Origin of the sequence: Bradyrhizobium sp. ERR14 (assembly GCF_014198235.1) — a bacterium.
Lineage (GTDB): Bacteria > Pseudomonadota > Alphaproteobacteria > Rhizobiales > Xanthobacteraceae > Bradyrhizobium.
On record NZ_JACIHD010000003.1, the window covers coordinates 1 to 461373 of the forward strand.

The following is a 461373-nucleotide window of genomic DNA, read 5'->3' on the forward strand; positions in this document are numbered from 1 at the left end:
GCCAGCCAACCGATCCAGCGCCGCATTGGCGCCGGCGCCCTTCGGCATCAGCGCTTCCACAAAGCTCGGCTGTCCTGTCCGCTTCACCGCCATCGTCATTCCCCCAAGGCTTTGCCCTAGGGAATCACAACTGGCGAATTACGCAACAGGCCCCCAGGGGGAGAGGGTAAAAGCTCCCCTCCGCCATCCACATCCACCCACACTTGCCGCTGGATGACAGCGCAGCTCTCGTGAGATGATTGCCGCCATGATCATCTTTCGGATGCCAAGGACATTTCACGAGCATGATGACGCTGCGCCAGGTTGAAGTGATCCGTGCCGTGATGGTGACGGGCACCATCGGCGGTGCGGCGAAGCTGCTCAACGTCTCGGCGCCCGGGATCAGCCGCCTCGTCAAATACACCGAGCGCTCGCTCGGCATCCGCTTCTTCCAGCGCCAGAACGGGCGATACTTCCCGACGCCGGAAGCCGAGAACATCTTCGAGCAGATCAACGGCGTCTACAAGAAGGTCGACGATCTCTCAGAGATCATCTCCAAGATCGGCCGTGGCGGCCTGTCGGAGCTGCGCATCGGCTCGGTGCCCAGCATCTCGCAGGTGATGGTGCCCCGCGCGATCGAGCGCGTCCGCCGCCGCTATCCCGATCTCGGCATCGACATCAACATCCTCAAGCTCGAGGAGGCCATCGACTATCTCATGCTCGGCCGCGGCGAATGCGTGGCGATGAGCTACCGGCTGGAGCATTCCGGACTCGACTTCATGCCGCTGGCCTCGGGCGAGCTGTACTGCATCGTGCCGCCGGGGCATGAGCTTGCCGGCCGCAAGCAGGTCTCGGCCGCCGAGATCACCCGCTATCCGCTGATCGGCATCGATCCCAACGATCCCTACGGGCGGATCATGGCCGAGATCTTTGCCCGCAACCGTCTCGCCTACAACATCACCATCCGCGCGCGCTTCGGCACCACGGTCTGCGCGCTGGTGAAGGCGGGCCTCGGCATCGCCATCATCGACCAGTTCACCGTGGCCCATGGCGGCTATCCCGGGATCGAGCTTCTGAAGATCACCGAGCCGACGCGGTTCGATACTTACATCGCGGTCAAGCGCGGCGCGCCGCTGTCGCTCCATGCCGAGTCTTTCATCGAGTCGCTGCGCGCGGAGATGCGGGCGGTCGAGCCGTCCCGCGGCAACGGCAAGGCCGCCGGTGCGCGCGGACGGAAGAAATAACATCATGTTAGGTTTGTCGGATAAAAGGGTAATTGTGTTAGGCGGGGGAAAGACTATCGTCGCAGCTGGAACTCCCTTGGACTTGCGGAGATTTCCCCGCTAATGGCCGGGACCGAACGGGCCCAACGAGACGATAGCGAACCATGTCCAAGCGCGGATACGCCGCCAGCAAGAAGCTCCTCACCGGCCTGATCGGCGCGCCGATCGCGCATTCCGCGTCCCCCGCCATGCATGAGCGCGCCGCCGAAGCGCTTGGCCTGCGCGGCCACTACCAGCTCATCGAGGTCGCCGGCGCCGATGCGGCCGGGCTTCGCATGATGCTCGAGGGCGTGCGGCGGCTCGGCTTTGCCGGCGTCAACGTCACCTACCCCTACAAGGAGGCCGTGGTGCCGCTGCTCGACGAGCTGGCACCGGCTGCGGCGACCATGGCGGCGGTCAACACCGTCGTCGTGAGAGACGGCCGGCTGATCGGCCACAACACCGACACGACCGGCTTTGCCCGCGCCGTCGCGCCGCTGCTGGCGTCTTCCGGAAATGCGGTGGCCGTGATCGGCACCGGCGGCGTCGGCAAGGCGATTGCCTTTGCGCTGGCGAGCCTGAAAGTGACGAACCTCCGAATCTTCGACAGCGAGCCGGCACGCGCCGAAAAACTCGCCGCGCTGCTGGCCAGGCACGGCGGCGCGCGGGTGGTTACGAGCGTGGAAGACGCGCTTCGTGGCGCAACCGGCCTCGTCAACGGCACGCCGGTCGGCATGCTGCCGAACCGGGACATCCCGGTCCCAGCCTCGCTGCTGCGCGAAAACCTGTGGGTCGCCGACGCCGTCTACTCGCCGCTGATCACGCCGCTGCTGGCCGCGGCACAAGCCAAGGGCGCGCGGATCATGACCGGGCGGGAGCTCGCGATCTATCAGGCGGCCGACGCCTTCGAACTGTTCACGGGCCTTGCCCCATCGACCGAGATCATGGGACAGGCATTCGACGAGGTGATGGCGGCACGAAGCTCGGCCTATCACGCAGCGTAACCGAAGCGGCCGACACAAGGCCGCGGACAATCTCGACGAAAAATGGGAGGAGAAGCCATGAAATCGACCCTGCTGGCAGGCGCCCTGCTTGCCTTCGCGACTGCAACCAGCGTCCACGCCCAGGCCATCAAGCTCGCCAACGTCGCCGAGCTCTCGGGCGGCGGCGCCACCGTCGGCACCAACTGGAAGAACGGCATTGATCTCGCGATCGAGGAGATCAACGCCAAGGGCGGCGTGCTCGGCCGCAAGCTGGAAGTCAGCCATGCCGACTCGCAATCCAACCCCGGCGTCGCCCGCGCCCAGGTGCAGAAGGCGCTCGACGCCGAGCCCTATGTGCTGCTCGGACCCGGCTATTCCGGCTCGGTCAAGGTCACTGCGCCGCTCGCCGCCGAAGCGGGCATCGCGCAGATCATGGGCGGCGAAGCCGCCGAGCTGACGCAGGCCGGCAACAAATTCCTGTTCCGCACCTCGTTCGGCCAGCAATCCTCGATGCCGAAGGTCGCGAAATACATCCACGACGAGATGAAGGCGAAGACGGTCGCGGTGGTCTGGGTCAACAACGACTTCGGCCGCGGCGGACGCGACGTCGTCGTCAAGGAGCTCGACCGGCTCGGCTCCAAGGTGGTCGCCGACCTCTCGACCGAAGCGGGCCAGGCCGATTTCGCCGCCGACGTCGGCAAGATCAAGGCCGCCAATCCGGATGCCGTGTTCGTCTACCTGAACGAGGAAGAGAGCGCGCGCATCCTCAAGGAGCTGAAGCGCCAGGGCGTCACCGCGCCACTGATGGGCGAGACCACGCTGATCGGCCAGAAGGTGATCGAGCTCGCCGGCGATGCGGCCAACGGCGCGCGCGGCCATGTCGGCCTCACCACCGATGCCCCGGTCGACCTGATCAAGGTATTCCGCGAGAAGTTCTCCAAGAAGTACAATTACGTGCCTGACCATAACGGCCTGAAGGGCTATCTCGCCGTCTACATGGTGAAAGCCACCACCGAGAAGATGGGCAAGGTCGACCCGAAGAAGTTTGCCGAGACGCTGCACGGCCTCACCATCAAGGCCGCGGACGAGCCGGGCATTCTGATGGACGTCACCTTCAGCGACACCGGCGACATCGATCGCCAGAGCTTCCTGGTCGAGGTGGTCGAAGGCAAGCAGGTGGTGAAGCAGGTGCTACCGAAGGTGAAGTGAGGTCTCCTTCACCTCTCCCCGCCTGCGGGGAGAGGTCGGATCGCATCAATATGCGATCCGGGTGAGGGGGAGCCTCCGCGAGTCCAACCATCAGCGACCTCGCGGAGATTCCCCCTCTCCCCGCAAGCGGGGCGAGGGAGACGGGACACGAGAGGGGAACATGTCCAACCTATTCGATCTTCTGGTCGCGGGACTGGCCACCGGCGCGATCTATGCGCTGGTCGCGGTCGGCTTCACGCTGCTGTGGCAGACTTCGCAGACCATCAATTTCGCGCAAGGCGAGTTCGTGATGCTGCCGGCGTTCCTGATGCTGGCGGCGATGCATGCCGGCGCGCCGTTCTGGCTCGCGATCATCCTCGGCATCCTGCTGTCGATGATCCTGCTCGGGCTCGCTTTCAAGATGCTGCTGGTCGATCCGATGATGCGCCATGGCGTGCTGCCGCTGGCGATCGCGACCATGGCGCTCGCGATCGGCCTCAAGGAAGCCGTCAAGCAGTTCTTCAGCGCCGAGGCCTCGCCCTTTCCCTCGATCGTGCCGACCGGTGACATCTCCATCCTCGGCCACGCGGTGTCGCTGCAAAGCATCGGCGTCCTCGCCGTCGCCATCGTTGCCGTGTTCGGCTTGACCGCCCTTCTCAACCGCACCTCGCTCGGCCACCAGATGCAGGCGGCGGCGCAGAACCCGACGGTCGCGCGCATCATCGGCGTGCCGGTCGAGCGGATGATCCTTCTGACGTTCCTGATCAACGCCTTCCTGGTCGCGCTGGCGTCGCTTTTGATCACACCGATTTACCTCGCAAAATTCTCCTCCGGCGAGGTGCTGGGACAGGCGGCTTTCATCGCGGCGATCGTCGGCGGCTTCAACCAGGTCCGCGGCGCGATCGCCGGCGGCCTTTTGATCGGCGTGCTCGACAATCTCGCGGCCGCCTATGTCTCGACGCAGTACCGCGCCGCCGTGCCGATGATCTTCCTGATCGTCGTCATCCTGTTCCGGCCGCAAGGACTGCTGGGCCGCGCAGAGGAGCGCACGGTATGAGCAGCTTTGCCAAGCCCCTGAAGATCGCGCTCGGCCTCATTGTCATCGCCGGCCTGATCATCGTTCCCATGAACTTCAACCGCTACGGCTTGTTCATCCTGAGCCAATGGGCGGTGATGACCATCGCCGCGATGGGGCTGAACCTCACGCTCGGCTATGCCGGCCAGGTCTCGCTGGCGCAGGGCGCGTTCGTCGGCATCGGCGCCTATGCGGCGGCGATCATGACCACCCATGGCTGGCCGCTGCCGGCGGCGATCCTGGTTGCGATCGTGCTCAGCTTCGCAGTCGGCTGGGTGCTCGGCTATCCCGCGCTGCGCGTGCAGCATCACTACCTCGCCTTCGTCACCCTGGCCTTCTCCACCCTCGCCTTCCTCGTGTTCCGCAACGAGAGCTGGCTCACCGGCGGCATCTACGGCATCTCCAACATCCCGCGTCCGCATATCTTCGGTTTCGCGACCAACAAGCCGCTGCCGTTCTACTATGTCTGCCTCGGCTCGCTCGCGATCGTGTCGCTGGCGGTGTGGTGGCTGATCCGCTCGCCCTGGGGCCGCGCCTTCATGGCGCTGCGCGAGAATCCGCTGCGCGCGCAATCGCTCGGCATCGACACAAGGCGCTACACGCTGATGGCGTTCGCGATCGGCTCGGCGCTCGGCGGCGTCGCCGGCGCGCTCTATGCGCCGCTGACGCAATATATCGACCCCGTGCCCTTCAACCTGTCGCTCTCGCTCGATCTCCTGATGATGGTGATCGTCGGCGGCGCTGGCTTCTATTTCGGTCCCTTCCTCGGCGCGATGATCGCGGTGCTGCTGCCGGAATGGCTGCGCTTCACCGAAGGCTATTATCTGATGCTCTACGCGGTGGCGGTGATGCTGCTGCTGATCTGGTCGCCGACCGGCATTCTGGGAATCCTCGACCGCTATCTCGCCGAACGCCGGACCAAGGCGGCCTCCGCGCTGCGCGCCGTCGCAAAATCCCGCCTGGAGACGGTGCAATGAGTGCGGTGCTCGAAGTCACCGATATCAAGAAGAACTTTGGCGGTATCAGCGCCGTCGACGGTGTCTCCTTCGACGTCCGCGAGGGCGAGATCCTCGGCCTGATCGGTCCGAACGGCTGCGGCAAGTCCACGCTGTTCAACTGCATCCTCGGTCAGCTCACGCCGTCGGGCGGTGAGGTCAGGCTCGACGGCAAGCTCGTCACGGGCCTCCGCCCGTCCGAGCTCAACAAGCTCGGCGTTAGCCGCACCTTCCAGCTGCTGCAGGTGTTTCCAAAGCTCTCGGTGCGCGAGAACCTGATCCTCGCGGGCCAGGAGCACCAGGGCAACATGGCCTCGCGCCTGGTCGGCCGCTCCGATGCCGGGTTGACCGAGACTGCCAACCAGATGATCGGCTTCTTCAAGCTCGATCATCTCGCCGACGAGCCGGCCGGCGGATTGTCCTACGGCCAGCAAAAACTGCTAGACGCCGCCATGGCCTTCATGGGCGGCCCGCGCCTGGTGCTGCTCGACGAGCCCGCCGGCGGCGTCAACCCGTCGATGCTGGCGGACCTGAAGGACCGCCTGGTCGCGATCAACCGCGAGAAGAACGCCACCTTCGTCGTGATCGAGCACAACATGGAGTTCGTGATGTCGCTGTGCTCGCGCGTGATGGTGATGGCGGAAGGCAAGGTGCTGGCGATGGGACGGCCCGACGAGGTCCGCAAGAACCCCGCCGTGATCGAAGCCTATCTCGGACATTGAGGAGCCGATCATGAGCGAGCCAATCCTCTCGGTTCACAATCTCGTCGGCGGCTACGGCAAGATGACGATCCTGAACGGCACGAATTTCGCCGTGCCGCAGGCGACCATCACCACGATCATCGGCCCGAACGGCGCCGGCAAATCCACCGTGTTCAAGGCGATCTTCGGCCTGTTGAAGCTGCGCGAGGGCAAGATCAGCTTTGCCGGCCGCGACGTCACCAATTTGAGCCAGCGCGCGCTGCTCAATGCCGGCATTTGCTACGTGCCGCAGGGCCGCAACATCTTCCCCGAGCTGTCGGTGCGCCACAATATCGAGCTCGGCGGCGTCGCCGCCGACAAAGGCCTCGACCTGCCCAGGCGGATCGAGGCGGCCCTCGATCTGTTCCCCGCCTTGCGCCGCAAATCGACGCAGCAGGCGTCCACGCTATCAGGCGGCGAGCAGAAGCAGCTCGAGATTGCCCGCTCGCTGCTGCTCGAGCCAAAACTGGTGCTGATCGACGAACCCTCGATCGGCCTGTCGCCGCTGATGGTGCAGCAGACCTTCGACATCCTCAAGAGCCTGCGCGACCGTGGTGTCACCATCCTGATGATTGAGCAGAACGCGCGCTCGGCGCTGGAGATCTCCGACATCGGCATCGTGCTCGAGCTCGGTCAGACCCGCATGGTCGACGACGCCAAGCGCATCCTGAACGATCCGCGCATCGGCCAGCTCTTCCTCGGCGGTGCCATGGAGGAGAGCGCGGCATGAGCGGGCGTATGCGCATCGCCGTCGCCGGCGCCGGCCTGATCGGCCGCCGCCACATTGAACTGATCCAGTCCTCCGGGGATTGCGTGCTGGCCGGCATTGCCGACCCCTCGCCTGCGGCCAGGGAATTCGCGCAAGCACGCAACGCGCCCTGGTACGCCGATCACCGCGCATTGCTGGAGCAGGAAAAGCCCGATGGCCTGATCATCGCCTCGCCCAACGCGCTCCATCTTCAGATGGCGCTCGACTGCGTGGAGGCGGGCGTGCCCGCGCTGATCGAGAAGCCGGTGACCGACAGCGTCGCGGCGGCACGTCGTCTCTGCGAGGCAGCCAAGCGCAGCGGCGTGCCGATGCTGGTCGGCCACCATCGCCGCCACAATCCCATCATCAAGGCCGCCCGCGAGGCCGTCGTGGCCGGCAAGCTCGGCCAGCTCACCGCCGTGGCCGGGCTGTGGCTGCTGAAGAAGCCCGACGATTACTTCGAGATCGCCTGGCGGCGCGAGCACGGCGGCGGGCCGCTGCTGATCAATCTGATTCACGACATCGACAATCTCCGCTTCATCTGCGGCGAGATCGCCGATGTGCAGGCGCTGACGTCGAACATGGTGCGCGGCTTTGCCGTCGAGGACACGGCCGCGCTGCTGCTGCGCTTCGCCAATGGCGCGCTCGGAACCATGACGGTCTCCGACGCGACGCCCGCACCGTGGAGCTGGGAGCTGACCTCGGGCGAGAACGCCGCGTATCCGAAGCAGGATCAGCCCTGCTACATCCTCGCCGGCACGGGCGGCTCGCTGTCGGTGCCGAACATGGAGCTGTGGTCCTATCCACAAAATCCCGGCTGGCACGCACTGCTGGTTCGCGAGCCCGTCGCACTCTCCGCTTACGATCCACTCGTTGAACAGCTCCGGCATTTCCTGGCGGTGATCGCAGGCCGCGAACAGCCTCTGATTCCGGTCCAGGATGCGACAGCGACACTCGCCGTCGTCGACGCCGTCAGCGAAGCGGCACGCACGGGCCAAAAAATCTCACCGGGGCGGATCATGGAGCAGGCAACATGAACAAGCGCTCGATCGCAACCGTCTCCCTCTCAGGCGCCCTCGACGAGAAGCTCCGCGCCATCGCATCCGCCGGCTTCGACGGGGTCGAGATCTTCGAGAACGATCTGCTGTCGTTCGGCGCCGGCCCGCGCGACATCGCAAAGCTCTGCCGCGATCTCAACCTGAAGATCTGCGCGTTCCAGCCGTTCCGCGATTTCGAAGGCATGCCCGAGCCGCAGCGCGCGCGCAACTTTGCCCGCGCGGAACGCAAGTTCGATCTGATGCAAGAGCTCGGCACCGATCTGCTGCTGATCTGCTCCAACGTCTCGCCCACCTCGCTCGGCGGCATCGACCGCGCCGCGGACGATTTTCGTGAGCTCGGCGAGCGCGCCACCAAGCGCGGCTTGCGCGTCGGCTACGAGGCCTTGGCCTGGGGACGCCATGTCAACGACTATCGCGACGCCTGGGAGATCGTGCGCCGCGCCGATCATCCCGCGATTGGCGTCATCCTCGACAGCTTTCATGCCCTGGCACCGGGCTTTCCGACCCGTGCGATGGCCTCGATCCCCGGCGACAAGATTTTTCTGGTCCAGCTTGCCGACGCGCCGAAGCTCGATCTCGATATCCTGTCGTGGAGCCGGCACTTCCGCTCCTTCCCCGGCCAGGGCGATCTGCCGGTCGGCGAGTTCATGGCGGCGATCGCGGCAACCGGCTATGCCGGGCCGCTGTCACTGGAGATATTCAACGACCAGTTCCGCGCCGGCTCGGCCGCGCAGACCGCGCTCGACGGCCTGCGCTCGCTGATCCTGCTGGAAGACCAGCTTGCGCCGGATTGGCCGAGATTCGCCGCCGAGCCGCTGGCGCCGAAGGCGAAGAGCCGCGGCACCGGGTTCGTCGAATTTGCTGTCAACGAGACCAAGGCGGGCGAGCTCGGCCGCCTGTTTTCGCAACTCGGCTTCCGCAAGACCGGCGCGCATCGCAGCAAGGCGGTGGAGCGCTGGTCGCAGGGCAAGGTCGAGCTCGTCATCAACAGCGAGACCGACGGGTTCGCGCATTCGCACTATGTGACGCACGGGCCCGGCGTCTGCGCGATTGCGCTCGATGTCGACAATGCCGGCCTTGCCATGCAGCGCGCCGAGATGCTGAAGGCGCGCACCTTCTACCAGCCGGTCGGACCGGGCGAACTCGAAATCCCGGCGATCCATGGCGTTGGCGGCAGCCTGCTGTATTTCCTGGACCAGGCCGGCAAGAACTGGGACACGGATTTCGAGCCTGTTGCGAGCGACGAAGGCGCGGACGCGCTGCTCGCGGTCGATCACATCGCGCAGTCGATGCCCTATGACGAGATGCTGTCCTGGCTGTTGTTCTACACCGGCATCCTCGACCTCAAGCGCCTGCCGCAGATGGAGATCGCCGATCCCCGAGGCCTCGTGCAGAGCCAGGCCATCATCAACGCCGACCAGAGCCTGTGCTTCGTGCTCAACGGCTCCTCCGCCAACCGGACGTTGCCGGCACGTTTCATCTCGGAGTTCTTCGGCTCGGGCGTGCAGCACGTCGCGTTCTCGTGCCGGGACATCTTTGCGACGGTCGCGGAGATGCGCAGGCGCGGCGCCGATTTCCTGGATATCCCCGCCAATTACTACGACGACATCGAGGCCAAATACGACCTCGCACCCGACCTGATGGCGCAGCTGCGCGCCAACCACATCCTCTACGACCGCGAGGGCGACGGCGAGTTCTTCCAGGTCTACACCCACATTTTCGACGAGCGGTTTTTCTTCGAGATCGTCGAGCGCAGGGATTATCAGGGGTTTGGCGCGGCGAATGCCGGCATCAGGCTAGCAGCCCAGGCCCGCGAAGTGCGGCCCGTCAGCATGCCAAGAGTGTAGGCACTTCTTCCCCTCTCCCCTTGTGCGAGAGGGTGGCTCGCCGCAAAGCGGCGAGACGGGTGAGGGGTCTCTATCCGTGCGATCACTCTCGCAGGGAATCTGCGGAGAGATACCCCTCATCCGGCGCTTCGCGCCACCTTCTCCCACAAGGGGAGAAGGGGCAACGTCGCGCGTGGCTAACACCTCACTTCATCTTGCACTTGTCGTGGAAACGATCCTGGTCATTCTCCACGATGGTCGCGACAGTCTTCAGCGAGAGCTGGCCTTCGGCGTCCTTCACGACGTCCTGGAGATAGAAGCTCTGCACCGGGATGTGGTTCTTGCCGTATTTGAACGCGCCGCGCAGCGACTTGAAGTTGGCCTTCTCCATCTCGGCCTTCATTGCGTCCTTTTTGCTGGTGTCGCCCTTCACCGCGACCACCGCGCTGTTGATGAGCTGGGCGGCGTCATAGGATTGCGCGCCGTAATAGGTCGGGCGCAGGCCGGGATATTTCTTGCGGTAGTCGGCGACGAAGCGCTTGTTCTGCTCGTTCGGGAGGTCGTTGACCCATTCCTGCGCGCCGGGAACGCCGAGCGCGTTCTCCTTCTGCAGCGGCAGCGAGAGCTCGTCGACGGTGAAGGCGGTGTAGAGCGGCATCGTGCTCTTCAGGCCGGCCTGCGCATATTGATTGAGGAACTGCACGCCGGCGGCGCCCGGATAGAACACGAAGATCGACTCCGCGCCCGAGGCGCGCGCCTTGGAGAGCTCGGCGGAGAAATCCAGCTGGCTCGGCCACACCGTGTATTCCTCGCCCTTGATCTCGCCCTTGAACGTGTTCTTCAGGCCCGCGAGCATGTCCTTGCCGGCCGCGTAGTTCGGCCCGATCAGGAACACGCTCTTGACGCCTTTCTGGTTCATGTAGAGGCCCATCGCCTGCGGCGTCTGGTCGTTCTGCCAGGAGGTCGAGAACACGTAAGGCGAACAGAGTTCGCCGGCGAGCTGCGACGGGCCGGCGTTGGCCGAGATCAGGAAGGTCTGCGAGTCGACCGCGGTCTTCAGCGAGGCCAAAAGCACGTTCGACCAGATGTAGCCGACGATGAAATCGACCTTGTCCGACTGCACCAGCTTCTCGGTCTTCTGCTTGCCGACATCGGGCTTCTGCCCGTCATCCTCGTAGATGACCTCGACCGGCTTGCCGTCCATCTTGCGGCCCATGTGGTCCAGCGCGAGCTCGAAGGAGTTGCGCATGTCGTTGCCGATCACGGCGGTCGGGCCGCTGAAGGTCGAAACGAAACCGATCTTGATGGTGTCACCGGCGAAAGCCGGGCTCGCCAGCACCAGCGCCGCTGCGCCCGCCAGCCAGAATGCCGTCCTCATAACCACTCCCCTCCTTATTATCGGTCCCGGAAAACGGGGTGATCGCCGCCCCGAGCCTGTCTCTATTGAACGCAAAATCTGTCGCGCCGCCAATGGCTCAGCGGCCGCTGCTGCACCATATTTCGCCCCAATCGGCGATGGCAAGAAATATAATTCTACTCACTTCGACCAACCCTGCGGCGCTTTTTCGCGCCCGATCGATACATCCGGCCTATGCGGCGATTGATGACAGCTATTGGACCGCAGTGTCCGATCCGCACTTAAATGGGAGTGTGGAGCAGCGAGATTCGAGGGCACATCATGACCACGACACCGCATCGCGTCGTCATCGTCGGCGCCGGCTTCGGCGGGCTGGAGACGACCTACCGGCTTGCGGGTGCGCCGGTCGAGATCACGCTGATCGACCGCCGCAATCATCATCTGTTCCAGCCGCTGCTGTACCAGGTCGCGACCGCCTCGCTCGCGACCAGCGAGATCGCCTGGCCGATCCGCCACCTGATGCGAGACAGGCCCGAGGTGACGACGCTGTTCGCGACGGTCAGCGGCGTCGATGCGGCAAGGCGCTGCGTGCTGATCGACGACGGCAGCGAGGTGCCTTACGACACGCTGGTGCTCGCCACCGGCGCGCGGCACGCCTATTTCGGCCACGACGAATGGGAGCAGTTCGCACCTGGCTTGAAGACGCTGGAGGACGGCACCACGCTGCGCCGCCACATCCTGGTGGCGTTCGAGCGGGCCGAGCGCGAGACCGATCCAGCCAAGCGCGCGGCGCGGCTGACCTTCGTCATCGTCGGCGCCGGCCCGACCGGCGTCGAGCTCGCCGGCACCATTGCCGAGATGGCGCGCCACACGCTGCCCGGCGATTTCCGCAACATCGACACGACCAAGGCGCGCGTGGTGCTGATCGAGGCGGGGCCGCGCGTGCTCGCAGGCTTTGCCGACGACCTCTCAGCTTACGCGCAGGCCTCGCTGGAGAAGATCGGCGTCGAGGTCGTGCTGGGGCAGGCCGTCACCGAGATCAATCGTGAGGGCGTGGTGTTCGGCGGCAAGCTGCTCGAGGCCAAGACCCGAATCTGGGCGGCCGGCGTGCGCGCCTCGCCCGCCGCAGAATGGCTGGACGCGCCGGCCGATCGCGCCGGGCGCGTACAGGTCGAAGACGACCTGACGATACCAGGCCATCCCGAGATCTTTGCGATCGGCGATACCGTCAGCATCAACGCCTGGGACGGCAAGCCGGTGCCCGGCATCGCGCCGGCGGCGAAGCAGCAGGGTCGTCACGTCGCCGAGACCATCAAGGCGCGGCTGCGAGGCGAGGCAAAGGGCGCGTTCCGCTACAAGCATGCCGGCAGCCTCGCCCAGATCGGCAAGCGCCTCGCAGTGATCGACTTCGGCCGCTTCAAGCTGCGCGGCGCGATCGCATGGTGGATCTGGGGCATCGCCCACATCTACTTCCTGATCGGCCTGCGCCACCGCCTCAGTGTTGCGCTGAGCTGGCTCTGGATCTACGCGCGGGACCAGCGCGCGGCGAGATTGATCACGCAGGGATCAAGCAAGGTGGTGTAGCCATCTTCCTTCTCCCTTTGCGGGAGAAGGTGGCGCGAAGCGCCGGATGAGGGGTATGTGTCCACTCGCACGGCCGCTCGTGAAGAGAGAGACCCCTCACCCGGCTTCGCTTTGCGAAGCCACCCTCTCCCACAAGGGGAGAGGGTGCAGCGGTGCCCTTCGCTAAATTCACTTCACCAGCTCACATCCACCCTCCGCCAGCGGCCGAAACGCCTGCTCCGCGGGAATCGTCGAGACCAGCTTGTAATAATCGTACGGGTATTTCGACTCCTCCGGCTTCTTCACCTCGAACAAGTACATCGGGTGCACGACGCGGCCGTCCTGGCGGATGGTGGTGTCGCCGAACAGTTTGTCCTTGCCCCTGAACTTCTTCATCTCGGGCACGGCGTCCTTGGCATTGTCGCTGCCGGTCGCGGCAACCGCGTTGAGATAAGCGAGCGTCGCGGCATAGACGCCGGCCTGGTTGCCGCTCGGCATCTTGCCGTTCATGCCCGGCCGCGCGGCGAAACGTTTGGCAAAGGCGCGGGTGTCATCGTTCATGTCCCAGTAGAAGGCTTCCATGAGCTGCAGGCCCTGGGCGACCTTGATGCCCATGCCGTGGACGTCGTTGATGAAGAGCAGGAAGGCGACAAGCTTCTGGCCGCTCTGCTGGATGCCGAACTCGGCGGCCTGCTTCACCGCGTTGATGGTGTCACCACCGGCATTGGCGAGGCCGATCACCTGAGCCTTCGAGCTCTGCGCCTGCAACAGGAAGGAGGCGAAGTCGGAGGTGCCGAGCGGGTGCTTGGAAGAGCCGGTCACCTTCCCGCCATGCGCCTCGATATATTTCTGCGCCTCCGCCTCGATGCCCTTGCCGAGCGCGTAGTCGACGGTCAGGAAATACCAGTCCTTGCCGCCGCGCGACATCATCGCGGCCGCCGTGGTGTTGCCGGTCGCCCAGGTGTCGTTGACCCATTGGATGGTGTTGGGCGAGCAGGCCTTGCCGGTGAGATCCGAGCTTGCGGTCGACGACGCCAGAAAGGTCATGCGGCTGTCGCGCAGCAGCGTGTTGATGGAAAGACCAACCGCCGAGTTCGGTACGTCGACGATGGCATCGACGCCCTCGACATCGAGCCATTTGCGCGCAATGGCGTTGCCGACATCGGCCTTGTTCTGGTGGTCGGCATAGACGATCTCGACCTTGATGTTCTTGCCACCGCCGTTGAAATCCTCCGCCGCCATGCGCGCGGCTTCCACCGAGCCCATGCCGTTGGTGTCCTGGAAGATGCCGGAGATGTCGTTGAGCACGCCGACGCGCACGACATTGTCCGATATCTCGGCGCTCGCCGCGCCGGTCACCAGGCTCGCGGCCAGCACAAGCGTCCATTTCAGATGTTTCATTCTTCCCTCCCCTGTTTGATGGTTTGCCGCGCCGGTCGTTGCCGGCGCGTCGAGACTCAGACCTGCCGCTCCGGCAGCTTCACCACGAGCCCGTCGAGCTCCGGCGTGATCTTGATCTGGCAGGACAGCCGGCTGTTGGGCAGCCGCTCGCTCGCTGTGCCGTCGAGCAGCGCGTCCTCGTCGTCAGCCACCGCGGGAAGCCGCACGAGCCAGCTCTCGTCGACATAGACGTGGCAGGTCGCGCACATGGCGTTGCCGCCGCACTCGGCCAGAATGCCGTCGAGACCGTGTCGGGTCGCCGCCTGCATGGCGCTCTCGCCGTCCGCGGTCTCGACGCGCTCGGACTTGCCGTCGGGATGGATGAAAGTGATGGCGGGCATCAAAGCTCCTGGTCAGGCCGGGGTGATGGTGACCGGCAGGCTGTCGAGCCCGCGCAGCGTGTTGTTGAAGCGGCGCTTCGGCTCGCCCGTGATCTCGATCTTTGCGATGCGCCGGGCCAGCGCCGTCAGCATCACCTCACCTTCGAGGCGGGCGACGAGCTGGCCGACGCACATATGGATGCCCGAGCCGAAGCCGACATGACCGGAAGTGCGGCGGGTGATGTCGTAACTATCAGGCTCGTCCCAGCGTCTGGGATCGCGATTGGCGGCGGCGAGAAACATCAGCACTTTCTCGCCCTCGCCGATCGTCGCGCCTGAGAGCTCGACCTCCCGCGTGGTGGTGCGGAAGAAGATCTGCACCGGGCTTTCGAACCGCACAGCCTCCTCGAAGGCGTTGCGCGCCAGCGTCAGATCAGCGCGCAGGCGCTGCCACTGGTCGGGGAAGCGCGCGAGGCAATAGACGGCAGCACCGATGCCGTTGACGGTGGTGTCGAGACCGGCCGACAGCAGCGAACGCACCAGCAGCGGAGCCTCGGTCGCGGTGATCTCGCCGTCGTCGACGCGGGCGTGGATACAAGCACCGAAGCCGCCGGGCGCGAGGTTGTCGCGCTGGCATTGCTCGGCGACATAGGCTTGGTGCGGCGCCGAGCGCGCGATCGCCTCCTGGCGCAACTGGTTGGGCGGGCCGAACGCGTTGAACACGACGCTCGCGTAGGGAATCAGATGCTCGCGCCCCTCCGCCTTCAGGCCTAGCGCATCCGGAAAGATCGAGAGCGGATAGGCCTCGGCAAGATCGGTGATCGCATCGAAGCTGCGCTTGTCCAGCAGTGCGTTCACGCGCTCCTCCGCCGCGGCGGCAAAGCGATCGCGCACCTGCTTCATCACGGTCGGCGACAGCACCTTCGACAGCACGGCGCGGGTGCGGGTGTGCGCAGGCGGATCGGCCTCGAGGATCAGGCTCGGCGGCCGCCACGGCGTCTCCTTCTTGAAGTCGGACAGGCCGACGCCGCGGCTGGAGCAGAAGGTCGCGGGATCGTTCAGTACGGCATGGACCTCGGCATAGCGCGCCACGCCATAGACGTTCCACTTGTCGAGATAGACCACCGGACCGGCCTCCCGCAGCCGGTGATGCGTCGGATACGGGTCGGCGAAAAAGTTCATGTCGAAGGGATCGACGTCGAGATGCGGAACGGCCGCAGAGCCTGTCGATGCAGGGCTGCCGGATGCGGTCATGGGAGACCTCTCTCATTTTGATCTTGTGAAAGCGCAGCGCATGCCTTTAGGTCGGTGGCCTCACCGCGAGACAGAACGCCGACATGCCTGCGCCTTCGACCAGACCCCGCCACAAGCCTGCGCCCGCAGAGGCCGGACCGACGCTCGATCTCGAGCGCTACGTCCCGGCCTTCGTCACCTTCATCGCCAACAAGCTCTCGAACAGCGCGACCGCATTCTATCAGCGCGAGTTCGGCGTCAACGTCACGGAATGGCGGGTCATGTCGCTGCTGGCGATCGAGCCCGGCATTCCGGCCTCGCGCATCTGTCACGTCATCGGCTTCGACAAGGGGCCCGTGAGCCGGACGCTGGCGGGCCTCGAGAAGCGCGGGCTGATCTCGATCCGCACCGACCCGAACGACGGCCGCACCCATTCGATTTCCCTGACGGCGAGGGGCCGCGCCACCCATGACAAGGTGATCGCCGCCGCGCTCGAACGCGAGCGGCGACTGTTGTCCTGCCTCAACAAGGACGAGCGCGAGGTGCTGATCGGCCTGCTCCGCCGGCTGCACGAGAATCTCGGCGCGGTCACCGGCGGCACCGAGACCTGACGGGGCGCGCTTCCGGCACCGTCCTCCGTCACGTCCAGGCATGCGCCAGCCTTTGCCGACGGCACCGTTCGGGCCGAGCATCGTTTCCTCCAGGATCAGACGCGGCAGTTTTCCCGCCGTCATCGCTCTCTGGAACGGTTCGCATAAATTAGTTGCTTAGGCAACAAAAGAATCAGCAATATATTGCGGCAGGGTCACTGGCCTATGGGTGAGAGGTCTCGCTTGCTTCCTTCTCCCCTTGCTTGTGGGAGAAGGTGGCGCGAAGCGCCGGATGAGGGGTTGTCTCCGCGACTACACGTGGCAGTGTGAGACCCGGAGAGAACCCCTCACCCGTCTCGCCGCTGCGCGGCGAGCCACCCTCTCCCACAAGGGAGAGGGAAACGCGGCCAGCTACAGCCCGATCCACTCCGCCGACGCATCATCATTCAACCGCGCCACCGCATCGGCGCGGCGCGTCAGCACGGCGCGCTGGTTGATGTAGCCCTTGTCGGTGATCTCGCCGCCATCGACCGATGGCGTCTCGGCGAGAAGCAGCGCGCGCGTGGCGTGGCCGGAGGAGTTGGGGCCCTGCTGCCTGAGTTTCGCCAGGCCGTGTGCGATCGCGCTCCTGACCTTGTCATGCGCGAGCACCTCGTGCAGATCCGCCGTCTCGCCCAAGCCGGCATGGGCACGGCAGGCCGCGATGTTCGGGAACACCAGAAAGCGCACCTCGTCGCCGCCATGACCTGCGACGACGATGTCCTGCGCCAGCGGTGCCAGCGCGGCGATGCCGGCGACACGCAGTGTGCCGACGCTGACCCAGGTGCCGGAATTGAGCTTGAAATCCTCGGCGACGCGGCCGTCGAAGAACAGGCCGCGCTCCGGCCGCGCGCTGTCGGCAAGCTTCACGGCATCGCCGATCAGATAAAAGCCCTCTTCATCAAAAGCCTGCCTGGTCAGCTCCGGCGCCTTCCAATAGCCCGGCGTGACGTTGGGACCACGCACCCGCACCTCCAGCTTGTCGCCGGAAGGGACGAGCTTCAGCTCGGTGCCGGGAATGGGGACACCGATATTGCCGGAGCGCTCCGCGAGGAAATGGCAGTCGGCCGCCAGCGGCGACGTCTCGGTCGAGCCCCAGGCCGAAACCATCGGCATCGCGCGGCCCACGGTCCTGATCGAGAGGTCTTCGAGCGCATCCCAGAGATTCTGCGGCAGTGCCGCGCCGGCATAGAAGGCGAACTTCACCTCGCTGAAGAAGCGGCGGCGCAATTCCTCGTCGCCGCGCAGTGCCGCGATCAGCATGTCGAAGCCGCGCGGCACGTTGAAATAGACCGTCGGCATCACGCTTTTCAGATTGGCGAGCGACGTCGCAAACAGCCCCGGCGCCGGCTTGCCGCCGTCGATATAGAGCGAGCCGCCATTGCGCAGCACGAGATTGAAATTGTGGTTGGCGCCGAAAGTGTGGCTCCAGGGCAGCCAGTCGAGGATGACGAGGTCGCCGCGGCTTTGTTCGAGGAAGGTCCAGGTCTGCGCCTTGGCCTGCTGGCTCGAGGTCAGCATGCGCTGGGTGTTGATGACGGCCTTGGGCGCACCTGTTGACCCCGAGGTGAACAGGAGTTTTGCGATCGTATCCGGCGTCACCGCGGCGAACGCCGTTGCGACGTCGGGCGTTTCGGGCGTCGCGGCGATGGTGTGGAACGCGAGCGCACCGACATCGTCAGCGTTCCCGCTGATGATCTGCGCCTTGTGCAGCGGCTTGATCGCCGCCAGCGCTGCCGCAAATGGTTTCGTGGCGGAGACATAGATCGCGCCCGGCTCGAGCAGCGCGATCATGCTCTTGAGCTTGTCAAAGTCTTTCGACATCAGCGAATAGGCCGGCGAGATCGCGGCCGAGGGCACGCCGGCATGCTGGGCGGCGAGCGCGAGCAGCGCGTGGTCGATGCTGTTGTCGGAGAGGATCGCGAGCGGGCGTTCGGCGCTGAGGCCCTGCGCCAGAATCCAGGACGCCGCCGCACGCACCTGGCGCAGCGCCTGCCCATAGGTGACGGTGATCCAAGGCGCATCGACGTGGCCGCGCTCGGCAAGGAAGATCGTGTCAGGCGTTTGCCGCGCCCATTGCTCCAGCCAGTCGCCGACACAGCGCGCGCCATCGCGCAACGGTTCGGGCGAGCGCAGCACGATGCTGCCGTCGGCGCGATGCTCGGCGACGGTTCTGGGTGTTGCGAACAGGCTTGCAGCGTCGCCGTGTGGCGCGACTGTCATGTGTTTCCTCCCCCGCCCAGCCCCCGGATCGGCCGCAGCCTCGTTCCGGGCTGCCTTGGCCATAATGTTGGGCATGACAATTGTTGTCGTCAACAACAATCTTTCGCCCGGGCAGCAGAGACGCTACAACAGGTGCGGCAGGAGACGCGATTTGACAGCCACCGCAGCCCAGACCTCCGCACGCAAGCGCGCCGGCAACGGCGCGGCACCGCGCGATATCGCCGACGATGTCGGCCTCGACGCGCTGGTCGGGCACGCCGGCTATGCGGTGCGGCGCTTCCAGATCTGGATCTTTCAGGACTTCATCAGGACGCTCGGCGATGTCGACATCCGGCCGACGCAATATTCGGTGCTGACGGTGATCGGCGCCAATCCGGGCCTGTCGCAGATGGCGGTGGCAAAGCGCCTCGGCATCGAGCGCGCCCGGCTGGTGCATCTGCTCGACAGCCTCGAGCAGCGCAAGCTGGTGAAGCGGGTCAAATCGAAGGCGGATCGTCGCTCCCACGCGCTGCATCTGACGACCCAGGGCGAGACGGCGCTGGCGAAATTCAAGCGGCTGGCGGCCGAGCACGAGCGGCATGTCGAAGAGAAGATCGGCAAGGAAAACCGGGCGCAGCTGCTGCGGATCCTCGCTGGCTTCACCTGATCTCGACTGCCCATGATTTGAGCAGATGCCCGTCACAGGGCGCTGACATCGCTGCCCGCCCGCCTGTCGAAATGTGCCCCAAGCCACTGATCAGACGGATAATATCCGCAGCAGCCGGCCTGCCCGGATAATGTACACAATGGCACATCGCTTGCTTCACTCCGGATGAAGCAGTTGCCGGAGTTTTTGTCGCCATGAGGGCTGAAATGGGGGCTGAGCAGCCTGAAACGATCGCCGCGATTGTGGCCGCGCATCGCGCGGGCACGCTGACGCCGGCGCAGACGATCGCGCGGACCTATCAGCGCATTCGCGACCACAATGACCCCGCCATCTTCATCAGCCTGCGCGACGAAAAGGATGCGATCGCCGAGGCCGAGAGGCTTGCTCCGAAGGACGCCGCCAACCTGCCACTCTACGGCGTGCCCGTTGCGGTGAAGGACAATATCGACGCGCTGGGCTTTCCGACCACGGCGGCCTGCCCGGCCTTCTCCACCACGCCGACGCATGACTCGACTGCGGTGGCGCGGCTGCGTGCGGCCGGCGCGATCATCATCGGCAAGACCAATCTCGACCAGTTCGCCACCGGCCTGGTCGGCGTGCGCTCGCCTTACGGCATTCCCAAAAATTCGATCCGCGACGATCTCATTCCCGGCGGATCCAGTTCGGGCTCCGCTGTGGCGGTCGGCGCGGGGCTCGTACCGCTGTCGCTGGGGACCGACACGGCCGGCTCCGGCCGCGTGCCGGCGATGCTCAACAACATCATCGGGCTGAAGCCGAGCCTCGGCATGATCTCGAACGCGGGCCTCGTGCCGGCCTGCCGCACGCTCGACTGCATCTCGGTGTTCGCCTTGACGGTGGATGATGCTGCGCTCGCGCTCTCCGTGATGGCGGGGCCGGACCCGGCCGATCCGTTCTCGCGCGATCGGCCGCTCGGTGAGCTCACGCCGTTCCCGGCAGGCTTGCGCCTCGGCGTGCCGCGCAACGGACAACTGATCTTCTTCGGCGACAAGAAGGCGGAAACCGCCTACGCCGATGCGCTGAAGCGCTGGACTGCGCTTGGAGCCAGGCTCGTCGAGTTCGATCTCGAGCCGTTCTACGAGACGGCGCGGCTGCTCTATGAGGGCCCGTGGGTCGCCGAGCGTTATATTGTGATCAAGGACCTGCTCGCGTCCGCGCCTGATACGATCCATCCGGTGACGCGCGAGATCACCGCGGCCGGCGCGCGGCTCACCGCTGCGGAGACGTTCTCGGCGCTCTATCGCTTGCAGGGCCTGCGCAAGATCGCCGAGCGCACGTTTGCCAATATCGACGCGCTGGTGCTGCCGACGGCGCCGACGGCCTATACGACCGCGCAGGTGCTGGCCAATCCGATCGAGCTCAACAGCCGGCTCGGCACTTATACCAATTTCGTCAATCTGCTCGACCTCTGCGGCCTCGCCGTGCCGGCATCGATGCGCGCTGACGGCATTCCGTTCGGCATCACGCTGCTGGCGCCCGCGGGACATGACGCGCGGCTCGCGAGCATCGGCCGCGTCTTCCATGCCGATACCAAGCTGAGCCTCGGCGCGAAGGGCGCGGCGCCAGCGCCGCTGCCGTCGCTGCCGGCAAGCAGCGGCGACGAGATCCCCATCGCCGTGGTCGGCGCACATCTATCCGGCATGGTGCTCAACGGCGAATTGAAGGCGCTGGATGCAAAGCTGATCGAGGCGACAAGAACCGCGCCCGACTACAAGCTCTACGCGCTCAAGACCACGCCGCCGAAGCCCGGCATGCTGCGCGTGGAAGCCGGCAAGGGCGCATCGATCGCGCTGGAGATCTGGTCGCTGTCGCCATCCGCCTTCGGCAAGTTCGTCAATGCGATTCCTTCGCCGATGGCGATCGGCACGGTGCGGCTGGCGGACGGGCGCAGCGTAAAAGGGTTTCTCGTCGAGCCCGAAGTGCTGGGTGACGCGCGCGACATCACCGCGTATGGGGGATGGCGCGCGTATATGAAGGAAGCTGCGACAAAGTAGGTCTCGTAGGGTGGGCAAAGCGAAGCGTGCCCACGATCCCGACCTTCCTGAAAAACCGTGGGCACGGCGCTTTGCGCCTTTGCCCACCCTACGGCACCGATCGTGCGGCGCTACACCGACACCGCGTAAATCTCGTACTCCCCGCGCACCAATTCGATATGCGCGCGCATCGCGGCGGCAGCGCCCTGCTTGTCGCCGCGCATGATGGCGACGACGACGCGGTCGTGCTCGGCTTGCGATTTGGCGAGACGGCCGAGGTTGCGGAACTGGGCGCGGCGGAACGGCTGCACCCGCACGCGCGTCGCCAGCGTGATCTCGGCGATGTAGCCGTTCTGCGATCCCGCATAGATCGCGTTGTGGAAGCGTTCGTTGACCTCGTGGAAGCGATCGGGATTGCCGGTGTAGCTCAGCACCCGCAGCTCCTCGTGGATGGCCTCCAGGCCATGGCGCTCGGCCGCGGACATGCGCTCGGCGGCGAGCCCGGCGCACAGCGCCTCGAGCTCGGCCATCGCCTCGAACATGCTCGTCAGACGCTCGATCGAGGGCTGCGCCACCACCGCGCCGCGATGGGCACGCGCTTCGACGAGGCCGCTGGCCACGAGCTGACGCAAGGCTTCGCGCACCGGCGTGCGCGAGACGCTGAAGCGGCGCGCGATGTCGGTCTCGTCCAAGGGTGCACCGGGGGCCAGGGTGCCGCGCACGATCTCGTCGGCGAGCTGCAGCCGCAACTCCTCTGCGCGCGTGACCTTCAGCACCGATGGCGAGGCGCGGTCGACGCGCGGCACCACCGGCTCGGCCGGCAGTGCTCCCTGCGGAAGATCCTCAAGCGTCATACGGTCAGGTCTCTTTCGGCTCGTCGATGATGCTGACATGGGCAGCGACGACGCGCCAGCCCTCCGGGAAGCGAATCCAGGTCTGCATCTGCCGGCCGACCTTGCCGGGCGCGGTGTCGCGATAGAACAAAGTGGAGGCCACGGCCGTGTCGCGGCCGTAGCTGGAGATGACGGTCTTTGCGGTGCGGCGGTTCAGGCCGACCGGCGAGCGGCCGGCGCGGAAACCGCTGATCGCCTCATAACCATAGAGATTCTCGCCGATGCCGTAACGCAGCGTGCGGGGATCGTTGCGGAAGAGCTCGCCGAGCACGGCGACATCGTTGCTGACGAGGGCCTGCTCATAGCGATCGAACGCGGCTTTGACTTCCGCGATCACATCGGGGAGATCGATCTCCATGTCAGAGTCCTCTCGGCGCGGGCGCTGCGGCGACGCCCATCTTTTCCAGGGCGTAGGCGACGCGGAGCGCAATGTCCTCGCGCCAGGGCGCCGCGATGATCTGCACGCCGATCGGCAGCGGCTCGAGCGGCACCGGGACGGCGACCACCGGCAGGCCGATGAAGGAGATCGGCTGGGTGTGGATGCCGATATTGGCGCGCACCGGCAGCTCGACGCCGTCTAGGTTGAAATTCACCTGGCCGAGCTTTGGCGCGGTGCAAGGCGTCGCCGGCGCGAGCAGCACGTCGACCGACTTGAAGATCTCGGCGAGCTGGGCGCGATACCAGCGGCGGAATTTTTGCGCCCGATCGACCATCGGCGCCGGCACCATCGCGCCCGCGATCAGCCGGTCGCGTACGGCCGGATCGAAATCGTCCGGCCGCTTGCGCAGGCGGTCGAGATGCAGCGAAGCGCCTTCGGTGGTGGTGATGACATAGGCTGCCGCGCGGGCGCGCGCGGCTTCCGGGATATCGATCACCTTCGTTGCGCCAAGCGCCTTGGCGACGCGGCTGACGGCCTCGACCGCTTCCGGAAACACGTTCTTCTGGAAATACCCGCCGGCGATGGCGATGCGCAGATCCGAGACCGGGTTGGCGATCAGCGGCAGCGTCGGCTCCAGACCGCGCGTCGTGCAGGCGCTGTCCTCCGCGTCCGGGCCCTGCATCGCGTCATAGGCGAGCGCGAGATCGGCGGCCGAGCGCGCGAACGGGCCGAGATGATCGAGGCTCGCGACGAACGGGAACGAGCGCGCCCGCGACAGCCGGCCATAGGTCGGCTTCAAACCAAAAATGCCGCAAAACGAGGACGGCACGCGGATCGAGCCGTTGGTGTCCGAGCCGAGCGCGATCGGCACCAGCGCGCCGCCGACGGCGCTGCCCGAGCCGCCGGAGGAGCCGCCGGTCATTCGCGTGGTGTCATGCGGATTGCGCGAGGGACCGTCATGGACGTTCTCGCCGGTGAAGTCGTAGGCGTATTCGCCCATGTTGAGCGCACCGACCAGCACGGCGCCGGCCGCTTCCATGCGCTCGATCAGCGTGGCGTCGCGTTTAGCGGGCGCGAGGTCCCGGTTGATCTTCGAGCCCGCGCGCGTCGAAAGGCCGGCGACGTCAAACAGGTTCTTCACCGCGAAGGGCACGCCGGCGAGCGGGCCGACTTCCTTGCCGGCGGCGATGTCGGCGTCGATGGCACGCGCCTTCGCACGAGCGCGATCGGCGGTGACGTCGGTGAAGGAATTGAGGATGCCGTCGTGCTGCTTGATGCGCGACAGCGCGGCTTCCGTGGCATCGAGCGCGGACATCCTGCGGCCCGCGACTGCACTCGCGATTTCGGCGGCCGTCATCTCTGGCTTGCTGGTCATGGCAGCATCACGCCGTGAAAATCGGTGCCGGCTCGGTCTCGTCCGGCAACGCGAATTCGTCGACCAGGCGGGCGAGCCGCAGCGAGACTTCGAGGTTGGCGCGCACCGCCGGCCTCCAGGCCTCCTCGACCGGCAGCGCCAGCGCTTTCGATACGGCGTCGATATAGTCGTCCAGCGGCTCGGCCATCACGCTCCCAAACTATCTCTCTAGGTTGTTATTTGAGCATGATCTTTTCGGAAAACCGCTGCGCACTTTTCCGGATCATGCTCTAGTGTACCTGCAACGGCGGATGCGGAATCGCCGTCAGCAGCTCCTTGGTGTAGTCGTCCTGCGGATCGCTGAGGACCTGCTCGGAAGAGCCCTCTTCGACGATTCGACCGGTCCGCATCACAATGACACGATCGCACAGCAAGCGCACTACGTTCAAATCATGCGAGACGAACAGATAGCTCATACCTAGCCGCGCCTTGAGATCCTGAAGCAGGTTCAGAACGACAGCCTGCACAGAGACGTCCAGCGCCGCCGTCGGCTCATCCAGGATGACCAGTTTTGGATGCAGCGCAATGGCGCGGGCGATGCCGACGCGCGCCTTCTGGCCGCCGGACAATTGATGCGGGAAGCGGTCGAGCAGGTTGTGCGGCAGGCCGACCATGGTCGCCAGCTCCTCGCAGCGGGCGCGAAGCGCATCGCGGCCCCTGATGTCGCTCAATTGCATGATCGGGTCGGCGATGGCGCGCGCTGCGGTGAAGCGCGGGTTGAGGCTGTCGGTCGGATCCTGGAACACCATCTGGATGCGGCTGCGCTGCGGCAGTCGGGCGAAGGACGCAGGCTGGATGGCGCCGATGTCCTCGCCGTCGAACTGGATCAGGCCGGAGGTCTGGTCCAGGAGCCGCATCACCATCATCGACGTGGTCGACTTGCCGCAGCCGGACTCGCCGACGAGGCCGACGCTCTCGCCATGGCCGATCGAAAAGCTGATGCCGTCGACGGCGCGGAACACGTCAGGCTCCAGCGGCGGCTTGCGGCCGAACAGCTTTCCGAGCGTCGCGGTGGCACCCTGGCCCGGGTATTCCTTGACGAGCTTTTCGACGAGGAGGAGGGGTTTGCCACTTGCGCTGGTCTGCTCCCTCTCCCCGTCCTTCACGGGGAGAGGGTTGGGGTGAGGGGCTGCTTCCGCGAGCACGGTGCTGGGAGAGTCCCCCTCACCCGCCGCGCTGTGCGCGTCGGCCTCTCCCCGCGTGCGGGGAGAGGCGAAGGAAGCGGCGTCCTCTTCAGGCAGCAGATCACGCAACGACACACCCAGCCGCGGCGTCGCGCGCATCAGCTTCTTGGTGTAGGGGTGTTGTGGGTTCGCAAAAATGTCGGCGGCCTTGGCGGTCTCGACCACGCGGCCCTTCTCCATCACCACGACGCGGTCGCAATAGGCGGCGGCGAGGCCGAGATCGTGGGTGATCAGGATGGTCGACATCGCGCGGCGCTTGGTCAGCTCCACGATCAGATCCATCACCGTCTTCTGCGTGGTCACATCAAGGCCGGTGGTCGGCTCGTCCGCGATCAGCAGCTGCGGATTGCAGGCGAGCGCGAGCGCGATGACGACGCGCTGGCACATGCCGCCCGAGAGCTCGAATGGATAGGCGTGGTAGCGCTCGCGCGGACGGGCGATCTTGACCTGCTCCAGCGCCTCGATCGCCTTCTCGCCGTGATCCTTGACCTGGGCCTGCTGCACATGAGTGCGCAGCACGTCCTCGATCTGGTCGCCGACTTTCCGGATCGGGTTCAGCGCCGCGCGTGGGTTCTGGAAGATCATCGAGACTTCGCGGCCGCGCAGGTCGCGCATCTGGTCTTCGGTCGCAGCCTTCACGTCGATGCCGGAGAACATCACCGAGCCCTCGGCGATCCGCCCCGCGCGGTCGAGGATGCGCATCACCGCATAGGACGTCACCGACTTGCCGGAGCCTGATTCACCGACGATGGCGAGCGTCTCGCCCTTGGCGACGGAAATATTGACGTGCTGTACGGCCTTGACGATGCCGCGGCGGGTGGTGAATTCGACGGTGAGGTCCTGGACATCGAGCAGCGGCTGGGCGGTCATGCGCGCCTGCCGATCAAAAAACGCGAAAACAACCCCATGCACAGTAGAAAGAGGTTGGATTCGTTGGGGAATTTTTGACGTAGATTTACGCGTGAGGCAGGCACCGGCCTCTCGCTCCCTCCCCCCTTGTGGGGGAGGGTTGGGGAGAGGGGTGGCTCCAAGCGAAGTCGGAGTTCGTGGCTACCCCCCTCCCTTCCCCTCCCCCACAAGGGGGGAGGGAATGAGAGAGCCGTGGCAACCACACTCCCAAGCGTCCCGATCTTCTCTCTGCCCCCAACCATCATCACGTCCTCCGCTGGGGGTCGACGATGTCGCGCAGGCCGTCGCCGAGGAGATTGAAGCAGAACACGGCGATCATCAGCGCGAGGCCGGGGAACAGCGCGATCCACCATTCGCCTGACACCATGAAGCCGGCGCCCTCGGCGACCATGATGCCCCATTCGGCGGTGGGCGGACGGACGCCGAGGCCGATGAAGGACAGGCCCGCGGCGTTGAGGATGGCGTAGCCCATGGTCAGCGACATTTGCACGATCATGATCGGCATGATGTTCGGCAGGATATGCACCAGGAGGATGCGTAATTCGCCGTTGCCGGAGAGGCGCGCGGCCTGCACGAAGCCGGCGTTGCGGCGGACATTGGCCTCGGCGCGCGCGACGCGGGCATAAAGCGGGAAGTTCACGATGGCGGTGGCCAGGATGATGTTCTGCACGGTGTTGCCGAGCGCCGCGACGATGCCCATCGCCAGCACGAATAGCGGGAAGGCCATGATGGTGTCGGCGATGCGGCCGACGATGCGATCGGTCCAGCCGCCGAAATAGCCGGCCGCGATACCGGCGAGCCCGCCCATCAGGAACACCAGCGCGACCGAGGCGACCGCGATGAACGTATCGAGCCGTGTCGCGACGACGACGCGGCTGAAGATGTCGCGCCCCAGCTGGTCGGTGCCGAACCAGTGCGCGGCCGACGGCGGCTTCAGCGCCGCGGCGGTGTCGGAGGCGAGCGGATCGTACGGCACGAGATAAGGGCCGACGATCGCGGCGGCGAGGATCAGGATCAGCAATGCGAAGGCAAAACCGGTGACCTTGTTTTCGCTGAGGACATAGCGGGTCTGTTCGAGCACCGCGACGAGGCCGGAGGTGCGCGCGGGACCGACGGGTTCAACAGCAGGCGCAACGGAGCTCATGGCTTTACTCCTGGAGCTTCTGAGCGTGGGGACGAACGGCCAAGCGGCGAGCGCGCTTCACCTCTCCCGCTTGCGGGAGAGGTCGCGCCAAAGGCGCGGGTGAGGGCTCTCTCCTCTTGGGGGCTCTCGCCCGCGGAGCCCCCCCTCCCCAGCCCTCCCCCGCAAGCGGGAGAGGGAGCGGACCGCTCGCGTGGCTCGTATTGGGCGAGATCATGACGGTCTACCCTTCCAACCGCACGCGCGGATCGATCACGCCGTACAAAATGTCGATCACGAGATTGAGCAGCACGTACATGACCGCCATGGTGAGCACAAAACCCTGCACCGGCGCGAAGTCCGACGAGATCAGCGCTTCCACCGCATAGGAGCCGATGCCCGGCCAGGCGAACACTTTCTCCACCAGCACGTTGGCGCCGAGCAGGAACGAGAACACCATGCTGAGCGTGGTGATCACGGGCAGCATCGCGTTCCGAAACGCGTAGGTGACGATGACGGTCGACGGCGACAGGCCACTGGCGCGCGCGGTGCGGACGAATTCGGACGCGAGCACCGCCAGCATCGAGGCGCGCGTCATGCGCGCGATCGGCGCCAGCGAGAAGATCGCCAGCGTGGTCGCCGGCAAGATGAGCTGGCTCAGCGCCGAGCGGAACGCTTCGAGATCGCGCGCGATCAGGGTGTCGATCAGATAGAAGCCGGTCACCGTCGGCGGCGCGCTGGTGAACACGTCGAGACGGCCGAGCGGCGCCGGCGACCAGCCGAGCCGGAAATAGAAGACATAGACCAGCACGAGGCCAGTGAAGAACACCGGCAGCGAGACGCCGGCTGTCGTCGTGACGCGGCATAAGTGATCGACCCATGACCCTGGCCGCGTCGCCGCGAGGACGCCGAGCGGAATGGCGATGACGACGGACACGATGAGGCCGAGCAGCGTGAGTTCAGCCGAGGCCGGCAGGCGGTTGCGGATCTCGGCCGCGACCGGCTGTCCTGTCGTCAGCGAGTTGCCGAAATCGCCGTGGGCGAGATCATTGGTGTAGCGGAAGAACTGCTCGATCAGCGGCTTGTCGAGGCCGAGCTTCTTGCGGATCTGCTCGACGGCTTCCTTGGTCGCGGCGGGCCCGGCGAAATAAGCGGCGGGATCACCGGGCAGCGCGCGTGTCAGCAGGAAGGTGACGATGACCACGCCGATCAGCGAGGGAATCGCGAACATCAGACGCTTGCCGATCATGGTCAGCATGGGCGACTTCCCGTGGAAAGAGAAGATGACGCAACGGGCACAACTGCGCCCCCTCTCCCGCTTGCGGGGGAGGGTTGGGGTGGGGGTGCTTCCGCATTGGGGTTCTCCGTGTGGACAGAGCCCCCACCCGCCGCGCTCTTCGAGCGCGTCGGCCTCCCCCGCAAGCGGGAGAGGCGAACCGAGCCAGCCGATAAGCCTCCGAACGCCATATCCGATTGCCTCGCCCTAATCGCCAATCGGCTGATCTCACCCCTTCGCCATCGCGCGATAATCGAGCCGCCGATGGAACCAGTACTGATAGCCGCTGATGTTCTTCTGCATCGCGACGTTGACGAAGGGTTGGTACAGCGGGATGCGCGGGATGTCGGTGTAGGCGAGATCGACGAAGCCCTTCACGTCCTTGTCGTAGGCCGCGGTATCGCCGGCCGCAGCGGCAGTGCGCGCGCCGTCGATCAGCTTGTCCATCTCCGCCGACTTGTAGCTCATGGTGTTGAAGACGGAATTGTTGCCGTGATAGCACCAGTAGAAGAAGTATTCGGGGTAATCGAGCCAGCCCGAGAACACGTTGGTGAAGAGCGGCATCTCCTTCTTGTTCAATTCGGTGCGCCAGTTGGCGCCGGGCACCTTGTTGATGGTGGTCTTGATGCCGATCTGCGCCAGGCTCTCCTGCACCAGCACGCAGAGCGGCTCGTTGACGCCGGCGAAGTTGAGATCGAACGAGATCGTGGTCTCGAAGCCGCCTGCGTAGCCGGCCTCGGTGAGCAGTGCCTTCGCCTTCTCCATGTCGGTGTTGTATTTATGCGGCTGCGGCCAGGCGACTTCGGTGGCCTTGTCCGCAGGTGCGCCGAACATCGGGTTGGCAAGGCCGAACATCACGGCGTCCATGATCTTCTGATAGGGCAGCGCATAGGCGACCGCCTGACGCACCTTCGGATTGTCGAAGGGCGGCTTGGTGACGTTCATGCCGATATACTGGATGCCGTTGGAGAACGGCAGCGACACCACGTTGAGCTTGCCGTTGGCCTTCATCTCCTGAAAGTCCTTGTTCGGCAGTTCGTAGGAGATGTCGGCATCGCCGCGTTCCAAGAGCGCGCGGCGGTTGCCGGCCTGCGGCACCATGCGCCAGATCACGCGCTTGATCTTCGGCAAGGGGCCGCCGACCCAATCCTCGTTGCGCTCCATGATGACTTCGGTGCCCGCGGTCCATTTCGTCACCTTGTAGGCGCCGGAGCCCGCGGTCTGCTGTTTCGTGAACTCGAGACCCCAGGGGTCCTTCTCGCTGGCATTCTTCTTCACCAGCTCGGAGTTGACGATGCAGGGCACGATCACGGCGAGGTCGGGGATCGTGAGCTTGTCCTTCTTCAGGAAGTCGACGCGCACGGTGTAGTCGTCGATCACGACGAACTGCTCCGGCTTGGTCAGCGAGCCCGCGCTCATCTGGAAGGTCGGGAAGCCGCCGACGCTGACGGCGCGGTCGAGCGACCATTTCACGTCCTTGGCGGTCACCGGCGCGCCGTCGTGGAATTTGGCGTTCTTCTTCAGCTTGAAGGTGACCGACATGTCGTCGATCCTGAACTCCTCGGCGAGCTCGCCCTTGAACTTGTCGCGGTCGTAATAGGGCACGCCGCCCGGGCCGCTCTTCATCTCGTGGCTGATCAGGCGGTCGTAGCAATTCCAGGACACCTCATAGCCGGGCACGTTGGTGCCGACGCCGTGGATATCGAGATTGTTGGGGCCGCCTTCCGAGACGATCAGCAGCGTCTCCGAACGGGCGTCGGCATAGGCTGAGGAAATCACCTGTGGCATCGCCGGAAGCGCCGCTCCGGCGGCCAATCCGGAAACGGACTTGAGGAAATCGCGGCGCTTCATGACATCGCTCCAACACAACGTTTTTGGTTGGAACCGGATTCGCAAGGTTTGTGCCAGAGCTTAACGAGCAGTTACGATCAATTTAATGAACTGATATCGCTTAGGAAATGTTTATTTTCGCGCGTCGCGGCCTTCGTCTCGATCTCCCGGAATTGCATACAAAGATACAGATTTGCCTATTTCATGAGCTTAATTTGATCTGCGCCCGCCCAATAAGCACAGCTGTCATTCCGGGGCGATGCGCAGAATCGAGCCCGGAATCCGTCGGGGCGGCAGCACGCGCAGGACCATGGATTCCGGGCTCGATGCTGCGCATCACCCCGGAATGATGGAGAGAGGTGGGGCCCGCGCTCACCCCGCCCAGATCAGCTCCTGCAGCTCGACCAGATCGTCCGCCTGCTCCTGCCAGCCCGCAATACAGATGTGGCTGTTGAGGTCGCTGGCGCGGTGCAGCAGCATCAGGGCCATCAGCCGGCGTTTGAGCGCGTAGTCGAGCTTCGCATAGCCGAAGCCTTCCAGCAGGCTCTTCACCCTCCCCGGCCGGCCCGCCGCCATGAACGCGCCGGGGCCGAGCAGGTCGTAATCGCGCCATCCCGCCAGCACGTCGCCGAAGTCGAACAGGCCGGCAAGCGACCACTGGCCGTCGTCGCAGGCGAGCAGGAAGTTCTCCGGAATGTATTCGCCGACCAGAAAGACCGGCGGCGCATCCAGCGGGATGAGCTTGTCCGCATCGCACAGGAGATCGTCGAGGCCTTTGAGGAATTTCGGCGCGAGGCCGAGACGCGTGTGCCGCGCCCTGCAGCCCCGCATCTGGGCACGCATGAAATCGTCCCAGCGCGGCTCGATCGCCGCAAGCGGCCCGAGCGGGGCGCGCTGGACGCTCGCGATGGTCTCGCCGATCTGGCGCAGCAGGCGTTCCTTCTGCGATTCCGGCAGGTGTGGCCACACCTCCGAGCCGAGCGTGCCTGATAGCCGCGTGATGACGAGATAGGGCCAGCCGTCGCGTATCCCTTCCGCGACGATCTCGGGGATCGGCAGATCGAGATGGCCTTTGAGCTGCATCAGCGAGCCGCGCTCGGAGACGAATTGTGCGTACAGCATCGGCGGGAAGATTTTGAGGATCGGCCCCTCGCCGAGGCCGACGACGAGGTTGGTGCCGGTCGCGAACACATGCGGCGCGCTGATATCGAGACCGTGGCGGCGCGCAATGTCGAGTGCGATCGGAAGCCATTGCGAGGAAGCGGAGCGAAAGGCGCGGAAGCTTTCCTCGTCGGCGAAGGCCGGCAGTGTTTGCGATGGAGCGTTAGTCATCGTCGTTACGAGCTTGATTGATTCGTCAGTGCGAGCCGAGGAGACGGTGCACCTCTCCCGCTTGCGGGGGAGGTCGGCGCGAAGCGTCGGGTGGGGGCTCTCTCCCCGCGGGGACACTCTCCGCAGACGTCAGGCCATCCCAGCGTGGAGAGAGCCCTCTCCCCAACCCTCCCCCGCGAGCGGGGGAGGGAGCGCGCCTCCCGCGCGGCCACAGCGAAGCCCAATCGCAACATGCACTACCGTTCCGGGCTTGCGCGCTCGAACTGGCGCAGCAGCTTGTTGCCGCGCTCGACGGCGGAATCCAGGGCGGATTGCGCGCTCTTCTGGCCGGAAAAGGCCTGCTCCAGCTCGTCCTCGATCGCGCCGCGGATCAGGACGAAGGAGCCGAGCCGGATGCCCTTCGAATTCTCCGTCGGCGGATTGAGCGTGATCTCCTCGAACGAGATCGACGAGCCCGGGTTGCGCTCGTAAAAGCCCTGCGCGCGCGTCAACTCGGAGGCGGCGCGGGTGATCGGCAAGTACCCCGTGTTCTGATGCCAGGCGGCCTGCACGCCGGGCTGTGACAGATAGGCGAAGAACCGCGCCACGCCCTTGTATTCCTCGCGCGGCCGGTCGCGCAGCACCCAGAGCGTGGCGCCGCCTATGATCGAGTTCTGCGGCGCGCCCTTCACGTCGGGCCAATACGGCATCATGCCGTAGCCGATCTCGAATTTCGAATTCGCCTTGATGTCGGCGCGCGTCGCCGAGGAGCCGATGAAGATGCCGCATTCGCCGCTCTGGAAGCGCGGCTCGGCCGCTTGGCCGCGGCCGCCATAGTCGAACAGTTTTGTCTTTTGCCATTCGGCGAGCTGGGCGATGTGTTTGACCACGACCGGATTGTTGATGGTCAGCTCGGCATCGAGCCCGGCAAAGCCGTTCCCGCGCGTCGCCAGCGGCAGATTGTGGAAGGCGGAAAAATTCTCGACATGGATCCAGGACGGCCATGATGTGGTGAAGCCGCAAGCAGCGCCGCGGTCGCGCAGGCGCTTTGCAGCGGCCCCCAATTCCGGCCAGGTCTTCGGCGGCGTCTCCGGATCGAGGCCCGCGTCGCGGAACATGGTCTTGTTGTAGTAGAGGATCGGCGTCGAGGAGTTGAACGGGAACGACAGCAGGTTGCCGGCCGCATCGGTGTAGTAGCCGGAGACGGCGGGCAGGTAGTCATTGAGCGAGAACGGCTCGCCCTGGTCCCGCATCAGGCTGAACACCGGATAGATCGCGCCCTTGGCCGCGGTCATGGTGGCGGTGGCGACCTCGTTGACCTGGACGATCGCGGGCTGGCTGCGCGAGCGGAAGGCGAAGATCGCCGCCGTCACCGTCTCGGTGTAGTTGCCCTTGTAAGCGGGCACGATGCGGTAATCGGACTGCGAGGCGTTGAAGTCCGAGGCGAGCTTTTCCAATTGCCGCCCAAGCTCGCCGGACATGGCGTGCCACCACGCGATGTCGGTGGCGGCGCGCACGGGCGCGGCCAATGAGAGAGCCGCCATGGCGGCGACGAGCTGCAAAAGGCGCAATGCTGAAGTCACGATGGCGCTTCCCATGCCGCGCGACAAAGGCGGCTGCCCTGCTTAAGGCGCGGCATTTGCGGTTTCAACCGGGAATGAGCGCCGGCCGCGCCGCACAATTACACGGCCGCGCCGGGCGGGATGGCCTTCCCCCGACCATCTGCTAGATTGCATTGAACCTTTTGCCCCCGCCATAGACTCCACCACTGAGGGGTTGAGTGTGCCAGTGTTGAGCCGTGCCGAACTCTCGCGGACCGGAGTGATCGTCGTCGCGCTTCTGCTTGCCGTCTGTGCGACGGGTGCCGTCGCACGCGAATTTCGCGCCGCCGATACCCAGACCGAGGATTACCCGACCGTCCAGGCGCTGCGCTACATGGGCGCGCTGATTGCCGAGCGCAGCGGCGGCCGCCACGAGATCAAGGTGTTCCATTCCCGCCAGCTCGGCGAGGAAAAGGAGACGATCGAGCAGACTCGGGCCGGCGCGATCGACCTGAACCGGACCAATGTCGCGCTGATCGGCAACTTCGTTCCGGCGATGAACGTGCTCGCCATGCCGTTCCTGTTCCGGTCCATCGAGCACATGCAGAAGGTGCTGGACGGCCCGATTGGCAGCGAGATTCTGAACAGCTTCGAGCCCTATGGCTTCGTCGGGCTCGCCTTCTACGATTCCGGGGCGCGGTCGATCTACAACGGCGCCCGCCCGGTGAAGACCATCGCGGATCTCAAGGGATTGCGGATCCGGGTGCAGCAATCGGAGTTGATGAGCCAGATGATCCGCTCGCTCGGCGCCGAGCCGGTCGAGATGCCCTATGGGCAGGTGCTCACCGGGCTCGCCAACCATCTGATCGACGGCGCCGAAAACAATTGGCCATCTTTCGTGACGACGGATCATTACACGCACGCCGGGCATTATACGCTCACCGAGCATACGATGAGCCCCGAAGTGCTGGTGATCTCGCTGAAGGCCTGGCAGAGCCTGTCGCCGGACGACCAGAAAATCTTCCGGGAGGCTGCGCAGCGCTCCAGCCGGTTCATGCGCGAGAAATGGCGCGACCTCGAGGAGCAGTCGCAGCGCAAGGCGCAGGAGGCCGGCGTCACCATCATCAAGGATATCGACCGCAAGCCGTTCGAGGACGCGATGGCCCCGATCTACGCCAAGGCCGGGCGCGATCCCGCCGCGGCCGCGCTGATCGAACGTATTCGCAAGGTGGAGTGAGCCGCGTTGGCTGCACTTGGACATACCGAGCACCCAGACCGGCCGTCCGGCCCGATCGGACGGCTGCGCGCACGCCTGGTCGGCGTGCTGCGCGCGGTGCCGATCCGCTGGCGCATCCTGTCGATCGCGGCGCTGAACTCCGCCGTGGTGGTGGTGCTGGTGGGGATGATCTGGAACGGCGCGCAGGTGCTGGGCTCGGCCTGGGGCGACGTCCGCCAGGTGCGCGAGTCCGACCGGATCCTGGCGCTGCTCGAAAGCGAGACCGGGCGCCTGCACAATCTGATCCACCGCTACATCAACCAGCCGAGCCCCGACCTGTTCGCCGAGATCCTGCTGCTGCGCGAGGCGGTGCTGGGCACGCTGACCAACCGCGCCGCCAAGGACCCGATGCTGTCGGGCTCGGTCGAGGAGCTGGAGCGCACCACCGACCGCTTCCTCAACGGTTTCGGCGAGCTGCGCAGCGTGCAGGCCACCATCGCCAAGACCTATGAGGATCAGGTGCAGGGCCCGGCCAGGGACATGGCCGGCCTCTATTCCATCATCGAAGGCGCCACCGGCCATCGCGACGCGCTGATCTGGCCCTCGCTCGGAAAATCCCGCGAGGCCTTCACCGCGATGCTGGTGGCGGCCAATTCCTATTATCTGTCGCTGTCAGCGGGCGCGGCCGACGACGCGCGCCGCAACACCGAGACGATCGAGAAGACCATCCCCGTGATGATCGATCTCGCCGACAACGATCTGCAGAAGATGGCCTTGCGGCGGCTCGGGGCCCGCACCGCCGCACTGCGCGAGGGCTTTGCAAAGCTCTCCGAGCAGCTTGCCAGCCGCACCGAGCTGCTCCGCAACAGCATCGACGCCAGCCAGGCCGAGGCGATCGGCGCCATCGACGACCTCTCGACCAAGATGCGCAAGCGCGAGCAGAAGGCGCAGGAGACATTTGACCGCACGCTGGCGGATATTTCCCGCCGCGTCCTTTCCATCGCGGTGATCTTCCTCGGCATCATCCTCACCGCCGGCGTGATGATCGCGCTGTCGATCCGGCTGCCGCTGCAGCAGATCATGGCGGCGATGCGCGCGATCACGCTCGGCGACCTCGACCGCGAGGTGCAGGGCACCAAGGCCCGCGACGAGGTCGGGGCCATGGCGCGCGCGGTGGAGGTGTTCCGCGAGAACGCGATCGCCAAGCGCGAGACCGAGGACGAGCTGCGTGCGTCGAAGGAGAAGGCCGAGAGCGCGCTGCTCGAGCTCAATACCGCGCAGCAGAATTTGATCGATGCCGAGCGGCTGGCAGCGCTCGGCGGCCTCGTCGCCGGCGTCGCGCATGAGGTCAACAACCCGATCGGCATCAGCCTCACCGTTGCCTCGAGCTTTGCCCGGCGCACCGAGATCTTCGAGGCCCAGCTCAAGGGCGACGGCGGCCTGCGCCGCTCGCAGCTGGAGGAGTTCGTGCAGTCCTCGCGCGACGCCTCGCAGCAGCTGGTCGCCAATCTGCAGCGCGCCGGCGAGCTGATCCAGTCGTTCAAGCAGGTCGCGGTCGACCGCTCCCATGCCGAGCGGCGGCAGTTCTCGCTCAGCGAGGCCACCGACCAGATCATCGCCAGCCTGCGCCCGGTGCTGAAGCGCTCGCCGATCACGCTGCAGGTCGACGTGCCGGAGGGGCTGCTGCTCGACGGCTATCCCGGCTCCTATGGCCAGATCCTGACCAACCTCTTCCTCAACGCCGCCAACCACGCCTTCGCCGACGGGCGTGCCGGCACGATCATCATCCAGGCGCGGCCGCGCGGGACCGAGGACGTCGAGCTTATCTTCACCGACGACGGGGCCGGCATGACCCCCGACGTGCAGCGCCAGGCCTTTGACCCTTTCTTTACCACCCGGCGCAATGAAGGCGGCACGGGACTCGGGCTTCATATCGTCTATAACCTCGTCACCCAGCAGCTCGGCGGGCGCATGATGCTGGAATCCAAGCTGGGACAAGGCACCACTTTTCGCATTATCATGCCCCGGGTCGCCAAGGGCGGCGCGCAAAGCACAGAAAGTGACGGGACTTCTCAATGGCCGAACAGGACGATGTCCTCCACCTGATCGACGATACCGGTACCGCGTCGGAGGATGCCAACGCCCGGAAATGGAAGATCGCCGTCATCGACGACGATCCGGCCGTGCATGACGGCACCCGTTTTGCGCTGTCCGACTACAGCCTCAACGGCCAGAGCCTGGAGATCCTGTCGGCCTATTCCGCGGCGGAAGGCCGCAAGCTGATGGCCGAGCACAGCGACATCGCCGCCGTGCTGCTCGACGTCATCATGGAGACCGACGTCGCCGGCCTCGAGCTGGTCGAGTTCATCCGCAACGAGATCCGGAACGAGACGGTGCGCATCATCCTGCGCACGGGACAGCCCGGCCAGGCGCCCGAGCGGCGCGTGATCGTGCAGTACGACATCAACGACTACAAGGCCAAGACCGAGCTCACCGCCGACAAGCTGTTCACCTCGCTGACCGCGGCGCTGCGCTCCTATCAGCAGCTCGAGCGCATGGTGCAGACAAGGCGCGGGCTCGAGATCATCATCGACGCGGCCTCGACGCTGTACGACTTCAAGTCGATGCAGCGGCTCGCCGAGGGCGTGCTGACCCAGCTCGCCTCGCTGCTCAACGTCGATTGCGCCGGTATACTGGTCTTGCGCGACAATGGCGGCATCGACCCCGAGCTCTCGGTGCTCGCCGGCAGCGGCTGCTACAGCCGCTTCATCGGCACCACGACGTCGAAGGCGCTCGACCCCGAGCTGCGCGAGATGGTGGAGGCCGCGTTCCAGCGCCGCAAGAACGAATTCGCCGACCACCGCAGCGTGATCTATTTGCGCACCGGATCCGGCCGCGAGGTGGTGGTGCTGCTGCAGGCCGAGCGCGAATTGTCCGAGACCGATCGCTCGCTGGTCGAGATCTTCTCCTCAAGGCTCTCGATCGCCTTCGACAACGTCATCCTCTACCAGCAGCTCCAGGCCGCCAACACCCAGCTGGAGGACCGCGTCGCCCAGCGCACCCGCGCGCTGATGCAGGCCAATCGCCGCCTCTCGGCGCAATGGCTGCGGCTGCAGCGCGCCAACGGCTTCAAGAACGAGATTTTGGGCACGGTCGCGCACGATCTGAAGAATCCGCTCGGCGTCATCCTCGGCCGCACCGAGATGCTGAAGGAGCTGATCTCGACCGGCGCCTCGGAAAACGGCGTGGTCGCCCAGGTCGACCACATCCGCGACGCCACCAAGCGCCTGACCACGATGGTCGACCATCTGATCTCGGATGCGATGGCTGACGCCTTCGACATCACCATCCGCCGCGAGCCGGTCGACGTCGCCGCCCTGGTCAAGGAGGTCGCCGAGGCCAACCAGCCGCTCGCCGTCAACAAGCAGCAGGCGATCAGCGTCGCCGCGCCGGCCAACATCGTCACCATGTGCGACACCGACCGCATCCGCGAAGCCATCGACAATCTCATCAGCAACGCCATCAAATACTCACCAATCGGCGGCAAGATCGACGTGGTCGTCAGCCACGAGGGCAGCGACACCGTCGTCCGCGTCAGCGACGAGGGCGCCGGCCTGTCGCCGGAAGATCTCGGCCGCCTGTTCGGCCGGTTCCAGCGGCTGTCGGCCAAGCCGACCGCAGGCGAGAGCTCGACGGGGCTTGGGCTCTCCATCGTCAAGCGTATTGTCGACATGCATGGCGGCGAGGTGACCGCCGACAGCGAAGGGCCCGGCAAAGGCTCGACCTTCACCATCACCCTCCCCGCGACCGAAATGCCGTGATCTCAAGACCATGACCCAAAGCCAGCACATCATGATCGTCGACGATGAAGCCCCGGCCCGGGAGATGGTCGGCGATTATCTCAAGATGCACGGCTTCACCGTGACGCTGTGCGACGGCGGCAAGAGTTTGCGCGCCGCGATCCAGGGCAGCATGCCTGATCTCGTCGTGCTCGACCTCAACATGCCCGAGGAAGACGGCCTCTCGATCATCCGCGATCTCAAGAGCCGCATCAACGTGCCCGTCATCATGCTGACGGCAACCGCGAGCCCGATCGACCGCGTGGTGGGGCTCGAGCTCGGCGCCGACGATTACGTAGCCAAGCCCTGCGAGCTGCGCGAGCTGATGGCGCGCATCCGCTCGGTGCTGCGGCGGAGCGGGCCGGCCAAGGCCGCCGCGCCTGATGCGGCGGCGGCGAAATCCGACAAGGAGCAGCTGGTACGGTTCGGGACAAAGTGGCTCGACCTCGAAGCCCAGGCCTTGCGCGACGACGAGGGCAACGAGCATCCGCTGACCGCCTCCGAGTTCGGATTGCTGAAAGTGTTCGCGGCCAATCCGAAGCGCGTGCTATCGCGCGAGCGCCTGCTGGAATTGGCTAACGCGCGCGACGCCGAAGCCTTCGACCGCGCCGTCGACCTGCGCATCATGCGCATCCGCCGCAAGATCGAGCCCGATCCGGCAAAACCCGCCGTGATCCGCACCATCCGCGGCGGCGGCTATCTGTTCTCGCCGGCCGGCGAGAAAGCGTAAGTCGCGCGGCACGCCAGGTGCCGTAGGGTGGGCAAAGCGAAGCGTGCCCACGCGTCTGTCGCCATATCGGAAAGATCGTGGGCACGGCGCGCAAGAGCGCGCCTTTGCCCACCCTACGAGATCACCGTCCCAGCGGTGGGCGCGACCGAACGCAAGTCACCGAGATTCGTTCCGTGGCGCCTCCGTCCGGCTCAAAACCCAACCCCGTATTTTCCGTACATTGAAATTCCACGCTTTTTCGTCCCGAATGTTTCGTCATCCCTTCTCCGACGAAACAATTTGGCGGCGCACGAAACCATTTTCCGCTTTTCGTGCAGACGTCCCGAAACGTTGGCTCATTAACACTTTGGTCCAAGGAAACGCCGCTCGGTCGCGGCGCTACGGGGAGCCAAGTCAATGCGGAACGTCATCGCCATCAACGCCCAGGCCAGCCAGAGCATCATCGCCGCTCAGGCGACTTCGGACGACATGCTTCTCGAAAGCATTGCCGACGGCAACCGGAAGTCGATGCACATCCTTTATTGCCGGCACAGCGTGCGGGTGTACCGCTTCATCCTGCGCATCGTGCGCGACGCTACCGCGGCCGAAGACCTCGTCAGCCAGGTGTTCCTGGACGTGTGGCGGACCGCCGGCCAATTCCAGGGCCGCTCGCAGGTTTCGACCTGGCTGCTCTCGATCGCCCGCTTCAAGGCGCTGACCGCGATGCGCCAGCGCCGCTTCGAGGACATCGACCAGGAGGACGTGCGCCAGATCCCCGACGATTCCGACACGCCGGAGACCTCGCTCGACCGCAGCGACACCAGCGCCATCCTGCGCGCCTGCGTGCAGAAGCTGTCGCCCGCGCATCGCGAGATCATCACCCTCGTCTACTACCACGAGAAGTCGGTGGAGGAGGTCGGGCAGATCATCGGCATCCCCCAGAGCACCGTGAAGACGCGGATGTTCTACGCCCGCAAGCAGCTGGCCGAATTGCTTAAGGGCTGCGGCGTCGAGCGCTTCGCTGCCTAAGTTAAATGAATTCAAAGGGATAGGGCCGCCGATCTGGCCCTCTCCCGGGACACGGAAGTGTTACTGCCGACGAAACAATTGAAACAAAGCACAACATCAGGCGGAAAAACTTCCCTCCTATAAAGCTCACATACGGTTTTGCTTAAACCTCCCAAGACTTCCAGCGACCCGGACGGGATGCCCCCCTCCGGGTCGTTTTGTGTTTGGGCTTGAAGTGGCAGCCGCGGGCTCCCGCCTCTCCCGCCTGCGGGAGAGGCCGACGCGCCCCGGGCGATGCGAAGCATCGTCCCGCGCGCGGCGGGTGAGGGTTCTTTCCTCTGGGGGGATGTCCCGTCGCGGAGAGACCCCCACCCCAGCCCTCCCCCGCAAGCGGGAGAGGGAGCGCACCGGCCGTGCGATTGGCAGCTCCCGTCACGAAGCCGTGACGCTCCGTAACGACCGCTCCATGCCGCCCGAACCATCCTCGTGACCTCCTTCACGAGTGCCCCATGCTCGAACTTGTCTTCGCCGTCCTTGCCGGCATCCTCACCATCGCCGCGCCCTGCACGCTGCCGATGCTGCCGATCCTGCTTGGCGCCTCGATCGGGCGCGCGGGACATCTGCGCCCTGCGATGATCGCGCTCGGCTTCGTCATCTCCTTCTCGGCGACCGCGCTGCTGCTGGGTGCGATCACCCGTCTGTTCGATTTCGATCCGAACGTGCTGCGCGAAGCCGCCGCGATCCTGCTGCTCGGCTTCGGCCTGCTGATGCTGTGGCCGGCGCCGTTCGAATGGCTGTCGAGCCGGCTCAATGGCTGGCTCGATCTCGGCAACACCGGCGCTACCCAGCGCGAGGGCGCGCTCGGCGGGCTCATCCTCGGCACCACGCTGGGCCTGGTCTGGACGCCATGCGCCGGCCCGGTGCTCGGCTCGATCCTGACGCTGGTTGCGACCTCGAAGAATCTTGCCTGGGCCGGCACACTGCTGATCGCCTATGCGATCGGCGCCGCGATCCCGATGCTTGGGATCGCCTATGGCGGGCAGGCCGCGACCACGCGGGTGCGCAGCCTGGCGCGGATCTCGCCGCGGCTGCAGCAGGGCTTTGGCATCGTCGTGATCGGCTTCGCGGTCGCCGCCTATTTCCAATACGACACGCTGATCGTGGCGTGGCTCACCGGCTTCTATCCCACCGGCCAGATCGGCCTGTGATCATTCCTCATCTTCACCGGAGGACGCTTCCATGACTTTCAAGCTGCTCGCCGTCTCGGCCGCCCTGATCGGCTTCACCGTTACCGGCGCCGTCATTCCCGGCATCTGCGAGGAGGCCGCGCGCGCCGCGCCAATCGTCACCGCCGCAGGCCAGCAGACCGCGCCCGACTTCACCGGCATCAACAATTGGTTCAACTCGAAACCACTGAGCATGGCCGAACTCCGCGGCAAGGTCGTGCTGGTCGATTTCTGGACCTATGGCTGCGTCAACTGCGTCAACACGCTGCCGCACGTCACCGAACTCTACGCCAAATACAGGGACAAGGGCCTGGTCGTGGTCGGCGTGCACACGCCGGAATTCCCGTTCGAGCGCTCGGCCTCCAACGTGCAGGCCGCGCTCAAGCGCCACGGCATCACCTATCCGGTGGCGCAGGATAACGATTCGAAGACCTGGAACGCCTACAGCAACCAGTATTGGCCGGCGCAATACATCATCGACCAGCACGGCAAGATCGTGTTCCAGCACGCCGGCGAAGGCCGCTACGACGAGATCGACCGCACCGTGGCGAAGCTGCTCAACGCCAGCAGCTGAGCACGACGGCCAATCCTGAGGTTGCGGCAGGGACCAGACACTCTTCTTGCTTGACTCCCCCGGGCCGTTCGCGGAGCTTCCGCCGCGACGGGGGAGTTTGACGCACGCAATGACCGACGTAACGACCGGAAGCGAAGTTCGTCTCCGCAAGAATACATCTTCCGAAGGTCGCCTTGTTGGGGCTGGCTTGGCGACCTTCGTATTGTTTATTTCTGTTTGCAACCTCGCGACCTGGAACGGATACGCAGAAATCGTTGCAGCGTTGGTCGGCCTGGTGATCGGCGTTGCAATGCTCTACGAAGCAACCTTCGGCGCCGATGAGCTTTGGACCATCGCCCTAGACATGATCGTCGTCGAAAAGACGCGACCATTCGGCCAGCCTAACACCCGATTCATCCGGAGAGAGGAGATATCTGGAATTCGGATCAATCGCGACAAGGCCGACCCAACGTGCTTCCGCCTCGCTTTGCAGCTGACGTCAGGTGAGCGCCTGATCTCGCCGCAGCTTCCGGAGGTCACGCACGTCCGTGAGACCACAGCGCGGATCGCCGAACAGCTAAGCTTTGTCGATATCGACCCTCCGGTGAACCCGCTTGACGCCACCAATTTGGAGATGCGGATCGGCGAACCTGTCCGAAAGGCCGCCGGCACGGAGCGGCGAATCGTCGCCCTGATCATCGCGGGCCTCTGCGCCATTCGCTATGCGTACAGATTCTGGAACGGCGCGCCTCTCACGACTGCCGAAATCATATTCGGGGTGGCCGTCGCCGTCATTACCCTCCTCTCTTTTCGATATGCGCACACGTCCGCCGGCGCATTCTGGATTGTTCACCACGGCGAACTGCGCGTCGAACGGCTGACACGTGACGGCAAGCCAATTGTTGATTCGATCACAGGCAGCGACGTTGCTACGATTGGGCTGGCGCCCGACAGCAGGGCCGAGGGGGAGCTCTACGTCGTCAGGATCGACCTTTTGAGTGGGCAGAAGTTCCTCAGCCAGAGCATCGGAACGAAGGAAGAGACGCAGGCGGTGAGCGACGAGATTGCCCGACGGCTGGGGATCGCTCCTGAAGGGGTGTGCCGCTGAGTCACATGACCGGCGCGAGTCTCGCCCTTGTTGCTTGACTCCACGGACCCGTCCGTGGAGTTTCCAACGCGACGGAATCAGCCGCCCGCGATGGACGATACAACGACCGCTCCCGACATCCGCCTTCGTGAAGGCTCCTCGATCGCGCAGCGGCTGGTGATGTCCGCTTTTGCGGCGGCCGTTGCGCTGTGCTTCACGCCCGGCCTGTTCACGCGCGACACGCTGGAGATCATCATCTCGGTGGTCGCGCTGCTGGTGGGAGCGGGATTCGTCGTCGGCATCATGATGGCGCCGGCGGTGGTGTGGATCATCACGGCGAACGAGATCCTGATCGGGCGGCAAAGTCCGTTCGGCAAGCTGCGCACGCGGATCGTCGCGAAAGACGACATCACGGCGTTGCAGGTTCCCGGCAGCAAGCGGGTGAAGGCCCGCTTTCAACTCGTCTTCACGCTGGCCTCGGGAGAGCGCCTGACGTCGCCGCCGATCTCCGACGTCACCCATGTTCGCGATACCGTGGCCCGGATCGCGACGCAGTTCGAGGTTCCCAATGTCGAGGAGCCCGTCAACCCGCTCGATGCCAGCAATCCCGAGATGCAGCTCGGCGAGCCGCTCGAGGCATTTTCCGCGCGGGACATCCGCATCGTGTCCCTGATCGCCGTCGCATTGTCCGCCCTGCCCTATGCCTACAAGCTGTGGCGCGGGTGGCCGCCCACCCATGTCGATATCCTGCTGCTTCCGCTTGGCGTGATCGCGGCGTTCGCCGTGCATCGCTATGCCAACCTCGTCACCGGCGCGTTCTGGATCATTCGCGAGCACGACATCCGCGTCGAACGCCTGTGGGGCGACGGCACGCCGCGCGCCGATCATATCGAAGGGCACGACGTGAAGACGATCACCGTCGAGCGCCGCGGCCGGTCCGAGGACGAGCACTGCATCGTCACGATCCGGTTGCACTCGGGGCGACGGTTTCGCAGCCCCCGCATCGGCTCGCGGGTAGAGGCGCGCGCGGTGGGGACGGAGATTGTAAGGCGGCTCGGGATCGCGGCGGAGAGCAACAAGATCTGACATCGATGCCTGTTGGCTCAGGTGATCTAGCTGCGGGCTCGCTGCAACCTCTCCCGCTTGCGGGGGAGGTCGGCGCGTAGCGCCGGGTGGGGGCTCTCTCCTCTGGGGAGTCTCCCTAGAGGAGACACCCTCTCCCCAACGCTCCCCCGCAAGCGGGGGAGGGAGCGCACCCCGCCCAGCCGCAACATCCTAGGCTTTTCGCGCCATCCCCTGTTTGTGGCATTGCCGGGCGGGCGTCAAAAAGCCAAAGCATTCTCGTGACATATCAGGGTGGCGCGCCATCAACTTGCCATGAACATGCCCCTCAGGTTTGATGGTTCCGAATGATTTGCGCCGTGGCAGTGGGGAGAGCTTGAAATGACGGATTTTCGTCGCCTGACCGGGATGTTCGTGGCCGCGATCGGCCTGATCCTGTCCGCACCGCAGGCCATCGCGCAGCAGCCCGACCGCGGCGACGAGCCGGGCCTGGTCGCCGACGACGGCTACCAGCTCGAGCCGGAATGGCAGAAGCAGGTCGTCTACTTCCGCACCACCGAGGCACCGGGCACCATCATCGTCTCGACCGCCGAACGGCACCTCTATCTGGTGCAGCCGGGCGGGCGTGCGATCCGCTACGGCATCGGCGTCGGCCGCGACGGCTTCCAGTGGCAAGGCCTCGTGACCATCACCAACAAGAAGGAATGGCCGGACTGGACGCCGCCGCCGGAGATGATCCAGCGCCAGCCCTATCTGCCGCGCTTCATGGCCGGCGGCCCCGGCAATCCGCTCGGGGCCCGCGCCATGTATCTCGGCACCACCGTCTACCGCATCCACGGCACCAACCGCCCCGACACGATCGGCACCAAGGTGTCCTCGGGCTGCTTCCGTCTCGTCAACAACGACGTCGCCGATCTCTATGAGCGCGTCCCCGTCGGCACCAAAGTGGTGATCCGGCAGAAGCCCGAGCTCTGAGGTTTTTGATCCGGGCATGGTCCTCCGGACCATGCTCGTCGCCTTCCCTCCTGATTCCTTTTCCCGATTTTTCGAGAGAGCAACATGATGCGCACTTTTCGAGGCGGCCTGCTGATCGGGCTCGCGGTCGCCGTGCTGGTCGCCGTTCTGGCCATCATCTATGAATTCTACGACACCCGTACGCTGAAGCGCACCGTGCGCCGCGGCGAGGTGCTGTGCGGCGTCAACAAGGGCCTGCCGGGCTTCTCGTACTCCGAGGACAACAAGAACTGGACCGGCTTCGACGTGGATTTCTGCCGCGCCGTGGCCGCGGCGATCTTCAACGACCCCGGCAAGGCGAAGTTCATCCCGCTCGATGCCGGCGAGCGCTTCAAGGAATTGCAGAGCCGGAAGGTGGACATCCTCTCGCGCAACTCGACCTGGAGCATGGCGCGCGAGCTCGACTACGACCTCTATTTCCCCGCGGTCGCCTATTACGACGGTGCGGGCTTCATGCTGCCGCGTTCGCGCAACAAGGAGACCTCGCTGGACCTGACCGGCAGCAAGGTCTGCGTCCAGGCCGGCACCACGACGGCACTCAACGTCACCGATTACTTCCGTGCCAACAACATGAAGTATGACGAGGTGAAGTTCGACAAGCTCGACGAGGTCGTGAAGGCCTACGACACCGGCAAGTGCGACACGCTCTCCGCCGACGTTTCCCAGCTTTACGCGCTGCGGATCAACCTGGCGAAGCCCGGCGACCACATGATCCTGCCGGACATGATCTCCAAGGAGCCGCTCGCCCCCGTGGTGCGCCAGCGCGACGACGACTGGATGATGATCGTGAAGTGGACGCTCTATGCGATGATCAACGCCGAAGAGCTCGGCGTCACCTCGGAGAACATCGACGAGGCCCTGAAGTCGAAGAAGCCGGAAGTGATGCGCCTCGTCGGCACCGAAGGCAATTACGGCGAGCAGCTCGGCCTCACCAAGGACTGGGCCGTCCGCATCATCCGCCACGTCGGCAATTACGGCGAGATGTACGAGCGCAACATCGGCGAGAAGTCCAAGCTGAAGATCCCGCGCGGCATGAACCAGCTGTGGAACGCGGGTGGCGTGCAGTACGCGCCGCCGATGAGGTAAGGAAGAGGCAGCTCTCTCCGCTGTCGTCCCGGCGAACGCCGGGACCCGTACCGCGCTGATCTATCGATAAGCACAGGTAACAGTACCGCGGAGAGACTCTTTAAACTCCGAGCCTTCGTCAAAGTACTTCCTGGGGTTATGGGTCCCGGCGTTCGCCGGGACGACACCGAGGGGTGAGGCGCGCGCTCGCGTCTCACGTCTATCGCCTCAATACCCCCGCGCCCGCGCCAGCTGCTCGGTGTGGTAATTGGCGTCGCCGAACAATTCCTCGCACACCCGCGCGCGCTTCATGAAGAAGCCGATGTCGAACTGGTCGGTCATGCCCATGCCGCCATGCATCTGCACGCCTTCCTGCACTGCGCGGGTGGCGGTGGTGCCGGCGCGCGCCTTTGCCACGGCGACGGCTGAGGCCGCCTTCGCGACATCGCCGTCCAGCGCCTGCAGCGCCTTCATGGTGGCGGCGCGGGTGATCTCGATGTCGACATAGAGCTCGGCGGCGCGATGCTGCAGCGCCTGGAATTCGCCGATCAGCTTGCCGAACTGCTTTCTGTTCTTGAGGTACTCGACGGTACGATTGAAGACCTCCTCGCTGAGGCCGACCATTTCGGACGCGACCGCGCCGCGGCCGATGTCGAGCACGCCCTCGAGCAGCGCAGCGCCCTGGTCGACCTCGCCGAGCACGCTGTCGGCATTGACCTCGACATTCGCGAACTCGATCCGCGCCGCATTGTGCGAATCGACCATGATGGTGCGCTCGATTGCGACGCCCTTGGCTTTGGGGTTGACTAGGAACAGCGTCAAGCCTTCGCGCTCGCCGGCGGAACCGGCAGTGCGCGCGGCCACGATGAGCAAATCAGCAACATGGCCATCGACGACCAGCGCCTTGGCGCCGGAGAGCTTGAAGCCGTTGCCGGCGCGCACGGCCTGCAGACTGGTCTGCAGCGGACGATGCTTGGGGCCTTCGTCGATCGCCAGCGTCGCGAGCAGCGAGCCGCTCGCGATCTTCGGCAGATATTCTGATTTCTGTGCAGCATTGCCGCCGCGGTTCAGCGCCGAGGCCGCGACCACGCTGGTGGCGAGAAACGGCGACGGCATCAAGGTGCGGCCGATCTCCTCCATCACGACACCGGCCTCGACATAGCCGAGCCCGCTGCCGCCGAACTCTTCCGGCACCAAAAGGCCGGCGAAGCCCATTTCGGCGAAGGAATGCCAAAACTCCTTGGAGAAGCCGGTGGGGTCTTTGCTGTCGCGCAAATGGCGCAGGTGCGACACCGGCGCCTTGTCGCTGATCAGCCCGCGCGCGCTATCGCGGAGCATTGATTGTTCTTCGGTGAGGACGAGGGCCATGGTGTTGAGTCTCTAGTGTCGCATCGAATGCATGTTTGTTGCTGTCATTCCAGGGCGATGCGAAGCATCGAACCCGGAATCTCGAGGTTCCGGGTCCGGTCCTGCGGACCGTCCCGGAACGACGGTGAAGTCAAGCCCCCGGCAAATCGAGGATGCGCTTGGCGACGATGCCGAGCATCACCTCGGTGGTGCCGCCCTCGATCGAGTTGGCCTTGGTGCGCAGCCAGGCGCGCGGGCGGGCGCCCTGCTTGGAGCGCTCGCTCTCCCATTCCAGTGCATCGACGCCGCCGGCCGACATCAGGATCTCGTAGCGGCGCTTGTTGAGCTCGGTGCCGTAATATTTCATCGCGGAGGAGAACGCCGGATGCGCCTGTCCCGCCTTGGCGAGATCGACCGCGCGCTCGGCGCAGGCCGCAAGCGCGGCTTCATCGACGTCGAAGCTGGCGATCTTGCCGCGCAGCATGGAATCATCGAGCCGCCCCTGCGCATCGGTGCCGACGGAATCGGCCGCGATCTGGCCGAGCGGACGGCCGACGCCGCGCTCGCCCATGCCGGAAATCATCGCGCGCTCGTGCTGCAGCAGATATTTCGCGACGTCCCAGCCGCGGTTGACGGTGCCGACCACATGCGATTTCGGCACGCGGACGCCGTCGAAGAAAGTCTCGCAGAACGGCGAATAGCCGGAGATCAAGAGGATCGGCTTGGTCGTCACGCCCTTCGAGGTCATGTCGAACAGGATGAAGCTGATGCCGTCATGCTTCTTGGCGGCGGGATCGGTACGCACCAGGCAGAAGATCCAGTCGGCGTAGTTGGCGTAGGAGGTCCAGATCTTCGATCCCGTGATGACGAAATCGTCGCCATCGCTTTCGGCGCGGGTCTGGAGTGAAGCAAGATCGGAGCCAGCGTTCGGCTCGGAATAACCCTGGCACCAGCGAATCTCGCCGGCGGCGATCTTGGGCAGGTGCTCCTTCTTCTGGGCCTCGTTGCCGTATTTGAGCAGCGCCGGCCCGAGCATCCAGATGCCGAAGCTCGACAGCGGCGGGCGCGCGCCGATCCGCGCCATCTCGGCGCGCAGCACCTTGTGCTCGGCAGCGCTGAGGCCACCACCGCCGTACTCCTTCGGCCAGTCCGGCACGGTCCAGCCCTTGTCGCGCATGCGCTCGAACCAGATGCGCTGCGGCTCGGACGAGAACTTTGCGTTACGTCCGCCCCAGAACACGTCGGCATCCGACGCTGCGGGCTTGCGCATCTCCGGCGGGCAATTGGCTTCCAGCCAGGCGCGCGTCTCGTTGCGGAATGATTCGAGATCGGCGGTCTCGGATTCGCTGGTTTTGGAGTCAGTCATTGGTCGTTTCCATCAATCAATCGACTTGTTGGGCGCGACTCTGGGCCAAGCTCCCGCGGAATTCAACCACTTCCGCGAGCCCGCATTCCGCTATAGTCGCGACCAAGACGGTGCTTGAAAACAAAGAGGAAACGACGATGCGCCTGAAACTTCTTTCGCCTGGCGAAATGAACGAGAGCCAGCGGCAGACCTACGACGAGTCGATTGCCGGCAAGCGCGGCAAGCCGCCGGCGCCGATGATGGCCTGGCTCAACAGCCCCGACATGGCCCGTCACGCCACGCGGCTCGGCGAGGTGCTGCGCTACGACACGATCTTCCCCGCAAAGCTCTCGGAGATCGCGATCCTGGTGACGGCGCGGCACTGGACCGCGCATTACGAATGGTACGCGCACAAGCGCCTGGCGCTTGCGGGCGGCATGAAGCCTGAGATCATCGAAGCGATCCGCGACCGCCGCACGCCCGAGTTCGACGATCCCAAGGGCAAGATGATCTACGACGTGGCGAAATCGCTGCACGAGGGCCACGGCGTCGAGAAGGGTCTGTATGATGAGGCGGTGAAGCTTCTCGGCGAACGCGGCGTGGTCGAGGTGATCGGGCTGTGCGGCTATTACACGATGGTGTCGATGACGCTGAACACGTTCGAGTTCGAGCTCCCCGAGGGTGAGGTGCCGGAACTGGCTTAGTTTCCGATCCTGATGCGCAATTGCGCATCAGGAAACGCTGGGTTTCGGGAACGGCCGTAGCACAGCCCCGGAGCCCGCCCTATGTGCATGCTTTCAACGGAGCATTCCCATGTCGCAAAGCCCAGCCGTCGCCGCCGGCACCAGGATCGGCCACGTTCACCTCAAGGTCGCCGATCTCGATCGCGCGCTCGGCTTCTATTGCGGCGTGCTCGGCTTCGAGCTGATGCAGCGGATGGGCTCGGGCGCCGCCTTCATCTCGGCCGGCGGCTATCATCACCACATCGGGCTCAACACCTGGGAAAGCAAGGGCGGCTCGCCGCCGCCGCCGGGCACGACCGGGCTCTATCACACCGCGATCCTCTATCCGACGCGCGCAGCGCTCGCTGATGCGCTGCACCGCGTGCGCTCGGCCGGCATTGCGCTGGATGGCGCCAGCGACCACGGCGTCAGCGAGGCGCTGTATCTGCGCGATCCGGACGAGAATGGCGTCGAGCTGTACTGGGACAAGCCAAGGGAGCAATGGCCGTTCGGGCCGGATGGCAAGCTCGCGATGTTTACCAAACGGCTGGATGTGGAGGGGTTGCTGAGCGATCGGCAAGGATAGTCTCGTAGGGTGGGCAAAGCGAAGCGTGCCCGCGAAACCCTGCTGACTCATCGAAAATCGTGGGCACGGCGCTTTGCGCCTTTGCCCACCCTACGCGAGCTTCGTCCGCGGCGTCCCGCGCACCATGATCAGCGCCGCGGCCGCCACCTCCAGCGCAATACACAGATAGTGCCGTAGGGTGGGCAAAGCGAAGCGTGCACACGAAACCCTGCTGACTCATCGAAGAATCGTGGGCACGGCGCTTTGCGCCTTTGCCCACCCTACGGGAGCTTCGTCCGCGGCGTCCCGCGCACCATGATCAGTGCGGCGGCCGCCACTTCCAGCGCGATGCAGAGATGGAACGGCAGCGCGTATCCGCCGGACCAATCGCGCAAGGCCCCGACGACACCGGGGCCGAAAGCATACGTCACCTGGTTGATCGCGGTGTTGAGGCTGATCAGCACGCCGAACGAGGCCGAATCGAACTCCCGCTGCACGATCAGCGACGGCAGCGTGATGAGGTTGCCGACGGAGAAGCCGAACACCGCGCAAGCCGCGATCAGCACGTAATCGTTGTGCAGGTTGATGACGACCAGAAGCGCCGCGGCCTGGCTGAGGAACGACAGCGCGGAGGCCAGCCGCTGGTTGAGACGATCGATCACCAGCGAGAACAGCACGCGGCCGACCACCGCCATCGCAGTCAGCACCGCGACGGCGACCGCCGCGCGCTCGCGGCCGATCACGGGATCGAGGAACGAAATCAGATGCACGATGAAGCCGACCTGCGCGAACAGCACCAGCGCAAACGCAATCGTCACCGTGAGGAAGCCGACGTCGCGCAGCGCCCATGCGCGAATCTGCGTCGATGATTGCGGCTTCGCCTTCGCCGCCGCGTGCCAGCCATGGTGATCGGGCGGCCGGCCGACGAGAACAAGCATCACCGGCAGCAGCAGCACCAGCATGGCGCCGGCGGCAACGTACATCGCGCTGGCGAAGCCGACATGGCCGATCAGGGTCACCAGCAGCGGCACCCCGACGATGCCGCCGAAGCTGGCACCATTGAGCGCCAAGCTGATCGCCATGCCGCGCTTGTGATCGAACCACAGGCTGATCGTGTTGGTGATCATGGCGAGACTGGTGCCGGCCCAGCCGAAGGCGAGCACGGCGTTGGCGAGATAAAGCTGCCAGGGCTCGCGCACCGCGCCAATCGCAACGCTAGCTGCCGCCATCGCCAGCGTGCCGGCGATCAGGCAGAGGCGCGGGCCGTATCTCCTCACGGCTTCGCCGACGAACACGACGAGCAGCGCGCCGAACAGATAGAAGAACGTGGTGCCCGACGAGATCAGCGTGGTCGGCCAGCCCCGCGCGCGCTGCAGCTCGGCGACATAGACGCTCTGGCCGTAGAAGCCGAGCCCCCAGCCGAAGGTCGCGAGCAGGAAGCAGACCGCGACGATGCGCCAGCCTTCGTAGCGAAGGGAGGATTCGTCGAGCGCTGGGGTCTGAGGATTGTCGAGCATCGCCGCTTACTCCGTCATGCCCGGGCATCCACGTTGTTCGATCCGAGCACCCAAGACGTGGATGGCCGGGACAAGCCCGGCCATGACGACATCTAAATGGCCCTTACCTTAAAATCACTTCGACCTGGATCGAAGTATCAAGGTTGCTGACAGCCTCCTGCCAGTCAGATCGCATCCGGGAACTCGCCCATCGCCGCCTCCAGCCGCGCCTTGCGGCGGCGGGCCCAGGAGACCAGCGAGAGCACGGCAAGGCCCAGCACCACCGGCGGGAACACCACCAGGTTCACCGCCGACCAGCCGTAACTGGCGAGCAATTGCCCGGAGGAGAACGAGCCGATCGCCATCATGCCGAACACCAGGAAATCGTTGAAGGCCTGCACCTTGTTGCGCTCCTGCGGGCGGTGCGTCTCCAGCACCAGGGCGGAGGCGCCGACGAAGGAGAAATTCCAGCCGACGCCGAGCACGATCAGCGTGGCCCAGAAATGCATCGCGGTGAGACCGGAGAGGCCGATGCCGGCAGCGCCGGCCTCCAGCAGCAGGCCGGCGGCCACGACTTTCGGTGCGCCGAAGCGGGCGATCAGCGTGCCCGTGAAGAAGCTCGGCCCGTACATCGCGACGATGTGCCATTGAATGCCGAAATTGGAATCGGAGACGGACAGGCCGCACATCTTCATGGCGAGCGGCGCCGAGGTCATGACGAGGTTCATCATGGGATAGGAGATGATGCCGCACAGCGCCGCGGCGATGAAGCGCGGCTGGCTCACGATGGCGCGCAGCGGCCGGCCACCATGCAGATCGGCCGGTGCGGGCTTGGGCATATCGACGCCGGCGACGATGCCCATCGCGATCAGCGCCACGGCGGCCTGCACCAGGAAGCTGAAGGCGAACAGATAAGGCTGCCAGACGTCCATGGTCCATTGCACGAGCTGCGGACCGAGCACACCGGCGAACACGCCGCCCGCCATCACCCAGGACACAGCTTTCGGCCGGTAGGCCGCGCTGGCGCCGTCGGCGGCCGCGAAGCGATAGGATTGCGCCACGGAGCCGTAGAGGCCGCCGAGGAAGGTCGCGATGCAGAACAGCGCGAACGAGCCGTGCAGGATCGCGAACGAGCCGAGCACGCCGGTGAGCGTGCCGAGAGCGGTGCCGATGACGAAGGCCGCGCGGCGGCCGAAGCGGTGCGAGATCGCGCCGGTCGGCAGCGTTCCGGCGGCGAGTCCGACCACATACATCGAGATCGGCACCGTCGCGAACGACATGTCGGGCGCGAGCGTGGAGCCGACGATCGCGCCGGTAGCGAAGATCACCGCCGAATTGGCACCGGTCAGCGCCTGGGCTGCAGCCAGGCGCACCACATTGGCGCGCACGCGGGCGTCGTCGGCGATTGCATGGGCAGAAGTCACGTCAAGCATCGGCTTTTTCTGCCCGAACGGGCTCAAGGGCTGGTTGATTCCCGGCACTATGGAGGGACGCGAGTGGCCGGACAACCGGCGCAAACGGGCGCTGGCCATGCCTCTGACGCAATCGGTGCGATCATAGCAGGCCGCGCACTTGACGGCTTGCGCTCGATCAAATCCTATCCGCCGCTATTTTTCGGAGTTTCGTTCATGACCGTCGACGACAGGCCCACGCTCAGCGCTCCCGACGACGATCCCTGGCTCTGGCTGGAGGAGATCGAGGGCACGCAAGCGCTCGATTTCGTCGAGCGGCAGAACCAGCTGACGCTCGCGGCGTTCGGCGGCAAAGCCTTCGGGCATGACCGCGACATCCTCGCAGCGATCTACGATCGTCCCGACAACATTCCCTATGTCAGCCGACGCGGCAGCGACCTGCACAATCTCTGGAAGGACGCTGCCAACCCGCGCGGCCTGTGGCGGCGGACCACGCTGACGGAATTTCGCAAAGCTACTCCTGCGTGGGAGACCATGCTGGATATCGACCAGCTCGCAGCGCGCGAAGGCGAGGATTGGCTGCTGAGCGGGATCGCCACGACGCCGGGAAGCTCGCGCGCCATTTTGAGCCTGTCGCGCGGTGGCAGCGACGCCGTGACCTTGCGCGAATTCGACCTCGTTGCGAAGGGCTTCGTGGCGGACGGCTTTACACTGCCGGAAGCCAAGGGCGGCGCCGACTGGCTCGATGCCGATACGCTGTTGCTGTCGAGCGCCCATGGCGAGGGTATGGTGACGGACTCCGGATACTCGCGGACAGTTCGCCTGTGGCGGCGCGGCCAGCCGGTCGATCAGGCCGAGATGATCGCCGAGACCACCGCCGATCACATGATGGTCTATGGCGGCGCCGACGACACCGGACCTGAGCCGCGGGTCTGGATCGTCGAGCAGATCGACTTCTTCAATCACGCGGTCTGGCTGCGCGATGCCGCCGGTCGCATGACCAAGCTCGATCTGCCGACCGGCATCTGGCTGCAGGCCCATGGCGACTGGTTCGCGATGAAGCTGCGCAAGGACTGGACGGCCGGCGGGCGGACCTACGCCACCGACACCGTGCTCGGCATCTCACTGTCGGCGTTCCTGAACGGCAGTCGCGATTTTGCGGTGCTGTTCGAGCCGGCGCCGCGGCGCGCGTTGCAAGGCCTGTTCTGGGCCGCGGGCAAGCTCGTGCTGTCGATCCTCGACGAGCTGCGCCCGCGCTTCGAGATCTGTGCGCCGTCCGCCGCGGGCTGGAGCCGCGAGACGCTTGCCGGCCTGCCGCAAATCGGCGTCGTCGACGTCTGGCCGCTCGATCGTCATCCCAGCGAGAGCAACGGCGATCTGCTCGCCAATGTGCAGGATCCACTCACCCCGCCGTCACTGCTGTTGATAGAGCGCGGCGTCGCCAGCCCGATCGTCCTGAAGCAGGCGCCGAAGACGTTCACCGCCGACGGGCTCGTGGTGACGCAGCACGAGGCGGTCTCTGTTGACGGCGAGCGCATTCCCTATGTCCAGACCGGGCCGGCAGGCGAGACCGGCGACACGCCGGTCTATATGAGCGCCTATGGCGGCTTCGCCCATTCGGTGAAGCCGTACTACAATTCCTCGCTCGGCAAGCTGTGGCTGGAGCGCGGCGGCACCATTGTGCAGGCGAACTTGCGCGGCGGCGGCGAGTTCGGCACGCGCTGGCACGACGCCGGCCGCCTCGCCGGCAAGAAACTCTCGCACGACGATTTCGCCGCGGTTGCGGCCGATCTCGTCCGCCGCGGCGTGACGCAGCCGAAGCGCATTGCGGCACAGGGCGGCTCGAACGGCGGCATCCTCATCACCAACATGCTGGTGCGCTACCCCGAGCACTTCGGCGCGCTGTTCTGCACCATCCCGCTGATCGACATGCGCCGCTACACGAAACTGCTCGCGGGCGCGAGCTGGATCGCGGAATACGGCGATCCCGACAAGCCCGAGGAATGGGAGTGGCTGAAAACCTACTCGGCCTACCACAACGTGAAAGCCGGCCAGACCTATCCGCCGATCCTGATCGCCACCACGCGGCGCGATGACCGCGTTCATCCCGGCCACGCCCGCAAGATGACGGCCAAGCTGCAGGCCATGGGCTATGAGGCCTGGTTCTACGAGCCGGAAGCCGGCGGCCACGGCTACGGCAAGGACAACAGGGAACGCGCCGGCTTCGAGGTGCTCGGCTTCCGGTTCTTGAAGGAGAAGATCGGGTGGAGGGATGAAGGGTGATGGGACTCGTTTGGTCGGTGCAGACCAAGGCCGGCTCTTACCTCTCCCGCTTGCGGGAGAGGTCGACGCGCTCGAAGAGCGTGGCGGGTGAGGGTTTTCTCCTCTGGGGGATGTCCCGTTGCGGAGACACCCTCTCCCCAACCCTCCCCCGCAGGCGGGGGAGGGAGCACACCTTCCGAGTCGCTTACCGCTCGAACACCAGCGTCAGATTGTTCGCGGGCATGTCGATCGTATCGACGAGGCGAAGGCCCGCGCCGCGCGCGAGGAGCTCGACATCGCTGATGTCGCGCACGCCCCATTCGGGATTGCCTTCACGCAAGGAGGTGTCGAACACCGCATTGCTGAGCGCGGTGTGCTTGCCGTCGCGCTTGAACGGGCCATAGAGGAACAGCTTGCCGTCGGGGCGTAAGTAGCGGCCGGCGCCGGCGAACAGGCCCTCGGCCACGGCCCAGGGCGCGATGTGAATGACATTGGCGCAGAACACCGCCGCAAGGCTCGTCGGCGCCTGTCCGCTTTTCATCTCCTCGCACCAGTCGGGATCGGTGAGATCGATCCGCAGGGGGCTGCGGATGTTCGCGAGGCCCGTATGGACACGCCAGGCCTCGATGCTCTTGAGGTGGCGCTGGTTGAGGTCGCTCGGCCACCAGATCAGGCCGGGCGTGTGGCGGGCGAAATAGACCACGTGCTGGCCGGTTCCGCTGCCGAGCTCGACCACGTTGCCGGTCAGCCCGGTGAGGTGCTTTTCCAGCGCCGCCCAGATCGGCACATGGTTGCGATGGAACGCCGGTGCATCGAGCCGTCCATCCGGCTCGACCCGTCCGCCATCCCTGCCAAATTCGACGACATATTCAGCCAAGTCAGTCCCCAATGAATGCGAAACAGAAAAGACGGCCCGTAAGGGCCAAACGCCCTAGAATAATTTACTAGTGCCAACCTGTTAGGATGAACAAACGATCTCATCGGTTGCAATGCGCAGGATATTAACTCCATTTTGCCGCGTGCATAGTCTTGATTGTCAGGCGATGCCCTTTGTGCTTTGGAACGCTTATATTTCCGCAAACGAGATCATCGACATAACGCCTGGGACGATGCCTTGACCGCCTTTCCTTGCAAGCTTGCCGTCCTGGTGGCGCTGGTGCTCTCCGCCGGCGCGGCTGTGGCTCCGGCGCGGGCACAATCCGCTGTCGCCGATGGCCAGAAGCTCGCCTTCGATCGCGGCAAGGGCAATTGCCTGACCTGCCACGTCATCAAAGGCGGCGACCTGCCGGGAACAATCGGGCCGGAACTGAAGGACCTCAAGGCCAAATACCCTGATCGCAACGAGCTCACCGCGATCATCTTCGACGAGACCAAGCGCAATCCGCAGACCATGATGCCGCCGTTCGGCCGGAACCGGATTTTGACCGAACAGGAGATCAGCGCGATCGTTGATTTTCTGCAGACCCTGTAACGGCAGGCTGCCCAGGAGACTTGAAATGACCACGACCACCGGCCCGCTTGCGACAAGGCGCCTGATCCTTCAGGGCGCGGCCTCTGTTGCACTGCTCGGCCTTGGCAATCTGCCGTTCGCGGCCACGCCCGCGCGCGCCGCGGCCAACGACAAATATCCGGAAGAGGCCTTCAAGCAGAAGAACGAGGCCGACGCGATCAAGGCGCTCTATGGCAAGACCGCCGAGCCCTCCGACAAGGTCAAGCTGGATGCGCCCGAGATCGCCGAGAACGGCGGCGTGGTGCCGGTCTCGGTGACGACGACGCTCGACAAAGTGACCTCGATCTCGTTCCTCGTGACCGAGAACCCGTACGCGCTCGCAGCGTCCTACAAGGTCGCCGACGGCACCATTCCGCACGTCGCCAACCGGCTGAAAATGGCCAAGACCACCAAACTGGTCGCCATCGTCGAGGCTGACGGCAAGCTCTACAGCGCGACCAAGGAAGTGAAGGTCACCGTCGGCGGCTGCGGCGGCTAGGAGGATCGGTCCGATGGCATCAAGCATTCGCGTGCGCGCAACATCCAACGGCGACGTCACCGAGGTGCAGGCGCTGATCCAGCACCCCATGGATACCGGCCTGGTCAAGGATCCCAAGGGGGAGCTGATCCCCGCGCACTACATCCAGCAGCTGAAATTCGAATGTAACGGCAAGGACGTCTTCGTCGCCGATTGGGGCACTGCGGTCTCCAAGGATCCCTATGTGAAGTTCAGCTTCAAGGGCGCCAAGAAGGGCGACGACCTCAAGATCTCCTGGACCGACAACAAGGGTGCGTCGGATACGACCACCGCGAAGATCGCGTGATGAAGACCCGGTCTGCAGGGCTGCTTGGCTCGCTCAGCGCCGCACTCGTTGCGTTCGCCCTCACCTCTCCGCGCGTCGTCGCGGCCGACAAGGTCGATCCCGTTGCCGACGCCAAGGCGTTCCAGAACTTCTTCTTCCAGAAGTTTCCCGACGTAAAGCACGAGGACTTCGTCAACGGTCCGTATTCCATGAACGCGGACATGAAGCGGCAGTGGCAGGAGAAGGAAGAATTCCCGCCTTACGAGTTCGCGCTCGACGCCGGCAAGGAGATGTTCGCCACCCCGTTCAAGAACGGCAAGACCTATGCCGATTGCTTCCCCAACGGGGGCGTCGGCATCCGCCAGAACTATCCCTACTTCGACGAGAAGGAAGGCAAGGTCGTCACGCTGGAGCTCGCGCTCAACCGCTGCCGCGAGGCCAATGGCGAGGCGCCCTACTCCTACGTCAAGGACGAGATGGCCTCGCTCACCGCCTACATGGCCTTCACCTCGCGCGGCAAGCCGATGGACATCAAGATTCCCGATGATCCCCGTGCGCTCGCGGCATTCGAGAACGGCAAGCGCTATTTCTACACGCGACGCGGCCAGATGAATTTCTCCTGCGCCAGCTGCCATGTGCAGAGCCCGGGCGAGCGCATCCGCGCCGAGGTCCTGGCGCCGGCGCTCGGCATCCTGAACGCGATGCCGATCTACCGCTCCGAATGGAGCGGCATGGGCACCACCAGCCGCCGCTTCGTCACCTGCAACAGCCAGACCCGCGCGGTTCCGCTGGAGCCGCAATCGGACGAATATCGCGACGTCGAATATTTCCTGTCCTACGTCGCCAATGGCCTGCCGATATCTGGCCCGGGAGCGCGGCCATGAAGTGGTCACTTCCCCTCGCCATGCTGCTGGCGTTCGGCCTCGCGACCGCGGCGCGCGCGGCAAATGAAGCGGATTACAAGGCGGCCTACGCCGCCGCCGAAACCGCCTCGAAGGAGGCTGCCGGCTTGCGTAACCAGTGGACCGTGACCGTCTCGACGCTGGCCGCGGCCAAGAAAGCGGCGGATGGCGGCGATTTCGACCGCGCCACCGCCGCAGCCAGGGAGGCCGAGGCGCTGGCAAAGGCGTCGATCTTCCAGGCGACGTCCGAAAAAGAAGCCTGGAAGGCGATGGAAATCCGCTAGACTGGCCTTAACTGGAACAGTCTTGCGACATTGAGGGCGCGGAGAATTTTGGTATGGCGATCCGCCGCCGCGATTTCCTGAAGAGCGCAGGCCTTGCCGCTGCATCGCTCAGTCTGCCGCGGCTTGCGCGGGGCACTGAGTCCGCGAGCATTTACGACCTCGAGCGCTTCGGCAACGCGCGCATCCTGCACATCACCGACACGCATGCGCAGCTCAACCCGGTTTATTTCCGCGAGCCCAGCATCAATATCGGCGTCGGTGAGATGGCCGGGCGGCCACCGCATCTGGTCGGCCGCGCCTTCCTCGATCGTTTCGGCATCCGTCCCGACAGCGCCGATGCCTATGCCTTCACCTGCGTCGAGTTCGAGAAGTCGGCAGGCCGCTTCGGCAAGCTCGGCGGCTTTGCCCATCTGAAGACGCTGGTCGATCGCTTGCGTGGCGATGTCGGCGAGAAGCGTTCGTTGCTGGTCGACGGCGGCGATCTCTGGCAGGGCACCGGGCTCGCCAACGTCATGCAGGGCCGCGACATGGTCGAGGTCGCCAATCTGCTCGGCATCGAAGCGATGACCGGGCACTGGGAATTCACCTATGGCGAGCAGACGCTGCGCGACAATCTCGAGCGCTTCAAGGGCGAGTTCCTGGCGCAGAACGTGTTCCTGACCGAGGAAGCCGCGTTCAACGATGCCCCCGCATTCGACAAGGCCACGGGACGCGTGTTCAAGCCGTCTATCATCAAGGAGATCGGCGGTCACCGGGTCGCGATCGTCGGCCAGGCCTTCCCTTACGTGCCGATCGCGCACCCCAAGCGGTTCACGCCGGACTGGACCTTCGGCATCCGCGAGGAGGAGTTGCAGAAGCATGTCGATGCCTTGCGCGGCACCGACAAGGTCGACGCCGTCATCCTGCTGTCGCACAACGGCATGGATGTCGACCTCAAGCTCGCAAGCCGCGTCACGGGCATCGACGTCATTCTCGGCGGCCATACCCATGACGCCGTACCGCAGCCGATCGCCGTGAAGAACGCCGGCGGCACCACGCTCGTCACCAATGCCGGCTCCAACGGAAAATTCCTCGCCGTGCTCGATCTCGCGATCGACAAGGGCAAGGTCAGCGACATTCATTATCATCTGCTGCCTGTTTATTCCGAACTGCTGAAGCCCGACCCCGGAATGGCCGAGCTGATCGGCCGGCTGCGCGCGCCGCACGTGACCGACTGGTCGGCAAAGATCGCAACGCCTGACCGCCTGCTCTATCGGCGCGGCAATTTCTCCGGGCCCGTCGACGAGCTGATCTGCACGGCGCTGCGCACGGAGCTCGATGCCGAGATCGCGCTGTCGCCGGGGTTCCGCTGGGGCGTCACCGCGCTGTCGGGCCAGGCGCTGACCATGGAGGATCTGCTCACGGAGACGGCGATCACCTATCCCGAGACCTATGTGCAGGAGATGACGGGCGCCCAGATCAAGGACGTGCTGGAAGACGTCTGCGACAATCTCTTCAACGCCGATCCCTATTATCAGCAGGGCGGCGACATGGTGCGCGCCGGCGGGCTCAGCTACACCTGCACGCCGACCGCCGCGATCGGCGGCCGCATCTCCGAATTGAAGCTCCATGGCGGCAAGGCACTCAGCGCCAGCCATCGCTACAAGGTCGCGGGCTGGGCTTCGGTCAATGGCCAGCAAGGCGCGCCGGTGTGGGACGTCGTCGGCAAATATCTGCGCTCGGGCCGGATGTTCCAGGAGCGGCTCGGCTCCGGCGTGACGCTGAAGGGCGTCGAGGACAATCCGGGCATTGCGGGACAAGGATGATGCGGGCGCAAATGTTTCGCGCGATGCTACTGACGCTGCTGGTCCAGGCCGCGATCCTGCCAGCCTTGGCGCAGCAGGTGCCGCTTCAGGACAAGCCGTTCGCAGAGCACAGGATCGTGCTGCAGCTTTCCGACGGTGATGCGAAGAAGCAGGCGCTGGTGCTCAGCGTCGCCAACAATCTTCTGAAGGCGTACGACCCCGACAAGATCGCGATCGAGGTCGTCGCGTTCGGTCCCGGCATCGATCTCCTGCTGTCCGGCAGCGAGCGCCGCAAGCAGGTCGAGAGCCTGATCGCGCAGGGCGTGCGCTTCGACATCTGTCTCAACACGGTGGATACGATCGAGCGCGAGACGGGCAAGCGGCCGGAGTTCATCCAGGCGGCGACGCCGGTGCAGGTGGGCGTGGGGCAGATCCTGTTCCTGGCGGAGAACGGGTATACGGTGGTGCGGCCGTAGGGGGCGGCGCTCCCGCCGAACACGCGTGTACCCAATCCGCCCGGCGGATGACGTCCGCATGACCATCGGAAACGGACAAAGGAGGCGCGCTTGGTCATGTCGGCCAAGGGCCAGATCCGGACTCATGCTGCGAATTTCAAGAAGGTGTGGCGGACCAGCGAGGTATCCACGCTTGCCTCACACGGCATAACGCCGGTAGAGCACGACGATTACAGCGAGTACCGTCCCGGCATAAATGATCCGCGCTGCGTGATCCAAAACAATAGCGGCGCGCTTTCGGCCGGCGTCTCGAAGTTTTTCATGTTTGTAGCCCGCCAATATCGTCATCAGGCATAGTATGAAGAAAATGTAGAACATCTCTTCGACGACCACCGTATATCCGACATCGCCGACCTGACTGGCGACCGTCACGAGCAGCACCGCGCTCGCCAGGATCGAGGTCACTGGAATCGTCACGCGTTCACGAAACATGGTTTCGGGAAAGAACAGCGTCGCGAACACGACGAGCACGAGCAGAAACAGCGGCAACAGGTTCTTCAGCATGTAGATGGCGGAGCTGCGGCGCAGCATGATGGTCGCATCGAAGCCTGCGAATTCCGTCATTGCCTCGGCACCAAACGAGGACGCCTTTCCAAGCGTCGATCCGCTGGACTGAGATTCGACGAAATAGTTCAGTCCGAGAAATCGCCAGAGCTGAAGTCCGGAATAGGCCCCATCCTCGGCCCGCGAGCTTCCGTCGCCGGCGAGGCGCAAGCCGAACCGATCGATGACATAGGTGATGAGTTCCCGCCGCTGCTCCGTGCTCTGGAAACGTAGACGCAATTCCTGCGTGTCGAACGGATAATCATGGAGATCGAAACGGGCTTTGAAATCGCCGTTGATTCGATAGAGCCGATAGCTCAGGCCGTCTTCCTGTCCAATCTGAATCGGCCGAGCCGGATCGAACGCCCCGCGATCCAGCAAGGCCGGGAATTCGACGTGCGTCTGCGCCTCATCGTCCCCGGCGAACCGCATCCAGAGATAGAAGTCGACGTTGAACGAATTTTGCTTCACGTCGACCCGGCTGACGCGAATGATGTCGATGCCGGTATAAACGACGCGCTGAATCCAGTAGTGTCGGTCGCCGAACGTGACGACATGGCCCTTCTCTCGTTCCGCGGCGAGATCGATTCCTTTGGGCTGATCGATGCGCACGAGTTGCAGCGGCGCAGTGACGAACAAACCGTAACGGAAGAAACCCAGTCGAATCGGGCGCGGAATGTCGCGGTTCGCGTTGAAATAGAGCCGCCCAGTCAGCCCGACGACCGCCGATTTCGGATCGCCGATCGCGGCGAGCGCGACGCGCACACGGTCGCGATCTGCGACCTTGCTGTCGGATCGTTTCTGAATTCCCTGCCCCATAAACCGGGGATGTACGGCAGCTCGTTTTAGCGCATCGATCATCAGGCGCGCAGCGTCATACGAGCCGCCGGCAACCCAGCTTGGCAAGGTTCCCGCTTTCGCTTTGTAGTCGGCGGCAAAGACCTGCGCTGCCACGCCGGCACTGTCGAACATCAGCGAGGAAGCAGCATACAGATTCTCGCTGAAGAAACCCGGCTGCGCTTTTTCCTCGGGCTCATTGACGAAATTCTGCAAATAGCTTTCGCGGGCCGCGGCTTGGGATGCAATGATCATTCCCTTGATGCCGCGGCGGCGGAGCGCCTTGACGATGTCTGCGCTAAAATCGGTTGCCGCGCCGACGACAATAACACCGGGCCCGGGCTCCTGCGCGGCAGCGTCCAGCGCCTCATCCGTCGATCCGATCTGACCGGCTGCGACGTCCAGTCCGAACACACGCAACTGCTCCGCCGGATAGGCCGTCGCAAATCCATGCTCAAAACTCTTGCCGTAGGAATCGCGCGTGTGAACGAGACGGACTTTTGGCTCCCTCATCACGGCGCGCAGATATTCCGCGATCGAGCGCGCCTGCACGGAGACCGGCGACAGCGCACGAAAATAATATTCACTGTTGTTTGTCAGATCGTCGGCAGCCGAGCTTCCCGTGAGTGCCGGTATCCGCGCATCCTTGTATATCGGCGCCGCCGCGAGCGACGCGGAACTAAGATAATGTCCGAGCACAGCGACGCACGGGCTGTCGGCAATCGCCTGCGCATTCGCGCGCGCCACAGCTGGATTGCTTGCGTCGTCGAACAGAACGAGCTCAATCAGCCGTCCGTTGACACCGCCCTTGGCGTTCACCTCGTCGATTGCAAGCTGCGTAGCGACCAGGCTTTCCGCCCCGATCGGGGCGGACGGGCCAGAGAGCGAATTGGCGAACGCGATGCGAATAGGCTCTGGGCGCGTCCAGAGGATGGCGGCCCAGGCGACAGCAAGCACCAGGACCACGCCCGCGACAACGGCAAGCCACACTATCGGCCGCTGCTTCATCGTCGATCCTCGCATCGATCGGCATAAGCCGAGATTCGTCAGATCGAAGCCTCAATCAGGCCGAGACTGCCGCCGCTGACAGCGTTTTTCAAGCCCGACCCATCGCCACCGGCCGTCCGCTGACGTCCGGTCCACCCTGATAAGCCGACGAGAAGCGGCTTGGCCCCGGTGTCACGCTGAAGGGCGTCGAGGACAATCCAGGCATTGGGGGACAGGGATGATTCGGGGTCCGATCTTTTGCGCGCTGATGCTGGCGCTGCTGGTCCGGGTCGCGATCCCAACGGCCTCGGCACAGCAGGTGCCGCTTCAGGACAAGCCGTTCGCCGAGCACAAGATCGTGCTGCAGCTTTCCGACGGTGATGCGAAGAAGCAGGCGCTGGTGCTCAGCGTCGCCAATAATCTCCTGAAGGCGTACGACCCCGACAAGATCGCGATCGAAGTGGTGGCGTTCGGCCCCGGCATCGATCTCCTGTTGTCCAGCAGCGAGCGTCGCAAGCAGGTCGAAAGCCTGATCGCGCAAGGCGTGCGCTTCGACATCTGCCTCAACACGGTGGATACGATCGAGCGCGAGACCGGCAAGCGGCCGGAGTTCATCCAGGCCGCGACCCCGGTGCAGGTGGGCGTCGGGCAGATCCTGTTCCTGGCGGAGAATGGATATACGGTGGTGAGGCCCCTGAGGGGGCGCTGCGCTCCCGCGTCGCACTCAGCTGTCGTCCCTGCGAACGCAGGGACCCATACCGCGTGATCTCTCGATCGCGGCGGCAGGCGCACCGAACGGCTGGTCTTCGCCAAACTCCACCCTGGGGTTATGGGTCCCTGCGTTCGCAGGGACGACACTGAACTTGTGGGACGGCCATCGCGTTCAATCGGAGATTCGATCCTGCAAAGCAAAAATCTTCCAAAACTTGCGATCCGCCCAGTGAATTACTTCTCTTTCCGGCCCGGAACGTAGTAGAATCCTCGAAACCAGTTCCACCGCCGGACTTTCCCGCCATGATCTTCCGCCAGCTCTTCGACAGCGTTTCGGGCACCTACAGTTACGTCCTCGCCAGCCGCCCCGGCGGCGAGGCGCTGATCCTCGATCCCGTGCTTGAGAAAGTCGACCGCTACTGCCAATTGCTGCGCGAGCTCGACCTCAAGCTGGTCAAGGCGGTCGACACTCATCTGCATGCCGACCACGTCACCGGCCTCGGCGAGCTGCGCGACCGCACCCATTGCATGACCGTGATGGGCGACCAGACCAAGGCCGACGTGGTGGCGATGCGGGTCGCCGACGGCGACAAGGTGACGATCGAGGGCCTGTCGCTCGACGTGATGTACACGCCCGGCCACACCGACGATTCCTATTCCTATCTGATGGGCGATCGCGTCTTCACCGGCGATACGCTGCTGATCCGCGGCACCGGCCGCACCGATTTCCAGAACGGCTCATCGCGCGCGCAATACGAATCGATCTTCAACCGCCTGCTCAAGCTGCCGGACGAGACGATGGTATTCCCGGCGCACGACTACAAGGGCGACACCGTCTCCACCATCGGCGAGGAGAAGCGCTACAACCCGCGGCTCCAGGTGCGCTCGGTCGACGAATATATCGAGCTGATGGCCAACCTGAAGCTGCCCAATCCGAAGATGATGGACGTGGCGGTGCCCGCCAACATGCATGTCGGCCTGCATCAGGAGGAGCTGGAGAAGGAAGGCCGCGCGCTCAGCGCGGTCGAGGCGATCCGCATTCTCGGCCGGCCCGACATGCTGCTGGTCGATCTGCGCGAGACCAACGAGCGGATGAAGCACGGCATGCTCGAAGGCGCGCTGCATACGCCCTATCCGTCCGTCGAGGAGAGCCTCAAGCCCGGCGGCATGTTGCGCGAGGTCGCGGCCGCCACCGGCCGCCGCATCGTGTTCTTCTGCGCCTTCGGCGAGCGCTCGGCGATGGCGGTGGCCGCCGCCAAGGCGGCCGGCCTTTCCAACACCGCCCATATCGCCGGCGGCGTGGATGCCTGGAAGAAGGCGGGCGGGCCGCTGGTGCACTGACGGCCTGCTTGCGATAGGTCAGAAACTACACATATGTTCCGTATAGGATCGGATGCAGCATCACCATCCGGGAACAGCCATGGCCAAGATCGGCAAGCCAAGCGAGCCGCCCAAAATCGCTGACAAAAAGCGGGCGGAAGACAAGGTGAAGATACCGCCGCCTCCTCTCGATGACGACGACTACGAGGACGGCGACATCGCGACGCCCAAACGCGACCGCTACGGTCCGGATGACGACCCGTTGTGAGGGCGGCCCCAAACTCCGCTGTCGTCCCTGCCTAGTGCGCAATTGCGCACGGGGCGCAGGGACCCGTAGCCACAAGGAGGAGTTTTGCGGAGATTGTCGTTCGGCACTTCAACCGATCACAATCGAGACATCACGCGGTATGGGGGTCCCTGCTTTCGCAGGGACGACGGCGTGGAGGCACCTCAACGCGCTCTTCTACCACCCGCACTACCTGCCATGCGCCTGCGTTCATGGACAAATAACCGCTCTCCCCGATAGTTTGCGCGCCTTCCAGGGAGTGAAACCGGAATTGCAATGGTCGACGTTCTCGCCGCACCGCAGCAAGGCAAGGCGGACAGCGCGCTACGCACGCTGACCGGAATCTCGATCGCGCATTGGGTCAGCCATTTCCATCTGCTGGTCCTGCCGATGCTGTTCCCTTTCCTCAAGGCGCAGCTCGGCGTCGGCTATATCGAGCTCGGCTTCGCGCTCACCGTGTTCGCGGTGGTGTCCGGACTGACGCAGGCGCCGACCGGCTATCTCGTCGACCATTTTGGCGCGCGGCGAATCCTGCTGGCCGGCCTCACGCTCGGCGGCTTCGCGCTGATCCTGCTTGGTCTGCACCTCAGCTACGCCTCGCTGATCGCCTGCGCCGTGCTGCTGGGCCTCGCCAACAGCGTCTACCACCCCGCCGACTACGCGATCCTGGCCGAGCACATGGACGAGGCACGGATGGGCCGCGCCTTCTCGATCCACACCTTTGCCGGGTTTCTCGGCGGCGCGGTGGCGCCCGCGATCGTGGCTGCACTCGTCACCCTGTCCGGCGGCGTCGGCGCGCTGATCGCCTCGGGTGCGATCGGCATTGCGGTGGCGATGCTGCTGCTCGTCATGAACATTCCCGACGCCGGCGCCAGCAAGAAGAAACCGGGCACGGAGAACGCACCGAAGCAGGCTGTCATCACGCCGGCGCTGATCGTGCTGACGGCGCTGTTCATGCTGCTCAGCCTCTCGGTCGCCGGTATCAACAATTTCGGCGTTGTCGCGCTGATGAGCGGCTATGGCACGTCCTATTCGGCCGCCAACGTCATGCTGACGGCATTCCTTGGCGCCAGCGCCGCCGGCGTGCTGGCCGGCGGTTTTCTCGCCGACCACACCGAACGCCACGGCTATGTCGCCGCGGCCTGCTTTGCCGTGAACGCGGCAATCGTGCTGCTGATCGCGCTCGTGACGCTGCCGGGTTGGGCGCTGACTGCCGCGATGACGCTCGCAGGCTTCCTCTCCGGCGTGATCGCCCCCTCGCGCGACATGCTGGTGCGCAACGCAGCACCTCCCGGCGCCGCGGGGCGCGCCTTCGGCATCGTCTCCACCGGCTTCAATCTCGGCGGCATTATCAGCCCGCTACTGTTCGGCTGGATCATGGACCAGAGCGCACCGCACTGGGTGTTCGGCGCGTCCGTGATCTTCATGGTCGCGACGGTGGCGCTGTCGCCGTTCACGGAGCGGAAGCGGGCCAAGGCAAATTGAGTCGCCGGTATCGCCACAAATTGAGCTGTCGTCCCCGCCTAGTGCGCAATTGCGCACGGGGCGCGGGGACCCATAACCACAGGGAGAAGTTGCGGCACGAGGTGGTCACTCCGAGTCGTCGCAAAACATCTCCCCGTGGTTATGGGTCCCGGGGGCGCGCTTGTCTGGGACGACGACAAGAAGCAAGAAACAAAACGGGAAGAAACACATGAGCAATCCTGATCTGGTGATCCGCGGCGGCACCGTTGCGGATGGTCGCGGCGGCGAGCTGTTCGAGGCTGATGTCGCCATCACCGGCGGGAAGGTCAGCGAGGTCGGCAAGGTCTCTGGCAAAGGTGCCGAGGAAATCGACGCACGCGGAAAACTGGTGACGCCGGGTTTCGTCGACGTGCACACCCATTACGACGGTCAGGTCACCTGGAGCCAGGACATCACGCCGTCCTCGCAGAACGGCGTCACCACCGCGATCATGGGCAATTGCGGCGTCGGCTTTGCGCCGTGCAAGCCCGCCGACCACACCCGCCTGATCCAGTTGATGGAAGGCGTCGAGGACATTCCCGAGCCTGTCCTGAGCGCCGGCATTCCGTGGGCGTGGGAGAGCTTTCCGGACTACATGAACTGGCTCTCCAAGCGCGATTTCGACATCGATGTCGGCGCGCAGCTGCCGCATGCGGCGCTGCGGGTCTATGTCATGGGCGAGCGCGGCGCGCGCCGCGATCCATCGACCGCGGAGGACAATGCCGCGATGGCGAAGCTCGCGGGCGAAGCGGTTCGCTCCGGCGCGCTCGGCTTCTCGACCTCGCGCACGCTCAACCACCGCACCTCGACCGGCGACTTCACACCGACGCTGAAGGCCGGCGAGGACGAGCTCACCGCGATCGCAGGTGCGATGCACAGCCAGGGCCGCAGCGTGCTGCAATTCGTGCTCGATCTCTCCACTATCCACGAAGATTTGCCGATGATGCTGCGGGTCGCCGACACGACGAAGTGTCCGATCTCGTTCTCGATCACACAGAACGACAGATCGCCGAACCGCTGGCGCCAGACGCTGGACGAGATCAATGCAGCGGCGAAGCGCGGCCTCTCCATCACCGCCCAGATCGCGGCGCGCCCGGTCGGCCTGCTGCTCGGGCTCGAGCTGTCGCGCAATCCGTTCCAGACCCATCCGAGCTACAGGGCGATCGCGCATCTTCCCTTGAAGGAGCGGCTGGCGCGGCTGCATCAGGGCGATGTGCGCAAGGCGATCCTGAGCGAGACGGCAACCGCCACCGACGATCCACTGTTCTTCCGGCCCAACTACGACAAGATGTTTCTGCTCGGCGATCCCCCCGATTACGAGCAGCCGCCCGAGAACGCGCTGGGGCCGCAGGCGCGCAAGCAGGGCCGTCAGCCGGAAGAGCTCGCCTATGATGCGATGCTGTCGGACGAGGGCCGCGGCATGCTCTACGTGCCGTTCCTCAACTATGCCGACGGCAATCTCGACGCGACGCGCGAGATGCTGATCGACCCGCAATCGGTGCCGGGCCTGTCCGACGGCGGCGCACATTGCGGCATCATCTGCGATGCGAGCTTCCCGACCTATCTGCTGACGCACTGGACGCGCGACCGCACGCGCGGCGAGAAGCTGTCGATCCCGTTCGTGGTCGCGGCGCAGGCGCGCAAGACCGCGCTCTCGGTCGGCCTCACCGATCGCGGCCTGATTGCGCCCGGCTACAAGGCCGACGTCAACGTGATCGACTATGACCGCCTGCATTTGCATCCGCCGAAGGTGCACTACGATCTGCCGGTGGGCGGGCGGCGGCTGTTGCAGGACGTCGACGGCTACGAGGCGACGATCGTCTCAGGCGTGGTGACGCGGCGACACGGCGAGGCCACGGGCAGGCGGCCGGGGAAGTTGATTCGTGGGGCGCAGGGGCTCGCGAGCTAGCGGCGTTGTTGCTTACCCTCCCCTGGAGGGGTCCGGGACGAGCGTAGCTCGCCCGTAGGTCGGCTCACATGGAGCGCAGCGAAATGTGAGACGGGGTGGAGTGACAGTCTCTCCCCAACCAACGGAGCCCGAGCGGAGAGATCACCCCACCCCGCTCGCGCTTCGCGCGATCGACCCTCCCCCTCCAGGGGAGGGTAAGAGAGCAGCCCCTTACGTCGGCGACACCACGCCCTTCAGCGCAGCTGGCTGCGGGGCGGCACCGCGCGTCAGCCTGGCCTTTTCCGAGTTCGGCCACAGCAGCAGCAGGCCGAGCAGGCCGGAGCCGACCATGATCACGGCGTTGATGGTGAAGCCGGCCATGTAACCATCGACCGTGCTGCCGGCACGCTGGATCATCGCCCCCATCACGGCCGGCGCGATGATGCCGGCCAGCGTGTAGAGCGCACCGTAGATCGCGAGGATCGCGCCGCGCTGCGACGTCGGCGTGAACTCGCCAAGCATCGGCGGGCAGACCACATAGATCGCCCCGCACAGGCCAGAGCCGACCACGAGCAGCGCGATCTGGAGGCCCGCGCCCTGAACGTGCGGCATCGTCGCCAGAATCAACCCGCCGATCACCAGCGGCACCGAGCCGAGCACGCCGCGCGCCACGCGGGTGTTGTAGCCGCGCGCCATCATCACCTGCGAGATCCATCCGGTGAGAATGACGATGGTGGCGCCGAACACCCAGGGCAGGATCGAGATGAAGCCGGCCTGGCTCTGCGAGAAGCCGAGCCCCTTGACGATGAACGGCGTGAACCAGGTCAGGCCGAGCGAGAGCGCCCAATAAGCACCGAAGGTCGCCGCGACACAGCCGATGAAGGTGCGAGAGGTGAGAAGCTGCAAGTAAGGGATCTTCTGCTCGGTCGCGGCCAGGACCTGCGTGTCCTCCAGCGGGCCTTCCTTGCCGAGCGCGAGCCAGGCACACACCCAGATCAGGCCGACGACGCCGAGCGCGCCGAAGGCGTAGTGCCAGGAATGGTTGACGATGATCCAGTTCAGCGCCGGCACCGCGAGGATGACGCCGAAGGCCGAGCCCTGCGACAGGATCGCGGTCGGCAGCGTGCGCTTCTCGTCGGGGAACCATTTGTAGATGGCGTGCGCGGCGACCGAGAAGGCCGGGCCTTCGCCGGCACCCAGCACGATGCGGCAAATCAGCAGCGTGGTGAAGGAGACGGTGCCAACCATCGGAAACTGCGCCAGCGCCCAGATCACTGCGAGCACGAGCAGCACCCAGCGCGTCGGCACCTTGTTGACGATGAAGCCGACCACGATGGCGGCGATCGAGAACAGGAAGAAGAACGAGGAGCCGAGCAGGCCGAACTGCTCCGGCGTGAGCTTCAGATCGGTCATGATCGGCACGCCGGCGAGACCGACGACGATCTTGTCGGCGAAGTTCACGACCATGAAGAGGAAGAGGAGAAACGTGACGGTCCAGGCACCCTTTGGCGTTCCCTTGGTCCCGATCGCCTTGCCGGCTCCCTCCGTCGTTCCCTCAACGCTCATGATTCTCCCCCGTCGATGTCTTTTGGCACTTTTTTGATTTGGCTGTCTTGGGAGCTAACAACGGCTTCGAGACCAACGCAACCCGGCATTTCCGCAGCAAGTGTGCTACGCAGCAATTCCGCTAATTCCGCCCGGCGCCATTCATCGTGTTGAGCATCAAGAATCTCTCCAAGACCTTCTCCTCGGCCGGCGAGCCGGTCCATGTGCTGCGCGGCGTCGATCTCGACCTCAGGGCCGGTGAACGCGTCGCGCTGACGGGTGAGTCCGGCAGCGGCAAGAGCACATTGTTGCACCTGATCGCGGGACTCGATGCCGCCGATGGCGGCGCGATCCGGCTAGAGGACATTGAGGTCACCGCGCTGTCCGATGCAGGGCGCGCCAGCTTGCGGCGCGACCGGATCGGTCTGGTTTTTCAGCAATTCAACCTGATCCCGAGCCTGTCGGTCGCGGACAATCTGGCCTTTCAGGCGCGGATCGCCGACCGTCACGATGCAGCCTGGACCAAGGAGCTGGTCGAACGGCTCGGGCTCGGCGCTCTCCTGAAGCGCTATCCCGAGCAATTGTCCGGCGGCCAGCAGCAACGGGTCGCGATCGGCCGGGCGCTGGCGACAAGGCCGTCGCTACTGCTGGCGGATGAGCCGACCGGCAATCTCGATGAGGCCACCGCCGAGAACGTGCTGGCGCTGACGCGCGACCTCGTCGCGCGCACCGGCTGCGGCTTCCTGATGGTGACCCATAGCCTGCATCTGGCCGGCACGCTCGACCGCCATCTCACCCTGCATGCGGGGCGGATCGCATGAGACGCGCGCTCTGGGTGCTCGCGGTGCTGCTCAGCCATTGGCGGCGTCACAAGATGCAGTTCGCGACGCTGCTGGTCGGGCTGATCGCGGCGACCGCGCTGTGGAGCGGCGTGCAGGCCATCAACCAGCAGGCCCGCAACGCCTATGACCGCGCCGCCGCGACGTTCGGCGGCGTCCGCACCGCGATGCTGGTCGCGCCTGCTAGCGCGACATTTCCCCAGGAGCTGTTCATCAAGCTCCGCCGCGCCGGCTGGCCGGTGTCGCCGGCGCTGGAGGGCCGGGTCCAGATCAACGGACGTTCGGTGCGGCTGCTCGGGATCGAGCCGGTGACGCTGCCGCTCGAAATCGGCAATGCACCGCGTCTCGGCGCTGCGGATTTGGGCAGCTTTGTTGCACCGCCGGGCCAGACATTGGTGGCGCGGGAGACGCTGAGCGACTTGCAGGAAGCGGAGGGTGCTGCGCCCCCGATCAGCAACGGCGCGAAATTGCCGCCGCTGCGCGTGCTGCCGCAGCTCGCGCCCGGCGTGCTGGTGGTCGATATCGGCGTGGCGCAGCGTCTGCTGAACAAGCCGGATCAGCTGTCGCGGCTTCTGATCGGCAAGCCCAAGAGCAAGCCTGCGCCGCTGGCAAGCGTGGTCGGCGACCGATTGCAGCTGGTCGAGCCGAACGCGGAGACCGAGCTGGAACGCCTCACCGACAGCTTTCACCTCAACCTCACGGCGTTCGGCCTGTTGTCGTTCTTCGTCGGCCTGTTCATCGTCAACTCGGCCGTCGGCCTCGCTTTCGAGCAGCGGCTGCCGATGCTGCGAACGCTGCGCGCCTGCGGCGCCTCGGCGCGGCTGGTCAACACCGTGCTGGTAATCGAGCTCGTGGCGCTGGCGCTGATCGCCGGCCTGATCGGGCTCGTCTGCGGCTATTTCATCGCGGCCGTGCTGCTGCCCGACGTCGCGGCGTCACTGCGCGGGCTCTATGGCGCTCAGATCCCGGGGCATCTGACCTTACAGCCTGAATGGTGGCTCGCCGGCATCGGCATCAGCATTGCGGGCGCGCTCGTTGCGGCGGCGACCAGCCTGATCAAGGCGATCAGGATGCCGGTGCTGGCGACCGCGCAGCCGCACGCCTGGCAGCAGAGGCAGCGCCGCTGGCTGATCCTGCAGAGCTGTGCGGCCTGCGCCGTGTTCGCGGTCGCGCTGCTGTTGCTTCAGTACGGGCAATCCCTGATCGCGGGCTTTGGCGTGCTGGCGGCGCTGATGTTCGGCGCGGCGCTGATCCTGCCGGCGCTGCTCGAGATCATCCTGCTCGCGGGTCAGCGCGCCGCGAGAAAGCCGCTTGCGCTGTGGTTCTGGGCGGACAGCCGGCAGCAGCTTTCCGGATTATCGCTCGCGCTGATGGCGCTGCTGCTCGCGCTCGCCGTCAATGTCGGGGTGTCCACCATGGTGGAAACCTTCAGCCGCACCTTCCTCGGCTGGCTGAACGGACGGCTCGCAGCCGACGTCTACATCAGCGCCTCCGACAATGCGCAAGGCGTTGCCATCCGCAACTGGCTGCGCGAGCGCAGCGACGTGCAGGCGATCCTGTCGGGCGGCCGTGCCGAGGCGCAGGTTCAGGGCCAACCGGTGGAATTGCTCGGCCTGCCCGACCACGCGCTCTATCGCGAGCGCTGGCCGCTGCTGGAAGCCGCGCCGCGCGGCTGGAGCCGGCTCGTGCCGGGCAATGCCGCCTTCATCAGCGAGCAGCTCAGCCGCCGCCTCAACGTCCGCATCGGCGACGTCGTCGAGGTGCCGGCACCTAGCGGAACATGGCAGCTCGACATCGTCGGCATCTATGCCGATTACGGCAATCCCAGAGGGCAACTCACCGTCAACGTCGCGGCGCTGATCCGGCAGTTTCCGCAGACGCCACAGACGCGGATCGGCCTGATCGTCGCGAAGGAGAACATTCCCGGCCTGATCGCGGCCTTGCAGAAGCAATTCGCACTCGACGACCGCAGTGTGGCCGACCAGGCGACGGTGAAGGCCGAATCGATCCGCATCTTCAACCGCACCTTTGCAGTGACCTCGGCGCTGAATGCGTTCACGCTCGGTGTCGCCGGGATCGCGCTGTTCACGAGCCTGCTCACGCTGGCGAACTCCCGCCTGCCGCACCTCGCGCCACTGTGGGCGATCGGCATCACCCGGCCGCGCCTGGCCGCGATCGAATTGACCAAGACGCTGTCGGTGGCGCTGTTCACGGCGCTGCTCGCCGTGCCGCTCGGCCTCCTGGTGGCGTGGTGCCTGATCGCGATCGTGAACGTGAAGGCGTTCGGCTGGCGGCTGCCTTTCCACGTATTCCCGCTGCAGCTGGTTGAGCTGGTCGCGGTCGCGCTGCTCGCGTCGCTGCTTGCGGCGCTGTTGCCGGTGGTACGGCTGGCGCGGATGCAGCCGGAAAATCTCGTCAAGGTGTTTGCCAATGAGCGCTGATCGCATGTCGCGCCGCGCCTTCGCCGGCGGCATCGCCGCGCTGGTGCTCGCACGCCGCGCCAGCGCGCAGGGCTATGCCGGGCTCGGTGAGAAAGCGGATGGCTTTGGGAAGGTGACGCCGGGAAAGCTGTTTGCTTTTCCTGGCGATCACGGGCCGCATCCGGAGTTTCGTATCGAATGGTGGTATCTGACGGCAAACCTCGTCGACGGCAGCGGCGCGGCGTGCGGCCTGCAATGGACGCTGTTCCGTCAGGCGGCGCAGCCGGGCCCGCAAGGCGAAGGCTGGGCCAATCAGCAGGTGTGGATGGCGCACGCCGCGGTGACGCGCGCCGACACCCACCGCTTCAACGAAGTCTTTTCACGCGGCGGCGTGGGGCAGGCCGGCGTCACGGCAAAGCCGTTCGATGCCTGGATCGATGATTGGGAGATGAAGGGTTTTGAGCGCACCGACGATCGCACTTTGGCGCCGCTGGCGCTGAAGGCGTCCAGCACCGATTTCAGCTACGCCCTGACGCTGGAGGCCGACCGGCCGGTTGTCCTACAAGGCGATCGCGGCTACAGCCGCAAGTCGGAGCGTGGGCAGGCGTCCTATTATTACAGCCAGCCGTTCTACCGCGCCCGCGGCACGCTCACCATCGACGACAAACCGGTGGACGTGACGGGCCAGGCCTGGATGGACCGCGAATGGAGCAGCCAGCCGCTCGACGCCGACCAGACCGGCTGGGACTGGCTGTCGCTGCATCTGTCGTCCGGCGACAAGCTGATGCTGTATCGGCTGCGACAGAAGGACGGCAAAGACTATCCGTTCGGCAACTGGATCAGCGCTGCCGGCGAAACGCAGATGATCGCGGGAGGCGACATCCAGATGATCCCGAAGGCGACGGCGGAGGTTGCGGGACGCAAGCTGCCGGTGGAGTGGCAGATCGCGATCCCGTCGCGATCGTTCTCGATCCACTGCAAGCCGCTCAATCCCAGGGCCTGGATGGGGACCGGCTTCTCCTATTGGGAGGGGCCGATCAGCTTTGCCGGGACGCATGACGGCGTTGGCTATCTCGAGCTGACCGGGTATTGAAGCGCGGTCTGTTTGAAGGAACCAGCGATGTATCATTTCACCGCCCTCGTCACGCTGCTGGCGATCGCGTTTTATTTCTTCACCGCCATCAACGTGTCGCGCTCGCGCACCAAGACCGGCGTCAAGGTGCCGGCGATGTCCGGCCATCCGGATTTCGAACGCGCCTTCCGCATCCAGATGAACACGCTGGAATGGATGCCGATTGTCCTGCCGGCGCTCTGGCTATTCGCGATCTATATCGGCGACGGCATCGCGGCAGCGATCGGCGCGGTCTGGATCATCGGCCGCGTCGTCTACTTCATCGGCTATACGAAGGCGGCAGCCAAGCGCGGCACCGGCTTTGCGATCCAGGCGCTCGCCGCCATGGCGCTGTGGGCGGGGGCGCTTGGAGCGGTGGTGTTGCGGATGGTGTGAGGGATGATCTGCGGCCCCACGTTTCGCTGTCGTCCCGGACAAGCGTAGCGAAGCGGAGCGCTGATCCGGGACCCATACTCACAGGGAGAGGTTTGGCGAAGACTCGAAGTTATCAGCCCGCGCGACAACTTCCCCCTGGGGTTATGGGTCCCCGCGTTCGCGGGGACGACAGAGAGTTTGTGGCACGAGCGTGGGTCCCGGCTCTGCGCAGCAGCGTTTTACGCTGCAGCGCGTCCGGGACACGAGAGCCGTCACTTCGTCAGCGGGCAGCCGCTTTCCTTGGCCGTGAAGAAGGCCTTGTCGCCGGGGACGGTGGCGAGCAGCTTGTAATAGTCCCAGGGCTTCTTCGATTCCGAGGGTTTCTTGACCTCGAACAGATACATGTCGTGGACCATGCGGCCGTTCTCGAGCACCTTGCCGCCCTGCGCGAAGTCATCGTTGACCGGGAGTTCCTTCAGCTTCTTGGCGACGGCTTCCGGATCCTTGGTGCCGGCGGCCTTGACCGCCTTGAGATAGCTCAGCGTCGCGGAGTAGGTGCCGGCGTGGATCATGCTCGGCATCCGGCCGGTGCGTTTGAGGAAGCGTTCGCCGAGATTGCGGGTCTTGTCATTGAGATCCCAGTAATAGCCCTCGGTCAGCACCAGGCCTTGCGCGGCCTGCAGGCCGAGGCCGTTCACTTCGGCAAGCGTCATCAGCAGGCCGGCAAGCTTCTGCCCGCTGGCGACGATGCCGAACTCGGACGCCTGCTTGATCGAGTTGGTGGTGTCGAGGCCGGCATTGGCGAGACCGACGATCTTCGCCTTCGAGCTCTGCGCCTGCAGCAGGAAGGAGGAGAAGTCCGACGAGTTGAGCGGCACGCGCACCGAGCCGACCACCTTGCCGCCATTGGCGGTGACGATCTCGCTGGTGTCCTTCTCCAGCGCGTAGCCGAAGGCGTAGTCCGCGGTGAGGAAGAACCAGGTGTCGCCGCCGGCCTTGGTCAGCGCACCACCGGTGCCGACGCCGAGCGCGCGGGTGTCGTAAGCCCAGTGGAAGCCGTAGGGCTGGCACGCATCGCCGGTGAGTCGCGAGGTCGCCGCGCCGACGACGATGTCGATCTTCTTCTTTTCCTTGGAGAGCTCGTGGATCGCGAGCGCGACCGAGGAGGTCGTCAGCTCCGTGATCATGTCGACGTTCTCGACGTCGTACCAGCGCCGCGCGATCGAGCTCGCGAGGTCAGGCTTGTTCTGGTGGTCGGCGGTGACGAGCTCGATCTTCTGGCCGAGCACCTCGCCGCCAAAATCCTCGATCGCCATCCTGGCCGCCTCGACCGACCATTTGCCGCCGTAATCGGCATAGACGCCGGATTGGTCGTTGAGGATGCCGATCTTGACGCCTTGCGCGGAGGCCGGCGCCGCCAGCACCAGAGCAGAGGTTGCGACGGCGGCCAAAAGTGCTGATTTCATCTGTTAGCTCCCAGCAGTTTTCTGTTTTGAAATCGCGCGGATACTAGTGAAGAACCCCGCGCCTGCCCATCCATTTCAAGTTGGTCGTTAGTATGGGCGTGTGCCAATTGGCATCGCGGGTGGCGCGACAAAATGAGCTGTCGTCCCGGACGAGCGAAGCGAAGATCCGGGATCCCGGCGCGAGCGCTTGCGCTCGTCGCCATAACCACAGGGAGAGGTTTGGGGCGAACCTGGTTACTCCGAGTCTTCGCCAAACTGCTCCCTGTGGCTATGGATCCCCGCTTTCGCGGGGACGACACTTGGAGTGAGGGGAAGCAAGTGGCCGCCACCGACAACTAGGGGCCTGCCACCTGCGGCTTCTTCCCCTCATTCCGCCTTTCCGCCAGGTTCCGCACCACCACGTAGAAGATCGGCGTGAACAACAGGCCGAACAGGGTGACGCCGATCATGCCGAAGAACACGGCGACGCCGACGGCCTGCCGCATTTCCGAGCCGGAGCCGCTCGATATCACCAATGGCAGCACGCCGAGGATGAAGGCGAAGGACGTCATCAGGATCGGTCGCAGGCGCAAGCGGCAGGCGTCGATCACCGCCTCCAGCCGCGGCTTGCCTTCGTTCTCGATGTCGCGCGCGAACTCGACGATCAGGATCGCGTTCTTGGCCGCCAGCCCCACCAGCACGACGAAGCCGATCTGGGTGAGGATGTTGACGTCCTGGCCCATGATGCGCACGCCGATGGTGGCAGCGAGCAGGCACATCGGCACGATCAAAATCACCGCGAACGGCAGGGTCCAGCTGCCATATTGCGCAGCGAGCACGAGGTAGACGAACAGCACGCAGATCGGAAACACGTAGAGGCCGGCATTGCCGCCGGTGATCTGCTGATAGGACAGATCGGTCCATTCGAAGGTGAAGCCGCTCGGCAAGGTGTCGTCCGCCAGCTTCTTGATGGTGTTGAGCGCCGTGGTCGAACTGGTGCCCGGTGCCGGCTCGCCCTGGAGCTCGGACGCCGCATAGAGATTGTAGCGCGCGACGCGGTCGGGACCCGAGACGTCCCTGAACTCGACCACGCTGCCGAGCATCACCATGTCGCCGGCGGCGTTGCGCGTGCGCAGGCGTGCGAGGTCGCTGGGCTCTTTCCGGAACGGGAAGTCGGCCTGCGCGGTGACGTGATAGGTGCGGCCGAACAGGTTGAAGTCGTTGACATAGGTCGATCCGAAATAGCTCTGGATCGTGTCGTTGATATTGGAGATGGGAACACCGAGCTTCTGCGCCTTGGTGCGGTCGATGTCGACGAAGAGCTGCGGCGTGTTGGCCGAGAACGGCGAGAACACCGTGGGGCCGAGCAGCGATGGCGATTTGCGCGCCGCGGCGACCAGCTCGTCGGTGGCCGCGGCGAGCAACTCAGGCCCGCGGCCCTGGCGATCCTGGATGCGGATGGTAAAGCCGCCGCCGGTGCCGATGCCAGGCACGGCCGGCGGCGGAATCACGATGATGAAGGCGCCTTGGATCGCCTGCAGCCGCTTGCGCAGCTCGCCGGTGATGGCGTTGGCCGTCAACCCTTTCTTGATCCGCGCCTCCGGTTCATCGAACACCGGGAACAGCGCCGCGGCATTACCCGCCTGCGTGCGCGTCGCGCCGGAAAAGCCGGCAAAGGCCGCGACGCGGACGATGCCAGGCGTGTCCAGCGCGATCCGCTCGATCTCGCGCACGACCTCGGTGGTGCGCGCCAGCGATGCTGCTCCGGGCAATTGCACGGAGACGATGACATAACCGCGGTCCTGCGCGGGGATGAAGCCCTGCGGGGTCGTCACGATCAGCCAGCCGGCGCTGCCGATCAGCGCGACGTAGATCAGGATCATCACCACCGCATGGCGGATGACGAAATCGGCGAGGCCGGCATAGCCGTGCGCCAGCCGGTCGAACACACGGTTGAAGACCGCGGTGAAGGCGCCCCACGCCCGCGCGACGACATTCCAGCTTGCCGGCGGCCGCTTCTCCTCGTGCGGCACCAGGATCTGCGAGGCCAGCGCCGGCGACAGTGTCAGCGAGCAGAAGCAGGAGATCGCCGTCGCGACCGCAATGGTGACGGCGAATTGCTGGAAGAACTGCCCGGAAATACCGCCCAGAAACGCGGTCGGGACGAACACCGCGCACAGCACCAGCGCGATCGAGACCAGCGCGCCGCCGACCTCCTCCATGGTCTTGAGCGCGGCGTCGCGCCGGCTCATGCCGTGCTCGAGATGGCGCTCGACGTTCTCGACCACCACGATGGCATCGTCGACCACGATGCCGACCGCGAGGACGAGACCGAACAAAGTGAGATTGTTGATTGAGAAGCCCAGCGCCGCCATCACCGCGAAAGTGCCGACCAGCGACACCGGGATCGCGATGATCGGTATGATCGCGGGCCGCCAGCCCTGCAGGAACACCAGCACGACGATGACCACGAGCAGCATCGCCTCGTAGATGGTCTTGATCAGCTCGTGGACGGACTGGGCGATGAACTCGGTCGGGTTATAGCCGATATTGTAGTCGAGACCTTTTGGGAAGCTCTCCTTCAGCCTCGTCATGGTGTCGGAGATGTTCTTTGCCGTCGCGAGCGCGTTCGATCCCGGCCGCTGCGTCACCAGCATGGCGACGGCGGATTTACGCAGCAGGAAGCTGTTGGTGCTGTAGGCGAGCGCGCCGAGCTCGATGCGGGCGACGTCGCGCAACCGCACCACGCGGCCGTCGGAGCCGGCCTTGATCAGGATGTCCTCGAACTGCTTCAGGTCCTTCAGGCGGCCGGTGAAGGTGAGGTTAGGCTGGAAGGCGCGGTCGGCAATCGGCGGCTCGGCGATCTGGCCGCCCGCAATCTGCACGTTCTGGGCGCGGATCGCGGCCAGAACCTCGGCCGAGGTCAGGCCGAGATTGGCAATTCTATCGGGGTCGAGCCACAGCCGCATCGAATAGTCGCGCGCGCCGAAGATCTGGATGTCGCCGACGCCGTCGAGACGCAGCAGCTGGTCGCGGACCTGCAGCAGCGCGTAGTTGGAGATGTAGAGCTGGTCGAAGGTGTCGTCCGGCGACAGCATGAACACGACCATCAGGATGTCGGGCGAGTTCTTGCGGGTGGTGACGCCGTTGCGCTGGACCTCCTCGGGCAAGCGCGGCTGCGCGATCGCGACGCGGTTCTGCACCAGCACCTGGGCCTTGTCGAGATCGGTGCCGAGCTTGAAGGTGACGGTGATGGTGAGCTGGCCGTTCGAGGTGGCCTGGCTGTAGAGATACAGCATGTCCTCGACGCCGTTGATCTCCTGCTCGATCGGAGCTGCGACCGTGTCGGAAACGGTCTGCGCGGAAGCGCCGGGATATTGCGTGGTGACGACGACGGTCGGCGGCACCACTTGCGGATATTCGGAGACCGGCAGCGTGGTGTAGGCGATCGCGCCGACGATCAGGAGCACGATCGACAGCACCATCGCCAGGATGGGCTGGTTGATGGAGAGACGACCGAGATTCATGACTTGCCACCGGCCGGGGCTTGCGCGGTCTGCGGGGCTACCTTGGCACCGACACGGGCACGCTGGATGCCGTTGACGATGACGCGGTCCTCGGCCTTCAATCCTTCGCGGATCACGCGCAGGCCGTCATCGAGCGGCCCGAGCACCACGGGACGCGCCTCGACGGTGTCGTCGGGTTTCACCACGAACACGATCTTGCGGGACTGGTCGGTCGCGACGGCAGCATCCGGAATAAGCAACGCCTCATAGGGCGCGCTGCCGATCAGCCTGACACGCCCGAACTGGCCCGGCAGGATCGACAGATCGGTATTCTTGACCACGGCGCGGCTGCGTAGCGTGCCGGTCGAGACGTCGAGCCGGTTGTCGAGGAAGTTGATGGTGCCTTCATGCGACGGCTTGGTTTCGCCGGCGAGCGTCACCTGCACGGGATTGGCCGTATCGCGCGAGCTCGGACGCTTACCTTCGAACCACAGCTTGCTGTATTTGATGAAGGTCGCCTCATCCATGTCGAAATAGACGTAGATCGGGTCGAGCGTGACGATCGAGGTCAGGAGGGTCGAAGAGCCATTGTCGCTGCCCTGCACGAGATTGCCGGGGCTGACGAGATGGCGGCTGACGCGGCCGGTCAACGGCGCCGCCACATGGGTGAATTCGATGTTCAATCTGGCGGCTTTCAGCGCGCCTTCAGCCTGCACCTCCGCCGCATGCGCAGCTTGCAGGGCCTGGCGGCGCTGGTCGACGACCTGCTCGGAGACGGCGCTGGTCTGCACCAGGCTGAGGCCGCGGTCGAGCTCGCGCTTGGCAAGCTCCACCTTGGCGCGGGCATCCGACAGCTGCCCTTCCGCCTGCGTGGCCACCGCCTCGAACGGACGCGGGTCGATCACGTAGAGCAGGTCGCCCTGACGCACGATGGCGCCGTCCTGGAATTCGACCGAGTTGACGAAGCCGCCGACGCGCGGGCGCACCTGCACCTCCTCCACCGCCTCAAAGCGGCCGGTGAACTCGTCCCAATCGGTAACGGTGCGCTTGACCGGCTGGGCGACCGTCACGGGCGCCGGCGGCGGGGCAGCGCCTTGCGAGGCGGGCTGCCCGCAACCGGTGAGCGCGAATGAAGCGACGAGGAGACCCGCTAGTGCGCAATGCCGCGGCTGGACGAATTCGTGCTTTTTGACAAGTCGCTCGCTTCCATCCGGTCCAGCCATCCCAGGTCCTCGCATCGTCCGCATGTCAAAAGCCGCGGAAAAAGCAGGGTAGGCATTTACCCGCGGGCGTCCCAAGATGGGTGGAGTTGATGACCACTTCAAGACCAAAGCGCGTGCAGGGCTTCCGAGCGCGCCCTGACCGGATGGCGGGTTGACAGGGGGTGAGTGGAGCTCTCTCGCGCGATACGAGACTGGTGACGAAGGCACGACGCCACCCTCCCCTGGGTAGGGCTATCGCGTATGGATTTCGTGAGGGCCGCGGGCTTGCTCCGCCTCTCCCGCTTGCGGGAGAGGCCGACGCGCTCGCAGAGCGCGGCGGGTGAGGGTTGTCACCACTCGGGGACATCGTCCGCAATTCTCAACAATCCCAATGCGGAGACAGCCCCCACCCCAGCCCTCCCCCGCAAGCGGGAGAGGGAGCCGACTGCCAATGCCGCCGCATCGTGCACACCATCTCCTGGAGGGAGGGTAAGAGAGAGAGAGCCAGCGCCTTCGCACATGACGAACGCCATCCGCTCGGCTAGATTGCCCTTACAAAAACAAGACGAATTGTCCGGGAGGACAGGCGTGCACCAGGGACGTGTCGTTTTCGGCGCGATCGAGGAGGTCGTGTTCGGCCATCCTGCAACTGAGGCCATCGTCGCGCAGATGGACCGGCTGGGAACGCGCCGCGCCTTCCTGATGGTTTCGGGCACGCTGAACCGGCAGACCGACGAAATCAGCAAGATCAAGGAAGCTCTGGGACCCCGCTGCGCCGGCCTGTTCGATGCCATGCCGGCGCACACGCCGCGCGAGGCGGTGATCGCGGCAACCAACGCGGCGCGCGAGGCCGGCGCCGATTTGATCGTCACCGTGGGCGGCGGCTCGATCACCGACGGCGCCAAGGCGGTGCAGCTTTGCCTCGCCAACGGCATCGACGATATCGACGGCATCGAGCGGATTCGCGTGCACAAGGGCGTCGCACCGGAGATGACGGCGCCGACCGTGCGCCAGGTCAGCGTGCCCACCACGATCGCCGGCGGCGAGTTCTCATCCATTGCCGGCGTGACCGACCGAGCTGCGCATGTGAAGCAGATGCTGCGGCATCCGCTCGCCGTGCCGCGCGCGACCATCCTCGATCCCGCCATCACCGTGCACACCCCGGAATGGCTGTTCCTGTCGACCGGCATCCGCGCCATCGACCATTGCGTCGAAGCGATCTGCTCGCGCGAGACACATCCCTATGCCGACGCGCAAGCGGTGAAGGGCCTCGCCATGCTCGCCGACGCGCTGCCGCGGGTAAAAGCCGACCCCGCCGATCTCGACGCGCGGATGGATGCGCAGATCGGCACCTGGCTGTCGATGGGCGCGCTCGCGGCCGGCGTTCCCATGGGCGCGAGCCACGGCATCGGCTACGTGCTGGGCGCGGCCTTCGACGTGCCGCACGGCTACACGTCCTGCATCATGCTGCCGGCGGTGATGCGCTGGAACGCGAGGGACAACGCCGAGCGCCAGATGATCGTCGCCGCTGCCATGGGCTATCCCGGCCACAACGCCGCCGACGTGCTCGATGCCTTCATCCGCTCGCTCGGCATGCCGCGCAGCCTCGCAGAGGTGCGTGTATCGCCCGAGCATTTCGAGACAATCGCCGAGCAGGCGATGCGCACCAACTGGATCCCGCGCAACCCGCGCAAGATCGAAGGCCCGGCGCAGGTGCGCGAAATCCTGCTTCTCGCCGCATAGTCCAAAGCCGGAGGATAGATGTACCCAGGTCAGCATGCCCGCCTACGCCCGCTGCAGCCCGCCTTCATCATGGCGGCCACAGGCGAGGCCGTCACCTATCGCGAGCTCGATGCGCGCAGCAATCGGCTGGCCCATCTGTTCCGCCAGCACGGCTTGAAGCGGCTCGACCATTACTCGATCTTTATGGAGAACAATTCGCGCTATCTGGAGGCCTGCGGCGCCGGCGAACGCTCCGGGCTGTACTACACCTGCATCAACTCCTTCCTGACGCCAGGCGAGCTCGCTTATCTGCTGGTCAACAGCCAGTCGAAGATCCTGATCACCTCGGTGGCGAAGCTCGACATCGCCCGCGAGGCGATCAAGGCCTGCCCCGACATCAAGCTCTGCATCGTCGCCGACGGCCCGGGCGAGAGCGAGCGCATCGTCGGTCTTGCGGACGTCACCGCCGATATGCCGGCAACGCCGATCGCCGACGAGTGGCTCGGCACCGCCATGCTCTATTCATCGGGCACGACCGGACGGCCCAAGGGCATCCTGCGGCCGCTGCCGGAGGAGCCCCCAAAGCACAATCTGCCGCTGTTCGATTTCCTGACCAGGCTCTGGCACTACCGCGAGGGCATGGTCTACCTCTCGCCGGCCCCGCTCTATCACTCGGCGCCGCAGGCGGCCGTGAACCTCACGATCCGCATGGGCGGCACCGTGATCATCATGGAGAGCTTCGATCCCGAGCGTTATCTCGAGCTGGTCGAGCGGTGGGGCATCACCCACACCCAGCTGGTGCCGACCATGTTCTCGCGCATGCTGAAGTTGCCGGAGGAGGTGCGCAAGCGCTACGACCTGTCCTCGCTGGAGATCGCGATCCACGCCGCCGCGCCCTGCCCGGCTCTGGTCAAGGACGACATCATTAAATGGTGGGGCCCGATCATCCACGAATATTACGGCGCGACGGAAGGCCTCGGCTTCACCGCCTGCAACAGCGAGGAATGGCTTAGCCATCGCGGCACCGTCGGCAAGGTGCTGCTCGGCGACCTCCACATCCTCGACGAGAACATGCGGGAATGTCCGACCGGAACCCCGGGCCAGGTCTGGTTCAAGACCGCCTCGCCATTCGAATATTTCAACGATCCGGAGAAGACCAAGGAGGCGCGCTCGGCCGACGGCAGCATGAGCACGGTCGGCGATGTCGGCTATGTCGATGCCGACCGGTTTCTCTACCTCACCGATCGTGCCACCTTCATGATCATCTCCGGTGGCGTGAACATCTACCCGCAGGAATGCGAGAATTTGCTGATCACCCATCCCAAGGTCGCCGATGCCGCGGTGTTCGGCGTGCCCAATCCCGATCTCGGCGAAGAGGTGAAGGCGGTGGTGCAGCCGATGCCTGATGTCGTGCCGGACGAGGCCCTCGCCGAAGAGCTGATCGCATTCTGCGCAAAATCGCTGTCACGGCAGAAGGTGCCGCGCTCGGTCGATTTCGAGAAGGAATTGCCGCGGCTGCCGACCGGGAAGTTGTACAAGCGGCTGCTGCGGGACCGGTATTGGGGGAACAAGGCGTCGCGGATTGTGTGAGGGCGCGGCGGCGAGCTTGTTCATACGATTGCGCGCAACACCAGCACCGGAACCATCTCTTCGCACCTGCACTCTCACATCATGAGAGTAAGACCTGCGGCCTTCGGTCATCCGAATTGTCGAGGCGGCATGCGGCCTTACCGGTTGCCTCCCTCAACTCGCGTGCTATCGTCGCGACAAACAGGCCGCAAAGGCCCAAAAGACTGACGTCCAGGGAGGATGAGCATGCGGAGCGTGTGGGCGCTCGCCGCAATGGCGGCGCTATCTGTGCTGACGGCCTCAACCACCACGCTCGCCGGCGAGCCCAAGCAGGGCGGCGTCCTGCGAATGTATCACCGCGACAGCCCGGCCAACGCATCGATCCTCGAGGGCGCGACCTATTCGGTCAACGTGCCGTTCATGGGCGTCTTCAATAACCTCGTCATTTACGACCAGCACATCGCGCAGAACAGTCCTGAGACCCTGCGGCCTGAGCTCGCCGAAAGCTGGTCCTGGAGCAGCGACAACAAGAAGCTGACGTTCAAGCTGCGCCAGGGCGTCAAATGGCACGACGGCAAGCCGTTCACATCGGCCGACGTCAAATGCAGCTTCGATCTGCTGATGGGCAAATCGCAGCAGAAGCTTCGGCAGAATCCGCGCAAGGCCTGGTACAACGAAGTCAACGAGATCACGACGAGTGGCGATTTCGAGGTCTCCTTCGACCTGAAGCGGCCACAGCCGTCACTGCTGGCGATGCTCGCGTCCGGCTATACGCCGGTCTATCCCTGTCACGTCTCGCCGGCGGACATGCGCACCCATCCGATCGGGACCGGACCGTTTAAATTCGTCGAGTTCAGGGCCAATGAATCGATCAAGCTGACGCGAAATCCGGACTATTGGAAGAAGGGCCTGCCCTATCTCGACGGCATCGAATACACGATCATCACGAACCGCTCGACCGCGATTCTCGCTTTCGTCGCCGGCAAGTTCGACATGACCTTCCCGACGCACATCACGATTCCGCTCCTGAAGGACATCAAGTCGCAGGCGCCGAACGCGACCTGCGTCGTCGAGCCGACCAACGTTTCGACCAACATCATCGTCAATTCGACGTCCGCGCCGTTCGACAACATCGATATTCGCCGGGCGGTGGCACTTGCGCTCGACCGCAAGGCCTTCGTCGACATCCTGTTCGAAGGCCAGGCCGATATCGGCGGCACCATGCTGCCACCGCCTCAGGGCATCTGGGGCATGCCCAAGGACAAGCTCGAGACCATTCCGGGCTACGGCCGGGACGTGAACGCGAATCGGGAAGAGGCAAAGAAGCTGATGCAGAAGGCGGGCTACGGTCCTGACAAGCATCTCGCGGTGAAGGTCTCGACGCGCAATCTGGCGGAATATCGCGACCCCGCCGTCATCCTGATCGACCAGCTCAAGAGCATCTATATCGATGGCGAGCTCGACGTCGTGGAAACCGCGAACTGGTTCCCGAAAGTCGCGCGCAAGGACTACATGCTGGGCCTCAATCTGACCGGCAACTCCGTCGACGACCCCGATCAGTCCTTCTACGAAAACTATTCCTGCGGGTCGGAGCGGAACTACACCAATTACTGCAACAAGGAGATCGAGAAGCTGTTCGACGTGCAATCGCAGGAGACCGACACCGCCAAGCGCAAGCCGCTGGTCTGGGACATCGACAAGAAGCTGCAGGAGGATGTCGCCCGTCCGATCATCTTCCATGCACGGGCCGGCACCTGCTGGCAGCCCTACGTCAAGGGCATCACGATCATGTCGAACAGCTCCTATAACGGCTTTCGCTACGAGGACGCGTGGCTCGACAAGTAGCGCGGCAGGCTGAAGGCTTCGGGATTTTGGTTTTGAGCATGATCTTGTCGGAAAACCGCTGCGCACCTTTCCGGATCATGCTCTAGCGGCTCGCGGAGGGCGAAGGATGTTTGCCTATCTGGTGCGACGCCTGTTCCTGATGCTCGTGACCCTGTTCGGGATCTCGGTCGTCATCTTCGTCCTGCTGCGCATCGTCCCGGGTAACATCGTCGACATCCTGTTCGCAGCCGCCGGCTATGTCGATCCCGCCGACAAGGCCAATCTGGAGAAGGAGCTCGGCATCGACCAGCCGCTGATCGTGCAATATTGGCACTGGATCAGCGGTTTTCTGCACGGCGACTTCGGCTACTCCTACGTCTCCGAAAAGCCCGCGCTGCAGGAGATATTGCCGCGGATTCCGATCACGGCAAAGCTAGCCGGCCTCGCGCTGCTATTCTCGGCCTCGATCGGTATTCCGCTCGGCGTCATCAGCGCGGTGAAGCAGGGCACACGGCTGGATTACGCATTGCGTGTCGTCAGCTTGAGCGGCTTGTCGCTGCCCTCGTTCTGGCTCGGCCTGCTCATCCTGACTGCGTCGGTGGCGATGTTCGGCCAGATGCCGATCTTCAATCCAAACCCGAAGACCTGGCTCGAGGCGTTCGCCACCTACGCCGTGCCGGCCGCCGCGGTCGGTTTCCGCAGCGCTGCGCTGACCATGCGCATCACGCGATCCTCGATGCTGGAGGTGCTGCGGCAGGACTACATCCGCACCGCGCGCGCCAAGGGCGCCTCCGATGCCGCCGTGAACTACCACCACGCGCTGAAGAACGCGATCCTTCCGGTGATCACCGTGATCGGCATCGAGGCTGCGTTCCTGATCGGCGGCCTGATCGTCACCGAGACGGTGTTCAACATCCCCGGCGTCGCCCGCTTCCTGGTCGAGGCGATCCGCTGGCGCGACTATCCGATCGTGCAGAACCTCGTGATGCTGATCGCCGTCGTGGTGGTGAGCGCGAATTTCATCGTCGACATGCTCTACGCCGTGTTCGATCCGCGCATCAGATACACGGATTAGGAGATCAATTTGGCCGCGATCGACTTCGACGTTGAACTGAGGCGGGCCGGCGCGCATGCGACCGGGGGCTGGCGCCGCGTACTGTTTTTGGCACAGCGGCATGTGCTGGGCGCCGCGGGCCTCGTCATCATGACCGTGTTCGTACTCACGGCCGTCTTCGCCGATTTCATCGCGCGCTACGATCCCCTGTCGATCGATTCGGCCCGCGCTCTGGCCCGCCCGAGCCTGGCGCACTGGATGGGAACGGACTCCTTCGGCCGCGACGTGTTCAGCCGCATCATCCACGGCGCGCGGATCTCGCTGGCGGTCGGGATCGGCTCGACCGCGCTTGGCGGCACGATCGGCGTCATCGTCGGCCTCACCTCCGGCTATCTCTCCGGCTGGGTCGATCTCGTGTTCCAGCGCGTCTCCGACGTCCTCCAGGCGCTGCCGCTGCTGGTCCTGGCGCTGGTGATGACGGCGGCACTCGGCCCATCGCTGCCGAACGTGATCATTGCGATTGCCATTCCGCTGATCCCGACGGTCGCGCGTGTCATCCGCGCCAACACGCTGGCGCTGCGCGAACTCCCCTTTATCGAAGCCGCCAAGTCGATCGGCATGAGCGAAGTGCGCATCGCGCTCCGCCACGTGCTGCCGAACACGCTGGCGCCGCTGATCGTACTCGCGACCGCCCAGCTCGGCTCGACCATCCTCACCGAGGCCTCGCTCTCCTTCCTCGGCCTCGGCATTCCCGAGCCTTATCCATCATGGGGCCGCATGCTCTCGGAGTCCGCCGCCGAATATGTCCGCACCGCGCCGTGGCTGGTGATCTTCCCGGGCATCGCGATCAGCCTCGCCGTGTTCGGCGCCAACCTGTTCGGCGACGCCTTGCGCGACATTCTTGATCCGAGGCAACGCGGCTGATGGCTGACAAACCCGACCTCGTGCTCGATGTGAAGAACCTGAAAACGGTATTCTTCACCAATTCCGGCCTGTTCAAAGCGGTCGACGACGTCTCCTTTACCGTGAAGCGCGGCGAGACGCTGGCGATCGTCGGCGAATCCGGCTGCGGCAAGAGCGTCACCGCGCTGTCGCTGATGCGGCTGGTGCCCGACCCGCCCGGCCGCATCGTCGGCGGCTCCGTCTCGCTCGAAGGCACCGATCTGCTGGCGCTGGACGAGGCGGAGATGCGTGCCATCAGGGGCAACCGCATCTCGATGATCTTCCAGGAGCCGATGACCTCGCTCAATCCGGTGATGCGGATCGGCGACCAGATCGTCGAGGCGGTGCGGCTGCACCGGAACATCCCGGCCAAAGAGGCCCAGAATATCGCCGTCGAGATGCTGCGCCTGGTCCGCATTCCCGAGCCGGCGCGACGCGCGAAGGAATATCCGCATCAACTCTCCGGCGGCATGCGCCAGCGCGCGATGATCGCGATGGCGCTGGCCTGCCGACCGGCGCTGCTGATCGCGGACGAGCCGACCACGGCGCTCGACGTCACCATCCAGGCGCAGATTCTGGCGCTGATCCTCGATCTGCAGAAGGAGCTCGGCACCGGGCTCGTGCTGATCACGCACGATCTCGGCGTGGTCGCGCAGACGGCGCAACGCGTGATCGTGATGTATGCGGGCCGCAAGGTCGAGGAAGCCAGCGTCGAAGCGCTGTTCGCCGCGCCGAAGCACCCTTATACGCGCGGGCTGATGGCCTCGATCCCGGCGGTGCCGGCATCCGGCGTCGCGGCGCCGGCACGGCTGAATGAAATTCCCGGCACCGTACCGTCGCTGGTGCGGCTACCGAAGGGATGCGCCTTCGCGCCGCGCTGCAAGCTCGCGATCAAGCGCTGCGAGGCTGAATATCCGCCGCTGGCGGATTGGGGCGGCGGACATCTTGCCGCCTGCTGGCGTGCGGAAGAAGTCGCGGAGGTGGCATGAGCAACGTTCTGCTCGAAGTCACCAACCTCAAGAAGCACTACCCGGTGCGGGCCGGCGTGCTGCGCCGGCAGGTCGGCACCGTGCACTCGGTCGACGGCGTCTCGTTCTCGCTGCATGCCGGCGAGACACTCGGGCTCGTCGGCGAGTCCGGTTGCGGCAAGTCGACGGTGGCGCGCAGCGTGTTGCGGCTGGTCGAGCCGACCTCGGGCCAGATTCACCTCGACGGCGAGGATATCACCCATCTGTCCAAGGCAGCACTGCGCCCGCACCGGCGCTCGATGCAGATCGTCTTCCAGGACCCGTTCGCCTCGCTCAATCCGCGCATGACCGCCGGCGACATCGTTGGCGAGCCGCTTGCGGTGCACGGGCTCGCCAGCGGCAAGGAACTGGAGGCGCGGGTCGCAACGCTGTTCGAGCAGGTGGGCTTGCGAGCCGACCAGATGGACAACTTCCCGCATCAATTCTCCGGCGGGCAGCGCCAGCGCATCTGCATCGCGCGCGCACTGGCGCTGGAGCCGCGCCTGATCGTCTGCGACGAGCCGGTCTCCGCGCTCGACGTCTCGATCCAGGCGCAGGTGATCAACCTGCTGATCGACCTGCAGCGCCAGCACGGCTTCTCCTATCTGTTCATCGCGCACGACCTCGCCGTGGTCGCGCACATCAGCCACCGCGTCGCCGTGATGTATCTGGGCCGCATCGTCGAGATCGCAGGCAAGGACGAGTTGTTCCGCAATCCGCGCCATCCCTACACGCAGGCCCTGCTCGCCTCAGTTCCGGTCGCCAATCCGCTCGCGAAGAAGCTCGCGCCGCTGGTCGACGGCGATGTGCCGAGCCCGGTCAATCCACCCTCAGGCTGCGCGTTTCACACCCGCTGCCGATTTGCGATGGAGCGTTGCAGGACGGAGCGGCCGGCGCTGCTGGACGCGGGCGCCGGGCATCAGGTCGCGTGTCTGCTCAATGAGGGCACGGGGCGGAGCAACACGGTTCCGTAAGGGTGGGTTAGCCTTGCGGACTGCGCGAAGCGTGGTCCGCAAGGCGTAACCCACCACTTCTGTTTCCGCGGAGATCAAAAAGGTGGATTGCGCCCGCGGACCGCGCTTGGCGCGGCCGCGGGCTAATCTAATCCACCCTACGCTCGGTACGATTGCGGAGCGTGCGGATCACCGGCCAGGCCGCCACGCTGCGGCCAGATGCTTGAGCGTGTGGCCCGAGACGAAGTGTCCTGTCGCTTCGAAAATGAGCGCGTCACCGAGTTCGAAAAGCTTCGCCAGCACATAAAAGAAGACCACGCCGCCGAGCGGCACGCCGAGCGCGCCAGGCTGCGGCCGCGCCAACGCCAGTCCCACGGCAAGTGCCATGCCGCCGAACTGCGCGACCACCCATGGCGTGAGATTGTCGCGAGCCACCCAGGCAGCCAGCAAGCCCGCAACCATCATCAGCACCAGCACCGCCTCGCCGGCGCGCACACTGACGCGCTCACTGGCCGCGATGCCCAGAAAGCCTGCGAATGCCACCGCCATGCCGAGACGATCAGCCACGAGCCGTTGCGGCATGTCGGGGTCCAGATGATAGAAGCCTGAGCCCAGGCAGGTGAGGATCAGGCCGACGAAAAACCAGCTTGCACCCACTGGCGCATCATGGCGGGCGCGCAGCCGCTCCGAGCCCCAGACGCCCATCGCGAGAAAGGCGAGATTGCTCAGCACATCGCCTGCGTTGGGCACGCCGAGCCAGGTGCGACTGTCGACGAAGTGCGGGATGTGCCAAGCGGCGGCGGGCAGCGCGGGGGCAAGGAGCGCCGACAGCGCCAGAACGCAGAGGGCTCCAATCAGGTATCCCTCGCGGAGTTGTGGGGCGACGAACGAGAAGCGGCGGGATACCGACGGGAGCATCGGATTGGTCGCTTGGGCGGGATCATTGACGCGCAACATGCCGGCTCCAAAATTGAACAGCGTTCATTATTTGTAGCTGAAAAATGAACAAGGTTCAAATTGAGTTCATACCTCGCGCCGATACGCAATTAAGCAACTGAATTAATAAGGGAATTTTTATCGCATGCGAGATGCCGTAGGGTGGGCAAAGCGGAGCGTGCCCACGACTTTTCTGCGATTAGCGCGAGATGGTGGGCACGGCGCTTTGCGCCTTTGCCCACCCTACGATTGCGGAGTTCGTGGCGCCGACTATGCCCCGATCTCCGCAACGATCCTGCCCGTCGTCACCTGCTCGCCTTCGGCGACGTCGATAGCCGCCACCACGCCGTCGACGCCGGCCTTGTGGACGTGCTCCATCTTCATCGCTTCAAGCGTCAAAACCGGTTGGCCAGCGGTGACGCGGTCACCCGGCTTGACCAGGACGGCGACGACGCGGCCGTTCATGGCGGCGCGCACCTTGCCGTCGCCGCCATTGGCAGCAGTGGCCTTCGGCGCGGCGAGCGTGAGATCGCTGACCGCGAGCGGGATGCCACGGTGCTGGAGATAGAGGCGGTCGCCGTCGCGCAGGAATTTTGCACTATCCATCAAGCCATCGTGGCGGAAGCGGACGGCGTCGGCGTCGAGTTGATCAATTTCGAATGTGTTTCGCCGGCCGTCGATGGCAACGGTGTAGCTACCATCGCGCTCGCGCGTGACTTCGAGTTCGTACGTCTGACCGGCGATCTCGATCTTCGCTGGCAGCGGAAAGGTGGCAGCGAGGCTCCGCCCGCCCTGCCATGACGGTGTGCGCGGGTTGGTGATATAGAGCAGCAGGCCCGCTAGCGCCAAGTCAAATGCCGCGTTCGCGCGCGGTGCCAGCAGCTCGTCGCGATGCGTACCGATGAAGGCCGTCGTCGCCTCGCCTGTGGCAAAGCCGGGATGACGGAGGCAGGACATCAGGAACGCCTGATTGGTCGTCACGCCAAATGCGGTGAGCTGCTCGAGGCCGACGATCAGCCGCCCCCTCGCCTCATCGCGCGTGGCGCCATGGCTGATCACCTTGGCGATCATGGAATCGTAGAACGGCGGGATCTCCGAGCCCGATCGCAGCGCGTGCTCGACGCGGATGCCGTCAGGCACCTGCCAGCGCGCCATGCGGCCCGACTGCGGCATGAAGTCATGCGCGGCATCTTCCGAGCACAACCGCACCTCGATGGCATGGTCGGAGAACTTGACGTCCTGCTGCTTCACCGGCAGCGGCTCGCCGCGCGCGACACGCAGCTGCAGCTCGACCAGATCGAGCCCGGTGATCGCCTCGGTCACGGGATGCTCGACCTGGAGACGCGTGTTCATCTCCATGAAGTAGAACGCGCCGCTCGCATCGAGCAGGAATTCCAGCGTGCCGGCGCCTTCGTAACGCAGCGCCTTCACCGCGGCGACCGCGACTTCACCCATCTTCGCGCGCAACACCGGCGTCACCGCAGGCGACGGCGCCTCCTCAATCAGCTTCTGGTGTCGCCGCTGCACCGAGCAGTCACGCTCGCCGAGATGGATGGCGTTGCCATGGCTGTCGCCGAACACCTGGATCTCGATATGGCGCGGGTTCTGAATGGCGCGTTCGAGAATGACGGTGGGGTCGCCGAACGCCGCGTTCGCCTCCGACCGCGCACTGCGCAGCGCATCCGGGAAGGACGCCGCGTCCGTCACGAGCCGCATGCCACGACCGCCGCCGCCGGCGACCGCCTTGATCATCACGGGAAAGCCGATCTTCCTGGCCTCCGCCAGCATGACTTCATCGCCTTGATCGGCACCCTGATAGCCGGGCACGCAGGGCACGCCGGCCTTCCTCATGATCTCCTTGGCGCCGGCCTTGTTGCCCATCGCCTCGATCGCCTGCGGCGACGGGCCGATGAAGACGAGGCCGGCGTCCTTGCAGGCTTGCGCAAAATCCTCGTTCTCGGCGAGGAAGCCGTAGCCGGGATGAACCGCATCTGCGCCGCTCGCTTTCGCCGCGGCGATGATCGCGGGGATGTTGAGATAGGATTGCGCCGGCAAGGCTTCGCCGATGCGCACGGCCTGATCCGCCTGCTGCACATGGATCGCATCGCGATCCGCATCCGAATAGACCGCGACGACGCCAAGGCCGAGCTGCCGGGCGCTGCGCATCACGCGCAATGCGATCTCGCCGCGATTGGCGACCAGGACCTTGAAGAACGGCCGGTGCTGCACTGATCCGTTCCTCATGGGCGGGCCACCGAGAACTGCATGCGCTGGGGATTCCGCGCGTCGCCTTCGCGGCAGATCGCGAGCACTTCGGACAGCACCGCGCGGGTGTCGCGCGGATCGATCACCCCATCGTCGAGCACGCGCGCGCTGGTCGAGAATACATCCATCTGGCCGTCGAACACGCCGATGATCTGCGCCTTCATGGCATCGAGCTTGTCCTTTTCGACCGGCTTCCCGCGCCTCGCGGCGGCCGCTTCCGTCACGATAGCCATGGTCTCGGCGGCCTGCTCGCCGCCCATCACCGCGGTCTTGGCGTTCGGCCAGGAGAAGCAGAAGCGCGGATGGAAGCCACGGCCGCACATGCCGTAATTGCCGGCGCCGAACGAGGCGCCGCAATAGATGGTGATCTGCGGCACCGTCGCCGAGGTCACCGCCTGGATCATCTTCGAGCCGTGCTTGATCATGCCAGCTTCTTCATAGGCCTTGCCGACCATGTAGCCGGTGGTGTTGTTGAGATAGAGGATCGGCGTGCCCGTCTGGCAGCACGCCTGGATGAAATGCGTTGCCTTGTTGGCGCCGGCGGGATCGAGCGGCCCGTTGTTGGTGATGATGCCGATCGCTTGTCCTTCGATGCGGGCGTGGCCGCAGACGGTGGCGGGTCCGTAGTTCGGTGCCATCTCGGTGAAATCGGAATCGTCGACGATACGTGCGATCACCTGCTTCATGTCGACGGAGCGCTTGTGGTCCATCGGCATGATGCCGAGCAGCTCGTCCTGGTCGTAGCGCGGCGGCTTGAATTCCGACGCCGTCCTGCCCGGTCGCTCCCATTGCAGCGCCGCCATGATCTCGCGCGCGATGCGCAGTGCATCGCGGTCGTCCTCGGCGAGGTAGTCGCCGAGACCGGACACTTGCGTGTGCATCTCGGCGCCACCGAGCTCTTCTTCCGTAGCGATCTCGCCGGTCGCGGCCTTCAGCAGCGGCGGCCCCGCGAGGAAGGCGCGGGTACGGCCGCGCACCATGACGATGTAGTCGGAGAGACCCGTCTGATAGGCGCCGCCGGCAGTCGAGGAGCCGTGCGTGACGGTGACGACGGGCAGGCCTGCCGCAGAGAGCCGCGCCAGATTGCGAAAAATGTTGCCACCGCGGACAAAGTCCTCGACGCGGTAGCGCAACAGGTTGGCGCCGGCGCTTTCGACCAGTTGCACGTAGGGCAGCTTGTTCTCCAGCGCGAGCTCCTGCACCCGCAACGTCTTGTCGAGACCGTAAGGCTGCAGCGCACCGGCATCGATGCCGGAATCGCTGGCGCTGACCATGCAGCGAATGCCCGAGACGAAGCCGATGCCGGCGACCACTCCGCCGCCGGGCACGCTCTTGGTCGCGTCGGGTACATCGAACATGTAGCCGGCGAGCGTCGACAGCTCGATGAAGGGCGCGCCGGGATCGAGCACCAGCGCGGCGCGCTCGCGCGGCAGCAGTTGGCCGCGCTTGTGAAAGCGATCCTTCGCCGCCGCCGACGCCGCGCGGGTGCGCTCTTCCAGCGCGCGCATGCGGTCGATGAGGCCGAGCATGCCGTCGCGGTTGGCGTGGTAGGCGGCGCCGCCGGGGGAGATGGTGTTTTCGAGAATGGACATGACTCTATCCTACCCGTCATTGCGAGGAGCGAAGCGACGAAGCAATCCAGTCTGTTTCCGCGGATGCACTCTGGATTGCTTCGCTTCGCTCGCAATGGCGGCTGGGGCTACATTCAGCGATTCGTCCCAAAGATCTTCCGCGCCTCGGCGGGGCTCGCGATCTCGCGGCCGGCACGGCGGGCGCAGGCGGCGACGGCCTCGATGAGCTGGCCGTTCGACGTCACCTTCTTGCCGTCGGCGAGATAGAAGGTGTCCTCGAGACCGGTGCGCAGGTGGCCACCGAGCTCGGCGCAGCGCTGGTGCAGCGGCCAGATCTCCTCGCGGCCGATCGCGGTGACCTGAAAATGCGCCTCGGGACGTTTCAGCTTGATCAGGATCGGCAGCAGCTCCGGATCCGAAGGCATTCCCGAAGCGACGCCCATCACAAAATTATACTCGAGCGGTCCCTTGTACATGCCGACCTGCGTGTACATGCCGACGCAGCGGACGATGCCGACGTCGAAACATTCGAACTCGGGGATGGTGCCAACCGCGTTCATGACGTCGAGATAGTCCTTCACCTTCTCGACCGCGTTGTCGAACATCATCGGTGGCCAGGCCCAGGTATTGTCGGCCTTCACCTTCAGATAATTCAGCGAGCCGGCGTTGCAGGCGGCGATCTCCGGCCTGGTCTCACGGATGCAGTCGAGCGCGCCGGAGTAGTTCGGCCCTGACACCCCCGAGGTGTGATTGATGATCACGCCGGGACAGGCTTCACGGATCGCCTGCTGGATCTCCCTGCTGACGGCGACCTCCCAGGACGGCAGATGGCCCTTGCCCGGCGCCTGCTGGCGCAGGTGGATGTGCATGACGGACGCACCGGCGTCGAACGCAGCCTTGGCCTCGCGCGCCATCTGCTCGGGCGTCACGGGCACATTGTGCTGCTTGGGGTCGGTGAGCACGCCGTTCAGCGCGCAGGTGATGACGGCCTTGTCGCTCATGCCTTGGATATCTCGCACGTTGAGAATTCAACGCTTGCGATCATGGGATGGGTGGCATGCGGCTTCTTGCGCGGAGAAGCTGGAAAACACGACGAATTCGTAGGGTGGGCAAAGCGAAGCGTGCCCACCATCTTTGCCAGTTGCCGAGAGGTGGTGGGCACGGCGCAAGAGCGCCTTTGCCCACCCTACGAGAGCGAGCCTAACTCGCCTCCGCGAGCCTCACCGTCTCGGTGCTGCGATAGATCGCAAGGTCGCGCGAGCCGACGAAGATCGCGCGCGGCTTCAATCCGTAGAAGCGGCGGATCGAATGGCTGAAATGCGTGGAGTCGGGATAGCCGATGTCCTGCGCGAGATGGGCGAGGTTGAGGTCCTGGTTGGCGAAGTGCAGCAGATGCCGTGCGCGCTTCCAGGCGCGGAAGGAGCGGAACGAGATGCCGGTCTCTTCCTTGAACAGATGCAGGAAGCGCGAGGCCGAGAGCCCTGCTTCCGCCGCACAGGTGTCGGCCGTCACCGGCTCGCCGGAGAAACGCTCGATGCGGGCGACGGCGCGGGTCACGCGCGGATCGAGCTCGCGGCGAGCAAGCGCCTCGCCAAAGCACATCTCGTCGAACTCGGCGGTGGTGATGTCGCCATAACGGCGCTGGCGCAGCAATGCGTAAGCGGCCAGGATCTTGCGGGCATAGAGAGCCTTGTCTGGCCCGCGCAGCCGCTCGGCCAAAGCCTCGATCACGCCATCCGGCATGCTTTCCGGCTCGAGGGTCACGCTGATTGCAGTGCGGTAGTCGCTGGCGATGGAATGCCGCTGGTTCGGCAGGGTCACGATCAGTTCGTCCGACGTGTGGACGTCGTCGATCGTCAGGTGCAGGCTGCCTTTCACCGCGACGTAGATATGGCAGCAGCCGGGGGTCCGCTTGCGAGGGCGCCCGAGCAGGCCGGCATAGAATACCCGCTCCGGCGTGATCAGCATCAGATGGTCGGATTCGCGACCTTTATCTTCCATTGGGGATCCTCCTCGCGCGGCTCTCTGGCCGCTGCGGACGGAGGTCACCTTAGCGGAAATTTGGGCGCTGTCACGGCGGGATAGCGCTGTCATCGAGCGCAAGGCGTTGGCATTCCAGGACAGCGATGCGCCGGTCCGGAACCATCGTGAGACTGTAGTCTCGACGCGCGGAGGTTTACGCCCTCACGCGCGGTGCAACATTCTGCTCGGCGCCAGCCTTCTGTTCCGCAGCAACCGCACGCTTGAAACCGTCGCGCTGCTGCAGGCGGGCCCAATAGGCTGCGACATTTGGCCCAAAATCCTTGGCGAGCCCGATGTTGTCGGCCAGCCGAAGCGCATAACCGATGACAATGTCAGCGGCGGTGAAGCGGCCGGCGCACAATGTTTCGGCATTGGCCGTCGCGGCCTCGACGGCACGCAACCGGCCCAGGAACCATTTTGCATAGTCGCCGGCGACCTGCGGATTGCGCCGCTCCTCCGGCTCGAGCTGGGTGTATCGGAGCACCAGCGTCTGCGGGAAGGTTAACGTGGCGTCGCTGAAATACATCCAGTTCAGGAACGCGCCATAGGCGGGATCTTCCGGCCCGACCATCAGCGGCGTCGGGCCATGCTTGATGCCGAGATAGTGGCAGATGCCGGAGGATTCGGTCATCTTCGTCTCGCCGTCGACCATGAAGGGAATCGTGCCGAGCGGATTGAGCGCGAGATATTCCTTGGCGAAGACCCGCGGCGGGAATGGCAGCATCTTCAGCTCATACGGCAGCCCCATCTCCTCCAGCATCCAGAGCGGGCGGAACGAGCGCGCGGCGTCGCAGTGATAGAGCGTGATCATCGGGCGTTTCCTTTGCTGCCGGGCAGCGTGCCCATCATCTTGCACAGGACCATCAGCATGACCTCGTCGGCACCGCCGCCGATCGAGGTCAGGCGGCTGTCGCGATAGGCGCGGCTGACCGGCGTCTCGTTGGTAAAGCCCATTCCGCCCCAATATTGCAAGCAGGCGTCGGTGAGCTCGCGGCCGAGCCGGCCGGCCTTGAGCTTGGCCATGGTGGCGAGCTTCGTCACGTCCTCGCCGGCCACCAACTGCTCGGCGGCCCGATAGATCAGCGCGCGCAGCAGCTCGACCTCGGTCTGCATCTCCGCCAGCTTGAAGTGCACCACCTGGTTGTCGAGGATCGACTTCCCGAAGGCCTTGCGGTTGCGGGTATATTCGATGGTCTGATCGATGATGTATTCATGCGCCTTCAGGCAGGCCGCCGCACCCCAGAGCCGCTCCTCCTGGAACTGGATCATCTGGTAGGTAAAGCCCTTGCCCTCCTCGCCGATCCGGTTGCGCTTGGGCACGCGGACATTGTCGAAGAAGATCTGCGCGGTGTCGGAGGAGCGCATGCCCATCTTGTCGAGCTTGCGGGCGACGGTGACGCCCTTGCTCTTCATGGGCACGCAGATCAGCGACTTGTTGCGGTGAACGGGCCCGTCGCCGGTGTTGGCGAGCAGGCAGATCCAGTCGGCCTGGGTGCCGTTGGTGATCCACATCTTGCCGCCGGTGATGACATAATCGTCGCCGTCGGAGCGCGCCTGGGTCTTGATCGAGGCCACGTCGGAGCCCGCACCGGGCTCGGAGACGCCGATGCAAGCGACGAAATCGCCCGAGATCGAGGGCGCCAGGAACTCGCGGCGCACCTCATCCGAGCCGAACCGCGCCAGCGCGGGCGTCGCCATGTCGGTCTGCACCCCGATCGCCATCGGCACGCCGCCGCAGGTGATGGCACCCAGCTCCTCCGCCATCATCAGCGCGTAGGAGTAGTCGAGGCCGGAGCCGCCGAACTCCACGGGCTTGTTCAGGCCGAGGAAGCCGAGGCTGCCCATCTTCTTGAACAGCTCGTGCGCCGGGAAGATGTCGGCCTTTTCCCATTCATCGACATGAGGATTGATCTCGTTGGCGATGAACTTTTGTAAGCTACGGCGAATGTCGTCGTGGTCGGCGGTGAATAGCATTCTTTCCCCTTTGTCATTCCGGGGCGCGCGAAGCGCGAACCCGGAAACCAGAGATCAGGTCCTACAATGTCGAGATTCTCCGATGCGCAATTGCGCATCGTAGTTCGGCGCTTGGCATCGCCCCACGGTGGTGATCACAACCCCATCTGCCGGCTGGCCAGATCCTTCATGATCTCCTCGGTGCCGCCGCCGATGGCGTTGACCTTGACCTCGCGGTAGATGCGCTCGGCCTTGATGCCGCGCATGAAGCCGGCGCCGCCGAAGATCTGTACGGCTTCCGAGGCGCAGAAGGCCATGGTCTGCGTCGCCTGGTTCTTCATCATGCAGATTTCGGCGACCGGGCTCTCGCCCTGCTCGAGCCGCCAGGCCAGCATCTCCAGCATCGCCTGTGACGCCGCCACCTTCTGTGCCATGTCGACGATCTTGTGCCTGATGACCTGGTGCTGCGCCAGCGGCTTGCCAAAAGTCTTGCGCTCCTTGGCGTAGGCGATCGCCTCGTCCAGGCAAACCCGCGCGAAGGCGGTGCAGCCGGCCGCCATGCCCATGCGCTCGCTGTTGAAATTCTGCATGATGATCTTGAAGCCCTGGCCTTCCTCGCCGATCAGGTTTTCGGCCGGCACGCGGCATTGGTCGAAATGCAGCGTCGCGGTATCGGAGGCCCACCAGCCCATCTTCTTCAGCCTGGTGCGCGACAGGCCGGGCGTATCGCCCTCGATCAGGAGCAGGCTGACGCCGCCGGCACCTTCGCCGCCCGTGCGCACAGCAACGGTCAGATAGTCGGCGCGGACGCCTGAGGTGATGAAGGTCTTCTCACCGCTCACGACGTAGTGATCGCCGTCGCGCCGCGCCCTTGTGGCGAGGTTCGCGACATCGGAGCCGCCGCCCGGCTCGGTGATCGCGAGCGCGGAGATCTTGTCGCCCGACAGCACCTGCGGCAGCACGCGTGCCTTTACCTCCGGCCGTGCCGCCCGCGCAATCGGTGGCGAGCCGATGGTGTGACTCATCAGGCTGGCGCTGACGCCGCCGGCGCCCGCGCGCGCCAGCTCCTGACTGGCCACGATCTTCATGAACTGGTCGGCGGCGATCCCACCATATTCCTCGGGGAATCCCAGCCCCAACAGGCCGATCTCGGCCGCCTTGCGATAGAGCGCGCGCGGGAATTCGCCAGCCTCGTCCCACTCATGGGCGAACGGGGAGATCTCCTTCTCGACGAAGCGGCGCATCATTTCGCGGAAGGCATCGTGCTCGGCGGTATAGAACGGGCTCTTCATCGCAGTCTCGCCTCGCGGACGGATTCGTCTCGTTCACCATGGCCGGAACATCGGCGGCTCACTTGCGCAGAGTGGCTGACCAAAGAACCACTGCGGCGCAGGCCATGGCCTAGCAACTCAACGCAAGACGATTTTGCCCCCTCGCGCGCCAACTCCAAATCAAAAAAAGACGTCGATGCACCAACTCCGGCTGGCCCCAAGGCCACGCCGGGCATGGTGCACGGCAATAGGGATGCTGGCGGCAAAGGCCGCCGAGGGAGGAATTCTTGGCCGTTCGTTACTACGACTGGATCGTTCACCATGGCCGCCGCACGCCTGACAAGGTCGCGCTGGTCGATCTTGCGAGCGAGCGCCGCTTCACCTATGCACAGCTGGACGCCCGCGTCTCGCGCCTCGCCTCATTCCTGCGCCATACGCTGAACGTCTCACGCGGCGACCGCGTCGCGGTGCTGGCCCTGAACACGACCGATACGCTGGAGGTGCAGTTCGCCTGCGGCCGCCTGGGCGCGATCTTCGTGCCGCTGAACACCCGGCTCGCCGTTCCCGAGCTTCAGTTCATCACCGGCGACTGCGCACCGAAGGTGATGATCCACGACGCCGATCTCACCGAGACCGCGCTCAGCGTCGCAAAGCTGTGCGGCATTGCGACCAGCCTGCTGCTCGGGCCCGGCGGGGCCTATGAGGCCGGCATCGCCGGCGCAAAGCCGCTCGAGGCGATCGAGCAGGTCACGCTCGATGACGTCTCGACCATCATGTACACGTCGGGCACGACGGGACATCCGAAGGGCGCGACCATCACCCATGGCATGACCTTCTGGAATTGCGTCAATCTCGGCGGCCCCGCCTGCATCGGGCCGTCCTCGGTGCTGCTCACCGTGCTGCCGCTGTTCCACACCGGCGGGCTGAATTGCTACACCAATCCGGTGCTGCATGCTGGCGGCACCGTGATGATCATGCGCGCCTTCGATCCCGGCACCGCGCTCGGCCTGATTGACGATCCCGCACAGGGCATCAACGTGTTCTTCGGCGTGCCCGCGATCTACCAGTTCATGGCGCAGCACCCCGCCTTCGCGACGACCGATCTCGGCCGGCTGATCGTCGGCGGCGTCGGCGGCGCACCGATGCCGGTGCCGCTCTTGAAAGTGTGGGAGGCGCGCGGCGTCGCGTTGCAGCAAGGCTACGGCATGACCGAGACCTCGCCGGCCGTGCTGGTGCTCGACCGCGAGGATGCCGCGCGCAAGGCCGGCTCCGCCGGCAAGCCCGTGCTGCACACCGAAGTGCGCATCGTGCGCCCTGACGGCAGCGACGCCGACGTCGGCGAGCTCGGTGAGCTCTGGGTCAAGGGGCCGAACATCACGCCGGGCTACTGGAACAGGCCGGAGGCGAACAAGACCTCCTTCACCGACGGCTGGCTGCACACCGGTGACGCGACGCGCGTCGACGAAGAGGGCTTCTATTACATCGTCGACCGCTGGAAGGACATGTACATCTCCGGCGGCGAGAACGTCTATCCGGCCGAGGTCGAGAACGTCCTGCACCAGCTCGCGGCCGTTGCCGAAGCTGCCGTGATCGGCATTTCCGATCCCCAATGGGGCGAAGTGGGCCTTGCTATCGTCGCGGTCAAGCCGGGCCAAAAGCTGACCGAGGTCGATGTCCTCGCGCATTGCGCGGCCAATCTGGCGCGCTTCAAATGTCCGCGCCAGATCCGCTTCGTCGACGCGCTGCCGCGCAACGCCACGGGCAAGATCCACAAGCCGACCTTGCGCAAGGAGTTCTCGGTGGCCTCCGAAGTCGACAAGAAAGTCGCCAACGCCTGACCCAAGCGCCCCTCGCGGGCGCTTTTTCTTTTTTGAAGTGCCTGCTCGACCCAACAAGAAACCCCAAGGAATTTCCATGAAGAACAAGAAACTCGTCCTGCTCGCCGCGGCAACTGCCCTGACGCTACTCTCCACCCAGGGCGCTTTCGCGCAGAAGAAATACGACACCGGCGCCAGCGACACCGAGATCAAGATCGGCAACGTCGAGGCCTATTCCGGTCCGGCCTCCGCCTACGGCATCATCGGCAAGACCGAGGAAGCCTATTTCAAGATGGTCAACGACCAGGGCGGCATCAACGGCCGCAAGATCAACTGGATCTCCTACGATGACGGCTATTCGCCGCCCAAGACCGTGGAGCAGGTCCGCAAGCTGATCGAGAGCGACGAAGTATTCCTGATCTTCAACGCGCTGGGCACCCCGACCCAGACCGCCGTGCAGAAATATCACAATGCCAAGAAGGTGCCGCAGCTGTTCCTCGCCACCGGCGCCAGCAAGTGGAACGACCCGAAGAATTTTCCCTGGACCATGGGCTTCCAGCCCAGCTACCGGGTCGAGGCGCGGATCTTCGCCAAATACATCCTGCAGGCCAAGCCAGATGCCAAGGTCGCGATCTTCTATGCCAATGACGATTTCGGCAAGGACTACGTCGCCGGCATCAAGGAGATCTTCGGCGACAAGGCCTCCTCGCTGGTCGTCGCGGAGGAGAGCTACGAGACCACCGAGCCGTCGATCGATTCCCACATCGTCAAGCTGAAGGGAACCGGCGCCAACGTCTTCGTCAACATCTCGACGCCGAAATTCGCGGCACAGGCGATCAAGAAGATCGCCGAGCTCGAATGGAAGCCGATGCATGTGATGACCGACGTCTCGATCTCGATCGGCGCCGTGATGAGACCCGCGGGCCTCGAGGCGTCGGAAGGCGTGCTGTCGGCGACCTATCTGAAGGACGCGTCCGATCCGCAATGGAAGGACGACGAAGGCATGAAGAAGTTTCTCGCCTTCATCGACAAATACATGCCGGGCGCCAACGTCTCCGACACCAACCTCGTCTACGGCTATGCCGCCGCGCAGACCCTGGCGCAGACGCTGAAGCAGTGCGGAGACAATCTGACGCGAGAGAACGTGATGAAGCAGGCCGCCAGCCTGAAGGACTTTACGCCCGATACGCTGATCCCCGGCATCAAGATCAACACCGGCGCCAACGATTTCGCGCCGATCGAGCAGCTCAAGATGATCCGCTTCAAGGCCGGCCAGTGGGAGCTGTTCGGCGATATCATCAGCGCCGAAACGGGCGGTTAGTTGCACATGATGGCCGTGGGCGATGGCGCGCAGCTCGCGCCTTCGCCCGCCGCCATGCGGATCTCCGCCACCGGCAAACCCAGCCGGCGATCGTCGCCGGCGGCCGCAAAGCGCGGACATGTCCATGCCAGTATCGCCGTGCCCGATGACGGCTGATCGAGTTGCAGGACGAAGGCGCCGGCGTCGATCGCGATCGCTGCATCGGCGACCCGCATGCCGTCGAGATAAAACCTTACCCCGATTCGATCCAAAGGCTCGCGTATCTCGGGCGATACGATGCGGATGATGCTGCGTCCGGGCGACACCTTGATCCGCAAGGCAGCTTCCGGCTCACTCCAGCGAAAGCTGTGGCCCTGCCAGACCTCGCACGCGTGGAAGCCGGCTTGCGCCATCACCTCATCCCCGAGACGTGACAGCTTCGTGCCAGCGGGCTCGCTGCCGCCCTGAATGCAATCGAGGCGCTGAAAGTGAATCAGTGAGGCGATATAGCGCTTCAGCCAACGCGCGATGCTGTCGGGAGAGCCGCCCATGGTGAGCATGGTCAGCACACAGCGGGCATAGACTGCGGAGAGGCGCGCTGAACTGCGCGCAGAGCGGCCGCCGACCAACGCGATCACGCCCCAGCGCCCGAGCGCCTGCACGCTTTCGCCATTCACTCGAGCGGATCGCATCCGTGCGCCGAGGGCACTCCGCGCAAGCGCGGTGTCGAAATCGTCGCGCTTGCTCCACTCGGTGGGCACTTCCAGCAACTCGCTACCGGGATCACGGTGCGCCTCGCCGAGATAGCGGATCTCGCCCCGAACGAAATCGAGCGTGAACGTCTTAAGCTCGCCGATCTTGCCTATGTAATAGTGATGGAAGCGCGCCTCTTGCAGATAACCAATGGCATGGCCTCTCGCGTGATATGCCGCAGCCAGCACCCATTCGGCGAAATGGCCGAGCTCCTCGCGCAGGCCGCCGCATTCCCAATAGACGTCGCGCCGCGTCACGAAGCACTGATCAAGCACTTTGCGCCAGGGATGCCGCTTCATGCCGAACTCGATGTCGGCCTGATACATCGCAGCCTCCGCCACGGACAATCGATTGTGGCAGATCGGAACCGAATGGCAGGAAAAGCCGGCCCACTCGGGATGAGCCTCGATGGCGCGGATGCACAGCTCGATCACATCGGGCGCGGGCCAGCAGTGCGATTCGGTGAAGAACAGATAGCTGCCGCGGGCTTTGGTTGCGCCGAATGCGCACAGCCCGATATCGTGTTCGGAATCAGTGAACTCGAGGCGAGCCTCGTCGCCGGCCAGCGCTTTCAACGCCTCGCGCGTCTTGAAATCCGGTGGCACGACCAGGATGATTTCGTAAAGCGACTTGTCCGCGGTCTGCGATGTCCAGCCGAGCCAGGACTGCTCCCATTGCCCGCGATGATATTCGAGCGGGATGATGATGGAGAACAGCGGAGATTCGCCGAGGCATGGGGCGCGCGCGTTCTGCATACCCCCTTATAGACGCAGGCAACGCCATTCCGGATTCTTTCTTGCGGACTATACCGACAGAAACAGTGCGAAGGATTCTTCCACCGTGCGGCGCAGATGCTTTCCGTACAACGCATGGTTGGCGTCGCCGGGCCCGACCCTCCCCAGCGACGGCTTCGGGACGTTCCGGAGCGGTACGTAGGCGATCGGCGCTGCGATCGGCGTGAGCTGCGAACCAGGCCCGGCGCGGAGCGTCGAGATGATGCCGTACATCTCGCCGGCGACCGTCGGCCGCGACACCGTGATCACGCGATGCTGGCCGTGCTTGATGATGACGAGGTAGATGAAGCCTGACTGATGCGGGACGGCGACCTCGCCGGTATGCTCGTAGGCGGTATCGGTGCGATCGCCCTCCCGAAAGACCAGCGAAGACACCTTCGGCTCCCAGACGATCTCGGTGCGGTACGCGAAGATCGCGTCCTTGTCGCCGAACGACGGCCGCAGCGTGATGTAGACGTCCTCGAGCCAGGTCACGGCGCGATGCGCATAGGAGCCAAGACTGTCGGGAGCGACATCGTTGGCGGCCTGAGGCGCCGCCACGACGGGACTCTTCCGCAAGGAGACGCCTAGCGCCTGCTCCAGCCGGACCGTCGTCGCCAGCGTAAACGGCCGTCGGCCGCCGAGCACCTTCTCCAGCGTCGACAGGCTGAGCTTGGCCTGCTCGGCCAGCGTCTGCCGGGAGATCCGGCGTCTGGCGAGCTCCTCGCGAATGGTCTCGGCGATCTCGCGGCTCTGCTCGTCCGAAAGCTGCTTGTCGGCGGATTTGTCCTGAATCTGCATCGCTAACCCTGCTCCAGCACGGCCATTCTAGCAGGGCGGACAAACCAGCACAAAACCGCACATGGGCGCCCCACGGCGGCCTGCCCGGGCCGGCCGCGGCGGAACATGACCGATCATTCTGCTCGCGAAATCGGCCCCTCCCAGCGAATGCTCAGAGCCAGCAAACGTCCTTTCGGGAGCAGGCCAATGGACACCTACGACACAGCCGACAACGACGAGCACCCCATGTTGAAGGGGCTGATCAAGCTCGGATTGTTTCTTCTCGCGCAGGGCATCGCGGTGATGCTGATGGCCTTCGTGGCCCTGCTCGTCAGCTTCGGGACCAGTTGGTCGGCCACGACAGAGCAGGCCAGCCTGCTCCAGCCCGGCGACGCCAAGTCCGGCTCCCTCTTCCTCAAGGAGGATGGCGCCACCACCGAAGCGATCCGCCTCGGCACCGACATCGACATCACCGTCTCGGGCCCGACGCTGCGCGCGCGCGTCACCCAAATATTCCGCAACCCGACCAAGGACTGGGTCGAAGCAACCTATGTCTATCCGCTCGCGGCCGGCGGCGCCGTCGATACGCTGAAGATGGTGGTCGGCGACCGCGTCATCGTCGGAGACATCAAGGAGCGGCAGCAGGCCCGCGTGATCTACGAGGAGGCGCGCCGCACCGGTCAGCGAGCCGCGCTCACCGAGCAGGAGCGGCCGAACATCTTCACCAATTCGGTTGCCAATATCGGCCCCGGCGAGACCGTGCTGGTGCAGATCGAATATCAGGAACCCGTGCATCAATCCGGCAACGAATATTCGATGCGCCTGCCGCTGGTGGTCGGACCGCGCTACAATCCGGCGCCGATCGTCCAGAGCGTCGACTTCCGCAAGGACGGATCGGGCTGGGGCGCGGCGACCTCGGACCCGGTCCCGGACCGTGACCGTATCTCGCCGCCTGTGCTGGATCCCGCCAGGAATGCACCGGTCAATCCGACCAGCATCACGGTGCGCCTGAAGGCCGGCTTCGCGCTCGGCGAGGTCAAGAGCCACCACCATAAGGTCAAGGTCGAAAGTCCGGACAACACGGATCGCGTCATTACGCTCGCCGACGGCGCGGTCCCCGCCGACCGCGACTTCGAGCTGACCTGGAAGCCCGCCGCCGAGAAGGCGCCGTCGGTCGGCCTGTTCCGCGAACATGTCGGCGACGCCGACTACCTGCTCGCCTTCGTCACTCCGCCCAGCGCAGAACAGACGACACAGAAGCCATTGCCGCGTGAGGTCGTGTTCGTGATCGACAATTCGGGCTCGATGGGCGGCACGTCAATCGTCCAGGCCAAGGCGAGCCTCGCCTACGCTCTGTCGCGGCTCCAGCCGACCGACCACTTCAACGTCATCCGTTTCGACGATACCATGGATGTGCTGTTTCCCGATTCCGTGCCGGCAGACGCGGCCCATGTCGGTGATGCCACCTCGTTCGTGAGCGCGTTGCAGGCGCGCGGCGGCACCGAGATGGTGCCGGCAATGCGCGCCGCGCTGGCCGACAAGCTCGGCGACACCGGCATGGTTCGCCAGGTCGTCTTCCTGACCGACGGCGCAATCGGCAACGAACAGCAATTGTTCGAAACGATCACGGCGATGCGCGGCCGCTCGCGCGTCTTCATGGTCGGCATCGGGTCGGCGCCCAACACCTATCTCATGACACGCGCCGCCGAGCTCGGCCGTGGTGCCTTCACCCATATCGGTTCCGTCGAGCAGGTGGAGGAGCGCATGCGCGGCTTGTTCGCCAAGCTGGAAAACCCGGCCGTAACCGGCCTTACCGCGAAATTCTCCGAGGCCAACGCCGACATCACCCCGGCGATCATCCCCGACGTCTATCGCGACGAGCCGCTGGTGCTGGCGGCAAAGCTCGACAAGCTCGCGGGCTCGCTCGAGATCAGGGGCCGCGTCGGCGACCGTCCATGGTCGGTAACCCTGCCGCTGCAAAATGCCGCCGAAGGCAACGGCCTGTCGAAACTCTGGGCCAGGCGCAAGATCGGTGATGCCGAAGTGGCGCGCGCCATGCGGGAGCTCGCGCCCGAGGAGGCCGACAAGGCGATCCTGGCGCTGGCGCTCGACCATCAGATCGTCACGCGCCTGACCAGCCTTGTCGCCGTCGACAAGACGCCAAGTCGGCCCGAAGGCGCGCCGCTCAAGCTCAGCGAATTGCCGATCAACCTGCCCGCCGGCTGGGAGTTCGAGAAGGTGTTCGGCGAACGGCCGCAGGTCCCGGCACACTTGCGTGAACGCCACGCCGATGCGCGCACCTCACCGGCCGCGCGGCGTCCGACACCCGCAGGGCCTGACGCGATCCGTCTGCCCAAGACAGCAACTTCAGCCGAGCTGAAGATGATCGCAGGCCTGGTCCTGATCGTGCTCGCCCTGATCCTGTTCGTGTTCAACCGGCGTCGGCTCTTGCTCACCGACGCCGCTTGAGAGAGGAGCCTCCCCGAGCTCCTCTGTTAGCGCGCGCGGCTGCCCGTCCCATACCAACGGCCGCGCGCGCCTTTTTCTCTGTCATTGTGAAGAGCGAAGTGACGAGAGTAGATGTCATGCTCCGCCTCTTATCTCCCCTGGTTCTGGCACTGATCGGACTCATCCTGTTCGGCGACGGCGCCTACATCCATGCCAAAGCGTGGCTGGCGCAGGTGCTGCTGGAGCGCGCGTTCGACAAGAGCCTTGCGACGGGCGAGGCGATCAAACCATGGGCATGGGCCGATACCTGGCCGGTCGCGCGGATCGAAGTGAAGCGGATTGGCGCCAGCGCGATCGTGCTGGAAGGTACGAGCGGCCAGGCGCTCGCCTTCGGGCCGGGCCACATCCATCAAACGGTTGATGCCGGCGAGCGGGGAGTTGCCGTATACGCCGCGCATCGTGACACACATTTCCGTTTCTTGCGAAATGTTGCCGTCGGAGACGTCATTGAGGTCACCCGCCGCGACGGCAAGCATTTTCGCTATCGGGCGGATTCTTCGGCCGTTGTCCGTTTCGACGCGTCGGGCATCGCCCCCTCGACGCAGGGCGTGGAACTCGTGCTCGCGACCTGCTGGCCGTTCGACGCCGTTACGTCCGGCCCGGAGCGCTACGTCCTGCATGCCACCTTGATCGAAACGCGTGAATAGCGGTTCGCAATCGACCCATCCGGGAACGATCGAGCCTTCTCAAAGCGCGCCGGACACGCCGGGCCATCGCGTTTGACGCGACCGTGAACTGGCGCCGTCGACCAGAGACCTGTAAGAAGATTCCATTGTTTTGGACGTTGTAATTTGCGAAAGCTCGATAGATGGACGACGAGTTCAGGCAGCGCCTCGAACAGCGATTGGAGCAGCTCGAAAATCGCGTCGCGCTGCTCGAAAGGAATCAGGATCTCATCGCCGCCGGGCAAAGACGATCCTCGCTTCGGAGCCTCTGGCGGCGTCCGCCGATGTGGACCTTCGAGCAATATCCACCGCGCCTGCTCAACCTAAGGGCTTTCCCGCCAGCACCCTCGATCCATGAGAATGCACCGCGGATCGCGATGGTCACGCCGAGCTACAACCACGCGCAATATCTCGGCGCCACGATCGACAGCATCGTGAGCCAGAACTATCCGAACCTGTATTACCACGTGCAGGACGGCGCCTCGATCGACGGCACGGCTGATCTCCTGAAGGGCCGCGGCGAGAGCATCAGCTGGAAGAGCGAACCTGACAGCGGGCAATCGAACGCCATCAATCTCGGCTTCGCCGGCGTCGACAGCGAGATCATGGCCTATCTCAACAGCGACGACATGCTGCTGCCGGGGACGCTGGCCTATGTCGCCAACTACTTCACGTCGCATCCGCATGTCGACATCGTCTATGGCCATCGCGTCTTCGTCGATCGCGAGGGACTCGAGGTGGGCCGTGCCGTGCTGCCGCCCCATGACGGGCGCGCGCTGCAATATGCCGACTATATCCCGCAGGAGACGATGTTCTGGCGCAGGCGCGTATGGGACAGGATCGGTCCGATCGACGAGAGCTTCCACTACGCGATGGATTGGGACTTCATCCTGCGGGCGCAGGCCGCGGGATTCAAATTCGTGCGCCTGCCGCGATTTCTCGCCTGCTTCCGAATCCATGATGCCCAGAAGACGGCATCGACCTACGCGATCGGCGTCCGGGAGATGGGCATACTGCGGCGCCGCGCTCTCGGCTTCGATCCGACACAGATTCAGATTCGCCGCGCCATCGCCCCCTATCTCGCGAGGCAGGTCATCTTTCATTACGCCCACAAGCTGAGCCTGCTAGGATACTGAGCGGGCGGCGATCACCCACCTCGTGCCGCATGGACATCGTGATCGAGCCAGATCCGCTCGAGCCCGATGCCGAGAGGTCGCGCGTCGGGGCTCAGTCCGAGATCCGCGGGCGAGCGTGGATCGGATAGCGACAGGCTGATGGTCAGCGTCCCGTCGGCGGCAATCGCGGCGGGATCGAGCATCAACCTGCGCAAGCCCGCGAACGCCTCTCTCGAGAATGTCAGTTGCTGCGGCGCTCCATTGCCGACGCGGCATGCCGCCTGCAATTGCGGATTCCTCTCGGAAACGAAGGCCCGGCACGTCAGCACAAGCTCAACCGGCCGTGACGGAATGGGATGGACCTCGAACCGGAGCACGCAATTCCTGGCAATGGACCAGGTGCCCCATTGCTCCGGCTCGCTCCATCCCTCGATCAACGCGGCGACGCCCGCTCCGCCATGCGCGAATTCGAGCTGCTTTGCGCCGAGGATCGGCGAGGACACGGGAGCCTTCAGAGCGGCCGGATCGAACGGCCCCTGATCCGGAACGAACTGCGCGATCACGCGCACTGCATCCGCAATCGAATTGAGCCCAAGCGCAGAACCATCCAGCTCGTAAGCCACACGGTTCGGTCCGGTCACGCTAACACCCCGGCCGGGTGGCGGCCGGTCCGCAAGGCGGGCAGGAATGATGATGTCGGCGACGTCGAACCCATGCGTGCGCGCGAGTTCGCCGATGGTCTGCACGGTCCGATCATACAGGGGCGGCCGATGGTTGATGTCGGTCGCGAGCGCCTGTGCCAGCGCCTTGAAGTCGAGCCGCACCTCGTCGTGATCCGCCAGCAGCAGACGCTTGAGGACAAGCATGTCCTTGGCGATGAAGAGCTGGAGGGCGTTGAGATCGGGAAGTTGGGGATCCTCGTCAATAGGTCCGAAATCGCGCGCCCCTCGCGGCGTCTCGAGCAGATCCGTGGTCTCGAAGAACAGCGCGTGACCGGTGCTGTGCTGCGAGAATCCGGCCATGCTCAGCGGCCGCGACAGCCGGATGAAACTGTCGGTCAGCGCAGCGTTGGCGATGCCGGACGCCACATCGGGCGATAGACCGATGAAATAGCGGCCGCCGATCGCACGCATTCGATCGATGACGCTGCGGCGGACGAACGAATTGTAGATCATCGGCAGATGCGCATAGTTCGCCTGGAAACCGAAGATGCGCCTCAGTTCGTCGCGCGACGAAACTCGCTGTGCGGACGAGGTCAGGTCGATCTCGGCGAGCAGCCGGTTGCGGAAGGCCGGATGGTAGTAGCTCGGCCAGTGATAGGTGTAGGCGCTCCAGCTCAGGAGATCGATGTTTCGGCCGGAGAGCATCTCCGATGCCGCGGCGCATGCATAGGGCATCAGCCCGTCGTCGTCGCCGATGAAGGCAACGTACTCGCCCGAGGCGTGGCCGAGCGCCGCCTCCCAATTGTCGGTCATGGTCAGAACGGTCTCGCTGGCAAAATGCCTGAAGCGATCGTCCCTGAGGTCTGCGACGATCTTCGCAATCTCGGGATTGCCGCCATTGTTCTGAACGATGAACTCGCAATCTGCATCCGCAGGCTGGCACGCCATGGTCGCGAGCGCGTGGCGAAGCGTGTCGGGACGATCGAGGGTCGGCACCACGATGGACAGCAGCGGCATGATCACCATTTGCGAGAATGAGGGTCACGGTTTCCTAGCATCTTGCCGGACCGTTCGCACTTTCGCCAAAAGTCTCGTGATGCTAGCCTTATCGTCAGATCCTGCCCATTCCGTCTCGCGGCATGGAGCGGCCAGGATCAGCCCCCGAAGCCGGCGCGCGGGCGCGCGTTGCAACAAGAACAAGAAGTGAGGGAAGCGCATGGAAGCTCAAGTGCCCGCCGCATCGGTTTCTCCGCGCCCATGGTCTCCATCGCCCGATGCCGGAGAGATCGTCAAGGGCATCCGCGCCATGCTGCACCCGCACAACATCGTGCTGGTGGGCGCGACCGACAAGCCTGGCAATTATGCCGAACGCATCTGGAATAACCTGGTCAAGTACGGTTACGAGGGCGGCCTCTATCCGGTCAACGCCAAGCGAGAAACCATCTGGGGCGTCCCCTGCTACAAGGACTTTGCGAGCCTCCCGGAAAAGCCGGATCACGTTCTGGTGCTGGTGCCGGCGCGCTTTGCCGTCCAGGTGATCCGCGATGCCGCGGCCGCCGGCGCACGGTCGGCCACCATCGTCACCTCGGGCTTCAGCGAGTTGCAGGACGAGGAAAGCCAGAAGCTCGCGGCCGAATTGCAGGCGGCGATACGCGAGACGGGACTTGCCGTCACCGGCCCGAACTGCCTCGGCAATCTGAGCGCCGGCGAGAAGCTTTTCACCAACATCGACGACCGCATCGTCACCATGGAACAGGGCGCGGTGGCGATCGCAGGACAGTCCGGCGCGATCGTCATGGCGATCCGCCAAGCGCTGGAGGATCGAGGTGTCGGCGTCGGCTACATGGTGACATCAGGCAATGAGGCCGGGCTCGAGACGCCGGACCTGATGCGCTATTTCGCCGAGGATCCGAGCATCAAGGTGATCGTCGTCTACCTCGAAGGCGTACGCAACACCAAGGCGTTCCGCGATGCCTGCAAGGCAGCGCGCGCTGCCAGCAAACCCGTGATCGCACTCAAGCTCGGTTCGTCCGAGGGTGGCCGCGCCGCGGCGATGGCACATACGGGTGCGCTTGCAGGCTCGATCGAGACGTTCGACGCCATTGCAACGCGCGAAGGCGTCATCCGCGTCGGCGGGCTCGACGAACTGATCGAGACCACCGAATGCTTCGTTCATTGCGGCGTGCCCAAAGGCGACCGGCTCGCGGCGGTCACGCTGTCCGGCGGCAAGCGCGGCATGCTGCTGGATGCCTTCTATGCCGAGGGCCTGAACTTTGCGCCGCTCAGCCCGCACGTCGGCTCCGAGCTGGCAAAGATGCTCGGCCCGGGGTCGATCGTTGGTAACCCGCTCGACGCCGGCTTTGCCGCGGTGGTCGATCCCTCCGTCTACATGAAGTCGATCAAGCTGATGATCGACGACCCCGATATCGACATTGTCATCGTCGATGCCGAGCTGCCGAAAGCCCCGCACGAGCTTCGCGAGCGCAATTTGCGTATCGTCGACGACATGGCGCGCCAGGGCGGCAAGCCTGTGATCTATATCAGCGCGATGTCGATCGGCTTCACCGAGTTCACCAAGACCTTGCGCAAATCGCTGCCGCATCTCGCGGTCATGCAGGGCATGGACCGGGCGGTGACCGCGATCAAGTCGCTGCTCGACTACGCCAGGCTGCGCAAGGAGGTGCCCGATATCGTCTCGAGCTCGAAACCTGCCGCGCGCGCCGTGCTGGAGAAGGCGCTGAAATCGGCGAGCGGCGCCGCGCTCGACGAGGTCGCCTCGAAGAAGCTCCTGAAGGCCTATGGCATTCCGATCTCGAAGGAGGCGATCGCACAGACCGCAGCCGAGGCGGTGAAGATCGCCAAGCAGATCGGCTTTCCGGTCGTGGCAAAACTCGTCAGCGCCGAGATCCTGCACAAATCCGACATCGGCGGCGTGGTGTTGAACCTCAACAGCGCGGCCGAGGTGAAGACGGCGTTCGCCGACATCACCGCACGGGTCGCGAAGCTGAAGGGCAAGCCGAAGCTGGACGGCATTTTGATCGCGCAGCAGGTCAAGGCCGAGCTCGAGCTCGTCGTCGGCGCCTCGCTCGATGCCGAGATGGGACCTGTCGTGCTGTTCGGCACCGGCGGCATCGACATCGAGCTGATGAAAGACGTCGCGCTTGCCGGCACGCCGCTGGACGAGGCCGAGGCGCGGCTCCTGATCGGCCGCACCAAGGCTGGGATCAAGCTGCGCGGCTATCGCGGCAAGCCGGCCCTGCACGAGGCCTCCGCGGTGAAGGCGCTGGTCGGCCTGTCCAATTTGATCGCGGATGCCGGCGACCGGATCGCCTCGATCGATATCAACCCGTTCCTGATCAACACCAGGACGGGCGTAGCGGTCGACGCTCTGATCGTGCTGAACAATGCTGCTGCCAGGCGAGTTGCCGGGCATTGAGGCCGTAGGGCGGATTAGCGCCAGCGTAATCCGCCAATTTACACGACTGCTGCGGCGAAAACGGCGGGTTACGCTTCGCTAACCCGCCCTACGTACCATTGGGGGCTTCTTCCAACTTCCCCGCTTTGGCCGTAGAATCGCCTGATGGCACGCGCGAGTAATCTGGTGATCGGAACGGCAACGCTGACGGTGATTGCCGTGGCGTTCGGCGGCCTGCTCGGCGTGCAGAAATGGCGCACCATCCAGAGCCGCAGCCAGTTGCGCGTTGTATTCGAAGGCGGGTCCGCCAGCGGCCTGCGCCGCGGCGGACCGGTCAATTTCGACGGCGTGCCCGCCGGCCAGATCCTGTCGATCAAGCTGGACAATCCGCGCAGGATCGTGGCGCTGGTGATGCTCGACAACACTGCGCCGATCCGCAAGGACACCGTGGCGGGCATCGAGTTCCAGGGCCTCACCGGCGTCGCCGCGATCTCGCTGATCGGGGGCGCGCCCTCCGCGCCGCCGGTGCCGCTGGACTCGGACGGCATCCCCGTGCTGACCGCCGATCTCAGCGACGCCGAGTCCATCGTCGACACCCTGCACAGTGTCGACCGCACCATCGTCAGCAACGCCCCCGCGATCAAGGAAGGCCTGCGCACGTTCGAGGACTACACCGCCGACCTCCGGAGCAAGGGTGGCGAAATCGACTCCGTCATGGCCAAGGTCGACACCGCCTTCGCGGGCTTCGACAAGGCGGTCACGAAGATCGAGGGCGTGGTGCCCGGCTTCGTCGACGGCAAGGCCGACGAGCTGTTCGAAAAGATACAGGGGCTGCACGAGCTCGCCGACATCATGAGAAAAAAATCGGCCGGCTACCTTGAGGACATCCGTCGCTCGCTGCTCGACGTCAGCGAGGCCGCCAACAAGATGAGCGGGACGCCGGCCCCCACTGCCGCCCCGCGCCCGCCGCGCAAGCCGCCGCAGAAGAAGCAGTGACGCCTCCCCTATCCTCCCTCTCAAGGGAGGCGACCATGCCTCACCACGCGTAGCGCACGACGCCCTTGCCGGCGTAGGAGCGGGTGAGGTTCGAGAACTCTCCCTCGAAGGTCGCCGACGCAGACCAGCCGTTCATCCAGTTCATCTGCGCTGATGCCGTGGTCAGAGCCGAATCGCGCGCCTGGGCGGCGCCGTTCACGACGAAAGCCGATCCCGGCAGGGTCTGGAACACCGCGCCGACGGTGCGGTCCGGATTGTAGTCATGTGCCCAGGCGAGGCGGCCGCGCAGGGTCATGAGGCCACCGGCCGCGGCAAACGATCTGTCCGCGCGCAGGCCGAGTTCGGTGCGCGTGCTGGTGACGTCCTTGGCGGCATAGTTGAGAGCGAAGACGTTGCTGCCGACCACGGCAGCCTCTGCATAGGTCGGAAGGCTGAACAAGGTGGCCTGGAGCGCGGCATAGGGCGTGAGGCCGGCCCACTGCATGGCATAGCGATAGCCGCCCTCGATGCGGCCCGAGAACGCGTTGGCGTTGAACTGCGCACGCAGCTGGTCATAACCGGCAGCCGTTACGACGCGGTTGGTCGTGACGTCCTGCCAGCCATAGGCGAGCGCCGCTGTGATGTAGGCCGGTCCGGCCGTATGACGCACGAAGGCACCGGCCTGGAACAGGTCGGAGCGACCCCAGCCGAGCCCGTTGACGTTGAAGGCGGTCCCGCCGCCTGCGAGGGCAAAGCCCGCAATCGTCGACGGCGAGAAGCGGTAATCGAGGCCCACGGCATTGCCGTAGACACTGCTGCTGGTGGTGTTCGAGCCGAGACCGGCATTGCCGTCCGTGGTCTGCGAGCCGCCATAGCCGGCCGTCCACACATCCCAGCGCTGCTCGAAGGTTGCCGCCGGTGCCTTGCGGTAAATCGAGGCGAAGGCGTCGCGCGCGCTCTTGTCGCGCGCATTTGCGTCCACGGCAAATGGCGACGCGCCAGCCGTGCCGCTGCGTCCAGAGCTGAAGACGTCGGTCAACAGGCTCATGAACAGGTTCATCGCATTGAACGTCGTCTGCTGCGATCCCGTTGCGGATTCACCCGAGGCCTGCGTCAGGCCCCCGGGACCAAGACCCGCGAGTTCGGCCTGCAGGAAGCCGTTGGTGTTGAAGAAATTCTGAAGCGTCGTGGCAACGTTCTGCTGGTTGACGTTGAGCGCGTATTTCGCGCCGTAGTTCAGCGTGAAATCGAGGAAGACCTCGTTCGATCCGACGCTCGTCGTGCCGATGAGGCCACCCGGCGCGGCAACGCCCGAAAAATTCCCGCCGGAGGTGCCGAAGAAGTTCATGATCGAATAGTGCTTCATCACCGCGGCGCCCGGATACAGCGCGACGCCGACAGTGCCGTCCAGCGCGACATTGCCGGTGACGAGCGCGTGGCTCGTGCTGGATCCGCTACCGACCTGCACCACATAGACCGAGCCGGACTGAAGCGTGAGATCGCCCTGAACCTGCATGCTCGAGCCCGGGCCGCCGTCGCCGGGCGCATAGATACCGCCGTTGGCGATGAGGGTATTGCCAACGATTCCGGCGCCGAACAACGCACCACCTGCATTCACGGTGGTCAGGCTCGACTGCGAGATGTCACCATCGACCCGCAGGATGCCGCCGTTCACCGTGGTCGTGCCGGTGTAGGTATTCGCGCCCGAGAGGATCAACGTGCCGCTGCCGACCTTTTCCAGCGAGCCGGGGCCGGCGGGACCGCAACCGCAGGTATCACCGATGACGCCGCTGACCTCGGTCGAGAGGTTGTTACCGCCGACGACGAGGGTATTGCCGCCGCCGATGTAGTAGAAGCCGCTGCCTTCGATCGATCCTGCGGTGATGCGACCATCGCCGGCCGGACCGGTGCCTCCACCGAAATCGACGACGCCGGTCCCGGTGGTGATGAAGCGTGCGTTGCCGCCGGTGGAGTTGTCGAAGAATTCGGTCCTGCCGCCGTCCTTGGTGATGATCGTGGCATTGCCGGCCGTCGTGAACGCGCCGAAATTGGTGAGACCGTCGGCTTCATTGATGATGGTTGCATTGCCGGCGGTCGCCGTGTCGGAGCCGGCGAACGTCCCGAACACGGTCCCGCCAAAATCCTTGTTCACGATCGTCGCCGAGCCCGCCGAAGATTGCTCGATGAATATCGTGCCGCCGCCATTCTGGTTGGTGATGTTGGCCGCGCCTGCATTAGTCCGTCCGAAGAAGCCGATCAGGCCGCTGTCATTGATGATGGTGGCCCGACCGGCCGTCGCGGTGTCGGCTCCACCCCCGAGCGGATCGCCGAAATACACCTGGCCGTTGTTGGTGATCACGATCGAGTTGGCGGAGCTTGCGTTGAGGAACATCGTCGTGCCGGAGAAGGCGTTCAGGATCGACGTGATTCCCGACGTGTCGGCATTGACGATGCTGAAGAGGCCCTCGTTGGTGACGGCGCCGACCATGCTCGCAGTGTGGGTCGCGTCACCGAGCTGCAGGGATCCGCAATTGCAGATGAAGGTGCCGCCGGTATAGGAGTTCGCGCCGAGCAGCGCCAGGGTACCTGGTCCTTGAACATTGATGCCGTCGCTGCCGACGATACGCGAAACGATCGCGGCCGAGGGATCGCTGGTGCCGGTCACATCGTTGGTGACGAACGTGGTGCCGCCCGCAGCCAGCCTGAGGTCGCCGCCCTGAATGGTATAGATCGAGCCGTCGGCGGTGAGGTCGAAGCCCACGAGGCTGGTGAGCTGCACGCCGCCCGGCGTAACCGTCACCGTGCCGCCCGTCGCCGGCGTCGAGGGAGCGCTGCTTCCGAACAGCGTGCCGGCTGACGCGGGATCATAGGCGGTGCTGGTCGCGCCAAAGACGTCGGTCCAGTTGGTCGTCGTGTTGTCCCAGACGCCGCCCCCGCCGTTGACGGTGCCGTTCGGCGTGGTCTGTGATCCGTTGAAAACCTGCTGGGCCCCGACCGGGCTCGCTATAGCGATCGCGGTCAAGACGAGGCCGGCCCCGAATGCCGCGCGCTTTGCCGCAGCACTCCGGCGCGGGCAACTCCCCCCGCTCGATCGCAACCAAGCCCCCACGCTCGTTCCCCACCCCGCGGCGCTCCCCAGCGGCGCCGCGGGGAACTTAGGCGAAGAGGATGGGCGGTAGAACTACGGGGCATCGAGAATCCGCCCAACTGCCCCCCAACTCGGGCAGATTCAACAGTCCATGTTGTAACCGCGCCACGGTTTTGCCGGGCGCCATTCCCATTCCGCGCACCTACGGACGCATCAGAACGTTCGCGCGCTTGTGGACGGCCGTTCACATCAAGGGGTGACCGTCCAACTCATGGTGCCGGCAAGGGCTCAGTAATTGCTCGGCGACGACCCATTCGGGATGCCGTCGATCGGACATTCGTCGGTGCCGGGGGTCGAGCGGGTCATCGCCTCGACCATGTCACGCGTGCCTTCGGGATCCTTGATCCAGTTCTTGTAGAAGTCATAGGGGCACGCCGCGACGCCGCGCGGGCTTTCGCCGGAATTGATCATGCCGGTGTAGCCGCGGTGGACCAGCTTGTAGAGATGGTTCTGTGACTGGCCGTTGCGGCGCGCATCGCGGATCAGATGTTTCGACAGCTGTGCGTACTGGATGCCGTAATCCTCCTCGCCGCATTCGCCGAGCGTGCGACCGTCGAAGCCGATGATCGCGGAGTGGCCGAAATAGGAGTAGACGCCGTCGAAGCCTGCGGCATTGGCGACAGCGACATAGACGTTGTTGGCCCACGCCATCGCCTTGGAAATAAGGACCTGCTGCTCCTTGGCCGGATACATGTAGCCCTGGCAGCGCACGATCAGCTCGGCACCCTTCATGGCGCAGTCACGCCAGATCTCCGGGAAATTGCCGTCGTCGCAGATGATCAGGCTGACCTTCATCCCCTTCGGGCCGTCGGAGACATAGGTGCAATTGCCGGGATACCAGCCCTCGATCGGCACCCAGGGCATGATCTTGCGATACTTCTGCACGATCTCGCCCTTGTCGTTCATCAGGATCAGGGTGTTGTAGGGCGCCTTGTGCGGATGCTCCTCGTGGCGTTCGCCGGTCAGCGAGAACACGCCCCACACCTTGGCCCTGCGGCAGGCCTCGGCGAAGATCGCTGTCTCTTCACCCGGCACCGCGCACGCCGTCTCGTACATCTCCTTGGAGTCGTACATGATGCCTTGCGTGGAATATTCCGGGAAGATCACGAGGTCCATGCCGGGCAGGCCAGTCTTCATGCCCACCACCATGTCGGCGATCTTGCGGGCGTTATCGAGCACCTCGGCCTTGGTGTGCAGGCGGGGCATCTTGTAGTTCACCACGGCGACGCCGACGGTATCGTTACTGCTGGAAATGTCACCGTGAAGCATGTTGGGCGCTCCTGTCGTTTATTGGTTTGAGGTGCGTTAGTGGCTGATCATCCACGGCCGCGCAGTCGGAAAGCCCTTGGCGCCGCTCTTCGTCTTGGTCACCAGCCGCGCCGGCTTCTTCTTGTCGATCGCGTTCTTGTCCTTCACGGACTTGCCCGAAAAGCAGCAGCCGCAGCCGGGACCGTGCGAGGCCTTGTATTGCGCGAGCGTCTGCGGCGCGTGCGAGCTGCGCTCGTTGACGGCATGCGCCTTGCGCTTGTCTGACGGCATGCAGAAGAAATTCGGCGCGGTCAGAATGACGCGCGGCGCAATGGTCTCGCAATGCGGGCAGCTTTGTGGATCGTCGCACTCGGCCATCGGGCGCAGGTCCTTGAACGGACCGCAATCGTCACAGAGATATTCATAGACCGGCATCGCATCATCCCTACGCTCTTGCCTGTTCAACGGAGGCTCGCTCGCACTGTTCGTGCGGAGATAACTCCTCACCCCAACCCTCTCCCCGTAAGGACGGGGAGAGGGAGCACACCGACTACTTGTCCGGCGAGATCGGCATCTGGATATCGCCGGTGATGTGCTTGATGGGACCTGCCGCCGACGGCATCACGTCGAAGTCGAAGATCTCGGTCGGCAGCCACAGCGTGGCGCAGGCGTTGGGCACGTCGACCACGCCGGAGATGTGGCCCTGACATGGCGCGGTGCCGAGGATCGAATAGGCCTGTGCGCCGGAGTAGCCGAACTTCTTCAGGTATTCGATGGCGTTGAGACAGGCCTGGCGATAGGCGATGTGAACATCGAGATAGTGCTGCTTGCCGGCTTCATCCACCGAGATGCCTTCGAAGATCAGATAATCCTTGTAGTTCGGCGTGATCGGGGACGGCTTGAAGATCGGGTTCTTGATGCCGTACTTCGACATGCCGTCCTTGATCACCTCGACCTTCAGATGCAGCCATCCCGCCATCTCGATGGCGCCGCAGAAGGTGATCTCGCCGTCGCCCTGGCTGAAGTGCAGATCGCCCATCGAAAGACCCGCGCCCGGCACATAGACCGGGAAGTAGATCTTCGAGCCGCGCGAGAGATCCTTGATGTCGCAATTGCCGCCGTGCTCGCGCGGCGGCACCGTGCGCGCGCCCTCGGCGCCGATCTTGGCTTTCACGTCGCCCTTGGCGCGGCCGCCATGGGCGGTCGCCGCGAACGGCGGATTGGCAAGGCCCGGCACGCGGGTCGGATTGGTCGAGATCAACTCGGCCTCACGCTTGTTCCAGGTCTCCAGCATCTTCGGATCGGGCAGACAGCCGATCAGGCCGGGATGGATCAGGCCGGCGAAGTTCACGCCGGGCACGTGGCGGGACGAGGTGTAGAGGCCCTTGATGTCCCAGATCGATTTCTGCGCCAGCGGGAAATGGTCGGTGAGGAAGCCGCCGCCGTTCTGCTTGGAGAAGAAGCCGTTGAAGCCCCACAGGCTCTCTTTCATCGGACCGACGTCGAGCAGGTCGACGACAAGGAGGTCCCCGGGCTCGGCGCCCTTGATGCCGATCGGGCCAGACAGGAAGTGCACGATCGACAGGTCGATGTCACGCACGTCATCGGCGGAATCGTTGTTTTTGATGAAGCCACCGGTCCAGTCATAGGTCTCGATGATGAAATCGTCGCCGGGATTGACCCAGGCCACGATCGGGATGTCGGGGTGCCAGCGGTTGTGCACCATGTCATTTTCGTAAGCCGACTTGGTCAGATCGACCTTGATCAGTGTCTCTGGCATCGAGATGCTCCCCTTTTACACGGTTGGTTAGACGGACAGATATTTCGAGACCTGCGCGGCATCGACGGCGTGGCGCGGATCGTCGCGCACGATCTCGCCGTTCTCGATCACCAGCACGCGGTCGGCGATGTCGAGCGCGAAGCTCAGGACCTGCTCGGACACGACGATCGAGAGCCCCTTCTCGTCGCGGATGCGTTTCAGGGTCCGCGCCATCTCCTTGATGATGGAAGGCTGGATGCCTTCGGTCGGCTCATCCAGCAGCAGGACTTTTGGCTTGGTTGCGAGCGCACGCGCGATCGCAAGCTGCTGCTGCTGGCCGCCGGAGAGATTGCCGCCGCGGCGGCCCTTCATCTCGAGCAGGACCGGAAACAATTCGTAGATGTCGCCGGGCACCTCGGATTCGCCCGCAACGACGAGGCCGGTCTCGATGTTCTCCTTCACCGTCATGGTGGAGAAGATCATGCGGCCCTGCGGCACATAGGCGAGGCCCTTGGCGACGCGCTCGTAGCTCTTGAGGTTGCCGAGCTCGGCGCCGTCCATGATCACCGAGCCGCTCCTGGCCGGCAGGATGCCCATCAGCGACTTCATCAGCGTGGTCTTGCCCATGCCGTTGCGGCCCATGATCGCCACGATCTCGTTGGGCGCGACCTTGACGTTGAGCCCGTGCAACACCTCGCTCTGGCCGTAGGCGACGTGGAGATCTGAAATTGCCAGCATGAAGCGCTCCTAGGCTCGGTACGTCTTCTTCCTTCTCCCCTTGTGGGAGAAGGTGGCGCGGGCGGAGCCCGCAACGGATGAGGGGTATGCATCAGCGGATCCGAGCGGCAGCTTGATCTGCGGAGAGAGACCCCTCACCCGGATCGCATCTGACGATGCGATCCGACTTCTCCCACAAGGGGAGAGGTGCACCGTCGATGCCGCGACGGACTCATTGGTTTTCGCCATCGTCAGTGCCCCAGATAGACTTCGATGACCTTGGGATCGTTCTTGACCTTCTCCATGGTCCCCTCGGAGAGGATCTGGCCCTGGTGCAGCACGGTGACCTTGTGGGCGATGTCCTCGACGAACTTCATGTCGTGCTCGATCACCAGCACCGAGCGGTTCTTGATGATGCGGTTGAGCAGCTCGGCGGTCTTGGCGCGCTCGGACACGCTCATGCCGGCGACCGGCTCGTCGAGCATCAGGAGGTCCGGGTCCTGGATCAGCAGCATGCCGATCTCGAGCCATTGCTTCTGGCCATGGCTGAGCTCGTCGGCATAAGTGTTGAGCTTGTCCTTGAGGAAGATCATCTCCGCGACCTCCTCGACCCGGTCCTTCACCAGCTGGTCGCGCTGAAAGGTCAGCGAGCCGAACACGGTGCGGCCGCGTGGAAACGAGATCTCGAGGTTCTCGAACACGGTGAGATCCTCGAACACCGACGGCGTCTGGAATTTGCGCCCGACGCCGGTCTGCACGATCTCGTTTTCTTTCATCTTCGTGAGCTCCTTGCCACGAAACTGGATCGAGCCCGAGGTCGCCTTGGTCTTGCCGCAGATCAGATCGAGCACCGTGGTCTTGCCGGCGCCGTTGGGACCGATGATGACGCGGATCTCGTTCTCCTCGACGTAAAAGGAGAGATCATTGACCGCCTTGAACCCGTCGAACGAGACGGTCAGTCCGGAGACAGCGAGCAGGAATTCCTTGGGCTGGTGTCCAACGAGCATGATGGCCTCCTCACTCTGCCGGTGCGCCGTCGGCGACCGAATTGTCGTTCCAGCCCGGCTTCCGCTTGCGCGAGGCGAACAGCCGATCAATCCTCGGCTGCACGTAATCGGCCCAGAGCCCGGACAAACCGTTCGGGAAGGCGAGCACGACGGCGATGAACAGCGCGCCGAGGCCGAACAGCCAAAGTTGCGGGAAGGATTCCGACAGGCTGGTCTTGGCGAAATTCACCAGGATGGCGCCCCAGATCGCGCCGAAGATCGACATGCGTCCGCCGACCGCGGTGTAGATCACCATCTCGATCGACGGCACGATGCCGACAAAGGACGGCGACATGAAACCGACATTGAGCGCGAACATTGCGCCACCGATCGCGGCGAAGACCGCGGCCATGCAGAAGGCGAAGATCTTGAAGTTGGCGACGCTGTAGCCGGAGAAGCGGACGCGGTCCTCCTGTTCGCGCATCGCCACCAGGATGCGGCCGAGCTTGGTCAGGCGGATGAACTGCGCGATGCCGATGCAGGCGAACAGCAGCACCACCTCGACGAAGTACAGGATGACCTTGGCGTGGTCGGGCCTGATGTCCCAGCCCTTGAGGGTGCGCAGGTCGGTCATGCCGTTGATGCCGCCGGTGTAGCCCTGCTGCCCGACGATCAGGATGGTGAGGATGGCGGCGACGGCCTGGGTGATGATCGCGAAATAGGTGCCGCCGACGCGGCGCTTGAACATCGCGGTGCCGATGATCAGGGCGAACAGGCCGGGGACCAGGATGATGGCGAGGATGGTGAAGGTGAGGCTGTGGAATGGTTGCCAGAACAACGGCAGCGACGTGATCTGATTCCAGTCCATGAAATCGGGGATGCCGGGCGTCGACTGGATCTTCGTGTTCTCGACGCTGGAAGCCTCCAGCTTGAGAAACATCGCCATGCAGTAGCCGCCGAGACCGAAGAACACGCCCTGGCCGAGGCTCAAGATGCCGCCATAGCCCCAGCACAGCACGAGGCCGAGCGCGACAAAGGCGTAGGTGAGGTATTTCGCGACCAGGTTGAGGCGGAACACATCCAGCGACAGCGGCAGGATCACGAACAGCACGGCGGCCAGAACAATGAAGCCGATGAGCTCGGAGCGATTGAAGAAGCGTGAGTTGATGATCATGACTTGCCTGCTTCTCCTTACTTGCGGACTTTGAGGGCGAAGAGACCCTGCGGCCGCAGCATCAGGATGCCGACGACAGCGAGCAGCGTCAGGACCTTGGCCATCGAGCCCGACATGAAGAATTCGAGCGTCGATTGCGTCTGCGAGATCGAGAACGCGGAGGCGATGGTGCCGAGCAGGCTGGCCGCGCCGCCGAATACGACGACGAGGAACGTGTCGACGATGTAGAGCTGTCCGGAGGTCGGCCCGGTCGAGCCGATCATGGTGAAGGCGCTTCCGGCGATTCCGGCAATGCCGCAACCAAGCCCGAAGGTGTAGCGGTCGACCTTCTCGGTATTGATGCCGACCGCGCCGGCCATGATGCGGTTCTGCACCACCGCACGGACCTGGCGGCCCCAGCGCGACATGTACATGACGTACGCGACCGAGAGAGTGATCAACACGGTGAGACACATCACGAAGACGCCGTTGATCGGCACTTCGATGCTGTCGGTGACGTGCAGCGAGCCCAGCATCCATTGCGGCAGCTCGACGCCGACCTCACGCGCGCCGAACACGGAGCGATAGGCCTGCTGCAGCATCAGGCTGAGGCCCCAGGTGGCAAGCAGCGTATCCAGCGGGCGCTTGTAGAGATGCCGTATCAGCATCCACTCCACCAGCATCCCCAATGCGCCGGACGCGACAAAGGCCAGGATCATCGCAAGGAAGAAATAGCCGCTGAACAAGCCGGGCAAATAGGACTGGAAGACATTCGAGGTCATCCAGGTGACGTAGGCGCCGAGGATCATGAACTCGCCATGGGCCATGTTGATGACGCCCATCTGGCCGAAGATGATGGCAAGCCCGAGCGCCATCAGGACGTAGACCGAGAACAGGATCAGTCCTGCAAAGCCCTGCATGACGAAGATGGAGCCAAGGTCACCAAGCGAGTAGTCGCCGAACATCGATGTCCTCCGTCGGGGATAAGGGTCCCGCGTCGCGAGCAGGTTCGCGACGCGGGGTCTTGGGCGTGGATTTGCTGTCCACGCCAGGGAGAGGCTTGGTATTTGGACGAAAACGCGACTGGGAGCGCTTCTTACTGGTAGCCCTTGGGGAACGGATCCGGCTCGACGAGATCGGCGGTCTCGTAGATCAGCTCGAACTGGCCATCGAGCTTGGCGCGCCCCACCCGGGTCTTCGACCAGAGATGATGGTTCTCGTGGATGCGCACATAGCCTTCCGGCGCGCCCTTGAACTCGACGCCGGGCGAGGCCGCCGCGATCTTGTCGACGTCGAAGGAGCCCGCCTTCTCCACCGTCAACTTCCACAGCCACGGGCCGAGATAGGCAGCCTGGGTGACGTCTCCAATCACGGTCTTCTCGCCCCACGCCTTCTTGAACGCCGGCACGAACGCCTTGTTGTTCGGATTGTCGAGCGACTGGAAGTACTTCATGCAGGCATAGGCACCCGCGATGTTCTCGCCGCCGATGCCGTCGATCTCGTCTTCGGTCACCGAGATCGTCAGCAGCGCCTGCTTGGAGAGGTCGATGCCGGCGGCCTTGAGCTGCTTGTAGAAGGCGACGTTGGAGCCGCCCACGACGTCGGTGAAGATCACGTCGGGCTTGGTCAGCTTGATCTTGTTGATGACCGAGTTGAACTGGGTGTTGCCGAGCGGATAGTACTCCTCGCCGACCACCTTGCCCTTCAGCACGTTCTCGACGTGCTTGCGCGCGATCTTGTTCGAGGTGCGCGGCCAGATGTAGTCGGAGCCGATGAAGAAGAACGACTTCGCGCCCTTTTCCTTGGCGATCCAGTTCAGGCCGGCGAGAATCTGCTGGGTCGCTTCCTGACCGGTGTAGATGACGTTCTTGGACTGCTCGAGGCCTTCGTAGAAGGTCGGGTAATAGAGCATGCCGTTATACTGCTCCATGACCGGCAGCACCGCCTTGCGCGAGGCCGAGGTCCAGCAGCCCATGATCGCCGCGACCTTGTCGTTGACCAGCAGCTTCTTGGCCTTTTCCGCGAAAGTCGGCCAGTCGCTGGCGCCGTCTTCCTGGATGAACTTGATCTTGCGGCCGAGCACGCCGCCGGCGGCATTGATCTGCTCGATGGCAAGCTTTTCGGCCTCGATCGACCCGGTCTCGGAGATGGCCATGGTGCCGGTCGCCGAGTGCAGGATGCCGACCGTGACCTCGGTATCGGTGACTGCAAGGCCGGTGGTGTTGACCGCCGAGGTCGCGGGAGCCTGCGCAAAGGACGCCCGCGGCAGCATCGTGATGGCCGGCACGGCGGCCATTCCCATCAATAGTTTGCGCCGGAGCGGCGACAAAAGGCCCTTGTTTGGTTCGTCTGACATGAGCACCCCACTTTTGTTCGAGGACACGCGATTGGTGCCGTGAGGATGGCTCGGATTGATGCAGTGCCAGCATACGCAAGATCGCGTATACTGCACCGCAAAATGCCGACGTAGGCTTTTGGTACGGAATTTGCGAGGGCTCCGGGTCCGTATCAGGAGTGGGGTAGAGCGTGGCAGGGCGGCAGCGAATAGACCGCGTCAGGCGCCAGTACAACCAATGGGTCGCCAACCAGACGCTGGAAGACTACGCGCTGCGCTTCACGGCCAAGAGCGCGCGCCGCTGGTCCGCCGCCCGGGTCGCCAACACGGCGCTGGGCGCGATCTCGTTCCTGGCGATGGAGGCGATCGGCGGCACCATCACGCTGAACTATGGCGTCACCAATGCGACCGCCGCCATCCTCGTGGTCTCCCTCATCATCTTCTGCTGTGGCGTACCGATCGCCTATTATGCCGCCAAATGCGGCATCGACATCGACCTGCTCACGCGCGGCGCCGGCTTCGGCTACATCGGCTCCACCGTCACCTCGCTGATCTACGCGTCCTTCACCTTCATCTTCTTTGCGATCGAAGCCGTGATCCTCGCGTCCGCGCTCGAGATGTGCTTCGGGATTCCGCGGCCGATCGGCTATCTCATCAGCGCCGTCGTCATCATCCCGCTGGTGGCCTACGGCATCACGCTGATCAGCCGCTTCCAATTGTGGACGCAGCCGCTGTGGATCGTGCTCCACATCATTCCGTTCGCGGCGATCGCCTGGCACAACCCGCATTCCTTCACGGAGTGGCGTAAGTTCTCGGGCGAGCACGGCGACCTCAGCGGGCATTTTGACCTGCTGCTGTTCGGAGTTGCGGCTTCCGTGGTGTTTTCGCTGGTGGCGCAGATCGGCGAGCAGGTCGACTTCCTGCGATTTTTGCCGCGCGACCGCCGCGCCTCCAGGGCGTCCTGGTGGGTGGCGCTGATGAGCGCGGGACCGGGCTGGATCGTGCTGGGCGCGCTGAAGCTCCTGGCGGGTTCGTTCCTCGCGTTCTTCGCGCTCAGCCACGGGGTGCCGCCCGAGGAGGCCGCCGAGCCCGCCCATATGTATCTCGAAGCGTTCCGCTATGTGCTGTCCCAGCCTGACCTCGCGCTGGCGTTGACCGGCACGTTCGTGATCCTGTCCCAGGTGAAGATCAACGTCACCAACGCCTATGCCGGCTCGATCGCCTGGTCGAACTTCTTCTCGCGCCTGACCCACAGCCATCCCGGCCGCGTCGTCTGGCTGGTCTTCAACGTCATCGTAGCGCTGCTGTTGATGGAGATCGGCGTCTACAAGGCGCTGGAGCAGACGCTCGCGCTCTATTCGAACGTCGCGATCGCCTGGGTCGGTGCGCTGGTCGCGGATCTCATCGTCAACAAGCCGCTTGGATTGCGGCCACAGCAGATCGAATTCAAACGCGCGCATCTCTACGACGTCAATCCGGTCGGCGTGGGTGCGATGACGATCGCGACCATTGTTTCCATCAGCGCCTTTTACGGCCTGTTCGGGCCGACCGCGAAGGCGCTGTCGGCCTTCATAGCGCTGGCGGTTGCCTTCCTCACCGCACCGTTGATTGCCTGGGCCACGGACGGCAAATACTACATCGCGCGCAAGCCGAAACGGAGCTGGCAGGACATCGAGGCGATCCAGTGCTGCATCTGCGAGCACGCGTTCGAGCCGGAGGACATGGCCTCGTGCCCCGCTTATGCCGGCCCGATCTGCTCTCTGTGCTGCTCGCTGGATGCCCGCTGCCACGATCTCTGCAAGCCGCACGCGCGGATCCAGGCGCAGGTATCCGAGACGCTGGGCAAGCTGATGCCGCAGCCGATCTACGCGCGCATCAACTCGCAACTCGGCCACTATGTCGGCGTGTTCGTGGTCTCCGCCGGCCTCGTCGCGCTGGTGCTGGGCCTGATCTATCTGCAGACCTCGGCGAGCGTGCATGGCGAGAACGCGCTCGTCTCCGACGTGCTCTGGAAGGTTTTCTTCTCGCTCAGCATCATCATCGGCGTGGTGGCGTGGCTGTTCGTCCTGGCGCAGCAGAGCCGCCGCGCGGCGGAAGCCGAGACGCGACGGCAGACCGCGCTGCTGATCCAGGAGATCGACGCGCACAAGCGCACCGACGCCGAGCTGCAGCGCGCCAAAGAAGTCGCCGAATCCGCCAACCTCGCCAAGAGCCGCTACGTGGTGGGCCTGAGCCACGAGCTGCGTTCACCGCTGAACGCGATCAGCGGCTATGCCCAGCTCCTGGAGCAGGACACGACGCTCGACACCAAGCCGCGCGACCAGGTCCGCGTCGTTCGCCGCAGTGCCGACCACCTCTCCGGCCTGATCGACGGCATTCTGGACATCTCCAAGATCGAGGCCGGACGGCTGTATCTGTCGCGCGACGAGGTGCGCTTGAGCGAATTCCTCGATCAGCTGGTCGGCATGTTCCGCCTTCAGGCCGCTGCCAAAGGCATCGATTTCGTGTTCAGGCGGCCGGCGTATTTACCGCTGGTGGTCTATGCCGACGAGAAGCGGCTGCGCCAGGTGTTGATCAATTTGCTCTCGAACGCCATCAAGTTCACCCAGACCGGCAGCGTGCAGTTTGTGGTGCACTATCGCAGCCCCGTTGCCGAGTTCGAGGTGATCGACACCGGTCCCGGCATCCAGGGCGACGATCTCGAACGCATCTTCGCGCCGTTCGAGCGCGGTGCGCTCGGCGTCTCGCAGCCGCAAACCGGCACCGGCCTCGGCCTGACCATCAGCCGTCTGCTCGCCGGTGTGATGGGCGGCGATATCAAGGTCATGAGCACGGTCGGCACCGGCTCAACGTTCAAGGTCAAGATCCTGCTCTCGGAGGTCACCAATCCGCAGCTCATCGCGCCGGTGGAGGCCCCGGTCTCCGGCTATCACGGCGCGCGCAAGACCATCCTCATCACCGACGACGACCCCGTGCATCGCGACCTCCTGCGCGAGGTGCTGACCCCGCTCGGCTTCATCCTGCTCAGCGCGCCGGATGGCCCCGGCTGCCTCGCATTGGCGCAGCATTGCCGGCCCGATCTGTTCCTGCTCGACATCTCGATGCCCGCCATGGACGGCTGGGCCGTCGCGGAGGCCTTGCGCGCGAGCGGCCATCACCAGGCTCGCATCCTGATGGTGTCGGCCAGCGCGATCGAGGCCCACGGGGCGCCGCTGGCGCAGCCCTTCCATGACGGCTATTTGATGAAGCCGATCGACATCCCGAGGCTGCTGGAGACGATACGCCAGCTCCTCAAGATCGAATGGCAATACGGCTCGGACGAGATCGCGGTGCCGTTCTGGCGCCCCGAATGCGGATCGAGGCCCCCGGCGCGGCACATCGAGGCGCTGATCGGGCTCGGCCAGATCGGCTACGTCAGGGGCATCCAATTGAAGCTGGACGAGATCGGCAGCGAGCATCCAGAGCACGCCGACTTCGTCGCGCAGATGCGGTCGCTGGTCGACCGGTTCGATCTCGAGCAGTACATGGCCACATTGAAGACGTTGCATGCGCATGAACATTGAGTCGAAAAAGCGCGACGTCGCGCTCGTTGTAGATGACTCTCCCGAGACGCTGCGGCTGCTCACCGACGCGCTCGACGGCGCCGGCATGACGGTGATGGTGGCGCTCGACGGCGCGGCCGCGATACGCATCATCGACCAGATCACGCCCGATATCGTTCTGCTCGATGCCGTGATGCCCGGCATCGACGGCTTCGAGACCTGCCGTCGGCTCAAGCGCGATGCGGGTCTTGCCAATGTCCCCGTGATCTTCATGACAGGCCTCGCCGAAACCGAGCATATCGTGCGCGGGCTCGAGGCCGGCGGCGTCGATTACGTGACAAAGCCGATCGTGATCGAGGAGATGCTGGCGCGCATCCGCGTCCATCTCGGCAATGCCCGGCTGACCCAGAGTGCGCGCGCCGCGCTCGACGTCTCCGGCCGCTTCCTGTTCGCGGTCGACCGCCATGGCAATCTGCTGTGGGCAACACCGCAGGCGCAGAAGCTGCTGTCCGATCATCACGGCGCACAGGCCGACGATTTCGTCCTGCCGCCATCGCTGCTGCTATGGCTGGAGCAGGCCAAAGCCAAGGGCAGCTCGAAATCCCAGGCGGCTTGCTTGCCCGACAATCCGCAGCTGCGGCTCTATTACATGGGCGAAACCGCGCCGAACGAATTCCTGCTACGGCTCTCCAGGGAGTCCGGCACCGCGCTGCCGCCAGAATTCACCAGCGAACTCGGCCTCACCACCCGCGAGGGCGAGGTGCTGGCCTGGCTCAGCAAGGGCAAGACCAATCGCGACATCGCGCAAATCCTGGGCCTCAGCCCGCGCACGGTCGACAAGCATCTCGAGCAGATCTACGCAAAACTCGGCGTGGAGAACCGGACCGCCGCGGCGGCGATTGCGGCGAATGCGACGCGAAGGAACTCGTGAGCGCAGTGCGGATGAGTTGGTGCGCTACTGATCCCACAACCGCTATCGTCCCGGACAAGCGAAGCGCAGATCCGGGACCCGTAGCCACAGCCGATGTTTGGCGAAGGCTCGGAGTTAGCAGCTCGCTCCATAACTACTCCCTGTGGTTATGGGTCCCCGCCTTCGCGGGGACGACAGTCGAAGATGTGGCAATCGTTACCGCCCCTTACACCCCGAGCGCCCTCACCCGTACACAAACGCCTTGTCATCCAGATCCGTCTTCGGGATCTCGTCCTTCTCCGTCCAGTAATCCTGGCTGTGCTGCCATTCCGGCTTGTCGCCGCGCTTGGGCAACAAATCCATGTTGCGCATCATATAGCCGGGGTTGAAGTTTTCCGGATCGATCCAGGGCAGGATCGGCATGTTGTGGTCTTCGGCGCGCAAGCGTACCTCGACCTTCTTCGCACCCTTGTCCTTCATGTGACCAAGCAGTCGGCAGACGAAGTCGGCGACGAGATCGACGCGCAGCGTCCAGCTGGCGCGGAAATAGCCGAACACCCAGACCATGTTCGGAACGCCCGTGAACATCATGCCGCGATAGGTGACGGTATCGCCGAAGGCGAGCGGCTTGCCGTCGATCTCGAAGGCGATGTCGCCGAGCGCGGCGAGATTGAAGCCGGTCGCGGTGACGATGACATCGGCTTCCAGCAGCTTGCCGGACTTGAGCTGAATGCCGTTCTCGACGAAGCATTCGATCTCGTCGGTCACGACGGAGGCCTTGCCGCTGGCGATGCCCTTGAACAGATCGGCATCGGGCACGAAGGCGATGCGCTGCCGCCACGGCCGGTAAGTCGGCGTGAAATGCGTCCCGACGTCGTAGTCGGGACCGAGCACCGCGCTGATCTGGCCGATCAGGTCCTTCTTGACCTGTTCTGGCTTGGACACGCAGAGTTTCGTGAAGGCATCCTGCTCGAACAGGATCTTGCGCCGAACGATCTCGTGGATCCAGGCCTCATCGACCTGAAGCCGGCGCAGCTCTTCCGCGATCTCGATGGCGTTGCGGCCGAGGCGAAAATAAGTCGGCGAACGCTGCAGCATGGTGACATGCGCACATTGGTCAGCGATGTTCGGCACCAGCGTCGCCGCTGTGGCGCCCGAGCCGATCACAACGACCTTCTTGTTCGTGAGGTCGACGTCATCGGGCCATGTCTGCGGATGGACGATGCGGCCCTTGAAGCGATCGGTGCCCTTCCATTCCGGCGTGTAGCCTTCCGAATGACGGTAATAGCCCTGGCACATCCAGAGGAAGTTCGCCGTGAACGTCCTCGGCTCGCCGGTGTCGGTCGTCACCGCCTCAATAGTCCAGAGATTCTGCTCGCTCGACCAGCTGGCGGAATTGATCTTGTGCTTGTAGCGGATGTGCTTGGCGATACCGTTGTCGTCGATCACCTCTTTCATATAGGTGAGGATTTCTTCGGCGGTCGCGATCGGCGGCCCGACCCAGGGCTTGAAGCTATAGCCGAACGTATGGAGATCACTGTCCGAGCGGATGCCGGGATAACGATGCGTGCTCCAGGTGCCGCCGAACGTCGCCTGCGTCTCCAGGATGACATAGCTCGTGCCCGGAAGCTGCTTCTCGATGTGATAGGCGCTGCCGATGCCGGAGATGCCGGCGCCGACGATCAGCACGTCGAAATGTTCAGAAGCCTGTTTGGCGGTGGCGTGACTGCGAACAGCGACATTCATTGTTGCTTCTATGCCTTGCTTGTTTTTGTGGCCGCCCTTGAAGGACGACGCGTTTCCCCCGCGGCCGGCATGATCACCCGCCGCGCTTCCGCTTCAAAATGACATAGATCGAGCCGCGGTCAAATCACAGCGCCGCACCCCAGCTCCGCGCGGTCAGCAAGATCCAGTCGCGGTAGAGCGTGAGCGGCGTGACGCCGGTCAATCCGCCACAGCCATCGCCGGCGTTCGGTCCCGTCGCCCAGCTGATGACACCGACAAGCACGGCGCCGTTCGGCTTGTCCTCGAACACAGGACCACCGGAATCGCCGGTACAAGCGCCAATTCCGTCGCGAACACCGTTGGTTACGGGATCGACCAGGCGGATCTGGAGCGTGCCGGGCTGGCCCGTGACGACAAGGCCCGCGACGCGCGTGGCCCCGCCGCTCCTGCCATCACCGCGCACGGTGACACCGGTACCGGCAATGACGAAACGGCTACCGACCTGGATCGGAATATTCGGCGCGCCGACCGGCACCGCCGATTTTCCCTTGAGTGGAATTTCCAGTTGCAGCAGCGCCACGTCTGCGCCGGCGCGATGAACCTGCGCTTTGTAGCCCGGATGGATCGCGATGGTGCGCACGTTCAGCAATTGCGGTGCGCCACCGCTGCGATCGACGATCTTGTAGTCCGCGCCCGGCGGCACGCAGTGAGCGCCGGTCAATACGATCTTCGGCGCGATCAGAGTGCCGGTGCAGGAATTGCCGCGCGAGCCGACGATGGTGACGACGGCGCGCGCCACGCCATCGGCCTGCGGCGTGCCACCGCCGACGATGGCATGGGCGGGCGTCGCGAGCAGCGCGGCTGTAATGAGAATGGCAAGCTTCTTCATGGGAACACGCTTCGGTATTGGCGGCGGCAGATTGCTTCGGACTGGTCCTTGCCGATAGCGCATGCTAGCCCTCTTGGAAAGGAATTGACGAGGGCAGGACATTGGCGATCGAGGCGGTGATCTTTGATTTTGGCGGCGTGCTGACGAGTTCGCCGTTCGAGGCATTCGCGCGGTTCGAGACCGAGCGCGGCCTGCCCGTCGACATCATCCGGCGGACCAACGCCGCCAACCACCTGGAGAACGCCTGGGCCAAGTTCGAGCGGGCCGAGGTCGATATCGACACCTTCGACGAATTGTTCGCCACGGAATCGCTCGCACTCGGCGCGGAGGTGCGCGGCCGCGACGTGCTGCCGCTGCTGCAGGGCGATCTGCGCCCCGAGATGGTCGAGGCGCTGAAGCGCATCAAGGCGCAATTCAAGACCGGCTGCATCACCAACAACCTGCCGGCCAATGCGATCGGCAGCATGACCGGGCGCTCGCTCTACATCGCTGAAGTCATGGTGCTGTTCGACCACGTGATCGAGTCCGCCAAGATCGGCCTGCGCAAGCCTGATCCGCGCATCTACCGGCTGATGGTCGAGACGCTGAAGGTCGATCCGAACAATTGCGTCTATCTCGACGATCTCGGCGTCAATCTGAAGCCCGCGCGCGAGATGGGCATGACCACGATCAAGGTGACGAGCGGCGCGCAGGCGATCGCCGAGCTTGAGAAAGCAACTGGGCTGAAGCTGACTTAATTCGCAAATGCCGTAGGGTGGGCAAAGCGGAGCGTGCCCACCACAAGCAGATGGTGGGCACGGCGCTTCCGCGCCTTTGCCCACCCTACGAGAACTCGCAATGACGACGGAGCCTACTCCGCCGCCGCGATCCGTTCCGGAAACGCTGCCGCCAGCTCGTCGCGATCCGGCTTCAGCACGCCGCGCTCGGTGATGAGGCCGGTCACGAGCCGCGCCGGCGTCACGTCGAAAGCGTAATTCGCGACCGGCGATCCCTCCGGCACGATGCGCACCGTCTCCAGCCTTCCATCGGCGGTGCGGCCGGTCATATCGGTGACCTCAGTGCCGCTGCGCTGCTCGATCGGAATGTCGCGGATGCCGTCATGGACGGCAAAATCGATCGTCGGCGACGGCAGCGCGACATAGAACGGCACGCCGTTGTCGTGGGCGGCGAGTGCCTTCAGATAGGTGCCGATCTTGTTGCAGACATCGCCATTGGCGGCGACGCGGTCGGTACCGACGATGGCGAGGTCGACCATGCCGTGCTGCATCAGGTGCCCGCCGGTATTGTCGGGGATCACCGTGTGCGGTACGCCGTGATGACCGAGCTCCCAGGCCGTGAGCGAGGCGCCCTGGTTGCGCGGACGTGTCTCGTCGACCCAGACATGGATCTTGATGCCGCGTTCATGCGCAAGATAGATCGGCGCCGTCGCCGTGCCCCAGTCGACGGTGGCGAGCCAACCGGCGTTGCAATGGGTCAACACGTTGACGGTCTCGCCCCGCTTCTTCGATGCGATTGCCTCGATCAGCTTCAAGCCGTTGCCGGCGATGCCGCGGTTGATCTCGACATCCTGCTCGACGATTTCGTCGGCGCGCGCATAGGCCGCCTCCGCCCTTTCAATCGGGTCGATCGGCGCGAGCGCCATGCGCATCTCGTCCAGCGCCCATTTCAGATTGATCGCCGTCGGCCGCGCCACCACGAGCGTGTCGTAAGCGCGCTTCAAGCCGGCGTCGGAAGCGTCCTCGCGCATGGCGAGCGCCATGCCATAGGCCGCGGTGGCGCCGATCAGCGGCGCGCCTCGCACCAGCATGTCGCGGATGGCGACGGCTGCGTCTTCGCAGGATGTGAGCTTCGCGACGACGAACTCATGCGGCAGCCGGCGCTGGTCGATCGCGCCGATTGTCCAGCCGTCATGCTCGCGCCAGATGCTGCGGAAATGCTTGCCGTCGACCTTCATGGCATTCTGCCTTTCTCATACTCGCAGGATGCGCCCGGCCACCGCATCGAGCTTCTTCAGAAGCTCGGGATCGCGCGCCTCGGGCGCCGTGATCAGCGCGGTGTCGAGCGCGCGGTCCGAACCAATCGGACACGACTCATGCTCGCGCGGAAAGTCCATTGCCAGCCGCGCCACCAGCGCCTTCGCCTTGTCGGCGTTCGAGGTCAGCACGCGGATGATGTCCTGCACGGTGACGGCATCGTGATCGGGATGCCAGCAGTCGAAATCCGTCACCATCGCCACCGTGGCGTAACAGATTTCCGCCTCACGCGCGAGCTTCGCCTCCGGCATGTTGGTCATGCCGATCACGGAATAGCCCAGCGTCTTGTAGGTCATGCTCTCCGCATAGGTGGAGAATTGCGGCCCCTCCATGCAGACGTAAGTGCCGCCACGCGCGATCGCGATGCTCTCGGCTTCAGCGGCCGCGGCAAGATGGATACGCAAACGCGGAGAGACCGGATGCGCCATCGACACATGCGCGACGCAGCCCCGGCCGAAGAACGAGCTCTCGCGTTTGTGGGTGCGGTCGACGAACTGATCGACGAGAACGAAGGTGCCCGGCGGCAGTTCCTCTTTGAAGGAACCGCAGGCCGACAGCGAGATCAGATCGGTGACGCTGGCCCGCTTCAAGACGTCGATATTGGCGCGGTAGTTGATGTCGGAGGGCGACAGGCGGTGCCCCTTGTCGTGCCGCGGCAGGAATACGATCGGCAACCCTGCGATAGTGCCGCGGCGCACGGGCGCCGACGGCTCGCCCCAGGGGCTCCTGATCACCTCTTCGCGCGCACCCTCGAGGCCCGGCAAATCATAGATGCCCGAGCCGCCGATGATGCCCAATACCGCCTGCGTCATGCCTGCTCCACCCTGTTCGCCACGTGCGACATGGTTAAGCTATGCCAGTTTTGCGGCGGTTTTGGAACGGGGTGGTGGGGCGATGTCGGTGGTGTGAGGGGCGCGGGCGCGCTCGCCTCTCACTCGAGGTCGTCCCTGCGCACGCAGGGACCCATACCGCGGATTCTTTCGAGGTGCTTGGTCGCAATCCAGAACGACCAGCCTTCGCAAAACCTCTCCCTGGGGTAATGGGTCCCTGCGTTCGCAGGGACGACCCGGAGAGAGGTCGGCGCGCGGCTTAAGCCGCGTTCGCCAGCTGAAGCTGGGTCGCCACCATCCGCTCCAGCGTCTCGACGGACTGGAAATTCTCCGGCGTGATCTCGGCTTGCGGGATGGTGAAGTCGAACTCGGCTTCGACGGCGAGCATCAGATTGACCATGTCCATCGAGGTCAGGCCGACGTCGACCAGCTTTGCAGACGACGTGACATCGGCCATGAGCGAATTCTGCTCGAGGATGCCCTTCACCAGCTTGATGATGCGATTGCGTACGTCGGTATCAAAGGATTGCATCGGCAAATTCCCGTCTGTCTGTCAAAGGTCGAACCGGCTTGCCGCTACGATGGGCACGGCCTGCCGGTCCCGCAATGGGCGACACCAATACTTCGCGTTTCTTAGTAAACGATGACTCAGATTGTCTGAAATTCAGGCTTCTTCCAGAGTCCTAACGCGATGCTGGAAAAACGGGTGATGCAAACAACCGGACCTTAACTGTTCGTTCGGAATTGGGCTTTGTTTACCCTCTATTTCATCGACGAATTTGAATTAAATCCGTAGCCTCGTCTCACAAGCAAAGATGGCCGGAGGATCGCTTACGCGCATCGCGAATGATGCCGGCGCTCTCGAACGGCAAACCGGAGGCGGACGAGTATGAACGTGCGTGAAGCAGTCCTCACTGTCGACGAAACGCAGACGGGCTTCCTCGAGGAGGGTCCCTCCCTGACCGAGCGCGCCGCCCGGACCGCCGCAGCTGCCGCGGCCGACGCCGACGGGGTCGATCGCGACGCCCGTTTCCCGCACAAGGCTTTCGAGGTCGCGCGCGAGCAGAAGCTGCTCGGCGTCATGATCCCGGTCGAGTTCGGCGGCTTCGGTGCCTCCATCTACGACGTCACCGACATCTGCTACACGCTCGGACGCGCCTGCGCCTCGACCGCGATGATCTATGCGATGCACCAGACCAAGGTCGCCTGCGTCGTCAGGCACGGCCACGGCATCCCCTGGATGGAAACCATGATGCGCCGGGTCGCCCGCGACCAGTGGCTGCTCGCCTCCTCCACCACTGAAGGCCAGAACGGTGGCAACATCCGGGCCAGCGCCGCCGCCGTCGACCACGCCGGCGACACCGTTTCGCTGGTGCGCGACGCCACCGTGATCTCCTACGGCGCGGAAGCCGACGGCCTCGTCACCATCGCCCGCCGCGCCACCGAGGCCGCCGCCTCCGACCAGGTGCTGCTGGCGCTCGCCAGGGACGATTATTCGCTGAAGCGGACGCTGGGCTGGGAAACGCTCGGCATGCGCGGCACCTGCTCGACCGGCTTCGAGCTGAAGGTCGATTGTCCCGCTGACCGCGTCTTCCCGGAATCCTATGACAAGATCCACGCCCAGACCATGACGCCGTTCGCGCATCTGTGCTGGTCGTCGGCCTGGGCCGGCATCGCCGCCGCAGCCGTGACCCGCGCGCAGGCCTTCATCCGCAAGGCGGCCCGCACCTCCGGCGGCCAGATGCCGCCGGCCGCGGCGCATTTCACCGCCGCCAAGATGTCGCTGGCGAAACTGCGCGCGCTGCTGTCGGCCAATATCGATGCCTTTGCCCGCGCCGAGCATGACGAGCGCGCCCTCGGCTCGCTCGACTTCCAGTCCTCGATCACGCTGCTGAAGGTGCAGGCTTCCGAGCTCGCGGTCGAGACCGTGATGCATGCGATGCGCACAGCCGGCCTCTCCGGCTACCGCAACGACGGCGAGTTCACTATGGGCCGGCACCTCCGCGACGTGCTGTCGTCCCCGATCATGATCAACAACGACCGTATTCTGGCCAATGCCGCGACTTCGACGCTGATGAGCGGCGTGCCGACAAGCCTTCACGACTGAATCAACAACAACAATTTTGAGATAGCAGGACATCGCGCCATGAACATTGCCATCCTCCCCGACTCGCCCGCGACCGCGCCGCAGATGATCGATCCGCTCGATCATCTCGCCGACAAGCTGTTCCACCGCATGGGCGCCGATGGCGTCTACGCCCGCACCGCGCTCTATGAAGGCGTCGTCGAGAAGCTCGCCGCGCTGATCACCAGCCATCGCGAGAGCGGCACCGAGGTGATGCGTTTCCCGCCGGTGATGAGCCGGGCCCAGCTGGAAAAATCCGGCTATCTCAAGAGCTTTCCGAACCTGCTCGGCTGCGTTTGCGGTCTGCACGGGACCGAGCGCGAGATCAACGCCGCGGTGAGCCGCTTCGATGCCGGCGGCGACTGGACCACCTCACTGTCTCCCGCCGATCTCGTGCTGTCGCCCGCCGCCTGCTATCCGGTCTATCCGATCGCGGCGAGCCGCGGCCCCTTGCCGAAGGGCGGCCTGCGCTTCGACGTTGCCGCTGATTGCTTCCGCCGCGAGCCGTCGAAGCATCTCGACCGGCTGCAGTCGTTCCGGATGCGTGAATATGTCTGCATCGGCAGCCCCGACGACGTCGCCGATTTCCGCGAGCGCTGGATGGTGCGCGCGCAGAAGATCGCGACCGACCTCGGCCTCACCTTCCGCGTCGATTATGCCAGCGATCCCTTCTTCGGTCGTGTCGGCCAGATGAAGGCGGTCAGCCAGAAGCAACAGCAGCTCAAGTTCGAGCTGCTCATTCCGCTGCGCTCGGAAGAGCAGCCGACGGCCTGCATGAGCTTCAACTATCACCGCGAGCATTTCGGCACGACCTGGGGAATTCAGGATGCCGGCGGCGAGCCAGCCCACACCGGCTGCGTCGCCTTCGGCATGGACCGGCTGGCGGTCGCCATGTTCCACACCCACGGCACGGACCTTTCCGCCTGGCCCGCCAAGGTGCGGGACGTCCTGGGCCTGCAGCCGCGGGTCACGGCCGACGCCCATGTCGAAGGCTGGCGCTAGCAGCATGATCCGGATCCGAAGGACCGCGTCTGCGAAAAGTGCAAAGCGGTCTTCCGACAAGATTATGCTGAAACAATAGACCAAACGAGGCCTGTCATTTCCACGGGTAAGACGAGCGTGATTCACACCAAGGTGCGATGCCGCGAGATCACCGAGTCCGACGCCGAAGCGGTCGCGGACCTGCTGACGCGCGGCTTCGTCGGCCGCTCGCGGAACTATTGGATCCAGGGTCTGCGCCGGCAGGCCTTCCGGTCCGTGCCGGAGGGCTATCCGCGCTTCGGCTACATGCTCGAGAGTGACGGCACGCCGGTCGGTGTGCTGCTGCTGATCTACACGGCGCGGAAGAACGGCGAAGAGACCGCCATCCAGTGCAATCTGTCGAGCTGGTATGTCGATCCGGCCTACCGCAACTATGCCCCGCTGCTGACCAAGATCGCGCAGCGGCACAAGGACGTGACCTATTTCAACATCAGCCCGGCCCCGTGGACCTGGCCGATCATCGAGACGCAGGGCTTTCGCGCCTATTGCCGCGGCATATTCTTCTCGGTTCCTGCCCTGGCGCGACCTCCGCGCTGGAGCGAGATCGAGGTCATCTCGCCTCACGCCAAAACGATCGAGGGGCTATCCGAAGCCGAAACCGAGCTCTTGACGCGGCATGCGCGCTACAATTGCCTCAGCCTCGTCTGCCGCACGCCGAAGGGAACATTCCCCTTCATCCTGCAGCCGGTGCGCATCCGCCGCGGCTTCATTGCACCTCCTGCGATGAAGCTGATCTATTGCCGCAGCGCCGCGGAATACGCCGCCTGCGCAGGCCGCATCGGCCGGCTGCTGCTTCGGCTCGGCAAGATCGCGGTGGCGATCGATTCCAATGGACCGCTTCCCGGCCTGGTCGGTATTTATACCGAGCGGCGCGGTCGCAAATACTTCAAGGGCCCGGATCGGCCGCAGCTCGGCGATCTCACCGATACGGAACTGGTGTTGTACGGGCCGTGAGGGAGGCCGTCGGACCAGACCACCGCTGTCGTCCCTGCCTAGTGCGCAATTGCGCACGGGCGCAGGGACCCATACCGCGTGATCTGTCTCTAAGCCGCAATGCTGGTACCACGGGAAGGCCCCTTCACTTCCAATCTTCGTCAAACCTTTCCCTGTGGTTATGGGTCCCTGCTTTCGCAGGGACGACACTTCATTTGACGCGCCCTCCCGCCCAACTCTCGCGCGCACCTCCGCATTTCCGACGCGCTCTCCATCGCCAGTCACCCTCCGTAAACTACTGCGCTTAAGGGAATTTTCCGGCCTCTTCGCTACCCTCGGCGGCTGAATTAGGTTGCGTTAAGTCTATTGCTCGCCGAGATCCCGCCGATCCCATGACGTCGACCCGTGACAACGAGCTTGGTGCACGCCGCGAGCAGGGCCCGGAGGCCCTGGTCGCGCTGAGCCAGCTTGCGCTCGACCACATGGAACAGGGCGTCTGCGTCTACGATGCCGACAACCGGATCGTGCTGGTCAACCAGCGTTACTTGTCGCTGTTCGACATGTCGGCCGACATCGTGCGCGTGGGCACGAGCTACCGCGAGGTACTTGCGCATAGTGCGATGCGCGGCAACTTTCCCCAGGACCAGCTCGACACGCTGTATTCGGCGCGGATCGCGCAGATCGCAGGGGGAAAGCCGTTCCGAACCGAGCAGCAGCTTGCGAGCGGCCTCGCCATGTCGCTCGAGCTCAAGCCGCTTCCCGGCGGCGGCTGGATGACGATCTGCGACGATGTCACCCGCCTCGCCCGGCTCGAGGCGGAATTGCGCGTGCAGACCGAGCGCAGCCAGCACGCGCTCGCCAACATGTCGCACGGCCTCATCATGTATGACGCCGACAGTTGCGTCGTCGTCTGCAACGAACGTTTCCTGAACCTCTACAACCTCGATCCCAGCATCGTAAGGCCGGGCGCCTCGCATCGCGAGGTGCTCGATCATTGGGTATCGCGCGGCAATTTGCCGGGCATGCCGACAGACGAATTCCATAAATCCAGGCTGGAGGACGTGCGCACCAGAAAGGCGAAGTCCCTGCTGGTGATGCGTTATGACGGACGCATGGTGCAGACGGTCTCGCGCTTCCTGCCCGACGGCGGCTGGGTGACCGTGCATGAGGACGTCACGGAGCGGCTGCAATATGAAGAGACGCTGCGGCAACAGAATTTTATTCTCGATGCCGCGATGGAGAACATGGCGCACGGGCTCGCCTTCTATGACAGCGACATGCGCCTTCGCGTCTGCAATACCACCTACCGCAAGATCTACCTGCTGTCGCCGGAGGAGACCAGGCCCGGCACGCATCTCGCCGAGCTGATCGAGCGCTCGATGGCGAACGGCGCGTTCTCGTCCGAGTACAGCCCCCGGCAGCTCTTGGAAGCCGCCAGCGCCAGGATCGCGAACCGCGATTCCTCGCCGATGCGCCGGCGCATGTCGAACGATACCGTGATCTCGGTGCGCTACTGCGCGCTGCACGAGGGCGGCTTCGTCGCCACTTACGAGGACATCACAGAACGCGAGCACGCGATCGAGGAGCTGAGCGAGCAGTATCGCCGCTTCGACGCGGCGCTGAACAACATGAGCCAGGGCCTGTGCATGCTCGACGCGAGCCTGCGCGTCATCGTGTGCAATCGCCGCTACATCGAGATGTACGGCCTGTCGCCTGACATCGTGAAGCCCGGTGTCTCGATGCGCGAAATCATGGAGCACAGCTGCGAGCTCGGCGTCCATCAGAACACCACAGCCGCGCGGCTTTATGCCGATTACGTCGAGCGGCTGCGTGAGGGCGAGCATACGCTGCATCGCCATTTGAGCGACGGCCGCATCATCAAGCTCAATCACAAGCGGATGGAGCATGGCGGCTGGGTCGTCACCTACGAGGACGTCACCGAGCGCCACAAGGCCCAGGCGCGCGTCGCGCACATGGCGCGGCACGATTCGTTGACCGACCTGCCCAACCGCACGCTGTTCCGCGAAAAGATGGGCGAGGGACTGAACCAGGTCGCGATCGCCGGCGGCGCCATGGCCGTGCTGTGCTTCGACCTCGACAATTTCAAGACCGTCAACGACCGCCTCGGCCACGCCGCCGGCGACCGGCTGCTGCGCTGGGTCGCGGCGCGGCTGAAGGAGAATGTCGGCGAGCACGATACCGTCGCGCGGCTCGGCGGCGACGAGTTCGCCGTGCTCCAGCGCGGACCGCAGCCGCAAGCGGCGGAAAAGCTGGCCCGGCGTCTGGTCGAGGTTCTCGGTCATCCGCCGCCACTGGAAAACCAGTCGATCCATGTCGGCGCCTCCGTCGGCATCGCGATCGCACCCGACCACGGGCTCGATGCCGACGAACTGATGAAATGCGCAGATCTCGCGCTGTACCAGGCCAAGGCCAAGGGGCGCGGCGCCTATCAGCTGTTCGAGCCCGAGATGGAGGAAGAGGCGCGCAGTCGGCACGCGCTGGAGCACGATCTACGCGGCGCGCTCGAGGCGCGTCAATTCCATCTGGTATTCCAGCCGCAACTGCGGCTCGATTCGACCGAGCTCACCGGGTTCGAGGCACTCCTGCGCTGGAAACATCCCTCGCGCGGCTTCGTCTCGCCGGCCGAGTTCATTCCGATCGCTGAAGAGACCGGGCTGATCGTTCCGATCGGCGAATGGGTGCTGCGCAGCGCCTGTGCGACCGCCGCGTCCTGGCCCGATGTCACCGTCGCGGTAAATCTGTCGCCGGTGCAGTTCCGTTCGCGCGGGCTGGTGGCGATGGTCACGAGCGCACTTGCCGAAGCCGGCCTGCCGCCGCAACGGCTCGAGCTCGAGGTCACCGAGACGGCGCTGCTCGACGACAGCGAGGCGACGATCGAGATCCTGCACCAGCTTCGCGCGTTAGGCGTGCGCGTCAGCCTCGACGATTTCGGCGTCGGCTATTCCTCGCTGAGCTATTTACGCAAGTTTCCGTTCGATCGCATCAAGATCGATCGTTCCTTCGTCGGCACGCTCGGCGAAAGTCCGGAGAGCGTTGCCATCGTCCGCACCATCGCAAGCCTCGGTTCCGTGCTCGGCGTCGAGACGACGGCGGAGGGTGTGGAGACCGAGGAGCAACTCGACTTCGTCCGCGAATGCGGCTGCACCGCCGTACAGGGCTATTATTTCGGCAGGCCGTGCCCCGCATCGGAGGTCGGCCGCACCATCGAGACGCTGAACACGGTCCGGCGCGTGGCGTAGCGGCTTTCTGCTCCCTCAAATTCCGTCTCTCGGCACACGACCAAACGACGAATTGTCGCATGTGCCGCCTCGACCGGGATTGCCGCATCGCCCGGCGCCCGCGGTCCGCGCAATGCGCTTTTCTTCTCCCTCGATTTCAGGAACAATCGCCGCGCAAGAACGAGAAACGGCGGCCCGCAAAGAGGCCGCCGCGAGGGGAGGAGTTTCGATGTCGCGATACGGGCTGAAGACGATCGCATTTGCCGCGATGCATGCTGTCATGGGCGCATTGCTCTCGACTGCCGCCAGCGCGCAGGACTATCCCAGCAAGCCGATCACGCTGATCGTGCCATGGCCGGCCGGCGGATCGACCGATATCTCGATGCGCGCCATCGCCGACAGCGCCTCGAAGGTGCTGGGGCAGCCGATCGTGATCGACAACAAGGCCGGCGGCGGCGGCACGGTGGGCCCCGCGACCATGGCAGCGGCCGCGAAGCCGGACGGCTACACCATCTCGCAGATTCCGATCACCGTGTTCCGCCTGCCCTTGATGCAGGAAGTGTCGTGGGATCCGGCCAAGGACTTCACCTACATCATCCATCTCACCGGCTACACCTTCGGTGTGACCACCAGCGCGGAGTCGCAGTTCAAGAGCTGGAAGGACGTCGTGGAGTTCGCCAAGGCGAATCCGGGCAAGGTGACCTATGCCACGCCGGGCGCCGGCACCTCGCTGCATATCGGCATGGAGCAGATCGCCGGAATGTCCGGTATCAAGCTGACGCAAGTTCCTTTCAAGGGCGGCGCGGAGACCAACGCCGCGGTGCTGGGGCAGCACACGATGCTTCAGGCGGACTCCACGGGATGGCGGCCGCTGGTCGACGCCGGCAAGCTGCGGCTGCTGATGGTGTGGACCGGCGCACGCTCGCCGAACTATCCCGACGCGCCGACGCTGAAGGAGCTCGGCTATCCCATGGTTTATGATTCCCCCTTCGGCATCGCCGGCCCGAAAGGCATGGATCCAAAGATCGTCGCCAAGCTGCACGATGCCTTCAAGAAGGCGGTCGAGGATCCAGCGGTGGTCGCGACGCTCGCCAAATACGACATGGTGCCGAACTACAAGAACACCGAGGACTACAAGAAGTTCGTCGTCGAGGTCACGGAGTCCGAGCGCAAGGTGATCGATACGCTCGGGCTCGCGAAGAAGTAGCTTGTCCCATCACACATGCTGACCTCATCCTGAGGTGCGAGCCGCGCTTGCGGCTCGCCTCGAAGGATGGATCGGGGCACCGTCGCCCTTCGAGGGCTACGCTGCGCTCCGCCACCTCAGGACGACGGTGATCTCAAGGCGCTTCACATGAACAACGACACCAACGTCAAACTCCGCCTCAGCAACTCCGAGCTCTGGGGCGGGCTGATCGGGCTCGCGCTGGGCGGATTCGTGATCTGGTCCGGCATGAAGCTCAAGCTCGGCACCATCAACGATCCCGGCTCCGGCTACGTGCTGTTCTACACGGGCATCCTGATGTGCGTGTTCGCAGGCGCCATCATCGTCTCGGCGGTCACCGAGGGCGCGCCGACGCTGGCCTCGCGCTGGGAGAATGTGCGCTGGAGCAAGCCGCTCCTGCTGATTGCCTGTCTCGTGGCATTCTCCATTGCGCTGGAACCACTCGGCTTCCTGCTGTCGTCGATCCCCCTGGTGCTGCTGCTGTTGCGGCTGATCGATCCCGTTCGCTGGACGCTGGCGATCCCGATCGCCGTGCTGGTGCCATCAGGCATGTGGTGGGTGCTCAAGCGGCTGCTGCTGATCCAGCTGCCCTCGGGCCTGTTCGGGATCGGCTGACCCTATGGATACGCTATTCAATGTCGCGCATGGGTTCGGCGTCGCGCTGCTGCCAGTCAACCTGCTCTACTGCTTCATCGGCGTCTTCATCGGCACGCTGGTCGGCGTGCTGCCGGGCATCGGGCCGATCTCGGCGATGTCGCTGCTTCTGCCCGTGACGCTGTCGGGCACGCCGGAATCCGGCATCATCATGATGGCCGGGATCTATTACGGCTCGATGTATGGCGGCTCGACCACCTCGATCCTGGTCAACATCCCCGGCGAGGCGGCCTCCGTCGTCACCTGCATCGACGGCCACCAGATGGCGAAGCAGGGACGCGCTGGCCCTGCACTCGGCATTTCCGCCTTCGGCTCCTTCATTGCCGGCACATTCGCGCTGATCGCCTTGATGCTGGTCGCGCCGAAGCTGGCCAGCGTCGCCATCGCGTTCGGCCCGGCCGAATATTTCAGCCTGATGGTGCTTGGCCTCGTGGTGCTCACCTTCCTGACCCAGGGCTCGATGCCGAAGGCATTGCTGATGGCGTGCATCGGCGTCGTGCTCGGACTGATCGGGCTCGACAGCATCACGGCACAACCGCGTCTGACCTTCGGCCGCATGGAGCTGATCGACGGCATCGGGCTGGTGCCCGTCGTGATGGGCCTGTTCGGCGTTGCGGAGGTGCTGCTCAACACCGAGCAGGCGATCAAGCGCGACATCATCAACACCAAGATCACCCATCTGCTGCCCACCAGGGAGGACTGGAAGGCGAGCGCAGGTCCGGTCGGCCGCGGCACCATCCTCGGCTTCTTCCTCGGCATCCTGCCGGGCGGCGGCGCGGTGGTGGCGTCCTTTGCCTCCTACGCGCTGGAGAAGCGGCTGTCGAAGACGCCGGAGCGCTTCGGCCATGGCGCGATCGAAGGCGTTGCCGGACCGGAATCGGCGAACAACGCCGCGGCGGGCGGCGCCTTCATTCCGCTGATGACGCTCGGCATTCCGCCGAACGTGGTGATGGCGCTGCTGCTCGGCGCCTTCGTTATCCACGGCCTGCAGCCGGGACCGCTGCTGATCACGCAGAACCCCGGCCTGTTCTGGGGCATCGTCGCCAGCATGTACATCGGCAACGTCATGCTGCTGATCCTGAACCTGCCGATGATCGGCATGTGGGTGCAGCTGCTCAAGCTGCCGTACAACATCCTGTTCCCCCTGATCATCCTGTTCACGATCCTGGGCGTCTACTGCTCCAGCAACAACGTGTTCGACGTCTATGTGATGATCGCGTTCGGGATCATCGGCTATTTCATGCGCAAGCTCGGCTACGAGCCAGCGCCGCTGGTGCTGGCTTTCGTGCTGGGACCGATGATGGAGAACAATCTGCGCAAGTCACTGATCCTGTCGCAGGGCGATCTCTGGACCTTCGTGCAGCGGCCGATCTCGGGGGTCTGTCTCGTGTTTGCCCTGGTGCTGCTGATCGCGCCGCTATTGCCGTCGCTGCGCAAGAAGCGCGAGCTGGTTGCGCTGGATGAGGGGGCGTGAGGAGGTCTCGTAGGGTGGGCAAAGCGACTTGTCCGCCGTAGCTTGAAGAGCGAAGGCGGAAGCGTACCCACGATCTATATCCATCACGGAGGAATGGTGGGCACGGCGCAAGTGCGCCTTTGCCCGCCCTACGAGACCTCAGCATGCAGCAGGAAGCGCACTATCCGTTGAAGTCCCCCACGGACGCTCGCCAGACGCAAGCCCGATCAGGCGGCCCTGGATGTAGTCGCAGCCCCAATCGCGCAGCATGCTTGCGGCTTCCTCGTCCTGCACCCATTCGGCGACGGTCTTGATGTCGAGGCGGCGGGCGAGATCGATCAGGGTCTGCACGAAGGCGCGGTCGTCGGCGGAATGAGTGATGTTCTGCACGAACGCGCCATCGATCTTCACGATATCCACGCCGAGCTTGCGCAAGTTTCGGAACGAGGTGTAGCCGGCGCCGAAATCGTCGATGGCGATGCGGCTGCCGAAATGCTTGAGGCGGCCAACGAAGGCGCGGACGTCATCGATGTCCTGGATCGCGACCGTCTCGGTGATCTCGACGATCAGCCGCTCGGCAACGCCGGGATGGGCCTGCATCAGCGATTCGATGCCCGCCCACCAGTCCGGATCCATGGTCGTATCCGGCGAGATGTTGAGGCTGAGGCAGATGTCGGGCGCGGCGGCGAGCTCGGCGACCACGAGCTCGAGCACGCGGTGATCGACCAGGCGGATCAGGCCGAGCCGTTCGGCGACCGGCACGATGTCGGGCGCGAGCAGCACCTGGCCGTCGCCCTGGTCCATCCGCACCAGGCATTCATGGAATGCGCGCTCGCGGGAGACGGCCGAGACCACCGGCTCATAGGCGAGCTTGATGCGGCGCTCGTTCAGCGCGGTGACTATCTCGTCGGTGACGCGGATGTTGACGCGGCGCTGCGCGTCGCGTGTGGCATCCGGACGCCATGCCGCGAACGAGCCGACGCGGCGGCGCTTGGCGGCATCCAGCGTCTCATGGGCGCGGTTGACGGCCTCGTCGGTGTTGCGGGCATAGCGCGGTACGCTGACCGCGCCGATCGAGGCGGTGACCGAGACCGGACCGGATTTGGTCGGCACCACCTCGTCGCGAATGCCGGCGAGGAAACGCTCGGCGGCGACATTCATGTCGTCGACGGTGCAGTTCTTCAGGATCAGGCCGAACTTGTTGCCGGAAAAGCGGCCGAGCACGTCGCCGCCACGCAGGCGCGAGCGGATGCGCTTGGCGATGTCGAGGAGCACGGCGTCGGCAACGTCGAAGCCGAAGGCGTCGTTGACGCGGGCAAGATGGTCGATACCGACCAGCATGAAGGCCGCGGTCGAGCGGAAGCGGGTCGTCTCCTCGATCGCCTCGGCCAGCGCGGCAATCAGATGAGAGCGGTTGAGCTCGCCGGTCAGCGGATCGAGCCGGGCCAGCTTGGTCAGCTCCTCGTCGCGGGCGTGGCGCTCATTGTTGATTCGGACCGAGCCGATCGCGCGCACCGGGCGGCCGTCGGGGCCGGCGAACCAGCGGCCGGTCTCCTCGATCCAGATCACGGGATCGGCGGCGCTCATGCGCACCCCGTACTCGACCCGGTAGGGCGTGCCGTCGGCACCATGCACGGCATAGGCTTGCGCCAGCGCGGCGCTCCGCAGCGTTGGCGAGGGCTCGATCAGCTTGGCAAATTCGGCCCCGGTCGCCAGCCGCTCGGCGGGAATGCCGGGAAAGACGCTGCCGACCTGGTCACCCCAGACGATCGCATCACTGCCAATGTCCCAGGCAAACACGGCCTGGCCGAGGGCGGCCAGGATGTCGGAGGCTTGCGGTAATGCGGGGATCAAAATCGCCTCGTTTCGGGACAGCGGTAAAGTCCTGAGCTGACACAGGATAGAGCTAGATTCGCCCCCAACCCTAGGCAAAGTTGATAAACAATTTGGAAACCACGTTTCTACAGGCCGGGGGAACCAAACCGGCCCGTCCGGCATAGGCCTTGCGAGTACTGACACGCACCCGGCACCAGCGTCCCGAAACGCGACAGGCTCTGCCGGATCAACGGTGATAGCGATGTTGAGTACCGATCGATCGGACGCGGCGGATAGCGGCACAGGCACGGCCCTGGTGCCGGTACTGCCGATTTTGCAATGGGTCCACAAGACGCCGTTGCCGCGCCCCGATCCGAGCTTCGTCGCCCAGCTGATCGCCAATGCCGAACATCTGCCCCAGGCGAGCCGGCTGCGCCGCGCCTCTTCCGAAGATGCGCAGACGGCCTATGGCGGCAAGCGCCCGCTGCAAAGCGTCAGCGCGCGCACGCGGCAGGTGGCTTGAGATCGATCAGCGCGGCGGCGCGTCGGGGGACGGAGACGTGCCGTCGCCCGGCTGCAAATGCGGCGAGGGGACTTCCGGCGAGGGCGTGCTCTGCACCGGCTTCGGTGCGGGGGGATCCATCAGCACGGATTCGGCAACCGACTGAGCCGAGGGCGCGGGCGGTGCCGCCGGTGCTGCGATCGGCGCGGACACCGGCTCGAACTTGGGCTCGGCCGCGGCATCTCCCGCCGGAGCTTCCACCTGACGCTTGGCCTTGCGTGACGCCGGCACCGTTGTCTCGGCGACATAGGTGACGCGGCGGCGCGTGCGCTGGGCAATACCGCCGAGGAAATCGGCCATCGCGAGCAGCACCAGCAGGAAATAGGTCGAGTTGCCGAATTTGGGCCACATCACGAATTCGGCAGCGGCAGCACCAAACAGGATCAGTGACAGCAGATGATCCATCAGGAATTTCGAGCCCGGCCGCGCGCCCTTCACCACTTCGAGCAGCAGCAGCACGATACCGAGCGCCAGCATCACATCGGCGAGCGTGACCGGCCAGGTCTCGCCCGACACCATCGGCACCTTGAACAGCACATCCGTGAAGGACACGGTCGGCATCAGGAAGGCGATGATGTTGTAGACCGCGAGCGGAATCAGAAGCAGCGGGAAACCGACCATCGGCGAAATGCCTTCTCGATCAAGATATCCAGACAGGACAATGCGGCGGCGAAGCATTAGCTCCGCCGCCGCCACTGTCATATCTCATGGGTTGGCCGAAATCAGGCAGGTGCAATCATCCCGCCTGGAGAAAGGTCCTTAACTCAGGACTCTTTCTTCTTCAGGACCTGACGGCCCTTGTACATGCCGGTCTTGAGGTCGAGATGGTGCGGACGACGCAGCTCGCCGGAGTCCTTGTCTTCCACATAGGTCGGCTTCTTGATGGCGTCTGCCGAGCGGCGCATGCCACGGCGCGACGGCGAGGTTTTTCTTCTCGGAACGGCCATTTCAATATCCTCTAGGGATTGGTGTTATCAGGGCATCGTCCGCGAGGGACGGCTCAGCACCCGCAATCCGAGGCGAGCTGAATGCCGATCAAGGTCGCGCTTATAGAGGAAGGCTGGCTGCAAAGCTAGGCTCTTGGGCCGGAAAATGCGCCCGAAAAGAGCCCAAAATCAGCGATTTTCCCGCCAGCAGGTCGCAAGCGAAGAGGCCTGCGCCCTTGCCACATAGGTCCCTGCCAGCCGCCGGACGCCCGGACCGGGGGTTTTGGCGCTGCGTTTGACCGGATTCGGCAGGATCGAGGCCAGAAGGGCCGCCTCACGCGGAGAGAGGGCGGCGGCCGATTTGCCGAAGGCATAGGCGCTGGCCGCCCCCACCCCGAACTGGCCCTGCGGGCCGAGCTCGGCGATGTTGAGGTAAATCTCCAGGATCCGCGGCTTGGGCAGGACGAGATCGATCCAGAGCGCCAGCGGGAATTCCAGCGCCTTGCGGACGAAATCCCGCCCCTGCCAGAGGAACAGGTTTTTTGCGACCTGCTGGGTAATGGTGGAGGCGCCCCGGAACGGCGTGCCGTCCTCCTGCGCGTCATCGATCGCCTCGCGCAGCGCCCCCCAATCGATGCCGTGATGCTTGCAGAAATGTGCGTCCTCAGCCGCCACCACCGCGCGCGGCAGATAGGGCGACATCGCCGCCAGATCGATCCATTCCCGCTGCATTGGCGCGCCGCGAAGCGAACGCCACGCCATCAGTGTCGAAACCGGATGGCCGGTTCGGTAGAACGGCGCGATCACATAGGGCGCGAGAATGACGACCGCGAGCGCTACCAGCAGGATTTTGACGATGCGCAAATCGACCTTTCCGGCATGGAACGAAACGCGGCCACGGCTCTCCCCATTAAGTCTGTGATAATTCGGGCCTTTTCCAGCACTTTTTAGGCCTTCCAAACGATTGACTGGGGCGGGCGCATAAAGGATTGTCCGCCGAATTTTAGTTCTGGAGCCCTTCTTGATGACCGGCACGTCCCCGTCCGATTTCGCCAAGCGTCTGGACAAGACCGCTGATGACACCGAGGCCCTGCTCGGGCGCCTGTTGTCGGACGACATCCTGCACGATGAGATCGCCCGGCCCAAGCGACTGATGGACGCAATGCGCTACTCGAGCCTGAACGGCGGCAAGCGTCTGCGCCCGTTCCTGGTGGTCGAGAGCGCGGCCGTGTTCGGTGTTCCCCGTGAAGCCGCGTTGCTGGTCGGCGCCGCGCTCGAATGCATCCACTGCTATTCGCTGATCCACGACGATCTGCCCGCCATGGACAATTCGGACCTGCGCCGCGGCCGCCCCACCCTGCACAAGCAGACCGATGACGCGACCGCGATCCTCGCCGGCGACGGTCTGCTGACGCTGGCCTTCGACATCGTCACCCGTGACGAAATCCATCACGACGCCAATGTGCGGCTGCTGCTGACACGCGCGCTGGCGCGCTGCGCCGGCATCGGCGGCATGGTCGGCGGCCAGATCCTCGACCTCGCCGGCGAAGGCCGCTTTGGCGGCAACGAGCCGATCGATGTCGCCCGCATTCAGCAGATGAAGACCGGCGCGCTCTTGCGTTACGGCTGCATCGCCGGCGCGATCCTCGGCCAGGCCTCGCAGAAAGAATATCAGGCACTCGACGATTACGGCCGCGCGCTCGGCGAAGCCTTCCAGATCGCCGACGATCTGCTCGATGTCGAGGGCGATGCGGCGGCCCTCGGCAAGCCGGCCGGCGCCGATGCCGCGCTCGGCAAGACCACCTTCGTCACCCAGCTCGGCATCGAAGGCGCCAAGCAGCGCGTGCGCGACCTGCTCGCCCGGGCCGACAGCGCGGTCTCGATCTTCGGTGAGCGCGCCGCCGTGCTGCAGGCCGCCGCGCGGTTTGTCGCCGAGCGGAAGAGCTGACAAGCATCGATGGCGGCCGAGGGCAAAGAAGATCCCGTCCTCGTCCGCTTCCGCCAGATGTCGCGGCCGATGCGGCTGCTTTACGCGCGGCCGCGGACCTTCATCGCGCTCGCGGCTGGCGTCCTGGTCTGTCTGCTCTTGCCGGGCTCGCACCGGCTGGTGACACGGCTCCTGTTCGGCTGGGATGCGCTGATCGCGGTCTATCTCGTGCTGGTCTACGCAATGATGCTTTGCAACGACCATCACCATATCCGGCGCGCCGCCGCGATGCAGGACGACGGCCGTTTCGTGATCCTGCTGGTGACGGCGACCGGCGCCTTCGCCGGCATCGCCGCGATCGTCTCAGAACTCGGCACACCGCATCGGGGCGTGTTGGAGCTGACCATCGCAATCAGCACCATCGCCCTGTCATGGGCCGCCGTGCACACGACCTTCGCGCTGCACTACGCGCATGATTATTATCGGAACGCCAAGCCGGGCGGCCTTCAGTTCCCGAGCGGCGACAAAGAAGACCACGCCGACTACTGGGACTTCGTCTATTTCTCGTTCGTGATCGGCATGACCGCGCAGGTCTCCGACGTCGGCATAACCGACAAGACGATCCGCCGCACGGCCACGGCGCACGGGATCGTATCGTTCATCTACAACACGGCCTTGCTGGCACTGACGGTCAACATCGCGGCGAGCGCGATTGCGACCTGACGTCGTCCCGGCCTTTCGGGACGACGATCTGGCTCATGCATGCCCTAGCGACACACCTCGGCATTGGCGTCGTTGCCGGGGCCGCCGCCGCCGCGATATTCGAGGTGGCAACCGCGGCTGACCGGGCGGCAGCCGGTGCTATTGCAGATGACTTGCCCGCCACCTGCGGCGCGACCGGCGCCGGCAGCGGCCGCAATGCCGGCCGCGGCACCATAGCCGCCCGCCGCGCCGCCGGCCTGAGGACGCTGCCGGGCGGGACGTTCGTCGCCATCATCGCGCTTCGCCGTTGCAGGCTTGGCCGGCTTGGCGGCGCGCTTCCTCTCGCACTCATTGTCGTCGTTGACCGCATAGCCCTCACGGCAGACGATCTTGGTGCACTTGTCGCCATCGGCCTTGAAGCCGTGCTCGCAGACCAGCGGGCAGACGCGTGACGGCTTGGCCTTGACCGCATCCAGCGCGTCCGTGCTCGCCACCTTCACGTCGAGCTTGGTGCCGGCATAGCGGTTGAACTGCGACAGCGAGCGCTGCGAGGATGTGCTCCAATTGCCGTCGGCAGTGCCCGAGAAGCAGCCGACGCGGCCGAGCTCGGTCTGCACCGAACGGCTGAGATCGGCCGGCGCGGTCGCCGGCGTCAGAGAGGCAACGTTGGTGCCGGCGGGGCTCGCCGTGCTGGCCGGCGCCGCGCTCGGGGCCGCAGCGGCGAGATTGACGCGCTGCTGCTCGGCGGCAGCTGCCTGCTGTTGCGCCTGCTCCTTGGCCTTCTGCGCAGCGAGCTGCGCCTGCTCGGCGGCCTTCGCATCGGCCGCGGCCTTGGCCTGCGCATCCTTCTGTGCGCCGAGGGCGGCAAGACGATCGCGTTCTGCCTCGGCCTGTTTCGCCTTCTCGGTGGCAGCCGCATGGGCCTGCTCGGCACCAATTTTCTCGACCTGAAGCTTGGCGAGGCTCGCATAGAAGCCATCGGGATGCTGGGCGAGGAAAGCGGCCCACGCCGCCTTGTTGCCGACCTGGAGCGCGAGCTCGTAATCGCGGCGGATATCGGCCTGCGGGTTCGGCGCGGGCGCAACCGTTGCTGCGGCCGTCACCTTGACCGGAACCAGCGGCACGTCCTCGCCACCGAGCGAGCCGTAAACGAACGGCTCCTGCTTGTTGCCGGTCGACTTGAGCACGTCGTCGCGCACGAAGCCGAAGGCACGGCGGACGTCGAGGCCCGGCGTCGTCAGATGCTTCGACAGCGCCACCGTAAAGGGGCTGTTGGCGCCGTCGCCGTCCTGAGCGGTGAAGCCGGCCTTCGCCGAATAGGCGATCAGCGTATTGGGGCTGGTCGGCTCGACCTGGGCGAGGCCCCGGCCGATACCGCGCGCGGCCACCGTGCGCTTCATGGTCTTGCCGAACGGATTGTCGCGGCAGGCATCCAGGATCACCAGCCGAAGCTGTTTGGCCGGTTCGACGGCGACCAGGACGCGGTCGAGCGAGAGCGCCTCGTCATAGACGTCGGTGTCGCGCTCAAGCTTGGCGTCGACCGGTATCAGATAATTCGAACCCTCGACCTCGATGCCGTGACCGGCATAGTAGACCACGGCGATGTCGGCATTGCGGGTCGCATCGGCAAAATCGCGCAGCACGCGCCGCGTATCCAGGGCCGACAGGTCGTGCCGGAAATCGACGCTGTTGAAGCCGGCCTCCTTCAGCGTCTTCGCCATCACCGCACCGTCATTGACGGGATTGGTGAGCGACGGCGCGTGCTGATAGGCCGAATTGGCGATCACCAGCGCGACGCGGTTGCCGGCAAAAGCGGGATCCGTGCCGAACAACAGCACGGCGGCGAGGAGAAGCGGGCAGAGTCTGAGCAGGTTGCGCATGACACGACTTCCGAAGTTCGGGACGTTTCGGTCCCCCTTGGGACCGCTTTAGCAGGATCCGGTGCCGGCGCTTGTGATGGAGGTCACCAAGGCCGCGCCGGCGACAGCCCGAAGGACCCCCTTTGTTTGTCGCGCCAGCGCGGTCACGGTTCGCTGCCAAACAGGCAAGCAGACCGAATTCCCCTAGGCATCGCCGATATGCCCCCGATATTGCGGCAGATTGTCCGTAATTTCGTGCCAGGGCGCCTTCGAGGCCACGAAGATGTGGGCGCTCGGCCGGATCGAGGGGGCATCAACCAGGGTTCCCATGGCGACATGGACCCATTGTCCTTCACGTACCCGGGAATAAAGCAGCGAGCCGCACCGGGAGCAATGGGCGTCATGGGTGGTGTCGTCGCCGAAAATCATCCGCTGGTCCCCTCCCCGGACAATGCGGAGCTTGTCCTGCGCGATGCCGGCGAAGGGCTTGAAGGCGGAGCCGGTGGTGCGACGGCAGTTCGAACAGTGGCAGTTCATCGCATAGGAGAACGCGTCGGCCACCTCAAACCGCACGGCGCGGCAGTAGCATTCGCCGATCAGGATACGAGCGTTCGAAGTTTCTGCTCCGGTCATTCCAGCGTCCTTGCGCGATTGGCAAGAGACACCCATAGCGCATTTCGATGTGTACGACTAAGTTCCGCCCAAGCCATCATGCAAAAGGATGACCTATGAACCAGAACCGTTCGAGTGTCGAAGCCGTCGTGCAATCCTATTTCGACGGGCTTTACGAGGGCGACGCCGAGAAGCTCGGCACCATCTTCCATCCCTCCGCTGACTTGCGCTGGGTCGAGAAGGGCGAGCTCCAGGTCCTGACCGTACCCGACTGGCTCGACCGCGTCCGCAAGCGCGCCTCCGCCAAGGCCGAAGGCAAGCCGCGCGAGGATTTCATCGTCACCATCGACCGTTCGGACGACAAGACCGCCTTCATCAAGGTCCGTTGCCAACTGCCGCCACGTTTCTTCACCGACTATTTGGTGGCGATGAAGCTCGCCGACGGCTGGCAGATCGTGTCGAAATCGTATCGGTATGACCTGAGGGAGTGAGGCTGCTCGACGTTCCGCTGCCCCATATCTGCCGCGCTCGATATCCATCCTCCGTCGTTGCAAGCGAAGCAATCGAGAGACCCTCCGCGGAGACAGACTGGGTTGCTTCGTCGCTTCGCGCCTCGCAATGACGAGGCGGATACAGCATCCGCCACATTTCTCGCCCCCACCTGTCTGAAAGCTGCCCCATGCCACTCGACCGCCGTTCCCTGCTCGCTTCGCTGTGCTGGATCGCCGCCTCTCCTGCGTTGGCCGCTGAGGCACCGCCTGAGCTCGAAACCTATGAGCGCGAGAGCGGTGGACGGATCGGGGTCTATGCAGAGAACCTTGCGACCGGCAAAAAGCTCGCTTGGCGCGCCGACGAGCGCTTCGTCATGTGCTCGACCTTCAAGGCCTCGCTTGCGGCTTGCATGCTGGCCCGGGTCGACCGCGCCGAGGACCAGCTTGCGGCCATGATCGCTTACGGCAAGGCCGACCTCTTGGACTACGCGCCGGTCGCCAAACAGAATCTTGCGGCCGGCGCGATGTCGGTCAGCGACATGTGCAAGGCGATCGTCGAGCTCAGCGACAATACCTGCGCCAATCTGCTGCTGGCGCGGATCGGCGGACCCGCCGCCCTCACCGCCTTCTGGCGATCGCTCGGCGACACCACCTCCCGGCTCGACCACAACGAGCCAGAACTCAACCGCTCGCCGCCGGGCAATCCCCACGACACCACGACGCCGTCAGCAATGGCGGGAAATCTGCAGCGCCTGGTGGTGGGCGAAGCGCTGTCGCCAGCCTCGCGGGCCCTGCTCACCGACTGGATGGTGAACTGCAAGACTGGCGCGAACCGGCTGCGCGGCGGCCTGCCCGCAAGCTGGACCATCGGCGACAAGACCGGCAACAACGGCAAGGACGCTTCGGGTGATATCGCGGTCGCCTGGCCCAAGCCCGGGACGCCGATCCTGATCTCGGTCTATACCCAGGGCGGCACGCCGAATCCGACGCAGATCGAAGCCGCCTTTGCACGCATCGGGCGGATGGTGGCCGAGCGGCTGGCGTAAGCCGCGCACATTGACGTAGCCGTCGCTTCCGGGTCAAGACAGACTATCATGGAAGCGAAGTTTCAGACCTTTCTCATCCTGCTCGCCGTGCTGGCAGGCGTGGCGCTGGCCGCACGCCGCTTCAACGTCGCCCCCGCTATCCTGCTGATGCTGGCCGGCGTCGGCCTCGCCTTCGTGCCTGGCATGCCCCCGGTGGAATTGCCTCCCGAGCTGGTGCTGCTGATGGTGCTGCCGCCGCTGATCTACTCGGCGAGCGTCGCCATGAGCTGGCGTGAGTTCAAGAACAATTTGCGCCCGATCGTGCTGCTCGCGGTTGGCGCGGTGATCTTCACCGCAGCGATGGTGGCGGCCGCCACGCACTACATGATCGGCCTGCCCTGGACCATCGGCTTCCTGCTCGGCGCCATCGTCGCGCCGCCCGACGTGGTGGCACCGCTCGCGATCGCGCGCCGGCTCAACATGCCGCGGCGGCTCCTCGTCATCCTCGAGGGTGAAGGGCTCGCCAATGATGCCACCGCGCTGATCCTCTACCGCTTCGCGCTGGCCGCCATCATGGTCGGACATTTCTCGCTGCCGCTCGCCGCCGGCGAATTCCTCCTCATTGTCGCCAGCGAGATCGCCTTCGGCATCGGCGTCGGTTGGCTCTCCCTTCGCTTCCGCAAATGGTCCGGAGATCCGCAGGTCGAGCTGACGCTGTCGCTGATCACCCCCTACGTCTCCTACTGGCTGCCCAAGCATATCGGTGGCTCCGGGGTGATCGCGACGGTGGCCTGCGGCCTCTATGTGAGCTGGAACGGCCCGCTGCTGATCTCGTCGGCAACGCGCCTGCAGGGCATCTTCTTCTGGGACCTCGTGATCTACCTGATCGAGGGCGTTCTGTTCCTGCTCACCGGATTCCAGATGCGCGCGCTCTACGAGAAATCGAAGGCGTTCCCGCTCGACGACATCCTGATCGCAACTGCCGTGGTCCTGGTGATCGTCGTGGTCGCGCGCTTCGCCTGGCTCTATCCTGCAACCTATCTGCCGCGCATGCTCAGCAAATCGCTGCGCCAGCGCGATCCGTCGCCACCCTGGCAATGGCCGTTCGTGCTCGCCTTCACCGGCGTGCGCGGCGCGGTGTCGCTGGCGGCCGCGCTGGCACTGCCGTTCACGCTGCCGGATGGCGATGCATTTCCGTATCGCGACCTGATCCTGTTCGTGGCCTTCGGCGTCATCTTCGTCACGCTGATCGGCGTCGGGCTGACGCTGCCGCCGGTGGTGAGATGGCTCGGCGTCGCCGAGGCCGGCCGTAACGAGCATGCCGCCGAGCACGAAGCCGAGATCGCCGCGCGCCGTCACGCGCTGGATGCAGCGCTGAAATCGCTCGACGCGCTGACCGAGGAGAAGGAGGTGTCCGACGAAGTGATGCGGCTCCTGCGTGCCCGCCACGACATCCGCGTCAACCAACTGCCTGATTCACTCGATCCCACCCACCACGACGTCTCCGCCGCCGGTACCGCGCTGACCCGCGACCTGATCGCCGCCGAACGCAAATTCATTCACAACCTGCTGCGCGACGGCCAGATCACCGACGAGACGCGGCGGCGAATCGAGCGCGACCTGGATCTGGAGGAAGCGAGCCTGGCGAACCGGGAGTATCGGCGGACGCCGCTGTAGCCTCCCGTCACTGCGAGGAGCCGTTGCGACGAAGCAATCCAGACCGCCTCCACGGAAAGACTCTGGATTGCTTCGCGGAGTCTGTCCTCGGGCCGCGCTAGGCGCGGACCCGTTGGCTCGCAATGACGGCGGGAGCAACTACCGCCTTGCGCAAAACTCCGCTATGGCGGACGCCACGGCCGCCGCAATCGTTTCATGCCGCTCGGGTGCGTTCATCGCCATTTCCTCGTCGCGGTTGATGATGGAGCCGGCCTCGAGCAGCACTGCGGCACTGCTGGTCCGCGACAGGACGACGAGCCCGTCATAGCGGTAGACGCCGACGTCCTTGTCGAGCAACTGGCGCCGGTAACGGCCCATCAGCGGCAAAGTGTATTGGCTGGCATAGTGCAGGCCTTGCTCCTTCAACTGCCTGCCGATCATCCGGGCCAGCATCAGGCTGCTGGCGAAGTGCGAATTCCGCTGCGACACGAACAGCGAGTGGCCCGAAAAGCGATCGCTGAAATAGCTCTTCGCACCATCGAATTCCCAGGTCTCGAGCAGCTTGTCCGGCACCGAATCATGATGGATCGACAGGAAGAGATCGGCGTGCGACCCATTGGCGCTGCCGACACGTTTAAACAGGCTGGGCCTAGCCTTGCCGTCCGTGACGAGCAGACGTGTTGCGGCAAAGCCTTCGGACTTGAGTTTCGCCGTGATGAGTCTTGCGAGACGGAAGTTGAAGCCGAACTCCGGATCGTTGCGCGCGCTCAACGCGCCGTAGGAGTCCGGCGTATGCCCGACATCCACGACGATCCGGAATTTCGGCATCTCACATTTGGCCGGCGCGGGCGAAGGCTTGAGCCTTGCCTTCGCGACCTTTCGGGCCGGGGCAGCCTGCCCCGCATCGATGGACGGAAGCAATAACGCGACCAGCGACACTAGGAGAATTGCGACGATGTCCCGCCCTGACGACAAATCCTACTCCGCTGCCGCGATGCGTGGCCGGCCGACGAAGCCCGCGACATCGCCGAATCGTTCGAGCATGACCGCGGGTAGATCCTTCGACTTGCTGGTGACGCAGGCGCCGGAGCGCACCGCATAGCGATCCTGATGCGCCGCCTGCGGGGGCGGCTCACCCTGCTGCAGCGCCCGCGCCAGATCCATCACCACTTTACGAAAATGCATGATGCCGAGATCGGTCGGCCCGAGATGCTCGCGGGTGCGGTCGGCGATCGGCCCCTGGCTGTCCTGCACGGCGGCGTCCTGCTCGGAGACACCCTTGATGCCGGTGTAGCTCCTGGTCTTCTGCAGCTTGCGATCGATCAGATAGTCGTTGCCCTTATGGCGCAGCGGCACGTAATTGTCGTCGACCTCCGCGATCACGCCGTTGCCGCGGTCGTAGGCGTCGCGCTCCGCTTGCGACAACGGCCGCTCCGGATTCCAGGCATAGGTGTAGATCCAGCAATTGGTGTCGGTCACAGGCACGAAGGTCTGGCCAAAAATGCTCTCGCCCGGCATCGCGCTCGGCGCGTAGGCGTGGAATGGCATCAGGAATTGCGCGATGCGCCAGTAGATGCTGTCGCTGCCGGTGAGCCGGCCACCGGCAATGGTCAGTCCGGCCTCGTGCGGGCTGATCTTGATCACCGGCCGCGGGTCTTCCGCGATCCAGCGCATGTGATCGCTCGACATCCGCGCGATCGGATTCACAAAGTGCTTCTTGATGTCCAGGATCTCGTTCTCCTCCTTGTCGAAGGAGAGATGGGCAAAGGTGAAATGCGCGGTGTCGATCGAGCCTTCCAGCGCCTGCACCCAGTTGCAGTCCTGCCATTTCTTGCTGACGTAGCGGTGCGAGGCCGGCAGCAGCGCCATTTCGAGATCGGGCAGCTCGGGCATGGCCTCGATCGGACCCATATAGGCCCAGATCATCTCGCCCCATTCGCGCACCGGATAGGACTTGATGCGGATCAGGTCCTTGGCGTTGAGATCGGGATAGGAGGTCGGCATGTCGACGCAGCGGCCGTCGGTGTTGAACTTCCAGCCGTGATAGACGCAGCGGATGCCGCATTCCTCGTTTCGCCCCAGCCAGAGATTGGCGCCGCGATGCGGGCAATATTGGTCGATGACGCCGACGACGCCGCGCGTGTCGCGGAAGGCAAGCAGTTCCTCGCCGAGCACGGTGATCTTCTTCGGCTCGCCGTCTGGTTCGGGGAGTTCTTCGGACAGCAGGACGGGAATCCAGAACCGGCGCAGCAATTCGCCCATGCCTGTTCCAGGGCCGGCCTCGGTCAGGAATTTGTTGTCCTCGGCGCGGAGCATGGCTGATCCTCCCGAATATTTTCGGGAAGATTGGCGCGGACGCGGGAAGACGTCAACGCAAGAACCGCTCTCGTAGGGTGGGCAAAGCGAAGCGTGCCCACGTCCTGCCTATTTGATGAGAAGACGTGGGCACGGCGCTGACGCGCCTTTGCCCACCCTACCGCACTGTCTCCTAAACCGGCCTCTCCCCCTTCACCGTCACCCGCGTGCCCGAGCGCGTGTGGGGCCAGTAGTCCCACATCGCGCGGTGCTGGGTGCAGCGGTTGTCCCAGAAGGCGATGGCGTTCTCGGTCCAGCGGAAGCGGCACTGGAACAGTGGGTTTTCGGCGTGCTGGTAGAGATAGGCGAGCATCGAATCGCTCTCGTCGCGCGGGATGCCGTTGATGTGGCGGGTGAAGCCGCGGTTGACGTAGAGCGCCTTTCTGCCGGTGACCGGATGCGTGCGCACAACGGGATGCTCGGCGCTCGGATAGGACGGACGGTCGGCAACGCCGTAGTTCGCATAGAGCCCGCGATAGATCGGCTCGCCATCATGCAGCGCGGTGAGGCCATTGAGATAGGTCTTCATGCGGTCGGACAGCGCCTCATAGGCGGCGTACATGTTGGCGAACAGCGTGTCGCCGCCGCGCGGCGGGCACTGCTTGATGTAGAGGATCGAGCCCATCGGCGGTTCGAGATCGCAGGACACGTCGGAGTGCCAGCCCTCGCCGTTGGCACGCGGCGAGTTCTTGTCGGCGTAGATCTTCATCAGCGCCGGGTCTTCGTCCTCATGCGGCGCGGCGGGATGGAAATGCAGCTCGCCGAACTTGCGGCCGAAGGCGAGCTGCTGCTGCGGCGTGATCTGCTGGTCGCGAAAGAAGATGACGAGGTTTTCGGCGAGCGCGCGGTGGATCTCGTCCATCTGCTGATTTGAACGCGCGTCGTCGGAGACGAGCCCGCCGATGTCCACGCCCGATATTTCCGCGCCGATGATGGGGGTGAGCTTTTCGACTGCGATGGTCTCGTAGGGCGCGCCGTCGTCAGCCGTGTGGCGATAGCGCGGACCCTGCTTGCCGGCGAGTGAGCTCATGGCGTGTCTCCCGATCTGTTGTTCGTTGCTTGCTATCCTAGGCCTCGGGAGCGCAGACGCAAAGATAGCAACCCGCGAATCTTGACACACTTATAAAGTTTTAATAGTGTGTAGAAGGAAAAGAGGCTTCCACGATGGGTAAATATGAGCGACTTGGCGCGTTCCTGAAGTCCCAACGGGCCAAAGAGGTCCCTATGACCTTTGCCGAAATCGAGCGAGTCATTGGAAGCAAGCTCCCTCCTAACTCTCCTCAATACCCGGCCTGGTGGAGCAATAATCCGACCAACAATGTGATGACCAAGGTCTGGCTGGCCGCCGGCTTTCGTACCGAGCAGGTCGACACGAAGGCTCGCAAGGTCGTGTTTCGCCGGGTCGAATTGAGTTCCGCAGAACCGGCGCCGTCGCGCGTCAAGAAGCTCGGCCGCCCTCCGCTGTTCGGCGCCCTCAAAGGATTGGCACACATCCCACCCGGCGTTGATTTGACACAGCCGGCCGATCCCGATTGGGGCCAAGTGTATGAGTGATCCTGCGCCTCTTTTGCTCGATACGCATGCCGCGATCTGGATTGCAGAAGACAAACCTATTGCCACCGAGGCGAGCGAGGCGATTGAAGCCGCCTATCGCGCAGGATCTGCCATCTTCGTCTCTGCAATCACCGCATGGGAAATCGGCTTGCTCGTTGCACGCAACAGGCTGGGCCTCTCCACGAGACCAGAACTCTGGTTTCAACGGCTGCTTGCCGTCGAAGGAGTGCGGCTCGCCGAACTCACGCCCAATATTTTGATCGCGTCTTCATTCTTGCCCGGCGCACCGCCGCGTGACCCTGCGGATCGAATCATCATTGCAACCGCTCGCGACCTTGGCGCGAGCGTGATTACCCGGGACGGATTGATGCTGAGATATGGCGAGACAGGCCAGGTCAGCACGATTACATGCTGACCTGAACGCCTACTCCGCCGCGGTCACCGGCACCTTGGCGCCCTGGCCGTAACGCTGCTCGATGTAGTCGATCACCAGCGCCTTGAAGTCGGCGGAGATGGTCGGGCCGCGCAGCGTGCGGAACTTCTTGCCGTCGACGAACACGGGTGCGGCCGGCGCTTCACCGGTGCCGGGCAGGGAGATGCCGATATTGGCGTGCTTGGATTCGCCGGGGCCGTTGACGATGCAGCCCATCACCGCGACGTTGAGTTCCTCGACACCAGGATATTTCGTCTTCCAGGTCGGCATCTCGTCGCGGATGAAATCCTGGATCGAGCGCGCCAGTTCCTGGAACGTGGTCGAGGTGGTGCGGCCGCAGCCGGGGCATGCAGCGACCAGCGGCACGAAGGTGCGGAAGCCCATGGTCTGCAGCAACTCCTGACCGACCTGCACCTCACGGGTGCGGTCACCGCCAGGCTCCGGCGTCAGCGAGATGCGGATGGTGTCGCCGATGCCCTGCTGCAGCAGGATGCCGAGCGCGGCGGACGACGCCACGATGCCCTTGGTGCCCATGCCGGCCTCGGTCAGGCCGAGATGGATGGCGTAGTCGGAACGAGAAGCGAGATCCTGATAGACCGCGATCAGATCCTGCACCGCCGAGACCTTTGCGGAGAGGATGATGCGGTTCTTGGGCATGCCGAGCTCTTCGGCGCGCGCGGCCGAGAGCAGCGCGGACTGCACCATGGCCTCGCGCGTCACCGCGCGCACGTCGCGCGGATTGGCGGAAGCGGCGTTCTCGTCCATCAGCTTGGTCAGCAGCTCCTGGTCGAGCGAGCCCCAATTGGCGCCGATGCGCACCGGCTTGTTGTTCTTGTTGGCGATCTCGATGATGTCGGCGAACTGGGTGTCGCGCTTGTCCTTGAAGCCAACATTGCCGGGATTGATGCGGTACTTGGCGAGCGCCTCGGCGCAGGCCGGATAGGCCGCGAGCAGCTTGTGGCCGATATAGTGGAAGTCGCCGATCAGCGGCGTGGTGATACCGCGCTTGGCGAGGCCGTCGCGAATGTGCGGCACGGCGGCCGCGGCTTCCTCCCGGTCCACAGTGATGCGGACCATTTCGGAGCCGGCGCGCGCGAGCGCTGCGACCTGGGCGATGGTACCGTCGATGTCGGCGGTATCGGTGTTGGTCATCGACTGCACGACGATCGGCGCACCGCCGCCGACGGCGACGTCGCCGACCTTGACCTGGGTGGTATGGTAACGCGGCGCTGGCCCCGCGATGTCGGAATCGATGGTGGTTTCGGGCTTGTTCATGGGGTCCAAATATCAGGTTTTGGTGACGTTCAGCAATGCATCGCGCGGCGCCGCAGCGACTTGGCTGGGACGGTTAACCAGAAAAAGCCCAGCAATTACAAGGACGGCGGCCGCCCCGAACGCCAAGCTTAGCGTGTCGTGCATGATGAAATAGCTACCGACGACGCCAAACAAAGGGGTGATGAAGGTAAAAGCCGACAATTTGCTGGCCGAATAGGCCTTCACCAGCGCGAACCAAAGCGTGAACGTGGTTCCAACTACCCAGATCGCCTGGAAGGCCATCAGGCCGAGCGACAGCGGCGCGGGGGTGTGCGTGATGGTCTCGCCGAACAGCCAGGCCGCCAGCCCCAGGATCGGGATCGAGATCGCAACCTGATAGCCCAGCGCCTTCTCCGGCGCGGCAAACCGCAGCCGCGTGCCCTTGGCAACCAGCGTGGTTGCCGCCCACAGCGCGGCGCCGCCGACGATCATGAGGTCGCCGAGCAGGACGTGCGAATCGACATTGGGCTGCGGCACGCCAATCGCTAGGGCGACGCCGGCAAAGCTGATAGCAAGACCCAGCCATTGCGAGGCGCCAAGCCGTTCGCCGAGCACCTGGTAGGAGCCGAGCGCAACGAAGAACGGCGCGGTGTAGAGGAACACCACCGCGCGCGAGGCCGACGTGAGGCGCAGCCCCTGGAAGATCAGCACGAATTCGATGCCGAACATCAGCCCGGCGATCAGGCCCGGCTTCCACGTGCCGTCATTCTCGAAGAATTTAACCCCGCGCAGCGTGCCGATGAGGAACAGCACCGGCAGCGCGCCCGCCGACCGGATCGTGGCCTGCAGCATCGGCGGAATGTCCGGCAGCACCAGCTTCACCGCGATCTGGTTGAACCCCCAAGTCAGGCACAGCATGAGCATCAGGGCGATGGCGCCGGCACTGAGGGGACGTGCGGCGGAATGTAAGGCTTGTGGTGAGGACATCTCTTCCCGATTACCGGCTTTGCGCCGTTGTTGCTCTAAGCAGCTTTCTGACAATGGGTGCAGACGCCCGTGATCTCCACCACGGACAATTTAGGCGCAAAGCCCGAGCTGCGCGCGGCGGCATTGAGGTCCCCGGCAAAGGACGCCGACGGGATCTCGCCGACCAGGCCGCAGCGCTCGCAGATCAGGAACGCCACCGCCGAGGTCGCGTCGTGGTCGTGGGCGGCACAGGCAAGGTAGGCATTGCGGCTCTCGATGCGATGCACGAGGCCGTTGGCCATCAGGAAATCAAGCGCGCGATAGACCGTGATCGGCGCCGGCCGCGACATCGATTTGGCGAGCTCGTCGATCACCTCATAGGCGCCGAGCGGGCGATGGCTGGAGAGCAGGGCCCCCAGCACCTGACGGCGTATCGGCGTGAATTTCTGTGCGCGCTGCTTGCAGACCTCCTCGGCATGCGCCAGCGCGTCCGCGGTGCAGCGGCCGTGATCGTGGTCAGGCGCGGGAAATGCCGGCTTTGCGAGGGTCATGCGGCCACGTTCTAGCATTTGAGCCCGGGAACCCAAAGCACGACCCTGCGACCGGCTGCCAGCCATGCTTCGCCCTGCGGGACAGCATCGTGATATCCGCCATGGAATAATCATAAGCTTGCTTATTATATCCCAAGCTTATTGGAGACCAAGCTTATGACCCGCGGGTCTGTCGACCAGAACTTCCTGTTCACGCTCGGTGAGCTCTACCGCCTGTTGCGCGTCTATGCCGACAAGGAGGCATCGCGGTTCGGCATCACCCGGGCGCAATGGGCGGTGCTGGCCAAGGTCGAGCGCAGCGAGGGCATGAAGCAGTCGGAACTCGCCGAACTGCTCGAGATGCAGCCGATCACGCTGACCCGCCTGATCGACAAGCTCTGCGACAATGACTGGATCGAGCGCCGCAGCGACGCTTCGGACCGCCGCGTCAAGCGCCTGTATCTGAGGAAGGCCGGCCGGCAATTGCTGGGCCGGATGAGCGGGCTGAAGTCCGAGCTCACGGCCAACGCGCTCGACGGCATCACGCCGGCGGACGCCCATCGCCTCCTGACCCAGCTCGAAACCATCAAGGAAAACGTGCGTACCGCGATCCAGACCAGCGGCGCGGAACAGGCGCGTAAGGAGCAGCGCTATGGCTGACCAAGTCCTCAAGTTCCAGCCCGAGCAGAAGACCGACAGCGGCAAGCCCACCAAGAAAGCCGGCACCGACCCGCGCCGCCGCCTGGTCGCGGGCCTGCGGCGTTACCGCCGCTTCCTGCTCCTGGTCGTGCTGCCTGTGATCGCCGCCATCGGCGGCATCACTTTCTACCTGCATGGCGGCCGCTATGTCGGCACCGACGATGCCTATGTCGGCGCGCAGAAGGTGCTGGTGACGCCCGACATCTCGGGCAAGATCCAGAAGGTCGTCGTGAAGGAAGGCCAGTCCGTCAAGCAGGGCGACGAGCTGTTCGAGATCGACCCCGCTCCGTTTCGCCACGCGGTGGTCGAAGCCAAGGCGCAGCTCGCGCAGGCCCGCACGACCTACGACAACCTCGTCGCCAACATCAAGATCTATGGCGACATGCTGGGCCTCGCCCAGCAAGGCATCGATTTGAAGCAGCGCGACGTCGAGCGCAAGCAGGCGCTGGTGAAGAACAATTACGGCTCGCAGCTCGATCTCGACAATGCCTCAAATGCGCTGGTCACCGCCGGCGCGCAGGCGCAATACATCAAGCAACAGCTGTCCAACGCCAGGACGCAGCTGCTCGGCGACCCCGAATTGCCACTGGAGCAATTCCCGCCCTACGCACAGGCGAAAGCCAAGCTGGACGATGCCCAGCGCAACCTCGATCACACCGTGCTGCGCGCGCCGATGGACGGCGTGGCGACGCAGGTCGAGCAGATCCAGCTCGGCCGCTATGTCGCCGCCGGCACGCCGGTGTTTTCCATCATCGACGTCGCCCACCCCTGGGTCGACGCCAATCCGAAGGAGAGCGACCTCACCCACGTCACCGAAGGACAGCCCGTCACGCTCGAGGTCGACGCGTTCCCGAACCACGTCTTCAAGGGCAAGATCGGCTCGCTCTCGCCCGGCACCGGTGCGCAATTCGCGATCCTGCCGCCGCAGAACGCCACCGGCAATTTCGTCAAGGTGGTGCAGCGCGTGCCGATCCGCATCTATTTCGACGAGACCGACAAATATGTCCGGAAGCTGAAGGCCGGCATGAGCGTCTACGCCACCATCGACACCGGCCATCAGCGCTCGCTCGCCGGCCTGCTCGGCCTGTCGGCGACCGCGAGCCAGGATAAAGACTGAACGCAAGGACTGATCCGATGTCTGGTCCCAATGCCAGCCTGATGGTCCCCGGCCTGCGCCGGAACATGGTGACGATCTGCGCCATGACCGCGACCATCATGCAGGCGCTGGACACCACCATCGCCAACGTCGCCCTGCCCTACATGCAGGGCACGCTGTCGGCCTCACAGGACCAGATCAACTGGGTGCTGACCTCCTACATCGTCGCCGCCGCGATCATGACGGCGCCGGTGGGCTGGATCGCCAACCGCTTCGGCCGCAAGCGCATCTTCATCATCTGCTCGGCCGGCTTCACCATGGCCTCGGTGCTGTGCGGCCTCGCCCAGGACATCAACCAGATGGTGCTGTTCCGCCTGCTGCAGGGCGTGTTCGGCGCCGCCCTGGTGCCGTTGTCGCAATCGGTGATGCTCGATTATTACACGCTTCAGGAACGTGCCAAGGCGATGTCGATCTGGGGCATGGGCGTGATGATGGGCCCGATCATGGGCCCCTCGCTGGGCGCCTGGCTGACCGAGACCTATTCCTGGCACTGGGTGTTCTTCGTCAACCTGCCATTCGGCTTCATCACCGTGCTCGGGCTGATCGTCTTCATGGACGAGACCGACAAGAATCTCAGCCTCAAATTCGACTGGTTCGGCTTCGCCGCGCTGGCGGTTGCGATCGGCTCGCTTCAGCTCGCGCTCGACCGCGGCGAGCAATTGGGCTGGCTGGAATCCAATGAGATCCTCGCGGAGTTCATCGTTTCGGCGGTCGCCTTCTACTTCTTCCTCGCGCACTCCTTCACGACCTCGACCCCGTTCATTCGGTTCGCGCTGTTTCGGGATCGCAACTTCGTTACCGGCTGCGTGTTCATGATCGTGATGGGGCTCGTGCTGTTCTCGACCATGGCGCTGGCCTCGCCCTATATGCAGAACGTGATCGGCTATCCCATCATCACCGCCGGCCTCTTGCTGGCGAGCCGCGGCTTCGGCACCTTCTTCGCGATGATGCTGGTCGGTCGCATGATGCGCTATTTCGAGGCGCGCACGCTGATCATCGCCGGCCTGACGCTGACCGCGGGCTCGCTGTTCCAGATGACCGGCTGGACCGATCTGACCCAGGTGCCGGAGATCGTCACCGTCAGCGTCATTCAAGGCTTCGGCTTCGGCCTTGTCTTCGTGCCGCTCTCGACCGTGGCCTTCCTGACACTGTCGAACGATCTCCGTACCGACGGCACCGCGATGCTGACCCTGATGCGCAACGTCGCGAGCTCGGTCGGCATTTCCGTCGTCATCGCCCAATTGACGCAGGGGACGCGGCGGACCTACGCAATCCTGTCCGAGCACATCAACCCGTTCAACCATGCACTGCAGATGCCCGACGTCAGGGGCCTGATCAACCTGTCCACCGACGCCGGCCGCGCCATGTCCGACAGGATGGTCAGCGTCCAGGCGCAGATCATCGCGTTCGCGCAAGACTACCAGATGGTGATGCTCTTCGTCCTCTGCACCATCCCGCTCGCCTTGCTGATCGGTTCGACCAAGGCCGCGCTGCGCAAGCAGACCGCGGGACCGGAGCATGCGGTGATGGAGTAACGCACGCTCGATCTCCCAATCTCCACTGTCATCCCGGACAAGCGCAGCGAAGCGGAGCGCAGATCCGGGATCTCAGCGCGAGCGCTTGCGCTCGTCGCGATAATCACAGGGAGTAGTTTGGCGAAGACTGTGAATTACCAGTCTCGCGCCAAACTACTCCCTGTGGTTATGGGTCCCTGCGTTCGCAGGGACGACACTGAATATGCGGCGCGCCCTACAACAACTCCTCGCAGCCCAAATCATCCACCGCCGCAAACACCCGCTCCAGATTATTCCACCAGATCAGCGGCGGGAGATTGACGCTCCATTGCCAGACCGGCTTGGCGATGTGCCAGAGCACCGACCGGCGATAATCCTGGTCAAGTGCGCCGCGCGTGTAGCCGCTGACGCCGTGCGAGATCAGGGTCTCATGATAGCGGTTTAGCAGCAGGCGCTCGAGCGTCTGCCGGCGCTCCGGATACCATTGTGTCGCCATCATGTAGGCGAGATCGTGGGTCGGCACGTTGATGCGCCACTGGTCGAAGTCGAAAATCCGCACGGTGTCGGCGATGTCCGCGCGCGGCAGGAGGAAATTCCAGGTATGGGCATCGCCGTGGGCAATAGAGAGATGTCGATGGGAATGATAGCGCTCAAGCAAACGATCCGACTGCTCAATGAACCGACGATAGAGGATGCGTCGTTCTTCGCTCAGACGGTCGCCCAGAAGATCGGCAAAACGATCATAGTGGCCAGCAAAGGTCTCCATCAACCTTGACGTATCATCGGCGCTCATCCAACTGCCGACGATGTCGCCGAGACTTGGGTGGTCCCACCATGCCGCGTGCCAGCCCGCGAGCGTCGTGACCATCGCCATCGCCTGTTCGCGAGACGGCGGCAAGGGCCACGGGGCCGCGACCTCATGGCTGTCGGTGAGGTCCTCAAGCAGCAGATGCCAACTGACATTTTCCTCATCGAACTGTCCGTCAAAGCAACGCGGCACCAGCCCCGGCGGCATATTCGGTGCAAGTTTCGCATAGAAGGCCACTTCGTGCCGGCCACCATGCGCAAGCGTCTTGGCAAAATCGGCATGCGGCGTCTTCAGGATCAGTGTCTGCGGCGCGCCGCAGGATTCACCGACATAGCGCAGACCGAGGCGGATGATGTGTGACACGACGGTGTCGCGCTGATGCAGCACCTTCACCTCACGGACCGCGCCGGCGTCCAGCACGCCGCCTCTGCGCAGTGCCGCCGTCAGTCGGGCGGGCTCAACGACATCAGGCAGTTGTGGAGGTGTCATGAAATTCACGATGCCCCTGTCCCGCGCCATACTGCACGATCATAGCCCCGCGCACCAGCGGCCGAACCGACGCCGCGCTCAAGCCGCCTCGGTCGAGTCGCGCACGGTCCGCACCACGACCGACCGAAGCTGTTCGAGATTGGCCGCCATGCCGGCGATCGCCTGCCTGACCTCGGCGGCGCGCTCGTTCACGGAAGCGGCGTCGCGGCTGACATTGCCGATCTTGGCCGAGACCTCCTTCGCCGCTGAGGCCGATTCGGAAATCGACCGCGTGATCTCCCGCGTCGCGGCGTCCTGCTCTTCCATCGCGGCGGCAACCGAGGTCGCCACGCCGTCGATCTCGACGATGTGCCCTCCCATCGTCTCGACGGCATCGACCGCGGCCTGGGTCGAGGCCTGAATCTCGGTGATCAGCCGCGTGATCTCCTCGGTGGATTTGGCGGTCTGGTCGGACAGGGACTTCACTTCGGCGGCGACCACGGCGAAGCCGCGGCCGGCCTCGCCGGCACGGGCGGCCTCGATCGTGGCGTTGAGCGCCAGAAGGTTGGTCTGGCCGGCGATGCCGCCGATGAGGTCGGAGACCTCGGCGATCTTCTTCACCGATCCGGCCAGTGCCTGGATGGTCGAACGCGCCTGCTCGCGGCCGGCGACCGCCGATTTTGTGACGGTGCTGGTCCGCACGACCTGGCTTGCGATCTCGCGGATCGAGGCGCTCAGCTGTTCGGCCGCGGCCGAGACGGTCTGCGAGCTGCCCAGGGCCTGGGTGGAGGCCGCCGCGACCGCTTGCGACTGTGCGGAGAGCGACCTCGCGATCTCGGACAGGCTGGACGCCGCCCGCTCGACGCCTTGCGTCGCTGCGCCGGCGGTGTCGACCGATCGGCCGGTCTCGCGCTCGACGGTCTCGGCCATCTGGTGCAGGGCGGAGCGCTTGGCGAGCGCCGCCTCCTGCTCCTGCCGCAACTGCTCCTCGCGCAGGCGGGAATTCTCGACCGCCGCCTGCTTGAACACCACAAGCGCCCCCGCCATCGAGCCGACCTCGTCCTTTCGGTCAGCGAAAGGAATGTCGGCGGCGAGATCGCCGGTCGCGAGCTTCTGCATCGTGCCCGTCATGCGAACGATCGGCCGCACCACGCCGAGTGCGACGCCGAGCAGGCCCGCAGCAACGAAAGCCAGGACAGCGGCGGAGACGCCGAGGAGGATATAAAGCATCGAGCTGTCGCGGTCCGCGGCCAGCTTTTCCATGGCTGCATTCTGCTTGTTGGCGTTCTCGACGATGCTGTCGATCACGGCGCGATGCGCGGTGTAGGCGTCCTTCACCTGCGCATAGATGCGCTCGGACGCAGCGGCGTCCTTGGCCTTGAGGGCCGGCAGGAGCTGGTCGGACGCCTTCCAGAACTTCTGCACCTCGGCGTCGGACTTGGACACCAGCGCCGTCTTCAGGTCGGCCGAGAGGCTGGAGGTGACCCAGAACGCCTTGCGCTCGTCGTAATCCTTGCGGAGCTGGACCAGGCGTTCGCCGTGGGCCGCCAGCTGGTCCGGCTCGCGCATGGCCAGCGTCGCCTCGAGATAGGCCTCGATGACATATTCCGGCGGCGGCAGAATGTCCGCGATGAGGTCGTTGCCGAGCTTGATGTCGGAGTAGAGCGGACCGCCGACCTTGAGCTCTTTCAAGGCGTACAGGCTGGTCGAAACCACGGCGGCAAAACCGATGGCGAGAACGATGCCGAACGCAATGATCGCAGATGACAACGACAGACGAAATTTCATGAAAACAATCCAGGGCGGTGTCAAAACTGCAGCCACCCTAGACGAATACGGTAAATACGGGATTGCTTCGCGCCGAAATTGTATCGCGCGAACCCCGTCTAACTACGGGAATTTGACGTCAAGCCATCGGTATTTGAGTCAGCGAGGCTGACGCACACACGTGCGGGAGAATCGTTTCGGCCGCAGGCAGCCTCGGCCTCGATGCACCAGATGAGACATGCGTGCCGAGGATCAAGCCCCCCGGCACGCGTTGCCTCACACGTCGAAGAACACCGTCTCGTTGTCGCCCTGGAGCCGCAGGTCGAGCCGGTAGGCCGGCTTGCCGGCTTCGCGCACCGCAGTCAGCGTGGCGCGGCGCTCGGTGGGCACCAGCGCCAGCACGGGGTCGGCGGCGTTGCCGGCCTCGTCGCCGAAATAGATCCGGGTGTAGAGATGCCTGAGCATGCCGCGGCCGAACACCGCAAGGAGGATGTGCGGCGCCTGCGGCTTGCCGTCGGGATCCGGCACCGTGCCCGGCTTGATGGTCTCGAACGCGTAATTGCCGTCCTTGTCGGTGCCGCAACGGGCAAAGCCGCGGAAGCTTGCATTTGGCAGCGCACGCTTGTCCTGCGGGTCGGCGAAGCGGCCTTGCGCATCCGCCTGCCAGATCTCCAGCATGCAATCCGGCACGGCAACGCCGTCACCGTCGAATACGCGACCCTCGATGCGGATGCGCTCGCCGGTGACATCTGGCGTCAGCGTCGAGTTGGTGAACGCGTCGTTCCAGGCGTACTCGCCGTTCGGCGTCAGGCCGTATTTGAAGAACGGGCCGACCGTCTGCGATGGGGTGATCCCGTCGGGCGTCACAGAATCCTGCACTTAGTGATTCTCCATGGGGGTGGCGTTCTTGCCGCGCAACACGATGTCAAAGCGGTAGCACAGCGCCCATTCGGGCTGGGTGTTCTCGAGATCGAACGAGGAGACCATCCGCGCCCGCGCCTTCTCGTCCGGCACCGAGTTGAAGATTGGATCGAACGGGAACAGCGGATCGTTCGGAAAATACATCTGCGTCACGAGGCGCGTGACGAAGGAATGGCCGAACACCGACAGATGGATGTGCGCGGGACGCCAGGCATTGTGGTGATTGCCCCAGGGATAAGCACCCGGCTTGACGGTGACGAAGCGATAATAGCCGGAGGCATCGCTTTGGGCGCGGCCGGCCCCCGTGAAATTCGGATCGAGCGGCGCCGGATGCTGGTCGCGGACATGGACGTAGCGGCCGCAGGCATTGGCCTGCCAGATCTCGACCAGCGAGTTCGGCACGCCGCGGCCGTCCTCGTCGCGCACATGGCCGTGCACGATGATGCGCTCGCCGATCGGCTCGCCCTTGTGCTGGGTGGTGAGGTCGTTGTCGCCCTCGCGCACGGTCTCGTGGCCGTAGACCGGGCCGGTGAGCTCCGACAACGTATGGCGCATCGGGATCAAGGGCTTGTTCGGCGCACGCTTGATCGAGCTCTTGTAGTCGGGCGACAGCGGCAGCGGATGCGCCTTGTTGCTGTCAGTGGGATAGATGAATGTCATGGGCGAACTCCTCCCCGGCCATTGTGGTCCGGCCGGACAACGCTTCCGCCAATCATTATAGGATATAACTAATTGGGGGAAGCGGGTTTGAGCCCTATTTGATCGGCGGACGCGGCAGTACGGCTTCCCCGACTTCGAGCCGGTAGACGTGGTCGAGCGAATACCAGGGCGTCGCAACCTCGCGTTCGGTCGGATGTGGCGCGTCATGGCGCAGGAACTTGCCGATCAGCGCCTGCGTCACGCCGAACTGCACGTCGCTGTCGATATGGGGATCGTTGGGATCGTAGACCTGCGAGATCAGGACCTTGAAGCCCGGCTTGAAGATCAGGGCATGCAGATGCGCGGGGCGGTAGGGATGGCGGCTCTGCGCCTCCAGCAGGCGGCCGACCACGCCGTCCGTCGGAATGGGATAGCCGACCATCATCACCGAACGGAAGGAGAAGCGCCCATCCTGGTCGGTCGTGAACTTGCCACGCAGGTTCATGTCGGCCTGGTCAGGATCCTGGTTCTCGTAGAGGCCGACCGGAGAGGCGTGCCAGACATCGACCTCGGCGCCGACGACCGGACGACCGTCCTTGTCCACGACGCGGCCGTTCACGAACAGCGGCGCGCCCGGGGTCTCGGAGCGGACGATCGATCCGCCATTCTCGACCCGCGGCGAGTTCAACCGCCAGAACGGCCCGAGCAGTGACTGATCGGTTTCGGTATTGCCCTGATCGCCGTTGTTGAGCAGGCAGACCAGCGGCGAGACGCCGAGCGAGCCCGCCATCAGCACCACTTCGTTGTGCGTGTCGGTGGTCAGCTTGCCGAGCTCGGCGATGACAGCGGTGGCATCGCGAAACTCCTTCTCGGTCAGGCGGACGTCGCGCACGAAGCCGTGCAAATGCTTGACCAGGGAAATCATGATCTGGCGCATCCGCGGATCGGAAGTCCGCTCCATCACCGCCAGTGCCGCGGCCGTGACGTCCTGCTCGCGCTCGATGATCATGCCCGCCTCCCGATCGCCCGTCATTCCGGGGCAGCCCGACAGGGCTGAACCCGGAACCTCGAGTTCCGCTCTAACGAGCGGCTCCGGGATGACGGTCCACTGCGTGGACCGTCAGTTCAGCTTCTCGATCGCGACCGCGACGCCCTGGCCGACGCCGACGCACATGGTGGCGAGCGCGAGCTTGCCGCCGCGCTTCTCCATGCCGTGGACGGCGGTGAGCGCGAGGCGCGCGCCGCTCATGCCGAGGGGATGGCCGAGCGCGATCGCGCCGCCATGCGGATTGACGAAATCGGCGTCGTCGGCAACGCCGAGCTGGCGCATGCAGGCGATGCCTTGCGAGGCGAAGGCCTCGTTGAGCTCGATCAGGTCGAAATCGCTGATCTTCTTGCCGAGCCGCTCCATCAGCTTGCGGGTCGCGGGCACGGGACCAATGCCCATGATGCGCGGCGGCACGCCGGCCGAGGCAAGGCCGAGGATGCGCGCGCGGGGCGTGAGACCATGCTTCTTCACCGCAGCTTCCGAGGCCAGGATCATCGCGGCCGCGCCGTCATTGACGCCGGAAGCATTGCCGGCGGTCACCGTGCCGGGATTGCGCACGATCGGCTTCAGTTTTGCGAGACCTTCGAGCGTGGTTTCGGGGCGCGGATGCTCGTCCTTGTCGACGGTGATGGGACCCGCCTTGCCGCCGGGAATGGTGATCGGGACGATTTCCTCGGCGAAATAGCCCGCCGCGATCGCCTTGCCGGCGCGCTGCTGCGAGCGGATGGCGAAGGCGTCCTGGTCGGCGCGCGAGACCTGGAATTCCTCGGCGACGTTCTCGCCGGTCTCCGGCATGGCGTCGACGCCATACTGAGCCTTGAGCAGCGGATTGATGAAACGCCAGCCGATCGTGGTATCGAAGATTTCGGCCGAACGCGAGAAGGCCTCCTGCGCCTTGCCCATCACGAAGGGCGCGCGCGTCATGGATTCGACGCCGCCGGCAATGGCGAGCTCGATCTCGCCGGAGCGGATGGCGCGGCCGGCGGCACCAACCGCATCGAGGCCCGAGGCGCAGAGCCGGTTGAGCGTCTGGCCGGGAACCGAGTCCGGCAGGCCTGCGAGCAGAAGCGCCATGCGGGCGACGTTGCGGTTGTCCTCGCCGGCCTGGTTGGCACAGCCGAAGAAGACTTCGTCCACCTGCGCCCAGTCGAGATTGGGGTGCTTGGCCATCAGTGCCTTGATCGGCGCTGCGGCGAGATCGTCGGCACGGACCTTGGCGAGCGAGCCGCCGAAGCGGCCGATCGGGGTCCGCACGGCATCGCAGATAAAGACGTCACGCATCGTTGTTCTCCCTGAATGCCGCGGTTCGGCCCAAATTCTTCAATGACGCCGGAGTTTTAGGAGGGCGCCCGCAGCAGGTCAATTGACTGATACACGCGTGTTCCGAGGGGGCCGCACGCCGGCCACGCATGCCGCAATGCGGACAACGTGGAAAACCCGCTCCTTCCGGCCAAAGCGATAGGAGCAGGGGGCGAAATTTTGTAGGTTGCGCCGCCCATGACCATGCAACAGCCGATACAAGTACCGCCCCCCGACGAAGCGCCCGCTTCGCCAACGGAAGCCGTCGCGCGCGTCACGCCGATGATGGAACAGTACCTGGAGATCAAGGCGGCGCATCAGGGCCTGCTGCTGTTCTACCGGATGGGCGATTTCTACGAATTGTTCTTCGAGGATGCCGAGATCGCCTCCAGGACGCTCGGCATCGTCTTGACCAAGCGCGGCAAGCACCAGGGCGCCGACATCCCGATGTGCGGCGTGCCGGTCGAGCGTTCCGAGGATTATCTGCATCGGCTGATCTCGGCCGGCCACCGCGTCGCGGTGTGCGAGCAGACCGAAGATCCTGCTGCCGCCAAGGCACGCGGCAACAAGAGCGTGGTCCGCCGCGGCGTGGTGCGGCTGGTGACGCCTGGCACGCTGACCGAGGACACGCTGCTCGATGCGCGCGCCAACAATTATCTGCTCGCGATCGCGCGCGCCCGCGCCTCCGGCGGCGGCGACCGCTTCGGCCTCGCCTGGATCGACATCTCGACCGCCGAGTTCACCGTGATGGAGTGCTCGGGCGGCGAGCTCGCCGCAACGCTGGCGCGCATCAACCCGAACGAGGCCATCGTCACCGACGCGCTCTATAACGACAGCGAGCTCGGACAGACCTTGCGCGAGCTGCCGGCCGTGACGCCGCTGACGCGCGACGTCTTCGACGGCGCCACCGCCGAAAAGCGCCTGTGCGACTACTTTGCCGTCGCGACCATGGACGGGCTGACGCAGCTGACGCGGCTGGAGGCCACGGCAGCAGCAGCCGCCGTCACCTATGTCGACCGCACCCAGGTCGGCAAGCATCCGCCGCTGTCGCCGCCCGCGCGCGAAGCTTCCGGCGCGACCATGGCGATCGACCCGGCGACACGCGCCAATCTCGAGCTGACCCGGACGCTCGCGGGCGAACGCCGTGGCTCGCTGCTCGATGCGATCGACTGCACGGTGACCTCGGCGGGCTCGCGCCTGCTTGCCCAACGCCTGGCCGCGCCGCTGACGGATGCGCCGGCGATCGCGCGCCGGCTCGATGCGGTGAGCGTCTTTGTCGCCGATTCTGCTGCGCGCGAAGACATCCGCAGCATCCTGCGCGGCGCGCCCGACATGTCGCGCGCGCTGGCGCGTCTGTCAGTCGGCCGCGGCGGCCCGCGCGACCTCGCAGGTCTGCGCGACGGCATCATCGCCGCCGACCAGGTGCTGGCGCGGCTTGGCGAGCTCGATCAGCCGCCGCAGGAAATCGCCGCGGTGATGGCGGCCTTGCAGCGTCCCTCGCGCGAGCTCGCGGCCGAATTCGCCAGCGCGCTCGACGAGCAGCTGCCGCTGATCAAGCGCGATGGCGGCTTCGTTCGACAGGGCTATGAGCCGGCGCTCGACGAAGCCCGAAACCTGCGCGACGCCTCGCGTCTCGTCGTCGCCTCGATGCAGGCGCGCTACGCCGACACGACATCCGTGAAAGGCCTGAAGATCCGGCACAACAACGTGCTCGGCTATTTCGTCGAGGTCACTGCGCAGCACGGCGACAAGCTGATGTCGGCGCCGCTGAACGCGACTTTCATCCATCGCCAGACGCTGGCGGGGCAGGTGCGCTTCACCACCTCCGAGTTGGGCGAGATCGAAGCCAAGATCGCCAATGCCGGCGATCGCGCGCTCGGCCTCGAGCTCGAGATTTTCGAGCGGCTGTCAGCCAAGGCCATGACCATCAGCGACGATCTGCGCGCCGCCGCGCACGCCTTCGCCTTGCTCGACGTTGCGACATCACTGGCAAAGCTCGCGGTCGACGACAATTATGTGCGGCCGGACGTGGACGATTCCCTCGGCTTTGCGATCGAGGCCGGCCGCCATCCCGTGGTGGAGCAGGCGCTGAAGCGCAATGGCGAGCCGTTCATCGCCAATGCCTGCGACCTCTCCCCAAGCCCGGCGCAAAAGTCCGGCCAGCTCTGGCTGCTCACCGGTCCCAACATGGCCGGTAAATCGACCTTCCTGCGTCAGAACGCGCTGATTGCCCTTCTTGCCCAGATCGGCAGCTTCGTGCCGGCCACGCGCGCGCGGATCGGCATCATCGACCGGCTGTTCTCGCGCGTCGGCGCCGCAGACGATCTCGCCCGCGGCCGCTCCACCTTCATGGTGGAGATGGTCGAGACCGCGGCGATCCTGAACCAGGCCGGCGAACGCTCGCTCGTGATCCTCGACGAGATCGGCCGCGGCACCGCGACCTTCGATGGTCTCTCGATTGCCTGGGCCGCGATCGAGCATCTGCACGAAAGCAATCGCTGCCGCACGCTATTCGCCACGCATTATCACGAGCTGACCGCGCTCTCCGCAAAACTGCCGCGGATGTTCAACGCCACGGTGCGGGTGAAGGAGTGGCAGGGCAACGTCGTGTTCCTGCACGAGGTGCTGCCGGGCTCGGCCGATCGTTCCTACGGCATCCAGGTGGCCAAGCTCGCCGGCCTGCCGCCGGCCGTGATCACGCGTGCAAAATCCGTGCTGTCCAAGCTGGAGGCGCAGGATCGCGGCCAGACCGCACGCGCGCTGGTGGACGATCTGCCTCTGTTCGCCGTGCCCTCACGCGCGGCGGCCGAAGCCGCGCCGCCGAGCGAGGCCGAACTGCTGATGGAGGCCGTGAAGGCGCTGCATCCGGACGAGATGTCACCACGCGAGGCGCTGGATGCGTTGTATGCGTTGAAGGCGAAGCTGCCGAAGCAGTGACAGTGCCGTAGGGTGGGCAAAGCGACTTGTCCGCCATAGCTCGAAGAGCGACGGCGGAAGCGTGCCCACCGCGTTTTGGACGAGATCGGGAAGAGATGGTGGGCACGGCGCGCGGAGCGCGCGCTCTTTGCCCACCCTACGATTCCATGCGCTGAGCGCTACGCCCGCGCCGCGATCGCAGCCGCCTCCGCAGCCGCGCGCTGCATGCTGGTCGACATCTCGTTCGTCACCGTGCTCTGCTCCTCGACGGCAGCGGCGGTCGATGTCACGTATTCGCTGACATTGTTGATCGCCTGCTTGATCGAGCCGAGCGCGCTGACGACGTCGCCGGAGATGCCGTTGAGGCTGCCGATCTCCTGGCCGATCTTGTCGGTGGCCTGCTTGGCCTGATTGGCGAGGCTCTTCACTTCGGAGGCGACCACCGCAAAGCCGCGGCCGGCTTCGCCGGCCCGTGCGGATTCGATCGTGGCGTTGAGCGCGAGCAGGTTGATCTGTCCGGTGATGCTGTTGATCATCTCGACGATCCCGCTCATCGACTGCGCCGCCTCGGTGAGGCGCTGGGCCTGAGCATCGGCGGAGGCGACCTGCTCCACCGCGCTCATCGCGGTCTCGCGGGACTTGGTCATCGCCTCGGAGATCTCCCGCACCGAAGCGTTCAGCTCTTCCGAACCGGCGGCGACCGATTCCATCATGCCGCGCACGCGCTCGTTGCCCATGCGGACCAGCACCTGACGCGTGGTGTCGGTGGCATATTTCACGACCTTGAACGGCTTGCCGTTGAGATCGAGGATCGGGTTGTAGGAGGCCTGGATGTAGACCTCCTTGCCGCCCTTGCCGATGCGCTTGTATTCGGCCGCCTGGTACTGACCGCGGTTGAGGGCGGCCCAGAACTCGCGATAGGCCGCGCCGTCGCGCTCCGTGGGCTCGACAAACATGCTGTGGTGCTTGCCCTTGATCTCGGCCAGCGAGTAGCCGAGCGCGCCGAGGAAGTTGGCGTTGGCGGCGATGATCGTGCCGTCCATGTTGAATTCGATCACGGCCTGGGCCTTGTCGATCGCCGCGATCTGGCCGGCGAGATCGGCGTTCTTCAGCTTCTCCGCGGTGACGTCCGTTGCGAATTTGACGACGCCGTAAGGTTTGCCGTTCTCGTCAAGCAGCGGGTTGTAGGAGGCGAGGATCCACACTTCCCTGCCGCCCTTGCCGATGCGCTTGAACTCGCCGGCCTGGTATTCACCGCGGTTGAGTGCAGCCCAGAACTCGCGATAGGCCGCGCCGTCGCGGTCGGCCTGCGGCATGAACAGGCTGTGATGCTTGCCCTCGATCTCGGCCAGCGAATAGCCGAGCGTCTTGCAGAAATTCTCGTTGGCGCTGACGACGGTCCCGTCGAGCTTGAATTCGATGACGGCCTGGGCACGGCTGATCGCGGCGATCTTCGATGCATCCGTCATGCTCCGGATCTTCTTCGCCGTGATGTCGGTCGCGATCTTGGCGACCATCACCGTCTTGCCGTTGCCGTCGAGCACCGGATTGTAGGATGCTTCGATCCAGACCTCGCGGCCACCCTTCGCGATCCGCTTGAACTCGCGCGCCTGATACTCGCCACGGTTCAATGCAGCCCAGAACGCCTTGTACTCGGCGGTATCGCGCTGGTCGGCCGGCACGAACATGGAGTGATGCTTGCCCTGAATCTCGTCAAGCCGATAGCCGAGGGCGTCGAGAAAATTCTGGTTGGCCGTGACGATCGAGCCATCGAGATTGAATTCGATCATGGCCTGCGAACGGCCTATGGCGTCGAGCCGCCCTTGTGCATCGCTGTGGGACTTGCGACCGAACATCAAACAATCTCCATCTCGAAATAACGTGGACAGCCCGTAAGGGAAGTGACCGCTGCGGCAGCCCAGCCGTATTCAAATCGACAATTCCCGCGAGTCCCTGCACTCGGATGCAGCTCGGACGAGTTCACGCCGACGACGGCGGAAGCGGGTACGCGAAATTATTCGTACGGGAAAAGCTCGAACAAAGTTCTAATAGAATTGTCGGAAACCAGCAGAACGGGGGAACGATCCGGCGGGCGTCGAGAGCCGCCACCCGCGCCCCCTGCGACTTGAAATGACATTTCTCATTCAATGGCTTGGGAAGATGCCGCGTTGCCCGTCGGCATGAGATGCCGTCTCCAACATGTCTTTCGCGACGCGGTGTCGCGCGTGTCCGTAGTCTCACGGTCCTTGCCGCGCCTTGTGCATCGTTCGCCGGCCGATTCCCCACAGCGTCAGATTCCAGGCGATGCAGGTGCCGAGCGCGAGACACAGACCAACGGCCGAGCCGAACGACTCCACCGCAACGTGCAAGACGGCAATCGCCGTGCCGAATCCGAGCAGGCCCCAGGCGGAGTTGGCGAGCACCGCCGCGGTCGGCGGACCGCCGATGCGCGGATGCAGGATCACCATGATGCTGGAGAACACCACGGGATACAGCGCGATAATGCCGCTGATGCGGGGTCCCACCCAGCCCGAAGTCGAGACCACGATGGCGACCAGGGTCGCGACCAGCGCAGCCCGCATCGGCACGTCGTACCAGCGACGCGTGACCAGAGGCATCTTCACATGGCGATAGCCCGCCAGGAGCGGAATGCAGATGCCGAAGGCGATCAGATTGGCGGCGAGCCCGGCGGTGAGCGACCAGTCGAACTGGCGGAAGATCGAGGCCAGCACGATCCAGACGGCAACCGCGCTTCCACAACTCACCGCAAAACTATGCCGCTGCGCCAACACGACATAAGCGAGGCACATGAAGATCGTCGCCGCATTGATCGGAAGGCTCGCCAGCGAACCCTGCGCGATGAAGGCGGCATCGTGGTCGAGCGCGAGGAAGACGTAGGAGGGACCGGCCGAGATCGGCAGGGTCGCGACCAGCGCGCCGATCACCGGCCCCGCGCGCTCCGTGATGATCGAGGCCGTCACGACGAACGCCGCCGCGATCGCCATGCGCAGGAGAAGGAAGAGGAAGAAGTGGAGATCGGGGGACATTTTTGGCTTCTTACCCTCCCCTGGAGGGGGAGGGTCGGCTCATATTGGGCGCAGCGAAATATGAGACGGGGTGGGGTGACAGTCTCTCAACGGCGATGGTGCCCGAGTGGAGAGATCACCCCACCCCGCTCGCGCTATGCGCGATCGACCCTCCCCCTCCAGGGGAGGCTAAGAGACTCACATCCGCTGCATCGACACCGACACCTTCGGGCCGTTCTTGATGGTCTGATAGACCACGCAATATCGCTCGGTCAGCTTGAGCAGGAGATCGAGCTTGTCCTGCGGCGCCGATGTATCGACCTCGAAGCGCAGACGGATCTCGGCGAAGCCGACCGGGGTCTCCTTGTCGACGCCGAGCGTGCCGCGGAAATCGAGATCGCCCTCGGCATAGACGTTGCCGGTCTTGAGCGGCACCTCGATCGCAGTCGCGACCGACTTCAACGTGACCCCGGCACAGGCGACGAGCGCCTCGAGCAACATGTCCCCGGAGCAAAGCTCGAGGCCGGAACCGCCGGTCGCCGGATGCAGGCCGGCAAGCGCGATGGCGCGGCCGGTCTCGACCTTGCAGGCGATGCCTTCGCTGTCGGTGGAGCCCTTGGCCTTCAGCGTGATCAGTGCGGTCTTGGGATCGGTCTTGTAGCGCTCCTTGATCGGAGCCTGCATCTGGCGCAGCTCTGCAGCGTCCATTTTCGTTCTCTCCCGGAAAATTGCCACTCGATGTACCGGTTCAGAGCGAAATTGTCACCACCACATGGCCTGACCGGGACCCTGGGTTGCGTCACGGTCGGGCACGTTGCGGTCGAGCGAACGGTCGAGTGACGTCAGCACACTTCGCTTGAAATTCTCGAACAGCGGCGAATTGCGGTCGCGCGGCCGGCCGAGATTGATCTCGATCTGGTCGAACAACCGGCCCGGCCGCGGCCGCATCACCAGCACGCGGTCGGCCAGCACCACGGCCTCGTCGACGTCGTGTGTGACGAGGATGAGGGTCGGCCGCGTGTCCGCCCAGAGGTCGAGCAGATGATCCTGGAGATCCCTGCGGGTGAAGGCATCGAGCGCGGAGAACGGCTCGTCGAGCAGCAGCACCTCCGGCTGCGGCACCAGCGCGCGTGCGATCGCAACCCGCTGCGCCTGTCCGCCGGAGAGCTCGCGCGGCCAGGCCTGCGCCTTTTCCGCCAGCCCGACGCGTTCGAGCGCACGGGCGACCTTGTCGCGGCGCTCGGCCGCGGGCAGATCGGCGAGTCCAAAACCGATATTGTCGGCGACGCTGAGCCAGGGCAGCAGCCGCGGCTCCTGGAAGATGATGCCGATCTTGGCATGCGGCGAGACGATCGCCTCGTTGTCGAGCGTCACCGTGCCAGCGCTGGCGCGATCGAGGCCGGCGATGGCACGCAGCAGCGTGGATTTGCCACAGCCGGAGCCGCCGATGATGGCGATGATCTCGCCCAGCCTGATTTCGGCGGAGAAGCGTGAAAGCGCCTGCACGCCGTTGGGATAGGTCTTGCTGACCCGGTCGAGCGCCAGCATTGCCTCAAGCTCCCTTCGCGCGCCCGAAGGCATCCTGCCAGCGCAGGAACGGCGCGGCCGCGACCTCGATCAACCAGTCCGTGAGCTTGCCGAGGATGGCGAAGATCACGATGGCGGCGAGGATCTGCGCGGGCTTGCCGAGCTGCTGGCCGTCGAGCAGGAGATAGCCGAGGCCTTCGGAGGCGCCGATCAGCTCGGCCGCGACCACGAACATCCAGCCGAGGCCGAGGCCGACGCGCAGGGAAACCACGTAGGCCGGCAGCACCGCCGGCAGCAGGATGCGGCGGATCATGGCGAAGCCGGAGAGGCGAAAGGTGCGGCCGACCTCGACGATCTTGCGATCCACCGAGAGGATCGCGCCCATCACGCCGAGATAGACCGGAAAGAACACGCCGACCGCGATCAGCGCGACCTTCGAGGTCTCGAAGATGCCGAGCCAGAGGATGAACAGGGGCACCCAGGCGAGCGAGGGAATCGCCCGCAGCGCCTGCACGGTCGGATCGAGCAGCCGGCGCGCCAGCGACCAGTAACCGGAGACGGCCCCCAACATCGTGCCTGCGATCACGCCGAAGGCGAAGCCGAGCCCGACGCGCCACAGCGTCGCTATGACGTGGCGGACCAGTTCGCCGGAGCGGGCAAGTTCGGCGATGGTGCCAAAGACGCGCGAAGGCGGCGGCACCAGCCGGCCGTTGGACCAGCCGAGCCACACCACGAGCTCCCAGCCAAGCGCGAGCGCGAGCGGCAGCAGCAGCCCCAGCATCGGCCGCGCATAGCGCGCCATGCGCGAGGGCGCGGCGGCGCTTTCGGCGGGTTCCGAGGATTGTTGCAAGGCTGGCGCGTCGGAGATCATGGCCATTAGCAAGCGCGTCCGGTCGGGGAATGCAAGGGTGCCTCTTACCCTCCCCTGGAGGGGGAGGGTCGTGGGCATGCAGCGAAGCGAAATGCACAGCGGGGTGGGGTGATCTCTCCTCACGGGACTGCCCGAGAGGAGAGATCATCCCGCCCCGCTCGCGCTACGCGCGATCGACCCTCCCCCTCCAGGGGAGGGTAAGAGAAGATCAATTCGTCGGCAGCGGGACCTGATCGTCGATCAACGCATCCAGCGTCGCCTTCATGTCGACCTTGGCATCGACGACACCGGCCTGCTGCAGGGCGAGGCCGGCGGCGAGGATCGACTCGCGCTGGGGCGCGCCGATGCGGCTGTGGGTGAGCTCGGTGCGCTCCTTGAGCTGCTTGTCGACGACGGCCTCGGGGAGTTTTGTGACCGCGATGAAGGTCTTCTTCAGCTCGTCGTAATTGGCCAGCGAATATTTGCGCGCCTCTTCGTACACGGCGAGGACGCGGCGGGCAGCGTCGGGATAGTCCTTCAAAAACTGCTCGCGCACATTGAGGATGCCCCAGGTGTTGGCTTCGGCCTTGCGGTAGAACAGCTTTGCGCCCTCCTCGACCTCGGCCTGCGCCATCATCGGATCGAGGCCGGCCCAAGCATCGACGTCGCCGCGGATCAGCGCGGTCTTGCCGTCGGCGTGCTGGAGCAGCACCGGGGTGATGTCCTTTTCGGTGAGGCCCGCCCCTAACAGCGCACGCACCAGGAAGATGTGCGGATCGGTGCCGCGCGTCACCGCGACGCGCTTGCCCTTGAGGTCTGCGACGCCGGCAATCTTGGAATCCTTCGATGTCACCAGCGCCGTCCACTCAGGGCGCGAATAGACATAGATCGACTTGATCGGGTTGCCGTTGATGCGGGCGACCAGCGCCGCCGAACCCGCGGTCGAGCCGAAATCGATCGAGCCGGCATTGAGGAATTCGAGCGCCTTGTTGGAGCCGGCCGACTGCACCCAGGTGACGGTGATGCCGTCCTTGGCGAACTCCTTCTCAAGGAGCCCCTTCTGCTTCAGAACCATCGACACCGGATTGTAGGTCGCCCAATCGATGCGGATTTCCTTGAGCGGATCGGCCGCCTTGGCCGCGGGGGTCACGGCGAGCGCAACCGCTCCCGCCAACAGAATGCGTCGTGTAATTCCGGTCATGCCCAGCCTCCTCCAAAACTTCATTGTTTTTCAATGAGTTATATCTAGAGGTCAACGAGAAAATCCGCCCCTCGAAAGCGCACCGGCCGAGAACAGATTTGCCCAAAGCCGCGCCTTTCCAGCATGGAACGACTATTGCCAGAGAATGGCGGGTGACAGCGCCTGTCACCTCTTATATCCGGTGGGACATGGACAGCGTCGCGACTGAGCACAAGGCCGAGGTGGACGATCGTTTCGACACTGCGCGGATCACCGCCGCGGTCGATGCGCTTGCCGAAAAGCACCAGGGACGCGAGGACGCGTTCCGCACGGCAATGGCGCAATTGCTCAAGGCCGAGCTGATCGCGGCACGTGCCGCGGCACAGGAAATCCTTCTGAAGGACCGCCACGGCCGTCGCTGCGCCGAGCGGCTCTGTCACGTGCAGGACGAGATCATCCGCATCCTGTATTCGGCGGCGACCCGCCATCTCTACCGCTCGCCGATCCCGAGCGGAGCCGAGCGCATGGCGGTGGTCGCGACCGGCGGCTACGGCCGCGGCCTGATGGCGCCCGAATCCGACATCGACCTGTTGTTCATCCTGCCCTACAAGCAGACCGCCTGGGGCGAGCAGGTCGCCGAAGCTATCCTTTATTGCCTCTGGGACATGGGGCTGAAAGTCGGCCACGCCACGCGATCGGTGGACGAGTCGATCCGGCAGGCGCGCGGCGACATGACCATCCGCACCGCGATCCTGGAGACGCGCTTCCTCACCGGCGACAAGCCGCTCTATGAGGAGCTGGTCGCGCGCTTCGACAAGGAGGTCGTGCAGGGCACCGCATCGGAATTCGTCACAGCCAAGCTCGCCGAGCGCGAAGAGCGGCACCGCCGCGGCGGCCAGTCGCGCTATCTGGTCGAGCCCAACGTCAAGGACGGCAAGGGCGCCTTGCGCGACCTGCACACGCTGTTCTGGATCGCCAAATACGTCTACCGCGTCCGCGACACCGGCGAGCTGGTCGAGCGCGGCGTGTTCGATGCGCAGGAATACCGCAGCTTCCGCCGCTGCGCCGATTTCCTCTGGTCGGTGCGCTGCAATCTGCATTTCTACTCCGGCCGCGCCGAAGAGCGTCTCTCCTTCGACCTCCAGCGCGAGATCGCGGTGCGGCTCGGCTACACCTCGCATCCCGGCATGCAGGATGTCGAGCGCTTCATGAAGCACTACTTCCTGGTCGCCAAGGAAGTCGGCAACCTCACCGCCATCCTCTGCGCCAAGCTCGAGGACCAGCAGGCCAAGCCCGCGCCGGTCCTGAGCCGGATGATGGCGCGGCTGCGGCCGACCGCCGCGAAGCGGCGCGTCCCCGACAGCGACGACTTCATCGTCGACAACAACCGCATCAACGTTGCCGCACCCGACGTGTTCAAGCACGACCCGGTCAATCTGATCCGCATCTTCCGCCTCGCGCAGAAGAACAACCTCGCCTTCCATCCGGATGCGATGCGCGACGTGACGCGATCGCTCGGCCTGATCAACGCGCAGATGCGCGAGAATCCCGAGGCCAACCGGCTGTTCATGGAGATCCTGACCTCCGACAACGCCGAGATCGTGCTGCGGCGGATGAACGAGACCGGCGTGCTGGGCCAGTTCATCCGTGCCTTCGGCAAGATCGTCTCGATGATGCAGTTCAACATGTATCATCACTACACCGTCGACGAGCACCTGATCCGCTGCATCGGCTTCCTCCAGGACATCGAGCGCGGCGGCATCGAGGAATTCGCTTTGGCCAGCGACCTGATGCGCAAGTCCCGGCCCGAGCACCGGTCGGTGATCTACATCGCAACGCTGCTGCACGACGTCGCTAAGGGCCGGCCGGAGGACCACTCGATCGCCGGCGCCAAGGTGGCGCGGCGGCTGTGCCCGCGGCTTGGGTTCAGCCCGGCCGACACCGAGCTCATCGCCTGGCTGATCGAGGAGCATCTGACGATGTCCACGGTCGCGCAGTCGCGCGACCTCTCGGATCGCAAGACCATCGAGAATTTCGCCGCCGTGGTGCAGTCGGTCGAGCAGATGAAGTTGCTGACGATCCTGACCACCGCTGACATCCGTGGTGTCGGTCCCGGGGTGTGGAACGGCTGGAAGGCGCAACTCTTGCGCTCGCTGTACTACGAGACCGAGCCGGTGCTGACCGGCGGCTTCTCGGAGGTCGACCGCGGCAAGCGCCTCACCGCCGCCTACGCTGAATTCCGAAATGCCTTCGCCGAATGGCCGGCGGAGGAGCTCGATGCCTATATCGGCCGGCACTATCCGGCCTACTGGCTCAAGGTCGAGCTGCCACGAAAAATTCGCCACGCCCGCTTCGTCCGCTCCAGCGAACAGGCCGGCCATAAGCTCGCGATCAATGTCGGCTTCGACGAGGTCCGCGGCGTCACCGAGCTGACGATCTTCGCGGCCGACCATCCGTGGCTGCTCTCGATTATCGCCGGCGCCTGCGCCTCGGCTGGCGCCAACATCGTCGATGCCCAGATCTATACCACGACCGACGGGCGCGCGCTCGACACCATCTCGATCTCGCGCGAATACGACCGCGACGAGGACGAGGGACGGCGCGCCACACGCATCGGCGAGATGATCGAGGACGTGCTGGAAGGCAAGCTGCGCCTGCCTGAAGTGGTGGCGCGGCGCACGGTGCGCAGCAAGGCACGGCCCTTCGTGATCGAGCCTGAGGTGACCATCAACAACCAATGGTCCGACCGCTACACCGTGATCGAGGTCTCCGGCCTCGACCGGCCCGGCCTGCTCTACGAGCTGACCACCGCGATCTCGAAGCTCAACCTCAACATCGCCTCGGCCCATGTCGCGACCTTCGGCGAGCGCGCCCGCGACGTGTTCTACGTCACCGACCTCCTGGGTGCGCAGATCAGCGCGCCGACCCGCCAGGCCGCGATCAAGAGCGCGCTGACCCGTGTGATGGCCGGCGACAAGGCGGTCCAGCCGGCGGCGTGACCTTCCTTCGTCACTCCGCGCTCGCGGCTAATGGGCCCTGCCCCCTGACTATCATCGCGCCGACTTTTGCTCAGAGCGTCGCAGCGCGTTCACGAGCGCAGACAGCGCGGCTGGTTGATGCTGACGACTGGGATAATACATGAAGAAGCCGGGAATTGGCGGCGTCCAATCCTCCAGCACGCGAATAAGGCGGCGCTTCGCAATATGTTCGGCGACCTGCTCTTCATAGGCGAGCCCGATACCAACTCCGGCGAGCGCCGCCTGAATCACCAGGTGAGTGTCGTCAATGATGAGCGGGCCATTCACGTTGATCGTGACCGACTTTCGTCCTTGCTCAAACTCCCACCGATATGGACCACCTGCAAGACGCAGGGTAATGCACCGATGATCGCTCAGGTCCCTCGGCTTTTCGGGGATGCGTCGTGAAGCGAAATAGCGTGGCGACCCTATGACCGCCAATCGCAGTTCGGGCGTGACACGAACCGCGATCATGTCCTTTTGAATGTACTCGCCAAGCTGAATACCGGCATCGAACTCGCCTGCAACGAGGTCCACTGGGCCAGTGACGGTGACGACGTCCAGAACGATGTCGGGGTAGGCCTCAGCGAAAGCTCTGAGCCGCGGTAACAGTACCATCACCGCAGCCGATCGCGACATCACAATTCGAAGGCGGCCTTCGGGCCGGCGCCGAATGCTTCGGGCCTTGTCGAGGGCATGACGGATTTGCTCAAGGGCCGGAGACAGATCCTCCAGGAGAGCCGCTCCCGCAGCGGTCGGTGCAACGCTCTTGGTCGTTCGAGCGAGCAGCTTCAGTTCGAGCCGTTCCTCAAGCCTCCGGATCGTATGGCTCAAGGCAGACTGAGACACGCCCAGCTTTATCGCGGCGCGTGTAAAGCTTCGTTCGCGGGCCACGATTGCAAACGCGGCGAGGTCGTTCATTTCGTCTGTCATCATCATGAATATCGCTCATGAGCCCATGCCATTCAAGACACCTAGTCTCATAAGTCACCTCGCCGTAGGTTTTGCGCGAGCACGGGAGACGAACTGCACTGCTGCGCGCGGGGCAGGTCGACGCTCGGCACATCTGGCCGGACCGCATGAATGAGTCCGGTGCAAGAGCTTTGAGGATGACAATGGATACGGACGTTCCCGCCTTGCGCTCGCTTGCGCAGACCTATTTCGACGCTGCCTATGAAATGGATGCTGAGAAGTTTGCATCCATATTTCACCCCTCGAGTTCCGTGACGAAGGTGGCCGAAGACGGCAAATTGGGCGTGACGCCGATTGCATCCTGGCTGGCAGTGGTCCGCAACACGAAAGCTCCGAAGCAACTGGGCTTCGAGCGAGAAGATCAGATTCTATCAATAGACGTTGAAAGCGAGCTCGCGCTCTTGAAAGTCAAACTGCGCATTCCGCCGCGCTCCTTCACGGACCTGTTGTCATGCTTGAAGGTGAACGGGACCTGGAAAATAGTGCAGAAAGTGATGACGTCGAAAGTCTGACGGATTCGTTACGGCAGGCAGCGTCCATGAGGCAGGTGCGGCCACAGGCGCGGTCCGCTCAATCCATTCTCAAATGGACTTTCAGACCTGCACTCCCTCATGCCGCAGCAGCCAGCGCTTGCGCTCGAGCCCGCCGCCGTATTTCACCAGCGAACCGTCGGCGCCGATCAAGCGGTGGCAGGGCAGCACCACGCTGATCGGATTGGAGCCGTTGGCATGACCGACGGCACGAATGGCTTTTGGCACATCGATCTTTGCGGCCAGCGCGCCGTAGCTCATCGTGGTGCCGGCGGGGATGTGAGCCAGCGCGTTCCAGACCTTCTGCTGAAACGGCGTGCCGGCGATACGCCATGCGATGGCCGAGAGCTGACCGAGATCGCCTTCGAAGTACCCCGATAGCGCCGTCCGTATGGACCCAGGCGCAGGCCGGTCGCTGAGATCGACCGCACCGTAGTGCAAGCGCAAGAGCTCGCGCATGCGATGCTCATAGTCTTCCCAGTCCAGTGCGCGTAGCGCACCCTCGGCATCGGTGACGAGCAGAGCAATCCCGATCGGCGTCACCAGGCGATCGAGGCCGAAGCTTGCAGACCGTTTGGTTGATCGCCCGGGCATGGTGGCACCATAGCATCGAAACATGCCGTCGCACTTGCCATGCCGGCCGTGCTATCGTCCACCCGAAAGCTGACGCTGGGGGAGCTCAACTTGATCCTGATCGCCAATATCCTGGTGGCGCTGGTCGCCGCACTGCACGTCTTTTTCCTGATCCTGGAGATGTTCCTCTGGGACAAGCCGCAGGGCCTGAAGGTGTTTCGCAACACGCCGGAGAAGGCCGAGATCACGAAGGTGCTGGCCGCCAATCAGGGCCTCTATAACGGCTTCCTCGCCGCCGGCCTGATCTGGGGTCTGGTCCACGGCAACCCGGCCTTCGCATTCCAGATCAAGGCGTTCTTCCTGCTTTGCGTGATCGTGGCCGGCGCCTATGGCGCCGCGACCGTCAGCAGCCGCATCCTGATGGTGCAGGCGCTGCCGGCGGCGGTCGCGCTGGTCGCGTTGTTCCTGGCCTGAGACGCCTGACCACGGACTCCTCGGCCTGAGACGCTACGGCGCAGCGCCGCGATCCTTGCGCGGCGACGAACCTTCCTCCACAATCTTCGGCAGCGATGGCGACCGTTGCAATCGACGGGAAAAGACCATCGGCCGAAAATTCCGTCAGGAGGAACAACCAACATGACCAATCGCAGAGCCTTCTTAGCTGCCACGACAGCGCTCGCCTTCGCGTTCTCCGCGAACCAAGCCTTCGTAAGCCAAGCCTTCGCCCAGAAGAAATACGACACCGGGGCGACCGACACCGAGATCAAGATCGGCCAGACCGTGCCGTTCTCCGGCGCCTACTCCGTCTACGCCAATATCGGCAAGACCCAGGCCGCCTACTTCAAGATGATCAACGATCAGGGCGGCATCAACGGCCGCAAGATCAATCTGATCCAGTATGATGACGCCTATTCGCCGCCGAAGACGGTGGAGCAGGTGCGCAAGCTCGTCGAGGGCGACGAGGTGCTGTTCACCTTCCAGCTGATCGGCACCGCGGCCAACGCCGCCGTGCAAAAATATCTCAACGGCAAGAAGGTGCCGCAGTTGCTGGCTTCGACCGGCGCGGCCCGCTTCAACGATCCGCAGAACTATCCCTGGACCATCGCCTACAATCCCAACTACGTGTCCGAGGGACGCATCTACGCCAAATACATTCTCAAGGAGCATCCGAACGCCAAGATCGGCGTGCTCTACCAGAACGACGACATGGGCCGCGACTATCTCGCGGGCCTCAAGAGCGGCCTCGGCGACAAAGCCGCCAGCATGATCGTCGGCGAGGTGTCCTACGAAGTCACCGACCCAACGGTCGATTCCCAGGTGGTCAAGCTGAAGTCGATGGGCGTCGACGTTTTCTTCGATGCCTCGACGCCGAAATTCGCGGCACAGGCGATCAAGAAGCTCGCCGACCTCGGCTGGACGCCGGTGCACATCCTCGACATCAATGCGAGCCCGATCTCGGCAACGCTGAAGCCGGCCGGCCTCGACATCTCCAAGGGCATCATCTCGACCCAATATGGCAAGGAGCCCAGCGATCCGCAGTGGAAGGACGATCCCGGCGTGAAGGCCTTCTTCGCTTTCATGGACAAGTATTTCCCGGAAGGCGACAAGCTCAACACCGTCAACACCTACGCCTATTCGGTGGCGGAACTGCTGGTGCAGGTCCTGAAGCAATGCGGCGACGATCTGACGCGTGAGAACATCATGAAGCAGGTCGCCAACATCAAGGACTTCACGCCGAGCTTCGCGCTGCCCGGCATCAAGATCAACACCGGGCCGAACGACTTCCGCGTCAACAAGCAGATGCAGATGATGAAGTTCAACGGCGAACGCTGGGAGCTGTTCGGACCGATCATCGAGGACACGGGACCGTCGGGCTAGTCCCGATCTCGTAGGGTGGGTTACGCCCAGCGGACTGCACTTCGCGCAGCCCGCAAGGCTAACCCACCCTACGAACGCCCACCTTGCGTCGCAACAATCGTTCCTCCACACTCGCCCTCAGCGATGGCATCGGATGCGCAAGCGCGCGCCGAGAGATCATCGGCAATAACAACTGAGGGAATTGCGAATGAGGAATGGAATGCTGCATCTGGCCGCGGCTACGGCGCTGACCCTGGCGCTGTCGATCTCTGCGGCCAATGCCCAGAAGAAATATGATCCGGGCGCCAGCGACACCGAGATCAAGGTCGGACAGACTGTGCCGTTCTCGGGGCCGGCATCGGCCTATGCCACGATCGGCAAGACGCAGGCCGCCTATTTCAAGATGATCAACGACCAGGGCGGCATCAACGGTCGCAAGATCAACCTGATCCAGTATGACGACGCCTATTCGCCGCCGAAGGCGGTGGAGCAGGTGCGCAAGCTCGTCGAGAGCGACGAGGTGCTGCTGACCTTCCAGATCGTCGGCACGCCCTCGAACGCAGCGGTGCAGAAATATCTCAACTCCAAGAAGGTGCCGCAGCTGTTCGCCGCCACCGGCGCCTCGAAGTTCACCGATCCCAAGAACTTCCCTTGGACCATGGGCTACAACCCGAACTATTTCGTCGAGGGCCGCATCTACGGCCAGTACGTCCTCAAGGAGCATCCGAACGCCAAGATCGGCGTGCTTTATCAGAACGACGATCTCGGCAAGGACTATCTGAACGGCATCAAGGCCGGCCTCGGCGACAAGGCTGGCAAGATGATCGTGACGGAAGCCTCCTACGAGGTCTCCGATCCGACCGTCGATTCGCAGATTCTCAAGATCAAGGATGCCGGCGCCGACCTGTTCTTCAGCGCGACCACGCCGAAGCAGGCCGCGCAGGCGATCAAGAAGATCGCGGAGATGGGCTGGCATCCGGTGCAGATCGTCGACATCAACGCCACCTCGGTCGGCGCGGTGATGAAGCCGGCGGGCCTGGAGGCATCCAAGGGCGTGATCAGCGTCAACTACGGCAAGGATCCGCTCGATCCGGCCTGGAAGGACGATGCCGGCATGAAGAAATATTTCGACTTCATGGCGAAGTACTATCCTGACGGCGACAAGGATTCGAGCTTCAACACCTATGGCTACGGCACCGCCCAGCTGCTGGTGCACGTGCTGAAGCAGTGCGGCGACAACCTGACGCGCGAGAATGTCATGAAGCAGGCCGCCTCGCTGAAGGACTTCATCGGCGACACCGCGCTGCCCGGCATCAAGGCCAACACCTCGGCGACCGACTACCGCGTCAACAAGCAGCTTCAGATGATGAAGTTCAACGGCGAGCGCTGGGAGCTGTTCGGCCCGATCCTGGAGGATGCGGGTCCGGCGGGTTAGCTGCACACGCAACTTCGTAGGGTGGGCAAAGGCGCGCGAGCGCCGTGCCCACCATCTCTCCACAATCGCGACGAAAGTCGTGGGTACGCCCCGGGATGCGCATTCGCGCACCCCGGGGCTTTACCCACCCTACGAGCTACTCCGGTATCTCCCCAAAATTCTTCCCGATCGGCAGCACGGCGTGCCGGATCAGCCGCGAGTCCTCCACTGCGGCCTGGCGATGCTTGACCGCCTCGCGGTAGACGGGATCGCGGATCATCTCGACGAAGGCTCCGACATCAGGATATTCGGCGATGAAGCAATGGTCCCAGCGCTCGTCCTGCGGGCCGATCAGCATCAGCTCGAATCTGCCCTGCCAGATGATGCGGCCGCCGAGGCGTTCGAACACCGGGCCGCTCTCGCGGCCATAGGCCGCGTAGGCTTCGGCGCCGCTTGCCTTGCGGCCATCCGGATAGGCCGCCTCCTTGCGCAGACGTACCAGGTTGAGCATCTGGATCGGCCCTGGACGGTCGTTCTCCCGGAATTGCGCGAAAATCTCCTTGGTCGGATCGATATGGCCCATGCGTGCTTCCTCTGCGTGTTTCCTCGTGTTTTGTGCCGGCGATCCTAGCTCCGGCACGCAACCAGCGGAACTGCGGCGAGCGAATGCCGCACCTCCTAATCACGCGTTAACGCCGGGGTAACCGGGCCTTAAACAGCGACCGCTAGCGTGCGGCGGGGCGGGCTGACCGGGCGTTTTTGCGTATGGCGTGGGGAAAGAAAAAGGGTGGGCGGAAGGAGCCGCTGTTCGGCTTGCCCGCGGCGCTCGCCGATCTGCGCCTGACCCCTGCGGACCGCATCCCCGGCGGCGACGACAAGCCGAAGAAATCAACGAAATCATCCGCCAAGCGCAAGAGCGAGGATTCCGGTGACGAGCCGCCGCGCGAACGGAAGGCGCCGGCCAGCCGCAGCGGTGCCAAGCGGCGCACCAAGTCGCGCATCGGCGCCAGCATCGGCCGCCTGGTCTATTGGGGCGCGGTGCTCGGCCTGTGGGGCGCGATCGCCGTGATCGGCGTCGTGATCTATGTCGGCGCCCATCTGCCGCCGATCCAGTCGCTGGAGATCCCCAAGCGGCCGCCGACGATCCAGATCGTCGGCATCGACGGCAGCATGCTGGCGCAACGCGGAGAGATGGCCGGCGCCAATGTCTCGCTGAAGGACCTGCCGCCGTACCTGCCCAAGGCATTCATCGCCATCGAGGACCGCCGCTTCTATTCGCATTTCGGCATCGACCCGATCGGCATCCTGCGCGCCCTCGTCACCAACGTCATGCATCGCGGCGTCTCGCAGGGCGGCTCGACGCTGACGCAGCAGCTCGCCAAGAACCTGTTCCTGACCCAGGAGCGCACCATGCAGCGCAAGCTGCAGGAGGTGGAGCTTGCGATCTGGCTCGAGCGCAAGCATTCCAAGAACGAGATCCTGGAACTCTATCTCAACCGCGTCTATTTTGGCTCCGGCGCCTATGGCGTCGAAGCCGCCGCGCAGAAATATTTCGGCAAGTCGGCGAAGAACGTCACGGTTGCCGAGGCCGCGATGCTGGCCGGTCTTGTCAAATCGCCCTCGCGCCTCGCGCCGAACCGCAACCCCGAAGGCGCCGAAGCCCGCGCGCAAATCGTGCTCGCGGCGATGGCGGATGCAAAGTTCATCACCGATGCGCAGGCGCAGGCCTCGATCGGCCATCCCTCCTACAATGTGAAACCGGTCGGCGCCGGGACGGTCAATTACGTCGCCGACTGGATCGGCGAGGTGCTGGACGATCTGGTCGGCCAGATCGACGAGAGCATCAAGGTCGAGACCACGATCGATCCGAAACTGCAGAGCGTGGCGGAAGCCGCCATCATCGACGAGCTCGCGGCCAAGAGCGTGAAGTTCAATGTCAGCCAGGGCGCGCTGGTGGCGATGACGCCGGATGGTGCGGTGCGCGCCATGGTGGGCGGGCGGAACTATTCCGAGAGCCAGTACAACCGCGCTGTGACGGCAAAGCGCCAGCCGGGCTCCTCGTTCAAGCCGTTCGTCTATCTGACCGCGCTCGAGCAGGGCCTGACGCCTGATACGATGCGCCAGGACGCGCCAATCGAGGTCAAGGGCTGGCGACCCGAGAACTACACTCATGAATATTTCGGCGCGGTGACGCTGACGCAGGCGCTGGCGATGTCCCTCAACACCGTCGCCATTCGCCTCGGCCTCGAGGTCGGACCGAAGAATGTGGTGCGCACCGCGCACCGGCTCGGAATCTCCTCCAAGCTCGAGCCGAACGCCTCGATCGCGCTCGGCACGTCGGAAGTCTCGGTGGTCGAGCTGGTCGGCGCCTATGCGCCCTTCGCCAATGGCGGTCTCGCGGTGGCACCGCACGTCGTCACGCGGATCAAGACGCTGGGCGGCAAGCTGCTCTACATGCGCCAGCCTGAGGAGCGCAATCAGGTCATCGACCCCCGCTATGTCGGCATGATGAACGCGATGATGCGCGAGACGCTGATATCAGGCACCGCCAAGAAGGCCGAGATCCCGGGCTGGCCCGCGGCCGGCAAGACCGGCACCAGCCAGGATTACCGCGACGCCTGGTTCATCGGCTACACCGCAAGCCTCGTCACCGGCGTCTGGCTCGGCAATGACGACAATTCGCCGACCAAGAAGGCGACCGGCGGCGGCCTGCCGGTGGAAGTCTGGTCGCGCTTCATGCGCGCCGCGCACGAGGGTGTGCCGGTGGCGGCATTGCCGAGCACACAAGGTGGCTGGGGCCTGTCGAACCTCGCGCAGGCGGCTTCGCAGGTGTCGCCGCCGACGTTGGCAGCGCCCGGGCCGGCACCCGCGAGCAATGGCGGCTATCGCCCACCGCCGACGCGCGCCAATGCGCGGCCGGAGGCTGCGGCAGGGCTCGATGGCTGGCTGATGGACCGGCTGTTTGGCGGAAACCGTTAGGCGCGGCCTGAGGTCCGCGTGGCCTCAAGACAAAAACTGCGAAAACAACCCCATGCACAGTAGCCCGCGCTAACGATATCAACGGCTTGCGCGGGCCGCACAGACGCCTGAACTGCGCCTCGAAGTCAGCTCCACCACTTCGACAAGTCCCGCCAATCACGGCAGGATCAACCGAGGTGAGCTACTCCCCAAAAGCAAAAACACCAGCCGCTCCACTCTCCGCTGTCATGCCCCGCGGAAGCGGGGAATCCAGTACGCCGCGGCTTCTCGATTCAATCAGTGCTGTCTCGGCCTACTGGATCGCCCGGTCAAAGCCGGGCGATGACACCTTTCAAGACGTTTGCAGCGCGTCCCTAATCCTCGACCCCATACCGGTGCAGATCATTCCCGTAGGTATCGAGCCACTTCTTGGCGCGCTCCATCGACGGGCAGACTTTTCCGCACACGCGCCAGAACCGCGCCGAGTGGTTCATCTCGACGAGATGGGCGACCTCGTGCGCGGCGAGGTAGTCGAGCACGAAGGGCGGCGCCAGGATCAGGCGCCAGGAGAACGACAGCGAGCCGGCCGAGGTGCAGGAACCCCAGCGGCTGGACTGATCGCGGATCGAGAGGCGCTTGACCCTGACGCCGAGCTCGGCGGCGTAAGCCTCCGCCGATCGCTGCAGGTCGCGGCGCGCCTCGCGCTTGAGGAAGTCACTGACGCGGCGATCGACATGCTCGAGCCCGCCGGCGACGCAGAGAATGCGCTCCCCGCTGTCGCGCATCTCGGTCCACACCGTGCCGCGCGTGCCGGCGCGATGAACGATGCGATGCGGGGTGCCACGGAGCGGTATCACCGTGCCCGGCTGGAACGGCGCAGCCTTCGGCAAGCGACCGAGGCGCGCCGCGATCCACGCACCGTGGCGCTGCGCGAAGTCTTTCGCCTCGGCCAGCGTGCCGCGCGGCGGCATGGTGAGGATGGCTTCGCGATCGCTCGGATGAATTCTGAGCGTGTAACGGCGCGCGCGGCGGTGCCGGCGCAATCGGATGGCAAAAAATTGCGATCCATGGGTGATCAGGACGGTCTTGGGTTCGTGGGGCCGCCGATAGAGGAGAGCGCGAGTGGCCATGTCTGTCAGTCCGGGGGGCAGGAGGGCGCCCGGATTCTGCCATAACCGCCGCCAGGGAAAGCGCTCGGCGCAAAAACAAATCATTTGCCCAATATACAGCGGTCTGACGTCCGGGAGACCCTACAGACTGGGGTTGGAACCGGGTTTTTTCGCCCCCGCTGGACGCATGCGGCACCCCCAAGGGGTGAGGGAAGACTCACTCCTATAAAGCTACCTAAATACCGCGAATCTGGAGAGAACCAGGCCCGGCCGGAGCCTCCGGCAGGGCCTGAATTTTCGACGGGAAAGCCGAAAACGAAGGTTATTCGGCCGCGAGAGCCTGCAATGAGCTCGGATTCGCAGCTGAGACCATGAAGTCATGGATTCGCGGAACGATTTCCGACTTGAAGCGCGAGCCGTTGAACACGCCGTAATGTCCGACGCCCTTCTGGACGTAATGGACGCGGCGATGATCGGGGATCGAGCTGCACAATGTGTGCGTCGCTTCGGTCTGACCGAGACCCGAGATGTCGTCGTTCTCGCCTTCGACCGTCATCAACGCCACGCGCGTGACCTTGGAGGGGTCGACGCGTGTTCCGCGATGCGTCATCTCGCCCTTCGGCAGCGAATGTTTCACGAAAACGGTGTCGACCGTCTGCAGGTAATACTCGGCGGAGAGGTCCATCACCGCGAGATATTCGTCATAGAACTCGCGATGCTTGTCGACGAGGTCGCCGTCGCCCTTCACCAGATGGGCAAAGAGCTGCTTGTGGGCGTCCATGTGCCGGTCGAGATTCATGCTGATGAAGCCGTTGAGCTGCAGGAATCCCGGATAGACGTCGCGCATCATGCCGGGATGCGGGAACGGCACCTTGGTGATGACGTGGTTGCGGAACCAGTCGATACCGCGCTCCTGGGCGAGATTGTTCACCGACGTCGGATTGCGACGGGTGTCGATCGGGCCGCCCATCAGCGTCATCGAGGTCGGCACGAAGGGATCGCGCCGCGCTTCCATGATCGAAACGGCGGCGACCACCGGCACGGAGGGCTGGCACACCGCCATGACGTGGGTGTTGCCGCCGAGGACGTGCAGCATCTCGATGACGTAGTCGATGTAATCGTCGAGATCGAAGCGGCCATCGCTGAGCGGCACCATGCGGGCATCGGCCCAATCGGTGATGTAGACCTCATGTGCAGGCAGGAAGGCCTCGACCGTGCCGCGCAGCAGCGTCGCATAATGCCCGGACATCGGCGCCACGATCAGCACGCGCGGCTGCGGACTGCGCAGGGGACGAGCGAACTTGCGATCGAAGTAGAGCAGCCGGCAGAACGGCTTTTCCCAGACTGAGCGGACCTCGACGGGGACGCGGATGCCGTTGACCTCGGTGTCGTCGAGGCCCCATTCCGGCTTGCCGTAGCGGCGCGTGGTGCGCTCGAACAATTCGCAGGCCGCGGCAACCGACTTGCCGACCTCGGTGCGCGCCCAGGGGTTGAGAGGATTCTGAAACAGCAGCTTGGTCGCGTCAGTGACCGCACGTGCCGGATTGAGAGAGGCGTGCGCCATCTCGTACATCCAGTACATCGGCGTCGTCAGGACCGGACTGCCTTCTGCAGCCAGGGGCGGTGCGCCGCCGAACTCACCAATAGGCATCGCTATATCCCTCTTCGCATCGCAGCATACTGCCGAATGCGCAATATTGCGTCAATGCATGGTTCCGTACATCTACGTGGCGGAGACGGGTAAATCGGCCTGAATCCACGGGAAAGTGACGTTATTCGCCGCCCGACAGCAGCGAGCCGTGCTTCTTGGCGCTGCGCAAAAGGGCAAGGAATGCCCAAAAAGATGCAACCAGGAGTACTGCGTTGATGGCCAACGCCTCCAGCATCAGATCGGTCCTAAAGGTCTGCTCGATCAGCAGCGCGCGCATCCCCTCGAAGGCATAGGTCGGCGGTAATGCCCAAGCGACGTATTGCAGCCAGACCGGCAACACGCTGACGGGATAGTAGACGCAGGCGAGCGGCAGGATCGCGAACATCAGGGTCCAGACTATGCTCTCGGCGCCGAGGCCGTTTCGCAGCACGAGACCCGACACGAAGATGCCGACCGACCAGCTCGTGAAGATCAGATTGCAGAAGAATGCGATCAGCGGCAGGCCCAGGGCATAGACATTGAAATGAAACATGAACAGCGCGAGCAAGGTCATCGGAATGATCCCGATCGCAAGCCGGATCAGGCTCATGACCATCAGCGACAGCAGAAACTCGATCGGCCTCAAGGGGCTCATCATGAGGTTGCCGATGTTGCGCGCCCACATCTCCTCCAGGAACGAGATGGAGAAGCCGAGCTGCCCGCGAAACAGGATGTCCCAGAGGATGACGGCGCCGATCAGCGTGCCGCCGGCGCGCGCGAAGAAATTGGAATTCTCGGCGATGTAATACTGGATGAAGCCCCAGGTGATGACCTGCAGCGCCGGCCAGTACAGCAATTCGAGCAGCCGCGGCCAGGACGACAGCAGGAGGTACCAGTAGCGCAGGATCATCGCGCCGATGCGATGGACGGAGATGCCGCGGTGGAGGGTGAGGCCGGTCATGGCACGCTCCCGTTGCCCGGATGGAGCGCAGCGCAATCCGGGAATCGTGCCACATGCGACAGGGGTCCCGGATTACGCTTCGCTTTATCCGGGCTACGAAGACGGCTCCCGCTCACCTTGCTGCCTCCTTCGCGCCGTTCACCCGGCCGCGCGCAACGTCCAGAAACACCTCCTCCAGCGTGGTGCGATTGTAGCGCGCCATGATCGCCTCCGGCGTGTCGTCGTCCTCGATGCGACCGCGCTTCATGATGATGACGCGATCGCACAGCCGCTCGACCTCGAGCATGTTGTGCGAGGCCAGAAGGATGGTGGCGTTGTTGTCCTTGCGATAACGCTCCAGATGCGCCCGCACCCAGTCGGCGGTATCCGGATCGAGCGAGGCGGTCGGCTCGTCCAGCAGCAGCAGCTCGGGCCGGTTGATCAGCGCCTTGGCGAGCGCGACGCGGGTCTTCTGCCCGGCGGACAGCTTGCCGTTGGCGCGGTCGATGAAATCGGTGAGATCAAGATCGTCAGCGAGCTCGGCGATGCGCTCCGACAGGTTCTTCACCGCATAGAGCTTGCCGAACACGGTGAGATTCTGCCGCACCGTGAGTCGCATCGGCATGTCGACATACGGGCTCTCGAAATTCATCCGCCCCAGCACGGCAGCGCTCTCCTCCGGCATCCGATGTCCGAGCACCTGCACGCGGCCGGAGGTCGGCAGCACCAGGCCCATGATCATCGCGATGGTCGTGGTCTTGCCGGCGCCGTTGCCGCCCAGAAGCCCGGTGATGCTGCCACGCGGCAGCGAAAAGGAGATGTCGTCGACCGCGCGGGTCTGCTTGTAGATCTTGACGAGGTGCTCGACCGCGATCGCCGCGGACGAGCTGCGCTCCGCGACAGTGGGCCGACTTGAAGCCTTGTCATTCTCGGTCATGCTGGTCGTTCTTCTGCTATTGCAGCGGATAGCGCAAGGCTTGTAAATCCGGTGGTTCCGCGAGCCCAGCGTTTGTGATCTGGAAGGCACCCCCATTGGCCGATCTGACTGAAATTGCTGCTTCCGACTTTCGCCACGCGCAGCGGCATATCCGCCTGGACACGATCCTGCGGCTGCGCTGGCTGGCGGTGCTGGGCCAGCTCGCCGCGATCTTCATCGTGGCGCAGGGGTTGGAATTCAACGTCGAGATCGTCCCCTGCGTCAGCATCATCGCCTTGTCGGCAGCACTCAATCTGGCGCTCCAGACCGCGGCCAATCCGATGCAGCGGCTGGAGCCGATGCAGGCGGCCGGACTGCTCGCGCTGAACATCGTGGAACTGGCGGGCCTGCTGTATTTCACCGGCGGACTGCAGAACCCGTTCTCGTTCCTGTTCTTGGCGCCGGTGCTGATCTCGGCCACGGCGCTGCCGGCGCGCTTCACGTTCGGCCTCGGCGTGCTCGCGGTGGCCTGCGCCTCGGTGCTGTTCTTCTTCCATTTGCCGCTGCCGTGGGATTCCGATGATCCGCTGGTGCTGCCGCCGATCTATCTCGTCGGCGTCTGGCTCTCGATCGTGCTCGCGATCGGCGTCACCAGCCTCTACTCGTTCCAGGTGACCGAGGAGGCGCGCAAGCTTGCGGACGCGCTGGCCGCGACCGAGCTGGTGCTGACGCGCGAGCAACACCTGACCCAGCTCGACGGGCTCGCAGCCGCGGCCGCGCACGAGCTCGGCACGCCGCTGGCGACGATCTTCCTGATCTCGCGCGAGCTGGAGAAGACGGTGAAGGACGCCAGCTTTGCCGCCGACCTGAAGACGTTGCGCGAGCAGACCCAGCGTTGCCGCGACATATTGAGCAAGATCACCCAGCTCTCCTCCACCGGCGCGCCGTTCGACCGCATGAAGCTGTCGGAGCTGATCGAGGAGGTGGTGGCCCCGCACCGCGATTTCGGCGTCGAGATCAAGGTGCGGATCGCGGTCGCCGCCGTGTCCGAGCCGGTCGGCTCGCGCAATCCGGCAATCCTGTACGGCGTCGGCAACATCGTCGAGAACGCGGTCGATTTCGCCCATACCACCGTCGAGGTGAACGCGTGGTGGAACAAGGACACGATCGAGCTTCTGATCTCCGACGACGGCCCCGGCATTCCGCCCGATATCCTGAACCGGATCGGCGAGCCCTATCTGTCGCGGCGGCGAACCACGGATGACGGCGGCGGTGAGCGACGCGGTCTCGGATTGGGCGTGTTCATCGCGCGCACCTTGCTGGAACGCACCGGCGCCAAGGTCTTGTTTACCAACCGGATCTTTCCGGAACACGGCGCGGTGGTGCAGCTCACTTGGCCGCGACAGCGTTTTGAGGCTATCGAGAGCCTCGAAGAAACAATAGGATAGGGCATGATCCCGGAAAAGTGTTCAGCGGTTTTCCGATAGGATCATGCGAAAACAAGAATCGCGAGCGCGATGACCTTCATCGCGCTTGTGGCCGCGACCTTGCGTCGCACAACAGGGCCGATCGACTATCGGCGGCCTTGGCACCGCTCGATTGCGAGGCCATATGTAGTCGCGTTGGAGAGAGGACAAAACCTTGAACGCCATCGCCGAACTGAACGAACAGACCGACCGCTCGCTGCTCATCGTGGAGGACGACAAGCCGTTCCTGGAGCGGTTGTCGCGCGCCATGGAAACGCGCGGCTTTGCGGTGACGTCATGCGACACCGTCTCGGATGGTCTTGCGCAGATCGGCAAGGCAGCGCCGGCATTCGCCGTAGTGGATTTGCGGCTCGGCGACGGCAACGGCCTCGACGTGGTCTCGGCGCTGAAGAAGAAGCGCCCGGATGCGCGCGCGATCGTGCTGACCGGCTACGGCAACATCGCCACCGCCGTCACCGCGGTGAAGATGGGCGCGATCGATTATCTCTCCAAGCCAGCGGATGCCGACGACGTCGTCGCGGCGCTGCTGTCGACCAGCGCGGAGAAATCCGAGCTGCCGACCAACCCGATGTCCGCCGACCGCGTGCGCTGGGAGCACATCCAGCGCATCTACGAGATGTGCAACCGCAACGTTTCGGAAACGGCGCGGCGGCTCAACATGCACCGCAGGACGTTGCAGCGCATTTTGGCCAAACGCGCGCCGCGATAATTTACGGCAATCAGCAACCTATCCCCGTCACCCTGAGGTGGCCGCTCCTTCAGCGGCCCTCGAAGGGCGACGGCCCGGCCACATCGCGGGATGACGGAACGACAGGTCTCGTAGGGTGGGCAAAGGCGCAAAGCGCCGTGCCCACGATCTGTAAGAGCTGGATAGAGACCGTGGGCACGCTTCGCTTTGCCCACCCTACGGCACCGATGTTTGCGGCGCCGCTACTCCCAAAAATCCGCATGCCCCTGCGGATCGACCAGGCGGTTGATGCGTAAGGCTGCCGCCATTCCAAACCGCACCGTCATCTGCTTCCTCGTCGCGGCAGCCAGCTTGTGCTCGGGCGCTTCGCATTGCATGTGCGCGCCATAGGCGTCGGCGATGATCAGGCCGGTGCCTTCCGGAAAGATCTCGCACGGCAGGTCCTGCGTGAAGGCGAAGAACAGCCGGTCGCAATGGGCACGGTATTCATGCCATTTCTGATCGGTGCGCAGATCCTCCACCGACGATTTGATCTCGACGATCCAGATCTCGCCACGCTCGTTCAGCGCCACCAGATCGGCGCGCCGGCCCGAGGGCAGCGGCAATTCGCTGATGCAGGTAAAGCCGAGCGAACGTAAGAGCCGCGCGGTGCCGCGCGCGACCGCGAGCGCCGTTTCCGACTGGCGGCGATCGGGTGGCGGCACCAGGGCGATGTTGCGGGCCGTGCTGTCCATGGGGGGAGAGTAGCCGATTCCGTATGGGGCGGACACCATCCAATAGAGGCGAGCTGTCACCACACACTCCATGTCGTCCCCGCGAAAGCGGGGACCCAGAACCCCAGGGAGAGGTTTGGCGAAGACTCGTCATTCGGTACTTCGACCACTGCAATCGAGAGATCCCGCGGTATGGATCCCCGCGTTCGCGGGGACGACACCGAGGATGGGACGCGGAACCTCCCCTCCCCCACGAACTTATCACGCAGCCGCCGCACCTCGGCGGAACCACCGAGGCTGCGCGGATGATCGACGATCTCTGGTACAAGAACGGGGTAATCTACTGCCTTTCCGTCGGCTCCTATATGGACGCCAACGGCGACGGCGTCGGCGACTTCAAGGGCCTGCTCCGCCGGCTCGATTATCTGCACGGCCTCGGCATCACCACGATCTGGCTGATGCCGTTCCAGACCTCGCCCGGCCGCGACGACGGCTACGACATCGCCGACTATTACAGCGTCGATGCCTGTTACGGCACGCTCGGCGATTTCGTCGAGTTCGCCCATGGCTGCAAGCAGCGCGGCATCCGCATCATCATCGATCTCGTCGTCAACCACACCTCGGACCAGCATCACTGGTTCAAGGAGGCGCGGCGCGACAAGAACTCGCCGTATCGCGACTGGTATGTGTGGGCTGACAAGAAGCCGGCCGGTGCCGACAAGGGCATGGTGTTTCCCGGCGTGCAGAAAACGACCTGGACGCGCGATAAGGAAGCGGGCGCGTATTACTTCCACCGCTTCTACGATTTCCAGCCCGACCTCAACACCTCGAACCCGCATGTGCAGGCCGAGATCCTGAAGATCATGGGGTTCTGGATCCAGCTCGGCGTCTCCGGCTTCCGCATGGACGCCGTGCCCTTCGTGATCGCGACCAAGGGCGCGAAGGTGAAGAAGCCGGTCGAGCAGTACGACATGCTGCGCGCGTTCCGCGAATTCCTGCAGTGGCGGCAGGGCGACGCCATCATCCTCGCTGAAGCCAATGTGCTGCCGAAGACGGACATGGAATATTTCGGCCGCGACGCCGACCGCATGCATATGATGTTCAACTTCCACGTCAACCAGCACCTGTTCTATGCGCTGGCCTCCGCAGATTCGCGGCCGCTGGCGAAGGCGTTGAAGGCGACCAAGCCGCGGCCGGCGACCGCGCAATGGGGCCTGTTCCTGCGCAATCACGACGAGCTCGATCTGGGACGGTTGACCAAGGCGCAGCGCGACACCGTGTTCAGGAATTTCGGTCCCGACAAGGATATGCAGCTGTACGACCGCGGCATCAGGCGGCGCCTCGCGCCGATGCTCGGCGGCGACCGCCGGCGGCTCGAGCTCGCCTACAGCCTGATGTGCACGCTGCCGGGAACGCCCGTGATCCGCTATGGCGACGAGATCGCGATGGGCGACGATCTCTCACTGCCGGAACGCAATTGCGCGCGCACCCCGATGCAATGGTCGACCGAGCCGCATGGTGGCTTCACCAAGAGCAACAAGCCGGCCTGCCCCGTGATCGACAAGGGGCCCTACGGCTACCCGCACGTCAACGTCGCCAAGCAGCGGCGCGACCCCAACTCGATGCTGAATTGGACCGAGCGCATCGTCCGCATGCGGAAAGAGGTGCCGGAGGTCGGCTGGGGCGACTTCGCCATCATTCCGGTGCGCGATCCCGCCGTGTTCATCATGCGCTACGACTGGCGCAACAATTCGGTGCTGTTCGTGCATAATCTCGACGAGAAGCCGCGCGAGATCGCGTTCTCAGCCGGGCTGCCGGATGAGGCCGGCGCGCACCTGATCAATCTGCTTGCGGAGGACCACAGCCACGCCGACAAGCGCGGCCAGCACCGAATCGTGCTGGAGCCGTATGGGTATCGCTGGTACCGCGTCGGCGGGCTGGATTATCTGTTGAAGCGGAGCGATATCGACGGGGATACGGTGCGGGGGAAGAAGCATCCGGGGTAAGAGTATCTACGCATCGCTATACTCCACCGCAGCCATACCCTCCGCTGTCGTCCCCGCGAAAGCGGGGACCCATAATCACAGGGAGAAGTGTGGGGCGCGCTGGTCACTCCGAGTCTTCGCAAAACAACTCCCTGTGGTGATGGGTCCCGGATCTGCGCTGCGCTTGTCCGGGACGACAGCTAGGGTGGGGCGACAATCACCCCCTCATTGCCACGCAGATCCAGTACACCTTCAATGCGCTCGCCGTCGCGATCCAGGAACGTTGACAGCAGTATACTGCTGCCGAAACGAATCGCACTCGTCGTCACCGCGACCGGATCGGGGCCGAGATTGAGCGCCACGATCACCGCCTGCCCCTCGGCTTCGCGGCGATAGATCAGGAGATCGCCTTGCGCCGCGATCGGATGATAATCGCCCGCGACCAGCGGCGGACTGCTCTTCCGCAGGGTGATCAGGCGCTTGTAGAGGTTGAGGATCGAGCGCGCATCGGCTTCGAGATTGACGACATTGTCGCGCACATAGTGCTCCGGCAGCGGCAGCCACGGCCGCGCCGCCGAGAAGCCGGCGAATTCGGTCGCATCCCACTGCATCGGCGTGCGGCAGCCGTCGCGGCCGACACCGATGCCGGGCACGTTCTTCTCGAAGGGGTCGCGGACATCCTCCGGCGCGATCGCCACCTGGTGCATGCCGATCTCGTCGCCGTAATAGAGCGTCGGCGTGCCGCGCAGCGTCAGCAGCAGCATGGCGGCGACGCGGGCCTGCTCGGACCCGACGCGGCTTGCGACCCGCGGGCGGTCGTGATTGCCGAGCACCCAGTTCGGCCAGGCGCCGCGCGGTAGCGCCTTCTCGTAATCCTCGATGATCGTCTCGATCGAGCGCGCGCTCCAGAAGGTCGAGAGCAGCGCGAAATTGAACGGCATCTGCGCGCCGGTGAGATCGTTGCCGTAATAGGCCATGAGACGGTGCAGCGGCAGATAGATCTCGCCGATCAGCACGCGGGCTCCGAATTCATTGGTGACACGCCGCATCTGCGAGATCACGTCATGCACCTCCGGCTGGTCGGTGGAGTATTGCGTCATGATCCTTTCATTCGGTGGCCGTCCCTCGACGTAATGCGGATTGGGCGGGTTGTCGCGGAATTCGGCATCCTTGATCAGGTGCCAGATCACGTCGACGCGAAAGCCGTCGACGCCCTTCTCAAGCCAAAACCGCATCACGTCGTAGATCGCGGCGCGGACGTCAGGATTGCGCCAGTTCAGGTCCGGCTGCTGGGCGAGGAAGGCGTGGTAATAATATTGCCCCGTGGTCTCATCGAACTGCCACGCGCTGCCACCGAACTCGGACAGCCAGTTGTTCGGCACTCCGCCGTCGGGTGCCGGATCGCGCCAGATGTACCAGTCGCGCTTGGGATTGTCGCGCGAGGCGCGGCTCTCGACGAACCAGGGATGCTGGTCCGAGGTGTGGTTCGGCACGAGGTCGAGGATCAGCTTCAGGCCGTTGTCGTGGGCGGCCGCGATCAGCGCATCGAAATCTTCCATCGTGCCGAACAGCGGCTCGATGCCGGTATAGTCGGCGATGTCATAGCCGAAATCTTCCATCGGTGAGGGGAAGATCGGTGACAGCCAGATCGCATCGACGCCGAGCGATTTGACGTAAGGCAGCCGCTGCAAAATGCCGGCTAGATCGCCGACGCCGTCACCGTTCGAGTCCTGAAACGAGCGCGGGTAGATCTGATAGAAGATGCCGTCGCGCCACCAGTTTTCGTTGCTCTGAGCCATGCGGGAAGACCACCCATAATCTGCGTCTTGCGCGGGAGAACGCGACAACACCGCCCCGGTTCAAATTGGCAGGCCAATTGGGACGGCCGTGTGACGATTGTTCCCGGGCGCGGTGACGAATCTTTTGCTTGGCGGCCTGGCAAAAATCGGCATTGTGGCGCCATGACCGAGCAAAATAACAGCCAAGACTCTTCGCAAGCCAAGGCCGGCGCGATCATCGTTCCCGTGACGCTGTTCGAGCAGAACTGCACCATCATCTGGGACGAGCCCAGCAAGAAGGCCGTGGTGATCGATCCCGGCGGGGACGTGCCGAAGATCCTGGACGCGATCAAGCAGACCGGCGTCACCGTGGAGAAGATCTGGCTGACCCACGGCCATATCGACCATGTCGGCGGCGCGGCCGATCTGCGCGATGCGCTGAAGGTGCCGATCGAGGGGCCGCATGAAGCGGACAAGTTCCTGCTCGACAATGTGGTCGAGAGCGGCGCACGCTTCGGCATGACCGGCGTGCGCAATTTCGCGCCGGACCGCTGGCTCGCCGAAGGCGACAGCGTGTCGATCGGCAGCTTGCAATTCGATATTTTCCACTGCCCCGGCCACTCGCCCGGCAGCGTGGTGTTCTTCAACAAGGAGCTGCGCTTCGCTCATGTCGGCGACGTCCTGTTCGCCGGCTCGGTCGGGCGCACCGATTTGCCCGGCGGCAGTCACGCCACGCTGATCAACTCGATTTTGACAAAACTGCTGCCGCTCGGCGACGACGTCGGCTTCATCTGCGGCCACGGCGCCGGCTCCAGCATCGGCCAGGAGCGGATGACCAATCCGTTCATCACCGGCGAGATGTGAGGTTTATTCCGCCGCGTCCACAAGCGTGGCGGTCTCACTGAGGTGACGATCGCCCCATTCGCGGATCGCCGCGACGACCGGCACGAAGCTCTTGCCCTTGCGGGTCAGGCGATACTCGACCTTCGGCGGCACCTCGCCGAAATCCTTGCGGTCGATCAGGCCGCTTTGTGTCAGGGCCTTCAATTCACGGCTGAGCACGCGCGGGGTGATCTCGGCGCTGCCTTCCGTGCCGCGCAAAAGGCCGCTGCGGATCTCGCCATAGCGGCGCGGGCCGTCCTTGAGATCCCAGACGATGCGCAGCTTGTACTTGCCGCTGATCATCTTCTGAAAGGCCGCGACCGGACAGGTGCGCGCCGGGTTCGCCTTCGCCATGTCGTCTCCTCCACGCGTTAGCCACGCCTCAGGATAGGAGCGACGTCGAAAAAGTCCATACTATCAATTTTGTCCATACTTGCAGGATCGCTTGCAAGCCGCAGATGATGGCGCACACGACGAACAGGGAGCGTCACATGAAGCACTTCATGATCAGATATGAATTCAGGAACGGTACGACGGAGGCCTGGCACCAGGAGGTCGGCCGCTTCATCAAGGCGATCGACGGCGATCCGGAGTTGACGGGCCGGATCGGCTATCGCGTCTTGAAGAACCGCGACGACGGCAGCTATTTCCATCTCGCCAGCGTCGCTGACGATGCCGCGCAAAAAGCGCTGCAATCGCGCGACTTCTTCAAAGCCTATCAGGAGATGACGCGGAAGGTCGCCGGCGGCGAGGTGACGGTGACGCCGATCGAATGGATCGGTCAGACGGCCTGAACTACTTCATCAGCCCCGCGGCGGTCAGTGCGCGCGTGATGATCTGGCCGAGATCGAAGCCGCGAGCCTCCTCGCGCGTCGGCTCGGCCGGCTGTTCGGCGACCGCGGCGCGGATCGAGCGGGCGAGATGCGGCGCGGGCGTCAAGGCCGGCTGCGCGGCAGGCTTGCTTGTAGACTTGCCGGTAGGCTTGGCCTCCGCCTTTGCAGCGTCTGCAATCCAGCCGGTGAGGCCGAAGAACTTTGCGATGTGATAGGACGAGGAAATACCGGCCTCGATCAGGAATGCGCCTTCCACGCCGTAGCGCTGGTCGTTGTCGGCAAGCCCGAGCGGCGTGCCGTGCGCCATGTCGGTGATGGCGTAGGACTCGACCAGCGTCTCGCCGTCCTTGCCCCACCACGCCTGGCGCGGATAGCCGTCGACATTGGTCTCCGCCATCGGCGCTTCCGGCAGATCATGCAGATCGAGCCACTGCTTGACGATCTCGTTGGCATTGCCGGGATTGACGGTGCGGTCGGCGCTGCCGTGCCACACCGAAACCTTCGGCCAGGGGCCGCGATAATCCGAGGCATTGCGCACGAGATCGCCGAGCTCGCGCGCGGGACGCACCGGGGAATGAAACATGCCGTCCAGCGCCTCGCGCAAATTCGAGGCGATGCCATAGGGCAGTCCGGCAATGACCGCGCCGGCCGCGAAGGCTTCCGGATAGGTCGCGAGCATCACCGACGTCATGCCGCCGCCGGCGGACAGGCCGGTGATGAAGACGCGCCTGGGATCGATGCGATGCGCCTCCGCCATATGCGCGATCATCTCGCGGATCGAATGCGCCTCGCCGCTGTCCCGCGCCGTATCTTCCGGATTGAACCAGTTGAAGCAGGTGTTGCCGTTGTTGATCCGCTGCTGCTCGGGCATCAGCAGCGCGAAGCCATAGTGCTTGGCGAGCGTCGACCAGCCCGCGCCGAGATCGTAACCGGCTGCCGTCTGCCCGCAGCCATGCAGCACGACGACCAGCGCGCGCGGCTTCTGCAACTGCGCCGGCACGAACGCGAACATGCGCAAGGCGCCCGGGTTTTCGCCAAAGCCGGTGACCTCTTCCAATGGACTGGACGCATCCGCGCTGCGGCCGAGTTCGGCAAAGCGCAGACCGTCCAGCCTCGGCAGACGTCTCAACAGATCAACATTTTTGGCTAACGACACGGCAACTTCCTGGTGGGCGACTTTCAACGTTCAGCCAAACCAGATAGTTGCTGCATTGCAAAATAAAAAGACCGTGCGCTGTCCATCCACGAAAATCACGGTAAATCCCGCCGAAATCCGCACGTATTAACCGCAATGCCTCAACTTCATGCAGATGCGCGACGCATCCACGACAGAAATGCGGCGCAGATCATGATTAATGTCACAAACAGCACAAGCGAGACCAGAAATCCTGCGCGCGCTGATTGCAAGGCATCGACGGCGAAGAATACCGCGCCGATTGCGGCCACTCCGGCCGCATTTCCGATCTGCGCAGTCGTGCCGTAGATGCCGGAGGCCGAGCCTGCGGCGACGGGCTTGACGGTCGAGAGCACCGCGCCGGAGAGCGGCGCCATCACCAGTCCCTGGCCGTAGCCGAAAATGATCATGGCGAACGCCAGCAGAAGCGGCGATGGCGCATTGATACAGGCTGCAACAAGCGCGAGCGCGGCGAGGCCTGCGATCTGCAGCGCGCAGCCTTCGATCAACACCTTGGTGCCGCGATGACGCGCCCGCGCGCCGCTGTGGCGCGAGGCCACGACGAAAGCGAGCGCGAGCGGGATGAATGCCATGCCGGCTGAGAGCGGCGGGATCTTCAGGCCGCGCTGCATGAACAGCGTCATGACGAGGTAGAAGGAGAGATTGGCAAGGAAGAAAAAGAAGGCGGCGCCAAGCCCGCGCAGGAAAGCGGCATCCGCCAGCAGCGTGAGGTCGATCAACGGCATGCCGCCGGCACGCGCGACGGCGTGCTCGAGCTTCAGGAACGCTACGAGGACGGCGCCGCCGATCGCCATCACGGCCCACAGCCAGGGAGCCCAGCCGACATCGTGACCAAACAGCAGCGGGCCGATCAGGCACAGCAGCCCCGCGAACAGGACCATGCTGCCCTGGATGTCGAGCCTCGTCCCTGATCGCCGCGGCACCGACGGCATGATGCGCCAGGCGGCAGCCACAATGACGAGGCCGCAGGGAACGTTGACGAAGAACACCGAACGCCAGCCGGTGCCGGCAAGGTCAATCGTCACCAGCAGACCGCCGAGCAGGAAGCCTGCGGCACCGGCCAGCCCCAGCACGATCCCGTAGATGGCGAAGGCGCGGCTGCGCGATTCGTCCGTGAACAGGAGATGCAGCGTCGCCAGCACCTGGGGCACCATCAGCGCCGCGGTCGCGCCCTGCGCCAGGCGGGCGATGATCAGCTCCACGCCGGACTGCGCGAGCCCGCACCACAGCGAGGTCGCCGTAAAGCCGAGCACGCCGGCCAGGAAGATAGTCTTGGTGCCGTGGACGTCGCCAAGCCGGCCCCCGGTGACGACAAGCGTGGCGTAGGCGATCAGGTAGATCGCGATCACGGATTCGATCTGCGCCGGCGTGGCCTGCAGATCGACCGCAATGGTCGGAATGGCGACGTTCACGATGAAGGCATCGACGCCGAACATGAACTGGGCGGCCACGACGATGGCCAGCACCCACCAGCGGCGGGACGAATCGATTTGTTGTGTGACGATCTGATGCATCGGCGCGTGACCCTGGATTACCGTGCCGATGATTTCAGGTCTCGCGCGGTGTCACGATTACCTCGGAGGTAGGATTCGTGTGCTTCGCCTCTACCCGCTTGCGGGGAGAGGCCGGAATTCAAACGCAGTTCGAATTCCGGGTGAGGGGGAGCTTCCGCGAGGCGCACTGCCACCGAAATTGCTGAAGGAGCCCCTCACCCCAACCCTCCCCCCGTAAGAACGGGGAGAAGGGGAAGACTCAACGCATGCATGCCTGCATTCCGCCGCGCGGGACACCGCGCGATTGCGTTCGTGCCATCAGGCACGTAGCTTCACCGCCTCAACAAACAGAAAATCAAAGCCGGAGAGAACGCCATGGCGCGCCTGAAGTTCGGAGCCTTCCTTGCCCCGCATCACCCGATCGGGGAGCATCCGATGCTCCAGTTCCGGCGCGACCTCGACCTGGTCGAGCAGCTCGATGCGCTCGGCTATGACGAGTTCTGGTGCGGCGAGCATCATTCCTCGGGGTGGGAGATGATCGCCTCGCCCGAGATGTTCCTGGCCGCGGCGGGCGAGCGCACCAAGCGGATCAAGCTCGGCACCGGCGTGGTGTCGCTGCCCTATCATCATCCCTACAATGTCGCCCAGCGCATGGTGCAGCTCGACCACATGACCGGCGGTCGCGCCATCTTCGGCTCCGGCCCCGGCGCGCTGGCCTCCGACGCACACACGCTCGGCATCGACCCGATGACACAGCGCGACCGCCAGGACGAGGCCATCGGAATCATCCGCCGCCTCTTCAACGGCGAGCGCGTCACGGCGAAGAGCGACTGGTTCACGATGAATGACGCCGCGCTGCAGATCCTGCCGTTGCAGGAGGAGATGCCGTTCGTCGTGGCCTCGCAGATCTCGCCCTCCGGCATGACGCTGGCCGGCAAATACGGCATCGGCATCATCTCGTTGGGCTCGATGACGACGCAGGGGCTGATGTCGCTGCAGCAGCAATGGCAGTTTGCGGAGGACGCCGCGAAGAAGCACGGCACCAAGGTCGACCGCGCCGACTGGCGCGTGCTGCTGACCTTCCACATCGCCGAGACCCGCGAGCAGGCGCGCAAGGAAGCCGGCGCCGGGCTGATGCGCTGGCACAACGAATATAATGTCGGTACGCTGCAGCGGCCGGGCCTCACTGCGTTCTCCTCGCCCGACGAAGCCGTGGACAAGACCGCCTTCGTCGAGGGCGCGGCCTCCACCATCGGCACGCCCGACGATCTCGTCAAAGCCATCAAGAACGTGATGCAGGTCTCCGGCGGCGTCGGCGCCATCATCGGTTTCGTGCACGACTGGGCCAATCCGGAAGCGACGCGCCGGAGCTGGGACATGGTGGCGCGCTACGTCGTGCCGGAGATCAACGGCTATATCGACGGTCTGCGCAGGTCGCAAAAATTCGTGATCGAGAACCGCGCCATTTTCGAGCGTGCGGGCCAGGCCGTGATGGCCAAGATCATGGAGAACGAGAAGGCCGCCGAGGCGCTGAAGATGACCGGCCCAGGCCGCGTCGCCATCCCCGCCGTCAATGCGCCGGATCTGCAGAAGGAAGCGGCGAAGCGGTAGGACGCACTCCACTCGTCGTCCCGGGGGGCGCGTGGCGCGAACCCGGGACGACGGCCGTGGGTGTGACGATTTTGTGCGCAAGACGACCGCAGCTCATCGCGGCCGGATCGTGCTATGTTCGCGGCGCCTGCCAACCGGAGCAATCGTCATGTCGATGCAGAATGTGGCCGCACCGGCGCCCGACTATACCGCGCCCAAGCGCAACGCCCTGACGCACATTCCCGGCGACGAGGGATGGCCGATCATCGGCAAGACCTTCCAGGTGCTGGCCGATCCCAAGGGCCACATCGAGGCGAACGGCGCCAAATACGGCCCGGTCTACCGCACCCATGTGTTCGGCGAGACCAACGTCGTGCTGCTCGGGCCCGAGGCCAACGAGCTCGTGATGTTTGACCAGCAAAAGCTGTTCTCCTCGACCCACGGCTGGAACAAGGTGCTCGGCCTGTTGTTTCCGCGCGGATTGATGCTGCTCGATTTCGACGAGCACCGGCTGCACCGCAAGGCGCTGTCGGTCGCGTTCAAGTCCGGACCGATGAAATCCTACCTGGCCGATCTCGACCGCGGCATCTCCGCGCGGGTCGCCCAGTGGAAAGCCAAGCCCGGCGAGATGCAGCTCTACCCCGCGATGAAGCAGCTCACGCTGGACCTCGCCGCAGCGTCCTTCCTCGGCGCCGATATCGGGCCGGAGGTCGACGAGATCAACCGCGCCTTCGTCGACATGGTCGCGGCTGCCGTCGCGCCGATCCGCCGTCCCCTTCCGGGCACCCAGATGGCCGCCGGCGTCAGGGGGCGCAAACGCATCGTCGCCTATTTCCGCGAGCAGATCCCGCTTCGCCGCGGCAATCACGGCGGCGATGATTTGTTCTCCCAGCTCTGCCGCGCCACCCATGAGGACGGCGCGCTGCTGTCCGAGCAGGACATCATCGACCATATGAGCTTCCTGATGATGGCGGCGCACGACACGCTGACCTCGTCGCTGACCTCCTTCATCGGCGAGCTCGCCGCCAATCCGGACTGGCAGGACAGGCTACGCGCGGAAGTTCTCGCGCTCGGGCTCGCGCCGGGCGCGCCGAGCAGCTTCGACGATCTCGAAAAGATGCCGCTGTCCGAGATGGCGTTCAAGGAGGCGCTGCGGATCAAGCCGCCGGTGCCTTCGATGCCGCGCCGCGCCATGCGCGACTTCACCTTCAAGGGCTTTACGATTCCCGCCGGCACCGCGGTCGGCGTCAATCCGCTCTATACCCATCACATGAAGGACATCTGGCCGGAGCCGGATCGCTTCGATCCCTTGCGCTTCACCGAAGAGGCGCAACGGGGTCGCCACCGCTTCGCCTGGGTCCCGTTCGGCGGCGGCGCGCATATGTGCCTCGGGCTGCACTTCGCCTACATGCAGGCAAAATGCTTCGCGCGGCACTTCTTGCAGAACATCGAGGTGTCGCTGGAGCCCGGCTACAAGCCGGACTGGCAGATGTGGCCGATCCCGAAGCCGCGCGACGGGTTGCGGGTGAGAGTGCGGGCGGTTTAGCCTCACGTGTCCCGGACGCGGCGAAGCGCGAGCCGGGACCCAGAATGCTGCGATCGAGTAGGTGGAGAGATGGGCCCCGGCTCTGCAGCGCACCGCACCGGACGATGCTTCGCATCGCCGGGGGCGCTGCGCTGCGTCCGGGGCACGAGATCTCGTAGGGTGGGCAAAGGCGCAGAGCGCCGTGCCCACGATTTGCCGCTGTGGAACGGGTTGGTGGGCACGGCGCGCGAAGAGCGCGCCTTTGCCCACCCTACGGCACCGTCTCCGTCGCTTACGCCCCCTGATCGAACGCCTTGCGCAAGGCCACATAGCCCTGCTGCTGCTGGCTCCAGTTGCGGCCGCCGGTCATGGCGCCATCCACGACGAGGTCGTGGCCGTTGATGAAGCTGGATTCGTCGCTGGCCAGGAACACCGCGGCCTGGGCGATGTCATCGGGAAGGCCCGCGCGCGGGATCGGCTGCGCGGTCTTGTAGACCTCGCGCATCACCGCCGGCGTCTTCTCCGCAGCATCGGTCGAGAGCCCGAGCGCCTTGCCGAAGATTCCGGTCGCGATCGCGCCCGGCGAGATCGCGTTGACGCGCACGTTGGACTCGCCAAGCTCCATCGCCACGCATTTGGTGAGATGGATCACCGCCGCCTTGGCCGCGCTATAGACCATCGAGGATGAGAAGCCGGCGAGGCGGCCGGCGATGCTGCCATTGTTGATGATGCTGCCTGAGCCCTGCCTCTTCATGTGGGGCGCGGCGTGCTTCATGCCGAGCATGACGCTGCGCACCAGCGTCGCCATCGCCGCATCGAAGCGCTCGACCTCGAGGCCTTCGATGCCGCCGGTCTGCGCCGGGCCGCCGGCATTGTTGAACAGGCAGTCGATCCGGCCGAACTTGTCCACGGCGAGCGCGATCAGCGCCTGCATCTGTGCTTCGACCGTCACGTCGGTCTGGCGGAAGATGCAGTTGGCGCCGAGCTGCTTGGCCAGGGCTTCGCCCTCCGGTAGACGCCGCCCCGCGATCACAATTTTGGCACCTTCGGCAACGAAGACTTCCGCAGTGCGCAATCCGATCCCGCTCGTCGCCCCCGTAATCACCGCAACCTTGCCGTCCAGCCTGCCCATGGAATGTTCCTGTTTTCGAACGATTTGATGCCAAATGGCGAACATCGGCCGCTGCCATCGCAGCGGTGGCCACTATCTCTGCCTGTCTGCGGCAAGGCAAGCTATGCTTGCGCGGACGGGATGCGTAACATCCTGATGGGCCGCTCGATTTTCGAACGCATATCGCAACTGGGCTGCGCATGGGGAAGCTGATCGAGGAATTCCGCAGGGGTTGGCAGGGTGCGGCGCCGCCATCGCTTGGTCTGAGCATTGCCTTTGCGGTGGCCTGCCTGCTGATTGCGACGCTGACGCGCTGGGCCCTCGCCCATGTGCGGCCCGACGTCTACTTCACGCCCTATTTCCCCGCCGTATTCTTCGCCGCCGCATTCGGAGGCTTCCGGATCGGAATCTTGACCGCGCTGGTCGGCGGCATGCTCGGCGTCGTCGTGAATTTCGGCGATGCCTTTGCCGATCGGGCGCGGTTTGCCCTGCTGGCACTGTATTGGGCGGTCTGCGCGCTCACCATCTGGGGCGTCGAGCACTATCGCACGATGCTCGCGGAGCAGCGCCGGATCTCCAAGCGCCTGATCGAGGAAGAAGAGTATCGCAAACTGCTGGTCGACGAGCTCCAGCACCGGCTCAAGAACAAGCTGTCGACGGTGCACGCGGTGCTGCACCAGGTGCTGCACGACCACCCGCAGGTCTGGGCCCGGGTCGATCCGCGGCTGCGCTCGCTGGCCGCGACCGACGATCTGATCTCGCGGATCGACAAGGCCGGCTGTGACATCCGCGACCTCCTGATCTCGGAGCTCGGCCCCTACGGCCATGTTCGCTTCACCCTCAATGGCGATCGACTGTTCCTGCCGCCGAAGCTCGCGGTCACCCTGTCATTGATGTTTCACGAACTCGCCACCAATGCGGGCAAGTACGGCGCATTTTCCGCGCCGCGCGGTCTACTGCAGGTGTCATGGACCGTCAGCGACGACCGCCTGATCATCACCTGGGACGAGACCGAGGGTCCGAGTGTGGATGAGGTGTCCGAGCCCGGCTTCGGCACCAAGCTGCTGAAATCGGCACTATCGTCCTTCGATGGCAGGACCGAGATCTCTTACTTGAAGACCGGGCTGCATTGCATCATGCAGTGCCGCATCCCCCGAAGCGAATAGCATCGCGCGTCAAGCGAAAGCCGGCCCGCGTGCCGCCCGCAGTTTCGCACGCGCTGTTGACCCTCTGTTAATGACGATCGTCGGCGCGCGTCGCAACGCCGCAAGTTTCCTCCAAAACACCCCCGTATTTCTCCTGACCCCTTAACCAAACTTAAGAGGGAACCGCGCAAGATCGCGCTCATTGCAAAGGCGCGCTGAAACAACAAGATTCATGACTTCTATGAACGACAACCAATATTCCGGCGCGACTGAAGCCGAGCTCGGTTTTCTCAAGGAAATCGTTAGAATGCTGCCGGCCGGTCTGACCGTGCAGGATGCGCATGGCGAGCTTCTGCTGGTTAACGATGCCGCGGCCGCGCAGCTCGGCATGGACGGCAGCCGTCCCTCACCCGACCTTGCGCCGCGCCGCGAAGCCTGCCGCCAGGCGCTGAGCGCCGGGCAGGCTGTCGTCACCGAGGAGGCGCTTCATGGCGACGGCGCGCGCCAGGTGCTGCTCACGACCCATCGTCCCGTTCGCCTCGCCGGCCGCGAGCTGCTGATCTCGGCGTCCTCCGACATCACCGAGCAGAAGAATTTCGAGGACCAGCTGTTCCGCTCGGCCTATTTCGACGAGCTGACGGGATTGCCATCGCGGCGCGTGATCGAACATCACGCCAACAATCTGCTTGCGGAGAATGGCGGCGGCGAGCGTTTCGCGCTGGCCTTCCTCGACGTCGACAATTTCAAGCACATCAACGACTATTACGGCCACGCCGTCGGCGATGCGCTGCTGGTCGAGCTGTCGAAGCGGCTCGGGCGCGACTTGCGCGATACCGACATGCTGTCGCGCATCTCCGGCGATGAATTCCTGCTGCTGCTCTCCCCGATCCAGAGCCAGGAGGAAGTCGCCGAATTCATGCAATCGACGCTCGAGCGGCTGACGGCGCCGTTCTTCATCGACCATTCGGAACTCTTTGCCTCCACCTCGGTCGGCATCAGCCTCTATCCCGATCACGGACGCAGCTTCGAGACGCTGCGCCAGAATGCCGACATCGCGATGTACCGCATCAAGAACGACGGCAAGGGATCGGCAGCCTTCTTCGATTCCAGCATGGAGCGCGAGGCGCTGGCGCGGATGAAGATCGAGCAGTCGCTGCGGCTCGCTATACTGGAAAAGCGTTTCTGCTGCGCCTTCCAGTCCAAGGTCGACATCCGCACCCAGGCGGTGAAGGGCATCGAGGCCCTGGTCCGTTTGCGCGACGACGAAGGCGTGATCCAGGCGCCGGGATCCTTCATCAATCTTGCCAGCGAGCTCGGCCTGATCGACGAATTGACCCATCTCGTGCTCGCCGAAATCGTCAAATCGATCGACCTGATCAACGAGACGTTCGGCGCGGAAGCGACCATCAGCATCAACGTCGCGGCCAAGCAGGCCGGCAACCCAGAATTCATGCGCAGCTTCGCGCGGGCGCTCGACGACACCGGCTTTCCGCAGCGCTTCATGATCGAGGTGACCGAAGACGCCTTCGTCGCCAAGAATCATTTCCAGGACGAGATCCTGCCGATGTTCCGCAAGCTCGGCGTCGGCATCTCGATCGACGATTTCGGCACCGGATATTCCTCGCTCTCGGCGCTGGCCGACATCACCGCGGACGAGATCAAGATCGACCGCTCCTTCATCACCGACATCCATAAGCGCCCGCGCAGCCAGGGCATCCTGCGCGCGATCGAATCCTTGAGCGAAGCGCTCGGCATGACCGTGATCGCCGAAGGCCTCGAATCCTACGAGGAGCTCGCCTATCTCCAGGCCGCCACCAAGATCCGCTACGCGCAGGGCTATTACTTCTCCCGGCCGATCTTTTTGGAGGAGCTGAAGCTCGCAACGCCCGCGTCCAGCGAGTCACGCGCCAGCGTCGCAAGCCGCCCGCACCAGCAGAACCGCCAGGGCTATTCGCGGGCGAGCGGGTATCGAAGGTAGGGTGCAAGCGGGACAACATTACCGCTGTCGTCCCGGGGCGCGAAGCGAACCCGGGACCCATCACCCCGAGGCGCGGTTATGGAGTAGGCTGCCGACTCCGAATGTTCGCCAAACTATGCCCTGTGGGTATGGGTCCCGGATCTACGCTCCGCTTGTCCGGGACGACGACTGAGTATGGGGCGCCTCGCGACCGACCAATTCCCCCTTTGAAATCGACGCCCTTTTGCTAATACACAGACAGACTTCCCACGGGATATGTCATGTCCGCCTCTTCCGCCTCGATCAGCGATCCCGCTTACCTTCGTGCGCGCGCGATGGAGACGCTGTTCGAGCGGCTGGAGAAGCTCTGCGAGGGCGCGATCGCGATCGACCGCGGCGGACGCGTCGTCTACGTCAATGAAAAATATCTCGCGGCGCTCGGCCTCAAGCGGACCAGTGAGGCAATCGGCCGGCCGATCGAGGAGGTCATCCCCAACAGCCTGATGCGCAAGGTGGCCGAGACCGGCGAGCCGATCCTGCTCGACATCATGGAGCTCGGCGGCGAGCAGCTCGTGGTCACGCGCATGCCGATCGAGGACGAGAACGGCACGGTGATCGGCGCGATCGGCTTCGTGCTCTATGACCACCTCGAAAGCCTCAAACCCCTGCTCGCCCGCGTCGCCCAGCTCGAGAGCGATCTGCGGCTGGCGCGGCGGCAATTGTCCAACGCCCGGGCGGCGCGCTTCACCTTCGCCGACTACGTCGGCACCACGCCTGGTATCGCGCAGGCCAAACAGCTTGCAAGCCGCGCCGCCCGGCAGAGCGTCACGGTGCTGCTCACCGGCGAAACCGGAACGGGCAAGGAGATGCTGGCGCAGGCGATTCACAATGCCTCCTCGCGTGCGGAGAAGCCGTTCGTCAGCGTCAATGTCGCCGCGATTCCCGACACGCTGATCGAATCGGAGTTCTTCGGCACCGCGCCCGGCGCCTATACCGGCGCCGACCGCAGGGGACGCGAAGGAAAATTCCGAATCGCCGACGGCGGCACGCTGTTCCTCGACGAGATCGGCGAGATGCCGCTGCAATTGCAGGCCAAGCTGCTGCGCGTGCTGCAGGAGCGCGAGATCGAGCCGCTCGGCTCGGACAAGATCTCGAAAGTCGACGTGCGCGTGGTCGCGGCGACCAATGTGGATTTGCGCAAGCGCGTCAGCGACGGCGCGTTCCGGCCCGATCTCTATTACCGGCTGAACGTGCTCTCGATCGATTTGCCGCCGCTGCGGCAGTGCCTGGATGATCTCCCCGACATCTGCGCCCGGCTGCTCGAGGACATCAGCGCCTCCGGCGATTACATCAAGGCGAAGATCACGCCGAGCGCGCTTTCCGCGCTGGCACGCTATGACTGGCCGGGCAACGTCCGCGAGCTCCGCAACATCCTGGAGCGGGCGCTGATCCTGAGCGATTCCGGCCGGCTGACCGGCGAGGATGTCGCCCGCATTCTTCCCGTCGGCTCCGACGCCAGGCCCGCAGCATCCGAGCGCCCGGCCGGACCCGTGGTGCCCTATGCCGAAGCCGAGGCGGAGTTCGAGAAGCACACGCTCGAGCAGGCGCTCGCCGCCAGCAACGGCCAGATCTCCGAGGCCGCCAGGATGCTGCGGATCTCGCGCGCGACCTTCTACAAGAAGCTCGCCAAGTTCGGCCTCGCCGCAGGGCCGGCCTCCGTCTGAGTTTCGAGACAATGGACTGTCCGGAGTCTCGGATTCCGGACAAGGCACCGAGCGGCTCTGTCCGGGCGCCAATGCGGAAATTGCCGGAATTTAAACCGGTTTGCGCGAGCCAACAGCATCTGGCGCGGACCTTGCTCTTCGCTTTGCACAATGACGCATGCTGCACATGCGCATTCGCAAATCAGGGAGGACGCAAGGATGAGTGAAGCGATCTCGGTCCATCAGCTTCAGGCGAAGCAGCCCTCGCATGTCACAGTCGCCACGGCGAGCCTGATCGGCACCGCCATCGAGTGGTACGACTTCTTCCTCTACGGCACCGCCGCGGCGCTGATCTTCAACAAGCTGTTCTTTCCGACCTTCGACCCCATGATGGGAACACTGCTGGCGTTCGCGACCTACGCGCTCGGCTTCGTCGCACGCCCGCTCGGCGGCGTCGTGTTCGGGCATTACGGCGACAAGATCGGCCGCAAGACCATGCTGTATCTGACGCTGCTGATCATGGGCGTGGCGACCGCGGCGATCGGATTCCTGCCGACCTACGAGACCGCGGGCATCTGGGCCGCGGTCCTGCTCGTCACCTGCCGCCTGATCCAGGGCTTTGGCCTTGGCGGCGAATGGGGCGGTGCGGTGCTGATGGCGGTCGAGCATGCGCCCGCGGACAAGAAGGGCTTTTACGGCAGCTGGCCGCAGCTCGGCGCACCGCTCGGCCTCGTGCTCGGCACGCTGGTCTTCTCGGTGGTATCGGCGATGCTGACCGATGCGCAGCTGCTGGCCTGGGGCTGGCGCATCCCGTTCCTGTTCTCGATCGCGCTGGTGCTGGTCGGCCTGTGGATCCGCTTCACCATCGCCGAATCCCCGGAGTTCCAGAAGGTCAAGGATACCAAGCAGGAAGTGAAGATGCCGATCCTGGAGGCGATCAGGATGTATCCCAAGAACATCCTGCTCGCGATGGGCGCGCGCTTCGCCGAAAACGGCTTCTTCTACATCTACGCGACCTTCGTGCTCGCCTATGCCACGCAATCGCTCGGCATGAACAAGCAGGACATGCTCAATGGCGTGCTGATCGGCGCGGCGATCGAGACCTTCACCATCCCGGCCTTCGGTGCGCTCTCCGACCGGCTCGGGCGGCGACCGATCTACATTTTCGGCGCGCTGTTCTCGGCGCTGATGTCGTTCCCGCTGTTCACGCTGCTGGCGACCAGGAACCCGCAATATGCCTGGATCGCGATCGTGCTCGGCCTCGCCATCGGTCATGCCGCGATGTACGGCCCGCAGGCGAGCTTCCTGTCGGAGCTGTTCGGTACCAAGGTGCGCTACAGCGGCGTCTCGCTCGGCTACAACCTCGCCTCGATCTTCGCCGGCGCGCTGTCGCCGCTGATCGCGACGGGACTGATGACGGCCTACGCGCCGGCGACCTGGCCGATCTCGCTCTACATGATCGCGCTGGCGCTGATCACCATCGTCTCGGTCTATTTCGCCACCGAAACACGCAAGGTCGCCCAGCCCTGAACGGGCTGAGTGCGGCCCCCGCGACGCCGGAGCGGCTGGTCGCCAGCCGCTCCACGCGATACGAATAGAGGCAAACGAGAAGAGCCGGCATGCGGTCCGCAACAGACATGGGAGGGAATGCCATGAGCCAGCATCCTGCCTTGCCCTATTTGCGCAATTCCGAGAAGGGCAAGGTCGTCACCGCGGCGGAAGCCGTCATGCTGATCCGTGACGGCGACACGGTCGCGACCGGCGGCTTCGTCGGCATCGGCTTTGCCGAGGAGATCGCGGTCGCGCTGGAGGAGCTCTATCTCTCCCACGAGGGCGATGCCCCCTATACGCAGGGCAAGCCGCGCAATCTGACGCTGGTCTACGCGGCGGGCCAGGGCGACGGCAAGAATCGCGGCCTCAACCATTTCGCGCATGAAGGCCTGGTCCGCCGCGTGATCGGCGGACATTGGGGCCTTGCGCCGAAATTGCAGCAGCTTGCGATCGCGAGCCAGATCGAGGCCTATAATCTGCCGCAGGGCGTGATCACGCATCTGTTTCGCGACATCGCGGCGCACCGGCCCGGCCACATCACCCGCGTCGGCATGGGCACCTTCGTCGATCCGCGGCAGGGCGGCGGCAAGCTGAATGCGCGCACCACCGAAGAGCTTGTGGAACTGATCAAGATCGGCGGCGAGGAATGCCTGCTCTACAAGACGTTCCCGATCAACGTCGGGATCATCCGCGCCACCACGGGCGATCCCGACGGCAACCTCACCATGGAGAAGGAGGCGCTGACGCTGGAAGCGCTCGCCATCGCGATGGCGGCGCATAATTCCGGCGGCATCGTCATTGCCCAGGTCGAACGCGTTGCCGAGGCCGGCAGCCTCAATCCACGCCAGGTCAAGATTCCCGGCATCCTCGTCGACTGCGTCGTGGTGGCGAGGCCCGAGAATCACTGGCAGACCTTCGGCACGCAATACAATCCGGCCTTCTCCAGCGAGATCCGCGTCCGCGCCGCCTCGCTGCCGGTGATGCCGGTCAGCGAGCGCAAGATCATCGCCCGTCGCGCCGCCCTGGAGCTGAAGGCCAACAGCGTCGTCAATCTCGGCATCGGCATGCCCGAGGGGATTGCCTCCGTCGCCAACGAGGAGCGGATCATCGACCTCATCACGCTGACGGCCGAACCGGGCGTGATCGGCGGCATCCCCGCGAGTGGTATCGATTTCGGCGCGGCGATCAACACCCAGGCGGTGATCGACCAGCCTTATCAGTTCGACTTCTACGACGGCGGCGGCTTGGACGCCGCCTTCCTCGGGCTCGCCCAGGTCGATCGCGCCGGCAACCTCAATGTCAGCAAGTTCGGGCCGAAGCTTGCGGGTGCCGGCGGCTTCATCAACATCAGCCAGAACGCCAAGGAGGTCATTTTCGTCGGCACCTTCGGCGCGGGCAAGCAGCGCATCGCGGTGAAGGACGGCAAGCTCGTCATTCTCGACGAGGCCAAGTCGCGCAAATTCGTGGAGAGCGTCGAGCACGTCACCTTCAGCGGCCCGTTCGCCGCCGCGCGCAAGCAGCGCACGCTGTATGTCACCGAGCGCTGCGTGTTCGAGCTCAGGCCCGACGGGCTCGAGCTTACCGAAGTCGCGCCCGGCATCGACATCGAGCGCGACATTCTGCGCCTGATGGACTTCAAGCCGCTGATCCCGCGCGACCCGGCGCTGATGGACGATCGCATCTTCCGCGAAGGTCTGATGGATTTGCGCGAGCGCCTGCTCACCATCCCACTCGACCAGCGCTTCACGCTGGACGAGCAGCAGAACCTGTTCTTCGTCAATCTCGAGCGCTATCCGCTACGCAGCAAGGCCGAGATCGACACCATCGCTGGTATCGTCGAAGCCAGGCTCGCTCCGCTTGGCCGCCGGGTCTACGCCATCGTCAATTATGACAATTTTTCCATCCTGCCGGAGTTGATGGACGATTATTCGGCGATGGTGCGCAGCCTCGTCGATCGCTTCTATTCCGGCGTGTCGCGCTACACCACGTCGGGCTTCCTGCGCATCAAGCTCGGCGAAGCCCTGGAGAAGCGCGGCGTCGCGCCGCACATTTTCGAAAGCGCTGATGAGGCGCAGTCGGATCGGCGTCAGGCCGAGGGAGCCGGCGATGCGCGGCCAGCCCAAAAATGATGCATGCTCGAAAGGCCGACGCGCTCGGCCGGAAGGTTCAATTGCAATGTTCGTAGTGTTATGCAAATCGCTGTTGCCGAGAAACGTTAAATCAGGAGGGACCATCGTGCGTCGATCACTCATCATAACAACAACCATTCTCGGACTCGCTGCGGGCACCTCCGTGCAGGCCGACGATCTCAAAGTCGCGCTGATCTACGGCAAGACCGGTCCGCTCGAGGCCTACGCCAAGCAGACCGAGACCGGCCTGAAGATGGGCTTCGAATACGCCACCAAGGGCACGATGACCCTCGATGGCCGCAAGATCGTCATCATCACCAAGGACGACCAGGGCAAGCCGGATCTCTCGAAGGCCGCGCTCGCCGAAGCCTATCAGGACGACAAGGCCGACATCGCGATCGGCACGACCTCGTCGGCTGCGGCGCTCGCCATTCTCCCGGTCGCCGAGGAGAACAAGAAGATCCTGATCGTCGAGCCCGCCGTCGCGGACCAGATTACCGGCGAGAAGTGGAATCGCTACATCTTCCGCACTGCGCGCAACTCCTCGCAGGACGCGATCTCCAATGCGGTCGCGATCGGCAAGCAGGGCGTCACCGTCGCAACGCTGGCGCAGGACTATGCGTTCGGCCGCGATGGCGTCGCCGCCTTCAAGGAGGCACTCGCCAAGACCGGCGCGACGCTCGCTGCCGAAGAATATGCCCCGACCTCGACCACCGACTTCACCGCGGTCGGCCAGCGCCTGTTCGACGCGCTGAAGGACAAGCCGGGCCGCAAGGTCATCTGGGTGATCTGGGCCGGCGCCGGCAATCCGCTGGCCAAGCTGCAGGACATGGACCCGAAGCGCTACGGCATCGAGCTCTCCACCGGCGGCAACATCCTCCCGGCCCTCGCCGCCTATAAGGGCCTGCCCGGCATGGAAGGCGCGACCTATTATTTCTACGAGATCCCGAAGAACCCTGTGAACGACTGGCTCGTCGCCGAGCACCAGAAGCGCTTCAACGCGCCGCCGGACTTCTTCACCGCGGGCGGCTTTGCCGCCGCGATGTCCGTCGTCGCCGCCGTCACCAAGGCGAAGTCGACTGACAGCGAGAAGCTGATCACGGCGATGGAAGGCCTGGAGTTCGACACGCCGAAGGGCAAGATGGTGTTCCGGAAGGAAGACCATCAGGCGCTGCAGAGCATGTACGCCTTCAAGGTCAAGGTCGATCCGAACGTCGCCTGGGCCGTGCTCGAGCCGGTGCGCGAGCTGAAGATCGAGGACATGGACGTTCCGGTCAAGAACAAGCGCTGACGTTTCTTACTTCACCTCCCCCGCTTGCGGGGGAGGGTTGGGGAGAGGGCTCTCTCCCCTTGGGGTTCTCGCGTGCGGAAATACCCTCTCCCCACCCCTCCCCCGCAAGCGGGGGAGGGAGCCCACTGTGATCGCGGATACTTCCTCATCTCATCATTTGCCAAACAATGACGCTCACCCTCGAAACTCGCGACCTCACCATCCGCTTCGGCGGCCATGTTGCGGTCAACAACGTGACCTGCACGTTCCGTCCGGGCGAGCTCACCGCGATCGTCGGGCCGAACGGCGCCGGCAAGACCACCTATTTCAATCTGATCTCGGGCCAGCTACGCGCCTCGAACGGCAGCATCCTGTTCGACGGCACCGACATCACCCAGCACTCCGCGCCGATGCGGACCCGCGCCGGCCTCGGGCGCGCCTTCCAGCTCACCAACCTCTTTCCAAACCTCACCGTGGAAGAGAACGTCCGCCTCGCAGTGCAGGCGGCGAACGGCACCCATTACGACATGCTGCGGCCCTGGATGGTGCGCCGCGACCTGATCGCCCGCGCCGACGCCATCCTCGACCAGGTCGCGCTCGGCAGCCGCCGCGGCGTCGCCGCGACCGCGCTGTCGCATGGCGACCAGCGCAAGCTCGAGGTCGCGCTGATGATCGCGCTGGAGCCAAAAGTCTTCATGTTCGACGAGCCGACCGCCGGCATGAGCATCGACGAGGTCCCGGTCGTCCTCAACCTGATCGCGCAGCTCAAGCAGGACAGGAGCAAGATCATCCTTCTCGTCGAGCACAAGATGGACGTGGTGCGCTCGCTCGCCGACCGCATCATCGTGCTGCATAACGGGCAACTCGTCGCCGACGGCCCGCCTGCCGAAGTGATCGCCTCGCCGATCGTGCAGGAAGCCTATCTCGGTGTCGCGCCCAAGACAGCTGCAGGGAGCGCGGCATGACCGATCTTTTAAGGCTCTCCGGCGTCCACACCCATATCGGCCGCTACCACATCCTCCAGGGCATCGACCTCGCCGTCCCGCAGGGGCAGACCACGATGCTGCTCGGCCGCAACGGCGCCGGCAAGACCACGACGCTGCGCACCATCATGGGGCTGTGGCAAGCTTCATCGGGCGAGATCAGCCTCTCCGGCGATCGTATCGAGAGCCGTGCCACGCCCGACATCGCAAGGCTCGGTGTCGGATACGTTCCGGAGAGCATGGCGGTGTTCTCCGATCTCACCGTGAAGGAAAACCTGGTGCTGGCGGCGCGCGACGGGCCGCTGGACGACAAGCAGCTCGACTGGATTTTTGGTTTCTTCCCGGCGCTGCGCCGGTTCTGGCTGTCGCGGGCGGGGAGCCTCTCGGGCGGGCAGAAACAGATGCTCTCGATCGCGCGCGCCATCATCGAGCCGCGCAAGCTCTTGCTGATCGACGAGCCGACCAAGGGGCTGGCGCCGGCGATCGTGATGGCGTTGATCGAGTGCCTGAAGGAGATCAAGCGCAAGGGCGCAACCATTCTCCTGGTCGAGCAGAATTTCTTTGCCGCCAGCGAGCTCGGCGACAACGTGCTCGTGATGGACAACGGCACCATCGTCCATCGCGGCGAGATGGCGGCGCTCGCCGCCGACGTGCCGCTGCAGGAGCGGCTGCTCGGCTTGAGCCTGGAGGCGCATCAGTGACTGACCTTGCCGCAACCGATCCGCTGCCGAAGCCGAAGCGCGACATCGCGCCGATCCTGCTGCCGGTCGCGCTCGCCCTCGTGACGATTCCCCTGATCGGCTCGCCCAGCACCTGGCTGACGCTGACCGCCGCGAGCCTTGCCATGGGCATGATGATCTTCATCATGGCCTCGGGCCTGACGCTGGTGTTCGGCCTGATGGACGTGCTCAATTTCGGCCACGGCGCCTTCATCGCCGTCGGTGCCTATGTCGCGACCCTGGTGCTGGCGCCGTTCGCAGCCTCCATTCAGGCGGATTCGCTCTGGATGAACCTCGCCGTGCTGGCGCCGGCCGCCCTGCTCTCGATGGCGGTGTCGGGCGCCCTTGGCCTCGTCGTCGAGCGCGTGCTGATCCTGCCGGTCTACGGCCAGCACCTGAAGCAGATCCTGATGACCACCGGCGGCCTGATCGTGGCCGAGCAGACGCTCTATGCGCTGTGGGGGCCGCAGATCATCCCGATGCCGCTACCGGCGTCGCTGCGCGGCTCCTTCATCCTCGGCGACGTCGCGATCGCCAAATACCGCGTGCTGGCGATGCTGATCGGCCTTGCCGTCTTCATCGCGATCCAGCTCGTGCTCAACCGCACCAAGCTCGGGCTCCTGATCCGCGCCGGCGTCGAGAACCGCGAGATGGTGGAAGCGCTCGGCTATCGCATCCGCCGGCTGTTCCTCGGCGTGTTCATGACGGGATCGGCGCTGGCCGGCCTCGGCGGCGTGATGTGGGCGCTCTATCGCGAGCAGGTCCATGCCTCCATGAGCGACGACCTCACCGTCTTGATCTTCATCGTGGTCATTATCGGCGGCCTGGGGTCGATCGGCGGCTGCTTCATCGGTGCGATCCTCGTGGCCATGGTCGCCAATTACGGCGGCTTCCTGGTGCCGAAACTCGCCCTCGTCTCCAACATCCTGCTGATGGTCGCCATTCTGATGTGGCGGCCGCGCGGCCTCTATGCGGTGACCAGCCGATGATGATCCTGTCAGGCGATCCGCCGCGTAGCCGGATCCTCACCCTCGTTCTGGTCGTCATCATCCTGGCGCTGGCGGCGACGCCGTTCCTGTTTCCGGGTGCCAAGGCATTGAACGTCGCCGCCAAGATCTGCGTCTTCGCCGCGCTGGTCGCCTCCTACGACCTCCTGCTCGGCTATACCGGCTCGGTGTCGTTCGCCCACACCATGTTCTACGGCATCGGCAGCTACGCGATCGCCATCGCGCTGTACGGGATGGGCCCGAATTGGGCGGCGGTCGCCACCGGCATCGTCGTCGGCCTACCGCTCGCGGCCCTGCTCGCGCTCGCCATAGGGCTGTTTTCGCTGCGGGTCGCCGCGATCTTCTTTGCCATGATCACGCTCGCGGTCGCCTCCGCCTTCCAGGTGCTGGCTTCGCAGCTGTCCTGGCTGACCGGCGGCGAGGACGGGCGCAGCTTCCAGCTGCCCGAGCTGCTCCGCCCCGGTACGGTGCTGATCCCAAAGAGCCTGGTCGGCTTCGAGGTCAACGGCCGGATCCTGACCTACTACCTGGTGTTCGCCATCTCGGCCCTGATGATCCTCGCACTGCTGCGCGTCGTGAACTCGCCGTTCGGGCGCGTGCTGCAGGCAATCCGCGAGAATCGCTTTCGCGCCGAGGCACTCGGCTTCCGCACGGTGTTTCACCTGACCTATGCCAACTGCATCGCCGCGCTGGTCGCCGCCAGTGCCGGCATCCTGAATGCGCTGTGGCTGCGCTATGCCGGTCCCGATACCTCGCTCAGCTTCTCGATCATGCTGGACATCCTGCTGATGGTCGTGATCGGCGGCATGGGCACGATCTACGGCGCGATCATCGGCGCCACCATCTTCATCCTCGCCCAGAACTATTTGCAGTCGCTGATGGGCGTCGCCTCCACGGCGGCGTCGGAGGCCGGCTTGCCGCTGCTGCCGGGGCTGCTGCATCCCGACCGCTGGCTGCTGTGGCTCGGCCTGCTGTTCATCGCCAGCGTCTACTTCTTCCCGACCGGCGTGGTCGGACGGCTGCGTAATCCCGCTGGCGACAAGAGCGCTGGCAGTTCGCATTAAGGCGCGATTAATGATGCAGTGCGGCGGTTGCTGTACCCGCCGCACAACCACGACGCGATTCCCGCTCTGCTGGATACGGACGCGACTGCGCAACTGGATTAATGCTTAGGTAACTGGCTTTCCTAAGGTTTAGGCCATTTGTGCGGTGTATTCGTGTTCCTCCAGGGAGGGGGAATGCGCCAGGTCTTTTCCACGGTGGCAGCCGGAATGTCTCTAGCCGCAAGGAACGGCTGGGAGGCCTTGGCGCGACGTGGTCCTGTCCTGTGGCTGACCCTGTGCGGCGTGTTGCTGGTCGCGGGCATCTTCGGTGTGACGGCCGTGGCCGTCGGTGAATTTCGCGAGCGCACCCTGGCCAACCGCGAGCGCGAGCTGGAAAACACGGTCCAGCTGATCGCCCGGCATTTTGATCAGCAATTCGAGGACTCCGACGTCGTCGCCGCCGATCTGATCGGTCAGATGAGCCTGACGGAGATCACCTCGCCGACGATGTTCCGCGAGCGCATGTCCGGAGCTGCGGCGAACCAGATGCTGCGCAGCAAGATCAGCTCCGTGTCTTACCTCGGCGATATCGCGATCTACGATGCCGACGGCGAGTTGATCAACTGGTCGCGGGCCCAGCCCCTGCCCAAGATCAACGTTTCGTCGCGGGCCTACTTTCAGACATTCAAGACCAATCCGCAGTCCGAACCGGTGCTGCTGGAATCAGTCCGCAGCTTCATCATCAACAAATGGACCACGATCGTGGCGCGCCGCTTGAACGGCGCGGACGGCACCTTCCTCGGCGCGATGGTCCGCCGGATCGATCCGGACAGCTACCAGCATTATTTCGCATCGGTCGCGCTTGCCGAGGGCACGGCCATCTCGCTGTTCGATCGCGAAGGCAAGATGCTGGCGCGTTATCCGCATCATGAGGAGCTGATCGGACGGAGCTTCAAGGATGCACCGCTGATGCGGAAGGTGCTGACCAAGGGCGGTCAGCAGACGCTCCGCGTCAAGAGCCCGCTCGACGGCGAGGAGCGGCTCGGCTCAGCGGCGTCGCTGACGCATTTTCCGCTGGTCATCGTCGCCACCAACACGACAGTCGCGGCCCTCGCGGACTGGCGGCAGCAGACCGGCTTCATGGTCACGACCGCCGCGCTTTCGGCTGCCGTGATCGCGCTGATCCTCTATCTGATCATCCGCCTGATCAACCGGCAGAACCGCGAAGCGCAGGAACGGCTGGAAGCGGAGCGGCTGCGGCTCGACACCGCCTTGAACAACATGACGCAGGGGCTGATCCTCTACGACGCGAGCGGCACCATCGTCACCTGCAACCGACGCTACGCCGACATGTTCGGCCTCTCCCACGACGTCATCAAGCCCGGCTGTCACATCCGCGAGGCGATGTATCATCGTCAGGAGCGCGGCGCGTTTGACGGCGACGTCGAGGAATTTTGCGCTGACGTCATGAGGGTCGTCGCCGAAGGCACGGTCTCCACGCGAATTCATCAACTGGCCAATGGCCGCGCCTTCCAGGTCATCAACACCCCGCTCGCCCAGGGCGGCTGGGTCGCGACGATCGAAGACATCACCGATCGCCGCCATCTGGAACAGGAGCGCGATCGCAACCACACCTTCCTGCGCGAGATCATCGACCATATTCCTTCGCGGATCACCGTGAAGGATGCCCGAACGCGGCGCTACCTCCTGGCCAACCAGGTGGCCGAGCAACAGCTCGGCGAAACGCCGGAGACGATCGTCGGCAAGAGCGCGTTCGACCTTTACCCGACGGAAGACGCCGAGATCATCACCCGGGACGACGACAAGCTGCTGCAATCGCCGAACGGCCTGTTCCTGGATGAGCACATCTGGAATACCCCGGCCACCGGCCGGCGCTATATCACCTCGACCCGGATCGGCATCCGCGACAAGTCCGGCGAGCCGCGCTACATCATCAATGTCGTCGAGGACGTCACCGAGCGGCGGCGCGCCCACGAAAAGATCGCGCATATGGCGCATTACGATGCGCTGACCGACCTGCCGAACCGCACGCTGTTCCGCGAGCAGATCGAACGCGAGCTGGCGAAGGGCGCCGATGGCGCGCAGTTCGCGCTGCTCTACATCGACGTCGACGAATTCAAGGGCATCAACGATTCGCTCGGCCACCACGTTGGCGACGAGCTGTTGAAGGCGATCGCAGGCCGCCTCCGCGGCTGCCTCAAGCAGGACGATTTGATCGCGCGGCTCGGCGGCGACGAGTTCGCCGTGATCCAGACCGGCATCCAGTCCCCTGCCGACGTGCTGGCCTTCGTGACGCGGATCTACGAGGCGATCCGACAGCCCTATCACTGCCTCGGCCATCAGCTCTCCACCGACGCGAGCATCGGAATCGCGCTGGCGCCGCAGGACGGCACCGATCTCGACCAGCTCATCAAGAACGCCGATCTCGCGATGTACGGCGCCAAGGCCGAGGGGCGCCGCACCCACCGCTTCTTCGAGCCGGAGATGGATGCCTGCGCCAAGGCGCGCCTGAGCATGGAGCAGGATCTGCGGCAGGCCCTGGTGAACGGCGGCTTCGAGATTCACTATCAGCCGCTGGTCGACCTGCGCACCAACGACGTGGCGGGCTGCGAGGCATTGCTACGCTGGCGCCATCCCGAACGCGGCATGGTCTCGCCGGCCGAATTCATTCCCGTCGCCGAGGACACCGGCCTGATCAACGAGCTCGGCGACTGGGTGCTGCGCATGGCCTGCAACGAGGCCGCGACCTGGCCGACGCATATCCGCGTCGCGGTCAACGTGTCGCCGGTGCAGCTCAAATGCGACACGCTGGCGCTGCGGATCGCGGGCGCACTCGCCGCCTCCGGGCTCGACCCGCGCCGGCTCGAGCTCGAGATCACCGAGGCCGTGCTGATCCGCGACGACGAAGCTGCGCTCTCGATCCTGCACCAGCTCCGCTCGATCGGCGTACGCATCGCGCTCGACGATTTCGGCACCGGCTACTCCTCGCTCAGCTATCTCAAGCGCTTCCCGTTCGACAAGATCAAGATCGATCGCTGCTTCGTCGCCGACATCGCGGAGACGAGCGGTGCACCCGTGATCGTGCAGGCGGTGGTGAACATCGCGGCCGCCAGCAGCATGACCACGGTCGCCGAGGGCGTCGAGACCGAGGCGCAGCGCGAGATGCTGCGCGCGCTCGGCTGCACGCAGATGCAGGGCTATCTGTTCAGCCCGCCGAAGCCGGCCAGCGAGGTGCGGAAACTGTTCGGCTCGGGCAATGGCTTGCCCGGAGCCTTGCCGGTGGCGGCGGTGGCCTGATGACGAAATCTATGAAGTCGCCGAGCAAGACGTCGGCCAAGTCTTCGCGCAAGTCTTCGCGCAAGCCTTCGGCGAAGATTTCGGCCAAGACGGTCGACGTCGCGGATTCCTATGCCGTGCGGCTGATGCAGCATCTGGTGGTGCCGACCTTCGTGATCGATCCCAAGCGCCGCGTCGTGATCTGGAACAGGGCCTGCGAGCGGTTGACCGGCCTCGCCGCATCCGAGGTGATCGGCACCAACAAGCACTGGCAGGCCTTCTACGAGACGAGACGCCCCTGCCTTGCCGATCTCGTCGCGCTCGACCGGCCCGAGCGGCTTCCGGAGTTCTATTCGGAATACGCCGCGCGCGGCCATAACGGGCTCGGCTTTTCCGCGGAAAACTGGTGCACGATGCCGAAGCTCGGCAGCCAGCTTTATCTCGCCATCGACGCCGGCCCGATCCACGACGAGGCCGGCCATCTGATCGCCGTGGTGGAGACGCTGCGCGACCTCACCGACCAGAAGCGCGCCGAGATGGCGCTGAAGGAGCTCGCCACCAAGGACGGGTTGACCGGCCTGTCGAACCGCCGCTCGTTCGACCAGATGCTGATGACCGAATGGGCCCGCGCCCAGCGCACGCAGAAGCCGCTGGCGCTGCTGTTCGTCGACGTCGATCATTTCAAGCTGTTCAACGACCACCACGGCCACCAGATCGGCGACGAATGCCTGCGCGCGGTCGCTTCGGTGGTCAGTCGGCATGCCGTGCGCCCGCTCGATCTCGCCAGCCGCTATGGCGGCGAGGAGTTCGCGCTGATCCTGCCGGACATGGATTGCGATACCGCCTGCGTCATCGCCGACGAGATCCGCTGCGCCGTCATCGCCTTGCGGATCGCCCATGGCGCCATCGGCGCCGGCGACCACGTCACCCTCAGCGTCGGGGTCGCCAGCCACATTCCCGGCGACGCCGATGGCGGGCCCGACCGGCTGCTGGGCGCGGCCGACGAGGCGCTCTATGTGGCCAAACGCCTCGGCCGCAACCGCGTCATCTGCGCCGAAAGGGTGCTCGCCGAATTCGCAAGCCTCGGCCGGGAAGCCGCAGCGGTTCCGGCCCCTTTCCGGCGCAAAACCGCTTAAAGCGTAATGTGGCGAGAACCGGTTGCCCGCCCCGCGCCAATCGGCTAAATGAGCGAGCACTGCACCCGTAGCTCAGCTGGATAGAGCGTTGCCCTCCGAAGGCAAAGGTCACACGTTCGAATCGTGTCGGGTGCGCCACGCCGGTACAAAACTGGTGATGTTAAGGACGCGCGCGGGCGTTTTCGCGAGCGCTGCGCCCTCGCCGGCGAGATGATTGGTCGTACCGTTCCCCGACGCCCCGACATTGATCGCGCCGGACTTCGCCTTTGCGAGCGCGATCAGCTCCTTCACGTCCTCGCGGCGGCCTGCGGCGACGGAATGGGCGAACCGATCGGAGAGGCAACGTCGTCCGGTACCAGTCCTGGTCCCTGGATCAGCTCGACCACAGGCGGAACGGGATGACTTTCCTTACGCCTGAGGGCGAGCAGGGCGGCGGAGACAACGTAGAGGGCGACGCCCAACGCATATGTCGAGGCGATGCCGAACAGGATGGAAAGGGTCACGCCCAGCACCGAGGCTAGCATCGAGGTAATGCCGTTGGCGCTCCAAAGGAACGGAAGTATTTCCGAGTGGCGGCGCCAGATGCTTAAGCCGAGCGGGAACATCATGCCCATGCAGAACGCCGGCGGCGCTAACAAGGAGACGGAGATCAGTATCCGGATGTCGGTCGCTTCCGACCGCGCCCAGGTGCTCACCAGCGGTGTAAGGAAGCCCGCCACGGTGAGCGTGACGAGGAGAGCAGCCACCCGGCCGAGCACTACGCCGCGATGAGGGGTTAGCGCACCAACCGTCGCACTGCCGATACCGCTGAAGATGAGAATGGTGAAGAGAACGACGCTCAATCCGTAAACGGGATGTCCGAGAAAGACCATTAACCGCTGCATCTGCGACACTTCGATCAGCATAAATCCGAGGCCGATCGCGCTGAAATAGACCACCGGCGGCGTCAGTCTCGATAGCGGCATCTGTCGTGCCAGACGCACAAACGGAACGACGATATAATATGCGCAAGCGCCGAGCGCGACACCGAGCACCAGCAAGATCATGCTGGTAGCCACATTGTTGTTCGTGACGGTGGACGACGGTTTGGTGATGAAATTCGTAAAGCGCTGCGTGAAGAAGAAGAACGGACTATCGTCGGTCGAAGCGGTGATATTCTCCGGCAATGACGCCAAGAAAGCAGGGCCTGCGTTGCCGGAGAGCAATTTAGAAGTGATGGCGTCGAAAGCGACGTCGGGTGCCAGGATAATCTTGAAGCCCTGTGCAGCAAGTCTTACCCGCGCGCTTTGCCATTCGGCGTCCGTGAAAGCGTCGGGTCGGGTGATGACGGTCACGACAGGACCAGCGTTGACGGCGATCACATGCCGCGCGAGTTCGCCCACGGGTACACCGTGCCGCTGTAGTGCGTCGGCGGCGATCGCCACAAGCCGGTAAAATTCTCCGCTATGATCCGTGGGATCGTACCAACGCGAGATCGACAGCAGCCCGCCGGGCTTCAAGGCACGGTAGAAGTCGCCCCAGGCCTCCACGGTATAGAGGCGATTTTCCGTCAGCGTCAGCCCGCCGGCGGCCGTGGCGGCCCAGGTGTCGATCAGCGAAATCTGGACGAGATCATACCGATCGGAAGAATGATTGATGTAGCTGCGTGCTTCGGCGTTCACCAGCTTCACACCCGGCTGACGATCAAGATGGCCGGAGAATTCGGCGAATTTGTCGGTCAGGACCTCGAAAATGGCGGGGTTGATCTCGATTCCGCGGATGCGCTTCGCGCCAAACAAAAGTGCAGAAAGGATGTCGCGCCCGCCGCCGACGCCGATGACAGCCACATCTGTTGGCGGCTGAACTAGGTAGGCCGCATTGATAACGTCGTCTTTCAGATAGGACAGCTTGTCGAGATCGCCGTCGTGCCGGGTGATGACGGTAGCCGCGTCGGAGTCGATATCCAGATAGTTCTGGTCGATCTTTACCTTGGGATCGCGGGCAAAGCCCCAGCCAAACGGAGCTGTCTCTCCGAGCGGCCTCACTCGTACACGGGAATATGTGTTCCAGCGCTCGAACAGTGTCCCGGTCTCCTCCCGCCCCTTGGCCCAGAACACTCCAAGGTGACTTTTGCCAGCAACATGAAGACCAGTGTGCAGGGCGGCCGTAGTCGCCAGCGTCAGCGCGACCACACCGCTCAGTCGCCGGCTGCCGACATTGCCGCCGCTGCGGACCACCATCCAGCCCGCACCTGCGGCAAAGGCACCGAGCCACAACGTGGCGCTGACGGGATCGACGACGAGCAAAGCGAAGATGATGCCGAGGCATCCGAACGCGGCCCCGGTCAGATCCGCGGCATAGAGCCAGCCACCGGCATACGGAAGACGCGTGAGCAGCAGCGTGATGCAGATGCCGCTTTCGCTGAAGGGGATCACGAATGCCAGGGCCGCAAGCGCGAGAGCGCCCTGCGCGAGGACTGCAGGAATCACGAGAGGCACGCAGAGGAAGGCGACCATCGCGCCAACACCCGAGACTGCGAACCACGAGGCGTGGCGTGCGAACTCGGGGCCCACTGCCTCGGGCCCGTAACGCTCGGCGTTGTTGTAGACCTCCATCGCGCCGCGCGTCAGTCCGAGCATCGCAAGCGAAATGGCCGCGAACGCGAAGTGGTAGTATAGCATCACGCTAAAAAAGCGCGTGATCAGGATCTGGAAAGAAAGAGTAGCGCAGGCCAAGACAAAAATTGCAAAATAGTAGCGGCCTGGAATCCTGAGACTTGCCGGCACGGCATTCACCCTTAGTGGTCATCGGCGAAAAATTAGATCCGTTCTGGCCAACACTGGACAGCGTTTCCTAACATCTGGTTGCCTGTTTGGGCGCCTTACAACTTTTAGGAGAATGTCTTCTTAACGGTCTCTAAAGGCTTGGCGAAAATCGTGCCGAGTTAACGGACTGTGCCGTGCGGCTTTTCAAACTAAGCGACCGTAACTCGGAAACAGGTCCGTGCCCTAAACATTCTTGACGAGCGGGGAAGATAGCGATGCCTCTTCTTGGCCCACCGCGCTGTTCCCGAGATTGATCGAAATGGCCGCAACCGCGAAATCGGGAGGACAACAGCCTATGAGGCGTAGCGCAAGATCGCAGTCCGTCGCTGGTTATCGGGCGTGATCGCGTCGCCGGCCGCCGCGTCATAGCGCTACGGCGAAGCAATAGTGCCCATCTTCATCGGCCGTGGCGCGCCAGTCCTACGGCCGTTTCAGGCCAACGCTCACGTCAGCATCGCGACAATCGTCTGGAGCTGGTCCGAAGCGGACGAGACCAGCCCGTCATATGACGTCTGGCCGTGTGCGGCGGCGTTCAGGATGCATTCGGCCACGGCCGCTTTCAAGCCGAACACCGATTGATGGGCCGGTACGCTCGCCATCACGGTCTCCAGCGCTTGACGCATCGTGTGAATGAGCTCGGAGCTGTATTGCATTGGCTGTCCTCCGTGCGCTCATATTAGGTCGCGTGACCATGCTTGCCACTCACAAGCCTGAGATTGTTCTTTGAACTGGTCGAGACTGAATGTCTCAATTCAAACGCCAGATGGCCGCATTGAGCACGCCGGCAAACGCGACCCAGGCTGCGTAGGGCACGAACAATGCGGCGGCCAGCCTGTCTCGTGATGCCTCGAGACCGATATAGGTCGCGATCGCGACCAACAGGCCGATGAGAATGACGAGCGCAGCGCCGATCTGGTGCATCGTGAACATCACCGGCGACCAGGCGAAGTTGAGCGCCAGTTGCGCAGCCCAGGCCATCATCGCTTTGCCCCCGGCTTCACGGCGAAAGGTCCGCCAGCCCGCGATGGCGATCATGATGTAGAGCAGGGTCCAGGCCACCGGGAACGCCCAGTTCGGTGGCACGAACGCCGGTTTGGCGAGGCCGGCATACCAGTCTCCGGGGAGATTGGTTGCGCCGATCAGCCAGCCCGTGCCGACCACGCCCACCACGAACAACAACAGCTGCAGCATCCATCACCTCGCGCATTTCATCGCGCAATTGTATCATCTGTTCATGAGCGAATCCGACACGGTGACCGGCGAAGCCTCGCCCGTCCGCAAGATCATCCATATCGACATGGATGCCTTCTATGCGTCGGTGGAGCAGCGCGACAATCCGGAGCTGCGCGGCAAGCCGGTCGCGGTCGGAGGCTCCGCGGAACGCGGCGTCGTCGCGGCCGCCAGTTATGAAGCGCGCCAGTTCGGCGTTCGCTCCGCGATGCCGTCGGTCACCGCGAAGCGGCAGTGTCCCGATCTGATCTTCGTCAGGCCGCGCTTCGAGGTCTACAAGGCGATCTCCAGGCAGATCCGCGACATCTTTGCCGAGCACACGCCCATCATCGAACCCTTGTCGCTCGACGAGGCCTATCTCGATGTGACAGAGAACCTGCAAGGAATCCCGCTGGCGCGCGACATCGCGCTGAAGATCCGCGGGAAGATCAAGGCCGAGACTGACCTCAACGCGTCGGCGGGCATCTCCTACAACAAGTTTCTGGCCAAGCTCGCCTCCGATCATCGCAAGCCCAACGGCCAGTTCGTGATCTCGCCGGAGATGGGACCGGTTTTCGTCGAGACGCTGCCGGTCGGCAGGTTCCACGGCATCGGCCCGGCGACGGCTGCGAAGATGAACGCGCTCGGCCTGTTCACCGGTCTCGACATCCGCAACCAGACGCTGGAGTTCATGAATGCGAATTTCGGCAAGTCAGGTGCGTACTATTACTGGATCTCACGCGGCGTCGACGATCGGCCGGTCCGGGCCAACCGGATCCGCAAGTCCATCGGCGCGGAGACCACGTTCTCGACCGACCTCGCCGAATATGACGCGCTGGCGGCCGAGCTCAGGCCTCTCGTCGACAAGGTCTGGCGGCACTGCGAGGCGACCGGCAATCGCGGCCGCACCGTCACGCTGAAGATCAAGTTCGCCGACTTCGAGATCATCACACGCAGCAGGTCTGTCGCAGCGGCCGTCGCGGGCGGGGACGATCTGGAGCGGCTGGCGTGCGGCCTGCTCGAAGTCGAGATGCCACTGCCCAAGCGCGTCAGGCTGCTGGGTGTCTCGCTGTCCGCGCTCCAGATCGGGGACGAGGCGGAGCCGCAGCTGACATTGGGCATTTGAACGGGGCCGGCAGGCCCTCGGCGAACGCGACATCTTTATCCGCGACGCGGCTCAAAACCTGTCGTAGAGACACCAAAACACGATTTTTCGCGATTGATGCTGGAATGCTTGCTCTATTGATACGCCTCGGTTTGCGCTTCGAAGACCGCATCGAGGAGCGCCGGTTTGTCGACCAATACGTCCGAGGCAGTCTCGGGTGGACGCAGATCGCGATGCTGCTCGGCGCCGCCACCTATGCCGGCTACACCCTCTGGGATTGGGTGCTCTATCCCGAAGTCGTTCCAACCACGCTGGCCATCCGTGGCGGCACCGCCCTGTTCGTGCTGCTCCCGCTGACCGCGTTACTGTCACGGCGCTTGATGAAGCCATGGGCGGAGACGATTTTCCTCGTCTACTGCGTCATTCCCGGCTGCATCCTGCCGAGCATCTATCTCGTCCTGCCGTCGGGCTTCACCTTTGCCGCCCCCGGCATGATGATGATCATTCTGTTCGTCTCGACCATGCTGCCATTGCGGATCGGCTCGCTGGCGATTTTCTGCCTGTTGTCGTGGCTGGCGCTGCTGGTCGCCGAGACGTTCGCACCGACGATGCCGATCGGCCTGCGCTTCATCAATCATTCCCTCGTCGGCAACGCCTACGCATTGTCGCTCTACGCCGTGGCCGCGCGCGAATACCGGGCGCGAAAGCAATTCCGAACGTCGGAGGCGCTGCAGCGGGAAAAGGAACGCTCGGAGAAATCGCTGCGCGATCTGCGCGCGACCCAGGAACATCTGGTGCAGGCAGAAAAACTCGCCTCGCTCGGTCGATTGGTGGCCGGTGTGGCGCACGAGGTCAGCACCCCGCTCGGCCTCGCCCTGACGACCTCGACCACCATGCAGACCGATCTGCAGACAATGGCCGACGCATTGGGCGGAGCGTCGGTCCGGCGATCCGATCTGACCAAGGGAATTGACAGGCTCAAGCAAGGGCTCGACCTGACCTTCGACAATCTGCATCGCGCATCCGAGATGGTGCACAGCTTCAGGCAGGTCGCAGTCCACCAGGCCGATGAAGACCGGCGCACGTTCGAGCTTAAGGATTGGCTGGCTGAGCTGATGTCCAAGCTTGGGCCGCTGCTATCGCACCATGCTCTGGCGGTCGACGTCCAATGCCCGGCGGGCATCAAGCTCAACAGCTACCCCGGAGCGCTCGCCCAGGTGATCAGCAATCTCGCCCTCAATACCGCAGGGCATGCGTACCCGGACAAAAGAGGCGGCAGATTCGCAATCACCGTCAGCCAGCCGGACGCGAAACGGGTCCGGCTGGTCTGCGCCGACGACGGAGTTGGGATACCCGAGGAATTACAGGCGCAGATCTTCGATCCGTTCGTCACGACCGGTCGTGAGAGCGGACATGCCGGCCTCGGGCTGCACATCGCATTCAATTTGGTGGCCTCGTCGCTGAACGGGCGCCTGCGACTTGAGAGCAGGGCGGGGCCAGGGACTCAGATCGCGATCGAGATTCCGATCGAAGCATGATGCTGCGGCTCCTGGAGCCGCCTCACAAGGCGGCACGCGGCCGATGGTGACGGGATTTTCAGGCCCCGTCACCGATGGAATTCGACCCGCTCGGGGCAATCAATGCCTCACGTGCTCGAACACCACGATCACGCCGGTCGGCTCGGGCTCGTGCGCCATCAGGCGCGTCAGGTCGGAATCGCCCCAATCGGCGAGGCTGACGACTTCGCCGCTCTGGCGGTCGGCACCGAGCGATGGTGTGGGCTCGAGGACCTTGAGGCCCATTTCGTCGACGAAGAAGGTATGCTCGCCGAACATGCTGTTGAGTTGCGGCATGGCCGGGTGTTCGTCGGGCAGCACCTGAGCGCCGAGTTGGTTGACGGTCTGCTTCACCTGTTCGGATGTGAGCTTCATGAGCTGCTCCGTTTCTGTGTCCGGTTTCGTTGGCCAGGGCGGGAGCACGCGTTCCCTGCGCCTTTGTCCGCCTGGCTCGACTCCGAACAGGTGCTGCGCTCAAATGTTCCCGAGAAATGTATTTCGTGATCGGGCGCTGCATCTGCCGCGCTCGCGGCACGAGATCGCCACAGGATGCACACGATTTATCGGGGGACCTGCTACGCGCTGCGGCTTTCACCGACCGAGAGCGCGCAGATGCGTGACAGATATGTGTAGGGCAGGCCGGTCTCCTCGGCCCAGGCATTGAACTGCGCCTGCACCTTGGCGAGATCCCGCTTCGACTTGACCTCTTCGGCAATGTCGAGACCGGCATCGCGCAGGCAAGCCACCACGTCTGCGGAGGTCACAAAACCGTCCCACCCGACGAAGCGCAGCAGCATCTGCCCGGTATTGCCGCCGAGCCGGCTGCCGCGCTTGGTCATGAGATCGAGCAGGCCGATCTCGTCGGACGACGGCCACTTCGCCAGAAACTTGCCGAAGCTGCCGTGCTCCTTCGCGATCTCCTGCACGAAGGCAGCGTTGTCGCGCACCGACATGATCTTGGCACCATTGCGCACGATGCGCGCATCGCGCAGCAGGCCTTCCCAATAATCCTCGGGCTGGAAGCTGAGCTTGGCCGGCTGGAAACGCAGGAAAGCGTCTTCAAATCCGTCCCATTTCGTCTCGATCACGCTCCAGGCAAAGCCGGCGCAGAACACACGCTTCGTCATCTCCGCCAGGATGCGATCGTCGCCGAGCTTCGCCAGACGCTTCAGGTCGGGCTTCGCCGGCATCAGCTTTTCCAGGGCCTTGAGTCCGCCCTTGCGTTTCTCGGCGCGGGCGCGAATGGTTTTGAAGGGGGGCATCTGACACGGGCAATTGAGGGCACGCCACGACATCAGAATTCGGCGATCCGGTCCAGCCCTGCGGCGCCGGGTCTCGGCGACGCGCCGGCCGGCGCATGCCTTCGCCTGTTGCCTGGCCGGAAGGACCGGCCGAGCTGGCCTGCTTCTTGCTTCGTGATTTTTGCAATTTCCAGACATTTCAACCTGCTCCGAACGGATTTCGATGCGCTGCCTGGTCGTCGCCGACCTGCACTATTCGCTCCCCCAGTTCGACTGGCTGGTCAGTGCGGCGCCGCAATTCGACCTCGTGATCTTCGCCGGCGATGCGCTCGACATCGGCTCAACGGTGGATTTTCGCGCGCAGATCGTGGTCGTGAAGAGGTACCTCGCGCTGCTTGCCGCGAAGACGCGCGTGATCCTCTGCTCGGGCAATCACGACCTCGACGAGCGCAGTGCAGAAGGCGAGAAGATCTCGCGCTGGATCTCGGACGTACGGGAGCTGGGCATTGCCTGTGACGGCGACAGCTTCACCATCGGCGACACGCTGTTGACGGTTTGCCCGTGGTGGGACGGACCACAAATTAAGCAGCTCATCGCCACGCAGCTCGGAGACGCTGCGGCCCTCCGGCCGCGGCGCTGGATCTGGGCACATCACGCGCCACCGGCCGATTCACCGATCAGCTGGGGCGGCAAGCGCTTCTTCGGCGATGTCGAGCTGGCGCAATGGATCACGCAGTACCAGCCTTCGATGGTGATCTCGGGTCATGTGCATCAGTCGCCTTTCATCAAGGACGGCTCGTGGTTCGACCGGCTGGGCGAGACCTGGGTGTTCAACGCCGGACTGCAGCCGGGCCGGCCACCGACATGCATCGTGCTGGACCTCGACGCAGACCAGGCGTTCTGGCTCGCGGCTGGCGAAGCCCAATGGATCGACCTCAGCGCGCCGCTGAAGCGGCCCGCTGCCCCTATCGAGGCGCCGCCCGACTGGCTCACATTCTTGGATCGGATTGCCGATCCGACCCTGGCGAGACCTCAAGCGGCGGCAAGTTGATCATGCTCTGGAGCACTTCGCCAACCATGGCCAGATGCGTGCCGTGACCGGCATATTGCCGCTTGAGATCGGCGAGATAGGTGTTGGCGACGTTGAGCCGCTGTGCCAGCATCCGCGCGATCAACAGCGCGACCCCCGGCTCCTGCCTGAGAACCGATGCTGCATCCTCGAATTCGTAGATGACCGCGTCGGTGCAGGCCCGCACCGTCGCGGTATGCGGCTGCTCGAGCAGCACGGACATTTCACCCAGCACCGCGCCTGGCTCGGCGACGGTGGCGACCACCATCTCGCCCTTAAGCACCTCGAGCCTGCCCTTCATCAGCACGTAGAGATGGCCGCTGGTGCCACCCTCCGTGACGATCAACGTGCCGGCCGCCACCTGCCGTTCCGTTCCGCCGCGGCAATAGTCCAAGACTGCGCGCATCGCTGAAAGCTCCGATCACGGGAGACAGTAGAGCACGATCGGCATCGCCTGCTTGCTCAAATTTCCGGCAAGACCCCCGCTAGCGCGACAGGCGCTTGGCGAGATGAACCGACTGCCAGTCTCCGAGCCCGGTGTCGTTGAATCCCGCTTTCCTGGCGAGGCCGCGCATCTCAGCATTCGCCCGCGCGGTCTCGGCGGCGATCATCTCATGCCCGAGATCAATCGCGCGCGTTTCCATCGCCGTCATCATCTGAAGGCCGAGCCCCATGCGCTGGAAGGCATCGGCAACCGAGATCGCAAATTCGCCGTGCCGGGCCGTCGCATCGTACGCGTATAGCGCTTCGCCGATGATCCTGCCCCGTCCCTCCTCCCTGAACTCGGCGAGCAAGGTGAAGTTGTCGAGATCGCCGCTCTTGGCGATGCATTCGGCCGCGACCACGCCGAGGTCGGAACGCGCACCACTGAAGCGCTTGTTGCGCGATGTCGTGGAAAGGCCGGTGAAATAGACCGACAGATTCTCCACGTCGGATGCGCTCGCGGTCCTGATGCAGACCATGCCGTTTGCGTCGGCCAGTTCGACCGGCTCGACGACGGCTCCCGGAAACAGCTGTGACATGCGTGATGCTTTCGGCAGGTTGCTGGGACTTGCAGACCTAGCCGAGGCCGCTCACCGTCCGCTTGGACGGAGCTGCCAATCATGCGGATGAAAACGAACAGCTCGTTTTCATGTGCCGCGCGTCACACACGGGAGAGCGAAGGCACCTCCTCGGGCACGATCGCCTGAAGGCCGCCGAAGCGGCGCTCGCGGCCGTGGAAGGAGGCCAGGGCGGCGGCGAGATCACTGGCGTCGAATTCAGGCCACATCCGCTCGGTGAAGTGCAGCTCGGCATAAGCGCCTTCCCAGAGCAGGAAGTCTGACAGTCGCTTCTCGCCCGAGGTGCGGATGATGAGATCGACGTCGCGCAGGCCGGCTTCGCCGGTGACGAGCTGCGAGAAGGCTTCGCGGGTGAGGCTCGTCAGCGCGGCCGCCTTCGCCGCAGCATTGAGGATGGCATCACGCGCGGAATAGTCGACGGCGATACGCAGGTGCAGCGTTGAGCCTTCAACTGTCGCGTCTTCGGCTCGTGTGATCGCATTGGCGATACCGTCAGGCAAGCGGTCGCGGCGGCCGATCACGGTGAGGCGCACGCCGTTCTTGACTAGGCTCTGCACCTCGTTGGCGAGATAGAAGCGCAGCAGGGTCATCAGCGCCGCGACCTCGGGCTTCGGTCTCCGCCAATTGTCGGTCGAGAAGGCGTAGAGCGTCAGCGTGCCGATGCCCTGTTTTGGCGCGGCCTCGACGATGCGGCGGATGGTTTCGACGCCGGCCTCGTGGCCGCGCACGCGCGACAGGCCCCGCCGCGTCGCCCATCGTCCGTTGCCGTCCATGATGATGCCGACATGAAGCTTTTCGTTGCGGGACGCAAGGTCACTTTGCATTGCAAAGTCTCCGGTCAAAAAGGGGGAGGATCAGGTCGAGACGATACCGAGGCGGCCGAGCGGCGGCGCCTCGCGGCCGGCGGCTTTCGCAGCGTCGCGCACCAGGCGTTCGAGCACGGCGAGATAGTCGAGGAAACGGCGGCGCCCGGCCTTGGTGAGGCGGCAGGTGGTGTGCGGGCGGTTGCCCTCGTAGCCCTTGGTCACCTCGACGAGGCCGGCCTCCTGCAGCACGCCGAGATGCCGGCTGAGATTGCCGTCGGTGAGGCCGCACAGCTGCTTGAGGTCGGCGAATGCCAACCCCTTGGGATGCGCCATCAACGAGGTCAGAAGCCCAAGCCTCGCCTTCTCGTGGATCACGCGGTCGAGCCCTTCATAGGAGAAAGGCGCGCTATCAGCCTTCAACATCATGGTCTCCAGATGCGACATAGAGAATGCCCGCCATCACCGACTGCCCGATCACGAAGGGCAGGCCCATGGTCCATGGCGACAGCGTGTGCGTCTGGCTCGCGAGCACCACCACGGCGAAGCCGGACACGAAATACCACGCGCCGGCGAGCGCGACGGTGCGCGGCAGCGAGCGAACGGAAGCGAAGATGCCGAGCGACACCAGGATCTGCCACAGGCCCGGGAGCAGCCACAGCGTCTCGCCCGCGAACTTCCACATCACCACCGCGAGCAGCACACCGGCAACGCCCGCCGGCAGAAACTGCTCGACCGCCTGGTGGATCATGGCGTCGGCCAGACCCGAATGATGGCGGCGCGAACGCGCGCGCATCTCGATCCCGATGATCAGGCCGGACAGCGCGGCGGCAACGAACCATCCGAAGAAGAAGCCGAGCGGCTCGCTGTTGGGATCGCCCAGCAGCCAGAATTGCAGGATCGCGGTGAGCAGCGCGACAGCGCCGGTCGCGGCCATCGTCGCGGGGCCATAGCCGCGGAATGCCGTGCCGGCCGCAATCTGGCTGCGGATCGCCACGATGTCGGCCAGTGCCTTGTCGAGATCGCGCAACGCCAGAACCTCGCTCCGCCCGTGTTTCCGGGATTGCTCGTCCCGTTACTTTGTAATGCAAAGTATATGGCATTGCAAAGCAAACGCAAGCCTGAAAGTCGCCGCGAGAGGATTCCGCCGGCACAGACAACTGCCGGTTGCGCACGCCCGGCTCCCGTAGATAAGATGCGGTCCAAAAGCGTCCGGGGGCTGGTATGTGGCTTAAATCATTTATTCTCGCATCTCTATTGCAAATAGGTATCGCCGGAGCCGCGAATGCGGCGGGACCGTTCGGCAGCGTCAATGTCGGCAACTGGATCGGCGGCGCCTTCAGCAACGACCAGACCGGTGCCTTCTCCCATTGCGCCGCGACGACGCCTTACCTCAACGGCGTTATCCTGGTTGTCGGCTACAACGCTGTCGGCACCTGGTCGCTGGCCTTTGCGAGCCCGAGCTACCGCTTCAAGCAAGGTGAGAACGCCGCGATCGACGTCATCTTCGACGGACAGGAGCAGGCGAGACTGTTCGCCACGGCCAATCAGCCGAACATGCTCACGGCGGTCATGCCCGCCAACGTGGTGCGTACGTTTCAGAAGGCAAGCCTGATGGTCGCAACCAGCGGCCGCACCGTGCTGAATTTCGACCTGACATCGACCGGCCCGGTGATCGCGGCATTGGCCAATTGCGTGAGCAAGGTGAAAGCCGACGGGCTCGACAAGGCCGGCGACTTCACCAAGGTTGCGGCGAAGCCCCCAGTGGCCGGCGACAAGCAAGGTGCGCCTCCCGCCAAGCCGGGACGAACCGGAACCTTCACCGGCACTGGTTTTGTAGTCAGTCCCAACGGGCATGTCGTCACCAACAGTCACGTGATCGATAGCTGCACCGGAGATATCAAGGGCAATCTCGCCGGTGAGGCCGCAATGGTTCTGCGAGTTGTCTCCAGCGACGCGACAAACGATCTCGCGCTGCTGCAGGCGCCGGCGACAGCAGTGTTCAAGGATTTTGCGAAGATCCGGGACCGCTCGATGCACTCCGGCGATTCAGTGGTGGCCATCGGCTTCCCGCTGCACGGCTATCTCTCCTCCGACCTGACCGTGACGACGGGAATCGTCAGCTCACTCAGCGGCTTCCGCAATCACACCGGACGTTTGCAGATCAGCGCGGCTGTTCAAGCGGGCAACAGTGGGGGCCCCTTGTTCGACTTGTCCGGCCAGGTCGCCGGCATCGTCGTTGCCAAGCTCAACGCGCTCAGGATGATCAAGGAGACCGGGCAACTGACGGAGAATATCAACTTTGCCATCAAGACCGGCGCGTTGCGCGACTTCCTCGACAACTCCGTGGTGCCCTACCAGACCGCAGAGCCCAAGGGCGAACTGAAGACAGCCGACATCGCCGCCAACGCCCGCGCCTACACGATGCTGATCTCGTGTACCGGCACGGAGCAGGCGGACGCGAAGCGGTAAACCGCTCCGCCTTCAGTACGGAGCGACGGGCCGCACGCGCCGCGGCGGCCGCGGTTGCGCCGGCAGCACCTGGCCGTAGGCGAAGCGCGGATTGCGATCGCAGTACAAGAGCCGGCCGGACACGCTGGCCTGGCATTGTTCGTAGGTAGCGTAGGCGCATTCGCCGGGATAATCATAGTCACCGCCCTGGGCGCACCATGGATAGTCGCGCGCAGCCGCGGGCGTGACGGTGGCGAAACCCGCGAGGACCGCCGCGCTGAACGTCAGCAGCATCAATTGCTTCTTGCGCATGATCCAACTCCTCTCTAGCTGGCCCGAGATACGGCGCCATCTATTATCAGGTTTCGCAACGCGGTTTTATTCCAGATCAACGAAACAAGGCACGCAAGAAAAAAGCCCTGCCAAACGGCAGGGCTCCTATCCTCACGATCACAAGGCCGCTACTCGACCTTCAGGCCGGCGAACTCGACGACCTTCTTCCACTTCTCGGTCTCGGCCTTGATCTCCTCGCCAAACGCCTCGGGAGTCTGCACCCGCGGCTCGCCGCCGAGCTCGACCAGACGCTTGGCCATGTCGGGCTCCTTGATCACCGCGTTGACCTCGGCGTTGAGCTTGGCGATGATCTCCTTCGGCGTGTTCTTCGGCGCGCCCATGCCGAACAGTGCGCTGGCCTCATAGCCCTTGACGGTGTCGGCGATCGGCTGCACGTCAGGCAGCTGCGCCGAGCGTTCCGTGGTGGTGACGCCGATGGCGCGAAGCGAGCCGGAGCGGATGTGCTGGATGATCGAAGGCATGTTGTCGAAGATCACCTGCACCTGGCCGGCGAGCATGTCGGTGATCGCGGGCGCGGCGCCGCGATAAGGCACGTGCTGCATCTTGCAGCCGGTCATGGCCATGAACATCTCGCCGGACAGATGCACCGAGGTGCCGTTGCCGGACGAGGCCATGTTGACCTTGCCCGGATTGGCCTTCACGTATTCGATGAACTCGGCGACGTTCTTGGCCGGCACGTCCTTGTTGACGGTCATCACGTTCGGTACGCGTTGGAACGAGGCGACCGGCGCCATGTCGCGCACGAAGTTGAACTTCAGATTGGTGTAGAGCGAGGCGTTGATGTAGTTGGCCGGATTGACCAGCTGCAGCGTGTAGCCGTCGGGCTCGGCATTGATGACCGATTCGGTGGCGATGTTGTTGCCGGCACCCGGCTTGTTCTCGATCACGAATTGCTGGCCGAGCTTTTCCGACAGGCGCTGGCCGATCAGCCGCGCCAGGATGTCGGTGGCCCCGCCCGGCGGATAGCCGACCACCCATTTCACCGGGCGGGCCGGATAATCGGCGGCAAAGGCCTTCGACAGCGGGGTGGCTGCAAGCGGACTGGCGGCGAGCAGGCCCAGCGCGGTACGGCGAGTGATCATCTCAAGGGTTCTCCCAACGTGTTGTTCTTGAAGCCAGATTGCTTGAACCCGGCGTCGGTGGGGTTGTAACAAAGCTTGCGGAGCGCGGAAAGTGCACGGGGCGCATCACGACGAAAGGATAAGACATGCCTGTTAAAGTCGAAGCCCTCGATCATCTCGTGATCAACGTCGCCGATGTCGCGGCCAGCGCGGAGTGGTACCGCAGAATTCTCGGCATGGAAGTCAAGGTGTTCGATCCCGGCGGCGGCAAAGCGCCGCGGACTTCGCTTCACTTTGGTAACCAGAAGATCAACGTCCGGCCGCGCGACGCCGACAAGGTGGAGTGGTTTACCGCCGACCAGGCGACCGCCGGCAGCGAGGACCTCTGCTTCCTCACCTCCGCCGCGCCCGACGAGGTGGTGGCGCATTTGCAGGCACACGGCATCGCGATCGAGGAAGGCCCGGTTCCCAAGCAGGGTGCGCGCGGCACGCTGCGCTCGGTCTATTGCCGGGATCCGGACGGCAGCCTGATCGAGATCTCGTCGTACGGGGATTGAGGCCGGTAGGGCCATCGCCGCCTGCCCCATCGTCATTGCGAGCGAAGCGAAGCAACCCAGACTGTCTCCGCAGACGCAGTCTGGATTGCTTCGTCGCAAGGGCTCCTCGCAATGACGAGGAGAGAGGGCAGCCTCACACGCCCCCCCGATTTGCGCCCGGCGCCGTCCGATGGCAGGAAGACGCAATCATCAGAAGACAGCCGCCATCAAGATGCAGGCTGCACGGGGAGGATCCATGCCACTTCAACAGACCGCAGCCGGGATCGTCGGCCCATTCGACGGGCTCGACGTGCCCTGGCTCTTGAGGATGCGCGCCGAGGTCCGGCGTGACCATCCGTTCCTGATCTGGGCGCCGTTCGATGCGCCGGCGCAGCGCTGGAGCTATGGCGAATTTCACGAGCGGGTCGGCGCGCTCGCGGCAGGGCTGGCACGGCGCGGCGTCAAGCCGGGCGAATATGTGCTCATTCATCTGGACAATTGCATCGAGGCGCTGGTGGCCTGGTTTGCCTGTGTCGAGTTAGGAGCCATTGCGGTCACCACCAACACCCGCTCGGCGCCGGCCGAGATCGCGTATTTTGCCGATCATTGCGGCGCGGTCGCCGCGATCACGCAGCCAGCCTATGCGGAGATCGTCGCGCAGAACTGCCGCAACATAAGCTGGATGGCGGTGACCTCGCATGATGCCGGCGCAGCGCCCGCGCACGGCGTCTCGCGCGGCGACAGTTTTGAATCCCTGTTCGCCGACAGTGCCGACCGCCCCAGGCGCGTGGCCGATCCGCTGGCGCCGTGCAGCGTGCAGTACACTTCGGGCACGACCTCGCGCCCCAAGGCCGTGCTATGGACCCATGCCAACGCACTGTGGGGCGCCAAGATCAACGCCGCGCACGAGGACCTGCACGCCAGCGACGTGCACCAGACCTATCTGCCGCTGTTTCACACCAATGCCCTCGCCTACTCCATGCTGGCGACGCTGTGGGTCGGCGCCACCTGCGTGATCCAGCCGCGCTTCTCCGCGAGCCGATTCTGGGGTGTCGCGCGCGAGCACGGCGCGACCTGGACCTCGACGATTCCGTTCTGCATGAAGGCGCTGCTCGAGCAGGAGATCCCGAGAGATCACAAATTCCGCCTGTGGGGCACCGCGATCAACGAGCCGCCGGCCTTTGCCGCCTTCGGGATCAAGATGATCGGCTGGTGGGGCATGACCGAGACCATCACCCACGGCATCGTCGGCGAGGTCGACCAGCCCAACATACCGATGTCGATCGGCCGCGCGGCGCCGGAATATGAAATCCGCATCACCGACGATGAGGGACGGCCGACCGAGGTCGGCGACACCGGCAATCTCGCGATCAAGGGCATCCCCGGCCTGTCGCTGTTCGCCGAATATCTGCACAACGAGAAAGCGACGCGCGAGAGCTTTGACGCGCACGGCTTCTTCCTCACCGGCGACCGCGTCGAGCGACTTGCGAACGGCACCATCAAGTTCGGCGACCGCGCCAAGGATATGCTGAAGGTCGGCGGCGAGAACGTCGCGGCCTCCGAGATCGAGCAGGTGATCGCGCTGGTACCGGGCGTGCGCGAGGCCGCCGTGGTGGCGAAGCCGCATCCCATGCTGGACGAGGTGCCGGTCGTCTTCATCATCCCGCAAGGCGGCGTCGCCGGTGCTGCGCCAGATCTGCACCAGCGCGTCATGGAAGCCTGCCGCAAGGGCCTTGCCGACTTCAAGGTGCCGCGCGAGATCAGGCTCGTCGACGACATGCCGCGCTCGACGCTGGAGAAGGTGGCGAAGGCGGAACTGCGGAAGATGGTGGGGTGAGATGTCGCCAAACGGCACACTGCCGTAGGGTGGGCAAAGGCGCGTCAGCGTCGTGCCCACGTTCCTAGAGTGGTGGGCACGCTTCGCTTTGCCCACCCTACGGCAGCGGAGAACGTCGCGTTAGAACGACCCCAGCGCCACAGGCCTGAACGCCTGCAGAAGCTGCTGATCGAGCTTGCCGCCCATGCCTTCCATCATCCCGAACGCACGGGAATGCGTGAAGGGCATGCGGTAAGCGCGTTTCTCGACCAGCGCGGCGTAGATGTCGACGATCGTCGTCAGACGAACGATGTCGCTGATCTGGTTCGACGAGAGGCCGTTCGGATAGCCTGAGCCGTCGAGGAATTCGTGGTGATGCAGCACGACGTCGAGCATCTCCGGCGGGAAGCCGCCTTGCGCTGCGAGCGCGTCATAGCCGCGGCGCGGATGCTGGCGGACCTCGGCCATCTCCTCGTCGGAGAGCTTGCCGGGCTTGTCGAGCAGCGTGGAGGGAACGAAGGCCTTGCCGACATCGTGCAGCAGCGCAGCGCGGGTCAGCCGGCGCTGGTCGTCCTCGCGCATACCTAGGTGCTGCGCGAAGGAGACGGCGAAGCCGGTGACGAACAGGCAGTGCCGGTAGCTGCCGACATGGTGACAGCCCACCGTGGTGAGCCATTCGCGCAGCGAGGAGTGCTTGATCGCCTTCAGGATCTTGCTCTCGGCGGCGATCACGTCGTCGAAGGTCAGGGGCACGCCGAGCGGCAGCTTCTCGAACATCTTCGCCAGCACCGCGTGCGCCGCCTCGACGCCGCGGTTGAGCGTCTTGCCGCGGTCGGTCGCGTCATAGGCGGCGGTGTCCGGGAAGGCAGCGCGGATGCGCTGAAGGATGGCGTCCGCCTGGAGCGGCCGCGAGATGGTGTCGGTGGCGCCCAGCGCCCAGGCCTGCATGGTGCCGTGATGCAGCGCATCGGCGAGCACGAACAGCCGCGGCATCGAACGATAGGCGTCGCCGCGCAGCTTGTTGCGCACCCGCTGCACGCTCTCGGGCGAGCGCAGGTTGATATCGACCACGAGGCCGGAGAGATCGCGTGAGGGCTGCTCGGGAATGCCCTGCGTCGTCACCGTCGAGACATCGCCGACCGCCTTCAGGATGCTGGCGAGCTCGGTGCTCTCGTCGCTCCGATCGGAGGCGAGCAGAAGCCGGCGTTTGGCGGCGGTTTTGGCTGAGGCGTTCATGACTTCCCCAAAGCACGGGATTGGATTTGGCGTCAGCCTAAGCCGGATCAGGTTCTCCGGCCCTTAAGAGGCGTGCTCAATGGAACCTTCTGGAATTGGGTGCAATTTTACGGATTTCCGGTTCCGGAAGGGGAACGGCAAAAATCGCGAAAACAACCCCATGCACAGTAGAAGGGGCATTGAAAGATAAGGGGAATTTTGAGTGCGCTCCCCCCCGCTGTCGTCGCCCGGCTTGCCGCCTTCGCTGAAGCTTCGGCGCGCCGAGCACTCGTGTGAGCCTCGGCGGAGCCGGGACCGGGCGACCCAGTACGCCGAGGCGGTGCGGCCGGAACCGAGAAGCCGCGACGTACGGGATGCCCCGCCTTCGCGGGCATGACATCGAGATTGGGGAGACAGCCACCAAAACAAATCCGCCGGAGGTTGCCCTCCGGCGGATCGTCTCATTCTGCAATCGCGCTCGGCTTACGCCTTCATGCTCGCCTTCACGGCCTCCGCCGTGATCGGCAGTGCCCGCACGCGGGCGCCTGAGGCGTTGAAGATGGCGTTGCCGATGGCGGGGGCGACCACGGTGACCGCGGGCTCGCCGACGCCGGTGGCCTTCTCGCCATTGGCGATCACGGTAACCGCGACCTCGGGCATCTGGCTCATGCGCAAGGGCGTGTAGCTATCGAAATTGGTCTGCTCGATGCCACCGTCCTTCAGCGTCGCCTTCTCGTACATCGCCAGCGACATGCCCCACAGCGCCGCGCCCTCGACCTGAGCGCGGATGTTGTCGGGATGCACCTGCGTGCCGACGTCGGTTGCGACCGTGAGCTTCTTCACGGTGACCGCGCCCGACGGCGCCACCGCGACATGGGCGACGCACGCCGTCCAGCTTGCGGTCGCGCGCTCCTGCGACGAGACGCAGGCAACCCCCATGCCCTCGCCTTTCGGCAATGGCCTGGTGCCGTAGCCCGACAGTCCCATCGCGGCGAGCAGTGTGTTGCGCAGCCGCTGCGCGCCGCCGTCGTTCTTGCCGGCGCCGTCGAGCAGCGAGATGCGGAACTGTGCGGGATCCTTGCCCGTGGCAGCCGCGATCTCGTCGATCATGCTTTCGACCGCCCAGAAGGTCCAGCCCGGCGCCACCGAGCGGAGCTGGCCGGACGGCGTGGCATTGTGCGCGAGCTCGTTCTTGATCGCGCGCACATAATGGTTGGGCACGGTGTAGAAGAAGTCGGCCCCGTTCACCGTGAAGCTGTCGAGCGGACCCTTCTTGTCGACCGAGGGCGTCAGGAAATCGGGGATTCCCCAGCGCGCGGTCGGCCAGGCCGAGACCACGTCGTGGCTGAGCGCGACGAGCTTGCCGTCGCCGTCCACACCGGCCTTGACCTTTTGGTAGGTGAGCGGACGCGAGAAATCCATCGTCATGTCGTTCTCGCGCGAGTAGATCACCTTGACCGGCTTGCCGACCGCCTTCGCCGCCTGCACCGCGGGAATCATCATGTCGGCATCGAGCCGGCGGCCAAAGCCGCCGCCGAGCCAATGCTGATGCATGACGACGAACTTCGGATCGATCCCGGCCGCACCCGCAGCGATCGCGCCGGAGCGCGTCGCGAACTGGTTGCCGGAATAGATGTGCAGGATGTCGCCCTTGAACTCCGCGGTGGCGTTCATCGGCTCCAGCGGCGCGTGGATGTTGATGCTGGTGGTGTACTCGGCTTCCACCACCTTGGCCGCCGAACCGAAGGCCGCGTTCGGATCGCCGTCCTTGACGAAGAACTGGCCGGAATCCTCCAGGCCCTGAAGCCGCTTGGCCTCGTCCAGCAGCGACTGGCTCGACAGTTTTGCGTTCGGACCGCCGTCATAGGCGATCTTCAGCGCATCCGCCGCCTTGCGCGCGTTGGCGTAGGTGCTGGCGACCGCGACGACCCAGCCGGAGGTGGTTCCGGTCTTGTCGTCGAGGATGACGGCCTTCATGAAGCCGGGCACCTTCTTGGCGTCGCTGTCGTCGACCGACTTCACGGTGGCGCCGAAGCGTACCGGCGGGGTCACCACCTTGCCGTAGGCCATGCCCGGCAACATCACGTCGATGCCGTACTTGGCCGTGCCGTTGGTCTTGGAGGGGATGTCGAGCTGCGGCACCGACACGCCAATCATGGTGTATTGGTCCGGCGTCTTCAGCTTGATCGCCTTCAATTCGTCCGGCGTGAAGGTTTTCGTCGCCTTGCCGCTCTTGACGATCTCGGCAAAGGTCATCTGCTTCTTCGACTTCGGATGCGAGATCACGGAGTCGCGGACCACGAGCTGGTCCTTGAAGTAGGGCGGCAGTCCCATGGCGGCGGCGGCGGCCTCCGTCAACGCGATGCGGCCGGCCGCACCCGCCCGGCTCATCGCCTCGAAGTTCATCATGGTCGACCAGCTGCCGCCGGTGATCTGCGCGCCGAGCACGGGATCGTTGAACTTCGGATCGTTGGAGGCGAGCTGCACGCGCATGTCGCTCCATTTCGCGCCCAACTCCTCGCAGACGATCTGGGCCATGGTGGAGGCGATGTGCTGGCCCATGTCGGCCTTGCCGCAGGTCACGGTGACGAGACCATCCGGCGCGATCGCGTACCAGACGCTCGGCTCGAAATTCGCGGGAGCCGCGGCCGAGGCGGAATCGATGCCGGGCACGCCGGCATAGCCGAGCACGAGGCCGCTTGCGGCGGTGCCGACGAGGAAGGAGCGGCGGCTGAGATCGGTCGTCGCGGGGGTGACGTTCTTGACGTGCCGATTCATGTGGGCCTCCGTTCGGTGGAGGTGGCGGATGCGGTGCGCATCTCGGATGCGGCGCGCATGATCGCCTTCTGGATCCGCGAATAGGTCATGCAGCGGCAGAGATTGCCGTCCATATGCGCGACGACCTCTTCCTTGGTCGGATTGGGATTCTTCGACAGCAGCGAGGCCGCCTGCATGATCTGCCCGGACTGGCAGTAGCCGCATTGCGGCACCTGCTCGGCAACCCACGCCTTCTGCAAGGGATGATCGCCCTTGGCGGAGAGGCCTTCGATGGTAGTGATCTTCTTGCCGGCGACATCACTGAGCATGGTCTGGCACGAGCGCACGGCTTCGCCGTTGACGTGCACGGTGCAGGCCCCGCACAACCCGGCACCGCAGCCGAACTTGGTGCCGGTCATCTGCAATTGCTCGCGGATTGCCCAGAGGAGCGGCGTGTCGTTCGCCGCATCCACGGACAGACTCCGCCCGTTGATGGTGAGAGTTGGCATAGGCGTCTTCCCCTGCCGGTGCATGAAGCCGCTTACGGCGGCAACTTGAATGGCGGACGCCCACCGGGCTGGCGTCAGCCTTGGCCGCGAGCATGATCGGGTTCGGGTGCCGTGGCAAATGCAATTTGGAACGAGTCGAAAAAACCGCTTCTACACTTGCTCGTTGTGCGCCGCGCCAACGACGTCGACGCAGCGACTGGACACAATAGCGCGTGCGTCAGACATGCGTGCCATCGCGTTCAGGCAGTTTCTTCCAGGTAACTTGGCGACGTAGAATGCAGCCAACCGCGAACCTTACCCTCCCCTGAAGGGGAAGGTGAACACTGAGATCGCGGCTAGAACAAAAAGAATGGGGCGGAAGCAATGCCAAAGATCAATCGGGACGGCGTCAACATCTATTACGAGGTCCACGGCAACGGTCCGCCATTGCTGCTCACCCACGGCTATTCCTCGACGTCGGCGATGTGGCATGGACAGGTCGATGCGCTCGCGAAGGATCACACGCTGATCCTGTGGGACATGCGCGGCCACGGCCAGTCCGATTATCCCGATGATCCCAACGCCTACAGCGAAACTCTGACCGTCGGCGACATGGCGGCGATCCTCGACGCGGTCGGCGCTGAGCGTGCCATCATCGGCGGCCTCTCGCTCGGCGGCTACATGTCGCTCGCGTTCTATCGCACCTTTCCGCAAGCCGCCCGTGCGCTGCTGATCATCGATACCGGGCCCGGCTTTAGGAAGGACGACGCCCGCGAGGCCTGGAATGCGCGGGCGCTTGGCACCGCCGACAAGCTCGATCGCGAAGGTCTCGACATGCTGAAGTCGGCGACGCGCGAGCGCGCCACCGCCAGCCATCGCAACGCCAGGGGGTTGGCGCTCGCCGCACGCGGCATGCTGACCCAGCGGGATGCGCGCGTGATCGAGCTGCTGCCCGACATCAAGGTGCCCTGCCTGATCGTGGTCGGCGCCGACGACACGCCGTTCCTGGCCGCGTCCGATTACATGGCCGCAAAAATCCCGGGCGCACAAAAGGTCGTGATCCCCGCAGCCGGCCACGCCGTCAACATCGATCAGCCCAAGGCTTTTGTTGACGCGGTCGTGCCTTTCCTGAAGAACTTGACGGCCTAGGCTAGGCAATGAGGACGTCGACCATGATGCGAGCGATCTTCGCGGCGGGCGCAATGGCGGCGCTGTTGTCGGCAGCGCAGGCCGAACCGTTCGGCACAGTGCCGCCGCGCCAGCCCTTCGTCACGACCTTGTCGAACAATACGCCGCTCGCCTTCGGCATGGATGCCGAGCAGACCGCGCGCGCCCTTGGGCAGCCGCTGCAATATGTGCGCGGGCGTCCCGGCAACGAGATCTATCTCGCGCTTCGCAACATCGGCGGCAGCGGCTTGATCCCCTATCGCCACCGCCTGTTCCTGCAATTCCGTCATGGACGGCTGGCAGGATGGAAGGAGGATTACGGCGAGAACTGGATGTGGGAATAGGTGCGGCCTCTCATCCTGAGGAGCTTGCGCAGCAAGCGTCTCGAAGGATGAAAAGCCCCCCGCCGCTGCATCCCGGTCTTGCATCCTTCGAGACGCGCGCGAAGAGCGCGCTCCTCAGGATGAGGGAAGAGAGTGAATTCCGTGACAACCAAGAAGGACAACCCGCGTGGGACAAGACATCAAGCTGACGGCCTCCGACAATTTCCAGTTTGGCGCCTATCGCGCCGATCCCGGTGGCACGCCGAAGGGCGCGGTGGTGGTGATCCAGGAGATCTTTGGCGTCAATCACCACATCCGCTCGGTCTGCGACCGCCTCGCCGGGGAAGGCTATGTCGCGATCGCGCCCTCGATCTTCGACCGGACCGCGCCGGGCTTCCAGTCGGGCTATTCGCCCGATGAGGTCGCCGAAGCGCGCAAGTTCGTCGCCAGCCCCGATTGGGCCGCGATGCTGCGCGACACCCAGGCCGCGATCGATGCGGTGAAGAGCGTGGGCCCGGTGGGCATCATCGGCTTTTGCTTGGGCGGCAGCATCGCCTTTGTCGCGGCGACGCGGCTGTCGGGACTGAAGGCTGCGATCGGCTATTACGGCGGCGCGGTCGTGCGCTTCGCCGACGAGACGCCGAAGGTGCCGACGCAACTGCATTTCGGCGAGAAGGATGCGGGCATCCCCTTGACCGACGTCGAGACCATCAAGTCGAAGCGGCCGGACGTGGAGGTGTTCGTCTATCCGGGCGCCCAGCACGGCTTCCATTGCGACGAGCGCGCGAGCTACGACAAGGCCAGCGCCGACATCGCCTGGCCGCGCAGCATGGACTTTTTCGCGAAGCATTTGAAATAGGGACGAACTCTCCCCACAAGGAGAGACAACCACGCGGCGTCCCCTCGCGGAAATCGGGTGGCCGCATCCTGCCGACCGGCGATAGAGCTGGCCAATCAAGCCAGCTCACGCCGGGAGATCGCCATGCAGCAAGCCATCACGCACCTCGTCATCCGCAATCCGGTCGGAACCATGGATGTCCCCTCACCCGATGATTCCGAGGTGATGGATTATGCCGCGACGGCCAGGCTGGCTGGCGACGCCGCGGACGGCAATGCGGCGGCCTGGACAGCGATCGCGGCGCCATCCGATCCGCTCGAAGGCAGCTGGGCGAGCCGTTGGAATGGCGGCGCCGATCCGACCATCGCCGGCGACACCGCGGAGAAGTGGAAACAAGGGCGCGCGGAAGTGCGCATCACGGGCAGCCGGATCTATCTGCGCTTCGACTGGGACAATGGCCGCCGGCACGGTCTGATCGAGGCCGCGCGCGAGGGCGCGGATCGGCTGGTCGGAAAATATATCAACCTGACCACGCCGGCGATCACACGGCCATGGGTCGGGCGCGTGGTCGACGCTAACAGGATCGACGGGTGCTTTCCGGAGGGGCGGCTGGATTTCAGGCGGTGAGCTAGAACCAGCGCTCGCCGACGAACACGGTGTCGCCGGGATTCAAGGGGGTGCCGAGCGGCACCACGGCGCGCATGGAGCCGCCGTTCTCGGTGTGCGTGATGGTGACCACGTCGCGTTTGGCGCGGGGCGAGAAGCCGCCGGCGATCGCGACCGCGCTCTCGACCGTCATGTTCGGCACGTACGGATATTGGCCGGGCGCGGTGACTTCGCCGAGAATGAAGAACGGGCGATAGGCCTCGATCTCGACCGCGACCGAGGGCTCGCGGATGTAACCATTGCGCAAGCGCGCGGCGATCTCGCCGGCAAGGCCCGCCGTGGTGCGGCCGCGGGCCGGCACCGCGCCGATCAGCGGCATGGTGATGGAGCCGCCCGCATCGATGGCGTAGCTGTTGGTGAGACCTTCCTGGCCGTAGACCACGACGCGGAGCTTGTCGCCGGCGTCGAGATGGTAGGAGGCGTCGTAGCGCACCGGCGCCATCGGCGCGGCGTAACCGACCGGCATGGCTGCGGGCGAAGAGGCAAAGGAATTGCGCAGCGCGCCGATGGCGCCGCCGCCGTCGGCGACGACAACCGGTTGCGGCGCATTGTAGGGCTGGCCATAGGCCATGGAATCGAGATCGGCGCGGGGCTGCATCACCGCGACGGGGCCGGCGGTCTGCATGCAGCCGCCAAGGGTCAGCGCGGCGGACGCTGCCAGGGACGCTGCCAAGATCGACCATCGAAACGCGCGTGCAACCGGCACCGGACCAATCCCTCGAAACGAGACGGCTTAAGTGATGCACCGGTTATGGTTAATAAAGCGTTGAGCGGGCGGCTGTCTCACCCTCCCCTGGAGGGGGAGGGTCGATCGCGCGCAGCGCGAGCGGGGTGGGGTGATCTCTCCACTGGCGCGCTGTTGTATGTGGAGAGACTGTCACCCCATCCCGCTACGCATTCCGCTGCGCTGCATGCGTAGCGACCCTCCCCCTCCAGGGGAGGGTAAGCAAGATACGCCGTCTCGCTTACGCGCTCACACCGACGCCGATCGGGCAGGACACGCCGGTGCCCCCTAAGCCGCAATAGCCGGCGGGATTCTTCGCCAGATATTGCTGATGATAGTCCTCGGCGAAATAGAATTCGCCTGATGGCGCGATCTCGGTGGTGATGGCACCGAGGCCCTTGGCGGCGAGCGCCTTCTGATAGAGCGCCTTCGACTCATCGGCCGCCTTCTTCTGCGCATCGGAATAGGTATAGATCGCGCTACGATATTGCGTGCCGACATCGTTGCCCTGACGCATGCCCTGCGTCGGGTTGTGGCTCTCCCAGAACGTCTTCAGCAGCGTCTCGTAAGAAATCCTGTTCGGATCGAACACGACCAGCACCACTTCGGTGTGACCGGTGCGTCCCGAGCAGGTCTCTTCATATGTCGGGTTCGGCGTGTGGCCGCCGGCATAGCCGACGGCGGTGGTGTAGATGCCATCGCCGAGCTGCCAGAACTTGCGCTCGGCGCCCCAGAAGCAGCCGAGCCCGAACACGGCCTGCTCGAGGTCGGCGGGATAAGGCGGCTTGAGCTTGCTGCCGTTGACGAAATGGAAGGTCGCGGTCGGAATGGCTTGCGCACGGCCGGGCAGCGCCTCGGCTGCGCTCGGCAACGCGGTGGTCTTGCGCATGAACAGCATGATTGGATCTCCGCAGACGAGCCGTCCGTCGCCCGAGCCAGATGTTCAGGCGGCGTGCTCGCGATCAGGTGGGAATATAGGGATCTACGCTGGCGTGGGCAGCCTTGTTACGCCGCGCGGCTGGCGAGCGCTCAATCCCGGCGGGAATTGAGGATCAATCCCGGGGGATTGAAGATCAATCCCGGGAATAACCGATCAGCGGTTTCCGCGGCCGGAACAGGATCATCAGCAGGATGCCGAGAATGCCGAGGACGGCGAACACCGGCTGATCCAGCAGCAGGCGGATCACCGAGGTCCAAAGCCAGGGCGCCTTGGCCTCGACCCAGGTGCGGAATGCCGCTTGGCTGGCCTGATTGATGTCGTTCCAGAACTGGCCGAACCGGGTGAATCTGAGGGTCTGGTCGGCCACCCAGCGGGCGCCGTCATAGACCATGAAGATGAACCCGCCAGCGAGCAGCAACAGCCCAATCAGTCGGAAAAAACCGCGGATCATGCCTCACCTTATATGGTCGTCCGATCGGAGGAGCCGACAAAACGCCGCCAGCCAATAGCCGGGAGACGGCAGAAATTCAACCTCTTCAGGGCGTTACGACGCCCCTGGACGGCCCCGGAGGCCGCTTTTCCAGCCTGGAAAGCGTTGACGGTGCCGAAGACCCTCTCTATAAGGGCGCCAACTGGCGGCGGGCGCAATCCTGCCGCCGCTGTTCTTTGAGCAGTTGCAGGCTCCTTGAGCTTAGAGCTCTTTGCGGCCTCATGTTCCGGGGACAGCCCAGCAACCGAACACCCTAAATCCGAGCGTCGATTCCGCGGTCAAGCAAGCCGGCGCTACCCGACCAAGACGCGACCGGTACCCGCAAAGGATATTGAGACCATGGCCAATACCACTTCCGCCAAGAAAGCGACGCGCAAGATCGCCCGCCGCACCGCCGTCAACAAGTCGCGCCGCACCCAGATGCGCGGTGCCGTGCGTAACGTCGAAGAAGCCATCGCGACCGGCGACCGCGCCGCTGCCGTGAAGGCGCTGGCGAATGCCGAGCCCGCCTTGATGCGCGCCGCCCAGCGCAACATCATTCACAAGAACAACGCCAGCCGCAAAGTCTCGCGCCTCACCGCGCAGATCGCCAAGCTCGCCAAGTAACGAGCCAGGTAACGGCGAACCAATCGGTCGGCCGATCCGATCGAACATCGCATGCGTCAAACAGCCCGGCATCGCGCCGGGCTTTTTTGTTGCCCGTCATATTCACGCAACCGGTCACGCTACAGTCGATCTTCGATCGGAAGGTTTGCACCGCCTGTGCTATTCTTCGTTCCGTAGTTCTACCTGCCGGTAACTTGCAACAGTGGAAACTTTCACCGCGTTGCAAAAACCCCTGTGCTGCGGGGCTAAGATGAATTCGCGCACGCAAGAAGTTCTGCACACCGTAGATTCACCGGAACGCGCACGGCTTGGAGTTACCCTGTGAAACGAGACTCAAAAAGCGATGTCTCGCTAATCACTTATCGACATAGCGACCGCAAGCATTTGGAAAATTCGCCGACACGTCCGGCGCGTGACGAATTTGTAAAAATTTTTTTAGCAGTGACGGAGAATTGTCACATGATGCCCGGCATTCTCGATTCTGTGCACGAATCCAAAAACTTGCTTCCGAGCCTGTGAACAACTCCCGCGCGGCGTTAACCGAGGTCAAGTTTTTTGACGCCTCAAGTGTGAATCAATTTCGTTGCGAGTCTTTCCGCATAGTGTATTCCTTAAGTCGTCAGCGGCGCCCACGATCTTCAGACCAGCGCGGTTTAGGAAACGGGGCGAGCGTGCAAATCGGCGGCGGTGGGCACGTAGGCGACGCTTCAAAAAGCGAATGTCGGATCAAAAACCCATAGCAATATGGGAATGGTATCTCTTTGTCTGAATGTCTCCAAGCGGGATCTTGCGTATCCCGATCTCGCGAGGCGCACGGACATCGCAAAGTTACCCCGACACGAGCGAAGGCGAAGCCGAGCGGACGAGCAGTGCAGACGGGCAGGTCATCAGCGATTTTCGTCGCGGGTGTCTTCAGAAGCAGGACCTTGTCGTGAGCGATCACGGCAGGACGGGGAGGTATCATGTCCTACGGATTCAACGCGGTATTGACTCAAGTTCCATCGTTCAACGATGCCGTCTCCGATCCGTCCTGCGTTCAGCCTCCCACATGCGAGAGCGCGTCGAGTACGCGCTGACCTCGCGAACTCTCCATCTCCGACATCGCTGATCTGACCTGCGGCGTTTGCGCCGAACGGTCGAGCTATGCCTGACGATGGACTCGCTTGAGGTCGTGCCATGACAGGAAACCCTGCTTGGCGCTCACCACGCAACCTTATCTCTCAAGAGAAGTTTTCTGACGATGACAATGGAACAGGATCGCTGGTCACGCGTGAAGGGTCGGCTGCGCTCGAGCGTTGGCGAAGACGTTTACACGAGTTGGTTTGCGCGCATGGATCTGGAAGGCGTGCAGGAGGAGAGCGTGCGGCTCTCGGTGCCGACCCGGTTCCTGAAGAGCTGGATTCAGGCTCATTATGCCGAGCGCGTGCTGTCGTGCTGGCAGGCCGAGATGCCGGAAGTGCATCGCATCGACCTCACGGTGCGTTCGGCCGTGCGCCCGGTGATACAGCCGAAGGAAGCCCCCGCCCCGGTCGAGACGCGACGCACGCCCACGCCGGAGCTGCGCTCGACCGCGACCGCGCCGGTGTCGGCCAATCATGATGCGCTCGGCGGCTCGCCGCTCGATCCGCGCCTGACCTTCGCGAGCTTCGTCGTCGGCCGCTCCAACACGCTGGCGCATGCGGCCGCGCGCCAGGTCGCCGAAGGTCGCCGCGGCGACCCCGTGATGTTCAACCCGCTCTACATCCATGCCGGCGTCGGCCTCGGCAAGACGCACCTGCTCCAGGCGGTGACCTGGGCCGGCAATTCCGGCAACGAGCGCAAGGTGCTGTATCTCACCGCAGAGAAATTCATGTACGGCTTCGTCGCCGCGTTGAAGACGCAGACGGCGCTGGCCTTCAAGGAAGCGCTGCGCGGCATCGACGTGCTGGTGATCGACGATCTGCAGTTCCTGCAGGGCAAGTCGACCCAGGCCGAGTTCTGTCACACGCTGAACGCGCTGATCGACGCCGGCCGCCAGGTCGTGATCGCGGCCGACCGGCCGCCGTCCGATCTTGAAAGCCTCGACGACCGCGTCCGCTCGCGGCTCGCCGGCGGCCTCGTGGTCGAGATGGGCTCGCTCGGCGAAGAGCTGCGCCACGGCATCCTCAAGTCGCGCGTCGCCGCGGCCCGCGCCCATCATGCGACCTTCGAGGTGCCGGAGGAGGTGCTGCATTATCTGGCGCGCACCATCACCCACAACGGCCGCGACCTCGAAGGCGCGATCAACCGCCTGCTGGCGCACTCGAAGCTCAACAACCGGCCGGTGACGCTGGAGATGGCCGAGCACGAGGTGCGCGACCTGGTCCGGCCGCAGGAGCCGAAGCGGATCAAGATCGAGGACATCCAGCGCGTGGTGGCGCGGCAGTATAATGTCAGCCGCTCCGACCTGCTCTCCTCCCGCCGCACCGCCAATGTGGTGCGCCCGCGCCAGGTGGCGATGTATCTCGCCAAGACGCTGACCCTGCGCTCGCTCCCCGAGATCGGCCGCCGCTTCGGCGGGCGCGACCACACCACGGTGCTGCACGCCGTGCGCAAGATCGAGTCCCTGGTCTCCAAGGACACAGCACTGTCAGAGGAAGTGGAGTCGCTGAAGCGCCAGCTTCAGGAATAAACGCCTAAGGCCCTCCTGCCATTCTCCCGCCGCCCCGGCCATGCCTGGGCGGCGGCTTTCGTTTGGGCGGTAAATCGTGGGAATCGTGCGGAACTGGCCCCCGATCCCTTGAATCCGGGGGCCATCCGAGCCACCTTGCGCGACCCTGGCGGCTTTGGTCATATCGGTTGGATGGCCCTGACCTGCCGGGGTCATCGGTGCCGCGGCGGGGCTTTTCGACCGCCCGGCTTCTTCATTTGGGGATCGGGCGAGTAGTGCAATGAAGGTTACGGTCGAACGCGCGCAACTCCTGAAGTCACTGGGCCACGTCCACCGCGTGGTCGAGCGCCGCAACACGATTCCGATCCTCGGCAACGTGCTGGTCCGGGCCGAGAACGCCAAATTGTCGCTGAAGGCGACCGACCTCGACCTCGAGGTGACGGAGACGCTGCCGGCGGAAACCGCGACCGCGGGCTCCACCACCGTGCCGGCGCACATGTTCTACGACATCGTGCGCAAGCTGCCGGACGGCTCGCAGATCGTGCTGGAGGCCGACGGCGACCGCGCCGTGCTGGCGATCCGCGCCGGTCGCTCGCGCTTCACGCTGCAGACCCTGCCGGAGAATGATTTCCCGGATCTGGCCGCCGGCGACATGTCGCACTCGTTCTCGCTCGCCGCCAAGGACGTCAAGCGGCTGATCGACCGCACCCAGTTCGCGATCTCCACCGAGGAGACCCGGTATTATCTCAACGGCATCTACCTGCACGCCGCCGGCACGCCCAAGGCCGCGACCTTACGCGGCGTCGCCACCGACGGTCACCGCCTCGCCCAGCTCGATTTGGTGCAGCCCAAGGGCGCCGAGGGCATGCCCGGCGTGATCGTGCCGCGCAAGACAGTCGGCGAGGTGCAGCGCCTGATCGAGGACACCGACGCCGAGATGACGATCGAGCTATCGCAGGCAAAAATCCGCTTTACGATCGGGAATGTCGTGCTGACCTCGAAACTGATCGACGGCACCTTCCCCGACTACGGCCGCGTCATCCCGCAGGGCAACGACAAGGAGCTCGTCGTCGACAAGAAGGATTTCGAGAACGCGGTTGACCGCGTCTCGACGATCTCGAGCGAGCGCGGCCGGGCGGTGAAGTTGTCGCTGTCACCGGGCAAGCTGGTGCTGTCGGTGACCAATCCGGATTCCGGCAGCGCCACCGAAGAGCTCGAAGTCGAATACGCCTCCGACGCCCTCGATATCGGCTTCAACTCGCGCTATTTGCTCGACATCGCTGCCCAGATCGAAGGCGACGTCGCAACACTCAGGCTCGCCGATCCCGGCTCCCCGACCCTGGTCCAAGACCGCGACGACAAGAGCGCGCTGTATGTGCTGATGCCGATGCGGGTGTGAGGGACGTGCTCCCCCTCTCGCGATACCTTGTACGCGGAGACAACCCCTCACCCGGCTTCGGTGCGCGAAGCCACCCTCTCCCACGAGGGAAGAGGGTGAAGCTACAGCCTATCCTGTCGCCACAAGCGCGACGCACGTTGTTGTGCCCTCTCCCCTTGTGGGAGAGGGCAGCTCCGGTGGCGGATACACACTCAGTCGGGTGAGGGGTTCGTGCCGCAGGAGCCATCCCATCGGCCAGTCGCCAAGCGTCTCCGCCAATTCGCGAAGAACATGCGGCACGAACCAACCGATGCTGAAACCGCAATGTGGCGCTTGCTGAGGGATCGTCGGGTCTCCACTTTCAAGTTTCGCCGACAGGTACCATTCAAAAACTACATTCTCGATTTTGTCTGTTTCGAAAAGCGCCTTGTGATCGAGATCGACGGTAGCCAGCACGTAGAATCACAACGTGACGCGACGCGAGAGGCGACGCTTGCTGCCGAAGGGTTTGGACATTGCGCTACTGGAACAACGACGTGCTACAGCAGCCCGCTTCTGTATTAGAGGATATCCTTGCAAAGCTTGCCGGGCGGTAAGATACCCCTCACCCGTCGCCTCACTGCGTGAGGCGCCACCCTCTCCCACAAGGGGAGAGGGGAAGAATCGCGCCAGATCGAATAACTGATGACCCCCTCCCGCATTCATCGCCTGACGCTGACGCATTTTCGCAATTATCGGGCGGCGGGGCTCGAGACGACGGCTGACATGGTGGCGCTGGTCGGGCCGAACGGGGCGGGCAAGACCAATTGCATCGAGGCGATCTCGTTTCTGTCGCCCGGACGCGGCTTGCGGCGGGCGACGCTGGAAGACGTCGCCGACAACCAGGGCGACGGGTCCTGGGCCGTCTCGGCGCAAGTCGAGGGCGCGCTGGGGCTGGCCACGCTCGGCACCGGCATCGATGCGCCGCGGCCTGACAGCGCGGTGAGCCGGCGCTGCCGCATCGACCGCGAGCCGGTGGGGTCCGCGACGGCCTTCGGCGACCATATCCGCATGGTGTGGCTGACGCCGGCGATGGACGGGCTGTTCATGGGCGCGGGCTCGGAGCGGCGGCGTTTCTTCGACCGCCTGGTGCTGGCGATCGACAATGAGCATTCGAGCCGCATCAACGCGCTGGAGCGCTCGCTGCGCTCGCGCAACCGCCTGCTCGAAACCCGCAATTACGACGACCATTGGTGCGACGCCATCGAGCGCGAGACCGCGGAGCTTGCCGTCGCGGTCGCAGCGACGCGCGGCCAGACCGCAGCAAGGCTCACCGGCATGCTCAATGCGCGCGCGCAGGCCTCCGCCTTTCCCTCGGCGCAGATCGCGCTCGACGGCTGGATGGAGAACGCGCTGCTGACTGAGACGGCGACGTCGGTCGAGGATCGCTACCGCCAGATCCTGCGCGACAACCGGCCGCGCGATGCCATCGCCGGCCGCACCACCGACGGTCCGCATCTCACCGATCTCCAGGTGATCTATGCGCCGAAGAGCATGCCCGCGCGTGATGCGTCCACAGGCGAGCAGAAGGCGCTGCTGATCGGTCTCGTGCTGGCGCATGCGAGCCTGGTCGCCGAGATGACCGGCATCGTGCCGCTGCTGCTGCTCGACGAGGTCGTCGCCCATCTCGATCCTAGCAGGCGCGCCGCGCTGTTCGACGAGCTGCGCAAGCTCGGCGCGCAAGTGTGGCTGACCGGCGCGGACCCGGCGGCCTTCACCGAGATCGGCGCTGGAGGCGAAGTCTTCGACGTCGAGAGCGGACAGGTCTCGTCTCGACGCTAGGCTTCCGGGTTGAACCCGCCCTGTTCCATCAGCGACTAGCTGTCTGAAGCGGCGCCGACGGTGTCGCCGTTGTGCAATCGCGCAGTATTTCACACACGCGCGATGCTTGGAGCATAGGCATGACGACGGTAAGGCATGGGGCGACAGCTCCAGCGCGATGGCAACTTCTTGCGTGCGGCCTCGCTCTGTTCGCGAGCTGCCTGCTCGCGGCAAGCGCCGGCGCCTGGGTATCGAATTTGTCGCCACTGTTCTCAGTGGCGCTCACGCCGGATCCCGATGCGCGGCTGCCCGCGCCGACCCGCTACCTCTATCGAGGCACCCACACCACCGTGATGCCCGGCGTCGAAGCCCCGCTCCGCACCAGGCTCGAGACCACCGTGCCCGCAGAGCTCGGCGACGTCCTCAGCTTCTATCGCACGGAGCTTGGAAAGCTTGGCTGGCAGGAACAGACCGATGGCGCGGTGATCGCAACCGATCACGCCCAGCTCGCCTTCGCCTCCCCGCTGGGGCCGGCCGCGCTGCAGCTCGCCCGTAAGGACAGCAGCACCTCGATCCATCTCGTGCAGAAGAACGCCGATGCGGCGACCCGGGCCAATATCATGCCCGAACCCGGCCAGGCGAAACTGGTGTTCAGCAACATCAGCGGGAGGGACGCGGCGCTCACGATCAACGCACGAACCGTCAAGCGCGCCGCCGGCGCCAATGCGGTATCGCTGGACCTGGCGCCCGGCAAGTATTCCTACGAGCTGAGCGGGCCGGACCATTCAGCCACCACGAACGTCCTCACCCTTGCCGCCGGCGATGCCTGGGAGCTCACGATCGGGCGCGACGGAGACGCCTGGCCGCCGCTCCAGCTGTATTGAGCCATGCCTGCCTGATCAGGCCCATGACGCCGCTCGTACGCCGTCCGTTGAACCTCTCCGGTTCCCGTCGCGACTTCTCGTCTGAGGCCGCGCGCCGAGGTGTCGCAGCCTGCCCATGCGCTGGGCGACGGCCCGCGCAACACCCAGGAGTTTGACGATGCGGATGATCCCGCTTGGGGCGCAAGTCCCGGCAAGATGGCTGCTGCTTGCCTGCGGCATTCTCGCGATGGCGAGCACGTCGTATCCCGCGGACGCGGCAGACGACAGCTTCGTCGACGTCCATACGCTGCCGCGGCTGGACGGCGCGGTGGAGGATACTTCGCGCCCCGACACCTATCGCGTCATCTACACCGTCCCGACCGCCCTTGCCGCCACGTCCGACGCCACGAAGAAGCTGCTGAGCGCCGACGGCTGGGTGCCCTATGTGTATCCGCTGGACGAGAAGAGTGCCGCGCTGACCTTCAAGAAAGGACAGCAGGGGCTGCGCGTCTCCTTCACACAGGCGCGCGGGCGCTCCGACCAATCCGCCGTGTTCTACACGCCGAACCGGATCTATGCGAACGTGCCGTTCCCGGACGGCGCAACCGATCTCGTGTTCGACGAGACCCGACCCTATCTCGGCTGCATCGCGCCCGGTGCGTTCGAGGCGACCTCCGAGTTCTTTGCCAAGGACATGGCGGCCATGGGATGGCGCAAGCTCACGCCTGAAACGTCCTCGCGCTGGCCGAACGCCGATCTTGACGGGACCGTCCCGAACGGCGTGCGCGTCTTTTACGACCACCCCGATCGCGACGCGACGCACATCTATCAGAAGCCGGTGATGCTGACCCTGACACGACGCGACGACGGCCGCACCAATGTCGACATCCGGGTGGCGCCGTTCGCGCTGCCCCAAGAGCTCGAGGCCGACGATGACATGGCGGGCTTGCCGCGGCCGAAGCCGACCAAATCGGCGAGAGGCCTCGGCGGCGCGAGCTCCAACAAGCGCGAGATCTCGGCCGCCGCGATGGCCGAGCTGCCCGCCGTGCTCGCCTTCTATCATCGCGAGCTCACCGCGCGTGGCTGGCGGGAAGATGGAAACGCGCCGCTCACGCCCGGCGACGAGATCGCGATGAGGATCTCATCGGCGGAAGAGACAGGCGTGCTGCGGCTCGGCCGCAAATATGATTTCACCATGATCAGCCTGACCGCGCAGGTGAAGGACTCCGCACTTGCGGCCCGGGCCAAGGCGAAGAAGGAGGCCGACGAGAGATTTCTCGGCGATGCCTTGGGGGCGGCTCAGCAGCTCATTGCCGCCGACGAGGCCAGGCGCAAGACACAGGCCGCCTCCCTGTCGGATGCGCCGCTCACTGCGCTCGCGGGCAGCAACACGCCGGTGCCACTGCCCGAAAACGCCGAAGGCGTGAAATTCGAGGGCGACGACGGCCATCTCGAATTCTCTTCCGCCTCGAGCGTCAAGGCGCTCACCGCGTTCTATCGCGCATCGCTCAAGCCCGCCGGCTGGAAGGAGCAGCCCTCCGTCATCAACCGGCCCAACATGGCGGTGATGGAATTCGCCAAGGGCGGCAAGTCGATCTCGATGACCGTGATGCAGATGGGCCCGAAGGTAAATGTCCGCGCCGACGGATCGGGGCTGGTGATGGCCGCCGCGAAACCGGCGGCCACCGCGGACGTGCAGGCCAAATCCTCCGAGCCGCTCAAGCCCGACCCTGAATCCCAGCTCCCCGTGCCGACACAGCGGTCCTCGACCTCGCTCGCCACCACAAAAATGCCGGGTAGCGAGATGCCGTTCCGCCGCGAGCTGGCAGCCAGCATCCCGGCCCCGCTCGGCGATGTCCTGGCCTTCTACCGGGCCGAGCTTTCCAAGCTCGGCTGGCAGGAAAAGGCCGACGGCGCCACTGTGTCCGCCGAACGCGCACAGATCGACTTCACCTCGCCGCAAGGCCCGGCCGTGCTCAAGCTCGGCCGCGCCAAGGGCGAGACCACGGTCAGCCTGGCGCAGAAGAATCCGGATGCCGCTGTGAAGGCCGACATCATGCCGAAGCCTGGCCAGGCCAGGCTAATGCTGGGCAATATCGGGGCGAAGGAAGCCTCGCTGACCATCAACAAGCAGACGGTGAAGATCGCGGCCGGCGCCGGCGGTCCGCAATCGCCGAAAGGCCCGATGCTCGACCTGCCGCCGGGCACCTACCAGTACGCCCTGCGCATGCCCGGGCGCCCGGCCCACACCGAGACCCTCACCGTCGCTGCCGGTGACGCCTGGGGCCTGCTGGTGGGGCCGAGCGGCGACGTACTGCCGTTGCAGATGTATTGACCCCGCTTGCGCCTGTAACGACCAGGTTGAACCTGTCCGGTTCGTGGGCCGACTAGTCGTCGAGAGGCGGCGGCGACGGTGTCGCAGCCGCTGTATCGCGCGAAGATCGCGGCATTCCTGGAGAGCAGGCATGACGACGGTAAGGCGCGGGACGAAGGTCCCGGCACGGTGGTGGCTATTGATGTGCGGCCTCCCTCTTCTTGCAGCTTGTTCGCAGGAGCCGCTTACCGCAGCAGCTTCCCACGCCGACATGCCCGTGCCGACGCGAGCCAGTCACGCAAGCTTCAGCACCGCGCACGCGTCCGGCATCGAAATCCCGTTCCGGCTCGAGCTCAAAGCCCATGTGCCCGCAGAACTCAGCGACGTACTGGCCTTCTATCGCGCGGAACTCGGAAAGCGCGGCTGGCAGGAGAAGCCTGATGGCGCGATGGTCGCCGCCGATCACGCGCTGCTCGTCTTCGCCTCGCCGAAAGGGCCGGGCATGCTGACGCTCGACCGCGCCAAGGGCGAGACCACGGTCGACCTCGTGCAGCGAAATACGGAGGTCGTGGCCAAGGCAAATTTCCTGCCGATAGCAGGACACGCGCGGCTGATCTTCGGCTATCTCGTACCTGACGTGGCCTCGCTCACGATCAACGACCAGACCATCGAGATCGCGGGCGGCGTCAACCATCCACAAGTGCTGGATCTGCCGCCCGGCACGTACTCCTACGCGCTACGCGTGTCGGGTCACATGGTGCACACCGACACCATCACTTTGGCCGCAGGCGAGGCTTGGTCCCTCAGGTTGAGTGACGACAGCAAGTCGGACCAGATCTACTGAACCCAGGCTTCTTCCGGAACACCACGGCGCCGCCTCGGAACAGGCCCTGCGCGCGCCCGCAAAAACCGCGCCTCAGCGGGCCCAAAAGAGGCCTCGAATTGGGCTTTTGGCCAGCCTCGGAATCGGCCTTCGAACGCCTTGAAAACCGGCCTAAAAACCCCATTTAGTCAAAGGGTTGACGGAAGATACTTTGCGCTAGGCGCAGGCCCTCTTTCGTGGCACAAATAGCTCGCAAATCAGCGCCTTTTGCGCCGCTGATTCGGGCGACATCTCGAAGGCCTCTCATGACAGAACCTGCTCGGCAGCCCGCTGCCGAAAACGAGCCCTCCACCGCGAGCGATTACGGCGCGGAATCGATCCGCGTGCTCAAGGGTCTCGATGCCGTCCGCAAGCGCCCGGGCATGTATATCGGCGACACCGACGACGGCTCGGGCCTGCACCACATGGTCTACGAAGTCGTCGACAACGCGATCGACGAGGCGCTGGCGGGCCACGCCACGCGCGTCGACGTCGTGCTCAATGCCGACAATTCCGTCACCGTGCGCGACGACGGCCGCGGCATCCCCGTCGACATCCACAAGGGCGAAGGCATCTCGGCGGCCGAGGTCATCATGACCCAGCTGCACGCCGGCGGAAAGTTCGACCAGAACTCCTACAAGGTCTCCGGCGGCCTGCACGGCGTCGGCGTCTCCGTCGTCAACGCGCTGTCGAGCAAGCTCGGCTTGCGCATCTGGCGCGACAACAAGGAGCACTACATCGAGTTCGCCCATGGCGATGCCGTCGCACCGCTGGTGGTGGTCGGCGACGCGCCGGGCAAGCGCGGCACCGAGGTGACGTTCCTCGCCTCGACCGAGACCTTCAAGAACATCGAATATGATTTCGCCACGCTCGAGCATCGGCTGCGCGAGCTCGCCTTTCTCAATTCCGGCGTCAACATCGCCCTCTCCGACATGCGTCACGCGGTCGAGAAGCGCGAGGAGATGCACTATTCCGGCGGCGTCGAGGAATTCGTCAAATATCTCGACCGCAACAAGAAGGCGATCGTGCCGGCGCCGATCATGGTGCGCGCGGAAGCCAACGGCATCGGCGTCGAGGCGGCGTTGTGGTGGAACGACAGCTACCACGAGAATGTGCTGTGCTTCACCAACAACATCCCGCAGCGCGACGGCGGCACCCATCTTGCCGGTTTCCGCGGCGCGCTGACGCGCCAGGTCAACGGCTATGCCGAGGCCAATGCGAAAAAGGAAAAGATCGCGCTGACCGGCGACGATTGCCGCGAAGGCCTGACCGCCGTGCTGTCGGTGAAGGTGCCCGATCCAAAGTTCTCGTCGCAGACCAAGGACAAGCTGGTGTCCTCGGAAGTGCGTCCCGTGGTCGAGAACGTCCTCAACGAGGCGCTCCAGGCCTGGTTCGAGGAGCACCCGAGCGAAGCCAAGATGATCGTCGGCAAGGTGATCCAGGCCGCCGCCGCGCGTGAGGCCGCGCGAAAAGCCCGCGAGCTGACGCGCAAGAGCCCGCTCTCGGTCTCCTCGCTGCCCGGCAAGCTCGCCGACTGCCAGGAGAAGGATCCGGCCAAATCCGAGCTTTTCATCGTCGAGGGTGACTCGGCAGGAGGCAGCGCCAAGCAGGGCCGCAACCGCGAATTCCAGGCGGTGCTGCCGCTGCGCGGCAAGATCCTCAACGTCGAACGCGTCCGCCCCGACAAGATGCTGTCGTCGGAGCAGATCGGCACGCTGATCACCGCGCTCGGCACCGGCATCAGCGACGAATTCTCGGTCGAGAAGCTGCGCTATCACAAGATCATCGTGATGACGGACGCCGACGTCGACGGCGCCCACATCCGCACGCTGCTGCTGACCTTCTTCTACCGGCAGATGCGCGACATCATCGACGGCGGCTATCTCTACATCGCCCAGCCGCCGCTCTATAAGGTTTCCCGCGGCAAGTCCGAGCAGTATCTGAAGGACGAGCGGGCGCTGGAAGACTATCTGATCGACGCCGGCTTGGATGACTGCGTCTACATTCCCGGTACCGGCGGCGACCGCACCGGCCGCGATTTGCGCTCGCTGGTCGAGGACGCCCGCGTGGTCCGCAGCATCCTGCGCAACCTGCACAGCCGCTATAACCGCAAGGTGATCGAGCAGGCCGCCATCACCGGCGTGCTGAACAAATCGATCTACGGCAATCCCGAGAACGCCGCGGCCGCCGCCCAATACATCGCGAGCCGGCTGGACAATCAGGCCGAAGAGGTCGAGCGCGGCTGGATCGGGCAATACGTGGAAGGCCAGGGCTTCCTGTTCGAGCGCACCGTGCGCGGCGTCAAGGAAGCCGCTGTGATCGACGATGCCTTCCTGGGCTCGGCCGAAGCCCGCAAGCTCGACGAGTACACGACGAAGCTGCAGGACGTCTACGCCCGCTCCGGCAAGCTGCGGCGCAAGGATACCGAGCACATGGTCCATGGCCCGGTCGACCTGTTCGAGGCGGTGACCGAGGCCGGCCGCAAGGGCATCTCGCTGCAGCGCTACAAAGGTCTCGGCGAGATGAACCCGGAGCAGCTCTGGGAGACGACGCTGGACACCGACGTGCGCTCGCTGCTGCAGGTGAAGGTCAAGGAGGTCGACGAGGCCGACGACATCTTCACCAAGCTGATGGGCGACGTGGTCGAACCGCGCCGCGACTTCATCCAGGAACATTCGCTCAGCGCGACGATCGATATTTGAGGTTTGCTTCGCCACTCCCGCTTGCGGGAGAGGCCGACGCGCTCGCAGAGCGCGGCGGGTGAGGGCTTTCTCCTCGCGGAGATATTCTCGGTAAATTCGACGATCCCGCTGCGGAAGCACCCCCACCCCAGCCCTCCCCCGCAAGCGGGAGAGGGAGCGCACCACCTTCACCGCAACACCACCACCTGAACCTCCCCACCTGCCATCGCGACAAAATGACGTAGCCGGCACTGGAAGAGGTCCGAACGAATGTTGTCGACTTTAGCTGGCCAGCGCCAAATGTTCGTGCAGCAGGCCTTCGAATTGGCCGAGCTCTTCGGTTTGGAAACCCGCAATAAGTACCGCATCTGCGATCAAAATGGTCGCGATCTGCTCTATGCGGCTGAACAGCAAAAGGGACTTCTCGGCTTCTTGGGGCGCCAAGTATTTGGACATTGGCGCTCTTTCGAGATCCATTTTTTCGACAACACCCGACAGACGGTCATGCGCGGGGTTCATCCCTTCCGCTGGTTCTTTCAGTGTCTGGAACTGCATTCGCGCGACGGCCGGCTCATCGGAACGATCGAGCGTCAGTTTTCGATTCTCACCAAGACATTCCATGTGATCGATGCGCAGGGGAGAGTGGTGCTCGAGGTCAGTTCGCCATTTTGGCGCGTGTGGACGTTCCCGTTCATGCGTGGAGCGAACGAGCACGCGCGCGTCGCGAAAAAATGGTCCGGCCTTGCCTCCGAACTGTTTACGGACCGCGATAGTTTTCTCGTGGAATATCTAGACCCCGGCCTGACGGAAGATGAGCGAGCGCTGGTTCTTGCCGCTGCGATCTACATCGATCTGATGTATTTCGAAGTCAAAGGCGAGGGCGGCGTCATCAACTTGTTCCGCAATTGAAGCGCGGCGGACCTCTCTCGCTTGTCCACCGCAGCTCCCTGAACCGACCCACAAGGCCAATTCCGGCCGGGAAGTGTCACGCCATGACCGCCTCTGCAACGACCAGTTCCGCCGCGCCATCCCGCCGTCTCGGCGTGATCGGTAGCATCGTCGGCGTGCTGGCGCTGATCGCGGCCGTGTTGCCGCATTGGGTCATACCTGCGATCTACCCGCCACCGCCGGCGGACAAAGTGATCGTCGACACCGGCCATCGACTGAAGGATCGCCTGATCGCACGCGTCAAGGGCGTCGAGTACCAGGCCCCGCCGCGGGAGAAGTCGACGGGGAGCCAATTGAGGGAGGCGTCCTCGATCGCTGCGATCTCGCTCGGCCTGCTTGCCATCCTGCTCTCGGTCCTCGCGCTGGTGTTTCGCGAAGAGCGGCTGCTGGCCGGCGTCGCGGCCGCGCTTGGGGCCGGCGCCATTGCCGTCGAAATCTCCTTCCTGGCCATGGGCGTGCTGATGCTGATCGTCATCCTTTATGTGGTGGCGAATGTTATCGGTCTGTTCTAAACGCGGGTCCGACGGGTTTCCTCGGCCGCCGAGTGGCCTTCCGCCGCAACAAGTGCGGAATTGCTCCCCTGCTCAATTCTTTGTAGTTTCCGCCCGAAACAGGCCCGCCCACCCAACAAGACAGCGAGAACCCCGTGGCGCCCATCCAATACATCGTCGAGGGCGGTCACCGGCTCTCGGGCTCGATCGAGCCGTCCGGCAACAAGAATTCGGCGCTGCCGATCATCGCCGCGGCGCTGCTCACCGAGCATCCGGTGACGCTGGAGAATGTGCCGCGCATCCGCGACACCGAGACGCTGGTCGAGCTGATCCGCTCGGTCGGCGCGGCGGCGGAATGGACCGGGCGCAACACGCTTCACATCCATGCCAAGAGCATCCGCGCCGCCGATCTCGACCCTGAGCTGTGCGTGCGCATCCGCGCCTCGATCCTGCTCGCGGGCCCCCTGCTGGCGCGCTGCGGCGAGGTGATGCTGCCGCCGCCCGGCGGCGACGTCATCGGCCGCCGCCGCCTGGACACCCATGTGCTGGCGCTGGAGCAGCTCGGCGCCAGGGTCACCGCGACCGACCGGCTCGAATTCCGCGCGCCCAAGCTTGCCGGCGCGGACGTGTTCCTGGACGAGCCGAGCGTCACCGCGACGGAGAACGCGCTGGTGGCGGCCGTCGCCGCCGACGGCGTCACCCATTTGCGCAACGCGGCCTCCGAGCCGCATGTGCAGGATCTCGCCAACTTCCTGGTCGCGCTCGGTGCGAAGATCGAGGGCATCGGCACCAACACCATGATCATTCATGGGCCGGCAACGCTGGGAGAAGCGACCTATCGGATCCAGCCCGACCATATCGAGGTCGGCTCGTTGATCGGGCTTGCCGCCGTGACGCGCTCGCCGCTTCGCATCACGCGCGCCGGCGTCGAGCATCTGCGCTCGATCCGCATGGGTTTCGAGCGGCTCGGCATCGTCTGCCGCGTCGAGGGCGACGATCTGATCGTGCCGGCGAACCAGACGCTGAAGATCCAGGACGATTTCGGCGGCCACGTGCCGAAGCTGGAAGACCAGCCCTGGCCGGCCTTCCCGGCCGATCTGATGTCGATCGCGATCGTCACCGCCACGCAATGCGAGGGCGTGATCCTGATGTTCGAGAAGATGTTCGAATCCAGGATGTTCTTCGTCGACAAGCTGATCGCAATGGGCGCGCGCATCGTGCTGTGCGACCCGCACCGCGCCATCATCGCAGGGCCCAGCCGCCTGCACGGCGCGACGATGACCTCGCCCGACATCCGCGCCGGCATGGCGATGCTGCTGGCCGCGGTGTGCGCCCAGGGCACCTCCACCATCAACAACGCTGACCAGATCGAGCGCGGCTATGAGCGCATCGAGGAACGGCTGAACGCGCTGGGGGCGAAGATCACGCGCGTGCCGGAGCGGAAGGGCTGAGGTTCGCCCTCATCCCAACCACAGTATCGTAGGGTGGGCAAAGCGAAGCGTGCCCACGCTTCTGTTGCAATATTGACGAGGTGGTGGGCACGACGCAAACGCGCCTTTGCCCACCCTACGAGACCGAGCTAGCGGATAGAGCACCTCACCTCTCGTTCTCACGGGCCATGTTTTCGTCGCGCGGCCGTGCTAATGAGCCGCCATGCTCGACACCGTGCAACATCGATCGCAGCCGCAAGCCGGCGTGCCGCAAAACCATCTCGCCGAAGAATTCGTCGAGACGCTGCGGCTGGCCGTGCCGATGATGCTGACGCAGCTCGGGCAGATCGCGATGATCACGACCGATCTCGCGCTGATCGGACGGCTTGGCGAGGATGCGGTGGCCGCGGCGGCGCTGGCGCACACGGTCTATTTCGTCAGCTTCACCTTCGGGCTCGGATTGATGGCTGCGGTGTCGCCGCTGGCCGCGCAGGCATTCGGCGCCGGCGATGTCAGGCTGATCCGCCGCTCCTTGCGCGTCGGCCTGTGGGTCGCGCTGCTGATCTCGCTGCCGATGATGGCCTCGCCGCTCTATGGTGAGCGGATCCTGCTCGCGCTCGGACAGGCGCCGCAATCGGCCGCGCTGGCGCAGCGCTACCTCAACGGCCTGGCCTGGGGCATCGCGCCGGCGCTCGGCTTCATCGCGCTGCGCAGCATGATGAGCGCAGTGAACCGGCCGCAGCCGCCGCTGTGGATCACGCTCGCGGCGATTCCGGTCAATGCCGCGCTGGTCTATGCCCTGATCCACGGCCTGTTCGGCCTGCCGGAGCTCGGCCTGTTCGGCGCCGGACTTGCGACCACGATCGTCAATCTCGGCACGTTCATCGCCGTGCTCGCCATCGCAGGGCTGTGCAAGCCGTTTTCGGACTACCGCCCGCTCGCCCGCCTATGGCGGATCGATTGGCCCCTGATGCGCCAGCTGATTGCGATCGGCGCGCCGATCTCGTTTTCGCTGCTGCTGGAATATGGCCTGTTCTCCTCGGCAGCACTGCTGATGGGGTTGATCTCGACCGCCGCGATTGCCGCGCATCAGATCGCGCTGCAGATCACCGCCGTGCTGTTCATGGTGCCGCTCGGCATCGGCATGGCGGCCACCGTGCGGGTCGGCCACGCCTTCGGCCGCGGCGAGCCGGCGGCGGTGAAGCGCGCCGGGCTCGTCGCCGCCGTGCTCGGCATGGCGCTCGTCTCCGCCCTGACGATCGCCATCATCCTCGGCCGCTACCAGCTGGGCCGGCTGTTCTTCGGCAGCGGCGAGGCGAGTGCGGCCACCATCGAGCTGACCGCAACGCTGCTGCTGGTCGGCGCCACCTTCTTCATCGCCGACGGCCTGCAGACCATCATGGGCGGCGCGCTGCGCGGCATCAACGATACGAGAATGACGCTGCTGTTCGCGGCAATCGGCTACTGGGGCATCGCCTTTCCCATCGCCTGGGTACTGGCCTTCAACGTCGGGCTCGGCGCGGTCGGTGTCTGGGTCGGGTTTTCGCTCGGGACGTTCGTTTATGCCGGGCTCTTGATCTTGCGCTTCCGGATGCTGACGCGCAGACTGGCGGGATGAACGGGACCGTCCGCCAAGTCACGCCCGAGGTCGATGCCATCACGCTGCTGGCAGGCGCGCAATTCGTCGACGCGTTTCGCGTCGAGATCGGCGCAGCGACGGTGAATGCCCGCGAGGCCTGCACCCGGATGGTGCTGCATGGACCGCGCTGGATCGACGTGCTGCTGCGCCTGCGCAACATTCTGGTGACGCCGTTCGGGCTGAAGACATCGGGCGAAGGCGCACCGGCTCCGCACGGATTGATCGGCCTGTTTCCGGTGGTCGACGAAACGCCCGAGCGTCTGGTCGCGGGTTTCGATGATTACCACCTCGACTTCCGCATCGTGGTCGATGTTGCAGGAGGTGCCACAAGCCGGCAGGTGACCTCGACCACGCTGGTGCGGACGCATAATCTTCTGGGCCGAACCTACCTCGCCCTCATCACACCCTTCCACAAGCTCGTCGTCCGCGCCATGATGGGGCGCATCGTGGAGCCGGCGCGATGACGCTGTCCGTCGATCTGTTCTTCTCCTTCCGCAGCCCTTTCAGCTATCTGGCGCTGCCGAAGACGCTGAAGCTCGTCGAAGACTACGATCTCGCCGTGAACCTGCGGCCGGTTTACCCGCTCGCGGTCCGCGTGCCCGGCTTCTTCAAAAATGCCAGCCCGAACTTCATTCGCTATGTGGTGCTCGACAGTACGCGCGTGGCGCAGCACGAGGGCATTCCGTTTCGCTTTCCCCGGCCCGATCCGATCGTGCAGGACAAGACGACGTTCGATGTCGCGGCCGAGCAACCCTACATCCACCGCCTGACCCGCCTCGGCGCCATGGCGCAGCTCGAGGGACGCTCGCTCGCATTCACCTCCGCGATCGCGCGCGTGCTGTGGGACGGCTCGGTGGCGGGCTGGAACGAAGGCGATCATCTCGCGCGCGCCGCCGAGAGCGCCGGCTTCGACCTCGCCGCGATGGATGAAGCGATCAGCGCCGACGCGGATCGCTACGAGCAGGTGATCGCCGGAAACGAGAAGGATCACGTCGCCTCCGGCCATTGGGGGGTGCCGACCTTCGTATTCGAGAACGAGCCGTTCTTCGGCCAGGACCGCATCGATCTGTTGCTCTGGCGCATGCAGGGCAAGGGGCTGACGAAGCGCCGGACCGACATTGACGAACACCGCCCGTGTTCAGCCCACCGGCCCCGGGGTCCAATTGTCCCCTGCAAGCGGACTCACTCTCACATCGGGAATGACCCCGAGGTCCATGCTTGGATCGAAATGGCGCATCGTCCGCTCATTGAGGTCAATGATGCGGCCAGGTCTTAGTGGCCCCACGTCATTTATCTTGACGATGACCTTCTTGCCCACGGCTTCGACGAGTGCATATTTCGGCCTCGCGCCAAATTGAACCCCACCGAATTTGCGACGCAAGCTCGTCTTGATCGCAGCCGTCCAGGCAGAGGGATCATAACGCTCGCCGGTGGCTGTCTTCGGACCGCCCTCCTCCTTGCCGGGCTTGAACGGATTGTATGTGGACGCCGCGCCAACGATCGCATCGCCGGAGGCGGCATCGACGACGTCACTTGAGTGATCCCCGCGTGTTTCACTTCGAGCAACGGCAACAGAGAAGGCGAGCGCAACCAGGGCGCCGCAAATTGCGGCGCTCGAGCGGAATAGCATCATAAGTCCTGTGATTTTTTGGATTGTCCGGTTCCAGAACCGCAAACGTGGTCAAGCGAACGCAGAAACGTTCATGAACTTGCGCCAATCGTTTTGCGGATTCGAGCCAACCCCTGGCTACGGAACCGTCGTGGGAACCGGGGTGGTTCTCACGTCGTGTTTTAGCTTCACACCGACTAAGACAGAGATTGCGTCAGCAGCATGACCCGATGGAACCCAGCGCGTGCAGCGTCTCAAGTCGCAGGCAGTCGATCAGAGCAAGCCGCACGACATGCGCATTGCTGTCGAAAGCCGACGTTTACGAGAACGCGCCGAACTCACTCCGCAACGCGCGCGGATTTGTCGGCCGAGGCCTCCGACCATTCGCCGACGACGCGATCGAGGTCGCAGAGATTCTGGTGCATCTGCTCCAGCGAGAAGCCGAGTGCGAAGAAGCGTTCGGCAGTGTCGCCGGGCTGACCGCGGATCAGGCCGTCGTGGCGGACGGCGGCGACCGCTTCGGCGTAGTGCTGAAGCGCGACATGGACGGGATGGATCGGCGGCGCGCCGGCGCCTTCGCGCAAGGCCGCCGCGGCCGACCGCAAGAAGCGTGCTATCACGGCCGAGACTTCCGTCAGCGGAGCTGCGAGCCGCATCTGCACCTCGATCGGCAACGGCACCACGGTGGCGCGGCCGATCATCACGACGTCATGGCGCAGGCGCAGGACGGTGCGCAACAGCGGCCCGGTGTCCGGACCGCTCGACAGCCGTGCGGCGCGCTCGCGCTCGGCTTCAGCGCCGATCGCAGTGAGACCAACCATCGCGATGCCGATCCCGTCCTGGATCCGGTGCAGCGCGTCGTTGTCGCGGCCGCGGGTGAGGCCCGCGAGCAGCTCGGTGAACGCGTCCGCGATCAGCTCAAGCAGGATCGCGGCGCTGGCACGGATCTGCCGCACCGCGCGCGAGGGCAGCACCAGGAACGAGACCAGCAATCCCGTAATGGCGCCGACCGCGACCTCGCTGACGCGATCGATCGCCGAGGTCATGGGATCGGAGTGATGCATGGTCGGAACCAGGAGCACGATCACGGCGGTCACGGTGGCGGCGCTGAGGCTCGGATTGATCGCGGCGATGAAGGCGAGCGGCGCGACCGAGAGCACCAGCAGGCCGAGCAGGCCTGCCTCGCTGGAATAAGGAATCAGGATCGCGATGGCGCCGCCATAGATGGCGCCGCCGATGGTGCCGAGCATGTAGTCGCGCGTCGCCTTCAACGAGCGGCCGACGCTCATCTGGGTCACGATCAGCGAGGTCAGCACCGCCCAAAGCGGCAATAGCAGATGCAGCGCGGTGGCCAGCGCATAGGCCGCGGTCGCGGCCACCGTGACCCGAATCGCCAGCCCGAGCTGCGTCCGCCGCGACCTGATCCGCTCCCACACCTGTCTTGCGAATGCCATCGTCAGACGTCCCAATCTTCTCGGGCCAAGCAAAAGCATGGCTGATGCCCGCGGCCCCAAGGCCGCTTGAAAGGCCAAATCAGCCCGCCTAACTTGCGCGCCAAAACGAGGAAACACGATGGCCCACGAAACCGCAACGCTCGCCGCCTATGTCTTCAACCTGAAATACCAGGATATTCCGGCCGAGGTGCTGGACCGCGCCAAGGTGCTGACGCTGGACTTCCTCGGCAGCGCGATCCGGGCCAGGCGCGAGGCGGAGTCGACCCCGTCGATGCTGAAAATGCTGGAGGCGCTGGCGCTCGACACCAAGGGCGAATCCACCGTGTTCGGCGACTCCAAGACCTGGACGCCCGCGGTCGCGGCACTGCTCAATGGCGCACTCGGCCATTCCCTCGACTTCGACGACACCCACGCGGATTCCTCGCTGCATCCGAGCGCGCCGGTCGTTCCGGCTGCCTTCGCCGTCGGCGAGATGGTCGGCGCATCGGGCCGCGACGTGCTGACCGCGATCGTCGCGGGCTATGAGGTCTGCTGCCGGCTCGGCAACGCACTCGACCCGACCTCGCATTATGCGCGCGGCTTCCACCCGACCGCGACCGCCGGCACCTATGGCGCGGCGGCCGCCGCTGGCAAACTGTTCGGGCTGTCCGAGCAGCAGCTCATCGCCGCCTTCGGTGTCTCCGGCAGCCAGGCCGCCGGCTCGCTGCAATTTTTGGTCAACGGCGCCTGGAACAAGCGCTACCAGGTCGGCGCCGCCGCGATGAACGGCGTGATCGCCGCGACGCTGGCGCGCAACGATTTCGTCGGCGCGACGGAATCAGTTGAGGGCAAGCACGGCCTGCTCGCCGGCTACACCGACGATGCACATCCGGACAAGGCGGTCGCCGAACTCGGCAAGACCTACGAGACCATGAAGATCGGCGTGAAGCCATATCCGAGCTGCCGCTATACCCATGCCGCGATCGATGCGCTGATCGCGATGCGTCGCGAGCACAATCTGACGCCCGACCAGGTCAAGCGCGTCGAGATCGGTTTGCATCGGAACGGCATCACCTTGACCGGCGATGCCGCCACCAAGCGTCATCCGACCTCGATCGTCGGCGGCCAGTTCTCGATGTTCTTCACCGGCGCGCTCGCGCTCGACCAGGGTTCGTTCGGCTGGGACGACTATAACCGCCTCGGCGATGCCGCCATCGACGCGCTCGCCGACAAGTTCGACGTGGTGCAGGACGACCGGCTCGAGATCGGCCGCACCCATCCGTTCGGCGCCCGCGTCAGCATCACGACGGACGATGGTGTGCATGAGCGGCTCTATGCGGACCCGTCCGGCGAGCCGAATTCGTTCCCGGACGCGCAGGCCATGCAGCAGAAATTCCTGACGCTGGCGCGCCCCGTGCTGAACGCGCGCGCGGAGAAATTCGCGGATGCGATCATGACGCTGGAGCGATTCGACCGCGTGGCCAAGGCGACGGAGCTGGGGCGGTAGAAGCGACGGCTCTTTCCTTCCCTTCTCCCCTTGTTGTGGGAGAAGGTGGCGCGAAGCGCCGGATGAGGGGTACGTCTCCGCGCAATCAACTGCATGAGAGGCGTGCGGAGAGAGACCCCTCACCCGTCTCGCCGCTACGCGGCGAGCCACCCTCTCCCACAAGGAGAGGGGGGAAGTAGCGCCAAGCTCTACTTTCAATTCACCTCCGCCAGCTTCCCCTTCTCGCGCGTCGCGGCCACCACATCCCGCACCAGATCGAACACGCCATCGGCCCCCAGCGGCCCGTTCGGTGAGCGACCGAGCCTCACGATCACCAACTTCTCCGACGGGATCATGATCGCGTACTGCCCGATCGTGCCCTTGGCGAAGAAGGCATCGCGCGGCCAGCCGTGCGCGATGCGAAACTTTGCACCAATGCTGTCGCCCTGGTTGGTCCAGAAGCCGGCGCCGATGCCGACCCAGGCATGCGGCGTGGCCGACGCGGAATAATTCACCCAGCCCTCGGGCAGGATACGCTTGCCGCCGGCTATGCCGTCGTTGAGATAGAGCTGGCCGAAGCGCGCCCAGTCACGCGCAGAGGCCAGCATTTCGCCGGAGCCCTCGATCATGCCTGAAGCGTCGAGCTGAAGCGTGACGTTGACCATGCCGAGTGGCGCGAACAATTCGCGGCGTGCGAAGCGGAGCGCATCGGCAGGCTTGCCGCCGGCGGCATCACGCAGCAGATGCGCGAGGACGAGGAAGTTGCCGTCGTGATAATTCCACGCCGTGCCCGGCGCGGTTGCAAGCGGCGCGCGTTCGGCAAAGCTGGCCATATCGTCTTCGGCGTATTTCATGGTGTTGACCGGTTCCAGCGCGGAGCCGAGCGAGGCCTCCAGCGAGCTTCCGAGCGCAATGCCTGCGGTGTGACGCAGCAATTGATCGACGGTGATGGGATGACGCGGATCATCCGGATCTTGCCAGACAGCGACGGGCGCGGGACCGTCGAGCTTCAACTTGCCCTGGCGCACCAGAATGCCTGTCAGCGCTGACATCACCGACTTCGTCATGGAGAAACCGAGCAGTTGCGTCTCCGGCCCGATGCCGTCGGCATAGCGCTCGGCAATGATGCGGCCGGCCTTCATCACGACGATCGCGCGGGTGCGACGATAGGGCGGCTGCGCGGGCTCGGCGAAGGCGCGGTCGAGCGCGGCTGCCAGGCCGTCACTCTGCGGCGGCACGACCCCCGGGCCGGCGATCTCGGGGAGCAGCGCGGGCTGCCTGTCGTCAGGCGGCAACGCGACATCGGCGATCCCCTGCCCGTGCTCGAGCGTGCAACCAAGTCCCTCGCGATAGACGGCATGGCTGCGGCCGATTCCGAACAGGGACACCGTGACATCCTTGCGCGTGCGATCGACACGAAGATCCATCGCCCAGGTGAGCAGACCCGCGCCCGGCATCGCGTCGGTGGTCTCGGCGAGGTCGCGCATGAGATCGAGGCCGGAGACGAATATCTCCGAGCAGAGCGTGTGGGCGATGAAGCCGGCCGCAACCTTCGGCGCGTCGCGGGCGCGTGCGGCGCCGAGCGCGAGGCCGGCACAGGCGATGGTGGTGGTGAGCAGAATGATCTTGCGGCGGCGGGTCACGGGCTTTCTCCGGCTTTGGGGCGAGTGCGGGAGAGCAGGCCGGAGGCGGGCGATACGCGCTCGCCGGATTTGGAAAACGACCTCGTCGAAACTGATCGAGGCTAGTCGATTTCGGAATTCTTACGTGATTTCAAAGGTCTAAAAATCTAGGCCGCATTCACCTTCAGCCGCCGATATTCCGTCGGCGTCACCCCAGTCACCGCCTTGAAAGCGCGATTGAACGGGCCGAGCGACTGGAAGCCGGCATCCATCGCGATTGTGATGACGGGGACCTCGGCCTGGGCGGGATCGGCGAGCGCCGCCTTGGCCTCCTCGATCCGGTGATTGTTCAGGAACACATTGAAGTTGCGATAACCGAGCCGCTGGTTGATCAGCCGGCGCAGCCGGTATTCCGGAATTTTCAGCCGACCCGCCAGCACGCCGATGGTGATGTTCTCCTGACGATAGATCCGCTCGTCCGCCATCAGCCGCATCAGGGCGTCGATGAGTTTTTGATCGGCGGATTCATCGGCCGCAGGCTGACTGAAAACAACCGGCGGGGCGGGCGCCACCGCGGCCGGAAACAGATCCGCTCCATCGATGCGCATCATGGCATAGACGATCGCCGCCACGGTGCAGGCGAGCACGCCGGCATTGATGGTTTCGGCGACATCGCCGACGTGGTGGCCGACGACGGCGATCTGGAGCACCGCGTTCAGCCCGCCATAGAGCGCGATTGCACAGACGACGAAGACACGAGCGCTGCGGCGGCGCTCGACCAGGTCAGCCGGCCAGGAGGCGATCATCTGCCCGACCGCAAGGGCGATGAAACCGAGCACGATCAGATTGACCACCGTCACCGAGAAGCGCACATGGCCGCTGGGTGCAATCCAGACGCAGCCCGCGAAGCTGAAGGCCGTCACCAGCGCCCAGACCCATCCGTGCCACCAGCGGAGGCGAAACTCGTCGTCGAACAGGGAGCGTGTGAACAGCCAGAACACTACGATGGTGCCAGTCGACAACGCGATCAGCGGTGCATGCCAGAGCGCGATCGGCGAGGTGACATCCACCGAATAGCTCACCGCATGCGCGGCCGAGCTGAGCGCGAAGGCGGCGCCGAGGCGGGCTGCCAGCACGTTGCGAAAGTCGTGCAACAGCGACGCCGCCAGCATCAGTAGCAGCGCAACGCTGGCAGCGCGGAAGGCGAGCTCGGTTGCGGCAAGGGTCATCGGCTGGGGCGAACGGGAGTGGTTGGAACCAGCCGAACATCGTTCGTTGGCGTTATTTTTTCAAGGACCATCCTTACTCACAACTGTCAGCGCCCGGTTTCACAGATCGTAGGGTGGGCAAAGCGAAGCGTGCCCACCGCTTCTTCTCGATCAGAGAAAGATGGTGGGCACCGGCGCTAGCGCGCCTTTGCCCACCCTACGGCTCGATGCACCGCTTTCGCGGAGCATGACAGCGGAGTATGTGGAGCGATTGCCCCCGGCGACGGCCCCCGGCCTTTGTCGCGACGGCGACGTCAAATCCTGCTACGATCGCGCTCGCTTAATACGGAAGGAATCCACCATGAGCTGGCAACCCTCGAACGATCCCGTGCTCGGCGATCCCATGTCCTGCGATGCGCTCGATCTCGTCATCGTGCCGCGCACGCGCGATCTCGGCGACGGATTCGCGGTGCGGCGTGCGCTGCCGCATGGCAAGCGGCAGATGGTCGGGCCCTTCATCTTCTTCGATCATTTCGGTCCGGTGCAGTTCGTCTCCGGCAAGGGCATGGACGTGCGGCCGCATCCGCATATCGGACTTGCCACCGTCACCTATCTGTTCGATGGCGCGATCATGCATCGCGACAGCGAGGGCAACGTCCAGGAGATCGCGCCCGGTGCGATGAACCTGATGACGGCCGGGCGCGGCATCGCGCATTCCGAGCGCACGCCCGAAGCGCAGCGCGCCTCGGGCCAGAAAATGCTGGGCCTGCAAAGCTGGATCGCGCTGCCGGCGGGATCGGAAGAGATCGCGCCGTCGTTCCAGCATTACGGCGCCGGCGATTTGCCGATGATCTCCGAGCGCGATTTCACCGCGCGGGTGATCGCAGGCACGTCGTTCGGCATCACGTCGCCTGTGGCGATGGTGTCGCCCTGGTTCTACACCGAGGTCACGGCCGCCGCCGGCGCGAGCGTGCCGCTCGATCCCGATCATGAGGAGCGCGCGATCTATATCGTCGACGGCGAGGTCGAGATCGCAAACGAGCGTTACGAGGCGCCGCGACTGCTGATCTTCCGCCCGGGCGACCGCATCACCGTGAAGGCGCTGAAAGCGACCCGGATGATGTTTCTCGGCGGCGATGCGCTGGAGGGGCCGCGCCACGTCTGGTGGAATTTCGTGTCCTCCAGCAAGGAGCGGATCGAGCAGGCCAAGCAGGACTGGAAAACCGGCCGTTTCGCGGCAGTTCCGCAGGAACATGAGTTCATTCCGCTGCCGGAATAGGCTAACCCGGTTGCCGGCCGTGCTGTCCAGTGCGGCCGGATATCCCGCCTGAAAGCCAAGTCCGCGAAAGCTTTGCCGATGACCACCATGCTCTCCAGCGACCTGCCCCTGACCAAGATCGGACGCGGCAAGGTGCGCGATATCTACGCCGTCGATGACGAGCGCCTGCTGCTCGTCACCACCGACCGCATCAGCGCCTTTGACGTGGTGATGGGCGAGACCATCCCGATGAAGGGCGCGGTGCTGACGCAGATCAGCGCGTTCTGGTTCGGCAAGCTGGAAGGCGTGGTGCCGCATCATATGATCAGCGCCGATACCGACGAGATCATCGCGGCCGTGCCGGCGCTGAAACCGCACCGCGCCGAGATCCTTGGCCGCGCCATGCTGTGCAAGCGCACCACCGTGTTCCCGATCGAGTGCGTGATCCGCGGCTATATCTCGGGCTCGGCCTGGAAGGAGTACGCCGCCAGCGGCACGCTCGCGGGCGAGAAGCTGAAGGCCGGCCTCGTCGAGAGCGAGAAGCTCGAGCCTTCGATCTTCAGCCCGGCGACCAAGGCCGAGACCGGCCATGACGAGAACATCACGATTGCGAAAATGCGCGAGGTCGTCGGCGACGAGGTCGCCTACACGCTGGAGAGCATGACCCGCGCGATCTACACGCTCGGCGAGGAGCTGGCGCGCGAGCAGGGCATCATCATCGCCGACACCAAGTTCGAATTCGGCCAGGACAAGGACGGCCGCATCATCCTGATCGACGAAGTCATGACGCCGGATTCCTCGCGCTTCTGGGCGGTCGATGCCTACAAGCCCGGCCAGCCGCAGGCGAGTTTCGACAAGCAACCCTTGCGCAACCATCTCGACGTCGAGCGCCGTGCCGGCCGCTGGAACGGCGACGCCCCGCCGCCGCCATTGCCGGCAAGCGTGGTGGACGCGACCAGCAAGCGCTATCTGGAGGCGTATCGGCGGGTGACGGGCACGGAGCTGAAGATCTAGGCGCGATACTGCCGCACGCCCCGCCTCGTACGTCGACCGTCATTCACACTTCGCTGTCGTCCCGGACAAGCGTAGCGCAGATCGGGAACCGTCCGACGAGCAGAGAATTCGGATTTAAGTGGAGCTCGTCCTTAGGGCGGCGCTTTGGCCCCATCTGGGCTGCGATCTCGACTCCATTGATCCAGATCAAACCGGGAGCCAACGATAACAGGAAGCTGATCACCTCGGCTTGATACAACAACGAGGGAGATTGCCATGAGGCTGGTCGGCATCAAGCGAACGCTACTTTTTGCAGCCTTTCTGGGCTGCGGAATTTTCGGCTTAACCGAATGGTCGAACGACGCCGGCACTGTGTTCGGCGTTTCAAGCGCCGAAGCCAGGGTCGGTCGGCCGGCAACTCCCGCGAGCGTTGCCGGCGTTGCACGCCGAACCACGCGGCGCGCGGTCGTCGGTGGCGCGGCTGTGGGTGCGGCAGCTGCCGGCGCAGCATGCGTCCGCGTCTATGTGAACGGCGCCTACGTGTGCCGCTGATGCCTTCGCGCCGGCGATTCCAATCGCCGGCGCGGGACCCTCGATTGCCGGTCAGATCCCAGCCATCATCACGTATTTGATCTCGACATATTCTTCCATGCCGTGACGTGAGCCCTCGCGCCCCAGGCCGCTTTCCTTGACGCCGCCGAAGGGCGCGACTTCCGTGGTGATCAGACCGGTGTTGACGCCGACCATGCCGCACTCCAGCGCTTCGGCGACGCGCCAGACGCGGCCGAGATCGCGGGAGTAGAAATACGAGGCCAGGCCGAACGGCGAGGCGTTGCACATCGCGACCACATCGGCTTCGTCCTTGAAGCGGATCACCGGCGCCAGCGGGCCGAAGGTTTCCTCCTGCGACACCAGCGAGTCCGACTTGACGTCGGCCAGCACGGTGGGCTCGAAGAACGAGCGGCCGAGCTCGCTGCGCTTGCCGCCGGTCACGACCTTGGCGCCGCGCTTCACCGCATCAGCAATGTGGCGCTCGACCTTGTCGACCGCCTTCATGTTGATCAGCGGGCCCTGCGTGACGCCGCTCTCGGTGCCGTCGCCGATCTTCATCGCGGCGACCTTCTTCGAGAGCTTCTGCACGAACTCGTCGTAGATCTTGTCCTGGGCGTAGAGGCGGTTGGCGCAGACGCAGGTCTGACCCATGTTGCGATATTTCGAGACGATCGCGCCTTCGACCGCAGCGTCGATATCGGCGTCGTCGAACACCACGAAGGGCGCATTGCCGCCGAGCTCGAGGCCAAGCCGCTTCACGCCGACGGAGGCCTGCTGGTAGAGGATCTTGCCGACCGCGGTCGAGCCGGTGAAGCCGACGAAGCGCACTGCCGGATGCTCGCACAGCACCTTGCCGATCGGCGGGGCGTCCCCGGTGATGATGTTGAGCACGCCCTTGGGGATTCCGGCCTTCTCGGCAAGCACGGCCAGCGCCAGCGCCGACAGCGGCGTCTCGTTGGCAGGCTTGAGCACCACGGTGCAACCGGCGGCGAGCGCCGGGGAGACCTTGCGGGTGATCATCGAGTTCGGGAAATTCCATGGCGTGATCGCGCCGCAGACGCCGATCGGCTGCTTGATCGCGAGCAGCCGCGCGTCGGGCCGCTGCGTCGGAATGGTCTCGCCGTAGACGCGCCTCGCTTCCTCGGCGAAGAACTCGATATAGGCCGCACCGATATCGACCTCGCCGAGCGCTTCCGAGAGCGGCTTGCCCTGCTCGGAGGTCAGGATCAGCGCGAGATCCTCGCGGTTGGCGATGATCAGCTCGAACCATTTGCGCAGGATGTTGGAGCGCTGCTTGGCGGTGTGCTTGGCCCAGGCCGGAAAGGCACGCTGAGCGGCCTCGACCGCCTTGGTGGTATCGTCGGCACCGAGCTGCGGCACTTTTGCAAGCTCGACGCCGGTCGCGGGATTGTTCACCGCGAAGACCGGCGTGCCGACCCAGTTGCCGTCGATGTAGCAGGCCTCCTTCAGGAGCGAGGGGTCTTTCAACCGGTCGCGCAGGGTGGCGGTGGCTTGCGTGGCGCGTGCGGCAGCGGGCGGGGTCATGGCGTTACTCCTCGAACGATCATTTCGGGGCGATCGGATCGGCCGGAATATAGGGACAAGCAGCGCGCAATGCACCGTCCCACAACGCACATCTGATGGGAGCTAAACCGGCAGCGGCCTTAGGCCGCGCCGCTCATATAGGTCTCGCGGCGACCGATCATGCGTTCGGCCGCGGCCTTGGCGTCGGCCTTCGACGAGGTTGCGCAGGTACGGTATTCGAGATCGGGAACGTCGGACGGGTTGCGGCGGCCGAACCAGTTCTTGGAGCCCACCGGCAGCAGCGCCAGCGCCTGCGCCAGATTGTCGACTGCACCGAAGGAATAGAGCGCGCCGGTCCCGGCGATCCGCACCTCGTAGATCCCTGGCGAGATCGGCGCCTCCAGGTTCTCGCCCCGTCCGGGACGGGGATAGCGCTTCCATTCGCTCCAGGTCGAAATCATCTGAGGTCCCCCCTCGCGGCCGCTCGGCGACCGCCAAATTTGCATCAAGTCTTAACGTCGGCCGTCGATTGGCCGAGTGCTGAACGCCGCAACGCACAAAATGTTTCAAGTGCTTCAAACACAGGAATCATATCGCCAGCACCCATTCACGGTCACGGCGAGATGCGGTCATCCACCGCAGATTGTGACGGAGTGTTGCCGGTCGGCCTGCTTGTCGTCCTGCGTGGGGCACGGACCGTCAAGTCACGACATCGCGACCGCCGCGGGCATCTCGACGCGCTTGCCGCGCGGAGCGTGTGGGAGGACAATCAATCACTTCCAACAATAATCAAACCGGAGGAAACGCGCATGCAAAGCAAAACCGAGATCGACGAGATTCTCCGTCAGAAGAGCGACGCCAAGGAGATCCCCGGCGTCGTCGCCATCGCCGCCAGCGGTAACGACGTGCTGTATCAGGGCGCGTTCGGCAAGCGCGACCTGTCCAAGCCGGATGCGATGACAGCGGACAGCGTGTTCTGGATCGCCTCGATGACCAAGGCGGTGACGTCGGCGGGCGCGATGCAGCTGGTCGAGCAGGGCAAGCTGTCGCTGGATGCGCCGATCGGCGAGGTGCTGCCCGATCTCGCCAATCCGCAAGTGCTCGAAGGTTTTGATGCCGAGGGCGAACCAAAACTGCGGCCGGCGAAGGGCGCAATCACGCTGCGCCATCTCATGACCCACACTGCCGGGTTTGCCTACAACGTGTGGAACGGCGATTGCGCGCAATATCTGGAGAAGACCGGAACGCCGAACATCTTCTCCTGCCAAAATGTTGCGCTGAAGACGCCGATCATGTCCGATCCCGGCACGCGCTGGGAATATGGCATCAACATCGACTTCGTCGGCAAGGCGGTGGAAGCCGTGAGCGGCAAACGTCTCGATGCTTACTTGCGCGATCACGTGTTCACACCGCTCGGCATGAACGACACCGCCTTCAAGATCACCGACGACATGCGCCAGCGCCTGGTCGCCACGCACGCACGCGGCGAGGATGGATCGCTGGCGCCGATTCCGTTCGAGATCGAACAGAATCCGGAATTCCACATGGGCGGCGGCGGCCTCTACGGCACGGCCGGCGACTACATCAAGTTCACCCAGATGATCCTCAACAAGGGCCGCGGCAACGGCAACCAGGTGCTGAAGCCCGAGACGGTCGCGCTGATGGGCCAGAACCACATCGGTGATCTCACGATTGGCAAGATGACGACAGTGGCGCCCATGTACACCAACGACGTCGATCTCTTCCCCGACATCGTGAAGAAGTGGGGGCTCTCCTTCCTGATCAACACCGCCAAGACGCCAGAAGGCCGCAGCGCCGGCAGCCTCGCCTGGGCCGGTCTTGCCAACACCTATTTCTGGATCGACCCGGCACGCGATGTTTCCGGCGTCATCCTGATGCAGGTGTTGCCGTTCGTCGACGCCAAGTGCCTGCAGGCTTTCGCGGGCTTCGAGCGTGGCATCTATGCCGGGCTCGACGCGGGCAGCGGGAAGAAGGCGGCCTAACCCCTTAGTATGAGGCGCGCAGCGTCGCGCGCCTTCGCGGCAACGGATAACCTCGTGCTCGAAAGCTCAGCTTCGGGCACGAGGCACCAGCTTTGAGGAGACGAACTTGGCGGACGATCTGGCAGATAAAGCCGACAGCTACGTTTGCGGCATCTCGGACACGCCGCTGCTCGGCGACACCATTGGCCGCAGCCTCGACCGCGCCGTGCGGCGCTGGGGCGATCGCGAGGCATTGGTCTCGCCCAGCCACGGCGTCAGATGGAACTGGCGGGAATTCGCCGAGCGGGTCGACGCGCTCGCCGCCGGCTTTCTCGCGCTCGGGCTCGAACGCGGGGAGCGGATCGGCATCTGGTCGCTGAACCGGCCGGAATGGACGCTGACCCAATTCGCCGCCGCCAAAGCTGGCCTGATCCTGGTGACGATCAATCCGGCCTACCGCCTCAGCGAGCTCGAATTCGCCCTGAAGAAGGTCGGCTGCGCTGCAATCGTCACGGCAACCGCGTTCAAGACCAGCAACTACATGGACATGCTCAACACGCTGTTGCCGGAGCTGGCGGGCGCAAAGCCCGGACAGTTGCAAGCGGCGCGACTGCCGGCCTTGCGGATGGTGATCCAGATCGGCGGCCCGGCGGCCTCAGGCACTGTCGCGTTCGAGGAGGTCGCGCGCATGGGCCGAGCGGAGCATCGCGAAAAACTTGCCGCGCTCGGTGCTGCGCTCCAGTTCGACGACCCCGTCAACATCCAGTTCACCAGCGGCACCACGGGATCGCCAAAGGGCGTCACGCTGACCCACCACAATATCCTCAACAACGGCTATTTCACGGGACGCGCGATGCGGCTGACGGAGCAGGATCGCATCTGCATTCCGGTGCCGCTCTATCATTGCTTCGGCATGGTGATGGGCAACCTTGCCTCGGTCACGCTCGGCACAACCATGGTCTACCCGGGCGAGGGCTTTGATCCGCTCGCGACGCTGCGTGCGGTCGAGCAGGAGAAATGCACCGCGCTGTATGGCGTGCCGACCATGTTCATCGCGGAGCTCGATCACCCCGAATTCAAGAATTTCAATTTGAAATCACTGCGCACCGGCATCATGGCCGGCGCGCCCTGCCCGATCGAGGTGATGAAGCGCGTCAACACCGAGATGAACATGCGCGAGGTCACCATCGCCTATGGCATGACCGAGACCAGCCCGGTGAGCTTCCAGAGCGCGACTGACGATCCGCTCGAACGGCGCGTCTCCACGGTCGGCCGCATTCACCCGCACGTCGAGGTCAAGGTCGTCGATCTCGAAGGCAGGATCGTGAAGCGGGGCGAACGCGGCGAGCTCTGCACCCGCGGCTATAGCGTCATGCTCGGCTATTGGGAGGAGAAGGAAAAAACGTCCGACGTGCTCGACGCCAATGGCTGGATGCACACCGGCGACCTCGCCACCATCGATGCCGCCGGCTATTGCAACATCGTCGGCCGCATCAAGGACATGGTGATCCGCGGTGGCGAGAACCTTTACCCGCGCGAGATCGAGGAGTTTTTATACCGTCACCCCAAGATCCAGGACGTGCAGATCTTTGGCGTCGCCGACACCCGCTACGGCGAGGAGCTCTGCGCCTGGATCCGCGTCAGGCCGGGCGAGACGCTGACGGCTGAGGAGGTCCGCGCCTTCTGCGACGGCCAGATCGCCCACAACAAGATCCCGCGCTACGTCGAGTTCGTCGATGAATTCCCGATGACGGTCACGGGCAAGATCCAGAAATTCGTGATGCGCGATGCCGTTGAGGAGCGGCTGGGACTGAAAGCGGCGAAGACAGCGTGAGGGACTGAGTACCCTTTCCGCACGACGGCTGTCATTCCCCGCGCAAGCGGGGAATCCAGTACACTGCGGCTTCTCGATTCAATCACAACCGCCTCTGGAATACTGGATCGCCCGGTCGAGCCGGGCGATGACAGCGAGGCTGGTGCGCGACTTCCCTAAACCGTCAGCCCGCGCTGCTGGGCCAGCTCCCTCAGCGACACAAGCGGACGCGCACCGATGTGCTGGATCACTTCGGCGGCCGCGAGCGCGCCGAGCTCGCCGCACTGCTTGTGCGCGAGGTTACGTGAAAGGCCGTAGAGGAAGCCCGCTGCGAAGAGATCGCCGGCGCCGGTCGTGTCCACCAGTTTCGTGACCGGCGAGGCCGGGGCTGCGACGGCGTCGGTCGGTGTCACCACGACGCAGCCCTTCTCGCTGCGGGTGACCACGCCGAGATTGACGTCGTTGCGCAGCTGCTTCAGGGCGGTGTCGAAATCCGAGGTCATGTAGAGCGAATGCAGCTCGGATTCGTTGGCAAAGACGATGTCGACGGTGCCGTTGCGCATCAGCGCGAGAAACTCGTCGCGATAGCGGTCGACGCAGAAGGAATCCGACAGCGTCAGCGCCACCTTGCGCTTGGCATCATGGGCGATCTTGGCCGCCTTGACGAAGGCGTCCTTGGCGTTCTTGGGGTCCCAGAGATAACCCTCGAGATAGACGATGCCGGCGCCGGCGATCTCGGCCGGATCGATGTCGGCGGGCGAAAGATCCTGCGCGGCGCCGAGATAGGTGTTCATGGTGCGCTCGCCGTCACCGGTGACCAGGATGTAGGAACAGCCGGTGGCGGGGCCGTCCTGCGCGGCGGGCGTGTTGAAGGCGACGCCGGCAGCGCGGATGTCATGGACATAGAGCTTGCCGATCTGGTCATCCTTGACCTTGCCGACATAGGCGGCGCGCGCCCCCAGGCTGCCGATGCCGACGATGGTGTTGGCCGCCGAGCCGCCCGAGACCTCCGTCGCCGGACCCATGTCCTTGTAAATGGCGGCGGCGCGAGCCTCGTCGATCAGGGACATGCTGCCCTTGGTCATGCCGTGCTTGGCCAAAAAGGCCTCGTCGGTCCTGACCAGCACGTCGAACAGCGCGTTGCCGATCCCGAGAACGTCATATTTCACGTCAGCCATTCACCTTGATCCTGTTTGGCGGATTGCGATCCCTGCGGAAATCCGCTTCCTGTCATCCCGAAATCTGGCTCGCGGCCTATCACGACCGGGCCTGCGCGAGCAAGCAACGGTATGATAAAGAGCCGATGATCCGCTCCTTCCTGACCGTCTCGACGGGAACACTGGCCTCGCGGCTGCTGGGCTTTGCCCGCGATTCCCTGATCGCGGCGCTGCTCGGCACCGGCGCCGTGGCGGATGCATTCCTGGCTGCCTTCCAGCTGGTCAATGTGGTGCGCCGCCTGCTCAGCGAAGGCGCGCTGAACGCGGCGTTGGTCCCGGCCTGGCTGCGCATCCGTGACCGCGACGGCCCGGCGGCTGCGGCGGCGTTCGCCGGACGCGTGCTCGGCACGGTCAGTGCGGCGCTGATTGCGATCTCGCTCGGCATTGCCGTGCTGATGCCGCTGATCATGACGGTCATCGCGCCCGGCTTTCTCGGTACCGGCACGCTCGATCTCGCGGTCCAGAACGCGCGGCTGATGCTGCCTTATCTCGCCTTCGCCGGTCCCGTCACCGTGCTGATGGGCCTGCTGAATGCGCAAGGGCGATTTGCGCTCACCGCGTTCTCGCCGCTGCTGTTCAACATCGCGCTGATCGCCGCGATCGCTTTGCTCCTGGTCTGGCACGCCGACGCCGGCTTCGCCGCGTGGCTGCTGGCGGCCACCGTTGGCATCGCCGGCTTGCTGCAACTCCTGATGCTGCTGTCGCAGCGCAGTGCGCGCCTTGCCACGCCTCTGCGCGTCAGTTTCGACAAGGAGATGCGCAGCTTCTTCGCCAAGGCGATCCCCGGCATGATCGCAAGCTCGGGACCGCAATGGCTGATGGTCGCGGGCGCGATCATCGCATCGGCGACGCCGTCCGCGGTGTCCTGGCTCTATTTCGCCAACCGCCTGATCGAGCTGCCGCTCGGCATCGTCGGCGTCGCCATGGGCACCGTGCTGGTGCCGGAGCTGACGCGCGCGGTGAGTGGCGGCGACCGTGATACGGTGGCGCATGCACAATCGCGCGCGCTGGAGCTTGCGACCGGGCTGGCACTCCCCGCCATGCTCGGCCTGATCGTGCTGGCCGAGCCGATCGTGCGGCTGTTGTTCGAGCATGGCGCTTTCGGCGCCGGGGACAGCATGGCGACCGCGCACGCGCTGATGTGGCTGGCACTGGGTCTGCCGGCCCATGTGCTGATCAAGGCGCTGTCGCCGGCCTTCTATGCCCGCAGCGACACGATGACGCCGCTCAGGGCCACCGCCATAGGCATTGCGGTCGCGGTCGTGCTTGCCGTGCTGCTCGGCCATTTCTTTGGCGCCAGCGGGATCGCGGCGAGCATCGCGGCCGGCGCCTGGAGTGGCGCGCTCTCGCTGCTTCGGAAGGGCACCAGGGAGTTCGGCTTCTCGGTCGACACTGCTGCCCGCAACCGGCTGCCGCGGATCGTGCTCGCCGCAGCCGTCATGGGCGCCCTGCTCTGGCTGACCACGGGCCTTGTGCCTTCAGACGCGCATGGCCTCGTCCGCTTCGTAGCGCTGGGCCTGCAGATCGGGGCCGGCATCGCGGTCTATGGCCTGCTGCTGCAGATCCTGGGCGCGGCCTCGTGGCGCGAGGCGGCTGCCGCCTTGAAGCGGCCCGTCTGAACGGGCTGCGCTTGCGAATTGCCCTTGACGGGGCAGCGCCGCTGTTGGAAACGACGGCCGAATACCTATGGGAAGGCTTACCATGCCATTCGTTGAACGGGTCTTTTCGGGCGTCCAGCCGACGGGCAATCTGCATCTCGGCAATTACCTCGGCGCCATCGTCAACTTCGTGAAGATGCAGGAAACCCACAACTGCATCTATTGCGTCGTCGACATGCACGCGATCACGCAAGGGGTGGACGTCTGGGGCGGGCCGGCCGAGCTCGCGCGCAACACCCGCGAGGTGACCGCAGCGTTCATCGCGAGCGGCATCGATCCCAAGAAGCACATCGTGTTCAACCAGAGCCAGGTCTCCGGCCATGCCGAGCTCGCCTGGATCTTCAACTGCGTCGCGCGCATGGGCTGGCTCGGCCGCATGACCCAGTTCAAGGAGAAGGCCGGCAAGGACCGCGAGAACGCCTCCGTCGGCCTGTTCGACTATCCCGTGCTGATGGCGGCCGACATCCTGCTCTATCGCGCCACCCATGTGCCGGTCGGCGAGGACCAGAAGCAGCATCTCGAGCTCTCGCGCGACATCGCGCAGAAGTTCAACAACGACTTTGGCGACTCGATCCGCAACCTCGGGGCCAATGACGGGCTGTTCTTCCCGCTGCCGGAGCCCCTGATCACGGGCCCCGCGACGCGGGTGATGAGCCTGCGCGACGGCACCAAGAAGATGTCGAAGTCCGATGCGTCGGACAATTCGCGCATCAATCTGACCGACGATGCCGACACCATCGCGCAGAAGATCCGCAAGGCGAAGACCGATCCGGAGCCGTTGCCGTCAGAGGAGAAGGGCCTGGAAGCCCGTCCCGAGGCCGACAACCTCGTCGGCATCTTCGCCGCGCTCTCCGGCCGCCCCAAGGCGGACGTGCTGCGCGAATTCGGCGGCGGCCAGTTCTCCAGCTTCAAGAACGCGCTGGCGGAGCTGTGCGTCACCAAGCTGGCGCCGATCGCCGGCGAGATGAAGCGCCTCGTCGCCGACCCCGGCCATATCGATTCGATCCTGAATGAAGGTTCCGACCGGGCCCGCGCCATCGCCGACGAGACGATGAAGCTCTCCAAGGACATCGTCGGCTTCATCCGCCGGCGATAGAGACGGTCGGCGCAGTGCGCCGGCCGCATCTCCTCTCCCCAACCCTGCGGGAGTGTGGCAGCATGCCGGCCGTGCACATGCCGGGAGATGCATGACCAGCAAGCGCCTTTGCTTCGAGCCGGGTCACAAGCCCAAATGCCTCGTCGTCGTCGACGACACCGCCGAATGGGATCGCGCGGTCTACTATGCCAGCCGTTGGGCGATCCGCGCCGGCGGCGGCGTAGTGATGCTGCGCATCATCGAACCCGAACAGCAGAGCCAGGAATGGCTGGGGGTCGCCGACATCATGCGCGCCGAAGCGCAGGAAGCGGCGGAGGCCGCGCTCGACCGTGCCGCCGGCCGCGCCAACGGCATCGCCGCAATCACCCCGGAGCGGGTGATCCGCGAGGGTGTGCCGATGGAGCAACTGCTGGCGGTGATCGACGAGGACCCTGATATCGCCATGCTGGTGCTCGCCGCCAATCCGGGCGCGGAAGGGCCTGGCCCCCTGGTCGCGCTGCTGGCCCACGCGGTCGGAACCTTCCCGATTCCCGTGACCATCATTTCCGGCGCGCTCAGCGACCAAAGCGTGGATTCGCTATCGTAGGCTGCTGCTCTTCTTACCATCCCCTGGAGGGGGAGGGTCGCTACGCATGCAGCGAAGCGGAATGCGTAGCGGGGTGGGGTGACGGTCTGTCCACCTCGCACACTGCCCGTGTTGAGAGATCACCCCACCCCGCTCGCGCTGCGCGCGATCGACCCTCCCCCTCCAGGGGAGGGTAAAGCGAAGCCAACCCTCTGAAATTCATAGACTAATATCTCACATCCCCTTGATCGTGCGTTCTCCGTCGCCATCTGCTAGTGGATAAAGCACGCGCCGGCCTTGAACCGGCGACGTCTGGAGAAAACCATGTTCATTCAAACCGAAGCCACCCCCAATCCCGCCACGCTGAAGTTCATTCCGGGCCGCGTCGTGGTCGACGGCAGCCCGATGGAATTTGCGAGCCGCGAAGCCGCCGCCCGCTCGCCGCTGGCCGAAAAGCTGTTCGAGGTGCCCGGCGTCACCGGCGTGTTCTACGGATCGGACTTCATCACCGTGACCAAGGCGAACGGTGAATGGCAGCAGCTCAAGCCCGCGATCCTCGGCGCCATCATGGAGCATTACATGTCCGGCGCGCCGCTGCTCGCCGGAGGCGAAGCGCACAGCGATGCCGATCTCGACGACGAGGACGAGTTCTTCGACGAGGCCGATGCCGAAACGGTCGACATGATCAAGGACCTGATCGAGACCCGCGTGCGGCCGGCGGTGGCCAATGACGGCGGCGACATCACCTTCCGCGGCTTCAAGGACGGCATCGTCTATCTTAACATGAAGGGCGCCTGCTCCGGCTGCCCGTCATCGACCGCGACCCTCCAGCACGGCATCCAGAACCTGCTGAAGCACTTCGTGCCCGACGTGGTCGAAGTCCGGCCGATGTAAGCGCGGCATCGTAGGTGCCGTAGGGTGGGCAAAGCGAAGCGTGCCCACCATTTCCGCCATAAGGTAAAGGTGGTGGGCACGGCGCAAGTGCGCCTTTGCCCACCCTACGAAGTAAGTCATATCGGAGGCCTGCAAATCGTGCGTGACGAATGGCGTATCGGCGACTGGTTCGCTAGACTGTTCGCCATTCACCACTCGCCATTCGCTTGTCCATGCTGATCCTCGCCATCGATACCGCGCTCGACGCCTGCTCCGTCGCCGTACTCGACACCGAAACGGCCGAGCTCGTTGCGCAGGAGCAGCTTCTGATGAAGCGCGGCCACGCCGAGGCGCTGATGCCGATGATTGCGCGCGTCATGCAATCGGCCAATCTCGCCTTCACCTCGCTCGACCGCATCGCGGTCACTATCGGCCCCGGAAGCTTCACCGGCCTGCGCGTCGGCATTTCGGCGGCGCGCGGCCTTGCGCTTGCGGCCGAGCGGCCGGCGATCGGCCTGACCACCTTGTCGGCCTATGCCGCCGCCATCGTCGGCCAGAGCAAATCGGCACCCGTGATCTCTGCAATCGACGCGCGGCACGACCACGTCTATTTCCAGATCGTCGCCGGCGACGGCAGCCAGCTGGTGCGGCCGAGCGTCGCTCCCATCGACGAGGCGATCGCGGCCTCGCAATTCGGCCCGCCGCATCTGGTCGGCAATGCAGCAAACATCCTCGCCGACCGCTGGCCGAAGGATGTCCCGCAGCCGGTCGCGGTCGACGCGCAGCCCGCGCCCGATATCGGCTGGGTCGCATGGCTCGGCGCTGCCGCCGATCCCACGACGAATCCGGCGCGGCCGTTCTATCTGAAGGCGCCCGATGCCAAGCCGGCGGCACAGCCGCCATTTGCAGCACAAGCCGCGACCCCATGATGAGATGGCTGTCGGAATGGTGGCGCGGCGGCACCGCCGCCGTCGAGCCCGCATCCGTGCGTGACGCCGCTCAGCTAGCGCAGCTTCATGGCGCCTCCTTCGCGCGCGGCTGGGGCGAGGGCGAATTCGAGAGCATGCTCAGTGAGCGCAACACGCTGGTGCACCGGTTGCGCCTCGGCCGCAGGACCGTCGGATTCGCGGTGTCGCGGATCGGGGCGGATGAAGCGGAAATCCTCTCGATCGCGGTGGACGAGGCCTATCGCGGCCGCGGTCTCTCCCGCACGCTGCTGATGACCCATCTCGGCCACCTCGCGGGGCGCGGCGTGCGCACAATATTTCTCGAAGTTGAGGAAAATAACCAGCCGGCGCGGCGACTCTACGAGAGGGCCGGATTCGTGGTGGTCGGGCGCCGCGAACGCTACTATAAGCAGGCGAACGGGGAACAATTGAACGCCCTTCTGATGCGACGTGACTTGTCGTAACATTGGTGGCAGAAAGCGCCCCCGCCAGGCAGACAAACTATGACCGCACTGAAACCTTCTTCCGCGTCCAAGGCGTCCGGCATCGAGGCGCGCTGTGCCGCCACCGGCATGCGCATGACCGAGCAGCGCCGTGTCATCGCCCGCGTGCTCGCGGAGGCGATCGATCATCCCGATGTCGAGGAACTGTACCGTCGCTGCGTTGCCGTCGACGACAAGATCTCGATTTCGACCGTGTATCGCACCGTCAAGCTGTTCGAGGATGCCGGCATCATCGAGCGCCATGATTTCCGCGAGGGCCGCGCGCGCTACGAGCAGATGCGCGACAGCCATCACGATCACCTCATCAATCTGCGCGACGGCAAGGTGATCGAGTTCACCTCCGAGGAGATCGAGAAGCTGCAGGCGGAAATCGCCCGCAAGCTCGGCTACCGGCTGGTCGATCACCGGCTCGAGCTCTATTGCGTCCCGCTCGACGACGACAAGCCGACGTCTTGAGTGGCATGATCTCCGCGCAAACGCGTTTCGCGTTTGTTGCGCGGGAAAACCGCTACACACTTTTCCGGATCATGCCTTAGTGCCGATAGACCTCATCATCTTCGATTGCGACGGTGTACTCGTGGACAGCGAGGTGATCTCCTGTCGCGCCCATGCCGATGTGCTGACGCGGCACGGCTATCCGATCACCTCGGAGCAGGTGTTCGAACGTTTCCTCGGCCGCTCAACGCGGCAGGCCAATCTGGAGATCGAGACCGAGCTTGGCCGCAAGCTGCCCGAGGCCTATCACGGCGATCTGCAGGACGAGCTGTTCCGCTCGTTCGAGGCCGACCTCGAGGCGATCCGCGGCATTCGCGATGTGCTTGATGTCGTCACGCAAGCCGTCTGCGTCGCCTCTAGCGGCTCGCATCAGCGCATGCGCGTGAGCCTGGGAAGCACCGGCCTCTACGAACGTCTCGCGCCAAATATCTTCTCGGCCTCGCAGGTGAGGAACGGCAAGCCGGCGCCGGACCTGTTCCTGTTCGCGGCGAACGAAATGGGCCTGCCGCCCGAGCGCTGTGTCGTGATCGAGGACAGCCTGGCCGGAATTGCCGGCGCCCGGGCCGCCGGCATGACGGTGTTCGGCTTTTACGGGGGCAGCCACTGCGGGGAGGGCCATGCCGAGACCCTGCGTCAGGCCGGCGCTGACTTGACCTTTGCCGACATGCATCAATTGCCGGAGTTGGTCCGGCGGGTCGGCGCGGATGTCCTGGCGGGCTGAGGGGCTTCTTCCCGGTCATTCCGGAGCACGCGCGGAGGCGTGAACCCGGAATCTCGCCCAAAACCTACCGGATCCCGGGTTCGCGACTGCGTCGCGCCCCGGAATAACGGCTCAAGAGGCTCCATTCGCTGGATTTTCGTCCCTCCAACCTATATTTGAAGGCCGTCCTCCACCTCCATTCCAGGTTCCATGACGCCGCCGCGCAAGCTGCACATCAAATCATATGGCTGCCAGATGAACGTCTACGATGCCCAGCGCATGGTGGACACGCTGGCTCCGGAAGGATTCGTTGAGACGGCCAGCGCTGAAGACGCCGACCTCGTCATCCTCAACACCTGCCACATCCGCGAGAAGGCGTCCGAAAAGGTCTATTCGGAGCTGGGCCGATTGCGCGTCGCCAAGGACGAGGCTGCGCGCGGCGGGCGAGCGATGCAGATCGCGGTTGCCGGCTGCGTCGCGCAGGCCGAGGGCGAGGAGATCGTGCGCCGCGCGCCTGTCGTGGATGTCGTGGTCGGACCGCAGAGCTATCATCACCTGCCGGAGCTGCTGAAGCGCGCCGGCAACGAAGGCCGCGCGATCGAGACCGAGTTTCCGGCCCAGGACAAGTTCGGCTTCCTGGCTCAACCCAAGCCCGACGCGATCCGGGCGCGCGGCATTTCCGCTTTCGTCACGGTGCAGGAAGGTTGCGACAAGTTCTGCACCTTCTGCGTCGTGCCCTACACGCGCGGCTCGGAAGTCTCGCGCCCTGTCGCCAAGATCGTCGACGATGTGAAGCGGCTCGCCGACAACGGCGTGCGCGAGCTGACGCTGATCGGGCAGAACGTCAACGCCTATCATGGCGAGGGACCAGACGGGAAAACCTGGCCGCTCGGCAGGCTGCTCGAGCATCTGGCGACAATTCCCGGCATCGCGCGGCTGCGCTATTCGACCAGCCACCCCCGCGACGTCGACGACAGCCTGATTGCCGCCCATCGCGATCTCGGTGCCCTGATGCCGTTCGTGCACCTGCCGGTGCAATCGGGTTCGGACCGCATTCTGGCGGCCATGAACCGGAAACATACCGCCGATGATTATCGGCGGGTCATCGACCGTTTCCGCGCCGCGCGGCAAGACATTGCTTTTTCATCAGATTTTATCGTGGGTTTCCCCGGCGAGGACGAGCAAGATTTTCTCGCCACCCTCGCGCTTGTCACGCAAATCGGCTACGCTGCGGCTTATTCGTTCAAATACTCCGCCCGGCCGGGAACGCCGGCCGCGGACATGCAGGAGACGGTGTCCCCCGCCGAGATGGACCAGCGATTGGAGCGGATCCAGGAACTGATCGACAGCCAGCAATCGGCCTTCAACAAGGCCGCGATTGGCTCAACGGTCGATGTGCTGTTCGAGCGTCCGGCCCGCAAGGACGGCCAGATCGTCGGCCGCACCGCATTCCTGCAGCCCGCCCATGTGATGGCCTCGCCCGACATCATCGGACACATCCTGCCTGTCAGGATCGACAGCCTCGAACGCTACAGCTTTCTCGGTGAGCTCGTGACGCCGCGTGGGGCGCACGAGCCCGCTTTATCGCCAGCCATCGGAGCCTGAACCCTTGCCAAAAAGCGCATCGGATTCGTCTTCTCTCGCTCCCAGCCGCAAATTTGACCGCGACATGCAAGTTCCGCCCGAGACCCAGGTCGTCATCGACTTCGACGACAACCGCGCCGCTTCCGCGCTGGTCGGCCCCTACGGCCAGCATCTGGCGCAGATCGAGCGGCGGCTCGGCGTCGTCGTCGATTCCAAGGGCAACCACATCACGATCGGCGGCACGCGCGACGGCTGCGACGCCGCACGCCGCGTGCTGGAGATGCTCTACGCGCAGGCCGTGAAGGGGCAGGATCTGGACCAGGGCGAGGTCGAGGGCGCGATCCGCGCGGTCATCGCGCAAGGCTCGCTGTTCGAGTTCGACGCCAAATCGGCCAAAGGGGCGACCTTCGACAGCATCAATCTGCGCAAGCGTCCGGTGCGCGCGCGCACCGCCGCCCAGGACTCCTATATCCGCGCGCTGAAGCGCCACGAGCTCGTGTTCGGCATCGGCCCGGCCGGCACCGGCAAGACCTGGCTCGCGGTCGCACATGCCGCGCAGCTGTTCGAGCGCAAGGAGGTCGACAAGATCATCCTGTCGCGGCCGGCGGTGGAAGCCGGCGAGCGGCTCGGCTTCCTGCCCGGTGATCTCCGCGAGAAGGTCGATCCTTATCTCCGCCCGATCTACGACGCGCTCTACGACCTCATGGATGCGCGCATCGTCGAGCGCGCGCTCCAGACCGGCGAGATCGAGATCGCGCCACTCGCCTTCATGCGCGGCCGCACCCTCACCAACGCCGCCATCATCCTGGACGAGGCGCAGAACACCACGTCGATGCAGATGAAGATGTTTTTGACGCGCCTCGGCGAGAACAGCCGCATGATCGTGACCGGCGATCCCTCGCAGATCGACCTGCCGAACGGCCAGACCTCGGGCCTGGCCGAGGCGACCCGCCTCCTGGGCGGCGTCGAGGGCATTGCCCAGGTTCATTTCAAAGCCGAGGACGTGATCCGCCACGAACTCGTGGCGCGAATCGTCGCCGCTTACGAAGGCTCGCCGCAGCGGCCGGCCGCCGGCAAATCCTGACGAGGCAACAGCCGGACCCAGAGGACGCGGATGAAGGCGCCTCATCGTTCCGAACAAAGACAATGTCACATCCGAACCTTCCCATGACCGAGGTCCTCGTCGTCGCCGATTGCTGGCAGCGCGAGCCCGATTCCGAAGCCGTGATCCAGCGCGCGGTTGCGGCCGCCGCCGAGAATGTCGACGAAGACGTCGCCGACGCGGAAGTGGCGGTGATGCTGACCGATGATGCCGGCATCCGCACCCTCAACAGCAACTGGCGCGGCATCGACAAGCCGACCAACGTGCTGTCGTTTCCCGCACTCCAGCCGGAGGGCGAGTGGAAGCCGGGCGATGCGCCGCGCATGCTCGGCGATATCGCGATCGCCTACGAGACCATGCGGCGCGAGGCGGACGAGGAACACAAGCCGTTCGACCACCATTTGAGCCATCTCGCCGTGCACGGCTTCCTGCACCTGATCGGCTACGATCACGAGAACGACGGCGACGCCGAGGAGATGGAAGCCCTGGAGACGCAGATCCTGGCTCACCTTGGAATTCCCGATCCCTATGCAGACCGCGCAGGGACGCACTGAGATGCCGGACTCCGACCCGATTCACGACAACCCACGCCACACGGTCAATCTGCCGGCCGTGGTGACCCAGGGCGAGGTGATGCGCCCGACCGCCGATGGCTGGCTCCTGCGCGCCATCCGCACGCTGTTCGGCTGGAAGGCGGGATCGGTGCGCGACGACCTCCAGGTCGTGCTCGATGCGACCACGCCCGACGACACCGGCTTCTCGGCGGTCGAGCGCACCATGCTGCGCAACATCCTCGGTCTGCACGAGCGCCGCATCGCCGACGTCATGGTCCATCGTGCCGACGTCGTCGCGGTGAAGCGCGACATCCCGCTCGGCGAGTTGATGGACCGCTTCGAGAGCGCCGGCCATTCGCGCCTCGTGGTCTACAACGAGACGCTCGACGATCCCGTCGGCATCGTCCACATCCGTGACTTGCTCGCCTTCATGACCGCGCGTGCGCGCGTGCCGGAAGCCACCAAGACCAAGCGCAAGAAGCCGCTGCCGGCCGGGCTCGACCTCCGCGCCGTCGATCTCGCGCTGCCGCTCGAGGAAGCGCGCATCATCCGCAAGCTGCTCTACGTGCCGCCGTCGATGCGGGCGATCGACCTGCTCGCGCAGATGCAGGCCACGCGCATTCACCTCGCGCTGGTGGTCGACGAATATGGCGGCAGCGACGGGCTGGTTTCGCTCGAGGACATCGTCGAGCAGATCGTCGGCGAGATCGACGACGAGCACGACAGCGACGAGCCGCCGTCGATCGTGCGGCTGCCCGACAATGCCTTCATCGCCGACGCCCGTGCCAGCCTCGACGACGTCCGCTCGGTGATCGGCGAGGATTTCGTCACCGGCGAGGCCGGCGAGGAAGTGGAGACGCTGGGCGGCTATCTCGTCAGCTTCGTCGGGCGCCTGCCGGTGCGCGGCGAGGTGATCTCGGGTCCCGGCAATTACGAGATCGAGGTGCTCGATGCCGATCCGCGCCGCGTCAAGCGGCTGCGCATCTCGACGCGGAAGGAGCGTCCCGCGCCGCGCACCCAGCGCGAGAGCCGGCGCCGCGAGGCTGCGCCGGACAGCGGTCCATCGCCGGCCAATGACACGCCCAGCCCGTCGCCAAGCGACGGGACCGGCCAACAGTGAGCCCGTTCCAGCGACTTCGGCAGATTGCGCTTGCCATCATCCTTGCCTGGGGATGGAAACGCGCCGTCATCGCCATGGGGTGCGGAGCGCTGTCGGTGCTGGCGCTGGCGCCGTTCAACCTCTTCCCGGTGCTGTTCATCACCTTCCCGGTGCTGGTCTGGCTGATTGACGGTGCCGGCGCCGGACGCTATCGCGGCGTCCCCGCCGCGGCGCTGACCGGCTACTGGTTCGGACTCGGCTATTTCGTCCCCGGCCTCTACTGGATCGGCTACGCCTTCTTCGTCGAGGCCGACGTGTTCGCCTGGCTGACGCCGTTCGCCGTGCTCGGCCTGCCGGCCTATCTGTCCATCTTCACGGCGATCGGTTTTGCGCTGGCGCGCCTGCTCTGGACCAAGAACGCCACGCGCGTGCTTGCACTTGCGGCAAGCCTCACAATCAGCGAATGGCTGCGCGGCCACCTGCTGACCGGCTTTCCCTGGAACGCGTTCGGCTATGCGCTGTCCGAGCCGCTGCCGCTGGCGCAGACGGCCTCGCTGGTCGGCCTGTGGGGCATGACGTTCTTGACGGTTGCGATCTTCGCGAGCCCCGCGACGCTGATCGACCGCACGCCCGATCGCCGCTTGGCGTGGCGGGCGCCGGCGGCTGCAATCGCGCTCCTGCTTGTCATGAGCATCTTCGGCGCGATCCGCCTGTCGCTGCATCCGACCACGATGGTCTCAGGCGCCAAGCTGCGCCTGATGCAGCCGAACCTGCAGCAGGACGCCAAATTCAATTACGCCGCCAAGTCGGAGGTGATGAAAAAATATTTGGCGCTGTCGGACCGCGCCTCCGGCCCGCAATCGACCGGCGTGCGCGATGCCACTATCCTGATCTGGCCGGAATCCGCATTTCCGTTCTTCCTGACCCGGGAAGCCGACGCGATGGCACAGATCGCCGATCTTCTGCCCAAGGGCACGGTGCTGATCACGGGGTCGGTCCGCGCGCCCGACCTGCCGCGCGGCACGCCGATCACGCGTGCCTATAATTCGATCTACGTCATCGATCACGACGGCAGCGTGCTCGCAGTGTACGACAAGTTGCATTTGGTGCCGTTCGGAGAATTTCTTCCCTACCAGGCACTGATGGAGAAGCTCGGTTTCGAGCAACTGACGCGGGTGCGCGGCGGCTTCATTCCCGGCACGGTGCGGCATGCGCTGCAGGTGCCCGGCGCGCCGCCCGCGCTACCGCTGATCTGTTACGAGGCAATCTTTCCCGGCGAGGTGGCTGGACGCAACGAACGTCCGGGCTGGATCGTGAACCTCACCAATGACGGTTGGTTCGGCATCTCGACCGGCCCCTATCAGCATCTGGAGCAGTCGCGCATGCGCGCGATCGAGCTGGGATTGCCGCTGGTCCGCTCTGCCAATACCGGTATCTCTGCGGTGATCGATCCAATGGGCCGCACCGTCGCCAGCCTCGGTCTCGGCATCGAAGGCATTTTGGATGCAAGCCTGCCTGCCGCGATATCACCGACCGTCTATGCGCGGGTTGGCGATGTGCCGGCCGCCATGCTCGTCGCGCTGGCCGTGATTCTGGCGGTCCGCCGACATGTCACCAAGCGGAAGGCCTGATCGCGCCGTCGCCGCGGAGGCGGCCGGAAACTTTTGACAACCGTAGTCCCACGGTTGACAGACTGCACATGGGCTCCCCATTCTGCACCGGCTGCAAAAGACAGTGGGCATTGCTAAATTTCTCCGCAATGTTTCCCAATAAGAGGGTCTGATTTGACGATGCTTGCACCTGAGGCACTCCAGTTGATTGCGCTGAAGGTGGTGTTTGGAGGGCTGAGGAAATGTCGAAAGCGCCCAACCCTGTTGACAAATATGTCGGCAGTCGCGTGCGTATGCGCCGCATCATGTTGGGCATGAGCCAGGAAAAGCTCGGTGAAGCTTTGGGCCTGACTTTCCAGCAGATCCAGAAATACGAGAAGGGCACGAACCGGGTCGGTGCGAGCCGCATCCAGCAGATCGCCGAAATTCTCCAGGTGCCGGTGTCGTTCCTGTTCGAGGGCGGCCCGAGCGGCGTGCCGGGTCCGGATGGCTTCAGCGAAGGCGCCTCGCCTTCCTATGTGTCGGACTTTCTCGCGACGTCCGAAGGACTTGCACTGACCAAGGCGTTCACGCGAATTACCGATTCGAAGATGCGCCGCTCGATCGTCGATCTCGTCGAGCAGATTGCGGCTCGCGAAGGTCCCGACAAGCGCTGATCGCCAGCTCAATGGCGATTTGAGACCGCGTCAAATCTGGCCTATGTCGTCATTTGTGGCCGCGCTTTGATGCGCGTCCGCTTCGATGATGCGATTCAAAGGCACAGATGCGTCCATGGCCAGCTCCAATTGGTTCGATTCCCAAACTATTCTCGATGGCATCCGCCGCTGGGTGGAGGTCGAGACGCCGACGGAAGCGCCCGAACAGGTCAACAGGCTGATCTCAATGGTCGCGGAGCGGTACCGCGATCTGCCTGTCACGCTCGAACGCGTCGCCGGCGTCGATGGTTGCGGCGATCATCTCATGGCGCGCTCGAATTGGGGGCAGGACCGGCCGGGCATCCTGGTGCTGAGCCACCTCGATACCGTCCATCCCATGGGATTCATCGAACGTCTGCCGTTCAAGGTCGAAGGCGACGTCGCGTACGGTCCCGGCATCTACGACATGAAGGGCGGCGCCTACATCGCCCATCACGCGTTTGCCGCGCTGTGTGCCACAGCCGATCGCTCGCCGCTCGGCATCACGCATTTGTTCACCTCCGACGAGGAGATCGGAAGTCCCACCTCGCGCGCACTCATCGAGACGGAAGGGCGCAAGGCCAAATACGTGCTGGTGACGGAGCCGGCGCGCGACGGCGGCAAGATCGTCACCGGGCGCAAGGGCGTCGGACGCTTCAAGGTGTTCATCAAGGGCGTGCCCGCGCATGCCGGCTCGCGGCCGGAAGACGGCCGCAGCGCCGTGCGCGAGCTTGGCAACGTCATCCTCGCCCTGGAAGGGATGAACGACCTGACTCGCGGCGTGAGCGTCAATGTCGGCGTGGTGCGTGGCGGCACGCGCCCCAACGTCACGCCGGAAGCGGCCTATGCCGAGGTCGATCTGCGCGTGCTGAGCCTCAAGGACGCAGAGGAGTTCGTCGGCAAGATCCTTGGGCTGACGTCGAAGACCGACGGCGTCACCGTTACCGTCACCGGCGAGCTCAACCGTCCGCCCTATGAAAAGAGCAACGCAGGCGCCTCGCTGTACGAGCACGCGAAGACACTCGCCGGCGAGATCGGCTTCGATCTGGTCGACACCCACACCGGCGGCGGCTCGGACGGCAATTTCACCGCGGCCCATACCGCAACGCTCGACGGCCTCGGCGTCGACGGCAAGGGCGCGCACACTCATTATGAGCAGCTCTATATCTCGTCGCTCGCGCCGCGCGCGCGGCTGCTCCACCGCCTGTACCAGACGCTGCGATGAGCGAGCGCAAATCAGAGCCCGGTCGCGATGACAGCGAGCGCGCGTTCTTCGGACGCCGCAAGGGGCACAAGCTCAGGCAGCATCAGGCCGAGCTGATCGGTCAACTGCTGCCGCATCTGGCGCTCGACATCGACGGCGAGGCGCCGGCGGATGCAAGCGAGATCTTCGATCCCGCCGCCGACGATGTCAGGCTCGAGATCGGCTTCGGCGGCGGCGAGCATCTCGCGGCCGAGGCCCAGAGCTTCGCCACGACAGGCTTCATCGGCTGCGAGCCCTATGTCAACGGCATGGCCAAGATCCTCGCGCAGATCGAGGCCGCCAACATCGGCAACATTCGTCTGTTTGCGGGCGATGCCGCCGAGCTGCTGGCCTGGCTGCCCAAGGCATCGCTGTCGCGGATCGACCTGATCCATCCCGATCCCTGGCCGAAGCGGCGGCACTGGAAACGGCGCTTCGTCCAGGACAGGACGATCGCCGCGATGGCGCGCGTGCTGAAGCCGAACGGCGAATTCCGCTTCGTCTGCGACATCGACGATTACTGCGCCTGGACGCTGTCGCATCTTGCGCGTTCGCAGGATTTCGTCTGGCTGGCCGAACGCGCCGACGATTTCAGGCAGCCATGGGCGGGCTACACCATGACGCGCTACGGCCGGAAGGCCGCGCGCGAAGGACGGAAGGCTGCGTATCTGCGGTTCAGACGACTCTAGATCGTCTGCCGGTTGCGCCAGAAATTGACGACGCGCTCGGCGGTCGTCGGCATCAGGCGCGTGAAGTTCACGCGCGCGGCCTCGATATCGGCATCGGCCGGCGTGCGATGCGGACCGTACCAGAGCAGGATGAGCGCGCGCACCGTGGGCCAGCCGAGATTCAGCACGCGGCCGAGAATGAGGATCGGGTCGTAGCGGTCGCCTGCGATCAGGCGGTCGAGCACAGAGAGGCGAACGCCGGACATCGCCGAAAGCGAGGCGATCGATTCCTCGTATTTGTTCGCCTTGGCGAAGCCGAGCAGCGCGCTCTCGCCGAGATGGCCCTCGCGATGCAGGGTGAGCACCGTGCGCTGGGCCGCGGAGAAATCGCGCCGTGGCCCCGGCGGCAGCGCCGCCTCCTCGATGGCCAGCATCGCGCGCTTGATCTCGACCTGGCGCGCGGGATTGACCACGCTGGAGAGCCGGCGGCGGATAACGTCGAGCGTACCGTCGAGAAGCTGTTTCAGGTTCTCGCCGGAGAGATCACCGCGCTGGCCGATCTTGAGCGTCAGCACGCCGTCCTGTGCGGCGCGCTTGATCAGCTCGGAATAGCTGCCAGGCGAGAACACCGCACCGGCATTGCCCGCGGCGCGGCGCACCACGTCGCGATCGCCGCGCTCCACCAGCACGTCGGTGATGACGGGAGACAAAGCGGGGCGCTCCGTCATCGCAAGCAAATGCCCCTGGCCCTTCAGCCGCGCGATCTCGACCAGTGCGGCGTCATCGAGCACGGGCGAGCGGCGCAGCACGGGGCCGGCCACCATGATCTCGTTCTCGCGCGCGAGTTGATTGACCAGATGCGGCGGCGCGTTGTTCAGGTGCGAGAAGCGCTCGGCGAGGTCGACGCGCGAGGCAAGCTCCGCATGCGGGACGAGATCGATCAGGAGGTTGTCGAAGAGATCGATGAGCTCGGGCCGAAGATTGGCGGAATCCTGGAAGAACAATTCGGAGATGGCCCGCGCGATTTCGCCGCGTCGCCGCGGATCGCCGCGTTTGACGATATCGTCCAGTCCGGGAATGAGCGACGTGGCAACGGTCATGAAAACGCTACTCGAACAGGGCACGCCGCGGGTGCGCCCTTGGTCCAAGCCGCCCCACAATCAGGGAATTTAGCCCCCCGAGGTGAAGGAAGCGTTAGGCCCGGAGCGCCGCGAATCGGGCGCAAAAAGCCTCGTCTGGCCCGCGATGGGCCTTGTCCGGGGGGACAGAAAGCGCTATATCAGCGCCAATTCATCTTCTCATACGATCCGCGTAGTGAGAGTGGGCCCGAAAGGACCCGCTCTTTTTTATTACCCGAACGCGGCTTGGCGGAAGATGCTGCCCGACGCGCTGTCGGGAAGTTCCGAAGCGGGCTTTGAAAATCGTAACCAAGCCTTAACCATCGAGCGCCTTGACCCCTGATATGACCGAACCGAACACTGGTTCCACGGATGCCGAGTTGCTGGCCGAGCCGAGGCTCGTGGTCGAGCCGGGCGTGGCAGCACGTGTGTCCGCGGTCGCAGCACCGGTGCTCGAGGGCATGGGCTACCGTCTGGTGCGGATCCGCATTTCCGGGGAAGCCGGCTGCACCGTGCAGATCATGGCCGAGCGGCCGGACGGCTCGATGCAGCTCGAGGATTGCGAGGCGATCTCGCGGGCGCTGTCGCCCGTGCTCGATGTTGCCGACCCCATCGATCGCGCCTACCGGCTGGAAATCTCCTCGCCGGGAATCGACCGGCCGCTGGTCCGCCGTTCCGATTTCGAGCGCTATTCCGGCCATCTGGTGAAGATCGAGATGGCGGTTGCCCATGAGGGGCGCAAGCGGTTCCGCGGCATGATCGGTCCCGTCGAAGGCGACCGCGTGCATCTGCGTCGCGACGACGTCAAGGCGGGCGATGATCCCGACGTGCTCCTGACGATGGAGGATATCGGCGAGGCCCGCTTGGTGCTGACCGACGAGCTGATCGCCGAATCGATGCGCCGCGGCAAGGCCGAGGAGCGCCAGATGCGCCGCGATCTCGGCCTGGAGCCGCCGCAGGCGCCGCACGCCAAAATCAGCGAAAAGACCACCAAGAACACCAGGCCGAAGAAGAAGCCGGCCCCGACCAATACGAAGAAGCATCGCCTGGCCGCCGAACGCGCGCGACGGGGCGAGATCGAGCCTGACGAAGGAGACTAGCCATGGCAGTCAGCGCCAATCGACTTGAGTTGCTCCAGATCGCCGATGCCGTTGCGCGCGAGAAATCGATCGACCGCGGCATCGTCATCGCGGCGATGGAGGACGCCATCGCCAAGGCGGCGCGCGCCCGTTACGGCAGCGAAACTGACGTTCACGCCGAGATCGACCCGAAGAAGGGCGAGCTGCGGCTGTCGCGCCACATGCTGGTGGTCGAGAAGGTCGAAAACCATTCCAACCAGATCTCGCTGGTGGACGCGCAACGCGCCAATCCCGGTGCCCAGGTCGGCGACACCATCGCCGACACCCTGCCGCCGCTGGAATATGGCCGCATCGCCGCGCAATCGGCCAAGCAGGTCATCGTGCAGAAGGTGCGCGAGGCCGAGCGCGACCGGCAATATCAGGAATTCAAGGATCGCATCGGCGACATCGTCAACGGCGTCGTCAAGCGCGTCGAATATGGCAGCGTGATCGTCGACCTCGGCCGCGGCGAAGCCATCATCCGCCGCGACGAGATGCTGCCGCGCGAAGTCTTCCGCAACGGCGACCGCGTCCGTGCCTACATCTTCGACGTCCGCCGCGAGACGAGAGGTCCGCAGATCTTCCTCTCCCGCACCCATCCGCAGTTCATGGCGAAGCTGTTCGCGCAGGAAGTGCCGGAAATCTATGACGGCATCGTCGAGATCAAGGCGGTTGCCCGCGATCCGGGCTCGCGCGCAAAAATCGGCGTGATTTCCCGCGATTCCTCGGTCGATCCGGTCGGCGCCTGCGTCGGCATGCGCGGCTCGCGCGTGCAGGCCGTGGTGAACGAATTGCAGGGCGAGAAGATCGACATCATTCCGTGGTCGCCCGACATCGCGACCTTCGTGGTCAACGCGCTGGCACCGGCCGAAGTCTCCAAGGTCGTGATCGACGAAGACCGCGAGCGCATCGAGGTCGTCGTGCCCGACACCAACAACCAGCTCTCGCTGGCGATCGGCCGCCGCGGCCAGAACGTGCGTCTGGCCTCGCAGCTCACCGGCTGGGACATCGACATCCTGACCGAGCAGGAGGAATCGGAGCGCCGCCAGGCCGACTTCGAGAACTCCACCCGCGTCTTCATGGAATCGCTCAACGTCGACGAAGTGGTCGGCCAGCTGCTGGCGTCCGAAGGCTTCACCTCGGTCGAAGAACTCGCCATGGTGGATCTCAAGGAACTCGCCGGCATCGAAGGTTTTGACGAGGAGACCGCGCAGGAACTGCAGAGCCGTGCCCGCGAATATCTCGAGCAGCAGGAAGCTGAGATCGAGGCCAGGCGCAAAGAGCTCGGTGTCGAGGACGCGGTCAAGGACGTGCCCGGCGTCACCTCGAAGATGCTGGTGAAGTTCGGCGAGAACGACATCAAGACGGTCGACGACCTCGCCGGCTGCGCCACCGACGATCTGGTCGGCTGGACCGAACGCAAGGAAGGCGGCGAGCAGACCAAGTTCCCCGGCGCGCTCGACGGTATCGACATCTCCCGTGACGATGCCGAGGCGATGATCATGCAGGCCCGCGTCAAGGCCGGCTGGATCACCGAGGCCGATCTGGCCAAGCCCGCCGAGGAGGCTGAAGCCACCGAAGATCAGCCGGCTTAAGGGCAAAGGAGAATGTCGCCCGGATGCTCACCGATACTGACCCCGAACTCGACCATGGCCCGCGGACCGAAAGGTCCGCGACCATGCGGATGTGCGCGGTCAGTCGGCAGGTCCGGCCGATCGACGAGCTGATCCGCTTCGTCATTTCGCCGCAAGGCGACGTAGTTCCAGATCTCAAGCGCAAGCTGCCCGGACGCGGCATGTGGCTCACCGCCTCACGCGGGGTGGTTGCGGAAGCCGTCCGGCGTCACCAATTTAGCAAGGCCTTCAAGCGCGAGCTGCGCATCCCTCAGACGCTTCCTGCCGATATCGAGGCGCTCCTGGTTCGGAGCGTGACGGAAGCCCTTGGGATCGCCGCCAAAGCGGGTCAGGTCGTGGCCGGCTTCGGCAAGGTCGAAAGCGCCCTTCGGGAAGGCACGGCCGGGGTCCTGATCCACGCCAGCGACGGGGCCGCGGACGGAATCCGCAAATTGGACATGCTGGCGCGTCAAAATGCCGGAAATCGCGGCGCCAAGCCGCAGATTCCCGTCGTCACCGCGTTGAAATCGTTAGAATTGGATTTGGCACTGACCCGGTCAAATGTGATACATGCTGCCCTGCTCGCGGGCCCGGCGAGCAAGTCATTCCTGTCACGTAGCCAGATGCTGGTCCGATACCGGATGGCGGACGCTGACAAGACTGCCGAAAAGCCCGGCCAGGATTTCTGAGAGATACGACGACCCAATAGGACGGTGCGGCAACGCACAACACTGATAAATCAGGATTAGGACTGCTGAATGGTTGATACCAAGACCCCTGACGACAAGAAGCTGAGCGTTCCGAGCAAGACGCTATCGCTCAAGCCGCGCGTCGAAACGGGCACTGTCCGCCAGAGCTTCAGCCATGGCCGCAGCAAGCAGGTCGTGGTCGAGAAGCGCGGCAAGCGCCGCATCGACGGCAGTGCCGAACCGCAGGCTCCCACGGTCGTCGCGAAGCCGGCGCCGGCCGCGCCAACTCCGACGCCCGCTCCGTCGCGCCCTGCGCCGCCGCGCAACGCCGGATCCGGCGTGGTGCTGCGCACGCTGACCGAGGACGAACGTTCCGCCCGCGCCAGCGCGCTGGCCGATGCCAAGGTGCGCGAAGTCGAAGAGCGCCGCCAGGCCGAGGAAGAGGCCCAGCGCCGCGCTGTTCGCGAAGCCGCTGAACGCGTCGAGCGCGAAGCTGCCGAATCCCGCCGCAAGGCCGAGGAAGAGCGTCACCGTCACGAGGACGAAGCCAAGCGCAAGGCAGAGACCGAGGCCAAGAAGCGTTTTGGCGAAGGCGAGCAGCCGGCATCCGCGCCGCGCCCCGCAGCCGCCGCCCCGGCCGCTCCGGCGCCGCGCCCCGGCGCCGCCGCAGCGCGCCCTGGTACCACCACGGCACGCCCGGGAACATCGACCGCGCGCCCGGGAACGACCACAGCGAGACCGGCAGGTGGCCCGTTGGGCCGCGCTCCCGCGGTTGCTGCCGGCCCGGACGAGGACGATGGTCCTCGCCAGATCCGCCGCGGTCCCGGCGGCGCCGCGCGTCCCGTGGTAGCCCCCAAGCCCACCCACAAGCCCGGCCCGCAGAAGGAGCGCGGCCGCCTGACCGTCGTCACCGCTCTCAATGCCGACGAAGTCCGCGAGCGTTCGATCGCCTCGTTCCGCCGCCGTACCCAGCGCCTGAAGGGCCACGCCTCGAACGAGCCGAAGGAAAAGCTCATCCGCGAGGTGGTCATTCCGGAAGCGATCACGATCCAGGAGCTCGCCAACCGCATGGCCGAGCGCGCGGTCGACGTGATCCGCATGCTGATGAAGCAGGGCGCGATGCACAAGATCACCGACGTGATCGACGCCGACACCGCGCAGCTCATTGCCGAAGAGCTCGGCCACACCGTCAAGCGCGTTGCTGCGTCCGACGTTGAAGAGGGTCTGTTCGACGCCACCGACGATTCGACCGATACCGAGACGCGTTCGCCCGTGGTGACCGTCATGGGTCACGTCGACCACGGCAAGACTTCGCTGCTCGACGCGCTCCGTCATGCCAACGTCGTCTCCGGCGAAGCCGGCGGCATCACCCAGCATATCGGCGCCTATCAGGTGCTGTCGCCCGAAAGCGGCAAGAAGATCACCTTCATCGACACGCCCGGCCACGCCGCGTTCACCGCGATGCGCGCCCGCGGCGCCAAGGTGACCGACATCGTCGTGCTGGTGGTTGCGGCCGATGACGGCGTCATGCCGCAGACGATCGAAGCCATCAACCACGCCAAGGCGGCGCGGGTGCCGATCATCGTTGCCATCAACAAGATCGACAAGCCCGATGCCAAGCCCGAGCGCGTGCGCACCGAGCTGCTCCAGCACGAGGTGCAGGTGGAATCCTTCGGCGGCGAAGTCGTCGACGTCGAAGTGTCCGCCAAGAACAAGACCAATCTCGACAAGCTGCTCGAGATGATCGCGCTCCAGGCCGACATCCTCGACCTCAAGACCAATTCGGAACGGCCGGCCGAGGGCACCGTGATCGAGGCCAAGCTCGATCGCGGCCGCGGTCCGGTCGCGACCGTGCTGGTCCAGCGCGGCACGCTCCGGGTCGGCGACATCATCGTCGCAGGCGCCGAGATGGGCCGCGTCCGCGCGCTGATCTCGGATCAGGGCGAGACCGTGCAGGAAGCAGGTCCCTCGGTGCCGGTCGAAGTGCTCGGCTTCAACGGTCCGCCGGAAGCCGGCGATCGTCTCGCCGTGGTCGAGAACGAAGCCCGCGCCCGCCAGGTCACCAGCTACCGTGCGCACCAGAAGCGCGAGAACGCGGCTGCCTCGATCTCCGGCATGCGCGGCTCGCTCGAGCAGATGATGTCGCAATTGAAGACCGCGGGCCGCAAGGAATTCCCGCTGATCATCAAGGCCGACGTGCAGGGCTCGCTGGAAGCGATCCTCGGCTCGCTGGAGAAGCTCGGCACCGACGAAGTCGCAGCCCGCATCCTGCATGCCGGCGTCGGCGGCATCTCGGAATCCGACGTGACGCTGGCCGAAGGCTTCAACGCCGCGATCATCGGCTTCTCGGTTCGTGCCAACAAGGAGGCCGCTGCGGCGGCCAAGCGCAACGGCATCGAGATCCGCTACTACAACATCATCTACGACCTTGTGGACGACGTGAAGAAGGCGATGAGCGGCCTGCTCGCGCCGACCTTGCGCGAAACCATGCTCGGCAATGCCTCCATCCTGGAGATCTTCAACATCTCCAAGGTCGGCAAGGTCGCCGGCTGCCGCGTCACCGACGGCACCGTGGAACGCGGCGCCAATGTGCGCCTGATCCGCGACAACGTCGTCGTGCACGAAGGCAAGCTGTCGACGCTGAAGCGCTTCAAGGACGAAGTGAAGGAAGTCCAGTCCGGTCAGGAATGCGGCATGGCCTTCGAGAACTACCACGACATGCGCGCAGGCGATGTCATCGAGTGTTATCGCGTGGAGACGATCCAGCGCTCCCTGTAAGTCCAAATCTTACCGAAGCGACTGGATCTTTTTGAGCTGAAATTGCGGGAGTGCGATGGCCGGATTTATTCCGGCCATCGCACCGCATTCGTTTCAACAGGACAAATGACAATGCTCGTGTCCCAAACGCGGGCATGACGAGGTGATTTTCGAGAATGCCACGCCATCATCAGAAAAAAAATTCCGCACCCGGCGGAGGCTCGCAACGTCAGTTGCGCGTCGGCGAGCAGGTTCGCCACGCGATGGCCGATATTCTGGCGCAAGGCAATGTGCATGATGCGGATCTCGAAGGCCACATCATCACCGTGCCGGAGGTGCGGATGTCGCCCGACCTGAAGCTCGCGACAGTCTATGTGATGCCGCTCGGTGGCCACGACACAGCGGTCGTCATTGCTGCGCTCGAACGCAACAAGAAGTTTCTGCGCGGCGAGGTCGCGCGGCGCGTTAACCTGAAATTTGCACCTGATCTTCGTTTCCGCGTCGACGAACGATTCGACGAAGCGGAACGGATCGAGAAGCTTTTGCGAACACCTGCGGTTCAGAAGGACCTCGAACAGGATTTGGAACAGGATCCGGAGACGGATCGGGAAGAAGAACGATGACCATGGACCCGGCTCACGACACGATCAGCGGCGAACAGGCCGATCAGCGCGACGTGCAGAAAAATAATTTTGCGGACGACAATTTTGCGGACCTGGGCGGCAATTCCCGGCCGCATCAGGAGCCGCGCCGCGTCAACAACGATCCGCGCGCCAATGCCAAGCAGAAGGGCAACCAGGTTCGCCGCGACCGGCGTGACGTCCATGGCTGGGTCGTGCTCGACAAGCCGATCGGCATGACCTCGACGCAGGCGGTCGCGGTGCTGAAGCGCCTGTTCAACGCCAAGCGCGCCGGACACGCCGGCACGCTCGATCCGCTCGCCTCGGGCGGGCTGCCGATTGCGCTCGGGGAAGCCACCAAGACCGTTCCCTTCGTCATGGACGGCCGCAAGCGCTACCAGTTCACGGTGTGCTGGGGCGAGGAGCGCGACACCGACGACATCGAGGGCCGGGTGACCGCGACCTCGGACCAGCGTCCGACCCGCGAGGCCATCCTGGCCCTGTTGCCCCGCTTCACCGGGGTGATCGAGCAGATCCCGCCGCGTTATTCCGCGATCAAGGTCCAGGGCGAGCGCGCCTACGACCTCGCCCGCGACGGCGAGGTCGTGGAGCTGGCCCCCCGCCCGGTCGAGATTCACCAATTAACCCTTGTGGATCAACCGGATAGAGATCGGGCCGTATTCGAGGCCGAATGCGGCAAGGGCACCTATGTCCGGGCACTGGCCCGCGATATGGGCCGGATTCTCGGCACTTTCGGCCATATCTGCGCGCTCAGGCGGACCCTGGTCGGCCCATTTGGCGAAAACGACATGATTCCGCTGGATCAGCTGGAGGCTTTGTGCGATAGAGCCGCGTCCGGCGAGGGTAGCCTCGCGGACGCGCTTATGCCCGTTGAGACCGCGCTGGACGACATCCCGGCACTGGCCGTCACTCGGGCTGATGCGGCAAGGCTCCATCGGGGCCAGGCCGTTTTGTTGCGCGGACGGGATGCGCCCACTTGTAGCGGCACAGTCTATGTCACGGTGGCAGGCCGTCTTCTCGCGCTTGCTGAAGTCGGCAATGGCGAAATCATCCCCAAGCGTGTGTTCAACCTGACCGGCCTTACTGCCAGCCCCGGTCGCAACGAGAGAAATTGACGATGTCGATTGCCGCAGAACGCAAAGCGGAAGTCATCAAGACGAATGCCAACAAGGCCGGCGACACCGGCTCGCCCGAGGTTCAGGTCGCGATCCTGTCGGAACGCATCAACAACCTCACCAACCATTTCAAGACCCACGTGAAGGACAACCATTCGCGTCGCGGCCTCTTGAAGCTGGTTTCGACCCGCCGCTCGCTGCTCGACTACCTCAAGAAGCGAGACGAGGCGCGTTACAAGGCGCTGCTCGAGAAGCACAACATTCGCCGTTAAGAGTTCTTGCGCGCGCCAACGGCGCGCGTTTTCGCACGTGGTTTCGAACGAAAGCGCTTATTTTAAGCTTTTTGATCGAGGTTGCGCGCACGTCGGAGACGGATCGTTGATGATTCGCATCCGGGGCACGATCAGCGAAGACCGCGGTTCGGTGTTCGCATTCGTGCCGACTGACAGTCCAGCAGCAATCCGGCGGCTGGGCACAACGGGCAAGGCGCCCGTATGACCCGAAAGGATGGACGCCATCCGAAATCCAAAAACCATGGCAGGATCGCAGGACGCTGATCACCCGCTTCGATCAGCGCCCCGCAATCTTGCGCATGGTTTTTGTTTTTCGAGCCGTCCTTCTTTCGAGAACCCATGAAAGAAGACATCTATGTTCAATAAGCATTCGGTCGAGATCGACTGGGGTGGACGCACTCTCAAGCTGGAAACCGGCAAGATCGCCCGTCAGGCCGACGGCGCCGTCGTCGCCACCTATGGCGAGACCGTGGTGCTCGCCACCGTCGTCGCGGCGAAGGCGCCCCGCGAAGGCGTCGACTTCCTGCCTCTGACCGTCGACTACCAGGAGAAGACCTACGCTGCGGGCCGCATTCCCGGCGGCTATTTCAAGCGCGAGGGACGTCCGACCGAGAAGGAGACGCTGGTCTCCCGCCTGATCGACCGTCCGATCCGTCCGCTGTTCGTCGACGGCTGGCGCAACGAGACCCAGGTGATCGCCACCGTGCTGTCGCACGACATGGAAAACGACCCTGACATCGTCGCGCTGGTGGCTTCGTCCGCTGCGCTGACGCTGTCCGGCGCGCCCTTCAAGGGCCCGATCGGCGCCGCCCGCGTCGGCTTCGCCAATGACGAGTTCATCCTCAACCCGACGCTCGACGAGATGGTCGACACCCAGCTCGACCTCGTCGTCGCCGGCACCGCCGACGCCGTGCTGATGGTGGAATCGGAAGCCAAGGAACTGAACGAAGACATCATGCTCGGCGCCGTGATGTTCGGTCACCGCCACTTCCAGCCGGTGATCAACGCGATCATCGAGCTCGCCGAGAAGGCGGCCAAGGAGCCGCGCGAAGTCACCGTCATCGACAATTCGGCGCTCGAGAAGGAAATGCTCGGCCTGGTCGAGCAGGAGCTGCGCGCCGCCTACGCCATTCCGGTCAAGCAGGATCGCTACGCTGCGGTCGGCAAGGTCAAGGAAAAGGTGATCGCCCACTACTTCCCGGAAGGGCAGGAGCCGAAATACGACAAGCTGCGCATCGCCGGCGTGTTCAAGGAGCTCGAAGCCAAGATCGTTCGCTGGAACATCCTCGATACCGGCAAGCGCATCGACGGTCGCGACAGCAAGACCGTGCGCAATATCGTCGCCGAAGTCGGCGTGCTGCCCCGCGCCCACGGTTCGGCGCTGTTCACCCGCGGCGAGACCCAGGCGATGGTCGTGACCACGCTCGGCACCGGCGAGGACGAGCAGTACATCGACGCGCTGTCGGGAACGTACAAAGAGACGTTCCTGCTGCACTACAACTTCCCTCCCTACTCGGTCGGTGAGACCGGTCGCCTCGGCGGCACCAAGCGTCGCGAGATCGGCCACGGCAAGCTGGCCTGGCGCGCGATCCACCCGGTGCTGCCGCCGCATCACGAATTCCCCTACACCACGCGCGTGGTGTCGGAGATCACCGAGTCGAACGGCTCGTCCTCGATGGCTTCGGTCTGCGGCGCTTCGCTCGCGCTGATGGATGCCGGCGTGCCGTTGAAGCGGCCGACCGCGGGCATCGCGATGGGCCTGATCCTCGAAGACAAGCGCTTCGCGGTTCTCTCGGACATCCTCGGTGACGAGGACCATCTCGGCGACATGGACTTCAAGGTCGCCGGTACCGAGCAAGGCATCACCTCGCTCCAGATGGACATCAAGATCGAGGGCATCACCGAAGAGATCATGAAGGTCGCGCTCGCCCAGGCCAAGGATGGACGTATCCACATCCTCGGCGAGATGGCCAAGGCGCTCACCAACGCCCGTGCCGAGCTCGGCGAATACGCGCCGCGCATCGAGACCTTCAAGATCGCCACCGACAAGATCCGCGAAGTGATCGGCACCGGCGGCAAGGTGATCCGCGAGATCGTCGAGAAGACCGGCGCCAAGGTCAACATCGAGGACGACGGCACCGTGAAGGTCGCCTCCAGCGATGGCGAGGCGATGAAGGCCGCGATCAAGTGGATCAAGTCGATCGCCTCCGATCCGGAAGTCGGCCAGATCTATGACGGCACCGTCGTCAAGGTGATGGAGTTCGGCGCTTTCGTGAACTTCTTCGGCTCCAAGGACGGTCTCGTCCACATCAGCCAGCTGGCGTCGGCGCGCGTGCAGAAGACCTCCGACGTCGTCAAGGAAGGCGACAAGGTCAAGGTCAAGCTGCTCGGCTTCGACGATCGCGGCAAGACCCGCCTGTCGATGAAGGTGGTCGATCAGACCACCGGCGAAGACCTCGAGGGCAAGGACAAGGGCGGCGAGGGCGAGAAGGCCCCGCGCGAAGCAGCCGGCGAGTAAGCCTCGCTACACTGCAGAAAACGAAAGGGCGGCCGAAAGGCCGCCCTTTTTGTTTGTGCCGCTCCGGGCGAGATGCGCCCCCTCTCCCGCTTGCGGGGGAGGGTTGGGTGGCAGTGCTTCCGCAAAGAGACTCCCAACGACGAGAGAGCCCCCACCCGCGCCTTCGGCGCGACCTCCCCCGCAAAGCGGGAGAGGTTGCACCGAGCCCGAGGTGAGATCAGTCGACCTCAGCCCGCGATGTCGTAGCGGTCGAGGTTCATCACCTTGGTCCAGGCCTTGGCGAAGTCCTTTACGAACTTCTCCTTGGAGTCCGAGGTGGCATAGACCTCGGCGAAGGCGCGGAGCTGGGAGTGCGCACCGAAGATCAGATCGACGCGCGTGCCAGTCCACTTCACCGCGTTGGTCTTGCGGTCGCGGGCCTCGTAGCTGCCGTCGGCCACCGGCGTCCACTGCGCACTCATGTCGAGCAGATTGACGAAGAAGTCGTTGCTGAGCGTGCCCACCTTCGAAGTGAGAACGCCATGCTTCGAACCGTTCGCATTGGCGCCGAGCACGCGCAGACCACCGAGCAGGACCGTCATTTCCGGACCGGTGAGCCTGAGCAGCTGGGCGCGATCGACGAGGGCTTCTTCCTGCTGCAGGAACTGATGCTTCTTGCCGACGTAGTTGCGGAAGCCATCGGCCCGCGGCTCGAGCGGCGCGAAGGACTCAGCATCGGTCTGCTCCTGCGAAGCATCCATGCGGCCCGGCGTGAAGCCGACCTTCACGTCGACGCCGGCATCCTTGGCGGCCTTCTCGACCGCGGCGGTACCGCCGAGCACGATGAGGTCCGCGAGCGAGACCTTCTTCGCGCCTGAAGACGCGTTGAAGTCCTTCTGGATCGCTTCGAGCTTGCCGAGAACCTTGGAGAGCTGAGCCGGCTGGTTCACCTCCCAATCCTTCTGCGGGGCAAGACGGATGCGTGCACCGTTGGCACCGCCGCGCTTGTCCGAGCCGCGGAACGTCGAGGCCGACGCCCAGGCGGTCGAGACCAGCTCGGAGACCGACAGACCCGACGCCAGGATCTTGGTCTTCAGCGCAGCGATGTCCTGCTCGCTGGCCAGCTCGTGATTCACGGCCGGAATCGGATCCTGCCAGATCAGCGTCTCCTTCGGCACCAGCGGGCCGAGATAGCGCTGGATCGGCCCCATGTCGCGATGGGTGAGCTTGAACCAGGCGCGGGCAAAGGCGTCCGCGAACTGATCCGGGTTCTCCAGGAAGCGACGCGAGATCTTCTCGTAGGCCGGATCGAAGCGCAGCGAGAGGTCGGTGGTCAGCATCGTCGGCCGATGCTTCTTCGACTTGTCGAAGGCGTCGGGAATGATCGCGTCGGCGCCCTTGGCCGTCCACTGGTTCGCACCGCCCGGGCTCTTCGTCAGCTCCCATTCGAAGTTGAAGAGGTTCTCGAAGAAGTTGTTGCTCCACTTGGTCGGCGTCGCCGTCCAGGTCACTTCGAGACCGCTGGTGATGGAATCACCCGCGAGGCCCGAAGCGTGCTTGCTCTTCCAGCCGAGGCCTTGATCCTCGAGCGCGCCCGCTTCCGGCTCCGGACCGACCAGCGAAGGATCGCCGGCGCCGTGTGTCTTGCCGAAGGAGTGGCCGCCGGCGATCAGCGCGACGGTCTCTTCGTCGTTCATCGCCATGCGGGCGAACGTCTCGCGGATGTCCTTGGCCGCAGCGACCGGATCCGGCTTGCCGTTCGGGCCTTCCGGATTGACGTAGATGAGGCCCATCTGCACCGCGCCGAGCGGCTCGGCGAGCTGGCGCTCGCCGCTGTAGCGCTCATCACCAAGCCACGTGCCCTCGGGACCCCAATAGAGCTCTTCCGGCTCCCAGACGTCGGCGCGGCCGCCGGCAAAGCCGAAGGTCTTGAAGCCCATCGATTCCAGCGCGACGTTGCCGGCGAGAACCATCAGGTCGGCCCAAGAGAGCTTGCGGCCGTATTTCTGCTTGATCGGCCACAGCAGCCGGCGCGCCTTGTCGAGGTTGGCGTTGTCGGGCCAGCTGTTGAGTGGCGCGAAACGCTGCTGGCCGGCACCGGCGCCGCCACGGCCGTCGGTGATGCGGTAGGTGCCCGCGCTGTGCCAAGCCATGCGGATCATGAGACCGCCATAGTGACCGAAATCGGCTGGCCACCACTCCTGCGAGTCCGTCATCAGCGCGGTCAGGTCCTTGACCACCGCCTTAAGGTCGAGCGTCTTGAATTCCTTGGCATAGTCGAATTCGTCGCCCATCGGATCGGATAGGCCGGAATTCTTGTGCAGCATCTCGATGCTGAGCTGAGTTGGCCACCAATCGCGGTTCGCTGGCACGCGTTTTCCACCCGAAAACGGGCACTTCGAAGTGTCGTCCATGAATACCTCCTCTGGTGGCGTCGAACTCGCGCCTTTGACCAGGTAGAACCACTCTAAGCGTCGCGTCCTATCAGGTAAAGTTGACTTTAATGATCGCTGCGATAGGATTTTCTGATGATAAACCTGACGCTGCGCCAGCTCCGGTATTTCGACGCCTTGGCGCGCCACGGGCATTTCGGCCGCGCGGCCGAGTCCTGCTCCATCTCGCAACCGGCCTTGTCGATGCAGATCAAGGAGTTGGAGGAGACGCTCGGCGGCCTGCTGCTGGAGCGCAGCGCCCGGCAGGTGGCGCTGACGCGGTTTGGCGAGGAGCTCGCGCAACGCGTCCGCGACATTTTGCGCTCGGTCGATGAACTCGGCGATTTCGCCCGCGCCTCGCAGGACCGCTTCGCCGGCCGCCTGCGCATCGGCATGATCCCGACGATCGCGCCCTATCTGCTGCCCACGATCACCAAGAATCTCACGCGCATGCATCCGGAGCTCGACATCCGTGTGCGCGAGACCATGACGCCGCGATTGATCCAGGAGTTGGTGGAAGGCCGGCTCGACACCGCCATCGTGGCGCTGCCGGTGTCCGAGCCTTCGCTCACCGAGGTCGCCCTGTTCGAGGAGAAATTCCTGCTGGTCCGGCCGAGCGCGGATGAAGGGACCCCGGCGCCGTCGCGCGAGATGATGCGCGAGATGCGGCTGTTGCTGCTCGAAGAGGGACACTGCTTCCGCGATCAGGCGCTGTCGTTTTGCAACATGCAGTCGGCGCCGCCGCGCGAAATGCTGGATGCCAATTCGCTGTCGACGCTGGTCCAGATGGTCAGCGCCGGCATCGGGGTCACATTGATCCCGGAGATGGCGGTGCCGGTGGAAACGCGATCGGCCTCGGTCTCGCTCGCGCGCTTCCGCGACCCGCAGCCATCGCGCACCATCGGCATGGTCTGGCGCAAGACCAGCCCGCTGGCGCGGCAGCTGCTGCAAATCTCCGAAGTGGTCTGCCTGTCGGCCGGCAAAGTGCGCGCACGCCCACCTGTACGCAACCAGCGGGCCTGAGGCTCCAATGCCGCAACCGATCATCCGCCTCGCCCGCGCCGACGAATATGACGAGGTCGGCCGCGTCTGGATGGAGAGCTGGGTCTCGACCGGGTTCGGCGAGGCCAGCGACTTTCTGCTCGCCAATCTCCGCGCCCGCATCCGACGCGAGATCGAGAACGGCTGGAGCCTGTTCGTCGCCGATGATCGCGGCACAATCGCCGCCATGCTGGCGCTGCATGTGCCAAAACTCTATCTGGATATGCTTTTCGTTGGACCCGCCTATCAGGGGCAGTCGCTCGGGCGAAAGCTGCTCGCCTTCACCCGCACGCAGATGCCGGATGAGATGTATCTGCGCTGCGTGCGCGAGAACGAAAAAGCCTGGCGCTGGTACGAGCGCGAAGGCTTTGTGTTCGAGAAAGAGGAGATCGAGCCGTCGAACGGGTTCATGATGAAATATTACCGGTGGCAGAAGACGTCATAGGTTCTGCTTGCGGAGGCGCCCCGCACGCTCTAGTTTGCGGATTACATCTCAGCAACTTCCGCTCCCGAGTGATGTTACGCAATCTCGCCGTCGCCGCCCTGTTCGCGTCGCTTTGTGCATCGACCGGATGGGCCCAGTCTCCCTCCGCTCCACCAACTGCCACACCCCCGGCAACAGCCAAGCCTGTTGCGAAAAAGGCTGCGCCGAAGGCTAAGCAGCCGGCAGCGAACAAACCGCAAGCGGTGGACGTCGGCCCCTGCAAGCTCGGCGTAATCTCCGTGATCGGGGAGCGCTACTCCGTCCAGAAGTTCGGGCTGACCATCTTCGAGAACGAGGAGGCCGAAGTTCCTATCGACTGGGGTCTCGACGATCTCGTGTTTGCGCGCGTGAAAGCGGCAACAGGCGGCGATCCCGGTGTTCGCAGGATCGCCTACCCCAAGGGTGCCTTCGAACCGTTCTATCATCCGAAATCGCGATTCATTCCCGATCCCAACGAACGCCTGCCAGCGATCGTGCGTGGCATCACGCCGAACGTGAGCTGCGATCGCTATCTGGTTGCGACGACGTACAAGGGAGAATTGCCGGGCAGCCGCATGATGTTGAACGGAATCGGCACATTCAACCAAGGGCTCGGAAATCTGATCCGGCATTCGCATTTGTTCGCGAACATCTCGATCAACCTGATCGACGGCCGGAGCTACGAGGAGATCAAGCGCCCCTTTGTAAATTTCGGCGCGAACTTCGCCGCAAGTATGCGACTGACCGAAGACCCGCTTAACAAGCTCGACAATGACCAGTTCCCCAACCCGCCCGCGACCGCTTCGAGCAGCGCGATCCTGCGCGAGAGAACGCGGGCGCTCATCACCGACAGGCTCGATCGGGGGCTTCCCGGTTATCTGAAGCAAGACTGACACGCACTCATTCGCGTCGACCAAGATGTTGACGACCGAACGCTGCATCGGACCAACCGTAGTGCGTTGCGATTTCGAAGCAGACACGCGATGAATAGCCTCGCCCGCCTCACGCCGATGGAAGGTTCCGCGCCATGATCAAGCTCTATTGGTCGCCCCGCTCGCGCTCGTTCACGACGCTCTGGCTGATGGAAGAGAGCGGCCTTGCCTATGAACGCGTGCTGACCGACATCTCGACCGGCGCGCAGAAGGCGCCGGACTATCTGAAGATCAATCCGATGGGCAAGGTGCCCGCGCTCAGCGACGGCGACGCCGCACTCGGCGAGGCCGCCGCGATCTGCGCCTACATTGCCGACCGCTATCCCGAGACCAAGCTGGCGCCTGCCGTAACCGATCCGCGCCGCGCGCGCTATCTGCAATGGCTGTTCTTCTCGCCGGGCTGCATCGAGCCCGCCATCATCCAGATCTTCACCAAGATCGAGATCCCGACCTCGACCGCAGCCTGGGGCAGCGCGACGCAGGTGTTCGACGTGCTGGAGGCTGCGCTTGCCAAGGGGCCGTGGATTCTCGGCGAGGAGTTTTCGGCCGCCGACATCACGATCGGCTCGGGCCTGAATTACGCGGTGCGCCTGTTCAAGATGGTGCCGTCGCGGCCCGCCTTCGATGCCTATATCGCGCGCTGCATGGCACGTCCCGCGTTCCAGCGCGCGGAGAAGATCGCGGCGGGTTAGCCGAACTCTCGTAGGGTGGGCAAAGCGTAGCGTGCCCACGTCTTCTATCTATGGCGACCGCTGAGAGATCGTGGGCACGTCGCTTGCGCTCCTTTGCCCACCCTACGGCAGCTTCGTCTATTCCGCCTTCAAATCGTCAGGCCGCGGCATCAGCACGATGTTGTAGCCGGAATCGACATAGTGGATCTCGCCGGTCACGCCGCCGGAGAGATCCGACAGCAGGTACAGCGCCGAGCCGCCGAGCTCGTCGAGCGTGACGCCGCGGCGGAGCGGCGAATGCTTCTGCATGAAGGCGAACATCGCGCGCGCCTCGCCGATGCCGGAGCCCGCGAGCGTGCGGATGGGGCCCGCGGAGATCGCGTTGACGCGGATGCCGCGCGGTCCGAAATCGGAGGCGAGATAGCGCACGGAGGCTTCCAACGCCGCCTTGGCCACGCCCATCACATTGTAGTTCGGCATCGCGCGCTCGGAGGCGCCGAAGGTCAGCGTGATCATGCTGCCGCCCTCGGTCATCAGCTCGGCGGCGCGCTTTGCGACCTCCGTGAACGAGAAGCAGGAGATCACCATGGTGCGTGAAAAGTTCTCGCGGCTGGTGTCGGCGTAGCGGCCCTTCAGCTCGTTCTTGTCGGCAAAGCCGATCGCGTGGATGACGAAATCGAGCTTGCCCCATTTTTCACGGAGCGCATCGAAGGTCGCATCGACGCTGGCGATGTCCTCGACGTCGCACGGCAGCACGAGGTCGACACCAAGCTGCTCCGCCAGCGGCTTGACGCGCTTGCCCAAGGCTTCGCCCTGAAAGGTGAAGGCAAGCTCGGCGCCGTGCGCGCGCAGCGTCTTCGCCATGCCCCAGGCGATCGAATGATCATTGGCGATGCCCATGATCAGACCGCGCTTGCCTTTCATCAGACCTTCCATTGTCGTTCCCATTATCCTGAGGTCATCGCCCGCCTTGTGCGCGCTGCGCACTGGGGCGGGCGATCCAGTATTCCAGTGACGGTCATGATCGATCGAGAAGCCGCGGCGTACTGGATGCCCCGCTTTCGCGGGGCATGACAGGGTCGGTGATCACACATCCAGCCGGCTGAACACCAGCGTGGCGTTGGTGCCGCCGAAGCCGAAGGAGTTCGACAGCACGGTGCCGATCTTGGCGTTGTCGATGCGCTTGCGCACGATCGGCATGTCGGCGAACACGGGATCGAGCTCCTGGATATGTGCGCTCTCGCAGATGAAGCCGTTATTCATCATCAGCAGCGAGTAGATCGCCTCCTGCACGCCGGTGGCGCCCAGCGAGTGGCCGGTCAGCGCCTTGGTCGCCGAGATCGGCGGGCACTTCTCGCCACTTCCGAACACGCGGCGGAGCGCATCGATCTCCGGCGGATCGCCGGCCGGCGTCGAGGTCGCGTGCGGGTTGATGTAGTCGACCTTGGTCTTCACCGTCGACATCGCCATGCGCATGCAGCGCTCGGCGCCTTCGCCCGAGGGCGCGACCATGTCGTAGCCGTCCGAGGTCGCGCCGTAGCCGACGATCTCGCCGTAGATGCGGGCGCCGCGCGCCTTGGCATGTTCGAGCTCTTCCAGCACCAGCACGCCGGCACCGCCGGCGATGACGAAGCCGTCGCGGTTGACGTCGTAGGGCCGCGAGGCGGTGGCGGGCGTGTCGTTGTATTTCGAGGACATCGCGCCCATGGCGTCGAACAGCACGGAGAGCGACCAGTCCAGCTCCTCGCAGCCGCCGGCGAAGATGACGTCCTGCTTGCCGATCTGGATCGTCTCATAGGCGTTGCCGACGCAATGGTTCGACGTCGCGCAGGCCGACGAGATCGAATAGTTCACGCCCTTGATCTTGAACCAGGTCGCAAGCGTCGCGGAGGCCGTGGACGACATCGCCTTCGGCACTGCGAAAGGTCCGACGCGCTTCGGTCCCTTGGTGCGGGTGATGTCGGCGGATTCGACGATGGTGCGGGCGGAGGGGCCGCCGGAGCCCATGATGATGCCGGTGCGGATGTTGGAGACTTCGTCAGGCGAAAGACCGGAGTCCTGGATCGCCTGTTCCATTGCGACGTGATTCCATGCCGCGCCCTGACCGAGGAAACGCATCGCGCGGCGGTCGACCACCGTCGCGGGATCGAGCGACGGCGCGCCCGCTACCTGCGAACGGAAGCCGAGCTCGGCATATTTCTCAGCCCGCGAAATGCCCGACTTCGCCTCGTGAAGGCTCGCAAGCACTTCCTGGGTGTTGTTTCCGATCGACGAGACGATGCCCATCCCGGTGACCACAACCCGCCTCATGACAGCCTCGCCTCAATCGTTGTTGTCTTGGTGATGCGCTCAGCCCAGGCTCGTGCCCTGCTTGAACAGGCCGACCTTCAAGTCCTTGGCGCGATAAATAATCTGGTCATCGACCGAAAGCCACCCGTCGGCGATACCGAGCACCAGCTTTGAACGCATCACGCGTTTGATATCGACGTTGTACACAACCTTGCGGGCCTCGGGCAGCACCTGGCCGCTGAACTTCAGCTCGTTCAGGCCAAGCGCGCGACCACGACCTTCGCCTCCGGTCCAGCCCAGGTAAAAGCCGACCATTTGCCAAAGCGCGTCGAGGCCTAGGCAGCCGGGCATCACCGGATCGTTCTTGAAGTGGCAGCCGAAGAACCAGAGGTCGGGCTTCACGTCGAGCTCGGCGCGCACCAGCCCCTTGCCGAACTCGCCGCCATTGTCGTTGATGTCAGTAATGCGGTCGAACATCAGCATCGGCGGCAACGGCAGCTGGGCATTGCCCGGGCCGAACATCTCGCCGCGGCCACAGGCCAGCAGATCTTCGTATTCGTAACCGTTGCGCCTGTTCAGCATGCAGAGCCTCTGTTTGAATTCCGATTGAGCGGCGCTTTTTGGCGAAAATGGGCCCCGTTTCGGTCGGAGAGCAACGCCAATTGCCACTGTCAGGCGCTGCGTCCGCATGCCCCGGATGGACTGCGGACCGGGCCTCGTGCCCGGCTGCGCCAAAATCGGCTAAGCGGAACCGCGCGCTCTCTAACACAGGCCATTTCGGGTAGCAAAGTGCATCCATGAAGGTAAAATGACGCGATACCGGGCCGGTTCCAAGCCTTATTAGAACCTCTCTAGTTGCGAGAAACTTGCATCTGCATCTTTCTGTTCTTATATTGCTGAGAGATATTGTTCACGCGTGCCCGAAATCTGGAAATGAGCGAGAATACTGCGCCCCATCACGACGACGACGTCCACTCCGCGGCCCTGCTGTCCGGCCGCCAGCCGGCTCTCACCGGCTGCCCCTGGCACGACGTCAACGAAATGCTCCAGTCCGCCGGGCTCCGTCCGACGCGTCAGCGCATGGCACTGGGCTGGCTGTTGTTCGGCAAAGGTGCTCGCCACCTCACGGCTGAAATGCTCTACGAGGAAGCCACACTGGCCAAGGTTCCGGTGTCGCTGGCGACTGTCTACAACACGCTGAACCAGCTCACCGATGCCGGCCTGCTCCGCCAGGTCAGCGTCGACGGCACCAAGACCTATTTCGACACCAACGTCACCACCCACCATCACTACTACCTCGAGAACAGCCATGAGCTGGTCGACATCGAGGATCCGCATCTGGCGCTGTCCAAGATGCCGGAAGTGCCGGAGGGTTACGAGATCGCGCGCATCGACATGGTCGTGCGCCTGCGCAAGAAGCGCTGAACCTCACAACTCTATTGTCGTCCCGGCGAACGCCGGGACCCACCGCGTGATTCCTCAATGAGGCACGCCGGTTGACGCCTCCCAAAACAATTGAACCCTGTGGTTATGTGTCCCGGCGTTCGCCGGGACGACAGCAGCGTCAGTTCACCTGCTCGTCCGAATACACGCCCCAGAGGCGCTCCTGCTGGATCCAGCCGTCAAAACCGTTGCCGGTGACGCGGCACCAGTTTGCAGCGCACTTCTTTACCTGCGTGACGACGCCGGCCTGGAGTCTTGCTGCAACCGCGCTGTCGAGATCGGCGCGATCGTAGATCGGGGCGAGGTCGTCCTTGTGCTTCATGGTGACGACCGCGGTGCGGCGGCCCGACAGCAGCGAGTGATAGACCCAGCCCTCGGCGCCTTCGGAATCGCGCACCCGGCGCCAATTCTCGAACTCGGCGGTAATTTCCACCGGCAGGCCCGAACGGGTGTAGACCCAGGCCACGTCATTGTCCTTGGTCGGGCCGGCACGGACGTTCACGTGATCCGATTTGAGGCTGACATAGCGCGGCACCGGCAGGCCGCTGGCGGTCTGGGGCGTGGTGTCCTTGGCCGAATGCGAGGGGCCGACCGAAGCGCTCAACCAGGTGCAAACGAGCGCCATTACCGAACAAAAACGCCCCAACGCCATCAACCCGTCTCCTGTCGAAGACCCGGCCCGAGCCCGGTCCTCACCCCAAATTCCAAAACCTGCCGCGCAACCCCCTGACCCGCCCCACGCGGGTGTTCCCCAAACCGGGCTCCTTGAAGCCTTGACCCGTGGTTCTTGTCTTGGCCCGGCCTTCTGCTAGAGAGGACGGGCACTTGAACAACCAGTTTGCCCCGATTTTCCGGCCGGAAATATCGGGAGAGCTTGGAAACGCCGGGGACGGACACGGCAAGGGCAGTGTCGAACAACCGGGTTAATGAGACCTCAACGACCGGCCTTTGGCGACAGAGGCGGCTTGCGACGCCTCATGAGAGCAGGACATGTCGGTGAAGAAAAAGCCCCTCGTCGTGGTGACGCGCAAGCTGCCGGATTCGATCGAGACGCGGATGCGCGAATTGTTCGACGCGCGGATCAATCTCGAGGACACGCCGATGTCCGCCGACCAGATCGCGGAAGCCGCACGCACCGCCGACGTGCTGGTTCCGACCGTCACCGACCATATCAGCGCCGACATCATCAACCAGCCCGACTGCAAGCTGCGGCTGATCGCCAATTTCGGCAACGGCGTCGATAATATCGACGTCGAGGCCGCGCATGCCCGCGGCATCACCGTCACCAACACGCCCAAGGTCCTGACCGAGGACACCGCCGACATGACCATGGCGCTGATCCTCGCCGTGCCCAGGCGGATGATCGAAGGCGCCTCGATCCTGACCGAAGGAAAACCCTGGCCGGGCTGGTCGCCGACCTGGATGCTCGGCCACCGTATCGGCGGCAAGCGGCTCGGCATCATCGGCATGGGTCGCATCGGCCAAGCGGTGGCGCGCCGCGCCCGCGCCTTCGGGCTGCAGATCCACTATCACAACCGCCGTCCCGTGGCGCCGAAGATCGCCGAAGAGCTTGGCGCGACCTATTGGGAAAGCCTCGACCAGATGCTGGCGCGGATGGACATCATCTCGGTGAACTGTCCGCACACGCCGGCGACCTATCATTTGCTCTCGGCGCGGCGGCTGAAGCTGATCCGCAAGGACGCCTATATCGTCAACACCGCGCGCGGCGAGGTGACCGACGAGGACACGCTGATCAAGCTGATCGAAGGCGGCGAGATCGGCGGCGCCGGGCTCGACGTCTACGAGCACGAGCCTGCAGTCAACCCCAAGCTGGTGCGGCTTGCCAAGGCCGGCAAGGTGACGTTGCTGCCGCATATGGGCTCGGCCACGATCGAAGGCCGCGTCGAGATGGGCGAGAAGGTGATCATCAACATCCGCACCTTCCTCGACGCCCACAAGCCGCCGGATCGCGTGCTGCCGAGCATGCTCTGAGGTTTATTTCCCGCGCGTCTCGCGCTTGCGCCAGTCGGCGACGAAATCGATGAAGGCGCGCAGCGCGGGCGGCGTCTGGCGCCGGCTCGGGTAATACAGGAACGGGCCGGGAAACGGCTCGCACCAATCTTCCATCAGGCTGACCAGCGCGCCGGACTTCACGGCATCGCCGACATAACCGTCGATCGTTGCCCAGACGCCCACACCATCGAGCGCGGCTCGCAGGGCAAGGGTCATGTTCGTGGAGATCAGCTTTGCCGGCGGATCGACCTTCACGATCTGGCCGGCCTTCTCGAACTCCCAATCGTGCATGACGCCGCTCGAATACCGGGCGCGGATGCAATCATGCTCGAGCAAATCCTTCGGATGCTTCGGCTCGCCGCGGCGCGCGACATAATCGGGCGAGGCGACGACGACATAGTGCTGCGGACCGCTCAGCGGGATCGCCACCATGTCCTGCGCGAGATGCTCACCATAACGCACGCCGGCATCGTAGCCCCCGCTCACGATATCGACGAAACCGCTTTCGGACACGACGTCGAGATCGACCTGCGGATGCGCTGCGAGGAACGGGCCGACCATCGGCGCCAGCACGAGATCGACCGCCGGGGGCGGCGCGTTGATGCGCAGGCGGCCGGAAGCCACCTCGCGCAGGCCCCGCACCTCCGCCAGGGCATCGCCGACGTCGCGTAGCGCAGGTGCCACCCGCGACAGCAGCAGCTCGCCCGCCTCGGTCAGCGCGACACTGCGGGTGGTGCGGTTCATCAGGCGGACGCCAAGGCGCTCCTCGAGGTCGCGTAGGCGCTGGCTAAGGCTCGACACCGACACGCGAATCTCGATCGCCGCCCGCCGGAAATTGCGGGTGCGGGCGACCGCCACGAAGACGTCGAGATCGCGCAGATCAGGCTCAGTCATTGTTCGTTAGAATGAACAAGCCATTCGGTATTGTCCAGCTTATCGGCGCAATGGACCAGGTGCATATCCAGCCCGTCATGCGGCGCAATCAGCCTGCCGCCTTTCGAGGAGAGCCATCATGGAACAGCACAAACTCGGTTCAACCGGCCCCCGCGTCTCTGCCCTTGGTCTCGGCTGCATGGCCATGTCGGACGCCTATGGCCCGGCCGATCGCGGCGAGAGCATCGCCACGATCCACGCGGCGCTCGACGCCGGTATCACGCTGCTCGACACCGGCGATTTCTACGCCATGGGTCACAATGAAATGCTGATCCGCGATGCGCTGAAGGAAGTGGCGCGCGACAGGGTGCAGATCAGCGTCAAGTTCGGCGCGCTACGCGGCCCTGCCGGTGAATTCACTGGCATGGATTGCCGCCCGGCCGCGATCCGGAATTTCCTCGCCTATTCGCTGCAGCGGCTCGGCACCGACTATATCGATATCCACCGCCCGGCACGGCTCGACCCCAACGTCCCCATTGAAGAGACCATCGGCGGCCTCGCCGATCTCGTGAAGGCTGGCTACATCAGGCATATCGGCCTGTCCGAGGTCGGCTCCGACACCATCCGCCGCGCGCATGCCGTGCATCCGATCGTCGATCTCCAGATCGAATATTCGCTGATCGAGCGCGGCATCGAGCGCGACATTCTCAAGACCTGCCGCGAGCTCGGCATTGGCATCACCGCCTATGGCGTCCTGGCGCGCGGCCTGATCAGCGGCCATTGGTCGAAGGATTCGGGCACGGCCGGCAAGGACTACCGGCTGATGACGCCGCGCTTCCAGGGCGCAAATCTCGACGCCAATCTCGCGCTGGTGGAGTCCCTGCGTGCCATCGCCGGCGAAATCGGCGCAACGCCGGCGCAGGTCGCAATCGCCTGGGTCGCGGCGCAGGGAAAAGAGATCGTGCCGCTGGTCGGCGCCAAGACCCGCACCCGTCTCGTCGAAGCGCTTGGCGCGACCAGGGTCACGCTGACATCGGCGCATCTTGCGGCGCTGGCCAAGGCGTTTCCGCCGGATGTCGCCTCGGGCACGCGTTACACCGCCGAGCAGATGGCCCATCTCGATAGCGAGAAGCCGGCCACGGCGTAACGCAGCCCATCACGTGCGATGGGCGCTGAGGTCGGTGATCACAGGCCCGTCGCCGTTGAGCGGATTGGCCGGATCGCGCGAATAGCGCAGCGTCTCGAAGCGCATCGCGCGCGCATCGATCATCAGGAGGCGGCCGACCAGGCCGTCGCCGAAACCGACGATCTCGCGGATCGCCTCCATCGCCATCATTGATCCCAGCACGCCCGCCAGCGCACCCATGACGCCGGCTTCCGCGCAGGCAGGAACGGTACCCGGCGGCGGCGCCTCCGGAAACAGGCAGCGATAGGTCGGATTGAATTCGCCCTGCTCGTTGGTCTCGTGCGCGCGGATGGTGGTGAGCGAGCCGTCGAAGGTGCCGAGCGCGGCCGTGATCAACGGCCGCTTCGCGAAGAAGCAGGCGTCCGAGACCAGATAGCGTGTCGAGAAATTATCGGAGCCGTCGAGCACGAGGTCGTAGTCGCCGATCAGGCTGAGCGCATTGTCCGCATTCAGCCAGGTGGCGTGGCCGACGAAGCGAACATGCGGGTTGAGCGCCGCAATCCGCTCGGCGGCGCTCTCGACCTTGTGCCGGCCGATATCGGGCGTGGTGTGGATCACCTGGCGCTGCAGATTGGACAGCGACACCACGTCGTCATCGACCACGCCGAGCGTGCCGATGCCGGCGGCGGCCAGATACATCAGCGCCGGCGCGCCGAGCCCGCCGGCGCCGATCACCAGCGCAGAGGCGCGCTTCAGCGCCGCCTGGCCCGGTCCGCCGACGTCGCGCAGCACGATATGGCGGGCATAGCGTTCCAGTTCGTCCGGGCTCAGCATCGTCGTACGCCTCTCCTACCAAGCCGTCGCTCTCACTCCTCATGGGGAGGAAGCGCAAAGCGCCGTCTCGAACCATGCAGGCCCCGATCTCGCCGCGGCTATCCTTCGAGACGCGGCCTTGAGGCCGCTCCTCAGGATGAGGACCTGTGTACGCGGCTCGACCTTAGGCCTGAACCACCCCAACATTGTTCGCGACCAACGAGATGTGCTTCAATGGCATTGCGTTCAATGGGCTGGTTGGATTTGTCATGAGATCGATGCTTGCGGCAACCTTGATGTTTGCGGCTGCCACAGGCGCGCACGCCCAGATGACGACGCCGCAGATCCCCGGTACCAAGCCGAAGCTGGTCCAGACCGTGCCGATCCGGCCTCCGGCAACGCAGACGCCATCGGCGACGGCGGATGCGATGGCGCAAGCGGAGCGGCTGTCGCTGCAATCCGACCTCGCCTGGGTCGGCCAGTACAACGGCGCCATCACCGGCGACGTCAGCGCGCGCCTGGTCAACGCCATCAAGGAATACCAGAAGGCCAAGGGCGGCAAGCCGACCGGCGTGCTCAATCCGCAGGAGCGCGCCGCGCTGGCCGAGACGGCGCGAAAGAAGCAGGACGGCGTCGGCTGGAAGATCGTGACGGAGCCGACCAGCGGCGCCCGGCTCGGCATCCCCTCGAAACTGGTGCCGCAGCAGGCGAGCGACGCCAACGGCTCGAAATGGACCTCGCCGACCGGAACCGTGCAGGTGCTGCTCAGCCGCCGCAAGGAGGCGAACCCGACCGCGGCAAAACTCGCGGAGCTGGAGAAGGAGCCGTCCGGGCGCAAGGTCGATTACACCGTGGTGAAGCCCGATTTCTTCGTGCTCTCGGGATTGCAGGGCCTGAAGAAGTTTTACGTCCGCGGCACCTTTAGAGGTGACGAGGTCCGCACCATGACGATCCTCTACGACCAGGCGACCGAGAACACGGTCGAGCCGGTCGTGATCGCGATGTCGAGCGCGTTCAACGCGTTTCCGTCCGGACCGCAAGCCGGGCCGCCGCCGCGCAAGACCGTCGAATACGGCACCGGCCTCGTCATCAGCGATGACGGCGCGATCGTCACCGACCGGCTCGTCACCGACGGCTGCCTCGCCATCACGATCGCCGGCTATGGCAGCGCCGATCGCCTCGCCGAGGACAAGGAGCGCGGTCTTGCACTCCTGCATATCTACGGCGCGCGCGGCCTGAAGCCATTCAGCCTCGCTGGCGGCGCGGCCAAGACGAACGTGGATGTCGTCGGCATCGCCGATCCGCAGAGCCAGGGCGGCGCGGCGAGTGTCTCGACCGTCAAGGGCGCACTCGCACCGGTCACGAGCAGCGAGTCCGCACTGTCGCCTCCCCCGGCGGTGGGATTTTCCGGTGGTCCGGCGATCGATGGCGACGGCAAGTTCGCCGGCATTGCGTTGTTGAAGCCGACCATGGTGGCAGGACCCGCGACATCGGTGCCGGCCTCGCAGGCCGTGATGGTGTCCGCGGACGCCGTGCGCGATTTCCTGAAGGCGAAACAGGTCACGGTGAACGGTACGTCGACGGACGCAAAGGCCGCCGTCGTGCGCGTGATCTGCGTGCGGAAGTAGGTTTAACGCCAACTCTCGTGTCCCGGACGCGGTGCGGCGCGTAGTGGACACGAGTTCAACTGAGCCGCGAGCATCATCACACGTACGACTACTGGTCCAGTAATGGTACGGATTAGCTGGCCATCCCCATTCCGCCATCATCGTTACTGTTGATTCGGACCTCCGCGATCCCCCTTTGGATCGGGCCGGCACGTCCTGAGCGAGAAGGCTCAGCATCGAGATCGATGCACGTTCGCGTGGCGTATTCCTGACCCAAGCATTCCAAAGGATTGATCTTCAAATGCACACGATCGTACTGGCCACCCAAAAGGGTGGCAGCGGCAAGAGCACGCTCGCCATCGGCCTCGCGCTCGCGGCCAAGCAGGCCGGCTTCACCGTCCGCCTGATCGAGACCGACCCGCAGGGCACTCTGTCGAACTGGCAGCGCCGCCGCACCGCCGATGATCTCGTCGTCGAGCCGATCTATCATGCCGCCGACATCGAGCCGCGCCTGAAGATGCTGGCTGACAGCGGCCTGCAGCTGGCGATCGTCGACACCGCCGCCGGCCTCAGCGCCGCGACCACCGCTGCGATCCGCCATTCCGATCTCTGCCTGATCCCGGCCCGCCCGAGCGTCGCCGACATCGAGGCGACCGTCTCGACGCTCAGCGTCGCACGCGCCTGGAAGCGGCCCTACAGCTTCGTGCTCAACCAGACGCCGATCCGCGGCCAGCGCATCGACAACGCCGCCAACACCCTCGCCGAGGAAGCCGCGCTCGATCTCACTGAAGTTCTCGCGCGCCCGCTGATCGTGATGCGCAACGATCATCAGGACTCGCTCGCGAGCGGCCTTGCCGTGAGCGAATTCGCGCCGAACGGCAAGTCGGCGGACGAGATCCGCGGCCTGTGGCGCTGGATCGAAACCCGGCTCGAGCTCAGCGCCACGACCAATGTCCTGATCGACCAGGTGATGTCGGCTACCGACGGCATGCTGCATGTCGCTGCCGATCTTTCGGCAGAGGAGACCACGACACTGGCGTCCTGAGCGGGGCAATCGCTCTGACGGCAGTCGGCCCTTCACCATCCGGCAGGGGCCCCAGCGACGAAGCGATCCGGCCACCAGCCCGGCCGGATTGCTTCGCTTCGCGGTTTTTGTAGACACTCGATTTTCGCGTCGTAGCCCGGATGGAGCGCAGCGCAAATCCGGGAAGTCTCTCCGCGGTCACGCTGGACCCGGGATTTCGCTGCGCTCCATCCGGGCTACCGGCTACGTCACTTCTGACACTTCTGACACCAGAAGGTCGAGCGTCCGTTCTGCGTGAACCGCTTGACGGTGCCACCGCAGCCCGGCGTCGTGCATTTCTCGCCTTCGCGGTCGTAGACCTTGAACGAATGCTGGAAATAGCCGAGCTCGCCCGAGGTCTGACGATGGTCGCGCAAGGACGAGCCGCCGGCCTTGATGGCGTCGTTCAGCACCGTGTGGATCGCACTTACCAATCGCTTCGCATGATCGGTCGGCTCGCCGCCGCCAACGCCCTTGCGGCCCTTGGTCGCGAGCGTCGCCGCGATCCGGCGCGGCGACAGATGCGAGCGATGCAGGGCTTCGCAGACATAGATGTTGCCGAGCCCCGCCACCACGCGCTGGTCGAGCAGTGCGGCCTTCAGGCTGGTGGTCTTGCCTTCGCAGGACCGCGCCAGCATCGCGGCGTCGAATTCGTTGCCGAGCGGCTCGGGGCCGAGGTCGCGCAGCAGCGGCTCCTCCTCGAGTGCGTTACGTGCGATCACTTTCATGTAACCGAAGCGGCGCGGGTCGTTGAAGACGATGTCGGCGCCGGAAGACATCCGAAAGAGCACGTGGTCGTGCGTGGAGTCCTTACCCCTCGGATAGTGAAACTCGCCGGGAGCTGCCTCGTTGTCCGGCTTGATGACGCGGAACGAGCCCGACATGCCCAGATGCATCAAGAGCACATCGCCGGAGGCGAGATCGGCCATGAGATATTTTGCACGCCGGCCGAGCCCCGTGACGACCTGCCCCTGGAGCCGGGCCACGAAATCCGGCTGGAACGGAAAGCGCAGGTCCGGCCGGCGGGCCTCCGCCACCAGGATTTTCGCACCCTCCATCACAGGCTGAAGGCCGCGGCGGACGGTCTCGACTTCGGGCAATTCAGGCATGGTCAGGCATTCACCTTATGAGGGCGGTGTGATAGCGCCATTGCGGCGGGCGCGCTATGGTTCGCCCAGTGGAGTAGAGTAATGGATCGGCCGGGCGAAACCACGCATTTTGGCTTCAGGGACGTCCCCCTCGGGGACAAGCAGACGCTGGTGAACGATGTGTTTCACAGCGTGGCGTCGCGCTATGATTTGATGAACGATTTGATGTCCGGTGGCCTGCACCGGGTCTGGAAGGACATCATGATCACCGCGCTCGACCCGCCGAGGAGCGACCGGCCGTTCGCGCTGCTCGACGTCGCCGGCGGCACCGGCGACATCTCGTTCCGCGCCGCCAAAGCGGCGGGCACCGGCTTCCATGCCACCGTCTGCGACATCAACACCGACATGCTGGCGGTGGGCCGCGAGCGCGCCGCGAAGCGCCATCTCGACACCCGGGTCGATTTCGTCGAAGGCAATGCCGAAGCGCTCGCCTTCGCCGACCGCAGCTTCGACGCATATACGATCGCCTTCGGTATTCGCAACGTGCCCCGGATCGATCTGGCGCTGCGCGAGGCCCATCGCGTGCTGAGGCCCGGCAGCCGCTTCCTGTGCCTGGAATTCTCCACCGTCGAGATGCCCGGGCTCGACCGGATCTACGACCTGTTCTCGTTCAAGGTGATCCCGCCGCTCGGCCGGATGATCACGGGCGACGCCGAGTCCTACCAATATCTCGTCGAGTCCATCCGCAAGTTTCCGAAACCCAACGCCTTCGCCGACATGATCCGCGACGCCGGCTTCGCCCGCGTCAGCTGGCAGACCCTGTCCGGCGGCATCGTCGCACTGCATTCGGGCTGGCGTTTGTGATCTCTGCCTTCACCCACATTGCGCGCCTGATCCGCGCCGCGTTCGTGTTTGCGCGCGAGGGCGTGTTCGGCTCGGTCGATCCGAGCCTGGTGCCGCCGCCGGGACAGCTCGCTCTGAAGCTGGCGCGCCTGGTCGAACGGCGTGGCGTCAAGCACGGCCCGCGGATATCGCGCGCGCTGACGCGGATGGGCCCCGCCTATCTCAAGCTCGGACAATTCCTGGCCACACGCCCCGACGTCGTCGGCGTCATCATGGCGCGCGACCTCGAAAGTCTCCAGGACCGCCTGCCGCCGTTTCCGCAGGACGAAGCCGAAGCCGCGATCGCGACCTCGCTGGAGCGGCCGCTGAAGGACGTGTTTGTGAGCTTCGGCCCTCCCGTGGCGGCCGCCTCGATCGCGCAGGTGCATCGCGGCGAGGTCTTGCAAGCCGGCATCCGCAAGTCGGTCGCGGTCAAGGTGCTTCGGCCCAACGTCGCTACGCGCTTCCGCCGCGACCTCTCCGATTTCTTCTTCGTCGCGCACAAGGCCGAGGCTTATTCGGCCGAAGCGCGGCGCCTGCGCCTCATCGAGGTCATCAACACCATGTCGCGCTCGGTCGCGATGGAGATGGATCTGCGGCTGGAAGCTGCGGCGCTGTCGGAGATGGCAGAGAACACGCAGGGCGATCCTGATTTCCGCGTGCCGGCCGTGGACTGGGACCGCACCACGCACAACGTGCTGACGATGGAGTGGATCGACGGCATCGCGCTGAACGATCACAAGCGTCTGGCCGAATCGCAGGTCGACCTGCCCGATCTCGGCCGCAAGGTGATCCAGAGCTTCCTGCGGCACGCGCTGCGCGACGGCTTCTTCCATGCCGATATGCATCCGGGCAATCTGTTCCTGGATGACGCGGGGCGACTCGTCGCGGTCGATTTCGGCATCATGGGCCGGCTCGGCATGAAGGAGCGGCGCTTCCTCGCGGAAATCCTGCTCGGCTTCATCACCCGCGATTATCGCCGCGTCGCCGAGGTGCATTTCGAGGCGGGCTACGTGCCCGCACATCACTCGGTCGAGAACTTCGCGCAAGCGATTCGCGCCATCGGCGAGCCGATCCACAACCGCACGGCGGAAGAGATCTCGATGGCGCGGCTCTTGACGCTGCTGCTCGAGGTCACCGGCCTGTTCGACATGACCACGCGCCCCGAGCTGATCCTGCTCCAGAAGACCATGGTCGTGGTCGAAGGCGTGGCGCGCGGCTTCGATCCCAGACTCGACATCTGGAAGGTCGCCGACCCCGTGGTACGCGAATGGATCGAGCGCAATCTCGGTCCGATCGGCCGGGTGCAAGGCGCGCTCGCCGGGACCGGAGACATCGCGCGCGTGCTGATGCGCATGCCGGAAATCGCCGAGCGGTCCGTGAAGGTGCTCGAGCAGCTCGAGACCATGACACGGGAGGGCATCAGGCTGTCGCCCGAGAGCATCGCCGCGATGGGCCGCAGCGAGGGCCGCAAGAATCGCTGGCGCACTGTCGCGCTCTGGATCATCGCCGCGACCTTCATCGGGATCCTGATCGCCGTCCGGAATCTGTGATTGCCAAAAGCCTGATTGCATTGCAATCACGCGAGTGATAGCATCGCTATCATTTCGTGCTGGAGGGGCGTCATGGCAAGCCTGACCATCCGCAAGCTCGACGACGCCGTCAAAACCTATTTGCGGCTGCGCTCGGCCAAGAACCGCAGGTCGGTCGAGGAAGAGGTCCGGGTCATCCTGCGGGAGCTGATCGAGGGCCGCGAGGAGCCGCTGACGCCGTTTGCGGTACCGCCCGCGGCATCCTCCACCCCCGCACTCCAGCGCACCGGCGCCGTCCCCGAGGCCAGCGTCACCCTGATCATCGGCGGTGGCATCGCGGCCTACAAATCGCTCGACCTGATCCGAAGGCTGAAGGAGCGCCGCGTCGAGGTCCGCTGCGTCCTGACCAAGGCGGCCCAGCAATTCGTCACGCCGCTGGCGGTCAGCGCCCTCTCCCATGAGCGCGTCTATACCGACCTGTTCGACCCGCAGAGCGAGTTCGACGCCGGCCATATCAGGCTTGCGCGCGACTGCGACCTGATCGTGGTGGCGCCGGCGACCGCCGACCTGATGGCCAAGATGGCGAACGGCCATGCCGACGATCTCGCCAGCGCCATCCTGCTCGCGACCAACCGCAAGGTGCTGCTGGCACCGGCAATGAACCCGCTGATGTGGACCAATGCGGCGACGCGCCGCAACCTCACGCAGCTGCAGCGCGACGGCGTGGTGCTGATCGGACCCAATTCCGGCGAGATGGCCGAAGCAGGCGAAGCCGGTGTCGGCCGCATGTCGGAAGCGATCGAGATCGCCGCGGCTGCCGAGCGCCTGCTGCGACCGCCGGCGCCAAAGCCACTTGCCGGCAAGCGCGTGCTGATCACCGCAGGTCCCACCCACGAGCCGATCGATCCGGTGCGCTACATCGCCAACCGCTCCTCCGGCAAGCAGGGCTTTGCCATTGCCGCGGCCGCGCAGGCCGCCGGCGCCGAGGTGATTTTGGTCAGCGGTCCGGTCGACCTCAGCGATCCCCAAGGCGTCACCGTCAAGCACGTCGAATCGGCGCGGCAGATGCTGGAACAGGTGCAGGCCTCGCTTCCCGCCGACATCGCGATCTTTGCCGCCGCGGTCGCCGACTGGCGCGTTGCCAATGAAGGCGAGCAGAAGCTGAAGAAGACATCGGCCGGCATGCCGCCGCTTCAGCTGATCGAGAACCCCGATATCCTCGCCACGATCTCGAAGCTGACCGACAAGCGCCCGCCGCTGGTGATCGGCTTTGCCGCCGAGACCGAGCACCTCATCGACAACGCCAAGTCAAAACTGGCCCGCAAGGGCTGCGACTGGATCGTCGCCAACGACGTCTCGCCCGCCACCGGCGTGATGGGCGGCGACCGCAACACCGTGCATCTGATCAGTCGCAAGAATGGTGAGAAGGACGGCGAGATTGCAGTTGATTCCTGGCCGGTGATGACCAAGGAACAGGTCGCCATCGAACTGGTCGCGCATGTCGCACGAAGCGTGACCGACAAATCCCTGGAGCCGGCATCTTGAGCACGAAGGTCACTGTCGAACTGCAACGCCTGGCCCATGCGGAAGGCCTGCCAATGCCGGCCTATCAGACTACCGAGGCTGCCGGCCTCGATCTGATGGCGGCGGTGCCGGACAGCGAGCCGATGACGCTCGCCCCCGGCCAATATGCGCTGGTGCCGACGGGCCTTGCGATCGCATTGCCGGCCGGGCACGAGGCGCAGGTGCGACCGCGCTCGGGGCTTGCCGCCAAGCACGGCGTCACCGTGCTGAACTCGCCGGGCACGATCGACGCGGACTATCGCGGCGAGATCAAGGTGATCCTGATCAATCACGGCACAGCGCCGTTCGTGATCAAGCGCGGCGAGCGCATCGCCCAGATGGTGATCGCGCCCGTGGTGCAGGCCGCGCTGGTTCCGGTGGCCACATTGTCGGCCACCGATCGCGGCGCCGGCGGCTTCGGCTCGACGGGCCGCTAGTTCTTACCTCTCCCGCTTGCGGGAGAGGTCGACGCGCAGAGCGCGGCGGGTGAGGGCTCTCTCCTCTGGGGAGCGTCCCGTTGCGGAGATACCCTCTCCCCAACCCTCCCCCGCAAGCGGGGGAGGGAGCGCACCTGCTTCGTGGAAACGGCCCCCGCATCTCATCCGCTAACGCACGGCAGTTCCAGCCGAATCATCCGAAGATTTACGTGTGTTGGAACTCTTCACCCGGCATTTTTTTGGGGCCGCCTTTGCGTTCACGATCTGGACTCTTACCGCCGGAGTCGCGGTGAGGGTATTGTCGTTTGATTCGCGCGCGACGGGGGTCGCCGCGCGCAAATCTGTGCGATCTTGGGGCAACTATGTCAGGCGTGATCGTGTCGATGCGTCGGACGCTGCTGTCGTGCACATCGCTCGTGCGCAACGGCTTGTTGGGAGGCGCTCTTGCAGCGCTGCTGCCGGCTGCGCCGGCCGAGGCGGCCGACCTCATCGACACCCTCTCCATCATGCTGGATTTCAACCGGCAGGAACTCGCGGTGCTCGCCACCGCGCTGGCCTTGCTCGGCTTCTCGGTGGTGGCTGCGATTCTCTTGATGCGCACGCGCGTGCGTACGGCGAAGAACGAGGCGCGGCTGCGTGCCCGAATCGGAGAACTCCAGCTCCAGGCCGACCGCTTCGGCGCGCTGCTGTTCGCCGAGCCGCAGATCCTGATTTCCTGGCCGGCCGGCGATAATCGCGCGCAGATCTCCGGCGACATCTCCATGGTGTTGCCGCGCGACTCCTCGCCGCAACGCGTGCTCGCCTTCGGAACCTGGCTGCCGCCGGAACCCGCGCTCCAGATGGATCATGCCGTCGATGCGCTGCGTGACCGCGGCGACGGGTTCCAGCTGACACTGACCACCGCGCATGGCCACACGCTCGAGGCCATCGGCCGCGCCATCGGCGGCCAGGCCATTGTCCGGATTCGCGAGCTCTCGGGGCTCCGCCGCGATCTGGCCGAGACCAATCTGCGCTACAACGCGCTCTCCGACGAGACCGAGATGCTGCGCGGCTTTGCCGCCAACGCCCCCTGGCCGATCTGGGCCAAGGGCGAGAACGGCGCGCTGACCTACGCCAACCCCGCCTATGTCCGCGCGACCGAGGCGAACAACGTCACCGACGCGCAGGAGCGCAAGCTCGAGCTGCTCGACAGCGCCGATCGCACCGCGATGGAACGGGGACTGAAGGACACCGCCAATTTCAACGCGCGGCTGCCGATCGTGATCAGCGGCGAGCGCCGCATCTACGACGTGCGCGCGGTCAATGTCGGCAGCGGCAGCGTCGGCGTCGCCATCGACGCCAGCGAGGCGGATGCGCTCAGCTCGGCGCTGGTGCGGATGGCGGAGGCGCATCGCCGCACGCTCGACCAGCTCTCCTCCGGCGTTGCCGTGTTCGACGGTCAGCGTCGGCTGGCCTTCTACAACGATTCCTACCGCCGGCTGTGGGACCTCGACCGCACCTTCCTCGACGCCAATCCCGATGATTCCAGCGTGCTCGACCAGCTTCGCGCCGCGCGCAAGCTGCCGGAGCAGCCGGACTTCCGTGCCTGGAAATCCAAGCTGCACGAGGCCTATCGCGCGGTCGAGACCACCAAGGACACCTGGTACCTGCCCGACGGCCGCGCGCTCTCGGTCGTGACCACGCCGAACCCGGAAGGCGGCGTCACCTATCTGTTCGACGATGTCACCGAGAGCCTCGAGCTCGCCCGCCGCTTCGACGGCATGATCCGGGTCCAGCGCGAGACGCTGGACAGCCTCGCCGAGGGCGTCGCGGTGTTCGGCAGCAACGGCAAGGCGCAACTGTTCAACCCGGCCTTCGTCCGGATGTGGAAGCTGTCGAGCGATGCCATGCGCGACGAGCCGCACATCCAGACGGTGGAAGGCTGGTGCCATCAGCTGTTCGACGACCCCACGGTCTGGCGTCAGATCCGCGAGGCCGTCACCTCGATCGAGAGCCGCGCCGACGTGCCGCTGAAGCTGGAGCGCAAGGACGGCAGCGTGCTCGACGGCATGATCCGCCCGCTGCATGACGGCGCCACCATGCTGACGTTCCAGGACATCACCGACACCGAGAACGTCGAGCGCGCACTACGCGAGCGCAACGAGGCGCTGGAGGCTGCCGACCAGATGAAGGTGGATTTCGTCCACCACGTTTCCTACGAGCTGCGCTCGCCGCTCACCACCATCATCGGCTTCGCGCATTTCCTCAGCGATCCCTCGACCGGGCCGCTGACGCCGAAACAGGCCGAATATCTCGACTACGTCACCAAATCGACCAACGCGCTGCTGGCGCTGACCAACAACATCCTCGATCTCGCCACCATCGACGCCGGCGCGATGAAGCTGGAACTCGGCCCGGTCGACGTCAGCAAGACCATCGAGCTCGCGGCCGAAGGCATCCAGGACCGGCTCGCCACCGACCGCATCCGCCTCAAGGTCGAGATCGCGCCCGATGTCGGAAGCTTCGTCGGCGACGAGAAGCGCGTGGTGCAGGTGCTCTATAACCTCCTCGCCAACGCCGTCGGGTTTTCTCCACAGGATTCCACCGTCGGCATCAGCGCGCGCCGCACCGAACGCAGCGTGGTCTTCACTGTGACAGATTCCGGGCCTGGAATACCTGCCGACATGAAGGACAAGGTGTTCAACTGGTTTGAAAGCCGCTCGCAGGGCTCGCGTCACCGCGGCGCCGGGCTCGGCCTGTCGCTGGTGCGCTCCTTCGTCGAGCTGCATGGCGGCAAGGTGCGGGTGGATTCGATCGTCGGCCGGGGCACGGTCGTGATCTGCGACTTCCCGACCGACCAGGCGGCGCATCGCGACGCCGCCGAATGACAGAACCAACCGCATTCTCCGTCGCGCTTCACAACGAGACGGCCACCGCGCAATTGATGGCCGATCTCGCGCTGCTGGTCGGCCCCGGCGATGTCATTACGCTGACCGGCGATCTCGGCGCCGGCAAGACAGCTGCCGCCCGCGCGCTGATCCGCTACCTCGCCGGCGACGAGGAGCTGGAGGTGCCGAGCCCGACCTTCACCCTGGTGCAGGGCTATGAGCTGCCGCCGTTCCCGGTGATGCACGCCGATCTCTACCGCGTCGAGGACGAGAGCGAGCTCGAGGAGATCGGGCTGTCGCCCCTGCCCGATGCCACACTCGTCCTGATCGAATGGCCGGAGCGCGCGCCGTCGGCGATGCCACAGGATCGCATCGACATCGCGCTGACGCATCGCCCCGCATTGGGCTCGAACGCGCGCGCCGCCGACATCACCGGTCACGGCAAGAGCGCGGCCACGGTCGCGCGGCTGCAGGCATTGCGTGAATTCCTGGACGCAGCGGGCTACTTGGATGCGACGCGCAAGCGCATGGCGGGCGATGCCTCGACGCGCTCCTATGCGCGGCTGCTGCGCGACGGCGAGAGCGTCATCCTCATGAACTCTCCGCAGCGGCCAGATGGCGCGGCTATGTACAACGGGAAGTCCTACAGCGCCGCGGTGCATCTTGCGGAGAACATCAGGCCTTTCGTTGCCATGGACGAAGGCTTGCGCGTAGTCGGCGTCTCGGCGCCCGCGATCCACCATTACGATCTCGACCACGGCCTCCTGATCTCCGAGGATTTCGGCAGCGAAGGCGTAATCGAGGGCGACCCGCCACGCCCGATCGCCGAACGTTACGAAGCTGCGACCGACGTGCTGGCCGTGCTGCACGGCAAGACGCTGCCGGAAACATTGCCGCTGGCGGATCAGAGCTACGCCATTCCCCTCTTCGATACCGAGGCGCTGCTGATCGAGATCGGGTTGATGCCGGAATGGTACCTGCCCGATCGCAACGCGCCGCTGAGCGAAGAGAAGCGCGCCGAATTTTTCGCGATGTGGCGAGAGCTGCTGAAGAAGCCGCTGGCCGCGCCGAAGACGTGGATCATCCGCGACTATCACTCGCCCAATCTGATCTGGCTTGGCGATCGCACCGGCATCGCGCGCGTCGGCGTGATCGATTTCCAGGACACCGTGCTCGGTCCGCAATCCTACGACGTGGTGTCGCTGCTCCAGGACGCCCGCATCGACGTGCCCGAAAGCCTCGAGCTGACGCTGCTGTCGCGCTACATCAAGGCGCGGCGCGCTGGCGATGCCGGCTTCGATCCGGCCGGTTTCGCCGAGCTCTACGCGATCATGTCGGCACAGCGAAACACGCGGCTGCTCGGCACCTTCGCCCGCCTCAACCGCCGCGATGGCAAGCCGCATTATTTGCGTCACCAGCCGCGGATCTGGACCTATCTCCAGCGCTCGCTGGCGCATCCCGCGCTGAGCTCTTTGCGCGACTGGTATCTCGCCAACGTCCCGTCGCCCCAAAGGCCGCCAAAGGCTTGATTCGGGGCCCGATTTACCAGCTGTTAGCCAAGACGCCGGTATTCTGGCGGCCAGGCAGCCGGATCATTACGGGCTGGAGCGGGCAGATGGCGGTAAAGACGGACCAGCGCGGCAACAGCCGGGTCGTTTTCGAGCGCGGGATCTCGGCCCAGATGATGGGGATCGACGGCACCTGGCGGCGCGACTGCACCATGGAGGACGTCTCCGAGACCGGCGCCAAGCTGACCATCGACGGCTCGGTCGAGGGCCTCCATCTGAAGGAGTTCTTTCTGCTGCTGTCGTCCACCGGACTTGCGTACCGGCGTTGCGAGCTGGCCTGGGTCAATGGCGACCAAATCGGGGTCAATTTCCTCAAGCTCGGCGACAAGAAGAAAAAGGCGCGTTCCACAGCCGTCGGGGCATGATGGCAACACCCGTCGTACAACCGTCACGGCGGGTGGCTAAGGCGGTTGAGATGCGGTGCGGCTGATCGAACCTCGTGTTAGGATTGCTGCGAACGCGAAAAGGTCTGAGAAAGCGAAGGATGTCCGTCAAACCGACCAAAGCCATGGTGCTCGCTGCAGGGTTTGGCCTGCGCATGCGTCCCCTGACGGACAGGATGCCGAAGCCGATGGTGCCGGTGGCCGGCCAGCCGCTGCTCGACCACGTGCTCGACAAGCTCGGCCAGGCGGGCGTGACCGAGGCCGTGGTCAACGTGCATTACCTGCCGGACCAGATCATCGATCACGTCGCATCGCGCCAGCTTCCGCGCGTGACAATTTCTGACGAGCGCGACCAGGTGCTCGGCACCGGCGGTGGCGTGGTCAAGGCGCTGCCGCTGCTCGGCGACGCGCCGTTCTTCCACGTCAATTCCGACACGCTCTGGATCGACGGCGTGCGCTCCAATTTGACGCGGCTTGCCGAAAATTTCGACCCCGCGCGCATGGACATCCTGCTGCTGATGGCGCCGACCGCAACCAGCATCGGCTACGGCGGTCGCGGCGACTACGGCATGCTGCCCGACGGCGCCCTGCGCAAGCGCAAGGAAAAGGAGGTCGTTCCGTTCGTCTATGCCGGCGCTGCGATCCTGTCGCCGTCGATCTTCGAAGGCGCGCCGCAGGGCGAGTTCTCGCTGACAAAAATGTTCGACCGCGCCAACGAGCAGGAGCGGCTGTTCGGCCTCCGCCTCGACGGCGTCTGGATGCATGTCGGCACGCCCGACGCCGTGCACGCCGCGGAAGAGGCGTTTCTGGAGAGCGTGGCGTAGGGCCGGTCCCGAACGCGGTGCCGTAGGGTGGGCAAAGCGACTTGTCCGCCGTAGCTCGAAGAGCGAAGGCGGAAGCGTGCCCACGGATTCAAGCGATGAAAGTCGGTGAGAGACGCGTGGGCACGGCGCTGTCGCGCCTTTGCCCACCCTACGGCACCTGTTCTAGTCCCGACGAACAACGGGGACGATTTCGCCCCGCCCCATGACCATTTGACCCCGCCTCCCTATATTGCCTGATCCTTCGAATCAGGCAGCTCATGCGCGTCTTCAGCGTCCCCCTCTCAGTTCCATTCCTGCGCACGATCGTCGCGAGCCTGCTCGAGGGACGACTGGTCGAGGGATTCGAGGCGCGCAAGGAACCGGCGCGTCTGGCGGATGCGACGCTATACCTCCCGACACGGCGCGCGATGCGCGTGGTGCGCGAGATCTTCCTCGACGAGATGAAGGCGGACGCCGTGGTGCTGCCGCGCATCGTCGCGCTCGGCGACATCGACGAGGATGAGCTCGCCTTCGCCGACGAGGGCGAGCAGTTCTCCGGCGCGACGCCGCTCGACATTCCGCCGCGGCTCGGCGAGCTCGAACGACGGCTGACGCTGGCGCAACTGGTCGCGGCCTGGGCCAAGGGCCCGGTGCTGTCGCCGCTGGTGGTCGGCGGGCCCGCTTCGACGCTGGCGCTCGCCGGCGACCTCGCGCGTCTGATCGACGACATGGTGACGCGCGGCGTCGACTGGAGCGCGCTCGACGGTCTCGTACCCGACAACCTCGACCGCTACTGGCAGCACTCGCTCGAATTTTTGCGGATCGCACGCATCGCCTGGCCCGGTCATCTCACCGAGATCAACCGGATTGAACCCGCAGCCCGGCGCGATCTCCTGATCGCGGCGGAAGCCAAGCGCCTGACCGCACATCCCCATGGGCCCGTGATCGCAGCGGGCTCGACCGGCTCGATGCCGGCCACCGCGAAATTCCTGCACGCAGTCGCCTCGTTGCCGCATGGCGCAGTGGTGCTGCCGGGCCTCGACACCGATCTCGACGACGACGCCTGGCGCAGCATCGGCGGCGTGCGCGACTCGCTCGGCAAGTTCGCGGAGCATCCGGCGTCGAACCATCCGCAATACGCGATGAACGCACTGCTGGATCGCTTTGGCATCAAGCGCAGCGACGTCGAGATCCTCCAGCCGCCGGCGGACGGCGGCCGCGATCTGCTCGCATCGGAATCGATGCGGCCGTCGGCCAAGACGGAAGTCTGGCACGATCGGCTGAAGCAGCCGGACGTCGCGGCGAAGATCGCCGGTGGCATGAAGAATCTCGCTGTCGTCGAAGCACCCAACCCTGAGATGGAAGCGCTCGCCATTGCCATCGCGATGCGCGAGGCGCGGCATCTCGACAAATCGGCAGCGCTGGTCACGCCGGACCGCGCGCTGGCGCGGCGGGTGATGGCCGCGCTGACCCGATGGGATCTCGCCTTCGATGATTCCGGCGGCGACGTGCTGATGGAAACGTCCGCCGGCGTCTTTGCACGTCTCACCGCGGAAGCGGCGACCAAGGGACTGGAGCCACCGACGCTGCTGGCGATGCTGAAGCATCCGCTGTGCCGGCTCGGCCGGCTGCCTGGCGCATGGAAGGCGGCGATCGAAGATCTCGAGCTTGCAGTCCTGCGCGGCACGCGCCCGCCTGCGGGCACCGGCGGCCTGCTGCGCGAATTCAACCGCTTTCGCGACGAGCTGACAAAGCTGTGGCGCAGCGAGGTCTCCGCGCTTCACAAGGCCGAGCCCCGTGCGCGTCTCAAGGCCGAAAATATCGACCGCATCCAGACGCTGATCGACACCTTGCAGAAGGCGCTGGCGCCGATCGAGAATCTGGTGTCGGCCAAGCCATATGACTTTGCCGAACTCGCGCACCGGCATCGCGAGATCATGATCGAGCTGTCGCGCGACGAGCAGGGCATCCCGCTGGCCTTCGAGGAGCGCGAAGGCCTCGCGCTCGCCGGCGCCTTCGACGATCTCCTGCGCGGCGGCACGATCAGCGGACTGATGGTGACGCTGCCTGATTATGCCGACGTCTTCCAGACCGCTTTCAGCGATCGCGCCGTGAGGCGGCGAGACAAGCCGGGCGCGCGGCTGCAGATCTACGGCCCGCTGGAATCGCGCCTGATGCAGGCTGACCGCATCATCGTCGGCGGCCTGATCGAAGGCGTCTGGCCACCGGCTCCGCGCATCGACCCCTGGCTCAGCCGGCCGATGCGGCACGAGCTCGGTCTCGATCTGCCGGAGCGCCGCATCGGCCTCTCCGCCCACGATTTTGCTCAGCTGCTCGGCGGCGACGAGGTGATCCTCACCCATTCCGCCAAGGCCGGCGGCGCACCTGCGGTGGCTTCGCGCTTCCTTCATCGGCTGGAGGCGGTTGCGGGCGATGATCATTGGAAGGCGGCCGTTCGCGCCGGCGAAAAATATGTGCAGTTCGCGGGCGCGCTGGACCAGCCGGACGAGGTCAGGCCGATCAAGCAGCCCGAGCCGCGGCCTCCGCGGGCGACGCGACCGCTCAGGATGTCGGTGACCGCGATCGAAGACTGGCTGCGCGATCCCTACACGATCTACGCAAAACACATTTTGCGGCTCGATGCGCTCGATCCCGTTGACATGCCGCTGTCGGCCGCCGACCGCGGCTCGGCGATCCACGATGCGATCGGCGAGTTCACCGAAAGCTATGCCGCGCGTCTGCCCGACGATCCCGCGCGCGTGTTGCGCACGATTGGTGAGAAATATTTCGCGCCCCTGATGGAGCGACCCGAGGCGCGGGCGCTGTGGTGGCCGCGCTTCCAGCGCATCGCCCGCTGGTTCGGCGAATGGGAGACGGCGCGGCGCGACGCGATCGAGGCCATCGTCGCGGAGACGCGCGGCGAGATCACGATCAGGCTCGACAATGAGCGCAGCTTCCGTCTCTCCGCGCGCGCCGACCGCATCGAGCGTCGCCAGGGCGGCGGATACGCCATCCTCGACTACAAGACCGGGCAGCCGCCTAGCGACAAGCAGGTGCGCTTGGGCCTGTCACCGCAGCTCACATTGGAGGCCGCGATCCTGCGCGAGGGCGGCTTTTCCGACATCGACGCGGGCGCTTCGGTGAGCCAGCTCATTTATGTCCGGCTCAGCGGCAACAATCCGGCGGGCGAGGAGCGCATCATCCAGCTCAAAGTGAACAAGAGTGACGAGCCAATCCCGCCGGACACCGCAGCCGCCGAAGCGCGGGCCAAGCTTGAAGCCCTGATCCGCGCCTTCGAGGACGAGAACCAGCCCTACACCTCGCTGAACCTGCCGATGTGGTCCAACCGCTACGGCACCTATGACGATCTCGCCCGGATCAAGGAATGGTCTGCGGCCGGCGGTTTGGGGATCGAGGAATGGTGAAGCTGCCTCGCCCCATTCCCGACGAGGTGCGCGCGCGGCAGGCACGCGCGTCCGATCCGACTGCATCGGCGTTCGTGTCGGCCAATGCCGGCTCGGGCAAGACCCATGTGCTGGTGCAGCGGGTGATCCGCCTGCTGCTGTCGGGCGTGCCCCCGGAAAAGATCCTCTGCATCACCTTTACCAAAGCCGCCGCCGCCAACATGGCCGAGCGCGTGTTCACCACGCTCGGTCACTGGGTGACGCTGGATGATACCGGGCTCGACGCAGCGATCCGCGCTGTCGGCATCCCGCATCCCAGCGCGAAAATTCGGCGCGACGCGCGAAAACTGTTCGCCTGCGCGCTGGAGACGCCGGGCGGGCTGAAGGTGCAGACCATTCACGCGCTGTGCACGCGCCTGCTCCAGCAGTTTCCGTTCGAGGCCAACGTTCCCGCGCGCTTTGCCGTTATCGACGAGCGCGACCAGACCGACATGATGGAACGCGCCAATCTCAAGGTGCTGCTGGAGGCCGCGCGCGATCCCGAGAGCGTCACCGGCCGCGCATTGCTGACCGCAATGGCCAGCGCCGCCGACGTCACCTTCAAGGAGGTCGTGCGCGAGGCGTGCCTGAGCCGCGATCACTTCATGGCCTGGACGGATGAGGCCGGCAACGCCGAAGCCGCGGCGACGCAGATGGCGTCGGCGCTGGGCGTCGATGCGAGCGACCGCATCGAGGACGCCGAGACCGAGATTCTCGATGGACCCTATCTGCCGCGATCGCGCTGGGACGACATCGCCTTTGCGCTTGATGATGGGAACAAGACCGAGAAGGATCAAGCCGATTGCTTGCGGTCAGCAAATGCGTTCTCGGGAAGCGCGCAAGTTGATGCCTATCTGGGCGTTTTCCTGACCGATGAAAAGAAGCAACCGCGCAAGACGTTGTTGACCAAGCAATTTTGCAAGGATCATCCATCTGTCGCTCATCTGTTCGATAACGAGGCGCAACGACTCGAACCGCTGATCGAGAGGCGGCGCGCAGTGACCATGCGCGACCGCACTGCGGCGCTGTTGCATATCGCAACCGCCGCGGCCGCGAACTACCGCCGCGAGAAGCAGGAGCGCGGCCTGCTCGACTACGACGATCTCATCGACAAGACGCTCGCGATGCTGGACCGCGTCTCCTCGGGCTGGGTGCACTACAAGCTCGACCGCGGCGTCGATCACGTGCTGATCGACGAAGCCCAGGACACTAGCCCGCGGCAATGGGACATCGTCGCGCACATCATCTCCGAATTCACCGCCGGCGAAGGCGCGCGCGAGGGGCTGAACCGCACGGTGTTCGCGGTCGGCGACGAGAAGCAGTCGATCTTCTCGTTCCAGGGCGCGGCCCCGCACGAATTCGATGCGCGCCGGCGAGAGCTGCACCGCAAGTTCACCGCCGCCGGGCTGAAGTTCGACCCCGTGGCCTTCACCTATTCGTTCCGCTCGGGCGCCGCGATCCTGCACTCGGTCGACCACGTCTTCCGCGAGCAGGAGATCTACAAGAGCATCCATTCGGTCGAGATCGGCCATCCCCTGCACAACGCGCTCGCCGATGCCGGTCCGAGCGTGATCGAGCTGTGGGATCTGGCTGTCGCCGACGACCGCCAGGAGATCGAAGGCTGGCGCGCGCCGTTCGACGGCGTCGCTGTCACCAGCCCAGAAGTCAAGCTGGCGCGCCGCATCCAGGCCGAGATCAAGCGGCTGGTCGAGAGTGGCACGCTGACCGGGCACGAAGGCGAGCGCCGACCGCTGCGCTATGGCGACATGCTGATCCTGGTGCGCCGCCGCGGCAATGCCTTCGATGCCGTGATCCAGGCGCTGAAGCACGCTGGCGTTCCGGTGGCCGGCGCCGACAGGCTCAAGCTGACCGAGCACATCGCGATCATCGACCTGATGAACCTCGCTGATGCCCTACTGCTGCCGCAGGACGATCTCGCGCTGGCGGTGGCGCTGAAGAGCCCGCTGTTCGGTCTCGATGACGACGATCTGTTCCAGCTTGCCCACGACCGCAAGGGATCGCTGCGCCGCGCACTCGGCGAGCATGCGAAGGGAAGCGAGAAGTTTGCGGCCGTGCTGCGGCGTCTGGAAGCCTGCGAGATTCGCGCGCGCGAGGAAACGCCGTTTGCCTTCTACGCCTGGCTGTTAGGGGGCGACGACGGACGTGCGCGCATCCTGCGCCGGCTCGGCTTTGAAGCCAACGACGCGCTCGACGAATTCCTGGAGCTGGCGCTGAGCTGTGAGCGCAAGGCGCCGGCATCGCTGCAAGGCTTCATGGCCTGGCTGCGCTCGGCCGACACCGAGGTGAAGCGCGACATGGAGATCTCGCGCGACGAGGTGCGGGTCATGACGGTGCACGGCGCCAAGGGCCTGGAGGCCTCGGTCGTGTTCATGGTCGACACCACGTCGTCGCCCGCGGATTCGCAGCGGGTCCGGCTGATCCACGTGCCGCGCGGCAATGGCGGCGAGGTCGTGGTCTGGGCCGGTCGCAAGGCCGACGACCCCAAGCCTGTCGCCGACGCGCGCAAGGCCATGCTCGAGGAAACCGAGGACGAATATCGCCGCCTGCTTTATGTCGCGATGACACGCGCGGCCGACCGGCTAATCGTCGGCGGCTGCATGCCCGGCAACATGAAGACGGTCCGCAAGCTCAGCTGGTACGACCTGGTCGAAACCGGGCTCGCCGGCTCGGGCTTGGACAAGCAGACGATCGAGACGCCGCTCGGCAAGGTGACCCGATTCGCCCGGCCGGAGGATGTCGCGGCGCTGGGTATCCCAGCGGCGGCCGTGGACCAGACGGTCGCGCTGCCCGCCTGGCTGCGAACCCCGGCGCCGCGCGAGACCGTTGACAACGATCTGGTGCGTCCGTCCGGCCAGTCAGCTGAGGAAGGCCGCAGCGTGCGGACAGGCGAATCGGTGCAATCGCGCGCGCTGGCACTGCAGCGCGGCACGCTGGTGCACCGGCTGCTGCAATCCCTACCTGACATTGCCGCGGAGCGCCGGCGCGAGGCCGCGCTCGGCTTCATGGCGCGCAATGCCTCCGACTGGACCGAGGCCGACCGCGCCGCGTTGGCCGACAAGGTGCTGGCTTTGATCACTGAACCGCGCTTTGCGCCGGTGTTTGCCGCCGGCAGCCGGGCGGAGGTCGCCATCGCCGGCCGGCTGGAGCGGCCGGGCCGTACTCCGGCATTGGTGTCGGGGCAGATCGACCGGCTGGTCGTTCGTCCGGAGGAGGTTTTGATCGTCGATTTCAAGACCAACCAGGCGGCGCCCAGGAACGCGGCCGCAGCGCCCGCCGCCTATGTCCGGCAGCTTGCGCTGTACCGGGCGGTGCTGGCACAGCTTTATCCCCAAAAGCCCATCCGCGCCGTCCTGCTCTGGACAGAGGCCCTTGAATATATGGAGATTTCAGCCCCCGCGCTGGACGCGGCGCTGGCATCCCTTCATCTCGGTGTGAGCGTCCTTGACCCGGCAAGGAGCCGTTCATAGGTTGACCCCATGATCCCGGGCGCGATTCCAGGTCGCGCCGCTTCTTTCAACGAGTGAGGTACTCCAATGGCCGTTAGCAAGGTTTCCGACGCCGATTTCGAAGCCGAAGTGCTCAAGGCGAACGGCCCCGTGGTCGTCGATTTCTGGGCCGAGTGGTGCGGCCCCTGCCGCATGATCGCGCCCGCTCTCGACGAGATCGCCGGCGCGATGGGCGACAAGGTCAAGATCGTCAAGCTGAACGTCGATGAGAGCCCGAAGACGGCGTCGAAGTACGGCGTGATGTCGATCCCGACCCTGATGATCTTCAAGGGTGGCGAGATGGCCTCCCGCCAGGTCGGCGCGGCGCCGAAGGCGAAGCTGCAGCAGTGGATCACCTCCGCGGTCTGATCCGCCTCGCACAAGTTTATTTTCGACAACGGCCGGCGAAATGCCGGCCGTTTGCGTTGACGGGACGTGTTCAGCGTATGACGAGTCCCGGCCCTTGCCTGCCCCTCCCGCAAAGCGCGCGCGAAGATCGACCTCTCTCGTTGCCATGGAGGCGCGGTCGGTCGACCAAATTCCACGCGGCGAGGAATGGCAGTACGAGCCGAAATGGGATGGCTTTCGCTGCCTGCTGTCGCGCGACGGCGGCCATGTCGATCTGCGCTCCAAATCCGGCGAGGATCTCGCCCGCTACTTCCCGGAAGTGGTCGCTGCCGCGCTGAAGCTGAAGGCCGACCGCTTCACGCTCGACGGCGAGATCGTCGTACCGCACGGCAAGAGCTTCTCATTCGACGCGCTGCTGCAACGCATTCACCCGGCTGCAAGCCGCGTGACGAAGCTCTCGCAGGAGACACCGGCGCTCTATCTCACCTTCGATCTTCTCGCGACTGCCCGGGAGAAGCAGCTTGCCAGCAAACCGCTCAGCGAACGCCGACCAGTACTGGAGGCTTTTGCGAAGGCTAATCTGAAGGGGAGCCTCTTCCGCCTGTCACCGGCGACGACGAGCTACGCCACCGCGAAAAAATGGCTGGCGCAATCCGGCGGCGGCTCGGACGGCGTCATCGCCAAGCGCGTCGACCTGCCCTATCAGGCCGGCAATCGCGACGGCATGCAGAAGATCAAGAAATTCCGCAGCGCCGATTGCGTCGTCGGCGGCTTCCGCTACGCCACCAACAAGATCGCCGGGCGAAAGGTGGTCGGCTCGCTGCTGCTCGGGCTCTACGACGATGGTGGCTTGCTGCACCATGTCGGCTTCACATCCGCGATCAAGGCAGACCAGAAGCCCGCGCTGACCGACCGGGTGGAGGCGCTGATCGCAGAGCCCGGCTTCACCGGCAACGCGCCGGGCGGGCCGAGCCGCTGGTCCACCGAGCGCTCGGCAATATGGTGTCCGCTCAAACCGAAGCTGGTGATCGAAGTCTGCTACGACCATTTCAGCGGCGAACGCTTCCGCCACGGCACCTCGATTCTGCGCTGGCGCCCCGACAAGGCACCGCGGCAATGCAGCTTCGAGCAGTTGAAGCAGAAGGCCGCGGATCCGATGAAGCTGCTGAAGTGAGCAGCCCGTGCCGTCTTAATTGATCCATCCCGTCGCCAGCGCGTTCGCCAGCTCCGGCTGGCCGTTGCGGCGCGCAAGCGCCGCCATGGCATCGTGATCATACGCGACGTGGCGGAACGTCACCTGCCAGGCACCATTAGCCAGTTCGAGAAACGCATAACGCGCATGCGGCGTGCCGGCTTCCACGACATGCGGATACGGATGCTTGTCGCGAAAGCCGGGACTGCCGACGCTGCCAGGATTGACGATCAGCCGGCCTTCGCGAAGTCGTACCGCGCGGGCGAGATGGGTGTGGGCGCAGAGGATCAGGGACTGGCTGACGCCCTGTGCGAATTGCTCGATCCGGTCGAGCGGCGACAGCGCCACCGTGCCGTCGGGATGCACGGTGTCGAGCCAATAGACTTCGTCGTTCTCGGGCGTCGCGTGGCAGAGGAACACCTGCTCGCGAAACACCCGCGTCATCGGCTGCGCGCGGAGCCAGTCCAGTTGCGCGGCGTTGAGCGCTGCGTGGGCGGGACGATCCCACGAGCCCATTTTCTCCGGCGGACGATCCAGCAGGTAGCGGTCGTGATTGCCGAGCACGTGCACGGCGTCGAGCTGCATCAGGATCTCGATGGTGCGGCGCGCATCGAGCGGCCCGCTCAGCATGTCGCCGAGATTGACGATGTCAGTGATGCCGTGGGCCCGGATGTCGGCGAGCACCGCCTCCAGCGCGAGATAGTTTCCGTGGACGTCGGCGATGGCGGCAAAGCGCATTGAAGCCTCATGCAGGAGGCGTGCCGTTGATCGCCAGCACGTGGCCGGCCAGATACAGCGAGCCTGATATCAGGATGCGCGGCGGCACCTCATAGGCGAGCTTCGACAGGCCACGCAGTGCGGCTTCGACCCCCGAGACGGTCTCGACGCGCATGCCGAGGCTGCGCGCGGCGTCGGCGAGGCGATCGACCGGCATCGCGTTCTCGGTGTCGGGGATCGGCACCGCAATGATGTGACGGGTGAGGCCGGCGAAATTGGCGAGGAAGCCCTGCGCGTCCTTGTTGGCCATCATGCCGGCGATGACGACCAGCGGTCGCGACACCCGCTCCTCGAGATCGCCGAGCGCGGCGGCCGCGACACGGCCGCCTTCGGCATTGTGCCCGCCATCGAGCCAGATCTCCGAGCCCTGCGGTCCGAGAGCGAGCAGCTCGCCGGAGGTGAGGCGCTGCATCCGCGCCGGCCATTCGGCACCGACGATGCCGGCCTCAAACGCCGCCTGATTGATCCCAAAGTTCGGAATCGCCCGCAGCGTCGCGATCGCAAGGCCGGCATTGTCGAACTGGTGGCGGCCGAACAACCGCGGCGCGGTGAGATCCATCAGGCCGCGATCGTCGGAATAGACCAGGCGGCCGTGCTCGACATTGACGTGCCAGCTCTCGTTCGCCGCAAACAGCGGCGCGCGCATGCGCCTGGCCTGCGCCTCGATCACCGCCATGGCTTCGCCCGCCTGCTCCGCGGAGATCACGGGCACGCCGCGCTTGATGATCGCTGCCTTCTCGCTGGCGATCGCTGTCAGGGTGTCCCCGAGAAAATCCATGTGGTCCATGCTGACGGGCGTGATCACGCAGGCCGCCGGCGTATCGATCACGTTGGTCGAATCGAGCCGGCCGCCGAGGCCGACTTCGAGCAGCACCAATTCGGCCGGGTTCTGTGCGAACAGATGGAAGGCAGCCGCCGTTTTCAGCTCGAACAATGTCGCGGCTTCGCCGGCATTGACGCGCTCGACCTCTTCCAGGGCCGCGCGCAACTCGTCGTCACCGACCAGCACGCCGCCGCCAACGCGGCCGAGCCGGAAGCACTCGTTGATCCTGACGAGATAGGGCGAGGTATAGGCGTGGACGCGCAAGCCCGCGGCCTCCAGCGTCGCGCGCAGGTAGGCGAGTGTCGAGCCCTTGCCGTTGGTGCCGGCGATGTGGATCACCGGCGGCAGCTTGCGTTCGGGGTGGCCGAGCCGTTCGAGCAGGCGGTGCATCCGCTCCAGCCCGAGATCGATGCGCTTCTGATGCAGGACCGACAGCCGCCCGATCAATTCACCGAGCGGCGTCTTCGCGCTGTCAGGGGACGCGTTCACGCGTGCGGCGCAGCCGGCGCCGTCTCGGCGGCCGATACGATCTGTGCCGGGCTGAGTACCGGCTGCATCGGCTTCGACGCGGTCTCCAGCGCCGGCGCCTTGGTCAGCAGGCGGCAGAGCCGCGCCAGGGTCGGACGCAGCTCGTGGCGATGCACGACCATGTCGACCATGCCGTGCTCTTTCAGATATTCGGCGCGCTGAAACCCTTCAGGCAGCTTCTCGCGGATGGTCTGCTCGATCACGCGGGCGCCGGCAAAGCCGATCAGCGCGCCGGGCTCGGCGATCTGCACGTCGCCGAGCATCGCATAGGACGCGGTGACACCGCCGGTGGTCGGGTTGGTCAGCACGACGATATAGGGCTGCTTGGCCTCGCGCAGCATCTGCACCGCGACCGTCGTGCGCGGCATCTGCATCAGCGACAAGATGCCTTCCTGCATGCGTGCGCCGCCGGATGCGGCGAACACGATGAACGGCGACTTCTTCTCGACTGCGAGCTCGAGCCCGCGGACGATGGCTTCGCCCGCGGCCATGCCGAGCGAGCCGCCCATGAAATCGAAATCCTGCACGGCGACGACGACGGCGGAGCCTTCGAGCTTGCCGTAACCGACCTTGATCGCATCATTCAGATTGGTTCGGGCGCGCGCGTCCTTGATGCGGTCGACGTATTTCTTCTCGTCGCGGAACTTGAGCGGATCGGGCGTGACGTCGGGCAGCGCGACGTCGAACCAGGTCTCGTTGTCGAAGATCGACTTCAAGCGCGCCACCGCACCCATGCGCATGTGGTAGTTCGAGCCGGGGATGACGAACTGGTTGGCCTCGACGTCCTTGTAGAACACGAGCTGCCCGGAATCCGGGCACTTGATCCACAGATTCTCCGGCGTCTCCCGCCGCAGCATGTTGCGGATCTTCGGCCGGACCACGTTGGTAAGCCAGTTCATGGTTTGCTCCGATGTGCGATGCCGCCTCGCGGATCGCCTGAAGGGATATATGGCGACCAGGCCGCTGCCCGGCAAGCCGCCGTGTCGTCCGCCTTAGAGCATGATCCGGAAAAGTGTGAAGCGGTTTTCCGACAAGATCATGCTCAAACTCAAGAGCTAAAGCGGAATTATGGCCTATTCCGCCGCCTGCTGCGCGCCCTTGACGCCCTGGGCCAGGGCGGCCGTCAGCTCGGCCACGGCGTTAACGGTTTTGCCGGTCGCCCGTCCCTCGGCGTCGAGGCTGTTCTTGAGCGCATCGACCAGCGCGGTGCCGACCACCGAACCATTGGCCTTCTCGGCAATGGCGCGCGCCGCCTCCGGCGTGCGGATGCCAAAACCAACGCATATCGGCAGCTTGGTATGCCGTTTGATGCGCGCGACGGCTTCACCGACGGCATTCGCGTCCGCCGCCGCTGCACCGGTGATGCCGGCAATCGAGACGTAATAGACAAAGCCGGATGTATTCGCGAGCACCGCCGGGAGGCGCTTGTCGTCGGTGGTCGGGGTCGCCAGGCGAATGAAGTTCAGGCCCGCCTTCAGCGCGGGAATGCAGAGCTCGTCGTCTTCCTCCGGCGGCAAATCGACGATGATGAGACCGTCGACACCGGCCGTCTTGGCGTCAGCCAAAAACTTGTCGACGCCGTAAATGTAGATCGGATTGTAATAGCCCATCAGCACCAGCGGCGTGATGTTGTCGTCCTTGCGGAAGTCGCGCACGAGGTCGAGCGTCTTCTTCAAGGTCATGCCGGCCTTGAGCGCACGCAGACCTGCAGCCTGAATCGACGGGCCATCCGCCATCGGATCGGTGAAGGGAATGCCGAGCTCGATAACGTCGGCGCCTGCCTTGGGCAGCGCCTTGACGATATTGAGTGACGTCGTGAGATCGGGATCGCCGGCCATCACATAGGTGACGAAGGCCGCGCGGCCCTCTTTCTTCAATGCGGCAAAACGGGTGTCGATACGCGTGGTCACTTCTTGCCCCTCAGGATGTCGCCGACCTGCGGGACGTCCTTGTCGCCGCGGCCGGAGAGGTTGACGACCATCAGGTGATCTCTCGGCCGCTTCGGCGCGAGCTCCATCACCTTGGCGATGGCGTGCGCGGGCTCGAGCGCGGGGATGATGCCTTCGAGGCGCGACAGCAGCTGGAACGCGGCGAGCGCCTCGTCATCGGTCGCGGAGAGATAGTTCACACGGCCGATCTCGTGCAGCCAGGAATGCTCGGGGCCGATGCCGGGATAGTCGAGGCCCGCCGAGATCGAATGCGCGTCCTGGATCTGGCCGTCGGCATCCATCAAGAGATAAGTGCGGTTGCCGTGCAGCACGCCGGGACGGCCGCCCGCGATCGACGCCGCATGCAATTGCGTCAGGCCATGGCCCGCGGCTTCGACGCCGAAGATCTCGACGGAGGGATCATCGAGGAACGGGTGAAACAGGCCCATCGCGTTGGAGCCGCCGCCGATGCAGGCGACGAGCGAGTCCGGCAGGCGACCCTCGATCTCCTGCATCTGCGCCTTGGTCTCGTTGCCGATGATCGACTGGAAGTCGCGCACCAGCGTCGGATAGGGATGCGGACCCGCGACCGTGCCGATGCAGTAGAAGGTGTTGTGCACGTTGGTGACCCAGTCGCGCAGCGCCTCGTTCATGGCGTCCTTCAGCGTGCGCGTGCCCGACTGCACCGGGACCACCGTCGCGCCCAGCATCTCCATGCGGATCACGTTGGGCTGCTGCCGCTCGACGTCCACGGCGCCCATATAGACCACGCATTCGAGCCCGAAGCGCGCGCACAGCGTCGCGGTGGCGACACCGTGCTGGCCGGCACCGGTCTCGGCGATGATGCGCTTCTTGCCCATGCGCCGCGCCAGCATGATCTGGCCGAGCACGTTGTTCACCTTGTGCGAGCCGGTGTGGTTGAGCTCTTCGCGCTTCAGGTAAATCTTGGCGCCGCCGAGATGCTCGGTCAGGCGCTCGGCGAAATAGAGCGGCGAGGGCCGGCCGACATAATGCGTGAGGTAGCCGTTCATCTCGGCCTGGAAGGCCGGATCGGCCTTGGCCTCGGTGTAGGCCTTCTCCAGATCGAGGATCAGCGGCATCAGGGTTTCGGCGACGAAGCGGCCGCCGAAGATGCCGAAATGGCCGCGATCGTCAGGACCGCTGCGATAGGAATTGGGTTTGGCGACGTTCATCGAACACTCAACTCTTGGCTGGACTCTTGACGGGGCTCTTGGCTGGCGCGCGCGGCGCGAATGAAGGCCTTGATCATCTCGGGATCCTTGACCCCAGGGGCGCTCTCGACGCCGGAGGAGACGTCGACGCCGCCGGCGCGGGTGACGCGGAGAGCTTCCGCGAGGTTATCGGCATGAAGCCCGCCCGAGACCATGTAGGGCAGCTTCAGGTCGAGGTTTTCGAGCAGGTGCCAGTCGAAGGGCTCCCCGAGGCCGCCGGGCCGGGTCGCATCCTTCGGCGCGCGGGCATCGAACAGGATGCGGTCGGCGATCGCGGCATAGCCGGGCAACACGGCGAGATCCGCCGCGGTTGCGACCGGGACCGCCTTCATCACCGGGCGGCCGAACCGCTGCTTGATGTCGCGCAGCCGCGCCACGCTCTCCTTGCCGTGCAGCTGGAAAAGGTCCGGCGACAGCGCGTCCATGATGTTGTCGAGCGTCGCATCGTCGGCATCGACGGTGAGGGCGACCTTGAGCGCGCGCCCCCTCACCTGGCGGCCGAGGTCGCGGCCGAGCTCCAGGGACAGGTGCCGCGGCGAAGGCGGGAAGAACACGAACCCCACCATATCCGCACCCGCCTCGAGCGCCGTTTGAAGCGTCTCGCGCGTGGACAGGCCGCAGATCTTGACGAGCAGGGACATGGTCTCAAAGCAAATGGAGGCCGCAAGGTGCGGCCGGAAAACAGGGTTTTCGGTCGGGGCCGCTTCTACAACGTCGCGCGCTGCTTGTCTCGCCCGATGGGCCCGTAAAGCCCGACCCCGGAGGGAACGGGCAGGCGCTGCGAGCCGGGCCTTGCCGCGGCCGCCTGGGCCCGCAAATCGGCCAGTTCGGCCTTGGCCGCCCGCGAATCCCCCTCGTGCCGGCGCGCCGCGCGGCGCCAGTGCCGCTGGCCGAGCCAGACGGCGGAGCCGCCGGCGAAGACGCCGAGGGCGGCGACCAGGATCAGGAGCAGGAACAGCGGCAGCGTGACCGACAATGACGGGTCGTTCGCAATGAACGGATCGAACGAGACCGTGACGAAGTGCCGGTTGGCAACGGCGAAGGCCACCAGGATCAGGCCCAGCGGGATCACGATCAGCGCGGTCAGGAACTTTCGCATCGCGATCGCTCGTCTTGAATCAAGCTTGCGGCCGCATCATGCGGCTATCAGGTTAAACCCCGACGACGACAGCCTTAGTCGGGCGCGCCGGGATCCGGATGGTCGCGGTTCAGCCGTTCGCGCATTTCCTTGCCGGTCTTGAAGAACGGAACGCTCTTCTGATCGACGGGCACATGCGCGCCGGTGCGTGGATTGCGCCCGGCGCGTGCGGGGCGGTGCTTGACCGAGAAGGCACCGAAGCCGCGCAACTCGACGCGGTCACCGCGCGCGAGGGCCGCTACGATCTCTTCGAGAATCGCATTCACAATGTTCTCGACATCCCGCTGGTACAGATGCGGGTTGTGCTCGGCGATACGCTGAACAAGTTCGGATTTGATCATCGAGAGATAGGACCCGGAAGCGTGCGGATGACCATTTCCGTGAAAATACCTTGATCTGTCAAGACGCTAAATCAAGGTTGAGCGTCGTGAAAATGCGTGACAAATGCCGAAAAAGCGGGCTGGCCCGACGCCCGTCAGACGGGAAAACCCTCAGGCGCTCGCCCGACCCCCTCAATTTGAGGCGGCCGGTTGCCACAGGGCCAGCATTCCATCCATTCCGAACCGATCGACCGCCTGCGCGACGCCGGTTTGCCCGATTTGATGCGCAATCGAGCCCAAACCGAGCGCTTCCAGCGTAACGGCGGCCGCCGTCTTGAGGAATGGCAGATCGCCGAAGCGCGGCTGGAGCTTGTAGTCGCGCACGGAGAGCCCCTTCTTGACGCCCTTCTGCTCGACCAGCCAGGTCACCGCCGTCTTCTCGTCGCCGATCTGATCGATCAGCTTGAGGTCGATCGCCTGGCGTCCGGTGAAGACGCGGCCGTCGGCCACTTTCTCGAGCTGCGTGTCATCCATGCCACGCCGTTCCTTCACCAATCCCCTGAACCAGGCATAGGAATCCCTCACCAGCGCATCGAGCGCGGCCCGTGCTTCGGGGCTGGTCGGCTCAAAACCGTTGGGCGCGGCCTTCAGCGGCGACGACTTCACCTCCTCGACCTTGACGCCGATGGTCTTCAGCAGTTCGCTGACGTTGGGATATTGGAACAGCACACCGATCGACCCGACCAGCGAGCTCTGCTGCGCGATGATGTGGTCGCTCGCAATCGCCGTGATGTAGCCCCCGGAGGCAGCCAGGCCCTCAACCACCACGACGAGCGGCTTTTTCGCCTTCAGCCGGACAAGCGAATCGTAAAGCTGCTCGGACCCGGCCGTGGTGCCACCCGGCGAGTTGATGTGAATGATGACGGCGGCGGCCTGCGAATTCTCCAGCCGCTCCAGCGCCTGCGTACGATCGGAATCGCTACGGATCAGGCCCTCGATCTGGACCCGCGCGATCGAGCCGGCGGATGCGAACGTGCCCCGCGTACCCGGTGTCACGACCAGCGCAAAGCCCGCAATCGCCGCAATCGCGATCAGCGCAGCCACCACGCGCCAGAACGTTAGCTTGCGGCGGATCCTGCGGCGATCGACGATGATGTCCGAATCGAGCGACATCTAGATATCTCCAAATGAAAGGCCGAACGCGTTGTGCCCTCACAGCGTGACCAACGCCCTATCTGGATACATCAATTGCGGCGCAATTTGAAGAAAACAAGGCTGTGAGCGCGGTGGGGCCCGGTACCCCGCCACACCCTCGCTGTCGTCCCTGCGAATGCAGGGACCCATAACCACAGGGAGAAGTTGTCGTGCAAAGCTCGCACTCCGGGTCTTCGCCAAACTCCGGTGGTCTGCGCTGAGACTTGTCCGGGACGACAGCGGAGCTTGTGGAGACAGCAAACAAAAAAGCCCCGGCTCACGCCGGGGCTTTGATACAGCGAAACGAACGTCTCGCTTACTTGCTGTCGCGGTTCTTGAGCGCGGTGCCGAGGATGTCGCCGAGCGTTGCTCCCGAATCGGAGGAGCCGTACTGCGCGATGGCTTCCTTTTCTTCGGCGACCTCGAGCGCCTTGATCGACACCTGGACCTTGCGGGCCTTCTTGTCGAACTGGATCACGCGGGCATCGACCTTCTCACCGACGGCAAAGCGTTCGGCGCGCTGGTCGTTGCGGTCACGGGCGAGCTCGGAGCGCTTGATGAAGGTCGAGAAGTCGGTACCGGTGATCTTCACCTCGATGCCGCTTTCCTTCACTTCGAGCACTTCGCAGGTCACGACCGCGCCCTTCTTGACATCACCCGGCTCGGCGAAGGGGTCGCCTTCGAGCTGCTTGATGCCGAGCGAGATGCGCTCCTTCTCGACGTCCACATCGAGCACCACGGCCTTCACCATGTCGCCCTTCTTGTAGTTGTCGATCACCTGCTCGCCCGGAAGCTTCCAGTCGAGGTCGGAGAGATGGACCATGCCGTCGACGTCGCCCTCGAGACCCAGGAACAGACCGAACTCGGTCTTGTTCTTGACCTCGCCCTCGACGGTCGAACCGGTCGGGTGACCTTCGACGAAGACCTCCCAGGGGTTGCGCATGGTCTGCTTGAGGCCGAGCGAGATGCGGCGCTTGACGGAATCGACTTCCAGCACCTGCACTTCGACTTCCTGCGAGGTCGAAACGATCTTGCCGGGGTGCATGTTCTTCTTGGTCCACGACATCTCCGAGACGTGGATCAGGCCTTCGATGCCCGGCTCGAGCTCGACGAACGCACCGTAGTCGGTGATGTTGGTGACGCGGCCGGTGAAGCGGGCACCCAGCGGGTACTTGGCTTCGATGCCCTGCCACGGATCGTCCAGCAGCTGCTTCATGCCCAGCGAGATGCGGTGCGTCTCGTGGTTGATCTTGATGATCTTGACCTTCACGGTCTGGCCGATCGAGAGCACCTCGGTCGGGTGGTTGACGCGGCGCCACGCGATGTCGGTGACGTGCAGCAGGCCGTCGATGCCGCCGAGATCAACGAACGCACCGTAATCGGTGATGTTCTTGACCACGCCGTCGATGACCTGACCCTCTTCGAGGTTCTGCACCAGCTCCTGACGCTGCTCGGCGCGGGTCTCTTCGAGAACCGTGCGGCGAGACACGACGATGTTGCCGCGGCGGCGATCCATCTTGAGGATCTGGAACGGCTGCGAGTTGTTCATCAGCGGCGCAACGTCGCGGATCGGACGGATGTCGACCTGCGAGCGCGGCAGGAAGGCCACGGCACCGTCGAGATCGACGGTGAAGCCACCCTTGACCTGGTTGAAGATGACGCCGTTGACCTTCTCGTTGTTCTGGAACGCCTTCTCGAGCTTGCCCCAGCTCTCTTCGCGGCGGGCCTTGTCGCGCGACAGCACGGCTTCGCCGAGCGCGTTCTCGATGCGATCGAGGAACACTTCAACCTCGTCGCCGACCTTCAGTTCGCTGTCACGGCCGGGGCCGGAAAATTCGCGCAGGGCGACGCGGCCCTCGGTCTTCAGGCCGACGTCGATGACGGCCATGTCCTTTTCAATTGCAACAACCTTGCCCTTGACGACGGAGCTCTCCTGCAGGTTGCCACCTGCGAAGGACTCGTCGAGCATCGCGGCGAAATCGTCGCGCGACGGGCTATAGGTATCAGCAGAAGTCGAAGCCATTTGTTCTCCAGTTGCGGATGTCGTGCCGGCCGTTGGGTTCATGGGCGCATCGCACGCGCAGTGTCGGAAGGTCCGCAAGACCTTCGAGCGACCGCTCGCTGCTCCGGCCTGAGAGGCGGAACAGCGGAAGCGGGCCGGCTGAGGCCCGCGCGTTCGATACGTGGAAATCTTGTGTCCGGAGCCTGGATCGCGTCGGCCCCAAACAGGGGACCGAGGTATCGACCTCAAAGAGCGGGAGCGGGCACTTCCTCCAATGACGGCGGCGGCTTAACCCCGCGACCGGCCCGCTCGGACGGCCTCGATAATGTCGATGGCGGCCCGGACGCCGCCTTCTATATCCAGTTGGGAGTTATCTAGCAAGTAAGCATCCGCGGCCGGTTTCAGGGGGGCAATCGGCCGGTTCTTGTCGCGTTCGTCGCGCTGGATGATGTCGGCCAGCACGGCGGCCTCGTCGGCCTCCTCGCCCCTCGCCTTGGCCTCCATGGTCCGCCGGCGCGCGCGGACTTTTGGGTCGGCGACGACGAAAATCTTCACGTCGGCATGCGGGCAGATCACGGTTCCAATGTCCCGGCCGTCCAGCACCGCTCCAGGTGGATCGGCGGCGAATTGCCGCTGAAAATTGACCAGGACCTCGCGAACCCTGGGGATCGCCGAGACGATGGAGGCGCCCTCTCCGGCCTTCTGGGTCTTCAGGGCCGGATTGCCGAACTTCTCGGGATCGAGTTCCAGCGCCGCGGCGACCGCAGCCGCCTCGTCCCGGAGATCGTGACCGGACTGCATCAGGGCATAGGCCACCGCGCGATAGATCACGCCGGTATCGAGATGACGGTAGCCGTAATGGTGGGCGAGACGCTTGCCGAGCGTCCCCTTGCCCGAGGCCGCGGGTCCGTCGATGGCGATGATCATGAAAACTCGGCCCCTAGCGAACGCATCATCGGAATGAAGTCCGGGAAACTGGTGGCGATGAAGGCGGTGTCGTCCACGGTCACCGGCTGATCGGAGGCGCAGCCCATCACCAGGGCGGACATCGCGATGCGATGGTCCATGTGGGTCGCGACAGTGCCGCCACCGGGGACGTGACCGCGGCCTTCGACGATCAGATCATCGCCGGAGACCTCGACCTTCACGCCATTGACGCGGAGCATGGCAGCCGTGGCCTCAAGGCGATCCGATTCCTTGACGCGCAGCTCCTGCAGGCCGCGCATGATCGTCGTGCCCTCGGCGAAGGCGGCTGCCACCGCCAGCACGAGATATTCATCGATCATCGAGGGCGCGCGCTCCGGCGGCACCACGACGCCGCGCAGCTTCGAGGCGCGCACGCGCAGCTTCGCCATCGGCTCGCCGGCGTCCCCGCGAACTTCGCTCTCCTCGATCGAGGCGCCCATTTCGCGCAGTGTGGTGAACAGGCCGGTGCGCAGCGGATTGGTCATGACATCCGACAGGACGACGTCGGAGCCCTCGACGATCAGCGCTGCGACCACCGGGAAGGCCGCCGAGGAGGGATCGGCCGGCACCACCACATTGGCGCCGTGCAGCTCGGGCTGGCCTTTGAGCGTGATATGGCGGCCGTGCACGCCCTCCCGTGCCGAGGCGATGTCGGCACCAAAATGCTTCAGCATCAATTCGGTGTGGTCGCGGCTGGCCTCGGTCTCGATAACCGTCGTGATGCCAGGGGCGGCGAGGCCCGCCAGCAGCACCGCCGATTTGATCTGGGCCGAGGCGACGGGGGTCTTGTAGGTGATCGGCAGTGGATCGCGCGCGCCCTGGAGGGTCAGGGGCAGACGGCCGCCTTCACCGCCGGAGATGACCTTGGCGCCCATCTTTTCCAGGGGATCGAGGATCCGGCGCATCGGGCGGCTGCGCAGCGAGGCGTCACCGTCGAAAACCGCCGAGATCGGGCAGCCGGCGACGGCGCCCATCACCAGCCGGCAGCCGGTGCCGGAGTTCCCGAAATCCAGCGCTTCCTTGGGCTGGGCGAAGCCCGCGACGCCCACGCCCTGCACTTTCCAGGCAAAATCGCCGGTCCGCTCCACGGTGGCGCCCAGCGCCTGCATCGATTTGGCGGTGTTGAGGACGTCCTCGCCCTCCAGCAGGCCCGAAATCCTGGTCTCGCCGACCGCGAGCGCGCCGAGGATGAGGGCACGGTGGGAGATCGATTTGTCCCCGGGCACCCGTACTTTCCCGGTCAGGGGCCCACTGGCGCGAGCCTGGAGCGGCCTCGTTTGGTCGGAATGGGTCACGATTGTGTCCTTGGATGCGCCCTCGAGGGGCTGGGCGCAGGTACCACATGGTCAGCGCCCCGTCACGGGCATGTCGTTCTCCCGTAATGCGCTATTGACAGCGGGCCGCCAACTAGCCAAGTGAAACACCGCTTTTCAGACATTCCCAGGATTCCTGCCGTGGCCAAGTCCGAACTCGGAACCAAACGTATTTGCCCAACCACGGGCAAGAAGTTCTATGACCTCAACAAGAATCCGGTGATCTCGCCCTATACCGGCGAAGTCGTGCCGATCGCCCCGGTCGCGCCCGCGCGCATGCCCCGCGGCGCCGAAGCCCGGCACGCAGCGACGGCGGACGCCACGCCAGAGCCGGCAGAAGTCGAGGAGGTCTCGCTCGAGGAGGCCGACGCCGAGGAGAACACCGGCAAGGTCAAGGCCGCCGTGCCCGAATCCGAGGACGATATCGAGGTCGATGAGACCCTCGATGACGACGATGACGATGATTCGACCTTCATTGCCGACGAAGAAGAGGGCGATGAGGACGTGACCGACATCATTGGTGATGTCGGAGGTGATGAAGAGACTTGAGATCAGCCCTGATCTGTGAAAAAGGGTGCACCGCGCGAGTCACCAGGGCTCGCCGGTGCGGGTGATCCACCAGGATCCCCGCAAGGACTAAGGGGCCATAGCTCAGCTGGGAGAGCGCTTGCATGGCATGCAAGAGGTCGGCGGTTCGATCCCGCCTGGCTCCACCAGCCTTCGCTCGCTTCGCGAGCTTCGGCTAGGCAAGCCTGGGGAAGTCTCTCGTAGCGAAGTGAGCGAAGGCTGCCCCGCCATAGCCCGAAGGGCGTCGGCGGGCTCAAGCTGATATCCACGCTGCATCGAAGCAACACGCTAAACGTGCCTTGAAGCTGCTATCCTACCCTCCGGGGAGGAAGCAGAATGAAATACGTCTATATCCTCGAAACTCTCGATTCCGAGCACTTCTATGTCGGCATCACGGATGATTTGCGGGCACGCTTGGCGAAGCACAACGCAGGCGAAGTACCGCACACCTCCAAATTTGGGCCTTGGCGAATTAGGACCTATTTCGCCTTCGACGACGCTGCACGCGCTGTTGCGTTCGAGCGATATCTGAAATCTGGCTCAGGACGCGCTTTCGCAAAGAAGCATTTCTGATCGCCGAACCCCCTACTCCCCGATCACCGCATTCAGCCGGTCCCGTAGCGCGACGATCTCGTCCTTCATCGTGACCAGTTCCGACACCGAGCAGTCCGACGCCGCCAGGATCGACTGCGGCACGCTGCGGGCTTTTTCCTTCAGCGCATGGCCCTGCGCCGTCAGCGCGATCAGGACCTGACGCTCGTCTTCGCTCGAGCGGGTGCGCTTGACGAGATGGGCGGCCTCGAGCCGCTTGAGCAGCGGCGTCAGCGTCCCCGAATCCAGGAACAGCCGCTCGCCGATGTCCTTGACCGGCACGTCGTCGCGCTCCCACAGCACCAGCATCACCAGATATTGCGGATAGGTCAGGCCGAGCCGATCCAGCAGCGGCTTGTAGACGCGGTTGAAGGCGTGCGCGGCCGAATAGACCGCGAAGCAGATCTGGTTGTCGAGGCGTTGCGGATCGAGGGTCGATAGCTTCCGGGGCATGGAGAATCTCACGGGATTTTCTCTCATTCTGGGGCCGGCGGGCGGCACATTCAATTGCGAACAATTAAATGTGAGCCATGCTAATTTAGATTGTGCACAATCAAATTGTTTGCGATACAGAGCGCACCCCAACCGGAAGACCCGAGGAGACGACAATGTCCGTGAACGTCCTTTACAAGACCAGCGCCAAGGCCACCGGCGGTCGTGATGGCCATGCTGCTACCCTCGACGGCGCGCTCGACGTCAAGCTCACCACGCCGAAGGAGCTCGGCGGCGGCGGCGGCGCCGGCAACAATCCCGAGCAGCTGTTCGCGGCCGGCTATGCCGCCTGCTTCATCGGCGCGATGAAGTTCGTGTCGTCGCAGGGCGGGCCGAAGGTTCCGGCCGATGCCTCCGTCACCTCGACCGTCGGCATCGGCCCGCGCTCCGAGGGCGGCTTCGGTCTCGACATCGATCTCGCCGTCTCGCTGCCGGGCCTCGCCCGCGCGGAAGCCGAGGCGCTGGTCGAGAAGGCGCACCAGGTGTGCCCGTATTCCAATGCCACGCGCGGCAATGTCGACGTTCGCCTGACGGTCGTCTGATCGCGACGGCGGATTGGCTGGCCCGGGATCCCCCTCGGGCCGGCCGCTTCCGTTGATTTCCCACACCGCGGGATTGCGCAGCGACGGCGCATGCGGCCCTACGCGGCAGACCATTGCTGGCCCAAAAAAACCTCGCTAGGCCTGTGACCAAATATCGACACAGGGGAAGCGAAGGCATGAGTTCTGAAGCCGCCAGTTCTGAAGCCGCATTGGGCGCAATGAGCGGATTGCGCGTCATCGATCTCACGCGCGTGCTCGGCGGTCCCTACTGCACCCAGATCCTCGCCGATCACGGCGCCGACGTGATCAAGGTCGAGCCGCCCGCGGGCGACGAGGTGCGTGAATGGGGCCCTCCCTTCCACGAGGAGGACGCGGCCTATTTCGTCGGCATCAACCGCAACAAGCGCTCGATCGGCCTCGACCTCGCCTCCGAGGGCGGCCGTGCCGTGCTGCTCAAGATGCTGGAGACGGCCGACGTCCTGATCGAGAATTTCAAGCCGGGCACCCTGGAGAAATGGGGCATCGGCAACGACGTGCTCAGCAAGAAATTTCCGCGCCTCGTGCATTGCCGGATCTGCGGCTTCGGCGCCGACGGCCCGCGCGGCGGCAATCCCGGCTATGACGCCATCATCCAGGCCATGACCGGCATGATCGCCGCGACCGGCTCGCCCGAGAGCGGACCGATGCGGATCGGCGTGCCCTTGGTCGACATCACCACCGGACTTTATGCCGCGATCGGCATCCTGATGGCACTGTCGGAGCGGCAGCGCTCGGGCAAGGGGCAGTTCCTGGAGACGACGCTGTACGAGACCGGCCTTGCCATCATGCATCCGCACACCGCGAATTATTTCATGCATGGAAAGCCGCCGTCGCTCACCGGCAACGAGCATCCGAACCTCGTGCCTTACGCGATCTTCCCGACCAAGACCGACAACATCTTCATCGGCGTCGGCAATGACGGCACCTTCCGCAAGCTCGCCAAGGAGATCGGCAAGCCCGAGCTCGGCACCGATTCGCGCTTTGCCCGCAACAAGGACCGCATCGCCAACCGCGAGGCGCTGCGCGCAGAGCTTGCCGCCGTGTTCAGCCAGCACGAGGCCGAGCCGCTGTGCAATCGCCTGCTCGCCGCGGGCCTGCCCGCAGGGCCCGTGCAGAAGATCGACCAGGCGCTGACGAATGCGCACACGATCGCGCGCGGCGATATTATCGAGAAGGACTGGTACAAGGGCGTGGCCTCGCCGATCCGGCTCGACCGCAGCAAGCCGAGCCTGCGCCGGCTGCCGCCGAAATTCAGCCAGCACTCCCAGGAGGTGCTGGGCGAGTTCGGCTACTCCAAGCCCGAGATCGACGCGATGGTCGAGAAGGGCACCGTCTGCGGTCCCGAGCGCAAGCGCTAGGTGGCTCTCCCGCTTGCGGTGGGTGCCTCCGCAACGGGACAATCCCCTAGAGGATAGAACCCTCACCCGCGCCTTCGGCGCGACCTCTCCCGCAAGCGGGAGAGGTTTGCCCGCAGCCTGATCGCCTGCCTCACATCAATGCCGCACTGCGGCGCGACCCGCGCAGGTGCACCGCGAACCAATGCGGCCGCCCATGCCGTCTTCGCCTATTTGCCGGCTTCCCTTTTCCAGCGCTTGCCGCTTTCGTTTCGGCCGCTTACACAGTCATGTGAACGTCATATGGCGCTGCTAGCGCAAGCGCTTCTTTTGACGGCCAAGGGAGGTTTACTTGATGGCTCTTCGACACTTTGGGGCGGCTGCCGCATTTGCACTCACGGTTGGCATGACGGCCTCGCCGGCGCTGGCCGTGACGGAAATCCAGTGGTGGCACGCGATGACCGGCGCCAACAACGACGTCATCGTCAAGCTCGCCAACGACTTCAACGCGTCGCAGAGCGACTTCAAGGTCGTTCCGACCTACAAGGGCAATTACGCCGACACCATGAACGCGGGCATCGCGGCGTTCCGTGCCGGCAACGCGCCGCACATCATGCAGGTGTTCGAGGTCGGCACCGCCACCATGATGGCTGCGACCGGCGCGGTGAAGCCCGTCTACAAGCTGATGGCCGAGGCCGGCGAGAAGTTCGATCCCAAGATCTACCTGCCCGCCATCACCGGCTACTACTCGACCTCGAAGGGCGAGATGCTGTCGTTCCCCTTCAACTCGTCGTCGACCGTGATGTGGGTCAATCTCGACGAGCTGAAGAAGGCCAATGTCGCGATCCCGAAGACCTGGCCCGAAACGTTCGAGGCCGCCAAGAAGCTGAAGGCTGCCGGTCATGACACCTGCGGCTTCTCCGGCTCCTGGGTCACCTGGGTCAATCTCGAGCAACTCTCCGCCTGGCACAACGTGCCGCTCGCCAGCAAGGCCAACGGCCTCGACGGCTTCGACACCAAGCTCGAGTTCAACGGGCCGCTCCAGGTCAAGCATCTCGAAAACCTCGTCGAGCTCCAGAAGACCAAGGTCTACGACTATGCCGGCCGCACCAACACCGGCGAAGGCCGCTTCACCTCGGGCGAATGCCCGATCTACCTGACCTCGTCGGCCTTCTTCGGCAACGTCAAGGCCCAGGCCAAGTTCAACTTCACCGCTGTGCCGATGCCGTATTATCCGGAGGCAAAGGGCGCGCCGCAGAACTCGATCATCGGCGGCGCTTCGCTCTGGGTCATGGGCGGCAAGCCGGCCGATGAATACAAGGGCGTCGCAAAATTCCTGACCTTCCTCTCGGACACCGATCGTCAGGTCTACATCCACAAGGCCTCGGGCTATCTGCCGATCACCAAGGCGGCCTATGAGAAGGCCAAGGCCGAGGGCTTCTACAAGGACCAGCCCTATCTCGAGACCCCGCTGCTCGAGCTGACCAACAAGGAGCCGACCGAGAACTCGCGCGGTCTGCGCCTCGGCAACATGGTCCAGCTGCGTGACGTCTGGTCGGAAGAGATCGAGCAGGCGCTGGCCGGCAAGAAGACAGCCAAGCAGGCGCTGGATGCCGCCGTCGAGCGCGGCAACACGATGCTGCGGCAGTTCGAAAAGACCGCCGTCAAGTGAGGCGATGAGCGGCAGGCCGGTCCCCCGGCCTGCCGCTTTCGGCGGACACCATGCAAAAGCAAGCCATTTTCCAATCCAAGCTATTGCCTTACGTGCTGGTTGCGCCGCAGCTCGCGATCGTCCTGCTATTCTTCTACTGGCCGGCCCTGCAGGCGGTGATCCAGTCCTTCCTGCTCCAGGACGCCTTCGGCCTGTCGACGAGCTTCGTCTGGTTCGAGAACTATCTCGATCTGTTCAGGGAGCCCGCCTATTTCGAGGCGATCCTCCGCACCTTCTTCTTCTCGTTCGCCATCGCGGTCTCGTCGTTGTCCTTTGCGCTGCTGCTCGCCGTCATGGCGGACAAGCCCCTGCGCGGCTCGATGCTCTATCGCACCCTCTTGATCTGGCCCTATGCGGTGGCGCCGCCGGTCGTCGGCGTGCTCTGGATCTTCATGCTGCATCCCTCGCTGGGCGTTATCGCGCGCTACCTGCGCGCGCTCGGGATCGACTGGAATCCGCTGCTCGACGGTGACCAGGCGGCAACGCTGATCATCCTCGCCGCCGCCTGGAAGCAGATCTCCTACAATTTCCTGTTCTTCCTCGCCGGCCTGCAGAGCATCCCAAGAAGCGTGCTCGAAGCCGCTGCGATCGACGGTGCGCGCCCAATGCGCCGGTTCTGGACCGTGACCTTCCCGCTGCTGTCGCCGACCATCTTCTTCCTGCTGGTCGTCAACATCGTCTACGCCTTCTTCGACACGTTCGGCATCATCGACACCATGACCCGCGGCGGTCCCGGCAAGTCGACCGAGACGCTGGTCTACAAGGTCTATTCCGACGGCCTGCTCGGCGGCAATCTCGGCAGCTCCGCGGCGCAATCGGTGATCCTGATGGTCATGGTCATCGTGCTGACGGGCATCCAGTTCCGCTTCGTCGAACGCAAGGTGACCTACTGATGGTCGAGGAAGAGGGCTTTCGGCGCTACGTCGCGCACATCATTCTCTGGATCGGGATCGCGGTCGTCGCCTTCCCGGTCTACATCGCGTTCGTCGCCTCGACCCAGGACAACGCGCTGATCGCGAACGGGCAGATGTCGCTGCTGCCGGGCGGTCATTTCTTCGAGACCTATTATCAAACCATCTTCGTCGGCACGAGCGGCTCGACCCGCGAGCCTGTCGGCAACATGATGCTGAACTCGCTGGTGATGGCGCTGCTGATCGCGGTCGGCAAGATCGCGATCTCGATCATCTCGGCCTATGCGATCGTGTATTTCCGCTTTCCGTTCCGGATGCCGATCTTCTGGATCATCTTCATCACCCTGATGCTGCCGGTCGAGGTCCGCATCTATCCGACCTACAAGATCGTCGCCGATCTGCACATGCTCGACAGCTATGCGGGCCTCGCGCTGCCGCTGATCGCCTCGGCCACCGCGACGCTGCTGTTCCGCCAGTTCTTCATGACGGTGCCGGACGAATTGCTCGAGGCCTCGCGCATCGACGGCGCGGGTCCCCTGCGCTTCTTCTGGGATACGCTGCTGCCGCTGTCGCGCACCAACATGGCGGCGCTGTTCGTGATCCTGTTCATCCTCGGCTGGAATCAATATCTCTGGCCGCTGCTCATCACCACCCGCGACGACATGCAGACCATCCAGGTCGGCATCCGCAAGATGATCACCACCACCGACGCGCTGACCGAATGGCCGATCGTGATGGCGACCGCCATGCTGGCCATGCTGCCGCCGGTGTTCGTCGTCGTCGCCATGCAGAAATTGTTCGTGCGCGGCCTGGTCGAGACGGAAAAGTGAAGATGGCGAATGGTGAATGGCGAGTAGCGAATGGGGTCGCTGCGTCAGCCTTGCGTGTCAACCAATCCCCATTCGCCATTCCCTACTCGCTACTCGCCGGTGCAATCCATGGCTAACGTCACCCTGCGCAACGTCCGCAAGACCTATCTCGGCGGCTTCGAGGCCATCAAGGGCGTCAACGTCGATGTCGGCGACGGACAGTTCTGCGTGCTGGTCGGCCCCTCCGGCTGCGGCAAGTCAACCTTGCTGCGCATGGTCGCGGGCCTCGAGACCGTCACCGGCGGCGAGATCGACATCGGCGGCCGCGTGGTCAACCAGGTCGAGCCCGCCGATCGCGACATCGCGATGGTGTTCCAGAACTACGCGCTCTATCCGCATATGAGCGTCTTCAACAACATGGCCTACGGCCTGCGCAACCGCGGCATGGCGGAGGCCGAGATCAAGTCCCGCGTCGAGGAAGCCGCGCGCGTGCTCGAGCTGTCACCGATGCTGGAACGCAAGCCGCGCCAGCTCTCCGGCGGCCAGCGCCAGCGCGTCGCCATGGGCCGCGCCATCGTGCGCCAGCCGAAGGTGTTTTTGTTCGACGAGCCGCTGTCGAATCTCGATGCGAAACTGCGCATCGCGATGCGGGTCGAAATCCGCAAATTGCAGCGCCGGCTCAACACCACGTCGATCTACGTCACCCACGACCAGCTCGAAGCCATGACGCTCGCCGACGTTCTCGTCGTGATGAATGGCGGCCAGGTCGAGCAGGTCGGCAATCCCCTCGCGATCTACGAGAAGCCGGCGACCACCTTCGTCGCCTCCTTCATCGGGGCGCCGCCGATGAATTTGATGTCGACGCGCCCCGAGGAGATCAGATCACAGCTCGGCGGCAGCGCCTCTGACGCCGGCATTCTCGGCATCCGCCCGGAAGATTTCGTCATCACCGACCAGACACCGGCTGGCGGCGTCGCTTTGCCGCTGACCGTGGAAGCGATCGAGCGCGTCGGCGCCGAAACCTTCGTCTACGGCTCGCGCGAGCAGGAAGAGCAGCGCGTCGCCGCCACGCCGGGCGAGCTGCCGCCCGGCGAGATCATCGTCCGCATTCCCGGAACCGAGGCCCCCGCGATCGGCGCGAAAATCCGGGTGGCGGCGGTGCGGACGAAGCTGCATTTGTTCAGCGGCGACGGGCGGACGCGGCTGGAGGCCTGATCCGTTCCGAGGGGCCGGAAACCACAAAACGCAAAAACAACCCCATGCACAGTAGAAGGGGGTCTGTTTTTGTTGAGATAAATCGCCAGCTGAATTCGTCATGCCCGGGCTCGTCCCAGTCATGACGGCTGGAGATGGCCAATCCACAGCACCCCGGCTACCTGCTTGAACCAGCACGGGAACATGCCCATATTGCTGATCAAGGGGCGCCTCTACGGGCCCTGATGCACCAAAGTCGCTTCTGCGAGGACTTTGTAAACTATGTCTCGTGTTCCCACGTTATCCAGTCCGTTCCTTCTGGGCTTCGACGAGATTGAGCGCGTGCTCGATCGCGTCGTCAAAGGCGCCGACGGCTACCCTCCCTACAATATCGAGAGGTGTGGCGGCGCGGACGGCCAGCCCGAGCGGTTGCGTATCACGCTGGCGGTCGCCGGATTTACGCGCGACCAACTCGATGTAACCATTGAGGAAAACCAGCTCGTGATCCGCGGGCGGCAGCAGGACGACAAGTCCCGGCAATACATCCATCGCGGCATCGCCGCGCGCCACTTCCAGCGCACCTTCGTGCTGGCGGAGGGGATGCTGGTGCTGGGTGCGGATCTGAAAAACGGGTTGTTGTCGATCGATCTGGCCCGGCCTGAACCGGAGAGGATCGTTAAGACAATCGCTATCAATGAGCACGAATAATGGAACGAGTAGCGGACTCGACCGCTTAGTGTTCCAGAGGAGTCGAGACCATGAGTGAAGGTCACGTTGCGTTCGAATATGAAGCCAAGAACGTCTCACCCGAGACCCTGGCAACCCTTGGCGAAGGCCATATCGCCTATGTGAAGCAGATCCGCTCCGAGGACGTGCCGGGCCTGTTTCCCGAAGCGCCGAAAATCGCGCCGGGCTTAAAACTCTTCGCGCTCCACGCTGCCGACGGCACGCCGATCATGCTGACCGACAGCCGCGAAGCCGCGATCGCGAACGCCTGGAGCAACGAGCTGCAAGCCGTCAGCGTGCACTGAGCGCACGTCGCACGAACAGAGTTTCCAGCGGGCATGCCTTCTTGCGAAGGCGTGCCCGTTTTCATTTTGACGCGATGACGCTCCTCGCAATGACGGTGCGTGAGGCCGCAGTAGGCTCAACGCTCGAATCCCGAACGCGCGCTTCAACGCACCGCCGGGATCAGCGCCCGCAGGATGTCCGGCTTCCAGGTTTGACGCGCGCTGTCGAAGGCCGCGAAATCATGGTCGAACTGCCAATAGGCCCATGCCCAGCCAAGCCGATCCGCAGTTCGCGCCACGAACGACAGATATCGCGTCCGAGCGTCCGTCGGAGCGCGCTCGTACACGCCGAACTCGCCGAGATAGATCGGGCGCTTTTCCTTTTCGGACCAGATACGAATCTTTTCGAAGTCGGCGAGAGCCTTCCGTTCGTCCTCCGGACTGCCCCAATCGAGTGGCCCGAGCCGCGAGAACGTTGGGGACCACGGCGCACCCTGATGCGTGAAACGTATCGGCGCGTAATAGTGAAACGTCACGATGAGATTTCTGTCACCTGATGGCAGGGCCAGTTCCTCGACCGGCGTGTCATCGACGTTGAGAACGGCAGCAATGACCGTCCGTCCGGGGTTGCTGGTGCGGATGATGCCGAGACACTCGTTCAGAAGGGCGTTCCAGCTGGTCGACGTCATCTGCCCGCCGGGCTCATTGAGGACCTCGAAGACAAGCTTCGGATATCTTCCGGCATAGCGCCCGGCGATTTGCGTCCAGAATGCCTTCAGCTTCTCGGCGCATCCGGACACGTCGCGCTGGCAAGTATCCGTATCGTGCTCGTCCAGAATGGGGATGAGCTTCCGGGCGAGCACGTCTTCGATCACCGCATCAAGCCGTCTCAAGACGATTTCATCCAGCAGATTCCCTTCGCCCATGAACTTGAAGCCGAAGAAATTGATCCGAACGTGCGAGAACCCGGCGTTTCTGATCGCCGTGAGGTTGTCCAGACGAAATGGCGCGTTCCGGCCTCCCTCCCAGATGCCGTCGTAGCCGAGGATGTTGATGCCGCGCCCCAATTCTCCGGGGGTGCGCGCGGTGCCCTGCTTGGCTGCGTCGGCCTGAGAGCAGATCGCGAGCATGGCGATCGCCAAGGTGAGACGGAAGGTCACCAACCGGCGGGCGCAGATGGCATTCATGCTGCTTTCTCCATCATGGCCGCAGGGATTGCTGCGGCACCGGCCTGCACACCGCGAAGAAGAACGCGACGAGAAGCACCGACGTGAACATCGTCGAGCGGAGGAACATCGTCTCCGTGAAATTCGATTGAAAGCTCAGGACGACAAATCCGATGATGAGAGCGCAATGGGAACGATCGATCGACCGGGTGGCGATCAAATACAGGACCTTTTCCGAAAACAGATAGACGCTCGCGACAAACAGCAAATATCCCAGAAATCCCGTTTCAATCGCCACCGCGATGTAACCGCTATGATAATTGTCGAGCACCCAGCCATGGTTCTGGTTGAAGTAGTCGTAAATCGCGGGGCGCGTCCAGAATCCGTTGATGCCAAAGCCCAGCAGGGGCGCGTCGTTGAAATGGCTGATGGCGTACTGCCAAATGAAAGTCCGCTCGGTCAAGTCGATGGTCGATTCGCCGCCGAGATGAAAGGAATCGTACCCCGTCAGATAGAAATACAGAAACAGCAGGGCGGCCAGAATGCACATGATGAATGGCAGCACCGCATAGACTCTCATGCAGCGGATCGACCACATCGAGGTGACGAGCAGCCCACACGCGGCAACGGCAACGGCGCCGGCACCACGGGATTCCGAGGCAATGACGCACGTCGACGCCAGGAGAAACGTCGCGAGAAAAGCGATCCATCCCTGCCCGGTCATCTTCTGATAGCAGGCAAAGAACATCAGATATGCGCTGATGAAGCCGAGCGTCTGCTTCGATTCGTAGATTCCCTGCCACTGGCCATTGTGCATCCAGCTCTGGTCGACGCCGATCTCGGGCACGAAGACGGCACACAAGGCCGAGGCGGCGACCAGAATGAAGAACCCGAGTGCCGTCGATCCGACGATCTCGTCGATGTCGATTCGCGTGATGAGGCAGTACGCACCGAAGGTCGTCACCACAAGTGCCGCGCTCTTCATGATCGCCGCAACGGCGAGACTGGTCCAGAGAACGGAAATGGCAGCGAGGGAATAGAATGCCACCAGCGCGATGAGATCGGGATTCGGCTGCACGCGTACGCGTGGACGCACGAAGACACTGGCGTAGATCAGGATGATCCACATCACGAGCGCAACGGCCTGTTGCAGATTGCTCCACTCTGCGGGAAGCAGCGCGGGTTGGAAGACCCCCATCGACGCGACCACGTTGACGGTGATCGAACCGCGGATCACGTTTCTGGCAAGCTTCTCCACACCGACGCTGCGCGCTTTCCAGATCGCGCTTTCGTATGCCTCGGAATCCGAACCGATTCGTGGGCTGGCCCTGAGCTGACCTTCCTGAAGCACGGCCGATGTCCCCTACCGCGCGTCGCGACCGCCTTCGCGCGGTCGACATTCCCGGGACTTGCGCCGCGAGCGGGCCTCGATTGGCCCGGACATCAGTTCGAGCAAAAGCGCAGCCTGAACCCAACGATATCGATGATTGGCGGTTTGTCGCCGGCTCCAACGCCGGCACCGAGGGGATCGCCTGGGCGTCTTGCCAGGCGGGTAGCTTCTGGACGATACGCCGGGCATCCGCCGGCCGAGGCCCGGTTCCCCGCGCCGTTCTCCCCCCGCCGCGCCAATGCGCAACGACGCATTTCCATTCCAAATCACGTCCGCTCAGTCCACAGCTTCGAACGACTGTTAGCGGATTTTGGCGCCGCCCAATATGCCGTGCGTCTCAAGCGGGAAAATTTTCGGAGCGTCTACCTGCAGATCCCCTTGGTCAGGGCGCGACGCCGGCAATGCCGGGCGATCCAGGAGGCCAGAGTAGATCCGGCCTTTGACGGCGAAGTTACGCCGCGGTGGCCGGCGGCAGTGCCAGCACAGAGTAAATCGCCTGGGCATCGCGCGAAGCGCGCAGCTTCTTGGCGATGTCCTGGTCGCGCAACAGGCGGGCGATGCGGGCGAGGGCCTTGAGGTGATCGGCGCCGGCGCCTTCGGGGGCGAGCAGCAGGAAGACGAGATCGACCGGCTGGCCGTCCATCGCCTCGAAATCGATCGGGCGGTCGAGGCGTGCGAACAGGCCAAAAATCTTTTCGAGCTTGGGCAGCTTGCCGTGCGGAATGGCGACGCCATAGCCGACCGCGGTGGTGCCGAGCTTCTCCCGCTGCAGCAGCACCTCGAACACCGAACGCTCGTTCTGCCCGGTCAGCTCGGCGGCCTTGGCCGCGAGCTCCTGCAGGGCCTGCTTCTTGCTGTTGACCTTCAATGCCGGGAGAATCGCCTCGGGTGCGACCAGATCGGTAATCGGCATGGAGGGTTTCCGAGGTGAATTAAACCGTCAGGTTCCGAATTGGCCGGCTTGGAGAGAAACCACGCCGGGCCGGCGTCAAGAAGGTCAAGCAGGAGGAGGACTTAGCCCAAATCCCGTTAAGTCCTGATGTGGGGCGCTTCTACTCCAACGCAATCCCGGTGCCAACTCCCGCGTGCGGCTTTGCCCCGGTCATTGTTAAGGCCTGCGGATGGTACGGGGCCGGGCTTTTGCCTATCCCCCGGCCGCGCTGTTCCCCTTGCCATCCGCGCCGGCATCCGTTTTGGCTCCGGGCGGGTCGATCCAGCCCACATTGCCGTCGGCCCGGCGGTAAATGATGTTCACCCGGCCGCTGGAGCCATGCTGGAAGACCAGGCAGGGAGCCCCGCTCAGGTCGAGTTCCATGACGGCCTCGCTGACCGACAACGGCTTCAGCGAAGTGGTGGCCTCGGCGATGATGACGGGGCTGTAGCCGGTGACCTCGTCCTCGCCCTCCGGCGCCTCGAGCACGTAGCTGGTGGCATCGAGCGCAGCCATTGCTTCGGAGGCGACATGGGCCTTGCGGGCGGAGCGGTCCTTGAGCCGGTTCTTGTAGCGACGCAGCCGCTTCTCGATCATCAGCAGCGCCTGGTCGGCGCTGGCATAGGCATCCGGCGCGTTCGAATCGGCCTCCAGCGTGATTCCGGAATCGAGATGCAGGGCGCAATCGGTGCGGAAGCCGAAGCCGTCCTTGCTGAGCGTAATGTGGCCGGAATAATTGCCGTCGAAATATTTGCGCAGCACCTCGTCGGTGCGGTCGGAAACGCGGCCACGCAGGGCCTCGCCGACGCTGATGCTCTTTCCCGAGATTCTGAGAGTCATGTGATGCCTCGCTTGGTTCACGTGCTCGCGGTGCGATGCCACGTCATCGCACCTCTGGAAGATTTCCTGCGCATGCTCTCCCCGCAAACGCCTTCGGCGTTTGTCGGGAAGGAAAACCGCTGGACACTTTTCCGGATCATGCGTGTGCTTGGATCCGTCTCGACGGGGGGTCGAGAGTAGCGCGATTTCGCGCCAGCGCAATCAGGCCGGTTCGGTGTTGCGGGAGCGATCGGACAAGGCGGTGGTGAGGACGTTACCAAGAGCGCTCTGCTTGTCGCGGCGACGTTGCACCGAGGAAGGAATGCGCATGGCTTCGCGGTACTTCGCGACCGTGCGGCGGGCAATATCAATGCCCGAGGCGCGCAAGCGTTCCACGATGGTGTCGTCCGACAGGATCGCCGCGGGCTCCTCCGAATCGATCAGCTGCTTGATATGGTGGCGGACGGCTTCGGCGGAATGCGCCTCGCCGCCGTCGGCCGAGGCGATCGAGGCCGTGAAGAAATATTTCAGCTCGAACGTGCCGCGATTGGTCGCCATGTACTTGTTGGCGGTGACACGCGACACCGTGGATTCATGCATCTGGATGGCATCGGCCACGGCCTTCAGATTGAGCGGCCGCAAATGCGCCACGCCATGGGTGAAGAAGCCGTCCTGCTGGCGCACGATCTCGGTTGCAACTTTCAGGATGGTACGGGCGCGCTGGTCGAGCGCGCGCACCAGCCAGGTCGCGTTCTGCAGCGCGTCGGTGAAATAGGACTTGTCGCCGTCCTTGCCGATCTTCTTCGACAGCTCGGAATAGTAGGTCTGGTTGACCAGCACGCGCGGCAAGGTGTCGCTGTTGAGCTCGACATGCCAGCCGCCGTCGGGACCCGGGCGGACATAGACGTCGGGCACCATGGTCTGCAGACGCGCCGAGCCGAACTTCATGCCGGGCTTGGGATTGAGACGGCGGATCTCGCCGATCATGTCGGCGATGTCCTCGTCATCGACGCCGCAGATCTTGCGCAGGGCCACGATGTCGCGCTTGGCCAGGAGATCGAGATGCTCGACCAGGGCCTGCATCGCGGGGTCGTAGCGGTCGAGCTCGCGGAGCTGGATCGCCAGGCATTCGCTCAAATTGCGCGCACAGACCCCGGGCGGATCGAATTTTTGCAGCACGGCAAGGACGCCCTCGACGTCGGCTTGCGTCGCGCCAAGGCGCTCGGCGGCCTGGCCGAGATCGCCCGGCAGATAGCCGGCTTCGTCGACGAGGTCGATCAAATACTGGCCGATCATGCGCTGGGCAGGTGCGGTGAAGGCCACCGAGAGCTGCTCGGCGAGATGGTCCGAGAGCGTCAACTCGGCCGCGACAAAGGCCTCGAGATTGTAGTCCTCGTCGCCGGAAGCGCCGCCGCCCCATTCCGTATAGGTCGTCGGCGCGGCGTCCTGGGCGTTGCGCGCCGCGGCCTCGGCGGGTTCCTCGGAGAAGACGTTGTCGAGGCCCGTATCCAGGGTCTGCTCGATCTCGGCGCGGGTGCCGAGATCCTTGCTCATCCATTCTTCCTGGCCCGGCTCGAAGGCGTCGCCGCCGCCAAAGCCGTCATCGCCCTGGCCATCGCCTTGGCCGCCGGACTCCTCGCCATCGCTATACTGGCCGGCCTCGGCCGGGCCCTCGCCCGCGGGAGCCTCGTCATTGGCCCGTTCCAGCAGGGGGTTACGCTCGAGCTCCTCTTCCACGAAGGTCGTGAGATCGAGATTGGACAATTGCAGCAGCTTGATCGCCTGCATCAACTGCGGCGTCATGACCAGCGACTGCGATTGCCGGAACTCTAATCTCTGCGTGAGCGCCATGAAGCAAGAACCGTTCCCAAAAATTGGTCCGATTTTTGCTTATCCTAGTCCAGGCCCGATGTACACGTCTTGACGAACGCAAAAACGGGCTAGAGGCGGAATTCCTCGCCAAGGTAAAGGCGGCGCACGTCCGGATCGGCGACGATCTCATCCGGGCTCCCCTCGGTCAAGATTTCGCCGGCATAGACGATGTAGGCGCGGTCGGTGAGGCCGAGCGTCTCGCGGACATTGTGGTCGGTGATGAGGACGCCGATGCCGCGATTGGTGAGATGGCGGACGAGGTCCTGGATGTCGCCGACCGCGATCGGGTCGATGCCGGCGAAGGGCTCGTCGAGCAGCATGTAATTCGGCCGCGTCGCCAGCGCGCGCGCGATCTCGACGCGGCGGCGCTCGCCGCCCGACAGAGCGATTGACGGCGATTTCCTGAGCCGCGTGATGTTGAACTCGTCGAGGAGCGAATCGAGCTGCTGCTCGCGCTTCTTGCGCGAGGGCTCCACCACTTCGAGCACGGCGCGGATGTTCTGCTCGACGGTGAGGCCGCGGAAGATCGAGGCTTCCTGCGGCAAATAGCCGATGCCGAGCCGCGCGCGCTGATACATCGGGAGCTTGGTGACGTCGTGGCCGTCGAGCTCGATGGCGCCGCGGTCGGCCTTGATCAGGCCGGTGATCATGTAGAACACGGTGGTCTTGCCGGCGCCGTTCGGACCGAGCAGGCCGACCGCTTCGCCGCGGCGCACATAGATGCTGACGCCGCGCACCACCTGGCGGCTGCCGAACGCCTTTTCCACGCTATGCACAGCCAAGAAGCCCGGCCGCTTCAGGAGCTGGGGCCCGCCGCCGCCATTCGGCTTGGCGGCGGCCCTGACGGGGTGAACTGCCGGCTGACGCGGTGCCTCGGCTTGATAGTCGCCTTGATAGTCACCCTGGAACTGATCGGGCGCATGGATCGCCTGGTCGCGGGCCATCGGCGCGTCCCGGATCGGGCTCGTCACGAGCCCGCCGACGCCGTCACCAAGCGCGGTGATGTCCTGACGCGCAAATCCTGGCCGGCCGCGCTTGGCGGGGCGCCGACGGAACATGCTGAAGAGATCGACCATCCCCGCCTTCTAAGCCTTTCGCGACGATCCTGCGCGAATTCGCGCGATCTGCCGCACCGGCCGTTCGACTGGCCGATGCAGCATGAGTGAAGGGATGTCTCATGCCCAGTGAAACACGCCCGAAAAGCGGCGGACCCCGCTTCGAAAGCCCTGCGCGCTAGATACAGTCTCACCGGCCAAGCTTCAACCTCGGATCGGGAGCAACCGATCCAAGTCGTTGAATTCATTTCGATTTAGTTCCGCCGGGCAATTGCAAAGGCGGCGCCCCGCCGGGCTTACCCGAACCGCAATCATTGCCGCCGCCCTGCGGCAGCAGGGCCTGAACCCGGCCGTTGTCGGATTCCACCCGCGACACGCCCGTCGTCATGTCGACCATCAAACGGTCGCCGCGCAGCACGTTCTTGCACTGCGTCAGGACGACCTGGCCGCCACCGCCCAGCATGGTGATGAGATTGGTCCTGGTGTCGAACACGGCGGTCTCGCCGGTCACCACCTGGTCCTTCTGGGTGACCACGACATTGCCGCGCGCCTCCAGCCGTTTGATCGAGGAACTGCCGCCGGGGCCCGGCTGCGCCGACTGCATCGGCGCGCCCTTGGTCGCCTTGGCCGCAGGCTGGGGCGTGGCGGGCTTGTCGCCGCCCGACTCGTAGAACACCACCAGCGTCTTCGAGGTCATGGTGGTGTCGCCCTGGATGACCTTCACATTGCCGGCGAAGGTCGCCTCCTTCTTCTTGTCGCGCATCTCGAGCGAGGCCGCCTCGATCTGGATCGGCTGATCGCGGTTCTGCGAGAAGCCCTGCATCGCGTTCGGCACGCCTTGCATCGTGCTCTGCGCAAAAGCGGCGCCGGTTGCAGCAAGCACGACAGTGGCGGCGAGCGCAGCTGCACTGACGATGGCATTGCGCGTGTGGTTGCGCGAAAAAGACCTGATCATGAAATCACTTTGAATTGGCAGACTTGTTCTTTGACTTGGCCGGCGGCGCCGCCGGCGCCGGCTCGGCTGGCGCAGGCTGAGCGGCGGCGGGGTCATCCAGCTTGTCCAGATGCATCACCACATTGCCCTCGAAACGGATGACGTCGCCGCCTTCCGTAATGCGCAGCTTGTCCGCGGACAGCGTGCCGTTGGTCAGCTTGACGTCGACACGCTCGTCCGAGGAGACCGTGCCCTTCCCCATGTCGACAAAGGCCGAGTTCAGTCGCGCCTCGTAGCCGGTCGAGGTGCGCAGGAAGATATCCTTGTGCAGATCGAGCTGCTGCTGCTTGTTGTCGAAGCGGCCGGTGCGGGCATCGAGGAACAGGGTCGATTGATCCTCCATCAGCACTTTCGCGCGCAGGTCGGAGAGATCGACATGATCGGGATCGGTGATGTCCTGCGTCGCGGTCTTGGCCCAGAGCTCGTAGGGCCGCTGGTCCGGCGTGTAGCCCGCCAGATGCGGCGATTCCATCGTGATCTTGGTGCCCGACACCACCAGGTTTCCGGAATCGAGCGGCAGCTTCGGCATCAGCATGCGGAACGGATTGAAGACCGAGACGCCGACGATGGCGGCCATCGACAACAGCACAGCAGCCGGCACCGCGAGGCGCAGAATCCGCACCAGACGGCTGTGGCGCGCCGCGCTGGCAAACTTCGCCGCAAGCGCAGCGTCGTAGGTGGGATTGTGGGCCGAATTCACCTGAGCTCCTGAGGTGCCGCTCGCCAGGCCGGGTTGAAGGGCGCCCCATTGTACCCGTCAGCGCCGCAATATGCAGCCTTGTACATATCAGCCTTGGATATATCAGGCTCGGACAGGCCGCACGAAAGTGTCCGAAACGGGGCGCAGCCCGAAGTCTAACCGGCGGTGGAGGACTCAGGAATGCGCGAAAATGTCCTCCTCCGCCCAGCCCTGGAGGTCGAGCAGGGCGCGGGTCGGCAGGAAGTCGAAACAGGCTTTGGCCAGCGCGGTGCGGCCCTCCCGCACCAGCATGGCATCTAACCGTTCGCGCAAGGCATGCAGGTGCAGCACGTCCGAGGCGGCATAGGCGAGCTGCGGCTCGGTCAGGCTGTCGGAACCCCAATCGCTGGATTGCTGCTGCTTGGAGAGATCGACATTGAGCACCTCGCGCACGAGGTCTTTCAAGCCGTGGCGATCGGTGTAGGTGCGGGTCAGGCGCGAGGCAATCTTGGTGCAATAAATCGGGCCGGTCATGACGCCGAAGGTCTGGTACAGCACCGCGACGTCGAACCGCGCGAAGTGGAAGATCTTGGTGATGGCGGGATTGGCCAGCAGCGCCTTCAGGTTCGGCGCGTCGGTGTGGCCCTTGGGTATCTGGACCACGTCGGCGCTGCCGTCGCCGGGCGAGAGCTGCACCACGCAGAGCCGGTCGCGGTGCGGATTCAGCCCCATGGTCTCGGTGTCGATCGCAACCGCTCCGGTGTAGCGGGACAGGTCGGGCAGGTCGCCGCGATGCAGGCGTACGGTCATGGCGTTCAAAACCTCGGGTCTAATCGGTGCGTCGGCACAATAGCTAATTCGGATTGCCCGCGATGTAGCCATTGCCGGCGGGCCGCGCAAGCACGGGCTTCGCTCAGATCGCCGCCAGCATGATGCAGATCATCGCAGCAACCGCAATGCGGCTGGGGCCGTCGCGGAAAGCGTACAGAATCGGGTCATCGGGCATCTCGCGGCGGTGCGCCATCATCAGGGCGCGGCCGAACCAGTAGAGCAGCAGCGGATTGAGCAGCCACAGCATCCAGGGACGGCTGTACAGCGGCGTCACCGCGGTCGAGGAGACGTAGAGCGAGAACACGGTCACCGCGTTCATCGCGCTCGCCGCCGCCATCGCGGCGATGATTTGCAGGTCGGTGACGCGATAGTCGCGGTTGGAGGGATCGGCAAGGCCGGCGCTCTCGCGCATGCTGAGCTCGCTGAAGCGCTTGATCAGCGCCAGCGAGGTGAACACGAACAGCGAGAAGATCAGCAGCCATTCCGACAGCACCACGCCGACGCCGACCGCGCCGGCGACGATGCGAAGCGTGTAGAGACCGGCGAGCGTGACGATGTCGACCAGCATCTTGCGCTTGAGCGCGAGCGAATAGGCAATCGTGGTGACGAGATAGGCGCCGAGCACGCCGAGAAACAGCGGCGAAATGCAGAGACCGGCCACGACCGCGAACAGCCACAACGCAGGAATCGCTGATAGCGCGGACGAGATCGGCAGATCTCCGGCCGCCAGCGCGCGATGGCGCTTGGTCGGATGCTGCCGGTCCGCGGCGAGATCGAGCAGATCGTTCATCAGATAGGCGCCGGACGCGCAGGCCGAGAACGCCAGGAACGCCAGCATCGCGGAGCCGAGCGTTGCGAAATTCATCTGGTGCGCGGTCAGCGCCGGCACGAACACCAGCGTGTTCTTGGCGTATTGATAGACGCGCAGCGCCTTGACCCAGATCTTCAGCCCGGGATTGCGACCGCCGCGGTTTTCGATGCGATCGATCGTGCCGCGATCGAAGGGAAGCTCGCCCGCAGCGTGATCGGCCGGCGTCACGACGCCATCGAAACCGAGATGCGCGGCGATGCCGGCCGCATGGCCGGGAAGCCGGCTAGCGAGCAGGTAGACCTTCGCACCGCGCGCCCGCGCCGCCAGCGCCTGGTTCAGCACATCGGGATCATAGGGCAGATGGGCGTAGTCGATCTCGGCCTGCGCCAGGACATCCGTCAGCGCCGCCATGCCGGGCCGTCCGCCCGCGCCGAAGCGGGCCAGCAGGCGAGCGGGGCTGGAGAACAGCGCTTCCATCAAGAGCTCGGAACGGAGCAGGGCGCCTTCGAGATCGATGACGAGCGTCCGCGCCGCCGCCGGCACTGCCGACGGCCCCGGCGCGCTGGAAACGTACTGCCAGGCAGGCTGCTCCATTCGAAAACGCTCTTGTTTGCCGCAAAATGACCGGCTCCAGGAAAGCGGATGGCCAGGGAGCAGGGAAATGGACGGCAGCGAGCCTAGGAGGCATTCGCTAAGGCTGGCTTAATCCGAGATTGGCGGCAATCTGGCGAGGCCTGGTGGTCTCTCAATCGCTCCAGCTGCGGAACTGCAGTCCGAGCAGGTCGTAACGGACCCGAAGATAGCCGTCGGGACCGTGCACCACGGCACCGGGCACGATCCGCTCGACCTCCTGGGCCATCACACCGACATAAAACGTGTCGTCCCAGAGATAGCGAAACCGGTAGAGGCAGATGCCGCTGTCGAGGCATCCGAGCCGCGAGATATCGCGCTTGAGCCGCCTGTCGGACGTGACAGGCGGTGGAGGCGTTGGCGGCAGGGTCGGAACCACCGCCGGCACGGGCTGCGGCGGAGGCGGTCCGTATTTGTCGTAGGACCGCTCGATCGACCTAGGGGTGTTCGTGTCCTGGCTGTCGCCGCGGCTCTGCGAGACCGGCGCGCCGGTATAGGACAGTTTGGGCTGCGAGAAGATGATGGCTCGCTGGCGCATCGACCTGGCGAGGCCGCCGTTGACGCATCCACCACCTGAAGTCCTACCCTCCGGGCATCTTGCTTGCGCCTGCGCCTGATCGAAAATCGACAAGCCGGCGACGAATGCCGTGACAAGAGCAAAGCCGCTCAAACCAGTGATGATGCGCGTCAAAATTTCATGCTCCCGCCAAGCATCGCGATCCAGCCGCGAACGCGAAGGGTCGGCGTCAGTTCGGTCAGGTTTTCATTGATCCAGAAGTGCTCGGCACTCGCTTTCAAGGACAAGCCTTCGCGTGGCGAATACTGCGCAGAACCTCCCGCTCCGATGCGGGTCTTTGCCGGAATGAATTGCTGCGTGACCGGATTGTAGGAGTTTTGATCGCGCCGCATGTAGTTCAGCATCGGCGCGACGGTCCAGTTGCCGCTCACGACGGATTGCTCGAGGCGATACCGATACACGGCGCTGTTGGACCGAAACGACTCGGGAATGATCTTCAACAGCTCCGGATCCAAAAGCCTGTTTTTCTCGGCGTTGGTCCACGACGCCGTGAATGTCGTGCTCGACGATGTCGTCCATGCATATCCGACCGTACCTGACAGTGTGTAGCGGTCGCCAAGCGCATAAGATGAGATATGATCCAGACGGGTTGCAGTTTCGTGGGCGTAGGACGCTGAAGCCAGCAGCGTCAGGCTCGCCAGCTGGTAGCCGAGCGACGCCGTCTGCGTCGCGACCCATCCCGGCCCCACCAATGTGGTTGCCTGCGGCTCCGTGCTTGCGGGATCGAGCAGCGCTTCCATGCGATATGCGCCGCGCCAGGTATAGCCGGAACTGAACGTCAGGATGAGCTGTTCGCCGATGGGCAGGTTGACGCCGACCGTCGGCCCTATGTTCAGCCCTTCCCCGAATGTTGCGAGGTCGACGATGTCCTGATCCATCCGCGCATTCGCCGCGCTGCCATAGAGAGCCGTCGTCCCCGTTGGAAGATTGACGTTCATGGAGACGAACGGCTGGATTCCGGGAATGCCGAGATAGGTTGCTGTCCCCGAGACGACCGTATCGGTCGTGGTCGTGACGCTGCCGGTCAACCCGGGCGTGGATTGCCGTGACCAGACATAGCCGCCCCTGCCGAGCAGATCGACTTTGACGTTTTCGAGCGGCTGCCCGCTCGCCTGGATCGTCAGGGGTGCATAGACCTGCGTCCCGGCGCCGGCCGCCACCGAGCCGCTGGCAGGGAAACCCCGCGTGCCGCTCCAGGTGGCATATCGCAATTCCTGATCGGCGCTCAGCGACCAGTTCGGCTCGGCGGCATTCGCGAGCGAGGAGACCGTACAGCAGGCCATGACCACACACGCGCGCTTCCATCCGTCTCGAACCGAATCGTAGAGGCGCGCGCGCATGATGGGCTGAGAGGACATGCAGTTGGAGAAGCCTGACGGCAACGAGATCGCCGGATGCACGGCGACCTCGCGCTCGGACCCGCGATCAAGCCGCGGCTACGGCTGCTTCTTCCCGGACGTGGGGGCTGGCGGCTTGGGGGGCGCCGGAGTGGGCTTCGGCGGCGGCGGGATATTCTTCCGTACGGCCGCGTCGGCCAGCGACGGAGATCTCGTGTAAGCCATGACCGGGGCGGCACTGACCGCTGCGAACAACGCCGCGGCGATCATCATTCGATACATCATGAACTTGTTCCTCTTCATAGTCCGTCCGGGAGCAGTGAAAAATTCCAGCCGATGACGGTCGCGGCTGAGAATTTGTCGGCAGACGTCGGGGAGCGCCGCGGGGATTTTTAGGCCGACCGCCGTCAATGCCGGCGTCAGTCCGGCGTGACATCAGCGTGACTCTTGCTTTGCGCGGCCTTCAAAGTGCGTCAAAGCGTGTTAGGTGTGTTTCCGAGGCCACGATCGCCGTGCCCGATTTGCCATGGGAATGAGAGACTGCGTGCCGCTTCCGAGATTTGGTCTTTCGCTGTTCGGACGTTTTGAACTGACGACAAGTGACGGCGTGGTTTCGTTGCCGGGCCGGAAACTTGCTGGATTGCTCGCCTATCTGGCTTGCGCTGCGCCGCGCCGCCAACCGCGCGAAAAGCTCGCGAACCTGCTGTGGGGCTCGCATTTCGAGATCCAGGCGCGGCAGAATCTGCGCCAGAGCCTGGTGCGGTTACGGCGGATTCTCGGGCAGGACTCCATTTGCAGCGACGACAATGACGTCTGGCTCGCGCCCGGGGTGATCGATTGCGATGCGGTCCGCTTCGAGACCCTGATCGTCGAGGGCAGCCGCGCGTCGCTGGCCGCGGCCGCCGATCTCTACCGCAATCCGCTGCTGACGGATCTGAATATAGAAGAAGACGCATGGTCGGAATGGCGCGACCGGGAACGGGAGCGGCTGGACGGCCTGGCCGTCGATTCCATGGTCCGGCACGGCCAGCACGCGCTGCAGTCCGGACATGCGGAATCCGCGCTCAGGACGGCCAACCGGGCCATTGCCGTGAATGCCTTGCGCGAGGATGCGCATCGGCTGGTCATCCAGGCGCTCACCGCCAATGGACGCAAGGCCGAGGCGCTCAAGCGCTATCAGGATCTCGTCGCGCTGCTCAAGCGCGAGCTGAACACGGAGCCCGATGCGGTCACCCAGTCGCTCGTCGCGGACCTCCGCAACGCCAGACCGTCCGGTGCGTCGCGTACGAACGAGCCCCTGGATGGCGTTCGGGTGCGGGAGACCGAAGCCGCAGCCGTCGCGGAACGCGATGACGATGCTCCGCCCTCGGAATCGCTTCGCCCGGGCGGCCGCCAGCAGCGCCAGTTGACGATCATGGCCTGTCAACTGATCGGCGCGATGCCTCTGTCCGCGGAGCGCGACCCGGAGGATGTCCACGACCAGATCGTCGCCTTTCATCAGGTCGCGGCTCGGATCGCAGCGCAATTCCATGGCTTCGTCGCCCAGCACCAGGGCAACGGTGTCCTGATCTATTTCGGTTATCCCATGGCGCGCGAGCACGATGCTGAACATGCCGTACGCGCCGGCCTCGCAATCGTCGACGCGGTTCGCATTATGGACGCACCAGCCGGCGCGGCACCGCGGGCGAGCGTCGGGATCGCAACCGGCCTCGTCGTGATCGGCGAGAAGCCCGGGCCCGGCGATCTCAGGCAGCACGTTGCGATCGGCGAGACGCCGAACCTGGCAACACGGTTGCAGGGCGTTGCCGGACCGGGCGAGGTCGCGATCGCAGCCCGCACGCGGCGGCTGCTTGGGCAATTGTTCGACACGCGCGCGCTTCCGGATATCGAGGTCAAGGGACTGCGAGAGCCGGTGCCCGCGTGGCAGGTGCTCGGCGAGGCTGTTGGCGTCAGCCGTTTCGATGCGCGGCGCGCCGATTCACTGTCCGCGCTCGTCGGTCGCCAGGAAGAGATCGATCTGCTGCTGCGCCGCTGGAATCAGGCGAAGTCCGGTGCGGGCCGCGTGGTGCTGATCTCGGGCGAGCCCGGCATCGGCAAGTCGCGCATCGTCGAGAGCGTGTTGACGAGGCTCGAGGACGAGCAACACAGCCGCTTGCGCTATTATTGCTCTCCGCATCATGCGCACAGCGCGCTCTACCCGCTCATCGTTCAGCTTGAACGGGCTGCCGATTTCGAACCCGGCAGCAGCGCCGGCGCACGGATAGACAGGCTGGAAGCCCTGCTCGCACCCGCAACGAAAAATCTGACCCGCGATGTCGCGCTGATCGCCGAACTTCTCGGCGTGCCCTCGGACGGACGCTATCCGGCCCTCGCGATCTCCCCGCAGGAGAAGCGGGAGATGACCCTCAATGCGCTGCTCAACCAGCTTTCAGCCGGAACGGTGCAGACACCGGGGCTGATCGTGGTCGAGGACGCGCACTGGATCGACCCGACATCGCTCGACCTGCTCGACGCGATCGCGGCTCGCGCCGCAAATCTGCCGCTGCTGTTGCTTGTCACCATCAGGCCGGAATTCCAGCCTTCCTGGATCGGCCAGCCACATGTGACGCTGCTGCCGCTCGGCCGTCTTGGCCGCACCGACAGCGCCGGCATCATTGATGACGTCGCGGGAGGCAAGCTTCTCCCCGAGCCCGTCGTCGAGCAGATACTGTCGCGCGCCGACGGCATCCCGCTGTTCGTCGAGGAGTTGACCCGCATGCTGATCGAGCAGGAGCTGTTGCGCGAGGCATCCGACAGCGAAGGGTTGGAGGGGTCGCGGCGGTCGCTCGCCATTCCGGCGACGTTGCAGGCCTCGCTGGCCGCTCGCCTCGACCTGCTCGGCGCGGTGAAGGACGTGGCTTCGATCGGCGCTTCGATCGGGCGGGAATTCTCCTACCAGCTGATCGCTGCAATATCCGCGCTGCCCCCTGTCGATCTGGACGCCGCGCTTGAACGGCTGACGGCCTCCGGCCTCGTCAGTCGTCGCGGCTCGCCGCCGCAGGCGAGCTACACGTTCAAGCACGCGCTGGTCCAGGATGCCGCCTATGTCGCGATGCTGAGGAGCCGCAGGCAGCAATTGCATGCGGATATCGCGAACACGCTCATCGAAAGCTTCCCGGCGCTGGCCGAAACCCAACCCGAGATCGTTGCCCTTCATTTCGACGAGGCCGGGCGGGCCCGCGAGGCGACCGACCACTGGATCAAGGCGGGGCGGCTCGCACATGCGCGATGGGCCAACCGCGAAGCGGCCAATTTCTTCGAACGGGGGCTGCGCTGCCTCGCGACGCTGCCGCAGACCCGGGACACAATGGAGCAGGCGATCGATCTCAGGTTCGACCTGAAGACCTCGCTGTTTCCACTTGGCCAGTTCGCGCGCATCGTCGGCTATCTTCGCGAGGCCGAAGCGCTGGCCAGAGATCTCGACGATCCCGGACGGCTTTGCCTCGCGTCCGTTCACATGTGCCAGACCCTCAGCCTGAGCGGCCATCCACAGGACGCCGTCAAGTTCGGGCGGGATGCCCATCGTCTCGCAGAGCAGCTCGGCGAGCTTTCGCACCGCATCTCGGCATCGCTGTTTCTCGGGCTCGCCTGCTTCTCGACGCTGCACTACGGCGAGTCGGAATCTCATTATCTCAACGTGCTGGAACTGCTCGACGGCGACGCACGCCTCCGGCAATTTTCCCTCGCCGGATTTCCGGCCGTGACCGCCCACGGTTTTCTCGCTCGCATCTATGCCGACCAGGGCAAGTTCGCGCGCGGGATCGCTCACGGCGAGGAAGGCATACGCCTCGCCGAGGCGGTCGATCACCCCTATAGCCTCGGCATCGTCAGCTGGTGCTTTGCCGATCTGCTGGCGTCCCGGGGAGAGCTGAACCGCGCAGTCGTGGTGCTGGAGCGCGGACTGGCGGTGGCGCGCGAGTGGAACCTGCCGTTTCTCGTCGCAGGCAATTCCGGCAGCCTTGGCCACGCTTATGCCCTGCTGGGGCGAACGGCCGAAGGCCTGCCGCTGATGGAGCAGGCGCTGAGGGTCTTCGAGAAGATGGGGCATCGATTTGCCCAGGCGCTGTTCCTGTCGCCTTTGGGCGAAGCATACCTGTTGGCTGGCCGGCAGGCGGATGCTCTCAGGGCTGCCGGACAGGCGCTGACGCTGGCCCGTGAAAATGGCCAGCGGAGCGGCGAGGCGGCCGCCCTGCGCCTTCTGGGCGAGGCTTCCAGCGGCGGCAGCTCCCCGGACCAGGCCGAAGGTCACTTCAGAGCCGCGCTCGCGCTCGCCGATGAACTCGACCTCCGCCCGCTCGCTGCGCGCTGCCGTCACGGCCTCGGAAAATTCTATTTGAAGGCGGGATGCCCGGACCAGGCTCGCGACGAGCTTGTCGCCGCGGCGACGATGTACCGCGAGATGGAGATGCGGTTCTGGCTGGTGCAGGCCGAAGCGGAATTGAGCGGATTGCCGGACTCCCTGTTGCATGGATCCCACAACCCGGTGTGAGCTTCATGTTCCCCAGGGAACGAGCGGCCGGCGGCCGATGAAATTCGCCCCGGCTCACCCCATCTGCCAGTCTCTTCCTCCACTCGCCGTGAATCGAGCCCCATGACCGACCAGACGCTCGCCGCGCCTATCGACGATCAATCGGACCGTCCGCGCGGCTTTTCGCGCTACCAGTCCCTGCTCATCGCGCTGCTCACGTTCACGCAGTTCACGATCATCCTCGACTTCATCATCATGTCGCCGCTCGGCGCCATCCTGATGCCCGCGCTCGACATCACGGCCGGCCAATTCGGCGTCGCGGTGTCGGCCTACGCGTTCAGCGCGGGCATTTCGGGGGTGCTGGCCGCCGGCTTTGCCGATCGCTTCGATCGCAAACGCCTGCTGCTGTTCTTCTATGTCGGCTTCACGCTCGGGACCCTGCTCTGCGCGATCGCGCCGAATTATCGTGTGCTGCTGCTTGGCCGGATCGTGACCGGATTGTTCGGCGGCGTGATCGGCTCGGTGGTGCTCGCCATCGTCACCGATTTGTTCGCGCTGCATCTGCGCGGCCGCGTGATGGGCTTCATCCAGACCGCATTTGCAGCAAGCCAGGTGCTCGGCATTCCCGCCGGCCTGTTTCTCGCCAATCACTGGAGCTGGCACGTCTGCTTCATTGCGATCGTCGTGGTGTCGATCGCGGCGATCGCCATCATCGCCTTCGCGATGGAGCCGGTCGACGCGCATCTGAAGCGGAAGCAGGACAAGAACCCGTTCCACCATCTGATCTCGACCGTCGGGCAGCCGCGCTACACGCTGGCCTTCTTCGTCACGACGCTGCTGGCGACCGGCGGCTACATGCTGATGCCGTTCTCCAGCGCCTTCACCGTGCACAATCTCGGCATCGACATCACGCATCTGCCGACGATCTATCTCGTCTCAGGCCTGTTCAGCATCGTCACGGGGCCGCTGGTCGGAAGGGCAAGCGATGCGTTCGGCAAATACCCGACCTTCGTGTTCGGCAGCGTGGTGTCCGTCATCATGGTGCTGATCTACACCCATCTCGGCCACGTCACGCTGGTGACCGCGATCCTCGTCAACGTGCTGATGTTCGTCGGCATCTTCTCGCGCATGATCCCGTCGCAGGCCCTGATGTCCGCAATCCCGGATCCCGACCAGCGCGGCTCGTTCAGCGCGGTCAGCGCCTCGCTGCAACAGCTCTCCGGCGGCCTCGGCTCGGTGCTCGCGGGCGCGATCATCACGGAAGGGGCGGATGGCTCGCTGATCCATTTCGACCGGATCGGCTACGTCGTCGTAGCATCGGCGATCGTCTCGCTGGTAGCTATGTATTTTGTGCAGAGGGCGGTGGCGGAGCGGACGGGGAAAAGGGTGGTGTAAGGGGGCCTATTCATTCGCTGATCGGGAAATCGCCGCCCAGCTGGTGCGCAAGGCTCGAAGCAACTTCGGCCACGACGTGGCTACGAACGGCGTTGCCAAACCATGGGATCGCGGCTCGTGTGAAAGACCGCAACGACGTAGACCACATCGTTCAGTTCTCGAAATACGACAATGTAAGGGAACCGACGTAGCAGAGCGCGACGTGTGTCTTGTAGGCCGGCGGAAATTGCTTGGGATGTTCCGCAATCCGGATCAGCGCGGAGCGCAAAGCGTCGCGAAATTGCGGCACAACATGCGGAGCGTGACTGTCGTACCAGCTGACAGCACCGACGAGGTCGGCGCGGGCCGCCTGGGTAAAAAGAAGTCGAGCCACTTATCGCGACCGACGATCGAGCTCAGCGTCAATATCCTCCCAAGGGACTGCGTCGCGGAGGTCCACGTCGAAACTCGCAAGCCGCCGTTCGAGTTCGGCCTCGTGCGCCGGAGTCAAGGGCACGTCAGCAGGGGAGAGGCTGTCCCAAAGCTCACCGATGAGGTCGAGCCGCTCTCTGGGCGTCAAACGGCTGATGTCGAGCGTTGCCATGATCCGAACCCTTGGCCCTTTTGCCAACGAAATCACAACCTTCGCAGTCTCGTCGAGGAAAATATCGTGATTACGACGCCCCGCGGAAAGGGGCAGGATCCCACGATCCCGGAGTAATTTCCCAACATTGGACCGGATCGGATTACCCGCCGTCCCCCGCCTTGAGTTTCGAAGGGAATCCGGACGGGATAAATGGTGCCCAGGAAAGGACTCGAACCTTCACGGCCGTTAAGCCACTGGCACCTGAAGCCAGCGCGTCTACCAATTCCACCACCTGGGCATGCCGTTTGGGGCACGGAGGCGGTTACTACGGTTCGGTGACGCCGTTGTCAATTCATGCGTGACCCGGGTTTGGGGATGCCGATTGCGCATCGCAAACCGGCCCGATACAAGCCTGACAAGACGCACTCTTTTCCGCAGGAACGGCTCCCATGGCATCGAATCTGGACACGCTCGTCACGGTTTTCGGCGGATCGGGGTTTTTGGGCCGGAATGTCGTCCGCGCGCTGTGCAAGCGGGATTACCGGGTCCGGGTCGCGGTGCGGCGGCCGGAACTCGCCGGATACCTCCAGCCCTCCGGCAAGGTCGGGCAGGTCCATACCGTGCAGGCGAATTTACGCTATCCGGCCTCGGTCGAGGCGGCGCTGCGTGATTCGCACGTCGTCATCAACCTCGTAGGCGTCCTGACCGAGAGCGGCGCGCAGACCTTTGACGCGGTCCAGGCCAAGGGCGCCGAAACCGTCGCCAAGGCGGCGGCTGCGGCCGGCGCCAGCCTGGTGCATGTCTCGGCGATCGGGGCCGATGCCGAATCGCCCTCGCGATATGCCAAGGCCAAGGCGGCCGGCGAAGCCGCGGTGAGGGCAGCGGTGCCGTCGGCGACGATCTTCCGCCCCTCCCTGATGTTCGGCCCCGAGGACCAGTTCACCAACCGTTTTGCCGCGCTGGCCCGGATGTCGCCGGTGCTGCCGCTGATCGGCGGCGAGACCAGGATGCAGCCGGTCTATGTTGGCGACGTCGCCACCGCGATCGCGGACGCCGTCGACGGCAAGGCCAAGGCGGGCGCGACCTACGAGCTTGGCGGGCCGGAAGTGCTGACCATGCGCGAGATCATCGAGGCCATCCTCGAGATCACCGCGCGCAAGCCGGCGCTGATCCCGCTGCCGTTCGGCCTCGCCCGCTTCCAGGCGAACTTCCTGCAATTCGCGCCGGGCGCCTTCAAGCTGACGCCGGACCAGGTCACGATGCTTGAGCGCGACAATGTGGTGTCGGATGCAGCGAAGGCGGCCGGGCTCACATTGGAAGGGCTCGGCATCACCGCCGATTCGCTGGAAGCGATCGCCCCGCAATATCTCTGGCGCTTCCGCGCCGCCGGTCAGTTCCAGCGTATGAGCGTGTGAGGGTGGTTCACCTCTCCCGCTTGCGGGAGAGGTCGGATTGCGAAGCAATCCGGGTGAGGGCCTTCTCCTCTTGGGGGTTCTCGCCCGCGGAGCTACCCCCTCCCCAGCCCCGCAAGCGGGAGAGGGAGTGCACCACCGGCGCGGCCGGCGACTTAGAACTTCAGCTTCTTGAATACCGCTTCCGGCAGCGTCTTGATGATCAGCATCACGAGGCGCCATTTGCCGCTGACATAGACGACGTCGGTCTTGTTCTCGACGGCGCTGAGGATCGCATCGCCGACCACCGGCGCTTCGACGGTGAGCGGGCCGATCAGCTTCATGCCATCAGTCATCTTGGTGCGGACGAAGCCGGGCTTGACGGTGACGACATGCACGCCGCCACGACTGGCGCGGGCGCGCAAGCCCGACAGGAAGGCGGAGAAGCCGGCCTTGGCCGAGCCATAGACATAGTTCGAGGCCCGGCCGCGATCGCCGGCCACGGACGACACGCCGACAAGCGTGCCGGTGCCGCGGCCCAAGAATTTTTCGGCGAACAGGCCGAGGATCAGCGCGGGCCCTTCGTAGTTCGAGCGCATGATCGCGGTGGCGTGGGCAAGGTCGCTCTCGGCATTCTCCTGCACGCCGAGGAGGCCGATGATCGAGATGACGACATCGGGCAATGCCGGCAGGCCGCTCACAAAGCCCTCGAATGCGGCGGTGTCGAGCACATCGAATTTGTAGAGACCGACGTCTACATTGTAACGCGCGCGCAGATCGGCGGCGTCAGGCTCCAGCGCGGTGACGTCGCGGCCTGCGAGGCCGACATCGTAGCCGGCTTTGGCAAAGGCGCGCGCGGCGGCGCGACCCATGTCGGAGGAACCGCCGAGCACCAAGACAGATTTGCGTGACGTCACGGCCTAGACCTCATCAAACAGACGCTGTGAAAGTTTCGAGCGGATGTTGCCGGCGGGATCGAGCGATTTGCGGATTGCGTTGAAACGCTGCAAGGCAGGATAACCCGCCGCGAAGGTCGCGCGCGATTGGCGTGCGTCTTTCGCCAGATACAGCCGGCCGCCGGCGGCGACGACCAGGCGATCAATCTCGTCGAGGAAATTCAGGATGCCGCCCTTCACCGGGAAATCCAGCGCGAGCGTGTAGCCGGGCAGCGGGAACGACAGGATGCCGTCGCCCTGCCCGAGCTTCTTGAGCACGGCGAGGAAGGAGGCATCGCCGCGCCGTGCGACGCGATCGAGGATATCGCCGAGCACGGCGCGCGCGCCGGCTTGCGGGATCACGCATTGATGCTGCAGGAAGCCGCGCTTGCCATAGATGCGATTCCACGCACCGACGCTGTCGAGCGGAAAGAAATACGGATAGAGCGAGACCACATGGCTGCCGCCGGCGCGCCGCGCGCCCATGCGATAGTAAAGCTCGTTGAAGGCGCGGACGCTGGTGCGGTTCAGTGCCATCGACGGCAGGTCGACCGGCACACTGAGGCGAGACTCCTTGCCGACCGGAAATGCATCGATGCCTTCCGCCAGTTCGCCCCTGCCCGCGTGCTCGCCGAGATAGATCAGCGAACGGCCGAGATCGCGCCCGCGTGCCGCGCAATCGATCCAGGCCACCGAATAGGTCGCGGCATCGCCCGCCTCGAGCGCGCGCATCGCGGCATCGAGATCGGACGCGGAGATCACCCGCTCGCGGATCCATCCGGTCTCGGCTCGGCGCAGCCGCATCGTCGCTTCGAGGATGATGCCGGTCAGGCCCATGCCGCCGACGCTCGCGAAGAAGGCGTCGGAGTTCTGCTCGCGCGAGGCCTCGATGACTTCGCCCTGCCCGGTGCGCAGCAGGAGGCTGTCGACGTAGCGGCCGAAGCCGCCTTCGCAATGATGGTTCTTGCCGTGGACGTCGGCCGCAATGGCGCCGCCGACCGAGACGAAGCGGGTGCCGGGCACGACGAAGGGCAGGAAGCCGCGCGGGCCAAAGGTGTCGATCAGGTCCGACAGGAGAACCCCGGCTTCCAGGCGGATGCGCCCGGTTGCCGGATCGAACGACCTGACCCGGTCGAAGCCGGTCATCGTGACGGTCCTGACGGCGCCGATCGCGGCATCGCCATAGGCGCGGCCATTGCCGCGCGCGACGGTGCCGGCGGAGACAGCCTCGCCGACCGCCGCGAACGAGCGCGGGCGCAGCACATCGCTATCGACGACCGGGAAGCGCCCCCAGCCGCTGACAAGGGTCATGGCTCAGCTCCTGTGCCGGGCGCGCGCCGCCCGGCGTTGGAACTGACTACCGATCAAAAGCTTATTTTGCGTTGAAGGCCTGGTGGAGTCGTAGCCCGGATGGAGCGCAGCGCAATCCGGGGATCCTGCCACAAGGAACGCTGGCCCCGGATTACGCTGCGCTTCATCCGGGCTACAGGCCTACACCTAACGCCCCAGCGCCAGCGCGATCAGGCCGAGCGTGCCGACGATGACGCGCCACCAGGCGAACACCACGAAGCCGTGGCGCGTGACATATTCCAGGAACGTCTTGACCACGATGATCGCGGTGATGAACGACACCACGAAGCCGATCGCGACGATGCCCATATGGTCCATCGTCATCTCGGAGCGGCTCTTGTAGAAGTCGTAGGCGAACGCACCGATCATGGTGGGGATGGCGAGGAAGAACGAGAACTCCGCCGCTGCGCGCTTGTCGGCGCCGAGGAACATCGCGGCTACGATGCTGGCGCCGGAACGCGACACGCCCGGGATCATCGCCACGCACTGCGCGATGCCGATATAGAGATACATCAGCAGCGGAAACCTCGTAGCGTCATGCTCGCGCGGCTTGAGATCGAGCTTGTCGACCCAGAGCAGGATGGCGCCGCCGACGATCAGCGTGAAGCACACGACCCAGGGATTGAACAGCACGCTCTTGATGTATTTGCCGGCGACGAGGCCGACGATCACAGCGGGCAGGAACGCGACCAGCACGCCGAGCACGAAGCGGCGCGAATAGGTGTCGCCCGTGAAGAAGCCGATCACGACATCCCAGAGCTTCTTGAAGTACAGCCCGACGATCGCGAGGATCGCACCCAGCTGGATCAAAACCGTAAACGAATCCCAGAAGGCGCCTTCGCCGAGATGGAAGAAGCGTTCCGCGAGCAGCAAATGGCCGGTCGAGGATACGGGAAGGAACTCGGTCACACCCTCGATGATGCCGAGGATCACTGCCCGTATTGCGTCTGACATATTTACGGTCCATTTCGGCTGGAAAAGCGGGGCCCTTCTCGCCTATTCGTCCCCATGCCGCAATCGCAAAATGCGAAATCACGCCCTTGCCTCGCGGTTTTGAAGGACTAGTGTGGCGCCGCACAAACATTGATGGAATCTTAAGCACCATCAAATAGTCAAAGGCTTCATGTTTACGCTGTTTCATCATCCGTTCTGTCCGCATTCGCGTTTCATCCGCCTGATCGCGGGCGAATACGGGCTCGACCTCAAGCTGGTCGAGGAGCGCAGCTGGGAGCGGCGCGAGGCGTTTCTGTTGCTCAATGCGGCAGGCACGACGCCTGTGATGGTGGACGACGAGCAGCCGCCGATCCCGGGCGCTGCGATCATCGCCGAATATGTCGACGAGGCCTATGGCGCCGAGATGGGACCCAAGCGCCTGATGCCGGAATCCATCGGCGAGCGCGTCGAGGTTCGCCGGCTGATGGCCTGGTTCAACGAAAAATTTTTCGAGGAGGTCTCGCATCCTCTCGTCACCGAGCGCATCTACAAGCGCTTCATGAGCGAGGAGAACGGCGGCGGGCCGCCTTCGGCCGACGTAATGCGCGCCGCCAAGGCCAATGTGCGCTATCATCTGGCCTATATCGGCTGGCTGGCGCAGACCCGTAATTTCCTCGCCGGCGACCGGCTCACTTACGCGGATCTCGCCGCCGCGGCGCATCTCTCGGCGATCGACTATCTGGGCGACGTGCCATGGAGCGAGGACGACGCAGCAAAGGCGTGGTACGCGCGGGTGAAGTCCCGCCCGTCGTTCCGTCCGCTGCTGAGCGAATGGCTGGCCGGCGTGCCGGCATCGCGGACCTACGTGGACCTGGATTTCTGAACTCCGATCCGACTGAACTGAAGGCGGCGCTCACGCGCGAGGCGCGCGCGCTCGGCTTCGACTGCATCGGCATCACGATGCCAGGCACGATCGAGACCGCCGGCAAATACTTTCTGGAATTCATTGCCTCCGGCGGTCATGGCGACATGGACTGGCTCGCCGCGCAGCCGGAGCGTCGTGTCGATCCGCGCGGGCTGTGGGCTGACGTGCGCTCGGTGATCATGCTCGGGGTCAATTACGGCCCGGACCAGGATCCGCTCGCGATTCTCGAGCAGCGCGCGCGCGCGGCGATCTCGGTTTATGCGCAGGGCGACGACTATCACGATCTCATCAAAAAGCGGCTGAAGGCGCTGGCGCGCTGGCTGGTCGCGACCGCGCCGTCGGACGTGAAGGTGTTCGTCGACACCGCCGCGGTGATGGAGAAGCCGTTGGCGCAGACCGCGGGTCTCGGCTGGCAGGGCAAGCACACCAACCTCGTCTCGCGCGAGTTCGGTTCGTGGCTGTTCCTCGGCGCGATCTACACCACGTTGGAACTGCCGCGCGACGCTGCCGAGATCGATCATTGCGGCTCGTGCCGGGCCTGTCTCGACATCTGCCCGACGGCGGCGTTTCCCGCGCCCTACAAGCTCGATGCGAGGCGCTGCATTTCCTATCTCACCATCGAGAACAAGGGACCGATCCCGCACGAGTTTCGCAAAGCCATCGGCAACCGCATCTATGGCTGCGACGATTGCCTCGCGGCGTGTCCCTGGAACAAGTTCGCGCAGGAGGGGCGCGAGGCCAAGCTCGCCGCGCGCAGCGAATTGCGCGCGCCGGGGCTTGCCGAACTCGCACGCCTCGACGACGCTGCGTTCCGCGCGCTGTTCACGAAGTCGCCGGTGAAGCGGATTGGTCGCGATCGGTTCTTGCGGAATGTGCTGATTGCGATTGGTAACTCGGGCGAGGCGGCGCTGGCCGAGGAAGCGCGACGGTTGCTGGACGATGCGAGCCCGCTGGTGCGTGGCGCTGCGGTGTGGGCGCTGGGGCAGTTGCTGGGACGGGAAGAGTTTGAGGCGATGAAGGGCGCTGCATTAGATCACGAACGCGACGACAGCGTGCGTGAGGAGTGGCAGACCGTCGCCTGACCCTCGGTGTCATTCCCCGCGAAGGCGGGGAATCCAGTACGCCGCGGCTTCTCGACTCAATCACCGCCGTCTCGGAGTACTGGATCGCCCGCCTTCGCGGGCGAAGACACCTGTTGTTGTGGCGATAGCTTGCGCGGCCTGACTCTCACGACGGCACCACCACCCTTGATTTCCCCGCGCGTTTCTTCAATCTCGCGCGCATGACAAACCTGCCTTTCTTCACCCGCAACAGCGATACATTCCATCCGACGGAAGCCGCCAACGGTCCGTGGGATCCGAAATCGCTGCACGGGCGCGTCGTCGTCGGGCTGCTCGGCTTCGCCATCGAGGAGCGCCATTCGGGTCCCGAATTGGTGCCGGCGCGGCTCACCGTCGACATGTTTCGGCTGCCGACCATCGATAAGCCGATCGAGGTGACGACGCGCCTCGTGCGTGACGGCCTGCGCATCCGCGTGGTCGAAGCGGAATTCGTCTCCGGCGGCGTTAGCATGGCGCGGGCCTCGTGCCAGCTGCTGCGCAAGACGCAAAATCCTGATGGCAATGTCTGGTCGCCGCCGAACTGGGACGTGCCGAAGCCGGCCGACATTCCAAAACCCACCGATCCCAGGCTCGGCATGAACGGCAAATGGACGACGCGCCCCATTGTCGGTCATATGGGCTCGCTCGGTCCGCGAAAACTCTGGATGAGCGAGGTGCGCGAGCTCGTCGCGGGCGTGCCGATGACGCCGTTCGTCCACGTTGCCACCGGCGCGGATTTCGCCAGCCCCTTTGCCAACGCCGGCGACAACGGGCTCGGCTACATCAACAGCGACGTGACGATCTATCTGCATCGCCTGCCGGTGACGAACTGGATCGGCTTCGAGGTGGTGAACCATCACGCCACCGACGGCGTCGCGATCGGCGAATGCTGGCTTTATGACGAACAGGGTCCGATCGGCACCGCGACGGTGGCCGCGCTGGCGCAGCGCAAGCCGATGGCCAATCCTTCGAAGCGATAGGAGCTTGCCGTCATTCCGGGGCAGCCCGCAGGGCTGAACCCGGAATCTCGCGCAGCAAGCTCGAGATTCCGGGTTCGCGCTCCGCGCGCCCCGGAATGACGACTAGGCGAGATGCCGCTGCATCTCCGGCCGCGCCTTCAGCGCCGCGCCCTGCTTGGCGACGATCTTGGCAATGCGTTCCGGTGCAAACTTCAGGTCGATGAATGCCGGCGCGGTATTGGCGACCTCGTGATAGCTCACGATCTTGCCGCCGTTCAGCGTCATGATCGCGACACCCTCGAACATCGCCCGCGCACCGCCAGCTTCCGGCAAGATCGAGCGATAGCTGAAGGTGTAGCGCGCATAGAGCGTGGTGCCGTCGGTGACAGGATCGTGCATGTCCCAGCGGAAATCGGTCGCGGCGCGATAGAACCAGTCGTCGATCATCGCGGCGATCTTCTCACGGCCGGCGAAAGCGCCGTAGAACACGTCGTGATAGACGCCGTCCTCGGTGAACAGCTCGGCGAACGCTTTGCCGTTGCGCTGCTCGACAGCATCGCAGAAGGCGCGCAGCATGGCGGTGGTGGTCATTGGATTGCCTCTTGAAGGAAGAAGGCACTTCACCCGATCTCAGCCACCGCGGCAAGAATGCGCGCGATGTCTTGCGGGCGCGAGAGGCGGTGATCGCCGTCCTGGATCATGGTCAGCACGACGTCGTCGGCCGGCAGGCGATGCGTCAGCGCAAAAGCGTGCTGCCAGGGGACATCAGGATCCTTCGCACCTTGCAGGATGCGGACCGGGCAGCCGAGATCGATGGCGCTGCCGAGCACGAGATGATTGCGGCCTTCCTCGATCAGGTTCCGCGTGATCGGATAGGGCGAGCCGTCGCCATATTCGGATGGCCGCAGCCAGAGACCCTTGGTCTCGATCTCCTGCTTCACCGCTGGTGAAAAATTCTTCCACATCAGCTCCTCGGTGAAGTCCGGCGCCGGCGCGATCAGCACCAAGCCCGCGAGCGAGGCCGCGCCGGATCGCTTCCTGATCTCGCGCGCGAGCAGCAGGGCCATCCAGCCGCCCATGGAGGAGCCGATCAGGACCTGCGGGCCATCGCAGAACCGTTCGAACACCGCCACGCACTCCTCCAGCCAGCGTCCGATGGTTCCATCGGCGAAATCGCCGCCGGATTCGCCGTGACCGGAATAGTCGAACCGGACCATGGCGCGGCCGTGGTCTCGGGCCCAGGCGTCCAGTGCCAGGGCCTTGCTGCCCTGCATGTCCGATTTGAATCCGCCGAGCCAGACCAGCCCGGGCCCCTGCCCGCGCCGGCTGCGCACCGCGATCCTGCGTGCTGACGGGCCCTCACCCACGTCGATGGCATCGAGTACGGCATCGGGAATTGCATGGCTCATGGAACGTTTAACCTGGCTGCGCGGTTTGAGCTGTCGGGTCGTCTTCCGCAGCGCCGGAGACCGGCATTGTCCCTTTGGGACGCTTGCGGAACGGAAGCAAGGTGTCTATGTCGGTCAGCGTGCCCAGGCGTGGCCGAAATACCTCGCATTTGAGGGTTTTTCGTTTCGCGCAGGAGCGAATTGCTTGCCGGCAAACGCATCTTCCTGCAAAATAGCAGCCTCTTTCACAACTTTGGAGAACCACCCATTCGCCGTCCCAATAAAGCCCCGCCCGTCGCCAGCAAAGATGGGCCGCGCATCAATGATGATATTCGCAATGCGCAGATCCAGCTGATCGATCAGGCCGGTGACAACAAAGGCACGGTCGAGACCGTCATGGCCATCCGGATGGCCCAGGAAGCCGGCATGGATCTGGTCGAGATCTCGCCGAACGTCAGCCCTCCCGTCTGCAAGATCATGGACTACGGGAAGTATAAGTATTCGGCCCAGAAAAAAGCCGCTGAAGCCCGCAAGCGGCAGAAGATCGTCGAGATCAAGGAGATCAAGCTCCGCCCGATGATCGACGACCACGATTACGACGTGAAGATGCGCGCGATGCAGCGGTTCTTCGAAGAGGGCGACAAGGTCAAGATCACGCTGCGCTATCGCGGCCGCGAAATGGCGCATCAGGAGATCGGCACCAAGTTGCTCGACAAGATCAAGACCGACGTCGCCGAGCTCGCCAAGGTCGAGCAGGACGCCAGGTTCGAGGGACGCCAGGTCGTCATGGTTCTGGCGCCGCGCTGACGCCGGTTGTTTGGAACTCAAGAGTTCAACGGCCCGTCCGGATCTCCGGCGGGCCGTTTTGTTTTCACCTCCCTGCAGGCAGGGAGGTGCGCAGCAGCTTTCCCGGCGACAGCTACGTCCGTGTCGCCTGCCAGGTGCCGCTGCACTGGTCACCGGAAATGACACCTCTCCACGAGCCGGCTCCGTTCACGCCGGCTAGCCGGCCGCCGCCGCTGGCATGGGACGCGCCGACCGAGACCTGGACCGCAACGGCACCGCCGCGATTGACCTTGCCGGAGACCCGGCCGCCGCCGGCGGATGACACCCGGCTGCCGGTCACCGTGAAGGGGACGCTGTAGCCGGAGCTGCAATTGCCCCGCGTGGTGGCGAAGGTGACATTCCAGACGCCGTCATAGCCGCCGACGCGGGCATCGGCCGTCGACGGCAGCGCGGTCGTGGCGAGCACGGCCAGAAGCGCCAGATGGCGCGGACGGGCGAAAGCAGTCAAAGAGGGAAGCGATCGGGAAAAATGGGCCATTTTGGTCCTGCTCCAGGCGACAGGCTTAGACATGAGGGTCGCAATTCCGAATAGTCGCCGGGCTGGTTCTGCCGGTTCATCGTTGCCAATCGGCCTGTCCTCTGTCATAAGCCCAGCCTTCATCGCCCGGCTGATTAAGGGCTGCCGTGGCGGTGTTTCGTGCGGGTTTCGCGCTTGTTCGTAAAACCTGAGCACAATCAACGCTCTAACGAGCATTTTGACGGCCAGCCGCCTTCGCGGGCGGAACTCTGTGGCCATTAGGAGAGCCAAATGCCCAAGCTGAAGACCAAATCGGGCGCTAAAAAGCGCTTCAAGGTGACTGCCACCGGCAAAGTGATGTTCGCCCATCGCGGCAAGCGTCACGGCATGATCAAGCGGACGAAGAAGCAGATCCGTCAGCTGCGCGGCACCGCGGTGCTGTTCAAGACCGACGGCGACAACGTCAAGAAGTACTTCTTGCCGAACGCCTGATCGCGTCCACGATCATTGCCAACCGTGCCGCGTCTTGCGCGGCAATCCGATAACCAAAGTCATCTCTGAAGGATTTTGTCATGTCTCGCGTCAAACGCGGTGTGACCGCCCACGCCAAGCACAAGAAAGTCTACAAGGCCGCCAAGGGTTTCTACGGCCGCCGCAAGAACACCATCCGCGCCGCCAAGCCGGCCGTGGAAAAGGCCCAGCAGTACGCGTTCCGTGATCGCAAGCGCAAGAAGCGGACCTTCCGCGCGCTCTGGATCCAGCGCATCAACGCTGCCGTCCGTCCGTTCGGCCTGACCTACAGCCGATTTATCGACGGCATGGCCAAGTCCGGGATCACCGTGGACCGCAAGGTGCTGTCGGATCTCGCGATCAGCGAGCCCGCGGCGTTCCAGGCGATCGCCGAGAAGGCCAAGGCTGCGCTCGCCGCCTGAGCCCTGCGGCGCTAGCGGCCGGCTTTGCCGGCCTTCAGCGCACGTTGCGAGTAGCGCTGGGCGACCTCCGCCCGGCAGAAGGCCGTGGCCGAGATATACATGGTGCCGGACTTGCTCCGGTACTTCTGGTCGCAGACCCGCAACTCGCGTTGGTAGCTGAGCTTCTGTGGCGGCTGCAGCTGGCCGATGAAATCGGCCTCGCACTTCTTCTCGACCACCTCACCGAACTGTACGTCGCCGCTGGCGCCGTATGCGCAGGCTTCGAACTGCTTCATGGCACGCTCGCAGCCCGGCGCCGCGTTCAGGGCCACGATGATGTCATCCATCGACGTGGATTTGGCCTGGCATTCTTCGGCGGCGAGAGCTGCGCCTCCCAGAAAGCCTTGCAAGAGAACCAGGGCCAGGCCGGCCACGCAGGATCGCAAACGCATCGTCCCCTCCTTCGCGTTCAGGTTGGTGCCAGCCATGCCTTTACGGTTCAAATGCCCCGCGTTTACGACGTCCATTCGGCTTGACGTTCCGCCCCGGCTGCGGCCACAACCCGGCAGCCTTTTGCAAGTTTGAGGGATCCGACCGTGTCCGACCTCGCCAGTCTCGTTCAATCCATCCTCGCGCAGATCAGTGCTGCCGGCGACGAAACGGCCCTCGAAGCCGTCCGCGTTGCCTCGCTCGGCAAGAAGGGCTCGATCTCAGCCTTGCTGGCAACGCTCGGCAAGATGTCGCCGGACGAGCGCAAGACGCAAGGCCCTGCGATCAACCAGGCCAAGGACGAGGTCACCCAGGCGCTCGCCGCCCGGCGCGACGTGCTGAAATCGGCCGCGCTCGATGCGCGGCTCGCGTCCGAGACCGTCGATGTCACGCTGCCGCTGCGCGATGCGCCGACGGAAGCCGGCCGCATTCATCCGCTGAGCCAGGTCTGGGACGAGCTGACCACCATCTTCGCCGACATGGGATTCTCGGTCGCCGAAGGCCCCGACATCGAGACCGACGATTACAACTTCACCAAGCTGAATTTTCCGGAAGGCCATCCGGCGCGCGAGATGCACGACACCTTCTTCTTCCATCCGAAGGAGGATGGCTCGCGCATGCTGCTGCGAACCCACACCTCGCCGGTGCAGGTGCGCACGATGCTGAGCCAGAAGCCGCCGATCCGCGTGATCTGCCCGGGCCGCACCTACCGCATCGATTCGGACGCGACCCACACGCCGCAATTCCACCAGGTCGAGGGCCTCGTCATCGACAAGCACTCGCATCTCGGCCACCTCAAATGGATCCTGCACGAGTTCTGCAAGGCGTTCTTCGAGGTCGACCACATTAACATGCGCTTCCGACCGTCGTTCTTCCCGTTCACCGAGCCGTCGCTGGAAGTCGACATCCAGTGCCGCCGCGACAAGGGCGAGATCCGCTTCGGCGAGGGCGAGGACTGGCTCGAGATTCTCGGCTGCGGCATGGTGCATCCGAACGTGCTGCGCGCCTGCGGCATCGACCCCGACGAGTACCAGGGCTTCGCCTGGGGCATGGGCATCGACCGCATCGCCATGCTGAAATACGGCATCGCCGACCTCCGTCAGCTGTTCGACAGCGACGTCCGCTGGCTGAGCCACTACGGCTTCAAGCCGCTGGAGGTGCCGACGCTGGCTGGGGGGCTGAGCTCGTGATGCTCGCCCTCGCGCCAGAGCTTGCGAAGACTCTCTCCGTTCCCTCTGCGGAGACAGCCCTCTCCCTGCCCCTCCCCCGCAAGCGGGGGAGGGAATGGATAGAGCGCGTGTGTGGCGTTCGTCGTATGGGTACGTATTCTCCTGCCGCTCGACAGGTCGAGCTCCCTCCCCCGCTTGCGGGGGAGGGTTGGGGAGAGGGTTTCTCCGCAATGGGGCTGCCGATGGTTGATCCCAAGCATCCGGACTGGAAGGTATCGGCCAAGCTGCGAGCCGATGCTCGTGCGCTCAGGCGCGACTCAACAGATGCAGAGCGAATCCTCTGGTCGGAGCTACGTGGCAACCGGCTGAATGGCGTGAGCTTCCGCCGCCAAGTGCCGATCGAGAATTACATCGCCGATTTCATCTGCCACGCAGCCAAGCTCGTCATCGAGCTCGATGGCGGCCAACACTTCTCGAATGATGGCGAGCGCGCCGACGCGCGTCGCTCTAGCGCAATCGAAGCGATGGGCTTCAAGGTGCTCCGCTTCAGCAACCTCGATGTCATGACCAATCGTGGCGGCGTTCTTGAAATAATCGCGACCACCGTCGCGGAGAGAGCCCCCACCCCAACCCTCCCCCGCAAGCGGGAGAGGGAGCAGACCGTCTCCGTGGAGAAGAAACAGCCATGAAATTCACCCTCTCCTGGCTGAAGGATCATCTCGAGACCGACGAGCCCTTGGACAAGCTCGCCGAGAAGCTCACCATGATCGGGCTCGAGGTCGAGAACATCGAGGACAAGGCGAAGGCGCTGAAGCCTTTCACGATTGCGAAGGTGATCTCGGCCGAGCAGCATCCGAATGCGGATCGCCTGCGCGTCTGCATGGTCGATACCGGTGACGGCGGCGCGCCGGTGCAGGTCGTCTGCGGCGCGCCGAATGCGCGTGCGGGTCTCGTCAGCGTGTTCTCGCCGCCCGGCACCTACATTCCCGGCAAGGACATCACGCTGGGCGTCGGCACCATCCGCGGCGTCGAGAGCCGCGGCATGCTGTGCTCGGCGGCCGAGCTGCAGATCTCCAACGACCATGACGGCATCATGGAATTGCCGGCGGATGCGCCTGTTGGCGCCGGCTATACCGAATGGGCCGCGCTCGGCGATCCCGTGGTCGAGATCAACCTGACGCCGAACCGGCAGGACTGCACCGGCGTGCACGGCATCGCGCGCGACCTTGCCGCCGCCGACATGGGCAAGTTCAGGGATCCCGCGATCAAGCCGATCAAGGGCGAATTCGCGTGCCCTGTGAAGGTCACGGTCGAGGATTCCACGCTGTGTCCGGGCTTCGCGCTCCGCCTCGTGCGTGGCGTCAAGAACGGTCCGTCGCCGGAATGGCTGCAGAAGCGGCTGACCGCGATCGGGCTGCGCCCGATCAACGCGCTGGTCGACATCACCAACTTCATGACCTACGACCGCGCGCGGCCGCTGCACGTGTTCGACGCCAGGAAGGTGAAGGGCAATCTGGTCGTGCGCCGCGCGCGTGACGGCGAGACGCTGCTGGCGCTCGACGGCCGCACCTACAATCTCGATCCCGCCATTTGCGTGATCGCGGACGAGCACGGCGTCGAATCGCTCGCCGGCATCATGGGCGGCGAAGCCTCCGGCTGCGACGATGATACCACCGACGTGCTGATCGAATCGGCGCTGTGGAACGAGATCAACATCGCCCAGACCGGCCGCAAGCTCGGCATCAATTCAGACGCGCGCTACCGCTTCGAGCGTGGCGTCGATCCGGCCTTCATGGTGCCGGGTCTGGAGCTGGCGACCAAGCTGGTGATGGAGATGTGCGGCGGCACGCCGTCCGAGACCGTCGTGGTCGGCAAATCCTTCGGCGACGACCGCGTGATCGACTTCCCCGTCACCGAGGTCAAGCGTCTCTCCGGCATCGAGGTGCCGCAGGTCGAGATGAAGCGCATCCTGACCCATCTCGGCTTCATGATGGCGGGCCCCGGCCCGGTGGTGAAGGTCGCGGTGCCCTCGTGGCGCACGGATGTGCACGGCAAGGCCGACATCGTCGAGGAGATCGTCCGCATCTTCGGCGTCGACAAGGTGCCGATGACGCCGTTCGAGCGCGGCGAGGACGCGCGCAAACCGGTGCTGACGCCACTGCAGCTGCGCACCCGCCGCGCCAGGCGCGCGCTCGCAAGCCGCGGCATCATCGAAGCGGTGACCTGGTCGTTCATCACGAAGTCCGCGGCAAAACTGTTCGGCGGCGGCCAGCGCGAGCTCGAAGTCGCCAACCCGATCGCGTCTGATCTCTCCGACATGCGCCCGACGCTGCTCGCGGGCCTGATCGCGGCCGCACAGGCGAATGCCAATCGCGGCGCCAGCGATGTCGCGCTGTTCGAGGTTGGACAAATCTTCAAGGGCGATCGCCCGCAGGATCAGTTCATCGCCGCGAGCGGCGTGCGCCGCGGCTTTGCCTCCTCGGAAGGTCTGGGACGGCACTGGTCGGGCTCGGCCCAGGCTGATGTGTTCGACGCCAAGGCGGACGCGCTGGCTGTGCTGGCAGCCGCCGGTGCGCCGATGCAGGCGCTGCAGATCGTCGCCGGCGGTCCGGCATGGCTGCATCCGGGTCGCTCCGGCACGATCCAGATCGGGCCGCAGAACGTGCTCGGCTATTTTGGCGAGGTGCACCCCAGAGCGCTCGAGGCGCTCGGCGCCGACGGCCCGTTGATGGTGTTCGAGGTGATCCTCGACCGTATTCCGGAAGCGAAGAAGAAGCCGACCCGCGCCAAGCCACTGATCGAGCTCTCGGCGTTCCAGCCGGTCTCGCGTGACTTCGCCTTCATCGTCGATCGCACCGTGAAGGCGGGCGACATCGTGCGCGCCGCGCAGGGTGTCGACAAGAAGCTGATCACCGGCGTGAACGTGTTCGACGTCTACGAGGGCAAGGGCATCGACGACGACAAGAAGTCGATCGCAATCGCGGTGACGATCCAGCCGCGCGAGAAGACGCTGACCGATCAGGAGATCGAGGCTGTCGCGGCGAAGGTCGTGGCCGAGGTCACGAAGAAGACCGGCGGCACGCTGAGAGCATGATGCCGAAAAGTGCGAAGCGGTTTTCGGACAACATCATGCTCCGGAAATAAAGCATGACCCTTGCGGACTTCCTTCCGAAGGACGTCAGCCTCACCATTGAGATGGCGCTCTGCGCCGTCGCCTTCGTTTCCGGCACTGCACGCGGCTTCTCGGGCTTCGGCTCGGCGCTGATCTTCATGCCGCTGGCGAGCAGCATTGCTGCGCCGCGGCTCGTTGCCGCGCTCCTGCTCGTCATCGACTTCGTCGCGGCGGCACCGCTGCTGCCGGACGCGTGGCGGAAGGCGGACCGCAAGGCGACCGCGGTGATCGTGCTGGGCGCGCTGGTCGGCGTGCCCGTCGGCACCTATTTCCTCAGCGTGCTCGAGCCCGTCACCACGCGCTGGATCATCTCCTGCTTCGTCGCCGCTTTGCTGCTCTTGCTGCTGTCGGGCTGGCGCTATCGTGGCAAGGACCACACCTGGCTTTCGGTCGGCATCGGCGGCCTCTCCGGCTTCTGCAGCGGTCTCGCGCAGACCGGCGGCCCGCCGATCGTCGGCTACTGGCTCGGCCGCCCGATTGCGCCGATCGTCGCGCGCGCCAACATCGTGCTGTTCTTCGGCGCGTCTGACTTCTTCTCGATGATCAGCTACGCGGCCACGGGGCTGATCAGCCGCGAATCGCTCGCGCTCTCGCTGATCGTCGGCCCGGTCTATGCGATCGGCGTCGCATTCGGCGCCTCGCTGTTCGGCCGCGCCAGCGAGCGGGTGTTTCGCGCGATTTGCTATGGTCTGATCGCGATGGCGGTAATTGCCGGGCTGCCGGTGCTGGACCGGGTGTTGCGCTGATTATCTCCGCTGTCGTCCCTGCGAACGCAGGGACCCATACCGCGTGATCTATCGATAAGACACAAGTGACAGTCCCGACGACGATCTCTCAACTGCGAGGCATCGTCAAACGTCTCCCTGTGGTTATGGGTCCCTGCGTTCGCAGGGACGACGGCGGAGTGTTTGGCGGCTTGACTGGCTTACTGCCGCGGCACGCGGCGCTTCTTCGTCGACTGCGTCGGCACATCCGCCGAATCGTCCTTGAGCGCACCGATCTTGCGCAAGGCTGCGTCCGCGGCGCGTTCGCCGCTTTCCCAGGCGCCGTCGACGGTGCCCCACAGCGTCTCGTGCGTAGCTTCGCCGGCGAGGAACACATTGCCAATCGGCTCGCTCAGGGTTTTGCGCGACAGCTGACCGCCGGGGGAAGCCGCCGACATCGCACCCAGAACGTAGGGCGAGGCGTTCCAGCGCGTGGCGCTGGTCTTCCCGACGGTAGCCGCAGCTTCGCTACCGAACAATTTCGTGATCCATTCCCTGGCAAAGGCGACCATTGCCTTCTCACCCTGCTCGGAGAGATCGCGGCCGAATGCGCCGCCGACGTCGATCGAGCACAGCGAGGAGCCGCCGATGTTGGCGAACATCAACGCCGTGCGTGTCGAATTGCTTTGCTCGATGAGGATATCGTCGCGCGACAGGCCGAGCGGATTGCCGGGCAATTGCAGCACGATGCGATCGTAGCTGCCGAGGCCGAGCTTCGACGCCGCGTCCAGCGTGCGTTTGGGAATGTCGGGCGTGAACTTGATCGTGCCCGATGTCAGCACGTTGGTCGAGACCGTGACGATGGCGGCGCGTGCGGCGATCTTGCCGGCTGGCGTCTCAACGCTGACGTCGCGGTTGCTCCAACTGATGCGGCTCGCCGGCGTCGACAGCGCCACCGGCGCCTGCTCCCCGAGTTTGGTGATCAGCGTGCCCAGACCCTGACGGCAGGCGATCGCCGCGTTGCGATCCTGCGCGCGTCCCTTATCGATCGCGGACAGCTCCTTCAGGTCCTTGCCGGCAAAGCCCGCGCCCAGCATGAACTCGGCCGCGCCCGCCCAGTCGCCGAGATCCTTCGGCAGCACGGAGGCGCAAGAGGTATCCAGCTTAGCCCGCGAGGCATCGTCGATGGCGCGGTTGGCGCGCACCAGCGCCGCCAGGAATTGCTCGGTCTCGCCCGCGCGCGCGTTACGGCGGCCGATGCGCATCTTCTGGCCCGATGGCGCCGGCAGCACGTCCAGCCCGACACTGCGCGCCAGCCGGATCATCGGATTGGTGTCGGGATTGTGCATCCAGCGTGCGCCGCGGTCGAACGGCACCTCGAAGGTTGTGCTGTCGGTGATACAGCGGCCGCCGACTTGCGATGCCGCTTCCATCACGAGGACCTTGCGGCCCGTCGCCATGATGCGCCGCGCCGCAGCGATTCCCGCGGCTCCCGCACCGATCACGACGATGTCGGCCTCGCGCGGCAGAGGCGCGGCGGATGCGCGCAGGACCGGCATCGCGGCAAGGCCCGCCGACGCGACAAGGAAACCGCGGCGCGTGATTGTCATGTCATGGTTTCCGAGGACTTGCGGCGAACGGGAACAGTCAGCGAACCTTGCCGCATCTGATGTTGCACGGCAACCATCATGGTGAATCAATCGTGCTTGATGTCACGGAGTGATGAACCGAATTGCAACACGTTTCGACCATGATAGAGAAGGGAAAAAGACGGCCGCAAAAGGCCGTGGGGGGAGTTGGAAATGGGGACGGTCCTAGATTCAGTCGGCAAGCTGATTGCCGCGTACCTCTCCAAGGAGGTGCCGGGCTACGAGCCGTTCACGCCGAGTGACCCGGAGCACCTGCGCGGCGTGATCGAACCCGGCGACGTGCTGCTGGTCGAGGGCAACAACCGCATCTCCGGCATCATCAAATATCTGACGCAGTCGACCTGGTCGCATGCCGCGCTCTATGTCGGCCCGGTCGAGGGCGCCACGGAGCCCGACGGCGAACCGCATGTGCTGATCGAGGCCAATATCGGCGAAGGCGTCACCTCTGCGCCGCTGTCGAAATATTTCCCCTATCACACCCGCCTCTGCCGCCCGGTCGGGCTGTCCTACGAGGACCGCACCACCGTCTGCCGCTATGCGATCAACCGCATCGGCTTCGGCTACGACACCAAGAACATCGTCGACCTCATGCGCTTTCTGTTCCCGTTGCCGGTGCCGCAGCGCTGGCGGCGACGCATGATCGCGATCGGCTCGGGCGATCCCACCAAGATCATCTGCTCGGCGCTGATCGCACAGGCGTTCGACGCGGTGCGCTATCCGATCCTGCCGAAGATCACCAAGGCCGGCAGCCGCGCGGCCCGCCGCGAGATCCTGCACATCCGCGATTCCTCGCTCTACATGCCCCGCGACTTCGACATCTCGCCCTATTTCGAAGTCGTCAAACCCACCATCGTGCACGGGTTCGACTACACCGCCCTGCACTGGGCCGACAAGCAGAAGCCGCTCGAGGAGGTAGCGGGCACATTCAGTGTGTTTCCAGAAACGATCAGTGCGCCGCCGCTCGTTCCTGAGGCGGTTGACCAAGAAGCGCCGGCTGAAATTCCGGCTGCGCAAATGAGTGAGTGCCTTGCGGGGACGTCTGAACGCGTTCCCGGGCATGTCCCGCTGCTGAAGAAGCTGGCGATGTACCGCCCGAGGCGCCGTGGCCGGGTGCGCGAGAGGGCGGCGTAACGGCTGTCGTCTCTGCGAAAGCAGGGACCTATACCGCGTGATCTATCGGCTGCGCACGGTAGAAATCCGGAACTCCCACTCTTCGTCAAACCCTTCCCTGGGGTTATGGGTCGTTGCGTTCGCGGGGACGACGCCTGTGAGTGTGGCGCGAGCACCTCAGCAACCGTCATTGCGAGGAGCTCTTGCGACGAAGCAATCCAGACTACTTCCTCGGGGACAGTCTGGATTGCTTCGCTCGCAATGACGGGAGTAAAGACCTACCGCTCCGCCCGCCCGATCACCGCCATCAGCTCTGCGATCTTCTCGCGTTGGTCGGCCTTGTCGCCGCTCGCGATCGCGTGCTCGACGCAATGGGCGACGTGGTCCTTCAGGACCTCCTCCTCGACCCGGCGCAGTGCGGCTCGCACCGCCGAGATCTGCGTCACGATGTCGATGCAGTAGCGGTCCTCCTCTACCATTTTCGAGAGGCCGCGAACCTGGCCCTCGATCCGGCCGAGGCGTTTTCCGACAGATGCCTTGATGTCCTTGCGCATGGGGTCTATATACCCCTACCGGGTATGGGTTGCAAGACCCTGGATAGAAGGCCGGAGCAAGGCAATGAACGAACACAGGCATCATCAGGGCGCGGACGGACATTCCGGATGCGGTTGTTCCGGCAAGACGGAAGCGGCCAAGACGGAAGCGACCAAGCCGGCGGCCTCCTGCTGCGGCGGGCACGGCGATCGTGCCGGCCACGACCATCATCACGCGCATGACCATGGCGATGCGGTCAGCAAGGTGCACGATCCCGTCTGCGGCATGATTGTCGATCCCACGACCTCGAAGCACCGCTTCGACCATCACGGCGAGACCTTCCATTTCTGCTCGGCCGGCTGCCGCACCAAGTTCGCCGCCGATCCCGCAAAATATCTCGCCAAGGACAAGGCGCCCGAGCCGGAGATGCCCGCGGGCACGATCTACACCTGCCCGATGCATCCGGAGATCCGCCAGGTCGGACCTGGCAGCTGCCCGATCTGCGGCATGGCGCTGGAGCCGGAAGTGGCAAGCCTGGAGACCGGCCCCAACCCCGAGCTTGCCGACATGACGCGGCGGTTCTGGATCGGCGCCGCGCTGGCGCTGCCGGCCGTGGTGCTGGAGATGGGCGGCCATCTCGCGGGCCCGCACAGCTGGATCGATCAGACGCTGTCGAACTGGATCCAGCTCGCCTTCGCCACCCCCGTGGTGCTGTGGGCCGGCTGGCCGTTCTTCGTTCGCGGCTGGCAGTCGCTGCTGACGCGCAACCTCAACATGTTTACGCTGATCGCGATGGGCACGGGCGTTGCCTATGTCTACAGCATCATCGGCACCGTCGTGCCGCAGATCTTCCCCGCAACGTTCCGCGGCCATGAGGGTGCGGTCGCCGTCTATTTCGAGGCGGCTGCCGTCATCACCGTGCTGGTGCTGCTCGGCCAGGTGCTGGAGCTGCGCGCCCGTGACGCAACCTCCGGCGCGATCAAGGCGCTGCTTCAGCTTGCGCCGAAGACCGCGCGCCGCGTCGATGACAACGGCAGCGAGCACGAGGTCGAAATCGATGCGCTCCATGCCGGCGAACGTCTGCGCGTCCGCCCCGGCGAAAAGGTGCCGGTTGACGGCGTGATCCTCGAGGGCCGCTCCTCGCTCGACGAATCGCTGGTCACCGGCGAGTCCATGCCAGTCACCAAGGAGGCCGGCGCGAAGGTGATCGCCGGCACGCTGAACCAGTCGGGCAGCTTCATCATGCGCGCCGACAAGGTCGGACGCGAGACGCTGCTGTCGCAGATCGTGCAGATGGTCGCGGACGCGCAGCGCTCGCGCGCGCCGATCCAGCGGCTGGCCGATCAGGTCGCGGGCTGGTTCGTGCCGATGGTGATCGTCGTCGCCCTCGCGGCCTTCGGCGCCTGGGCCTGGTTCGGTCCGGAACCGCGGCTGGCCTTCGGTCTCGTCGCCGCCGTCAGCGTGCTGATCATCGCCTGCCCCTGCGCACTGGGCCTCGCAACCCCGATGTCGATCATGGTCGGCGTCGGCCGCGGGGCGCAAGGCGGCGTGCTGATCAAGAACGCCGAGGCGCTGGAGCGGATGGAGAAGATCGACACGCTGGTGGTCGACAAGACGGGCACCCTGACCGAGGGCAAGCCCAAGGTGGTCGCGATCGTGCCGGCGTCAGGCTTTGCGGAGGATGACATCCTCAAGCTTGCCGCCAGCGTCGAGCGCGCCAGCGAACATCCTTTGGCCGACGCGATCGTGCGCGCGGCCAAGGAGAAGCAACTGGCCCTCGGCCAGGTCGAGCACTTCGACTCGCCGACCGGCAAGGGCGCCACCGGCAAGGTCGACGGCAAGACCATCGTGCTCGGCAATGCCAGGTATCTGACGTCGATCGGGATCGACACCAAGACGCTCGACGCCGAGGCTGAGCGGCTGCGCGGCGACGGCGCCACGGTGATCAACATGGCCGTCGACGGAAGGCTCGCCGGCCTGTTCGCGATCGCCGATCCGGTCAAGGCCTCGACCCCGGAGGCACTGAAGGCGTTAGCTGCCGAAGGCATCAAGGTCATCATGCTGACGGGCGACAACCGCACCACGGCGGAAGCGGTGGCGCGCCGGCTCGGCATCGCCGAGGTCGAGGCCGAGGTGCTGCCGGATCAGAAGAGCGCGGTGGTGACGAAGCTGCAAAAGGCCGGCCGCAGCGTCGCGATGGCCGGTGACGGCGTCAACGACGCGCCGGCGCTGGCCGCCGCGGAAGTCGGCATCGCCATGGGCACCGGCACGGATGTGGCGATGGAGAGCGCCGGCGTGACCCTGCTCAAGGGCGACCTCGTCGGCATCGTCCGGGCGCGAAAGCTGTCGCAGGCGACGATGAGCAACATCCGGCAAAACCTGTTCTTCGCCTTCATCTACAACGCCGCCGGCATTCCGATCGCGGCCGGCATCCTCTATCCCGCCTTCGGCGTGCTGCTCTCGCCGATCATCGCCGCGGCGGCGATGGCGCTGTCCTCGGTGAGCGTGGTCGGAAATGCGCTGCGGCTGCGGGCGACGCGGCTGTGAGGACACTGCGTAGCCCGGATGGAGCGCAAGCGAAATCCGGGGGTCTTGCCCGCAAATTGGTACCGTCCCGGATTGCGCTTCGCTCCATCCGGGCTACGGTTCACGGAACACAGGCGAGGCACGCGGGGAATATCTGATGCAGCGAATTACCATCACGATCGAGGACGATCTGTTGGCGGAGATCGACGCGGCGGCGGAAGCGCGCGGCTACCAGAACCGCTCCGAGATCATCCGCGACCTCGCCCGCGCCGGCCTGCAGCAGAGCACCGAGGACACCGCGCAGACCGGCCAATGCGTGGCCGGTCTCGTCTATGTCTACGACCACGCCGCCCGCGATCTGTCAAAACGCTTGGTGCAGGAATTCCACGGCCATCACGACCTCGCGCTGGCAACGCTGCACGTCCATCTCGACGACAACAATTGCATGGAGATGACGGCGCTGCGGGGGTCGGCGGATGAGGTCAAGCATTTCGCCGACCATATCATCGCCGAACGCGGCGTCCGCTACGGCCGCGTGGTGATGATCCCGACCGGCGAAGGCAAGGCGGTGAAGGCGCGAAAGCATGGGCACCGGCACGAGTAGGCTATTCTAGGAGAGCGTAGCGGCTCTTACCCTCCCCTGGAGGGGGAGGGTCGATCGCGCGCCGCGCGAGCGGGGTGGGGTGACGGTCTCTCCGCGTCGAACAGTGCCCGTGGGGAGGGATCACCCCACCCCGTCTTACATTTCGCTGCGCTCAATGTGAGCCGACCCTCCCCCTCCAGGGGAGGGTAAGCAAGGGCTCGCGCCGCGTTTGCGGCCGTCAGCAGCGCGGCAAGCCCTCCCTTGCCGAAGCCGCATTGGGTGTCTACCTCTCGCGCAGTGTTTACCTCAGAGGGCCCCTCCGATGCTGGATGCCGCCGTAAAGGCGCTGTCGCAAATGATCTCGCCGCCGATGCGCTCGATCCTGTGGCGGTCGATCGGGCTTGCGCTCGTGCTGATCACCGCGCTGGCGATCGGCTTGCAGCGGCTGCTCAGCTGGTTTGCGACCCATGGCGAGGTCTGGTTGGAAGGCCTGCTCGGGCCGGGCTGGCACACCTCTCTCGAGGTCTTGTCCTGGATCGTCTCGATCGCGGCGGGCCTCGGCGTCGTGTTCGGCGGCGTGTTCCTGATGCCCGCGATCACCTCGCTGGTGGCGAGCCTGTTCGTCGACGACGTCGCCGACATCGTCGAGCGCGAGCATTATCCCGCCGAGCAGCCGGGGCTCGCGCTGCCGTTCAGCCAGGCCATCTTCGAGGGCATCAAGACCGCGCTCCTGACCATCCTGGTCTATCTGATCGCGTTGCCGTTGGTGCTTTTCGCCGGCGCAGGCTTCCTGATCTTCTTCATCGCCGCCGCCTGGCTGCTCGGCCGCGAATATTTCGAGCTCGCCGCGATGCGCTTCCGCTCGCCGGAAGAGGCCAAGGCGATGCGGCGCGACAATGCCGCCACTATCTTCACCGCCGGCCTCTTCATCGCCGCCTTCGTCTCGATCCCGATCGTGAATCTGGCGACGCCGATCTTCGGCATGGCCTTCATGGTCCACATGCACAAGCGGCTGTCGGGCCCGAGGCCCGAGCTGATCGAGCCGGCGCGGCAGATGCGGTAACGCGCTCTACGTCACCTGCACGCCGCACTTCCGCAGCACCGTCTTGGCGAAGCCGAACGGCGCTGGCGTGAACGGGCCGGGCGGGGCGCGGGTGATGAGTGCGACAACGCCGAGCGCGGCTATCGCGAGCCAGAAGCACAGCCAGAAGCCGTCGATATAGGCGAGCACATTGGCCTCGCGCTGCACGATGCCCGCCAGCGTGCCGAGCGCGCGCGGCTGCGCCAGCCCGGCACCGTGGGCAGCGAAGTGATCGGCAAGCTGCTTCAGGACGCGGACCACATCGACTTCGCCGACGCCGAGGTTCTGGCCGAGATAGAAGGAATGGACCTGCTCGCGCACGCGCAGCCATGTCCCCATCAGCGCCACACCGATCTCGGCGCCGCCGAGCCGCATGATCTGGATATAGGCGGCAAAGGAAGTGGCGCGGCTCGGATCGGAGTTCGACAGCAGCGTGATGATCAGCGGCAACAAGGTCAGCGACTGCCCGATCGCCTGGAGCAGCACGATGCCGACAAAATCCTCGCGCGCCCAGTCATGGGTGAGCTGCGTGCCCCAGAGATTGGCGGCGGCGAAGCAGGCGAAACCCATGACAATCACGGTGCGCGTATCGAAATGCCGCAGCAGCCAGATCGAGAGCGGCACCAGCACGAGCATCGGCAGCGCGCCATAGGTGAGCAGCAGCATGCCGCTCTGCTCGGGCCTGAGCAGGGCGATGGCGGCGAGGAAGTTCGGCACCAGCGAGGCGTTGGACAGGCTCGTCAGTGTGTAAAGCAGGATCAGCACCAGCCCCAGTCCGATATTGCGCGAGAACAAGACGTTCACATGCGCCCAGGGCTGCCGCACCAGCGACTCGTTGAGGAGGAAGCCTGCGAACAGCACCGCGCCACTGGCGAGCAGCGCCATCACCGTCCCCGAGCCGAGCCAGTCCAATCGATTGCCCTGATCAAGCCCGGCATAAATCATCGAAACGGATGCGCCGAGCAGCAGCATGCCGCCCCAATCGGCCTCGCGCAGCAGCGCGCGATTCACGGGCTCGTTCGGCGTGCCGAGATAGACCATCAGGCCCATCAGCGGCGCGATCACGACGCTCTGCCAGTACAGCCATTGCCAGCCGAGATGGTCGACATAGAAGCCGACCAGCGAGGTCGAGGTATCCAATGCGAAGCCGACGCGGATCGAATAGATCGAGATCGCCGGCAGCCACCAGCGGATCGGCAGATTGCGGAACACGATCATCAGCGTCGCCGGCACGAAGGTGCCGAGCAGCAGGCCATGCACGACGCTGAGCGCGAGCAGCGTTGGATAATCGTGCACGAAGGGAAGGATCAGCGAGACGACGGCATAGATCAGGCTCGGAATGCCAAGCACGCGGCGCAGCCCGAACACGGTCGCGAGCCATGCCACTGCGGGCGCGATGAAGATCTGCGAGCCGATGCCGGCGGTGGAGAGCCAGGCGCCCTCGTCGAAGCTGAGCGAGAACGCGCCACGCAAATCGGGCAGGCCGACGGTGGTCAGCCGGCTGTCGAAATTGGCGAGGAAGGAGCCGAGCAGGACCGCCGCCACGGCGAACAGCGGCTGCGGCGCGACGCCGCCGCGCGAGAGCGGTCCGCGGTCTGTGTCGTCATTTTCCGCCATTGCCGGCCTTGGTGTCGATGCGGGTGACGACCGACATGCCCGGCACCAGCCGCGCCAGCAGCGGCTGGTTATCATCGAGCTGGATGCGGACGGGAATACGCTGCACCACCTTGGTGAAATTGCCGGTGGCGTTATCAGGCGGCAGCAGCGCCACTTGCGCGCCCGTCGCCGGCGCGATGCGCTCGACCTTGCCGCGCAGCGTCTCGCGCGGAAAGCTGTCGACGGTGATCTCGACCGGCTGGCCCGGCTGCACATGAGTGAGCTGGGTCTCCTTGTAATTCGCGATCACATAGACCTGCGGCAGCGGCACCACGTTGATGAGGTTGGTGCCTATATTGACGTAGTCGCCAGGTTGCACCTGGCGCTCGCCGACGACGCCGTCGAACGGCGCCGATATTCTGGTGTAGCCGAGCTTGAGCTTCGCACCCGCCAGCGTTGCCTTGGCCGCTGCGACATCGGCGGCGCGCTGCTTCCGGGTGCCTTGCAGGACTTCGAGCTGGTGCTGCTGGGCGGCGATCACGGCGCGGCTCGCACGCACATCGGCCTGCGCCTTGGCGTAAGCAGCCACCGCCTGCTCGAGCCGCTGCCGCGTGCCGGATTCGGTCTGCGACAGCGATTGCTGACGCTCCTGCTCCTGCCGTGCCTCGACTTCCATGGCTTCCGCGGAAAGCCGCGCCGCCTGCGCCTGCGCGATCGTCGCATATTGCAGCTCGACCTGGTTGGCCAGATTGTCGAGCGCGGCCTGAGCGGCGGCGACCGAAGCTTCGGACTGCGCGACCTGGGCCTCGTAATCGGCGGGATCGATCTGGATCAGGAGATCACCGGCCTTGACCCGCTGGAAGTCGGTGACGGCGACGGTCAGCACTTCACCCGAGACGCGGCTCGAAAGCCGTGTCAACTCGGCGCGCACATAGGCATCATTCGTGGTCTGGATCACGGCATTGCCGACCCATTCGTCGAAGCGCAGCGTCGCCAGCGCGACGAAGCCGAGCGCGACGATCACAGCGAATAGCGGGATCGCGAACCGGCTCCACAGTGAAGTGGCTGGCCGCTGCGTCGGCTTCGGTGGTGGGGCAGGCGTTGCGGCGGCAGCCGGGGGCGGGACTTGTTCCTGTTGACTCACGATTTTACCCAAAGACGCTCTGCTCTCACCGCCATCACACCGTCTTCTCCGGCCACCGGCACAGATCGTTGATCAGACAGACCTCGCAGCGCGGCTTGCGTGCGAGGCAAGTATAGCGGCCATGCAGGATCAGCCAATGATGGGCATGCAGCATGAACTCGGCCGGGATCACCTTTTCGAGACCAAGCTCGACTTCGAGCGGCGTCTTGCCGGGCGCAAGTCCCGTGCGATTGCCGACGCGGAAGACATGCGTGTCGACCGCCATGGTGTGCACGCCGAAGGCCATGTTGAGCACGACGTTGGCGGTCTTGCGTCCCGCACCGGGCAACGACTCGATCTCGGCGCGCGTGCGCGGCACCTCGCCGCCAAACTCGCTGAGCACCTTGGCCGACAGCGCGATCACGTTCCTGGCCTTGGTGCGGTAGAGGCCGATCGTCTTGATGTACTCGCGTAAAGACTCCTCGCCGAGATCGAGCATCTTCTGCGGAGTGTCGGCGACCTCGAACAAGGCGCGCGTCGCCTTGTTGACGCCGGCGTCGGTTGCCTGGGCCGACAGCACCACGGCGACCAGCAGCGTGAACGGATTGACGTGCTCGAGCTCGCCCTTCGGCTCCGGATTGGCCTTGCGGAAACGGCTGAAGACCTCATGGACCTCGGCGGGCGTCCAGCGCTTGATCGCCTTGAGCGTCTTTTTGGCGGGCGCGTTCGGCTTTGCGACGACCGCCTTTGCCTTCTTCTTCGGCACGGACGCTTTGCGCGGAGCCGGCTTGCGGGTGATTTTCGCCATGATCGGGATATACTGAGGGACGATGAGCACAGGCAACGAAATTGACGGCAGCGGTCCTGATCCGCGCGACGCGCAGATCTTCTCCGCGCGGCTGACGCCGCACCGCTCGCTGAACCGCACCGGCTTCCTCGCCGTGATGCTGTTCCTGAGCGTGGTCAGCTTCGTCACGGGCCTCGCCTTCCTGATGATGGGTGCCTGGCCGGTGTTCGGTTTCTTCGGCCTCGACGTTCTCGTGATCTGGTGGGCCTTCAAGGCCAATTTCCGCGCGGCGCGGGCCAGCGAGGAGATCGTGGTCACGCCGTCGGAGCTGCGCGTGCGCCGCGTCAGCCATCGCGGCCAGGTCTCGGAATGGACATTCAATCCGCTCTGGGTCCGGATCGACCAGGAGGTCGACGAGGAATACGGCATCGAGCACCTCTATCTGATCTCGCGCGGCCGCCGGATTCTCATTGCCGGCTTTCTCGGGCCAGAGGAAAAAGCGAGTTTTTACAATGCCTTGGTCGGCGCCCTGAATGCCGCCCGGCGCGGCCCGACCTACAATCCGGTGACCTGAGCGCAGTCAGAAATCGGGTGGTTTCCCACCCGTCCCTCTCCTACATTTCCAGTCATGATGACACTCGCCATACATGACCAGCGCCTGGCCAGGCCGGGCACCCAGAACGCCGCGCTGCGCGACTATGATTCGGTACGCCGGGCGATCGCCTTCATCTCGGAGAACTGGCGCGCGCAGCCGACCATCGAGGCGATGGCGGATGCGGCCGGGGTCACGCCGGATGAGCTGCACCATCTGTTCCGCCGCTGGGCCTCGATCACGCCGAAGGCTTTCATGCAAGCGCTGACGCTCGATCACGCCAAAGGCCTCTTGCGCGATTCCGCGAGCATTCTCGACGCCGCGCTCGACTCCGGGCTGTCAGGCCCGGGACGGCTGCACGATCTCTTCGTGACCCACGAAGCCATGTCGCCGGGCGAATGGAAGAACGGCGGCGCCGGCCTGACCCTGCGTTACGGCTTTCACCCCTCGCCGTTCGGCACCGCGATCGTGATCGCGACCGACCGCGGCCTGTCGGGGCTTGCCTTCGCCGATCACGGCGAGGAGAAGGTTGCGCTCGCTGACATGACCCGGCGCTGGCCGAACGCCACCTATGTCGAGGATCACGAAGGCACCGCGCCGCTGGCTGCGCGCATCTTCGATACGAAGCTGTGGCGGCCGGACCAGCCGCTGCGCGTGGTGATGATCGGCACCGATTTCGAGGTGCGGGTATGGGAGACGCTCTTGAAGATCCCGATGGGACGCGCAGTGTCCTATTCCGACATCGCCTGCAACATCAACAGCCCGAAGGCCTCGCGTGCCGTCGGCGCGGCGGTTGGCAAGAACCCGGTCTCGTTCGTCGTGCCCTGCCACCGCGCGCTCGGCAAGAGCGGCACGCTCACCGGCTATCACTGGGGCATCACCCGCAAACAGGCGATGCTGGGCTGGGAGGCCGGACAGCTGGGGATGCAGTAGGCACCGCAAGCACACTGCCGTAGGGTGGGCAAAGCGAAGCGTGCCCACCTTACGTCAGCTATCATGGAAAGATCGTGGGCACGGCGCTGTGCGCCTTTGCCCACCCTACCGGACCGTCCTTAACCCGCCAGATCGAGCTTCGAGGCCACGGTCGAATCCGCGTTGAGGCGGTAGATGATCGGCACACCCGTCGCCAACTCGCGCTTCAAGATGCCTTCGGGCGAGAGCTTTTCCAGCACCATGATCAGCGCGCGCAGCGAATTGCCGTGGGCGGCGACGAGGGTACGCTTGCCGTTGAGCACGCCGGGCAGGATCTCCTGCACGTAATACGGCAGCGCGCGCGCGAGGGTGTCCTTCAGGCTTTCGCCGCCGGGCGGCGGCACGTCGTAGGAGCGGCGCCAGATCAGCACCTGGTCCTCACCCCATTTCTTGCGAGCGTCGTCCTTGTTGAGGCCGGAGAGATCGCCGTAGTCGCGCTCGTTCAACGCGAGGTTCTTGGCCGTCGGCAGGCCCTCCTGGCCGAGCTCGCCGAGAATGAGATCGAGCGTGTGCTGCGCGCGCGTGAGCACCGAAGTGTAGGCGACGTCGAACACGAGGCCCTGCGCCTTCAGCTTGCGGCCGGCTTCCGTGGCTTCCTTGACGCCGAGCTCGGTGAGGTCAGGGTCCTTCCAACCCGTGAACAGGTTCTTCAGATTCCATTCGCTCTGGCCGTGGCGCACGAGCACGAGAAGACGTTCGCTCATTGACTGCTTTCCGTTAGGTTCGATTAGATGTCGGACAGGCCGAGCACGTCGGCCATGGAGTAGTGCCCGGGCTTCTTGCCGTGTGCCCAGAGCGCCGCCTTCAGCGCGCCATGGGCGAACAGCATGCGGTCCTCGGCCTGATGCGACAACGTCAGGCGCTCGAACGGGCCGAGGAAGGTGACGCTGTGATCGCCGGCGACGGTGCCGCCGCGCAACGAGGCGAAGCCGATATTGCCCGGCCTGCGCGCGCCGGTGATGCCGTCACGGCCGCGCTCCGAATGGTCATCGAGGGTGACACCGCGGCCGCTGGCTGCGGCCTGCCCCAGCATCAGCGCGGTGCCGGACGGCGCATCGACCTTCATCCGGTGATGAGTCTCGACGATCTCGATATCAAAACTCTGGTCGAGCGCCTTGGCGACGCGCTTGACCACGGCGGCCAGTAGATTGACGCCGAGGCTCATATTGCCTGATTGCACCACGACGGCACGGTTGGTGACGCTCTTGATCACGGCGTTGTCGGAGCCGGACAATCCGGTCGTACCGACGACATGCACGATCCCGCGCTGTGCCGCGATCGCGACATTTGCAATGGTCGCCGCCGGAACGGTGAAGTCGAGGATGCCGTCGGCCTCCTTCGACATCGCCCAGAGGTCAGCGGAGAGCTTGATGTCGTTGGCCGGCAGCCCTGCGAGCACACCCGCATCCTTGCCGAGCAGCTCCGAGCCGGGGGCCTCGAGCGCGCCGGCCAGCACCGCGCCTTTGCTCTCGGCAATCGCCCGCACCAGCGCGCGGCCCATCCGGCCACCGGCTCCAGCAACAATCAGGCGCATGTCGGACATGGTGTGATCCTCTCACGGCCGTTGTAGCGGGGGGACGCAGTTCCGGCAACCGAGGGGGATTTACCTAGATCGCAGCGACGCGCCGCCTCTTACCCTCCCCTGGAGGGGTCCGAGACGAGCGTAGCTCGCTCGTGGGCGCTGGGCATGCAGCGAAGCGGAATGCACAGCGGGGTGGGGTGACGGTCTCCCCCCGGCGCACAGTGCCCGAGTGGAGAGATCACCCCACCCCGCTCGCGCTGCGCGCGATCGACCCTCCCCCTCCAGGGGAGGGTAAGAAGCGCCGCAGTCGAAATCTACGAGTCAGACGGCTGCGGGCCGTCATAGCCCTCGATGATGATGAGATCGGCGACCGAGTGGGGCTGGCGCACCTTGATGTTGGCCTGGTACTCCGGCGAATTGTAGCAGGCGATCGCGGTCTCGTAGTCCGGGAATTCGATCACGACGTTGCGGGTGCGGCTGGCGCCTTCGACGGTGGTGAACTTGCCGGCGCGGACAACGAAGCGGCCACCCCACTTCTTGAAGATCGGACCATTGGCGACGGCATAGGGCTTGTAGCCCTCGTCACTGCTCACATCGACGCGCCCGATCCAGTAGCCTTTTGCCATTGTTCTTCTCCCTTGTTTGTTGATTAGCCGAGCGCTTGCGCGATCTCGGCCTGGATGGCTTCCGCAATCGCCTTCGGATCGGCGGCTTCGACGACCGGGCGTCCGACGACAAGATAATCGGCGCCGGCCGCGATCGCGCGGCCCGGCGTCATGATGCGCTTCTGGTCGCCGGTCGCCGAACCGACCGGCCGGATGCCGGGGGTGACGAGATGCATCTGGTGCCCGACGATCTTGCGCAAGGCCCCAACCTCCTCGGGCGAGGACACCAGTCCGTCGATGCCAAGCACCTGGGCCTGCTGCGCGCGGGCCTCGACCAGCTCGGAGACGCCGAGCCGATAGCCGGCCGCGTGCAGATCGTCCTCGTTGTAGGAGGTCAGCACCGTGACGGCGAGGATCTTCAGGCTGGAATTGCCGCGGCCTTCGACCGCGCCCTTCATGGTCTGCGGATAGGCGTGCACGGTGAGGAATGTGGCGCCAAGCCTGGTGATGCTTTCGACGCCTTGCATCACGGTGTTGCCGATGTCGTGCAGCTTGAGATCGAGAAAGACCTTCTTGCCCTTGTCGGCGAGCCTGCCGACCAGCGGCAATCCGCCGGCATAAGCGAGTCGGTAGCCGATCTTGTAGAAGCTGACGCTGTCGCCGAGGCGGTTGATCGTCGCCTCCGCAGCATCGACGCTGGGCAGATCGAGCGCAACGATCAAGCGGTCCTTGGGGGCGATCTCGGCTGGCGTCATGTCACCTCACATCATGCGTTGGGAAATGTCGATCAATTGCGCGACCAGCTCCTTCAACGCGGCGATATCACCCTCGTTCTTGAGCCTGTCCATATCGTCATAGGCCTGGTCGGCAAAGGCGAGCGTGAGCTGGCTGGCAATCACATTGGCGTGGCAGGAGGTCAGGATCAGCCGCAACGCCTGCAGCGCGCGAGCCGCACCGAGCCGGCTCTGCGAGGCGCCGGCGAGCGCGAAGGCGCGGTTGCGAAACACATCGCCGCGCGCCTCATGCAGATCATGCACGCGGCTGACCCAGTCGATCGCGTTCTTGAGAAGCGGCGGCACCGAAGCGTTGTATTCGGGCGAGACGATCAGCACGCCATGATGCGCGCCGATCATGCGCTTGAGGTTGATCGCGTGCTTCGGCAGGCCGGACTTGGCCTGGAGATCGCCGTCATAGATCGGCAGCGGAAAATCGGCGAGCGAGATGCGGGTGACGTCCACGCCGGCCCGGGCGAATTCATAGGCTATGACGGCCGCCAGCTTCGCATTGTGCGAGCCGGTGCGCAGCGAGCCGGGAATGATCAGGATCTTGGGAGCTGACATTCAATCCAATGCGTTCGGCGAAACGAGCCCGCCGCGCAAAGAACCAAGCCGGCGGAATTAGTCCTTGCGATACACCCAGACGCGGGCCGGCGGAAGGTTCATCCAGATCCGTTCCGACGCCTCTGTGGACACGCCGGGCAGCGATTTCGGGATCGGCGGTACCACCGCATAGGTGAACTGGACGAAGGGCGCGCCCGGCGCGAGCGCCGTGAAGGCGTCGCGGATCAGCCGCAGCCGCGTCAGCATCGGTTTTGTCACGAGCGGCAGGCCGGAGACGACCGCGGAGGCCGGCGCGCTCAGGACGTTCCAGAGCGTGTCACGCAGGCGATAGGCGTCGCCCTGCACAACCTTGGCCTGCGGATAGCGGTCGCGCAGCAGCGCGCAGAAGCCGGGATTGTATTCGACGAGGACGAGACGCTTCTGGTCGACGCCGCGTTCGATCAGGGCTGAGGTGATTGCGCCGGTGCCAGGCCCGAGCTCGACCACGGGCGCGTCTGAATCGACATCGACATAATGGGCCATGGTCCGGGCCAGCAGCTTGCCCGACGGCATCACGGCGCCCATGTGCAGGGGCTTTTCGATCCATGATCTGAGGAAGCGCACCTCGTCATCAAGACGAGGCTTCTTCAACGCACGCGCGGACGATGGCAATGGCATGTCAGGACCGGACGGGACCGCGGGACCGCGTGTCAGAAAATGGTCATAAAGACGTATAGGCCGAAAGCGGTATGGTCAAGCCGGGTCAACTCGCCCGATTACCGAAGAAATCCTTGACCTTGGCGAAGAAGCCCTCGGATTCCGGTTGGGTGTTGCCGCTTGACAGCTTTTCGAACTCGGCCAGCAATTCCTGCTGCTTCTTGGTGAGGTTCTGCGGGGTCTCGACCACGACCTGAACATACATGTCGCCCATCTGGCGCGACCGCAGCACCGGCATGCCTTTTGATGCAATGCGGAACCGGCGGTTCGACTGGGTCCCGGCCGGCACCTTCACCTTGGCCTTGCTCTTCTCAATGGTCGGCACCTCGAATTCGCCGCCGAGCGCGGCCGTGACCATCGAAATCGGCACACGGCAATGCAGATCGGCGCCATCGCGCTGGAAGAACTGGTGCTGGGCCAGCGACAGGAAGATATAGAGGTCGCCGGGCGGACCACCGCGGACCCCGGCCTCGCCCTCGCCGGCGAGCCTGATCCTTGTGCCGTCCTCGACACCCGGGGGAATGTTGACCGAAAGATTCCGCTCGCGGGTAACGCGGCCCTGGCCCGAGCAGGACGGGCAGGCATCCTCGATCATCTGGCCGCGGCCCTGGCAGCCCGGACAGGTGCGCTCCAGCGTGAAGAAGCCCTGCGACTGCCGCACGCGGCCGGCGCCGCCGCAGCTCGAACAGGTCTTCGGCTTGGTTCCGGCCTTGGCGCCGATGCCCGAGCAGGCCTCGCAGGTGACCGAGACCGGAATCTCGATCTGCGCGGTCTTGCCGCCGAAGGCTTCCTCCAGCGTGATTTCCATGTTGTAGCGCAGGTCGGCGCCGCGCTCGCGGCCGCCGCGGCCGCGCTGCCCGGCCATGCCGAACAGATCTTCGAAAATGTCGGAGAAGGAAGAGGCGAAACCCGCGCCGAAGCCGGCGCCACCGCCGCCCTGCTCGAAGGCGGCATGGCCGTAGCGGTCATAGGCCGCGCGCTTGTCCTTGTCCTTCAGGACCTCGTAGGCCTCGTTGATTTCCTTGAACTTGACTTCGCTGGTGTCGTCCCCGGGATTGCGGTCCGGGTGGAACTTCATCGCCAGCTTGCGGAACGACGATTTCAAGACGGATTCGTCGGCATCGCGTTCGACTTCGAGGGTTTCGTAATAGCAGCGCTTGGTGGACGTGGACATGTGGGACTCGGTCTATCCAATCGCGATTCAAGTCGGAGCGAAACGACGTCGCCACACGACGATATAGGCAGCCTTCTGCTTGGCGGCAGAGGGCGGCGTGGCGGCGTTCAGCATAACGGCGGGGAATTGATCGATCGTAACGGGCGACCCGCCCGTCCGTCCCGACACGGCGGCCTCCCCCGCGAAGGAGGAGGCCGGTAGAGAGTGTGGGGTCCAAGCCGTCCGCATCATGACCCTCTTGGGGTTCAGGCGGACTTCTTGTTGTTCTTGTCGTCGTCGACTTCGGTGAATTCCGCGTCGACGACGTCGTCCTTGGCCGCGTCCTTCTTGGCGTCGGCCTCGGCCTGCTGCTTGTACATGGCCTCGCCGAGCTTCATCGAAGCCTGGGCCAGCGTCTGGGTCTTGGCCTTGATCGCCTCGGCATCGTCGCCCTTCAGCGCTTCCTTGAGGTCGCCGACGGCATCCTCGATGGCGCGGCGCTCGGTCTCGCCGACCTTCGAACCGTGCTCGGCCAAAGCCTTCTCGGTCGAATGCACCAGGCCATCCGCCTCGTTCTTGGCGGTGACGGCCTCGCGGCGCTTCTTGTCGGCCTCGGCATTGGCCTCGGCGTCCTTGACCATCTTCTCGATGTCGGCTTCCGACAGGCCGCCGGAGGCCTGGATGCGGATCTGCTGCTCCTTGCCGGTGGCCTTGTCCTTGGCCGAGACGTTGACGATGCCGTTGGCGTCGATGTCGAAGGTCACCTCGATCTGCGGCATGCCGCGCGGAGCCGGCGGAATGCCCATCAGGTCGAACTGGCCGAGCATCTTGTTGTCGGCCGCCATTTCACGCTCGCCCTGGAAGACGCGGATGGTGACCGCGTTCTGGTTGTCCTCGGCGGTCGAGAACACCTGGCTCTTCTTGGTCGGGATCGTGGTGTTGCGGTCGATGATGCGGGTGAACACGCCGCCCAGCGTCTCGATGCCCAGCGACAGCGGGGTGACGTCGAGCAGCAGCACGTCCTTGACGTCGCCCTGGAGCACGCCGGCCTGGATCGCAGCGCCGATCGCCACGACTTCGTCCGGATTGACGCCCTTGTGCGGCTCCTTGCCGAACAGCTGCTTCACGACTTCCTGGACCTTCGGCATGCGCGACATGCCGCCGACCAGAACCACTTCGCCGATCTCACCGGCGGTGACGCCGGCGTCCTTCAGCGCCTTGCGGCAGGGCTCGACGGTCTTCTGGACGAGGTCGTCGACCAGCGCTTCGAACTTGGCGCGGGTCAGCTTCATCGTCAGATGCTTCGGGCCGGTCTGGTCCGCGGTGATGAAGGGCAGGTTGATCTCGGTCTGCGTCGTCGAGGACAGCTCGATCTTGGCCTTTTCAGCGGCTTCCTTCAGGCGCTGCAAGGCGAGCTTGTCGTTGCGCAGGTTGATGCCCTGCTCCTTCTGGAATTCGTCGGCGAGATAGCCGACCAGGCGCATGTCGAAGTCTTCGCCGCCGAGGAAGGTGTCGCCGTTGGTCGACTTCACCTCGAACACGCCGTCGCCGATCTCGAGGATCGAAATATCGAACGTGCCGCCGCCGAGATCGTACACGGCGATCGTGCCGGTCTTGGTCTTGTCGAGGCCATAGGCGAGCGCGGCCGCGGTCGGCTCGTTGATGATGCGCAGCACTTCGAGGCCCGCGATCTTGCCGGCGTCCTTGGTCGCCTGGCGCTGGGCGTCGTTGAAGTAGGCGGGAACGGTGATGACGGCCTGATCGACTTTCTGGCCGAGATGGGCTTCCGCGGTCTCCTTCATCTTCTGCAAGATGAACGCCGAGACCTGCGAGGGCGAGTAGGTCTGGCCGTCGGCCTCGACCCAGGCGTCGCCGTTGGAAGCCTTCACGATCTTGTAGGGGACGAGCTTCTTGTCCTTCTCGACCATCGGGTCGTCGTAGCGGCGGCCGATGAGGCGCTTCACTGCGAAGAAGGTGCGCTCGGGATTGGTGACGGCCTGGCGCTTGGCCGGCTGGCCGACGAGGCGCTCACCGTCGTCCGTCACGGCGACGATCGAAGGCGTCGTGCGCATGCCTTCGGAATTCTCGATGACTTTGGCGTTCTTGCCATCCATCACGGCGACGCACGAATTCGTGGTGCCGAGGTCGATCCCAATGACCTTTCCCATGGTCCTGATATCCTTGTTTTTGCGGCAGGTTGGCTGGGCCCAGAAGGCACCCGACCGAAACCCCCTAAGATCAAACATCCGCGATATTGCGATGATTGAGGCTCATATAGGAGGGGGGGAGGGGCCCGCAAGGACCGAAGCTACGTTTCTGCCGTGAAAACATTGGGTTTTGGACGATGATATCCGGGCTCAACCGCCCTTGCGGGTGAGGAATTATTAACAGGTTCAGGCTTCAGCAAGCCCCCGCTACCGCAAGTCCGCCCGCCCTGTTGCCGCACGCCCAAACCCGGTAAAAGGCGGACCGGCCGGTCAGCCGCCACAGCTGCTTCGCGCGACAATGCGGCCCGGTGGCCGACCATCGAACGGCCTCAATGTGAACCAATCAGAGTGCCCATGAAGCTGATCCGCCCCCTCGCCGCGCTCGCCCTCCTGATCGCCTCCGCGTTTCCGGCCCTCGCCGCCGATGCCGTGTTTCCGCCCGGCTTGCGCCTCGGCATGGTGCCGCTGGTCGGTCTCAGCACGGCAAAAACCTTTCCGGGCTTCGAGAGCGAGGACGGCAGCGTCAAGGTGTTGATCACCGAGCTGCCGCCGGCGGCCTATGGCGAGGTCGTGAGCGCCTTCAATTCCAATCCGGCCGGCGCCGGCGGCGTCAAGCAGGACAAGATCGAGACGCCGGCGGGCCTCGCCTATTTCACCACCGAAAGCGGCAAGGCCGGCGATACCCCGGTAAAGCGCTATTCGATGATCGTGCCAGGCGCCGGCTTCTCCGGCTATGTCGCGGTGCAGGTCCCGGAGAATGCGACCAAGATCTACACGGATGAAGCGGTGCGGCAGATGTTCGCCAGCACCGTCACCCGCAAGCAGGTCTCGGTCGAGGAGCAGATCGCGCTGATGCCGTTCAGGATCACCGATCTCGCCGAATTCAAGGACATCCGGACCCTCGCGCCGGGCAGCAGCATCATCCTCGCCGACGGCAATGAGAGCGCAGGCTATGAGTCGAAGCCATTCATGATCCTCGGTCTGATCGGCGCCACGCCGCAGCAGGCCGACGACCGCGCCCGCTTCGCCCAGGAGGCGGCGCTGCAGATCCCCGGCGTTCGCGAATCGCGCGTCACCATGTCCGAGCCGATCCGCATCAACGGCCAGCAGGGCTTCGAGACCCGGATCGACGGCGTCAGCGGCAAGGACAAGGTCCCGGTGACCGTGGTGCAGTGGATCCGCTTCTCGAGCGGCGGCGCCTCGCTGCGCATCATCGCCAGCGCGCCGCGCGACCAGTGGTTGGCCGCCTTCACCCGCTTCCGCGCCGTGCGCGACGGGATTCAGCCGAAGGGCTAGGCTACATCTCCGAACGAAATGCGCTCCCTCCCCCGCTTGCGGGGGAGGGTTGGGGAGAGGGTGCTTCCGCATAGGGGCACTCCCGATGTGGAGAGGGCCCCCACCCGGCGCTTCGCGCCGACCTCCCCCGCAAGCGGGAGAGGTTGCACCGAGCACGCGGCAACAGCCCACCCCCTCGCCAGTACCGGCCGCATTTTCGGGCTTCTGTTCGTATACGAACGGAACTAGGCTTCCCCCCGTTGGATCATCCTGGAGGGAGGCGAACGATGCTGGATCGGCGACAAGTCTTGGCAATGCTTGGAACGACGGCGCTGGTGACTCTCGCGCCCAACGCGCTCTTTGCAGCGGCATCGATCAAGCCGGACGATGCCTCCGCGCTGCTGGTGATCGACGTGCAGAACTGCTTCCTGCCGGGCGGCAGCCTCGCCGTGAAGGAAGGCGAGCAGGTGGTGCCCGTCATCAACAAGATCTCGAAGGCGTTTGCCAACGTGGTGATGACGCAGGACTGGCACACGCCGGGCCACATCTCGTTTGCGTCGGTGCATTCCGGCAAGAAGCCGTTCGAGACCGTCGACCTTCCCTATGGCAAGCAGGTGCTGTGGCCCGACCATTGCGTGCAGGGCACCGACGGCGCTTCGCTCTCGAAGGACCTTGCAATCCCGCACGCCGAGCTGATCATCCGCAAGGGCTTTCACAAGGACGTCGACAGCTATTCGGCCTTCCTCGAAGCCGACGGCAAGACCTCGACCGGACTTGCCGGCTATCTCAAGGGGCGCAAGATCAAGCGCGTCTTCGTCGCAGGGCTCGCGACGGATTTCTGCGTTGCCTGGACCGCGCTCGACGCGCGCAAGGCTGGCTTCGAGGTCTATGTGGTGGAAGACGCCTGCCGCGGCATCGACAATCAGGGCTCGCTGGCAAAAGCCTGGGCCGATATGGCCAAGGCCGGCGTGAAGCGGATTCAGTCAGCGGATATCGCGGTGAGCGCGTAGGACTCGCGCGACACTGTCAGACCCTCATCCTGAGGAGCGCGCTTCTTCGCGCGCGTCTCGAAGGATGAAGGCCCCGCCGTTACATCTTGGCCTTCATGGTTCGAGACGCCGCGCAAACGCGCGGCTCCTCACCATGAGGGTCTGAAACTCAATTCGCCGCGCCGCTCGACTCGTTGTTGTTCGCCGCGGCCGCCGCCTTCGCGCCGCCCTTGGCGACACCGACCAGAGCCGGGCGCAGCACGCGCTCGCCGATGGTGTAGCCGGCCTGCATGATCTGCACCACGGTGCCTGACGGCACCGACGGATCAGGCACTTCGTACATCGCCTGGTGGAAGTTCGGGTCGAACTTCTGGCCCTGCGGATCGAGCTTCTTGACGCCGTGCTTTTCCAGCGCGTTGAGCAGCGAACGCTCGGTGAGCTCGACGCCCTCGATCAGCGCGATCAGGCCGGGATCGGCTGCGGCACGGGCCTCGGCCGGAACGGCATCGAGCGCGCGCTGGAGATTGTCGGCGATGTCGAGCACGTCGCGGGCAAAGCCGGTGATGCCGTAGAGCCGGGCGTCGGCGACCTCCTTGGTGGTCCGCTTGCGCAGATTCTCCATCTCGGCCAGCGTCCGCAACATGCGGTCGCGCGCCTCGGCGGCTTCCTTCTGCAACAGCTCGACCGAGCCGGGCTCGGGATCGTCGGGCATGATGTAGGGTTTTGACACCACGGGCTCGCCGGTCGCTGCAGTCGTGTCTTCGGGTTGCCGGTCTTGCTCGGTCATCGGCTCTAATCTCGAACTCGTTTCCAGGGATTGTTGGCCCGGATATCGTGCCTAAAGCGCCGAAAATCAAGCGCCCGTGATCGGCGGAAACGCCGGTCAGCCTCCCAAAAGGCGGCTGACGATGCGGGCGGCGTAGTCCACGGTCGGGATCACACGGGCATAATTCAGCCGTGTCGGCCCGATCACGCCCAGAACGCCGACGATATGGCCGGCGGCATCCCGATACGGCGAGATGATGGTGGAGGACCCCGAGAGCGAAAACAGCTTGTTCTCGCTGCCGATGAAGATGCGCACGCCCTCGGCGGTCTCGGCGCGCCCCAGCAGGTCGATCACGCCGCGCTTAGTCTCGAGATCGTCGAACAGCAGGCGCACCCGTTCCAGATCCTCCAGCGCGTGCAGGTCTTCGAGCAGATTGGCGTGGCCGCGGACGATGAGCTGGCGATCCTCGTTCTCGCCGCCGGACCAGCTGGCGATGCCGGCGGAAATCACCTTCTGTGCAAGCTGATCGAGCTCGGCGCGGGCCTGTCCAAGTGCCGTCTCGAGCTCGAGCCGCGCCTCGGCCAGAGTGCGGCCACGGATGCGCGCATTGAGGAAATTGCCGGCTTCGGTGATTGCCGAGGAGGGAACTCCGGGGGGGAGCGACAGCACGCGGTTTTCAACCTGGCCGTCCTCACCGACCAGGATCACCAGCGCCCTCTCGGGTTCCAGCCGGACGAATTCGATGTGCTTCAGCCGCGCATTGGATTTCGGCGTCAGCACCACCGCGGCGGCCCGCGTGAGGCCGGACAGCCGCGTCAGCGCCTGGTCCAGCGCTGCCTCGACCGATTGGGCCTGGCCGACGGAGGTGAGTTGGCTCTGGATCGATTGACGCTCGGCCTCGTTGAGGTCGCCGACCTGCATCAGGGCATCGACAAAGAAACGCAGCCCGAGTTCCGTCGGCAGCCGGCCGGCGGAGGTGTGCGGGGCGTAGATCAGACCGAGCTGTTCCAGATCGGCCATGACGTTGCGGACCGAGGCCGGCGATAGCGGCATGGCGATGAGGCGCGAGATATTGCGCGAGCCCACCGGCTCACCGGTCGCGAGATAACTTTCGACAATTTGACGAAAGATGTCGCGAGAACGCTCGTTGAGCTGGGCGAGGCCTGCGCGCGGCGCGATCAGATGGATCGGATCGTGATGGGCCACAGACGGTAACTCCTCTCAGATGCTCATAATTTGTCCATCCAGGAGGGTTCTGACAAGCGTCGCGTTTGCAGGGTGGAAAACCGGGGGTGAAAAAGCCTTGTCCTTTCCCCTTGCCGCATACCCTCACCCCACCTACAAGCACCGCGAACAGCCCTATACCGACGAGTTTTGGAGGATTTCCCATGCGGCCAAGCCGCCGTGCGCCCGACGAATTGCGCCCCGTGACGCTGGAGCGCGGCGTGGTCAAATATGCGGAAGGCTCCTGCCTGGTGAAGTTCGGCGACACCCATGTGCTGGTCACCGCCACGCTGGAAGATCGCCTGCCGCCGTGGCTGAAGGGCCAGGGCCGCGGCTGGGTCACCGCTGAATACGGCATGCTGCCGCGCGCGACCTCCGAGCGCACCCGCCGCGAGGCTTCCGCCGGCAAGCAGAGCGGCCGCACCGTCGAGATCCAGCGCCTGATCGGCCGCTCGCTTCGCACCATTGTCGATCTCGAAGCGCTCGGCGAGCGCCAGATCACGGTCGATTGCGACGTGCTCCAGGCCGACGGCGGCACGCGCACGGCCTCGATCACCGGTGCCTGGGTCGCGCTCGCCGATTGCATCAACTGGATGAAGGCGCGCAACATGATCAAGGCCAACGTGATGCGCGACAACGTCGCCGCGATCTCCTGCGGCATCTACAACGGCACGCCGGTGCTCGATCTCGACTATGCCGAGGATTCGGAAGCCCAGACCGACGCCAATTTCGTCATGACCGGCGATGGCCGCATCATCGAGGTGCAGGGCACCGCGGAACGCGAGCCTTTTACGCAGGACGAGTTCCTGAAGCTGATCGCCCTGGCGCAAAAAGGCATCGCGCGTCTCGTGGACTTGCAGAAACTGGCTGTGGCGTAGTCAATAGGCCCATGTACCGCCGAATCACCGGAAAGCTCGTCATCGCCACCCATAATCCCGGCAAGCTGGCCGAGATGAAGGAGCTGCTCGCGCCGTACGGCATCGAGGCGGTGTCGGCCGGTGAGCTCGGCCTCGCCGAACCGGACGAGACCGGCAACGATTTCCGCAGCAATGCCGCGATCAAGGCGATCGCGGCGGCGCAGGCGACCAGGCTTCCCGCCTTCGCCGACGATTCCGGCATCGTGGTCGACGCACTGGATGGTGCGCCCGGTATCTACAGCGCGCGCTGGGCCGGCCCAGGCAAAGACTTCAACGCGGCGATGGCACAGATCGAACGCCTGCTGCAGGAGCGTGGCGCGACGACCCCGGAGAAGCGCAAGGCGCATTTCGTCTCCGCGCTCTGCGTCGCCTGGCCCGACGATCATCTCGATGAGGTCGAGGCGCGCGTCGACGGCACGCTGGTCTGGCCGCCGCGCGGCACCGCCGGTTTTGGTTACGATCCGATGTTCCTGCCTGACGGATATGATCGCACCTTCGGCGAGATGGAGAGCATCGAGAAGCACGGCCTGCCGCCGCTTGGCCTCGGCCTGTCGCATCGCGCCCGCGCCTTCGTGAAACTGGCGGAGATCTGCCTTGAGCCGCGATAGAGCGTTTTCGAGCGAAGTGGATACCGGTTCGCGCCAGGAAAACGCGTCAAAACAAGAATCCGCAGCCTTCGGCGTCTACGTGCACTGGCCGTTCTGCCTGTCGAAATGCCCCTATTGCGACTTCAACAGCCATGTCCGTCACGCCGCGATCGACGAGGCGCGCTTCGCATCCGCCTTCGCGCGCGAGATCGCGGCCACCGCCGAGCGCTCGCCCGGCCGTGAAGTCACCTCGATCTTTCTCGGCGGCGGCACGCCCTCGCTGATGCAGCCCGCAACCGTCGGCGCGGTGCTCGACGCGATCGGCAAGCACTGGACCGTCGCCGGCGATGTCGAGGTGACGCTGGAGGCGAATCCGACCAGCGTCGAGGCCACCCGCTTTGCCGGCTATCGCACCGCCGGCGTCAACCGCGTTTCGCTCGGCGTGCAAGCGCTCGATGATGCCTCGCTGAAAGCGCTGGGCCGCCTGCACAGCGCGCGCGAGGCGCTCGATGCGGTCGCCATCGCGCGCCGCTCGTTCGATCGCTATTCGTTCGATCTGATCTACGCCCGTCCCGACCAGACGCCGGCGATGTGGGCCGATGAACTGCGTCTCGCCATCGACGAGGCGGCCGAGCATCTGTCGCTCTATCAATTGACGATCGAGGAGGGCACGCCATTCTTCGGCCTGCACCAGGCCGGCAAATTGAAGACGCCGGACGAAGCGGTCTCGCGCGCGCTCTACGACGTCACGCAGGAGACCTGCGACAAGCTCGGCCTGCCCGCCTACGAGATCTCCAATCACGCGCGGCGCGGCGCCGAGTGCCGGCACAATCTGGTCTACTGGCGCGGTGAGGAATATGCCGGCATCGGCCCCGGCGCGCATGGCCGGCTCGACATCGACGGCGTCAGGCATGCGACCGCCACCGAGAAGCGTCCCGAGGCCTGGCTGATGCGGGTCGAGACCAACGGCCATGGTGTCGTCACCGACGATCTCCTCAACAGCGAAGAGCGCGCCGACGAATTCCTGCTGATGGGATTGCGTCTCGCCGAAGGCATCGACCCCGAGCGCTACAAAGCCCTCTCCGGTCGCCCGCTCGATCCCAAGCGCATCGCGCTGCTGCGCGAGGAAGGCGCGATCACGGTGGATGCGACGGGCCGGCTGCGCGTGACCAGCAGCGGCTTTCCGGTGCTGGATGCGGTGGTCGCGGATCTCGCGGCGTAACGAGATCTCGTAGGGTGGGCAAAGGCGCACTTGCGCCGTGCCCACCATCTCTCAGCAATTCGCATGAAGTTCGCGGGCACGCTTCGCTTTGCCCACCCTACGGCACCGTCGTCCTGAGCTACGCCCCAAAACTCTTCGGGGAGCCCGCGACCGCAACGCCGCCACCGTTCGTCACTTTCATCACCGCGAGGCCACGCTCGTTGGTGCCGTCCGCACGGAAACGGAACAGGCCGTCGATGCCGGCGAAGCCGGACGGATTGGTCAGCACGTCGGGCGAGAAGCGCGTGGTGCCTTGCGTGCGCGCCAGCGCGGCGACCAGAGCGACCGCGTCATAGGCCAGCGTTGCGGTGCGAATCGGCTCCGCGCCGTATTTGGTGCGGTAGCGACCGGAGAAGGCGCGGAAGCCGGCCGGGTCGGGCGCGGCATAGAGGCCGCCTTGCAGGTTCGCATTGGCATAGACCCGCGGATTGTCCCACAGGCCGGTGCCGAGCAGCTGGATGTTGCGCAAGTTCGCGCCCGCCGCGGTCATCGCATCTGCGACCGTCACCACGGCATCGCCGTCATCGGCAATGAACAACGCATCCGCGCTGCCGAGCTGCTGCGCCACGGTGCGCGCCGGTGTGGCGCGATCGGCGCCGTATTTCTCGAAGGCGACGATGCGCCCGCCACGCCGCGGCACGGCCGCCTTCACCGCGGCCTCGACGACATTGCCATAGGCATTGTCGGGCACGAGCACGGCGACGGAGCGCTTTCCGATGCTGGCGGAATATTCGACGATGCGGTTGACGTCGGACTCCGGCAGGAAGGAGAGCAGATAGACGCCGCGGCCGGCGATGCTGGAATCGGTCGAGAACGCGATCACCGAGATGCCGCGCGTGCGCGCGACCTGCGCCACCGCCGGCACCGATTGCGCGAACAGCGGTCCCAGAATGATCTCGGCGCCTTCGTCGACGGCCTGCTGCGCGGACGCCTGCGCGCCCTGCGGGCTGCCATTGTCGTCCTTGATCAGCAGCTGGATGTTCGGGTTCTGGAACTCGGCCAGCGCCATCTCGGCGGCGTTGCGCATGGATTGTGCGGCCAAGCCGGCATTGCCGGCGGCCGAGAGCGGCAGGATCACGGCGACCTTCACGCCGCCGGTGCCGGCGGTCGTCGCCTGTTGCGGGGGACCTGCGGGCTGAGCCGGCGGCGTCGAGCTCGAGAACGGGTTGGAGAACTGGCTCAGGCTCTGCTGCACGCCGGCGCAGGCCGACAGCAGGGGCGTGCCGAGCAACAGGCCGAGCGCGCTCCGGCGGGTCGCCCCTGACATCAGGGACCCCGGAACGGGAGATTTTGGATAACGCGGGCCCACCATGCAGCTTCTCTTCTGACCCGCCGGCGCCGGCCGGTCACGACATTCCTTCCACGACACAAGTCGCGGATTCAGGCATATTGTCGGCAAATAGTTAACCGAAACAAAAGGATAATAGCCGCTTAACGCGGCCGCCTTGCTGTCCCGGCAGCTGTTTGCCCTCGCTCATTCAGCATCAAGGCGGCGTTTCGGTCGCGAATATGGCGTGAGAGCCCTCACTCCCCCTCGACGTGATCCTGGATCGATCACATTCCCGTCCGTTCCTCGCCCCTCACCTCGGCACGATCTTTTTCGGCGAGCCGGTTCCCAGCCCTGCGGATCGTGCCTAAGTTGCTTTCATTATGCGCGCAAAGCCGGCCCCGATAAATACGCCTGAAGCTCAAGACGCCGCCTCGCGCGGTTTCTCCATCGATGCCCATCGGCTTGCGGCGCCGAAGGCGGCACCGGGCCTCCATCTGGTCGCAACCCCGATCGGCAATCTCGGCGACATCACGCTGCGGGCGCTGCAGACCCTCGCCGGCGTCGACGTCATCGCCTGCGAGGACACCCGCATCACCCGGCGCCTGACCGAGCGCTACGCCATCGCCGCGCAGCTCAAGCAATATCACGAGCACAATGCGGAAGCCGCGCGCCCGAAAATCCTGGAGGCGTTGGGGCAGGGCGGCTCGATTGCACTGGTCTCCGACGCCGGCACGCCGCTGATCTCCGATCCAGGCTTCAAGCTGGTGCGCGAGGTCTGCGCAGCCGGCCATGCGGTGTATGCCCTGCCCGGCCCGTCCTCGGTGCTGGCGGCGCTGTCGGTCGCGGCACTGCCGACCGACCGCTTCTTTTTCGAGGGTTTCCTGCCGGCAAAATCCGCCGCGCGAAAGGCGCGCTTGACCGAGCTCGCGCGCATCGACGCGACGCTGGTGATGTTCGAGTCGGGCAACCGCGTGCAGGACACGCTCGCAGAGCTCGCCGAGATCATGGGGGCGCGCGAGGCCGCGATCTGCCGCGAGCTGACCAAGCTGCACGAGGAGATTTCGCGCGCCCCGTTGAGCCAGCTGGCGCGCGAGACCGATACGCTGGAGACGCGCGGCGAGTTCGTGCTGGTGATCGCTCCGCCAGCGGCCGACGCCGAAATGCTGACATCGGGTGCGCTGGACGATCTGTTGCGCGAGCAGCTTGCCGCGCACAGCGTCAAGGATGCCGTCGCGCATGCGGTCGCGCTCTCGGGCCGGCCGCGCCGCGAAGTCTATGCCCGCGCGCTCGAGCTCGCCAAAAACTCAAGGGGCGGCGATGGCGAAGACTGAGGTCCCGGTGGAACCGAAGGTCGCCTCGCCCGAGCGCGTCGCCGCGTTCCACACCGGCATCTCCGCGGAGAGCCGCGCAGCGGCCTATCTGATGGCCAAGGGCTATCGCATCCTGGCCAAGCGCTACCGCACCCCGCATGGCGAGATCGACATCGTGGCACGCCGCCGCAATCTGATCGCCTTCGTCGAGGTCAAGGCGCGCGCCACGCTGGATGACGCCGCCTTCGCCGTGACGCCGCGCCAGCAGCAGCGCATCATCGCCGCCGCGCAAGGCTGGCTCGTGGCGCATCCCGAGCATGCCGAATTCGAATTGCGATTCGACGCCATGCTGATTGCGCCGCGCTCACTTCCGCGCCATGTGTTGGCGGCATTCGACGCCTCGACCTGAAAGGCAGACCATGAAACTGAACGTCGCCGTCCAGATGGACCCCATCGCCCGCATCAACATCAAGGGCGATTCCACCTTTGCGCTGCTTCTGGAGGCGCAGAAGCGCGGCCACGGCCTGTCCTATTATACGCCCGACAAGCTCTCGATGGTCGGCGAGGAGATCGTGGCGCCGGTTCAGCTCCTGACCGTGCGCGACGAGTCCGGCGACCATTTCACGCTCGGCGAGCCCAGGCGCGAGGCGCTGAACGGCTTTGACGTGGTGCTGCTGCGCCAGGACCCGCCGTTCGACCTCGCCTACATCACCTCGACGCATCTTCTGGAGCGCATCCATCCGAAGACGCTGGTGGTCAACGATCCAGCTTCCGTGCGCAATGCGCCGGAAAAGCTGTTCGTGATGAATTTTCCGCAGCTGATGCCGCCGACCCTGATCTCGCGCGACTTAGATGAGATCAACGCGTTCCGCGACAAGCACGGCGCCGTCGTCATGAAGCCGCTGCACGGCCATGGCGGCGCGGCGGTATTCCGCGTGATGCCGCAGGACATGAATTTCGGCTCGCTGTTCGACATGTTCTCGGTGACGTTCCGGGAGCCCTGGGTGATCCAGCAATTCATCCCCGAGGTGAAGCACGGCGACAAGCGCATCATCCTGGTCAACGGCGAGTTCGCTGGCGCAGTGAACCGCGTGCCCGCCACCGACGACCTCCGTTCCAACATGGTGCGCGGCGGCGCTGCGCAGGAGACCGAGCTCACCCCGCGCGAGCGCGAGATCTGCGCCACCGTCGGCCCGGCGCTGCGTGAGCGCGGCCTGCTGTTCGTCGGCATCGACGTCATCAACGGCAACCTCACCGAGATCAACGTGACCTCGCCGACCGGCATCCGCGCCATCGCGCGCCTCGGCGGCCCCGACGTTGCGGCGAAGGTGTGGGACGTGATCGAGCAGAAGCGGGCGAAGTAGCACTCTGCAATGATGACGTTGGGGAGCGCGAACTCTCCTCAACGTCGTCCCGGCGAACGCCGGGACCCATACCGCGGAATCTATCCGGGGAGCTTGGTCGCGGTACCGGGCGCTCAATCTTCGTCAAACTGCTCCCTGGGGCTATGGGTCCCGGCGTTCGCCGGGACGACACCGATGTTGTGGAGCGCTGCTGCGATCCCATTGGCATGATCGCACCCACCCACCACTAACCACCCATTCACCATGACGCCGCGCATGTCTTTCGAACGGACGTTCCGTACTGCGTGAATCTACGGGGCCGCTGGCCGACCGGATAACGCCGCGTTCACCATCTGCCGAAAACCAGCATCGTGGCCGGCCATCGCATTCGGCCTCGCAACACCCCTTATACTTTTACTCCCTACTCATCGACGCGGGGGAACACGCCAGGTGCGGTTCGAGTGCCCCGCGTATGAGTAAAAGCGTATGAATACCGCACGCATTGTCGTTCTCGTCATCGCGCTGGGCGCCGGCGGCGTCGCGGCGTATCTGGCGAGCGGCTTCGACAACAAGCCCGCACCCGTTCTGCCCGCCGCCGAGAAGCTGCCGACCGTCGAGGTCCTCGTCGCCAAGTCCGACATCGGGCTCGGCCAGGCCGTGAAGCCCGAGGACCTGCAATGGCAGGCCTGGCCGGCAGCGACCGCGAGCAGCGCCTTCATCCGCCGCGACAGCAGGCCCGAGGCGCAGACCCAGATCGCCGGCTCGATCGCCCGCGTCCCCCTGATGCAGGGCGAGCCGATCCGCGAGCAGAAGCTGGTCAAGGCCGACGGCTCCGGCTTCATGGCCGCGATCCTGCCCGCCGGGATGCGCGCCGTTTCCACCGAGATTTCAGCCGAGACCGCCGCTGGCGGCTTCATCCTTCCAAATGACCGCGTCGACATCGTCCTGACCCGCCGCCTGAAGAACCCCGACGGCGCCAACAATAACGGTCCGACCGGCGGCAACGATCTCGTCCTGTCCGAGGTCATCCTGACGAATATCCGCGTGCTCGCGATCGACCAGGCGCCGAAGGAGAAGGACGGCCAGAACGCCGTCGTCGGCAAGACCGTCACGCTCGAGCTCCGGCCCGATCAGGTCGCAGTGCTCGCAGCCGCGCGCCAGGGCGGCACGCTCCAACTCGCGCTGCGGAGCATCGTCGATGCCAACGCAGTCGACGGCACGCCTGAGGACCAGGGGATCAAGCGCGCGGGCGGCGTGAACGTGATCCGCTACGGGGTGCAGGCACGGCAATTGACGTCACAGAAGTGATGATGGGGATAGCATGAACTACGGGGATGATCGGACGGGCGTGCGCCTTCGGGGGAAGCGCACGCGCTCGTTCTGGACGGGGACGATGCTGATGCTGGGGCTGCTCGCAGCCCCCGACCTCGTCAGCGCGATGGATGCGCCGGTCGGCGACCAGGCGCCGATGCAGGCACCGGATTTCGGCGTGTCGTCGGTCGCGACCATCGCACCGGCGAAGACGCGTTTTCTCTCTCTTGGCGTCGGCAAATCCGTCGTCATCGACCTGCCGCGCGAGGTCAAGGACGTGCTGGTGGCCGATCCCAAGATCGCCAATGCAGTGATCCGCTCGGCCCAGCGCGCCTATATCATCGGCGGTCAGGTCGGCCAGACCAACGTCGTGTTCTTCACCGCCGACGGCCAGCAGGTCGCCTCCTATGACATCGCAGTGAAGCGCGACCTCAACGGCATGCGCGCGGCCCTGCGCCAGTCGCTGCCGGGCGTCCAGATCGAAGGCGTCGGCGACAGCGTGATGCTGACCGGATCGGTGTCGAGCCCGGTCGAGGCCCAGCAGGCCGGCGAGGTCGCCGCAAAGCTGGTCGGCGGCTCGGACAAGGTCGTCAACAGCATCGTCGTGCGCGGCCGCGACCAGGTGATGCTCAAGGTCGTCGTCGGCGAAGTGCGCCGCGACATCGTCAAGCAGCTCGGCGTCGATCTCAGCGCCAGCCTGAACGCCGGCACCGCGGTGGTGAATTTCAACAATTCCAACCCGTTCTCGGTCTCGGGCGGACCGATCGTCGGCAGCAACGGGCTCGGCGTTGCCGGCCTCGCCAAGGGCGTCGCCACCGTCAGCGCCACCATGCGCGCGATGGAAAGCGCCGGCGTCATGCGCACGCTCGCCGAACCGAGCCTGACCGCGATCTCAGGCGAATCCGCCACCTTCATTGCCGGCGGCGAATTCCCGATTCCGGCAGGCTATTCCTGCGATCCGGTCACCCACGTCTGCACCACCCAGGTCACCTACAAGAAGTTCGGCATCTCCCTGAACTTCACCCCGGTCGTGCTCAGCGAAGGCCGCATCAGCCTGCGCGTGATGACCGAGGTCTCGGAGCTGTCGAATACGAATTCGATCACGTTGACGCAGGCGGTGTCCTCGACCTCGAGCAACTCGATCACCATCCCCTCGATCCAGACCCGCCGCGCCGAGACGACGCTGGAGATTCCCTCCGGCGGCTCGATGGCGATGGCCGGCCTGATCCAGCAACAGACCAAGCAGGCGATCAACGGCCTGCCCGGCGTCGACCAGGTGCCGATCATCGGCGCGCTGTTCCGCAGCCAGGACTTCGTCAACAACGAGACCGAGCTGATGGTGATCGTGACGCCCTATGTGGTGCGCGCGGTTGCCCAGAAGGAATTGGCGCGGCCCGACGACGGCTTCGCCCCGGCCTCGGACGCGCAGACCGCGCTGCTCGGCCGCATGAACCGCCTCTATGGCATCGCGCGTCGCGTCGATCCGATCGCCGGCGCGCCCGGCGATTTCGGCTTCATCATCGACTGAGACGAACGGACGGCTGGGGAACGGGGCGGGATTTGGGGCAAGAGGGGATGAAGCGATGACGAAGACGATAGCCGATCGACGTCGCAATCTGGGCGTCGCGCTGGCACTGACGGGACTCTCCGTCATGCTGGGCGCCTGCAACACCACCGGCGAGATCGTCACCCAGACGGTGCCGACCGACTATCGCCAGCGCCACCCGATCGCGGTGCAGGAAGGCAAGAAGTCGATCGTGATCTTCGTCGGCAAGGCGAGGGGTGGCCTGTCGGCCGCACAGCATTCGGACGTCGCGGGCATCGCCCGGGACTGGGTGCGAGAAGGCACCGGCTCCGTCGTCGTCGACGTTCCCGTCGACAGCGCGAATTCGCGCGCGGCGGCTGCGACCTATCGGGAAATCCGTTCCGTGCTCGCATCCGGCGGCGTGCCGTCGCGTGCCATCGTCCAGCACCCCTATCGCCCTGAGGATCCCGGGCTGCTGCCCACCATCCGTCTGAGCTATTCGAAGATCGCCGCGGTCGCCGGCCCTTGCGGGCTGTGGCCGGAAGACCTCGGCCCTAACATCCTCGATCCCGGCTACAACGAGAACCGGCCCTACTTCAATCTGGGCTGCGCCAGCCAGCGCAATCTCGCCGCGATGATCGACAATCCGGCCGACCTGGAGCAGCCGCGATCCGAGACGCCGGCCTATACCGCGCGGCGCGACATCGCCTTTGATCGCTATCGCAAGGGCACTGCGATCTCGACTCTCAATTCCGAGGCCGACAAGGCCAAGCTCAGCGACACAGGCAAATGACGGGCATTCACAACGAAGAAGCGGACGATCCGCAGCACCCCGAGGAACACATTGCGCCGGTTCCCCGCATCTCGGTGCAGGCTTTTTGCGAGACCGAGAAGACGCTCGCCGCGGTGACCGCGGCAGGGCAGGACCGCCGGCTCGCCAAGGCGCACCTCACCGCCAAGGACGGTGGCCTTGCCGCGGCGATCGAAGTCTATGAATCGATGCCGACGCCGAACGTGATCGTGATCGAATCCGACGGTACGCGCGACATTCTCGAGGGACTGGACGACCTCGCCGGCGTCTGCGACCCCGGCACCCGCGTGGTCGTGATCGGCAATCCCAACTACACCGCACCCTATCGCGAGCTGGTGCGCCGCGGCGTCAACGACTATGTGGTGGGACCGGTTGAAACCCTCGATGTCGTCCGCTCGATCTGCAGCCTGTTCTCGGCCTCCGAGGCCATCATCACCGGCCGGGTCATCGCGGTGGTCGGCGCCAAGGGCGGCGTCGGCGCCTCCACGGTCGCGCACAATGTGGCCTGGACCATCGCGCGTGACCTCGCGCTCGATTCCGTCGTGATCGACCTCGACCTCGCCTTTGGCACCGCGGGCCTCGACTACAACCAGGACCCCGTGCAGGGCATCGCCAACGCGGTGCTGTCGCAGGACCGGCCGGACACGGCGCTGATGGAGCGCCTGCTCTCCAAATGCACCGAGCGCCTCAGCCTGCTCGCGGCGCCTGCCACCCTCGACCGCGTCTATGATTTCGGCGCCGAAGCTTTCGACGCCGTGTTCGACACGCTGCGCATGACCACGCCCTGCATCGTGCTCGACGTTCCCCACCAATGGTCCGGCTGGACGCGGCGCGCACTGGTGAACGCCGACGACATCGTCATCGTGGCCGAGCCCGATCTCGCCAATTTGCGCAACACCAAGAACATGCTGAGCGTGCTGAAGGCGGCGCGGCCGAACGACCGGCCGCCGTTGTACTGCCTCAACCAGGTCGGCATGCACAAGCGCGCGGAGATCGAGGTCAAGGCGTTCGCCAAGACGATGGAAAGCCAGCCGATCGCGGTGATCCCGTTCGATTCGAAACTGTTCTCCACCGCAGCCAATAACGGCCAGATGATCGCGGAGGTCTCCAAGAGCCACCGCACCACCGAGCTGTTCCAGAACATGGCGAACCGCCTCGCCGGGCGCGGCGAGGTGAAGAAGCCGAAGCGCTCGCTGCTCGGACCGCTGCTGAAGAAGCTGAAGGGCAAGTCAAGCCGCAACTCGGCGCCGCATCGCAAGGCGTCGTAAGCGTACACCAGGAGGGGCGGATTACTTGTCCGCCCGCTGCTGCTTCTTCGCCAGCAGCTGCCGCAGCGCCGCGACCTTGGCCGTGGCCTGGTCCGGCGGCAAATCGGCCTTCACGAGGATTTCGGCCTCGGCCTCGCGGCCCTGCAATCCCAGCACGAGCGCGAGATTGGCGCGGACCCGCGCATCGTTCTGATTGCGCTGATAAGCGCGGCCGAGCACCTGTTCGGCCTTCGGCAAATTGTTTTGCAGCATATAGGACAGGCCGAGATTGGACAGCACGGTCGGCTCGTCCGGCACGATCTTCAACGCCGCGGCATAATATTGCTGCGCCTCCTCGTTGCGGCCAAGCTGATCGAGCGCGGCACCCTGCGCCGACAGGATGCGCCAGTCCGGATCCTCGGGCGTATGCGCGCGGCTGAGGACGTCGAAGGCCTGCTGGAAATTGCCGCTGTCGGCGAGCGCGCGGCCATAGCCGGCGAGCAGCGCCTTGTTGCTGGGATGGGCGAGCACCGCCTGCTCCATGACCGCAACCGCCTGCGCGCGCTGGCCGGACTCGCGCAGCGCCTTGCCGTAGGCGAGCGCAATGTTGGGATCACTGGGCTTGGCGCGATAGCGCTCGCGCAACGCATCCATTTCCGGCTTGGCATCGGCCTTGACGGCCGTTTCCGATCTGACACCGAGCGCGCCGGTCACATCCTCGATGCCGGCGGTCTGGCAGCCACCCAAGGCGAGCACCAGAAGTGCGGGAAGCAGCAATCTCGCCGGGGGAGAGGCGAGGGACGAACGCTTGGACATACTCTGATCACTCGGCAACTGATCAGAGATGCTTACCGATTAACGCTAAATTCCCGTTAAGGACGCGGCTTGGGAGATCTCAAAGCATGATCCGGAAAAGTGCGCAGCGGTTTTCCGAAAAGATCATGCTTGAACAATAACCTAAAGCGCGATGCGATTCATCCTCATCGCGTCGCGCTTTAGTCGGTGAACTCGGCACCGAATTCGCAGCCGATGCGCCAGCGCAGGCGGCACTGGCGGGAATAATCGGGTGCGAAGATGATGGTGAATTGCGGCGGCACTTCCAGGAATTCCGCCACCACTTTCACGCCGCCATCCGAAATATCGGTGATCGTGCAGTCCCGCGGCAGCGAGCCCGCGCCAAAATGGATCTTGGCGAGCCGGCTGCATACCCGACGTTCGCTTCTCCGGCGATTTGCAAGCATTTGAATTGTTCACCCGTTAGACCACGGCCCATCCCGCAGCCTTAGGAGTAGCGGACATTCGTTGGAATGTGCTGAGGACAGAGGGTGGCATTCGAGGCTTAGTGTCGGCGTGGTGTTTACGTTTGGTTAGGGCTTGCTCCCCGTCCCAGATCGTTCCCGTATTGTTCTTGCGGAAACCGCCCGCCTCTGCTACCCCTAATTGTGCGAGAGGGGCAGGCTGGTTTGAGCATGGTTCAACGGGTTTCCACCGTCGCCTTTGAGGGGATCGAGGCCCGTGCGGTCGACGTGCAGGTGCAGGTCGCGCCGGGCCTGCCGGCCTTCGCGATCGTCGGCCTGCCGGACAAGGCGGTGTCGGAGGCGCGCGAGCGGGTGCGCTCGGCGCTGATCGCCTCCGGCCTGGCGCTGCCGGCGCGGCGGATCATCGTCAATCTGGCGCCGGCCGACCTGCCGAAGGAAGGCAGTCATTACGACCTGCCGATCGCACTCGGCCTGATGGCGGCGATCGGCGCGATCCCGCCGGATGCGCTGACCGGCTTCACCGTGCTCGGCGAGCTCGGCCTCGACGGCTCGATCGCGCCCGTGGCCGGCGTTCTTCCCGCCGCGTTCGGCGCCAATATGCGCGAGGAAGGGCTGATCTGCCCGGTCTCGTGCGGCTCCGAAGCGGCGTGGGCGAGCCCGAACATCCAGATCATCGCGGCAAGCTCGTTGATCCAGATCGCCAACCACTTCAAGGGCACGCAGGTGCTGTCGCGGCCATCACCGAAGGTGCATGAGCCCGCCGCCTCGACGCTCGACCTGCGCGACATCAAGGGTCAGGAAAGCGCCAAGCGCGCGCTGGAGATCGCCGCCGCCGGCGGGCATCATCTGCTCATGATCGGCGCGCCCGGCGCCGGCAAGTCGATGCTGGCGGCGCGCCTGCCCTCGATCCTGCCGCCGCTGTCACCGAGCGAACTGCTCGAGGTCTCGATGATCGCCTCCGTCGCCGGCGAGATCGAGGGCGGCGCGCTGACCGCGCGGCGGCCGTTCCGCTCGCCGCATCATTCCGCCAGCATGGCCGCGCTCACCGGCGGCGGCACGCGTGCAAAACCCGGCGAGATCTCGCTGGCGCATCAGGGCGTGCTGTTCCTCGACGAATTGCCGGAGTTCGATCCGCGCGTGCTGGATTCACTGCGGCAGCCGCTGGAGAACGGCGAAGTCGCGGTGTCGCGCGCCAATCACCGCGTCACCTACCCTGCCCGCTTCATGCTGGTCGCGGCGATGAATCCGTGCCGCTGCGGCAACGCGTTCGAGCCGGGCTATGCCTGCAAGCGCGGCCGCGTCGACCGCTGCACCGGCGACTATCAGGCGCGCATCTCCGGCCCGCTGATGGACCGCATCGACCTGCGCATCGAAGTGCCGGCCGTGACCGCGGCGGATCTGATCCTGCCACCGCCGGCGGAAGGCTCCGCCGAGGTCGCCGCCCGCGTGGCCGCGGCGCGCGACATTCAGCTCGCGCGTTATGCCGATGCCGGCCTGCCCAAGGTTCGGACCAATGCCGAGGCCCCAGCCTCCGTGCTGGAGGAGATCGCAAAGCCGGACGCGCAGGGCCAGAAGTTGCTGCACGACGCCGCCGAGACCATGCGGCTGTCGGCGCGCGGCTATCACCGCGTGCTGCGGGTGGCGCGCACGCTGGCCGACCTCGATCGCGCCGACAAGATCGGCCGGCTGCATCTTGCCGAAGCCTTGTCCTACCGCGCACTCGCGGAGGATGTGCGGCAGATGGCTTGATCATTCCGCGCATCAACCCGGCGGTAACGAGTTTCCTTTACGCTCTGCAAACCATAAGGCCCGCTAAGTTTCAATTACGAGTTCCCCGGGCCCCGGCGAGTAGAGTGTCATGTTGCGTTTCAAGTTCCTGGCCTCGGTTGTTCCCTTGTTGGCGGCTGCGGTGTTCGCCCGCGCGGAGATCGGTTCGGTCTCGAATCCCTGCATCGCCCTCGGCGAAACCTCGGTCGAGCTCACCTCCCTGTTCTGGACGGCCGCCGTCCATGTCGCCTTCACCGAAGATCCCGCCCGGGCCACGGTGCGGGTTCAGATCACCGACGATGCCGATACTGCGGACTTCGCCGTGGTCGACGACGGTCTCGGTTCCGAGCCGGATTCCTGTCAGGCCAATCCCTCGACGCGCCGGGTCTCGATTGCCGCTCAGCCCGTCGATGGCGGCCAGGTGATCTATCTCTCCACCGAAGGGCCGGCGGATTACCGCATCTATGTGCGCTCGAAGTCGTTCTCGCAGCGCGAGGCCGCGGCGCTGATCGTCGGCGCCCATGGCGGCCATCGCCCGCTCCCGCTCCAGGCCGCCTCGCTCTGAAGCGCGCCGAGATCAGGCTGTGAGGCGTTAACACCTCGTTAGTCCTGTTTGGAGGCAGCGCCAAAGCCTCAAGCTGTTCGCAAGGTCGGCGCGACATCGTCGCAGACGGCGGGTGGCGGGATTCGAGAAAGAGTCGGGGTCGGTGCGATGGGTCGGACGTTCCGGATCAAGGTGCGCATGCGCCGTTTCAGGCGACAGCATCCCCGCATCGCCTTCGCGATCCGCTCTTTCATGATCTTCTCGGCGACGTTCGGCGGCGCCTATGGTTTCGTGTCCGGCAGCCGGTCCGAAAGCTCCGGCTACGATCCCCACACCTTTGCGATCGGCGCGAGCTTCCTGTTCGCGCTCGCCTGCCTCGGCCTTGCGACGCTGAGCATGCGCCTGCGTTTCGTGAACAAGCGGCTGCGCACCCTCGCCGCCCACAACGAGGCGCTGATCGACCGCAATTGGGAGCTGAAGGAAGCGGAAGAACGCGCCCGCAGCCTGTTCGAGCAACAGGGCGACCTCATCGTGCTGCGCGCTACCGATGGCCGTATCACCTTTGCCAACGAAGCCTATTGCGCGCTCGCGGGACAAGCGCGCAGCGCGCTGGTCGGCACGCGTTTCGATTTCGACGTGCTGGAGCAGGGCGACAGCGCCCGCGAAAGCAGCGGCACACGCATCCACGACCAGAAGATCGCAACCCCGCTCGGCGCGCGCTGGATCGCCTGGCGCGAAGGCTATGTCCGCCTCGATGCCGGACAGCCCGCCGAATTGCAGAGCGTGGGACGCGACGTCACCGACCGCACCGAGACCGAACGCGCTCTGTCCGACGCGCGCGACCAGGCCGACGCTGCCAACCGCGCGAAATCGCGCTTCCTCGCGATGGCCTCGCACGAAATCCGCACCCCCCTGAACGGCATCATCGGCATGGGCGGCCTCCTGCTCGACACCAATCTGACCCCGGAGCAGGCGACCTATGCCAAAGCGGTGAAAACCTCGGGCGAAGCCTTGATGGCGCTGATCGAGGAACTGCTCGACTATTCCAAGATCGAGGCCGGCAAGCTTGATCTGGAGCAGCGTCCCTTCGCGCTCTCGACCCTGGTCGAGGAGATCACCGAGCTGCTCGCGCCCCGCGCGCAGGCCAAGACGCTGGAGATCGCCGCCTATGTCGACGAGCGCCTGCCGCTGGAGGTGGTCGGCGATGCGGCGCGGCTGCGCCAGGTGCTGCTCAATCTCGCCGGCAACGCCATCAAGTTCACCGGGAGCGGTGGCGTCGCGCTGATCGTCGAGCCCGGTATCTGGCCGAACGAGATCAGCTTCCTGGTCCGCGACTCCGGTATCGGCATTGCGCCGGAGGCGCAGCAGCGCATCTTCCGCGAATTCGAGCAGGCCGACGAGCGCGTCGCCCGCACCTATGGCGGCACCGGGCTTGGCCTTGCCATCAGCGAACGCATCGTCAAGCGCATGGGCGGCCGGATCACGCTCGCAAGCGAGCCGGGCAAAGGCTCGACCTTCGAGATCGCGGTGCCGCTTCCGCCCTCGCAAGCCAGTGCGGGACAGACGGCCTTTCCGAGCCCCGACCTCACCGGCAAGTCGATGCTCCTCGTCGCCGACGGCATCGAGGCCTCGCTGATCGCGCGGCGCCTCGAGCGCTGGGGTGGCCAGACCTGCATGGTTGCGGATGCCGCGGTCGCCGAAGCGCTGCTGCCGGAACGCTCATGGCACGCGGTGCTGATCGATCGTGCGATCGGCCCTGCCGCGGCCGACCAGCTGGGCGAACTGGCCCGCGCGCATGCGCTGCAGCGCCTCGTGCTGCTGACCTCCAGCTCGCGTCACGAAAAGCTGTCGCCGGCCTTCACCGGTTTTCTGGTGAAGCCGCTGCGGGCGGCCTCGCTCGCCGCGCGCCTTGCGATGACGCCGGAGGTGGCCTCGCCCGATCTGGCGCCGGAACCACCGGCGGAAGCTGCCGGCGCGACACCGGCCAAAGCAGCGACCAAAGGCCTGTCGATCCTCGTCGCCGAGGACAACGAGATCAACGCGCTGTTGATGCGCTCGCTGCTGACGAAGCTCGGCCATCGCGTCGTCATCGCCGTGCACGGCGAGGCCGCGCTGGAGTCCTGGCTCGCCGCTTCATCGGCCGGCACGCCCTATGATCTCGTGCTGATGGACATCCAGATGCCGCAGCTCGACGGCATCGAGGCGACGAAGCGCATCCGCGCGCATGAGGCCGCGACCGGCGGCCACCACACGCCCATCCTCGCGCTCACCGCCAATACGCTGGTGGAGGACCGTTATGCCTGCTTCGAGGCGGGCATGAACGGATTCCTGATCAAGCCGCTCGATCGCGACAAGCTGGACGAAGCGCTGGCAGGGCTGGCGGCGTCACGGCGGCTGGCTGTCTGATCCGAAAACCTCACGGGAACTTCGTCCCGTCAGCAATCGATAATTGAAATCGACCGCGTTGCGCGCCACCATCCTCCGGGGGCCTTTGCAGGAGGGTTTCGCGCATGACCGTGCTTTGCCGCCTCATATTCATTGTTCTTCTCGCTGGATTTTCCCGACACGCCGCGGCCGATACGCCGGAGCTCATCGCCTCGCTCAAGCAAGGCGGCTACGTGCTGATCTTTCGGCACACCGCCACCGACGACAGTCAAAAGGACGTCTACCCCTTCAAGTTCGACGACATGAGCGCCCAGCGTCAGCTCAGCGAAAAGGGCAGGGACATGGCGCGCCAGATCGGGGCAGCGGTCAAGGACCTCGAGATCCCGATCGGCGATGTCTACACCAGCCGACTCAACCGTGCGATCGAGGCCGGCAAGCTGATCTCCGGCCGCGAAGTCAAGCCGGTTGACGCGTTGACGGACAGCAGCAACGCCAGCGCATCGGGAATGGCAAACCCGACCGGCGCCAATGCAAAGGCCGGACAGGCGGTGCGCCAGCTCGTCGACGCGCCGCCGAAAGCTGGTACCAACAATTTCCTGGTCACCCACAAGACGAACATCGCCGATGCCTTCGGCAAGGAGGCCGGTGACGTCGGGGAAGGCGAGGCCTTCGTTTACAAGGCCGGCATCTCCGGCCCCGCCACCTTTGCCGGACGCATCAAGCCTGCAGATTGGAGCGCCAAAGCCGGCAAGTGAAGCGCCCGCATTCGACCCTGTTCGCTGGTGTGATGGAGGGGCCGGATTTCCCCGGGCTCCCGACGAGCCGGCTCACGCGGACGGTATCCGGCCAATGTCTCGGCAACTGAGATTTGCCGGGACATTGCCGAAACGCCGCGGACAGATTGACCTTGCCCGACTTGCCCCCGCACGATCGTCTTGTGATACCCACGTCTTGTGAGTTCCGACTGAAAGGCTGGCGAACACGTGAGAACATCGGAAGACCGCTCATTTCTCGTATTGCTTGCTGCAATCACGGTCGCGTTTGGCTGGGTGCTTTGGCCTTTCTCCGGAGCATTGCTGTGGGCCACGCTGCTGGCCATCATCTTCGCCCCGCTTTATCGACGCTTCCTGGAAATCCTCCCGGGAAAGCGCAACCTTGTCGCATTCTCCACCGTCGTCGTCGTGGTGGTGATCGTCTTGATCCCTGTCGCGATCGTCATCGCCTCGCTCATCGACCAGGGAGGGGAGCTGTATCAGCGGGTTCAGTCGGGGGAGATCAGCTTTGCTCATCCGCTTCAGCAGCTGAAATCCGCACTGCCTGACTGGGCTGCTCCCATGGCGGATCGCCTCGCCAGCATCGATTTTTCGGCCCTGAAGGAACGCCTGTCGGGTCTGCTCGTCCCGGCCGGCCAACAGCTGGCCGGGCACGCGATCAACATCGGTCAGTTGACCCTCGAATTCGTCGCAAGCTTGCTCGTGATGTTGTACCTGCTGTTCTTTCTGCTGCGCGACGGTGACGAGCTGAACGCGCGCATCCGCGACGCCCTGCCGCTGCGTGCGAGCCACAGCGCCGAGATTCTGACTGCGTTCACCCTGGCGGTACGCGGGACGATCAAGGGAATCATCCTCGTTGCCCTGATTCAGGGCGCGCTTGGCGGGGTGATCTTCTGGTTGCTCGGACTGACCGCACCGCTCCTGGCGGGCGCGCTGATGGCGCTGCTCTCGCTTCTGCCCGTGCTTGGCTCCGCACTGGTGTGGTTTCCGGCCGGGCTCTATCTGCTCGTGGCAGGCTCAGTCACGAAGGGAATCATCCTGCTCGCTTTTGGCACCTTCGTGATTGGCCTTGCGGACAACTTTCTTCGCCCCATCCTGGTCGGGCAGTCGATCCGGATGCCAAGCTACATTGTGTTGCTCGCCACCCTGGGCGGCCTTGCGGCTTTCGGTGCAAACGGCTTCGTCATCGGCCCGCTCGTCGCGGCCATGTTCCTGACGGCCTGGCAGGTCTACGTCCGCTCGAAAGAGCAACAGGAAGCCCGGAAATGACCTGCTACGCGGCGTAAGCGATGAAGCGCGGCGCGGAGAGCTTGTCGGGCGGCCCCGAAGTGCCCTGGAAGACGGTGTCCGTCTTTGCCGCCCGCTTGCAATGCGGGCATACGAAGAGATGCGCGATCACCGGAACCGGCTCGTCCGCGAGCAGTTCCGAGCGGAACCACCTCATCTCGACATGGCAATCCGGACAGGTCGGTGCTTCGAGTTGTTCCGCAGCACTTCTGAGACGATCAACCATCGAGACCTCGCGTTTTCCAAGGTCTTAGCCCAATACCTCTCGTCGGTCTGCAACAAAAGACACCGCTGCACGAACGCGCTGGATCCGCCGACCGCCGCGATTACAGACGCCTGAGCGCCACGCTCTCCACGGTGTGGTCGGCGCCCTTCTTCAGG

Annotated in this window: 401 protein-coding genes, 3 tRNA genes and 2 pseudogenes (1 of these 406 only partly in view); 229 read left to right on the forward strand and 177 right to left on the reverse strand. The window is 64.7% G+C overall.

Annotated elements, in window-relative coordinates; genetic code table 11:
• The first annotated feature begins 284 nt into the window (after positions 1–284).
• From GGD62_RS09935 to GGD62_RS09975, 9 genes are all read left to right on the forward strand, one after another.
• Positions 285–1223 (forward strand): LysR family transcriptional regulator, encoded by a 939-nt coding sequence (locus GGD62_RS09935; protein WP_018316873.1) that lies wholly within the window; start codon positions 285–287, stop codon positions 1221–1223.
• Between the two features lie 143 nt (positions 1224–1366).
• Positions 1367–2245, forward strand: coding sequence for a shikimate dehydrogenase (locus GGD62_RS09940; RefSeq protein WP_183708261.1), 879 nt, complete (start codon positions 1367–1369; stop codon positions 2243–2245).
• A 57-nt stretch (positions 2246–2302) separates the two neighbouring features.
• Positions 2303–3433, forward strand: coding sequence for an ABC transporter substrate-binding protein (locus GGD62_RS09945; RefSeq protein ID WP_183235685.1), 1131 nt, complete (start codon positions 2303–2305; stop codon positions 3431–3433).
• 160 nt (positions 3434–3593) lie between these two features.
• Positions 3594–4469 carry a branched-chain amino acid ABC transporter permease gene (locus GGD62_RS09950; RefSeq protein WP_018316870.1) on the forward strand — a complete coding sequence of 292 codons (876 nt, stop codon included), beginning with the start codon at positions 3594–3596 and terminating at the stop codon, positions 4467–4469.
• Positions 4466–5464, forward strand: a complete 999-nt coding sequence (locus GGD62_RS09955) for a branched-chain amino acid ABC transporter permease (protein WP_018316869.1) — start codon at positions 4466–4468, stop codon at positions 5462–5464. Before GGD62_RS09950 ends, GGD62_RS09955 begins: the two co-directional genes overlap by 4 nt.
• Positions 5461–6204 carry an ABC transporter ATP-binding protein gene (locus tag GGD62_RS09960; RefSeq protein WP_183230905.1) on the forward strand — a complete coding sequence of 248 codons (744 nt, stop codon included), beginning with the start codon at positions 5461–5463 and terminating at the stop codon, positions 6202–6204. The genes GGD62_RS09955 and GGD62_RS09960 overlap by 4 nt, the downstream gene beginning before the upstream one ends.
• Positions 6205–6214: 10 nt before the next feature.
• Positions 6215–6952, forward strand: coding sequence for an ABC transporter ATP-binding protein (locus GGD62_RS09965; RefSeq protein WP_018316867.1), 738 nt, complete (start codon positions 6215–6217; stop codon positions 6950–6952).
• A complete protein-coding gene (locus tag GGD62_RS09970) occupies positions 6949–8007 on the forward strand; it encodes a Gfo/Idh/MocA family protein (RefSeq protein ID WP_183708263.1) in 1059 nt (352 codons plus the stop codon). The genes GGD62_RS09965 and GGD62_RS09970 overlap by 4 nt, the downstream gene beginning before the upstream one ends.
• The gene (locus tag GGD62_RS09975) at positions 8004–9875 is read left to right on the forward strand and encodes a bifunctional sugar phosphate isomerase/epimerase/4-hydroxyphenylpyruvate dioxygenase family protein (RefSeq protein ID WP_183708265.1); all 1872 of its coding nucleotides are present in this window, start codon (positions 8004–8006) and stop codon (positions 9873–9875) included. The genes GGD62_RS09970 and GGD62_RS09975 overlap by 4 nt, the downstream gene beginning before the upstream one ends.
• A 184-nt stretch (positions 9876–10059) precedes the next feature.
• On the opposite strand, the gene GGD62_RS09980 is transcribed toward GGD62_RS09975, so the two are convergent.
• On the reverse strand, positions 10060–11232 hold the full coding sequence (locus GGD62_RS09980) for an ABC transporter substrate-binding protein (protein WP_026201746.1): 1173 nt from the start codon (positions 11230–11232) through the stop codon (positions 10060–10062).
• 300 nt (positions 11233–11532) lie between these two features.
• Between GGD62_RS09980 and GGD62_RS09985 the strand changes: the two genes are divergently transcribed.
• Positions 11533–12795 (forward strand): NAD(P)/FAD-dependent oxidoreductase, encoded by a 1263-nt coding sequence (locus GGD62_RS09985; protein ID WP_179739913.1) that lies wholly within the window; start codon positions 11533–11535, stop codon positions 12793–12795.
• Positions 12796–12963: 168 nt separating this feature from the next.
• On the opposite strand, the gene GGD62_RS09990 is transcribed toward GGD62_RS09985, so the two are convergent.
• From GGD62_RS09990 to GGD62_RS10000, 3 genes are read right to left on the reverse strand one after another with little or no spacing between them, the layout of a single operon-like run.
• Positions 12964–14175: an ABC transporter substrate-binding protein gene (locus tag GGD62_RS09990; RefSeq protein WP_183708267.1), complete on the reverse strand. Its 1212-nt coding sequence runs from the start codon at positions 14173–14175 to the stop codon at positions 12964–12966.
• A 56-nt stretch (positions 14176–14231) separates the two neighbouring features.
• A complete protein-coding gene (locus GGD62_RS09995) occupies positions 14232–14555 on the reverse strand; it encodes a 2Fe-2S iron-sulfur cluster-binding protein (RefSeq protein WP_183708269.1) in 324 nt (107 codons plus the stop codon).
• Between the two features lie 12 nt (positions 14556–14567).
• Entirely contained in the window at positions 14568–15788 is a 1221-nt protein-coding gene (locus tag GGD62_RS10000) for a cytochrome P450 (RefSeq protein WP_183708272.1), read from the reverse strand.
• 83 nt (positions 15789–15871) lie between these two features.
• On the opposite strand from GGD62_RS10000, the gene GGD62_RS10005 reads away from it, so the two are divergent.
• Complete coding sequence (locus tag GGD62_RS10005) at positions 15872–16378, forward strand: MarR family winged helix-turn-helix transcriptional regulator (protein ID WP_018316859.1); 507 nt, start codon at positions 15872–15874, stop codon at positions 16376–16378.
• A gap of 390 nt (positions 16379–16768) precedes the next feature.
• Here GGD62_RS10005 and GGD62_RS10010 read toward each other — a convergent pair whose 3' ends face one another.
• Positions 16769–18619 (reverse strand): feruloyl-CoA synthase, encoded by a 1851-nt coding sequence (locus GGD62_RS10010; protein ID WP_183708273.1) that lies wholly within the window; start codon positions 18617–18619, stop codon positions 16769–16771.
• 151 nt (positions 18620–18770) lie between these two features.
• Here GGD62_RS10010 and GGD62_RS10015 point away from each other — a divergent pair, with 151 nt between their 5' ends.
• Positions 18771–19265: a MarR family winged helix-turn-helix transcriptional regulator gene (locus GGD62_RS10015; protein ID WP_179740156.1), complete on the forward strand. Its 495-nt coding sequence runs from the start codon at positions 18771–18773 to the stop codon at positions 19263–19265.
• 206 nt (positions 19266–19471) lie between these two features.
• The gene (atzF, locus tag GGD62_RS10020; protein WP_183708275.1) at positions 19472–21277 is read left to right on the forward strand and encodes an allophanate hydrolase; all 1806 of its coding nucleotides are present in this window, start codon (positions 19472–19474) and stop codon (positions 21275–21277) included.
• 110 nt (positions 21278–21387) lie between these two features.
• Here the strand turns inward: atzF and GGD62_RS10025 are convergent, their stop codons facing one another.
• The 10 genes from GGD62_RS10025 to ugpB (GGD62_RS10070) all read right to left on the reverse strand — a co-directional run bounded on the left by GGD62_RS10025 (position 21388) and on the right by ugpB (GGD62_RS10070) (position 33170).
• Entirely contained in the window at positions 21388–22110 is a 723-nt protein-coding gene (locus tag GGD62_RS10025) for a GntR family transcriptional regulator (RefSeq protein ID WP_179740154.1), read from the reverse strand.
• 4 nt (positions 22111–22114) lie between these two features.
• Positions 22115–22507 (reverse strand): oxalurate catabolism protein HpxZ, encoded by a 393-nt coding sequence (gene hpxZ, locus GGD62_RS10030; protein WP_179740152.1) that lies wholly within the window; start codon positions 22505–22507, stop codon positions 22115–22117.
• Between the two features lies 1 nt (position 22508).
• A complete protein-coding gene (locus GGD62_RS10035) occupies positions 22509–23903 on the reverse strand; it encodes an AtzE family amidohydrolase (RefSeq protein ID WP_179740150.1) in 1395 nt (464 codons plus the stop codon).
• Between the two features lie 7 nt (positions 23904–23910).
• Positions 23911–24090, reverse strand: coding sequence for a DUF4089 domain-containing protein (locus GGD62_RS10040; RefSeq protein ID WP_018316853.1), 180 nt, complete (start codon positions 24088–24090; stop codon positions 23911–23913).
• A gap of 82 nt (positions 24091–24172) precedes the next feature.
• On the reverse strand, positions 24173–25996 hold the full coding sequence (locus tag GGD62_RS10045) for an ABC transporter ATP-binding protein (RefSeq protein WP_179740148.1): 1824 nt from the start codon (positions 25994–25996) through the stop codon (positions 24173–24175).
• Positions 25997–26279: 283 nt separating this feature from the next.
• Positions 26280–27179: an ABC transporter permease gene (locus GGD62_RS10050; RefSeq protein ID WP_179740146.1), complete on the reverse strand. Its 900-nt coding sequence runs from the start codon at positions 27177–27179 to the stop codon at positions 26280–26282.
• A gap of 220 nt (positions 27180–27399) precedes the next feature.
• Entirely contained in the window at positions 27400–28413 is a 1014-nt protein-coding gene (locus GGD62_RS10055) for an ABC transporter permease (RefSeq protein WP_179740144.1), read from the reverse strand.
• 246 nt (positions 28414–28659) lie between these two features.
• Positions 28660–30282 (reverse strand): ABC transporter substrate-binding protein, encoded by a 1623-nt coding sequence (locus GGD62_RS10060; RefSeq protein WP_183708278.1) that lies wholly within the window; start codon positions 30280–30282, stop codon positions 28660–28662.
• Between the two features lie 351 nt (positions 30283–30633).
• On the reverse strand, positions 30634–31593 hold the full coding sequence (locus GGD62_RS10065; protein WP_179740140.1) for a phosphotransferase: 960 nt from the start codon (positions 31591–31593) through the stop codon (positions 30634–30636).
• A gap of 236 nt (positions 31594–31829) precedes the next feature.
• Positions 31830–33170, reverse strand: a complete 1341-nt coding sequence (ugpB, locus tag GGD62_RS10070) for a sn-glycerol-3-phosphate ABC transporter substrate-binding protein UgpB (RefSeq protein WP_179740138.1) — start codon at positions 33168–33170, stop codon at positions 31830–31832.
• A gap of 184 nt (positions 33171–33354) precedes the next feature.
• On the opposite strand from ugpB (GGD62_RS10070), the gene GGD62_RS10075 reads away from it, so the two are divergent.
• The 11 genes from GGD62_RS10075 (at position 33355) to GGD62_RS10125 (ending at position 45913) form a co-directional block, all read left to right on the forward strand.
• Positions 33355–34350 (forward strand): TRAP transporter substrate-binding protein, encoded by a 996-nt coding sequence (locus GGD62_RS10075; protein WP_179740135.1) that lies wholly within the window; start codon positions 33355–33357, stop codon positions 34348–34350.
• A gap of 6 nt (positions 34351–34356) precedes the next feature.
• On the forward strand, positions 34357–36435 hold the full coding sequence (locus GGD62_RS10080) for an ATP-binding protein (RefSeq protein ID WP_210311080.1): 2079 nt from the start codon (positions 34357–34359) through the stop codon (positions 36433–36435).
• The gene (locus GGD62_RS10085) at positions 36405–38150 is read left to right on the forward strand and encodes a DUF3369 domain-containing protein (RefSeq protein ID WP_038970747.1); all 1746 of its coding nucleotides are present in this window, start codon (positions 36405–36407) and stop codon (positions 38148–38150) included. Before GGD62_RS10080 ends, GGD62_RS10085 begins: the two co-directional genes overlap by 31 nt.
• Positions 38151–38160: 10 nt before the next feature.
• On the forward strand, positions 38161–38898 hold the full coding sequence (locus GGD62_RS10090) for a response regulator (RefSeq protein ID WP_018316843.1): 738 nt from the start codon (positions 38161–38163) through the stop codon (positions 38896–38898).
• Positions 38899–39294: 396 nt separating this feature from the next.
• Positions 39295–39906, forward strand: a complete 612-nt coding sequence (locus tag GGD62_RS10095; protein WP_183708280.1) for a sigma-70 family RNA polymerase sigma factor — start codon at positions 39295–39297, stop codon at positions 39904–39906.
• 488 nt (positions 39907–40394) lie between these two features.
• Positions 40395–41093 carry a cytochrome c biogenesis CcdA family protein gene (locus GGD62_RS10100; RefSeq protein WP_183708282.1) on the forward strand — a complete coding sequence of 233 codons (699 nt, stop codon included), beginning with the start codon at positions 40395–40397 and terminating at the stop codon, positions 41091–41093.
• Between the two features lie 31 nt (positions 41094–41124).
• Positions 41125–41685, forward strand: a complete 561-nt coding sequence (locus GGD62_RS10105; protein ID WP_183708284.1) for a thioredoxin family protein — start codon at positions 41125–41127, stop codon at positions 41683–41685.
• A 109-nt stretch (positions 41686–41794) separates the two neighbouring features.
• Positions 41795–42772, forward strand: a complete 978-nt coding sequence (locus GGD62_RS10110) for a hypothetical protein (protein ID WP_183708286.1) — start codon at positions 41795–41797, stop codon at positions 42770–42772.
• A gap of 90 nt (positions 42773–42862) precedes the next feature.
• Positions 42863–43837: a hypothetical protein gene (locus tag GGD62_RS10115; RefSeq protein ID WP_183708288.1), complete on the forward strand. Its 975-nt coding sequence runs from the start codon at positions 42863–42865 to the stop codon at positions 43835–43837.
• A 357-nt stretch (positions 43838–44194) separates the two neighbouring features.
• On the forward strand, positions 44195–44788 hold the full coding sequence (locus tag GGD62_RS10120; protein ID WP_018316837.1) for a L,D-transpeptidase: 594 nt from the start codon (positions 44195–44197) through the stop codon (positions 44786–44788).
• An 87-nt stretch (positions 44789–44875) separates the two neighbouring features.
• Entirely contained in the window at positions 44876–45913 is a 1038-nt protein-coding gene (locus GGD62_RS10125; RefSeq protein ID WP_092251959.1) for an amino acid ABC transporter substrate-binding protein, read from the forward strand.
• A gap of 207 nt (positions 45914–46120) precedes the next feature.
• Here the strand turns inward: GGD62_RS10125 and GGD62_RS10130 are convergent, their stop codons facing one another.
• Together GGD62_RS10130 and GGD62_RS10135 are read right to left on the reverse strand one after the other, a co-directional pair.
• Positions 46121–47260 (reverse strand): acyl-CoA dehydrogenase family protein, encoded by a 1140-nt coding sequence (locus tag GGD62_RS10130; protein WP_183708289.1) that lies wholly within the window; start codon positions 47258–47260, stop codon positions 46121–46123.
• Positions 47261–47390: 130 nt separating this feature from the next.
• On the reverse strand, positions 47391–48605 hold the full coding sequence (locus GGD62_RS10135) for an acyl-CoA dehydrogenase family protein (protein WP_183708291.1): 1215 nt from the start codon (positions 48603–48605) through the stop codon (positions 47391–47393).
• Positions 48606–48742: 137 nt separating this feature from the next.
• Between GGD62_RS10135 and GGD62_RS10140 the strand changes: the two genes are divergently transcribed.
• Both GGD62_RS10140 and GGD62_RS10145 read left to right on the forward strand, forming a co-directional pair.
• Positions 48743–49288, forward strand: coding sequence for a carboxymuconolactone decarboxylase family protein (locus GGD62_RS10140; protein WP_183708293.1), 546 nt, complete (start codon positions 48743–48745; stop codon positions 49286–49288).
• A 109-nt stretch (positions 49289–49397) separates the two neighbouring features.
• Positions 49398–49892, forward strand: coding sequence for a VOC family protein (locus GGD62_RS10145; RefSeq protein WP_183708295.1), 495 nt, complete (start codon positions 49398–49400; stop codon positions 49890–49892).
• A gap of 260 nt (positions 49893–50152) precedes the next feature.
• Here GGD62_RS10145 and GGD62_RS10150 read toward each other — a convergent pair whose 3' ends face one another.
• A complete protein-coding gene (locus GGD62_RS10150) occupies positions 50153–51388 on the reverse strand; it encodes an MFS transporter (protein ID WP_183708297.1) in 1236 nt (411 codons plus the stop codon).
• 164 nt (positions 51389–51552) lie between these two features.
• Positions 51553–52800: an MFS transporter gene (locus GGD62_RS10155; protein ID WP_183708299.1), complete on the reverse strand. Its 1248-nt coding sequence runs from the start codon at positions 52798–52800 to the stop codon at positions 51553–51555.
• A 195-nt stretch (positions 52801–52995) separates the two neighbouring features.
• Here GGD62_RS10155 and GGD62_RS10160 point away from each other — a divergent pair, with 195 nt between their 5' ends.
• The gene (locus GGD62_RS10160; protein WP_183708301.1) at positions 52996–55062 is read left to right on the forward strand and encodes a prolyl oligopeptidase family protein; all 2067 of its coding nucleotides are present in this window, start codon (positions 52996–52998) and stop codon (positions 55060–55062) included.
• 184 nt (positions 55063–55246) lie between these two features.
• On the opposite strand, the gene GGD62_RS10165 is transcribed toward GGD62_RS10160, so the two are convergent.
• Positions 55247–55918, reverse strand: a complete 672-nt coding sequence (locus tag GGD62_RS10165; RefSeq protein WP_183708304.1) for a DUF938 domain-containing protein — start codon at positions 55916–55918, stop codon at positions 55247–55249.
• A gap of 267 nt (positions 55919–56185) precedes the next feature.
• On the opposite strand from GGD62_RS10165, the gene soxX reads away from it, so the two are divergent.
• From soxX to GGD62_RS10200, 7 genes are read left to right on the forward strand one after another with little or no spacing between them, the layout of a single operon-like run.
• A complete protein-coding gene (gene soxX, locus GGD62_RS10170) occupies positions 56186–56512 on the forward strand; it encodes a sulfur oxidation c-type cytochrome SoxX (RefSeq protein ID WP_409333941.1) in 327 nt (108 codons plus the stop codon).
• 25 nt (positions 56513–56537) lie between these two features.
• Positions 56538–57029, forward strand: a complete 492-nt coding sequence (soxY, locus tag GGD62_RS10175; RefSeq protein ID WP_183708306.1) for a thiosulfate oxidation carrier protein SoxY — start codon at positions 56538–56540, stop codon at positions 57027–57029.
• A 13-nt stretch (positions 57030–57042) separates the two neighbouring features.
• Positions 57043–57354 (forward strand): thiosulfate oxidation carrier complex protein SoxZ, encoded by a 312-nt coding sequence (gene soxZ, locus GGD62_RS10180; protein WP_179740109.1) that lies wholly within the window; start codon positions 57043–57045, stop codon positions 57352–57354.
• Positions 57354–58217: a sulfur oxidation c-type cytochrome SoxA gene (gene soxA, locus GGD62_RS10185; protein ID WP_183708308.1), complete on the forward strand. Its 864-nt coding sequence runs from the start codon at positions 57354–57356 to the stop codon at positions 58215–58217. Before soxZ ends, soxA begins: the two co-directional genes overlap by 1 nt.
• Positions 58214–58519 (forward strand): hypothetical protein, encoded by a 306-nt coding sequence (locus tag GGD62_RS10190; RefSeq protein ID WP_183708310.1) that lies wholly within the window; start codon positions 58214–58216, stop codon positions 58517–58519. Before soxA ends, GGD62_RS10190 begins: the two co-directional genes overlap by 4 nt.
• A 53-nt stretch (positions 58520–58572) precedes the next feature.
• Positions 58573–60324 carry a thiosulfohydrolase SoxB gene (soxB, locus tag GGD62_RS10195; protein WP_183708312.1) on the forward strand — a complete coding sequence of 584 codons (1752 nt, stop codon included), beginning with the start codon at positions 58573–58575 and terminating at the stop codon, positions 60322–60324.
• Positions 60321–60779 carry a hypothetical protein gene (locus tag GGD62_RS10200; RefSeq protein WP_018316821.1) on the forward strand — a complete coding sequence of 153 codons (459 nt, stop codon included), beginning with the start codon at positions 60321–60323 and terminating at the stop codon, positions 60777–60779. The genes soxB and GGD62_RS10200 overlap by 4 nt, the downstream gene beginning before the upstream one ends.
• A gap of 177 nt (positions 60780–60956) precedes the next feature.
• Here the strand turns inward: GGD62_RS10200 and GGD62_RS10205 are convergent, their stop codons facing one another.
• On the reverse strand, positions 60957–63206 hold the full coding sequence (locus GGD62_RS10205) for an ABC transporter substrate-binding protein (protein ID WP_183708314.1): 2250 nt from the start codon (positions 63204–63206) through the stop codon (positions 60957–60959).
• 217 nt (positions 63207–63423) lie between these two features.
• Here GGD62_RS10205 and GGD62_RS10210 point away from each other — a divergent pair, with 217 nt between their 5' ends.
• The 5 genes from GGD62_RS10210 to GGD62_RS10230 all read left to right on the forward strand — a co-directional run bounded on the left by GGD62_RS10210 (position 63424) and on the right by GGD62_RS10230 (position 68914).
• Complete coding sequence (locus GGD62_RS10210; protein WP_409333939.1) at positions 63424–63951, forward strand: hypothetical protein; 528 nt, start codon at positions 63424–63426, stop codon at positions 63949–63951.
• A gap of 248 nt (positions 63952–64199) precedes the next feature.
• Complete coding sequence (locus GGD62_RS10215) at positions 64200–65237, forward strand: MBL fold metallo-hydrolase (RefSeq protein ID WP_018316818.1); 1038 nt, start codon at positions 64200–64202, stop codon at positions 65235–65237.
• Positions 65238–65316: 79 nt separating this feature from the next.
• Positions 65317–65484 carry a hypothetical protein gene (locus GGD62_RS10220; protein ID WP_018316817.1) on the forward strand — a complete coding sequence of 56 codons (168 nt, stop codon included), beginning with the start codon at positions 65317–65319 and terminating at the stop codon, positions 65482–65484.
• A gap of 294 nt (positions 65485–65778) precedes the next feature.
• Positions 65779–66987, forward strand: a complete 1209-nt coding sequence (locus GGD62_RS10225) for an MFS transporter (protein WP_092251639.1) — start codon at positions 65779–65781, stop codon at positions 66985–66987.
• A 208-nt stretch (positions 66988–67195) separates the two neighbouring features.
• Positions 67196–68914: an amidohydrolase family protein gene (locus GGD62_RS10230; protein ID WP_183708316.1), complete on the forward strand. Its 1719-nt coding sequence runs from the start codon at positions 67196–67198 to the stop codon at positions 68912–68914.
• 210 nt (positions 68915–69124) lie between these two features.
• On the opposite strand, the gene GGD62_RS10235 is transcribed toward GGD62_RS10230, so the two are convergent.
• Entirely contained in the window at positions 69125–70459 is a 1335-nt protein-coding gene (locus tag GGD62_RS10235; RefSeq protein ID WP_183708318.1) for an MFS transporter, read from the reverse strand.
• Positions 70460–70605: 146 nt separating this feature from the next.
• On the opposite strand from GGD62_RS10235, the gene GGD62_RS10240 reads away from it, so the two are divergent.
• The 4 genes from GGD62_RS10240 to GGD62_RS10255 are packed head-to-tail and all read left to right on the forward strand — an operon-like array spanning position 70606 to position 75204.
• Complete coding sequence (locus GGD62_RS10240; protein WP_183262225.1) at positions 70606–71259, forward strand: ABC transporter ATP-binding protein; 654 nt, start codon at positions 70606–70608, stop codon at positions 71257–71259.
• Positions 71256–73718 (forward strand): FtsX-like permease family protein, encoded by a 2463-nt coding sequence (locus GGD62_RS10245; RefSeq protein ID WP_183708320.1) that lies wholly within the window; start codon positions 71256–71258, stop codon positions 73716–73718. Before GGD62_RS10240 ends, GGD62_RS10245 begins: the two co-directional genes overlap by 4 nt.
• Entirely contained in the window at positions 73708–74790 is a 1083-nt protein-coding gene (locus GGD62_RS10250; RefSeq protein WP_183708322.1) for a lipocalin-like domain-containing protein, read from the forward strand. Before GGD62_RS10245 ends, GGD62_RS10250 begins: the two co-directional genes overlap by 11 nt.
• 27 nt (positions 74791–74817) lie before the next feature.
• A complete protein-coding gene (locus GGD62_RS10255) occupies positions 74818–75204 on the forward strand; it encodes an MAPEG family protein (RefSeq protein WP_018316810.1) in 387 nt (128 codons plus the stop codon).
• A gap of 251 nt (positions 75205–75455) precedes the next feature.
• On the opposite strand, the gene GGD62_RS10260 is transcribed toward GGD62_RS10255, so the two are convergent.
• The 3 genes from GGD62_RS10260 to GGD62_RS10270 all read right to left on the reverse strand — a co-directional run bounded on the left by GGD62_RS10260 (position 75456) and on the right by GGD62_RS10270 (position 81357).
• Complete coding sequence (locus GGD62_RS10260) at positions 75456–76649, reverse strand: ABC transporter substrate-binding protein (protein WP_179733004.1); 1194 nt, start codon at positions 76647–76649, stop codon at positions 75456–75458.
• Between the two features lie 335 nt (positions 76650–76984).
• The gene (locus GGD62_RS10265) at positions 76985–80155 is read right to left on the reverse strand and encodes an efflux RND transporter permease subunit (protein ID WP_183708324.1); all 3171 of its coding nucleotides are present in this window, start codon (positions 80153–80155) and stop codon (positions 76985–76987) included.
• Positions 80152–81357: an efflux RND transporter periplasmic adaptor subunit gene (locus GGD62_RS10270; RefSeq protein WP_183708326.1), complete on the reverse strand. Its 1206-nt coding sequence runs from the start codon at positions 81355–81357 to the stop codon at positions 80152–80154. The genes GGD62_RS10265 and GGD62_RS10270 overlap by 4 nt, the downstream gene beginning before the upstream one ends.
• 567 nt (positions 81358–81924) lie before the next feature.
• Between GGD62_RS10270 and GGD62_RS10275 the strand changes: the two genes are divergently transcribed.
• From GGD62_RS10275 to GGD62_RS10305, 7 genes are all read left to right on the forward strand, one after another.
• A complete protein-coding gene (locus tag GGD62_RS10275; RefSeq protein WP_183708767.1) occupies positions 81925–83079 on the forward strand; it encodes an iron-containing alcohol dehydrogenase in 1155 nt (384 codons plus the stop codon).
• A gap of 18 nt (positions 83080–83097) precedes the next feature.
• Positions 83098–84648, forward strand: coding sequence for an AMP-binding protein (locus GGD62_RS10280; protein WP_183708328.1), 1551 nt, complete (start codon positions 83098–83100; stop codon positions 84646–84648).
• Between the two features lie 225 nt (positions 84649–84873).
• Positions 84874–86472, forward strand: coding sequence for an ABC transporter substrate-binding protein (locus GGD62_RS10285; protein ID WP_183708330.1), 1599 nt, complete (start codon positions 84874–84876; stop codon positions 86470–86472).
• 106 nt (positions 86473–86578) lie between these two features.
• Positions 86579–87526, forward strand: a complete 948-nt coding sequence (locus GGD62_RS10290; RefSeq protein ID WP_018316803.1) for an ABC transporter permease — start codon at positions 86579–86581, stop codon at positions 87524–87526.
• A gap of 9 nt (positions 87527–87535) precedes the next feature.
• Positions 87536–88429: an ABC transporter permease gene (locus GGD62_RS10295; RefSeq protein ID WP_183708332.1), complete on the forward strand. Its 894-nt coding sequence runs from the start codon at positions 87536–87538 to the stop codon at positions 88427–88429.
• Positions 88429–89436 carry an ABC transporter ATP-binding protein gene (locus GGD62_RS10300; RefSeq protein WP_183235728.1) on the forward strand — a complete coding sequence of 336 codons (1008 nt, stop codon included), beginning with the start codon at positions 88429–88431 and terminating at the stop codon, positions 89434–89436. The genes GGD62_RS10295 and GGD62_RS10300 overlap by 1 nt, the downstream gene beginning before the upstream one ends.
• The gene (locus GGD62_RS10305; protein WP_183708334.1) at positions 89433–90428 is read left to right on the forward strand and encodes an ABC transporter ATP-binding protein; all 996 of its coding nucleotides are present in this window, start codon (positions 89433–89435) and stop codon (positions 90426–90428) included. The genes GGD62_RS10300 and GGD62_RS10305 overlap by 4 nt, the downstream gene beginning before the upstream one ends.
• Positions 90429–90596: 168 nt before the next feature.
• Here GGD62_RS10305 and GGD62_RS10310 read toward each other — a convergent pair whose 3' ends face one another.
• The 8 genes from GGD62_RS10310 to GGD62_RS10345 all read right to left on the reverse strand — a co-directional run bounded on the left by GGD62_RS10310 (position 90597) and on the right by GGD62_RS10345 (position 100446).
• Positions 90597–91364, reverse strand: a complete 768-nt coding sequence (locus GGD62_RS10310; protein WP_246800049.1) for a hypothetical protein — start codon at positions 91362–91364, stop codon at positions 90597–90599.
• Positions 91365–91613: 249 nt separating this feature from the next.
• A complete protein-coding gene (locus GGD62_RS10315) occupies positions 91614–93587 on the reverse strand; it encodes an acetyl-CoA carboxylase biotin carboxylase subunit (RefSeq protein WP_183708336.1) in 1974 nt (657 codons plus the stop codon).
• The gene (locus tag GGD62_RS10320) at positions 93584–95200 is read right to left on the reverse strand and encodes an acyl-CoA carboxylase subunit beta (RefSeq protein WP_183708338.1); all 1617 of its coding nucleotides are present in this window, start codon (positions 95198–95200) and stop codon (positions 93584–93586) included. Before GGD62_RS10320 ends, GGD62_RS10315 begins: the two co-directional genes overlap by 4 nt.
• Positions 95201–95313: 113 nt before the next feature.
• Positions 95314–96180, reverse strand: coding sequence for a 3-keto-5-aminohexanoate cleavage protein (locus GGD62_RS10325; protein ID WP_183708340.1), 867 nt, complete (start codon positions 96178–96180; stop codon positions 95314–95316).
• 199 nt (positions 96181–96379) lie between these two features.
• Positions 96380–97180 (reverse strand): AraC family transcriptional regulator, encoded by an 801-nt coding sequence (locus tag GGD62_RS10330; RefSeq protein ID WP_092251622.1) that lies wholly within the window; start codon positions 97178–97180, stop codon positions 96380–96382.
• A gap of 175 nt (positions 97181–97355) precedes the next feature.
• On the reverse strand, positions 97356–98012 hold the full coding sequence (locus tag GGD62_RS10335) for a glutathione S-transferase family protein (RefSeq protein ID WP_028139679.1): 657 nt from the start codon (positions 98010–98012) through the stop codon (positions 97356–97358).
• Positions 98009–99175: an acyl-CoA dehydrogenase family protein gene (locus GGD62_RS10340; RefSeq protein WP_183708342.1), complete on the reverse strand. Its 1167-nt coding sequence runs from the start codon at positions 99173–99175 to the stop codon at positions 98009–98011. The genes GGD62_RS10335 and GGD62_RS10340 overlap by 4 nt, the downstream gene beginning before the upstream one ends.
• Positions 99176–99309: 134 nt before the next feature.
• A complete protein-coding gene (locus GGD62_RS10345; RefSeq protein ID WP_183708344.1) occupies positions 99310–100446 on the reverse strand; it encodes an acyl-CoA dehydrogenase family protein in 1137 nt (378 codons plus the stop codon).
• 266 nt (positions 100447–100712) lie between these two features.
• Here GGD62_RS10345 and GGD62_RS10350 point away from each other — a divergent pair, with 266 nt between their 5' ends.
• Complete coding sequence (locus tag GGD62_RS10350; protein WP_183708346.1) at positions 100713–102263, forward strand: long-chain fatty acid--CoA ligase; 1551 nt, start codon at positions 100713–100715, stop codon at positions 102261–102263.
• Between the two features lie 76 nt (positions 102264–102339).
• A complete protein-coding gene (locus GGD62_RS10355; RefSeq protein WP_183708348.1) occupies positions 102340–103563 on the forward strand; it encodes an ABC transporter substrate-binding protein in 1224 nt (407 codons plus the stop codon).
• On the opposite strand, the gene GGD62_RS10360 is transcribed toward GGD62_RS10355, so the two are convergent.
• Positions 103560–105050: a glycosyltransferase family 2 protein gene (locus GGD62_RS10360; RefSeq protein ID WP_183708350.1), complete on the reverse strand. Its 1491-nt coding sequence runs from the start codon at positions 105048–105050 to the stop codon at positions 103560–103562. The genes GGD62_RS10355 and GGD62_RS10360 overlap by 4 nt on opposite strands.
• A 48-nt stretch (positions 105051–105098) precedes the next feature.
• The gene (locus GGD62_RS10365) at positions 105099–105869 is read right to left on the reverse strand and encodes a helix-turn-helix transcriptional regulator (protein ID WP_179732977.1); all 771 of its coding nucleotides are present in this window, start codon (positions 105867–105869) and stop codon (positions 105099–105101) included.
• Positions 105870–106055: 186 nt separating this feature from the next.
• On the opposite strand from GGD62_RS10365, the gene GGD62_RS10370 reads away from it, so the two are divergent.
• The 3 genes from GGD62_RS10370 to GGD62_RS10380 all read left to right on the forward strand — a co-directional run bounded on the left by GGD62_RS10370 (position 106056) and on the right by GGD62_RS10380 (position 110157).
• Entirely contained in the window at positions 106056–108317 is a 2262-nt protein-coding gene (locus tag GGD62_RS10370) for a marine proteobacterial sortase target protein (RefSeq protein WP_183708352.1), read from the forward strand.
• 116 nt (positions 108318–108433) lie between these two features.
• Entirely contained in the window at positions 108434–109003 is a 570-nt protein-coding gene (locus GGD62_RS10375; RefSeq protein ID WP_179732973.1) for a class GN sortase, read from the forward strand.
• Positions 109004–109164: 161 nt separating this feature from the next.
• Entirely contained in the window at positions 109165–110157 is a 993-nt protein-coding gene (locus tag GGD62_RS10380; RefSeq protein ID WP_018316785.1) for a glycosyltransferase, read from the forward strand.
• Positions 110158–110168: 11 nt separating this feature from the next.
• On the opposite strand, the gene GGD62_RS10385 is transcribed toward GGD62_RS10380, so the two are convergent.
• Positions 110169–111815 (reverse strand): glycosyltransferase, encoded by a 1647-nt coding sequence (locus tag GGD62_RS10385; RefSeq protein ID WP_246800051.1) that lies wholly within the window; start codon positions 111813–111815, stop codon positions 110169–110171.
• A 199-nt stretch (positions 111816–112014) separates the two neighbouring features.
• Here GGD62_RS10385 and GGD62_RS10390 point away from each other — a divergent pair, with 199 nt between their 5' ends.
• Both GGD62_RS10390 and GGD62_RS10395 read left to right on the forward strand, forming a co-directional pair.
• Positions 112015–114234 carry an acetate--CoA ligase family protein gene (locus GGD62_RS10390; RefSeq protein ID WP_183708355.1) on the forward strand — a complete coding sequence of 740 codons (2220 nt, stop codon included), beginning with the start codon at positions 112015–112017 and terminating at the stop codon, positions 114232–114234.
• A gap of 144 nt (positions 114235–114378) precedes the next feature.
• Entirely contained in the window at positions 114379–115209 is an 831-nt protein-coding gene (locus tag GGD62_RS10395; protein WP_018316782.1) for an MlaD family protein, read from the forward strand.
• A 40-nt stretch (positions 115210–115249) separates the two neighbouring features.
• Here GGD62_RS10395 and GGD62_RS10400 read toward each other — a convergent pair whose 3' ends face one another.
• The 9 genes from GGD62_RS10400 to urtA all read right to left on the reverse strand — a co-directional run bounded on the left by GGD62_RS10400 (position 115250) and on the right by urtA (position 126555).
• A complete protein-coding gene (locus GGD62_RS10400; RefSeq protein ID WP_183708356.1) occupies positions 115250–118210 on the reverse strand; it encodes an autotransporter domain-containing protein in 2961 nt (986 codons plus the stop codon).
• A 354-nt stretch (positions 118211–118564) separates the two neighbouring features.
• The gene (locus tag GGD62_RS10405) at positions 118565–119605 is read right to left on the reverse strand and encodes an aliphatic amidase (RefSeq protein ID WP_018316780.1); all 1041 of its coding nucleotides are present in this window, start codon (positions 119603–119605) and stop codon (positions 118565–118567) included.
• 36 nt (positions 119606–119641) lie between these two features.
• A complete protein-coding gene (locus tag GGD62_RS10410; protein WP_183235744.1) occupies positions 119642–120019 on the reverse strand; it encodes a zinc ribbon domain-containing protein in 378 nt (125 codons plus the stop codon).
• A 115-nt stretch (positions 120020–120134) separates the two neighbouring features.
• Positions 120135–121364 carry a formamidase gene (gene fmdA, locus GGD62_RS10415; protein ID WP_183708357.1) on the reverse strand — a complete coding sequence of 410 codons (1230 nt, stop codon included), beginning with the start codon at positions 121362–121364 and terminating at the stop codon, positions 120135–120137.
• Between the two features lie 27 nt (positions 121365–121391).
• Entirely contained in the window at positions 121392–122081 is a 690-nt protein-coding gene (gene urtE, locus GGD62_RS10420) for an urea ABC transporter ATP-binding subunit UrtE (protein ID WP_179732948.1), read from the reverse strand.
• A 230-nt stretch (positions 122082–122311) separates the two neighbouring features.
• The gene (gene urtD / locus GGD62_RS10425; RefSeq protein ID WP_091964397.1) at positions 122312–123067 is read right to left on the reverse strand and encodes an urea ABC transporter ATP-binding protein UrtD; all 756 of its coding nucleotides are present in this window, start codon (positions 123065–123067) and stop codon (positions 122312–122314) included.
• Positions 123068–123077: 10 nt separating this feature from the next.
• A complete protein-coding gene (gene urtC / locus GGD62_RS10430) occupies positions 123078–124220 on the reverse strand; it encodes an urea ABC transporter permease subunit UrtC (RefSeq protein WP_038949523.1) in 1143 nt (380 codons plus the stop codon).
• A 17-nt stretch (positions 124221–124237) separates the two neighbouring features.
• The gene (gene urtB / locus GGD62_RS10435; protein ID WP_183708358.1) at positions 124238–125164 is read right to left on the reverse strand and encodes an urea ABC transporter permease subunit UrtB; all 927 of its coding nucleotides are present in this window, start codon (positions 125162–125164) and stop codon (positions 124238–124240) included.
• Positions 125165–125295: 131 nt separating this feature from the next.
• Positions 125296–126555 carry an urea ABC transporter substrate-binding protein gene (urtA, locus tag GGD62_RS10440; RefSeq protein ID WP_026201734.1) on the reverse strand — a complete coding sequence of 420 codons (1260 nt, stop codon included), beginning with the start codon at positions 126553–126555 and terminating at the stop codon, positions 125296–125298.
• 170 nt (positions 126556–126725) lie between these two features.
• On the opposite strand from urtA, the gene GGD62_RS10445 reads away from it, so the two are divergent.
• Positions 126726–130097, forward strand: coding sequence for an ATP-binding protein (locus tag GGD62_RS10445; protein ID WP_183708359.1), 3372 nt, complete (start codon positions 126726–126728; stop codon positions 130095–130097).
• A complete protein-coding gene (locus GGD62_RS10450; protein ID WP_183235747.1) occupies positions 130081–131007 on the forward strand; it encodes a response regulator in 927 nt (308 codons plus the stop codon). The genes GGD62_RS10445 and GGD62_RS10450 overlap by 17 nt, the downstream gene beginning before the upstream one ends.
• A 222-nt stretch (positions 131008–131229) precedes the next feature.
• Here the strand turns inward: GGD62_RS10450 and GGD62_RS10455 are convergent, their stop codons facing one another.
• Positions 131230–132732 carry an NAD(P)/FAD-dependent oxidoreductase gene (locus tag GGD62_RS10455; protein ID WP_179732942.1) on the reverse strand — a complete coding sequence of 501 codons (1503 nt, stop codon included), beginning with the start codon at positions 132730–132732 and terminating at the stop codon, positions 131230–131232.
• Between the two features lie 124 nt (positions 132733–132856).
• Positions 132857–133600, reverse strand: coding sequence for a trypsin-like serine protease (locus tag GGD62_RS10460; RefSeq protein WP_183708360.1), 744 nt, complete (start codon positions 133598–133600; stop codon positions 132857–132859).
• A 101-nt stretch (positions 133601–133701) separates the two neighbouring features.
• Between GGD62_RS10460 and GGD62_RS10465 the strand changes: the two genes are divergently transcribed.
• Positions 133702–134337, forward strand: a complete 636-nt coding sequence (locus GGD62_RS10465) for an HAD-IA family hydrolase (RefSeq protein ID WP_183235750.1) — start codon at positions 133702–133704, stop codon at positions 134335–134337.
• Between the two features lie 113 nt (positions 134338–134450).
• Here GGD62_RS10465 and mtnA read toward each other — a convergent pair whose 3' ends face one another.
• The 3 genes from mtnA to GGD62_RS10480 all read right to left on the reverse strand — a co-directional run bounded on the left by mtnA (position 134451) and on the right by GGD62_RS10480 (position 136995).
• On the reverse strand, positions 134451–135554 hold the full coding sequence (gene mtnA, locus GGD62_RS10470; protein WP_183708361.1) for an S-methyl-5-thioribose-1-phosphate isomerase: 1104 nt from the start codon (positions 135552–135554) through the stop codon (positions 134451–134453).
• Positions 135555–135569: 15 nt separating this feature from the next.
• Positions 135570–136445 carry an S-methyl-5'-thioadenosine phosphorylase gene (locus GGD62_RS10475; protein WP_183708363.1) on the reverse strand — a complete coding sequence of 292 codons (876 nt, stop codon included), beginning with the start codon at positions 136443–136445 and terminating at the stop codon, positions 135570–135572.
• Positions 136446–136722: 277 nt separating this feature from the next.
• Positions 136723–136995, reverse strand: coding sequence for a phosphopantetheine-binding protein (locus tag GGD62_RS10480; protein ID WP_183235752.1), 273 nt, complete (start codon positions 136993–136995; stop codon positions 136723–136725).
• A 357-nt stretch (positions 136996–137352) separates the two neighbouring features.
• On the opposite strand from GGD62_RS10480, the gene GGD62_RS10485 reads away from it, so the two are divergent.
• The 7 genes from GGD62_RS10485 to GGD62_RS10515 all read left to right on the forward strand — a co-directional run bounded on the left by GGD62_RS10485 (position 137353) and on the right by GGD62_RS10515 (position 147154).
• A complete protein-coding gene (locus tag GGD62_RS10485) occupies positions 137353–138570 on the forward strand; it encodes an acyl-CoA dehydrogenase family protein (RefSeq protein WP_183708365.1) in 1218 nt (405 codons plus the stop codon).
• Between the two features lie 39 nt (positions 138571–138609).
• On the forward strand, positions 138610–139590 hold the full coding sequence (locus GGD62_RS10490; protein WP_018316763.1) for an amino acid--[acyl-carrier-protein] ligase: 981 nt from the start codon (positions 138610–138612) through the stop codon (positions 139588–139590).
• Positions 139591–139707: 117 nt separating this feature from the next.
• On the forward strand, positions 139708–140583 hold the full coding sequence (locus tag GGD62_RS10495) for a hypothetical protein (RefSeq protein ID WP_018316762.1): 876 nt from the start codon (positions 139708–139710) through the stop codon (positions 140581–140583).
• A gap of 371 nt (positions 140584–140954) precedes the next feature.
• The gene (locus GGD62_RS10500) at positions 140955–143822 is read left to right on the forward strand and encodes a PAS-domain containing protein (protein WP_183708366.1); all 2868 of its coding nucleotides are present in this window, start codon (positions 140955–140957) and stop codon (positions 143820–143822) included.
• Positions 143823–144030: 208 nt separating this feature from the next.
• Positions 144031–145008, forward strand: coding sequence for a tripartite tricarboxylate transporter substrate binding protein (locus GGD62_RS10505; RefSeq protein ID WP_183708368.1), 978 nt, complete (start codon positions 144031–144033; stop codon positions 145006–145008).
• A gap of 147 nt (positions 145009–145155) precedes the next feature.
• Complete coding sequence (locus GGD62_RS10510; protein WP_092251594.1) at positions 145156–145641, forward strand: tripartite tricarboxylate transporter TctB family protein; 486 nt, start codon at positions 145156–145158, stop codon at positions 145639–145641.
• Positions 145642–145645: 4 nt separating this feature from the next.
• Positions 145646–147154, forward strand: coding sequence for a tripartite tricarboxylate transporter permease (locus GGD62_RS10515; RefSeq protein WP_018316758.1), 1509 nt, complete (start codon positions 145646–145648; stop codon positions 147152–147154).
• A 138-nt stretch (positions 147155–147292) separates the two neighbouring features.
• Here GGD62_RS10515 and GGD62_RS10520 read toward each other — a convergent pair whose 3' ends face one another.
• Positions 147293–148987, reverse strand: coding sequence for a bifunctional diguanylate cyclase/phosphodiesterase (locus tag GGD62_RS10520; RefSeq protein WP_183708370.1), 1695 nt, complete (start codon positions 148985–148987; stop codon positions 147293–147295).
• Between the two features lie 223 nt (positions 148988–149210).
• On the opposite strand from GGD62_RS10520, the gene GGD62_RS10525 reads away from it, so the two are divergent.
• Positions 149211–149471 (forward strand): hypothetical protein, encoded by a 261-nt coding sequence (locus GGD62_RS10525; RefSeq protein ID WP_183708372.1) that lies wholly within the window; start codon positions 149211–149213, stop codon positions 149469–149471.
• Positions 149472–149477: 6 nt separating this feature from the next.
• On the opposite strand, the gene GGD62_RS10530 is transcribed toward GGD62_RS10525, so the two are convergent.
• From GGD62_RS10530 to mtgA, 3 genes are all read right to left on the reverse strand, one after another.
• Entirely contained in the window at positions 149478–150131 is a 654-nt protein-coding gene (locus GGD62_RS10530) for a hypothetical protein (RefSeq protein WP_183708374.1), read from the reverse strand.
• A 143-nt stretch (positions 150132–150274) separates the two neighbouring features.
• Complete coding sequence (gene rpmF / locus GGD62_RS10535) at positions 150275–150457, reverse strand: 50S ribosomal protein L32 (RefSeq protein ID WP_007598106.1); 183 nt, start codon at positions 150455–150457, stop codon at positions 150275–150277.
• Positions 150458–150625: 168 nt separating this feature from the next.
• A complete protein-coding gene (gene mtgA, locus GGD62_RS10540) occupies positions 150626–151300 on the reverse strand; it encodes a monofunctional biosynthetic peptidoglycan transglycosylase (protein WP_092251590.1) in 675 nt (224 codons plus the stop codon).
• Between the two features lie 160 nt (positions 151301–151460).
• On the opposite strand from mtgA, the gene GGD62_RS10545 reads away from it, so the two are divergent.
• The gene (locus GGD62_RS10545; RefSeq protein WP_183259591.1) at positions 151461–152384 is read left to right on the forward strand and encodes a polyprenyl synthetase family protein; all 924 of its coding nucleotides are present in this window, start codon (positions 151461–151463) and stop codon (positions 152382–152384) included.
• A 9-nt stretch (positions 152385–152393) separates the two neighbouring features.
• Positions 152394–153086 (forward strand): DUF1345 domain-containing protein, encoded by a 693-nt coding sequence (locus GGD62_RS10550; RefSeq protein ID WP_183708376.1) that lies wholly within the window; start codon positions 152394–152396, stop codon positions 153084–153086.
• Between the two features lie 44 nt (positions 153087–153130).
• Here the strand turns inward: GGD62_RS10550 and GGD62_RS10555 are convergent, their stop codons facing one another.
• Both GGD62_RS10555 and GGD62_RS10560 read right to left on the reverse strand, forming a co-directional pair.
• A complete protein-coding gene (locus tag GGD62_RS10555) occupies positions 153131–154945 on the reverse strand; it encodes a caspase family protein (protein ID WP_183708378.1) in 1815 nt (604 codons plus the stop codon).
• 183 nt (positions 154946–155128) lie between these two features.
• The gene (locus tag GGD62_RS10560) at positions 155129–155557 is read right to left on the reverse strand and encodes a GFA family protein (RefSeq protein ID WP_183708380.1); all 429 of its coding nucleotides are present in this window, start codon (positions 155555–155557) and stop codon (positions 155129–155131) included.
• Positions 155558–155652: 95 nt separating this feature from the next.
• On the opposite strand from GGD62_RS10560, the gene GGD62_RS10565 reads away from it, so the two are divergent.
• From GGD62_RS10565 to GGD62_RS10575, 3 genes are all read left to right on the forward strand, one after another.
• Positions 155653–156027 carry a nuclear transport factor 2 family protein gene (locus GGD62_RS10565; protein WP_018316749.1) on the forward strand — a complete coding sequence of 125 codons (375 nt, stop codon included), beginning with the start codon at positions 155653–155655 and terminating at the stop codon, positions 156025–156027.
• Positions 156028–156215: 188 nt separating this feature from the next.
• On the forward strand, positions 156216–157073 hold the full coding sequence (bla, locus tag GGD62_RS10570; RefSeq protein ID WP_183708382.1) for a class A beta-lactamase: 858 nt from the start codon (positions 156216–156218) through the stop codon (positions 157071–157073).
• Between the two features lie 48 nt (positions 157074–157121).
• A complete protein-coding gene (locus GGD62_RS10575; RefSeq protein WP_183708384.1) occupies positions 157122–158729 on the forward strand; it encodes a Na+/H+ antiporter in 1608 nt (535 codons plus the stop codon).
• Positions 158730–158867: 138 nt separating this feature from the next.
• Here GGD62_RS10575 and GGD62_RS10580 read toward each other — a convergent pair whose 3' ends face one another.
• The 3 genes from GGD62_RS10580 to GGD62_RS10590 all read right to left on the reverse strand — a co-directional run bounded on the left by GGD62_RS10580 (position 158868) and on the right by GGD62_RS10590 (position 162093).
• Positions 158868–159683 (reverse strand): N-acetylmuramoyl-L-alanine amidase, encoded by an 816-nt coding sequence (locus GGD62_RS10580; RefSeq protein ID WP_183235760.1) that lies wholly within the window; start codon positions 159681–159683, stop codon positions 158868–158870.
• Positions 159684–159686: 3 nt separating this feature from the next.
• Entirely contained in the window at positions 159687–161024 is a 1338-nt protein-coding gene (locus tag GGD62_RS10585; protein ID WP_018316745.1) for a Rieske 2Fe-2S domain-containing protein, read from the reverse strand.
• 172 nt (positions 161025–161196) lie between these two features.
• Positions 161197–162093, reverse strand: a complete 897-nt coding sequence (locus GGD62_RS10590; protein ID WP_183708386.1) for a TauD/TfdA family dioxygenase — start codon at positions 162091–162093, stop codon at positions 161197–161199.
• A 194-nt stretch (positions 162094–162287) separates the two neighbouring features.
• Between GGD62_RS10590 and GGD62_RS10595 the strand changes: the two genes are divergently transcribed.
• Both GGD62_RS10595 and GGD62_RS10600 read left to right on the forward strand, forming a co-directional pair.
• Positions 162288–162617 (forward strand): hypothetical protein, encoded by a 330-nt coding sequence (locus GGD62_RS10595; protein ID WP_244550564.1) that lies wholly within the window; start codon positions 162288–162290, stop codon positions 162615–162617.
• Positions 162610–163032: a type II toxin-antitoxin system VapC family toxin gene (locus tag GGD62_RS10600; protein WP_018316742.1), complete on the forward strand. Its 423-nt coding sequence runs from the start codon at positions 162610–162612 to the stop codon at positions 163030–163032. Before GGD62_RS10595 ends, GGD62_RS10600 begins: the two co-directional genes overlap by 8 nt.
• A gap of 9 nt (positions 163033–163041) precedes the next feature.
• On the opposite strand, the gene ispG is transcribed toward GGD62_RS10600, so the two are convergent.
• The 3 genes from ispG to GGD62_RS10615 are packed head-to-tail and all read right to left on the reverse strand — an operon-like array spanning position 163042 to position 165821.
• A complete protein-coding gene (gene ispG, locus GGD62_RS10605) occupies positions 163042–164325 on the reverse strand; it encodes a flavodoxin-dependent (E)-4-hydroxy-3-methylbut-2-enyl-diphosphate synthase (protein ID WP_092251581.1) in 1284 nt (427 codons plus the stop codon).
• Between the two features lie 12 nt (positions 164326–164337).
• The gene (locus GGD62_RS10610; RefSeq protein WP_183235765.1) at positions 164338–165291 is read right to left on the reverse strand and encodes a DMT family transporter; all 954 of its coding nucleotides are present in this window, start codon (positions 165289–165291) and stop codon (positions 164338–164340) included.
• 35 nt (positions 165292–165326) lie between these two features.
• A complete protein-coding gene (locus GGD62_RS10615) occupies positions 165327–165821 on the reverse strand; it encodes a Fur family transcriptional regulator (RefSeq protein WP_018316739.1) in 495 nt (164 codons plus the stop codon).
• A gap of 156 nt (positions 165822–165977) precedes the next feature.
• On the opposite strand from GGD62_RS10615, the gene GGD62_RS10620 reads away from it, so the two are divergent.
• From GGD62_RS10620 to GGD62_RS10630, 3 genes are read left to right on the forward strand one after another with little or no spacing between them, the layout of a single operon-like run.
• A complete protein-coding gene (locus GGD62_RS10620; RefSeq protein ID WP_026201730.1) occupies positions 165978–166460 on the forward strand; it encodes a MarR family winged helix-turn-helix transcriptional regulator in 483 nt (160 codons plus the stop codon).
• Positions 166453–167616, forward strand: a complete 1164-nt coding sequence (locus tag GGD62_RS10625) for an HlyD family secretion protein (RefSeq protein WP_183708388.1) — start codon at positions 166453–166455, stop codon at positions 167614–167616. Before GGD62_RS10620 ends, GGD62_RS10625 begins: the two co-directional genes overlap by 8 nt.
• A 17-nt stretch (positions 167617–167633) precedes the next feature.
• Positions 167634–169190 (forward strand): MDR family MFS transporter, encoded by a 1557-nt coding sequence (locus GGD62_RS10630; RefSeq protein ID WP_183708390.1) that lies wholly within the window; start codon positions 167634–167636, stop codon positions 169188–169190.
• 214 nt (positions 169191–169404) lie between these two features.
• On the opposite strand, the gene GGD62_RS10635 is transcribed toward GGD62_RS10630, so the two are convergent.
• From GGD62_RS10635 to pcaF, 6 genes are all read right to left on the reverse strand, one after another.
• Positions 169405–170496, reverse strand: coding sequence for a phosphotransferase (locus GGD62_RS10635; protein WP_183708391.1), 1092 nt, complete (start codon positions 170494–170496; stop codon positions 169405–169407).
• A 48-nt stretch (positions 170497–170544) separates the two neighbouring features.
• The gene (locus GGD62_RS10640; RefSeq protein WP_183708393.1) at positions 170545–172233 is read right to left on the reverse strand and encodes a methyl-accepting chemotaxis protein; all 1689 of its coding nucleotides are present in this window, start codon (positions 172231–172233) and stop codon (positions 170545–170547) included.
• A 255-nt stretch (positions 172234–172488) separates the two neighbouring features.
• Positions 172489–173091, reverse strand: coding sequence for a protocatechuate 3,4-dioxygenase subunit alpha (gene pcaG / locus GGD62_RS10645; protein WP_091964498.1), 603 nt, complete (start codon positions 173089–173091; stop codon positions 172489–172491).
• Positions 173092–173793 carry a protocatechuate 3,4-dioxygenase subunit beta gene (gene pcaH, locus GGD62_RS10650; protein WP_026201729.1) on the reverse strand — a complete coding sequence of 234 codons (702 nt, stop codon included), beginning with the start codon at positions 173791–173793 and terminating at the stop codon, positions 173092–173094.
• 94 nt (positions 173794–173887) lie between these two features.
• The gene (locus GGD62_RS10655) at positions 173888–174781 is read right to left on the reverse strand and encodes a dioxygenase (protein WP_183708395.1); all 894 of its coding nucleotides are present in this window, start codon (positions 174779–174781) and stop codon (positions 173888–173890) included.
• A 111-nt stretch (positions 174782–174892) separates the two neighbouring features.
• The gene (gene pcaF, locus GGD62_RS10660) at positions 174893–176101 is read right to left on the reverse strand and encodes a 3-oxoadipyl-CoA thiolase (protein ID WP_179732876.1); all 1209 of its coding nucleotides are present in this window, start codon (positions 176099–176101) and stop codon (positions 174893–174895) included.
• Between the two features lie 216 nt (positions 176102–176317).
• Here pcaF and mutS point away from each other — a divergent pair, with 216 nt between their 5' ends.
• Positions 176318–179056 carry a DNA mismatch repair protein MutS gene (mutS, locus tag GGD62_RS10665; RefSeq protein ID WP_183708397.1) on the forward strand — a complete coding sequence of 913 codons (2739 nt, stop codon included), beginning with the start codon at positions 176318–176320 and terminating at the stop codon, positions 179054–179056.
• Between the two features lie 158 nt (positions 179057–179214).
• Here mutS and GGD62_RS10670 read toward each other — a convergent pair whose 3' ends face one another.
• The 6 genes from GGD62_RS10670 to GGD62_RS10695 form a co-directional block, all read right to left on the reverse strand.
• The gene (locus GGD62_RS10670; protein ID WP_183708399.1) at positions 179215–180891 is read right to left on the reverse strand and encodes a PAS domain-containing methyl-accepting chemotaxis protein; all 1677 of its coding nucleotides are present in this window, start codon (positions 180889–180891) and stop codon (positions 179215–179217) included.
• A gap of 381 nt (positions 180892–181272) precedes the next feature.
• Positions 181273–182082 (reverse strand): hypothetical protein, encoded by an 810-nt coding sequence (locus tag GGD62_RS10675; RefSeq protein ID WP_183708401.1) that lies wholly within the window; start codon positions 182080–182082, stop codon positions 181273–181275.
• 177 nt (positions 182083–182259) lie between these two features.
• Positions 182260–182769, reverse strand: a complete 510-nt coding sequence (locus tag GGD62_RS10680; protein ID WP_028139616.1) for an OsmC family protein — start codon at positions 182767–182769, stop codon at positions 182260–182262.
• Between the two features lie 54 nt (positions 182770–182823).
• A complete protein-coding gene (locus GGD62_RS10685) occupies positions 182824–183609 on the reverse strand; it encodes an ABC transporter ATP-binding protein (RefSeq protein ID WP_179732870.1) in 786 nt (261 codons plus the stop codon).
• Between the two features lie 4 nt (positions 183610–183613).
• On the reverse strand, positions 183614–184459 hold the full coding sequence (locus GGD62_RS10690; RefSeq protein WP_183708769.1) for an ABC transporter permease: 846 nt from the start codon (positions 184457–184459) through the stop codon (positions 183614–183616).
• A 208-nt stretch (positions 184460–184667) separates the two neighbouring features.
• Positions 184668–185639, reverse strand: a complete 972-nt coding sequence (locus GGD62_RS10695; RefSeq protein WP_183708403.1) for an aliphatic sulfonate ABC transporter substrate-binding protein — start codon at positions 185637–185639, stop codon at positions 184668–184670.
• Positions 185640–185827: 188 nt separating this feature from the next.
• On the opposite strand from GGD62_RS10695, the gene GGD62_RS10700 reads away from it, so the two are divergent.
• A complete protein-coding gene (locus tag GGD62_RS10700) occupies positions 185828–188617 on the forward strand; it encodes a [protein-PII] uridylyltransferase (protein ID WP_183708771.1) in 2790 nt (929 codons plus the stop codon).
• Positions 188618–188668: 51 nt separating this feature from the next.
• Here the strand turns inward: GGD62_RS10700 and GGD62_RS10705 are convergent, their stop codons facing one another.
• The gene (locus tag GGD62_RS10705) at positions 188669–189571 is read right to left on the reverse strand and encodes a LysR family transcriptional regulator (protein WP_409333942.1); all 903 of its coding nucleotides are present in this window, start codon (positions 189569–189571) and stop codon (positions 188669–188671) included.
• A 179-nt stretch (positions 189572–189750) separates the two neighbouring features.
• On the opposite strand from GGD62_RS10705, the gene GGD62_RS10710 reads away from it, so the two are divergent.
• Positions 189751–190119 (forward strand): nuclear transport factor 2 family protein, encoded by a 369-nt coding sequence (locus tag GGD62_RS10710; RefSeq protein ID WP_026202199.1) that lies wholly within the window; start codon positions 189751–189753, stop codon positions 190117–190119.
• Between the two features lie 81 nt (positions 190120–190200).
• Here GGD62_RS10710 and GGD62_RS10715 read toward each other — a convergent pair whose 3' ends face one another.
• Positions 190201–190731: a methylated-DNA--[protein]-cysteine S-methyltransferase gene (locus tag GGD62_RS10715; RefSeq protein ID WP_183708405.1), complete on the reverse strand. Its 531-nt coding sequence runs from the start codon at positions 190729–190731 to the stop codon at positions 190201–190203.
• A 39-nt stretch (positions 190732–190770) separates the two neighbouring features.
• On the opposite strand from GGD62_RS10715, the gene GGD62_RS10720 reads away from it, so the two are divergent.
• The 3 genes from GGD62_RS10720 (at position 190771) to GGD62_RS10730 (ending at position 194002) form a co-directional block, all read left to right on the forward strand.
• Positions 190771–191184 carry a DUF1304 domain-containing protein gene (locus tag GGD62_RS10720; RefSeq protein WP_018319526.1) on the forward strand — a complete coding sequence of 138 codons (414 nt, stop codon included), beginning with the start codon at positions 190771–190773 and terminating at the stop codon, positions 191182–191184.
• A 162-nt stretch (positions 191185–191346) separates the two neighbouring features.
• The gene (locus tag GGD62_RS10725; protein ID WP_038970676.1) at positions 191347–192588 is read left to right on the forward strand and encodes an ABC transporter substrate-binding protein; all 1242 of its coding nucleotides are present in this window, start codon (positions 191347–191349) and stop codon (positions 192586–192588) included.
• Between the two features lie 187 nt (positions 192589–192775).
• The gene (locus GGD62_RS10730; RefSeq protein WP_183708406.1) at positions 192776–194002 is read left to right on the forward strand and encodes an ABC transporter substrate-binding protein; all 1227 of its coding nucleotides are present in this window, start codon (positions 192776–192778) and stop codon (positions 194000–194002) included.
• Positions 194003–194138: 136 nt separating this feature from the next.
• On the opposite strand, the gene GGD62_RS10735 is transcribed toward GGD62_RS10730, so the two are convergent.
• Positions 194139–194564 (reverse strand): DUF1330 domain-containing protein, encoded by a 426-nt coding sequence (locus GGD62_RS10735; RefSeq protein ID WP_018319523.1) that lies wholly within the window; start codon positions 194562–194564, stop codon positions 194139–194141.
• A gap of 182 nt (positions 194565–194746) precedes the next feature.
• On the opposite strand from GGD62_RS10735, the gene GGD62_RS10740 reads away from it, so the two are divergent.
• Positions 194747–196960 (forward strand): transglycosylase domain-containing protein, encoded by a 2214-nt coding sequence (locus tag GGD62_RS10740; RefSeq protein WP_183708407.1) that lies wholly within the window; start codon positions 194747–194749, stop codon positions 196958–196960.
• Between the two features lie 353 nt (positions 196961–197313).
• Here GGD62_RS10740 and GGD62_RS10745 read toward each other — a convergent pair whose 3' ends face one another.
• From GGD62_RS10745 to GGD62_RS10760, 4 genes are all read right to left on the reverse strand, one after another.
• Positions 197314–198153, reverse strand: coding sequence for a M48 family metallopeptidase (locus GGD62_RS10745; RefSeq protein ID WP_018319521.1), 840 nt, complete (start codon positions 198151–198153; stop codon positions 197314–197316).
• 217 nt (positions 198154–198370) lie between these two features.
• Positions 198371–199699 carry a polyhydroxyalkanoate depolymerase gene (locus tag GGD62_RS10750; protein WP_018319520.1) on the reverse strand — a complete coding sequence of 443 codons (1329 nt, stop codon included), beginning with the start codon at positions 199697–199699 and terminating at the stop codon, positions 198371–198373.
• Between the two features lie 121 nt (positions 199700–199820).
• A complete protein-coding gene (locus tag GGD62_RS10755) occupies positions 199821–200639 on the reverse strand; it encodes an ABC transporter permease (protein WP_183708408.1) in 819 nt (272 codons plus the stop codon).
• A 112-nt stretch (positions 200640–200751) separates the two neighbouring features.
• Complete coding sequence (locus tag GGD62_RS10760) at positions 200752–201555, reverse strand: ABC transporter ATP-binding protein (RefSeq protein WP_018319518.1); 804 nt, start codon at positions 201553–201555, stop codon at positions 200752–200754.
• Between the two features lie 104 nt (positions 201556–201659).
• Between GGD62_RS10760 and GGD62_RS10765 the strand changes: the two genes are divergently transcribed.
• Positions 201660–202982, forward strand: a complete 1323-nt coding sequence (locus GGD62_RS10765; protein WP_183708775.1) for an ActS/PrrB/RegB family redox-sensitive histidine kinase — start codon at positions 201660–201662, stop codon at positions 202980–202982.
• A 193-nt stretch (positions 202983–203175) separates the two neighbouring features.
• On the forward strand, positions 203176–203730 hold the full coding sequence (locus GGD62_RS10770; protein ID WP_008141807.1) for an ActR/PrrA/RegA family redox response regulator transcription factor: 555 nt from the start codon (positions 203176–203178) through the stop codon (positions 203728–203730).
• A 221-nt stretch (positions 203731–203951) separates the two neighbouring features.
• On the opposite strand, the gene GGD62_RS10775 is transcribed toward GGD62_RS10770, so the two are convergent.
• The gene (locus tag GGD62_RS10775) at positions 203952–204443 is read right to left on the reverse strand and encodes an MmcB family DNA repair protein (protein ID WP_018319516.1); all 492 of its coding nucleotides are present in this window, start codon (positions 204441–204443) and stop codon (positions 203952–203954) included.
• Between the two features lie 284 nt (positions 204444–204727).
• Here GGD62_RS10775 and GGD62_RS10780 point away from each other — a divergent pair, with 284 nt between their 5' ends.
• Positions 204728–206428, forward strand: a complete 1701-nt coding sequence (locus tag GGD62_RS10780) for an alpha-amylase family protein (protein ID WP_183708409.1) — start codon at positions 204728–204730, stop codon at positions 206426–206428.
• 179 nt (positions 206429–206607) lie between these two features.
• Here the strand turns inward: GGD62_RS10780 and GGD62_RS10785 are convergent, their stop codons facing one another.
• Positions 206608–208206: an alpha-amylase family glycosyl hydrolase gene (locus tag GGD62_RS10785; protein WP_183708411.1), complete on the reverse strand. Its 1599-nt coding sequence runs from the start codon at positions 208204–208206 to the stop codon at positions 206608–206610.
• 162 nt (positions 208207–208368) lie between these two features.
• Here GGD62_RS10785 and GGD62_RS10790 point away from each other — a divergent pair, with 162 nt between their 5' ends.
• Entirely contained in the window at positions 208369–209049 is a 681-nt protein-coding gene (locus GGD62_RS10790) for an MBL fold metallo-hydrolase (protein WP_018319513.1), read from the forward strand.
• Positions 209050–209052: 3 nt separating this feature from the next.
• Here the strand turns inward: GGD62_RS10790 and GGD62_RS10795 are convergent, their stop codons facing one another.
• Positions 209053–209421, reverse strand: coding sequence for a helix-turn-helix domain-containing protein (locus GGD62_RS10795; RefSeq protein ID WP_183708413.1), 369 nt, complete (start codon positions 209419–209421; stop codon positions 209053–209055).
• A gap of 137 nt (positions 209422–209558) precedes the next feature.
• On the opposite strand from GGD62_RS10795, the gene GGD62_RS10800 reads away from it, so the two are divergent.
• Positions 209559–209861 carry a hypothetical protein gene (locus GGD62_RS10800; RefSeq protein WP_245323506.1) on the forward strand — a complete coding sequence of 101 codons (303 nt, stop codon included), beginning with the start codon at positions 209559–209561 and terminating at the stop codon, positions 209859–209861.
• Between the two features lies 1 nt (position 209862).
• Here the strand turns inward: GGD62_RS10800 and GGD62_RS10805 are convergent, their stop codons facing one another.
• A complete protein-coding gene (locus tag GGD62_RS10805) occupies positions 209863–211056 on the reverse strand; it encodes a PHB depolymerase family esterase (protein ID WP_183708417.1) in 1194 nt (397 codons plus the stop codon).
• 146 nt (positions 211057–211202) lie between these two features.
• Positions 211203–212609: an MFS transporter gene (locus GGD62_RS10810; RefSeq protein ID WP_183708419.1), complete on the reverse strand. Its 1407-nt coding sequence runs from the start codon at positions 212607–212609 to the stop codon at positions 211203–211205.
• Between the two features lie 354 nt (positions 212610–212963).
• Here GGD62_RS10810 and GGD62_RS10815 point away from each other — a divergent pair, with 354 nt between their 5' ends.
• Positions 212964–214199, forward strand: a complete 1236-nt coding sequence (locus GGD62_RS10815; RefSeq protein WP_183708421.1) for an LLM class flavin-dependent oxidoreductase — start codon at positions 212964–212966, stop codon at positions 214197–214199.
• Between the two features lie 148 nt (positions 214200–214347).
• Positions 214348–215724, forward strand: a complete 1377-nt coding sequence (locus GGD62_RS10820; RefSeq protein ID WP_026202195.1) for a cytochrome P450 — start codon at positions 214348–214350, stop codon at positions 215722–215724.
• Between the two features lie 271 nt (positions 215725–215995).
• On the opposite strand, the gene GGD62_RS10825 is transcribed toward GGD62_RS10820, so the two are convergent.
• Positions 215996–216835 carry an SDR family NAD(P)-dependent oxidoreductase gene (locus GGD62_RS10825; RefSeq protein WP_018319506.1) on the reverse strand — a complete coding sequence of 280 codons (840 nt, stop codon included), beginning with the start codon at positions 216833–216835 and terminating at the stop codon, positions 215996–215998.
• Positions 216836–217014: 179 nt separating this feature from the next.
• Between GGD62_RS10825 and GGD62_RS10830 the strand changes: the two genes are divergently transcribed.
• From GGD62_RS10830 to GGD62_RS10890, 13 genes are all read left to right on the forward strand, one after another.
• The gene (locus tag GGD62_RS10830) at positions 217015–217980 is read left to right on the forward strand and encodes a sensor histidine kinase (protein WP_183708423.1); all 966 of its coding nucleotides are present in this window, start codon (positions 217015–217017) and stop codon (positions 217978–217980) included.
• A gap of 220 nt (positions 217981–218200) precedes the next feature.
• Positions 218201–219937, forward strand: a complete 1737-nt coding sequence (locus GGD62_RS10835; RefSeq protein WP_183708425.1) for a bifunctional diguanylate cyclase/phosphodiesterase — start codon at positions 218201–218203, stop codon at positions 219935–219937.
• Between the two features lie 260 nt (positions 219938–220197).
• Positions 220198–221640 carry a sigma-54-dependent Fis family transcriptional regulator gene (locus GGD62_RS10840; RefSeq protein WP_183708427.1) on the forward strand — a complete coding sequence of 481 codons (1443 nt, stop codon included), beginning with the start codon at positions 220198–220200 and terminating at the stop codon, positions 221638–221640.
• Between the two features lie 198 nt (positions 221641–221838).
• The gene (locus GGD62_RS10845) at positions 221839–223149 is read left to right on the forward strand and encodes an MFS transporter (protein WP_183708429.1); all 1311 of its coding nucleotides are present in this window, start codon (positions 221839–221841) and stop codon (positions 223147–223149) included.
• 122 nt (positions 223150–223271) lie between these two features.
• Positions 223272–225299, forward strand: a complete 2028-nt coding sequence (locus GGD62_RS10850; protein ID WP_183235786.1) for an acyl CoA:acetate/3-ketoacid CoA transferase — start codon at positions 223272–223274, stop codon at positions 225297–225299.
• 106 nt (positions 225300–225405) lie between these two features.
• Positions 225406–226590, forward strand: a complete 1185-nt coding sequence (locus GGD62_RS10855) for a substrate-binding domain-containing protein (protein ID WP_026202193.1) — start codon at positions 225406–225408, stop codon at positions 226588–226590.
• A gap of 167 nt (positions 226591–226757) precedes the next feature.
• On the forward strand, positions 226758–227534 hold the full coding sequence (locus GGD62_RS10860) for an ABC transporter ATP-binding protein (RefSeq protein ID WP_179732839.1): 777 nt from the start codon (positions 226758–226760) through the stop codon (positions 227532–227534).
• Positions 227531–228253 (forward strand): ABC transporter ATP-binding protein, encoded by a 723-nt coding sequence (locus GGD62_RS10865; protein ID WP_018319498.1) that lies wholly within the window; start codon positions 227531–227533, stop codon positions 228251–228253. Before GGD62_RS10860 ends, GGD62_RS10865 begins: the two co-directional genes overlap by 4 nt.
• Entirely contained in the window at positions 228250–229260 is a 1011-nt protein-coding gene (locus tag GGD62_RS10870) for a branched-chain amino acid ABC transporter permease (RefSeq protein WP_018319497.1), read from the forward strand. The genes GGD62_RS10865 and GGD62_RS10870 overlap by 4 nt, the downstream gene beginning before the upstream one ends.
• A complete protein-coding gene (locus GGD62_RS10875; protein ID WP_183708431.1) occupies positions 229257–230342 on the forward strand; it encodes a branched-chain amino acid ABC transporter permease in 1086 nt (361 codons plus the stop codon). The genes GGD62_RS10870 and GGD62_RS10875 overlap by 4 nt, the downstream gene beginning before the upstream one ends.
• A 174-nt stretch (positions 230343–230516) precedes the next feature.
• Positions 230517–233639 (forward strand): EAL domain-containing protein, encoded by a 3123-nt coding sequence (locus GGD62_RS10880; protein WP_183708433.1) that lies wholly within the window; start codon positions 230517–230519, stop codon positions 233637–233639.
• Between the two features lie 125 nt (positions 233640–233764).
• Positions 233765–234754: a diguanylate cyclase gene (locus GGD62_RS10885; protein WP_246800069.1), complete on the forward strand. Its 990-nt coding sequence runs from the start codon at positions 233765–233767 to the stop codon at positions 234752–234754.
• A 61-nt stretch (positions 234755–234815) separates the two neighbouring features.
• Positions 234816–234892: transfer RNA gene (locus GGD62_RS10890), tRNA-Arg, on the forward strand.
• On the opposite strand, the gene GGD62_RS10895 is transcribed toward GGD62_RS10890, so the two are convergent.
• The 4 genes from GGD62_RS10895 to GGD62_RS10910 form a co-directional block, all read right to left on the reverse strand.
• Positions 234863–235045, reverse strand: coding sequence for a hypothetical protein (locus tag GGD62_RS10895; protein WP_183708435.1), 183 nt, complete (start codon positions 235043–235045; stop codon positions 234863–234865). The genes GGD62_RS10890 and GGD62_RS10895 overlap by 30 nt on opposite strands.
• A complete protein-coding gene (locus tag GGD62_RS10900) occupies positions 235042–237519 on the reverse strand; it encodes a hypothetical protein (protein ID WP_312014258.1) in 2478 nt (825 codons plus the stop codon). The genes GGD62_RS10895 and GGD62_RS10900 overlap by 4 nt, the downstream gene beginning before the upstream one ends.
• 482 nt (positions 237520–238001) lie before the next feature.
• Positions 238002–238211 (reverse strand): hypothetical protein, encoded by a 210-nt coding sequence (locus GGD62_RS10905; RefSeq protein WP_018319492.1) that lies wholly within the window; start codon positions 238209–238211, stop codon positions 238002–238004.
• 94 nt (positions 238212–238305) lie between these two features.
• Positions 238306–238749: a TspO/MBR family protein gene (locus tag GGD62_RS10910; RefSeq protein ID WP_183235827.1), complete on the reverse strand. Its 444-nt coding sequence runs from the start codon at positions 238747–238749 to the stop codon at positions 238306–238308.
• A 43-nt stretch (positions 238750–238792) separates the two neighbouring features.
• Between GGD62_RS10910 and dinB the strand changes: the two genes are divergently transcribed.
• Together dinB and GGD62_RS10920 are read left to right on the forward strand one after the other, a co-directional pair.
• The gene (dinB, locus tag GGD62_RS10915; RefSeq protein WP_183708437.1) at positions 238793–239893 is read left to right on the forward strand and encodes a DNA polymerase IV; all 1101 of its coding nucleotides are present in this window, start codon (positions 238793–238795) and stop codon (positions 239891–239893) included.
• A 104-nt stretch (positions 239894–239997) separates the two neighbouring features.
• Entirely contained in the window at positions 239998–241410 is a 1413-nt protein-coding gene (locus tag GGD62_RS10920) for a sensor histidine kinase (protein WP_183708780.1), read from the forward strand.
• 99 nt (positions 241411–241509) lie between these two features.
• Here the strand turns inward: GGD62_RS10920 and GGD62_RS10925 are convergent, their stop codons facing one another.
• Together GGD62_RS10925 and GGD62_RS10930 are read right to left on the reverse strand one after the other, a co-directional pair.
• Entirely contained in the window at positions 241510–241803 is a 294-nt protein-coding gene (locus GGD62_RS10925; RefSeq protein WP_018319488.1) for a hypothetical protein, read from the reverse strand.
• Positions 241804–242003: 200 nt separating this feature from the next.
• Positions 242004–242690, reverse strand: a complete 687-nt coding sequence (locus tag GGD62_RS10930; RefSeq protein ID WP_183708439.1) for a DNA-3-methyladenine glycosylase I — start codon at positions 242688–242690, stop codon at positions 242004–242006.
• 202 nt (positions 242691–242892) lie between these two features.
• Between GGD62_RS10930 and GGD62_RS10935 the strand changes: the two genes are divergently transcribed.
• Complete coding sequence (locus GGD62_RS10935) at positions 242893–243720, forward strand: metallophosphoesterase (RefSeq protein WP_183708440.1); 828 nt, start codon at positions 242893–242895, stop codon at positions 243718–243720.
• Here GGD62_RS10935 and GGD62_RS10940 read toward each other — a convergent pair.
• From GGD62_RS10940 to GGD62_RS10960, 5 genes are all read right to left on the reverse strand, one after another.
• Positions 243659–244144, reverse strand: coding sequence for a Crp/Fnr family transcriptional regulator (locus tag GGD62_RS10940; RefSeq protein WP_018319486.1), 486 nt, complete (start codon positions 244142–244144; stop codon positions 243659–243661). The two genes, GGD62_RS10935 and GGD62_RS10940, sit on opposite strands and share 62 nt — an antisense overlap.
• A gap of 79 nt (positions 244145–244223) precedes the next feature.
• A complete protein-coding gene (locus GGD62_RS10945) occupies positions 244224–244760 on the reverse strand; it encodes a GNAT family N-acetyltransferase (RefSeq protein ID WP_183708441.1) in 537 nt (178 codons plus the stop codon).
• Positions 244761–244882: 122 nt separating this feature from the next.
• A complete protein-coding gene (locus GGD62_RS10950) occupies positions 244883–245623 on the reverse strand; it encodes a di-trans,poly-cis-decaprenylcistransferase (protein ID WP_018319484.1) in 741 nt (246 codons plus the stop codon).
• 30 nt (positions 245624–245653) lie between these two features.
• Positions 245654–246028 (reverse strand): transcriptional regulator, encoded by a 375-nt coding sequence (locus tag GGD62_RS10955; protein ID WP_026202187.1) that lies wholly within the window; start codon positions 246026–246028, stop codon positions 245654–245656.
• Entirely contained in the window at positions 246015–246632 is a 618-nt protein-coding gene (locus GGD62_RS10960; RefSeq protein ID WP_092251534.1) for a hypothetical protein, read from the reverse strand. The genes GGD62_RS10955 and GGD62_RS10960 overlap by 14 nt, the downstream gene beginning before the upstream one ends.
• A 194-nt stretch (positions 246633–246826) precedes the next feature.
• Between GGD62_RS10960 and GGD62_RS10965 the strand changes: the two genes are divergently transcribed.
• Positions 246827–248074 (forward strand): S1C family serine protease, encoded by a 1248-nt coding sequence (locus GGD62_RS10965; protein WP_183708452.1) that lies wholly within the window; start codon positions 246827–246829, stop codon positions 248072–248074.
• Between the two features lie 12 nt (positions 248075–248086).
• Here the strand turns inward: GGD62_RS10965 and GGD62_RS10970 are convergent, their stop codons facing one another.
• Both GGD62_RS10970 and GGD62_RS10975 read right to left on the reverse strand, forming a co-directional pair.
• The gene (locus GGD62_RS10970) at positions 248087–248365 is read right to left on the reverse strand and encodes a DUF3551 domain-containing protein (RefSeq protein WP_018319480.1); all 279 of its coding nucleotides are present in this window, start codon (positions 248363–248365) and stop codon (positions 248087–248089) included.
• Positions 248366–248514: 149 nt separating this feature from the next.
• A complete protein-coding gene (locus tag GGD62_RS10975) occupies positions 248515–249489 on the reverse strand; it encodes a tripartite tricarboxylate transporter substrate binding protein (RefSeq protein WP_018319479.1) in 975 nt (324 codons plus the stop codon).
• A gap of 125 nt (positions 249490–249614) precedes the next feature.
• On the opposite strand from GGD62_RS10975, the gene GGD62_RS10980 reads away from it, so the two are divergent.
• Positions 249615–250025, forward strand: coding sequence for a VOC family protein (locus GGD62_RS10980; RefSeq protein WP_018319478.1), 411 nt, complete (start codon positions 249615–249617; stop codon positions 250023–250025).
• A gap of 235 nt (positions 250026–250260) precedes the next feature.
• Positions 250261–251841 carry an AMP-binding protein gene (locus GGD62_RS10985; RefSeq protein ID WP_183708454.1) on the forward strand — a complete coding sequence of 527 codons (1581 nt, stop codon included), beginning with the start codon at positions 250261–250263 and terminating at the stop codon, positions 251839–251841.
• A 120-nt stretch (positions 251842–251961) separates the two neighbouring features.
• Here GGD62_RS10985 and GGD62_RS10990 read toward each other — a convergent pair whose 3' ends face one another.
• From GGD62_RS10990 to GGD62_RS11000, 3 genes are all read right to left on the reverse strand, one after another.
• Positions 251962–253056, reverse strand: coding sequence for an HD-GYP domain-containing protein (locus tag GGD62_RS10990; RefSeq protein WP_183708456.1), 1095 nt, complete (start codon positions 253054–253056; stop codon positions 251962–251964).
• Between the two features lie 462 nt (positions 253057–253518).
• The gene (locus GGD62_RS10995; protein ID WP_183708458.1) at positions 253519–255813 is read right to left on the reverse strand and encodes a molybdopterin cofactor-binding domain-containing protein; all 2295 of its coding nucleotides are present in this window, start codon (positions 255811–255813) and stop codon (positions 253519–253521) included.
• Positions 255810–256301: a (2Fe-2S)-binding protein gene (locus GGD62_RS11000; protein WP_018319474.1), complete on the reverse strand. Its 492-nt coding sequence runs from the start codon at positions 256299–256301 to the stop codon at positions 255810–255812. The genes GGD62_RS10995 and GGD62_RS11000 overlap by 4 nt, the downstream gene beginning before the upstream one ends.
• Before the next feature lie 363 nt (positions 256302–256664).
• On the opposite strand from GGD62_RS11000, the gene GGD62_RS11005 reads away from it, so the two are divergent.
• The 4 genes from GGD62_RS11005 to GGD62_RS11020 all read left to right on the forward strand — a co-directional run bounded on the left by GGD62_RS11005 (position 256665) and on the right by GGD62_RS11020 (position 259235).
• The gene (locus GGD62_RS11005; RefSeq protein ID WP_183708460.1) at positions 256665–257429 is read left to right on the forward strand and encodes an alpha/beta fold hydrolase; all 765 of its coding nucleotides are present in this window, start codon (positions 256665–256667) and stop codon (positions 257427–257429) included.
• Positions 257430–257452: 23 nt separating this feature from the next.
• Complete coding sequence (locus GGD62_RS11010) at positions 257453–257791, forward strand: hypothetical protein (protein ID WP_179732796.1); 339 nt, start codon at positions 257453–257455, stop codon at positions 257789–257791.
• Positions 257792–257957: 166 nt separating this feature from the next.
• Positions 257958–258629: a dienelactone hydrolase family protein gene (locus tag GGD62_RS11015; protein ID WP_183259534.1), complete on the forward strand. Its 672-nt coding sequence runs from the start codon at positions 257958–257960 to the stop codon at positions 258627–258629.
• Between the two features lie 123 nt (positions 258630–258752).
• Positions 258753–259235 (forward strand): hypothetical protein, encoded by a 483-nt coding sequence (locus GGD62_RS11020; protein ID WP_183708462.1) that lies wholly within the window; start codon positions 258753–258755, stop codon positions 259233–259235.
• Between the two features lies 1 nt (position 259236).
• Here the strand turns inward: GGD62_RS11020 and GGD62_RS11025 are convergent, their stop codons facing one another.
• From GGD62_RS11025 to GGD62_RS11035, 3 genes are all read right to left on the reverse strand, one after another.
• A complete protein-coding gene (locus GGD62_RS11025) occupies positions 259237–259980 on the reverse strand; it encodes a polysaccharide biosynthesis/export family protein (protein ID WP_183708464.1) in 744 nt (247 codons plus the stop codon).
• Positions 259981–260239: 259 nt separating this feature from the next.
• Positions 260240–260896, reverse strand: coding sequence for a peptide-methionine (S)-S-oxide reductase MsrA (gene msrA, locus GGD62_RS11030; RefSeq protein ID WP_183708466.1), 657 nt, complete (start codon positions 260894–260896; stop codon positions 260240–260242).
• 175 nt (positions 260897–261071) lie between these two features.
• Positions 261072–261389, reverse strand: a complete 318-nt coding sequence (locus GGD62_RS11035) for a hypothetical protein (protein ID WP_018319467.1) — start codon at positions 261387–261389, stop codon at positions 261072–261074.
• 378 nt (positions 261390–261767) lie between these two features.
• Between GGD62_RS11035 and rpsT the strand changes: the two genes are divergently transcribed.
• From rpsT to GGD62_RS11110, 15 genes and pseudogenes are all read left to right on the forward strand, one after another.
• On the forward strand, positions 261768–262034 hold the full coding sequence (rpsT, locus tag GGD62_RS11040; RefSeq protein WP_018319466.1) for a 30S ribosomal protein S20: 267 nt from the start codon (positions 261768–261770) through the stop codon (positions 262032–262034).
• A gap of 1246 nt (positions 262035–263280) precedes the next feature.
• A complete protein-coding gene (gene dnaA / locus GGD62_RS11045; protein ID WP_018319465.1) occupies positions 263281–264684 on the forward strand; it encodes a chromosomal replication initiator protein DnaA in 1404 nt (467 codons plus the stop codon).
• A 259-nt stretch (positions 264685–264943) separates the two neighbouring features.
• Positions 264944–266062, forward strand: coding sequence for a DNA polymerase III subunit beta (gene dnaN, locus GGD62_RS11050; protein WP_018319464.1), 1119 nt, complete (start codon positions 264944–264946; stop codon positions 266060–266062).
• A 210-nt stretch (positions 266063–266272) separates the two neighbouring features.
• Positions 266273–266637, forward strand: a pseudogene (locus GGD62_RS11055) (endonuclease domain-containing protein).
• Positions 266638–266725: 88 nt separating this feature from the next.
• Positions 266726–267862 (forward strand): DNA replication/repair protein RecF, encoded by a 1137-nt coding sequence (gene recF / locus GGD62_RS11060; protein ID WP_183235842.1) that lies wholly within the window; start codon positions 266726–266728, stop codon positions 267860–267862.
• A 119-nt stretch (positions 267863–267981) separates the two neighbouring features.
• Entirely contained in the window at positions 267982–268725 is a 744-nt protein-coding gene (locus tag GGD62_RS11065) for a hypothetical protein (RefSeq protein WP_018319461.1), read from the forward strand.
• A 157-nt stretch (positions 268726–268882) separates the two neighbouring features.
• Positions 268883–271039, forward strand: a complete 2157-nt coding sequence (locus GGD62_RS11070; RefSeq protein WP_183708468.1) for a hypothetical protein — start codon at positions 268883–268885, stop codon at positions 271037–271039.
• 250 nt (positions 271040–271289) lie between these two features.
• Entirely contained in the window at positions 271290–271862 is a 573-nt protein-coding gene (locus GGD62_RS11075) for a hypothetical protein (RefSeq protein WP_092251524.1), read from the forward strand.
• A gap of 284 nt (positions 271863–272146) precedes the next feature.
• Complete coding sequence (gyrB, locus tag GGD62_RS11080) at positions 272147–274582, forward strand: DNA topoisomerase (ATP-hydrolyzing) subunit B (RefSeq protein ID WP_018319458.1); 2436 nt, start codon at positions 272147–272149, stop codon at positions 274580–274582.
• Between the two features lie 249 nt (positions 274583–274831).
• A complete protein-coding gene (locus tag GGD62_RS11085; protein WP_179732663.1) occupies positions 274832–275470 on the forward strand; it encodes a phospholipid scramblase-related protein in 639 nt (212 codons plus the stop codon).
• Positions 275471–275553: 83 nt separating this feature from the next.
• A complete protein-coding gene (locus tag GGD62_RS11090; protein WP_018319455.1) occupies positions 275554–276021 on the forward strand; it encodes a hypothetical protein in 468 nt (155 codons plus the stop codon).
• A gap of 134 nt (positions 276022–276155) precedes the next feature.
• A complete protein-coding gene (gene murA / locus GGD62_RS11095; protein ID WP_092251522.1) occupies positions 276156–277451 on the forward strand; it encodes a UDP-N-acetylglucosamine 1-carboxyvinyltransferase in 1296 nt (431 codons plus the stop codon).
• Positions 277452–277653: 202 nt separating this feature from the next.
• Positions 277654–279048, forward strand: coding sequence for an MATE family efflux transporter (locus GGD62_RS11100; protein ID WP_183708472.1), 1395 nt, complete (start codon positions 277654–277656; stop codon positions 279046–279048).
• The gene (locus GGD62_RS11105; RefSeq protein WP_183708474.1) at positions 279045–279533 is read left to right on the forward strand and encodes a DUF2867 domain-containing protein; all 489 of its coding nucleotides are present in this window, start codon (positions 279045–279047) and stop codon (positions 279531–279533) included. Before GGD62_RS11100 ends, GGD62_RS11105 begins: the two co-directional genes overlap by 4 nt.
• A pseudogene (locus GGD62_RS11110) lies at positions 279530–280177 on the forward strand (2-hydroxychromene-2-carboxylate isomerase); the annotation flags it as partial. The gene GGD62_RS11105 and the pseudogene GGD62_RS11110, both read left to right, overlap by 4 nt.
• Positions 280178–280207: 30 nt before the next feature.
• Here GGD62_RS11110 and GGD62_RS11115 read toward each other — a convergent pair.
• The gene (locus tag GGD62_RS11115) at positions 280208–280702 is read right to left on the reverse strand and encodes a septal ring lytic transglycosylase RlpA family protein (RefSeq protein WP_018319450.1); all 495 of its coding nucleotides are present in this window, start codon (positions 280700–280702) and stop codon (positions 280208–280210) included.
• A gap of 314 nt (positions 280703–281016) precedes the next feature.
• Positions 281017–282132 carry an aromatic acid exporter family protein gene (locus GGD62_RS11120; RefSeq protein ID WP_183708476.1) on the reverse strand — a complete coding sequence of 372 codons (1116 nt, stop codon included), beginning with the start codon at positions 282130–282132 and terminating at the stop codon, positions 281017–281019.
• Between the two features lie 118 nt (positions 282133–282250).
• Between GGD62_RS11120 and GGD62_RS11125 the strand changes: the two genes are divergently transcribed.
• Positions 282251–283618 (forward strand): MmgE/PrpD family protein, encoded by a 1368-nt coding sequence (locus GGD62_RS11125; protein ID WP_018319448.1) that lies wholly within the window; start codon positions 282251–282253, stop codon positions 283616–283618.
• A gap of 194 nt (positions 283619–283812) precedes the next feature.
• Here GGD62_RS11125 and GGD62_RS11130 read toward each other — a convergent pair whose 3' ends face one another.
• The gene (locus tag GGD62_RS11130; RefSeq protein WP_183708478.1) at positions 283813–285240 is read right to left on the reverse strand and encodes a serine hydrolase; all 1428 of its coding nucleotides are present in this window, start codon (positions 285238–285240) and stop codon (positions 283813–283815) included.
• A gap of 146 nt (positions 285241–285386) precedes the next feature.
• A complete protein-coding gene (locus GGD62_RS11135; protein WP_183238354.1) occupies positions 285387–286448 on the reverse strand; it encodes a helix-turn-helix domain-containing protein in 1062 nt (353 codons plus the stop codon).
• A 340-nt stretch (positions 286449–286788) separates the two neighbouring features.
• On the opposite strand from GGD62_RS11135, the gene GGD62_RS11140 reads away from it, so the two are divergent.
• The 3 genes from GGD62_RS11140 to GGD62_RS11150 all read left to right on the forward strand — a co-directional run bounded on the left by GGD62_RS11140 (position 286789) and on the right by GGD62_RS11150 (position 289230).
• Entirely contained in the window at positions 286789–287706 is a 918-nt protein-coding gene (locus GGD62_RS11140; protein ID WP_018319445.1) for a pirin family protein, read from the forward strand.
• Positions 287707–287784: 78 nt separating this feature from the next.
• Positions 287785–288699 carry a phosphoribosylaminoimidazolesuccinocarboxamide synthase gene (locus GGD62_RS11145; RefSeq protein WP_183708480.1) on the forward strand — a complete coding sequence of 305 codons (915 nt, stop codon included), beginning with the start codon at positions 287785–287787 and terminating at the stop codon, positions 288697–288699.
• Between the two features lie 255 nt (positions 288700–288954).
• Positions 288955–289230, forward strand: coding sequence for a hypothetical protein (locus GGD62_RS11150; protein WP_183708482.1), 276 nt, complete (start codon positions 288955–288957; stop codon positions 289228–289230).
• A 51-nt stretch (positions 289231–289281) separates the two neighbouring features.
• Here GGD62_RS11150 and GGD62_RS11155 read toward each other — a convergent pair whose 3' ends face one another.
• On the reverse strand, positions 289282–290775 hold the full coding sequence (locus GGD62_RS11155; RefSeq protein WP_183708484.1) for an NAD-dependent succinate-semialdehyde dehydrogenase: 1494 nt from the start codon (positions 290773–290775) through the stop codon (positions 289282–289284).
• A gap of 119 nt (positions 290776–290894) precedes the next feature.
• Positions 290895–291215, reverse strand: coding sequence for a hypothetical protein (locus GGD62_RS11160; protein WP_018319440.1), 321 nt, complete (start codon positions 291213–291215; stop codon positions 290895–290897).
• A 348-nt stretch (positions 291216–291563) separates the two neighbouring features.
• Here GGD62_RS11160 and GGD62_RS11165 point away from each other — a divergent pair, with 348 nt between their 5' ends.
• Together GGD62_RS11165 and GGD62_RS11170 are read left to right on the forward strand one after the other, a co-directional pair.
• Entirely contained in the window at positions 291564–292757 is a 1194-nt protein-coding gene (locus GGD62_RS11165) for a serine hydrolase (protein ID WP_183708486.1), read from the forward strand.
• Positions 292758–292875: 118 nt separating this feature from the next.
• On the forward strand, positions 292876–294570 hold the full coding sequence (locus GGD62_RS11170; RefSeq protein WP_183708782.1) for an AMP-binding protein: 1695 nt from the start codon (positions 292876–292878) through the stop codon (positions 294568–294570).
• 155 nt (positions 294571–294725) lie between these two features.
• Here GGD62_RS11170 and GGD62_RS11175 read toward each other — a convergent pair whose 3' ends face one another.
• Positions 294726–295727 (reverse strand): adenosine kinase, encoded by a 1002-nt coding sequence (locus GGD62_RS11175; protein ID WP_183708488.1) that lies wholly within the window; start codon positions 295725–295727, stop codon positions 294726–294728.
• Positions 295728–295852: 125 nt separating this feature from the next.
• On the opposite strand from GGD62_RS11175, the gene murJ reads away from it, so the two are divergent.
• From murJ to trmB, 16 genes are all read left to right on the forward strand, one after another.
• Positions 295853–297385, forward strand: a complete 1533-nt coding sequence (murJ, locus tag GGD62_RS11180) for a murein biosynthesis integral membrane protein MurJ (RefSeq protein WP_183708490.1) — start codon at positions 295853–295855, stop codon at positions 297383–297385.
• Between the two features lie 82 nt (positions 297386–297467).
• Positions 297468–298520 (forward strand): tryptophan--tRNA ligase, encoded by a 1053-nt coding sequence (gene trpS / locus GGD62_RS11185; protein WP_018319435.1) that lies wholly within the window; start codon positions 297468–297470, stop codon positions 298518–298520.
• 91 nt (positions 298521–298611) lie between these two features.
• Positions 298612–299106 (forward strand): universal stress protein, encoded by a 495-nt coding sequence (locus GGD62_RS11190; protein WP_026202179.1) that lies wholly within the window; start codon positions 298612–298614, stop codon positions 299104–299106.
• Between the two features lie 303 nt (positions 299107–299409).
• Positions 299410–299979, forward strand: a complete 570-nt coding sequence (locus GGD62_RS11195) for a NifU family protein (protein ID WP_018319433.1) — start codon at positions 299410–299412, stop codon at positions 299977–299979.
• 212 nt (positions 299980–300191) lie between these two features.
• Positions 300192–300887: a tRNA (adenosine(37)-N6)-threonylcarbamoyltransferase complex dimerization subunit type 1 TsaB gene (gene tsaB, locus GGD62_RS11200; protein ID WP_183708784.1), complete on the forward strand. Its 696-nt coding sequence runs from the start codon at positions 300192–300194 to the stop codon at positions 300885–300887.
• Positions 300884–301369, forward strand: coding sequence for a ribosomal protein S18-alanine N-acetyltransferase (rimI, locus tag GGD62_RS11205; protein ID WP_183708492.1), 486 nt, complete (start codon positions 300884–300886; stop codon positions 301367–301369). Before tsaB ends, rimI begins: the two co-directional genes overlap by 4 nt.
• 39 nt (positions 301370–301408) lie before the next feature.
• Positions 301409–301864, forward strand: coding sequence for a Fur family transcriptional regulator (locus tag GGD62_RS11210; protein WP_018319430.1), 456 nt, complete (start codon positions 301409–301411; stop codon positions 301862–301864).
• Between the two features lie 79 nt (positions 301865–301943).
• Positions 301944–302624: an HAD family hydrolase gene (locus tag GGD62_RS11215; protein WP_183708494.1), complete on the forward strand. Its 681-nt coding sequence runs from the start codon at positions 301944–301946 to the stop codon at positions 302622–302624.
• 189 nt (positions 302625–302813) lie between these two features.
• A complete protein-coding gene (miaB, locus tag GGD62_RS11220; RefSeq protein ID WP_018319428.1) occupies positions 302814–304208 on the forward strand; it encodes a tRNA (N6-isopentenyl adenosine(37)-C2)-methylthiotransferase MiaB in 1395 nt (464 codons plus the stop codon).
• Between the two features lie 64 nt (positions 304209–304272).
• Positions 304273–305271, forward strand: a complete 999-nt coding sequence (locus tag GGD62_RS11225) for a PhoH family protein (RefSeq protein ID WP_018319427.1) — start codon at positions 304273–304275, stop codon at positions 305269–305271.
• Between the two features lie 83 nt (positions 305272–305354).
• Positions 305355–305843: an rRNA maturation RNase YbeY gene (gene ybeY / locus GGD62_RS11230; protein WP_246800060.1), complete on the forward strand. Its 489-nt coding sequence runs from the start codon at positions 305355–305357 to the stop codon at positions 305841–305843.
• 1 nt (position 305844) lies between these two features.
• On the forward strand, positions 305845–306963 hold the full coding sequence (locus GGD62_RS11235; protein WP_246800061.1) for a hemolysin family protein: 1119 nt from the start codon (positions 305845–305847) through the stop codon (positions 306961–306963).
• Complete coding sequence (gene lnt, locus GGD62_RS11240; RefSeq protein ID WP_183708502.1) at positions 306960–308573, forward strand: apolipoprotein N-acyltransferase; 1614 nt, start codon at positions 306960–306962, stop codon at positions 308571–308573. Before GGD62_RS11235 ends, lnt begins: the two co-directional genes overlap by 4 nt.
• Before the next feature lie 221 nt (positions 308574–308794).
• Positions 308795–309208 (forward strand): helix-turn-helix domain-containing protein, encoded by a 414-nt coding sequence (locus GGD62_RS11245; RefSeq protein WP_018319423.1) that lies wholly within the window; start codon positions 308795–308797, stop codon positions 309206–309208.
• A gap of 85 nt (positions 309209–309293) precedes the next feature.
• Positions 309294–310451: a M20 family metallopeptidase gene (locus tag GGD62_RS11250; RefSeq protein ID WP_183708504.1), complete on the forward strand. Its 1158-nt coding sequence runs from the start codon at positions 309294–309296 to the stop codon at positions 310449–310451.
• Positions 310448–311158 carry a tRNA (guanosine(46)-N7)-methyltransferase TrmB gene (gene trmB / locus GGD62_RS11255; protein ID WP_018319421.1) on the forward strand — a complete coding sequence of 237 codons (711 nt, stop codon included), beginning with the start codon at positions 310448–310450 and terminating at the stop codon, positions 311156–311158. Before GGD62_RS11250 ends, trmB begins: the two co-directional genes overlap by 4 nt.
• Here trmB and GGD62_RS11260 read toward each other — a convergent pair.
• Positions 311155–312237: a DUF2336 domain-containing protein gene (locus GGD62_RS11260; protein ID WP_183708506.1), complete on the reverse strand. Its 1083-nt coding sequence runs from the start codon at positions 312235–312237 to the stop codon at positions 311155–311157. The two genes, trmB and GGD62_RS11260, sit on opposite strands and share 4 nt — an antisense overlap.
• An 82-nt stretch (positions 312238–312319) precedes the next feature.
• On the opposite strand from GGD62_RS11260, the gene GGD62_RS40580 reads away from it, so the two are divergent.
• The 9 genes from GGD62_RS40580 to pnp all read left to right on the forward strand — a co-directional run bounded on the left by GGD62_RS40580 (position 312320) and on the right by pnp (position 322999).
• On the forward strand, positions 312320–312598 hold the full coding sequence (locus GGD62_RS40580; protein WP_210317799.1) for a hypothetical protein: 279 nt from the start codon (positions 312320–312322) through the stop codon (positions 312596–312598).
• 1 nt (position 312599) lies between these two features.
• On the forward strand, positions 312600–313355 hold the full coding sequence (gene rimP, locus GGD62_RS11265; RefSeq protein WP_018319419.1) for a ribosome maturation factor RimP: 756 nt from the start codon (positions 312600–312602) through the stop codon (positions 313353–313355).
• Positions 313356–313357: 2 nt separating this feature from the next.
• Complete coding sequence (gene nusA, locus GGD62_RS11270; RefSeq protein ID WP_018319418.1) at positions 313358–314968, forward strand: transcription termination factor NusA; 1611 nt, start codon at positions 313358–313360, stop codon at positions 314966–314968.
• A 23-nt stretch (positions 314969–314991) separates the two neighbouring features.
• Positions 314992–315675: an RNA-binding protein gene (locus GGD62_RS11275; protein WP_018319417.1), complete on the forward strand. Its 684-nt coding sequence runs from the start codon at positions 314992–314994 to the stop codon at positions 315673–315675.
• Positions 315676–315744: 69 nt separating this feature from the next.
• The gene (infB, locus tag GGD62_RS11280) at positions 315745–318453 is read left to right on the forward strand and encodes a translation initiation factor IF-2 (RefSeq protein ID WP_183708508.1); all 2709 of its coding nucleotides are present in this window, start codon (positions 315745–315747) and stop codon (positions 318451–318453) included.
• A 155-nt stretch (positions 318454–318608) separates the two neighbouring features.
• Positions 318609–319055, forward strand: coding sequence for a 30S ribosome-binding factor RbfA (rbfA, locus tag GGD62_RS11285; protein WP_018319415.1), 447 nt, complete (start codon positions 318609–318611; stop codon positions 319053–319055).
• The gene (truB, locus tag GGD62_RS11290; RefSeq protein ID WP_183708511.1) at positions 319052–320188 is read left to right on the forward strand and encodes a tRNA pseudouridine(55) synthase TruB; all 1137 of its coding nucleotides are present in this window, start codon (positions 319052–319054) and stop codon (positions 320186–320188) included. The genes rbfA and truB overlap by 4 nt, the downstream gene beginning before the upstream one ends.
• A 2-nt stretch (positions 320189–320190) precedes the next feature.
• Entirely contained in the window at positions 320191–320460 is a 270-nt protein-coding gene (gene rpsO / locus GGD62_RS11295) for a 30S ribosomal protein S15 (RefSeq protein ID WP_008131787.1), read from the forward strand.
• A gap of 376 nt (positions 320461–320836) precedes the next feature.
• Positions 320837–322999, forward strand: a complete 2163-nt coding sequence (gene pnp, locus GGD62_RS11300) for a polyribonucleotide nucleotidyltransferase (RefSeq protein WP_018319413.1) — start codon at positions 320837–320839, stop codon at positions 322997–322999.
• A gap of 227 nt (positions 323000–323226) precedes the next feature.
• On the opposite strand, the gene katG is transcribed toward pnp, so the two are convergent.
• On the reverse strand, positions 323227–325392 hold the full coding sequence (katG, locus tag GGD62_RS11305; RefSeq protein ID WP_183708513.1) for a catalase/peroxidase HPI: 2166 nt from the start codon (positions 325390–325392) through the stop codon (positions 323227–323229).
• Between the two features lie 114 nt (positions 325393–325506).
• On the opposite strand from katG, the gene GGD62_RS11310 reads away from it, so the two are divergent.
• The 4 genes from GGD62_RS11310 (at position 325507) to GGD62_RS11325 (ending at position 328538) form a co-directional block, all read left to right on the forward strand.
• A complete protein-coding gene (locus tag GGD62_RS11310; protein WP_018323398.1) occupies positions 325507–326433 on the forward strand; it encodes a hydrogen peroxide-inducible genes activator in 927 nt (308 codons plus the stop codon).
• Positions 326434–326440: 7 nt separating this feature from the next.
• Positions 326441–326896, forward strand: coding sequence for a GNAT family N-acetyltransferase (locus GGD62_RS11315; RefSeq protein WP_183238343.1), 456 nt, complete (start codon positions 326441–326443; stop codon positions 326894–326896).
• Between the two features lie 71 nt (positions 326897–326967).
• Complete coding sequence (locus tag GGD62_RS11320) at positions 326968–327807, forward strand: hypothetical protein (protein WP_246800062.1); 840 nt, start codon at positions 326968–326970, stop codon at positions 327805–327807.
• Positions 327808–327941: 134 nt separating this feature from the next.
• Positions 327942–328538, forward strand: a complete 597-nt coding sequence (locus tag GGD62_RS11325; protein ID WP_092251470.1) for a glutathione S-transferase family protein — start codon at positions 327942–327944, stop codon at positions 328536–328538.
• 117 nt (positions 328539–328655) lie between these two features.
• Here the strand turns inward: GGD62_RS11325 and fabI are convergent, their stop codons facing one another.
• From fabI to fabA, 3 genes are all read right to left on the reverse strand, one after another.
• Positions 328656–329453, reverse strand: a complete 798-nt coding sequence (gene fabI / locus GGD62_RS11330; protein WP_183708515.1) for an enoyl-ACP reductase FabI — start codon at positions 329451–329453, stop codon at positions 328656–328658.
• 150 nt (positions 329454–329603) lie between these two features.
• A complete protein-coding gene (gene fabB / locus GGD62_RS11335; RefSeq protein ID WP_018323401.1) occupies positions 329604–330827 on the reverse strand; it encodes a beta-ketoacyl-ACP synthase I in 1224 nt (407 codons plus the stop codon).
• A 39-nt stretch (positions 330828–330866) separates the two neighbouring features.
• Entirely contained in the window at positions 330867–331388 is a 522-nt protein-coding gene (fabA, locus tag GGD62_RS11340; protein WP_018323402.1) for a bifunctional 3-hydroxydecanoyl-ACP dehydratase/trans-2-decenoyl-ACP isomerase, read from the reverse strand.
• Positions 331389–331739: 351 nt separating this feature from the next.
• Here fabA and irrA point away from each other — a divergent pair, with 351 nt between their 5' ends.
• On the forward strand, positions 331740–332231 hold the full coding sequence (irrA, locus tag GGD62_RS11345) for an iron response transcriptional regulator IrrA (RefSeq protein WP_014490952.1): 492 nt from the start codon (positions 331740–331742) through the stop codon (positions 332229–332231).
• Between the two features lie 139 nt (positions 332232–332370).
• Here the strand turns inward: irrA and GGD62_RS11350 are convergent, their stop codons facing one another.
• Positions 332371–332901, reverse strand: coding sequence for an SH3 domain-containing protein (locus GGD62_RS11350; protein ID WP_018323403.1), 531 nt, complete (start codon positions 332899–332901; stop codon positions 332371–332373).
• Between the two features lie 338 nt (positions 332902–333239).
• On the opposite strand from GGD62_RS11350, the gene GGD62_RS11355 reads away from it, so the two are divergent.
• A complete protein-coding gene (locus GGD62_RS11355; RefSeq protein WP_018323404.1) occupies positions 333240–334241 on the forward strand; it encodes a D-glycerate dehydrogenase in 1002 nt (333 codons plus the stop codon).
• 3 nt (positions 334242–334244) lie between these two features.
• Here GGD62_RS11355 and GGD62_RS11360 read toward each other — a convergent pair whose 3' ends face one another.
• Complete coding sequence (locus tag GGD62_RS11360) at positions 334245–335156, reverse strand: LysR family transcriptional regulator (RefSeq protein WP_183708517.1); 912 nt, start codon at positions 335154–335156, stop codon at positions 334245–334247.
• A gap of 118 nt (positions 335157–335274) precedes the next feature.
• Here GGD62_RS11360 and GGD62_RS11365 point away from each other — a divergent pair, with 118 nt between their 5' ends.
• Positions 335275–336282: an aldo/keto reductase gene (locus tag GGD62_RS11365; protein WP_183708519.1), complete on the forward strand. Its 1008-nt coding sequence runs from the start codon at positions 335275–335277 to the stop codon at positions 336280–336282.
• A gap of 9 nt (positions 336283–336291) precedes the next feature.
• Here the strand turns inward: GGD62_RS11365 and GGD62_RS11370 are convergent, their stop codons facing one another.
• Entirely contained in the window at positions 336292–337095 is an 804-nt protein-coding gene (locus GGD62_RS11370) for a molybdopterin-synthase adenylyltransferase MoeB (RefSeq protein WP_179732613.1), read from the reverse strand.
• Between the two features lie 248 nt (positions 337096–337343).
• Between GGD62_RS11370 and GGD62_RS11375 the strand changes: the two genes are divergently transcribed.
• Both GGD62_RS11375 and GGD62_RS11380 read left to right on the forward strand, forming a co-directional pair.
• Positions 337344–338702 carry a peptidoglycan-binding protein gene (locus GGD62_RS11375; RefSeq protein WP_183708521.1) on the forward strand — a complete coding sequence of 453 codons (1359 nt, stop codon included), beginning with the start codon at positions 337344–337346 and terminating at the stop codon, positions 338700–338702.
• Positions 338703–338982: 280 nt separating this feature from the next.
• Positions 338983–339726 (forward strand): ParA family protein, encoded by a 744-nt coding sequence (locus GGD62_RS11380; protein ID WP_183708523.1) that lies wholly within the window; start codon positions 338983–338985, stop codon positions 339724–339726.
• Between the two features lie 227 nt (positions 339727–339953).
• On the opposite strand, the gene mutM is transcribed toward GGD62_RS11380, so the two are convergent.
• Positions 339954–340853, reverse strand: coding sequence for a bifunctional DNA-formamidopyrimidine glycosylase/DNA-(apurinic or apyrimidinic site) lyase (mutM, locus tag GGD62_RS11385; RefSeq protein ID WP_183708525.1), 900 nt, complete (start codon positions 340851–340853; stop codon positions 339954–339956).
• A gap of 81 nt (positions 340854–340934) precedes the next feature.
• Between mutM and ubiE the strand changes: the two genes are divergently transcribed.
• The 12 genes from ubiE to GGD62_RS11445 all read left to right on the forward strand — a co-directional run bounded on the left by ubiE (position 340935) and on the right by GGD62_RS11445 (position 359338).
• Positions 340935–341696 (forward strand): bifunctional demethylmenaquinone methyltransferase/2-methoxy-6-polyprenyl-1,4-benzoquinol methylase UbiE, encoded by a 762-nt coding sequence (ubiE, locus tag GGD62_RS11390; RefSeq protein ID WP_179732606.1) that lies wholly within the window; start codon positions 340935–340937, stop codon positions 341694–341696.
• Complete coding sequence (gene ubiB / locus GGD62_RS11395; RefSeq protein WP_183708527.1) at positions 341693–343267, forward strand: 2-polyprenylphenol 6-hydroxylase; 1575 nt, start codon at positions 341693–341695, stop codon at positions 343265–343267. Before ubiE ends, ubiB begins: the two co-directional genes overlap by 4 nt.
• Before the next feature lie 72 nt (positions 343268–343339).
• Positions 343340–344791, forward strand: a complete 1452-nt coding sequence (coaBC, locus tag GGD62_RS11400) for a bifunctional phosphopantothenoylcysteine decarboxylase/phosphopantothenate--cysteine ligase CoaBC (protein WP_183708529.1) — start codon at positions 343340–343342, stop codon at positions 344789–344791.
• Positions 344788–345246 carry a dUTP diphosphatase gene (gene dut, locus GGD62_RS11405; protein ID WP_179732601.1) on the forward strand — a complete coding sequence of 153 codons (459 nt, stop codon included), beginning with the start codon at positions 344788–344790 and terminating at the stop codon, positions 345244–345246. Before coaBC ends, dut begins: the two co-directional genes overlap by 4 nt.
• Positions 345247–345608: 362 nt before the next feature.
• Entirely contained in the window at positions 345609–348113 is a 2505-nt protein-coding gene (locus GGD62_RS11410; RefSeq protein ID WP_018323415.1) for a PAS domain-containing sensor histidine kinase, read from the forward strand.
• Complete coding sequence (gene tsaE, locus GGD62_RS11415; protein ID WP_183708531.1) at positions 348110–349642, forward strand: tRNA (adenosine(37)-N6)-threonylcarbamoyltransferase complex ATPase subunit type 1 TsaE; 1533 nt, start codon at positions 348110–348112, stop codon at positions 349640–349642. The genes GGD62_RS11410 and tsaE overlap by 4 nt, the downstream gene beginning before the upstream one ends.
• Before the next feature lie 86 nt (positions 349643–349728).
• Positions 349729–350046, forward strand: a complete 318-nt coding sequence (locus GGD62_RS11420) for a PilZ domain-containing protein (RefSeq protein ID WP_018323417.1) — start codon at positions 349729–349731, stop codon at positions 350044–350046.
• A gap of 119 nt (positions 350047–350165) precedes the next feature.
• A complete protein-coding gene (locus tag GGD62_RS11425; RefSeq protein ID WP_092251437.1) occupies positions 350166–350888 on the forward strand; it encodes a nucleotidyltransferase family protein in 723 nt (240 codons plus the stop codon).
• Between the two features lie 257 nt (positions 350889–351145).
• Positions 351146–354292, forward strand: a complete 3147-nt coding sequence (gene addB / locus GGD62_RS11430; RefSeq protein ID WP_183708533.1) for a double-strand break repair protein AddB — start codon at positions 351146–351148, stop codon at positions 354290–354292.
• The gene (gene addA, locus GGD62_RS11435; RefSeq protein ID WP_183708536.1) at positions 354286–357798 is read left to right on the forward strand and encodes a double-strand break repair helicase AddA; all 3513 of its coding nucleotides are present in this window, start codon (positions 354286–354288) and stop codon (positions 357796–357798) included. The genes addB and addA overlap by 7 nt, the downstream gene beginning before the upstream one ends.
• 66 nt (positions 357799–357864) lie before the next feature.
• A complete protein-coding gene (gene trxA / locus GGD62_RS11440) occupies positions 357865–358185 on the forward strand; it encodes a thioredoxin (RefSeq protein ID WP_008540017.1) in 321 nt (106 codons plus the stop codon).
• A gap of 145 nt (positions 358186–358330) precedes the next feature.
• Positions 358331–359338 (forward strand): ATP-dependent DNA ligase, encoded by a 1008-nt coding sequence (locus GGD62_RS11445; protein ID WP_183708786.1) that lies wholly within the window; start codon positions 358331–358333, stop codon positions 359336–359338.
• Between the two features lie 15 nt (positions 359339–359353).
• Here the strand turns inward: GGD62_RS11445 and GGD62_RS11450 are convergent, their stop codons facing one another.
• From GGD62_RS11450 to aroA, 12 genes are all read right to left on the reverse strand, one after another.
• On the reverse strand, positions 359354–360094 hold the full coding sequence (locus GGD62_RS11450; protein WP_183708538.1) for a metallophosphoesterase: 741 nt from the start codon (positions 360092–360094) through the stop codon (positions 359354–359356).
• Between the two features lie 7 nt (positions 360095–360101).
• The gene (locus tag GGD62_RS11455) at positions 360102–361445 is read right to left on the reverse strand and encodes a folylpolyglutamate synthase/dihydrofolate synthase family protein (RefSeq protein WP_183708540.1); all 1344 of its coding nucleotides are present in this window, start codon (positions 361443–361445) and stop codon (positions 360102–360104) included.
• Positions 361442–362383 (reverse strand): acetyl-CoA carboxylase, carboxyltransferase subunit beta, encoded by a 942-nt coding sequence (gene accD / locus GGD62_RS11460; RefSeq protein ID WP_018323424.1) that lies wholly within the window; start codon positions 362381–362383, stop codon positions 361442–361444. The genes GGD62_RS11455 and accD overlap by 4 nt, the downstream gene beginning before the upstream one ends.
• A 174-nt stretch (positions 362384–362557) precedes the next feature.
• The gene (trpA, locus tag GGD62_RS11465; RefSeq protein ID WP_183238325.1) at positions 362558–363394 is read right to left on the reverse strand and encodes a tryptophan synthase subunit alpha; all 837 of its coding nucleotides are present in this window, start codon (positions 363392–363394) and stop codon (positions 362558–362560) included.
• Entirely contained in the window at positions 363391–364605 is a 1215-nt protein-coding gene (trpB, locus tag GGD62_RS11470) for a tryptophan synthase subunit beta (RefSeq protein ID WP_179732581.1), read from the reverse strand. The genes trpA and trpB overlap by 4 nt, the downstream gene beginning before the upstream one ends.
• Entirely contained in the window at positions 364602–365285 is a 684-nt protein-coding gene (locus tag GGD62_RS11475; RefSeq protein WP_183238323.1) for a phosphoribosylanthranilate isomerase, read from the reverse strand. The genes trpB and GGD62_RS11475 overlap by 4 nt, the downstream gene beginning before the upstream one ends.
• Before the next feature lie 65 nt (positions 365286–365350).
• Positions 365351–365743, reverse strand: a complete 393-nt coding sequence (locus GGD62_RS11480) for a DUF1049 domain-containing protein (RefSeq protein WP_018323428.1) — start codon at positions 365741–365743, stop codon at positions 365351–365353.
• Positions 365744–365817: 74 nt separating this feature from the next.
• A complete protein-coding gene (locus GGD62_RS11485) occupies positions 365818–366123 on the reverse strand; it encodes an integration host factor subunit beta (RefSeq protein ID WP_007598410.1) in 306 nt (101 codons plus the stop codon).
• 171 nt (positions 366124–366294) lie between these two features.
• Positions 366295–367275 carry a signal peptide peptidase SppA gene (sppA, locus tag GGD62_RS11490; protein ID WP_179732576.1) on the reverse strand — a complete coding sequence of 327 codons (981 nt, stop codon included), beginning with the start codon at positions 367273–367275 and terminating at the stop codon, positions 366295–366297.
• Positions 367276–367612: 337 nt separating this feature from the next.
• A complete protein-coding gene (gene rpsA, locus GGD62_RS11495; protein ID WP_028139473.1) occupies positions 367613–369319 on the reverse strand; it encodes a 30S ribosomal protein S1 in 1707 nt (568 codons plus the stop codon).
• 267 nt (positions 369320–369586) lie between these two features.
• Positions 369587–370225 carry a (d)CMP kinase gene (gene cmk, locus GGD62_RS11500; RefSeq protein WP_018323431.1) on the reverse strand — a complete coding sequence of 213 codons (639 nt, stop codon included), beginning with the start codon at positions 370223–370225 and terminating at the stop codon, positions 369587–369589.
• Complete coding sequence (gene aroA, locus GGD62_RS11505; RefSeq protein ID WP_183708542.1) at positions 370222–371559, reverse strand: 3-phosphoshikimate 1-carboxyvinyltransferase; 1338 nt, start codon at positions 371557–371559, stop codon at positions 370222–370224. Before aroA ends, cmk begins: the two co-directional genes overlap by 4 nt.
• A 159-nt stretch (positions 371560–371718) precedes the next feature.
• Here aroA and GGD62_RS11510 point away from each other — a divergent pair, with 159 nt between their 5' ends.
• The 3 genes from GGD62_RS11510 (at position 371719) to GGD62_RS11520 (ending at position 372717) form a co-directional block, all read left to right on the forward strand.
• Positions 371719–372126 carry a TIGR02300 family protein gene (locus tag GGD62_RS11510; protein WP_018323433.1) on the forward strand — a complete coding sequence of 136 codons (408 nt, stop codon included), beginning with the start codon at positions 371719–371721 and terminating at the stop codon, positions 372124–372126.
• 91 nt (positions 372127–372217) lie between these two features.
• Positions 372218–372293, forward strand: a tRNA-Ala gene (locus GGD62_RS11515).
• 187 nt (positions 372294–372480) lie between these two features.
• Complete coding sequence (locus GGD62_RS11520) at positions 372481–372717, forward strand: GIY-YIG nuclease family protein (protein WP_183238321.1); 237 nt, start codon at positions 372481–372483, stop codon at positions 372715–372717.
• A 12-nt stretch (positions 372718–372729) separates the two neighbouring features.
• Here GGD62_RS11520 and GGD62_RS11525 read toward each other — a convergent pair whose 3' ends face one another.
• Positions 372730–373188, reverse strand: coding sequence for a MarR family winged helix-turn-helix transcriptional regulator (locus GGD62_RS11525; RefSeq protein ID WP_026202929.1), 459 nt, complete (start codon positions 373186–373188; stop codon positions 372730–372732).
• A 155-nt stretch (positions 373189–373343) separates the two neighbouring features.
• On the opposite strand from GGD62_RS11525, the gene GGD62_RS11530 reads away from it, so the two are divergent.
• The 8 genes from GGD62_RS11530 to GGD62_RS11565 all read left to right on the forward strand — a co-directional run bounded on the left by GGD62_RS11530 (position 373344) and on the right by GGD62_RS11565 (position 380798).
• Positions 373344–373769 carry an organic hydroperoxide resistance protein gene (locus tag GGD62_RS11530; RefSeq protein WP_018323436.1) on the forward strand — a complete coding sequence of 142 codons (426 nt, stop codon included), beginning with the start codon at positions 373344–373346 and terminating at the stop codon, positions 373767–373769.
• A gap of 176 nt (positions 373770–373945) precedes the next feature.
• Entirely contained in the window at positions 373946–375166 is a 1221-nt protein-coding gene (locus GGD62_RS11535; protein WP_246800063.1) for a CaiB/BaiF CoA-transferase family protein, read from the forward strand.
• A 331-nt stretch (positions 375167–375497) separates the two neighbouring features.
• Positions 375498–376814 (forward strand): sn-glycerol-3-phosphate ABC transporter substrate-binding protein UgpB, encoded by a 1317-nt coding sequence (gene ugpB / locus GGD62_RS11540; RefSeq protein ID WP_018323438.1) that lies wholly within the window; start codon positions 375498–375500, stop codon positions 376812–376814.
• A gap of 50 nt (positions 376815–376864) precedes the next feature.
• The gene (gene ugpA / locus GGD62_RS11545; protein WP_018323439.1) at positions 376865–377746 is read left to right on the forward strand and encodes a sn-glycerol-3-phosphate ABC transporter permease UgpA; all 882 of its coding nucleotides are present in this window, start codon (positions 376865–376867) and stop codon (positions 377744–377746) included.
• Complete coding sequence (gene ugpE / locus GGD62_RS11550; RefSeq protein WP_183708544.1) at positions 377746–378594, forward strand: sn-glycerol-3-phosphate ABC transporter permease UgpE; 849 nt, start codon at positions 377746–377748, stop codon at positions 378592–378594. The genes ugpA and ugpE overlap by 1 nt, the downstream gene beginning before the upstream one ends.
• Positions 378595–378702: 108 nt before the next feature.
• Complete coding sequence (locus tag GGD62_RS11555; protein ID WP_183708546.1) at positions 378703–379788, forward strand: sn-glycerol-3-phosphate import ATP-binding protein UgpC; 1086 nt, start codon at positions 378703–378705, stop codon at positions 379786–379788.
• 261 nt (positions 379789–380049) lie between these two features.
• Positions 380050–380475 (forward strand): Hsp20 family protein, encoded by a 426-nt coding sequence (locus GGD62_RS11560; RefSeq protein ID WP_018323442.1) that lies wholly within the window; start codon positions 380050–380052, stop codon positions 380473–380475.
• A gap of 50 nt (positions 380476–380525) precedes the next feature.
• Positions 380526–380798: a DUF1150 domain-containing protein gene (locus GGD62_RS11565; protein WP_007598581.1), complete on the forward strand. Its 273-nt coding sequence runs from the start codon at positions 380526–380528 to the stop codon at positions 380796–380798.
• A gap of 143 nt (positions 380799–380941) precedes the next feature.
• Here the strand turns inward: GGD62_RS11565 and GGD62_RS11570 are convergent, their stop codons facing one another.
• The 12 genes from GGD62_RS11570 to GGD62_RS11625 all read right to left on the reverse strand — a co-directional run bounded on the left by GGD62_RS11570 (position 380942) and on the right by GGD62_RS11625 (position 393932).
• Positions 380942–381964, reverse strand: a complete 1023-nt coding sequence (locus GGD62_RS11570) for a glycoside hydrolase family 5 protein (protein ID WP_183708548.1) — start codon at positions 381962–381964, stop codon at positions 380942–380944.
• A gap of 13 nt (positions 381965–381977) precedes the next feature.
• Positions 381978–383294, reverse strand: a complete 1317-nt coding sequence (locus GGD62_RS11575; RefSeq protein WP_312014259.1) for an O-antigen ligase family protein — start codon at positions 383292–383294, stop codon at positions 381978–381980.
• 490 nt (positions 383295–383784) lie between these two features.
• Positions 383785–384246 carry a PTS IIA-like nitrogen regulatory protein PtsN gene (gene ptsN, locus GGD62_RS11580; protein ID WP_008141251.1) on the reverse strand — a complete coding sequence of 154 codons (462 nt, stop codon included), beginning with the start codon at positions 384244–384246 and terminating at the stop codon, positions 383785–383787.
• A gap of 231 nt (positions 384247–384477) precedes the next feature.
• The gene (hpf, locus tag GGD62_RS11585; RefSeq protein WP_018323447.1) at positions 384478–385104 is read right to left on the reverse strand and encodes a ribosome hibernation-promoting factor, HPF/YfiA family; all 627 of its coding nucleotides are present in this window, start codon (positions 385102–385104) and stop codon (positions 384478–384480) included.
• Between the two features lie 201 nt (positions 385105–385305).
• Positions 385306–386934 (reverse strand): RNA polymerase factor sigma-54, encoded by a 1629-nt coding sequence (gene rpoN / locus GGD62_RS11590; RefSeq protein ID WP_179732564.1) that lies wholly within the window; start codon positions 386932–386934, stop codon positions 385306–385308.
• A gap of 89 nt (positions 386935–387023) precedes the next feature.
• Positions 387024–388031, reverse strand: coding sequence for an LPS export ABC transporter ATP-binding protein (gene lptB, locus GGD62_RS11595; protein ID WP_018323449.1), 1008 nt, complete (start codon positions 388029–388031; stop codon positions 387024–387026).
• Between the two features lie 223 nt (positions 388032–388254).
• Complete coding sequence (locus GGD62_RS11600; RefSeq protein ID WP_018323450.1) at positions 388255–388965, reverse strand: LptA/OstA family protein; 711 nt, start codon at positions 388963–388965, stop codon at positions 388255–388257.
• A 4-nt stretch (positions 388966–388969) separates the two neighbouring features.
• Complete coding sequence (gene lptC / locus GGD62_RS11605) at positions 388970–389704, reverse strand: LPS export ABC transporter periplasmic protein LptC (protein WP_018323451.1); 735 nt, start codon at positions 389702–389704, stop codon at positions 388970–388972.
• Between the two features lie 174 nt (positions 389705–389878).
• A complete protein-coding gene (locus GGD62_RS11610) occupies positions 389879–390493 on the reverse strand; it encodes a ribonuclease D (RefSeq protein WP_018323452.1) in 615 nt (204 codons plus the stop codon).
• A gap of 103 nt (positions 390494–390596) precedes the next feature.
• Positions 390597–391919 (reverse strand): UbiA family prenyltransferase, encoded by a 1323-nt coding sequence (locus GGD62_RS11615; RefSeq protein ID WP_183708550.1) that lies wholly within the window; start codon positions 391917–391919, stop codon positions 390597–390599.
• Between the two features lie 151 nt (positions 391920–392070).
• Positions 392071–392493: a tail fiber domain-containing protein gene (locus tag GGD62_RS11620; RefSeq protein WP_183708551.1), complete on the reverse strand. Its 423-nt coding sequence runs from the start codon at positions 392491–392493 to the stop codon at positions 392071–392073.
• 149 nt (positions 392494–392642) lie between these two features.
• The gene (locus tag GGD62_RS11625) at positions 392643–393932 is read right to left on the reverse strand and encodes a hypothetical protein (protein ID WP_183708552.1); all 1290 of its coding nucleotides are present in this window, start codon (positions 393930–393932) and stop codon (positions 392643–392645) included.
• A 481-nt stretch (positions 393933–394413) separates the two neighbouring features.
• On the opposite strand from GGD62_RS11625, the gene GGD62_RS11630 reads away from it, so the two are divergent.
• Together GGD62_RS11630 and GGD62_RS11635 are read left to right on the forward strand one after the other, a co-directional pair.
• A complete protein-coding gene (locus tag GGD62_RS11630) occupies positions 394414–398397 on the forward strand; it encodes an AAA family ATPase (protein ID WP_183708553.1) in 3984 nt (1327 codons plus the stop codon).
• Between the two features lie 102 nt (positions 398398–398499).
• Positions 398500–399771, forward strand: a complete 1272-nt coding sequence (locus GGD62_RS11635; protein WP_183708554.1) for an MFS transporter — start codon at positions 398500–398502, stop codon at positions 399769–399771.
• A gap of 151 nt (positions 399772–399922) precedes the next feature.
• Here the strand turns inward: GGD62_RS11635 and GGD62_RS11640 are convergent, their stop codons facing one another.
• The 3 genes from GGD62_RS11640 to GGD62_RS11650 form a co-directional block, all read right to left on the reverse strand.
• Positions 399923–400144, reverse strand: a complete 222-nt coding sequence (locus tag GGD62_RS11640) for a type II toxin-antitoxin system RelE/ParE family toxin (RefSeq protein WP_183708555.1) — start codon at positions 400142–400144, stop codon at positions 399923–399925.
• Entirely contained in the window at positions 400145–400354 is a 210-nt protein-coding gene (locus tag GGD62_RS11645; RefSeq protein WP_183259482.1) for an addiction module protein, read from the reverse strand.
• 193 nt (positions 400355–400547) lie between these two features.
• Positions 400548–400634: transfer RNA gene (locus GGD62_RS11650), tRNA-Leu, on the reverse strand.
• Positions 400635–400785: 151 nt separating this feature from the next.
• On the opposite strand from GGD62_RS11650, the gene GGD62_RS11655 reads away from it, so the two are divergent.
• On the forward strand, positions 400786–401751 hold the full coding sequence (locus GGD62_RS11655) for a complex I NDUFA9 subunit family protein (protein WP_018323467.1): 966 nt from the start codon (positions 400786–400788) through the stop codon (positions 401749–401751).
• A gap of 152 nt (positions 401752–401903) precedes the next feature.
• Here the strand turns inward: GGD62_RS11655 and GGD62_RS11660 are convergent, their stop codons facing one another.
• From GGD62_RS11660 to GGD62_RS11670, 3 genes are all read right to left on the reverse strand, one after another.
• Positions 401904–402644, reverse strand: a complete 741-nt coding sequence (locus GGD62_RS11660) for an SDR family oxidoreductase (RefSeq protein WP_183708556.1) — start codon at positions 402642–402644, stop codon at positions 401904–401906.
• A gap of 3 nt (positions 402645–402647) precedes the next feature.
• Positions 402648–403973, reverse strand: coding sequence for an FAD-binding oxidoreductase (locus tag GGD62_RS11665; protein ID WP_183708558.1), 1326 nt, complete (start codon positions 403971–403973; stop codon positions 402648–402650).
• A 186-nt stretch (positions 403974–404159) separates the two neighbouring features.
• Positions 404160–404966, reverse strand: coding sequence for an undecaprenyl-diphosphate phosphatase (locus GGD62_RS11670; protein WP_179732544.1), 807 nt, complete (start codon positions 404964–404966; stop codon positions 404160–404162).
• 169 nt (positions 404967–405135) lie between these two features.
• Here GGD62_RS11670 and GGD62_RS11675 point away from each other — a divergent pair, with 169 nt between their 5' ends.
• The 3 genes from GGD62_RS11675 (at position 405136) to GGD62_RS11685 (ending at position 407950) form a co-directional block, all read left to right on the forward strand.
• The gene (locus GGD62_RS11675) at positions 405136–405828 is read left to right on the forward strand and encodes a glutathione S-transferase family protein (RefSeq protein ID WP_018323471.1); all 693 of its coding nucleotides are present in this window, start codon (positions 405136–405138) and stop codon (positions 405826–405828) included.
• Positions 405777–406952 (forward strand): tRNA epoxyqueuosine(34) reductase QueG, encoded by a 1176-nt coding sequence (gene queG / locus GGD62_RS11680; RefSeq protein WP_183708560.1) that lies wholly within the window; start codon positions 405777–405779, stop codon positions 406950–406952. The genes GGD62_RS11675 and queG overlap by 52 nt, the downstream gene beginning before the upstream one ends.
• A gap of 200 nt (positions 406953–407152) precedes the next feature.
• The gene (locus GGD62_RS11685) at positions 407153–407950 is read left to right on the forward strand and encodes an acyl-CoA thioesterase domain-containing protein (protein WP_092251405.1); all 798 of its coding nucleotides are present in this window, start codon (positions 407153–407155) and stop codon (positions 407948–407950) included.
• Between the two features lie 102 nt (positions 407951–408052).
• On the opposite strand, the gene GGD62_RS11690 is transcribed toward GGD62_RS11685, so the two are convergent.
• Both GGD62_RS11690 and GGD62_RS11695 read right to left on the reverse strand, forming a co-directional pair.
• Complete coding sequence (locus tag GGD62_RS11690) at positions 408053–408520, reverse strand: nuclear transport factor 2 family protein (RefSeq protein ID WP_183708562.1); 468 nt, start codon at positions 408518–408520, stop codon at positions 408053–408055.
• A gap of 29 nt (positions 408521–408549) precedes the next feature.
• The gene (locus GGD62_RS11695) at positions 408550–409338 is read right to left on the reverse strand and encodes a carboxylesterase (protein WP_183708564.1); all 789 of its coding nucleotides are present in this window, start codon (positions 409336–409338) and stop codon (positions 408550–408552) included.
• Positions 409339–409584: 246 nt separating this feature from the next.
• On the opposite strand from GGD62_RS11695, the gene infC reads away from it, so the two are divergent.
• Positions 409585–410124, forward strand: a complete 540-nt coding sequence (gene infC, locus GGD62_RS11700; protein ID WP_080670072.1) for a translation initiation factor IF-3 — start codon at positions 409585–409587, stop codon at positions 410122–410124.
• A gap of 112 nt (positions 410125–410236) precedes the next feature.
• Here infC and GGD62_RS11705 read toward each other — a convergent pair whose 3' ends face one another.
• Positions 410237–410641 carry a hypothetical protein gene (locus tag GGD62_RS11705; protein WP_183236559.1) on the reverse strand — a complete coding sequence of 135 codons (405 nt, stop codon included), beginning with the start codon at positions 410639–410641 and terminating at the stop codon, positions 410237–410239.
• A 270-nt stretch (positions 410642–410911) separates the two neighbouring features.
• On the opposite strand from GGD62_RS11705, the gene rpmI reads away from it, so the two are divergent.
• Positions 410912–411112: a 50S ribosomal protein L35 gene (rpmI, locus tag GGD62_RS11710; RefSeq protein ID WP_008143958.1), complete on the forward strand. Its 201-nt coding sequence runs from the start codon at positions 410912–410914 to the stop codon at positions 411110–411112.
• A gap of 80 nt (positions 411113–411192) precedes the next feature.
• On the forward strand, positions 411193–411552 hold the full coding sequence (rplT, locus tag GGD62_RS11715) for a 50S ribosomal protein L20 (protein ID WP_027561620.1): 360 nt from the start codon (positions 411193–411195) through the stop codon (positions 411550–411552).
• Between the two features lie 11 nt (positions 411553–411563).
• On the opposite strand, the gene GGD62_RS11720 is transcribed toward rplT, so the two are convergent.
• A complete protein-coding gene (locus GGD62_RS11720) occupies positions 411564–411983 on the reverse strand; it encodes a hypothetical protein (protein WP_183259616.1) in 420 nt (139 codons plus the stop codon).
• A gap of 144 nt (positions 411984–412127) precedes the next feature.
• Here GGD62_RS11720 and pheS point away from each other — a divergent pair, with 144 nt between their 5' ends.
• From pheS to GGD62_RS11740, 4 genes are all read left to right on the forward strand, one after another.
• Positions 412128–413210, forward strand: coding sequence for a phenylalanine--tRNA ligase subunit alpha (pheS, locus tag GGD62_RS11725; protein WP_183708566.1), 1083 nt, complete (start codon positions 412128–412130; stop codon positions 413208–413210).
• Positions 413211–413431: 221 nt separating this feature from the next.
• On the forward strand, positions 413432–413878 hold the full coding sequence (locus tag GGD62_RS11730; protein WP_183708568.1) for an endonuclease domain-containing protein: 447 nt from the start codon (positions 413432–413434) through the stop codon (positions 413876–413878).
• Positions 413875–416283 carry a phenylalanine--tRNA ligase subunit beta gene (gene pheT, locus GGD62_RS11735; RefSeq protein WP_183236556.1) on the forward strand — a complete coding sequence of 803 codons (2409 nt, stop codon included), beginning with the start codon at positions 413875–413877 and terminating at the stop codon, positions 416281–416283. The genes GGD62_RS11730 and pheT overlap by 4 nt, the downstream gene beginning before the upstream one ends.
• 53 nt (positions 416284–416336) lie before the next feature.
• Positions 416337–417107, forward strand: a complete 771-nt coding sequence (locus GGD62_RS11740; protein ID WP_183708570.1) for a sulfite exporter TauE/SafE family protein — start codon at positions 416337–416339, stop codon at positions 417105–417107.
• 179 nt (positions 417108–417286) lie between these two features.
• Here the strand turns inward: GGD62_RS11740 and GGD62_RS11745 are convergent, their stop codons facing one another.
• Positions 417287–418675 (reverse strand): NAD(P)/FAD-dependent oxidoreductase, encoded by a 1389-nt coding sequence (locus GGD62_RS11745; RefSeq protein WP_183708572.1) that lies wholly within the window; start codon positions 418673–418675, stop codon positions 417287–417289.
• Positions 418676–418867: 192 nt separating this feature from the next.
• Between GGD62_RS11745 and GGD62_RS11750 the strand changes: the two genes are divergently transcribed.
• Positions 418868–419845: a YiiX/YebB-like N1pC/P60 family cysteine hydrolase gene (locus GGD62_RS11750; RefSeq protein WP_183259470.1), complete on the forward strand. Its 978-nt coding sequence runs from the start codon at positions 418868–418870 to the stop codon at positions 419843–419845.
• A gap of 257 nt (positions 419846–420102) precedes the next feature.
• Here the strand turns inward: GGD62_RS11750 and GGD62_RS11755 are convergent, their stop codons facing one another.
• Positions 420103–420378 carry a metal-sensitive transcriptional regulator gene (locus tag GGD62_RS11755; protein WP_007598521.1) on the reverse strand — a complete coding sequence of 92 codons (276 nt, stop codon included), beginning with the start codon at positions 420376–420378 and terminating at the stop codon, positions 420103–420105.
• Positions 420379–420442: 64 nt separating this feature from the next.
• Between GGD62_RS11755 and GGD62_RS11760 the strand changes: the two genes are divergently transcribed.
• The 3 genes from GGD62_RS11760 to GGD62_RS11770 all read left to right on the forward strand — a co-directional run bounded on the left by GGD62_RS11760 (position 420443) and on the right by GGD62_RS11770 (position 424530).
• Positions 420443–422905, forward strand: coding sequence for a heavy metal translocating P-type ATPase (locus tag GGD62_RS11760; RefSeq protein WP_183708574.1), 2463 nt, complete (start codon positions 420443–420445; stop codon positions 422903–422905).
• Between the two features lie 136 nt (positions 422906–423041).
• The gene (gene nikR, locus GGD62_RS11765) at positions 423042–423488 is read left to right on the forward strand and encodes a nickel-responsive transcriptional regulator NikR (protein WP_018323485.1); all 447 of its coding nucleotides are present in this window, start codon (positions 423042–423044) and stop codon (positions 423486–423488) included.
• A 301-nt stretch (positions 423489–423789) separates the two neighbouring features.
• Positions 423790–424530 carry a sulfate transporter family protein gene (locus tag GGD62_RS11770; protein WP_179732520.1) on the forward strand — a complete coding sequence of 247 codons (741 nt, stop codon included), beginning with the start codon at positions 423790–423792 and terminating at the stop codon, positions 424528–424530.
• A 6-nt stretch (positions 424531–424536) separates the two neighbouring features.
• On the opposite strand, the gene GGD62_RS11775 is transcribed toward GGD62_RS11770, so the two are convergent.
• From GGD62_RS11775 to nth, 3 genes are read right to left on the reverse strand one after another with little or no spacing between them, the layout of a single operon-like run.
• Positions 424537–426165 carry an MFS transporter gene (locus GGD62_RS11775; RefSeq protein WP_183708576.1) on the reverse strand — a complete coding sequence of 543 codons (1629 nt, stop codon included), beginning with the start codon at positions 426163–426165 and terminating at the stop codon, positions 424537–424539.
• On the reverse strand, positions 426152–427288 hold the full coding sequence (locus tag GGD62_RS11780; RefSeq protein ID WP_183236552.1) for an HlyD family secretion protein: 1137 nt from the start codon (positions 427286–427288) through the stop codon (positions 426152–426154). The genes GGD62_RS11775 and GGD62_RS11780 overlap by 14 nt, the downstream gene beginning before the upstream one ends.
• Positions 427289–427322: 34 nt before the next feature.
• Positions 427323–428075 (reverse strand): endonuclease III, encoded by a 753-nt coding sequence (gene nth, locus GGD62_RS11785; RefSeq protein ID WP_183236551.1) that lies wholly within the window; start codon positions 428073–428075, stop codon positions 427323–427325.
• Between the two features lie 22 nt (positions 428076–428097).
• Here nth and GGD62_RS11790 point away from each other — a divergent pair, with 22 nt between their 5' ends.
• A complete protein-coding gene (locus GGD62_RS11790; RefSeq protein WP_026202939.1) occupies positions 428098–428628 on the forward strand; it encodes a DUF2244 domain-containing protein in 531 nt (176 codons plus the stop codon).
• A 54-nt stretch (positions 428629–428682) separates the two neighbouring features.
• Entirely contained in the window at positions 428683–429579 is an 897-nt protein-coding gene (locus GGD62_RS11795) for a bifunctional helix-turn-helix domain-containing protein/methylated-DNA--[protein]-cysteine S-methyltransferase (protein WP_018323490.1), read from the forward strand.
• Between the two features lie 119 nt (positions 429580–429698).
• Here the strand turns inward: GGD62_RS11795 and GGD62_RS11800 are convergent, their stop codons facing one another.
• The 8 genes from GGD62_RS11800 to dnaK all read right to left on the reverse strand — a co-directional run bounded on the left by GGD62_RS11800 (position 429699) and on the right by dnaK (position 437102).
• Positions 429699–430322: a 2,3-bisphosphoglycerate-dependent phosphoglycerate mutase gene (locus GGD62_RS11800; RefSeq protein WP_092251382.1), complete on the reverse strand. Its 624-nt coding sequence runs from the start codon at positions 430320–430322 to the stop codon at positions 429699–429701.
• Between the two features lie 23 nt (positions 430323–430345).
• Positions 430346–431161 carry a 4-hydroxy-tetrahydrodipicolinate reductase gene (dapB, locus tag GGD62_RS11805; protein ID WP_026202940.1) on the reverse strand — a complete coding sequence of 272 codons (816 nt, stop codon included), beginning with the start codon at positions 431159–431161 and terminating at the stop codon, positions 430346–430348.
• A 293-nt stretch (positions 431162–431454) separates the two neighbouring features.
• Entirely contained in the window at positions 431455–431766 is a 312-nt protein-coding gene (locus tag GGD62_RS11810) for a DUF1330 domain-containing protein (protein WP_092251380.1), read from the reverse strand.
• A 23-nt stretch (positions 431767–431789) separates the two neighbouring features.
• Complete coding sequence (pyrF, locus tag GGD62_RS11815; protein ID WP_018323494.1) at positions 431790–432500, reverse strand: orotidine-5'-phosphate decarboxylase; 711 nt, start codon at positions 432498–432500, stop codon at positions 431790–431792.
• Positions 432501–432506: 6 nt separating this feature from the next.
• Positions 432507–433085, reverse strand: coding sequence for an NADPH-dependent FMN reductase (locus GGD62_RS11820; protein ID WP_018323495.1), 579 nt, complete (start codon positions 433083–433085; stop codon positions 432507–432509).
• Positions 433086–433142: 57 nt separating this feature from the next.
• Complete coding sequence (locus GGD62_RS11825; RefSeq protein WP_018323496.1) at positions 433143–433742, reverse strand: class I SAM-dependent methyltransferase; 600 nt, start codon at positions 433740–433742, stop codon at positions 433143–433145.
• An 85-nt stretch (positions 433743–433827) separates the two neighbouring features.
• Positions 433828–434955 carry a molecular chaperone DnaJ gene (dnaJ, locus tag GGD62_RS11830; RefSeq protein WP_018323497.1) on the reverse strand — a complete coding sequence of 376 codons (1128 nt, stop codon included), beginning with the start codon at positions 434953–434955 and terminating at the stop codon, positions 433828–433830.
• A 245-nt stretch (positions 434956–435200) separates the two neighbouring features.
• Positions 435201–437102, reverse strand: coding sequence for a molecular chaperone DnaK (dnaK, locus tag GGD62_RS11835; protein ID WP_092251376.1), 1902 nt, complete (start codon positions 437100–437102; stop codon positions 435201–435203).
• Positions 437103–437495: 393 nt separating this feature from the next.
• On the opposite strand from dnaK, the gene GGD62_RS11840 reads away from it, so the two are divergent.
• Positions 437496–438437, forward strand: a complete 942-nt coding sequence (locus tag GGD62_RS11840; protein ID WP_179732512.1) for a hypothetical protein — start codon at positions 437496–437498, stop codon at positions 438435–438437.
• 266 nt (positions 438438–438703) lie between these two features.
• Positions 438704–439426: a bifunctional nicotinamidase/pyrazinamidase gene (gene pncA, locus GGD62_RS11845; RefSeq protein WP_092251374.1), complete on the forward strand. Its 723-nt coding sequence runs from the start codon at positions 438704–438706 to the stop codon at positions 439424–439426.
• Positions 439427–439574: 148 nt separating this feature from the next.
• Here the strand turns inward: pncA and grpE are convergent, their stop codons facing one another.
• Entirely contained in the window at positions 439575–440192 is a 618-nt protein-coding gene (grpE, locus tag GGD62_RS11850) for a nucleotide exchange factor GrpE (protein WP_183259458.1), read from the reverse strand.
• 96 nt (positions 440193–440288) lie between these two features.
• A complete protein-coding gene (gene hrcA, locus GGD62_RS11855) occupies positions 440289–441377 on the reverse strand; it encodes a heat-inducible transcriptional repressor HrcA (RefSeq protein ID WP_018323502.1) in 1089 nt (362 codons plus the stop codon).
• 182 nt (positions 441378–441559) lie between these two features.
• On the opposite strand from hrcA, the gene rph reads away from it, so the two are divergent.
• The 3 genes from rph to hemW are packed head-to-tail and all read left to right on the forward strand — an operon-like array spanning position 441560 to position 444121.
• A complete protein-coding gene (gene rph, locus GGD62_RS11860; RefSeq protein ID WP_018323503.1) occupies positions 441560–442273 on the forward strand; it encodes a ribonuclease PH in 714 nt (237 codons plus the stop codon).
• 11 nt (positions 442274–442284) lie between these two features.
• Positions 442285–442920, forward strand: a complete 636-nt coding sequence (rdgB, locus tag GGD62_RS11865; RefSeq protein WP_183708578.1) for an RdgB/HAM1 family non-canonical purine NTP pyrophosphatase — start codon at positions 442285–442287, stop codon at positions 442918–442920.
• A gap of 16 nt (positions 442921–442936) precedes the next feature.
• Complete coding sequence (gene hemW / locus GGD62_RS11870; RefSeq protein WP_183708791.1) at positions 442937–444121, forward strand: radical SAM family heme chaperone HemW; 1185 nt, start codon at positions 442937–442939, stop codon at positions 444119–444121.
• A 118-nt stretch (positions 444122–444239) separates the two neighbouring features.
• On the opposite strand, the gene GGD62_RS11875 is transcribed toward hemW, so the two are convergent.
• The gene (locus tag GGD62_RS11875) at positions 444240–445472 is read right to left on the reverse strand and encodes a penicillin-binding protein activator (protein ID WP_018323506.1); all 1233 of its coding nucleotides are present in this window, start codon (positions 445470–445472) and stop codon (positions 444240–444242) included.
• A 338-nt stretch (positions 445473–445810) separates the two neighbouring features.
• Here GGD62_RS11875 and rsmI point away from each other — a divergent pair, with 338 nt between their 5' ends.
• The 7 genes from rsmI to GGD62_RS11910 all read left to right on the forward strand — a co-directional run bounded on the left by rsmI (position 445811) and on the right by GGD62_RS11910 (position 452998).
• The gene (gene rsmI / locus GGD62_RS11880) at positions 445811–446761 is read left to right on the forward strand and encodes a 16S rRNA (cytidine(1402)-2'-O)-methyltransferase (protein WP_183708580.1); all 951 of its coding nucleotides are present in this window, start codon (positions 445811–445813) and stop codon (positions 446759–446761) included.
• Positions 446748–447149, forward strand: coding sequence for a YraN family protein (locus tag GGD62_RS11885; RefSeq protein ID WP_183708581.1), 402 nt, complete (start codon positions 446748–446750; stop codon positions 447147–447149). Before rsmI ends, GGD62_RS11885 begins: the two co-directional genes overlap by 14 nt.
• Positions 447150–447159: 10 nt before the next feature.
• Positions 447160–448104, forward strand: coding sequence for a glutathione synthase (gene gshB / locus GGD62_RS11890; RefSeq protein WP_018323509.1), 945 nt, complete (start codon positions 447160–447162; stop codon positions 448102–448104).
• A 465-nt stretch (positions 448105–448569) separates the two neighbouring features.
• Positions 448570–449391, forward strand: coding sequence for a Flp pilus assembly protein CpaB (gene cpaB / locus GGD62_RS11895; protein ID WP_183236545.1), 822 nt, complete (start codon positions 448570–448572; stop codon positions 449389–449391).
• Between the two features lie 13 nt (positions 449392–449404).
• The gene (locus tag GGD62_RS11900; protein WP_183708582.1) at positions 449405–450922 is read left to right on the forward strand and encodes a type II and III secretion system protein family protein; all 1518 of its coding nucleotides are present in this window, start codon (positions 449405–449407) and stop codon (positions 450920–450922) included.
• Between the two features lie 55 nt (positions 450923–450977).
• Complete coding sequence (locus GGD62_RS11905; RefSeq protein ID WP_183708583.1) at positions 450978–451712, forward strand: CpaD family pilus assembly protein; 735 nt, start codon at positions 450978–450980, stop codon at positions 451710–451712.
• Positions 451709–452998 carry an AAA family ATPase gene (locus tag GGD62_RS11910; RefSeq protein WP_183708584.1) on the forward strand — a complete coding sequence of 430 codons (1290 nt, stop codon included), beginning with the start codon at positions 451709–451711 and terminating at the stop codon, positions 452996–452998. The genes GGD62_RS11905 and GGD62_RS11910 overlap by 4 nt, the downstream gene beginning before the upstream one ends.
• 21 nt (positions 452999–453019) lie before the next feature.
• On the opposite strand, the gene GGD62_RS11915 is transcribed toward GGD62_RS11910, so the two are convergent.
• Together GGD62_RS11915 and GGD62_RS11920 are read right to left on the reverse strand one after the other, a co-directional pair.
• Positions 453020–453793 (reverse strand): tetratricopeptide repeat protein, encoded by a 774-nt coding sequence (locus tag GGD62_RS11915; protein ID WP_183708585.1) that lies wholly within the window; start codon positions 453791–453793, stop codon positions 453020–453022.
• Positions 453794–453972: 179 nt separating this feature from the next.
• A complete protein-coding gene (locus tag GGD62_RS11920) occupies positions 453973–454218 on the reverse strand; it encodes a PilZ domain-containing protein (RefSeq protein WP_011083489.1) in 246 nt (81 codons plus the stop codon).
• Between the two features lie 228 nt (positions 454219–454446).
• Between GGD62_RS11920 and GGD62_RS11925 the strand changes: the two genes are divergently transcribed.
• The 5 genes from GGD62_RS11925 (at position 454447) to GGD62_RS11945 (ending at position 460974) form a co-directional block, all read left to right on the forward strand.
• Positions 454447–455985: a YifB family Mg chelatase-like AAA ATPase gene (locus GGD62_RS11925; RefSeq protein WP_183708587.1), complete on the forward strand. Its 1539-nt coding sequence runs from the start codon at positions 454447–454449 to the stop codon at positions 455983–455985.
• A 109-nt stretch (positions 455986–456094) separates the two neighbouring features.
• Positions 456095–456568, forward strand: coding sequence for a hypothetical protein (locus GGD62_RS11930; protein WP_183708588.1), 474 nt, complete (start codon positions 456095–456097; stop codon positions 456566–456568).
• A gap of 147 nt (positions 456569–456715) precedes the next feature.
• On the forward strand, positions 456716–458953 hold the full coding sequence (locus tag GGD62_RS11935; RefSeq protein WP_183236544.1) for a PAS domain-containing hybrid sensor histidine kinase/response regulator: 2238 nt from the start codon (positions 456716–456718) through the stop codon (positions 458951–458953).
• A gap of 104 nt (positions 458954–459057) precedes the next feature.
• Entirely contained in the window at positions 459058–459687 is a 630-nt protein-coding gene (locus tag GGD62_RS11940; protein ID WP_183708590.1) for a histidine phosphatase family protein, read from the forward strand.
• 228 nt (positions 459688–459915) lie between these two features.
• A complete protein-coding gene (locus GGD62_RS11945) occupies positions 459916–460974 on the forward strand; it encodes an AI-2E family transporter (RefSeq protein WP_183236542.1) in 1059 nt (352 codons plus the stop codon).
• Positions 460975–460978: 4 nt separating this feature from the next.
• Here GGD62_RS11945 and GGD62_RS11950 read toward each other — a convergent pair whose 3' ends face one another.
• Together GGD62_RS11950 and coaA are read right to left on the reverse strand one after the other, a co-directional pair.
• Positions 460979–461218 carry a hypothetical protein gene (locus tag GGD62_RS11950; RefSeq protein WP_026202945.1) on the reverse strand — a complete coding sequence of 80 codons (240 nt, stop codon included), beginning with the start codon at positions 461216–461218 and terminating at the stop codon, positions 460979–460981.
• 100 nt (positions 461219–461318) lie between these two features.
• A protein-coding gene (gene coaA / locus GGD62_RS11955) for a type I pantothenate kinase (RefSeq protein ID WP_018323521.1) crosses the window boundary here: on the reverse strand, positions 461319–461373 show its 3' portion. Its footprint extends 902 nt past the window's final position; 55 of the gene's 957 nt are visible here — the last part of the coding sequence; its start codon lies beyond the right edge, outside the window; its stop codon occupies positions 461319–461321.

What these genes read in the sequence shown, in the direction of transcription:
- GGD62_RS09935 (WP_018316873.1), top strand. Translation starts at nt 285, where the DNA reads ATGATGACGCTGCGCCAGGTTGAAGTGATCCGTGCCGTGATGGTGACG.
- GGD62_RS09940 (WP_183708261.1), top strand. Translation starts at nt 1,367, where the DNA reads ATGTCCAAGCGCGGATACGCCGCCAGCAAGAAGCTCCTCACCGGCCTG.
- GGD62_RS09945 (WP_183235685.1), top strand. Translation starts at nt 2,303, where the DNA reads ATGAAATCGACCCTGCTGGCAGGCGCCCTGCTTGCCTTCGCGACTGCA.
- GGD62_RS09950 (WP_018316870.1), top strand. Translation starts at nt 3,594, where the DNA reads ATGTCCAACCTATTCGATCTTCTGGTCGCGGGACTGGCCACCGGCGCG.
- GGD62_RS09955 (WP_018316869.1), top strand. Translation starts at nt 4,466, where the DNA reads ATGAGCAGCTTTGCCAAGCCCCTGAAGATCGCGCTCGGCCTCATTGTC.
- GGD62_RS09960 (WP_183230905.1), top strand. Translation starts at nt 5,461, where the DNA reads ATGAGTGCGGTGCTCGAAGTCACCGATATCAAGAAGAACTTTGGCGGT.
- GGD62_RS09965 (WP_018316867.1), top strand. Translation starts at nt 6,215, where the DNA reads ATGAGCGAGCCAATCCTCTCGGTTCACAATCTCGTCGGCGGCTACGGC.
- GGD62_RS09970 (WP_183708263.1), top strand. Translation starts at nt 6,949, where the DNA reads ATGAGCGGGCGTATGCGCATCGCCGTCGCCGGCGCCGGCCTGATCGGC.
- GGD62_RS09975 (WP_183708265.1), top strand. Translation starts at nt 8,004, where the DNA reads ATGAACAAGCGCTCGATCGCAACCGTCTCCCTCTCAGGCGCCCTCGAC.
- GGD62_RS09980 (WP_026201746.1), bottom strand. Translation starts at nt 11,232, where the DNA reads ATGAGGACGGCATTCTGGCTGGCGGGCGCAGCGGCGCTGGTGCTGGCG.
- GGD62_RS09985 (WP_179739913.1), top strand. Translation starts at nt 11,533, where the DNA reads ATGACCACGACACCGCATCGCGTCGTCATCGTCGGCGCCGGCTTCGGC.
- GGD62_RS09990 (WP_183708267.1), bottom strand. Translation starts at nt 14,175, where the DNA reads ATGAAACATCTGAAATGGACGCTTGTGCTGGCCGCGAGCCTGGTGACC.
- GGD62_RS09995 (WP_183708269.1), bottom strand. Translation starts at nt 14,555, where the DNA reads ATGCCCGCCATCACTTTCATCCATCCCGACGGCAAGTCCGAGCGCGTC.
- GGD62_RS10000 (WP_183708272.1), bottom strand. Translation starts at nt 15,788, where the DNA reads ATGACCGCATCCGGCAGCCCTGCATCGACAGGCTCTGCGGCCGTTCCG.
- GGD62_RS10005 (WP_018316859.1), top strand. Translation starts at nt 15,872, where the DNA reads ATGCCTGCGCCTTCGACCAGACCCCGCCACAAGCCTGCGCCCGCAGAG.
- GGD62_RS10010 (WP_183708273.1), bottom strand. Translation starts at nt 18,619, where the DNA reads ATGACAGTCGCGCCACACGGCGACGCTGCAAGCCTGTTCGCAACACCC.
- atzF (WP_183708275.1), top strand. Translation starts at nt 19,472, where the DNA reads ATGGGGGCTGAGCAGCCTGAAACGATCGCCGCGATTGTGGCCGCGCAT.
- GGD62_RS10025 (WP_179740154.1), bottom strand. Translation starts at nt 22,110, where the DNA reads ATGACGCTTGAGGATCTTCCGCAGGGAGCACTGCCGGCCGAGCCGGTG.
- hpxZ (WP_179740152.1), bottom strand. Translation starts at nt 22,507, where the DNA reads ATGGAGATCGATCTCCCCGATGTGATCGCGGAAGTCAAAGCCGCGTTC.
- GGD62_RS10035 (WP_179740150.1), bottom strand. Translation starts at nt 23,903, where the DNA reads ATGACCAGCAAGCCAGAGATGACGGCCGCCGAAATCGCGAGTGCAGTC.
- GGD62_RS10040 (WP_018316853.1), bottom strand. Translation starts at nt 24,090, where the DNA reads ATGGCCGAGCCGCTGGACGACTATATCGACGCCGTATCGAAAGCGCTG.
- GGD62_RS10045 (WP_179740148.1), bottom strand. Translation starts at nt 25,996, where the DNA reads ATGACCGCCCAGCCGCTGCTCGATGTCCAGGACCTCACCGTCGAATTC.
- GGD62_RS10050 (WP_179740146.1), bottom strand. Translation starts at nt 27,179, where the DNA reads ATGAGCTCCGTTGCGCCTGCTGTTGAACCCGTCGGTCCCGCGCGCACC.
- GGD62_RS10055 (WP_179740144.1), bottom strand. Translation starts at nt 28,413, where the DNA reads ATGCTGACCATGATCGGCAAGCGTCTGATGTTCGCGATTCCCTCGCTG.
- GGD62_RS10060 (WP_183708278.1), bottom strand. Translation starts at nt 30,282, where the DNA reads ATGAAGCGCCGCGATTTCCTCAAGTCCGTTTCCGGATTGGCCGCCGGA.
- GGD62_RS10065 (WP_179740140.1), bottom strand. Translation starts at nt 31,593, where the DNA reads ATGACTAACGCTCCATCGCAAACACTGCCGGCCTTCGCCGACGAGGAA.
- ugpB (WP_179740138.1), bottom strand. Translation starts at nt 33,170, where the DNA reads ATGGGAAGCGCCATCGTGACTTCAGCATTGCGCCTTTTGCAGCTCGTC.
- GGD62_RS10085 (WP_038970747.1), top strand. Translation starts at nt 36,405, where the DNA reads ATGGCCGAACAGGACGATGTCCTCCACCTGATCGACGATACCGGTACC.
- GGD62_RS10090 (WP_018316843.1), top strand. Translation starts at nt 38,161, where the DNA reads ATGACCCAAAGCCAGCACATCATGATCGTCGACGATGAAGCCCCGGCC.
- GGD62_RS10095 (WP_183708280.1), top strand. Translation starts at nt 39,295, where the DNA reads ATGCGGAACGTCATCGCCATCAACGCCCAGGCCAGCCAGAGCATCATC.
- GGD62_RS10100 (WP_183708282.1), top strand. Translation starts at nt 40,395, where the DNA reads ATGCTCGAACTTGTCTTCGCCGTCCTTGCCGGCATCCTCACCATCGCC.
- GGD62_RS10105 (WP_183708284.1), top strand. Translation starts at nt 41,125, where the DNA reads ATGACTTTCAAGCTGCTCGCCGTCTCGGCCGCCCTGATCGGCTTCACC.
- GGD62_RS10110 (WP_183708286.1), top strand. Translation starts at nt 41,795, where the DNA reads ATGACCGACGTAACGACCGGAAGCGAAGTTCGTCTCCGCAAGAATACA.
- GGD62_RS10115 (WP_183708288.1), top strand. Translation starts at nt 42,863, where the DNA reads ATGGACGATACAACGACCGCTCCCGACATCCGCCTTCGTGAAGGCTCC.
- GGD62_RS10120 (WP_018316837.1), top strand. Translation starts at nt 44,195, where the DNA reads ATGACGGATTTTCGTCGCCTGACCGGGATGTTCGTGGCCGCGATCGGC.
- GGD62_RS10125 (WP_092251959.1), top strand. Translation starts at nt 44,876, where the DNA reads ATGCGCACTTTTCGAGGCGGCCTGCTGATCGGGCTCGCGGTCGCCGTG.
- GGD62_RS10130 (WP_183708289.1), bottom strand. Translation starts at nt 47,260, where the DNA reads ATGGCCCTCGTCCTCACCGAAGAACAATCAATGCTCCGCGATAGCGCG.
- GGD62_RS10135 (WP_183708291.1), bottom strand. Translation starts at nt 48,605, where the DNA reads ATGACTGACTCCAAAACCAGCGAATCCGAGACCGCCGATCTCGAATCA.
- GGD62_RS10140 (WP_183708293.1), top strand. Translation starts at nt 48,743, where the DNA reads ATGCGCCTGAAACTTCTTTCGCCTGGCGAAATGAACGAGAGCCAGCGG.
- GGD62_RS10145 (WP_183708295.1), top strand. Translation starts at nt 49,398, where the DNA reads ATGTCGCAAAGCCCAGCCGTCGCCGCCGGCACCAGGATCGGCCACGTT.
- GGD62_RS10150 (WP_183708297.1), bottom strand. Translation starts at nt 51,388, where the DNA reads ATGCTCGACAATCCTCAGACCCCAGCGCTCGACGAATCCTCCCTTCGC.
- GGD62_RS10155 (WP_183708299.1), bottom strand. Translation starts at nt 52,800, where the DNA reads ATGCTTGACGTGACTTCTGCCCATGCAATCGCCGACGACGCCCGCGTG.
- GGD62_RS10160 (WP_183708301.1), top strand. Translation starts at nt 52,996, where the DNA reads ATGACCGTCGACGACAGGCCCACGCTCAGCGCTCCCGACGACGATCCC.
- soxY (WP_183708306.1), top strand. Translation starts at nt 56,538, where the DNA reads ATGACCACGACCACCGGCCCGCTTGCGACAAGGCGCCTGATCCTTCAG.
- soxZ (WP_179740109.1), top strand. Translation starts at nt 57,043, where the DNA reads ATGGCATCAAGCATTCGCGTGCGCGCAACATCCAACGGCGACGTCACC.
- soxA (WP_183708308.1), top strand. Translation starts at nt 57,354, where the DNA reads ATGAAGACCCGGTCTGCAGGGCTGCTTGGCTCGCTCAGCGCCGCACTC.
- GGD62_RS10190 (WP_183708310.1), top strand. Translation starts at nt 58,214, where the DNA reads ATGAAGTGGTCACTTCCCCTCGCCATGCTGCTGGCGTTCGGCCTCGCG.
- soxB (WP_183708312.1), top strand. Translation starts at nt 58,573, where the DNA reads ATGGCGATCCGCCGCCGCGATTTCCTGAAGAGCGCAGGCCTTGCCGCT.
- GGD62_RS10200 (WP_018316821.1), top strand. Translation starts at nt 60,321, where the DNA reads ATGATGCGGGCGCAAATGTTTCGCGCGATGCTACTGACGCTGCTGGTC.
- GGD62_RS10205 (WP_183708314.1), bottom strand. Translation starts at nt 63,206, where the DNA reads ATGAAGCAGCGGCCGATAGTGTGGCTTGCCGTTGTCGCGGGCGTGGTC.
- GGD62_RS10210 (WP_409333939.1), top strand. Translation starts at nt 63,424, where the DNA reads ATGATTCGGGGTCCGATCTTTTGCGCGCTGATGCTGGCGCTGCTGGTC.
- GGD62_RS10215 (WP_018316818.1), top strand. Translation starts at nt 64,200, where the DNA reads ATGATCTTCCGCCAGCTCTTCGACAGCGTTTCGGGCACCTACAGTTAC.
- GGD62_RS10220 (WP_018316817.1), top strand. Translation starts at nt 65,317, where the DNA reads ATGGCCAAGATCGGCAAGCCAAGCGAGCCGCCCAAAATCGCTGACAAA.
- GGD62_RS10225 (WP_092251639.1), top strand. Translation starts at nt 65,779, where the DNA reads ATGGTCGACGTTCTCGCCGCACCGCAGCAAGGCAAGGCGGACAGCGCG.
- GGD62_RS10230 (WP_183708316.1), top strand. Translation starts at nt 67,196, where the DNA reads ATGAGCAATCCTGATCTGGTGATCCGCGGCGGCACCGTTGCGGATGGT.
- GGD62_RS10235 (WP_183708318.1), bottom strand. Translation starts at nt 70,459, where the DNA reads ATGAGCGTTGAGGGAACGACGGAGGGAGCCGGCAAGGCGATCGGGACC.
- GGD62_RS10245 (WP_183708320.1), top strand. Translation starts at nt 71,256, where the DNA reads ATGAGACGCGCGCTCTGGGTGCTCGCGGTGCTGCTCAGCCATTGGCGG.
- GGD62_RS10250 (WP_183708322.1), top strand. Translation starts at nt 73,708, where the DNA reads ATGAGCGCTGATCGCATGTCGCGCCGCGCCTTCGCCGGCGGCATCGCC.
- GGD62_RS10255 (WP_018316810.1), top strand. Translation starts at nt 74,818, where the DNA reads ATGTATCATTTCACCGCCCTCGTCACGCTGCTGGCGATCGCGTTTTAT.
- GGD62_RS10260 (WP_179733004.1), bottom strand. Translation starts at nt 76,649, where the DNA reads ATGAAATCAGCACTTTTGGCCGCCGTCGCAACCTCTGCTCTGGTGCTG.
- GGD62_RS10265 (WP_183708324.1), bottom strand. Translation starts at nt 80,155, where the DNA reads ATGAATCTCGGTCGTCTCTCCATCAACCAGCCCATCCTGGCGATGGTG.
- GGD62_RS10270 (WP_183708326.1), bottom strand. Translation starts at nt 81,357, where the DNA reads ATGGCTGGACCGGATGGAAGCGAGCGACTTGTCAAAAAGCACGAATTC.
- GGD62_RS10280 (WP_183708328.1), top strand. Translation starts at nt 83,098, where the DNA reads ATGTACCCAGGTCAGCATGCCCGCCTACGCCCGCTGCAGCCCGCCTTC.
- GGD62_RS10285 (WP_183708330.1), top strand. Translation starts at nt 84,874, where the DNA reads ATGCGGAGCGTGTGGGCGCTCGCCGCAATGGCGGCGCTATCTGTGCTG.
- GGD62_RS10290 (WP_018316803.1), top strand. Translation starts at nt 86,579, where the DNA reads ATGTTTGCCTATCTGGTGCGACGCCTGTTCCTGATGCTCGTGACCCTG.
- GGD62_RS10300 (WP_183235728.1), top strand. Translation starts at nt 88,429, where the DNA reads ATGGCTGACAAACCCGACCTCGTGCTCGATGTGAAGAACCTGAAAACG.
- GGD62_RS10305 (WP_183708334.1), top strand. Translation starts at nt 89,433, where the DNA reads ATGAGCAACGTTCTGCTCGAAGTCACCAACCTCAAGAAGCACTACCCG.
- GGD62_RS10310 (WP_246800049.1), bottom strand. Translation starts at nt 91,364, where the DNA reads ATGTTGCGCGTCAATGATCCCGCCCAAGCGACCAATCCGATGCTCCCG.
- GGD62_RS10315 (WP_183708336.1), bottom strand. Translation starts at nt 93,587, where the DNA reads ATGAGGAACGGATCAGTGCAGCACCGGCCGTTCTTCAAGGTCCTGGTC.
- GGD62_RS10320 (WP_183708338.1), bottom strand. Translation starts at nt 95,200, where the DNA reads ATGTCCATTCTCGAAAACACCATCTCCCCCGGCGGCGCCGCCTACCAC.
- GGD62_RS10325 (WP_183708340.1), bottom strand. Translation starts at nt 96,180, where the DNA reads ATGAGCGACAAGGCCGTCATCACCTGCGCGCTGAACGGCGTGCTCACC.
- GGD62_RS10330 (WP_092251622.1), bottom strand. Translation starts at nt 97,180, where the DNA reads ATGGAAGATAAAGGTCGCGAATCCGACCATCTGATGCTGATCACGCCG.
- GGD62_RS10335 (WP_028139679.1), bottom strand. Translation starts at nt 98,012, where the DNA reads ATGATCACGCTCTATCACTGCGACGCCGCGCGCTCGTTCCGCCCGCTC.
- GGD62_RS10340 (WP_183708342.1), bottom strand. Translation starts at nt 99,175, where the DNA reads ATGCTATTCACCGCCGACCACGACGACATTCGCCGTAGCTTACAAAAG.
- GGD62_RS10345 (WP_183708344.1), bottom strand. Translation starts at nt 100,446, where the DNA reads ATGAAGAGCCCGTTCTATACCGCCGAGCACGATGCCTTCCGCGAAATG.
- GGD62_RS10355 (WP_183708348.1), top strand. Translation starts at nt 102,340, where the DNA reads ATGAAGAACAAGAAACTCGTCCTGCTCGCCGCGGCAACTGCCCTGACG.
- GGD62_RS10360 (WP_183708350.1), bottom strand. Translation starts at nt 105,050, where the DNA reads ATGCAGAACGCGCGCGCCCCATGCCTCGGCGAATCTCCGCTGTTCTCC.
- GGD62_RS10365 (WP_179732977.1), bottom strand. Translation starts at nt 105,869, where the DNA reads ATGCAGATTCAGGACAAATCCGCCGACAAGCAGCTTTCGGACGAGCAG.
- GGD62_RS10370 (WP_183708352.1), top strand. Translation starts at nt 106,056, where the DNA reads ATGGACACCTACGACACAGCCGACAACGACGAGCACCCCATGTTGAAG.
- GGD62_RS10375 (WP_179732973.1), top strand. Translation starts at nt 108,434, where the DNA reads ATGCTCCGCCTCTTATCTCCCCTGGTTCTGGCACTGATCGGACTCATC.
- GGD62_RS10380 (WP_018316785.1), top strand. Translation starts at nt 109,165, where the DNA reads ATGGACGACGAGTTCAGGCAGCGCCTCGAACAGCGATTGGAGCAGCTC.
- GGD62_RS10385 (WP_246800051.1), bottom strand. Translation starts at nt 111,815, where the DNA reads ATGCCGCTGCTGTCCATCGTGGTGCCGACCCTCGATCGTCCCGACACG.
- GGD62_RS10390 (WP_183708355.1), top strand. Translation starts at nt 112,015, where the DNA reads ATGGAAGCTCAAGTGCCCGCCGCATCGGTTTCTCCGCGCCCATGGTCT.
- GGD62_RS10395 (WP_018316782.1), top strand. Translation starts at nt 114,379, where the DNA reads ATGGCACGCGCGAGTAATCTGGTGATCGGAACGGCAACGCTGACGGTG.
- GGD62_RS10405 (WP_018316780.1), bottom strand. Translation starts at nt 119,605, where the DNA reads ATGCTTCACGGTGACATTTCCAGCAGTAACGATACCGTCGGCGTCGCC.
- GGD62_RS10410 (WP_183235744.1), bottom strand. Translation starts at nt 120,019, where the DNA reads ATGCCGGTCTATGAATATCTCTGTGACGATTGCGGTCCGTTCAAGGAC.
- fmdA (WP_183708357.1), bottom strand. Translation starts at nt 121,364, where the DNA reads ATGCCAGAGACACTGATCAAGGTCGATCTGACCAAGTCGGCTTACGAA.
- urtE (WP_179732948.1), bottom strand. Translation starts at nt 122,081, where the DNA reads ATGCTGGCAATTTCAGATCTCCACGTCGCCTACGGCCAGAGCGAGGTG.
- urtD (WP_091964397.1), bottom strand. Translation starts at nt 123,067, where the DNA reads ATGCTCGTTGGACACCAGCCCAAGGAATTCCTGCTCGCTGTCTCCGGA.
- urtC (WP_038949523.1), bottom strand. Translation starts at nt 124,220, where the DNA reads ATGATCATCAACTCACGCTTCTTCAATCGCTCCGAGCTCATCGGCTTC.
- urtB (WP_183708358.1), bottom strand. Translation starts at nt 125,164, where the DNA reads ATGTTCGGCGACTACTCGCTTGGTGACCTTGGCTCCATCTTCGTCATG.
- urtA (WP_026201734.1), bottom strand. Translation starts at nt 126,555, where the DNA reads ATGTCAGACGAACCAAACAAGGGCCTTTTGTCGCCGCTCCGGCGCAAA.
- GGD62_RS10450 (WP_183235747.1), top strand. Translation starts at nt 130,081, where the DNA reads ATGCGCATGAACATTGAGTCGAAAAAGCGCGACGTCGCGCTCGTTGTA.
- GGD62_RS10455 (WP_179732942.1), bottom strand. Translation starts at nt 132,732, where the DNA reads ATGAATGTCGCTGTTCGCAGTCACGCCACCGCCAAACAGGCTTCTGAA.
- GGD62_RS10460 (WP_183708360.1), bottom strand. Translation starts at nt 133,600, where the DNA reads ATGAAGAAGCTTGCCATTCTCATTACAGCCGCGCTGCTCGCGACGCCC.
- mtnA (WP_183708361.1), bottom strand. Translation starts at nt 135,554, where the DNA reads ATGAAGGTCGACGGCAAGCATTTCCGCAGCATCTGGCGCGAGCATGAC.
- GGD62_RS10475 (WP_183708363.1), bottom strand. Translation starts at nt 136,445, where the DNA reads ATGACGCAGGCGGTATTGGGCATCATCGGCGGCTCGGGCATCTATGAT.
- GGD62_RS10480 (WP_183235752.1), bottom strand. Translation starts at nt 136,995, where the DNA reads ATGCAATCCTTTGATACCGACGTACGCAATCGCATCATCAAGCTGGTG.
- GGD62_RS10485 (WP_183708365.1), top strand. Translation starts at nt 137,353, where the DNA reads ATGAACGTGCGTGAAGCAGTCCTCACTGTCGACGAAACGCAGACGGGC.
- GGD62_RS10490 (WP_018316763.1), top strand. Translation starts at nt 138,610, where the DNA reads ATGAACATTGCCATCCTCCCCGACTCGCCCGCGACCGCGCCGCAGATG.
- GGD62_RS10500 (WP_183708366.1), top strand. Translation starts at nt 140,955, where the DNA reads ATGACGTCGACCCGTGACAACGAGCTTGGTGCACGCCGCGAGCAGGGC.
- GGD62_RS10505 (WP_183708368.1), top strand. Translation starts at nt 144,031, where the DNA reads ATGTCGCGATACGGGCTGAAGACGATCGCATTTGCCGCGATGCATGCT.
- GGD62_RS10510 (WP_092251594.1), top strand. Translation starts at nt 145,156, where the DNA reads ATGAACAACGACACCAACGTCAAACTCCGCCTCAGCAACTCCGAGCTC.
- GGD62_RS10515 (WP_018316758.1), top strand. Translation starts at nt 145,646, where the DNA reads ATGGATACGCTATTCAATGTCGCGCATGGGTTCGGCGTCGCGCTGCTG.
- GGD62_RS10525 (WP_183708372.1), top strand. Translation starts at nt 149,211, where the DNA reads ATGTTGAGTACCGATCGATCGGACGCGGCGGATAGCGGCACAGGCACG.
- GGD62_RS10530 (WP_183708374.1), bottom strand. Translation starts at nt 150,131, where the DNA reads ATGGTCGGTTTCCCGCTGCTTCTGATTCCGCTCGCGGTCTACAACATC.
- rpmF (WP_007598106.1), bottom strand. Translation starts at nt 150,457, where the DNA reads ATGGCCGTTCCGAGAAGAAAAACCTCGCCGTCGCGCCGTGGCATGCGC.
- GGD62_RS10545 (WP_183259591.1), top strand. Translation starts at nt 151,461, where the DNA reads ATGACCGGCACGTCCCCGTCCGATTTCGCCAAGCGTCTGGACAAGACC.
- GGD62_RS10550 (WP_183708376.1), top strand. Translation starts at nt 152,394, where the DNA reads ATGGCGGCCGAGGGCAAAGAAGATCCCGTCCTCGTCCGCTTCCGCCAG.
- GGD62_RS10555 (WP_183708378.1), bottom strand. Translation starts at nt 154,945, where the DNA reads ATGCGCAACCTGCTCAGACTCTGCCCGCTTCTCCTCGCCGCCGTGCTG.
- GGD62_RS10560 (WP_183708380.1), bottom strand. Translation starts at nt 155,557, where the DNA reads ATGACCGGAGCAGAAACTTCGAACGCTCGTATCCTGATCGGCGAATGC.
- GGD62_RS10565 (WP_018316749.1), top strand. Translation starts at nt 155,653, where the DNA reads ATGAACCAGAACCGTTCGAGTGTCGAAGCCGTCGTGCAATCCTATTTC.
- bla (WP_183708382.1), top strand. Translation starts at nt 156,216, where the DNA reads ATGCCACTCGACCGCCGTTCCCTGCTCGCTTCGCTGTGCTGGATCGCC.
- GGD62_RS10575 (WP_183708384.1), top strand. Translation starts at nt 157,122, where the DNA reads ATGGAAGCGAAGTTTCAGACCTTTCTCATCCTGCTCGCCGTGCTGGCA.
- GGD62_RS10585 (WP_018316745.1), bottom strand. Translation starts at nt 161,024, where the DNA reads ATGCTCCGCGCCGAGGACAACAAATTCCTGACCGAGGCCGGCCCTGGA.
- GGD62_RS10590 (WP_183708386.1), bottom strand. Translation starts at nt 162,093, where the DNA reads ATGAGCTCACTCGCCGGCAAGCAGGGTCCGCGCTATCGCCACACGGCT.
- GGD62_RS10595 (WP_244550564.1), top strand. Translation starts at nt 162,288, where the DNA reads ATGACCTTTGCCGAAATCGAGCGAGTCATTGGAAGCAAGCTCCCTCCT.
- GGD62_RS10600 (WP_018316742.1), top strand. Translation starts at nt 162,610, where the DNA reads ATGAGTGATCCTGCGCCTCTTTTGCTCGATACGCATGCCGCGATCTGG.
- ispG (WP_092251581.1), bottom strand. Translation starts at nt 164,325, where the DNA reads ATGAACAAGCCCGAAACCACCATCGATTCCGACATCGCGGGGCCAGCG.
- GGD62_RS10610 (WP_183235765.1), bottom strand. Translation starts at nt 165,291, where the DNA reads ATGTCCTCACCACAAGCCTTACATTCCGCCGCACGTCCCCTCAGTGCC.
- GGD62_RS10615 (WP_018316739.1), bottom strand. Translation starts at nt 165,821, where the DNA reads ATGACCCTCGCAAAGCCGGCATTTCCCGCGCCTGACCACGATCACGGC.
- GGD62_RS10620 (WP_026201730.1), top strand. Translation starts at nt 165,978, where the DNA reads ATGACCCGCGGGTCTGTCGACCAGAACTTCCTGTTCACGCTCGGTGAG.
- GGD62_RS10625 (WP_183708388.1), top strand. Translation starts at nt 166,453, where the DNA reads ATGGCTGACCAAGTCCTCAAGTTCCAGCCCGAGCAGAAGACCGACAGC.
- GGD62_RS10630 (WP_183708390.1), top strand. Translation starts at nt 167,634, where the DNA reads ATGTCTGGTCCCAATGCCAGCCTGATGGTCCCCGGCCTGCGCCGGAAC.
- GGD62_RS10635 (WP_183708391.1), bottom strand. Translation starts at nt 170,496, where the DNA reads ATGGCGCGGGACAGGGGCATCGTGAATTTCATGACACCTCCACAACTG.
- GGD62_RS10640 (WP_183708393.1), bottom strand. Translation starts at nt 172,233, where the DNA reads ATGAAATTTCGTCTGTCGTTGTCATCTGCGATCATTGCGTTCGGCATC.
- pcaH (WP_026201729.1), bottom strand. Translation starts at nt 173,793, where the DNA reads ATGACATTCATCTATCCCACTGACAGCAACAAGGCGCATCCGCTGCCG.
- GGD62_RS10655 (WP_183708395.1), bottom strand. Translation starts at nt 174,781, where the DNA reads ATGATCATCGAGCGCGAGCAGGACGTCACGGCCGCGGCACTGGCGGTG.
- pcaF (WP_179732876.1), bottom strand. Translation starts at nt 176,101, where the DNA reads ATGCGTGACGTCTTTATCTGCGATGCCGTGCGGACCCCGATCGGCCGC.
- mutS (WP_183708397.1), top strand. Translation starts at nt 176,318, where the DNA reads ATGACCATGCAACAGCCGATACAAGTACCGCCCCCCGACGAAGCGCCC.
- GGD62_RS10670 (WP_183708399.1), bottom strand. Translation starts at nt 180,891, where the DNA reads ATGTTCGGTCGCAAGTCCCACAGCGATGCACAAGGGCGGCTCGACGCC.
- GGD62_RS10675 (WP_183708401.1), bottom strand. Translation starts at nt 182,082, where the DNA reads ATGTCCCCCGATCTCCACTTCTTCCTCTTCCTTCTCCTGCGCATGGCG.
- GGD62_RS10680 (WP_028139616.1), bottom strand. Translation starts at nt 182,769, where the DNA reads ATGGACGCTGCAGAGCTGCGCCAGATGCAGGCTCCGATCAAGGAGCGC.
- GGD62_RS10685 (WP_179732870.1), bottom strand. Translation starts at nt 183,609, where the DNA reads ATGCTGGCGCTCGACCGGGTCAGCAAGACCTATCCCAACGGCGTGCAG.
- GGD62_RS10690 (WP_183708769.1), bottom strand. Translation starts at nt 184,459, where the DNA reads ATGATCTCCGACGCGCCAGCCTTGCAACAATCCTCGGAACCCGCCGAA.
- GGD62_RS10695 (WP_183708403.1), bottom strand. Translation starts at nt 185,639, where the DNA reads ATGACCGGAATTACACGACGCATTCTGTTGGCGGGAGCGGTTGCGCTC.
- GGD62_RS10700 (WP_183708771.1), top strand. Translation starts at nt 185,828, where the DNA reads ATGGACAGCGTCGCGACTGAGCACAAGGCCGAGGTGGACGATCGTTTC.
- GGD62_RS10705 (WP_409333942.1), bottom strand. Translation starts at nt 189,571, where the DNA reads ATGATGACAGACGAAATGAACGACCTCGCCGCGTTTGCAATCGTGGCC.
- GGD62_RS10710 (WP_026202199.1), top strand. Translation starts at nt 189,751, where the DNA reads ATGGATACGGACGTTCCCGCCTTGCGCTCGCTTGCGCAGACCTATTTC.
- GGD62_RS10715 (WP_183708405.1), bottom strand. Translation starts at nt 190,731, where the DNA reads ATGCCCGGGCGATCAACCAAACGGTCTGCAAGCTTCGGCCTCGATCGC.
- GGD62_RS10720 (WP_018319526.1), top strand. Translation starts at nt 190,771, where the DNA reads ATGCCGGCCGTGCTATCGTCCACCCGAAAGCTGACGCTGGGGGAGCTC.
- GGD62_RS10725 (WP_038970676.1), top strand. Translation starts at nt 191,347, where the DNA reads ATGACCAATCGCAGAGCCTTCTTAGCTGCCACGACAGCGCTCGCCTTC.
- GGD62_RS10730 (WP_183708406.1), top strand. Translation starts at nt 192,776, where the DNA reads ATGAGGAATGGAATGCTGCATCTGGCCGCGGCTACGGCGCTGACCCTG.
- GGD62_RS10735 (WP_018319523.1), bottom strand. Translation starts at nt 194,564, where the DNA reads ATGGGCCATATCGATCCGACCAAGGAGATTTTCGCGCAATTCCGGGAG.
- GGD62_RS10740 (WP_183708407.1), top strand. Translation starts at nt 194,747, where the DNA reads ATGGCGTGGGGAAAGAAAAAGGGTGGGCGGAAGGAGCCGCTGTTCGGC.
- GGD62_RS10745 (WP_018319521.1), bottom strand. Translation starts at nt 198,153, where the DNA reads ATGATTTGTTTTTGCGCCGAGCGCTTTCCCTGGCGGCGGTTATGGCAG.
- GGD62_RS10750 (WP_018319520.1), bottom strand. Translation starts at nt 199,699, where the DNA reads ATGCCTATTGGTGAGTTCGGCGGCGCACCGCCCCTGGCTGCAGAAGGC.
- GGD62_RS10755 (WP_183708408.1), bottom strand. Translation starts at nt 200,639, where the DNA reads ATGACCGGCCTCACCCTCCACCGCGGCATCTCCGTCCATCGCATCGGC.
- GGD62_RS10760 (WP_018319518.1), bottom strand. Translation starts at nt 201,555, where the DNA reads ATGACCGAGAATGACAAGGCTTCAAGTCGGCCCACTGTCGCGGAGCGC.
- GGD62_RS10775 (WP_018319516.1), bottom strand. Translation starts at nt 204,443, where the DNA reads ATGGACAGCACGGCCCGCAACATCGCCCTGGTGCCGCCACCCGATCGC.
- GGD62_RS10780 (WP_183708409.1), top strand. Translation starts at nt 204,728, where the DNA reads ATGATCGACGATCTCTGGTACAAGAACGGGGTAATCTACTGCCTTTCC.
- GGD62_RS10785 (WP_183708411.1), bottom strand. Translation starts at nt 208,206, where the DNA reads ATGGCTCAGAGCAACGAAAACTGGTGGCGCGACGGCATCTTCTATCAG.
- GGD62_RS10790 (WP_018319513.1), top strand. Translation starts at nt 208,369, where the DNA reads ATGACCGAGCAAAATAACAGCCAAGACTCTTCGCAAGCCAAGGCCGGC.
- GGD62_RS10795 (WP_183708413.1), bottom strand. Translation starts at nt 209,421, where the DNA reads ATGGCGAAGGCGAACCCGGCGCGCACCTGTCCGGTCGCGGCCTTTCAG.
- GGD62_RS10800 (WP_245323506.1), top strand. Translation starts at nt 209,559, where the DNA reads ATGAAGCACTTCATGATCAGATATGAATTCAGGAACGGTACGACGGAG.
- GGD62_RS10810 (WP_183708419.1), bottom strand. Translation starts at nt 212,609, where the DNA reads ATGCATCAGATCGTCACACAACAAATCGATTCGTCCCGCCGCTGGTGG.
- GGD62_RS10815 (WP_183708421.1), top strand. Translation starts at nt 212,964, where the DNA reads ATGGCGCGCCTGAAGTTCGGAGCCTTCCTTGCCCCGCATCACCCGATC.
- GGD62_RS10820 (WP_026202195.1), top strand. Translation starts at nt 214,348, where the DNA reads ATGTCGATGCAGAATGTGGCCGCACCGGCGCCCGACTATACCGCGCCC.
- GGD62_RS10825 (WP_018319506.1), bottom strand. Translation starts at nt 216,835, where the DNA reads ATGGGCAGGCTGGACGGCAAGGTTGCGGTGATTACGGGGGCGACGAGC.
- GGD62_RS10830 (WP_183708423.1), top strand. Translation starts at nt 217,015, where the DNA reads ATGGGGAAGCTGATCGAGGAATTCCGCAGGGGTTGGCAGGGTGCGGCG.
- GGD62_RS10835 (WP_183708425.1), top strand. Translation starts at nt 218,201, where the DNA reads ATGAACGACAACCAATATTCCGGCGCGACTGAAGCCGAGCTCGGTTTT.
- GGD62_RS10840 (WP_183708427.1), top strand. Translation starts at nt 220,198, where the DNA reads ATGTCCGCCTCTTCCGCCTCGATCAGCGATCCCGCTTACCTTCGTGCG.
- GGD62_RS10845 (WP_183708429.1), top strand. Translation starts at nt 221,839, where the DNA reads ATGAGTGAAGCGATCTCGGTCCATCAGCTTCAGGCGAAGCAGCCCTCG.
- GGD62_RS10850 (WP_183235786.1), top strand. Translation starts at nt 223,272, where the DNA reads ATGAGCCAGCATCCTGCCTTGCCCTATTTGCGCAATTCCGAGAAGGGC.
- GGD62_RS10860 (WP_179732839.1), top strand. Translation starts at nt 226,758, where the DNA reads ATGACGCTCACCCTCGAAACTCGCGACCTCACCATCCGCTTCGGCGGC.
- GGD62_RS10865 (WP_018319498.1), top strand. Translation starts at nt 227,531, where the DNA reads ATGACCGATCTTTTAAGGCTCTCCGGCGTCCACACCCATATCGGCCGC.
- GGD62_RS10875 (WP_183708431.1), top strand. Translation starts at nt 229,257, where the DNA reads ATGATGATCCTGTCAGGCGATCCGCCGCGTAGCCGGATCCTCACCCTC.
- GGD62_RS10880 (WP_183708433.1), top strand. Translation starts at nt 230,517, where the DNA reads ATGCGCCAGGTCTTTTCCACGGTGGCAGCCGGAATGTCTCTAGCCGCA.
- GGD62_RS10885 (WP_246800069.1), top strand. Translation starts at nt 233,765, where the DNA reads ATGCAGCATCTGGTGGTGCCGACCTTCGTGATCGATCCCAAGCGCCGC.
- GGD62_RS10905 (WP_018319492.1), bottom strand. Translation starts at nt 238,211, where the DNA reads ATGCAATACAGCTCCGAGCTCATTCACACGATGCGTCAAGCGCTGGAG.
- GGD62_RS10910 (WP_183235827.1), bottom strand. Translation starts at nt 238,749, where the DNA reads ATGCTGCAGCTGTTGTTGTTCGTGGTGGGCGTGGTCGGCACGGGCTGG.
- dinB (WP_183708437.1), top strand. Translation starts at nt 238,793, where the DNA reads ATGAGCGAATCCGACACGGTGACCGGCGAAGCCTCGCCCGTCCGCAAG.
- GGD62_RS10920 (WP_183708780.1), top strand. Translation starts at nt 239,998, where the DNA reads ATGCTTGCTCTATTGATACGCCTCGGTTTGCGCTTCGAAGACCGCATC.
- GGD62_RS10925 (WP_018319488.1), bottom strand. Translation starts at nt 241,803, where the DNA reads ATGAAGCTCACATCCGAACAGGTGAAGCAGACCGTCAACCAACTCGGC.
- GGD62_RS10930 (WP_183708439.1), bottom strand. Translation starts at nt 242,690, where the DNA reads ATGCCCCCCTTCAAAACCATTCGCGCCCGCGCCGAGAAACGCAAGGGC.
- GGD62_RS10935 (WP_183708440.1), top strand. Translation starts at nt 242,893, where the DNA reads ATGCGCTGCCTGGTCGTCGCCGACCTGCACTATTCGCTCCCCCAGTTC.
- GGD62_RS10940 (WP_018319486.1), bottom strand. Translation starts at nt 244,144, where the DNA reads ATGCGCGCAGTCTTGGACTATTGCCGCGGCGGAACGGAACGGCAGGTG.
- GGD62_RS10945 (WP_183708441.1), bottom strand. Translation starts at nt 244,760, where the DNA reads ATGTCACAGCTGTTTCCGGGAGCCGTCGTCGAGCCGGTCGAACTGGCC.
- GGD62_RS10950 (WP_018319484.1), bottom strand. Translation starts at nt 245,623, where the DNA reads ATGCAAAGTGACCTTGCGTCCCGCAACGAAAAGCTTCATGTCGGCATC.
- GGD62_RS10955 (WP_026202187.1), bottom strand. Translation starts at nt 246,028, where the DNA reads ATGTTGAAGGCTGATAGCGCGCCTTTCTCCTATGAAGGGCTCGACCGC.
- GGD62_RS10965 (WP_183708452.1), top strand. Translation starts at nt 246,827, where the DNA reads ATGTGGCTTAAATCATTTATTCTCGCATCTCTATTGCAAATAGGTATC.
- GGD62_RS10970 (WP_018319480.1), bottom strand. Translation starts at nt 248,365, where the DNA reads ATGCGCAAGAAGCAATTGATGCTGCTGACGTTCAGCGCGGCGGTCCTC.
- GGD62_RS10975 (WP_018319479.1), bottom strand. Translation starts at nt 249,489, where the DNA reads ATGATCACTCGCCGTACCGCGCTGGGCCTGCTCGCCGCCAGTCCGCTT.
- GGD62_RS10980 (WP_018319478.1), top strand. Translation starts at nt 249,615, where the DNA reads ATGCCTGTTAAAGTCGAAGCCCTCGATCATCTCGTGATCAACGTCGCC.
- GGD62_RS10985 (WP_183708454.1), top strand. Translation starts at nt 250,261, where the DNA reads ATGCCACTTCAACAGACCGCAGCCGGGATCGTCGGCCCATTCGACGGG.
- GGD62_RS10990 (WP_183708456.1), bottom strand. Translation starts at nt 253,056, where the DNA reads ATGAACGCCTCAGCCAAAACCGCCGCCAAACGCCGGCTTCTGCTCGCC.
- GGD62_RS10995 (WP_183708458.1), bottom strand. Translation starts at nt 255,813, where the DNA reads ATGAATCGGCACGTCAAGAACGTCACCCCCGCGACGACCGATCTCAGC.
- GGD62_RS11000 (WP_018319474.1), bottom strand. Translation starts at nt 256,301, where the DNA reads ATGCCAACTCTCACCATCAACGGGCGGAGTCTGTCCGTGGATGCGGCG.
- GGD62_RS11005 (WP_183708460.1), top strand. Translation starts at nt 256,665, where the DNA reads ATGCCAAAGATCAATCGGGACGGCGTCAACATCTATTACGAGGTCCAC.
- GGD62_RS11010 (WP_179732796.1), top strand. Translation starts at nt 257,453, where the DNA reads ATGATGCGAGCGATCTTCGCGGCGGGCGCAATGGCGGCGCTGTTGTCG.
- GGD62_RS11020 (WP_183708462.1), top strand. Translation starts at nt 258,753, where the DNA reads ATGCAGCAAGCCATCACGCACCTCGTCATCCGCAATCCGGTCGGAACC.
- msrA (WP_183708466.1), bottom strand. Translation starts at nt 260,896, where the DNA reads ATGCTGTTCATGCGCAAGACCACCGCGTTGCCGAGCGCAGCCGAGGCG.
- GGD62_RS11035 (WP_018319467.1), bottom strand. Translation starts at nt 261,389, where the DNA reads ATGATCCGCGGTTTTTTCCGACTGATTGGGCTGTTGCTGCTCGCTGGC.
- rpsT (WP_018319466.1), top strand. Translation starts at nt 261,768, where the DNA reads ATGGCCAATACCACTTCCGCCAAGAAAGCGACGCGCAAGATCGCCCGC.
- dnaA (WP_018319465.1), top strand. Translation starts at nt 263,281, where the DNA reads ATGGAACAGGATCGCTGGTCACGCGTGAAGGGTCGGCTGCGCTCGAGC.
- dnaN (WP_018319464.1), top strand. Translation starts at nt 264,944, where the DNA reads ATGAAGGTTACGGTCGAACGCGCGCAACTCCTGAAGTCACTGGGCCAC.
- recF (WP_183235842.1), top strand. Translation starts at nt 266,726, where the DNA reads ATGACCCCCTCCCGCATTCATCGCCTGACGCTGACGCATTTTCGCAAT.
- GGD62_RS11065 (WP_018319461.1), top strand. Translation starts at nt 267,982, where the DNA reads ATGACGACGGTAAGGCATGGGGCGACAGCTCCAGCGCGATGGCAACTT.
- GGD62_RS11070 (WP_183708468.1), top strand. Translation starts at nt 268,883, where the DNA reads ATGCGGATGATCCCGCTTGGGGCGCAAGTCCCGGCAAGATGGCTGCTG.
- GGD62_RS11075 (WP_092251524.1), top strand. Translation starts at nt 271,290, where the DNA reads ATGCCCGTGCCGACGCGAGCCAGTCACGCAAGCTTCAGCACCGCGCAC.
- gyrB (WP_018319458.1), top strand. Translation starts at nt 272,147, where the DNA reads ATGACAGAACCTGCTCGGCAGCCCGCTGCCGAAAACGAGCCCTCCACC.
- GGD62_RS11085 (WP_179732663.1), top strand. Translation starts at nt 274,832, where the DNA reads ATGTTGTCGACTTTAGCTGGCCAGCGCCAAATGTTCGTGCAGCAGGCC.
- GGD62_RS11090 (WP_018319455.1), top strand. Translation starts at nt 275,554, where the DNA reads ATGACCGCCTCTGCAACGACCAGTTCCGCCGCGCCATCCCGCCGTCTC.
- GGD62_RS11100 (WP_183708472.1), top strand. Translation starts at nt 277,654, where the DNA reads ATGCTCGACACCGTGCAACATCGATCGCAGCCGCAAGCCGGCGTGCCG.
- GGD62_RS11105 (WP_183708474.1), top strand. Translation starts at nt 279,045, where the DNA reads ATGAACGGGACCGTCCGCCAAGTCACGCCCGAGGTCGATGCCATCACG.
- GGD62_RS11115 (WP_018319450.1), bottom strand. Translation starts at nt 280,702, where the DNA reads ATGATGCTATTCCGCTCGAGCGCCGCAATTTGCGGCGCCCTGGTTGCG.
- GGD62_RS11120 (WP_183708476.1), bottom strand. Translation starts at nt 282,132, where the DNA reads ATGGCATTCGCAAGACAGGTGTGGGAGCGGATCAGGTCGCGGCGGACG.
- GGD62_RS11125 (WP_018319448.1), top strand. Translation starts at nt 282,251, where the DNA reads ATGGCCCACGAAACCGCAACGCTCGCCGCCTATGTCTTCAACCTGAAA.
- GGD62_RS11135 (WP_183238354.1), bottom strand. Translation starts at nt 286,448, where the DNA reads ATGACCCTTGCCGCAACCGAGCTCGCCTTCCGCGCTGCCAGCGTTGCG.
- GGD62_RS11140 (WP_018319445.1), top strand. Translation starts at nt 286,789, where the DNA reads ATGAGCTGGCAACCCTCGAACGATCCCGTGCTCGGCGATCCCATGTCC.
- GGD62_RS11145 (WP_183708480.1), top strand. Translation starts at nt 287,785, where the DNA reads ATGACCACCATGCTCTCCAGCGACCTGCCCCTGACCAAGATCGGACGC.
- GGD62_RS11150 (WP_183708482.1), top strand. Translation starts at nt 288,955, where the DNA reads ATGAGGCTGGTCGGCATCAAGCGAACGCTACTTTTTGCAGCCTTTCTG.
- GGD62_RS11155 (WP_183708484.1), bottom strand. Translation starts at nt 290,775, where the DNA reads ATGACCCCGCCCGCTGCCGCACGCGCCACGCAAGCCACCGCCACCCTG.
- GGD62_RS11160 (WP_018319440.1), bottom strand. Translation starts at nt 291,215, where the DNA reads ATGATTTCGACCTGGAGCGAATGGAAGCGCTATCCCCGTCCCGGACGG.
- GGD62_RS11165 (WP_183708486.1), top strand. Translation starts at nt 291,564, where the DNA reads ATGCAAAGCAAAACCGAGATCGACGAGATTCTCCGTCAGAAGAGCGAC.
- GGD62_RS11175 (WP_183708488.1), bottom strand. Translation starts at nt 295,727, where the DNA reads ATGGCTGACGTGAAATATGACGTTCTCGGGATCGGCAACGCGCTGTTC.
- murJ (WP_183708490.1), top strand. Translation starts at nt 295,853, where the DNA reads ATGATCCGCTCCTTCCTGACCGTCTCGACGGGAACACTGGCCTCGCGG.
- trpS (WP_018319435.1), top strand. Translation starts at nt 297,468, where the DNA reads ATGCCATTCGTTGAACGGGTCTTTTCGGGCGTCCAGCCGACGGGCAAT.
- GGD62_RS11190 (WP_026202179.1), top strand. Translation starts at nt 298,612, where the DNA reads ATGACCAGCAAGCGCCTTTGCTTCGAGCCGGGTCACAAGCCCAAATGC.
- GGD62_RS11195 (WP_018319433.1), top strand. Translation starts at nt 299,410, where the DNA reads ATGTTCATTCAAACCGAAGCCACCCCCAATCCCGCCACGCTGAAGTTC.
- tsaB (WP_183708784.1), top strand. Translation starts at nt 300,192, where the DNA reads ATGCTGATCCTCGCCATCGATACCGCGCTCGACGCCTGCTCCGTCGCC.
- rimI (WP_183708492.1), top strand. Translation starts at nt 300,884, where the DNA reads ATGATGAGATGGCTGTCGGAATGGTGGCGCGGCGGCACCGCCGCCGTC.
- GGD62_RS11210 (WP_018319430.1), top strand. Translation starts at nt 301,409, where the DNA reads ATGACCGCACTGAAACCTTCTTCCGCGTCCAAGGCGTCCGGCATCGAG.
- miaB (WP_018319428.1), top strand. Translation starts at nt 302,814, where the DNA reads ATGACGCCGCCGCGCAAGCTGCACATCAAATCATATGGCTGCCAGATG.
- GGD62_RS11225 (WP_018319427.1), top strand. Translation starts at nt 304,273, where the DNA reads ATGCAAGTTCCGCCCGAGACCCAGGTCGTCATCGACTTCGACGACAAC.
- ybeY (WP_246800060.1), top strand. Translation starts at nt 305,355, where the DNA reads ATGACCGAGGTCCTCGTCGTCGCCGATTGCTGGCAGCGCGAGCCCGAT.
- GGD62_RS11235 (WP_246800061.1), top strand. Translation starts at nt 305,845, where the DNA reads ATGCCGGACTCCGACCCGATTCACGACAACCCACGCCACACGGTCAAT.
- GGD62_RS11245 (WP_018319423.1), top strand. Translation starts at nt 308,795, where the DNA reads ATGTCGAAAGCGCCCAACCCTGTTGACAAATATGTCGGCAGTCGCGTG.
- GGD62_RS11250 (WP_183708504.1), top strand. Translation starts at nt 309,294, where the DNA reads ATGATGCGATTCAAAGGCACAGATGCGTCCATGGCCAGCTCCAATTGG.
- trmB (WP_018319421.1), top strand. Translation starts at nt 310,448, where the DNA reads ATGAGCGAGCGCAAATCAGAGCCCGGTCGCGATGACAGCGAGCGCGCG.
- GGD62_RS11260 (WP_183708506.1), bottom strand. Translation starts at nt 312,237, where the DNA reads ATGACCGTTGCCACGTCGCTCATTCCCGGACTGGACGATATCGTCAAA.
- rimP (WP_018319419.1), top strand. Translation starts at nt 312,600, where the DNA reads ATGACCGAACCGAACACTGGTTCCACGGATGCCGAGTTGCTGGCCGAG.
- nusA (WP_018319418.1), top strand. Translation starts at nt 313,358, where the DNA reads ATGGCAGTCAGCGCCAATCGACTTGAGTTGCTCCAGATCGCCGATGCC.
- GGD62_RS11275 (WP_018319417.1), top strand. Translation starts at nt 314,992, where the DNA reads ATGCTCACCGATACTGACCCCGAACTCGACCATGGCCCGCGGACCGAA.
- infB (WP_183708508.1), top strand. Translation starts at nt 315,745, where the DNA reads ATGGTTGATACCAAGACCCCTGACGACAAGAAGCTGAGCGTTCCGAGC.
- rbfA (WP_018319415.1), top strand. Translation starts at nt 318,609, where the DNA reads ATGCCACGCCATCATCAGAAAAAAAATTCCGCACCCGGCGGAGGCTCG.
- truB (WP_183708511.1), top strand. Translation starts at nt 319,052, where the DNA reads ATGACCATGGACCCGGCTCACGACACGATCAGCGGCGAACAGGCCGAT.
- rpsO (WP_008131787.1), top strand. Translation starts at nt 320,191, where the DNA reads ATGTCGATTGCCGCAGAACGCAAAGCGGAAGTCATCAAGACGAATGCC.
- pnp (WP_018319413.1), top strand. Translation starts at nt 320,837, where the DNA reads ATGTTCAATAAGCATTCGGTCGAGATCGACTGGGGTGGACGCACTCTC.
- katG (WP_183708513.1), bottom strand. Translation starts at nt 325,392, where the DNA reads ATGGACGACACTTCGAAGTGCCCGTTTTCGGGTGGAAAACGCGTGCCA.
- GGD62_RS11310 (WP_018323398.1), top strand. Translation starts at nt 325,507, where the DNA reads ATGATAAACCTGACGCTGCGCCAGCTCCGGTATTTCGACGCCTTGGCG.
- GGD62_RS11315 (WP_183238343.1), top strand. Translation starts at nt 326,441, where the DNA reads ATGCCGCAACCGATCATCCGCCTCGCCCGCGCCGACGAATATGACGAG.
- GGD62_RS11320 (WP_246800062.1), top strand. Translation starts at nt 326,968, where the DNA reads ATGTTACGCAATCTCGCCGTCGCCGCCCTGTTCGCGTCGCTTTGTGCA.
- GGD62_RS11325 (WP_092251470.1), top strand. Translation starts at nt 327,942, where the DNA reads ATGATCAAGCTCTATTGGTCGCCCCGCTCGCGCTCGTTCACGACGCTC.
- fabI (WP_183708515.1), bottom strand. Translation starts at nt 329,453, where the DNA reads ATGGAAGGTCTGATGAAAGGCAAGCGCGGTCTGATCATGGGCATCGCC.
- fabB (WP_018323401.1), bottom strand. Translation starts at nt 330,827, where the DNA reads ATGAGGCGGGTTGTGGTCACCGGGATGGGCATCGTCTCGTCGATCGGA.
- fabA (WP_018323402.1), bottom strand. Translation starts at nt 331,388, where the DNA reads ATGCTGAACAGGCGCAACGGTTACGAATACGAAGATCTGCTGGCCTGT.
- irrA (WP_014490952.1), top strand. Translation starts at nt 331,740, where the DNA reads ATGAGCGAGAATACTGCGCCCCATCACGACGACGACGTCCACTCCGCG.
- GGD62_RS11350 (WP_018323403.1), bottom strand. Translation starts at nt 332,901, where the DNA reads ATGGCGTTGGGGCGTTTTTGTTCGGTAATGGCGCTCGTTTGCACCTGG.
- GGD62_RS11355 (WP_018323404.1), top strand. Translation starts at nt 333,240, where the DNA reads ATGTCGGTGAAGAAAAAGCCCCTCGTCGTGGTGACGCGCAAGCTGCCG.
- GGD62_RS11360 (WP_183708517.1), bottom strand. Translation starts at nt 335,156, where the DNA reads ATGACTGAGCCTGATCTGCGCGATCTCGACGTCTTCGTGGCGGTCGCC.
- GGD62_RS11365 (WP_183708519.1), top strand. Translation starts at nt 335,275, where the DNA reads ATGGAACAGCACAAACTCGGTTCAACCGGCCCCCGCGTCTCTGCCCTT.
- GGD62_RS11370 (WP_179732613.1), bottom strand. Translation starts at nt 337,095, where the DNA reads ATGCTGAGCCCGGACGAACTGGAACGCTATGCCCGCCATATCGTGCTG.
- GGD62_RS11375 (WP_183708521.1), top strand. Translation starts at nt 337,344, where the DNA reads ATGAGATCGATGCTTGCGGCAACCTTGATGTTTGCGGCTGCCACAGGC.
- GGD62_RS11380 (WP_183708523.1), top strand. Translation starts at nt 338,983, where the DNA reads ATGCACACGATCGTACTGGCCACCCAAAAGGGTGGCAGCGGCAAGAGC.
- mutM (WP_183708525.1), bottom strand. Translation starts at nt 340,853, where the DNA reads ATGCCTGAATTGCCCGAAGTCGAGACCGTCCGCCGCGGCCTTCAGCCT.
- ubiE (WP_179732606.1), top strand. Translation starts at nt 340,935, where the DNA reads ATGGATCGGCCGGGCGAAACCACGCATTTTGGCTTCAGGGACGTCCCC.
- coaBC (WP_183708529.1), top strand. Translation starts at nt 343,340, where the DNA reads ATGGCAAGCCTGACCATCCGCAAGCTCGACGACGCCGTCAAAACCTAT.
- GGD62_RS11410 (WP_018323415.1), top strand. Translation starts at nt 345,609, where the DNA reads ATGTCAGGCGTGATCGTGTCGATGCGTCGGACGCTGCTGTCGTGCACA.
- tsaE (WP_183708531.1), top strand. Translation starts at nt 348,110, where the DNA reads ATGACAGAACCAACCGCATTCTCCGTCGCGCTTCACAACGAGACGGCC.
- GGD62_RS11420 (WP_018323417.1), top strand. Translation starts at nt 349,729, where the DNA reads ATGGCGGTAAAGACGGACCAGCGCGGCAACAGCCGGGTCGTTTTCGAG.
- GGD62_RS11425 (WP_092251437.1), top strand. Translation starts at nt 350,166, where the DNA reads ATGTCCGTCAAACCGACCAAAGCCATGGTGCTCGCTGCAGGGTTTGGC.
- addB (WP_183708533.1), top strand. Translation starts at nt 351,146, where the DNA reads ATGCGCGTCTTCAGCGTCCCCCTCTCAGTTCCATTCCTGCGCACGATC.
- addA (WP_183708536.1), top strand. Translation starts at nt 354,286, where the DNA reads ATGGTGAAGCTGCCTCGCCCCATTCCCGACGAGGTGCGCGCGCGGCAG.
- trxA (WP_008540017.1), top strand. Translation starts at nt 357,865, where the DNA reads ATGGCCGTTAGCAAGGTTTCCGACGCCGATTTCGAAGCCGAAGTGCTC.
- GGD62_RS11445 (WP_183708786.1), top strand. Translation starts at nt 358,331, where the DNA reads ATGGAGGCGCGGTCGGTCGACCAAATTCCACGCGGCGAGGAATGGCAG.
- GGD62_RS11450 (WP_183708538.1), bottom strand. Translation starts at nt 360,094, where the DNA reads ATGCGCTTTGCCGCCATCGCCGACGTCCACGGAAACTATCTCGCGCTG.
- accD (WP_018323424.1), bottom strand. Translation starts at nt 362,383, where the DNA reads ATGAACTGGCTTACCAACGTGGTCCGGCCGAAGATCCGCAACATGCTG.
- trpB (WP_179732581.1), bottom strand. Translation starts at nt 364,605, where the DNA reads ATGAACGTCGCCAAACCCAATTCCTATCGCAGCGGTCCTGACGATCGC.
- GGD62_RS11475 (WP_183238323.1), bottom strand. Translation starts at nt 365,285, where the DNA reads ATGTCCCTGCTCGTCAAGATCTGCGGCCTGTCCACGCGCGAGACGCTT.
- GGD62_RS11480 (WP_018323428.1), bottom strand. Translation starts at nt 365,743, where the DNA reads ATGCGAAAGTTCCTGACCGCGCTGATCGTGATCCCGCTGGGCCTGATC.
- GGD62_RS11485 (WP_007598410.1), bottom strand. Translation starts at nt 366,123, where the DNA reads ATGATCAAATCCGAACTTGTTCAGCGTATCGCCGAGCACAACCCGCAT.
- sppA (WP_179732576.1), bottom strand. Translation starts at nt 367,275, where the DNA reads ATGTCGCTCGATTCGGACATCATCGTCGATCGCCGCAGGATCCGCCGC.
- rpsA (WP_028139473.1), bottom strand. Translation starts at nt 369,319, where the DNA reads ATGGCTTCGACTTCTGCTGATACCTATAGCCCGTCGCGCGACGATTTC.
- cmk (WP_018323431.1), bottom strand. Translation starts at nt 370,225, where the DNA reads ATGATCATCGCCATCGACGGACCCGCGGCCTCGGGCAAGGGGACGCTC.
- GGD62_RS11520 (WP_183238321.1), top strand. Translation starts at nt 372,481, where the DNA reads ATGAAATACGTCTATATCCTCGAAACTCTCGATTCCGAGCACTTCTAT.
- GGD62_RS11525 (WP_026202929.1), bottom strand. Translation starts at nt 373,188, where the DNA reads ATGCCCCGGAAGCTATCGACCCTCGATCCGCAACGCCTCGACAACCAG.
- GGD62_RS11530 (WP_018323436.1), top strand. Translation starts at nt 373,344, where the DNA reads ATGTCCGTGAACGTCCTTTACAAGACCAGCGCCAAGGCCACCGGCGGT.
- GGD62_RS11535 (WP_246800063.1), top strand. Translation starts at nt 373,946, where the DNA reads ATGAGTTCTGAAGCCGCCAGTTCTGAAGCCGCATTGGGCGCAATGAGC.
- ugpB (WP_018323438.1), top strand. Translation starts at nt 375,498, where the DNA reads ATGGCTCTTCGACACTTTGGGGCGGCTGCCGCATTTGCACTCACGGTT.
- ugpA (WP_018323439.1), top strand. Translation starts at nt 376,865, where the DNA reads ATGCAAAAGCAAGCCATTTTCCAATCCAAGCTATTGCCTTACGTGCTG.
- ugpE (WP_183708544.1), top strand. Translation starts at nt 377,746, where the DNA reads ATGGTCGAGGAAGAGGGCTTTCGGCGCTACGTCGCGCACATCATTCTC.
- GGD62_RS11555 (WP_183708546.1), top strand. Translation starts at nt 378,703, where the DNA reads ATGGCTAACGTCACCCTGCGCAACGTCCGCAAGACCTATCTCGGCGGC.
- GGD62_RS11560 (WP_018323442.1), top strand. Translation starts at nt 380,050, where the DNA reads ATGTCTCGTGTTCCCACGTTATCCAGTCCGTTCCTTCTGGGCTTCGAC.
- GGD62_RS11565 (WP_007598581.1), top strand. Translation starts at nt 380,526, where the DNA reads ATGAGTGAAGGTCACGTTGCGTTCGAATATGAAGCCAAGAACGTCTCA.
- GGD62_RS11570 (WP_183708548.1), bottom strand. Translation starts at nt 381,964, where the DNA reads ATGAATGCCATCTGCGCCCGCCGGTTGGTGACCTTCCGTCTCACCTTG.
- ptsN (WP_008141251.1), bottom strand. Translation starts at nt 384,246, where the DNA reads ATGCCGATTACCGATCTGGTCGCACCCGAGGCGATTCTCCCGGCATTG.
- hpf (WP_018323447.1), bottom strand. Translation starts at nt 385,104, where the DNA reads ATGACTCTCAGAATCTCGGGAAAGAGCATCAGCGTCGGCGAGGCCCTG.
- rpoN (WP_179732564.1), bottom strand. Translation starts at nt 386,934, where the DNA reads ATGGCGCTCACGCAGAGATTAGAGTTCCGGCAATCGCAGTCGCTGGTC.
- lptB (WP_018323449.1), bottom strand. Translation starts at nt 388,031, where the DNA reads ATGGTCGATCTCTTCAGCATGTTCCGTCGGCGCCCCGCCAAGCGCGGC.
- GGD62_RS11600 (WP_018323450.1), bottom strand. Translation starts at nt 388,965, where the DNA reads ATGATCAGGTCTTTTTCGCGCAACCACACGCGCAATGCCATCGTCAGT.
- GGD62_RS11610 (WP_018323452.1), bottom strand. Translation starts at nt 390,493, where the DNA reads ATGACCGTACGCCTGCATCGCGGCGACCTGCCCGACCTGTCCCGCTAC.
- GGD62_RS11615 (WP_183708550.1), bottom strand. Translation starts at nt 391,919, where the DNA reads ATGGAGCAGCCTGCCTGGCAGTACGTTTCCAGCGCGCCGGGGCCGTCG.
- GGD62_RS11620 (WP_183708551.1), bottom strand. Translation starts at nt 392,493, where the DNA reads ATGCGCCAGCGAGCCATCATCTTCTCGCAGCCCAAACTGTCCTATACC.
- GGD62_RS11635 (WP_183708554.1), top strand. Translation starts at nt 398,500, where the DNA reads ATGACCGACCAGACGCTCGCCGCGCCTATCGACGATCAATCGGACCGT.
- GGD62_RS11645 (WP_183259482.1), bottom strand. Translation starts at nt 400,354, where the DNA reads ATGGCAACGCTCGACATCAGCCGTTTGACGCCCAGAGAGCGGCTCGAC.
- GGD62_RS11655 (WP_018323467.1), top strand. Translation starts at nt 400,786, where the DNA reads ATGGCATCGAATCTGGACACGCTCGTCACGGTTTTCGGCGGATCGGGG.
- GGD62_RS11665 (WP_183708558.1), bottom strand. Translation starts at nt 403,973, where the DNA reads ATGACCCTTGTCAGCGGCTGGGGGCGCTTCCCGGTCGTCGATAGCGAT.
- GGD62_RS11670 (WP_179732544.1), bottom strand. Translation starts at nt 404,966, where the DNA reads ATGTCAGACGCAATACGGGCAGTGATCCTCGGCATCATCGAGGGTGTG.
- GGD62_RS11675 (WP_018323471.1), top strand. Translation starts at nt 405,136, where the DNA reads ATGTTTACGCTGTTTCATCATCCGTTCTGTCCGCATTCGCGTTTCATC.
- queG (WP_183708560.1), top strand. Translation starts at nt 405,777, where the DNA reads ATGGCTGGCCGGCGTGCCGGCATCGCGGACCTACGTGGACCTGGATTT.
- GGD62_RS11685 (WP_092251405.1), top strand. Translation starts at nt 407,153, where the DNA reads ATGACAAACCTGCCTTTCTTCACCCGCAACAGCGATACATTCCATCCG.
- GGD62_RS11690 (WP_183708562.1), bottom strand. Translation starts at nt 408,520, where the DNA reads ATGACCACCACCGCCATGCTGCGCGCCTTCTGCGATGCTGTCGAGCAG.
- GGD62_RS11695 (WP_183708564.1), bottom strand. Translation starts at nt 409,338, where the DNA reads ATGAGCCATGCAATTCCCGATGCCGTACTCGATGCCATCGACGTGGGT.
- GGD62_RS11705 (WP_183236559.1), bottom strand. Translation starts at nt 410,641, where the DNA reads ATGGCCCATTTTTCCCGATCGCTTCCCTCTTTGACTGCTTTCGCCCGT.
- rpmI (WP_008143958.1), top strand. Translation starts at nt 410,912, where the DNA reads ATGCCCAAGCTGAAGACCAAATCGGGCGCTAAAAAGCGCTTCAAGGTG.
- rplT (WP_027561620.1), top strand. Translation starts at nt 411,193, where the DNA reads ATGTCTCGCGTCAAACGCGGTGTGACCGCCCACGCCAAGCACAAGAAA.
- GGD62_RS11720 (WP_183259616.1), bottom strand. Translation starts at nt 411,983, where the DNA reads ATGCGTTTGCGATCCTGCGTGGCCGGCCTGGCCCTGGTTCTCTTGCAA.
- GGD62_RS11730 (WP_183708568.1), top strand. Translation starts at nt 413,432, where the DNA reads ATGGTTGATCCCAAGCATCCGGACTGGAAGGTATCGGCCAAGCTGCGA.
- pheT (WP_183236556.1), top strand. Translation starts at nt 413,875, where the DNA reads ATGAAATTCACCCTCTCCTGGCTGAAGGATCATCTCGAGACCGACGAG.
- GGD62_RS11740 (WP_183708570.1), top strand. Translation starts at nt 416,337, where the DNA reads ATGACCCTTGCGGACTTCCTTCCGAAGGACGTCAGCCTCACCATTGAG.
- GGD62_RS11745 (WP_183708572.1), bottom strand. Translation starts at nt 418,675, where the DNA reads ATGACAATCACGCGCCGCGGTTTCCTTGTCGCGTCGGCGGGCCTTGCC.
- GGD62_RS11750 (WP_183259470.1), top strand. Translation starts at nt 418,868, where the DNA reads ATGGGGACGGTCCTAGATTCAGTCGGCAAGCTGATTGCCGCGTACCTC.
- GGD62_RS11755 (WP_007598521.1), bottom strand. Translation starts at nt 420,378, where the DNA reads ATGCGCAAGGACATCAAGGCATCTGTCGGAAAACGCCTCGGCCGGATC.
- GGD62_RS11760 (WP_183708574.1), top strand. Translation starts at nt 420,443, where the DNA reads ATGAACGAACACAGGCATCATCAGGGCGCGGACGGACATTCCGGATGC.
- nikR (WP_018323485.1), top strand. Translation starts at nt 423,042, where the DNA reads ATGCAGCGAATTACCATCACGATCGAGGACGATCTGTTGGCGGAGATC.
- GGD62_RS11770 (WP_179732520.1), top strand. Translation starts at nt 423,790, where the DNA reads ATGCTGGATGCCGCCGTAAAGGCGCTGTCGCAAATGATCTCGCCGCCG.
- GGD62_RS11775 (WP_183708576.1), bottom strand. Translation starts at nt 426,165, where the DNA reads ATGGCGGAAAATGACGACACAGACCGCGGACCGCTCTCGCGCGGCGGC.
- nth (WP_183236551.1), bottom strand. Translation starts at nt 428,075, where the DNA reads ATGGCGAAAATCACCCGCAAGCCGGCTCCGCGCAAAGCGTCCGTGCCG.
- GGD62_RS11790 (WP_026202939.1), top strand. Translation starts at nt 428,098, where the DNA reads ATGAGCACAGGCAACGAAATTGACGGCAGCGGTCCTGATCCGCGCGAC.
- GGD62_RS11795 (WP_018323490.1), top strand. Translation starts at nt 428,683, where the DNA reads ATGATGACACTCGCCATACATGACCAGCGCCTGGCCAGGCCGGGCACC.
- GGD62_RS11800 (WP_092251382.1), bottom strand. Translation starts at nt 430,322, where the DNA reads ATGAGCGAACGTCTTCTCGTGCTCGTGCGCCACGGCCAGAGCGAATGG.
- dapB (WP_026202940.1), bottom strand. Translation starts at nt 431,161, where the DNA reads ATGTCCGACATGCGCCTGATTGTTGCTGGAGCCGGTGGCCGGATGGGC.
- GGD62_RS11810 (WP_092251380.1), bottom strand. Translation starts at nt 431,766, where the DNA reads ATGGCAAAAGGCTACTGGATCGGGCGCGTCGATGTGAGCAGTGACGAG.
- pyrF (WP_018323494.1), bottom strand. Translation starts at nt 432,500, where the DNA reads ATGACGCCAGCCGAGATCGCCCCCAAGGACCGCTTGATCGTTGCGCTC.
- GGD62_RS11820 (WP_018323495.1), bottom strand. Translation starts at nt 433,085, where the DNA reads ATGTCAGCTCCCAAGATCCTGATCATTCCCGGCTCGCTGCGCACCGGC.
- GGD62_RS11825 (WP_018323496.1), bottom strand. Translation starts at nt 433,742, where the DNA reads ATGCCATTGCCATCGTCCGCGCGTGCGTTGAAGAAGCCTCGTCTTGAT.
- dnaJ (WP_018323497.1), bottom strand. Translation starts at nt 434,955, where the DNA reads ATGTCCACGTCCACCAAGCGCTGCTATTACGAAACCCTCGAAGTCGAA.
- dnaK (WP_092251376.1), bottom strand. Translation starts at nt 437,102, where the DNA reads ATGGGAAAGGTCATTGGGATCGACCTCGGCACCACGAATTCGTGCGTC.
- GGD62_RS11840 (WP_179732512.1), top strand. Translation starts at nt 437,496, where the DNA reads ATGAAGCTGATCCGCCCCCTCGCCGCGCTCGCCCTCCTGATCGCCTCC.
- pncA (WP_092251374.1), top strand. Translation starts at nt 438,704, where the DNA reads ATGCTGGATCGGCGACAAGTCTTGGCAATGCTTGGAACGACGGCGCTG.
- grpE (WP_183259458.1), bottom strand. Translation starts at nt 440,192, where the DNA reads ATGACCGAGCAAGACCGGCAACCCGAAGACACGACTGCAGCGACCGGC.
- rph (WP_018323503.1), top strand. Translation starts at nt 441,560, where the DNA reads ATGCGGCCAAGCCGCCGTGCGCCCGACGAATTGCGCCCCGTGACGCTG.
- rdgB (WP_183708578.1), top strand. Translation starts at nt 442,285, where the DNA reads ATGTACCGCCGAATCACCGGAAAGCTCGTCATCGCCACCCATAATCCC.
- GGD62_RS11875 (WP_018323506.1), bottom strand. Translation starts at nt 445,472, where the DNA reads ATGGTGGGCCCGCGTTATCCAAAATCTCCCGTTCCGGGGTCCCTGATG.
- rsmI (WP_183708580.1), top strand. Translation starts at nt 445,811, where the DNA reads ATGCGCGCAAAGCCGGCCCCGATAAATACGCCTGAAGCTCAAGACGCC.
- GGD62_RS11885 (WP_183708581.1), top strand. Translation starts at nt 446,748, where the DNA reads ATGGCGAAGACTGAGGTCCCGGTGGAACCGAAGGTCGCCTCGCCCGAG.
- gshB (WP_018323509.1), top strand. Translation starts at nt 447,160, where the DNA reads ATGAAACTGAACGTCGCCGTCCAGATGGACCCCATCGCCCGCATCAAC.
- cpaB (WP_183236545.1), top strand. Translation starts at nt 448,570, where the DNA reads ATGAATACCGCACGCATTGTCGTTCTCGTCATCGCGCTGGGCGCCGGC.
- GGD62_RS11900 (WP_183708582.1), top strand. Translation starts at nt 449,405, where the DNA reads ATGAACTACGGGGATGATCGGACGGGCGTGCGCCTTCGGGGGAAGCGC.
- GGD62_RS11905 (WP_183708583.1), top strand. Translation starts at nt 450,978, where the DNA reads ATGACGAAGACGATAGCCGATCGACGTCGCAATCTGGGCGTCGCGCTG.
- GGD62_RS11910 (WP_183708584.1), top strand. Translation starts at nt 451,709, where the DNA reads ATGACGGGCATTCACAACGAAGAAGCGGACGATCCGCAGCACCCCGAG.
- GGD62_RS11915 (WP_183708585.1), bottom strand. Translation starts at nt 453,793, where the DNA reads ATGTCCAAGCGTTCGTCCCTCGCCTCTCCCCCGGCGAGATTGCTGCTT.
- GGD62_RS11920 (WP_011083489.1), bottom strand. Translation starts at nt 454,218, where the DNA reads ATGCTTGCAAATCGCCGGAGAAGCGAACGTCGGGTATGCAGCCGGCTC.
- GGD62_RS11925 (WP_183708587.1), top strand. Translation starts at nt 454,447, where the DNA reads ATGGTTCAACGGGTTTCCACCGTCGCCTTTGAGGGGATCGAGGCCCGT.
- GGD62_RS11930 (WP_183708588.1), top strand. Translation starts at nt 456,095, where the DNA reads ATGTTGCGTTTCAAGTTCCTGGCCTCGGTTGTTCCCTTGTTGGCGGCT.
- GGD62_RS11935 (WP_183236544.1), top strand. Translation starts at nt 456,716, where the DNA reads ATGGGTCGGACGTTCCGGATCAAGGTGCGCATGCGCCGTTTCAGGCGA.
- GGD62_RS11940 (WP_183708590.1), top strand. Translation starts at nt 459,058, where the DNA reads ATGACCGTGCTTTGCCGCCTCATATTCATTGTTCTTCTCGCTGGATTT.
- GGD62_RS11950 (WP_026202945.1), bottom strand. Translation starts at nt 461,218, where the DNA reads ATGGTTGATCGTCTCAGAAGTGCTGCGGAACAACTCGAAGCACCGACC.